This is a genomic window from Acinetobacter guillouiae, from assembly GCF_002370525.2.
Classification (GTDB): Bacteria; Pseudomonadota; Gammaproteobacteria; order Pseudomonadales; family Moraxellaceae; genus Acinetobacter; species Acinetobacter guillouiae.
In genome coordinates this window covers 2133845-2595217 of record NZ_AP014630.1, presented here as the reverse complement: position 1 = coordinate 2595217, position 461373 = coordinate 2133845, and the positions used below count along the sequence as shown (strand labels likewise).

Annotated in this window: 434 protein-coding genes, 8 pseudogenes and 1 riboswitch (1 of these 443 running past the window's edge); of the genes and pseudogenes, 239 read left to right on the top strand and 203 right to left on the bottom strand. The window is 36.9% G+C overall.

The annotated features are described in order from the left end of the window. The 3 genes from AS4_RS11990 to AS4_RS11980 all read left to right on the top strand — a co-directional run. A protein-coding gene (locus AS4_RS11990; RefSeq protein ID WP_096734303.1) for a 3'(2'),5'-bisphosphate nucleotidase CysQ family protein crosses the window boundary here: on the top strand, positions 1-489 show its 3' portion. Its footprint begins 363 nt before the window's first position; 489 of the gene's 852 nt are visible here — the last part of the coding sequence; its start codon lies beyond the left edge, outside the window; it ends in the stop codon at positions 487-489. Between the two features lie 420 nt (positions 490-909). After that, positions 910-1638, top strand: a complete 729-nt coding sequence (locus AS4_RS11985; protein WP_004719762.1) for a histidine phosphatase family protein — start codon at positions 910-912, stop codon at positions 1636-1638. A gap of 466 nt (positions 1639-2104) precedes the next feature. Beyond that, on the top strand, positions 2105-4981 hold the full coding sequence (locus tag AS4_RS11980) for a M66 family metalloprotease (protein WP_096734302.1): 2877 nt from the start codon (positions 2105-2107) through the stop codon (positions 4979-4981). 128 nt (positions 4982-5109) lie between these two features. On the opposite strand, the gene AS4_RS11975 is transcribed toward AS4_RS11980, so the two are convergent. The 4 genes from AS4_RS11975 to AS4_RS11960 form a co-directional block, all read right to left on the bottom strand. Beyond that, a complete protein-coding gene (locus AS4_RS11975) occupies positions 5110-5634 on the bottom strand; it encodes a protein tyrosine phosphatase family protein (RefSeq protein ID WP_096735523.1) in 525 nt (174 codons plus the stop codon). 74 nt (positions 5635-5708) lie between these two features. Further along, complete coding sequence (locus AS4_RS11970; RefSeq protein ID WP_004719768.1) at positions 5709-6800, bottom strand: 3-deoxy-7-phosphoheptulonate synthase; 1092 nt, start codon at positions 6798-6800, stop codon at positions 5709-5711. Positions 6801-6943: 143 nt separating this feature from the next. Further along, positions 6944-7822, bottom strand: a complete 879-nt coding sequence (locus AS4_RS11965) for a sulfite exporter TauE/SafE family protein (RefSeq protein WP_096734301.1) — start codon at positions 7820-7822, stop codon at positions 6944-6946. 696 nt (positions 7823-8518) lie between these two features. After that, complete coding sequence (locus tag AS4_RS11960; protein ID WP_096734300.1) at positions 8519-9415, bottom strand: DUF4198 domain-containing protein; 897 nt, start codon at positions 9413-9415, stop codon at positions 8519-8521. 101 nt (positions 9416-9516) lie between these two features. Between AS4_RS11960 and AS4_RS11955 the strand changes: the two genes are divergently transcribed. From AS4_RS11955 to AS4_RS11945, 3 genes are read left to right on the top strand one after another with little or no spacing between them, the layout of a single operon-like run. Then, entirely contained in the window at positions 9517-11073 is a 1557-nt protein-coding gene (locus AS4_RS11955; RefSeq protein ID WP_096734299.1) for a DUF2271 domain-containing protein, read from the top strand. A gap of 60 nt (positions 11074-11133) precedes the next feature. Further along, positions 11134-11724: a PepSY-associated TM helix domain-containing protein gene (locus tag AS4_RS11950; protein WP_004719778.1), complete on the top strand. Its 591-nt coding sequence runs from the start codon at positions 11134-11136 to the stop codon at positions 11722-11724. A 12-nt stretch (positions 11725-11736) separates the two neighbouring features. After that, positions 11737-13227, top strand: a complete 1491-nt coding sequence (locus tag AS4_RS11945; RefSeq protein ID WP_096734298.1) for a sulfite reductase subunit alpha — start codon at positions 11737-11739, stop codon at positions 13225-13227. 219 nt (positions 13228-13446) lie between these two features. On the opposite strand, the gene AS4_RS11940 is transcribed toward AS4_RS11945, so the two are convergent. Together AS4_RS11940 and AS4_RS11935 are read right to left on the bottom strand one after the other, a co-directional pair. After that, positions 13447-14937 (bottom strand): amidase, encoded by a 1491-nt coding sequence (locus AS4_RS11940; protein WP_096734297.1) that lies wholly within the window; start codon positions 14935-14937, stop codon positions 13447-13449. Positions 14938-14959: 22 nt separating this feature from the next. Continuing rightward, a complete protein-coding gene (locus AS4_RS11935; protein ID WP_096734296.1) occupies positions 14960-16435 on the bottom strand; it encodes a GGDEF domain-containing protein in 1476 nt (491 codons plus the stop codon). 253 nt (positions 16436-16688) lie between these two features. Here AS4_RS11935 and AS4_RS11930 point away from each other — a divergent pair, with 253 nt between their 5' ends. Continuing rightward, positions 16689-17177, top strand: coding sequence for a hypothetical protein (locus AS4_RS11930; protein WP_096734295.1), 489 nt, complete (start codon positions 16689-16691; stop codon positions 17175-17177). Positions 17178-17292: 115 nt separating this feature from the next. Here the strand turns inward: AS4_RS11930 and accC are convergent, their stop codons facing one another. The 4 genes from accC to AS4_RS11910 form a co-directional block, all read right to left on the bottom strand. Next, positions 17293-18657, bottom strand: a complete 1365-nt coding sequence (accC, locus tag AS4_RS11925) for an acetyl-CoA carboxylase biotin carboxylase subunit (RefSeq protein WP_004719789.1) — start codon at positions 18655-18657, stop codon at positions 17293-17295. Positions 18658-18673: 16 nt separating this feature from the next. Beyond that, positions 18674-19093, bottom strand: a complete 420-nt coding sequence (locus tag AS4_RS11920) for an acetyl-CoA carboxylase biotin carboxyl carrier protein (protein WP_004719790.1) — start codon at positions 19091-19093, stop codon at positions 18674-18676. A gap of 17 nt (positions 19094-19110) precedes the next feature. After that, entirely contained in the window at positions 19111-19566 is a 456-nt protein-coding gene (aroQ, locus tag AS4_RS11915) for a type II 3-dehydroquinate dehydratase (protein ID WP_004719793.1), read from the bottom strand. A 235-nt stretch (positions 19567-19801) separates the two neighbouring features. After that, complete coding sequence (locus tag AS4_RS11910; protein ID WP_004821973.1) at positions 19802-21118, bottom strand: Y-family DNA polymerase; 1317 nt, start codon at positions 21116-21118, stop codon at positions 19802-19804. Positions 21119-21469: 351 nt separating this feature from the next. On the opposite strand from AS4_RS11910, the gene AS4_RS11905 reads away from it, so the two are divergent. After that, complete coding sequence (locus tag AS4_RS11905) at positions 21470-21700, top strand: hypothetical protein (protein WP_197724416.1); 231 nt, start codon at positions 21470-21472, stop codon at positions 21698-21700. Between the two features lie 132 nt (positions 21701-21832). Here AS4_RS11905 and AS4_RS11900 read toward each other — a convergent pair whose 3' ends face one another. Together AS4_RS11900 and AS4_RS11895 are read right to left on the bottom strand one after the other, a co-directional pair. Further along, a complete protein-coding gene (locus tag AS4_RS11900) occupies positions 21833-23035 on the bottom strand; it encodes a winged helix-turn-helix domain-containing protein (RefSeq protein ID WP_096734293.1) in 1203 nt (400 codons plus the stop codon). 107 nt (positions 23036-23142) lie between these two features. Continuing rightward, complete coding sequence (locus AS4_RS11895; protein ID WP_096734292.1) at positions 23143-23682, bottom strand: LexA family protein; 540 nt, start codon at positions 23680-23682, stop codon at positions 23143-23145. Positions 23683-23819: 137 nt separating this feature from the next. Here AS4_RS11895 and AS4_RS11890 point away from each other — a divergent pair, with 137 nt between their 5' ends. The 3 genes from AS4_RS11890 (at position 23820) to hpaR (ending at position 25680) form a co-directional block, all read left to right on the top strand. Beyond that, entirely contained in the window at positions 23820-24158 is a 339-nt protein-coding gene (locus tag AS4_RS11890; RefSeq protein ID WP_096735522.1) for an immunity protein Imm33 domain-containing protein, read from the top strand. Positions 24159-24177: 19 nt separating this feature from the next. Continuing rightward, positions 24178-24558, top strand: a complete 381-nt coding sequence (locus tag AS4_RS11885; protein ID WP_096734291.1) for a hypothetical protein — start codon at positions 24178-24180, stop codon at positions 24556-24558. A 690-nt stretch (positions 24559-25248) separates the two neighbouring features. Then, positions 25249-25680 carry a homoprotocatechuate degradation operon regulator HpaR gene (gene hpaR / locus AS4_RS11880; RefSeq protein WP_096734289.1) on the top strand — a complete coding sequence of 144 codons (432 nt, stop codon included), beginning with the start codon at positions 25249-25251 and terminating at the stop codon, positions 25678-25680. A 191-nt stretch (positions 25681-25871) separates the two neighbouring features. Here hpaR and dsbG read toward each other — a convergent pair whose 3' ends face one another. The 5 genes from dsbG to AS4_RS11855 form a co-directional block, all read right to left on the bottom strand. After that, positions 25872-26621 (bottom strand): thiol:disulfide interchange protein DsbG, encoded by a 750-nt coding sequence (gene dsbG, locus AS4_RS11875; protein ID WP_096734288.1) that lies wholly within the window; start codon positions 26619-26621, stop codon positions 25872-25874. Between the two features lie 57 nt (positions 26622-26678). Continuing rightward, the gene (locus tag AS4_RS11870; RefSeq protein WP_096734287.1) at positions 26679-27509 is read right to left on the bottom strand and encodes a TlpA disulfide reductase family protein; all 831 of its coding nucleotides are present in this window, start codon (positions 27507-27509) and stop codon (positions 26679-26681) included. A gap of 11 nt (positions 27510-27520) precedes the next feature. After that, positions 27521-29551, bottom strand: a complete 2031-nt coding sequence (dsbD, locus tag AS4_RS11865) for a protein-disulfide reductase DsbD (protein ID WP_096734286.1) — start codon at positions 29549-29551, stop codon at positions 27521-27523. Positions 29552-29619: 68 nt separating this feature from the next. Further along, positions 29620-30075 (bottom strand): hypothetical protein, encoded by a 456-nt coding sequence (locus AS4_RS11860; protein ID WP_096734285.1) that lies wholly within the window; start codon positions 30073-30075, stop codon positions 29620-29622. A 27-nt stretch (positions 30076-30102) separates the two neighbouring features. Beyond that, positions 30103-30345, bottom strand: a complete 243-nt coding sequence (locus tag AS4_RS11855) for a DUF7660 family protein (RefSeq protein WP_227548069.1) — start codon at positions 30343-30345, stop codon at positions 30103-30105. A gap of 205 nt (positions 30346-30550) precedes the next feature. Here AS4_RS11855 and pepN point away from each other — a divergent pair, with 205 nt between their 5' ends. Next, complete coding sequence (gene pepN, locus AS4_RS11850; RefSeq protein ID WP_096734284.1) at positions 30551-33160, top strand: aminopeptidase N; 2610 nt, start codon at positions 30551-30553, stop codon at positions 33158-33160. Between the two features lie 115 nt (positions 33161-33275). Here pepN and xseB read toward each other — a convergent pair whose 3' ends face one another. The 3 genes from xseB to AS4_RS11835 all read right to left on the bottom strand — a co-directional run bounded on the left by xseB (position 33276) and on the right by AS4_RS11835 (position 35371). Continuing rightward, positions 33276-33470, bottom strand: a complete 195-nt coding sequence (gene xseB / locus AS4_RS11845) for an exodeoxyribonuclease VII small subunit (protein WP_034615548.1) — start codon at positions 33468-33470, stop codon at positions 33276-33278. After that, positions 33463-34725: an exodeoxyribonuclease VII large subunit gene (gene xseA, locus AS4_RS11840; RefSeq protein ID WP_096734283.1), complete on the bottom strand. Its 1263-nt coding sequence runs from the start codon at positions 34723-34725 to the stop codon at positions 33463-33465. Before xseA ends, xseB begins: the two co-directional genes overlap by 8 nt. Before the next feature lie 181 nt (positions 34726-34906). Then, complete coding sequence (locus AS4_RS11835; RefSeq protein WP_096734282.1) at positions 34907-35371, bottom strand: DoxX family protein; 465 nt, start codon at positions 35369-35371, stop codon at positions 34907-34909. A 210-nt stretch (positions 35372-35581) separates the two neighbouring features. Between AS4_RS11835 and AS4_RS22120 the strand changes: the two genes are divergently transcribed. The 3 genes from AS4_RS22120 to AS4_RS11825 all read left to right on the top strand — a co-directional run bounded on the left by AS4_RS22120 (position 35582) and on the right by AS4_RS11825 (position 38289). Beyond that, positions 35582-35707, top strand: a complete 126-nt coding sequence (locus AS4_RS22120; protein WP_004821939.1) for a hypothetical protein — start codon at positions 35582-35584, stop codon at positions 35705-35707. A 559-nt stretch (positions 35708-36266) separates the two neighbouring features. Beyond that, positions 36267-36647, top strand: a complete 381-nt coding sequence (locus AS4_RS11830) for an MliC family protein (protein WP_004719841.1) — start codon at positions 36267-36269, stop codon at positions 36645-36647. A gap of 415 nt (positions 36648-37062) precedes the next feature. Then, positions 37063-38289, top strand: a complete 1227-nt coding sequence (locus AS4_RS11825; RefSeq protein ID WP_096734281.1) for an acetamidase/formamidase family protein — start codon at positions 37063-37065, stop codon at positions 38287-38289. A gap of 273 nt (positions 38290-38562) precedes the next feature. On the opposite strand, the gene AS4_RS11820 is transcribed toward AS4_RS11825, so the two are convergent. Further along, positions 38563-38844: a hypothetical protein gene (locus AS4_RS11820; protein ID WP_004719854.1), complete on the bottom strand. Its 282-nt coding sequence runs from the start codon at positions 38842-38844 to the stop codon at positions 38563-38565. Positions 38845-39182: 338 nt separating this feature from the next. Between AS4_RS11820 and AS4_RS11815 the strand changes: the two genes are divergently transcribed. The 5 genes from AS4_RS11815 (at position 39183) to AS4_RS11795 (ending at position 42683) form a co-directional block, all read left to right on the top strand. Further along, a complete protein-coding gene (locus AS4_RS11815; RefSeq protein ID WP_096734280.1) occupies positions 39183-39392 on the top strand; it encodes a hypothetical protein in 210 nt (69 codons plus the stop codon). A gap of 135 nt (positions 39393-39527) precedes the next feature. Then, positions 39528-40523: an alpha/beta hydrolase gene (locus AS4_RS11810; RefSeq protein ID WP_096735521.1), complete on the top strand. Its 996-nt coding sequence runs from the start codon at positions 39528-39530 to the stop codon at positions 40521-40523. Between the two features lie 77 nt (positions 40524-40600). Continuing rightward, positions 40601-40825 (top strand): hypothetical protein, encoded by a 225-nt coding sequence (locus tag AS4_RS11805; RefSeq protein ID WP_096734279.1) that lies wholly within the window; start codon positions 40601-40603, stop codon positions 40823-40825. A 917-nt stretch (positions 40826-41742) separates the two neighbouring features. Beyond that, positions 41743-42087: a DMT family transporter gene (locus AS4_RS11800; RefSeq protein ID WP_004821920.1), complete on the top strand. Its 345-nt coding sequence runs from the start codon at positions 41743-41745 to the stop codon at positions 42085-42087. A gap of 29 nt (positions 42088-42116) precedes the next feature. Further along, a complete protein-coding gene (locus AS4_RS11795) occupies positions 42117-42683 on the top strand; it encodes a TetR/AcrR family transcriptional regulator (protein ID WP_096734278.1) in 567 nt (188 codons plus the stop codon). Between the two features lie 140 nt (positions 42684-42823). Here AS4_RS11795 and putA read toward each other — a convergent pair whose 3' ends face one another. After that, positions 42824-46579 carry a trifunctional transcriptional regulator/proline dehydrogenase/L-glutamate gamma-semialdehyde dehydrogenase gene (gene putA / locus AS4_RS11790; protein ID WP_096734277.1) on the bottom strand — a complete coding sequence of 1252 codons (3756 nt, stop codon included), beginning with the start codon at positions 46577-46579 and terminating at the stop codon, positions 42824-42826. 120 nt (positions 46580-46699) lie between these two features. Here putA and AS4_RS11785 point away from each other — a divergent pair, with 120 nt between their 5' ends. After that, the gene (locus AS4_RS11785; protein ID WP_004821915.1) at positions 46700-47197 is read left to right on the top strand and encodes an Lrp/AsnC ligand binding domain-containing protein; all 498 of its coding nucleotides are present in this window, start codon (positions 46700-46702) and stop codon (positions 47195-47197) included. A 51-nt stretch (positions 47198-47248) separates the two neighbouring features. Here AS4_RS11785 and putP read toward each other — a convergent pair whose 3' ends face one another. Then, positions 47249-48754, bottom strand: coding sequence for a sodium/proline symporter PutP (gene putP / locus AS4_RS11780; RefSeq protein WP_096734276.1), 1506 nt, complete (start codon positions 48752-48754; stop codon positions 47249-47251). Positions 48755-49128: 374 nt separating this feature from the next. Here putP and aspA point away from each other — a divergent pair, with 374 nt between their 5' ends. Both aspA and AS4_RS11770 read left to right on the top strand, forming a co-directional pair. After that, positions 49129-50580 (top strand): aspartate ammonia-lyase, encoded by a 1452-nt coding sequence (gene aspA, locus AS4_RS11775; protein WP_096734275.1) that lies wholly within the window; start codon positions 49129-49131, stop codon positions 50578-50580. Positions 50581-50725: 145 nt separating this feature from the next. Then, complete coding sequence (locus AS4_RS11770; RefSeq protein WP_096734274.1) at positions 50726-51727, top strand: DUF4349 domain-containing protein; 1002 nt, start codon at positions 50726-50728, stop codon at positions 51725-51727. Between the two features lie 54 nt (positions 51728-51781). Here the strand turns inward: AS4_RS11770 and AS4_RS11765 are convergent. Further along, positions 51782-52479: pseudogene (locus AS4_RS11765) on the bottom strand (SIR2 family NAD-dependent protein deacylase). Positions 52480-52566: 87 nt separating this feature from the next. On the opposite strand from AS4_RS11765, the gene AS4_RS11760 reads away from it, so the two are divergent. Continuing rightward, positions 52567-52728 carry a hypothetical protein gene (locus tag AS4_RS11760; protein WP_227548068.1) on the top strand — a complete coding sequence of 54 codons (162 nt, stop codon included), beginning with the start codon at positions 52567-52569 and terminating at the stop codon, positions 52726-52728. A 137-nt stretch (positions 52729-52865) separates the two neighbouring features. Here AS4_RS11760 and AS4_RS11755 read toward each other — a convergent pair whose 3' ends face one another. Next, complete coding sequence (locus tag AS4_RS11755) at positions 52866-53201, bottom strand: hypothetical protein (protein WP_004821903.1); 336 nt, start codon at positions 53199-53201, stop codon at positions 52866-52868. Between the two features lie 109 nt (positions 53202-53310). After that, the gene (locus AS4_RS11750) at positions 53311-54609 is read right to left on the bottom strand and encodes an MFS transporter (RefSeq protein WP_096734273.1); all 1299 of its coding nucleotides are present in this window, start codon (positions 54607-54609) and stop codon (positions 53311-53313) included. A gap of 591 nt (positions 54610-55200) precedes the next feature. Here AS4_RS11750 and AS4_RS11745 point away from each other — a divergent pair. The 4 genes from AS4_RS11745 (at position 55201) to AS4_RS11730 (ending at position 62247) form a co-directional block, all read left to right on the top strand. Further along, positions 55201-58041, top strand: a complete 2841-nt coding sequence (locus AS4_RS11745; RefSeq protein ID WP_096734272.1) for a type VI secretion system Vgr family protein — start codon at positions 55201-55203, stop codon at positions 58039-58041. Between the two features lie 8 nt (positions 58042-58049). Next, positions 58050-59543: a hypothetical protein gene (locus AS4_RS11740; protein ID WP_096734271.1), complete on the top strand. Its 1494-nt coding sequence runs from the start codon at positions 58050-58052 to the stop codon at positions 59541-59543. 17 nt (positions 59544-59560) lie between these two features. After that, positions 59561-60709, top strand: coding sequence for a hypothetical protein (locus AS4_RS11735; RefSeq protein ID WP_096734270.1), 1149 nt, complete (start codon positions 59561-59563; stop codon positions 60707-60709). 173 nt (positions 60710-60882) lie between these two features. Then, a complete protein-coding gene (locus tag AS4_RS11730) occupies positions 60883-62247 on the top strand; it encodes a hypothetical protein (protein ID WP_227548067.1) in 1365 nt (454 codons plus the stop codon). A gap of 136 nt (positions 62248-62383) precedes the next feature. On the opposite strand, the gene benE is transcribed toward AS4_RS11730, so the two are convergent. From benE to catA, 6 genes are all read right to left on the bottom strand, one after another. Continuing rightward, a complete protein-coding gene (gene benE / locus AS4_RS11725) occupies positions 62384-63610 on the bottom strand; it encodes a benzoate/H(+) symporter BenE (RefSeq protein WP_096734269.1) in 1227 nt (408 codons plus the stop codon). 60 nt (positions 63611-63670) lie between these two features. Continuing rightward, the gene (gene benD / locus AS4_RS11720; RefSeq protein WP_096734268.1) at positions 63671-64456 is read right to left on the bottom strand and encodes a benzoate diol dehydrogenase BenD; all 786 of its coding nucleotides are present in this window, start codon (positions 64454-64456) and stop codon (positions 63671-63673) included. 27 nt (positions 64457-64483) lie between these two features. Next, on the bottom strand, positions 64484-65500 hold the full coding sequence (gene benC, locus AS4_RS11715; RefSeq protein WP_004719894.1) for a benzoate 1,2-dioxygenase electron transfer component BenC: 1017 nt from the start codon (positions 65498-65500) through the stop codon (positions 64484-64486). A gap of 106 nt (positions 65501-65606) precedes the next feature. Continuing rightward, positions 65607-66116 carry a benzoate 1,2-dioxygenase small subunit gene (gene benB / locus AS4_RS11710; protein ID WP_004821879.1) on the bottom strand — a complete coding sequence of 170 codons (510 nt, stop codon included), beginning with the start codon at positions 66114-66116 and terminating at the stop codon, positions 65607-65609. Then, positions 66113-67513 (bottom strand): benzoate 1,2-dioxygenase large subunit, encoded by a 1401-nt coding sequence (gene benA / locus AS4_RS11705; RefSeq protein ID WP_096734267.1) that lies wholly within the window; start codon positions 67511-67513, stop codon positions 66113-66115. The genes benB and benA overlap by 4 nt, the downstream gene beginning before the upstream one ends. Before the next feature lie 82 nt (positions 67514-67595). Continuing rightward, the gene (catA, locus tag AS4_RS11700) at positions 67596-68516 is read right to left on the bottom strand and encodes a catechol 1,2-dioxygenase (RefSeq protein ID WP_004719897.1); all 921 of its coding nucleotides are present in this window, start codon (positions 68514-68516) and stop codon (positions 67596-67598) included. A gap of 282 nt (positions 68517-68798) precedes the next feature. Between catA and AS4_RS11695 the strand changes: the two genes are divergently transcribed. The 3 genes from AS4_RS11695 to AS4_RS11685 all read left to right on the top strand — a co-directional run bounded on the left by AS4_RS11695 (position 68799) and on the right by AS4_RS11685 (position 72935). Next, on the top strand, positions 68799-69725 hold the full coding sequence (locus tag AS4_RS11695; RefSeq protein WP_004821871.1) for a LysR family transcriptional regulator: 927 nt from the start codon (positions 68799-68801) through the stop codon (positions 69723-69725). Positions 69726-70187: 462 nt separating this feature from the next. Continuing rightward, positions 70188-71561 carry an MFS transporter gene (locus AS4_RS11690; RefSeq protein WP_096734266.1) on the top strand — a complete coding sequence of 458 codons (1374 nt, stop codon included), beginning with the start codon at positions 70188-70190 and terminating at the stop codon, positions 71559-71561. Between the two features lie 108 nt (positions 71562-71669). Next, on the top strand, positions 71670-72935 hold the full coding sequence (locus AS4_RS11685) for a DcaP family trimeric outer membrane transporter (protein ID WP_167468945.1): 1266 nt from the start codon (positions 71670-71672) through the stop codon (positions 72933-72935). Between the two features lie 460 nt (positions 72936-73395). Here AS4_RS11685 and AS4_RS11680 read toward each other — a convergent pair whose 3' ends face one another. Further along, complete coding sequence (locus AS4_RS11680; protein WP_034615279.1) at positions 73396-74307, bottom strand: alpha/beta fold hydrolase; 912 nt, start codon at positions 74305-74307, stop codon at positions 73396-73398. An 8-nt stretch (positions 74308-74315) separates the two neighbouring features. Next, the gene (locus AS4_RS11675) at positions 74316-74867 is read right to left on the bottom strand and encodes a PadR family transcriptional regulator (RefSeq protein ID WP_096734264.1); all 552 of its coding nucleotides are present in this window, start codon (positions 74865-74867) and stop codon (positions 74316-74318) included. A gap of 168 nt (positions 74868-75035) precedes the next feature. Between AS4_RS11675 and AS4_RS11670 the strand changes: the two genes are divergently transcribed. The 3 genes from AS4_RS11670 to AS4_RS11660 all read left to right on the top strand — a co-directional run bounded on the left by AS4_RS11670 (position 75036) and on the right by AS4_RS11660 (position 78788). Beyond that, a complete protein-coding gene (locus AS4_RS11670) occupies positions 75036-77060 on the top strand; it encodes an NADPH-dependent 2,4-dienoyl-CoA reductase (protein WP_096734263.1) in 2025 nt (674 codons plus the stop codon). A gap of 144 nt (positions 77061-77204) precedes the next feature. After that, on the top strand, positions 77205-77615 hold the full coding sequence (locus AS4_RS11665) for a nuclear transport factor 2 family protein (protein WP_096734262.1): 411 nt from the start codon (positions 77205-77207) through the stop codon (positions 77613-77615). Positions 77616-77705: 90 nt separating this feature from the next. Beyond that, positions 77706-78788 carry a YheT family hydrolase gene (locus tag AS4_RS11660; RefSeq protein ID WP_096734261.1) on the top strand — a complete coding sequence of 361 codons (1083 nt, stop codon included), beginning with the start codon at positions 77706-77708 and terminating at the stop codon, positions 78786-78788. A 160-nt stretch (positions 78789-78948) separates the two neighbouring features. Here AS4_RS11660 and AS4_RS11655 read toward each other — a convergent pair whose 3' ends face one another. Continuing rightward, the gene (locus AS4_RS11655; RefSeq protein ID WP_096734260.1) at positions 78949-79824 is read right to left on the bottom strand and encodes a LysR substrate-binding domain-containing protein; all 876 of its coding nucleotides are present in this window, start codon (positions 79822-79824) and stop codon (positions 78949-78951) included. 145 nt (positions 79825-79969) lie between these two features. Here AS4_RS11655 and AS4_RS11650 point away from each other — a divergent pair, with 145 nt between their 5' ends. Further along, positions 79970-81388 carry an aspartate ammonia-lyase gene (locus AS4_RS11650; protein WP_096734259.1) on the top strand — a complete coding sequence of 473 codons (1419 nt, stop codon included), beginning with the start codon at positions 79970-79972 and terminating at the stop codon, positions 81386-81388. A gap of 144 nt (positions 81389-81532) precedes the next feature. On the opposite strand, the gene AS4_RS11645 is transcribed toward AS4_RS11650, so the two are convergent. Next, positions 81533-81997 carry an internalin gene (locus AS4_RS11645; protein ID WP_096734258.1) on the bottom strand — a complete coding sequence of 155 codons (465 nt, stop codon included), beginning with the start codon at positions 81995-81997 and terminating at the stop codon, positions 81533-81535. A gap of 229 nt (positions 81998-82226) precedes the next feature. Between AS4_RS11645 and AS4_RS11640 the strand changes: the two genes are divergently transcribed. From AS4_RS11640 to AS4_RS11595, 10 genes are all read left to right on the top strand, one after another. Further along, positions 82227-83867: a CTP synthase gene (locus AS4_RS11640; RefSeq protein WP_004719920.1), complete on the top strand. Its 1641-nt coding sequence runs from the start codon at positions 82227-82229 to the stop codon at positions 83865-83867. A gap of 30 nt (positions 83868-83897) precedes the next feature. Further along, on the top strand, positions 83898-84755 hold the full coding sequence (gene kdsA, locus AS4_RS11635; RefSeq protein WP_004719923.1) for a 3-deoxy-8-phosphooctulonate synthase: 858 nt from the start codon (positions 83898-83900) through the stop codon (positions 84753-84755). A 45-nt stretch (positions 84756-84800) separates the two neighbouring features. Beyond that, entirely contained in the window at positions 84801-86090 is a 1290-nt protein-coding gene (gene eno, locus AS4_RS11630) for a phosphopyruvate hydratase (RefSeq protein ID WP_096734257.1), read from the top strand. Positions 86091-86493: 403 nt separating this feature from the next. Beyond that, complete coding sequence (gene ftsB / locus AS4_RS11625) at positions 86494-86880, top strand: cell division protein FtsB (protein WP_004719933.1); 387 nt, start codon at positions 86494-86496, stop codon at positions 86878-86880. Further along, positions 86843-87562 carry a 2-C-methyl-D-erythritol 4-phosphate cytidylyltransferase gene (gene ispD, locus AS4_RS11620; RefSeq protein WP_096734256.1) on the top strand — a complete coding sequence of 240 codons (720 nt, stop codon included), beginning with the start codon at positions 86843-86845 and terminating at the stop codon, positions 87560-87562. Before ftsB ends, ispD begins: the two co-directional genes overlap by 38 nt. A 100-nt stretch (positions 87563-87662) precedes the next feature. After that, positions 87663-88799 (top strand): rod shape-determining protein RodA, encoded by a 1137-nt coding sequence (rodA, locus tag AS4_RS11615; protein ID WP_096734255.1) that lies wholly within the window; start codon positions 87663-87665, stop codon positions 88797-88799. Between the two features lie 312 nt (positions 88800-89111). Next, positions 89112-90380 (top strand): D-amino acid dehydrogenase, encoded by a 1269-nt coding sequence (locus AS4_RS11610; RefSeq protein WP_096734254.1) that lies wholly within the window; start codon positions 89112-89114, stop codon positions 90378-90380. An 18-nt stretch (positions 90381-90398) separates the two neighbouring features. Beyond that, positions 90399-91058: an Imm19 family immunity protein gene (locus tag AS4_RS11605; RefSeq protein WP_096734253.1), complete on the top strand. Its 660-nt coding sequence runs from the start codon at positions 90399-90401 to the stop codon at positions 91056-91058. Positions 91059-91350: 292 nt separating this feature from the next. Beyond that, positions 91351-91439: riboswitch (glycine riboswitch) on the top strand. Positions 91440-91611: 172 nt separating this feature from the next. Continuing rightward, entirely contained in the window at positions 91612-92856 is a 1245-nt protein-coding gene (locus AS4_RS11600; protein WP_034615308.1) for a D-amino acid dehydrogenase, read from the top strand. A gap of 82 nt (positions 92857-92938) precedes the next feature. Further along, positions 92939-93547, top strand: a complete 609-nt coding sequence (locus tag AS4_RS11595) for a DUF4303 domain-containing protein (protein ID WP_096734251.1) — start codon at positions 92939-92941, stop codon at positions 93545-93547. Between the two features lie 80 nt (positions 93548-93627). Here AS4_RS11595 and nfsB read toward each other — a convergent pair whose 3' ends face one another. From nfsB to AS4_RS11580, 3 genes are all read right to left on the bottom strand, one after another. Continuing rightward, positions 93628-94281, bottom strand: a complete 654-nt coding sequence (nfsB, locus tag AS4_RS11590; protein ID WP_004821838.1) for an oxygen-insensitive NAD(P)H nitroreductase — start codon at positions 94279-94281, stop codon at positions 93628-93630. Positions 94282-94379: 98 nt separating this feature from the next. Continuing rightward, positions 94380-95126 (bottom strand): UDP-2,3-diacylglucosamine diphosphatase, encoded by a 747-nt coding sequence (locus AS4_RS11585; RefSeq protein ID WP_096734250.1) that lies wholly within the window; start codon positions 95124-95126, stop codon positions 94380-94382. Positions 95127-95219: 93 nt separating this feature from the next. After that, on the bottom strand, positions 95220-95729 hold the full coding sequence (locus AS4_RS11580) for a peptidylprolyl isomerase (RefSeq protein ID WP_004821835.1): 510 nt from the start codon (positions 95727-95729) through the stop codon (positions 95220-95222). A 168-nt stretch (positions 95730-95897) separates the two neighbouring features. On the opposite strand from AS4_RS11580, the gene AS4_RS11575 reads away from it, so the two are divergent. Both AS4_RS11575 and AS4_RS11570 read left to right on the top strand, forming a co-directional pair. After that, on the top strand, positions 95898-97619 hold the full coding sequence (locus AS4_RS11575) for a glutamine--tRNA ligase/YqeY domain fusion protein (RefSeq protein WP_096734249.1): 1722 nt from the start codon (positions 95898-95900) through the stop codon (positions 97617-97619). Positions 97620-97756: 137 nt separating this feature from the next. Continuing rightward, positions 97757-98077, top strand: coding sequence for a pyrimidine/purine nucleoside phosphorylase (locus AS4_RS11570; RefSeq protein WP_096734248.1), 321 nt, complete (start codon positions 97757-97759; stop codon positions 98075-98077). Positions 98078-98096: 19 nt separating this feature from the next. Here AS4_RS11570 and AS4_RS11565 read toward each other — a convergent pair whose 3' ends face one another. Continuing rightward, positions 98097-98993, bottom strand: coding sequence for a LysR family transcriptional regulator (locus tag AS4_RS11565; RefSeq protein ID WP_096734247.1), 897 nt, complete (start codon positions 98991-98993; stop codon positions 98097-98099). 104 nt (positions 98994-99097) lie between these two features. Here AS4_RS11565 and AS4_RS11560 point away from each other — a divergent pair, with 104 nt between their 5' ends. Together AS4_RS11560 and AS4_RS11555 are read left to right on the top strand one after the other, a co-directional pair. Then, positions 99098-100150, top strand: coding sequence for an aldo/keto reductase (locus tag AS4_RS11560; protein WP_096734246.1), 1053 nt, complete (start codon positions 99098-99100; stop codon positions 100148-100150). A gap of 117 nt (positions 100151-100267) precedes the next feature. Next, positions 100268-100711: an SRPBCC family protein gene (locus AS4_RS11555; protein ID WP_096734245.1), complete on the top strand. Its 444-nt coding sequence runs from the start codon at positions 100268-100270 to the stop codon at positions 100709-100711. Positions 100712-100768: 57 nt separating this feature from the next. Here the strand turns inward: AS4_RS11555 and AS4_RS11550 are convergent, their stop codons facing one another. Continuing rightward, entirely contained in the window at positions 100769-101305 is a 537-nt protein-coding gene (locus AS4_RS11550) for a lecithin retinol acyltransferase family protein (RefSeq protein ID WP_004821822.1), read from the bottom strand. Between the two features lie 188 nt (positions 101306-101493). Here AS4_RS11550 and AS4_RS11545 point away from each other — a divergent pair, with 188 nt between their 5' ends. Continuing rightward, positions 101494-102252, top strand: coding sequence for a phosphodiester glycosidase family protein (locus tag AS4_RS11545; protein WP_096734244.1), 759 nt, complete (start codon positions 101494-101496; stop codon positions 102250-102252). A gap of 90 nt (positions 102253-102342) precedes the next feature. Here AS4_RS11545 and AS4_RS11540 read toward each other — a convergent pair whose 3' ends face one another. Together AS4_RS11540 and AS4_RS11535 are read right to left on the bottom strand one after the other, a co-directional pair. Continuing rightward, a complete protein-coding gene (locus AS4_RS11540; RefSeq protein ID WP_096734243.1) occupies positions 102343-102588 on the bottom strand; it encodes a hypothetical protein in 246 nt (81 codons plus the stop codon). A 193-nt stretch (positions 102589-102781) separates the two neighbouring features. After that, positions 102782-104023: an OmpP1/FadL family transporter gene (locus AS4_RS11535; protein ID WP_096734242.1), complete on the bottom strand. Its 1242-nt coding sequence runs from the start codon at positions 104021-104023 to the stop codon at positions 102782-102784. A 516-nt stretch (positions 104024-104539) separates the two neighbouring features. Here AS4_RS11535 and AS4_RS11530 point away from each other — a divergent pair. Both AS4_RS11530 and AS4_RS11525 read left to right on the top strand, forming a co-directional pair. Further along, entirely contained in the window at positions 104540-105169 is a 630-nt protein-coding gene (locus AS4_RS11530; RefSeq protein WP_167468944.1) for a TetR/AcrR family transcriptional regulator, read from the top strand. 29 nt (positions 105170-105198) lie between these two features. Next, positions 105199-105879 (top strand): class I SAM-dependent methyltransferase, encoded by a 681-nt coding sequence (locus AS4_RS11525; protein WP_096734240.1) that lies wholly within the window; start codon positions 105199-105201, stop codon positions 105877-105879. Between the two features lie 180 nt (positions 105880-106059). On the opposite strand, the gene plsB is transcribed toward AS4_RS11525, so the two are convergent. Then, the gene (gene plsB / locus AS4_RS11520) at positions 106060-108261 is read right to left on the bottom strand and encodes a glycerol-3-phosphate 1-O-acyltransferase PlsB (RefSeq protein ID WP_096734239.1); all 2202 of its coding nucleotides are present in this window, start codon (positions 108259-108261) and stop codon (positions 106060-106062) included. 232 nt (positions 108262-108493) lie between these two features. Here plsB and cysK point away from each other — a divergent pair, with 232 nt between their 5' ends. Beyond that, a complete protein-coding gene (gene cysK, locus AS4_RS11515; protein WP_096734238.1) occupies positions 108494-109492 on the top strand; it encodes a cysteine synthase A in 999 nt (332 codons plus the stop codon). Positions 109493-109634: 142 nt separating this feature from the next. Here the strand turns inward: cysK and AS4_RS11510 are convergent, their stop codons facing one another. From AS4_RS11510 to AS4_RS11475, 8 genes are all read right to left on the bottom strand, one after another. Continuing rightward, a complete protein-coding gene (locus AS4_RS11510; RefSeq protein WP_096734237.1) occupies positions 109635-110171 on the bottom strand; it encodes a lytic transglycosylase domain-containing protein in 537 nt (178 codons plus the stop codon). Between the two features lie 131 nt (positions 110172-110302). Next, the gene (locus AS4_RS11505) at positions 110303-110884 is read right to left on the bottom strand and encodes a hypothetical protein (protein ID WP_096734236.1); all 582 of its coding nucleotides are present in this window, start codon (positions 110882-110884) and stop codon (positions 110303-110305) included. Between the two features lie 28 nt (positions 110885-110912). Next, positions 110913-111857, bottom strand: a complete 945-nt coding sequence (locus tag AS4_RS11500; RefSeq protein WP_096734235.1) for a phosphatidate cytidylyltransferase — start codon at positions 111855-111857, stop codon at positions 110913-110915. Continuing rightward, positions 111854-112594: a lysophospholipid acyltransferase family protein gene (locus AS4_RS11495; protein ID WP_096734234.1), complete on the bottom strand. Its 741-nt coding sequence runs from the start codon at positions 112592-112594 to the stop codon at positions 111854-111856. The genes AS4_RS11500 and AS4_RS11495 overlap by 4 nt, the downstream gene beginning before the upstream one ends. Positions 112595-112911: 317 nt before the next feature. Continuing rightward, on the bottom strand, positions 112912-113340 hold the full coding sequence (locus AS4_RS11490; protein WP_096734233.1) for a hypothetical protein: 429 nt from the start codon (positions 113338-113340) through the stop codon (positions 112912-112914). Further along, positions 113337-114695 carry a phosphatase PAP2/dual specificity phosphatase family protein gene (locus AS4_RS11485; protein WP_167468981.1) on the bottom strand — a complete coding sequence of 453 codons (1359 nt, stop codon included), beginning with the start codon at positions 114693-114695 and terminating at the stop codon, positions 113337-113339. Before AS4_RS11485 ends, AS4_RS11490 begins: the two co-directional genes overlap by 4 nt. Positions 114696-115237: 542 nt before the next feature. Next, a complete protein-coding gene (locus tag AS4_RS11480) occupies positions 115238-116986 on the bottom strand; it encodes a bifunctional alpha/beta hydrolase/class I SAM-dependent methyltransferase (protein WP_096734231.1) in 1749 nt (582 codons plus the stop codon). A gap of 28 nt (positions 116987-117014) precedes the next feature. Then, positions 117015-117650 carry a CDP-alcohol phosphatidyltransferase family protein gene (locus AS4_RS11475; RefSeq protein WP_004719997.1) on the bottom strand — a complete coding sequence of 212 codons (636 nt, stop codon included), beginning with the start codon at positions 117648-117650 and terminating at the stop codon, positions 117015-117017. Positions 117651-117808: 158 nt separating this feature from the next. Here AS4_RS11475 and ybaK point away from each other — a divergent pair, with 158 nt between their 5' ends. Next, on the top strand, positions 117809-118276 hold the full coding sequence (gene ybaK / locus AS4_RS11470; RefSeq protein ID WP_096734230.1) for a Cys-tRNA(Pro) deacylase: 468 nt from the start codon (positions 117809-117811) through the stop codon (positions 118274-118276). A gap of 295 nt (positions 118277-118571) precedes the next feature. Here the strand turns inward: ybaK and AS4_RS11465 are convergent, their stop codons facing one another. Then, the gene (locus AS4_RS11465; RefSeq protein ID WP_096734229.1) at positions 118572-118982 is read right to left on the bottom strand and encodes a winged helix-turn-helix transcriptional regulator; all 411 of its coding nucleotides are present in this window, start codon (positions 118980-118982) and stop codon (positions 118572-118574) included. A gap of 99 nt (positions 118983-119081) precedes the next feature. Here AS4_RS11465 and AS4_RS11460 point away from each other — a divergent pair, with 99 nt between their 5' ends. The 4 genes from AS4_RS11460 (at position 119082) to aqpZ (ending at position 123032) form a co-directional block, all read left to right on the top strand. Continuing rightward, the gene (locus AS4_RS11460; protein ID WP_096735519.1) at positions 119082-119918 is read left to right on the top strand and encodes an enoyl-CoA hydratase/isomerase family protein; all 837 of its coding nucleotides are present in this window, start codon (positions 119082-119084) and stop codon (positions 119916-119918) included. 243 nt (positions 119919-120161) lie between these two features. Then, on the top strand, positions 120162-120941 hold the full coding sequence (locus AS4_RS11455; RefSeq protein ID WP_058199817.1) for an APH(3')-VI family aminoglycoside O-phosphotransferase: 780 nt from the start codon (positions 120162-120164) through the stop codon (positions 120939-120941). Between the two features lie 725 nt (positions 120942-121666). Next, positions 121667-121996, top strand: coding sequence for a YcgJ family protein (locus AS4_RS11450; protein ID WP_406565197.1), 330 nt, complete (start codon positions 121667-121669; stop codon positions 121994-121996). Between the two features lie 343 nt (positions 121997-122339). Beyond that, on the top strand, positions 122340-123032 hold the full coding sequence (gene aqpZ, locus AS4_RS11445; protein WP_096735517.1) for an aquaporin Z: 693 nt from the start codon (positions 122340-122342) through the stop codon (positions 123030-123032). A gap of 110 nt (positions 123033-123142) precedes the next feature. Here aqpZ and AS4_RS11440 read toward each other — a convergent pair whose 3' ends face one another. Continuing rightward, positions 123143-124462 carry an NAD(P)/FAD-dependent oxidoreductase gene (locus tag AS4_RS11440; protein ID WP_096734228.1) on the bottom strand — a complete coding sequence of 440 codons (1320 nt, stop codon included), beginning with the start codon at positions 124460-124462 and terminating at the stop codon, positions 123143-123145. Between the two features lie 795 nt (positions 124463-125257). Between AS4_RS11440 and AS4_RS11435 the strand changes: the two genes are divergently transcribed. From AS4_RS11435 to AS4_RS11365, 15 genes are all read left to right on the top strand, one after another. Further along, positions 125258-127042 (top strand): IucA/IucC family protein, encoded by a 1785-nt coding sequence (locus tag AS4_RS11435; RefSeq protein ID WP_096734227.1) that lies wholly within the window; start codon positions 125258-125260, stop codon positions 127040-127042. Further along, the gene (locus AS4_RS11430; RefSeq protein ID WP_096734226.1) at positions 127035-128507 is read left to right on the top strand and encodes a lysine N(6)-hydroxylase/L-ornithine N(5)-oxygenase family protein; all 1473 of its coding nucleotides are present in this window, start codon (positions 127035-127037) and stop codon (positions 128505-128507) included. The genes AS4_RS11435 and AS4_RS11430 overlap by 8 nt, the downstream gene beginning before the upstream one ends. Further along, the gene (locus tag AS4_RS11425) at positions 128504-130312 is read left to right on the top strand and encodes an IucA/IucC family protein (protein WP_096734225.1); all 1809 of its coding nucleotides are present in this window, start codon (positions 128504-128506) and stop codon (positions 130310-130312) included. Before AS4_RS11430 ends, AS4_RS11425 begins: the two co-directional genes overlap by 4 nt. A gap of 105 nt (positions 130313-130417) precedes the next feature. Continuing rightward, positions 130418-131056 (top strand): GNAT family N-acetyltransferase, encoded by a 639-nt coding sequence (locus AS4_RS11420; protein ID WP_096734224.1) that lies wholly within the window; start codon positions 130418-130420, stop codon positions 131054-131056. A gap of 9 nt (positions 131057-131065) precedes the next feature. Beyond that, a complete protein-coding gene (locus AS4_RS11415; RefSeq protein WP_096734223.1) occupies positions 131066-131446 on the top strand; it encodes a hypothetical protein in 381 nt (126 codons plus the stop codon). Continuing rightward, positions 131434-132687: an MFS transporter gene (locus AS4_RS11410; protein ID WP_096734222.1), complete on the top strand. Its 1254-nt coding sequence runs from the start codon at positions 131434-131436 to the stop codon at positions 132685-132687. Before AS4_RS11415 ends, AS4_RS11410 begins: the two co-directional genes overlap by 13 nt. 10 nt (positions 132688-132697) lie before the next feature. Next, a complete protein-coding gene (locus tag AS4_RS11405; protein ID WP_096734221.1) occupies positions 132698-134974 on the top strand; it encodes a TonB-dependent receptor in 2277 nt (758 codons plus the stop codon). Positions 134975-135114: 140 nt separating this feature from the next. After that, on the top strand, positions 135115-136410 hold the full coding sequence (locus tag AS4_RS11400; protein WP_096734220.1) for an MFS transporter: 1296 nt from the start codon (positions 135115-135117) through the stop codon (positions 136408-136410). A gap of 70 nt (positions 136411-136480) precedes the next feature. After that, on the top strand, positions 136481-138079 hold the full coding sequence (locus AS4_RS11395) for a histidine-type phosphatase (RefSeq protein WP_171478439.1): 1599 nt from the start codon (positions 136481-136483) through the stop codon (positions 138077-138079). A gap of 58 nt (positions 138080-138137) precedes the next feature. Beyond that, entirely contained in the window at positions 138138-138812 is a 675-nt protein-coding gene (locus tag AS4_RS11390; protein WP_096734218.1) for an HAD family hydrolase, read from the top strand. Positions 138813-138912: 100 nt separating this feature from the next. Next, the gene (locus tag AS4_RS11385) at positions 138913-139581 is read left to right on the top strand and encodes a 2'-5' RNA ligase family protein (protein ID WP_096734217.1); all 669 of its coding nucleotides are present in this window, start codon (positions 138913-138915) and stop codon (positions 139579-139581) included. Next, the gene (gene cobU, locus AS4_RS11380; RefSeq protein ID WP_096734216.1) at positions 139569-140081 is read left to right on the top strand and encodes a bifunctional adenosylcobinamide kinase/adenosylcobinamide-phosphate guanylyltransferase; all 513 of its coding nucleotides are present in this window, start codon (positions 139569-139571) and stop codon (positions 140079-140081) included. The genes AS4_RS11385 and cobU overlap by 13 nt, the downstream gene beginning before the upstream one ends. 80 nt (positions 140082-140161) lie before the next feature. Next, on the top strand, positions 140162-141214 hold the full coding sequence (gene cobT, locus AS4_RS11375) for a nicotinate-nucleotide--dimethylbenzimidazole phosphoribosyltransferase (RefSeq protein ID WP_096734215.1): 1053 nt from the start codon (positions 140162-140164) through the stop codon (positions 141212-141214). A gap of 30 nt (positions 141215-141244) precedes the next feature. After that, on the top strand, positions 141245-141856 hold the full coding sequence (locus AS4_RS11370) for a histidine phosphatase family protein (protein ID WP_004821760.1): 612 nt from the start codon (positions 141245-141247) through the stop codon (positions 141854-141856). Further along, positions 141853-142593 carry an adenosylcobinamide-GDP ribazoletransferase gene (locus AS4_RS11365; protein ID WP_034616781.1) on the top strand — a complete coding sequence of 247 codons (741 nt, stop codon included), beginning with the start codon at positions 141853-141855 and terminating at the stop codon, positions 142591-142593. The genes AS4_RS11370 and AS4_RS11365 overlap by 4 nt, the downstream gene beginning before the upstream one ends. Positions 142594-142722: 129 nt before the next feature. Here the strand turns inward: AS4_RS11365 and AS4_RS11360 are convergent, their stop codons facing one another. From AS4_RS11360 to AS4_RS11335, 6 genes are all read right to left on the bottom strand, one after another. Next, entirely contained in the window at positions 142723-144810 is a 2088-nt protein-coding gene (locus tag AS4_RS11360) for a TonB-dependent receptor plug domain-containing protein (protein ID WP_096734214.1), read from the bottom strand. A gap of 191 nt (positions 144811-145001) precedes the next feature. Then, the gene (locus tag AS4_RS11355; RefSeq protein WP_004821753.1) at positions 145002-145538 is read right to left on the bottom strand and encodes a DUF2058 domain-containing protein; all 537 of its coding nucleotides are present in this window, start codon (positions 145536-145538) and stop codon (positions 145002-145004) included. Positions 145539-145553: 15 nt separating this feature from the next. Beyond that, positions 145554-146228 carry a YoaK family protein gene (locus AS4_RS11350; RefSeq protein WP_096734213.1) on the bottom strand — a complete coding sequence of 225 codons (675 nt, stop codon included), beginning with the start codon at positions 146226-146228 and terminating at the stop codon, positions 145554-145556. 32 nt (positions 146229-146260) lie between these two features. After that, complete coding sequence (gene sstT, locus AS4_RS11345) at positions 146261-147457, bottom strand: serine/threonine transporter SstT (protein WP_096734212.1); 1197 nt, start codon at positions 147455-147457, stop codon at positions 146261-146263. A gap of 169 nt (positions 147458-147626) precedes the next feature. Then, complete coding sequence (locus AS4_RS11340; RefSeq protein ID WP_096734211.1) at positions 147627-149354, bottom strand: SulP family inorganic anion transporter; 1728 nt, start codon at positions 149352-149354, stop codon at positions 147627-147629. 126 nt (positions 149355-149480) lie between these two features. Next, positions 149481-149792: an ArsR/SmtB family transcription factor gene (locus AS4_RS11335; protein ID WP_004720219.1), complete on the bottom strand. Its 312-nt coding sequence runs from the start codon at positions 149790-149792 to the stop codon at positions 149481-149483. Positions 149793-150025: 233 nt separating this feature from the next. On the opposite strand from AS4_RS11335, the gene AS4_RS11330 reads away from it, so the two are divergent. The 7 genes from AS4_RS11330 (at position 150026) to AS4_RS11300 (ending at position 157337) form a co-directional block, all read left to right on the top strand. Further along, a complete protein-coding gene (locus tag AS4_RS11330; protein ID WP_096734210.1) occupies positions 150026-150283 on the top strand; it encodes a hypothetical protein in 258 nt (85 codons plus the stop codon). 6 nt (positions 150284-150289) lie between these two features. Next, a complete protein-coding gene (locus AS4_RS11325) occupies positions 150290-151033 on the top strand; it encodes a zeta toxin (protein ID WP_096734209.1) in 744 nt (247 codons plus the stop codon). Positions 151034-151440: 407 nt separating this feature from the next. Next, on the top strand, positions 151441-151857 hold the full coding sequence (locus AS4_RS11320) for a YeeE/YedE family protein (RefSeq protein ID WP_096734208.1): 417 nt from the start codon (positions 151441-151443) through the stop codon (positions 151855-151857). A 2-nt stretch (positions 151858-151859) separates the two neighbouring features. Beyond that, the gene (locus tag AS4_RS11315) at positions 151860-152270 is read left to right on the top strand and encodes a DUF6691 family protein (RefSeq protein WP_096734207.1); all 411 of its coding nucleotides are present in this window, start codon (positions 151860-151862) and stop codon (positions 152268-152270) included. A 6-nt stretch (positions 152271-152276) separates the two neighbouring features. Then, entirely contained in the window at positions 152277-153143 is an 867-nt protein-coding gene (locus AS4_RS11310; protein WP_096734206.1) for an MBL fold metallo-hydrolase, read from the top strand. 535 nt (positions 153144-153678) lie between these two features. Further along, positions 153679-155787 carry a sensor domain-containing protein gene (locus AS4_RS11305; protein WP_096734205.1) on the top strand — a complete coding sequence of 703 codons (2109 nt, stop codon included), beginning with the start codon at positions 153679-153681 and terminating at the stop codon, positions 155785-155787. 494 nt (positions 155788-156281) lie between these two features. Further along, on the top strand, positions 156282-157337 hold the full coding sequence (locus tag AS4_RS11300; RefSeq protein ID WP_096734204.1) for a 3-deoxy-7-phosphoheptulonate synthase: 1056 nt from the start codon (positions 156282-156284) through the stop codon (positions 157335-157337). An 88-nt stretch (positions 157338-157425) separates the two neighbouring features. On the opposite strand, the gene AS4_RS11295 is transcribed toward AS4_RS11300, so the two are convergent. From AS4_RS11295 to AS4_RS11275, 5 genes are read right to left on the bottom strand one after another with little or no spacing between them, the layout of a single operon-like run. After that, positions 157426-157734, bottom strand: coding sequence for an ABC transporter ATP-binding protein (locus AS4_RS11295; RefSeq protein WP_096734203.1), 309 nt, complete (start codon positions 157732-157734; stop codon positions 157426-157428). 58 nt (positions 157735-157792) lie between these two features. Then, positions 157793-158131 (bottom strand): hypothetical protein, encoded by a 339-nt coding sequence (locus AS4_RS11290; RefSeq protein WP_096734202.1) that lies wholly within the window; start codon positions 158129-158131, stop codon positions 157793-157795. A gap of 20 nt (positions 158132-158151) precedes the next feature. Next, positions 158152-158490: a hypothetical protein gene (locus tag AS4_RS11285; RefSeq protein WP_096734201.1), complete on the bottom strand. Its 339-nt coding sequence runs from the start codon at positions 158488-158490 to the stop codon at positions 158152-158154. A 48-nt stretch (positions 158491-158538) separates the two neighbouring features. Then, a complete protein-coding gene (locus AS4_RS11280) occupies positions 158539-158808 on the bottom strand; it encodes a hypothetical protein (protein WP_227548066.1) in 270 nt (89 codons plus the stop codon). Between the two features lie 16 nt (positions 158809-158824). Then, a complete protein-coding gene (locus AS4_RS11275; protein WP_096734200.1) occupies positions 158825-159160 on the bottom strand; it encodes a hypothetical protein in 336 nt (111 codons plus the stop codon). Between the two features lie 112 nt (positions 159161-159272). On the opposite strand from AS4_RS11275, the gene AS4_RS11270 reads away from it, so the two are divergent. The 4 genes and pseudogenes from AS4_RS11270 (at position 159273) to AS4_RS11255 (ending at position 165904) form a co-directional block, all read left to right on the top strand. Further along, positions 159273-159620, top strand: a complete 348-nt coding sequence (locus AS4_RS11270; protein WP_096734199.1) for a hypothetical protein — start codon at positions 159273-159275, stop codon at positions 159618-159620. A 35-nt stretch (positions 159621-159655) separates the two neighbouring features. Beyond that, positions 159656-164449, top strand: a pseudogene (locus tag AS4_RS11265) (RHS repeat protein). An 11-nt stretch (positions 164450-164460) separates the two neighbouring features. Continuing rightward, a complete protein-coding gene (locus tag AS4_RS22015) occupies positions 164461-165498 on the top strand; it encodes an RHS repeat-associated core domain-containing protein (protein ID WP_227548065.1) in 1038 nt (345 codons plus the stop codon). Positions 165499-165511: 13 nt separating this feature from the next. Continuing rightward, positions 165512-165904, top strand: coding sequence for a hypothetical protein (locus AS4_RS11255; RefSeq protein ID WP_096734198.1), 393 nt, complete (start codon positions 165512-165514; stop codon positions 165902-165904). 493 nt (positions 165905-166397) lie between these two features. Here the strand turns inward: AS4_RS11255 and AS4_RS11250 are convergent, their stop codons facing one another. Together AS4_RS11250 and AS4_RS11245 are read right to left on the bottom strand one after the other, a co-directional pair. After that, complete coding sequence (locus tag AS4_RS11250; protein WP_096732533.1) at positions 166398-166868, bottom strand: transposase family protein; 471 nt, start codon at positions 166866-166868, stop codon at positions 166398-166400. Further along, on the bottom strand, positions 166816-167211 hold the full coding sequence (locus AS4_RS11245; protein WP_096734197.1) for a transposase family protein: 396 nt from the start codon (positions 167209-167211) through the stop codon (positions 166816-166818). The genes AS4_RS11250 and AS4_RS11245 overlap by 53 nt, the downstream gene beginning before the upstream one ends. Positions 167212-167247: 36 nt before the next feature. Here AS4_RS11245 and AS4_RS11240 point away from each other — a divergent pair, with 36 nt between their 5' ends. The 6 genes from AS4_RS11240 to AS4_RS11215 all read left to right on the top strand — a co-directional run bounded on the left by AS4_RS11240 (position 167248) and on the right by AS4_RS11215 (position 170264). Beyond that, positions 167248-167517 carry a hypothetical protein gene (locus tag AS4_RS11240; RefSeq protein WP_126606918.1) on the top strand — a complete coding sequence of 90 codons (270 nt, stop codon included), beginning with the start codon at positions 167248-167250 and terminating at the stop codon, positions 167515-167517. A gap of 149 nt (positions 167518-167666) precedes the next feature. Continuing rightward, on the top strand, positions 167667-167912 hold the full coding sequence (locus AS4_RS11235) for a hypothetical protein (RefSeq protein WP_096734195.1): 246 nt from the start codon (positions 167667-167669) through the stop codon (positions 167910-167912). A 53-nt stretch (positions 167913-167965) separates the two neighbouring features. Beyond that, a complete protein-coding gene (locus AS4_RS11230) occupies positions 167966-168364 on the top strand; it encodes a hypothetical protein (RefSeq protein ID WP_034616555.1) in 399 nt (132 codons plus the stop codon). Positions 168365-168566: 202 nt separating this feature from the next. Next, positions 168567-169574 carry an RHS repeat domain-containing protein gene (locus AS4_RS22010; protein WP_227548064.1) on the top strand — a complete coding sequence of 336 codons (1008 nt, stop codon included), beginning with the start codon at positions 168567-168569 and terminating at the stop codon, positions 169572-169574. Then, positions 169571-169807, top strand: coding sequence for a hypothetical protein (locus AS4_RS11220; protein WP_096734194.1), 237 nt, complete (start codon positions 169571-169573; stop codon positions 169805-169807). The genes AS4_RS22010 and AS4_RS11220 overlap by 4 nt, the downstream gene beginning before the upstream one ends. A 121-nt stretch (positions 169808-169928) precedes the next feature. Beyond that, complete coding sequence (locus AS4_RS11215; protein WP_096734193.1) at positions 169929-170264, top strand: hypothetical protein; 336 nt, start codon at positions 169929-169931, stop codon at positions 170262-170264. Positions 170265-170354: 90 nt separating this feature from the next. On the opposite strand, the gene gcvH is transcribed toward AS4_RS11215, so the two are convergent. From gcvH to AS4_RS11175, 8 genes are all read right to left on the bottom strand, one after another. Next, complete coding sequence (gene gcvH, locus AS4_RS11210) at positions 170355-170729, bottom strand: glycine cleavage system protein GcvH (RefSeq protein ID WP_096734192.1); 375 nt, start codon at positions 170727-170729, stop codon at positions 170355-170357. Positions 170730-170846: 117 nt separating this feature from the next. Next, the gene (locus tag AS4_RS11205) at positions 170847-171878 is read right to left on the bottom strand and encodes an AraC family transcriptional regulator (RefSeq protein ID WP_004720255.1); all 1032 of its coding nucleotides are present in this window, start codon (positions 171876-171878) and stop codon (positions 170847-170849) included. A gap of 93 nt (positions 171879-171971) precedes the next feature. Beyond that, positions 171972-172421: a MaoC family dehydratase gene (locus AS4_RS11200; protein ID WP_004720258.1), complete on the bottom strand. Its 450-nt coding sequence runs from the start codon at positions 172419-172421 to the stop codon at positions 171972-171974. Positions 172422-172677: 256 nt separating this feature from the next. Next, positions 172678-173166 (bottom strand): GNAT family N-acetyltransferase, encoded by a 489-nt coding sequence (locus tag AS4_RS11195; protein ID WP_096734191.1) that lies wholly within the window; start codon positions 173164-173166, stop codon positions 172678-172680. Positions 173167-173346: 180 nt separating this feature from the next. Beyond that, complete coding sequence (locus tag AS4_RS11190; RefSeq protein ID WP_096734190.1) at positions 173347-174546, bottom strand: acyl-CoA dehydrogenase family protein; 1200 nt, start codon at positions 174544-174546, stop codon at positions 173347-173349. 24 nt (positions 174547-174570) lie between these two features. Then, positions 174571-175857, bottom strand: coding sequence for an acyl-CoA dehydrogenase family protein (locus AS4_RS11185; RefSeq protein WP_171478438.1), 1287 nt, complete (start codon positions 175855-175857; stop codon positions 174571-174573). 258 nt (positions 175858-176115) lie between these two features. Further along, a complete protein-coding gene (locus AS4_RS11180) occupies positions 176116-177489 on the bottom strand; it encodes an ABC1 kinase family protein (protein ID WP_004720267.1) in 1374 nt (457 codons plus the stop codon). A gap of 151 nt (positions 177490-177640) precedes the next feature. Beyond that, positions 177641-177946 carry a hypothetical protein gene (locus AS4_RS11175; RefSeq protein ID WP_004821703.1) on the bottom strand — a complete coding sequence of 102 codons (306 nt, stop codon included), beginning with the start codon at positions 177944-177946 and terminating at the stop codon, positions 177641-177643. A 369-nt stretch (positions 177947-178315) separates the two neighbouring features. On the opposite strand from AS4_RS11175, the gene AS4_RS11170 reads away from it, so the two are divergent. The 3 genes from AS4_RS11170 (at position 178316) to aroC (ending at position 180931) form a co-directional block, all read left to right on the top strand. Continuing rightward, entirely contained in the window at positions 178316-178699 is a 384-nt protein-coding gene (locus tag AS4_RS11170) for a lysozyme inhibitor LprI family protein (RefSeq protein WP_096734188.1), read from the top strand. A 114-nt stretch (positions 178700-178813) separates the two neighbouring features. Further along, the gene (gene prmB / locus AS4_RS11165) at positions 178814-179824 is read left to right on the top strand and encodes a 50S ribosomal protein L3 N(5)-glutamine methyltransferase (RefSeq protein WP_096734187.1); all 1011 of its coding nucleotides are present in this window, start codon (positions 178814-178816) and stop codon (positions 179822-179824) included. Positions 179825-179836: 12 nt separating this feature from the next. Next, positions 179837-180931: a chorismate synthase gene (aroC, locus tag AS4_RS11160; protein ID WP_004720277.1), complete on the top strand. Its 1095-nt coding sequence runs from the start codon at positions 179837-179839 to the stop codon at positions 180929-180931. A gap of 174 nt (positions 180932-181105) precedes the next feature. Here the strand turns inward: aroC and AS4_RS11155 are convergent, their stop codons facing one another. Then, positions 181106-181579 carry a hypothetical protein gene (locus AS4_RS11155; protein ID WP_096734186.1) on the bottom strand — a complete coding sequence of 158 codons (474 nt, stop codon included), beginning with the start codon at positions 181577-181579 and terminating at the stop codon, positions 181106-181108. 129 nt (positions 181580-181708) lie between these two features. Then, positions 181709-182188 carry a CinA family protein gene (locus AS4_RS11150; RefSeq protein ID WP_096734185.1) on the bottom strand — a complete coding sequence of 160 codons (480 nt, stop codon included), beginning with the start codon at positions 182186-182188 and terminating at the stop codon, positions 181709-181711. 463 nt (positions 182189-182651) lie between these two features. Between AS4_RS11150 and AS4_RS11145 the strand changes: the two genes are divergently transcribed. Continuing rightward, complete coding sequence (locus AS4_RS11145; protein WP_035372252.1) at positions 182652-182882, top strand: hypothetical protein; 231 nt, start codon at positions 182652-182654, stop codon at positions 182880-182882. A gap of 144 nt (positions 182883-183026) precedes the next feature. On the opposite strand, the gene AS4_RS11140 is transcribed toward AS4_RS11145, so the two are convergent. Both AS4_RS11140 and AS4_RS11135 read right to left on the bottom strand, forming a co-directional pair. Further along, complete coding sequence (locus tag AS4_RS11140; RefSeq protein ID WP_096734184.1) at positions 183027-183470, bottom strand: universal stress protein; 444 nt, start codon at positions 183468-183470, stop codon at positions 183027-183029. Between the two features lie 35 nt (positions 183471-183505). Next, on the bottom strand, positions 183506-183967 hold the full coding sequence (locus AS4_RS11135) for a universal stress protein (protein WP_004720286.1): 462 nt from the start codon (positions 183965-183967) through the stop codon (positions 183506-183508). 371 nt (positions 183968-184338) lie between these two features. Here AS4_RS11135 and ureE point away from each other — a divergent pair, with 371 nt between their 5' ends. From ureE to AS4_RS11060, 15 genes are all read left to right on the top strand, one after another. After that, positions 184339-184821, top strand: a complete 483-nt coding sequence (gene ureE, locus AS4_RS11130; RefSeq protein WP_096735516.1) for an urease accessory protein UreE — start codon at positions 184339-184341, stop codon at positions 184819-184821. Continuing rightward, positions 184808-185473, top strand: coding sequence for an urease accessory protein UreF (locus AS4_RS11125; protein ID WP_096734183.1), 666 nt, complete (start codon positions 184808-184810; stop codon positions 185471-185473). The genes ureE and AS4_RS11125 overlap by 14 nt, the downstream gene beginning before the upstream one ends. A gap of 58 nt (positions 185474-185531) precedes the next feature. Beyond that, positions 185532-186146 carry an urease accessory protein UreG gene (gene ureG / locus AS4_RS11120; RefSeq protein ID WP_004720292.1) on the top strand — a complete coding sequence of 205 codons (615 nt, stop codon included), beginning with the start codon at positions 185532-185534 and terminating at the stop codon, positions 186144-186146. Positions 186147-186225: 79 nt separating this feature from the next. After that, positions 186226-186792 (top strand): HupE/UreJ family protein, encoded by a 567-nt coding sequence (locus AS4_RS11115; protein ID WP_096734182.1) that lies wholly within the window; start codon positions 186226-186228, stop codon positions 186790-186792. 43 nt (positions 186793-186835) lie between these two features. Then, a complete protein-coding gene (locus AS4_RS11110; RefSeq protein ID WP_096734181.1) occupies positions 186836-187705 on the top strand; it encodes an urease accessory protein UreD in 870 nt (289 codons plus the stop codon). Between the two features lie 100 nt (positions 187706-187805). Next, positions 187806-188108 (top strand): urease subunit gamma, encoded by a 303-nt coding sequence (gene ureA, locus AS4_RS11105; RefSeq protein ID WP_004720298.1) that lies wholly within the window; start codon positions 187806-187808, stop codon positions 188106-188108. Positions 188109-188136: 28 nt separating this feature from the next. Then, positions 188137-188445, top strand: coding sequence for an urease subunit beta (locus tag AS4_RS11100; protein WP_004720299.1), 309 nt, complete (start codon positions 188137-188139; stop codon positions 188443-188445). Between the two features lie 14 nt (positions 188446-188459). Beyond that, a complete protein-coding gene (gene ureC / locus AS4_RS11095; RefSeq protein ID WP_096734180.1) occupies positions 188460-190160 on the top strand; it encodes an urease subunit alpha in 1701 nt (566 codons plus the stop codon). A gap of 191 nt (positions 190161-190351) precedes the next feature. Continuing rightward, positions 190352-190969, top strand: a complete 618-nt coding sequence (locus AS4_RS11090; RefSeq protein WP_096734179.1) for a lysozyme — start codon at positions 190352-190354, stop codon at positions 190967-190969. A gap of 115 nt (positions 190970-191084) precedes the next feature. Further along, positions 191085-191666, top strand: a complete 582-nt coding sequence (locus AS4_RS11085) for a histidine phosphatase family protein (RefSeq protein WP_096734178.1) — start codon at positions 191085-191087, stop codon at positions 191664-191666. A gap of 15 nt (positions 191667-191681) precedes the next feature. Further along, entirely contained in the window at positions 191682-192740 is a 1059-nt protein-coding gene (locus AS4_RS11080) for a hypothetical protein (protein WP_096734177.1), read from the top strand. 80 nt (positions 192741-192820) lie between these two features. Then, positions 192821-193786 carry an allantoinase PuuE gene (gene puuE / locus AS4_RS11075; RefSeq protein ID WP_096734176.1) on the top strand — a complete coding sequence of 322 codons (966 nt, stop codon included), beginning with the start codon at positions 192821-192823 and terminating at the stop codon, positions 193784-193786. 126 nt (positions 193787-193912) lie between these two features. Further along, positions 193913-194434: a 2-oxo-4-hydroxy-4-carboxy-5-ureidoimidazoline decarboxylase gene (gene uraD, locus AS4_RS11070; RefSeq protein ID WP_096734175.1), complete on the top strand. Its 522-nt coding sequence runs from the start codon at positions 193913-193915 to the stop codon at positions 194432-194434. 33 nt (positions 194435-194467) lie between these two features. Next, on the top strand, positions 194468-194788 hold the full coding sequence (uraH, locus tag AS4_RS11065; protein ID WP_096734174.1) for a hydroxyisourate hydrolase: 321 nt from the start codon (positions 194468-194470) through the stop codon (positions 194786-194788). Positions 194789-194934: 146 nt separating this feature from the next. Then, on the top strand, positions 194935-195657 hold the full coding sequence (locus AS4_RS11060) for an outer membrane protein OmpK (RefSeq protein WP_004821662.1): 723 nt from the start codon (positions 194935-194937) through the stop codon (positions 195655-195657). Between the two features lie 209 nt (positions 195658-195866). Here the strand turns inward: AS4_RS11060 and AS4_RS11055 are convergent, their stop codons facing one another. Together AS4_RS11055 and alc are read right to left on the bottom strand one after the other, a co-directional pair. Beyond that, a complete protein-coding gene (locus AS4_RS11055) occupies positions 195867-196361 on the bottom strand; it encodes an ureidoglycolate lyase (protein WP_034617344.1) in 495 nt (164 codons plus the stop codon). 4 nt (positions 196362-196365) lie between these two features. Beyond that, the gene (gene alc / locus AS4_RS11050) at positions 196366-197373 is read right to left on the bottom strand and encodes an allantoicase (protein WP_096734173.1); all 1008 of its coding nucleotides are present in this window, start codon (positions 197371-197373) and stop codon (positions 196366-196368) included. 213 nt (positions 197374-197586) lie between these two features. Here alc and hpxO point away from each other — a divergent pair, with 213 nt between their 5' ends. Further along, positions 197587-198744, top strand: coding sequence for an FAD-dependent urate hydroxylase HpxO (gene hpxO / locus AS4_RS11045; RefSeq protein ID WP_096734172.1), 1158 nt, complete (start codon positions 197587-197589; stop codon positions 198742-198744). A 175-nt stretch (positions 198745-198919) separates the two neighbouring features. On the opposite strand, the gene AS4_RS11040 is transcribed toward hpxO, so the two are convergent. Next, positions 198920-199852, bottom strand: coding sequence for a LysR family transcriptional regulator (locus AS4_RS11040; protein ID WP_096734171.1), 933 nt, complete (start codon positions 199850-199852; stop codon positions 198920-198922). A gap of 295 nt (positions 199853-200147) precedes the next feature. On the opposite strand from AS4_RS11040, the gene AS4_RS11035 reads away from it, so the two are divergent. Further along, a complete protein-coding gene (locus tag AS4_RS11035; protein WP_096734170.1) occupies positions 200148-201203 on the top strand; it encodes an aromatic ring-hydroxylating oxygenase subunit alpha in 1056 nt (351 codons plus the stop codon). A gap of 64 nt (positions 201204-201267) precedes the next feature. On the opposite strand, the gene AS4_RS11030 is transcribed toward AS4_RS11035, so the two are convergent. The 5 genes from AS4_RS11030 to AS4_RS11010 all read right to left on the bottom strand — a co-directional run bounded on the left by AS4_RS11030 (position 201268) and on the right by AS4_RS11010 (position 206175). Next, positions 201268-202749 carry an aldehyde dehydrogenase gene (locus AS4_RS11030; RefSeq protein WP_096734169.1) on the bottom strand — a complete coding sequence of 494 codons (1482 nt, stop codon included), beginning with the start codon at positions 202747-202749 and terminating at the stop codon, positions 201268-201270. 158 nt (positions 202750-202907) lie between these two features. Then, on the bottom strand, positions 202908-204050 hold the full coding sequence (gene argE, locus AS4_RS11025) for an acetylornithine deacetylase (protein WP_096734168.1): 1143 nt from the start codon (positions 204048-204050) through the stop codon (positions 202908-202910). Beyond that, the gene (locus tag AS4_RS11020; protein WP_096734167.1) at positions 204043-205029 is read right to left on the bottom strand and encodes a LysR family transcriptional regulator; all 987 of its coding nucleotides are present in this window, start codon (positions 205027-205029) and stop codon (positions 204043-204045) included. Before AS4_RS11020 ends, argE begins: the two co-directional genes overlap by 8 nt. 35 nt (positions 205030-205064) lie before the next feature. After that, a complete protein-coding gene (locus AS4_RS11015) occupies positions 205065-205736 on the bottom strand; it encodes a DUF1028 domain-containing protein (protein WP_096734166.1) in 672 nt (223 codons plus the stop codon). A gap of 25 nt (positions 205737-205761) precedes the next feature. Next, entirely contained in the window at positions 205762-206175 is a 414-nt protein-coding gene (locus AS4_RS11010) for a RidA family protein (RefSeq protein ID WP_096734165.1), read from the bottom strand. 405 nt (positions 206176-206580) lie between these two features. On the opposite strand from AS4_RS11010, the gene AS4_RS11005 reads away from it, so the two are divergent. From AS4_RS11005 to AS4_RS10995, 3 genes are read left to right on the top strand one after another with little or no spacing between them, the layout of a single operon-like run. After that, positions 206581-207870 carry a flavin-containing monooxygenase gene (locus tag AS4_RS11005; RefSeq protein ID WP_096734164.1) on the top strand — a complete coding sequence of 430 codons (1290 nt, stop codon included), beginning with the start codon at positions 206581-206583 and terminating at the stop codon, positions 207868-207870. A 51-nt stretch (positions 207871-207921) separates the two neighbouring features. Beyond that, positions 207922-209325, top strand: a complete 1404-nt coding sequence (locus AS4_RS11000) for an APC family permease (RefSeq protein WP_096734163.1) — start codon at positions 207922-207924, stop codon at positions 209323-209325. A 28-nt stretch (positions 209326-209353) separates the two neighbouring features. Further along, positions 209354-210754 carry an aminotransferase gene (locus AS4_RS10995; RefSeq protein ID WP_096734162.1) on the top strand — a complete coding sequence of 467 codons (1401 nt, stop codon included), beginning with the start codon at positions 209354-209356 and terminating at the stop codon, positions 210752-210754. A 180-nt stretch (positions 210755-210934) separates the two neighbouring features. Here the strand turns inward: AS4_RS10995 and yddG are convergent, their stop codons facing one another. Next, entirely contained in the window at positions 210935-211855 is a 921-nt protein-coding gene (gene yddG, locus AS4_RS10990) for an aromatic amino acid DMT transporter YddG (RefSeq protein ID WP_096734161.1), read from the bottom strand. Positions 211856-212130: 275 nt separating this feature from the next. Here yddG and AS4_RS10985 point away from each other — a divergent pair, with 275 nt between their 5' ends. From AS4_RS10985 to AS4_RS10960, 6 genes are all read left to right on the top strand, one after another. Beyond that, positions 212131-212769 carry a vWA domain-containing protein gene (locus AS4_RS10985; protein ID WP_034613146.1) on the top strand — a complete coding sequence of 213 codons (639 nt, stop codon included), beginning with the start codon at positions 212131-212133 and terminating at the stop codon, positions 212767-212769. Between the two features lie 17 nt (positions 212770-212786). Then, entirely contained in the window at positions 212787-213431 is a 645-nt protein-coding gene (locus AS4_RS10980) for a TerD family protein (RefSeq protein WP_096734160.1), read from the top strand. A 14-nt stretch (positions 213432-213445) separates the two neighbouring features. Continuing rightward, positions 213446-214081 (top strand): vWA domain-containing protein, encoded by a 636-nt coding sequence (locus AS4_RS10975; RefSeq protein WP_096734159.1) that lies wholly within the window; start codon positions 213446-213448, stop codon positions 214079-214081. Positions 214082-214184: 103 nt separating this feature from the next. Further along, the gene (locus tag AS4_RS10970; RefSeq protein WP_034613144.1) at positions 214185-215237 is read left to right on the top strand and encodes a TerY-C metal binding domain-containing protein; all 1053 of its coding nucleotides are present in this window, start codon (positions 214185-214187) and stop codon (positions 215235-215237) included. Between the two features lie 139 nt (positions 215238-215376). After that, complete coding sequence (locus tag AS4_RS10965) at positions 215377-217257, top strand: PP2C family serine/threonine-protein phosphatase (protein ID WP_096734158.1); 1881 nt, start codon at positions 215377-215379, stop codon at positions 217255-217257. Positions 217258-217300: 43 nt separating this feature from the next. Further along, positions 217301-218830, top strand: coding sequence for a helix-hairpin-helix domain-containing protein (locus tag AS4_RS10960; protein WP_004720359.1), 1530 nt, complete (start codon positions 217301-217303; stop codon positions 218828-218830). Positions 218831-218856: 26 nt separating this feature from the next. Here AS4_RS10960 and AS4_RS10955 read toward each other — a convergent pair whose 3' ends face one another. From AS4_RS10955 to AS4_RS10935, 5 genes are read right to left on the bottom strand one after another with little or no spacing between them, the layout of a single operon-like run. Then, the gene (locus tag AS4_RS10955) at positions 218857-219783 is read right to left on the bottom strand and encodes an HpcH/HpaI aldolase/citrate lyase family protein (protein ID WP_096734157.1); all 927 of its coding nucleotides are present in this window, start codon (positions 219781-219783) and stop codon (positions 218857-218859) included. Continuing rightward, positions 219780-220946: a cysteine protease StiP family protein gene (locus tag AS4_RS10950; protein WP_096734156.1), complete on the bottom strand. Its 1167-nt coding sequence runs from the start codon at positions 220944-220946 to the stop codon at positions 219780-219782. The genes AS4_RS10955 and AS4_RS10950 overlap by 4 nt, the downstream gene beginning before the upstream one ends. Then, on the bottom strand, positions 220939-221718 hold the full coding sequence (locus AS4_RS10945; protein WP_096734155.1) for an HAD family hydrolase: 780 nt from the start codon (positions 221716-221718) through the stop codon (positions 220939-220941). Before AS4_RS10945 ends, AS4_RS10950 begins: the two co-directional genes overlap by 8 nt. Further along, positions 221708-222829, bottom strand: coding sequence for a phosphoribosyltransferase domain-containing protein (locus AS4_RS10940; RefSeq protein WP_096734154.1), 1122 nt, complete (start codon positions 222827-222829; stop codon positions 221708-221710). The genes AS4_RS10945 and AS4_RS10940 overlap by 11 nt, the downstream gene beginning before the upstream one ends. 5 nt (positions 222830-222834) lie before the next feature. Next, positions 222835-223791, bottom strand: coding sequence for an ATP-grasp domain-containing protein (locus AS4_RS10935; protein ID WP_227548063.1), 957 nt, complete (start codon positions 223789-223791; stop codon positions 222835-222837). A gap of 362 nt (positions 223792-224153) precedes the next feature. On the opposite strand from AS4_RS10935, the gene AS4_RS10930 reads away from it, so the two are divergent. From AS4_RS10930 to AS4_RS10880, 11 genes are all read left to right on the top strand, one after another. Next, positions 224154-225344, top strand: a complete 1191-nt coding sequence (locus AS4_RS10930; RefSeq protein ID WP_096734152.1) for a TerD family protein — start codon at positions 224154-224156, stop codon at positions 225342-225344. Positions 225345-225401: 57 nt separating this feature from the next. Then, positions 225402-225977 carry a TerD family protein gene (locus AS4_RS10925; RefSeq protein WP_056511216.1) on the top strand — a complete coding sequence of 192 codons (576 nt, stop codon included), beginning with the start codon at positions 225402-225404 and terminating at the stop codon, positions 225975-225977. A gap of 16 nt (positions 225978-225993) precedes the next feature. After that, the gene (locus AS4_RS10920; protein WP_096734151.1) at positions 225994-227103 is read left to right on the top strand and encodes a DUF475 domain-containing protein; all 1110 of its coding nucleotides are present in this window, start codon (positions 225994-225996) and stop codon (positions 227101-227103) included. Between the two features lie 2 nt (positions 227104-227105). Then, positions 227106-227684, top strand: coding sequence for a TerD family protein (locus AS4_RS10915; protein ID WP_004821595.1), 579 nt, complete (start codon positions 227106-227108; stop codon positions 227682-227684). A 116-nt stretch (positions 227685-227800) separates the two neighbouring features. Beyond that, the gene (locus AS4_RS10910; protein WP_096734150.1) at positions 227801-229108 is read left to right on the top strand and encodes a vWA domain-containing protein; all 1308 of its coding nucleotides are present in this window, start codon (positions 227801-227803) and stop codon (positions 229106-229108) included. Between the two features lie 14 nt (positions 229109-229122). Continuing rightward, positions 229123-229839: a TIGR00266 family protein gene (locus AS4_RS10905; RefSeq protein ID WP_004720370.1), complete on the top strand. Its 717-nt coding sequence runs from the start codon at positions 229123-229125 to the stop codon at positions 229837-229839. A gap of 17 nt (positions 229840-229856) precedes the next feature. Then, positions 229857-230447, top strand: a complete 591-nt coding sequence (locus AS4_RS10900) for a TerD family protein (protein WP_004720371.1) — start codon at positions 229857-229859, stop codon at positions 230445-230447. 246 nt (positions 230448-230693) lie between these two features. After that, complete coding sequence (locus AS4_RS10895; protein WP_096734149.1) at positions 230694-232898, top strand: OsmC domain/YcaO domain-containing protein; 2205 nt, start codon at positions 230694-230696, stop codon at positions 232896-232898. A 340-nt stretch (positions 232899-233238) separates the two neighbouring features. Then, complete coding sequence (locus AS4_RS10890; RefSeq protein ID WP_096734148.1) at positions 233239-235980, top strand: type VI secretion system Vgr family protein; 2742 nt, start codon at positions 233239-233241, stop codon at positions 235978-235980. After that, positions 235973-236974, top strand: a complete 1002-nt coding sequence (locus tag AS4_RS10885; protein ID WP_096734147.1) for a T6SS immunity protein Tli4 family protein — start codon at positions 235973-235975, stop codon at positions 236972-236974. The genes AS4_RS10890 and AS4_RS10885 overlap by 8 nt, the downstream gene beginning before the upstream one ends. Positions 236975-236982: 8 nt before the next feature. After that, positions 236983-238890, top strand: a complete 1908-nt coding sequence (locus tag AS4_RS10880) for an esterase/lipase family protein (protein WP_096734146.1) — start codon at positions 236983-236985, stop codon at positions 238888-238890. A 174-nt stretch (positions 238891-239064) separates the two neighbouring features. On the opposite strand, the gene AS4_RS10875 is transcribed toward AS4_RS10880, so the two are convergent. Beyond that, complete coding sequence (locus AS4_RS10875) at positions 239065-239946, bottom strand: LysR family transcriptional regulator (protein ID WP_004821587.1); 882 nt, start codon at positions 239944-239946, stop codon at positions 239065-239067. A gap of 165 nt (positions 239947-240111) precedes the next feature. Here AS4_RS10875 and AS4_RS10870 point away from each other — a divergent pair, with 165 nt between their 5' ends. The 6 genes from AS4_RS10870 (at position 240112) to AS4_RS10845 (ending at position 247362) form a co-directional block, all read left to right on the top strand. Then, positions 240112-241629 (top strand): CoA-acylating methylmalonate-semialdehyde dehydrogenase, encoded by a 1518-nt coding sequence (locus tag AS4_RS10870; protein ID WP_096734145.1) that lies wholly within the window; start codon positions 240112-240114, stop codon positions 241627-241629. Between the two features lie 15 nt (positions 241630-241644). Further along, positions 241645-242535, top strand: a complete 891-nt coding sequence (gene mmsB / locus AS4_RS10865) for a 3-hydroxyisobutyrate dehydrogenase (protein WP_096734144.1) — start codon at positions 241645-241647, stop codon at positions 242533-242535. Positions 242536-242638: 103 nt separating this feature from the next. Continuing rightward, a complete protein-coding gene (locus tag AS4_RS10860) occupies positions 242639-244291 on the top strand; it encodes an AMP-binding protein (protein ID WP_096734143.1) in 1653 nt (550 codons plus the stop codon). Positions 244292-244364: 73 nt separating this feature from the next. Next, a complete protein-coding gene (locus tag AS4_RS10855; protein WP_096735515.1) occupies positions 244365-245492 on the top strand; it encodes an acyl-CoA dehydrogenase family protein in 1128 nt (375 codons plus the stop codon). 55 nt (positions 245493-245547) lie between these two features. After that, a complete protein-coding gene (locus tag AS4_RS10850; RefSeq protein ID WP_096734142.1) occupies positions 245548-246321 on the top strand; it encodes an enoyl-CoA hydratase in 774 nt (257 codons plus the stop codon). A 15-nt stretch (positions 246322-246336) separates the two neighbouring features. Then, the gene (locus AS4_RS10845) at positions 246337-247362 is read left to right on the top strand and encodes an enoyl-CoA hydratase/isomerase family protein (RefSeq protein ID WP_096734141.1); all 1026 of its coding nucleotides are present in this window, start codon (positions 246337-246339) and stop codon (positions 247360-247362) included. 107 nt (positions 247363-247469) lie between these two features. Here the strand turns inward: AS4_RS10845 and AS4_RS10840 are convergent, their stop codons facing one another. The 3 genes from AS4_RS10840 to AS4_RS10830 are packed head-to-tail and all read right to left on the bottom strand — an operon-like array spanning position 247470 to position 250337. Next, positions 247470-248381 carry an alpha/beta hydrolase gene (locus tag AS4_RS10840; protein ID WP_096734140.1) on the bottom strand — a complete coding sequence of 304 codons (912 nt, stop codon included), beginning with the start codon at positions 248379-248381 and terminating at the stop codon, positions 247470-247472. Between the two features lies 1 nt (position 248382). Beyond that, a complete protein-coding gene (locus AS4_RS10835) occupies positions 248383-249264 on the bottom strand; it encodes an alpha/beta fold hydrolase (protein ID WP_096734139.1) in 882 nt (293 codons plus the stop codon). Between the two features lie 20 nt (positions 249265-249284). Next, on the bottom strand, positions 249285-250337 hold the full coding sequence (locus AS4_RS10830) for a sugar phosphate isomerase/epimerase family protein (RefSeq protein WP_096734138.1): 1053 nt from the start codon (positions 250335-250337) through the stop codon (positions 249285-249287). A 179-nt stretch (positions 250338-250516) separates the two neighbouring features. Here AS4_RS10830 and AS4_RS10825 point away from each other — a divergent pair, with 179 nt between their 5' ends. The 4 genes from AS4_RS10825 to AS4_RS10810 all read left to right on the top strand — a co-directional run bounded on the left by AS4_RS10825 (position 250517) and on the right by AS4_RS10810 (position 254815). Continuing rightward, entirely contained in the window at positions 250517-251125 is a 609-nt protein-coding gene (locus tag AS4_RS10825; protein WP_096734137.1) for a TetR/AcrR family transcriptional regulator, read from the top strand. Positions 251126-251550: 425 nt separating this feature from the next. Then, entirely contained in the window at positions 251551-252042 is a 492-nt protein-coding gene (locus AS4_RS10820) for a MarR family winged helix-turn-helix transcriptional regulator (protein ID WP_096734136.1), read from the top strand. Between the two features lie 67 nt (positions 252043-252109). Next, on the top strand, positions 252110-252448 hold the full coding sequence (locus AS4_RS10815) for a DUF6616 family protein (protein ID WP_096734135.1): 339 nt from the start codon (positions 252110-252112) through the stop codon (positions 252446-252448). Positions 252449-252607: 159 nt separating this feature from the next. Further along, positions 252608-254815 carry a TonB-dependent siderophore receptor gene (locus AS4_RS10810; protein ID WP_096734134.1) on the top strand — a complete coding sequence of 736 codons (2208 nt, stop codon included), beginning with the start codon at positions 252608-252610 and terminating at the stop codon, positions 254813-254815. A 168-nt stretch (positions 254816-254983) separates the two neighbouring features. Here the strand turns inward: AS4_RS10810 and AS4_RS10805 are convergent, their stop codons facing one another. The 3 genes from AS4_RS10805 to AS4_RS10795 form a co-directional block, all read right to left on the bottom strand. Then, positions 254984-256171: an outer membrane protein transport protein gene (locus tag AS4_RS10805; protein ID WP_096734133.1), complete on the bottom strand. Its 1188-nt coding sequence runs from the start codon at positions 256169-256171 to the stop codon at positions 254984-254986. A gap of 116 nt (positions 256172-256287) precedes the next feature. Continuing rightward, entirely contained in the window at positions 256288-257199 is a 912-nt protein-coding gene (locus AS4_RS10800; protein WP_096735514.1) for a formylglycine-generating enzyme family protein, read from the bottom strand. A 47-nt stretch (positions 257200-257246) separates the two neighbouring features. Continuing rightward, entirely contained in the window at positions 257247-258866 is a 1620-nt protein-coding gene (locus AS4_RS10795) for an arylsulfatase (RefSeq protein WP_096734132.1), read from the bottom strand. 572 nt (positions 258867-259438) lie between these two features. Between AS4_RS10795 and AS4_RS10790 the strand changes: the two genes are divergently transcribed. The 5 genes from AS4_RS10790 to AS4_RS10770 all read left to right on the top strand — a co-directional run bounded on the left by AS4_RS10790 (position 259439) and on the right by AS4_RS10770 (position 265037). Continuing rightward, on the top strand, positions 259439-260485 hold the full coding sequence (locus AS4_RS10790) for an AraC family transcriptional regulator (RefSeq protein WP_126606916.1): 1047 nt from the start codon (positions 259439-259441) through the stop codon (positions 260483-260485). Positions 260486-260739: 254 nt separating this feature from the next. Then, complete coding sequence (gene salA / locus AS4_RS10785) at positions 260740-262026, top strand: salicylate 1-monooxygenase (RefSeq protein ID WP_096734130.1); 1287 nt, start codon at positions 260740-260742, stop codon at positions 262024-262026. 44 nt (positions 262027-262070) lie between these two features. After that, positions 262071-263423 (top strand): MFS transporter, encoded by a 1353-nt coding sequence (locus tag AS4_RS10780; protein WP_096734129.1) that lies wholly within the window; start codon positions 262071-262073, stop codon positions 263421-263423. 48 nt (positions 263424-263471) lie between these two features. Beyond that, complete coding sequence (locus AS4_RS10775; RefSeq protein WP_004720408.1) at positions 263472-264365, top strand: LysR family transcriptional regulator; 894 nt, start codon at positions 263472-263474, stop codon at positions 264363-264365. 201 nt (positions 264366-264566) lie between these two features. Beyond that, a complete protein-coding gene (locus AS4_RS10770) occupies positions 264567-265037 on the top strand; it encodes an Lrp/AsnC family transcriptional regulator (protein ID WP_004720411.1) in 471 nt (156 codons plus the stop codon). Between the two features lie 197 nt (positions 265038-265234). Here the strand turns inward: AS4_RS10770 and AS4_RS22005 are convergent, their stop codons facing one another. From AS4_RS22005 to AS4_RS10750, 3 genes are all read right to left on the bottom strand, one after another. After that, positions 265235-267895, bottom strand: a complete 2661-nt coding sequence (locus tag AS4_RS22005; RefSeq protein WP_227548062.1) for a LuxR C-terminal-related transcriptional regulator — start codon at positions 267893-267895, stop codon at positions 265235-265237. An 88-nt stretch (positions 267896-267983) separates the two neighbouring features. Continuing rightward, complete coding sequence (locus AS4_RS10755; protein ID WP_096734127.1) at positions 267984-268145, bottom strand: rubredoxin; 162 nt, start codon at positions 268143-268145, stop codon at positions 267984-267986. Position 268146: 1 nt separating this feature from the next. Further along, on the bottom strand, positions 268147-269052 hold the full coding sequence (locus AS4_RS10750) for a fatty acid desaturase (RefSeq protein WP_096734126.1): 906 nt from the start codon (positions 269050-269052) through the stop codon (positions 268147-268149). A gap of 321 nt (positions 269053-269373) precedes the next feature. Between AS4_RS10750 and AS4_RS10745 the strand changes: the two genes are divergently transcribed. Then, positions 269374-269811 carry a DUF2147 domain-containing protein gene (locus AS4_RS10745; protein ID WP_096734125.1) on the top strand — a complete coding sequence of 146 codons (438 nt, stop codon included), beginning with the start codon at positions 269374-269376 and terminating at the stop codon, positions 269809-269811. 56 nt (positions 269812-269867) lie between these two features. Here AS4_RS10745 and AS4_RS22115 read toward each other — a convergent pair whose 3' ends face one another. Continuing rightward, a complete protein-coding gene (locus tag AS4_RS22115) occupies positions 269868-270101 on the bottom strand; it encodes a hypothetical protein (protein WP_264757319.1) in 234 nt (77 codons plus the stop codon). After that, entirely contained in the window at positions 270049-271044 is a 996-nt protein-coding gene (locus tag AS4_RS10740) for a thiolase family protein (protein WP_264757330.1), read from the bottom strand. The genes AS4_RS22115 and AS4_RS10740 overlap by 53 nt, the downstream gene beginning before the upstream one ends. A gap of 281 nt (positions 271045-271325) precedes the next feature. On the opposite strand from AS4_RS10740, the gene AS4_RS10735 reads away from it, so the two are divergent. The 9 genes from AS4_RS10735 (at position 271326) to metC (ending at position 284667) form a co-directional block, all read left to right on the top strand. Continuing rightward, a complete protein-coding gene (locus tag AS4_RS10735; RefSeq protein ID WP_096734124.1) occupies positions 271326-272768 on the top strand; it encodes an aldehyde dehydrogenase family protein in 1443 nt (480 codons plus the stop codon). 28 nt (positions 272769-272796) lie between these two features. Then, a complete protein-coding gene (locus tag AS4_RS10730; protein WP_096734123.1) occupies positions 272797-273903 on the top strand; it encodes an NAD(P)-dependent alcohol dehydrogenase in 1107 nt (368 codons plus the stop codon). A gap of 27 nt (positions 273904-273930) precedes the next feature. Beyond that, the gene (locus AS4_RS10725) at positions 273931-275481 is read left to right on the top strand and encodes an AMP-binding protein (protein WP_096734122.1); all 1551 of its coding nucleotides are present in this window, start codon (positions 273931-273933) and stop codon (positions 275479-275481) included. A gap of 26 nt (positions 275482-275507) precedes the next feature. Continuing rightward, positions 275508-276722 carry an NAD(P)/FAD-dependent oxidoreductase gene (locus AS4_RS10720; RefSeq protein ID WP_096734121.1) on the top strand — a complete coding sequence of 405 codons (1215 nt, stop codon included), beginning with the start codon at positions 275508-275510 and terminating at the stop codon, positions 276720-276722. 122 nt (positions 276723-276844) lie between these two features. Next, positions 276845-279439, top strand: coding sequence for a helix-turn-helix transcriptional regulator (locus AS4_RS10715; protein ID WP_167468943.1), 2595 nt, complete (start codon positions 276845-276847; stop codon positions 279437-279439). Between the two features lie 154 nt (positions 279440-279593). Continuing rightward, on the top strand, positions 279594-280685 hold the full coding sequence (locus AS4_RS10705; protein ID WP_096734120.1) for an OmpW/AlkL family protein: 1092 nt from the start codon (positions 279594-279596) through the stop codon (positions 280683-280685). Positions 280686-280854: 169 nt separating this feature from the next. Further along, complete coding sequence (locus AS4_RS10700; RefSeq protein ID WP_096734119.1) at positions 280855-282075, top strand: acyl-CoA dehydrogenase family protein; 1221 nt, start codon at positions 280855-280857, stop codon at positions 282073-282075. A gap of 238 nt (positions 282076-282313) precedes the next feature. Then, a complete protein-coding gene (locus tag AS4_RS10695; protein ID WP_096734118.1) occupies positions 282314-283099 on the top strand; it encodes an enoyl-CoA hydratase/isomerase family protein in 786 nt (261 codons plus the stop codon). Between the two features lie 398 nt (positions 283100-283497). Further along, complete coding sequence (gene metC / locus AS4_RS10690) at positions 283498-284667, top strand: cystathionine beta-lyase (protein ID WP_096735512.1); 1170 nt, start codon at positions 283498-283500, stop codon at positions 284665-284667. Between the two features lie 100 nt (positions 284668-284767). Here the strand turns inward: metC and AS4_RS10685 are convergent, their stop codons facing one another. Both AS4_RS10685 and AS4_RS10680 read right to left on the bottom strand, forming a co-directional pair. Continuing rightward, a complete protein-coding gene (locus AS4_RS10685; RefSeq protein WP_096734117.1) occupies positions 284768-286969 on the bottom strand; it encodes a TonB-dependent siderophore receptor in 2202 nt (733 codons plus the stop codon). Between the two features lie 358 nt (positions 286970-287327). Further along, a complete protein-coding gene (locus tag AS4_RS10680; protein WP_096734116.1) occupies positions 287328-288242 on the bottom strand; it encodes a LysR substrate-binding domain-containing protein in 915 nt (304 codons plus the stop codon). A gap of 120 nt (positions 288243-288362) precedes the next feature. Here AS4_RS10680 and AS4_RS10675 point away from each other — a divergent pair, with 120 nt between their 5' ends. After that, positions 288363-289067, top strand: a complete 705-nt coding sequence (locus AS4_RS10675) for an SDR family oxidoreductase (protein WP_004720455.1) — start codon at positions 288363-288365, stop codon at positions 289065-289067. Between the two features lie 329 nt (positions 289068-289396). On the opposite strand, the gene AS4_RS10670 is transcribed toward AS4_RS10675, so the two are convergent. After that, positions 289397-290035 carry a TetR/AcrR family transcriptional regulator gene (locus AS4_RS10670; RefSeq protein WP_004720457.1) on the bottom strand — a complete coding sequence of 213 codons (639 nt, stop codon included), beginning with the start codon at positions 290033-290035 and terminating at the stop codon, positions 289397-289399. A 91-nt stretch (positions 290036-290126) separates the two neighbouring features. Here AS4_RS10670 and AS4_RS22200 point away from each other — a divergent pair. The 4 genes and pseudogenes from AS4_RS22200 to AS4_RS10650 all read left to right on the top strand — a co-directional run. Then, positions 290127-290308: pseudogene (locus AS4_RS22200) on the top strand (IS982 family transposase); the annotation flags it as partial. A gap of 97 nt (positions 290309-290405) precedes the next feature. Then, a complete protein-coding gene (locus tag AS4_RS10660; RefSeq protein ID WP_096734115.1) occupies positions 290406-291530 on the top strand; it encodes an efflux RND transporter periplasmic adaptor subunit in 1125 nt (374 codons plus the stop codon). Positions 291531-291541: 11 nt separating this feature from the next. Continuing rightward, the gene (adeE, locus tag AS4_RS10655; RefSeq protein WP_096734114.1) at positions 291542-294655 is read left to right on the top strand and encodes a multidrug efflux RND transporter permease subunit AdeE; all 3114 of its coding nucleotides are present in this window, start codon (positions 291542-291544) and stop codon (positions 294653-294655) included. Between the two features lie 265 nt (positions 294656-294920). Then, a pseudogene (locus AS4_RS10650) lies at positions 294921-294995 on the top strand (type 1 glutamine amidotransferase domain-containing protein); the annotation flags it as partial. Between the two features lie 92 nt (positions 294996-295087). On the opposite strand, the gene AS4_RS10645 reads toward AS4_RS10650, so the two are convergent. The 4 genes from AS4_RS10645 to AS4_RS10630 form a co-directional block, all read right to left on the bottom strand. Further along, the gene (locus tag AS4_RS10645) at positions 295088-296293 is read right to left on the bottom strand and encodes an NAD(P)/FAD-dependent oxidoreductase (RefSeq protein WP_096735511.1); all 1206 of its coding nucleotides are present in this window, start codon (positions 296291-296293) and stop codon (positions 295088-295090) included. 158 nt (positions 296294-296451) lie between these two features. After that, on the bottom strand, positions 296452-297000 hold the full coding sequence (locus AS4_RS10640) for an RrF2 family transcriptional regulator (RefSeq protein ID WP_096734113.1): 549 nt from the start codon (positions 296998-297000) through the stop codon (positions 296452-296454). 197 nt (positions 297001-297197) lie between these two features. Then, complete coding sequence (locus AS4_RS10635) at positions 297198-298217, bottom strand: MBL fold metallo-hydrolase (protein ID WP_096734112.1); 1020 nt, start codon at positions 298215-298217, stop codon at positions 297198-297200. 146 nt (positions 298218-298363) lie between these two features. Next, positions 298364-298933: a TetR/AcrR family transcriptional regulator gene (locus tag AS4_RS10630; protein WP_096734111.1), complete on the bottom strand. Its 570-nt coding sequence runs from the start codon at positions 298931-298933 to the stop codon at positions 298364-298366. A gap of 412 nt (positions 298934-299345) precedes the next feature. Here AS4_RS10630 and AS4_RS10625 point away from each other — a divergent pair, with 412 nt between their 5' ends. Beyond that, entirely contained in the window at positions 299346-299684 is a 339-nt protein-coding gene (locus tag AS4_RS10625; RefSeq protein ID WP_096734110.1) for a hypothetical protein, read from the top strand. Positions 299685-299915: 231 nt separating this feature from the next. On the opposite strand, the gene AS4_RS10620 is transcribed toward AS4_RS10625, so the two are convergent. Together AS4_RS10620 and AS4_RS10615 are read right to left on the bottom strand one after the other, a co-directional pair. Continuing rightward, entirely contained in the window at positions 299916-300152 is a 237-nt protein-coding gene (locus AS4_RS10620; protein WP_004720475.1) for a VF530 family protein, read from the bottom strand. Positions 300153-300483: 331 nt separating this feature from the next. Continuing rightward, a complete protein-coding gene (locus AS4_RS10615; RefSeq protein WP_096734109.1) occupies positions 300484-301383 on the bottom strand; it encodes a LysR family transcriptional regulator in 900 nt (299 codons plus the stop codon). 99 nt (positions 301384-301482) lie between these two features. Here AS4_RS10615 and AS4_RS10610 point away from each other — a divergent pair, with 99 nt between their 5' ends. Beyond that, entirely contained in the window at positions 301483-301923 is a 441-nt protein-coding gene (locus AS4_RS10610) for a CidA/LrgA family protein (RefSeq protein WP_004821498.1), read from the top strand. Next, positions 301923-302618, top strand: coding sequence for an LrgB family protein (locus AS4_RS10605; protein WP_096734108.1), 696 nt, complete (start codon positions 301923-301925; stop codon positions 302616-302618). The genes AS4_RS10610 and AS4_RS10605 overlap by 1 nt, the downstream gene beginning before the upstream one ends. Before the next feature lie 54 nt (positions 302619-302672). Here AS4_RS10605 and AS4_RS10600 read toward each other — a convergent pair whose 3' ends face one another. After that, on the bottom strand, positions 302673-303836 hold the full coding sequence (locus tag AS4_RS10600) for an MFS transporter (protein WP_096734107.1): 1164 nt from the start codon (positions 303834-303836) through the stop codon (positions 302673-302675). 384 nt (positions 303837-304220) lie between these two features. Here AS4_RS10600 and AS4_RS10595 point away from each other — a divergent pair, with 384 nt between their 5' ends. From AS4_RS10595 to AS4_RS10585, 3 genes and pseudogenes are all read left to right on the top strand, one after another. Next, positions 304221-305837, top strand: coding sequence for a hypothetical protein (locus AS4_RS10595; protein ID WP_096734106.1), 1617 nt, complete (start codon positions 304221-304223; stop codon positions 305835-305837). A gap of 557 nt (positions 305838-306394) precedes the next feature. Beyond that, positions 306395-306609: pseudogene (locus AS4_RS10590) on the top strand (DUF2171 domain-containing protein). A 314-nt stretch (positions 306610-306923) separates the two neighbouring features. Further along, positions 306924-307298 carry an Imm41 family immunity protein gene (locus AS4_RS10585; protein WP_096734105.1) on the top strand — a complete coding sequence of 125 codons (375 nt, stop codon included), beginning with the start codon at positions 306924-306926 and terminating at the stop codon, positions 307296-307298. A gap of 185 nt (positions 307299-307483) precedes the next feature. Here the strand turns inward: AS4_RS10585 and AS4_RS10580 are convergent, their stop codons facing one another. After that, positions 307484-307966 (bottom strand): hemerythrin domain-containing protein, encoded by a 483-nt coding sequence (locus AS4_RS10580; RefSeq protein ID WP_096734104.1) that lies wholly within the window; start codon positions 307964-307966, stop codon positions 307484-307486. 484 nt (positions 307967-308450) lie between these two features. Here AS4_RS10580 and AS4_RS10575 point away from each other — a divergent pair, with 484 nt between their 5' ends. Continuing rightward, the gene (locus tag AS4_RS10575; RefSeq protein ID WP_096734103.1) at positions 308451-309638 is read left to right on the top strand and encodes a benzoate/H(+) symporter BenE family transporter; all 1188 of its coding nucleotides are present in this window, start codon (positions 308451-308453) and stop codon (positions 309636-309638) included. Positions 309639-309739: 101 nt separating this feature from the next. Here the strand turns inward: AS4_RS10575 and AS4_RS10570 are convergent, their stop codons facing one another. Next, the gene (locus AS4_RS10570) at positions 309740-310510 is read right to left on the bottom strand and encodes an alpha/beta fold hydrolase (RefSeq protein ID WP_096734102.1); all 771 of its coding nucleotides are present in this window, start codon (positions 310508-310510) and stop codon (positions 309740-309742) included. 671 nt (positions 310511-311181) lie between these two features. Between AS4_RS10570 and AS4_RS10565 the strand changes: the two genes are divergently transcribed. Then, positions 311182-312387, top strand: coding sequence for an amino acid aminotransferase (locus AS4_RS10565; protein WP_096734101.1), 1206 nt, complete (start codon positions 311182-311184; stop codon positions 312385-312387). 360 nt (positions 312388-312747) lie between these two features. Further along, the gene (locus AS4_RS10560; protein WP_096734099.1) at positions 312748-314316 is read left to right on the top strand and encodes an ATP-binding cassette domain-containing protein; all 1569 of its coding nucleotides are present in this window, start codon (positions 312748-312750) and stop codon (positions 314314-314316) included. 150 nt (positions 314317-314466) lie between these two features. Here AS4_RS10560 and AS4_RS10555 read toward each other — a convergent pair whose 3' ends face one another. From AS4_RS10555 to AS4_RS10545, 3 genes are all read right to left on the bottom strand, one after another. Further along, positions 314467-315876, bottom strand: coding sequence for a serine hydrolase (locus AS4_RS10555; protein WP_096734098.1), 1410 nt, complete (start codon positions 315874-315876; stop codon positions 314467-314469). A 255-nt stretch (positions 315877-316131) separates the two neighbouring features. Beyond that, positions 316132-316440, bottom strand: coding sequence for an I78 family peptidase inhibitor (locus AS4_RS10550; protein ID WP_096735510.1), 309 nt, complete (start codon positions 316438-316440; stop codon positions 316132-316134). 157 nt (positions 316441-316597) lie between these two features. Then, complete coding sequence (locus AS4_RS10545; RefSeq protein ID WP_004821485.1) at positions 316598-317707, bottom strand: S-(hydroxymethyl)glutathione dehydrogenase/class III alcohol dehydrogenase; 1110 nt, start codon at positions 317705-317707, stop codon at positions 316598-316600. Between the two features lie 191 nt (positions 317708-317898). Here AS4_RS10545 and AS4_RS10540 point away from each other — a divergent pair, with 191 nt between their 5' ends. Continuing rightward, a complete protein-coding gene (locus AS4_RS10540; RefSeq protein ID WP_096734097.1) occupies positions 317899-319377 on the top strand; it encodes a phospholipase D family protein in 1479 nt (492 codons plus the stop codon). 48 nt (positions 319378-319425) lie between these two features. On the opposite strand, the gene AS4_RS10535 is transcribed toward AS4_RS10540, so the two are convergent. Both AS4_RS10535 and AS4_RS10530 read right to left on the bottom strand, forming a co-directional pair. Then, the gene (locus AS4_RS10535) at positions 319426-320076 is read right to left on the bottom strand and encodes a class I SAM-dependent methyltransferase (RefSeq protein ID WP_096734096.1); all 651 of its coding nucleotides are present in this window, start codon (positions 320074-320076) and stop codon (positions 319426-319428) included. Positions 320077-320155: 79 nt separating this feature from the next. Further along, positions 320156-321553, bottom strand: a complete 1398-nt coding sequence (locus AS4_RS10530; RefSeq protein WP_096734095.1) for an aminotransferase-like domain-containing protein — start codon at positions 321551-321553, stop codon at positions 320156-320158. A gap of 168 nt (positions 321554-321721) precedes the next feature. Here AS4_RS10530 and AS4_RS10525 point away from each other — a divergent pair, with 168 nt between their 5' ends. Both AS4_RS10525 and AS4_RS10520 read left to right on the top strand, forming a co-directional pair. After that, the gene (locus tag AS4_RS10525) at positions 321722-322585 is read left to right on the top strand and encodes a DMT family transporter (RefSeq protein ID WP_167468942.1); all 864 of its coding nucleotides are present in this window, start codon (positions 321722-321724) and stop codon (positions 322583-322585) included. Between the two features lie 158 nt (positions 322586-322743). Beyond that, positions 322744-323234 (top strand): annotated as a pseudogene (locus AS4_RS10520) (pyridoxamine 5'-phosphate oxidase family protein). Between the two features lie 6 nt (positions 323235-323240). On the opposite strand, the gene AS4_RS10515 reads toward AS4_RS10520, so the two are convergent. Continuing rightward, positions 323241-323831: a uracil-DNA glycosylase family protein gene (locus AS4_RS10515; protein ID WP_096734093.1), complete on the bottom strand. Its 591-nt coding sequence runs from the start codon at positions 323829-323831 to the stop codon at positions 323241-323243. Positions 323832-324175: 344 nt separating this feature from the next. Next, positions 324176-324925, bottom strand: a complete 750-nt coding sequence (locus tag AS4_RS10510) for a 3-oxoacyl-ACP reductase family protein (RefSeq protein WP_004821478.1) — start codon at positions 324923-324925, stop codon at positions 324176-324178. 106 nt (positions 324926-325031) lie between these two features. On the opposite strand from AS4_RS10510, the gene AS4_RS10505 reads away from it, so the two are divergent. The 3 genes from AS4_RS10505 (at position 325032) to AS4_RS10495 (ending at position 327923) form a co-directional block, all read left to right on the top strand. After that, a complete protein-coding gene (locus AS4_RS10505; protein WP_096734092.1) occupies positions 325032-325991 on the top strand; it encodes a LysR family transcriptional regulator in 960 nt (319 codons plus the stop codon). Between the two features lie 139 nt (positions 325992-326130). Further along, positions 326131-326505 carry a Cif family virulence factor gene (locus tag AS4_RS10500; protein ID WP_096734091.1) on the top strand — a complete coding sequence of 125 codons (375 nt, stop codon included), beginning with the start codon at positions 326131-326133 and terminating at the stop codon, positions 326503-326505. A 176-nt stretch (positions 326506-326681) separates the two neighbouring features. Beyond that, entirely contained in the window at positions 326682-327923 is a 1242-nt protein-coding gene (locus AS4_RS10495; protein ID WP_126606914.1) for a Bcr/CflA family multidrug efflux MFS transporter, read from the top strand. A gap of 6 nt (positions 327924-327929) precedes the next feature. Here the strand turns inward: AS4_RS10495 and AS4_RS10490 are convergent, their stop codons facing one another. Then, positions 327930-328964: an AraC family transcriptional regulator gene (locus AS4_RS10490; protein WP_096734089.1), complete on the bottom strand. Its 1035-nt coding sequence runs from the start codon at positions 328962-328964 to the stop codon at positions 327930-327932. Positions 328965-329028: 64 nt separating this feature from the next. Between AS4_RS10490 and AS4_RS10485 the strand changes: the two genes are divergently transcribed. Then, positions 329029-329973, top strand: coding sequence for an alpha/beta fold hydrolase (locus AS4_RS10485; protein WP_096734088.1), 945 nt, complete (start codon positions 329029-329031; stop codon positions 329971-329973). A gap of 79 nt (positions 329974-330052) precedes the next feature. On the opposite strand, the gene AS4_RS10480 is transcribed toward AS4_RS10485, so the two are convergent. Continuing rightward, positions 330053-330754 carry a hypothetical protein gene (locus AS4_RS10480; RefSeq protein ID WP_096734087.1) on the bottom strand — a complete coding sequence of 234 codons (702 nt, stop codon included), beginning with the start codon at positions 330752-330754 and terminating at the stop codon, positions 330053-330055. Between the two features lie 525 nt (positions 330755-331279). Between AS4_RS10480 and AS4_RS10475 the strand changes: the two genes are divergently transcribed. Continuing rightward, positions 331280-331639: a hypothetical protein gene (locus AS4_RS10475; protein ID WP_096734086.1), complete on the top strand. Its 360-nt coding sequence runs from the start codon at positions 331280-331282 to the stop codon at positions 331637-331639. A 128-nt stretch (positions 331640-331767) separates the two neighbouring features. On the opposite strand, the gene AS4_RS10470 is transcribed toward AS4_RS10475, so the two are convergent. The 7 genes from AS4_RS10470 to AS4_RS10440 all read right to left on the bottom strand — a co-directional run bounded on the left by AS4_RS10470 (position 331768) and on the right by AS4_RS10440 (position 337351). Continuing rightward, positions 331768-332082 carry a hypothetical protein gene (locus tag AS4_RS10470; RefSeq protein ID WP_096734085.1) on the bottom strand — a complete coding sequence of 105 codons (315 nt, stop codon included), beginning with the start codon at positions 332080-332082 and terminating at the stop codon, positions 331768-331770. A gap of 88 nt (positions 332083-332170) precedes the next feature. Next, positions 332171-332884: an SGNH/GDSL hydrolase family protein gene (locus tag AS4_RS10465; protein ID WP_096734084.1), complete on the bottom strand. Its 714-nt coding sequence runs from the start codon at positions 332882-332884 to the stop codon at positions 332171-332173. A gap of 117 nt (positions 332885-333001) precedes the next feature. Then, positions 333002-333274 carry a hypothetical protein gene (locus AS4_RS10460; protein WP_096734083.1) on the bottom strand — a complete coding sequence of 91 codons (273 nt, stop codon included), beginning with the start codon at positions 333272-333274 and terminating at the stop codon, positions 333002-333004. Between the two features lie 101 nt (positions 333275-333375). Continuing rightward, positions 333376-334119, bottom strand: a complete 744-nt coding sequence (locus AS4_RS10455; RefSeq protein ID WP_004720558.1) for an SDR family oxidoreductase — start codon at positions 334117-334119, stop codon at positions 333376-333378. A gap of 43 nt (positions 334120-334162) precedes the next feature. Next, positions 334163-334861, bottom strand: a complete 699-nt coding sequence (locus AS4_RS10450) for a histidine phosphatase family protein (RefSeq protein WP_004720559.1) — start codon at positions 334859-334861, stop codon at positions 334163-334165. After that, positions 334858-335979, bottom strand: a complete 1122-nt coding sequence (locus AS4_RS10445; protein WP_096735509.1) for a phosphotransferase family protein — start codon at positions 335977-335979, stop codon at positions 334858-334860. The genes AS4_RS10450 and AS4_RS10445 overlap by 4 nt, the downstream gene beginning before the upstream one ends. Positions 335980-336112: 133 nt before the next feature. Beyond that, positions 336113-337351, bottom strand: coding sequence for an acyl-CoA dehydrogenase family protein (locus AS4_RS10440; protein ID WP_096734082.1), 1239 nt, complete (start codon positions 337349-337351; stop codon positions 336113-336115). A 106-nt stretch (positions 337352-337457) separates the two neighbouring features. On the opposite strand from AS4_RS10440, the gene AS4_RS10435 reads away from it, so the two are divergent. The 3 genes from AS4_RS10435 (at position 337458) to AS4_RS10425 (ending at position 340186) form a co-directional block, all read left to right on the top strand. Then, the gene (locus AS4_RS10435) at positions 337458-338375 is read left to right on the top strand and encodes a LysR family transcriptional regulator (protein ID WP_096734081.1); all 918 of its coding nucleotides are present in this window, start codon (positions 337458-337460) and stop codon (positions 338373-338375) included. A gap of 217 nt (positions 338376-338592) precedes the next feature. Beyond that, positions 338593-338934 carry a helix-turn-helix transcriptional regulator gene (locus AS4_RS10430; protein ID WP_051065603.1) on the top strand — a complete coding sequence of 114 codons (342 nt, stop codon included), beginning with the start codon at positions 338593-338595 and terminating at the stop codon, positions 338932-338934. A 13-nt stretch (positions 338935-338947) separates the two neighbouring features. Next, the gene (locus AS4_RS10425) at positions 338948-340186 is read left to right on the top strand and encodes a type II toxin-antitoxin system HipA family toxin (protein ID WP_096734080.1); all 1239 of its coding nucleotides are present in this window, start codon (positions 338948-338950) and stop codon (positions 340184-340186) included. Positions 340187-340527: 341 nt separating this feature from the next. Here AS4_RS10425 and AS4_RS10420 read toward each other — a convergent pair whose 3' ends face one another. The 4 genes and pseudogenes from AS4_RS10420 to AS4_RS10405 all read right to left on the bottom strand — a co-directional run bounded on the left by AS4_RS10420 (position 340528) and on the right by AS4_RS10405 (position 344778). Next, the gene (locus tag AS4_RS10420; RefSeq protein WP_096734079.1) at positions 340528-341421 is read right to left on the bottom strand and encodes a hypothetical protein; all 894 of its coding nucleotides are present in this window, start codon (positions 341419-341421) and stop codon (positions 340528-340530) included. Next, on the bottom strand, positions 341418-342488 hold the full coding sequence (locus AS4_RS10415) for a GNAT family N-acetyltransferase (protein WP_171478437.1): 1071 nt from the start codon (positions 342486-342488) through the stop codon (positions 341418-341420). Before AS4_RS10415 ends, AS4_RS10420 begins: the two co-directional genes overlap by 4 nt. A gap of 23 nt (positions 342489-342511) precedes the next feature. Continuing rightward, positions 342512-343946 (bottom strand): annotated as a pseudogene (locus tag AS4_RS10410) (aspartate aminotransferase family protein). 76 nt (positions 343947-344022) lie between these two features. After that, entirely contained in the window at positions 344023-344778 is a 756-nt protein-coding gene (locus AS4_RS10405) for a MipA/OmpV family protein (protein ID WP_096734077.1), read from the bottom strand. 367 nt (positions 344779-345145) lie between these two features. Between AS4_RS10405 and AS4_RS10400 the strand changes: the two genes are divergently transcribed. Genes AS4_RS10400 through AS4_RS10380 form a run of 5 tightly spaced genes read left to right on the top strand, consistent with a single transcriptional unit; the run spans position 345146 to position 348759 of the window. Continuing rightward, positions 345146-345865, top strand: coding sequence for an MtnX-like HAD-IB family phosphatase (locus AS4_RS10400; protein WP_096734076.1), 720 nt, complete (start codon positions 345146-345148; stop codon positions 345863-345865). After that, positions 345862-346752 (top strand): alpha/beta hydrolase, encoded by an 891-nt coding sequence (locus AS4_RS10395; RefSeq protein ID WP_096734075.1) that lies wholly within the window; start codon positions 345862-345864, stop codon positions 346750-346752. Before AS4_RS10400 ends, AS4_RS10395 begins: the two co-directional genes overlap by 4 nt. Continuing rightward, the gene (locus AS4_RS10390; RefSeq protein ID WP_004821440.1) at positions 346749-347108 is read left to right on the top strand and encodes an EamA family transporter; all 360 of its coding nucleotides are present in this window, start codon (positions 346749-346751) and stop codon (positions 347106-347108) included. Before AS4_RS10395 ends, AS4_RS10390 begins: the two co-directional genes overlap by 4 nt. Continuing rightward, entirely contained in the window at positions 347105-347503 is a 399-nt protein-coding gene (locus AS4_RS10385; RefSeq protein ID WP_004821438.1) for a DMT family transporter, read from the top strand. Before AS4_RS10390 ends, AS4_RS10385 begins: the two co-directional genes overlap by 4 nt. 53 nt (positions 347504-347556) lie before the next feature. Continuing rightward, on the top strand, positions 347557-348759 hold the full coding sequence (locus tag AS4_RS10380; RefSeq protein ID WP_096734074.1) for a DegT/DnrJ/EryC1/StrS family aminotransferase: 1203 nt from the start codon (positions 347557-347559) through the stop codon (positions 348757-348759). A gap of 260 nt (positions 348760-349019) precedes the next feature. On the opposite strand, the gene AS4_RS10375 is transcribed toward AS4_RS10380, so the two are convergent. The 9 genes and pseudogenes from AS4_RS10375 to AS4_RS10335 form a co-directional block, all read right to left on the bottom strand. After that, complete coding sequence (locus AS4_RS10375) at positions 349020-349127, bottom strand: DUF2474 family protein (protein ID WP_004821434.1); 108 nt, start codon at positions 349125-349127, stop codon at positions 349020-349022. 107 nt (positions 349128-349234) lie between these two features. After that, positions 349235-350239, bottom strand: coding sequence for a cytochrome d ubiquinol oxidase subunit II (cydB, locus tag AS4_RS10370; protein WP_004821432.1), 1005 nt, complete (start codon positions 350237-350239; stop codon positions 349235-349237). Then, a complete protein-coding gene (locus AS4_RS10365) occupies positions 350239-351675 on the bottom strand; it encodes a cytochrome ubiquinol oxidase subunit I (protein WP_004720575.1) in 1437 nt (478 codons plus the stop codon). The genes cydB and AS4_RS10365 overlap by 1 nt, the downstream gene beginning before the upstream one ends. Next, on the bottom strand, positions 351666-351830 hold the full coding sequence (locus tag AS4_RS10360) for a hypothetical protein (RefSeq protein WP_227548153.1): 165 nt from the start codon (positions 351828-351830) through the stop codon (positions 351666-351668). Before AS4_RS10360 ends, AS4_RS10365 begins: the two co-directional genes overlap by 10 nt. Positions 351831-351965: 135 nt before the next feature. Continuing rightward, a complete protein-coding gene (locus AS4_RS10355; protein ID WP_004720578.1) occupies positions 351966-352403 on the bottom strand; it encodes a DUF2946 domain-containing protein in 438 nt (145 codons plus the stop codon). Between the two features lie 252 nt (positions 352404-352655). Then, positions 352656-352841: pseudogene (locus AS4_RS10350) on the bottom strand (AraC family transcriptional regulator); the annotation flags it as partial. A gap of 65 nt (positions 352842-352906) precedes the next feature. Then, positions 352907-353509, bottom strand: a complete 603-nt coding sequence (locus AS4_RS10345; protein ID WP_034610445.1) for a nitroreductase family protein — start codon at positions 353507-353509, stop codon at positions 352907-352909. 922 nt (positions 353510-354431) lie between these two features. Further along, entirely contained in the window at positions 354432-354923 is a 492-nt protein-coding gene (locus AS4_RS10340; protein ID WP_004720580.1) for a hypothetical protein, read from the bottom strand. Positions 354924-355123: 200 nt separating this feature from the next. Continuing rightward, positions 355124-356020 carry a LysR substrate-binding domain-containing protein gene (locus AS4_RS10335; protein WP_096734073.1) on the bottom strand — a complete coding sequence of 299 codons (897 nt, stop codon included), beginning with the start codon at positions 356018-356020 and terminating at the stop codon, positions 355124-355126. Between the two features lie 129 nt (positions 356021-356149). Here AS4_RS10335 and AS4_RS10330 point away from each other — a divergent pair, with 129 nt between their 5' ends. Continuing rightward, positions 356150-356830, top strand: coding sequence for a hydrolase (locus AS4_RS10330; protein WP_096734072.1), 681 nt, complete (start codon positions 356150-356152; stop codon positions 356828-356830). 128 nt (positions 356831-356958) lie between these two features. Here the strand turns inward: AS4_RS10330 and cpaB are convergent, their stop codons facing one another. Beyond that, the gene (gene cpaB, locus AS4_RS10325; RefSeq protein ID WP_096734071.1) at positions 356959-357666 is read right to left on the bottom strand and encodes a metalloprotease secretion chaperone CpaB; all 708 of its coding nucleotides are present in this window, start codon (positions 357664-357666) and stop codon (positions 356959-356961) included. Continuing rightward, positions 357666-359462, bottom strand: coding sequence for a metalloendopeptidase CpaA (gene cpaA / locus AS4_RS10320; protein ID WP_096734070.1), 1797 nt, complete (start codon positions 359460-359462; stop codon positions 357666-357668). The genes cpaB and cpaA overlap by 1 nt, the downstream gene beginning before the upstream one ends. 564 nt (positions 359463-360026) lie before the next feature. Here cpaA and AS4_RS10315 point away from each other — a divergent pair. Continuing rightward, entirely contained in the window at positions 360027-360950 is a 924-nt protein-coding gene (locus AS4_RS10315; protein WP_096735507.1) for a metal-dependent hydrolase, read from the top strand. A gap of 61 nt (positions 360951-361011) precedes the next feature. Here AS4_RS10315 and lptA read toward each other — a convergent pair whose 3' ends face one another. Continuing rightward, positions 361012-361527, bottom strand: a complete 516-nt coding sequence (lptA, locus tag AS4_RS10310; protein ID WP_096734069.1) for a lipopolysaccharide transport periplasmic protein LptA — start codon at positions 361525-361527, stop codon at positions 361012-361014. 340 nt (positions 361528-361867) lie between these two features. On the opposite strand from lptA, the gene AS4_RS10305 reads away from it, so the two are divergent. Next, entirely contained in the window at positions 361868-362110 is a 243-nt protein-coding gene (locus AS4_RS10305) for a hypothetical protein (RefSeq protein ID WP_096734068.1), read from the top strand. A gap of 112 nt (positions 362111-362222) precedes the next feature. Here AS4_RS10305 and fumC read toward each other — a convergent pair whose 3' ends face one another. Next, positions 362223-363617, bottom strand: coding sequence for a class II fumarate hydratase (fumC, locus tag AS4_RS10300; RefSeq protein WP_004821410.1), 1395 nt, complete (start codon positions 363615-363617; stop codon positions 362223-362225). 156 nt (positions 363618-363773) lie between these two features. Next, positions 363774-364778 carry an SDR family NAD(P)-dependent oxidoreductase gene (locus AS4_RS10295; protein WP_004821408.1) on the bottom strand — a complete coding sequence of 335 codons (1005 nt, stop codon included), beginning with the start codon at positions 364776-364778 and terminating at the stop codon, positions 363774-363776. Positions 364779-364847: 69 nt separating this feature from the next. Here AS4_RS10295 and tusD point away from each other — a divergent pair, with 69 nt between their 5' ends. From tusD to AS4_RS10275, 4 genes are all read left to right on the top strand, one after another. Next, the gene (gene tusD, locus AS4_RS10290) at positions 364848-365216 is read left to right on the top strand and encodes a sulfurtransferase complex subunit TusD (RefSeq protein WP_004720599.1); all 369 of its coding nucleotides are present in this window, start codon (positions 364848-364850) and stop codon (positions 365214-365216) included. A gap of 43 nt (positions 365217-365259) precedes the next feature. Next, positions 365260-365610: a hypothetical protein gene (locus AS4_RS10285; RefSeq protein WP_096734067.1), complete on the top strand. Its 351-nt coding sequence runs from the start codon at positions 365260-365262 to the stop codon at positions 365608-365610. 20 nt (positions 365611-365630) lie between these two features. Continuing rightward, positions 365631-365915 carry a DsrH/TusB family sulfur metabolism protein gene (locus AS4_RS10280; RefSeq protein ID WP_096734066.1) on the top strand — a complete coding sequence of 95 codons (285 nt, stop codon included), beginning with the start codon at positions 365631-365633 and terminating at the stop codon, positions 365913-365915. 101 nt (positions 365916-366016) lie between these two features. Then, entirely contained in the window at positions 366017-366328 is a 312-nt protein-coding gene (locus AS4_RS10275) for a TusE/DsrC/DsvC family sulfur relay protein (RefSeq protein WP_004821403.1), read from the top strand. 89 nt (positions 366329-366417) lie between these two features. Here AS4_RS10275 and AS4_RS10270 read toward each other — a convergent pair whose 3' ends face one another. The 3 genes from AS4_RS10270 to AS4_RS10260 all read right to left on the bottom strand — a co-directional run bounded on the left by AS4_RS10270 (position 366418) and on the right by AS4_RS10260 (position 370081). Next, positions 366418-367716: a reprolysin-like metallopeptidase gene (locus tag AS4_RS10270; protein ID WP_096734065.1), complete on the bottom strand. Its 1299-nt coding sequence runs from the start codon at positions 367714-367716 to the stop codon at positions 366418-366420. A 419-nt stretch (positions 367717-368135) separates the two neighbouring features. Next, positions 368136-368615 carry a winged helix-turn-helix transcriptional regulator gene (locus tag AS4_RS10265; RefSeq protein ID WP_004720612.1) on the bottom strand — a complete coding sequence of 160 codons (480 nt, stop codon included), beginning with the start codon at positions 368613-368615 and terminating at the stop codon, positions 368136-368138. Between the two features lie 248 nt (positions 368616-368863). Beyond that, positions 368864-370081 carry an alkane 1-monooxygenase gene (locus tag AS4_RS10260; RefSeq protein ID WP_096734064.1) on the bottom strand — a complete coding sequence of 406 codons (1218 nt, stop codon included), beginning with the start codon at positions 370079-370081 and terminating at the stop codon, positions 368864-368866. Positions 370082-370272: 191 nt separating this feature from the next. On the opposite strand from AS4_RS10260, the gene AS4_RS10255 reads away from it, so the two are divergent. Next, a complete protein-coding gene (locus AS4_RS10255) occupies positions 370273-371193 on the top strand; it encodes an AraC family transcriptional regulator (protein ID WP_096734063.1) in 921 nt (306 codons plus the stop codon). A 116-nt stretch (positions 371194-371309) separates the two neighbouring features. On the opposite strand, the gene AS4_RS10250 is transcribed toward AS4_RS10255, so the two are convergent. The 3 genes from AS4_RS10250 to AS4_RS10240 all read right to left on the bottom strand — a co-directional run bounded on the left by AS4_RS10250 (position 371310) and on the right by AS4_RS10240 (position 374232). Beyond that, on the bottom strand, positions 371310-373184 hold the full coding sequence (locus tag AS4_RS10250) for a SurA N-terminal domain-containing protein (protein WP_096734062.1): 1875 nt from the start codon (positions 373182-373184) through the stop codon (positions 371310-371312). Between the two features lie 129 nt (positions 373185-373313). Beyond that, positions 373314-373586 (bottom strand): HU family DNA-binding protein, encoded by a 273-nt coding sequence (locus AS4_RS10245; protein ID WP_004720620.1) that lies wholly within the window; start codon positions 373584-373586, stop codon positions 373314-373316. A 160-nt stretch (positions 373587-373746) separates the two neighbouring features. After that, positions 373747-374232 carry a phasin family protein gene (locus tag AS4_RS10240; protein ID WP_004821389.1) on the bottom strand — a complete coding sequence of 162 codons (486 nt, stop codon included), beginning with the start codon at positions 374230-374232 and terminating at the stop codon, positions 373747-373749. Positions 374233-374500: 268 nt separating this feature from the next. On the opposite strand from AS4_RS10240, the gene AS4_RS10235 reads away from it, so the two are divergent. From AS4_RS10235 to fdx, 8 genes are all read left to right on the top strand, one after another. Further along, on the top strand, positions 374501-375154 hold the full coding sequence (locus AS4_RS10235) for a hypothetical protein (RefSeq protein ID WP_096734061.1): 654 nt from the start codon (positions 374501-374503) through the stop codon (positions 375152-375154). A 150-nt stretch (positions 375155-375304) separates the two neighbouring features. Then, a complete protein-coding gene (locus AS4_RS10230; protein ID WP_004720625.1) occupies positions 375305-375778 on the top strand; it encodes an Rrf2 family transcriptional regulator in 474 nt (157 codons plus the stop codon). Position 375779: 1 nt separating this feature from the next. Then, positions 375780-376997, top strand: coding sequence for an IscS subfamily cysteine desulfurase (locus AS4_RS10225; RefSeq protein WP_004720627.1), 1218 nt, complete (start codon positions 375780-375782; stop codon positions 376995-376997). A gap of 110 nt (positions 376998-377107) precedes the next feature. After that, positions 377108-377494: a Fe-S cluster assembly scaffold IscU gene (gene iscU / locus AS4_RS10220; RefSeq protein WP_004720629.1), complete on the top strand. Its 387-nt coding sequence runs from the start codon at positions 377108-377110 to the stop codon at positions 377492-377494. Between the two features lie 45 nt (positions 377495-377539). Then, positions 377540-377860: an iron-sulfur cluster assembly protein IscA gene (gene iscA / locus AS4_RS10215; protein ID WP_034610390.1), complete on the top strand. Its 321-nt coding sequence runs from the start codon at positions 377540-377542 to the stop codon at positions 377858-377860. A 100-nt stretch (positions 377861-377960) separates the two neighbouring features. Continuing rightward, positions 377961-378476 (top strand): Fe-S protein assembly co-chaperone HscB, encoded by a 516-nt coding sequence (gene hscB / locus AS4_RS10210; protein WP_004720634.1) that lies wholly within the window; start codon positions 377961-377963, stop codon positions 378474-378476. Between the two features lie 64 nt (positions 378477-378540). Continuing rightward, positions 378541-380400: a Fe-S protein assembly chaperone HscA gene (hscA, locus tag AS4_RS10205; RefSeq protein WP_004720636.1), complete on the top strand. Its 1860-nt coding sequence runs from the start codon at positions 378541-378543 to the stop codon at positions 380398-380400. 15 nt (positions 380401-380415) lie between these two features. Further along, on the top strand, positions 380416-380754 hold the full coding sequence (fdx, locus tag AS4_RS10200; RefSeq protein WP_004720638.1) for an ISC system 2Fe-2S type ferredoxin: 339 nt from the start codon (positions 380416-380418) through the stop codon (positions 380752-380754). Between the two features lie 84 nt (positions 380755-380838). On the opposite strand, the gene AS4_RS10195 is transcribed toward fdx, so the two are convergent. From AS4_RS10195 to AS4_RS10145, 11 genes are all read right to left on the bottom strand, one after another. Then, positions 380839-382287, bottom strand: coding sequence for an adenylate/guanylate cyclase domain-containing protein (locus AS4_RS10195; protein WP_096734060.1), 1449 nt, complete (start codon positions 382285-382287; stop codon positions 380839-380841). A 54-nt stretch (positions 382288-382341) separates the two neighbouring features. Further along, positions 382342-382776: an HIT domain-containing protein gene (locus AS4_RS10190; protein WP_004720642.1), complete on the bottom strand. Its 435-nt coding sequence runs from the start codon at positions 382774-382776 to the stop codon at positions 382342-382344. A 229-nt stretch (positions 382777-383005) separates the two neighbouring features. After that, entirely contained in the window at positions 383006-386467 is a 3462-nt protein-coding gene (gene mfd, locus AS4_RS10185; RefSeq protein ID WP_096734059.1) for a transcription-repair coupling factor, read from the bottom strand. 75 nt (positions 386468-386542) lie between these two features. Next, positions 386543-387061 carry a hypothetical protein gene (locus AS4_RS10180; protein ID WP_096734058.1) on the bottom strand — a complete coding sequence of 173 codons (519 nt, stop codon included), beginning with the start codon at positions 387059-387061 and terminating at the stop codon, positions 386543-386545. A 23-nt stretch (positions 387062-387084) separates the two neighbouring features. After that, positions 387085-387993, bottom strand: a complete 909-nt coding sequence (locus tag AS4_RS10175; RefSeq protein WP_096734057.1) for a hypothetical protein — start codon at positions 387991-387993, stop codon at positions 387085-387087. A 319-nt stretch (positions 387994-388312) separates the two neighbouring features. After that, a complete protein-coding gene (locus AS4_RS10170) occupies positions 388313-388669 on the bottom strand; it encodes a hypothetical protein (protein ID WP_096734056.1) in 357 nt (118 codons plus the stop codon). A 106-nt stretch (positions 388670-388775) separates the two neighbouring features. Further along, on the bottom strand, positions 388776-389717 hold the full coding sequence (locus AS4_RS10165) for a Dyp-type peroxidase (protein WP_004720648.1): 942 nt from the start codon (positions 389715-389717) through the stop codon (positions 388776-388778). 182 nt (positions 389718-389899) lie between these two features. Beyond that, a complete protein-coding gene (locus tag AS4_RS10160) occupies positions 389900-390283 on the bottom strand; it encodes a DUF6678 family protein (protein ID WP_319922702.1) in 384 nt (127 codons plus the stop codon). Between the two features lie 150 nt (positions 390284-390433). Next, a complete protein-coding gene (locus AS4_RS10155; protein ID WP_096734054.1) occupies positions 390434-391219 on the bottom strand; it encodes a glutathione S-transferase N-terminal domain-containing protein in 786 nt (261 codons plus the stop codon). A gap of 42 nt (positions 391220-391261) precedes the next feature. After that, positions 391262-391774: a ribonuclease E activity regulator RraA gene (rraA, locus tag AS4_RS10150; protein ID WP_004720654.1), complete on the bottom strand. Its 513-nt coding sequence runs from the start codon at positions 391772-391774 to the stop codon at positions 391262-391264. A 12-nt stretch (positions 391775-391786) separates the two neighbouring features. Then, positions 391787-392452, bottom strand: a complete 666-nt coding sequence (locus AS4_RS10145) for a Rossmann-fold NAD(P)-binding domain-containing protein (protein WP_004720655.1) — start codon at positions 392450-392452, stop codon at positions 391787-391789. A gap of 213 nt (positions 392453-392665) precedes the next feature. On the opposite strand from AS4_RS10145, the gene rpsT reads away from it, so the two are divergent. Continuing rightward, positions 392666-392932: a 30S ribosomal protein S20 gene (gene rpsT / locus AS4_RS10140; protein ID WP_004720657.1), complete on the top strand. Its 267-nt coding sequence runs from the start codon at positions 392666-392668 to the stop codon at positions 392930-392932. Between the two features lie 153 nt (positions 392933-393085). Here rpsT and ispF read toward each other — a convergent pair whose 3' ends face one another. After that, positions 393086-393577 carry a 2-C-methyl-D-erythritol 2,4-cyclodiphosphate synthase gene (gene ispF, locus AS4_RS10135; RefSeq protein WP_096734053.1) on the bottom strand — a complete coding sequence of 164 codons (492 nt, stop codon included), beginning with the start codon at positions 393575-393577 and terminating at the stop codon, positions 393086-393088. Positions 393578-393677: 100 nt separating this feature from the next. Here ispF and AS4_RS10130 point away from each other — a divergent pair, with 100 nt between their 5' ends. The 6 genes from AS4_RS10130 to AS4_RS10105 all read left to right on the top strand — a co-directional run bounded on the left by AS4_RS10130 (position 393678) and on the right by AS4_RS10105 (position 398170). Beyond that, a complete protein-coding gene (locus tag AS4_RS10130) occupies positions 393678-394328 on the top strand; it encodes an A1S_1983 family putative colistin resistance protein (RefSeq protein ID WP_004720662.1) in 651 nt (216 codons plus the stop codon). Positions 394329-394354: 26 nt separating this feature from the next. Then, positions 394355-395038, top strand: a complete 684-nt coding sequence (locus AS4_RS10125; RefSeq protein ID WP_167468941.1) for a hypothetical protein — start codon at positions 394355-394357, stop codon at positions 395036-395038. 47 nt (positions 395039-395085) lie between these two features. After that, positions 395086-395685, top strand: coding sequence for a hypothetical protein (locus tag AS4_RS10120; RefSeq protein WP_096734052.1), 600 nt, complete (start codon positions 395086-395088; stop codon positions 395683-395685). Between the two features lie 21 nt (positions 395686-395706). Further along, complete coding sequence (locus AS4_RS10115; protein ID WP_096734051.1) at positions 395707-396348, top strand: DUF4304 domain-containing protein; 642 nt, start codon at positions 395707-395709, stop codon at positions 396346-396348. 198 nt (positions 396349-396546) lie between these two features. Further along, positions 396547-397587 carry an AlbA family DNA-binding domain-containing protein gene (locus AS4_RS10110; RefSeq protein ID WP_096734050.1) on the top strand — a complete coding sequence of 347 codons (1041 nt, stop codon included), beginning with the start codon at positions 396547-396549 and terminating at the stop codon, positions 397585-397587. A 40-nt stretch (positions 397588-397627) separates the two neighbouring features. Continuing rightward, positions 397628-398170 carry a CbrC family protein gene (locus tag AS4_RS10105; protein WP_096734049.1) on the top strand — a complete coding sequence of 181 codons (543 nt, stop codon included), beginning with the start codon at positions 397628-397630 and terminating at the stop codon, positions 398168-398170. Positions 398171-398206: 36 nt separating this feature from the next. On the opposite strand, the gene AS4_RS10100 is transcribed toward AS4_RS10105, so the two are convergent. The 6 genes from AS4_RS10100 to AS4_RS10075 all read right to left on the bottom strand — a co-directional run bounded on the left by AS4_RS10100 (position 398207) and on the right by AS4_RS10075 (position 403427). Next, positions 398207-398818: a GNAT family N-acetyltransferase gene (locus AS4_RS10100; RefSeq protein WP_096734048.1), complete on the bottom strand. Its 612-nt coding sequence runs from the start codon at positions 398816-398818 to the stop codon at positions 398207-398209. 150 nt (positions 398819-398968) lie between these two features. Continuing rightward, positions 398969-399577: a GNAT family N-acetyltransferase gene (locus tag AS4_RS10095; RefSeq protein WP_004821359.1), complete on the bottom strand. Its 609-nt coding sequence runs from the start codon at positions 399575-399577 to the stop codon at positions 398969-398971. A gap of 101 nt (positions 399578-399678) precedes the next feature. Further along, positions 399679-400530 carry a DMT family transporter gene (locus AS4_RS10090; RefSeq protein WP_096734047.1) on the bottom strand — a complete coding sequence of 284 codons (852 nt, stop codon included), beginning with the start codon at positions 400528-400530 and terminating at the stop codon, positions 399679-399681. A gap of 116 nt (positions 400531-400646) precedes the next feature. After that, positions 400647-401684, bottom strand: a complete 1038-nt coding sequence (gene fba, locus AS4_RS10085) for a class II fructose-bisphosphate aldolase (RefSeq protein ID WP_004720677.1) — start codon at positions 401682-401684, stop codon at positions 400647-400649. 128 nt (positions 401685-401812) lie between these two features. After that, entirely contained in the window at positions 401813-402091 is a 279-nt protein-coding gene (locus AS4_RS10080) for a hypothetical protein (protein ID WP_004821354.1), read from the bottom strand. A gap of 148 nt (positions 402092-402239) precedes the next feature. Further along, positions 402240-403427, bottom strand: a complete 1188-nt coding sequence (locus tag AS4_RS10075) for a phosphoglycerate kinase (protein ID WP_004720679.1) — start codon at positions 403425-403427, stop codon at positions 402240-402242. 139 nt (positions 403428-403566) lie between these two features. Here AS4_RS10075 and AS4_RS10070 point away from each other — a divergent pair, with 139 nt between their 5' ends. Both AS4_RS10070 and AS4_RS10065 read left to right on the top strand, forming a co-directional pair. Continuing rightward, entirely contained in the window at positions 403567-403950 is a 384-nt protein-coding gene (locus AS4_RS10070; protein ID WP_004720680.1) for a DUF2237 family protein, read from the top strand. Positions 403951-403971: 21 nt separating this feature from the next. Further along, entirely contained in the window at positions 403972-404565 is a 594-nt protein-coding gene (locus AS4_RS10065; RefSeq protein ID WP_096734046.1) for a Maf family protein, read from the top strand. A gap of 60 nt (positions 404566-404625) precedes the next feature. Here the strand turns inward: AS4_RS10065 and AS4_RS10060 are convergent, their stop codons facing one another. Together AS4_RS10060 and AS4_RS10055 are read right to left on the bottom strand one after the other, a co-directional pair. Then, on the bottom strand, positions 404626-404889 hold the full coding sequence (locus AS4_RS10060; RefSeq protein ID WP_096734045.1) for a PDZ domain-containing protein: 264 nt from the start codon (positions 404887-404889) through the stop codon (positions 404626-404628). 18 nt (positions 404890-404907) lie between these two features. After that, positions 404908-405396: a hypothetical protein gene (locus AS4_RS10055; RefSeq protein WP_096734044.1), complete on the bottom strand. Its 489-nt coding sequence runs from the start codon at positions 405394-405396 to the stop codon at positions 404908-404910. Between the two features lie 143 nt (positions 405397-405539). On the opposite strand from AS4_RS10055, the gene AS4_RS10050 reads away from it, so the two are divergent. Next, the gene (locus AS4_RS10050) at positions 405540-406703 is read left to right on the top strand and encodes a ribosomal protein uL16 3-hydroxylase (protein WP_096734043.1); all 1164 of its coding nucleotides are present in this window, start codon (positions 405540-405542) and stop codon (positions 406701-406703) included. A gap of 231 nt (positions 406704-406934) precedes the next feature. Here the strand turns inward: AS4_RS10050 and AS4_RS10045 are convergent, their stop codons facing one another. Together AS4_RS10045 and AS4_RS10040 are read right to left on the bottom strand one after the other, a co-directional pair. Beyond that, a complete protein-coding gene (locus AS4_RS10045) occupies positions 406935-407390 on the bottom strand; it encodes a DUF6896 domain-containing protein (protein WP_004821343.1) in 456 nt (151 codons plus the stop codon). Positions 407391-407488: 98 nt separating this feature from the next. Then, positions 407489-407704, bottom strand: a complete 216-nt coding sequence (locus AS4_RS10040) for a hypothetical protein (protein ID WP_096734042.1) — start codon at positions 407702-407704, stop codon at positions 407489-407491. A gap of 186 nt (positions 407705-407890) precedes the next feature. Between AS4_RS10040 and AS4_RS10035 the strand changes: the two genes are divergently transcribed. The 3 genes from AS4_RS10035 (at position 407891) to AS4_RS10025 (ending at position 410993) form a co-directional block, all read left to right on the top strand. After that, positions 407891-409561 (top strand): FMN-binding glutamate synthase family protein, encoded by a 1671-nt coding sequence (locus AS4_RS10035; protein WP_096734041.1) that lies wholly within the window; start codon positions 407891-407893, stop codon positions 409559-409561. Positions 409562-409769: 208 nt separating this feature from the next. Further along, complete coding sequence (locus AS4_RS10030; RefSeq protein ID WP_096734040.1) at positions 409770-410393, top strand: hypothetical protein; 624 nt, start codon at positions 409770-409772, stop codon at positions 410391-410393. Positions 410394-410405: 12 nt separating this feature from the next. Next, positions 410406-410993 carry a hypothetical protein gene (locus AS4_RS10025; RefSeq protein ID WP_096734039.1) on the top strand — a complete coding sequence of 196 codons (588 nt, stop codon included), beginning with the start codon at positions 410406-410408 and terminating at the stop codon, positions 410991-410993. Between the two features lie 56 nt (positions 410994-411049). On the opposite strand, the gene prpC is transcribed toward AS4_RS10025, so the two are convergent. Together prpC and prpB are read right to left on the bottom strand one after the other, a co-directional pair. Further along, positions 411050-412186, bottom strand: coding sequence for a bifunctional 2-methylcitrate synthase/citrate synthase (prpC, locus tag AS4_RS10020; protein WP_004821331.1), 1137 nt, complete (start codon positions 412184-412186; stop codon positions 411050-411052). A 4-nt stretch (positions 412187-412190) separates the two neighbouring features. Then, on the bottom strand, positions 412191-413075 hold the full coding sequence (gene prpB, locus AS4_RS10015; protein ID WP_004720700.1) for a methylisocitrate lyase: 885 nt from the start codon (positions 413073-413075) through the stop codon (positions 412191-412193). Positions 413076-413311: 236 nt separating this feature from the next. Here prpB and AS4_RS10010 point away from each other — a divergent pair, with 236 nt between their 5' ends. The 4 genes from AS4_RS10010 to ppk1 all read left to right on the top strand — a co-directional run bounded on the left by AS4_RS10010 (position 413312) and on the right by ppk1 (position 417861). Next, positions 413312-413965 carry a TetR/AcrR family transcriptional regulator gene (locus tag AS4_RS10010; protein ID WP_004720703.1) on the top strand — a complete coding sequence of 218 codons (654 nt, stop codon included), beginning with the start codon at positions 413312-413314 and terminating at the stop codon, positions 413963-413965. Positions 413966-414093: 128 nt separating this feature from the next. Next, positions 414094-415014 carry an ornithine carbamoyltransferase gene (gene argF / locus AS4_RS10005; protein WP_004720705.1) on the top strand — a complete coding sequence of 307 codons (921 nt, stop codon included), beginning with the start codon at positions 414094-414096 and terminating at the stop codon, positions 415012-415014. Between the two features lie 95 nt (positions 415015-415109). Beyond that, positions 415110-415580: a hypothetical protein gene (locus AS4_RS10000; RefSeq protein WP_096734038.1), complete on the top strand. Its 471-nt coding sequence runs from the start codon at positions 415110-415112 to the stop codon at positions 415578-415580. Between the two features lie 175 nt (positions 415581-415755). Continuing rightward, entirely contained in the window at positions 415756-417861 is a 2106-nt protein-coding gene (gene ppk1, locus AS4_RS09995; RefSeq protein ID WP_004821325.1) for a polyphosphate kinase 1, read from the top strand. Positions 417862-418010: 149 nt separating this feature from the next. On the opposite strand, the gene AS4_RS09990 is transcribed toward ppk1, so the two are convergent. The 3 genes from AS4_RS09990 to AS4_RS09980 all read right to left on the bottom strand — a co-directional run bounded on the left by AS4_RS09990 (position 418011) and on the right by AS4_RS09980 (position 422105). Beyond that, positions 418011-419240 (bottom strand): CaiB/BaiF CoA transferase family protein, encoded by a 1230-nt coding sequence (locus tag AS4_RS09990; RefSeq protein WP_096734037.1) that lies wholly within the window; start codon positions 419238-419240, stop codon positions 418011-418013. Between the two features lie 77 nt (positions 419241-419317). Then, positions 419318-420634, bottom strand: a complete 1317-nt coding sequence (locus AS4_RS09985) for an MFS transporter (RefSeq protein ID WP_034610301.1) — start codon at positions 420632-420634, stop codon at positions 419318-419320. Positions 420635-420881: 247 nt separating this feature from the next. After that, positions 420882-422105, bottom strand: coding sequence for an acyl-CoA dehydrogenase (locus AS4_RS09980; RefSeq protein ID WP_096734036.1), 1224 nt, complete (start codon positions 422103-422105; stop codon positions 420882-420884). A gap of 345 nt (positions 422106-422450) precedes the next feature. Between AS4_RS09980 and AS4_RS09975 the strand changes: the two genes are divergently transcribed. Beyond that, positions 422451-423404 (top strand): LysR substrate-binding domain-containing protein, encoded by a 954-nt coding sequence (locus tag AS4_RS09975; protein ID WP_096734035.1) that lies wholly within the window; start codon positions 422451-422453, stop codon positions 423402-423404. A gap of 209 nt (positions 423405-423613) precedes the next feature. Here AS4_RS09975 and AS4_RS09970 read toward each other — a convergent pair whose 3' ends face one another. Next, positions 423614-423949 (bottom strand): hypothetical protein, encoded by a 336-nt coding sequence (locus AS4_RS09970; protein WP_096734034.1) that lies wholly within the window; start codon positions 423947-423949, stop codon positions 423614-423616. A 121-nt stretch (positions 423950-424070) separates the two neighbouring features. On the opposite strand from AS4_RS09970, the gene AS4_RS09965 reads away from it, so the two are divergent. The 5 genes from AS4_RS09965 to AS4_RS09945 all read left to right on the top strand — a co-directional run bounded on the left by AS4_RS09965 (position 424071) and on the right by AS4_RS09945 (position 428407). Next, entirely contained in the window at positions 424071-424499 is a 429-nt protein-coding gene (locus tag AS4_RS09965; protein WP_004720720.1) for an HD domain-containing protein, read from the top strand. An 88-nt stretch (positions 424500-424587) separates the two neighbouring features. After that, complete coding sequence (locus AS4_RS09960; protein ID WP_004821316.1) at positions 424588-425487, top strand: LysR family transcriptional regulator; 900 nt, start codon at positions 424588-424590, stop codon at positions 425485-425487. Between the two features lie 162 nt (positions 425488-425649). Further along, positions 425650-426732: a tRNA (uridine(54)-C5)-methyltransferase TrmA gene (trmA, locus tag AS4_RS09955; RefSeq protein WP_096734033.1), complete on the top strand. Its 1083-nt coding sequence runs from the start codon at positions 425650-425652 to the stop codon at positions 426730-426732. 242 nt (positions 426733-426974) lie between these two features. Further along, entirely contained in the window at positions 426975-427205 is a 231-nt protein-coding gene (locus AS4_RS09950; protein WP_004720727.1) for a hypothetical protein, read from the top strand. 134 nt (positions 427206-427339) lie between these two features. Continuing rightward, on the top strand, positions 427340-428407 hold the full coding sequence (locus tag AS4_RS09945; RefSeq protein ID WP_096734032.1) for a hypothetical protein: 1068 nt from the start codon (positions 427340-427342) through the stop codon (positions 428405-428407). A gap of 13 nt (positions 428408-428420) precedes the next feature. Here AS4_RS09945 and AS4_RS09940 read toward each other — a convergent pair whose 3' ends face one another. Next, positions 428421-428774 carry a YnfA family protein gene (locus AS4_RS09940; RefSeq protein WP_004720731.1) on the bottom strand — a complete coding sequence of 118 codons (354 nt, stop codon included), beginning with the start codon at positions 428772-428774 and terminating at the stop codon, positions 428421-428423. A gap of 220 nt (positions 428775-428994) precedes the next feature. On the opposite strand from AS4_RS09940, the gene AS4_RS09935 reads away from it, so the two are divergent. After that, on the top strand, positions 428995-429903 hold the full coding sequence (locus tag AS4_RS09935; RefSeq protein ID WP_096734031.1) for an alpha/beta hydrolase: 909 nt from the start codon (positions 428995-428997) through the stop codon (positions 429901-429903). Positions 429904-429962: 59 nt separating this feature from the next. Here the strand turns inward: AS4_RS09935 and clpA are convergent, their stop codons facing one another. From clpA to AS4_RS09910, 5 genes are all read right to left on the bottom strand, one after another. After that, positions 429963-432239 (bottom strand): ATP-dependent Clp protease ATP-binding subunit ClpA, encoded by a 2277-nt coding sequence (gene clpA / locus AS4_RS09930; protein WP_004720735.1) that lies wholly within the window; start codon positions 432237-432239, stop codon positions 429963-429965. A gap of 9 nt (positions 432240-432248) precedes the next feature. After that, a complete protein-coding gene (gene clpS, locus AS4_RS09925; protein ID WP_004720737.1) occupies positions 432249-432674 on the bottom strand; it encodes an ATP-dependent Clp protease adapter ClpS in 426 nt (141 codons plus the stop codon). A 21-nt stretch (positions 432675-432695) separates the two neighbouring features. Continuing rightward, positions 432696-433439 (bottom strand): DUF6776 family protein, encoded by a 744-nt coding sequence (locus AS4_RS09920; protein ID WP_004720739.1) that lies wholly within the window; start codon positions 433437-433439, stop codon positions 432696-432698. A gap of 82 nt (positions 433440-433521) precedes the next feature. Continuing rightward, a complete protein-coding gene (argC, locus tag AS4_RS09915; protein ID WP_034610273.1) occupies positions 433522-434571 on the bottom strand; it encodes an N-acetyl-gamma-glutamyl-phosphate reductase in 1050 nt (349 codons plus the stop codon). Positions 434572-434691: 120 nt separating this feature from the next. Then, positions 434692-435792 carry a GGDEF domain-containing protein gene (locus AS4_RS09910; protein ID WP_096734030.1) on the bottom strand — a complete coding sequence of 367 codons (1101 nt, stop codon included), beginning with the start codon at positions 435790-435792 and terminating at the stop codon, positions 434692-434694. A 446-nt stretch (positions 435793-436238) separates the two neighbouring features. Here AS4_RS09910 and AS4_RS09905 point away from each other — a divergent pair, with 446 nt between their 5' ends. Both AS4_RS09905 and AS4_RS09900 read left to right on the top strand, forming a co-directional pair. Continuing rightward, a complete protein-coding gene (locus AS4_RS09905) occupies positions 436239-436991 on the top strand; it encodes an HD domain-containing protein (protein ID WP_096734029.1) in 753 nt (250 codons plus the stop codon). Positions 436992-436994: 3 nt separating this feature from the next. Next, a complete protein-coding gene (locus AS4_RS09900) occupies positions 436995-437816 on the top strand; it encodes an alpha/beta fold hydrolase (protein WP_096734028.1) in 822 nt (273 codons plus the stop codon). Between the two features lie 70 nt (positions 437817-437886). Here AS4_RS09900 and AS4_RS09895 read toward each other — a convergent pair whose 3' ends face one another. From AS4_RS09895 to rpiA, 3 genes are all read right to left on the bottom strand, one after another. Continuing rightward, positions 437887-438240, bottom strand: a complete 354-nt coding sequence (locus AS4_RS09895) for a VOC family protein (RefSeq protein ID WP_096734027.1) — start codon at positions 438238-438240, stop codon at positions 437887-437889. A gap of 52 nt (positions 438241-438292) precedes the next feature. Beyond that, entirely contained in the window at positions 438293-438964 is a 672-nt protein-coding gene (locus AS4_RS09890) for a M48 family metallopeptidase (RefSeq protein WP_096734026.1), read from the bottom strand. A gap of 101 nt (positions 438965-439065) precedes the next feature. Further along, positions 439066-439737, bottom strand: coding sequence for a ribose-5-phosphate isomerase RpiA (gene rpiA / locus AS4_RS09885; RefSeq protein WP_034610544.1), 672 nt, complete (start codon positions 439735-439737; stop codon positions 439066-439068). 115 nt (positions 439738-439852) lie between these two features. On the opposite strand from rpiA, the gene ilvA reads away from it, so the two are divergent. Then, positions 439853-441391 carry a threonine ammonia-lyase, biosynthetic gene (ilvA, locus tag AS4_RS09880; RefSeq protein WP_096734025.1) on the top strand — a complete coding sequence of 513 codons (1539 nt, stop codon included), beginning with the start codon at positions 439853-439855 and terminating at the stop codon, positions 441389-441391. A gap of 82 nt (positions 441392-441473) precedes the next feature. Here the strand turns inward: ilvA and AS4_RS09875 are convergent, their stop codons facing one another. Together AS4_RS09875 and AS4_RS09870 are read right to left on the bottom strand one after the other, a co-directional pair. Further along, positions 441474-441971 (bottom strand): hypothetical protein, encoded by a 498-nt coding sequence (locus tag AS4_RS09875; RefSeq protein WP_096734024.1) that lies wholly within the window; start codon positions 441969-441971, stop codon positions 441474-441476. 48 nt (positions 441972-442019) lie between these two features. Then, positions 442020-442565, bottom strand: coding sequence for a hypothetical protein (locus tag AS4_RS09870; RefSeq protein WP_004720765.1), 546 nt, complete (start codon positions 442563-442565; stop codon positions 442020-442022). 245 nt (positions 442566-442810) lie between these two features. On the opposite strand from AS4_RS09870, the gene AS4_RS09865 reads away from it, so the two are divergent. Together AS4_RS09865 and AS4_RS09860 are read left to right on the top strand one after the other, a co-directional pair. Further along, entirely contained in the window at positions 442811-443461 is a 651-nt protein-coding gene (locus AS4_RS09865; RefSeq protein WP_004821282.1) for a potassium channel family protein, read from the top strand. A gap of 8 nt (positions 443462-443469) precedes the next feature. Beyond that, the gene (locus tag AS4_RS09860; RefSeq protein ID WP_004720769.1) at positions 443470-444822 is read left to right on the top strand and encodes a TrkH family potassium uptake protein; all 1353 of its coding nucleotides are present in this window, start codon (positions 443470-443472) and stop codon (positions 444820-444822) included. Between the two features lie 207 nt (positions 444823-445029). On the opposite strand, the gene zapE is transcribed toward AS4_RS09860, so the two are convergent. Together zapE and AS4_RS09850 are read right to left on the bottom strand one after the other, a co-directional pair. After that, entirely contained in the window at positions 445030-446178 is a 1149-nt protein-coding gene (zapE, locus tag AS4_RS09855) for a cell division protein ZapE (protein ID WP_096734023.1), read from the bottom strand. A gap of 108 nt (positions 446179-446286) precedes the next feature. Next, entirely contained in the window at positions 446287-447297 is a 1011-nt protein-coding gene (locus tag AS4_RS09850) for an AraC family transcriptional regulator (RefSeq protein ID WP_096734022.1), read from the bottom strand. Positions 447298-447451: 154 nt separating this feature from the next. Here AS4_RS09850 and AS4_RS09845 point away from each other — a divergent pair, with 154 nt between their 5' ends. Beyond that, the gene (locus tag AS4_RS09845) at positions 447452-448975 is read left to right on the top strand and encodes a flavin-containing monooxygenase (protein WP_096734021.1); all 1524 of its coding nucleotides are present in this window, start codon (positions 447452-447454) and stop codon (positions 448973-448975) included. Between the two features lie 88 nt (positions 448976-449063). Continuing rightward, complete coding sequence (locus AS4_RS09840) at positions 449064-449972, top strand: lysine exporter LysO family protein (RefSeq protein WP_034610237.1); 909 nt, start codon at positions 449064-449066, stop codon at positions 449970-449972. A gap of 197 nt (positions 449973-450169) precedes the next feature. On the opposite strand, the gene pyrF is transcribed toward AS4_RS09840, so the two are convergent. Both pyrF and AS4_RS09830 read right to left on the bottom strand, forming a co-directional pair. Continuing rightward, a complete protein-coding gene (pyrF, locus tag AS4_RS09835; RefSeq protein ID WP_004821273.1) occupies positions 450170-450865 on the bottom strand; it encodes an orotidine-5'-phosphate decarboxylase in 696 nt (231 codons plus the stop codon). 103 nt (positions 450866-450968) lie between these two features. Beyond that, the gene (locus tag AS4_RS09830) at positions 450969-451517 is read right to left on the bottom strand and encodes a helix-turn-helix domain-containing protein (RefSeq protein WP_004821271.1); all 549 of its coding nucleotides are present in this window, start codon (positions 451515-451517) and stop codon (positions 450969-450971) included. A 116-nt stretch (positions 451518-451633) separates the two neighbouring features. Here AS4_RS09830 and AS4_RS09825 point away from each other — a divergent pair, with 116 nt between their 5' ends. The 6 genes from AS4_RS09825 (at position 451634) to AS4_RS09800 (ending at position 458655) form a co-directional block, all read left to right on the top strand. Beyond that, a complete protein-coding gene (locus AS4_RS09825; RefSeq protein ID WP_096734020.1) occupies positions 451634-452296 on the top strand; it encodes an AzlC family ABC transporter permease in 663 nt (220 codons plus the stop codon). Between the two features lies 1 nt (position 452297). Beyond that, entirely contained in the window at positions 452298-452633 is a 336-nt protein-coding gene (locus AS4_RS09820; RefSeq protein WP_034610229.1) for an AzlD domain-containing protein, read from the top strand. 1082 nt (positions 452634-453715) lie between these two features. Continuing rightward, entirely contained in the window at positions 453716-454252 is a 537-nt protein-coding gene (locus AS4_RS09815) for a fimbrial protein (RefSeq protein ID WP_096734019.1), read from the top strand. 86 nt (positions 454253-454338) lie between these two features. Continuing rightward, positions 454339-455043 (top strand): fimbrial biogenesis chaperone, encoded by a 705-nt coding sequence (locus AS4_RS09810; RefSeq protein WP_096734018.1) that lies wholly within the window; start codon positions 454339-454341, stop codon positions 455041-455043. Between the two features lie 24 nt (positions 455044-455067). Next, complete coding sequence (locus tag AS4_RS09805) at positions 455068-457572, top strand: fimbria/pilus outer membrane usher protein (protein WP_096734017.1); 2505 nt, start codon at positions 455068-455070, stop codon at positions 457570-457572. Positions 457573-457587: 15 nt separating this feature from the next. Then, positions 457588-458655 carry a fimbrial protein gene (locus AS4_RS09800; RefSeq protein WP_096734016.1) on the top strand — a complete coding sequence of 356 codons (1068 nt, stop codon included), beginning with the start codon at positions 457588-457590 and terminating at the stop codon, positions 458653-458655. Positions 458656-458793: 138 nt separating this feature from the next. Here AS4_RS09800 and AS4_RS09795 read toward each other — a convergent pair whose 3' ends face one another. The 3 genes from AS4_RS09795 to rpsA form a co-directional block, all read right to left on the bottom strand. Continuing rightward, the gene (locus AS4_RS09795) at positions 458794-459159 is read right to left on the bottom strand and encodes a lipopolysaccharide assembly protein LapA domain-containing protein (protein WP_004821255.1); all 366 of its coding nucleotides are present in this window, start codon (positions 459157-459159) and stop codon (positions 458794-458796) included. Between the two features lie 21 nt (positions 459160-459180). After that, on the bottom strand, positions 459181-459483 hold the full coding sequence (locus AS4_RS09790; RefSeq protein ID WP_004720793.1) for an integration host factor subunit beta: 303 nt from the start codon (positions 459481-459483) through the stop codon (positions 459181-459183). Positions 459484-459642: 159 nt separating this feature from the next. Next, positions 459643-461325, bottom strand: a complete 1683-nt coding sequence (gene rpsA, locus AS4_RS09785; RefSeq protein ID WP_004821252.1) for a 30S ribosomal protein S1 — start codon at positions 461323-461325, stop codon at positions 459643-459645. Positions 461326-461373 lie beyond the last annotated feature (48 nt).

Below are 461373 nucleotides of genomic sequence, written 5' to 3'. Positions count from 1 at the left end.
ACCATATTTTCAATCATTGCTGTACCGACAGAGCAAGTGATGTATTTGGGATATTTAACAGAATTGCCTTATAAATATTGCTTTATTCATCGTACTTGGGAACGTTATTGCAAGTTTAAAGCTGTAGAGGAAGATGCAATTCAAATTGGGCTAAGCCATAGCAGTAAAAACCCAAAGTATCAGCAATATATTGATTATATTGAACAAGAGTCGCCTGTCATTAGACGCGAGGCGGGCAGTGCCTATAAGTTTTGTATGATGCTTGAAGGCGAAATTGATATTTATCCAAGATTCCATCCTACCTCTGAGTGGGATACCAGTGCAGGACAAGGATTATTGGAAAGTATTGGTGGCGGATTACTGAGTTTAGCTGCGGTACCATTTACCTATAATCAACGTGATACCGTGTTAAATGATGGTTTTATCGCATTTCGGAATGTCGAAAATAAAGAAGTTGCTTTAGAAGCATTAAGCAATGTGAGCTTTTAATCTGATATAGATATGCATTTTATAGATAATTTAACACTTTTATATTAGGGTCTGTTGACAATTCGTCTATGTTTGCGACTACGTGTGTTTTTTAGGCGATACTAGGCGTGAAATACGAAATTTAGTCATTCTAAATGAGTAGTTCGTAACGACGTAGCGGCAAAAAACACGCTAGTCCCCCGCTGCGCCTTGCGCTGCAAACAAAGCAGTGCTTTGTTCTTGCTCAGGGTTGTGGCTAAAATTATCTCAGCCTTCGTTATGAAACTCGAAAATAGTCTCGCTATTCTCTTCGTTTCATGCCTTGCCTGCTCAATTTTAACCTACAACGCAAGCCATTTATGAAATGTTAACAGACCCTAGATTGAGCGCTTGGCTGCATATGTTATAGTAAGCTTGTATAAAAATGAGTTTTAAGTTGATATGGCCTTAGATTTATTGCCGAACAGTATGCTAAAAGCAATAGATTTATTGCCCGATGCGAAAACACCTGTAACCTTGTTCACGCGCCATTCAATTCGTGAGGTTGTAAATGGGCAGGGGCTGGCAGGTTATGATCTGCAATTGACTTCCCAAGGTCGTGATTTAGCCCAAGCTTGGGGCTGTTATTTGATTGAAAATACGGATCGTGTGATCCAACACTGTATTTCAAGCCCCATTCAGCGTTGTGTCGATACCGCGGCTTTGATGATTCAAGGCGCTGACGGAATTTCTCCTTATCCCAATACCCATCATATTGAAATTGTAGAAAAGGGCTTATTGGTTGAGCCGGGAAGCTTTGTGCTGGATATTAAACAGGCTGCTCCTTATTTTAGAGCACAAGGTGCTTTAGGTTTTATCAATAGTTTTGTAAATAATGCCTTACCTGGTATGAAACATCCGATTACGGGTGTGGTGGATGTGCTTGAATTAATCTATGAAACACATCCTACGCTAAACAACGGTATTAGTTTGGCTGTGAGCCACGATACGATTCTTGCTGCGATTATTGCGGTGATTTCAAAACGTACTGAAATCAGTCAAAGTGACTGGCCAGAGATGATGGAAGGCCTATTTGTTTGGTTTGAAGGCGAGCGTTTTGCAGATAGTCATTTAAAATGGATTTGGCGAGGCGAACGTGGTGAATTGTCGATACGTGAGTTTCAGCAATAGTTCCTTTTTAAATTAAAAATAATTATGTTGAGCGAATCATATTGATATTGAAAGCTCCTTCTCCCTTTGTGTAGGCGATGCCTGATCTTGTGCTACTAAATCTGTATCCCCGCATACCCACACACAATGGGCGACATTCATGTCGCCACGCGATAGCAACACGCTGTATGGTTAAACTCAATTTATTTGAGTAATTAAAAACTCCCTCCTTAGAAAAAGGTGAGAAGTATTAACTTCACAAGGGAGAGGATTTAAAACCCTAGTATCGATAAATAACAACCTAAAACTCAATAAATCCATAAAAGTAAAATTTAGGGCAATACGCCATTTTTATATTTTTAAAATAAAAATCACATGATTATAATCAATGTGATATATTTAAATAATTGAAATATATAATTATTTTAATTTAATCTCAGAAACTAAGGATAGAGATAAGTCGTTATAAATATGGGGAAGATATGTGATGCAATTACGGTTTAAATATTTAACAATTTGTACGCTTTCAGCAATGCTTATCGCATGTGGGGGTGGTAGTGATAGCCATTCTACAAATGATCAGCCATCGAATATACCGCAAAACCCTGGCGATGGTACAAATGAGTTACCTGGAGATGGTACACCAGAAACCCCAGACAACGGTTCAGGGGGGTCAAATGGCGGTACGACTTTACCTCCAGAGAATGGTTCGGGCGGTTCAAACGGTGGTACGACTTTACCTCCAGAGAATGGTTCGGGCGGTTCAAATGGTGGTACAGGCACAACACCACCTGTAGTAGAAAAATATCCAGAACCAGTTAAAAATAAAATCTCAAGCAGTGTATTAGGCTTTTATGATTTTAATGCACAGGGTGGAAATCGCTTATTGCGCAATGATTTAAATGGTGACTTTGCTGCAATGCTACAGTTTGCCCAAAGCCATGTGGTAAATCCGAAGAATAATGAACAGGATAAAATGCCACGCTTAACCACGCAAAAGGATGCATTGTTATTGGTTACACCTTTGCTTGCGATGGGAGATATTGATAAATTACAAGCGGAAATCTATCAAGGTAACCAACTGATACGTACTGTAAACCTAAAAGAGCCTTCACGTCTTGCTGCTTCCGATCAATCTAATCAGGATGATCGAGCGCGGGTGATGTATTCTAAACAGGCGTGGTCAGTAGCGTTAAAGTGGGATGAGGTACGTTCAGGATTATCCATCCGTATTATCGATCCTGTAAACAATCGCAGTGGTTCTTTAGCTGCGACAGATATTGATTTTGCCGCACCAGGCGAGTTGGTGGTGCAAAGTATTCGTTTAGGTTTATTGACTGATGCACCTAAATCCAATGGTCACTATATGCTGTTGGAACCTGAAAAAGCAGGAACCGATTATTTCCAAACCATCCCTGCTGCAAAAATGATTGTCAGCAAATATGATGACATGAAGCTTAATCGGGTCATGGTTGCAAGTGGTGTCATTTACGATTCTGTCAGTGCAACCAATGGTGGTGTCTATGATGGAGATATGCGTGAAAACACCGCTAAATCGACATTTAGTGTTGGAATTAACTTAGCGAACTGGGGTGTCACCAGTTCATCGATGCAAAGCCAAGAGCAACCACAAGTGACTCAAAGTGTGGTGATTCATCATGCCAGAGGTAAATATGCCAATGGTGAGTCCAATCACGGCTTAAGTGGTGGAAATGGTATTTTGACATTGATCGATTCGGTGGGGAATGAATTTAGCCATGAAATCGGGCATCACTATGGTTTAGGGCATTATCCAGGTTCAGTGGAAACAAGTGGAAGTCCCACAAATTATTTCTGGTCTGCACACCATGCGGACAGCGGTTGGGGATACATTGCATTTCGAAATAAAATGCGTGGCAATTTAAATTGGGGCAATACCAATTTAGGGGATGGCAGTAGTGGTGTACCAAACTTCCAAAATCTCTATGCCTACGGTTGGGATGCCATGAGTGGCGGATCCAGCGCCAGCTCGATTTCCAAATATACCCACTATACCGGTTATAGTATGTGGTTAAAAATTCAACCTGCTTTTGATAAATACGTGTGGGATCCAAACTCTACGACAGGTTATAAAAAATGGAATACCGCAACACGCGAAATGGTAGATGCACAACCCAAAACGCCAAACTCAGGCAATGTTTGGTATAACAGTGCCGATGGTAACTTTTTAAAACCACGTTTGTTTAGTGTGCCTGTTTATACGATTTTAGGTGGCTATGATCCAGTTAATCAGGTGGGGATTATTTATCCTGCGGCACGAGGCAATTGGGGCAATGTCTTTAATCTACCTCAAGCCAACACGGCTGGCACAGCTGCAAGTTGTTGGTTAAATGTGCAGTATGCCAACAAAGTAGAAAATATTGCACTTGCTCCACAACGAGTAAACGCAGGGAGCAATGCCAATAAGTTCCATATCAACCTTGCGCAAAGTGATACGCCTCAAAATGTTGATCTTTACTGCCAAAAAGCAGGCCAGCAAGCAGTGAAATTGTCGAATATCAATATTCCAGTCACGACACAAGCAATGGCACCTTTTGTTTCTATTGGTAAAGAAGCAGAGTATTCGGCCTTAAGAACACTTGAAATGCCACAACTCGAACAAGCTTTGCTGAATAATAAAGGTAAAGAAGTGGTCAGCCTAGATGCGGATTCACGCTTATTATTTGACTCTTATCGTCAATTTAAAACTGAATTGTCAGCGGACGCGCAAACAGAAATGGTCCGTTATACCCAACAGCAAATTAAACTTTACCGTTTAAATCGTTGGATCAATGCATATCGAACTGATCTTGAAAGTGGCAATGTTGAAGCAATTGAGGCATTTAATCAGTTTGTGGCAAAGTTGGAATTAAGCAATGATTTCAATTTAAACCATGTTTCCAGCATTAAAAACGGGACAAATTGTCTAAAAGTTGAAACACTGACTAATGGCAAATTGAATGCCTATATCAGTGGTAAGAGTGGCTGTACGGGTGATGACACTGAACAGTGGATCTATGATGCAATGGGTAAAATCCACAGCAAAAAATATATGGATCAGTGTTTAGCCAATCAGGGTGGGGTGATTAATCTAAGCTCATGTAACCATGATGCAGCAAGCCAAGTGTGGGCGATGAATGCCACACTGCAACGTATTGAGCAAGGTTCAAAATGTTTTGATTTGGAATATGGCTATTTAAGCAATAACCGAGCCCGTTTGATTAGTTATAATTGCGGTACTGGTGGGAATCAAAAATGGACAAATCTTACTGCCAATAACAGTTTGATTTTGGCTGCAAGCCGTGCTGAAAATTTAGCTTTGATCAAGCAGCTTCTTATCAAGTAACCATTGATCAAGTAAGCAAATAAAACATTAAGTTATCACCATAAAATAAGCGCCATAAGGCGCTTATTTTTGTTCATGTTGATGATTTTACTTAAATACATCAATGACTGAACTGTTGTTATACTGGTTTAAGAAAACTGATCCGCATTCATCAAGGAGTGTTGTAAATCTTCAGTGGATTTACGCCCTTGCAGTTGTAAGGCAACAGCATGTATTAAACCGGTCCAAGTTTCATTGGGTTCCCAAATTTGATGCATCAACTCTTGTGCGGTTGGCATATCGATATCCATATAATATTGGCGATATAAATACATCAAACAACTCACCCGCATATTTTTTGCACAATGTACCCAAACGATTTTTTCCTGTACCAAATGCGCGATCAAATCTAACACAAATAAGCATTGATCATCTGCTGGTGTATCCCAATGGATTGGAATTTGAATGTAGTTGAGTCCAAACTCAGCACAGATTTTATCTTCATGTTCAAGGTGTAAGCTGGCATCTGTAAATGCCAGATTGATGATTGTATCTACGCCATATTCTTTAATCTGTTTCAGTTGTTCAGCACTCGGCTGACCTGAAGTCAGTAAATGTTCGTGGACAAACTGGAAGTTTGCGATTTGACAGAGTTCTTGTTCAAGTTCGTTCATAGCATTCTTACAGAAAATGTTTAATAACATCATAAACAAAAACGCCATCTATGTAGATGGCGTTTTTATATTAATTAACGATTTGGTAAAATTTCTTTTAAAGCTGCATCCATTTCCAGAAGCGCTTTTTCAGTGGTTTCCCAATCAATACAACCATCAGTCACCGATTTACCATATTCTAAATCAGCCAGATTTTCAGGAATATCTTGGCGTCCACCTTTGATATGGCTTTCAACCATAATGCCGACAATAGATTTATTGCCATCTAAGATCTGTTCAGTGATATTTTTCAACACAAGTGGTTGTAAATACGGATCTTTATTTGAGTTGGCATGACTGGTATCAATCATGATTTTATTGCTGACTTTGGCTTTTGCTAACGCATTTTCCGCTTCAGCAACAGAACCAGCATCATAGTTTGGCTTACCATTACCACCACGTAATACAACGTGTGCATAAGGGTTACCACTGGTACGAATCACTGAAACTTGGCCTTCGTTATTTAAACCCAAGAAACTATGACCATGTTTAACAGACTGCATCGCATTGGTTGCAACGGTTAAACCACCATCTGTACCATTTTTAAAGCCTACAGGTGACGAAAGACCAGAAGACATTTCACGATGCGTTTGGCTTTCTGTTGTACGAGCACCAATCGCAGACCATGAAATAAGATCTTGGTAATATTGTGGTGAGTTCGGATCAAGTGCTTCAGTTGCACAAGGTAAACCTTTGTCGTTTAACTCAAGCAATAGTTTGCGACCTAAACGTAGACCTTTTTCAATATTAAAAGAATCATTCATATCTGGATCGTTGATCAAACCTTTCCAACCAACGGTTGTACGAGGTTTTTCAAAATAAACACGCATGATGATATATAAAGTATCTTTTACTTTTTCACTTAATACTTTTAAACGATTTGCATAATCATGTGCTGCAACAGGGTCATGAATAGAACAAGGGCCAATCACAACAAATAGACGTTTATCTTTACCATCTAAAATATTACGAACAGTTTCCCGACCATGAAGTACAGTTTGGTAGGCATTTTCATTTAATGGTAATTCAGCTTTAAGTTCCGCTGGGGTTACCAGCGTTTGAATGCTTTGGACATTCACGTCATCAATATCTGATTGAGTAATTGGATTTGAATTTAATGTATTCATTGCCGTCACTGGGTATTAGAAACATACAGAAAGTATTTTTAGTGGTCAGAATATAACACGAATTGGCCGAAGTTTTGTCATAAATAAATCATTAAAACTTTACGGTCAATTCATAATTATTAGTTATCAATAAAAGCTTAATTTTAAACCTGTGGTTGTTGGACGGATGGTGCTACCATTGCAGCCTGTGGTTTTTCTACAGGTTTGGATTTCACTGGGTTTAAGATAAAGTTAATACCCAAGGCAAATAGGGTGATCCCCAAAACCTTGCGAATCATTTTTTCTGGCATTTTAGAACTGATTAAAGTTCCCACCACAATTGCAGGAATTGAGCCCACCAGCAACCATCCAAGCAGATGAAAATCTACATTGCCAGATGTCATATGCGCAAAACCAGCAACAGAGGTTAACAAAACAGCATGTACCACATCTGAACCAATGATACGAATCATCGGTAAATTGGGAAACATGAGGATCAGCGCCATGATACCAAATGCGCCAGCACCTACAGAAGAAAGGGTCACGAATACACCCAGTACAATCCCCATAATCACAACATAAGTGCGTTTGCCTTCAATGTTGAAATTATTGGCCTCATGAAAATCTTGCTTTTCTGCACGAAATTTAGCAAAGAATTTTTCAATTCTAGAACGGAACACGATCGACAAGCCTGTTATGGTCAGCATAAAGCCTAACACCATGGTTAAAATGGCTTTGTAGTGGGTTGAACTGCTGAGGTAATTGTCTAAAACCCAATGGGTGATAAATGAAGCAGGGACACTGCCCAAGGCTAACCAGAGAACAATCGGCCAAACGATATTCAGTTTTTTAGCATGAACCATTGAGCCACAAAACTTAGAAATAGCCGCATAGAGTAGGTCTGTTCCAATTGCGATGTGTGGTTCTATTCGAAATAAACTAATCAGGATGGGTGTCATAAGAGAACCACCGCCTACACCAGTAATACCTACACAGAAGCCGACTAAAACGCCAGCTAGAATAAACTCAACAGGACCAAACATGACTTATATTGCCAGATATCAAAAAACAGGCATATCTTATGACTTTTTTGTATAAGTGGTTGTCTTGATTGTTGATTTGCTTATGCAAAAAAATGCTAAAGTCTTTTAACTTTAGCGTAGTCTAGGTTTGTATATCTATCTAATTGATTATTATTCTAAATTTTGATTCGGTCATCTTTGATGGATTGAAAAAAGATCATTTGAATTGAATCATATTCGTATTGAAAGTTGCTTCTCCCACTGGGAGAAGGCTAGGATGAGGGGGGTATGTCGATTTATGCTTTTAAAAAGACTTGTGAAAGAAAGCTAATAAATATGCTAATTATTTGGCTTTTCTTACGAAAGTAAACTTTATAACTTGGAACTTATACTTTTCCATAGAAATGAATATGTATGATTGAAAAGCTTACAATGCCACACTTTACAATTGAAGTTTAAATAGGTTTGCGTAGGCGATGCCTCACTTTTCAGAGATGAAAAGATGACAAAAATCTTTAGTTTGGCGAGGGGTACGTCCTGTACCCCCGCCCAACGGCGACATCCATGTCGCCACGCGATAGAACAACCATGTATAATTCGTCAATATAAAAACAACTCATTGCATATCCAGTCCAAAATATGGATGGGTGTTTAATGCTCATTTTTTTACTAACTTTCGCAAGATCTATTAAATAAAAATTAATATGCTCATAGAATTTATTCAGCAACCTCAACGGTTAGACCATAAGTAAAAATTTCACTTTCTGGCTTTTTGCTATTGTCAGGATTAGCCTCTGGATAAGAAGTCGTAATCAAATAAATTCCAGGTTTTTCAAATTTAACTTCCACTTCACCTTTTGCATTGGTTTTTACATGTGGTTGTTCACGTTGTGCACTGGTTTCATAACTACTGGCGCCTTTAAACACATCAATCTCAAGGTTTGGTACAGCTTTGCCATTGAGTAAAATCTGCGCTTTTAATGATTCACCAGCAAATAATTCATTTGGATGGGTTAAAAACTTAACTTCAAATCCTTTGTTGCTGACTGCTGGGATTGGACTTGGTTTGCCTTTAGTAACAAAGCTTTCAGCAATAATATTGTTTTTAACTTCTAAGATTTGTGCATTTGCAGGGACTTGATCTGCTGAAACTGAACGTGGCGGTTGTGGTGGTGTTACTGGTTTTTTTTCAGCATCGGCTTTTGGTTGTTCTGGTTTAGGCGCTTGCATATTTGCATTTTGCTGACGTACAGGGCGGATACGTAACCATCGACCATCTATAAGGGCATATTTACTACTATTCCCTAAAGCATTATCTGTACGGATACGGTAAGTCCCTTCGCTTGGAAGATCAAACTCAGCAACATTAAAGCGTTTTAATTCAGCGGCAGGGTTTATTTTTATTTGCTGACCTTTAGGATCTGTAAGGAGATAGCTGGTTTTAAAGTTAATGCTGGGAACAAAAAATTTTTCAAGGGTCAGTGAACTCTGGAAGCTTACATTTTGGGATGCGCTAGTATCAAAAACTTCAGGGAGAATAAAAGGGCTGATGGTATGTGCAGAACCAACTACGGGTAATGCAGATAGCAAGGCAATTTTGAGCCATTGATTCATTTTAAGCGTCCTGTAAACTTAAGTTAAAATATTTTACATAATGTACTTGATAACAAGTATCATTATCAATATTATTTTAACAAAATTCAGAGACTATCCGTATGTCCTCATCAAGCAGACGTTCACCCTCAACTCGTGCCGTATTTCGTCTTTCGCCTCTGGTCATGGCATTAGCACTGATATCTCCACTGCATAGTTATGCAGAAACAGTGCAGGTTTCTGCTACAAGCAATAACCATGTTGAATTGGAAAGTCATCATTTCCATCGTGATCATGTTTTGGGTACATCTTTAGATGTGGTGATTACTGGAACTTCGCAACAAGAAGCTGCACGTGCAACAGCTGCAATCGAAAAAGAAATTTCTGATTTGAATCAAGTGTTATCAACTTGGCAAAATGACAGTGAAATTTCGCAACTCAACCAACAAAAGCATCTCACAGCATCTTCGGATTTGTATCAAGTCATCGCTGCATGTGAAGCTTGGCGTGGTAAAACCTGTGGCGCATTTGATGCGCGTTTAGGCAATTTGATTGCAATGTGGCAACAGGCCAATGGCGTGCTTGAAATTGATCAAAGTACACGTGATCAATTACTTTCGCAGTTGCAAGACAACAGTGTTCGCTTGGATGAAAAAACAAAAAGTGTGCAAATGGATAGCTCAGTTACTTTTGCACCAGATGGCTATGCAAAAGGCTATATTATTGATCGAGCTTTAATTGCAGCACGTCAAGCGGTCCCTAATTTAAAAGGTATTTTACTGGATATCGGTGGTGACATGCGCGTTTGGGGAACCTCACCCAATCAAGCGGGTTGGAATGTTGGTGTACAAGATGCCTTTAATCACTATGACAATCTAGCACCAAGCCAAGTTTTAAACTTAAAAGACCAAGCGGTCGCATTCAGTGGTCAGGGTTATCGTAGTCTGGCGGGGCAATCTCATCTTTTAGATCCACAAACCGGTTTGCCAATCCAACATGTTGAGCAATGTGTAGTTGTTGGAAAATGTGCTGCGGATGCAGATGCTTTAGCAACAGCCTTAACTGTGATGAAGCCAGCAGAAGGCATGCAACTGATAGAATCTTTGCTCGGTTATGAAGCTCAACTGACACTATCAACGGGTGAAACGCATCAAAGCACAGGTTGGAATGCGTTGGTTCAACTGCCACAGCAAGCAGATTTTCATAATGTTGCAGCAAATGCTTCAGCAAAATGGCCCGCAGGTTATCAAGCGGTGATCGATTTGGTTATTCCCAAATTGGTTGTGGAAAATTATCGCGCACCTTATATCTCGATCTGGGTGACCGACAGTGATAAAAAATTAGTGCGGACACTTGCAGCTTGGGGCAAAGACCCGAAATGGATTAATTCAAACTATGTATGGTGGCGCCGTTATGGTCGTCAAATAACGAACTTGGATGCAGTTGCTAAACCGTCACGCCAACCGGGTAATTATAAACTGGCTTGGGATGGTAAAGATGACAATGGTAAAACTGTAGATGCAGGACAGTATCAAATACATGTTGAAGCTTCACGTGAGCATGGTGATCATTCTTATCAAACCTTTAACTTGGACGTAAAAGCAAAAGCTTCCTCTCAAAATTTACCTGCACAAAAGGAAATCGGTGTCGTCAAACTGAATTTCCAGAAAGTGAATTAATTTACTGACTATGCCTGTTCGGATAAGCGTTTTGATAAAAGTTTTGATGAGAATTTAATTGTGTATCAACGTCGAGATTTTTACCGCCATGCACGTTATGTGCATGGTTGGTTATCAGCTTTTGCTTTTATTGTCTTAATCTTTTTTGCTGTTACGGGATTAATTTTAAACCACCCTGAATGGTTTACCCCTGCAACAGATGAAAATACTGAAACGATTACTTTACCTGAAAATGTCCTGACTCAAATTAAAGGCCAAGAGAATCCAAGCACTCAAATCGTAGATTATCTACGACAACATCATGCAGTCATTGGTCGTTATAAGAGTGGTGAAGTCATGGACAATGAAGTCATGATTCATTTGGCAAGCCCAGCAGGTTCAACAGATATTTGGGTCACTTTAGACAATGGTCAAGCTGAAATTACGCTTAAACCAGCCTCTACCGTTTCATTGATCAGTGATTTGCACCGTGGAAAAAATGCGGGTAAAGCATGGACTTGGCTGATTGATATCAGTGCAATCATCATTACGATCTTATCATTGGCAGGCTATATCCTATTTTTAAGTATTAAGACTCGCTTAAAAACACATCTTTTCTTGACGGTATTCAGCTTAGCGCTATTGATGCTTCTGGTTTGGACAGTGGTATAAAAGGTTAGAACAATGACACATGCTGTACTGACTGTACTTATATTTTTAGCAATCTTGTTTATATTTCATGGCATTTTTCTGTTGTTTTTATTGAGACCTCAATCAAAACGCAATTTAGCTCAAAATGCAGATGAATATTTAATTGTATATGCAAGTCAGTCAGGGCAGACAGAAAGTTTTGCTTTGCAAACAGCCCAGCAATTATCTGCTTCAGGTTATGTGGTTCAGTGTTTAAGTATTGAACAGGTGAATGCCGCTTTATTTAAACGTAGCTTAAAGATTCTATGGATCGTTAGTACTTATGGCGAGGGGGATGCACCAGATTCAGCACGCTCGTTTGTGAAAAATGTAATGACAAAGTCATTGGGTTTAAATGACGTTGAATATGCAGTGTTGGCTTTTGGTGATTCGCATTATGCAAATTTCTGTAAATTTGGTAAGCAATTGGATATATGGTTAACTGAAAACCATGCACAGGCTTTATTTCCGATGATTTGTGTTGATCAACTTAAACCTACAGGTCTGACGGAATGGCAAACTCAACTTGACCTAGTTTTGCCGCAATTTTCCTTTCAACCTGTTCAATTGACACAACATCCATTTCATTCCGTGGTTTTATCTGAACGCCATTTGTTAAATCAAGGCAGTTTAGGGCATCCAATGTATCACCTTGTGTTTACCCAAGTTGAAGCATTATGCTGGAAATCTGGTGATATTCTTGAAATTCAATGTGCCAACACAGATTCACAAATCAAGGCATTTTTAGCTCATTTTAATCTTCAAAACTCCAGTGTGTTTCAGGCTAATCATCCAATAGAATTATTGCGGTTTAAGAATTTACGTTCATTTGATGCCATGCAACATTCAACGGCATTTGAGCAATGGCTGGCACAGGCAGAAGACTTACCGATTCGTGAATATTCGATTGCCAGTATTGCATCGCAAAATCAGATTGAGTTGGTGGTCAGACGAGAAGTTCATCAAACAGGTTTAGGGCTGGGTTCGGGCTATCTTACCCATGCGCTGGCTTTAGGTGAGCAAATTTCTTGTCGAGTTCGTTCAAATCCTGCATTTTATCTGGTTCAAAATGATCAACCTATTATTCTGATTGGAAATGGTTCTGGGATAGCAGGCTTGATGTCACATATTCGGCAACGCGCAGAATGGTCTTTTCAGCAAAACTGGTTAATTTATGGCGAACGTCAGTACCAAGTTGACCTTGGCTTTGCAGATCAATTGAATCTATGGCAACAACAGTCTGTACTGCCGCAAATTGATTATGCGTTTTCACGTGATACAGATAATCAGAAATATGTACAAGATTGTGTATTGGAGAAATCAGCACAACTTAAACAATGGATTGAGCAAGGTGCATCAATTTACATTTGTGGTAGTTTAAAAGGCATGGCACAAGGGGTTGAAACAGTATTGATCGATATTTTAGGTGAAAATCAGTTTGAGCAGTTGATTGAACAAAAACGTTATTTACGTGATGTATATTGATTGCGTGATGTTTCTCATTTCTATATAGATGATTAAAGTAGCGAATTAAGAATAGCCTTACGAAAGCAAACTTTATAACTTATGAAAATTATACTCTTCTATAGAAATAAATATGTATGATTGAAAAGTTTGCAATGCCACACTATTCTCAAAACTATTCTCAAATAAATATTCACACCAGTATCAGATGTCTAATGTGAATATTCATGCAGATAAAATTTATATCGTAATGCCTTTATATTTAGCTGCCCAAGGTTGCGCTTGTTCCAATTGTGCTGCCAGTTGTAATAACACATCCTCACGTCCAAAAGGTGCAATAAATTGTGAACCTAAGGGCAGATTATCTTTATTCCAATATAAAGGTACTGACATGGCAGGTAAGCCCGTGATATTGGCCAATTGGGTAAATGGAACCCATTGCAAATTATTTTTAATCATTTGCTCAACCAGCTTACCTTTTGCCAGTAAGTGGGCTTGATCGACTTTGAGCAAGGCTTTTAAAATCGGAACCTGCCAAGATGGTGTTTTTACCTCACCATTTTTAGGTGCAACTGAGGCTGTAGACGGAATCAGAAATAAGTCATAACGCTCAAAGAAATGGTTCATTTTTGCAACATAAACACCCCAGTTATTGAGGTTGTTAATATAGTCCACAGCAGAAGCTTTGGCACCAAATGCTGCAATTGCCAAAGTATCTAATTCAAAATCCTGATCTGTTGCACCAAATCGCTGTTTGACTTGATTGACTGTATAAGCGCATTGACTAAACCATGTGGTAATAAAGTCTTTGGCAAGCGCCATACCGTCAATCTGAGGGGTTGCTTCTTCAACAATATGTCCTAAAGATTCTAAAAGTTTGGCGGTTTTTTGAATGGCTTGTACTGCATCTTTTGAAACTTTGGTTCCAATCGGGGAAACAGTCGAAAAACCAATTCGCAAACGTTTTGGGGCTTTTTCAATGATGTCCAAATAGCGTTCAGTCGGGCTTTGGATATTGAAAAGCGCAGTGCGATCTGAACCTTGAGTGGCATCTAACATGGCTGCACTGTCACGGACTGATTTGCATAATACATGTTGCATCGCAGCCCCATGCATTGCTTCACTGATTTCAGGTCCCCAAGGTGTACGTCCACGACTTGGCTTTAAACCAAATAGGCCACAATACGAGGCTGGAATCCGAATAGAACCGCCTCCATCACTTGCACCTGCAATTGGTACGATACCCGCTGCCACGCCAGAAGCAGAACCTCCAGAAGAACCACCACTATTGTGTTTTAAATTCCACGGATTTTTGCAACTGCCCCAAGCCTCAGGTTCAGTGATACCTTTAATGCCAAACTCTGGCGAATTGGTTAAACCAAAAGTAACCACGCCCGATTTTACCCAGCGATTGACGATTTCTGAGTTTTCTTTAGCAATATATTTAGCATTTTTAAATGCTTTAGAACCAAATGAAGTTGCGACACCTGCATATTCTTGGTGTAGATCTTTGAGCAAAAACGGTACACCTGAAAAGGGACCAGTTGCATAGTTTTGGGTATTTTTTAATGCCTGTTCATAAATCGGAATAACGATCGCATTAATTTTAGGATTTACCTGTTCAGCACGTTGAATTGCGATTTCTAATAATTCATGTGCTTGTACTTCTTTGTTTTGAACAAGCTGTGCTAAACCGATACCATCATATTGAATATATTCTGAAAATTTCATAGCTTTCCCTTGCTGTTTTGAGTTATTGGGCAAATATCTTTTGGTTTTGTTCGATCGTGGTTTCTAAACAAAGTTGATTTCTACCTTTTTCCTTGGCTAAATACAAAGCATCATCAGCCCGTTTGATCAGCTGCTGAAAAGGTATGCAATAGGGTAAAGTCTGATAACTTAAGCCAATACTGACGCTGATATTTAAGCTCCGCTGATCATCTAAATGAATCGGGGTATTGAAAACGCTATTACAAATTCTTTGTGCAATGGCAACACTTTGTTCTAAAGATAGATCTTTTAATAATATAGCAAACTCTTCGCCACCTAAGCGACCAAATAGATCATTCGTGCGAATTTGTGCTTTGACTTGATGGGTAAACTCTTGCAAAACATAATCGCCAATCACATGGCCATATTGATCATTAATTTTTTTAAAATGATCTAAATCTAAAACCAAAATCGTGACACTGTGTGCTTGTTGCTTTTCAACATCCTCAGCAATGGTACGTTCACTTTCTTCATAGAAATAACGACGATTGAGTGTGGTGGTGAGACCATCATGATTGGCTAAATATAAGATTTGGTGATAAAGCTTTTGGCGATTTAAACTGATAATAGCAAGGGTTAAAGGCCCTAAAGCCAACATCATTAAACCGATGCGTACAGACAGTGTGGTGCCCAAATAGGCATCTGGAGACTGAGCAATATAATATGCAGTCAATGCATTATAGAGCAGCATACATACTATACAGTTAATGATAGAGACAAAGAATAGGTTATAGCTTAGTGCAGCCCAGACCAATGCTGCAATGGGGAACATGATTGCACCTGGACCCAGAAAAAAATGAGTCAGAATGACGGATAAAATCACGCCCAATAGTGGAAGAAATTTTTCGTATTGAAAAGGCTGTTGTTTAAATTGTTGGATATGGCTTTGAATGGTTTTTTTATCTGGGATTGCCAATATAATCGGTAAAAAGGCAATGACATTGAGGATTTCACCTGTCCACCACATACCAAAATCAATCCAGATTCTATCCATAACCATAAAGGTATTTGGTAAATAAGGGACTGTTAAACTTGCGACGATTGGCGAAGCTAAACAACCGCCAAAGGCACTGATTGCAAATAAGTATAAAAATGTTAGGCCTCTATTATATTGTTTATAATCCAGTTTAAAAAAACGAATCAGTGCTAATGTGACCAAGACATGAGATAGATTGGCCAAAGTCAGAAAGAAGGTGATTAAAAAAGAGTTGCCTGTAAGCAGATCTGCAAGCATAAAGGCGATAAATGCGCCAACCCATCCCCCTATATTTTTTAAGCGATGAAACCTTAAAAAAAGTCCAAGTAAAACAGCATTTGCGGGCCAAAAAATGGCAAGAAAGGATAAGGGTCTACCAAATATTCCAGCCAAAGCGCAGACAAAAATAATCATTGCAATAATAAAAAATGCAGAGATGTTGTCTTTAAGCGTTTGACTTAAATATGCGATAGCTCGAGGCAATTTTCTAACCTATTCTAAAGAGGGATTAATCTCTAAGCCAATATTCTATCTGGCTCTGCTCAGGTATTAATAAGTAATCATATCTATTTATATCGATAAATCAATAGTTTTAGTTACCTTAATTCGGGCTCGTCACAAAAATTTTTTTGCCTAGACTAAACAAGAAAGATTGTTCATATATCGTTAATTTTACATGTTTTATTCTAAATCTATGCTAATTTATGTCTGATGAAATATTACATACAGACTTGGTATGAAAAAAACAGCACTTATAATTTCTTTATTGCTTAGCCTTTCACCTTTTGCGAGAGCTGAAACAGTTCAACCTCAAACAACCAATCCTACGACTGTGGCTGCAACCAATACTACAAGCACAATTCGTATAAATACTCGCCCTGAAATTTTAGGCTTATGGGGCATGGAAATTCCAGAAAATAAGAAATGTACAGAATATTATAATTTCCGCGGCTCCAATGAAGTGGTGGTGAATAGTGCCAAAGAGTGGTCAATCGGTCTGTTTGATTATCAGCCTTCACCCGATAATACGCTGGAAAAGCCACCCGCATTAATCATGCAAATTCGCTATGAAAATAATGAAACAGATTGTTCGGGGCGTAAAGAAGATCAGTCGGGTGAAGTGACCCAATATTTTGTGAAGTGGATTAATAAGAACACCTTGAATTTTTGTATTTCTGACAAAGGCGATCAATGCTTTGCGACTTTACGCAGAGTCTTGCCTTAAGTTGATTTAAAGCATCAATGCTTGGCTAAATAATCAAGCATTTGCTTTAAAATAAAAAACCTCTGATTTTTCAGAGGTTTTTTATTGGACTTTTTACTGGATTAGAGGATGCAGATTAAGCATCTTTTTCATGTCCTTGAACTTGTTTTAACAAGTGTTTTTCAAGGTAGTGAATATCCATTGCTTGTGAACAGAAGTTTTTGTCTTCAAGGATCAGATCTTTATGTAATGGAATATTGGTTTTAATTCCAGTCAAGATCATCTCATCCAAGGCTTGTTTCATACGGGCAATCGCAGTTTCACGATCTTTACCATAAGAAATCAACTTTGCGATCATTGAGTCATAATACGGAGGAATGCTATATCCTTGATAGATATGAGAATCTAAACGGATACCTGCACCGCCTGGCGCATAGAATGATTCAATTTTACCTGGTGATGGTAAGAAGGTCGACGGATCTTCTGCATTGATACGGCATTCAATCGCATGACCTTCGATTTTAATATCTTCTTGTTGAAGATTTAAACCTAGACCCGCAGCGATACGTAATTGCTGTTCAATAATATCTACACCAGTCACTTGTTCAGTCACTGGATGCTCAACTTGAACACGGGTATTCATCTCGATAAAGAAGAATTCACCATCTTCAAATAAGAACTCAAAAGTACCAGCACCACGATATTGCATCAACTTACATGCATTGACACAGGCTTCAAGAATATGCGCACGCGCTTCTTCTGGTAAACCTGGTGCAGGTGCTTCTTCAAGCACTTTTTGATGGCGACGTTGTAAAGAGCAGTCACGGTCATATAAATGAATCGCTTGACCATTACCATCTGCTAAAACTTGTACTTCAACATGACGTGGTTTTTGCAGGAAACGTTCCATATAAACCGTATCATCACCGAACCACATTTCAGCATCACGTTGTGCAGCTTGAACCGATTCAAGTAATGTATCGACACGTTCAACAATACGCATTCCGCGACCACCACCGCCTGAAGCAGCTTTTACAATCAGCGGGAAACCAATTTCTTTGGCTTCAGCCAACGCATTGTTGGGTGTCACTGCATGTGCTGAACCAGGAACTGTTGGTACACCTGCTTTACGCATCGCCGTAATTGCAGAAACTTTATTTCCCATTAGACGAATATGTTCAGGACGCGGTCCAATGAAAATAAAGCCTGAGTTTTCTACAATTTCTGCAAATTCAGCATTTTCAGATAAGAAACCATAACCGGGATGGATGGCATCTGCGCCTGTAATTTCTGCTGCGGTAATAATGGCAGGAATGTTTAAATAGCTTTCGCTACTCGCACCTGGACCTATACATACTGCTTCATCACAAAAACGTAAATGCATCAAATCTTTATCAGCATCTGAATAGATACCGACAGTTTTGATTCCTAAAGTTTTGCAAGCTCGAGTGATGCGTAACGCAATCTCACCTCGGTTTGCAATTAAAACTTTTTGCAACATATCAACCCCCGAGGTATTACGCGCGGTAGCGGAATAAAGGTTGACCGAACTGGATTACATCACCATTTTTTACTAAAATTTCTTCAACTACACCACTTTGAGTTGCTTCAATCGGGTTCATAATTTTCATTGCTTCGATGATCCCGAGGGTTTCACCTGCAGAAACAGTTTGACCTACATTTACAAAGGGTGCTTCACCAGGACTTGGTGCTGAATAGAACACACCAACCATTGGAGACGTTTCTACTGCACCACGAGAGGCAGCTTTAACTACAGGCGCTTCAGCGGTTGGGAGGGCAATAGGTGCTACACCAGCAGCAACCACAGGATTACGGCGAGTTAAAGCAATCGATTGATCGCCTTCTTTCACTTCAATTGCTTGAAGATCAGATTCGATCATCAAATCGATGAGCTTTTTAATTTTGCGAATATCCATGGGTTCGTATTCCTAAATTATGATTGGGTTGAAGATTTAAGTTTTTCGATGGCGAAATCAAGTGCAAAAGAATAGCCTTTGGCACCTAAACCACAAATGACGCCAACGGCTTTATCTGATAAATAAGAATGATGTCTAAATGCTTCACGTGCATGAACATTAGAAAGATGTACTTCAATAAATGGAATCGCAACGCCAAGTAGGGCATCACGTATAGCGACTGAGGTATGGGTCAGCGCGGCAGGATTAATAATGATAAATTTTATGCCATCTTGTTGTGCTTGGTGAATACGATCGACCACAGCACCTTCCCAGTTGCTTTGAAAAGTATCTAAACTTATATTGGCTTGACGTGCTTGGAGACTCAATTGTTGGTTAATGTCATCCAATGTGAGGTGACCATAGACCTCAGGTTCGCGCTTTCCTAGCAAGTTTAAGTTTGGTCCGTGAATGACCAAAATGGTCGAACTCATTGAGAGTGCTCCAATTCAAAAGTCGCAAAAAAAATTGCAAGATGTCTGCAAAGTTTGCATATTATGGCATATTTTTCCACAAATACTTTATATTTTCTTTGAATCGTCGCGGAAACGCAGTGCCTTGTATGGGCTATATAATGTTAATTTTGTCTGTAAATGGCAATGTTAAAATATGACATTTTTAGCAGATGTTTTACAGAGACTTTATTTTAAACTGAGTGACCAAAACTATTCATTTGATTTGTGTAACAGCCATATGGCTATCGTCAATAGATAAGATCTCACTACAACGTGTTGTATAGCTTGGAGACCGATTTTGCTGGCGCATTTTCCATGTTTCTTGATTGGAATGATAACCCACTTGTATACAGTCTGAACCAAAGCGTTGTTTCATGCTTGAGAGCGTATCCATAAGTTGATCACGTTGCTGAATAAAGTCTACAGGATGCCATAAGTCATTGATGTGCTGGCTTTTGCTATGCAGTGCTGAGAACATCACAGCAACTTTTACATACTTTAAATTTTCTTTAAATAAAACATCAATTTGCTGTAATGCTGACTTGGTTAAAATCATCAAATCGTCTGTTGCATACATTAAGCCAATGACACTGCTTTGTGCCTTTTTATAGGGCGCCTGTGCAACTTTTTCATATAAGGAAACATGCACAACTGCACACAGTTGTCGTTGCTTGCTCAGTCGTTGATGTGCACGATTGACATGGAAAATAATGGCTTGTTTGATAATCTCAACATTGTTTAGAGCAGATGCAAAACTGCGTGAGGAAAGGATGCGTTTGGAGGGAATGTCTGCATCGTCCAAAGCAATGCAGGATTGACCTTTTAGCTCACGAATGGTGCGTCCAATGACCACTGAAAACTCGCGTGCAAGGTAATGTTCATTGGCAAAAGTTAAGTCATAGCAATTATAAATATTATAAGCTTGTAAGCGTTTGCTGGTTTTACGTCCAACACACCAGACTTCTGCAACACTGGTTTCAAGCAGTAGGCCTTCAAAACTGCATAAATCTAAACCAGTCAGGTCACAGACGCTATCAAAGCCTCTACGTTTCTTGGCAAAATTGTTGGCAAGCTTGGCTTGGGTTTTACTATAGCCGATACCAATGCAACAGGGCAGACCAAGCCATTTTTGGATGGTTTTGATGAGTTTTCTACAGTAATCCTGTAGATCGAATAAGTCTTGGTAAGAGCTGAGATTGATAAAACATTCATCAATAGAGTAGGCTTCCAAATCCTCATCTTTAAAAAAAATCTTTAAAATTTTAAAAAAACGATCTGAGAAATCACCATATAAAGCATAGTTACTTGAAAAGGCGAGTACCCCAGCTTTTTTAGCTTGTTGTTCAACTTCATGCCAAGGGATTGCCATATCTATGTTTAACGCCTTGGCTTCATTGCTTCGTGAAACGACACAACCATCATTATTGCTTAAGACGACAACTGGCTTGTTATTTAAACTGGGGTTAAATACGCGCTCGCAACTGACATAACAATTGTTAATGTCGATCAAAGCAAAAATTTGTTCGCTCATGGGCTGTCTTGAAAAAGTTACAAATTCAAGTGAAATATTAAAAGATGTTTAAAATAAATTCAAATCAAATCTAGTGTGGATTTGTTCATCCTTTGGGCTGGATGATTAAATCGTCGGTGTGGTGAGATGCAAAACTGACTAAGCACTGTTGAGCTTCGTAGTGGTTTAAGTAATTTAAGTAAAAATGCTGAATAGAGAAGTGGTTCTTTTAAAAGGTATATCTTAAATTGCAGCTTACAATGTCGAAAAATGAAACATCTCAATCCTTGTATAGAAAACTGAGAGGGCTAAATTAACAGTTGTCGTCGATTTGTACGGCATATCCCAATATTGAAAAGGATGGATATGAAAATGGCTAATCAACAACATAACTCTGAACAGAATCAGCAACACAATCAGCAACAGAATCAGCAACAAAACCAGCAGAATGACCAACAAGGTCAACCCAACCAATCTAATCAGCAGCAGAAGCAACACAGTCAGCAAGATCAACAATCAAATCAACAAAACCAGCAAAAGCAACAATCCAACCAACAGGCTCAACAAAATCAGCAAAGCCAACACAAGCCTCAGCAAAAATAGGGCTTTGAACTCATCTTAATCGTAGCTTCTAAATGACAAAACGCCTCAACTGAGGCGTTTTGTCATTCTAGCTATTTTGAATTTTAAGCTTCTTCATTTTTAAGTGTCTTGATTTTAAGCTTACGTTGTCGATCACTTAAATCGTTTCTTGCTTTGATCAAGGATTTTATGAAGACCTTCATTTATATTTATACATTGATTAAATTGGGCAAAATGGTGTATTTCAGTGTTTAGTGCGTTAAAGAAATGTGCTGGGTCTGTAATAGTATGATTGAGATGCTGTGGTTCAAGATGTAGGCTGATGACTTCAAATTGATTTTTTGCCCGATGTGCTTTGCAATCTATACGTCCGACAATTTGATCCCCATATAAAATAGGTAAACAAAAATAACCAAATACACGTTTAGGTGGAGTCACATAACATTCCAAACGATAATCAAATTTAAACAAGGTATTTAAACGTTCACGATGTATCACCAGATTGTCAAAAGGAGAGAGAATTTTGACTTTTAACTCAATATTCGGGATCTGTTCTAAGGCATCGGTTTGGATATAAAGATTTTGACTCTCTTTGTCACTACTGCCTAATTGAGCTAAAGTGGTGATCACACCCGCATCTAATTGTTCATTGACAATGTCACGCATTGCCTCACGAATCTTTTGCCCAACTTTTAAATGCAACAATTGCTTCCATGCAAACACGCCATGTGCACGTAGCGTAGTATTGAACAAATAGCGGGCATATTCCTCTAGTGTAGGAACACTCAGATCAAGATGGCTTGGAATACAATATTCGGTCAGTTGATAGACTTTTTCCATACCATTACGTTCAGAAATCATCAAATCGCCTTGCATAAACAATTGCTCAATAGAACGACGCGCTAAACTTGAGTTCCACCAGCCCCCCGAATTTTGCTTATTGCCTTGTTCAATGTTGCGTAATCGAATACTGCCTTCAGCTTTCGCTCGAGCTAGAATCTCATTCATAAAAGCTTGATCACCGCGATTAAAATAACGATGCTCACCATTTCTAATCGATGTCATATGAGGAAGTGCATAGCGATAATCTTGCATTGGTAAATAAGATGCTGCATGAAACCAATATTCAAAAATATGCTGCTGTTTGACCAGTTGATTTAAGTGGCTTTGCTGATAATCTGGAACACGGCTCCATAAGATATGGTGGTGGGCACGTTCTACTACAGAAATTGTATCAATCTGAACATAGCCAAGATGTTCAATCGCATGGCGTGTTCCAGATAATCCTGTACCAAAGGAAGCAGGTGAAATTAGGCCTTGATGAGAGAGTGCCAGACGTCTTAATGATTCAATCATAACAATTATTTTTTTAACCTATTTTTAGTGAGTCTTGGTTGCCACGTGGGTATCGCAAATGAAGCTTGAAGATGAGTAGCACAAACAAAGGCTATGACGTTCAATGATCATTTTAATTTTTTAAGAATACAAGTAACGACACCCCAAATCATAATTTGTTCTTCACTGTGTGGGTGAATATCTGGAAAATCAGGATTTTCTGCTTTAAGCCAAATATCATAAATTCCTGTAGATACTTTAACTTGCATAAAGCGTTTGACTGTAAATTCATTGTTGATTAATGCCAAAACAACATCGCCGTGTTCAGCCTCTAGGCTACGGTCAATTAAAATTTCATCTCCAATTTCAATACCTGCATTTTTCATTGATAAGGAGTTAACTTTTAACATAAAGGTTGCAATAGGGTTATGAATTAAGTGTTCATTTAAATCAATTTTCTTTTCAGTATAGTCTTGAGCGGGTGATGGAAAACCTGCTGCAACGGTTTCCAAAGGATAGGGAATACGGATGTTGCTACGAAATTCAATTGTACGTAAATCTTGCTTTGAAATAGGCTCGATAATAGAAAGAAGAGAATTGATCGTCTTAAAATTTTCCCTTATAGAGCGATCATTTAACTTCGATGGCGGAGTCAAATTTGGCGGCATCACGATTCACCTTGAAAATGTAACATAATCAAGTTTAACAAAATAAACGCGTGATGCAAGATTCTTTTGGTGAATTGATTGTGATTGTCAAACTGTCAGCTTACAATTTGACAAAATCCAATCGTTCGGAAATGTACATGTTGCAAGATTTTGTAGAAGAACAGAAATTAGTGTGTGAAGAATTTGACTCTCGATATATCAAAGTCAATGAAACGGATCTCGTGGCTATCGCGAAGCAAACCTTAAGTAAAGAACCGATCGTGGGTTTACGTAAACAGCAAGATGCTGAAAACGTGTCATGGTTTATTTATGGGGGTGAGTTGCAAGAGGGTGAAGATTTTTTTGATGTGATCAGTGTAAAAGAGCTTGAAGAGGTTTTTCCTGATGCGATCCCTTATCTGGCTTTGGAACAAGGCTTTAGATTTATGATAGATGCTGATGAATACGAAGATGTATGGAAAGCAGATATTTTATAAATAAAAGGTTTGCTCAAGCATGATCTATAGATTTATTTTGACCCTCTGCAGTATTGTTCTGAGTAGTGGATTGAGCACGCAAAGTTTTGCTGAATCATCCACGCAAAAACTCACCCAAGAACAGTATGACCAACGTATTCAAACCTATACCGATCAAGTCAATGCAACTAAACATATCTTGGATGAAGCACATAGCATGATCACTGCGATTGAACAGCATCAAGCATTTTGTTCACGTTTAGGTGCTTATCAAGCGATTGCTAGGATTTCGAAAGAAAATTCAGAGCTTGATACGGCCAATATGATGTTGGTGATTGCCAATAATTTTTTAGATCGGCAAAAGCAAAGTATTGAGCAGTCAGGAATGACGCTTGAGCGATTTTGTTCGATTAAGAAATAAACAAAATGTCATTTAAGCCTTATTTTAGTCAGAAAATGATATTTAATTGGCTGAAAATGATAAGTTGTTTTTAAAAAAATGATCAATAATAGACGCATTAAAGCAGTACAAGATTTGATTTTCCCTGGTCTGTATTTTGTATGGCTTTAAGCGTCAATCGTATGATTGACGCACCCTAAACTCGCTTAATTGCGAGTTTTTTAATGCATTTTTTTATGGATTTTATTTACCTTAATACCGTAAAAAAGATAGTAATCCGATTAAAAAGAAAAATAACTACTCAAAAAGAAACAGACAAATCAACAAAAGTTCGCTTTTGCGCAGAATTTGAAAAAAGTATAAAAGGGCAATTCAAGATCACACATAAGACCAAACAGGTTGAAGCACTTGAACAAAATCCAAAAATTTTGCTATATACTACAATCATATAAATAAAGTGAGTCATTCATTTTATTGATGATTTTTTATGATATGCAACAAGCATTGCCACAATATTTTTATTTTGGGCAGATGTTGTTACTGTAAGATTTTTATCATGAGCAGTATAAATTTTTTATTATTATTTTGTAGTTAAGAGAATATGGATTTACATGTATTCATTCATCAGTTAAAGCGTGAGGTTGTTGCTGTATATGTATTGAATAAATTCTTTAATTAATCTCTCTATAAATTTTTATTTAAAGGATTTTTATGAAACCGATTCGTCTATCGCCATCTCTGACTTTAGCTTTGTTACAAGCGCGAGAAGCTACAATGATGCATTTTAGACCGATTTTAAATGAAATGGGTTTGACTGAGCAGCAATGGCGTGTGATTTCTGTACTTTATCAATATGATGAACTTGAAAATAACCACTTGGCTGATTTGGCATGCATTTTAAGACCCAGTCTAACGGGGATTTTAAATCGTATGCTTGATCAAAATCTGATTAAGAAACGAAAAGATCTACATGATCAACGGGTGAGTTTGATTCAGCTGAGCGATGAAGGCAAAAGATACTTTGAGACGCAAGCGGTGAAAATGGAAGAAAGCTATACAGATATTCAAACACAATATGGTGCAGAGAAAATCCAGCAGCTTATGGAATTGTTAAACGATCTCTCAAAAATAAAACCACGATAAACTTTAAATCATTAAATATTAAGGGGCAACATCCATGTCGCCATGCGATAGCTATAGCTTGTATGATTAAATAAGTGGTTTGATATAGTTTAGGGATTAAAGTAAAACTGTATGTCACTCAATTCATTTTAAATATGCAAAGCATCCTAATCAAAAATGAGTGGGTTTTAATCACTCATTTTTATCATTGCTTAATCAAATAACTTTTTAATGTCTTTCGGTGCGCCTTGCTGGCTTTGAATTTCACCTTTTGCATCTTTCCATACCATTGCAGGAGTAGCATAAAAACCGTATTTATCCATCAGTTTGGTATTTTCATCTAACTTTTCAGATAATGGCTTAGGAATGCTCTTCATTTCCACCAATTTATTCTTACCGTTGCTTAAATTATATTGTTTGAAAATTTCTGCAGGATTGGCATTGTTTAAAATCGTTGCGGCTTGTCCTTTGCTGCTTGGACGAATGACCCCAACCATAATATGACGTAATTGAACTTTTCCTGAATCTACAAAGGGACGTGCTTGTTGCCAGAAGGTATGGCAGTAGGGGCAGTTTGGGTCATTAAACACATAAACGACTTTTGGAGCATTGCGATCGCCGTCTTGAATCCAAGTTGATTTTTCTAGGCTTTTCCAAATTTCATCTAATACGGCACCTTTAACATGGGTGTTAATTGTTTCTTCGGTTAAATTTTTTCCTGAAGCATTAAATAGGTCACCAACGATATAGTGCTTTTGATCTTTTGAAATAAAGATTGTCGATGGATATTCATCTTTATAGCCCGTCCAACCTTCTAAACCCTCGGGTGCATCTATTTGCTTAACAAAGTTATAACCTTCTTTTTCCAATTTATTTTTAAGGAAATTTGCATCAGCAGCAAACAAAGAGCCACTTAACACCAAACCAAGCGAATAAATACCGAGTGTTTTTAAATCAATCATCAAGATGACTCCTTAGGTTAAAAGCAATAATTCTTTAATCAATGCCAATGAAATAGATTATTCCGAAACTATTCTTTGAACTTTTTGGTGAAGTGCAGCATGGGTAAGTTCCCCCATATGTGTATCGATTAATTTGCCTTGTGCATTAAAAAATAAGGTGCTGGGTAAGCCAAACATTCCCATTTTTTGTGCCGTTACGCCGTCAAAGTCCAGTAGAACCCAATGCAAATCAAGTTTGTGTTGTTGCAAATACGTTTGCACAGTTTTGGCATCTTCATTCTGATTAATAAAGACAAATTGCACATTGGGATAGCGTTGTTGAGCATCATTTAACACTGGCATTTCACGTCTGCATGGCGGACACCAACTGGCCCAAAGATTAATTACTGTGGGTTTGCCGAGGAACTGAGTCAGCTCAACATGCTCTTGTTGAAGATTCACTAAATTGACTTGAGGAAATTGTTGGTATTGCAATTGTACCTGTTGATAGAAATATTGACCTGAAATGAAAAACAGGGCAAAAGCTGCAAAGAATAGTGCAATAAAGCTTTTCTTTAGAGATCGATTTTTCCAAACCATCCATAGCCCAGCGCAAGCAATTCCCACATAAAGATGAAAACCTTTATCTTGAATCTTCAAAATTTCAATTGGATGGTCTAAATAAACATCTAAATTGAGTAAGACAAAGCCGGCTCGTGCAGATAACAAGCCAACCAAGAATGCAGACCAAATCGAGTCTTTAAACGCAGCCCATTGTAAATTTGAAATGCTAAAATATTGAAAGCTAAACTTTCCAATTACCACACTCATCAGTATCGCAAGCATGAGGATAGTTAATCCCCATGGCAACATAATCGGTCCTAAATGAATTGCTTGTGCAGTGATCATGGAAAGTTTGCTTAACGTCCTGTGTGTATTTTTTCAGTTTGTTGAATCAGTTGTGGTGCTGAGAAGGTACCTGTAAAGCGCAATTCACGGATTTCTTCTGCATTGCTATTTAAAAACAGCATGGTTGGCGGACCTAAAATTTCACGTTGTTTTAAAATGATGTCTTGTGAGGCGTTGTATTCGGTTAAGTCTAATTGGATAAGCGTGAAGTTTTTCAATGCCTCTTGTACATCGGTACGTGGGAATACCTCTTTTTCAATCGGTTGACACGCCACACACCAGTCTGCATAGACATCAATAATGATGGGTTTGCCTTGCTGTTTGGCATTGACCAAAGCCTGTTCTAATTGTTCAGCGGTGGTCACTTTGTTCCAAACTAAATGTTCTGTTTGGCTATGTTGAATTTGATAAGCAGAATAACTTTGTTGAATATTCCAAAAACCAGCCACTAAACTGGCAATCGCGATAATGGCAAGAATAACTTTATTAACCGTTTTTTCACTGTCACGTAGAGCAATAAAGAGATAGATTGCCAATGCGATACACAGCAAGGCAAAAATAGCAGCATACACAGTCGAAGGCAGCATAGGGCGAATAAAGTACAATGCAACCATCAGCATAATAAAGCCAAAACTGACTTTAATCCGATCCATCCATTTACCTGGTTTTGGTAATAATTTAGAACCAAATACACTGGCGATAAATAAAGGTAAACCGATACCTAGACCGAGAATAAATAAGTACAAACCACCTAATACAGCACTTTGAGTTTGTGAAACAAATAATAATGCGCCAGCAAGTGGGGCACTCATACAAGGGCCAACAATCAGTGCTGATAATGCACCCATAACTACAGCACCGAGCACTGTCCCAGCTTTTTGATTATTTTGCAGATGACTTAATTTATTGGTGATGAATTGCGGTAAGTTTAATTGATATAAACCAAATAAATTTAAAGCTAACACAACAAATAAAACTGCAAATAATGAAACGATCCAAGGGCTTTGGAACCAACGTTGAAAGCTATAACCAATTTCAGCAACCACAATCCCCATAATGGCGTAAACCACTGCCATACTTACTACAAAGCACAAGGCAATCACAACAGCTTTATAACCTTTCGCGCGCTGAATGATGATGCCAGAGAGAATTGGAATAAGTGGCAGCGAGCAGGGTAAAAACGCCAGTAAAATACCTAAACCGAAGAACACCAATAAATTTAGAAACAGAGAGTCTTTAGACAATAGTTTGAAGAATGATTGATCATCATTCCATTGTAATGACGATGTATTGTTTTTAGTGCCCGTATTGCTGTTTAAATCAGCAGAATTTTCCCTGTCTGTAATTGCATTGCTACTTGCAACAGAAGCATTGGGGTCGATTAGATTTGCAGTGTTATCTGCTTTATTGACAGTTTTTTGTCCAAGCTGAGTGGTTTGATCATCCAATACTTTGTTTGTAACTGGTTTTTCAGCAGTTGAATTGACTTGAGTTTCAGCGTTTTCTTTGAGCTTTTTATCTTGAGCTGGGACAGTATCAGGCTGATTGAGTAATGTGCTATTTGAATTATTATTGAATAGGTGCTTAGACGATGTATTGCTTTGTGGTAATAAGCCATCTGCATCAGTTGCAATGGTTTTTCTTTGTAATGGATAACATAAACCATCCGCAGAACAACCCTGATACATCACTAAATATTGTGAATTTGGTTTGACCTGAATCTGTGTAGTCACATTTTCATAATGAACTTCTGTTTTCCCAAAGGTTGGATCATCTTTGATATGACCTTTTGGGAGGCTTAAAGGTACAGCTTTATTGTTGACTGTTACTTTAAACTGATCATGATAAAGGTAATAGTGAGGTGCAACTGTCCATTTCAATTGTGCTTTATTTTCTGAAATTGATTCAGCAGAGAATTGAAAAGCTTGATCTGGGGGGAGAAACTCAGGATTTGCATGGCTGATGGTACTTAGACTCAACAAAGTAAAACCACATACACTGAGCAAGGTTCGCAACTTCATAATTCCATATCTTTGTTTCATTTACAGCCATTATCCATAATTTCAGATAAAGAAGGCATTATTCTAAGTTTTTCTTTGTAAAAATACCCTTAAAAGCATTTAACCCCATTTTGCTTAAGTTTTTGAAAAATTTGTCCATCATCAGGATAGAGCCTGTCGAATTGGGTCATTTTCTTGGTTTTTTTGCTGGTGTAATTGACATTGTAAAGCACAGCACCTTGATAAACGATTTCATAAGTTCCAGTTTCTTTCTGGTTGATTATTTCTTTATAGAAATCGTGAAATTCACTTGGTCTACCTTGTGCTGTATCAACAGCATCATAGTGAGTAAATTTTAGCGAGATTTTTTTCATATAAGGATAATATTGAACTGTTTTGACTTTTGGAAATTCTTCCTCAGAAATAAGCAGAAGGTGTGGGTCTGTTGACAATTCGTCTATATTGTTTTGACTTTCCTTAAAGCAAAAATATGGGACAGTTTGCTTTGCATAAACAGACAAAGGGAGAAGACTCATTATAGTTATAAATAGCCTAAGCGATTTCATATATTTTCCTCAAAGTTTTTCTTGTTATTATTCATAGATTTTTCCAGCCATTAAAATATCTGCAAAAATTTTCCATGGGATGTGCTCTGGTTGTGGCTGTTGGGTATTTGCATAAAAACCCTCCATATCTTCCACCCAATTGTGCATTGCTGCTAAAAAACTTTGCAGATCTTTATTTTCCCATTGTTGAATATTTTCAAGATGATCTTGTTTGAGATTATCTAAAAATGTTAAAAAATCTTGTTTGCTTTTTATTGCATTAATTTTCATAAGCATCATTTCTAATTTACAGGATAAATTGTTGTATAAATATAGGCCATCTCGCACGTTTTTTGCATTCTAACAATTGAAATTAATTTCAACGAGACCCATATAGAAATTAATCAACAGTACAGAACAGACACTTTGTGAAATTTGATTGATGATCAAGCTCACGATAACAAGTCGAAGCTCAACAATAGGATTAGGACATCATATGAATATCGCGGCAAACCCAGTAGTTGAAGCAGATCAAACTATATATCTAAAAGATTATCAAAAACCTTCATATGTTGTAGATTCAATCAATCTCGATATCCAAGTTTATGATGACCATACCAACGTAAACAGCAAATTAGTCATGAAACGCCAAGCAGCCGGAGATATGGTATTGCTTGGACGTGATCTTGAGCTTAAATCAATTTCTATTAATGGTAAGAAACTTACTGAAAGTGAGTATAAGCTTGATTCTGAGCAATTGGTGATTGCCAATGCACCAGATGAAGCCATCGTTGAAACATCTGTGGTCATTCATCCTGAAACCAATACACAACTCGAAGGTTTGTATCTTGCGGGGAGTGATTTATTTGTCACTCAAAATGAACCAGAAGGTTTCCGTAAAATTACTTTCTATCCTGACCGTCCAGATGTCTTATCTGTGTTTACCACTCGTGTAGAAGCCGATAACAAATATCCTGTGCTTTTGGCAAATGGTAACTTGATTGAAGCGGGTAAAACTGGTGATGAGCGCCATTATACCATTTGGGAAGATCCAACCAAAAAACCAGCTTATTTATTTGCCTGTGTGATTGGTGATTTAGCGGTTTTAAAAGATCGTTACACCACTTCTGAAGGTCGTGATGTGGCTTTAGAAATCTATGCAGAAGAAAAAGATATCCCAAAATGTCATATTGCGATGGAAGCGTTAAAGCATTCTATGCGTTGGGATGAAGAACATTATGGACGTGCATACGATCTAGACAATTATATGATTGTGGCAACCAGTCAGTTCAATATGGGCGCAATGGAAAATAAAGGCTTAAATATTTTCAATACATCATGTGTGCTTGCTGATGAAGAATATACCACTGATGCCGCAATCATGCGTGTACAGTCTGTGATTGCACATGAATATTTCCATAACTGGACAGGTAACCGTATTACTTGCCGTGATTGGTTCCAATTGTGTTTAAAAGAAGGCTTAACGGTTTTCCGTGATCAGTCTTTTTCAGAAGATTTACAATCGGCTGCAGTACAACGTATCGACGATGTTGCGGTGCTTAAAGCGCATCAATTCCCAGAAGATGCAGGTCCATTATCGCATCCTCCACGTCCAGATCATTTTGTAGAAATCAACAATTTCTATACCGCGACAGTGTATGAGAAAGGTGCGGAAATTAACCGCATGATGTCAACTTTATTGGGCAAGGAAAAATTCCGTAAGGGTACCGATGAATATTTTCAACGTCATGATGGTCAAGCGGTTACTGTTGAAGATTGGGTTGCTGCCTTAACTGCGGGTTCAGGTGTCGATTTATCTACATTTTTAATTTGGTATAACCAACCAGGAACGCCAAAGCTTGAAGCGAAAGGTGAATATGATGCGAGTACTCAAACTTATCGTTTAAGCTTTAAACAAAGTTTAAAACCCCATCCTAAATATCCAAATTTAAAAGCTGTACCTATTCCTGTGGCTTTAGCATTGTTTAATGCAGAAACAGGTGAGCAGTACACCTTGCATTCTGAGGCTTTATTTGAGAATGGGGTAAAAGATGGGGTGTATTTGTTTGATCAAACAGAAGCAAGCATTGAATTTACAGGCGTGACCGAAAAGCCTGTAGCATCTTTATTACGTAATTTCTCAGCACCGGTAAATCTTGAATTTAACTATTCAGATGAAGAACTTGCCTTCTTATTGCAATATGAAACCAATGGTTTTAACCAGTGGCAAGCCACACAGACTTTGCTTGAGCGTATTTTGCTTAATGGTCATGATGCTCAAATTTATGTAGATGCAATTAAACAGACCTTACCAAATGTAATTGAAAAAGATCCGCTATTGGCGTCACGCTTATTTGATGTACCAAGTGAAGGTTATTTGGGTAGTCGCATTGATCAAGATTATAATCCTTTGATTGTAAATGAAGCACGTGAAGCCTTGTTGAATCAATTGGCTAAAGTCTTGGGTGACTTTGTTAAAGAAACGTATTTATCACTTGATCCTGATTCACAAAATGAATTTTCACAAGCAATGGGTGTCCGTGCTCTAAAAAATATCATGTTGAGTTTTATGGCGCGTCAGGGGGATACCGCAGTATTTGATTTGGCTTATGCACAGTATGAAAATTCTGTGAATATGTCTGAGCGACTTGGGGCACTTAAAGTATTGGTATGGAATGATGCTCCACAAGCAAAAGCAGCCTTAGCGGACTTCTATAAGCGCTTTAAGGATGAAGCATTGTCATTAGATCAATGGTTTATGATTCAAGCAGCGCATCCGAAAGCAACGGCTGAAACGATTCAGTATTTAACGTCACATACTGATTATGATTTAGGTACACCTAACCGTATTCGTTCAGTGAGTGGTGGTTTAAATGCCAATCCTGTCAATGCATGGAGTTTTGGTGTTCAACATTTTGTCGATTTGGCGAAGTATTTGGATGAGAAGAATCCAATTGTTGGCTCTCGTTTACTCCAAGTCCTTACACGCTGGTATACATTAGCTGAACCACAACGCAGTGAAGTAAAAGCCGCACTTGAAGGATTAAAATCTCAAGTGAAATCAAAAAATGTCAGTGAAACCTTAAATAGTATGTTAAGTGTTTAGTTGCTTATAATTTTTTGATTTAATTATATTTGTAATGCTATTTCTCTTATTTCTATAGGAGAAATAGCGTGTTTAGAAGCTATAAAGTTATTGAACATTTTGATTGATTATCTATCTATTCTTTAAAAGTCTCATTTAGAGCCTGTTGCACCGCATCTACACGTGACTTACAGGCTTTATATGCAGACATGGATTCTTCAACAATCTTCATCAAATTATCAATATCAGGTTCTTCTTGAGATTCTAATAGTTCAGCATTTTTCTTTAGAACGTCATAACCTTCTTTAAATGTTAAATCTTGTTTAGCCATTGCTTAATACCTGTGTCACATTTGCGTTAATCGTACCATCCAATAACTCTACTTGGATGTGATCAGTTGAAATTTGTTGAATAGAACGAATGGCTTTACCATCACTACGCACAATAGCATAACCTTTGGCCATCACATGACGTGGATTTTGCAAAAGCGTTTCGCGCATGAGTGATTCAACTTGATTGGATGCCAATTTAATCAGTTGCTGTGCCAAATACTGAACAGTACCTTTCATCAAATCTAAGCTTTTATTTGCTTCATTGATCTGCCCTTGAGAAAGCGTTTTAATGACTTTGATGTACTGATCATTCTGGCTTTGATAAGCAGTAATTTGATGCTGAGATAACAGTTTAATCTTATGTAGAGAATCTAGCACATCTTGAGTGCGCTCTACGATTAGATTTCGAATACCTCCAATCACTTTACTCGGTGTATCAAAAGAACGGTTTGCCACTTCATCTAAAATGGTTCTATCTTTTTCATGACCTATACCTACCCAGATCGGAACAGAGCGTTTGCAAAGTAGCGCAGCGAGATTGTAGTCATTGAGATAGGCCAGATCATTGACTGCACCTCCACCACGAATAATCACAATAAGATCTGGTGGTGTATTGAGGTCTTTCGCCCATTGTCGTAATGCATTTGCTAAAGCTTCAGAAATACTTGTTGCCGCAGTGTTCCCCTGAAACGTTGCTGAATGATAGACAAAATGACAAACCCCAGCTTGATCGAGAGCATCTGCATCTTTCTTAAAGTCACCCAAGCCAGCAGCATTTTCAGGAGCAATGACGAGCACATTTTGAATATCAAATGGGGTAGGCAGTAATTTATTTTTATTGAGCAGACCTTCGCTGGTCAGTCTTTCTAAAATTTGTTGATAACGCCGTGCAATATCACCTAGGGTATAACTTGAATCTATTGCTTCAATATTGACTGAAAAACCGTATTGGGGACTAAATACAGCTTTCACTTTAATCAGTACATTGAGATCACGAGAGAGTTCAACACCACTTTCACGTTCAAACTTTAATACCGTTTTGGCAGCAGAGAATTTCCAGATTGTTGCCTTACAACTGGCAATGACTTTATCTGAATCTTCTTCCTTTTCTGCAAGCTCTAAGTAGTAGTGGCCGCCCTTGATACTTAGATTTCTAATCTCAGCTTTTACCCATATTGCTTCATCAAAAGTTACACGTATAACTTCTTGAACAGTTGCAAGGTATTCACTTAAGGAAAGCTGTAAGTCAGACATACAAAGGCAATTACGGTAAATTTATCTAAAATAGTATATAACATGGTGGCTCAAGGCGGTGAAGATATATTGATCTTATGTAAAGTGAAATAGCATCTTTTTTGTTACGATGAAGCAAATGATTTTGCTTCATACAGTTTGACAATGTGTATCCCGACTTTCCAAAAAAAGTGGCTATTTTCTAAAAGTATTTTTTGAAAAAAAGTTTATCTAGCGTGAAAGAATCTGGCTTGTTTGTAAAAATAAAAAGTAAAATGAAAATATAAAGCAAATCATGGATATAGAAAAACCAGCTTGTCCAAGTGATCAAATTAAGACCCGGTGGGATTGTATAAATGCCAACGGTTACCAGTGCTACAAAGCAAATAAAGATCAATATAAGGCTGGTTAACTGAGTAAATAATCCTATGGTTAGCAATAGCCCGAATACAAATTCAAATAAAGAAACAATGATAGCTGTCACTTCTGGAAAAGGTATACCTGCCGAAACAATCGTTTCCAACATGATTTGTTGATTTTTCTCTACAAATAATTTGTTATAACCCGTTGTTAAGAAAAATAAACCGATCGAAATTCTGGCTGTTATTAAGGCGAAATGACTGAATTTTGGCGAATTAAATGGATTTTTAAAGAGAAAACCAAGCATGTGTCTATGATTCTAAAAATTAAAAAATATCTTAATAATCTGAGTAGACTTTTTAAATGTAAGCATTGTTGGTGAGTGTATATAATTTGTCATTTATAAAGATTTAAAATTTTGCTAGGGCTGTTCGAAATGTTACCTAAGTTTCACAAAATACACATCAAGAAGTCCATACTTTGATATGGTGTATTTTTAAGCAAAACTGAGCGAAGTATGAAAATCTTTTCAATTTTAAGTTTAGCTATGTTGATCGGCTTAACAGCGTGTCAAAAAAGAGATACAGATACACAAAAGCAAGATCAAACAACAACGCCACATTCAGTTGATAAGGACAGTTAATCCAACGCCCACTGATACAGTGGGCTGATTGATATAATGGATTGGCGAAATCATGTTTATGCTAAGACGCTTAAAGCGTCTTTTTTATTGTAAAGATAAAGTCTTGTTTGAGATTAGACAAATATTTTACAGATAAGTTTTTAACTATCTAAACTCTATTTCACAATTAAAATATATCGAAAAGTGGGGGAATTATTAATTTTAAAGCAAAGTTTTATTTGGATTTTTATATCTAATTCAAGTAATTTTTAGGCTTTCTCTATAAAAAATCATACTGTAGGCATAAGCTAAGATAGGCGAGTAATTTTCTTTAATGAAATAAAGTCATCTCGTTCTAATCTGCAATGACTGTACTCATCTAGGCTTAATACATCCTATTCATTGATCAAAGAATAACACTAAATATTTAAATTAAAACAAAATTCAAGCTTAAAATGTATAAGGTTCTAAGTGATTGTTATAATTTGTGTAGGCAACAAGTAGTTATTCGCAATAAGTGGTTGGATTGCTCTAAAGCGCTATGTTAGAACTTAACTTCCATATTTATTCGAGATTAAACATGAAAAAATTATTATTAATTTCATCTTTTTTAGCTGTTGTTTTTGTTGCTGGGTGTAGTGCAAAAGACAAAGATAAAGCGACATCTCCTGATAATGAGGTAAGTAGTAGTGCCGTTGCTGTTGATACAAATGAGTCAGCTGAAAAAACGGTAAAATATGAAACCGCTGATAAGAAACAATTTACACTTAAGACCAGTGATAATTTTGTTACAGCGACATTAACGGATAGCGATGGAAATAACTATTCATTGAAAGAAGTACCTGCTGGAAGCGGTATGCGTTTAGAAGGTGACAATGGTGTTTCAATTCATTCTAAAGGCGATGAAGGAACCATTGAACTTGCTAAAGATAAATCTTTTACAGTGAAAGAAGTTAAATAGAATTGTGACGTAAATAGCCCCACCATTTGGTGGGGTTTTTTATTCGTAGTTCATCAATCAAAAAATGATCATATTGAGTGAATTATATTGATGTTAAAAGTTTTTATTTCCTTTGAGCGAAGGCGAGGATGAGGGGGTATTTATGTTGGCATATCATTCTAAAAAGGACTTATGAAAGAAGCCGAATAGGTTGAGAGAAAACTGTACAGATTAAAATTAAACACTTTAAAACCCACTCAAAAATAAGATATTTATGGGCATTTCATTATTTATGCACTTGAATAGACCGACTAATTGTAAACAATTGGCGCAATAGCTATTGAAATGAACAGATTAAAGTAATTTTACCGTGGCATGAAATTTGCTGAAAACACCTTTGCAATATTTTTATTTTTCAATTATTAAAGGTATTTTTATGTTTAAGCACACGGTTCTTTCACTGTTTATTTTCAGTGCTATCAGTACTTCAGTCGTTCATGCTGAAAGTTTTAATGTCCTTAAGCAATTATCCAATAAGCCAGTTCAATTAAAAGACGGTGAATACAAAGGCAATTATTATGTACCTTCGACTTTAAACACGATTACTTGGGGTTACTTACCGAATAAAGATGCCAAGCCTGTGATTTCTGTTCCGTCGGGGAGTGTGGTGACTTTTGATACAGTTTCACATGAAGGTTTACTTGAAGATCAAGGGCGGGATGCGGAAAAATTCTTTAAATCAAAAGGGGTGAAAGATGAATACATTTTAGATGAAGCAAAAAATATTACAAAATCTTCTCTAAAACATGATTTTCATAAAGATGGACCTCATATTGTGACTGGCCCAATTGAGATTCAAGGTGCACAAGCTGGTGATATTTTAAAAGTAGAAGTCATTAAAGTAGAGCCTCGTGTGCCCTATGGCGTCATTTCAAATCGTCATGGTAAAGGTGCTTTAGTGGGCGAATTTCCTAAAAGACCTCAACAAGAAAATGCTTCGGCTGAACATCCTGAGCGATATGGAAACGTTTCAGTGTTTACCCCAATAGAAAAAAATGCCAAGGGTGAATATGAGGGGGTACTAAAAACACAATCAGGTAAATCGATTCGTTTCCCACTAAGTCCGTTTATGGGCATTATGGGGGTCGCACCGAATACATCACAGCCAGTTCATTCAGTACCACCAGCGATGTATGGCGGTAATATTGATATAAATGAGTTAGGTGCTGGATCAACTGCATATTACCCAGTACAAGTGCCGGGTGCATTGTTCTATACAGGTGATAGTCATTTTGCCCAAGGTGATGGCGAAGTTGCACTAACTGCATTAGAAGCTTCAGCAAGAGCAACACTCAAGTTCACTTTATTAAAAACAGGCAAAGATAAAATCCCGGGTAAAGAAATCGTACAGCCATTAGCAGAAAATGCTGAATTTTGGATCACACCAGGATTAGATGAAGATTTAGACGAAGCAATGAAAAAATCTACACGTGAAGCAATTCGGTTTTTAAATCAAGAATATGGTATTGATGAAGCGATTGCTTATGCATATCTGAGTGCTGCTACTGATTTTGAAGTATCGCAAGTGGTCGATAAGACCAAGGGGATCCATGCCAAAATACGTAAAGCTGACTTTAAAGAGTTTGTTGAAGACGCCAAGTAAAACTAAAGCTGCTTAATTAAATATCCTTGAAAGTGAGGTCGTGTATTCAGCTTTCAAGGATTCATCATTATCTTTGAAATGATATAAAGCTATAATCTTTTCGTCTTTATTCGTGTTGATTGTTTTCCTGCAATTTATTCATTTATGTTTTCAAACGATATTTAGTCGTTTGTTATCGTGGCTTTCGATATGTGACATCAATGCTAAAGCGCTTAAAACATGAAAAATCATGTTTATTTAAGCCTTAGTTATAGCAATTTAGCGGAATGAGCTTTAAACACGAATCATACTTTTACTATTTATATCCTCCATCCAGTCATTTAAATCCAAATCGTTGGTAAAAGAATGTTCACCATCAATCTTAAAGACTAACAGAGAGTCATGAATGCTAATAATACTGGCTAAATGTTGGCGAATGATGTTGGCTTCATAGCTTGTGTTGATCAGCCAAGTGGAAGGGTTCACCCGAATTGAAGCATCATAGTCACAGATGAGCTTATGGACTTCATCTAAATGATGTACTTGTGAGGAATTTAGAATAATCAAATAATTCATATTAACAACCTCCATAAAAGAGATTTCGATAAAATAACTTTTATTATGAAATGTGATAAGTATCACGATTTATTCAATCTAACATCAAAGTATTTTGATCAATTGAAAAAATGTCGGACAATCTAAAGCTGAATTTTGATGATGTGTTAGATTTTTTTATTGTATTGTTCAAGAAAATTCCTAGTGGATATTCCTTTTGTTACATAATAAACAACCAAAAATTTTAAATATTGGCTAAATTGAAGTATGATTAAGTTTAAAATATTTAAACAATAAGTTCATCAAAAGATTGGATTTTTTATCTTATTCTTTCTGTGTTATAAAGTTTGAGGCTTAAAATGCTGGTTAAAATAGAAGATGGTTTTTATCTAAATTCACTGCATATTATTGCGATACATGTTTCTAAAAATATGATTACAAAAGATTTTTATATAAATATAGAATATACACCGCATAATCAAAAAGCCAATGGCCTATATCATAAAAAGTGCCAAACCAAAGCTGAAGCGGATCTATTTTTGCAAAGTCTACATCAACAAATTGTGTAAATATAAATTAAAGTTTTTTAGTTATTTTTGCATTAAAATTAAAAGAAAAGGACTTCATTTTTAGGCTATATTAGGCTCATATTAGAATGTGTCGATAATGTGAAAATCACAATGATTGAACATTTTGAGGGCAAAATGCATAAACTGAAAATTCTTATTTGTACACTTTCACTATTCTCATTATCTGCTTGTCAAAATGTGCAAAAAAATAGCAAAGTCATTGCCAAGGCATTTGATACTTCAACACATTTTCAACGCTATCTGATGGATAAACATGCACCAGACAATGTCATTGTTAGCAATAATATTATTTACCAAGAACAACCAAAACTCAGTTTAGATCTCTATCAGCCAAAAGATATTCAACAGTTTGAAAAACGCCCCACAGTGATTTGGATTCATGGTGGTGGTTGGATTTCAGGTGCTAAAGATAATGCTAGAGGATATTTTAAACTGCTTGCAGCACAAGGTTATAATGTTGTTTCGGTGCAATACCAATTTGCACCGCAAGCAACTTATCCAACGCAGTTGTATCAAATCAATAACGCACTGCAATTTATCCAGCAAAATGCAAAACAATACCATATAGATGCTGGTCAATTATTTTTAGCAGGGGATTCGGCTGGCGCCAATTTAGCCAGTCATTATGCTGCACTGCTCACTAACCCAAATTTCGCAATGCAATCTGGATTTACAACTTCGATTCAAGCTTCACAACTTAAAGGTTTAATCTTACATTGTGGAATCTATGATATGAATGCCTTTATCAATACAGCACCAGATGAAATCAAACTCATTGAATGGGGCGTAAATAATCTTGTTCAAGCTTATACAGGTAATCAAAAAGACAATCCTGAATATTTAAAACGTTTATCACCTATACAACATCTTACCGAGGACTATCCGCCTGTTTTTATCAGTGGGGGAAATAAAGATTTTCTCACAGATACGCAGTCCATTCCTTTTGTAAAAGCTTTGCAAGAAAAGCAAATCCCTGTTCAAGCTGTTTTCTACCCCGAATCAAAAGAATGGTTGGTCCATGAATATCAATTTTTCTTGGGCAAAAAGGCGAGTCAGCAAACGTTTGATCAAACTATTTTGTTTTTGAAGAAAAATGCTGATTCAAAATAAACTCAAAAAATCATGATTTAAACTGAATTGTCATAAAAGCGTGTTATAAAAAATAAAATTGTAGCGAGAAATGTAAGATGGAAATCAGTGTAAAGCAAATCAACAAGCGTATAGATGAATTTCAAGAATCAAGTAAGAAAGCATCAACTTTAGAAATTGGCTATAAAACCTATGCTAAGTTAATGAATGAAGATAAATTTGCAGATGCACTCAAAAAAGATCCAAACAATTCAATGGTTCGTTACTATAAAGACATAAAAATTAAATTGGTCACAGAAAAACATTATTTTGAAGTGAAGTAAGCATTTTTATAAATAGAATAATAATATTGTTGATATTTTAAGATTTACAACTCAAGGAATGAGTGTAAATTTTATTATTATATTTCTAGAGAAAAAGTAATATATCTTTAAAACACTTTTTTGATCCTTTAGTGATCTTTTTTGCCTTTTAAAATCAAAATTTAGCACATATAGAATATTGATATGTGCGTCCATTGTTAAACACAACTTGTAACACTTTTTCCCGGGTTCTTCATTTTTTATCCATTTTTTTTTGATGGTGTATCTAAATGTTTCATTTTTTTGAATTTTTTTACCATGTGTTTAAAACATTAAAAACATAATTTATTAAGATAATCTAATGAGTGTGGGGTTTTTTTAATCAATAGGGTGCTGACCTGATTATTGTGATATAGGTATCAAAATATAAGGAATAATTGAATAAAAACAATCAGATGATAATGTTTTTCATTTAGGGGTATATCTTTTAAATAGTTATTCATGCTGTAAAAGTAGTCGTTTAGACTCATTTTTTAAGTATTTTTTAATTTAATTAGGCTTAATGATCTTACAAATTGTGACAAGATATATTAAAATAAATGCTGGTTTATTTTGTGACGAAAAATAATGGAAATTTTAAACTTCATAAAGAGTTTCAACACTGTAAACACGTATTTAATTTTGGCGGTCATTGCCTTGTTGTTTATAATTTCATTTTTCTACTTTATTCATCCTACCTGATTGGGTGGAAAATTGAAGAAAAAAGGTGAGTATCATATTGATAACTCGCCTTTTTTTATTATAAGAATAATTTTTATTCAACTGCTGTTGCTTTTTTAGTGTTCAAATTTAATGCGTGAGATTTTGTATAGTCAAAGATTGTATTGTAAATTGAATTTATATAACATACCAACCAACTGGTATCTTTTGTTGGATTTATGAATTCTATCCTTTTTGCCTATAGTTTATTGGCGGTCGCTATCATTGCTGAAGTCACTGGTTCAACATTCCTCGTGAAATCGCAAGGCTTCACCAAGTTAGTCCCGAGTTTACTGGTGGTATTTTTTTATGTGATTTCGTTTTATTTACTTTCTCAAGTAATTAAAACAATTCCATTAGGTATTGCTTATGCAATTTGGGCAGGTGTCGGTATTATCCTCACTGCTTTGGTGGGGTACTTCATTTTCAAACAAAGCTTAGACTTTGCTGCAATTGCAGGCATTGGATTAATTATTTCAGGTGTATTGGTGATTAACTTATTTTCAACATCAGCAGGACATTGATAAAAGCACTCAGCAGGTAAGATTTGAGTATGGATAAAATTGTAGAAAATGCTTATCAACGTAAAAAAGATCCTGAAGGTGTTAAAAAATTAATTTTAGCTAACACGATGAGTTTAGTTGCTGAACATGGTGTAAATGGCGTATCTATTCAAAGTATTGCAACGTGTTCAGGCGTAACGAAAGGTGGTGTATTTCATCATTTTGCCAATAAACAGGTTTTGATTGAGGCCATGTTGGAAGAATTAATCCAGCAATTAGACCAGCAAGTTAGTCTGGCAATTGAAAAAGATCCAGTTACTTATGGCTGTTTTACTCGTGCATATATTGATGTCACCTTAAGTTCTTCATTTGGGGTTAACACGGTATGGAGTGCTTTAAGCATGACGTTGATGACAGATAAATCTTATAGTGAGAAGTGGGATCAATGGCTGACACGGCGGTTATCTCAACATGCTGAAACGGATTATTCTGTCACATTAAAAATATTACGTTATGCAGCCGATGGGGCATGGTTTGTTGAAAGCCTCTCCTCAAAAATGCAGGATGATTATGAGAAAATTAAACAGCAATTGTTGTTGAGGACTTATCCTGAATAGTGATTCATTTGTTTAGATTTTTAAGCGAACTCAATAGCTGTAAACTAATATAAAGATCCTAAATAAAAAAACCAAGCCAAATGATATTGGCTTGGAATGGAAAACTTTCTTTAAACTTGTTTAAATCATTGGCTTATGATTTATTCACTGCCTAAAGTCATCAAACTTGCATTTCCGCCTGCAGCCGCAGTATTGATACTGATTGCACGTTCAATAAGTAATGGTGCAAGTGGAATAATTGTATTGGCATCCGCTAAATGAGTTATGCCAACAATTGCACCTTCACGTTGCGCAATCACAGTCTGTAATTCTTTTAGACCAGCACCTTGATGTAAAACGGCATCAAATTCTCCAACAGCCACATCATTGATCATCGAAAATTTTTGTTGCAACGCTTTTGGCATACTTTGAATCATTTTTAAAGCAATCGCATCGTCACTTAAAATACACACTTGCGCATTAAGAGACAAAATTGCATTAAATTGATTCAGTAAAGCCTGTTCTTGCGCTGCGATTGCCAATATCCGATGACGTGATACAACATGGTATTGATTCAATTCACCTGTAGGACCCGGAAGTTCATATAAGGCAATCGGTGATTGATACTGATGCATAGCCCATTGCGAATAATGCTGTTTTGCCCAAGTCTGAAATTCTGTTTGAATTTCAGATGGCTTTAAATTGAGCTGTTCAGAGATATTTTTTACAGTACCAAAAGGGCGATTGGGTAGCACTGTATGCTGCATCAATTTATATAAATAAATCGGACCGCCAGCTTTAGGGCCTGTTCCTGATAAACCTTCACCACCAAAAGGTTGCACGCCGACAACAGCACCTACAATATTACGATTAATATATAAGTTGCCCACTTCTGCATGTTCAATGGTGGTTTGAATGGTTTCATCGATACGCGTATGTAAACCCATGGTTAGGCCATATCCTTTTGCATTGATATGTTCTAACAATTGCTTTAATTCACCATATTTATAGGTAATGACATGCAATACAGGTCCAAAAACTTCACGTTTTAAATCATTCAGATTTGGAAGTTCAATCACCGTCGGGACAATAAATGTACCTGCATTTAGATCAGATGTTGGCGTTTCATAAGCAAATTGATGTATTGCATAGCCTTTGCTACGCATCATTTCGATATGTTTTTCAATATTCTGTTGTGCTTCAGAATCAATCACTGGACCTATATCTGTTTTAAGCAAAATAGGTTGTCCAATATTGAGCTGTTGCATGGCACCTTTAAGCATCTTAATCAAGGTTGCTGCATTGTCTTCTTGAACGCACAATACTCGGAGGGCAGAACAACGTTGACCAGCACTATCAAATGCTGAGTTTACTGCATCAATCACAACTTGTTCTGTCAGTGCAGAAGAATCTACGATCATCGCATTTTGACCACCTGTTTCAGCAATCAGCGGAATCGGTTGACCTGTTGGACTCAGACGTTGTGCCACGGTTTTTTGTAAAATCTTAGCAACTTCAGTGGAACCTGTGAACATAATGCCTTGAATACGCTCATCTTGGCTGAGTTTTGCCCCAACTGTTTCACCACGACCAGGAAGTAATTGTACAACTGATTTTGGAATGCCGGCTTCCCATAAGATTTGAATTGCTTGTGCTGCAATTAATGGGGTTTGTTCAGCAGGTTTAGCAATTACGGTATTTCCTGCAACAAGTGCTGCCGAAATTTGTCCAGTAAAAATTGCAAGCGGAAAGTTCCAAGGGCTGATACATAAAATTGTACCCAGTGGGCTGAGTGCACCATTTTCCTCAATGCTTTGCATTTGTGTTGCATAGTATCTAAGGAAATCAACGGCTTCACGTACTTCAGCAATACCATTACTATAAGTTTTACCACTTTCACGGCACAGTAAAACCATCAGTTCCTGAATACGCGATTCCATAATCGCAGCAGCTTTGAGCAATAACTCTGCACGAAAATCTTGAGATGCATTTTTCCAATTTTCAAAAGCTTGATGAGCGTTATCTAAGGCCAAATCGACTTGTGCTGTTTCTGCTTCGATCACATAACCAACTAGATCTGCATGATCAGCTGGATTACGGATTTCTTGCGAATTTATTTCAGCTAAGTCTTGTAAATCAAGCTGATCGACAAGGCTATAACTGTTCCACTGGTGTTTTAAATAGTGCTGAACAGTTTGATTTAAATCTTTTAATTTACTGTCATCGGCTAAGTCTAAACCTTGAGAGTTTTGGCGTATGCCTTGATATAAATCATGAGGAAGCGGAATAGCAGGGTGTTTTAGCCCGACTGCATGCTCTTTTTCTGCAGTATGTAAAATCTCTTGAACAGGATTTTCAATCAACTCTTCAATTTTAATATTTTTATCAGCAATACGGTTAACAAATGAAGTATTTGCACCATTTTCCAATAAACGTCGGACCAAATAAGCCAATAAGGTTTCGTGATTACCGACAGGCGCATAAATACGACATGGAATCCCTAATTTCTGATCTGAAACTTTGCCTACTACTTGTTCATAAAGTGGTTCACCCATGCCATGTAAGCATTGGAACTCGTATTGACCAAGATAATATTTTTGTGGGTCTGCCAATTCATAAATTGTGGCAAGGGTTTGCGCATTATGTGTTGCAAATTGCGGATACACTTGATCAGGCGCAGCCAATAGTTTTTTTGCACAAGCAATATATGACAAATCTGTATGTACTTTACGGGTAAAGACTGGATAGTCCGACATACCGTCAATTTGTGCTTTTTTGATTTCACTGTCCCAGTAAGCACCTTTGACCAGACGAATCATTAAACGTTTTTGACTACGTTTTGCCAGATCAATAATATAATCCACCACATAGAAACAACGCTTTTGATAGGCTTGAATGACAAAGCCAATACCTTTCCAGTTTGCCAGTTGTGGCTCAAAGCATAAACGCTCAAGTAATTCTAAAGACAGCTCTAAACGATCTGCTTCTTCAGCATCAATATTAAGACCAATGTCATAGGTCTTTGCTAAAAGTGCTAAATTTAAAATACGAGGATAAAGTTCATGATGCACACGTTCGGTTTGAGAACGTTGATAACGTGGATGTAAAGCCGAAAGTTTAATAGAAATTCCTGGGCCGGTATAAACATCTTTACCATCAGACGCTTTACCTATGGCATGAATCGCTTGTGTATAGTCTTCGAAATAGCGATCTGCATCGTGTTCAGTCAGTGCTGCTTCACCAAGCATGTCATAAGAATAACGGAAACCTTTGTCTTCAAGGGTTTTGGCATTATCCAACGCTTCTTCAATGGTTTCGCCAGTAACAAATTGCTCACCCATCATACGCATTGCTGCATCAACTGCTTTACGGATGATGCCTTTACCGGTACGTGCTAAAAGCGAAGTGAGAATCCCAGAAAGGCTGGTTTGTTTAGGTGTTTCCATCAGTTTGCCAGTCAGCATCAGACCCCATGCAGCAGCATTGACAAACATGAGATTACTTTGGCCTAAATGATCTTTCCAGTTTCCTTGATTGATTTTATCGCGAATCAATAAGTCTCGAGTCGCACTATCAGGGATACGTAATAATGCTTCAGCCAAGCACATCAATGCGATGCCTTCTTGTGAAGACAATGAAAACTCTTGTAGTAGCCCTTGTACGATACCTGCTTTGCCTGACGAACTTTTACGGTCACGTAAGCTATGCGCTAAGTTAAATGCAATGTCATAGATTTTCTGATTCATTTCTTCAGAAATTTGACTGTGGTCAAGTAAGTTTTCAACACATTCCGATTCAGCACGACGCCACGCGTTATTGATTTCTTCTTCAAAATCAGTTTTGTCTTTAAATTCGGTAATGTAATCCAAACTTGGAGGTAGGTTTGCATTTAAAACTTGAGGTGAATCCATATTCATTGTCAACGTCCTGTGACTAGCAAATATTTTTGTTGAGCAGATGGGTTTATATAATTTATGATTACAGAATATTTGGTGAATAACTCACTATAATTTGAATAATATTTAGAGAATTATTCTATGGAAAGTGCTTATTTAAGCTTAGATCGTATAGATATTCGGATTTTGGACATTTTGCAAAAAGATGGAAAAATTTCCAATATTAAGCTGGCTGAAAAAGTTAATTTATCGCCCACAGCCGCACTTGCTCGGGTGCAGAAATTAACAGGTGAAGGATTTATTTTGGGCTATGAAGCAAAACTAAATCCGAAAATGTTAGGCGCTAATTTTGTGGTATTTGTTGAGATTCTTTTAGACAAAACCACACCCAATGCTTTAGATGCTTTTTCAGATGCCATCGTACAATATCCAGAAATCATGGCATGTCATATGATCAGTGGCGGTTTTGATTTTTTAGTGAAAATTCGATGTGCTGATATGGAGGAGTTTCGTCGTATTTCAGGGCAGGTACTGTGGCAATTGCCTGGGGTAAAGGAAACGCGTAGTTATCCAGTGATGGAAGTGATTAAAGACAGCTCACAATTACATTTAAATTTTAAAGCGAAAGTAAAGAAATAGAAAAGGGGCATGAATGCCCCCAACGCTAATGGTTTATTCAAACATGTGAATTTACATATTTTTCATTTCACGGTTATAAATTTGCTCAGCATTTTCAAAACGATCAATTACTTCTTTTTCAGGCGCTTTGTCCATTAAACTGACCACAATGATGCTGATGAAAGAAAGCACAAAGCCTGGCACGATTTCATATAAACCCGTATGTGCCATAGTATTTTTCCAAACAATTACCGTTACAGCACCGACAATAATACCGATCAATGCGCCATTTAAAGTCATACGTTTCCAGAACACAGACAATATAATAAGCGGACCAAATGCTGCACCAAAACCAGCCCATGCATAAGCCACTAGGCCAAGTACCTTGCTTTCTGGGTTAAATGCCAAAATGATCGCAAGTACCGAAATGGCTAAAACCATTAAACGACCCACCCAAACCAATTCATTTTGTGAGGCTTTTTTACGAAGAAAAGATTTATATAAATCTTCAGTTAAGGTACTTGAGCATACCAAAAGCTGACAACTTAAGGTACTCATGACAGCGGCTAAAATAGCGGCTAGGACAACACCAGCAACCCATGGGTTAAATAAGATTTTGGTTAACTCCATAAACACTGTTTCTGGATTTTTTGCCACAATTGCAGCTGATGGAATGTCAGGATTGGCTTGGAAATAAGCAATACCCACATAACCGACAGCAACAGCGCCCGCTAAACATAGAATCATCCACGCCATACCAATACGACGAGCATTAGGAATGGTTTTCACTGAATCTGCTGCCATAAAACGGACTAGAATATGCGGTTGTCCAAAATAGCCTAAGCCCCATGCCATTGATGAAATAATGGCGATAAAACTAACCCCTTGGAACATATTTGCTGCATGTGGACGTGCGGCTTCAATCAATTGATTGACATGTTGCAAATCACCGACTGCCAAGAAAGTCATAATTGGCGCCAACAGCAATGCAAAAATCATTAAGCCCGCTTGAAATGTATCTGTCCAACTGATCGCAAGGAAGCCACCGATACATACATAACTGATGGTTGCAATTGCGCTGACCCAAAGTGCAGTGGTGTAGTTCATTGAAAAAATACTTTCAAATAAACGCGCGCCTGCCACCATGCCTGAAGCACAGTAAATACCAAAGAAGATTAAAATGACCAGTGCAGAAATGATACGGATCACTTTCTTTTTATCACCAAAACGGCTAGTGAAATAATCTGGTAATGTTAATGCATTATTTTGTATTTCAGTATGGACACGTAAACGGCCTGCAACTAAATACCAGTTGAGCCAAGCACCAATAATGAGCCCGATTGCGATCCATGATTCAGATAATCCAGTCAGGTAAATTGCGCCGGGGAGACCCATGAGTAGCCAGCCACTCATATCCGATGCACCTGCTGAAAGTGCAGTGACAAAACTCCCTAAGCTTCGACCTCCCAAAATATAATCTGAGAAATCGGTGGTTTTTCTATAGGCATATAAGCCTATACAAACCATTGCAATGATATAAAAGATAAACGTGACAACTGTGGGGTTGAGTGAGTCCATATTTAATTCAGTCCTTGTGGAGTAAATCTCCAAGTTTTATTTTTTATCGCATAAGTTTCACGAGCGAATTCTTTCACACAACTAAAAAATATCGCTGTGATTTTTATAAGGTGATTGTGCAAGATTTATGTATCCGATTGTAACTTTAGATACAAATGCAAAAAATCAGCAATTTATATCCAAAAAAATTCTACTGGGAGTGTTTAGTGACTGCGGGATTATACTTTACGCAAAGTTACATTGTTAACGTTTAATTGATAATTCCATAAAATTGTTTATTGAAATGACATATTTTGCTAGTACAAAAGCAGATGAGAAGGAATATTATTATAACTGCACAACTATAGTGCATAAATATATAATGAGCAGATCACATGGAAACGGTTCAACCTGAAGTTACAAGAATAGAAAAAGATTTATTGGGAAGTAAAGAAGTTCCTATAAACAGTTATTATGGCATTCATACAATCCGAGCTTTAGAAAATTTTAATATTTCTAAACATAGCGTCGGTGAGCAAAGCTTTTTTATCCGCGCTTTGGCTCAGGTCAAAAAGGCCTCGGCACAAACCAATTTGCAATTTAATAAGATATCTGAAGAAATCAGTGTAGCGATTCAAAAAGCAAGTGATGAACTGATTGAAAATCCGCAAAATTGGAAAGATGCATTTCCATCAGATGTATACCAAGGCGGTGCGGGTACGTCGATTAATATGAATACCAATGAAGTCATTGCCAATATCGCATTAGAGTCTTTAGGTTATGCGAAAGGACGTTATGACATCATCCATCCAAATGACCATGTCAATAAATCTCAATCGACCAATGATGTCTATCCCACGGCATTACGTTTAGCAACTTACTATTCATTGGATTTGTTATTTGAAAAAATCAATAATTTGATTAGTTCACTGACATTAAAATCTGCTGAGTTTCAGTATGTGCTAAAAATGGGACGGACCCAGTTACAAGATGCTGTCCCAATGACATTAGGACAAGAGTTTCATGCCTTTGCGACATTACTCAAAGAAGATGTTCGTCTAATTAAAAAGACCCGTGAACTTTTATTAGAAATTAACTTAGGCGCTACTGCGATTGGTACTGGGGTAAATACGCCACATGGTTATGCTGCGCAGGTCAATGAAAATTTAAAAGCCTTAACAGGTTTAAATTTAATTGGTGCAGAAGATTATGTTGAAGCGACCAGTGACTGTGGTGTATTTATTATTCTTTCAAGCACCTTAAAACGTTTGGCTGTAAAACTCTCTAAAATCTGTAATGACTTACGTCTATTAAGTTCTGGCCCAAGAACAGGTTTATGGGAAATTCGCTTACCTGAATTACAAGCTGGTTCATCAATCATGCCAGCAAAAGTCAATCCTGTGATTCCCGAAGTCGTCAATCAAGTGGCTTTTAAAGTGATTGGCAATGATTTAACCATTACTTTTGCAGCAGAAGCAGGCCAATTACAGTTAAATGTGATGGAGCCTGTGATTGCGCTTACCATGAATGAGTCAATTGAATTACTGATCAATGCGATTCAAACCTTGGATGAGAAGTGTATTCAAGGTGTGGTTGCCAATGAAAAAACCTGTTTTGATGCAGTGATGCGTAGTGTGGGAATTATTACTTTACTTGATCCAATTTTAGGTCATGCGAAGTGTGATGAAATTGGGAAGCAATGTATTACTGAAAATAAAACCATTCAGGAAGTTGTACTTGAACAAGGTTTATTGAGCCAAGAACGTCTAGATGAAATTTTCTCTTTTGAAAATATGATTTCAGAAATTGCAGTACAACCCTATGAAGAAATTGGTAAAGCGGGCTAATTGTTTACATCATACCTATTAATTCATGCATAAAAAAATTTGATAAATACAGCATTTCGATGCTGTATTTTTATGCATGGTAAAAAAAGTAAAGTTTCTTTATAATTCAACAAAATTTAAAATCACCAACAAAAGTTAATAATCTATGAATAATAAACATTTAATTCTCGCCTTAAGTTTGGTCCTTCTTTCTGGATGTGCGAAAAAGTCAGAAGAGGCTGCTGAAAGTTCTGCGTCTGCTCAAGATGCACAAGTCGTTGCTCAGGATGCTGTACAAGCGGCTGATGCAGCAGAAAAAAGTGCTGAGCAAGCTGCTGAAAATTCTGTTGATACCACACCTGTGACTGAACAAAAGCCTGAAACTATTTTAAGTACCGATGTCAGTCAAGCAGAAAAAGCACGTCGTATGGTGCGTGAAGCTCAGGTTAATTTCACAGCCAAAGATGTGGTGAAGACTGCTTTAGAAATTGATAAGCTTACTTTTCAAGCGGGTGGCTTTATCGAACAGAAAAATATCAGTTTTGATGTACTCGATGTAAAAACACAAAAAATTGCGGATGGTAAAATCCGAGTTTTTGAAAAAGTTGATCCGCATGCAGAGATCATTGTCAGAGTACCAAGTGATAAAGCTGCGGTATATGTCAATCAGTTATTGCCATTGATGTATTTTTTAAATCAACAACAATATTCTGCAAAGCGTTTTGAGTTAAAGCTTTTAGAAGAAAAAATTGGACAAACTCAAACTGTACCAAGTGATACCAAACAATCACAGCTGAATGAAATTTCCCGTTTAACTCAACTTGAAGTTCAAGATCGGGTACGTTTTAGCACGATTAGTCTTACCATTAAGCAACCTGCGATGGTGAGAGAAAGTCTGGATGTTGATGTTGCTGCTGTGGCACGCTTAAACGGTGATAGTTTTTGGAAGCGTGCTTGGGAAGGTATTCAATATGGCTGGCAATTTATTTTGGATTTATTGGTTATTTTAGTCACCATTTGGCCACTTTATTTACTGGTATTTCTTGGCTTGATTATCTATCGAGTGGTTAAGCCTGTAATGAACAAATTATTTAATGATTCATTATCGACTAAAGCACCTAAAGATGTAAAAAAAGATCAGATTGATTCAACAGATGACAATGCATGATTTTGCTTAGTGCTATGCTGTAATTTTTAAAACCAGTGCAATTGCACTGGTTTTTTAATGTGTTGTCAGTTTTTCTAAAAGCTGTTGCATCCCTTCAGTCGCATTCATTTTTAAACATTGGTATTGCTGGGGAACACGCTCATAACTGGCTTGCGGGTCAATATAATAGGCATCACAGTGTTCTGGAATCTCGTGAATCAAACCTGCCACAGGGTAGACGGTCAATGTGGAGCCAATAACAATAAAAATATCAGCATCGCGGATCGTCTGTACGGCTTCTAAGCAGGAACAGCTTCACCAAACCAAACCACATGAGGTCGAAGTGGATACCCTTCAGGACATTTATGTTGTTCTAGGTCCAATTGCCAACCATCTATAGAATAAAACTCAGTCGTGTACTGCGCATTGGGTTTAGAACTTTTAGCAAGTCGGATATTGCCATGTAAATGAATAACCTGTTGGCTTCCTGCACGTTCATGTAGATCATCAATATTTTGAGTAATTACAATGACATCAAAATGTTGTTCGAGTTGAGCAATGATATCGTGTGCTTGATTGGGGCGGGCTTTGAGAATATGTTGACGTCGTTCATTATAAAAACGTTGCACCAAGGCAGGGTTACGCTGCCAAGCTTCAGGTGTAGCTACCTCTTGAATATCATAATTCTCCCATAAGCCATTACTATCTCGGAAAGTGCTGATTCCACTTTCCGCACTCATTCCCGCACCTGAGAAAACTACAATTTTTTTCATAGCATAAACAATTAAAATTTTTAAAATCCTAACACAAATTGAGTGAAACGTGTTTTCTCATTATTATGACTATCCTGAAGCAGTTAAATGGTGTCGGCAGCTTATCTACAAGATCCAGAGCATGACCTTGTCAAAGAGGTTTTATATGAGATCATGGGAAATACCAAGCGCAGTATCAAAAAGTATAACCAAACAATTGCCAATATTGCTACTTCAGACATACCTGGACGTCAAGATGTTTTAATTTAGTCAGTTTTACTGATTTATCATTAATACATAAAGTCTAAGAATCTGAAATATGAAAATTTATAGTTTCAAAATAAAGGCATAAAGCGCATGACATTTAGTAGGGGAAGTGGATTCTAATGTCATGATTTATTTTTAAATTATTCAATAAATTTGATTTGTTTAATGAAGTAAAAAGACTCATCTGCACTAGGACCAGCAACTCGATCTGCATTTTTTTCAAATTGAATATCTGCTTGGACCTTTTTTTCAATATATTGCTTTTTTAAAATTTGCCCGCCTGTTTCTTCATCATGGTCAAACCATGGCCCGCACTTTTGATTGCAGTATGCATAAATGGTTTTGCCTTGGGTATTTTTTAACAGCAAGCCGTTGTCATCAACACCACCACCATTGGCCAATATATAGTTTTGTGTTTTGGCATTGGCAAAATGACTGATTGAAATACAGGTAAGAATAAGCAATATTTTTTTCATCTTTTCCTCAAGATTTAATAAGACTTTATTGTATATACGCGGTTATTTTACAACAAATGGCATGTATTAAAAGAAAAGGTCTGTAAAAACAGACCTTAAAATACTGAGCTTAATGATCATGGTGTAAATATTTCGGCTGTTTAGGGAGTTGCATGCTACAGAAAAGACAAATAATCAGCATGACAATCACGTAAACAAAGAAGCTGTTCTCATGACCAAGATCTTTTAACTTTAATGCTACAGCCGGAGCAGAACCACCAAAGATTGCATTACCGACAGCATAGGCAAAACCAACCCCCAAGGCTCGAATATGTGGTGGGAACATTTCTGCTTTAACTAAACCACTAATTGAGGTATAGAAACTGAGTAACATCATTAAGAAGATCAGTAATAAGGTCACGATAAAAGCTGAACCACTAAAGTACGGCATAGCAATGACCATGACAGGATAGATAAAAATGGCACAGCTGCTACTAAAGAGCATCATTGAAGCACGACGACCAATTCGATCTGCCAGCATCCCGAACAAAGGTTGCGCACACATAAATACAAATAGGGCAATGGTCATCATATAGCCGACCGTTTTGTCGGCAAAACCAAGGCTGGTGATATAGGTTTTTGAATATACTGTGATGATATAAAAACACAATGAACCCGCAGAGGTATAACCAACAACCAGTAGGAAAGTATTCCAGTTCTTGCTGAGTAATTCTTTTAAACTGCCTGAACCCTCTTTTGCACTATCATCTTCAGATAAGGTTTCTTTTAAATGTCGACGTGCAAAGAATGAAAGAATGGCAACGGCACCACCAATGACAAATGGAATACGCCAGCCACCATCCATTAATTGTTCTTTAGACATAAGGGCTAACATAATCACGCCTAAAAGGCTTGCTAAAAGTTGTCCACCAGACAGCGTGACGTACTGAAAAGAGGAATAGAATCCTCGTTGACCTTTTAAAGCAACCTCGCTCATATAGGTCGCAACAGTACCATACTCACCACCTACTGAAAGTCCTTGTAACAGACGTACAGCCAATAATAGAAATGGTGCTGCCATACCGACTTGATCATAAGTCGGGAGTGCTGCAAATAAAAATGAACTGATCGCCATTAAGGTAATAGAAATGATCATGGATTTTTTACGTCCATAGGTATCGCCAATCCAGCCAAAGAGCCAACTGCCTATGGGCCGCATGAAAAAACTAGCAGCAAAGACGCCCCACACATAAATTGCTTTTGTGGAGTCATCCATATCTGGAGCGGTTAATGCATGGGTGAAATAGGTTGCAAATGCTGCATAAATATAGAAATCAAACCATTCCACCAAGTTACCAGAAGCAGCCCCAACGATTGCCATGACACGATTACGTTTTTCATGTGGCTGATATATATGTGTTTCAGTCATAAAATATCCTTATTATGCTGCTACGGTTTTTATGTCTTGAAAATGTGAAAAATCAAATTTTTTGCATTTCAAACTGTTTGGATTTTGCATTTTGATTTTAAGATTAAACGATTATACAAATACGGTATTGGTACAAAAAATACACAGCTTAATACAGCTATATCTAAAAATTAATGCACGAATGTTCTTGTTTTAATTTGCGTAATATGAGAATTTATTGGTTAATTGCATATTGTAAAAATGAAAAAAATAAATAATTATCAAACTGGGTTTTAGATAGATTTACTTATGATTTAAGTTAAATGAAAAGAACCATCGAAAAGTATTCGGTATTGTAGTTGAGAAAAAATATCTAATTACGATTGGGTGAAATCACATCAATTCGAATGAGAAAAATTAGAGAGAAAGAAAATATAAGAATATTTTCAAATGACCAAAGGGCAGATTGATTATCGGCATAATTGACTTAACACGTTGAAACAAAATGAGACACAATTTGTCGTTTTAAAAGCGGCTGTAGACAAGCCTGTCTAGACATTTTATTAAGATTTTTAGTATAATTCATCACATTCTAAAATTAAATAATAAACTATGTCTAACAATATTTACACTACTTTAGAGCAACTGGGACTTGGCGCGCAAAAACGTGCGATCCATGTTCTATTTTCAAATTCATCTTTAAATGATCAAGTGTTCCTGCAACGTATTGATGGGACACATACACTTAACTTAGGCCTTAGCCTACAATTAACTTGTCTATCTACATCAGCAAGCATTGCTCTAAAAAGCTTTATTGGTAGTCAAGTGGCCGTGGATATTGTTAATGACAAATCTGAGCTGAATCGAATTTCAGGGATCGTAACCAAAGCCGATGTAGGTGCCAGTGATGGTTCTCTTACAATTTATCGCCTTACAGTTGAAGACCCCACAGCACTTTGGAAATATCGTAGAAACTCCAGAGTGTTTATGAATAAATCTGTTGTTCAAGTTGTGGAGGTTCTATTTCAAGAATGGCGAGAGCGAAGTCCATTGTTTGCTTCAAGCCTGACTTTGGATAAAACTGCCTTAACCAAAGACTATGATGTTCGACCATTCATCATGCAGAGCAATGAGCTCGATTTTGACTTTATGCAACGGTTATTGGCTTCTGAAGGGATAAGTTTCTTAGTCGATGAAGCACAGCATAAAGTTTCTAGTTCTTCAGAGCAGATTCAACCACAGAAACTACGCCTAATCGATCATAATGCGCAATACAAAGCACTAGATCGCCGAAGTATCCGTTTTCACCGTAGCAGTGCTGTAGAAAGACAAGATAGCATAACGGCATTTACTGGTTTACGTTCCATTCAGCCTACGGCTGTACATGTACAAAGATGGCAAGCGGATGCTTTAGAACAAGAAGAAGGTGCAGGTTCAGTTCTTACCAAGCATAAGCATTCAGACAATCAGAATGTGGCAAGTTTAGCTTTAGAACAGGCATTTCATGTCAGTCCTGCATGGATACAGGACTTAAAAGGTGAAGATGGTGTAACCAAATCTGGTCATGTCCAAATTGAAAAGCTCAATGAAAACTTGAGTAAATATTTCGATCTACAAGCCAAAAAATTTACTGCTATTTCTACAGTAAGAGATGCATATGTGGGGTATTGGTTTGAATTTAATGAACATCCTGAAATAGATCAGCATTCAGGTGCAGACAAAGAATTTTTGATCACTTCAAAGACATTCTATAATCAGAACAACTTGCCTAAAGACCTGAATGATCAAGTGACAGCATTACTTAAACAAAGTCATTGGCAATTGAACAATATCATCACCAATAACAAAGATGAACGTCAAGCCAATCAGCTTGTATTGCAACGTCGAAGCATCGACGTCGTTCCTGAATATAACCCACTGCAACAACGACCTACCACACATCCACAACGAGCAAAAGTTGTCGGGATGGATGGCGAGGAAATTCATGTCGATGAATGGGGACGTATCAAAGTACGCTTCTTGTTCACTCGAAATGAAGACCATACCCATGATGGCGGTGCAGGTTCAAATGACAATGATACAGATTCGGCTTGGGTCGATGTACTGACGCCTTGGGCAGGAGAAGGCTATGGTGCACGATTCTTGCCTCGTATTGGAGAAATTGTGGTCATTAATTTCTTTGATGGCAATATCGATCGACCGTATGTCGTGGGGCGAATTCATGAAGCACAACGTCATCCCACCAAATTTGATCATAAAGGCAAATTGCCAGATACTAAAAAATTATCAGGGATAAAAAGTAAGGAATATAAAGGGAGTGGCTACAACCAACTGAGATTTGATGATAGTACAGGACAAATCAGCGTCCAACTGCAAAGTAGTCATTCAGCAAGCCAGCTGAATTTAGGTAATCTCAGTCATCCTAAAGAAACTGACACCAGCGAGGGACGTGGTGAAGGCTTTGAATTGCGTACTGATCAGTGGGGAGCGCTTAGAGCTAAACAAGGCTTATTACTTTCTACCTATTCGCAAGATTCAGCAAGTGGTCATCATCTTGATGCACAAGAAACCAAATCACAACTTGAATCTGGTTTGAATAATTCAAAAGCGTTAAGTGAAGTCGCTAAAAATCAACAAACCGACCCTTTAGAAATTCTAGATGATCTTAAGCAGTTTATTGAACAAATCGAACAGCAAAGCGAAACTAAGGCAAAAGCATTTAAACAAGCTTTAATGATTTTGACTTCACCCAATTCAATCGCCCTTGCAAGCAATGAAGATGTACATCTTTCAGCAGATGGTCAAATTAGTCACAGTGCAGGCGATAGTATTAACCTAAGTACTCAAAAGAACTTGTTAGCTCATGCACAAAGTAAAATCAGTTTGTTTGCAGCACAGGAAGGTGCCAGATTCTACGCAGGTAAAGGCAAGGTCGAAATACAAGCTCAAGGAGATGGGGCTGATTTGATTGCACGTAAAGGGATTCAAATCATTTCAACTGAAGATGCAATCTATATTACCAGTCCTAAAGAGATTAGATTAGTTGCAGATACCTCAGAATTAAGAATCAATGGCTCAGGTGTGTTTGCCACTACTGGTGGTTTGTTTGAGAGTAAGGCGGGGCAGCATAAGTTTGTGAGTGGGGCTAAAGCAAATTTTATTTTACCTCATCTACCAATAACGGATTTAAAACTTGATGATTTAGTATTGGAATATCTACACAGTGATGGAACACCAGTCCAAGGTGCTGATTTTGAAATTCTACTGTCAGATGGCAGCAGAAGAAAAGGAAAATTGGATGAAAAAGGTAAAGCTGTTGTAAAAGCAGTTCCTGCAGGTAAAGCAAAAATCCAATACGGTGAAGATCAAAGTGAAACAGAATATCCACCTCATGAAGTCGATGATTGGTTTCTTCAGAATGAATTGACTTCTTTAGATGAAAAAGAAAAATAGAGAATAATATGATAGTGCAAAATCCTGAAAACCAAGCCTTTTGGAAAAAAATTGCTAGTCGATCTACTGATATTCAACAACAATTTTGGTATGGTGCTGAAAAATTAGCAAAGTATATTCATGATAATCCCGCAAATTACCTTTCGTATCGAGAATATGATACAAGCAAACCTGATCCCAATCTGCCATGGTGGCGTAAAATGGCCTTTTATCAAGGTCAAGCAGCAATTAATGAAGGTGTAACCAGTCACAATACAGCAGTGGCATTAGTTGAAAGTAGTAGTTGGATTTGGGGAATGCTTAAAGGCGACTTTAATAAAAGCCCTACTATGTCACAAGTAATTGTAAGTGGCTTAGTAAGTATGATCCCTTTGGTAGACCAAGTATGTGATATCCGAGATTTAATAGCGAATCTTATAGATCTGTCTGAGGAAAATGGGAAGACAAAAGAAAATTATATGGCTTTAGCCTTAACAGCTTTTGGTGTTATTCCTGAAATTGGTTCTGCAATTAAAACTATTGTAAAAGCAGTAAAAGTAAAGGGAGTAACTAAAATAAGCATAATTAAAACAATGGAAGGTTTTGAAAGTATTTTTACAAAATTAAAAATAAAAAGCCCGTGGGGGAAAAGCCCAGAGACTTGGTTAAGGTCTAAACCATGGAAAACAATGGGAACAAGAGCATTTGATGCCTTAAGGAATTGTATTGATCGATTACTTGAAGCCATAAATGGACTTCTAAAAACAGTAAGTGGCTCACTTAAAAGTTTATTGGAAAAATTTAAAACAGGAATTACTAACGCAAAAAACTCTATAAAAAAATATATAGACGAATTTTGTGAAAATATACAGAACTTGTTTCATAATATATTGCCTCAAAAGCAATTAGGTATGGCAGGAGGGCATGGTCATAATATTCCCACTAATAGATATGAAACAAATGTTCAATCGGGGAAAACAACAAGTTCCACACATCAGCAATCGGAACATACACCTGAAACAAATAAGCCCCCAAAAGATAAAGACCTTAATGATCCATGTATATTAAGACCATACAAACCTGATACGTGTAAACCACTTGGTAAAACGGGGCATCATGTTGTTCCAGATAGATGTTTTAGATTAGGATCAAGAGCTGGGAGTAATAGGAATTCTTTACCAAATGCAATTTCTGAAGCTGATGGACTAGTTATTTGTGTTAATGGCGCAACACCTTCTAGAACGAATGAACATGGAAAGATACATGAGCAATATAGTATTTTTGAGAAAGCACTAAAAGGTGTACATATGCCTGAAGCAACCGCACCTTTAGTTGAAGTTGAAATCGCTGGTTCTAAAGCTGTAGCAACAGTACTAAAAAGATGTAGTTCTGCTAGTTTAGCGGTACAACTTAGAACATATCATGAATTAAAAGGATTAAGTGCAACTTACCGCGTGCGTGTAGATGTAAGTGGAAAAACGGCTAGAAGTTTACCTTCAGGATCTTTTGGATCGATAGAATAATTAAGGAATATTTTTAAATGAGTAGAACACCAATATCTTTTACTTCTGGTTGTGCAATTAGCGCAGATAACTATTATTTGTCTGCAAATATTGATGATTATGATGCTTGGGATCAGTTTACTAAGACATTAATTTATAAACATAAACAATTGGAAAAGTGGCAGGAGCTAGATTTAGATGGTTGGAAAGTACTATCCGTTACTTATCAAAAACGTAACAATCATGCAACTGTAATTTGCCTTGATAAAGAAGGTGATGTTGGTATATTTCAAGAAAATAATAATGAACATCAAAGCATTAGGGAAAAACAAGAAAGCAAAATTTATGGACAGTTCAATCAAATTCGAGTTATCAATAATAATTTATATGTATGTGGTAGTGGAGGACAAGTTTATAAAAATAATAAAAAAAAATGGGGACCAGTAGGACATGGTTTTGAAGAGCAACCACTTGAGGTTTCGCCAAATGATTTTTCATTTTTAGAATATGATGCAGATTTTGGTTTTCAAAAAAATTTATATGATATTAATGGTTTTGATGAAAGTAGTATTTATGTATGTGGCACGAAAGGTGGGAATGGTTTTATTGCATTTTTTGATGGGAATTCATGGGTTGAGATAGATCGTATAACACCTTCAGCTTTGTCTAGCATTACTTTATGCCCTGATAATAAAAACATATTAATTGCTGGAGATTACGGCACATTATTAAAAGGAAATGTAAAGGATGGATTTGAAAATTTAAAAGATATGAGTATCAATTTTGCATTCTATGACGCTATTTATTATAAAGATAATATATATATAGCATCTGAAAATGGATTGTATATTTATAAGAATAGAAAATTTTATTTGGTTCCAGAGTTATCTAATTTAAAAGGCGTTATTTCTGTTGAGGAGAAAGAAGATATTTTATGGGTTCTATCCTATAAAAAATTAATAAGGTATAACGGGTTTTTTTGGGAAGTAATTGATTATCTTGATAATGATAAAATAGAAACTGAATCAATAATTAGTATAAAATCAGGAGATAAGTGCCCTAAATCGGGTTACTGGTTTACAGTCGCCAAAGAAAATTCACGACAATATTTTGAAAAAGGTAATGTATTCCCTAATATTAAGAGCGATTGGGGTGATGTGTATTGGCAGTTTGATGGTGAAGACTAAACTTTTAAATTGGCAAAAACCATCCATAAAAGGATGGTTTTCTTTTTAGTTAGAATAAAATAGTAAAGAATTACATATGATAATTATGCTTAATTTTGAAGTAACTAATTGGAAGTGGTGATGTATTATAATATTCAGCGTATTCATACTCTAAAATCTGAAGGATAAAACTCATGATTAGTTTTATCTGTTTCTTAATGGGATTACTTAGTTTTTCTCACTTTAGTGCACTCACAATATTAGTTTTTAGCTTAATCACTCTCTACTTCTATCGAGTATGTTATTACTTTAACTTTCAAAAACTTCAAATTTACTCATCATATCTTTATGGTGGATTGAGCACAGGGTTAATTTTAAGATTAGGTATTTATTTTTGGTTAAGTAAAAACTATGTATTACTGATGATTATCCTACCAATAATCGGGGTTCTCCTGATTGTGGTTTATGAAGAATTATTTAAAAAACATTATTCTCTTAGTCTTATTGTTTTTGGGGAAAGTGAAGAGCTTTGTACTAAAAAACCAGAGATTAAAAATGATTGTGCGAAAGTATATTGGCAATTGAGGGACAAAAAACCAAATCCAAGCAGTTTTTATACCTTTAGTCCGAAAGAAGCCTATTTGCTTGAACAATTTAGCGCTTTGCATTTTTTTGAAATTTTACGTAATAATCATCGTCAATTTTTAGATGGTTTAGAGGAGTTATTTGAAATATATATGCATAATCTTCCTTATAACTTAAGAGATTTTCCTTTACCTGAACGTGCAGATATTAATTGGGGTGGTACAGTTTTACCAAACTTTAGGTCCACGATGGATCGGATAGAATATGCCTATATAAAAATAAAATCAGGTGATTTTACTTATCTAAATTGTGTGGGGGAAATTCGTTCGAATGACAAAGGTCTAAGTGAATTTTCTCCACATTGGATGGATGATCTACCTAACGATAAAGTACGACAATGTTGGGATTATTATTCAATCACAAATCGATATGCCTCAATTATTAGAAATTCTTACCCAAAAAATTGGGATATGGGTTTTCTTGAAGCCGAATTTCCAGAAGCAGCTATATTTCAAGGAATTGATGTTGATTTACCAAACTCTTATCCAATATATCGGATAAATTTTGAAATAACCGTTAAATCTAATGAGAAAGTAAAAAAGACTGGGATTTATATTTGTGAAGAAGATAAGAAGCGGATTGAGTTTATGGCTTCAAGCAAAGAAGAGGATAGAGGGTGGGGAAGTGTAGTACCAATTGGGGTGGATCCAGACACATATGAAACATTGTATGCTGAAGTGAATTGGATATTAGTTGAAAGAATTGCTGATGAAGGTGGTTCAGATAATTCTTTGGATGTTGAAAATATAAAGGCCTTATCAAGCCAAAGTTGCCCAAGATCAGGATATTGGTGGAGTCCAGCAAACAAATCTCAATCTCGTTATTTTGAACAAGGAGAAATTTTTCCAAAAATTGAAAATAGTGATTGGGGTGAAACGATTTGGTATTTAGAAATCACCAATAAACTACAGTAAAATACTTTAAGATTTAACTGCAAGAAATGGCGCTTTCATAAAGTGAAACTTGGTTATATCCCACAATATGTCATGATAGAAAAATCCCATCGGGCTGCATGGGATTTTATGCTGGTCGTGAAGTGAATATGTTGGTTTATTGACTTTGCGGTGAGTCTTGTACTGGAGTTGGAATGGTAGCCTTTGATTGTTGTTGAGTTAAAATCAAGTGTGCGATCATGCCAATACAAATTCCCCAGAAAACCGAACTAAATCCTAAAAAATGCATACCTGATACAGTGGCAAGAAAAGTAATGATGGCAGCATCTCGTTGTGTTTCATCTTTCATTGCAATACCAAGATTGGTGGTAATCGCTCCGAGTAAGGCCAATCCAGCAAGTGCCGCAATCAACTCTTTGGGAAGTATGCTAAATAGCATCACCAAACTGCCTGCAAATAATCCTCCTAAAATATAGAAGATGCCATTGGCAATACCTGCGATATAGCGTTTTTCTTTCAATTCATGCGAATCTTTACCCGTGCAAAGTGCAGCAGTAATCGCTGCTAACACAATGGTGATTCCACCAGTAAACGCTACAGCAATAGAGGTGATACTGGCTATGCTTAAAATCGGTTTAGCAGGTGTGTTGTAATGATTCAGTTTGAGAATTGCCATACCCGGCAAGAACTGACCCGTTAAACTGACAATTGTAAGTGGAATTGCAAGGTTCAATGTAGAAGACCAGGTCCATTCTGGACTGATCAGAACAGGAACTGCCAATGAAAAATCCATTGGTACTGGATTGATTTTTCCAAAGATAAAACTGAGCGCAATCCCTGAAAATAATACCCAAATTATGGCATAGCGAGGTGAAAAGCGTTTTGCCAGTAAAAAACAGATCAGCATACCAAAAACCACATAGGGCATTGTGTCGGTAGCTTTAAACAGACCTAAACCAAACTGGAACAGAATTCCGGCCATCATTCCTGCTGCCAGCCCTTGTGGTATCCATTTTAAAAGTTTGTCAAAAGAACCAGTAATCCCAATGATAAAAATAATGATTGCAGAAGTAATATAGGCTGCAACGACTTCATTGAGAGAAATATGCGGAAATAAAGCCACCAAGAGCGCCGTTCCCGGTGCTGACCATGCGGTAATAATCGGTGTTTTAAACTTAATGGATAAAATGATTCCAGTGATTGCTGCACCAATAGAGCTCCCCCAGATCCATGATGCCATCATGGTTGAGGAAACATTGGCTTGTTGAGCGGCCTGAAAAAAAATGATCATTGGTCCTGCATAAGAAATCAGTACAGCTAAAAATCCTGCAACTGTCGCTGACAAAGACCAATCTTGTTTTAATGTTTTGAACAGGGATGCCATTGGGCAAAGCCTCCATGCATTGAATTTCAATGATCCTGCTACATAAAAAGGAGACCAGTTTTAACCCTGATCACCACCACCTACAGGAACAATAGTACCTGTCATATAAGAGGATTCATCAGACGCAAGAAATAATATTGCATTGACTTGTTCCTGAATCGAACCATAACGGCCCATAAAAGTACGATCAATGGTTTGATCTACCACATCTTGCATCCATTGTTTTTCATTTTCGGTCAATGCCGTAGTATTGCGCGGGACTTTACGTGGCGGTGCTTCTGTACCGCCAGTTGCAACAGCATTAACCCGGATACCATCTTTGGCATGTTCAAATGCAAGTGCTGTAGTTAGACCATTTACACCACCTTTTGAGGCTGAATAGGGCACTCGATGAATACCGCATGTTGCAATAGAGGATACATTAACAATGGTACCTTTTTGATTTTTGATCATTTCGGGCAGGACTGCTCGACAACACCATAAGGTTGGAAATAGTGAGCGATGCACTTCTTTGATAATTTCTTCTTCAGAAAACGCTTGAAACGGTTTCATCCAAATTGCACCACCGACATTGTTAATCAAAATATCAACACGGTTATAGTGTTCAATGGCTTTAGCAACGACAGCTTGAGCACCCGCTAAAGTTTCCAGATCTGCATTGACGGTTATTGCATCACCGCCAGTTTTGTTAATTTCAACAAGCACGTCTTCGACATATTCTGAACGATCGGCCATAACCATATGCGCACCTTCCGCTGCCACTTGTAGGGCGATACCACGACCAATACCTTGTGCGGCACCGGTAACAATGACAACTTTATTTTTAAATCTTTGGCGATCTGACATTCTTCTCAGCTCCTGAACAGTACGATTTTAGTTTGCAGAGAATTTCTCAAATAAGAAGTTTGCCGGTTTAATCCCTTCAGTATCCAACCAGCCTCGAACAGCTTCAACCATAGGAACAGGGCCACATAAATAAACATCGACGTCACCGCCATTTAACCAGTCATTGTCAATATGACCTGTCACATAACCTTTGCGTTCATGTGTTGATTCAGCATGTGCAACGACTGTGCGGTATTCAAACCATGGCAGTTTATTTTGCAGTTCATTGAGCTTTTCAAGTGCCACAAGGTCAAAGTCATTGGTCACACCAAATACTAAACGTACAGGGTGTTGTGAGCCTTTGTCTTCAAGCACTTGTAACATCGACATAAATGGTGCAATACCTGTACCGCCTGCCAACATAACGACAGGGCGAACTACATTACGAAGGTAAAAACTTCCAAATGGACCAGTAAAGGTCATTTTGTCGCCCGCTTTGGCATTTGCACTTAAAAAGTCACTCATCTTTCCATTTGGAACATTACGTACCACAAAGCCTGTTAAGCGATTTCCGGGTTTTGAACTGAATGAATAAGAGCGCGTTTCAGTGGTCTGTGGAATTGCCACATTGACATACTGACCTGCAAGAAAATGAATATCGGGCTGACCTTCATCTAATTGAATATCGAAAGTGATGGTGGAATCAGAGAGCTTTTCTACACGAGATAATGTGCCTTGAAATGCATGAATTTCGGTTTTGCATACTTCAGATGAAGCTTGAATCTGGAATACTGCGTCAGAAGAAGGTCTACATTGGCAGGCCAAGATATAGCCTTGTTCAGCCTCTTCTGGTGTTAAAGCATCTTCAATATAACTTTCTTCAGGCATGTCAAACGAACCAGATTCACAAAAAGCACGACATGTACCGCAAGCACCATCACGGCAATCTAAAGGAATATTGATTTTCTGGCGATATGCTGCATCAGATAAAGTTTCACCTTGTGTAACTGAGATAAAACGCGTTACGCCATCTTCAAATTGAAGAGCAACATTGTGGTTTGACATGGCTGAAAATCCTATAAAAATCTTTAAAACTTTTGAGTGCTTTAGCCAACTTTCCATTTGGCTAAAGCAAACACCTCTAATTTTTTACACAACACGAGATAAAAAATTAGAGGTGGTAAATATCGATGACTTGGTTGATGTAGTCATTTTTTAACACCACATATTTATTGAGAATCTGTGGTTGAGTAGCAGAAAAGTCGATGACATAACGAGACATACCAAAGTAGCTATAACTGTTTTTGTAACGAAAACTCAGCGTATTCCAGTTAAAGCGGACTGTGACTTTGTCACCATCTCTTTCGATAATTTCAATATTGCTAATATTGTGGCAAGTGCGTGTATCAGGCATGGTTGCTGAAGAACGTTCAGTTTTAATCCGGAAAACACGGTCTTCCAAACCTTGACGGTCAGGGTAATAAATCAAGGAAATTTCAGACTGAGGATCTTCGGTTAAACGATCATCATCATCCCAAGCAGGCATCCAAAAACATGCCGAGGGTGAGTAGCAGGCCAGCCATTGATCCCATTGTTCATCATCTAAAAAGCGTGCTTCGCGGTAGAGAAATTGCGCAATATTTTCTAAAGAAACTTGATCGATGTTTGCTGTTGCATTCATGCTGTTGCTCCTTGCTGAGATGTTTCTTGTTGAGCAAGATTTTTTTCAGATTGAATGGCATGTTTCATCATTTCTAACCAGTATTGATGTTGGGCGAGGTATAAGCCTTCATCTTCTGTTTTAATACCACTCAGCTTAGGTTTTAAACCAATTTCATTGGCCGCATCATCAGGTCCTTGAATCCAGTGTTTTGAACCACGGCACATGTCATTCCATTCAAGCTCAATACCAGCATAACCGGCTTGACAGGCGCGGAATTCTTCAAGGTCATCAGGAGTTGCCATGCCGGAAGCATTAAAGAAATCTTCGTATTGGCGAATACGTCGTGCACGTGCTTCAGGGCTTTCACCTACAGGTGCAATACAGTAAATCGTCACTTCAGTTTTATTAACTGAAATTGGACGTAATACACGAATCTGCGAACCAAATTGATCCATGAAATAGACATTTGGGTAAAGGCATAAGTTACGTGAACGTTCGATCATCCATTTCGACATTGGCGCACCGAATTTTTCAGTATACTCATCAGCTTTTGGATAATTAGGACGATCTTCAGGGTTTGCCCATTGAGTCCATAACAGCATATGTCCATGCTCAAAACCGTATGAACCGCCGCCTTGTTTGCCCCAAGCACCTGCACTCATTGCACGGACATTGTCATTTTCTTGCTGTTTTTCTTTACGTTGCTGTGTGGTCGCAGCATAGTTCCAATGTACAGCCGAAACGTGATAACCATCTGCACCATTTTCAGCAGTCAGCTTCCAGTTGCCTTCATAGGTATAGGTTGAAGCACCACGTAAAACTTCTAAGCCTTGCTCAGATTGATCAACAATCATGTCAATGATCTTGGTTGTTTCACCTAAAAACTCTTCTAAACTTGGTACATCTGGATTTAAACTGCCAAATAAGAAACCTTTATAGCTTTCAAAACGTGCTACTTTTTTCAGGTCATGTGAACCTTCTTTATTGAAGCAGTCTGAATAACCAGCATCGCTTGGATCTTTAACTTTGAGTAGTTTCCCAGAGTTATTAAATGTCCATCCATGGAATGGGCATGTATAAGTCGCTTTATTACCACGCTTATGCCGACAAAGCTGTGCACCACGATGTGAACACGCGTTGATCATGGCATTTAATTCACCATTGCGATTACGCGCAATCATAATGGGCTGACGCCCCATAGTGGTGGTGTAATAATCGTTGTTATTTGGAATTTGGCTTTCATGTGCCAAGTAAACCCAGTTGCCTTCAAAGATGTATTTCATTTCTAGGTCAAAAAGGGCTTGATCTGTGAAAACAGAACGATGAAGTTTAAATTCACCCGTTTCAAAATTATCGACTAAGAGTTCGTCAATTCGATCAAGATGGCTGGTATTTATAACAGGAATACGTGGCATATGGGTTCTCCGACTTTCCAAATGAGAGGAAGTCCCCGAAGTGCTGCAATAGTGCAAACATTTCGGTTCCGTGCGTGTGGGTTTAAGCGCTTGCGCGACGACGATCTACTTCTGTAGATGGTGCTTTAGATTGTTCTTTTACCAGTGCTACATTGAATGAAATGCGTTTAAATGGTTTGTTGAGACCACGACGAGCAATTTCAGCTTCATCACTGATATCAATAGCTGTTGCCACTAAGCCATCACGTGTTGCAAAAGCAAAATCATCCCAAAGGTATTGATCACCTTCGATGTTGAATTGTGTGGTTAATTTGCGATAGCCGGGTGCAGATACGAAATAATGCACATGAGATGGGCGGTTACCATGGCGGCCTAATTTGTTCAGTACAAACTGAGTCGTCCCTTGTGGTGGACAGCCATAGCCAACGGGCATAGTTGTTTGTGCAACATACTGACCATTGCTATCAGTCAATATGCTACGGCGTAGATTAAAATCTGACTGTGATTTATCAAAGAAAGAGTAATTACCTAAACTGTTGGCATGCCAAATTTCAACTTTAGCATTTGGGATAAGATTGCCATCTGTGTCTGTTACTGTACCTTCAATAAATAGGGTGTCGATTTTATCGCTCTCTGAACCATCGTCCATGCGAGAAAAGCCGACGGACTCAGGCGCACCAGCGACATATAATGGACCTTCAATGGTACGTGGTGTGCCACCTGTGATACCTGCTTTAGCATCTGCTTCATCAGCACGTAAATCCAAATAATGTTCCAAACCTAAACCCGCTGCTAAAAGACCAAGTTCATTGGCTTGACCTGCATCGGTAAAATATTCTAGGCCTTTCCATAATTCACTTTGTGAAATGTCTAAATCTTCAATGGCTTGAAACAAGTCAGCTAATAAACGGACCACTACTTGTTGTACACGTGTATCGACTGCACCTGTTGCAGTGTCCACATTCATTTGTTTGACCAAAGTATCGATTTCTTGACGGTTCATACTAGATCTCCTGCAGTATGCGTGGTTTGGCATTGCATACGAAAAAAATCGTTTGAAACTTTGCTGCCCACTTTCCATGTTTTTCATATGCGAGATTTAAAGATTGGACTGATCAAAGTGATTCATTGGGCTAACAGAATGAGATTCTTTGGCTGGCTGTGAATATCAAAAGTTTTACAGTCTTGCTTTACATCTTGCTTTTGATATACCTTAAAAGAATGAATGATCGCTGTCTAAGATCAAATTTGCATTTTTTTATATCTTAAAGGTATGGAGTTTGAGATGGAACTCAGGCATTTGCGCTATTTTGTTGCTGTTGTAGAAGAACAAAGTTTTACCAAAGCAGCAGAAAAGCTTTATATTGCTCAGCCTCCACTGAGCAGACAGATTCAAAACCTTGAAGGTGAATTGGGTATCGCGCTTTTTGAACGTGGAAGCCGTCCGTTAAAAACCACAGAAGCGGGACAATTTTTTTATCAACACGCTGTTAAACTTTTGTCTAATGCCGAAGAAGTAAAGTCTATGACCAAGCGAATTGGCTTGATCGAAAAAACCGTAACCATGGGTTTTGTGGGTTCTTTATTGTATGGTTTATTACCCAAAATCGTTTATATGTTCCGTCAACAGCAGCCACATTTAAAAATTGAGCTGATTGAAATGAGTACCAAAGATCAAATTCAGGCGCTTAAAGAAGGGCGTATCGATGTTGGATTTGGGCGTTTAAGAATTTCTGATCCTGCCATTAGGCGAGTTTTGTTACGAGAGGAGCCGTTAATGTTGGCTGTCCATATCAGTCATCATCTCGCTACAGATTCTAAAGGCACTTATTTTGCCGATATTGAAGATGAGAACTTATTCCTTTACCCAAGTCACCCTAAGCCTAATTTTTCCACTCAAGTACGTCATCTGTTTTCCGAGCATGGCCTAGATCCTAAAAATCTAAAAGAAGTCCGAGAAATTCAACTGGCTTTGGGATTAGTTGCTGCTGGTGAAGGCGTTTGTATTGTGCCTGAGAGTGCAAAAACCATTCAATTGCCGAATTTAATCTATATCCCATTGTTAGATAGCTCTGCAAAAAGTCCAATTTTTATGGCAATACGTTGTATGGATGAAAGTGAAAATATTCGGTCTTTATTTGATTGTATTTATCAGGTTTATGATTTAGAAGGCTTTCAATATGATCGTGCGAGCTTTACGACGATATATTAGGCTTGTTTCCTAAGTTCTTTTTAAAATCATAAATCAACATAAAATCCCCCTCATCCTAGCCTTCTCCCCCCAAGGGAGAAGGGACTTTGAATACTAATTTTATTCACTTCATATGATCATTTTTTCGATTTATGAAAAATCCATTAAGTTCAATCATTAAATAAAAAGTTATTTATAGATGTTATTTTATGTGAAAAGTAACATATTGAAAAATCAGAAAAAGTCGATTGATTTGTTCTGATACTCTAAAAATATCGAGATAATTATTAAAATAAAAAATAAATCATTGAAAATATAAAGCCCGATTTCTTTATTAATTATTTTTAATCCCTTGTTTATTCAATAAAAAATATTAAACCGACTTTTAAGGTATGGATATATATTCAATCGGTTTTGGACAAAAAATAACAGCTGCCTCATTGTTTGAAAAAATTTCGTAGCGTTTCACCGCAGGAGGCAAAAGTGCAAACGAGCAAACTAAATATTAATCGCATCGTGGATGAAGCAAAATTCACCCCTTTTCATTGGGGCGTTCTATTGTGGTGTTTATTAATTATTATTTTTGATGGATATGATCTGGTTATTTATGGCGTAGCTTTACCTTTATTGATGCAAGAGTGGGGATTAACTGCTGTACAAGCAGGCTTGCTAGCCAGTACAGCACTTTTTGGCATGATGTTTGGTGCAATGAGTTTTGGAACACTGTCTGATAAGTTGGGCCGTAAAAAAACCATCATGATTTGTGTGGCTATTTTTAGTGGATTTACTTTTCTCGGTGCATTTGCATCAACACCCGTTGAATTTGGAATTCTCAGATTTTTAGCAGGACTTGGTATTGGTGGTGTGATGCCGAACGTGGTGGCTTTAATGACTGAGTATGCGCCTAAACGTATACGTAGCACACTGGTCGCTGTTATGTTTAGTGGCTATGCCATTGGTGGTATGAGCTCTGCCTTACTGGGTGCTTGGTTGGTGGTCGATTATGGTTGGAAAATCATGTTTTATATCGCCATTATCCCATTCTTGGCTTTACCCCTTATTTGGAAGTTTTTACCTGAATCATTGATGTTTCTAACTCACCAAGGCAAGACCGATCAAGTACGAGAAGTGGTACAGAAAATTGCACCACAGCAACAGATTCATGCATCGACTCAATTTGAATTAAATGAAGTCACTGCTGGTGATGAAGCACCGTTACGTGCATTGTTTCAGCAAGGTCGCCGATCAAGCACAGTAATGTTCTGGATTGCTTTCTTTATGTGTTTATTGATGGTTTATGCACTCGGAAGTTGGTTGCCTAAACTAATGATCCAAGCAGGCTATTCACTGGGTGCAAGTATGATCTTCTTATTTGCATTAAATATTGGTGGCATGGTTGGTGCAATTGGTGGTGGTGCTTTGGCGGATAAATTTCATATTAAACCCGTATTGACCATAATGTTTACGGTTGGTGCGATTGCGCTCATTTTCCTTGGTTTTAAAAGCCCACAATTCATTCTCTATACCTTGATTGCAATTGCTGGTGCAGCAACCATTGGTTCACAAATTTTACTCTATACCTTTGTTGCACAATTTTATCCAGCAACAGTACGTTCTACAGGTATGGGGTGGGCATCAGGCATTGGACGAATTGGTGCCATTGTTGGACCAGTCTTAACAGGTGCATTGTTGACCCTAGAGTTACCTCACCAAATGAATTTTCTTGTGATTGCTGTCCCAGGATTTATTGCAGCACTAGCGATATTCTTTGTGAATTTAAATGCTTCAGTGGAAAAAACTCAAACGGCCGAAGCGCCAACAGCTCAGAAAAATATTGTTGGAAATACAATTAACTAAGTTCGTAAACCAAACTCACGCACAAACTGACTTGGTATTTCAGCCTGAATCATGAGGATTAAGGCTGGTTCAAAATAATCAATCGTAGAGAATAGGATGCTTTCTACAATGAAAAAATTTAACTACAACATCATTTTGGTGTCAATGGGATTACTTAGCCTAAATATGGCGCATGCAGATTCGATGACAGAAGTTGAACAGTTACGTAATGAAGTTAAACAATTACGTGAAATGATTGAACAACAGCAACACGTGCAAAATAAGCAAATTGTGGCATTGGAAAATAATGTTAAAGCGGCACAGGTTGTATCGCAGGCAAAAGATCAAACCTTTGCACGAACAAAAGCTGGTGCAGAAGTAACACTATATGGGAATATCCGTGCGGATCTATTGTATCAGTCTGAAGGTGGAAGTGCCGATCGACTTTATAATCAGATCAATAGCGTACCGCTTAAAGGCCATAATGAAAGTAGTGATCAATTAAAATCAACACTTGCCGCGACTCGTTTAGGTTTAGATTTTAAAACTGCTGACAAAGATATTTCAGGAAAAATAGAAGTTGATTTCTTGGGTGCGAATGATGGACTTAGAATTCGCCATGCCTATTTTAATTATGGTCAATGGTTGATTGGTCAAACATGGTCTAACTTTGCAGTGCCTGATTATATGCCAGAAACAATTGATGCTTTGGGTTATGTGGGGGGCGCTGTTAAACGAGATGCACAAATTCGTTATACCCATAAATTTAATGCAGAAACACAGCTGGTAACGGCTTTGGAAGATTCCAAAGATGCCTTATCGAATATGCGGATCCCGGTTTTATCAACTCGACTAAATCAATCATTTGCTGATCGGGCGGGTGTATTGAGTTTGCGAGGCATGGTTAGTGAAAAGAGAACAGTTGCTGATAATGAACTCGCTTGGGGTGTTGGACTTGGAGCAAAATACGACATTTCTGCAAAAACCACCCTTAAAGCAGATTATTATCATGTTAAAGGTGATTCCAGTTTAGTGTCATGGACGAACCAAGGCTTTGCTATAGATGCCAATAAAAATATCATGGCGCTGAATCAATTTGACTCAATCACTGTGGGGGTGACGCAACAGTTTAACTCACAATGGCGAGGAACATTGGGATATGGCTATATGAAAGCGGATGAAAATCAGGATTATATTCGATATTTGAGTGATCCGACCAAAGCCAATAAAACACTTTGGCAAGCTTGGGCCAATGTATTTTATAGCCCGAAAAAGCCGTTAAGTTTTGGTCTGGAATATGTTTATGGTGAGCGTAAAGCCTTTGTTGCAGCGCCTAATGGACAGGATACAGGTGAGGACAATCGTTTTAATGCAGTTGCGATCTATAATTTTTGATAAATACTTCTATTTAGTCTTCTTGCGAAAGTAGAGTTTTAGAGGATATTAAAATGAGGTGAAGTCTTTAAAAAAATATGAAATTTACACTATTCTATAAACGTTAATTCATATGGTGATAAAGTTTGTACAGCCATACCTTGCATTTAAAGTTTAATTATATTTGCGTAGGCGATGCCTCCCTTTTCAGGGATGAAAAGGGACAAAAATCCTCTGTTGGGTGAGAGGTACGTCCTGTACCCCCACCCAACGGCGACATCCATGTCGCCTCACGATAGAATGACCATGTATGGTTCAATAATGTATAAAGCTGTTTAATTTATATGATGATCAATATATGGATTGGTATTAAATAACGACTTTAAAAGCGTTTTTTAAAGATAACATGAGTAATTTGATAAAAAACCTCTTTTAATTTGATTTAAACGAGGTTTTTTATATTGTTCGTTATTCGTTTAAATTAAGCGGATTCTTTTAAAAATAAACGGATTGCTTGGCTAAATTTCACGGGTTCTGTAATAAGCGGCGTATGCCCTGAACGTTTAAAAATAATATTTTTCGCATTGGCTAAACTGTCAGAAATTTGCATTTGACCTTCAGCAGGATAGAGTGATGACTTTTCCCCAATAAAGAATGTAGTCGGACATTCCAATTGTGAAATTGCCTGACGATAATCTTCATCATGGTTGAGATAATTATCGATATACCAAGTTAAATAATCCATTCGACGGATAGGTAATAAATGTTTTTGTAATTGAGGATGTTTAAGCGCCAAATTAAACATAAATGGGCTTAATTTATTACTGCCTTGAATTTTAATAAAATTTAACCAAATTTGAATCAGTTCAGTTCGTGGTTCAATCGGTAATTCATCAACAAAACGATAGTTTGAATATTGATGTAAAAAATCAGAGAAGTCTTTTAGCAATCTTTTAATTTTAAAATACTTTTTCCCAAATAAACCAAATTCCCATGTTTCATCCGTTGGAATTTTAGGGGTTTGATCAATGTGTAGATAAGCTTTGAGTTTTTCAGCCAAATTGCCATATTGCATCCCATGCATGGCAGTGGTTGCTCCCATGGAATAACCCATAAGAATAAAATGATCTAAATTTAACTGGTCAATTAAGCTTTCAAGATCACGCCAATGGTTGCTAATCGCATCGATTTCTTGAGGGATCTTACAGGTTCTAGAGCCACCAAAGCCACGCCAATCTGGGATATAAAATTTATAATGTTTAATATTAGGCAGTAAAAAGGGAAGCCATTGCCAACTATGCATACCTAAACCAGACAGAACCAGTACAGGTTCACCCTGACCAATTTCACGAACAAATAATTTTTCGCCATCTGGCATTGTATAGTGTGGCATGCAGTTTCCTATGAATTCTCTTTATTCTCAAACGCTTTAAGCTGTGGGATGACTTGGTCGAGCCAATTGATCCAGCCCATTTCTAAGTCTATACCCAATTGTAAAATCATTTTGTGAATATATAAAGTTCGATCCAGTTGCTCGATTTGTTCAAAATCTTTGGAAAAAATCTGGCGGTATAGTTTTAAATTTTCACGATGTAATTCTAAATGACGCTCAAGTTCAGGTAAAACAGAATTTCCACCAAATTGTGCTTCTGCTCGTAAGCGAACCATAATTTCTTCACGAAGCTGGGCAGGTTGCCCTTGTTTGACCATCCAGTCAGCCAGTTCGACCCGTCCAAGTTGCTCAACTTGATAGGTTTTTTTTCGGCCATGATCAGACTGATCTTCAAGGGTGGAAATCCAGCCTTTCTTTTGCATGCCGTTAAGTTCACGGTAGATTTGTTGATGCGTTGCATTCCAGAAGAATCCCATAGATCGGTCAAAGCGTCGCGCCAATTCAAAACCTGTACTTGGCTTCTCTATTAGACTGGTCAATAAAACATGGGCTAATGACATTGTGTAATATCACATCAACAAAATGAATATAAAGTCATTATGCAACATGTTGCATAAAAATCAAAACTCGATTATAAATACCCACACTATGCAACTTGTTGCATTAAACAGATATGAAGTGTCATTTAACAGATTGATAGCTAGCGAAAGCACGCCAAGGGAGTTCACATGTCTAATTATCCGCATTTACTTGCGCCTTTAGATTTAGGCTTTACCACATTAAAAAACCGTGTATTGATGGGTTCAATGCATGTTGGACTAGAAGAAGTTCAAGGTGGATATGAACGTATGGCTGCATTTTATGCAGAACGTGCAGCAGGTGGTGTTGGTTTAATTGTGACGGGTGGTATCTCACCCAATGATCATGGGGTAACATTCTTTGGTGGTTCAAAACTGGATCATTTAGAAGAAGCAGAAAAACATAAAGTCATTACCAAAGCTGTGCATGATGCTGGCGGTAAAATTGCACTGCAAATTTTACATACAGGTCGTTACTCGTATCAGCCTGAAAATGTTGCACCATCTGCGATACAAGCGCCAATCAATCCAACTAAACCGCATGCTTTAACTTCAGCAGAAGTTCATCAAACCATTGCAGACTTTGCCAATTGTGCAAAATTGTCACAAATCGCAGGCTATGATGGTGTGGAAATCATGGGATCAGAAGGTTATCTGATCAATGAGTTTATTGCTGCACGTACCAATCACCGTGATGATGAATGGGGCGGAAGTTATGAAAATCGTATCCGGTTCCCGATTGAAATTGTCAGAAGAACACGTCAGGAAGTCGGCGAAAACTTCATCATTATCTACCGTTTATCCATGCTGGATTTGGTTGAGGGCGGTTCTACACTTGAAGAAGTGATTCAACTTGCCAAAGAAATTGAAAAAGCTGGTGCAACCATTATTAATACTGGAATTGGCTGGCACGAAGCACGGATTCCAACCATTGCCACCAAAGTACCGCGTGCCGCATTTACTTGGGTGACTAAAAAATTAAAAGGCACTGTTAAAGTTCCTTTAATCACCTCGAATCGTATCAATACGCCTGAAATGGCTGAGCATGTCTTGGCTCAAGGCGATGCCGATATTATTTCGATGGCGCGCCCAATGCTTGCAGATTCGCATTTTGTATTGAAAGCTGAACAAGGTCGTGCTGATGAGATCAATACCTGTATCGGTTGTAACCAAGCTTGCTTAGATCATATTTTTTCAATGAAAATTGCAACGTGTTTGGTCAATCCTCGTGCATGTTATGAAACCGAACTTATTTTTAAAGAATCGCCAGTTGCTAAAAATATTGCTGTGATTGGGGCAGGTCCAGCGGGACTTAGTTTTGCAACATATGCAGCTGATCGTGGACACAAAGTTACAATCTTTGAAGCATCTAATCAGATTGGTGGTCAGTTTAATATTGCAAAAACCATTCCTGGCAAAGAAGAGTTCTATGAAACTTTACGTTATTTTAAACGTAAAATTGAATTACAACCAAATATCAAACTGGTACTTAACCACACTGCAAGCTATGAAGAATTAGCGACAGGTGATTTTGATGATGTTGTGGTGGCTACAGGTGTAACGCCTCGCCATTTAAATATTGAAGGAATCGATCATCCAAAAGTTTTGTCATATATCGAGGTTTTACGTGAGCGTAAACCTGTCGGTAAGAAAGTAGCAATTATTGGTGCAGGCGGTATTGGTTTTGATACTGCTGAATATCTTTCCCATGAAGGCGAGAGTGGCAGCTTAAATCCACAAAAATTCTATGATGAATGGGGAATTGATACATCCTATGAACATGTGGGTGGCTTGAAACAACCTGAGATCGAACAATCTCCTCGTGAAATCTACTTACTGCAACGTAAAGCCAAATCTGTTGGTGCTGGTTTAGGCAAAACAACAGGTTGGATTCATCGTACAGGTTTAAAACATCGTCATGTCAATATGATTCCTGGCGCAAGTTACGACAAGATTGATGATCAGGGCTTACATATTACGGTTGGCGACAAAACTATGATTTTAGATGTCGACAATGTGGTGATTTGTGCAGGCCAAGAACCCTATACAGCAATGTTTGATCAACTCCAAGCTGATGGGAAATCTGTACATTTGATTGGTGGTGCGAAAGAAGCGGGTGAGTTAGATGCAAAGCGTGCAATTCGCCAAGGCGCTGAATTGGCAGCTGTGATTTAAAAAGGATAAACGCTGTTTGAACTCCTTCTCTTTAAGCTATATGTAGTGTGAAGCATGCTGCGAGAGAAGGGACTTCATGACTGAATTTTGAAGAAAATTACTGGAAACGAATTCAAATTATTTCAAATTAAAGGGATATAAAAAATGAGTTATACAAATACCAAGCCTGCAATCCAAAAATGGCACAACATGTTGGAAAGTCGAGACATGAGTCTTTTAAATGAATTACTGGCAGACAATGTGGTTTTTCGTTCACCTGTGGCTTATAACCCCTATGAAGGTAAGCAAGTGGTCTTTTTCATTTTAAGCAATGTGATTCAAATTTTTGAAAACTTTACTTACCATCGAGAATTTTTTACAGAAGATGAGCAAAGTGTTGTTTTAGAATTTTCTGCCAATGTGGGTGAAAAGAAATTAAAAGGGATTGATATGATTCGTTTTAATGAACAGGGTCAAATTGTTGATTTTGAAGTGATGATTCGACCAAAAAGTGGTTTAGAAGCATTGGCTGCTCAAATGGGACAACGTATGGCCAGCTTTATACCTAAAGCCTAATTGGGTATATACTGTAATAAATAAAATTAAGCGTGAAAAATTTCTTAATTTTTAAAATGATGATGAGTGATAAAAGAGTTGAGGTGGAAAATGTCTGTATTACATAAGTTTACTGAGATTAGCCAAGATTTATTGGATCAAGTGACAGGTGCTGAATTACCAAAGCTGTATTTTAATCAGCAAGGAAAAATGTCTGAGATTATCAAGAAATTGCCTCAACTACAGGATAAATATCGTCCTACGCCATGGCTCAGCAATAGCCATGCTCACCTGTTATATTTTGATTTAATTAAGAAAAAATCCGTTAAGCTGGACTATGATCGAATTGATCAGCTGACCATGCAAGATGGCGGTGTTACGGCAATTGCTTGGTATGGCTACGATTTACCACAACAAACCCCAACCATCGTGATTATGCATACGATTACAGGCACACCTGACAGTATGCGTGAATTGGTCAAAGATCTACATGAATATACGGGATGGCGTATTGCATTATGTTTGCGCCGTGGGCATGCGGGTTTACCTATGCCTGTTCCTCTAATGTCGATTTTTGGTTCAACTTCTGATTTAAAGGAGCAATTGGCTTCGATTCAAAACACATTTCCACAATCTGATCTTTATGCAGTTGGTTCTTCCGCTGGTACAGGCCTACTTGTGCGTTATCTTGGTGAACAAGGCTTAGATACACCTTTTAAAGCTGCTTTTGCCATGTGCCCTGGTTATGATACTGAGCTAGGATTTCAAAATGTGCATCCTTTTTACACCAAAGTCATGACCAAAAAATTGTTTAAGGCATTTATTAAGCCTTATGAGCAAACCTGGACACCATTACATTCTGTACAAAATGTTTTACAAACGAAAACCTTACAAGAGTTTCAAACGGAATATTTTGAAATGGCTGGTTTTTCAGATTATGAAAGCTACTCAAAAGGCACCAATCCAATTTATGTATTTGAAAATGTTAAAATTCCATTAATGATTCTAAACTCAGAAGATGATCCTGTATGTTCAATCAAGAATTTAGAACCGTTTAAAGAAACCATTCAAAATATGGATAATGTTGTGGTGGTGACAACCAAAAAGGGCAGTCATTGTGGTTTTTATGAAGGTCTTAATACCAAATCTTGGGCTTCTCGTTTAATGGCTGACTTTTTAAGACAGTATTCATGATGATACGCAGTATCAATAAATATCTCTTTAAGTTAAAAAACTGACAGATCAAACTATTATCATTAGATCTGTCAGTTTTAATTGCTCAACTGGGGCGTTTTATTGATCCTAAGTTGGTAGGTCAAGGTAAATATTAAAAATAAACTTTTAAAATAAAGGTCTATTTAAGCGCTAAATAATTCCAAACAAAATTTATCTTTTGCGAGTAAATGATATTGCTACGAACGATATAAATATCTTGAAAGAAACTATAACCATCAAGTATTTTTAACTTATTTTCATTTATTTCTTCTTCAATCAATAAGCGAGGCAGCCAGGCTACACCTAAGCCTTGTAAAGCCAAGGCTTTTAAGTCACTGGCATTATCTGTTTCATATAACGTTCGGTAATTGAGTTTGCTTTCTATAATTTTATCTACACATTTTCTCAGATAGGCTTGTTTACTATAGGCTAAAAGAGGGAATGTTTGATTGAGTTGGTAATTAGGCAATCCATTTTTACTGGCTGTAACAGGTACAATTTGCATATTTACAATTTTATGATAGGTAAAAAGTGTGAGATCCAATTGTTGTAAAGTGAGTTGATCACAATAACAAATGAGAAAATCACAAGAACCTTCTTTTAATAAATGTATGCCTTGTTGTAGATTTGCAGCAATAATTTCCAACTTTAGATCATTATAGTCTGAGTATAATTTTTGAATAAATTTGGGAAAAAACTGCGTGATGAGAGAATGGGATACTGCAAATTTAATTGAGAGTTCATTATCCTTAATATTTTTTTCTAAATATTTTATTGTTGTATCCATTTGGTTCTTAATATTCTTTGCTGTTGAGAGCAAGACTTGACCAGCATCTGTAAAATCAATATTTTTACTATAACGCTTTAAAATTTGAAACCCTAACGACTCTTCAATATTTTGTATTCTACGTGTAAAAGCCGATTGAGTGACATGACGTATCGCTGCAGCTTTAGAAATGGATTTTTCTTGATCCAATGCAAGAAGATCCTCTATCCACCGAATTTCAAGCGTCATGTTCAATCACCAATCAATATTTAACTCAAGCAAAGTATAACAAGTGATATGCAAAAAATGCATACAGATATATTTTTTTACATTGGTCAAGTTTAGATTGTTTCACCTAAGATGAATTGATTATCTTCGTAGAGTTACATTGCAAATGAACATTGAAATTAAAACGAGAACTGAGAAAGATTTATTGGGAATGAAAGAAGTCCCATTTCATTGCTATTACGGTGTACAAACATTAAGAGCGGTTGAGAACTTTAACCTAAGCGCCCATAAATTAAGTCATTTTCCTATTTTTATTCAAGCGCTTGCTATGGTGAAGTCAGCTTGTGTAGAGGCTAATTTTAAATTAAATAAAATTGAAGAAAATAAATATAAAGCGATTCAACATTCATGTCAGCAATTAATAAATGGTTCATACCATAATCAATTCCCTATTGATATGATTCAGGGTGGGGCAGGAACTTCTACAAATATGAATGCAAATGAAGTTATTGCAAACATTGGATTAGAGTTTCTTGGTCATGCAAAAGGCGAATATCAATATCTACATCCCAATAACGATGTAAATATGTCTCAATCGACCAATGATGTATATCCAAGTGCAATAAAAATAGGTCTATTATTTGCATTGGATCATCTCAATGTTCCGTTTAAAAAACTAATTGAAAGCCTAGGTCGCAAAGCTGAAGAGTTCTCTGATATCTTGAAAATGGGACGTACTCAGTTACAAGATGCGGTACCGATGACATTAGGGCAAGAATTTAGTGCTTTTGCGCATACCTTACAAAATGATTTGCAAAAGTTAAATCATATTATGCCAGATTCACTCAGTGTGATTAATTTAGGTGGAACAGCAATCGGTACGGGAATTAATACCGAGGTTGAGTATCGCTTAAATGCCATTCAAGCTTTATCAGAAATCACTGGTAAAAACATTTCAAGCTCGCCTGATTTGATTGAAGCGACTACAGATATGGGTGACTTTGTACTTTTATCAAGTTTACTCAAACGTACTGCAACCAAGTTGTCTAAAATCTCTAATGATTTACGTTTGTTATCGAGTGGACCGCGTACTGGTATAGGCGAGATACAATTGGAACCACGTCAGCCTGGTAGTTCAATCATGCCAGGAAAAGTAAATCCAGTGATTCCAGAAGCGATGAATTTGGCGTGCTATCAAATTATTGCAAATGATTTAGCAATTACTTTGGCAGCAGAAGGTGGTCAACTACAATTAAATGCGTTTGAGCCATTAATTGCGCTTAAACTATTTGAATCTATTGAGTTATTAGGCAAAGCGATGCAAATGCTGAATGAAAAATGCATTCAAAATATTCGTGCCAATGCGGCGCATTGTCAGCATCTAGTGGATAACTCAATTGGTATCATTACCGTGTTAAACCCATATTTAGGGTATGAAACCACTACCCGAATTGCAAAAATGGCAAATGAATCTGGAGAGAGTGTTTTGGCATTGATCAAAGCTGAGGGATTACTTTCAGATGAAATTTTGGCAGATGTACTTGCTGTTCATAATATGGTTCAGCCAAAGCAACATGCGGCTTAGTTTTTAAAAGCTACAGGTACAATTAAACTCATTCATGACTTATCGTAAGAAATTAAGTTTCATATGGCATATGCAACTGAATACTTATACGGAGTTATAAAAAAAGGGAAATCATCATTTCCCTTTTTTTAGCAATGCAAAATCTTAGTTTTTCAAAGCTGGTGTAGCAGCAGCGATGGCAGCGGCAACAGCATCATCTTCAGATTGTGCTGAACCAGAGCTTGCTTTTGGTGCTGGTGTTTTGGTTTGTGCAGTTTCAGTTTTTACTGACTCTGCTTTTGCAGGCTTCGCCTCAGTCGCAGCAGGTTTATTTTCCGCTTGTGCACTTGGCATAGTTGCATGGGCTTCATGCGTTGCTTCACGGCGAATTTCAGTGCTTGTATTTGCTGTTTCTGTGCGTTCAACTTCTACATGTGCCGGAATTTCGACTTGTTGTGCATTATTCTGCTCAACGCTTGGTAAGCTTTCAAACTGTGTCGGTTCAGAAGTCGCAGGTTGAGCAGTTTCAACTTTCTCTGGCTCAGCTTCTTTAGGCTCTTCTTTTTTTACACAAGCAGATACCAAAAGCGCTGTCGCAATTGCACCACAAATTAAAAATTTCTTATTCATAATGACTCAAAACAAAACGTATTAAAGAGATGTTACTTAGTATAACAGCAAAATGATATTTAAAAATCACCTTATCAAGTGCTAATTTTTTATTGGAAATGCTGATAGAATAGCCAATTGTTTATTGTTCTATGAATTGATGTGAATTGACTTTGCTTTCTTGGTACAAGGTAAAGTAAAATCGCACAACATTGTAGGCCAATTTAGGCTCCATTGTACGAGAAACTTAATGACCCATTTTATATTCGTAACTGGTGGTGTTGTATCATCACTAGGTAAAGGTATTTCAGCTGCTTCAGTTGCTGCACTTTTAGAAGCCCGTGGTTTAAAAGTAACCATGGTCAAAATGGATCCATACATTAATGTCGATCCTGGGACTATGAGCCCATTCCAGCACGGTGAAGTATTTGTCACAGAAGATGGTGCTGAAACTGACTTAGATTTGGGTTATTACGAGCGTTTCTTACGTCGTGCCAAAATGACCAAATTAAATAACTTTACTTCAGGTCGTGTTTATCAAGACGTTTTAAATAAAGAACGTCGTGGTGATTATCTCGGCGGTACAGTACAAGTTATTCCACATATTACGGATAATATTAAAGAACGTGTTCTTCGCGCAGGCGAAGGTTATGACGTTGCCATTGTGGAAATCGGTGGCACAGTAGGTGACATTGAATCTCTCCCATTCATGGAATCTGTACGTCAGTTGATGGTTGAGCTTGGTCATAAACGTACCATGTTGATGCATTTGACTTTATTACCTTATATCAAGTCTGCTGCTGAACTTAAAACCAAACCAACTCAACATTCTGTTAAAGAATTATTGTCGATTGGTATTCAACCAGACATTCTGATTTGTCGTACTGAACATGATGTTGACGCAGATACCACCCGTAAAATTGCACTCTTTACAAACGTTGAAGCGCGTGCCGTTGTGGTGTGTAAAGATGCACGTTCAATTTATCAAATCCCACGTACATTCTATGAACAAAACGTTGATGATTTAATCTGTGAACGTTTTGGTTATGACAGCTTGCCTGAAGCCGATCTTTCGGATTGGGATCATGTGGTTGAAGCATTATTGAATCCAGAGTACACAGTTCGTGTAGCGATGGTGGGTAAATATGTTGAATTGCCAGATGCATATAAGTCTGTCAATGAAGCACTTTTACATGCGGGTATTCAAAATCGTGTCAAAGTTCAAATTGATTATATCAATGCTGAAGAGCTTGAAAGCCAAAATCCTGCTGAAGTATTAAAAGGTATCGATGCAATCTTAGTTCCTGGCGGTTTTGGTGAACGTGGTACTGAAGGCAAAATGCAGGCGATTCAATATGCCCGTGAAAACAAAGTACCTTTCTTGGGGATTTGTTTAGGTATGCAATTGGCTGTGATTGAATTTGCTCGTCATGTTGCTGCTATGCCAGAAGCGACTTCTACAGAGTTTAATCGTTCAACAAAATTCCCATTGATTGGTTTAATTACTGAATGGTTAGATGAGCGTGGTGAAATCCAGCATCGTAGTACTGAGTCAAACCTTGGTGGCACAATGCGTTTAGGTGCACAAAAATCAGAATTGGTTGAAGGCACTAAAACACGTGAAGTTTATGGTAAAGCGGAAATTACTGAACGTCATCGTCACCGTTATGAAATGAATGATCGTTTCATTCCTGCAATTGAACAGGCAGGTATGAAAATTTCAGGTTATTCGACAGCGCAGCATCTTGTTGAAACTGTAGAAATTCCTGAACATCCTTGGTTTATTGCTGTACAATTCCACCCGGAATTTACAAGTTCACCACGTGATGGACATCCATTATTTGCTAGTTTTATCGATGCCGCTAAAAAGCAGCACCAAAATAGCAAGTAAGTATGTAAGAACTTAAACTAGGAAGTTTAAATGTCACAATTAAAACCACAAGAAATTGTACGTTTAGGCGATATACAAATGGCAAATCACTTGCCATTTGTATTATTCGGCGGCATGAACGTACTTGAGTCGAAAGACTTGGCTTTTGAAATTGCAGAAACTTATGTCGATATCTGTACTCGTTTAGAGATACCGTATGTATTTAAAGCCAGTTTCGATAAAGCCAATCGTTCAAGCTTACATTCGTTCCGTGGCCCTGGTTTGGAAAAAGGCATCGAATGGTTAGGCGACATTAAAAAGCATTTTAATGTTCCGATTATTACCGATGTTCATGAACCTCACCAAGCTGCAGCTGTCGCTGAAGTTGCTGACATTATCCAGCTTCCTGCATTTCTCAGTCGTCAGACTGATTTGGTTGAAGCAATGGCGAAAACTCAAGCCATTATCAACATCAAAAAAGCACAATTCCTTTCTCCTCGTGAAATGAGCCATATTCTAAACAAATGTTTAGAAGCGGGTAATAACAAGCTCATTCTGTGTGAACGTGGTACGTCATTTGGCTATAACAACTTAGTTGTTGATATGCTGGGTTTCGACATCATGAAAGAAATGAATGTGCCAGTATTTTTTGATGTCACGCATGCATTGCAAACACCGGGCGGTCGTGCTGATTCAGCAGGCGGACGTCGTGCTCAAATCACGACTTTAGCACGTGCGGGTATGGCAACAGGGCTTGCAGGTTTATTTTTAGAAAGTCATCCAGACCCTGAAAATGCAAAATGTGATGGTCCTTGTGCATTACGTATGTCGCAGCTTGAGCCATTTTTAGCACAGTTAAAAGAATTGGATACCTTAGTTAAAGGTTTCAAAAAGTTAGATACACATTGATGCGCTTAGAAAGCATCTTATTTTTAATCAACTGAGGAATTATTCATGAGCCAAATCGTTGACATTCGTGCACGTGAAATTTTGGACTCTCGTGGTAACCCAACCATCGAAGCAGACGTAATCCTAGACTCTGGCGTTGTTGGCCGTGCATGTGCACCATCTGGTGCTTCAACTGGTTCTCGTGAAGCTTTAGAACTTCGTGACGGTGATCAATCACGTTACTTAGGTAAAGGTGTTCGCACTGCAGTTCAAAACGTAAATGGTCAAATCAAAGACTTATTAAAAGGTCAAAACGTATTTGAACAAAAAGCGCTTGATGACAAAATGATTGCGCTTGATGGCACTGAAAACAAAGAAAAATTAGGTGCAAACGCAACATTGGCTGTATCTTTGGCGGCTGCACGTGCGGCTGCTGTTGAGAAGAAAACTGAATTGTTCCAATACATTGCAGATCTTCGTGGTCAAACAACTTTGTCTATGCCTGTTCCAATGATGAACATCTTGAACGGTGGCGCACATGCGGACAACACTGTTGATATTCAAGAATTCATGATTGAGCCTGTAGGTTTCACATCTTTTGCTGAATCTTTACGTGCCGGTGCTGAAATTTTCCATGCTTTGAAATCTGTATTGAAAAAGCAAGGTTTAAATACAGCAGTTGGTGATGAAGGTGGTTTTGCACCTAACTTACGTTCAAATGAAGAAGCAATCACTGTTATTCTTTCTGCAATTGAAACAACTGGTTATAAAGCAGGTTCTGATATTATGCTTGCACTTGATTGTGCATCTTCAGAATTCTACAAAAATGGTCAATATATTCTTGCGGGTGAAGGCAACAAAGCATTCACAAGCAACCAATTTGCTGACTATCTTGCTAGTCTTGCTAAACAATATCCAATTATCTCAATTGAAGATGGTTTAGATGAGTCTGACTGGGAAGGTTGGAGCTATTTGACTTCTATCCTTGGTGATAAAATCCAATTGGTCGGTGACGATTTGTTCGTTACAAATCCTAAGATTTTACAACGTGGTATTGATGAGAAAGTAGGTAACTCTATCTTAATCAAATACAACCAAATTGGTACTTTGTCTGAAACTTTAGATGCAATCTATCTTGCTAAAGCGAATGGTTATAGCACTGTGATTTCACACCGTTCTGGTGAAACTGAAGATTCTACAATTGCAGATCTTGCAGTGGGTACAGCAGCAGGCCAAATCAAGACTGGTTCACTTTGCCGTTCTGACCGTGTTGCAAAATATAACCAATTGCTTCGTATTGAAGAATTGACTCATGCTGCTTATCGCGGTAAAGCTGAGTTTAAAGGTTTAAATTAATATCTTTTATTGATTTAAATTAAAAAAAGCCATTCTTTTATTTGATATAGGGAATGGCTTTTTTATACACTAAAAAATAATCCTGAATAGTCTGTTTTAAGAGAAATTTAATATCATGTAATTGATTGATATTAAAATTTAAGGTAAGAATTTAATTAACTTAGTTTATTGAAAAAGAAAATTTATAATAAATAATACCGCGATATGTGAGTTTTTAGCATAAAGATAATTTTTAGAGTTTTACTTACAAAGTAGATTATTGATCATCCACTTATTTTTTATAAGGAAAGAAAAGTTATTTTGTTCTAGTTTTGCAGTTTTCGCATAGTTTAGTGTTCTTCATACAAAATATTTGATGTATATTAGCATCTTAATTTAATGCTGTTACTCAAGACGCAAATCCATGTTAGAAGTCTTTAAAACAACTTCAAGTAAAGTGATTGCAGTACTCGCGATTTTAATCGTTGTGGTATTACAATATCGCTTTTGGTTCGGTGAGGGTGGTCATTTCCCGCATCAAGCTTTACTACAGCAAATTGAACAGCAAGCTGAAGTCAATGCTGAGTTAAAAGAACGCAACCGAATTCTTGCCGCTGAAGTGTATGATTTAAAAAATGGTGCTGAAGCCATAGAAGAACATGCACGTTTAGACCTCGGTCTAGTCAAGCCACATGAAACTTTTGTACAGATGAGTACCATTAGTACCCATTACAAACCTATTTATACCGATCCAAGTGTAGATTTAAGAACCAATGAAGATGACAACGAACCTGCGCCAGAACAACCGTAAAATTTGGGCAATTGTTCCTGCGGCTGGCTCAGGGCGTCGTTTTTCAAAAACCGAACTTAAACAGTACCAAGTCATCCAAAATCAAACAGTGTTAGCGCATACCATAGCGCGTCTAAACGATTTACCACTTGCGGGTTATGTACTTGCTGTTGGTGAGCAAGACCAGTATGCGCAAACATTGCCATTAAAAAATAAACATTTGAGCCATTTTTGTTTGGGGGGTGCAGAACGTGTTGATTCGGTTTTAAATGCATTGCGTTATTTAGAACAATTTGCACAAGCCGATGATCTAGTTTTTGTACATGATGCTGCTCGTCCTTGTGTGACACAACAATGTCTTGAAAACTTAGTCGATACCGCAATAAACCTGAACAGCAGTGCGATTCTTGCAATTCCTGTAAGAGATACTTTGAAGTTTGTTGAAAATCAGCAAGATATCAATAAAACAGTCAGTCGTGATCAATTGTGGCAAGCACAGACACCACAAATTTCTACCTTTTCAAAGCTTAAAACGGCAATCGAAATAGCTTTAGAGAATAATATTGTGATTACGGATGAGGCGAGTGCATTGGAATATATCAATGAACCTGTCAAAGTGGTGATGGGGCGTTCTGATAATATTAAAATCACCTATCCTGACGATTTGGAGTTGGCCAAGTTAATTTTGCAATCACAGCAGTAAAAACAACGAAAATAAAAATAATTATGCATTGATTGATTTTCTCAACCGCTATTTATCTCTATAATTTGACCAGATTAAACTAGGTTTAAGATTTGTATTCATGACACCATCGCCACAGTATAAGTTTCTACGTCAATCAGTCAGAGATGGTTTAAGTATTAATCAAAAAGTTTCAAGGTGGGACAAACTACACCTTGATCCTTGGTTATTGGGCTTTTTAATTATCAATGCGATTTTGGGTTTATTGATGGTCTATAGCGCATCTTCTGAAGATATGTCTATGGTCATTCGGCAAGCCGTGAGTTTCGGTGTTGGTTTTGTTTTGCTTTTTATTTGTGCACAAATTCCACCAAAAGTATATCAAGCGATTAGTCCTTGGTTTTATTTATTCGCAATTTTGTTGTTGATTCTGGTTTTATTGGTCGGTGATGTTCGATTAGGCGCAAAGCGCTGGCTGACCATTCCAGGGATTGGCAGTATGCAACCCAGCGAATTTATGAAGTTCGCCATGCCATTGATGATGGCATGGTATTTTGCACGTAACCCGTTGCCGCCTAAATTTAAGCACATTGTAATTGCATTGATCATTATGATGGTGCCTTTCATATTGGCATTATTACAGCCAGACTTGGCGATTGGTATCGTGATCGGTGGTGTGTTTGCCTTGTTTTTAAGTGGTATGTCGTGGACTTTAATTCTTGGGACTTTAGCGGCATTGGCATTGGCTTTCCCTTTAATTTGGACTTTTGTATTACAAGCTTATCAAAAGAAAAGGATTATGACTTTATTTGATCCTGAGTCAGATGCACTTGGGGCAGGATGGAACATTATCCAATCTAAAATTGCGATTGGTTCAGGCGGAATGACAGGGCGTGGATTCTTAGAAGGAACACAGTCTCAGTTGGGATATTTACCTGAACATCATACTGATTTTATTATGTCGACCTATGCAGAAGAATTTGGTTTTATTGGGGTGTTCTTCTTATTTGCACTTTATACCGCAATGATTTTTAGATGTATGATGATTAGCTTAAGCAGCTTCCATAACTATGGTCGTTTATTGGCAGGTACGATTGGTTTGTCTTTGTTTTTCTATGTATTTGTAAACTCTGGCATGGTCAGTGGGATTTTACCTGTGACTGGCGATCCATTACCGTTGATGAGTTATGGTGGATCAGCCGTGATTGCGTTGTTAGCAAGTTTTGGTATTGTTATGTCTATCCATACGCACAAATAAAATCTTCGCAATTTAAAATTTTTTAAACTAAAGCTATTCCTTCTCTTTTATAAGAGAAGGATAGTATCAAACATAAACACAAACTATTTTTCTTAAAATTAAATCGCTTATATAGCTTCCTGATAGTTTAAAAATCATGTGATATTATGATTGATTTATCTATTTAAAGTTGAATTAAAGCTGACATTTCAACATCAAATCGGTATTGCTAAATCTGTTCTAAGTGCTAAATTAAAATAGTCATATAAATTATTTCTCTAACTACATCATTTTTATTATAAGACGATTAATTCGTATAAGGTTCGGTTCAGTATGCATATCATCATCATGGGGGCAGGTGTTATTGGTACAACATCCGCCTACTATCTAAAACAAGCAGGTCATGAAGTCACTGTGATTGATCGACAACCCAATGTGGCTTTAGAAACCAGTTTTGCCAACGCTGGGCAGATTTCTCCGGGTTATGCATCACCTTGGGCTGCACCAGGTATTCCACTAAAAGCGTTTAAATGGATGTTTCAACCACATTCACCACTGGCGATTAAGCTAACAGGCGATATGCATCAGTATCAGTGGATGGTCCGCATGTTGGCTGAATGTAATATCAATCGTTACCAGATCAATAAAGAGCGAATGGTGCGAATTTCAGAATATAGCCGTGACTGTTTGGATGAGTTACGAGCGGAGACCAAGATTCATTTTGATGAACGTCAATTAGGTACATTACAACTTTTTCGTAAACAACATCAATTGGATGTGGCAGGCAAGGATACCGAAGTTTTAAAACATGAAGGTGTACCATTTGAGTTGTTGGATAAAGCTGGGGTCATCAAAGCTGAACCTGCTTTAGCCCACGCAACAGTCGATTTTGTTGGTGGTTTGCGTTTACCCAATGACCAGACAGGCGATTGCCAAAAATTCACAACAGAGTTGGCAGAACTTGCAGCCAAACAAGGGGTCAATTTTTTATTTAATACGGTAATCGAATCAATCGAAAAAGATGCCGAACGGATTACCGCGATTCACTTGAAAGATGGTCGTAAAATCAAGGGAGATGCTTATGTCATGGCATTGGGCAGTTATAGTCATGAAATGCTCAAACAATTGGAGATAGATGCACCTGTATATCCTTTAAAAGGCTATTCGATCACCACCAAAATTGTTGATCCGGCACTTTCACCGGTTTCTACAATCTTAGATGAGTCTTATAAAATTGCCTTAACCCGTTTTGATGATCGAATTCGTGTAGGCGGGATGGCTGAAATTAATGGTTTTGATCGCGCTTTAAAATCTAGCCGTGAAGACACTTTGCTTATGGTTTTACAACAATTATTTCCAAATGCAAGTGACATATCAGATGCACATTTCTGGACGGGTTTAAGACCAGCCACACCAGATGGAACCCCGATTGTTGGTAAAACAAGGTATCAAAATCTCTATACCAATACGGGGCATGGAACTTTAGGTTGGACCATGTCATGTGGTTCAGCAAAATTATTATCCGATATTATTTCTGGAACCACACCACAAATTGAATATGATGATTTGAATGTGTTCCGATATGACTCAGTGAATCACTAAGATGATTGTTAAAACGATATGAATCAAAATCATCAAGTTGCAGAACAGGAAATTTCATTTTCCAATGTACATTTTTGGCATTGGTTTATGCTTTTATTTCGTGGTTTTGATGAAGAAAAGGAGTTGAATTTAGATGAGGCGATTGAGGAAGCGGTTGGTTTAGATCCGTATAGCAATGAATTGGCAGCGTGGTATCAATCATTTCTACCCAGTGAAAATAATACCATTCGAAATTACCAATTTTCTATTAGTGCGGATATTCGGGTAGATATCCAGTTTACTCAAGAGCAGATCAATTATTATCTTAATGATCTATACATAGGCAATCTGGGTGGGCACTTTGAAGCATGGTTTTTTACCCTAAAAGAACTTTTGAGTTTTCAATTGAATGATCAGCATTTCTTATTATTGTTAACGATGCTGGGTGTTGAACCTCAACAGACTTTAGAGGCTAAAATTCAAATATCAAAAAGATTAAATAACATTCCGTCATTTCAAGGGCAACAAGATTACATCGCAAATTGTATCGTGAATGGTTTAAAGATGAATCAAGAATTTTATCAGGATGAACAAATCGGGATATTAAATCGACAAAATCATAGTATGCGTAATGTTGAGTTATATCCTGATGATTTGGAACATATAAAAACCATTAATCTTATTTTAAAGCATGAATAAATATGAAAATAATAATAAAAGCGTTGTTTACCGCGATTAGAAATGGAGAAATGAAAAACATTCGCTGTAACGTTGCAAGATGTTCGACAACTTTTCAAGAATTGACAAAGCTTGATGCTGACTTCAATCAAGCTACAACAGAGCCAGAGTCGCTGAACAAGTTAATCGCTAAGCTATTTAATTCTTAAGCAATTTAAAGATCTTAATTTTTAATTTAAAAATTAGAGAATAATTGAACATATTTTACTTGTATTCGAACAAATTCATGGCATATTAATTGCTAATACAAGGAAAGATGATTGCAGGAGAGAAGTCTCTTGCGGACTCGCCGAAGGAGCAACGACCCCGGAAACTCTCAGGCAAAAGGACTGTAATCATTGTAAAACCTCTGGAGAGAAGTCATTCTATTGAAAACAAAAAAGAAATGACTCACCGAAGGGGATGGTAAAGCCTAAATAGTTTAGGTTTTTATCGAAGCTCTCAGGTACACATGACAGATGGGGCATACATTGACAATGTAATAAAAAATATTGCATTTCAACGGAGTGTGCGTATGTGTCATGTCGTCATTATTGGTTCTGGTATTACAGGGGTTACCTCTGCCTATGAACTTGCTCAATTAGGTTATCAAGTTACTGTTATTGATAAACATTTATTTCCCGCAATGGAAACATCTTTTGCCAATGGTGGGCAGCTGTCTGCGTGTAATGCTGAAGTGTGGAATCAAAAATCCACTGTGTTAAAAGGCATTAAATGGATGGCGAAGAAAGATGCACCATTATTGCTCAATCCATCTTTTGATTTGCACAAATATGCATGGCTGGTCGAATTCCTTGGCAATATCAAACACTATGAAGCAAATACTCAAAATACAGTGAAAATGGCACTTTTAGCGCGTCAAAGGCTATTTAATATTGCTGAACAAGAAGGCATTGATTTTGATTTAGAAAAACGTGGCATCTTACATTTCTACCATTCTGAATATGATTATAAAGTGGCAACCAACGTCAATGCGCTGTTATGTAAAGGTGGTTTAGAACGCCATGCCGTGACCAATGAAGAAATTAAATCCATCGAACCGAGTTTGACGGGTGAATACTATGGTGGTTTTTATTGCCCAGGTGATGCAACTGGTGATATCCATAAATTTACCACTGGACTTGCCAAAGCCACTGAAAAATATGGGGTAAAATATTTATTTGGTATGGAAGTCGTTAATGTAGAACACACTGCCAATGGGGTAAATATTCAATATCATTCGAGTGTTGAAAACATGGAAGGTGGTTCAGTAGCAGTTGAACAACTCAGTGCAGATGCCGTGGTGATTTGTGGTGGTGTTGGCAGTTACCAATTGGCCAATCAATTGGGCGACCGTGTGAATGTTTATCCTGTAAAAGGCTATTCCATCACCGTACAATTGGATGATGAGAAAAGTATCAATGGCGCACCTTGGGTCAGCTTGCTCGATGAAAGTGCGAAAATCGTCACGTCACGATTAGGTGCTAATCGTTTACGTATTGCTGGAACTGCTGAATTTAATGGCTATAATCGAGATATCCGCTCAGATCGTATCCAACCTTTAACAGATTGGGTCAATAAGAACTTCGATATTTCAACCGAGCATTGTATCCCGTGGGCAGGTTTGCGTCCGATGATGCCGAACATGATGCCAGTGGTAAAACGTGGAAAACGTGAACGGGTATTTTACAATACAGGGCATGGGCATTTAGGCTGGACGTTGTCTGCTGCAACAGCTGTGATGATTAGTCAGGAAATTGCAAGCTCGCATCCGATTTAATCATATAGGCAATATTTTTGTATTTGCACTCTGGTGAATGTCCATATTCACCAGAGTGCTAGTAAAAATAATTAGGTGTGTTATGAATATAGAATCAACAACGCAAAAGCACTGGCATGAAACGAGTTATGCAAAGTTAGTTGAATCGATTCAATATATTGCACAAAATTATCACGATGTGTACGCCTTGGCCTTGTACTACTATTGTGACGATGATGAACCTTGTTTTCCCAAAGTTGAACTTAACTTTAATACCAATCAACAGTTTCAAGCGCAAATTTCTGAAGCGTCGAGTCAAGCTGAAGCGAAATGGAATTATGCCTATTGGTTACAAGAACCGTCTTGGGATATTGGTGGAGAGAATGATCAGCTTTTGGCACAATGGTTTGAGCAAACGCCATTTTATTATTCTCAAAAACAGATGGAATATGCTGAACAAGAAGATGATGCACTATTTAATGAACTTTTAGAAAAAGGCGAGCAGTTTGCTCAATTGTTTATTACACAAATAATCAAAATGGTTCAGCAATTATTTTCTGAAAATATTCTTCAAGATATATTTGGGAAAAATCTCCCAGTCATTATTCATGAACTTGAATATTATGAAGAACCCATTTCATGGACCAAAAGAGCCAATCCAAGCGCATTAATCAATGAATTTATGGATGCCTGTGAAAGTGATTTCTCTTAACAAAATATTCTTATGATTCAATGCTGAGGGACGTGATGTGTCCCACAGCACTTATTGAATGGAAGCAAGCAGTTTAAACGTTATAGACGAGTAAAGACTTCTTCTTGGGTCAAACGAGACTTGGGCAATTTTGCATTAAAGTCACTATCACTACGATAACCGAGTGTCATAATCACAGACGGGACCAAATTCTTTTCAATTAAGCCTAATTCTTCAGTCAGAATATCTTCGTCAAAACCACCGATTGGCGTTGCATCGATACCTTCAATACCTGCAGCTAACAGCATTTGACCCAGTGCGATAAAGGTTTGATTTTCCGCCCAGCGCTGAATATCACCTTTTTCATTGCGATAATAAGAGACATAGCCTGTACGACTGTCTTTTTGACCTTGCTTAGCCTTGTCATCTTTAAAGCGGCCACTGAGATCATCCTGCTGAAGTAAATTACTCAGGTGCTGTTCTGTAATATCTGCTTTGGTACAGAATAAAATTGTATGTGATGAATCTAAAACCTTTGGTGCGTTGTAGCTATATTTTCCGACTAAGGCTTTAGCAATACGTTGTTTAGCTGCATCATTCTCAGCAATAAAAAAATGCCAAGGCTGGATATTGATTGACGATGGGGTTAAACGCAGGATTTCAAGTAAACGTGCAAATTGTGCTTGAGGAATCTTTTTAGAAGAATCATAAGCTTTTGTGGTGTAACGTGTTTTTGCTACATTTAATACATCCATAAGGCGATCTCATATATCGTAAATTTTCGATATATTGTATGCTAAAATCGCGAAATGTGAATCTTCAAAACGTAAATAAAGGTGAAAAATCATGATTTTTAATCATGGGTAAAGTGATTTGTGTCTGAAATTGTCCATTTAATAAATTTCCAATCCGCATTTTCATCCACTTCTAAAATCATTGCTTCAGATGTTTTTTCGCGCCAATCCCCTAAAACAATTCTAGTTTTACCATTTACATCATGAATTTCAGGGCGATGGGTATGACCATGAACCAACAGATCGACATTATTAACTGCTTTTTCAACAGCTTGTTGGTTAACATCCATAATTTCATAGGACTTATTTTGTTGAGACTCACGGCTTTTTTTACGAAAGCCATTGGCAAGTTTTTGTCTAAAACCAAGTGGGGTGCTTTTTAAAAGTCCCAATACAATCGGATTGCGAATAATTTTTTTAAATCGTTGATAAGAGATATCATCAGTACATAAAGCATCGCCATGTTCAAGACGGAATTTTTTTTCACCAATGCTAAATGTATAAAATTCAGGTAGTAATTTTCCATTAAACTGATTTAAAAACGTTTGCCCTAAGGCAAAATCACGATTACCTACTTGAAAATATATTTGATTACCAGTTTGTAAAGAAAATTGTTTTAGATGCTCAATAATTTCATCTAACCATGGGGCAGTATAATCATCGCCAATCCAAGCATTAAACCAGTCACCGAGAATAAACAGTTGCGTATTTTGATATTTATAGTGTTCTAATAAATCAAAAAACCCTCGAACCAGTCGAGGGTGTTCTGGTGACAAATGTAAATCCGCGATAAACAGATAGGTCACTTATTTTTCCTATTTAATAACTCCTCCCAAGCTTGCTTTGTAAAGGGAACAGTATCCCTTAATTTAAAAGTAGGATTTGGGAGGATTTATAAATTATTCAGAGATAATTTTTGCAGATTCAATCACAATGTTTTCTAAAGGAACATCAGCATGATAACCACGGTTACCCGTGCGAACACCTTTGATTGCTTCAACGATGTCTAAACCTTCAGTTACTTTACCAAATACTGCATAACCCCAACCTTGAGCAGTTTTACCTGTATGGTTAAGGAAAGAGTTGTTTTTTACATTGATAAAAAATTGTGCAGAAGCAGAGTGAGGCGCTTGAGTACGTGCCATTGCAATCGTACCTTCGTCATTGCTTAAACCATTGTCCGCTTCATTTTCAATTGAATCACGTGTGGTTTTTTCTTTGAAGTTTTCATCCATGCCACCGCCTTGGATCATGAAACCATCAATAACACGATGGAAGATTACGCCATCATAAAAACCATCACGAACATATTCTAAAAAGTTAGCAACAGTTTTTGGTGCTTTTTCAGAGTTAAGTTCAAGAACAATGCGTCCTTTGTTGGTGTTTAATTCGACTTGAGGAAAACTCATTCTATAATCTCCTAATCATGACTAAAAATGTCATGGGTTTTTGGTTGAGAGAAGCATAAGCAAACTGTAAACTACATAGCAAGTAAAAATGTGAAATTCTTTTGTTAAAAAAGGATAAAATCACATTTTCTATATTCAATTTTAACTTTTAGAAGTGATTTATCAACTATGAAGCCAAATGATGTTGTTTCAGAACTGCCGAAAACCCCGACAAATAGTCCAAGCCCTGTCGATAATGCGCAGCAAGAACAACAAGCGGGCTTAGATTTTGTACGCCAAGTCATTACAGAAGATTTGGCAGCGGGCCGTACACAAAAAGTTGTTACACGTTTTCCACCTGAGCCAAATGGTTATCTACATATTGGCCATGTAAAGGCTATTTGCTTAAATTTTGGCATCGCTCAAGAATACGATGGTTTGTGTAACTTGCGTTTTGATGACACCAACCCAGATGCTGAAGAACAAGAATATGTTGATGGTATTGCCAATGACGTAAAATGGTTAGGTTTTGAATGGAATGGCGAACCTCGCTATGCATCAAGCTATTTTGACCAATTACATGCTTGGGCAGTTCAGTTGATCAAACAGGGCGATGCTTATGTAGATCTACAAAGCCCAGAAGAAATTAGAATTAACCGTGGTAATTTTGTCGAGCCAGGTAAAAACTCACCTTATCGTGATGCATCTATTGAAGAAAATCTTGCTCGTTTTGAAAAAATGAACAATGGTGAGTTGGCAGAGGGTGAAGCAGTATTACGTGCCAAAATTGATATGACCTCACCAAATGTACATATGCGTGATCCAATTCTATATCGTGTACTTCATTCAGAACACCATCAAACGGGTGACAAATGGAAAATGTACCCAATGTATGACTATGCTCATCCATTGTCAGATGCGATTGAAGGGATTACCCATTCATTATGTACCTTAGAGTTTCAAGACCATCGTCCATTTTATGATTGGGTGGTTGAAAAAGTGCATTCACAATCAGTTCCACGTCAGTATGAATCTAGCCGTTTAAATATAGACTATACGATTACCTCTAAACGTAAATTACGTAAATTGGTAGAAGGTAACTATGTTCATGGCTGGGATGATCCGCGTATGCCAACTGTGGTGGGCATGCGTCGTCGTGGTTTTACCCCTGAAGGGTTACGTGAGTTCTGTAAGCGTGTAGGCGTGTCTAAAACAGATGGTATCGTTGATGTGGCTATGCTTGAGTTCTGTATTCGTCAATCTCTTGAAAACACAGCAGCACGTGGTATGGCTGTTTTAAATCCATTGAAAGTAACTTTGACTAACTTGCCAGCAGATTTAGATTTAAGCCATGCACGTCATCCAAATGTAGATATGGGCGATCGTATTATTCCTTTAACCTCTGAAATCTTTATTGATCGTAAAGACTTTGAAGAAGTTCCACCAAAAGGTTTTAAACGTTTAGTTCCTGAGGGTGAAGTACGTTTACGTCATGCTTATGTGATCAAGTGTGATGAAGTGATTAAAGATGCCAATGGTGAAGTGATCGAGTTGAAATGTTCAATTGATCCTGAAACTTTAGGTAAAAACCCAGAAGGTCGTAAAGTGAAAGGCGTTGTACATTGGGTTTCTGCGTCGAAAGGGATTCCTGCTGAGGTTCGTGTTTACGATCGTTTATTCACCGAAGCTGCACCAGATGCAGATGATGATTTCTTGGCAAATTTAAATCCAGAGTCTTTAACGGTACTTCAAGCGGTGATCGAGCCTGCTTTGGCTCAAGCGCAACCAGAAGATCGTTTCCAGTTTGAGCGTGAGGGTTATTTTGTTGCGGATCAATATGATCATACAGCAGATAAACCTGTGTTTAACCGTATCTTAGATTTGAAAGATAGCTTTAAACCGGGTAAATAATTTTTATTCAATTCTGAATAAAATCATGATTTAAGACCTAGCTTCGGCTAGGTTTTTTTTATGCTGTTTAAAATTGATTGAGGAATACTATGGAAAAGCGATATAGTAAATGCACAAATAATAAACAGGACAAATATATGTCTTCCCAATTTGATTTTGTTACGGTCCATATTAAACCTAATGTTCATTATAAAGGACGATCAATTAGTTATCTTATCGAATGCAAAGATGGTTCGAAGAAAACATTGGGGGTAATTTTACCCACAGACAAACCTTTAACTTTTGAAACGCATGTGACTGAGCGTATTGAGATTGTCTCTGGAAAATGCTTGGTTCGGATCGCAGATCAAGAGGAAATGGAAGTCTACAGTTCTGGTGAATCTTTTACTGTACCTGCAAATAGTCGTTTTAGTCTACAATCCAGTGAAATTGTAGATTATGTTTGTCATTTGGAATAACAGACCCTAAAAATCATCATTAGAAGTCTTTAAAGTAATCCTGTAAATACTCAATAAAAACTTTTACTTTATCAGAGATTAATTTTTTATCTGGAATAACAGCATAAATAGCAGTGGGTTCTACCATAAAATTAGGAAGCACATGAACCAGTTTTCCTGAATCTAAATCGTTTTTGACATGCCAAAGTGAGTGATTAGATATGCCGAGCCCTGCCAAAGATGCCTGACGAATCCCTTCGCCTGAGTTGGTAATAAAATAGCCATTTACGTGGATATCTAATCTTCTATTTGGGTTAGCATGATCCACAAAGTTCCATGTATTGCTGATGCCTTGTTGATGACGCTGTACGATACAACGATGTTGCTGTAAATCTTCTAAACGTTCGGGGATACCAAATTTACCGAGATATTCAGGCGCAGCACAAAGCAAGCGTTTATTGATAGACAAAGGTTTTGCGATAAAAGAAGAATCTTGTAGTTTGCCAATACGAATCGCGAGATCCATGCCTTGAGCGATAAGATCTACATTTTGGTCATTTAAATCTAAATTGATTAATAATTCAGGGTGTTGTTTTAAAAACTCAGCAATAACCTGAACCAGTATCTGTGTTCCAAAGGTTGCGGAAGCCGTGATATTGATGCCGCCTGAAAGTTTTTGATCTTGAAGCTTTAAATTTTCGGTTAATGTCTGGAAATTATCGAGAAGTGGACGTCCTTGCTCAATCAATATTTTGGCTTGTTCGGTCAGACTTAGTTTCCGTGTCGTTCGATAAAAGAGTTTAAGACGGAGCTGATTTTCAAGCCGTTGAATCCTTTGACTTGCTACTGAAACTGCAATATTGGCTTCTTTTGCCGCTTGGCTGATTGAACCTAAGTCTGCGACACGTAAGAAGAATTGAAAGTCTTGTGTATTCATTTTCCATAAAATCGAAAAAGTAATTCCTTATTATCCTGATTTTTAAAATAATACCAAGTTGTTATTTTGTGATGAGACACATTATTCAATCAAGGTGAATGATCATGAAATATAATTTTTTAGGCAATTCTGGTTTAAAAGTATCTGAGTTGGGATTTGGTGCTGGAACCTTTGGTGGGAAAGGTCCGCTATTTTCTGCATGGGGACAAGCAGGGCAGAAAGAAGCCAATCAAATGATTACTACATGTATAGATGCAGGAATTAATTTCTTTGATACGGCCGATGTGTATTCAGACGGTGAATCTGAAAAAATGCTTGGAATTGCATTAGCGCCGTATCGGCACAGTGCAATTATTTCAACTAAAGTTGCGCTTCGTAGCAATGAACAAGTGAATCAGGTCGGATTGAGTCGTCATTATTTAATTCATGCCGTAGAGCAATCGTTAAAACGCTTAAATACAGACTATATCGATGTTTTACAGTTACATCAGTTTGATAGCTTTACTTCGTTAGATCAGCTTATGAAAACTTTAGATGAATTGGTCCGAAGCGGAAAAGTTCGTTATATCGGGGCATCTAATTTTTCAGGCTGGCAATTGATGAAAGCGCAGTCGATTGCAGATCGTTATGGTTATGAAAAAATGGTGGCACATCAGGTGTATTATTCACTGATTGGTCGGGATTATGAATGGGAGTTGATGCCTTTAAATCATGATCAGCATATTGGTGCTGTTGTGTGGAGTCCTTTGGGATGGGGGCGTTTGACAGGTAAGTTTGATCGTGAGCATCCTTTACCTGAAAATAGTCGCTTACATGAAACAGCACAATTTGCGCCACCTGTAAACGAAGAATATCTTTATCAAGTGATCGATGCCTTAAAACAGATTGCATTAGAAACGGGATATTCAGTTCCACAAATTGCTTTAAAATGGCTGTTAACACGTCCTACAGTTTCTACTGTACTGATTGGTGCTCGAAATCAACAACAACTGCAAGATAATCTCATTGCAAAAGATCTAGTGCTTACGGATTCACAATTACAGCGTTTAAATCAAGTCAGTGCGGTTCATCCAGCATATCCATATTACCCGTATTGGAATGGTCAATTTTCAGAGCGCTATCAGAGCATTGTTGAATCATCACTTATTCAAAACTAATCCGTTAAATTTGTTAACAAAAACATGATACTGATTACATAGCACTTATGTTATCAGTATCACTTTGTTATCCATATAGTTCTATATAAGCTTAGAAGAGTAATAAGAGTAATAAGAATGAATCCAACCATTGAAACTCAAATGTTAATTCGTAAACCCGTGTCTACGGTTTTTAAGGCATTTATTGATCCTGAAATCACTTCAAAATTCTGGTTTAGTCGTTCTACAGGACCACTAAAAGAAGGCAAAATTGTGCAATGGAGTTGGGATAAGTATCAAGTTAGCTCAAAGGTTATGGTATTTAACATTATTGAAAATAAATTGATTCAAATTACTTGGGGTGAACCCAAAACATCGGTAGATTTTATATTTGAAGAAATTAGCCCCGAGCAAACCTATTTAAAAATTAGAAATTATGATATTTCACTACAAGGCTCTGAACTGATTCAATTTATTATAGATGCGACTGGGGGATTCACCACAGTGCTGGATGGTTTAAAAGCTTATTTGGAACATGGAATAGAACTCAAACTGGTTGAAGACAAATTTCCACCATTTTAGTGGTGATTTAAAATCAGGGCTTTGCCTAAGGTCATATGATGAACCTAGCTGAGTATTTTACTTTTTAGGCTGTTGTTCTTTAAGTGATAAATAGGTTGGAAGTTTTAATTTTGACTGAGCCCTGAGTTTCATTTTTATATATAAAACCAAAGCAAAACATGTAGTTGCAACTGTTAAAAATAAGCCATTCATATAGGTCATGATTGAACTGATATAGCCAATCGTGGTTAAACGGTTCATCATTTTTACCACTTGAGGACTACTTTCAACCCCTGTAATTGCCCAACTACACAGATGTTCACAATTATTGATAATCAAATGATAGCTGTTTTCGTTCATACGTGTACGCATACGTCGCACCACATGACGACCAGAAAACTTAGGTTGATCATAGTAACGGACACGGATCACTTTACCATGTGAAAATTTTTCAAGTGAAGTGATTTCGATTGGGCGTTTTTTTACAAAATGTGCCAGCCCTGAATAATGTATAACACGACCTTTTCCAGCATAGATTCCATGATGGCTATAGCCAAAATGTTTGACGATTAAATGCGCACCTAAAGGGTATTTAGCTATTTGTTTTGTCTGCATATTCCACTCAGTTCAAATAAAGTGTACACATGTATTTAATTGAAAGGATAGTTTGATTATAACCATGCAAAATGAATTTGATAGCCCTTAAAGTGATAATTAAGTAAAAAAATGCATTAAAAGTGCTAATTAGCCTTCATTATTCAATAGATCACACGATAAAATATAACGCTTTGAATGGGGATGTTATGAACTTTAAAACAGGGGTATATGCTCTGATAAGCATGATGGGATTGAGTGCACTTTCCTTTCAAGTCAATGCCAATACTGACTATATCAAAATAATCAAAGACAAGAAGGTGATCGCAGATGCTGTTCGTATCGATGATCTAGATCAGCTACAACTATTTTTAAAAAACCAACAAGGGCAAATCTATAAAAAGTTCGCAGCTGTGCAAAAAGAGCTAAAAAAATGCCAGATCAGTTTTGCCATGAATGCAGGAATGTATCACCCTAATTTTGCACCAGTAGGCTTGTACATTGAACAAGGTAAACAACAAATAGAATTAAACCAACAAAAAAACAAATTTGGTAATTTTTTTATGCAACCCAATGGTGTGGTTGCTTGGAACAATAAGCAAGCTGTGATTAAAACCACTGAGCAATATCTTAAATCTAATTTTAAAGCTCACTATGCTACACAATCTGGTCCAATGTTATTGATCAATGGTGAGATCAATCCAATTTTCGTTAAAAACTCAGACTCGTTAAAAGTTCGCAATGGGGTGGGAATTAAAAATAATCAACTGTATTTTGTGATAAGTCGTGGAAAAATCAATTTTTATAATTTTGCTGATATTTTTAAGTCGCAGCTTAAAACAGATCAAGCTTTATATTTAGATGGCTCAATTTCAAGTGCATTTATTCCACAAGTGAAAAGAAATGATCAGACTTATGATTTAGGCCCGATGTTTATTTATAGTGAAGCAAAAAATTGTGACGATTAAAATGTGAAAATTAAAGTTTTAGTTTTTATTTACAGGCAAAAAAATGGATGCCTGCAAACAGAAGCATCCATTTTGTAGATCAAGGATAAATTACTTAACCATACCAATGATTGAAGACTGTGCTTTACAGGCTTGAATAGCATCTTCTTTAGATAACTTTTTAATTTCTTCTTCAAAGGCTTTTTTCTGTTCTTTTAGTGCATCTTCAGGAATGCCACTTTGTTTTGCCAAGTCTTCCATATGCTTCCAAGATTCTTCACATTCCTTTGGCATACCACCACATGCGGTTAAGATAGTGCCTAAAGCGAGAATTGGAATTAAACGTAATAATTTCATATTCTGATCCTTTAATTTAAGTTGGTTTTTTACTGAGGTTTATTCATATTGATCATTAAAATTTATAGCGTATACAAATGACGGAAAAATGAATTTGTCTTTGAATAAAAAGAAAAAGACTTCATTCTCAAGTATATACACTAGAATGAAGTCTACGCTAAAAAATAATTTTAACAAGATCATGCATTGAGCATTAGAAACGGTAACCTATTTTTAAACCATAGCCTATGGCATTGTTGTCACGATAATCACCTTGTTGGGCAATTTCTGAAGCACCGGGTACCGGAATGTAATAGGTACCATCTTGTGCCGTGGCATCCCCGATCCAAATATATTTGATGCCTCCTGCGATAAAGTAATTGTCAGCAGGATTGTATTGAACACCCAACCCTAAGCCCCAACCGCCTTTGGTAGGATTTAATACAGAAGCAGGATTTCCAGTACCAGAATCCCATGAAACATCAGCCGACGCAGCCCATTTTTGTGTGAATTGATGTCCTAAGCCAACAGTGATGCTGTATTGGTCTTTTTGATAGTCATCCAGATTAAATCCACCAGCATATAGGCCTTGGCTTAACTCAGCCGTTGCCAGTTCGGTGAGTGCACCAAACTGTGTTGGACGGATTCTAAAATCTTTCCAATTTACCCAACGCGCATTTAAATATGCCAGCGTATCTTTATATACACCTGTTTGAAAATCTAAATTTACCGATTGTGGCGTGTTGATTTCTGTATTTTTATCAGTGGTGAATGCTAAAGGTTGTCCAAAAATGGTTTCTTGAGCATCTATTTTGTGCTTGATTTTAGAACGATAAGTCACGGCTGCCTTTAAAGCAATTTCAGGAATCTGAAAAGCAGCACCAGCAAGCCATCCAACAGCACTATCTTGCTTAAAATTAGCATCATAGCCATTAAACACACTCATCGAATTACCACGCAAAGACACTTTACCTTTGACTGTTTGGTATACGCCACCGCCGTAGAGGTTAAAATGAGCATCTGGCTGAAAACCAAATAGCATCGCAATATTTTGAGTATCAACATCCGCAAGGGTACCTTTCATACTGATTTCAGTATCAGAGAAGGTATTATTGCTACGTAAAGGATATTCGATTGCAGCACCATAAGGTTGATCATAGATGAGCCCAAAGGAAACTTTTGGCGCGATTTGCAGTTTTAATGCTGCATTATAGTATTGATATGATTGTGCCATATCACCTGTACTCAAATCATTGCTGCCTGCATTGACTAAATCAGGTCGATTTCGAACTTTGCCTGATACTTTCGGGTCAACTGCGGCAATACTGGCTTCGAAATAATTCTTGTCTTCAAGAAACGCCAGTATCGATTGTCCAGATTGATCCATCGCGGCTGCATGAGTATAAGCAGTGGGTAAAATGCTGAGGATACTGAAAATGAGTGATTGAGTTTTCATGCTTTTCTTTCCTTGAATGTTTTTTTTATTTCGCATATAAAATTCAGATAAAACTATAGTGAATAATAGGTCTTAAGCTATTAGTTTATTTAAGTTTTATCTGAAAGCTTTATGATTTTAGTGAATCATTTTTACTGGATTTAATAAAGGGGTGTAATGACCAATTTAAGGGGGGATTATCGGACAATTCATTTGTGCATTGTCTTAATATGTTGCATTAGTTCATTTGAAAAAACTTAAGAATCTAGCACTGACTTAAAAAGGATCATTTTCCAAAAAGGAGTAATTTAAAATGACTGCTTTGACCGATAAAGATTTGATAGATCAGCAATGGTACAAAATAACCTCAACAAGATCTGTAAGCTGATAAATGATTTATTAAATATTGAATCAAGCGATCTGGGTGGATAGCTTATTGCTGCAAAATTTATTAGTATTTAATTTGAATTACCTTGTCGTACCAACAGGGTAAACTATTCGCTGCCAGTTTATTTGGAATGGAATATACGTATCGCTATGAACTATAAAAGATCCTCTGTCATGGAAGAGAAAATGCAACAGAACCGCGAGATGATTTTATTGTCTGCACGAGAACTGGTTGCACAAGGAGGATTTAAAGATGCACAAATTCAAGCGATTGCAGATCGGGCAGGCGTTTCAAGTGGACTGGTCTATCGTTATTTTGAAAATAAAAATCAGGTACTGATTGAAGTTTTAAATGCGGCGATTCATATCGAAGTCAATATTCTCAATGATATTGCACATACCGAACTCAGCGCTGTAGAAAAACTAGATCGTGCCGTTACAACTTTTGTAAAAAGGGCAATGAACAGCCCTCGACTGTCTTATTCTTTATTGTTTGAACCTGTCGATCCTCAATTTGAGTTAGAACGTTTTCAAAGTAAACAATTGATTAAAGAAAGTATTATAAAAATTTTGACTGAAGGACGTCATTCAGGTGAGTTTATTTTTGAGGATTTAAACACCACCGCATTGTGCATCGTGGGTGCAATGACTTTTGTTGTGATTGAACCTTTAAGTATCGCCAAGACCAAGCGTTTTGATAAAAGCTATAAAGAGTATTTTGTAAAACAAATCGCTGATTTTTGTTTACAGGCAGTGAAAGTCAAACATCCTCAGAAATAATATTAATCATCATTGCAAGGCTTAAAGAAATGGCAAAGGACTTTAATAATCCAGTTGTAGTTGAAGGATATGATGCACATATTCGTAAATTAATTCCCGGTTATGAACTGATACATTTACAAGTCCATGCTGTATTAAAGAGCTATGTATCGACTCAAGCGAAGATTTTAGTCGTGGGATGTGGTACAGGTTATGAACTGCAATATTTGGCTGAGCAATTTCCTCATTGGAATTTTACAGCAATCGATCCTGCAGCGAATATGATTGATAAAGCCAAACAACATATAGCAGATTTAGAGCTTTGTTCTCGAATTCAGTTTGTGCAAGGTGATACATCTGTTCTTAAACGAGTCGATGAGAGTTTTGATGTGGCTTTGGCTATCTTGGTTTCACATTTTGTTCCAGTTGATGCGAAAGCACAATTCTTAAAAGATATTGCAAATCGCCTAAGCAATACTGGTCTATGTTTAAGTTATGAATTGATGGAAATTTCGAATGCCAAACAATTACAAGCTTTAAAAAATCTGAGTTTAGCAACAGGATTAACAGAAAAACAGGCGCAACTTATGACAGATCGTATTGAACAAGATTTTGCTTTAATTTCTGTTGATGAAATGAGTGCTTTGTATTTACAAGCAGGCTTTAATCGTGTTGAAAGCTTTGCTCAAGTATTGAATTATCATGGCTTTATTGCATTTAAAACGGACTAAGAAAGACTAAGAAAAACGTCTAAGTAATAACTAAAAATCATTTTTGCTTTAAGGTAAATCAATCAGCCATATTTTCTAAAATCTATGTCTTATGTGAGCTATATGCGCTTATAAAAAAGTTCCTTATCCAAGTGGATGAAGGAACTTTTTAATTGCGGATCAAAGCCAAAACATAAAGGATTATTTCTCTTTGATTTCTTTTTCAGGTTCTTTTACAACATTGACATCATACAAATGAGCAAGGGCTGAAAGTAAACGAATTTTAGGATCTGCATTTGAAATTTTAATGCTTTGATCCGCTTCAAGTGTAATTAATTTCTCAGCAACAAAATAATCGACAATTTGTGTGATTTCACCCTCAATCTCAGACTCATCCCATTTTAAAAAGAAGGCTTTTTGAATAAGTGGGTATTGTTCGATGACTTGGGTATATAAATCAGATTTTGAAATCTCAAATTGCTGCTGCTCTGTTTCAACGCGCAATACTTTGGCAATCAGTGCTGGCAGTATAAACGTGTGCAGAATGTTATTACTGAAATACTTAAGCAAGCCCACCTGTATATCACTGACTTTCACCCAACGTTCATTATCATGCTCAATCAATTCAACTTGTTTAAGCTTCATGGCATATTGAATGATTTCTGTGTTGGAAAGCTCAGTGATTTGCATACGATCATCATAACGATGCTGTTTGAGTAGATTGCGGAATTGTTCTAAACGTACCAATACTTCACGCTCTGCCAAAGCATGCGTTGGTGCATTTAACAAGACCAGAGAAATCAAACTGATAGGATTAATCACCACGGCTTTATTGATATTTTCCAAAATATCAAATGCAACATCATTGACCGTGGCTTTAACAGACTCAGGCATCTCTTCATGTAAAGCAACACGTTGTGGAGCATTGTTGTTTTTTAAGATCTCTTCAAGGAAAACTGGTTCACCTAAATTGACATGGACAACACCAAAGACTTTTTCAATCTTTTGAATAGATTTAAGTAGTCCAAATAGTGATTCAGCTTGTTTTTTCTGCCCACCCAGTTCTTTTATATATGAACTGCCTTCGATCAGTTTTTCATATCCAAAGTAAGTTGGAATAAAGGCAATCGGTTTGCTATTTCCACGCAAATAACTTTGGATGGTCATTGCGAGCATCCCTTTTTTAGGCGGCAATAAAAGTCCAGTACGAGAACGACCACCTTCGATAAAATATTCCATTGGTGTATTTCGATTGAGCATACTGTAGATATATTCTTTAAAGACAGCGGTATAAAGCGCATTACCATTAAAGCTACGTCGAATAAAGTATGCACCTGCACCACGCATCAGTTGCCCAACCACAGGCATATTTAAATTAATACCTGCTGCAATATGGGGAACCATCAAGCCACGGTTATAAATCACATAAGATAATAACAAATAGTCAATGTGGCTGCGATGACAAGGGGTATAGACAATTTCATAATCTTTGGCAAGTTCACGAACCGTATCGAAATTATGTACTTCGATACCGTCATAGAGCTGGGTCCATAATTTAGTTAAAGCAATTTCAGCAAAGCGTAAGGTCGAATAAGAAAAATCAGAAACGATTTCATCGAGGTATTTATGCGCAAGTGCTTCGGCTTCATTGATGCTGATTTTTTTATGAATGCTTTCATTGAGAATGGCTTCTTTGACCGCATCACTCACCATGAGTTTGTTAATCACATTGCGACGATCTGAAATATCAGGACCAAGAATTGCTTCTTTATAGCCATTAAATTGTTTATTGAGCTCAGTCACCACATAATGCGCTGGTGAAAAATTGGGTGTGAGTTCAATGGCTGAGTCAATTAACTGGCGTAAAGAAACTGCTTGATGGAATTCAATATAATTATTACGGCCATAGAGGGTAATATTCAGTGCTTGTTTAATGCCCGTTGGTTTAGCCCAAGCATCGGTCATCAATGCTTTATACCAGCTATCTTCATTCTCTGGCGCACGACCCCATAAAATCGTTGTTGGCACTAACAGCACATCTTGCTCAGGATGTTTTAGTAAATATTCGACTAAGCGAATAATTTTGTCTGGGTAGTATGCAGAGGCGTTGCTTTTGGTTGGTTCTAAAGTGATAAAACGATCATCTTCCTGATAATCTGCCCCTAGATTAAGTGGCGCAAAAGCAGGGCTGAGTTTTCTTTTTTCTGTTTCATTGTCAATCAAGACTTTATTCGAAGTTGAGTCATCTTGGATGACATAGCAAATCGGAAAATTAGCTGTGTTTGGATCATTAACTGTATTTTCAAGTGTTTTTGTATCGCCTAAAACTTGTGGGCTGACGATTTTATCTAAGATTTTTTTTGTAAATTGACGATAAAATTTTTGATAAGCATTGCTTGCCATAATATTCTCTAAATATGAGTCATATGGTTATTATGCTTGAAATAATATACAAATATATAGTTTGATTTGATGACAAATCGGTCAAACACTTTGTCTAAAAACTAAACTTATGATTTTTATCAATAAACTATTTCAATATCGGTATAATTAAATTCAGTTACTCAATATCAAAGTTTCATAGAAAAGCATTATGATAGATTGATATAAATTCATTTAAATTCAAGGAAAGGTCATGTCTACAGATCCAAATTTTCCAGCAACTGAAAACTTAGGTATTGCTGTTTATTCTAATAATGCTGAGGCAATTGGGAATACACCACTTATTCGTATTAACCGTCTTATTACAGGTGGAGCAACGGTTTTAGCAAAAATTGAAAGTCGTAATCCTGCTTTTTCTGTTAAAGATCGAATTGGCGCTGCACTTATTGCAGATGCAGAAGCGAAGGGGCTTTTGAAAAAAGGCATGCATATTGTAGAACCAACCAGCGGAAATACTGGTATTGCATTGGCATTTGTAGCAGCGGCAAAAGGTTATGCGATCACTTTAACCATGCCAGCAAGTATGAGTATAGAGCGCCGTAAAGTATTAAAAGCGTTGGGTGCAGATTTAATTTTAACTGAACCCGCAAAAGGTATGAAAGGCGCAGTTGACGAGGCAGTACGTTTAGCAACAGAACAACCTGAAACATATTATTTACCGCAACAATTTGAAAACCCAGCCAATCCTAAAATACATGAGACAACAACTGGTCCTGAAATTTGGGCAGCAACAGGCGGTAAAGTCGATATCCTTGTTGCTGGAGTTGGAACTGGTGGTACCATTTCAGGTATTTCAAGTTATTTTGAAAAGGTCAAGCAGCAAGCGATTTACTCCGTTGCTGTAGAGCCTGCAGATTCCCCAATTATTGGACAAACCAAACGTGGTGAAACTTTAACGCCTGGGCCACATAAGATCCAAGGGATTGGTGCAAACTTTATTCCTAAAAACTTGGATTTAGATTTAGTTGATGAAGTTATTGCTATCGACAACCAAGAAGCGATTGATTTTGCCCGTCAAAGTGCCACTCAAGAAGGTATTTTTGTCGGTATTTCTAGTGGTGCGGCTTTAGCTGCTGCTGCAAAATTAGCTGCTCGTCCTGAAAATACAGGCAAAACCATTGTGGTGATTCTTCCTGATGCGGGTGAACGCTATTTGTCTTCCGTTTTGTTTGAAGATATTTCAGCAGATTAAGCTCGAATTAAATCGTTTATGTCTATGCTGCGTATTGTTGTTATGGACTAATATTGTTGTCATAGATTAAAAAAATAAACCCACTCAAGTGTCTGCAAGAGTGGGTTTATTTTATTGAGATTTAAATCTTATTCTTAAATTTCTATAACGAAGACTTTAACTGTTTTTCATGTTGTTTCACTTGTTTCGCGTATCGTTTACCTTGACATTTCATTTTACGGTTTGTTTGGTAATTTGTGGGTCCAACATTGTAGTAGGCTAAGGCCTTTTTCCAGCTTCCTGCACTTTGATTATATTTAGCCAAGATCATGGTGCCACAACGTACATTGGTATATTCATCAAACAAATCACCAGGACAGGCTTGCTGCCAATAACGTGGCATGATTTGGGTAAGCCCGACAGCACCAGATGGAGAGGTGACATAACTACGGTAGCTCGATTCTTGACGGATGGTCGCTGCAATCAGTAATGGATCTACATCATATTGATCTGCGCTTTGTACAATCATTGGGGATACACGATTGGCAACATCGGGAGAGACAGAATAGGCTTTTTGGATTCCAGTCGAAAGTTTAGCAGCACGTTTTTGCACAGAGCCGCCACCCAAAGACGAACATGCTGTAATCGCAAGTGTTAAGCCTACTGCAGAAATTATTTTTAACTGATACTGAAAATTCAAAATAAAACCAATGCTATGTATCCAAGATTGCCCTGATGTTAAGTAGCTGATTTAAACCTGTCAATCTATGAAAATTGGTAGATTTATTCGTGATTTGTATCTTAAGCTGTTGGTTGCTTGCTATTTAGGCGTTATTTCGTCATTTTTGCTTGTTTTTTCTGTAACATTATTGCCAACATTAAATGCAATGGATTCTGAGCAGTATATTGGACTTCAAATTGTTGATTTCCATTGTGCTGGTACAGAGCATAAATTACTGGAATATTTAATTTATTTCCTTCAATCACATTTGAGTCTTTATCTAAAAGTTCTTTGGTCATATCTGCAAGTACATTGGTGCTAATCTCTTGTTGAATTACACCTTGGCAAATATATTGTGCACCTTCAAAGCGATCACTAATCAAATCGATTAGATTTTGTGAATCCTGATTGTCTTTATCAGCCTGTAATTTTTCCAGATTTAATTGCTTTATTTTATTTAAAGTGATCCCTTCTATAGAAGGGATGATTTTTGTTGTTGTGTTTGCATTTGGATTAAATTGTTGAGTAAGTTGATTTAATTTTGATCCAAAACTGATATTTACCTGACTTGAGTAGAGTTTTTTTACATGATCAGTCACTTGTTGATTATTACATTCAGACTGATTAAATAAACTACAGGCTTGTAGACTAAAACCTACACAGAGCATTGTAAATATTATTTTGTAATTCATCTCTATTTCTCACAATCATGTTTATTCACTAACTCCACCAATATCTTAAAATATGAAAGAAAATGGGTGCAGAAAAGCAGATAGAATCAATCCGATCTAACATCCCACCATGACCATGAATCAACTGTCCCCAATCTTTGACACCGCGGTCACGTTTGATGGCGGACATCACCAAGCCACCGAAAAAGCCAAAGATACAAACAACCAGTCCTATAAATGCAGCTTGTAGATAGCTAAATGGAGTAAGCCATGCCATAGCAACACCTAAAGCTGTGGCTAAAACAATACCACCCACTAAGCCTTCAACTGTTTTTGATGGTGATAAGACAGGTGCAACCTTATGCTTTCCAAAAAGCTTACCACAGACATATTGCAAAACATCGGATGCTTGAACAACCATAATTAGCCAGATTGCTAACCAAATCGGTTCACCTTTAAAACCATTTAGTTTTAAATTGAGTAATGCAGGAACATGGGAAATACAGAAAACACAAACCATGAGTCCCCATTGAATTTTAGAACTACGTTCAAGGAAGTGTTTGGTATCTTCTTGTTTTAAACTGGCAATCGGAATCAGTAAAAATACATAAAGTGGAATAAAAATTGAATATAAGCCGTACCAGTCGATATAGATCAAATAATATTGATAGGGAATAACAAAATAAAAGGCGATCAGTAAAGGGAAATAATCACCACGCCGTGTTGGCAATAGACTGGTAAATTCGCGTAGAGCAAACAGGGAAATAATCCCAAATAAGACAATAAATGCAGCTTGACCCAATAGGATTGCTGCGCCAATGACGATCAACATCACCCACCAAGCATTGATTCGTGCATTTAAATTATCAATTACTGATGAAGGCTTTTGCCCAGCTTTTTGTTTGAGAATAAATCCCACACTAGAGGCAAAAACTAAAATTCCCGCAAAAATACCAAATAAAAGATAGGTTTTATTCAGATTATCTAAAATCATTGATTCTCAACCTCTTTTAATTGTAATAGCTGCTTCTGTGCATAATCTATAAATGTGGCTTTATCCATTTCTAAATGTTGTTCTAAAGGAAAGCCAAAGCATACGGTAGACAGTAAAGGCAAAGGAACAAAAGAACCTTTTGGCATGACACGTCTTAGATTTGAAATCCAAACAGGGACAATCTCAATCTCAGGAAATTGTTTATGTAAGTTATAAAGGCCACTTTTAAAAGGTAACAGCTCAAGATCATCATCAAGATTTCGAGTACCTTCAGGAAAGAAAATAATCGAATAACCCTGAGCAAGAGCGTCTTTTACAGGTTGTAAAGGGTCTGCATTATCTTCACGATTACGTTGAATCGTGACACCATTAAAGGTGTCTTTAATTAAAAATTGTCTAAAACCATCTTTCAGCCAATAATCTGAAGCAGCAACAGGTTTAGTTTTACGACGTATCAGTTTAGGAAGTGATGACCACAATAAGATAAAGTCGATATGACTGTTGTGATTGGCATAGTAAATACGTTGTTTCATCTCAGGCTGACAACCGACCCATAAACTACGAGCACCAGTGAGGAGTCGCGCACCACGGCGTGTCAAAAATGCGATAAAGCGAGCAATAGAGTGAGATGCTAAATTTCCATTAGATGAATCTAAGTGTTGAGTCTTTTGCTCTAAAGACGGTTTATTGTATGACTCTTTATCTTGTTCGGAACGTTGTTCAGGTAGTTGATTCATTCTCTAAGCCGATTGATATTGAAGCATTTTATTGTGGGGCAAGCTGTATAATAGGATGATTGAAGTACAAATTTCTACTTTTAAGTGACTAAAATAAAAATATAAGCAAACTTAGTTTTGAATAAAAAGTAAAATGCTTGGTCTCCTTTTACAAATTTATCATTTCTGTTTTTTGAATCATAGAAGAATTTTATAGCATTTCAAGATCTTCACTGGTGAGAAGCTGAGAATTTTCTTGATTTAAGACGATTAAAACCATCATACGATAACAATTGAATATATCAGCTAAAACTGTACCAGTTGAGGTTAAAATCGCTTTAAATAATTCTAGAAATCAAAATTATTAACACCAAATATTGTAGCAATAATAAAGCAATTTGAAGTTTTAAAAGTTTAAAGCATCCTGCAAAACGCTGTGACCAATCACGACCTGCTTTGGATGCGGGCATCAATTTCATACTCATTAGGGTTTGATCAAATTGTAGGGTTAAGTTTTCAATAGATTCAGTTTGGGATTCTCGTGCAATCATTTTAATGAGTTGAGCATCAAACTTAACTTTAAATGAGAGGTAGTGATGAAGCCCAGATAATAACAATGTAATGACAATGAACGTCCAAAACTCAAAGGATTGCCAGCCTTTGAACAGGATGGCAAAAATAGATAAGGAAAAAGCCAAATAACCTGAAAGTAATATAGCTGTGGTTGCAGACAACAGTTGCGCAACCACATAAAAATTCATTTTCATGGCGCTAAACCTTTCAGTTTTAGATGGTAAATTTCTAATTCTTCCAATTGGGCTTGTTTTAATACCACCCAAGGGCGAGCTTTACGAATAATGTTTACCATTTCATCAATATTGGCATCTTGGTTTTGTTGAATCAGCCAAGCGGTGAGTACAGCGCTACTTCTTGAATAACCTAAGGCACAAAAAATCAGAATATTTTGGGTAGAGCTTGGTTCAAGCTTTGACATCAAATCATTTAATCGTGCTACGGCTAACTCAAGCTGATTGGCTTGTAATGGAATCAGGTCTAGACTGAGATATTGCTGATATGCCGTTGCTTGGTTTAACGGTAACTCAGCAACACAATCAAATATTGCATTGTATTGGTGGTGATCTTGTTGTGTTGGAATTCTTCCAATATAGATTTTTTTAAGTTCATGTTGAATGATAAAAGAATCTTCGGGATGCTTTTTGGTCCAAACACGACTATTAAGCCAAGCAAAGATTAAATAAGGCGCAAGCAGTATTTGCGCAGCAACCGTTATTTTGCCATTTTCTTGTTTTTGAAAAAAATGTGGACGTACAAAACTATAGCTATGTGCAACGATAAACAGGCTCACAGCAGGATAAATTAACCACAGTCCCCATGATCTAAACTCATAAGCTAAGATAAAGAAAATCACTGAACCACATAGGTAATAACTGCCAAGCTTTAAATGTTTTGCTGTTAACAGTTGCAGTCCATCTTTTCTAAATGGGGATTTTACTGAAATTGGAAATAACCATAAGCATAAAGCGCCAACCAGTATTCCTGTTGGAAGGTCAATAAAATGATGCTGCCATGTCGTGAGTACAGAAATTCCAATCAGCACACACCAAAAATCGACCAAATATTTCCATGTCCCAGATACATGGCGGCGATAGAAATCCCAAAGGATAATCAGTAGAACAATATGTAATGAGGGCGCTTGGTTAAAGGGCTTATCGAAGCCCATCAGGACATCAAACCATAGACCGAAAAAACCATCTAAAGGTGGGCGCTCAAAACTAAACTTTAAAGGAAACAGTAAGAAGCAACTAATCGAAATCACTTGCGCTAAAAATAGCCTAAGCGCTTGTTGTTTAAGCTCAAACTTGTTCCAACAAAGCAATAAGGAGAGGCCATAAAACAGGTCAATTGACCAATATGGCACAATCGTCCAAGCCCAAAGTGGAATATGCTTTTCCCAAGCAAAGACAATACTTGGAACATCACTCAGACCTGATGCATATTGATTTGCAAAGCCATAAGTGAGGAAAAAGAAAGGCGCAAGAAAAACTAAGCAAAGTACGCCCCATTTCCATGTCCCAGTTTCTTTGATTAGATTATTGCTCATAAAATTTTTATTAAGTTGATAAAATTGGAGATTTTTAGAATAATCAGAAAAAATCTCTGTATCCGTAATGTGTGATTCAGAATCAGATAGAGTATTCATTTCAGTTATTGAATGATTTGGTTTTAAAAGTCTTTCTTTAGGTAGGTGAACCTCTTGAGAAAGGATATTTTTAATTTCCAAAGCAAATTCTACGCTATCTGCTTGAATCCAAATTGTAGAAAATGCAAAATCATTTCCTATTGTTATTTTTTCATCGCCAATTAAATATGTAAGTTCAATAAAATCTTCATATGGTTCGAAAGGCGGTTCTGAAATGACTTTAATAGGATAAATTTTTTCTAATACATTTAAAATATGTGTTACACACTCACGCCATTCATAATTATCACCATCAAAATCTACATCATAATTCAGACGGAATTGGTTTTTAGGCCAAAGTGGAAATCTACGCATATCTTCAAGTGTGTACATATTCTTTAATCCATTTTAAGTTAAGTGCGCATCCTTACGCATTTGATTGATCCTAACTTGATTACATGGTGTCAAAGTTTCTGTGCGACTGAGACGGTAAATATTCCAAATTCATCAATACATTGGTCAACCTTTTTAAAGCCAGCAGCTTCAACAAGTGCATCCATTTCCGCTTGTGAGCGTAAACGCATTACCCATGCATCACCTTCACGATGTGAAGTTAACGCACGCGCAATAAATTCTTGCTGTGGGTGCCAAATTTGACCAGTGTAAATCAAATAACCATTTTTAAGGATTGCTTTACTTAAGCCTTCAAGTGATTGACGTAGCAAATCATTGTCTGCAAATAACTCATATAAACCCGAAACCACGGCAAGTGATGGTTTCGGTTTAACAGCGGCCAAAGACTGTGTATCAAATGCATCTGCTTGAACAAATTCAGCAATGTCATTGAGTCCACGTGATGCAATCATTTGTTGACCAGCTTGTACATTGATATCGCTATAATCACGTAATAAAATCGAATCTGGTCGTTTTGGTAGTTGAACCACAGCATCTAAAATATAACGTCCATGACCAGATGCAATATCCATAATTCTCAATGGTTTGCGTTTTTTAATTAGAATATCCGCATATTTCTGTACCAAATGTTCAATGTTCTGTTTACGAACACGGATCCCACGCCAACCAATCGCATTTAAATATTGGCGGTCAATGATTTTGCCTATAGGATTGCTACTTTCAGATTGGTTACGATAGACAAAATCTAAAGTACTTCCAGAGTCATAGCCGGTATCTTCACCAATTTTTAAGCCTTTAGATAAATGGCTACCAATTTTTAGATTCTTTTTGGTGATTTCCCAAAATGCATTCTTCATTGATTTAGCGGGTAATGGTGAACTAAGATCTTCTGCTATAGCACAGCTTGGACCAATTTTGTCCGCATTTAAAACGTCTGGAGCTTGATATTCAACCGCAAAACATTGCTGGATAAATCGGCGTATTTTTTCTGTTGCAATATGGCGATCTTTTTCACCTAAAGTATCGTGAAAGAAGCCATCTAAAATATGTAATTCTTTTTTAGGATGCGGAAGCTTTTGGTAAAACTCACGTTGCGGTTTTTGAAAAACTACAAAATCTGAACCTGAACATAACACTTGAGTTGGTACAAAGATGTTTTGTGAATCTGCAACGATACGCTTTGAGGCATCATAGAGTCCAAGCAACATTCTCACCGAAATTGCTTTAGCAATTTTAGGATCAGTATCATAGCTTTGGGCACGTTCTTCATCATGGGTCAGCATTTTGGCTTTAACATAACTTTGGATGAAAAAATTACCGCGAATTTTTTCCATAACTCTTAAACTTGGTTCGGCAAATGGCACATAAAGCTTAATGTCAAAAGCCGGGGACGCGAGACACAAGGCGCGAATTTTAGGCGCATAATCATGTACCCATGTTGCGGCCAATACCGCACCTACACTTTGTGCAACTACAGCAATATTCTTGGCATCGATACCATAGTTTTCTTCAATATGTTGGACAAAATATTGAATATCTTTTACACATGCTGAGAAGCTAGGTGCATCACCGCGTTCACCAGGGGAATCGCCGTGACCGCGGGCATCCCATGCAAAGAAATCAAAATCACTTAAATTGAGTTCCTTGACCAAATGTGCCATACGTCCTGAATGTTCATGTCCACGATGAAACAGAAGAATGGCTTTTTTTGTTTCGCTCGGTGAGTTGGTTGCCCAATGTTGATAAAACAATTCTGTTCCATCATGACTCTTAAAGGTGTGATGACTGTTGTTATACATATGAATTTACCCTGAATATGAAACTGTTTTATAAAGCTGTTTTTAAGCTATTTTTAATTCGGTTATAGATGGTTAAACTAAGCAGCAGACCAATTAAAATGAGTATGCCATTACAGATTAAGCCGAGAAGTTGTAAATTTGTAGTGAATAATGGCAAGGCGACAATCACGACTGTGATTAAACTAAACCAAAATGCACGGTCACTTTTTCCCATTGGACCGTCATAACGACGTTCTTGCCCAATCAGTGGCGCCATTACACCAGTGTATTCACTTAGAATTGCAAGGAAAGCAATCAATAACAGTAATTTTGCATTAATAAAGCCAAAAGCAATCAAGCATAGATAGAGTGCTGTGTCCGAAATAACATCACACAACTCATTGTAAAACGCACCTAAGTTGGATTGTTGTTTAAATTCACGGGCAAGCATTCCATCGATGGCGTTGAAAGCCATTCGTAGCAGCATCCACAAGGGAAAGAGCAATAACCACCCATTTACAGCATGATTCAGATAATACTGGTATAGAAAAAAGCTTAAACCGAGCGATATAAACATCGCTAATAAGGTGACTTGATTTGCCGTGATTCCGATATTAAAAAGCTTTTGAACAAAAGGGCGCAGTAAGTTTTGAAATGCTGGTTTTAATTGATAGATTGATGGCATTGTTCTAGTAATATAAGGTATATGACAGGATTTTAATCAAGTTATCCATGATTTTACAAGTATTAATTTTCATCATTTAAATTTGTATTGTTATTTTAAAATTTATATAAATAGTCCTATAATTCAAATGTCTTCTTAATTTTGATCTTGTTTATTCTATGACACCTGCTTGTAAAGTTTTAAAATCAAATAAAATTGAATTTTCAATTCATGAATATGAACATGATGTAAATGCAAAAAGTTTTGGCTTAGAGGCTGCTGAAAAATTAGGTTTAAATGTTGAAGAAGTGTTTAAAACATTGATGGTGACAGATGATAAAAACTATTTTATTGCCATCCTTCCAGTGAACCATCAATTAAATTTAAAGAAAGTGGCGAGTACTTTTGCTTGTAAAAAACTACATATGGCTGATCCTAAAGATGCAGAGCGTTTAACTGGATATTTAGTCGGTGGAATTAGTCCTGTAGGTCAAAAAAAGCGTTTAAAAACGGTGATTGATGCTAGCGCAACAGCATTAGCAATGATGTATGTCAGTGGTGGTAAACGTGGTTTAGACATCGGAGTGAAACCTCAAGACTTAGCCAAGGTGTTAGGTGCAAATTTTGTTGATATTGTTGATGAATAATCTATCCTTTTATTGATGAATTTTAATTAAAAAAAATAATGTGACTCATTATGTCACGCACAAAAATATTGACTCCACTGAGACAATAGGACTGAAAATTACAGACAAAGATTACTGTCATTCATTCAAGATATGAACTACCTTTGCGGTGGTTTTTATTGAATAGATGAATGAGGAACAAAATTAAGTAAGCAAAACAGGTGGTAGTTTTAAAACCTAAATAATCTTTTCTATATTCATCAGATTTTGGACGAACAAGCCAAACTCTTATATTTCAAGCTAGCGACTACACACGTTATTTCAGTGTTATGCCTGATTGCTGGGTGGTCGCTGTGCGAATAACATCATCAGATTGGTCATAGCGAAATTGGCACACCTGAATGGTGTCCATATTCTCGACGGTCCAGTCGTAGAGCGCGTTAAAAGGTAATTTGAGTGATTGACCAAGTGGCGTCAAGGCATATTCCACGCCCAGCGTTTTCCCATCTATAACGGTGCGTGTCACCATACCATTGCGTTCTAACTTGCGAAGTGTCTGTGTCAATACACGTTGGGTAATACCATCAAGGCGCCGTTTGATGGCGTTGAAGCGACGTGGTTCATGTAACACCATCAAAACCAGCATTGACCATTTGTCTGCGATTTGATCGAGAATGGCACGGCTTGGGCAGTCGGCACGGTAGATTGGATCGTGATCAGGGTTCATAGGTATGCTCCAAGATACTTAGGATGCTTAAGGTGCGTAATTGACACTAAGTATACATAGGATACCATGATTGCACACAGCTAAAATCAAGGGTATATGATGACCATTCCAACTTATTCCACACTTCACATTGAGTATGATCGAGGCGTGGCGACTGTCAGTATTAACAATCCACCAGTTAATGTATTGGATGTTGCCTTGATGAGTGATATTCGAGCTTTTCTCACTCAGGTACGTGATGACCCACAAACACGTGTAATCGTGTTCCAAAGCGCTGATCCTGAGTTTTTCATCGCTCATGTAGATATGACCTTGATTGATGAGCCACACGCTTTTGACCAGTTCGCGAAAGATGTGCCCAATGGATTGAATCCATTTCAGGCTGTGGGAGAGATGATTCAGGCACAGCCGCAAGTAACGATTGTTAAGCTCGAAGGCTTGGCGCGTGGTGGCGGTGCCGAATTTGTGGCAGCAGTGGACATGGCATTTGCTGCTATTGGGCGTGCTGGCCTCGCCCAATGTGAGGCATTGATGGGTATTATTCCTGGCGGTGGTGGTACTCAATATCTTTCACAGCGTATGACACGGGGGCGTGCATTAGAGGTAATTCTTGGTGTTGACCTTATTGACGCTTTGCTAGCTGAACGATATGGTTGGGTAAATCGTGCGCTTCCGGCAAATGAATTAGACGCTTTTGTTCATCGCATTGCCACAAATATTGCAGCTTTACCTGACGGGGTCATCGCCGCTGCAAAGAAAGCAATCCCACCTGCGGATTTAAGCGAAGACCTCCTTCGAGAGCACAAGGAATGGGCTGGTCTGTTTGCGCGTCCTGCTGCTGAAAAACTCATTCGTGGCGGCTTGCAGGCAGGTGCTCAAACAAAAGTAGGGGAACAGGATTTGGAGCAGCTACTCCGCGATTTATCTGCATCTTGAGGTCTTGCTGCTGTCTAATATTCTGCTCTAGCTTATTCTTGAGATTTGAGACAGAGAAATACTGCACCCCACTTTTTAAGTCTAGCGTAGTTTATATAATTGAAAGGTGATGACAATAGTTTGAAGTATTGACCATCTATAGGGAATAAGCCATATTTTTGCTACAGTGAACCAAATTAAGATCATCTATTTACTAGGCCTCGCATTTGCGGGGTTTTTAATACTGAATAAAAGGAAAGCTTGATGGAATTGCCCAATATTATTCAACAATTTATTGGAAACAGCGTTTTAGAGCCAAATAAAATTGGTCAGTCGCCATCGGATGTTTATTCTTTTAATCGAAATAATGAAACTTTTTTTCTTAAGCGATCTAGCACTTTATATACAGCGACCACATACAGTGTTTCTCGTGAAGCGAAAATGTTGAGTTGGCTCTCTGAGAAGTTAAAGGTGCCTGAACTCATCATGACTTTTCAGGATGAGCAGTTTGAATTCATGATCACTAAAGCGATCAATGCAAAACCAATTTCAGCGCTTTTTTTAACAGACCAAGAATTGCTTGCTATCTATAAGGAGGTACTCAATCTGTTAAATTCAATTGCTATTATTGATTGTCCATTTATTTCAAACATTGATCATCGGTTAAAAGAGTCAAAATTTTTTATTGATAACCAACTCCTTGATGATATAGATCAAGATGATTTTGACGCTGAATTATGGGGAGACCATAAAACTTACCTAAGTCTATGGAATGAGTTAAATGAGACTCGTGTTGAAGAAAGATTGGTTTTTTCTCATGGCGATATCACGGATAGTAATATTTTTATAGATAAATTCAATGAAATTTATTTTTTAGATCTTGGCCGTGCTGGGTTAGCAGATGAGTTTGTAGATATATCCTTTGTTGAACGTTGCCTAAGAGAGGATGCATCGGAGGAAACTGCTAAAATATTTTTAAAGCATTTAAAAAATGATAGACCTGACAAAAGGAATTATTTTTTAAAACTTGATGAATTGAATTGATTCCAAGCATTTTCTAAAAATACTTAATTGTCATTTTACGTCGCTAAATTTTAAATAAATAAGTGAAGAGCGTTAGTGGAGCCACTGATTTAAAGTTTTATATCACCAATAAATCTAAATTTTGGTTTTTAAAATGAACTTATTTAAAATAGCTAAAACTGTTTATTAGCTTAACTTGTGATTTAAGTTTTTTTGAATATAAAAGTGTTAATTTATTCGCTTTACAAGTTTATTTAAATTTCATCGTGCAACATTTTTAACCAATTTTATTATCGATGGTATTTTTTTGTCTGCTTTTCTTTTACTAGTCTTTTATCTATCTGTCAGCCATATAGTATTTTATTAAATTCTTATGGGAAATGACGAATGTTAAATTATCTTAAGAGCTTTAATAATATCAATACTTATTTGATTTTATCGATAATCCTGCTGTTAATCATAATATCTCTAGATTATTTCTAAACTGAATGAATGTTTATAATGAGTGATTCATATTGCTATTGAAATCGCCTTCTCACTTTGAAAGAAGGCGAGGATGTGGGGCTTTTATGTTGATTTATCTTTTTAAAAAATATCTTATAAAAGAAGCCTAATGTGTTTTCTTATATAGGTTTAAACATAATTGTTGTATATCTTAAATCCAATTGATCTTATAATTTTACTTTATTTTTTTGTATTGTTTTGCAGGTTTAAAAGTGAAAATTTCTAAAGGATTATTGAGTCTCATCAGCTATGCTTGTTTAATCATCAGTTTTCCAGCGATTGCTAAAACCAGCACAAGTTTAGTTTCACCTAAAAAAGGTGTGATTTGTGATCAATATATTTGTGTAGATAAGAAAGGTGTATCGAAGTCTCTTACAGCTCAATATTTAGGAACTAAAAAGGCGAATAAAGTTTTCTCACAAGGTAATTTTGATCGCTCTGCATTTACTTTCTCAAATGGAGTATTCTGCGATACAAATACAAAACGATGCCATGTAGACCGATATTTTGACAATGGAAATCGAAGCAAAGTGGATAAAAAGATAACAGATCAGCTTTTTAATAATAAGTAGTTCTTTGCCATAAATAGGCTCAATGACTTACCCTAAGGTGGGCTTTTTTATTTATATTCAAATTTTTAGAATGCTGTGTTCTATAAAATAAGATTGTATAAATTTACCCACCTGTTAATAATTACCAATAGATGAGTTAAGTCATTTCTTATTTCCCCTCTGAATTGGAATTTTAATTTGTCTAGCAAACCCTTCACTCGAGGGGTTTGTGCTATAAAAATTATAAATTTATTCATTCCATCAATTACTTGTATTTTTTGTAAAATAATTCATGTTTTTGTTTAAAAATGTGATTTATTTTGCTAAATTTCGCATGGATTTATTGAACAGAAAAGTAATGAACATGAATAAATATTTTGCAGAATTTATTGGAACATTTTGGCTGGTCTTTGGAGGGTGTGGTAGTGCAGTACTTGCTGCAGCTTTTCCAGAATTGGGTATCGGTTTTGTCGGTGTTGCACTCGCGTTTGGTCTAACTGTACTGACAGGTGCTTATGCATTAGGTCATATTTCAGGTGGACATTTTAATCCTGCAGTAAGTGTCGGTTTGTGGGTTGGCGGTCGTTTTAATGCAAAAGACTTAGCGCCATACATCATCGCGCAGGTCCTTGGTGGTATCTTCGCGGCATTTATATTGTATTTGATTGTACAAGGTCAAGCAGGATTCACAGGTACGGGTGGATTTGCAACAAATGGTTTTGGTGATTTATCGCCAGGAAAATATTCTTTGCTTTCTGCATTATTAATTGAAATCGTCTTAACTGCGATTTTCTTAATTGTAATTCTTGGTGCTACAGATAAACGTGCGCCAGCTGGTTTTGCACCTATTGCTATTGGCTTGGCATTAACATTGATCCATTTAATCAGTATTCCTGTTACCAATACTTCAGTCAATCCTGCACGAAGTACAGCAGTGGCTCTATTTGCTGAAACAGCTGCGCTGAGTCAATTATGGTTTTTCTGGGTTGCACCGATTATTGGTGCTGTAATTGGCGCTTTAATTTATAAGTGTTTTGAGCAAAAAAATAGCCAATAACGTTATCAATGCGCCTAATTCTAGACGGTATATGAAAACCTCCCTCGGGAGGTTTTTTTAATGGTTGAGATAGAGAAATTAATCGATGAGAGTTACTTCTTATAATGGTCTTAGATCGGTTGAACTATTCCTAATATTTTTTGAGCTGTTGCATCGCCATTTAAATATGCGCCATGAACAGTACCTGCATATTTCAAACTACAATGTTCGCCGGCGAAGAAGATTTTTTCTCGAATTGGTTGATGCAATACTTTAACAATGTCTTCTGTGTGCTTTAGTGAGGGAAAACTAAAAGAACCATAACTATAAGGGTCAGAACCCCAACGCGTAATGATGAGTTTTTTGGGTGTGTGGGGAATATTGTTGAATTGTTTTTGTAAGCTACTAAAAATAAAGTTTGATATTTCATGATCTGCAGAATTATCGATAAATTCTGATTGCTTTCCTCCGAACAACATTAAATAAATTGGTTTTTTATAAATTCCAGATAAGTCTAGAATATTAAAACAGCCAATCTCATTCCAATAGAAATCACTTATCTTGTCTATCGGTATTTTTGATCTAAAAGAAAGTGGTTGTTCTAATTCAAAAAACACTTTATTGAAAGACCCAAACCCAATATCTTGAATAGATTGAGCATAGTGATTTGGTAAGGGTGGATAAAATTCTATATGATTATTTTTTAAAATTCCGAGAGGGGCAGTAACCACTAAGCGGGAAGCGAGGTAAAAATTATCATTGGAATCAATAATTTTCACATAAGCATTTTCACAAATGACTTTTTTTACATCTACATTGAATTGAATGTCTATTTTTTGTGAAAGTGCATCTATAACTTGAGCATAACCATGTGGAAATATAACTTCGTCGCCTTCAAAATAACCTTCAAAATTTTTATAATTCGATGAAAGTAGCTCAAGATTTGTCGCAAATGGGTCATTTGCTATTCGGTTGAAAAAGTTAAATAATAATTGTTTAAGATAATCTTCTGAAAATGTATTACCTGAATAATGTAAAGAAGAAATTATTTCTTCAGTCGCCTTGAGGGCCGATAGCGTTTGTGTTTGAGAAAGTCGCTTTTCTATTTCCTCTACATAAGATTCAAACTCTTGCACTTCTTGATCAGAAAATAACAACCCATTTTCATGAAAATATTGCGATTTATCATAGTTAAATACAGTTGTTTCTATATGATTTTCTTGGGCGATGTCCCATATAGGATTATCTTCAACACCATGAATCCATGATGCACCTAAATCAAAAACATCGGCATCAGATTGCAATGAATCTATACGTCCACCGATGCGAGATCTCGCTTCGAGTATGGTAACTTTTTCACCATTTTCTTGTAATTTTCTAGCGCATGCAATTCCTGCTATCCCAGCGCCAATAATAATAATCGGTAAATTAATATCACTCTGTTCTAACATAAAAATTTATAGCTCTGTTCTATATCCTAAAATTAAGATAATACACCTTATACATCTAAGATAGAATTATTTGATTATTATCTTATAAAATCAATATCTTATATTATTTTTTCTAGATTTTAGTACTGTTTTTCATGATAATTGTTGCAGTATAAAAAGGGTATTCATACAACTTTTGATCAAGTTCTAATCGATCAATTTCGACAGCAAGTAAGCACAGCTCTTTAAAAGATTAAGAATAATGAGGTTCTTAAGTGATCGTTTCTACGAGCTTAACCAATCAAAACTACATCCCGTATAAACGTTGCTACAGTGAAGAAATACTAAAAACAGCAAAATTGGCAAAGACGAGATATGATTTTAAAGAAGCGAGATAATTCCCGTATGCTGTTAAATCTTCTTTTTATTTTTTCATTAAAAATATCACAATAAATCAATAGATAAGCAATATATTAAAATATGCTAGTGAAGTTATAGATCGATAAAACTTGCTAAATAATCTCTTAAAATGAAAATTTCGATGAAATTTCTCAATTCTAAATGAGAATATTATCATTTATTACAATTGAAAATTTTAAAATATAAACCATAAGAAAAAGACCAATTCATCATAAATATTCATAGAATCATAGTGTTAAACCTGTATAGACAAGCAAGGTATAGCATTGCATTATTAAATGAGAATGATTATCATTATTTTGTGTTAAGCAGAGCTACACGATCCAAGAAAAACATAAATCAAATTTCTAGATCTTTTTAGTGCAGTAAAAAGTCTTGTACAGAGGATATGGTCAGATGAAAGAGCTTGCCAGCCGATTGGCGATGCAGCACCTAATCAATGCATACTCACAAGAAACAGGAAGTAGAATTTTACTGGAGAAATATCAGCAAAACTCTACACAACTTGCGTTTAGCCAAGGCTTGACCTTGTTAATGATTCCATTGGAATCCATCCAATCCCAATTATATGTACCACTTTCATATAGAAGTCTTGTAGGGCGACATCGAATAGATAAACTGCCGCAGATTTTTAATAAAGGACAAGCGCAAAAGTTTAGTCCAATTGCGATGGTGTGCTTACTTCTAGAAGAGCTGCTACGAAATTCTGTTGAATCCTTAGATTCAGCATCATTGGTTGAAAAATGGATACAAAGTCGAGATGCTTTAGCTGAGTTTTTAAAGCAGCGTCAATATGATTTTGACCAATTGATTCAAGCAAAGCAAGATTTCATTCAGACAGAACAAGCATTGATTCTCGGGCACAGTATGCATCCAGCGCCTAAGAGTCGCACAGGTTTTGTTCATGAAGATTGGTTAAAGTTCTCACCAGAACATAAGGGGCAAACACAACTGTATTACTGGTTAGTTGCACCAGAATATCTGGCAGAAAGTGCGACATCAGATCAGCCAATCACGAGCCAACTCATAAAGCATATGCAATGGTATTTGAGCGAAGCAGAATTAGATTTAATTCATACACATTCAAGCTATAAATTATTGACATTGCATCCATGGCAAGCACGTTATTTACAGACTAAAGACTGGTATAAAGAATTAAAAGCCAAGAAAAAGCTGATTGATTTTGGTGAAAAGGCTTGGCATTTTTCCGCCACAACATCCGTGAGAACATTGGTCAGCTATTCAGCACCGTGGATGGTGAAACTTTCACTATCCGTGATGATTACCAACTCTATCCGAGTCAATTTGGCCAAAGAATGTCATCGTGGAGAAATCACGCGTCAACTTTGGCAGGGGCCAATAGGTCAATCGATTTTAAAATCTTGTCCTACATTGAAAGCAATTCATGACCCCGCATGGACTGCGTTAATCATCGACGGAACAATTGTCAATGAAACGATTTGTATTTTTAGAGATCAACCCTTTGATCGACAGCAGCAAGTGACATGTATTGCCTCCTTATGCCAAGATCATCCAGCAAAAAAATTAAATCGCTTTGATCATTTATTTGAACAAATTGCACAGGCAGAACCGCAGCTAAGTATAGAAAAAATTGCTTTAAATTGGTTTGAGCGATTTTTAGCGATCAGTTTAGTTCCCATGATGTATCTATACCATCACTATGGCATGGCATTTGAGTCACATCAGCAGAATGTATTGGTCGAATTGGAAAATGCGTATCCTCAAAATTTATGGTTAAGGGACAATCAGGGTTTTTATTACATCAAAGAATACGCCACTGAAATATTAAAAGAATACCCGGAACTTGATGAAAAAGCGCAGGCTGTTGGGCCAAAAACTTTGGTTGATGAAAGGTTTAGCTATTATTTTTTTGCTAATACTTTATTTGGCATGATCAACGCAATTGGAGCAACAGGGAGTGTTTCAGAACAGCAACTTATTGATCTATTGCAAGATAAATTGATGGAATTATATCAACAGTATCCTGACAGTAGTTTATTACAAGGCTTATTATATCAACCAACCTTGCCATATAAAGGGAATTTACTCACGCGTTTATATGAGCTGGATGAACTGATTGCGCCTGTAGAACAGCAATCAATTTATATTCAGTTGCCAAATCCTTTATGTCTAAAACAAAAGGATGCAATTTATGCTTGATTTTATTGCTGTGGGTTTAGGACCGTTTAATTTGAGTTTAGCCAGCTTGTTACAACAAAAATCAAAGCTAAAATATCTGTTTTTTGAAAAACAAGCTCAGTTTGATTGGCATGCAGGAATGCAGCTTCCAAACACAATGTTGCAAGTGCCTTTTATGGCTGATTTAGTCTCTATGGTAGATCCGACCAGCCCATTTAGTTTTCTCAATTATTTAAAAGCGCAACAGCGACTCTATAAGTTCTATTTTTTGGAACAACCACATATCCCTCGTAAAGAATATAATCATTATTGCCAATGGGTTGCAGATCAAATTGAACATATTCAATATTTATCTGTAGTCACAGAAATTGTACCCAAATCCTATGGCTTTGAAGTTCTCGTTTTTCAAGCGGGGATTTATCAGCGCTATCGTTGTCGAAACATTGTATTAGGGGCGGGAAATGTACCTTATATCCCACCATGTATGCAGACTTTGATCCAAACTTATCCAGAGCGATGTAAACATTCAGCACATTATCTAGAGCATCAGCCAAAAAATTTACAAGGTAATGTGGTGGTACTGGGATCAGGGCAATCTGCGGCAGAAATCTTTGTAGATTTATTCGATCGTCAATTTCAATTCGATCAGGTGTCTAAACCGAAATTCAATCTCAATTGGCTGACACGAGCCAATGGTTTTTTCCCTATGGAATATACGCCATTAGCTTTAGAACATTTTAGTCCAGATTATAGTCAACATTTTCATTGCTTTGATGACCTCAATAAAGATTTACAGTTGAATAAACAGTCACTTTTATATAAAGGAATCAGTGCGCAAACCATTCGTGAAATATATAAGAAACTTTACCATCGACATCTTGCTGGAAATGATTTAGCGACGCATTTGCACAGTCAGTCCAACCTAATTGATGCTGTTTTAACGGAACAGGGTAAAATTAGACTGATTTTTCAAGATCGAGTGACTTTAAATCAGTTCAGTCTAGACAGTGACTATGTGATCTGTGCTACAGGCTATCGCCGTCCTGAATTTCAATTTCTCAAGCAACTGAAGCCCTTGATTAAAACCAATCCACAAGGACAATGGAATATTTCAGCAAATTATGCTGCTGAATATGCTGGTATTGGCAAAATTTTTGTTCAGAACATGGATATGCATAGTCATGGTGTTGGCACACCTGATTTGGGTTTAGGCGCTTATCGTGCGGCGACAATTGCCAATCAGCTAGTGGGATATGTGCTATATGACTTAGCAACAGCCCCCCAATGTTTCCAACATTTTGATCCTTTGCAGAATCCGCAAGTCCAAGTGATCTCGAAAAATATCACAACACAGCATCATGTGCATGCTCAGCATGTTGAAGATTTGGTTAAAAATGTCAATTTTCAATCTCAAAGCCCAAGTACACAACATTCTCAGCATCAACAAAACCATCAACGATATTCGAATATTGAGAACAGCATATGAGTTTTGCACAGTTACAAATTAATCAGCAACAATGGCGAAGTGCAGGCCAGCGCTTAATTGAAATGGCAATCGCTGAGTTTTTATATGAAGAAATTATTCAGGCGGAAAGTCTGGGTGATGATGTATTTCAATTGAGATTGGATGACCGAATTTATCAGTTTAATGCACAACAGTACTTATTGGGACATTGGCGGATTCAAGAGGGTTCAGTACGTGATTTAACTTTGGATACGAAAAGGCCTGCTTGGAATTTGCATCAATTTATTGCCGCTTTTTCCAATCAGGTTGAAGTTAAACCCTTTACCAAAGCTTATTTAATTAAAGAGATGAACAATACATGGTTAGCTGAAGCGCATGTACTGGATGAAAATCGTTTAACCAGTTCGGCAGTGCTGACTGCACCGCATTATCAAATCGAAGCGATGTTGCGCGGTCATCCTTGGTTAATTATGAGTAAGGGCCGAATGGGTTTTGGTTATGATGATTATTTGAACTCAGCGCCTGAGATTTTACCTAGAGTCAAAGTACTATGGCTGGCTGTGCATCGAGATTTGGCAGAATTTCGTTCTACCACTGAATGGTATGCAGGACAGTTATATTGCCATGAGTTTGACGAGCAGGAATTGCTAGAATTTCGCGAAAAAATGCAAAACCTTGTTTTAAATTCAGAGGATTATTATTTAGTTCCTGTACATGCTTGGCAATGGCACCAATGGATTGTACCAACTTATGCCAATGAAATTGTAGATCAAAAAATTGTAGAACTTAAAATTGGACAGGATAATTATGTGCCAATGCAATCAATTCGCACTTTATGTAACACATCAGATGCACAACGTCATTACATTAAACTACCATTGAGTATTTTAAATACCGCTGTTTATCGCGGATTGCCTGCTCAAAGAAATTTAGCAGCACCAGCGGTTACAGCGTGGTTGAAAAATATTTTAAAACAAGATGTAGATTTACAAAAAACGGGTGTAGTTTTTTTAGGCGAGATTGCAACTTTGACCATTCAGCAACCTTGTTATGATCACATTGCAGGTGCGCCTTATCAATTCAAAGAGTTATTTGGCTGTTTATGGCGTGAGAGTGTAGATCCATTTGTTGAATATCATCAGCAGGTTTTATCACAAGCTGCCTTATTACACCGTGATATTCAGGGGCTTTCCATTTTAACTGTACTTATTCAAGCTTCAGAATTAGTACCATTAGATTGGCTCAAGCAATTCATTACTGTCAGTATTCAGCCACTCCTGATTTGCCTTTATAAATACGGTTTAGCATTTTCATCACATGGTGAAAATACCATGTTAATTCATGAAAATGGGGTACCTAAAGCCACGGTACTCAAAGACTTTATTGACGATATGAATCTTGTCGATGAGGATTTTCCTGAGGTGGCCGATCTTCCAGATGAAGCTAAAATTTTATTGAGGCATTCAGCACAAGACCTCAGTCACTTTATTTTTACTGGCTTATTTATGGTGCATTACCGCTATATCTGTAATGTATTTCTACAGGATTTTCCACAATATCATGAGATTGAATTCTGGCAAACCGTATCGAATGTGATTGCTGAGTTTCATCAACAGCATCCAGAGTTTGCAGCAAGAATTGAAAAGTTTGCGCTGTTTAGACATCAATATAATAAGGTTTGCTTAAATCGTGTTCGTCTATTTACCACCAGTTATAACGATGAAGCAGAACGCCCGGTACCGGTCATTCTGGATTTGATTGCAAACCCTGTAAGCCCAGAGACTTTAAAAAATTGGACAGCACAATTTTCATCTGCTCCAGCATGATAAACCGTGCCTGCGCAGAGTGAGTGTGTATTTATCTGTGTCATACCTAGATTTAACACGAGTCAAAAGCTCAATAATCTAACAAATACAATAAAGGTGACAGTGATGAAAACCTTATCACAGCAATTACCAGATTTTTATGAATATTATGAGAGCGGCAATCAGTTTTATTTACGTCAAGTGAAATACCCTGATGATATGGCTTTATTACATCAATGGATGCATGAACCGCATGTGATTCCACAATGGCAACTGAATAAATCAGAAACAGATCTGAAGGTCTATTTTGAAAAACAATTGGCTGATGATCATCACCGCTTACTTATCGTTGGTGTCGAAGGACAAGATGTGGGTTATACCGAAATCTATGAAGCAAAACGTGATCGATTAGGTCGTTATTATTCTGCGCATGAACTAGATTTAGGCTGGCATTTGCTGTTTGGTGAAATATCGGCATTTGGTAAAGGCTATCTTCGAACAGTTGCCCGTTTATTAAATTTTTACATTTTTGAATATACAGACTCGTTGAAAATCGTAGGTGAACCCGATTCAACAGTTAAACCCTACGCAGCAGTTGTCAAAGAAATGTGTTATGAGGCTCAGGGTATTGTTGCAATGCCAGAGAAAGATGCGATGTTATATTATTGTTTTAGAGAAACTTTTTACCAAAAATTTGGTGAATATTTAATCCAATCTCAGCAATATTTAGCACAAAAACAACAAATACAAAATCCAGTAAGTTGAATTTGTCCTATGAGTTATCAATCTATACATATTCAGATCAAAGAGATGATTTTCGCCAAAGATGTCTCGATCGTTGAATTTCAGTTTTGGTTGGCTGAAGTTGAAACATTTCTACGCCAGCAGCAAAATTTTGTTTTGGTGATGAGAAGTGCTAAAGGGACTACATTTCCAGAGGAATACCGTCAGATTCAAGCGAGGTGGTATAAAAAAAATAAAGCCAATTTTTTTAAATACTGCGTGGGTTTAGTGCGGATAGCGTTAGATCAAGCCGATCTAGAACGACTCAATACACCAGCATTACATGTTGCATGGCAGGTTCCTTATTATGTGACATTAGATCGCTCGGATGCATTGCAATGGTCTGTACAGAGGTGGCTATGCAACGCATAAATAATTTATCAAACCAATCTGTTACTCAACAAGTTTCCGTACTTAGTCTAGGCGTTGTGGTTGTTTTATATTTAGCCCATGCCTTGCCTTTGTATTTTTACAATGTGGCATTGCCTGCGATTTTAAGGCATCAAGGGGTAGACCTACGCTGGATTGGACTATTGTCATTACTTTATATTCCATGGGCATTCAAATTCTTTTGGGCACCACTTATTGACCGCTTTTATGTCAAAAAATTAGGCAAACGTAAAACGTGGCTGCTGTTTACTCAAATTGCTTTGGTTTTAGGTATTGTTGCACTTGCATTGACTCAGTTTTCTTATGGGCTGCTGGTCTTTGTCATCATTGGTTTATGGATCTCCACTTTTGCAGCGACACAAGATATTGCCATTGATGGATATACCGTCGAAGCATTTTCACCACAAGATTACCGTTTTGGCAGTATGGCGCAAAGCATTGGTGTTGCTCTTGGAAGTATGCTCGGTGGTGCTGCAACACTTTGGCTGTATCAATATTATGGGTGGCAAACAGCACTGATTTGTTTAGCGACCTTGACGACTTTGACGATGTTTGCGGTTTTTCAAATACAAGAAAAAAACTCAGAACACGTAATTAAAAACCCGCCGAGCTTAATTCGAGCATTTAAACGCCCTGAAATTCGTTGGGCATTACTTTTAATTGTTTGTTATCGCTTTGTAGAAGCCCCCGCAATGGCAATGCTCAATCCAATGCTGATTGATCAAAAATGGTCACTTTCACAAATTGGTGTGTTGATGTCGGTGGTGGGTGCAGGAGTTGGATTGCTTGCAGCCGTTTCTGCTGCATTGCTACTCAAAAAGCGAAATGCAACACAATTACTAGTTTGGGCTGGATGGGTGAGAACGCTGTTATACGGACTTTTGGGAGTCGCTATTCTATTCGGCTGGTTAAATCAGTGGCATCTTTTGCTGGGTGTTTTCGTGATTGCATTTCTTGCGATTCGTTATATCGCAATGACCTCTTTATATGCATATTTCATGCAGAGTAGCTCAAAAGCGCAAGCAGGGACCGACTTTACAATTTTGGTGTGTTTTGAATTGCTGGTCTATTTTATTGGCGGGGCTGGCTCAGGTTTTCTGGCCAAATCATTAGGTTATGGCAATTTTTATATTGTTCTAGCTATTGCATCTGTAGTGAGTTTGATTCTCTCACAACTCATTATTTCCAAATCACAAAAAACTCTAAGATCAGAGATGTTGTAAGGGATAAATCATGAAAAGAACATCAATTCAAATACAACTGACGTGTTTAAGTTTGGCTATTGCGACACAGATCTATGCGCAAGAGCCTACAACTCAAAAAGTTGAAAATACTGGGTCAGACGTAAAAAGTCTAGCCCCCATCGTGGTCACGGCAACACGTTCTGCAAAAAGTATTTCAGACATTGCAGGGACGGTGTATCGCATTGAGCGTAGCGAAATTGAAAAGCAAGCCAATGCGGGTAAAAGCACGGCAGAAATTTTAGGGCTATTGGTTCCTTCACTCACGCCAAATACTGGTACAACCTCTAACTATGGCATGACCATGCGCGGCCGTGTGGTGCAATATATGATTGATGGGATACCACAAACAGGTTCACGGGATGGATCGCGTCAGCTCAATAGCATTCTTCCTTCAATGATTGACAGAATAGAAGTTGTGTCTGGGGCAACGAGTATTTATGGCTCAGGTGCAACAGGCGGTATTATCAATATCATTACCAAAAAAGGCGGTGACGAAGCTTTAAGTTTTGAAACCAAATTGGGGCTAACCTCAGGGAATAATTTTAAAGGCGATGCCTTGGCTTATGAAGCTTCACAAAATGTTTCGTTTAACCAAGAACGCATCAAAGGTAATTTGGGGGTTGGCTATGTTAAACGGGGTGAAATTCAAGACAGTCGTGGCGATCGTATTGGGCCTGAGGTTGCGCAAACAGATCGTCAAGATACCCAAACCCTTGATGTCAATGGACAACTCACTTGGAACATTTCAGATCAACAGCACTTAACCGTTGGCGCACAATATTATAATGATGAACAAGACAGTGATTATGGACCTGATTATGGTCAGGGTTTATCTGTCATATTTAGAGGAGCTACACCCAGTTTAAAAGCATTAAAAGGCTTACAACTCGAAGACCAACCTAGAACAAAACGCTGGTCAACGCACGCCCAATATAATCATAATGATGTATTGGGGCAAAGCTTAACCTTGGAAGCTTACTACCGTAAAGAGCAGGCAAGATGGTTTCCAACCGCAGTAAGTTTACCGCATCCGCAATTACCTCCTCCTAATAGAAGTATTCCTGTTGTGATGCAGTCCAATACCGATATTAATATTTGGGGATCACGTTTAGCCTTACAGAAAGATTTTAAAGTTGCAGATCGGGCTTTAGGGTTAAGTTACGGTTTAGATTTTGAAAATGAGAAAAATGGTCAAGAAGGGCAAAGGTATGATACTAATACTTTTATTGCGAGTAATGGCTTAAATCATAAAGCGACAAAAAACTATGCGATGGGACCAGATGTTCAAGTGGCAAAACTGGGTGCATTTGTTCAAGCGAATTATGCAGTTACGGATCGTATAAATATACAGGCAGGCGTGCGTAACGAACGAATTAATAGTGATGTCAGTGATTCTACCCCGTACCCTGAAAGTATTGTCGCTGACTTCGATCCTAGCTATACGGCGAAAAGTTTAAAAGGTGGTGAAGTAAAACATAATGCGACTTTATTTAATTTGGGCGGGGTTTATCACTTAAATGATACGCAACAAATTTTTGCTAATTTTTCTCAAGGCTTTAGTATTCCAGACGTACAACGGATGCTGCGAGATGTTCCAGCAAGTTTTGTTGTGACCAGTAATAATATTGATCCGATTAAAGTGAATAATTATGAACTCGGCTGGCGCCTACAAGAGCAAAATGGACTCAATCTAGGGCTGGCTGCTTTTTATAATGATTCTGATAAATCTGTGAGGTTTAATGCTGCCCCAAATTTTAATATTGAAGTGATTGATACCGATGAACGCATTTATGGTTTGGAAGCCAATGTAAAATATGCAATTTCAGATATGTGGAATATGGGAGGAACCATTGCTTATACACGAGGTCAATTTAAAAATATACTCGGTGATTGGCAAGAGCTTGATGCTGTACGGGTTGCACCACTGAAAGGCACGCTATTTTCAGAATGGCAATTTGCAGATGATATCAATTTACGCGTACAGACTTTAGCAATTGGGGGTACAGATCAGGCTGCTAAAGACTATGTCAATCCATTAAATGACCGCAGTATTCGAAAACCCGCTGAGATTAAGGGGTTTGCGATTATGGATGTGATCACCAGTGCAAAAGTAGGCCCAGGCAGATTAGGTTTTGGCGTTTATAATGTATGGAATACAGATTATAAAACGGTGTTTAGTCAAGCGGTTGCGCCAACCTATGGGGCCATTTCAAGTTTGGCTGCACAAGGTCGTAGCTACGGTTTAACTTATACGCTGAAGTATTAACCCAGATAAAGCCTCTTTAAAATTTGAAAGAGGTTTTTTATTGAGCAATATCTCGATGAAAAATACTGAATCGTGGGTAATTATATAAATCCAATAAAAATTTTCCTAATCAGTCAAGTCTGATATTTTAGAAGATTCAAATGAATAAAAATAATGATATTTGGATGATGGCAACCTTACTCAACGGGATCAGCTTATCCATGATTTTACCTTTACTCGCACCTCTTATTCGTCTATTAAAAATCTCAGAGCTTCAGGCAGGTCTGATGGTGTCTGCCAGTGCATTGCTGATGAGTTTGACTGCAATGTGGATTTCTAAAAAACCAAATCTTCAAAATCATTATTATTTATTGAGTATCGGTTTTATTGGAATGAGCATAACTTGGGGGCTATTTGCAGGGGTATTAAGTTATGGACTAATGTATAGCTTGCCAATTGGACTACTTTTCACTTTATTATTGCTTACACGAAGCAGTATTGGCTTTTTTATGGCAATGCCGCAAATCGCATTACAAAGTTATGTGATGACGCGATATTTAGATGAAACGACACGCAGTCAAAAGATGGCAAGCTTTGGTGCCTTAAACAGTGCAGGGCTAATTTTAGGGCCATTTTTAACCACATTACTCATTATTTGGGGAATATTGATTCCTTTGTGGCTCGCCGTATTACTTTTGACTGTCATGAGTATGCTGATTGTATGTTTATATCAACACAACGGGGAAAATGCTCAACAGTCACATTCAAAAAGTCATGCTCCAAACCATTCGGCTTTAACCTATCATTTTGATGAAGATCAGCATATCCAAGACCCACTTTTACAAAAAGAGATTTCTCAGCAAGATTCTAATCATTCGCAATTGGTTCGTCTGAGTGATGATGATCTAAGAAAATCAATGATTTGGTTGATCCTCGGATTTAGTTTATATATCGCGATTATTACTTTGAATTTAACTGCAGGTTTTTATATTCAAGATAAATTTCAATTTAACATTCAGCAAAGCGCCCTCTATTTTTCTCAATGTTTGTTGATTGTGGGGATTGTATCGGTTTTGATGCAAATTGCGATTTCTAAATGGCTAAACTGGTCGTTAACACAGCTTTTAATGGTTGGATTAAGCTCAATGCTGATTGGGTTGATCTTGTCAATTTATACCCAGCAGATCGTGATTTTTCAGTTGGCTTATGTGTTTTATGGTATCGCTGTGGCATGTCTAATGCCTGCATTTACCACAGGTGCATCACAATCAGTTTCGATAAATTTGCAAACTAAAATTGCTGCTTTATGCACCATGGCGCAAGCGCTCAGTTTAGTTGTTGCACCATTAATGAGCACAGGGCTGTACCAACTTAACATTATTTTCCCATATTATTTACTGCTTAGTATTTTCTTATTGCTGTCTTTTTATTTTGTTGTTTTTAAATGGAATAAATAGAGGATGGTCATACCAGTGTCATGTTCTTTGATTAGTTTGCCTGCATTAAATCAAATATGACATTTCAATGATGAAACCATTTAAAATTAAACATTCGCTAATCATTTGTTTTGCTTCAGGACTATTTTTAACAGCCTGCAATAATGATCATGATGAAAATTCAACTGTTGTTACGCCACCTAAGGCAGATACATCACTTTATTTACAGACTAAACAACCCTATCAACCACAGCAGAAATTAAGCAGCTATGAAGCAATGCCCGCAGGTTATCGTGCAGTTTTTACAGAATTAGTTGCTCGACATGGTTCACGAGGTCTATCGAGTATTAAATATGATTTAGCTTTATACAACATGTGGTTAAAAGCAAAACAGGAAAATGCCTTAACGCCATTGGGTGAACAATTGGGTGCTGATTTAGAAGCCATGATGAAAGCCAATATTCTATTGGGTTATGGAGTGGAAGGTATACGCCAGTATGGCTATGGCAACGAAACTTCTGTAGGTATTAAAGAACATCAGGGTATTGCAGATCGCTTATTACAACGCTTACCACAATTGTTTAATCAAGCCAGTCAACAAGGTAAATCTGTACAGATCGTTAGCTCGGGTGTGGATCGTGCGGTGGACAGTGCTAAATTTTTTACCAATGAATTGTTGAAACAGCAGCCAAGTTTAAAGACTGCAATTACACCAGCAAGCTATCAAAGCCTCAACAGTACCTCTATACCAAGTATTGTCGATGGCGGGGTAAATCGCTTTCATCTGTATTTTCATAGTTTAAATGCACAAGACGATTTGGCCAATGTCAAAACGGATTTAGACAAAACAGTCTATGCGGCTAGTTTAAAATATCAAGATTTTGAAGAGAATGACGTTAACTTAAAACAAAAAATAAAAGAGTTAAGTGCAGATCCTAATGCGCAGAAAATCGCAACAGAAGTATTAAACCCAATTTTTAAAACAGCGTTTATTCAAAAAATTGGTCAAACTGGCTATAGCTTTAGTAATTCAGGATCATTCACTGTAACAAGCCCTAAAGGTGAACAGATTACTGAAAAAGGAAAGGGGAAAAATACCATTGCCAGTGCAGTAGATGCTGCTGCTTATGTGTACGAGTTGTATTCAATCACTGGCGGAATGCAAGACGAGCTTGGGGCGACAAATTTTAAAAAATATATGCCAATTGAAGCGGCTAAGTTTTATGCGCAATATAACGATGCCAATGATTTTTATAGTAAGGGCCCAAGCTTTGATACAGGCAAAGCTGTAACAACAGATATTGCCAAATCACTCAAACAGGATTTATTTAAACAAGTTGATGATGTTATGAGCAATACACAAAAGAATGTTGCTGTATTAAGATTTGCTCATGCTGAAATCATAATCCCTTTAGCCACCAGCTTAGAGTTAAAGGGGATGATGCAATCTGTGCCCTTGACGCAGACGTTTAATTATTCAAATAGTGCGTGGCGTGGTGAAGATATCTCACCGATGGCAGCAAACTTACAGTGGGATATTTATCAGAATTCGCAAGGGCAGACTTTGTTAAAAATGCTCTATAACGAAAAAGAGATTGCTTTTAAAAAAGATTGTGATTATGCCCGCTATAAAGTAAACAGCTATTATTATGATTATTTAAAGTTGAAACAATGTTATAGTATTCAATAGATTGCTATAAAATTTGAGGGAGAACGGGTTTCTCCCTTTTGTTTATAAAAGGAACACTGTGAAATTCCAGCAACATACGATTCAAGCTGCTATTTTTGATATGGACGGTACGATGCTGGACACTGAACGGCTTAGGTTTGATGTGTTAAAACAAGCGTCTTTGGAAATCATCGGTGTAGAATTTAGCTTAGATTATTTGATGCAATGTTTAGGGCTTAATGCGTTAAGCTCAGAACAGTTAGCACAAAAGTTTTATGGCCAAGATATCCCTTACCAGCACATTCGGCAACGTGCTGAACAAATTGAACTTGAGATGATTTTGTCGCAAGGCGTACCAGTGAAAGCTGGACTTTTAGAAATATTAGCTTATTTGCAATCTCAAAATATCCGATTGGCTGTCGCTACATCGAGTACCCGAAAAATTGCTGAAAAATATTTAAAACTTGCAAAAATTGATCATTATTTTACCTTGTTGGTCTGTGGCGATGACGTGATACAAGGTAAACCACATCCAGAAATTTTTAACAAAGCCTGCACCTTATTAAATCTAAATCCGCAACATAGCTTGATGATTGAAGATTCTGAAAATGGGATTACTTCAGCACATTTGGCTGGGGGAGTAACAATTTTGATTGAGGATATTAAAGCGCCAAATCAGACCATGCTGGCAAGAGCAGATTACTACTTTGAATCTATGTTGGATTTTTATCAATCAATCATAAAGTCTGACTGAATAAAATTCATTTTCAATTGAACAACACTCAGTCAATTCAAGATTTAAACATGATAATTACGTGCTTTAATAGAAGCATTAAAATTAATGTGAATTTGATGTGTTTTTAGGTTCTCAAAGTTTAACAACTCCAACTGAGACACATGATTATCCCGAGTGGCATAAAGGGAGAAAACACTACGCCTTATGGTATATCGAAATTCATCATCCTGAATTATTGGCTTATTTAAGCGATTTAACAGAAAAATTCTCAAACTATTTATTGCACCCCAATACACGCCAATTTCATATCACATTGTATATTTGTGGTTTTCTAACGGAAGATAAAAAGCAATTTGATGATGATTTTATCCAAAGCAAATTTCAACAACAGCTTAAAATTTTGAGCCAAAACCAGTTAAATAGTTTTAAATTAACAACAGGAAAAATAAATAGTTTTAGCAGTGCTTTATTTATAGAAATTCAAGATCATGAAAATAGCCTAAGCAATATTCGACAATTATTATCCTATCCAAGCCATGAAATTGCTGCTTTAGATTATTGCCCGCATATCACCTTAGGTTTGTATTCAGCTGAATTTAAAGCGCAACAAATATTTAAGGCTATCGAAACGATTGATCAAAAAAGTTTTGAAATTGGCATTGATCAGCTTAATTTTGGTATATATCAAGCGCAAGTCTTACAGGGGCCTTTAGCTACGTTACATCAGCTTATACTCAATCCGAAAAAAACAGATGGATCTTGGAAGTCAAATTTATGTTGCAATTAATCCTAGGTGGTGCGCGTTCAGGCAAAAGTAAATTAGCTGAACAGATCGCAAAAGACTCAAATCTACAAGTTGTTTATATTGCTACTGCCCAAGCTTGGGATGATGAAATGCGACAACGTATTTCACACCATCAGACACAACGACCTGATGCATGGCGACTGATTGAAGAACCACTTTATCTAGCCGATTGTTTAAAACACATAGATCAACAAGAACAAGTGATTTTGGTGGATTGCTTAACCTTATGGATGAGTAATTTATTGATGCATGATGACTCAAATCTTCAGCGCATCGAATGTGAAAAATTGCTGAAAATTCTACCTACATTAAAGTCTAAAATTGTTTTAGTTAGCAATGAAACAGGACTAGGTGTTATACCAATGGGTGAAATAACTCGAAAATTTGTTGATGAATCAGGACGTTTACATCAACTATTAGGTCAAATAGCTGATAAAGTAGTGTTTTGCATCGCAGGTTTCCCGATGTTATTAAAAGGATAAATATTGTGATTTTTATCATATAAACTTGAGCATTTTAACGATTAACAATGAACTTTTAAAATATGAGATGGAGAGCAACAATGAATTGGTGGTTAGAAGCATGTAAAGTGCCAAACGCAGAAACAAAACAGCAGGCTGAAGAACGTCAATTGCAATTGACCAAGCCAACAGGCTCACTGTCTGTTTTGGAAAATGTCGCCGTGCAGTTGGCTGCTTTGCAAAGTAACTCAAAACCCAATGTAGATAAACCTTGGATTGCGATTTTCGCAGGTGATCATGGGGTAATGGCTGAAAATATTTCTGCATATCCACAAGCGGTAACTCGCCAAATGCTGCAAAACTTTGCAACAGGTGGCGCGTGTATCAGTGTAATTGCTAAAGAATATGCTGCGATCTTACAAGTCATTGACTGTGGCACGGTAGGTGAAGCTTACCAATATCAAGGCGTTGAGCGTCATAGTATTGCTCAAGGGACTGCCAATTTTGCTCAACAAGTGGCAATGACTGAGCAACAATGTCAGCAAGCCATGGTGCTGGGTCGTGAGAGTGTAGAAAAAGCCATTGCACAGGGTGCTTCAATTTATATTGCTGGAGAAATGGGGATTGGAAATACCTGTTCAGCTTCAGCGATTGCATGTTTCTTATTAAATGAACCTGCTGAGCAACTGACAGGTGTAGGCACGGGGATTCGCGCTGATCAGTTGATTCATAAAAAAAATATCATTCAGCATTCACTTGAATTACATAAAAATTATGTTGAAAATGATGCATTTAAAGCTTTGTGTGCTGTAGGTGGCTTAGAAATTGCTGCAATGACAGGAGCTTATATTCGCTGTGCTCAACTCGGGATGCCTGTAATTGTTGATGGTTTTATTAGTTCTGTGGCGGCATTAGTCGCGGTACGACTCAATCCTGAAGTTCGACAATGGATGTTGTTCGGTCATCAGTCTGCTGAATATGGGCACCAACGCCTATTACAAGAATTGAATGCTGATCCATTATTAAAGCTTAATTTACGTTTAGGGGAAGGCAGTGGTGCGGGTGCTGCTTTAGGTGTAATTAAGCTGGCATGTAGTTTACATAACAACATGGCCACCTTTGCAGAAGCTGCGGTGGTTGGCGAGAAAGTTTAAATTTATTCATAATTCAAAAAGAGCATATGCATGAAACTGAGGATTGATCTATTACGTCACGGGGAAACTACGCTGAATCATACTTTGCGTGGTTCGACTGATGATGAATTGACAGAATTGGGCTGGCAACAAATGCATCAGACCATTTCCTATGATCAATCCTCTGTGCAAACACAATGGGATTTTATGTTTAGCTCGCCTTTAAAGCGCTGTTTCTCATTTGCACAGAGACTTTCTGAACAAGTTCAAATACCACTGATGCAAGATCATCGATTACAAGAAATTCATTTTGGTGATTGGGAAGGTATTTCAACACAGCAGATTTATGCAAAAACGCCTGAGTTATTGGAAAATTTTTGGCAATCTCCGACACGTTATACTCCACCAAATGCTGAAAGATATTTAGATTTTCAGTATCGAATTAAGCAAGCATTACAAGCGATCAAAGAGCAAATGCTGATTACACAAAGCCAAACAGCTTTGATTGTGACGCATGGTGGTGTGATTAAGCTTTTAAAATGTATGGCGCTACAACAATCTCTTGATGATATTTTAAAAATGTCTGCTGAGCTTGGGCAATTAAATCGCTTTATGTTGGACAGCGAAACCATGCAGTTAGAGTTATTGGAGAGCAATAAATGACCCCATTTTTTATTGCATTGCAATTTTTAACGATTTTCCCTGTTTATTTAAAAAATATGCCTTCGCCAAAACAAAATGGTCAGTCACTGCTATTTTATCCAGTGATTGGGCTTTTGATTGGTTTGGTTCTGTTTGCCGTTGCCAGTTTTCTACATGTTTTGCCTGTAGTTTTACTCAGTACCATTATTCTGGTCATCTGGATTTTGCTCACAGGTGGCTTACATTTAGATGGTTTAGCGGATACTGCGGATGCTTGGGTCGGTGGCTTTGGTGATAAAGAAAATACCTTAAGAATTATGAAAGACCCAGCATGTGGACCGTTTGGTGTGCTGAGTTTAATTGTTATCTGTTTGATTAAATGGTCTGCACTGTATGTGTTATTACAGGAACAACACTATACTGCTTTGATTCTATTTCCTATTTTAGGGCGTTTAACACCATTATTTTTATTTCTGACCACTGAATATGTCCGTGAAAAGGGCTTAGGCTGGTCCATTGCTCAATATATTCCTAAAACTTGGGCAATGATTATTTTTGGTATCAGTTTATTGGGTGCGGGTTATTTTGTTTGGGTTGGTTTAGTGACGGCGACAATTTTTATCCTCACCTTAATTTATCTACGCTATAAGTTTATTCAACGAATCGATGGGATTACGGGTGACACCATTGGTGCCAGTATAGAAATCGCAGAAACCGTCTGTTTACTCTGTTTTATCATTTGTGGTTTTTATATTTAATCAGATTAAAAAAACCGAAGTTTTTAAAACTTCGGTTTTTAAATTGATCACTTATTTATGTTTATCTACTCATTATTTATCAATAAATAATTGATAAAATTTTGATTTATCTACCTGTACTAATCAAAATTAGAATTTTTTCTCTACACTGAACAAGAAGCTTGGAATAGCATCATTGACCCGAGCTTCATATAAAGCACCATCACTTTGATTATTTAAGCGTTCTTTGTAATCTGTACTCAAAATATTACGAGCACTCAGTGTGGTTGCCCAGCCTTTAGGGAAGCGTTTTGTCGCACTAATATCCACATTTACACGTTGATTGGTTGTACGATCATAGGGAAGATTGTCTAAAGCGCGGGTAAATTCAGGCGTGTAGCTTAGATTAATACTGCTTGCCAATTGCCAAGGCTGGTAATTGTATGAAACGCCTGTACTTGCTGTATAAGGGGCAACATCACTGGCTAAACGGGTATTATGGTCGGTATCTTCGATTTTGGCGCGTACCGTCGATAATTGTCCATTCAACATAAATGAATGACCATTTTCGGTTTGTTTTAAAGCATAGCGACCTGAAATTTCTACGCCATAGGTTGTTGCTTGGTCTTGGTTATACGGACGTTCAACAAAGCGTGTGCCTTCTTGACGAATCACTTTTTCGATATAATCATCAATATCTCGATGAAAAGCCGTAATATTTACGCCACCTGCAGTAGTGTTGTAACCCAAGGTTGTTTCCAGTGCGGTAATTTTTTCAGGTCGAAGATTGGGATTACCACCACGGTCTGGGTTATTGATAGAGCCTGCATCAGCATCTGTTGAAATGGAAACAGTCGGCATGAGATTGTTACTATTTGGACTTTTAAAGGCGCGACTAACATTGGTTTGCAAAGACCATTGATCGTTAAAGTCTAAACGGTGTGCAAGCACAGGGCTGAGGTTTTGATCACTGTATTCAACCAAGCCTGAACGTTCTAACCATTCCTGACGTGCACCCACGGTAAGCGTTTGACGTTTTGAAAACTTCCAACTGCCTTCCAAATAAAGTGCGTAACGTTGCTCATCTAATGTATCAGCAATATTGCTTGCTAGCGCATTGGCACGCGCATCAAGTCCAAATTTTACTTGTTTGCTTTCGTCAAACTTGCGTACCCCATCATACGCTAAGCCATATTCATTCACAGTTTCATCAATATAAGAACTGTATTGATTGGAACGAGTGGATTCAGTTTCATTTTGCTTTTCAATAGACAAGCGGACTTTGTCTGAGTCACCTTTATCTTTACGCTCATAACGGGTATTTAAACGAATACTGTCATTTTTATCATTTTGAACTTGATTACTACTAGAGCCATCACTTTCATTCTTACGATAAAAAATTTCTGAAACCAGTTTTTGTTGATCATCAATTTGATATTCAACACGTGGTGCAAACATGGTATTTGTACGATTGGTAGTGTGTATTTGTTGGCGTGTACCATTTATATTTTCAATTTCTGTGCTTGATTTGCTGTCATTCCACATTTGATTGGCTGAAACACTGTAAATCCATGCACCATCACGCCCATCTGCTTGTACACTGATATTTTTACGCTGTTCTTCTTTTTGATCCGATTGGGTGATGCCATATCCTAATTTCACATTGCCACTAATTCGAGCATCGTCTAAGGGTTCTTTTAAAATGATATTGATCACTGCGGATGAGGCAACTGAGGCTTGAGCTACACTAGGTTGTTTGGTGATTTCAATTCGTTCAATCATTTCAGGCGTAATTGAGTCAACAATAGACATACCACCACGTGGTCCACCTTGTACGGCTTCACCATTAATCAAAAATACTGGTGCGCCACCACCACGAAAACGCATGCTGCCTGAACCGCTTGATCCACGTGGTCCTTGTCCAGGTGTTGGCATTTGAAAACCTGCTGCACGTCTTAAAGCATCATTGACCGATTGATCGCCGAATTGCAGCATTTCTTCGCGTGTCACAATGGTTTTAGCGACAGCACTGATATCAGGATCTTTAGTAGGTGCTTGCTCTGCTGCAAAAACCAAGGTTTTTAATTGTTTTGGTGATTCATTTTCTTTAAGTTGAGTCGCTTCAGTGGTTTTATTTGCAGATATTGTTTCATCATTTGCAAGGCTTGCAGAGGTGATGGCGAATATTGCAAGGCTTAAAGTACTCAATGTACCCCAGTAAAGTTTTGTACGGTGCATGTTGCATCGTTCCGTTTATGTAATTTCGCGTAAGATTAGCGCACAATTATGTAGAAATTTTGAGGAAAAGCGCATGGATGAAAAATAAATTTAATGCTGAATTTTTTTATTTAAATCAAAAAAAAGCCTAATGATTGAAGCATTAGGCTGATGAAATTTCTAAAATATAAACTGAAAAATAGAACAGGGGATTACCACATCAAGTCATCTGGAATAACATAAGCAGCATAAGGATCTTCCTCATCTGTCACTTGTTCATTCTTCTCAGAATTATTGACAATAATAAATCCAGTCATTTTTTCATTGATACGTTCACCCAAAGCTTTGGGTAAAATTGCGTAGGCATCATTATTGTCATGTGCAATCACCAAACTGCCTGAAACCAAGGCATTATAAACTTGCTGATTGATATAGATTTTCTTAACCGAACCATCGATAAACTGATAGACCGCATCGCCATCTGTATCTGTGATTTTATGTTGACCAATCATTTGGATAATTGAAGCTTTTAAGGCTTTTTCATCTAAAATGCGTTGTTTCTCTTGATTCAGCGCTTGGTCTTTACTGATTTTCTCTTGTTTGTCTTGTTCAATTTTAGCTTTAAGCTCAGCTTCATTACTCTGACCTGTACGTTGCTCGTGCTGTGCCTGCTTTGACAATTTCTTTGCTTTTTTATTATCCACTAAGCCAGCTTTGAGTAACTGTGCTTGCAATGCGTTTTTGACCATAACAATAACCAACCATTAAATGTGTTTCGAACCATGCCGAAAATAAATAAACCAATACGTTAAGCTGAGTATTAAACTTAATCCAGCAGGGATAAGGAATGAATTTAATTGTAAATAAGGATACACGATACTGGCAATCAGCCCACCCAGAATAAATCCGCAAAGAATCAATAAATGTAATGTGACACGGCGCTTTTCAATACCGAGGCCTCGAAAAAGATAGCCTAAAGCCAAACCAAGATCGGTTAAAACCCCTGAGAGATGAGTGGTGCGGATAATCGTACCTTTATAGTGACTGACCATGGCATTTTGCATTCCCATTGCGGTACTTGCCCAGAGTAAAGCATATTTGGGATAATAAGGAATAAACAACCAGCAAAGTAAAATAAATACACTGACAAGACTCAGTGGAACACCATATCTGCGTCCGAGTTTAAAATTGCTATTGCCTAAAATAAAGCCACTATAACTTGAACCAATCACATAACTGAGCATCACCAGCAAAAGATAAAGTACATGATCATATTGTTGATGAATAAGCGCTTGCGCAAATAAACTGGCATTGCCCGTCATATGAGAGATGGATTGATGAAGGACGGTAATTAAACCAAGTACATTAATTATGCCTGCATTGACTGCAAGCATAAACGCACCTAGTTGAATCCAAACGGGCAAATACTGTAGAGGCATAATTCCTTCTTTTTGTTCATATACGCTGTATATTACTTTTTAGAAAGATCAACTGCTGCTGTAAATAAGACATCAGTCGAGGAATTCAATGCTGTTTCTGTTGAGTCTTGAAGCACACTAATCACCATACCAATTGCAATCACTTGCATTGAGATTTCTGAAGGAATACCAAATAAACCACAAGCGATAGGAATTAACAACAACGAACCACTTGCAACACCAGAAGCACCACATGCTGACGCAACAGATACGATAGATAATATCACCATAGTGACAATATCAACCTGAATACCAAGTGTATGTACAGCCGCTAGGGTCAGTACTGTAATTGTCACAGCTGCACCCGCCATGTTAATTGTTGCACCTAAAGGGATTGCAACGTTTGCAGTGGTATCATTTACCCCTAAACGTTTTGCCAAGTCAAGGTTTACTGGAATATTGGCGGCAGAACTACGGGTAAAGAATGCAGTGATTCCACTTTCTCTTAAACACTTTAGCACCAACGGATACGGGTTTTTTCGCATCACGACAGCAACAATCAGTGGATTGATAACAAGTGCAACAAAAAGCATAGTGCCTACAAGTACTGCAATCAAGTGTGCATAATTCTTTAAGGTTTCTAAACCCGCTTGTGCAAAAGTTGCAACAACCAGACCAAAAATACCTACTGGTGCAAAAGCAATCACGACTCGAATGATCGCGCTAATTGCATCTGCAACATCTGTAATGACTTGTTTGGTAGTTTCTGAACCATGACGAAGTGCTGCACCTAAACCTACAGCCCATGCTAAAATTCCAATGAAATTCGCTTCATGTAGTGCTGTTATTGGATTGGTAATAAAACTAAGGAGTAAATTTTTTAATACTTCCGCTACGCTACCTGGTGGCTGTAAAGCTGCATCACTTGCATGGGTAAAAATTAAAGTGCTTGGAAACATCATGCTTATGGTAATTGCACTAATGGCAGCCAATAGCATACCTATAGCATATAAGCCAAGAATTGGTTTTAAATTACTTGCACCTTCACCAACTTTAAAGTTAGCGATTGAAGCAAGAACCAATACAAATACAAGAATTGGCGCAATGGATTTTAATGCTTTAATAAAAAGCTCGCCTAAAATAATAAAATATTGGGCTGAATTGGGGAATAGATACGCAACTATAAAACCAAGAATAATGGCAATAAGAATACGAGTAACTAAACTTAAACGTGCTAGGACAGCAAACATGTTGAACCTTTATGCCTAAACTGGTCTAAAATCGATGAACAAGCCGCGTATTCTATACCTAAAAGCGAAAACTTAAATAATACAATTTCGCCATAAAAATTAAGATATTAAAAAATATGTAGCTTTTTTAGCAATGATAATAAAATTTGTTGATAAATTAAACGATTTTTTAACTAAATGTTTGAGCATCCAGTTGATGCATGGCTTGATAATGCGTTAAATAAATATGTCCACTAAGTTGTCGAATTAAATTGGACTGTTTTAAACGATCCATGACTGGGCCTTTGACTTCAGTGAGATGCATTTGGATTTTTAGTTTATTTAAATCACTGTTAATTTCTTCCAAAGTTTCTAAAGCGCTTGCATCAATATTACTAATACTTGAGCAATTGATCACCACGTGATGTAGCGCTGGATGTTTGCTGACTTCTAAAATGATAAACTCTTTTAAGGTATTGGCATTTAAAAAACTTAGATTTTCATCAATACGAATAGACACAATATTGGTACTCGTCAAAACGTCGTGTCTTGAAATATTACGGAAATGTTGCGTGCCTTCAACTAAGCCAATGACGGCAATATGGGGGCGGCTAATACGCCATAACAACAATAGGAATGTAGAAACAATACCAATAATCAAACCTGTTGAAATATCGATACACAACACCCCAAAGAATGTGACCCACATGGCAATCCCATCAGCTTTGGAATAACGCCATGTTTCGATGAAGGGTTTAAAATCAACCAATTTCCAAATGGATACCATAATGGTGACAGCGAGAATCGCTAAAGGAAGTTGTTTAAATAAACCGGTAAAATATAAACTCACAATCACGATAAAAATTGAAGATAACACACCAGCCATAGGCGTTTTTGCGCCTGCATCTGCATTAACCACTGTACGTGATAAACTGCCAGTCACAGGAAATGCTGATGTGACACCTGCACTAAAGTTGGCTAAACCCAGTGCAATCAGCTCTTGATTACTATTGAGCTCACTACGTTGTTGAAATGCTGTGGTCTGTGCAATAGAAATAGATTCGACAAAACTCACCATGGTAATCATGGCTGCACCGGGTAAAAGTTGGATCACCAAATCCCAACGCCAGTAAGGCATGGCAAATGGTGGAAATCCCGAAGGAATCTCCCCCACAGTTTTGATACCAAATTGGTCTATATGCAGGAAATGTATCAACGCAATCGAAATAAACACCAGAACCAAGGGCAGTGCTTTCACCCAGAATTGTAGAGAATGTGCAAAAGATTGGCATAACTTAGATTTAAAAAAAACTGGGATGTAAATCAAAAACACAATCGCAAAGACACCAAAAATCAAAGTTTCAATACTAGTGAAACTAATGTATTGCCATAGGCTTTGAATAAACTCGATAACATTGCCAGATTTTAAGGGTACATCGAGCATAAATTTAACTTGGCTGAGTGCAATCAATACTGCGGATGCGATGATAAAACTCTTAATCACAGGATGGCTGATTAAACGGATTAAAAAGCCGAATCTAAAAATTCCCAGTAAGCTTGAAAGTATGCCGACAAGAAGTGCCAATAAACATGCTGCTTGAATATATACAGGTGAACCCACCTCATAGAGCGGTTCAAGCGTAGCAAAGGTCATCATGGAAATCAGCGCAACAGGACCAATAGAAAGCGTTGGACTGCCACCAACAATGGCATAGATGATCATGGGTAAAATACTGGCATATAAGCCAGTCACAGGAGGCAACCCAGCAACCATGGCATAAGCCATACCTTGTGGTACAAGCATTGCAATGACGATTAAAGCAGCAAGTAGATCAGCCCTAAATTTAGGGACATTATAGTCTTGTAGCCATTGCCATGCAGGGAGTATCTTACTGAGTTGAACTTTAGGAGCAGCCATTGGAACTTCATTAGCATATTTTCATATATATTATGCAGAAAAAATGCTAAGAAAAATAGCGACAACTAACTTATATAATGATTTGTTTATTTTTATTTTAAACTTGCATAGACGCCAAGATGTGTATTAAACCTGTGGGCAATACAAATCATATAAGGTTGTTAATACTACTGTCAGTTTTTGATCTTTAATAGAATAATAAATTTGCTTCCCATCACGACGTGTTGAAACAACATCACTTTTACGTAACATCATCAATTGTTGAGAGAGCGTCGGTTGATTAATCTGAGTTTTTTCTTCTATTTGCGAAACATTTAACTCTTCTTGAGCAAGATGGCATAAAATGAGTAAGCGATCTGTATTGGCTAAAGATTTTAAAATAGTCACGACTGATGCAGCTGATTCACGCATTACATCAATTTCAAGATCACTAGACATCGGTAGGTTCCATCCATTATTTAATACAGTATAACTGTGTCAGTGCATATCGTATGGCTTTTAGCTTATGTTTTTTGATGAATTTCTAAATCAATTTTGTGAATATATCTTCACATTCTGTTTTAACTTTCTACAGAACTAGATTTTCTCTGTTTACAGTTGAATAAATAGACAAAAATAAGTGATATGTTAAGATGTAACTACAGCTAAAAATCAAGCTGAGGATATTTGACATGACGACATTTACAGCAATGAAGACGACATTACGTGAGGAAGCAACGATTCCAGTGCTTGCTATCGATGCGTTTAGCGCGGCATTTAATCATGCAAGTCAGTCAAACGCTACAATAACTTATGTAAAAGATCAACAGCTGGTCCAACAAAGCAATGGTGAAATCAAAGTTGTTGAAGATTTATCTTCTGCCTATGTGGTTCCCAAGCTTAAACACAGTGTGTTAAAACGTAGAAAGAAACAAGAGGTGATGGCATAACTTTATATGCGACAGCCGAGAATAAGAATGTTTGCTGGTCCAAACGGATCAGGTAAAAGCACAATTAAAGACTATTTAGCGCCCCATCAGATTGGGGCATATTTAAATGCAGATGAGCTTGAAAAACAATTATCTGCGACTCAAAGTTTGTGTTTAGACGATTATCATCATGATTTATCTAGCGCAGCGTTACTGAAATTTTTAAAACAAAAAAAACGTAAAAAGAATGACCAAGTCGTGCCGCTATTATCCTCAAAACCACAAATTGTGGATGGACTCATTATATTTAATCGAGATGAAATCGACTCCTATCTTTGCGCACGTATTATCGATTTTATTCGGATGGAATTTTTAAGGTTAAAAATAAGTTTCACTTTTGAAACTGTGATGTCGCATATCAGCAAAATTGAGTTTCTACGTGAAGCTCAGAAACAAGGCTTTAAAACGTATCTGTACTATGTGGCAACCGTTGACCCAAAAATTAATATTGGACGTGTGCAATATCGGGTCGCTACAGGTGGCCATGCTGTACCTGTGCAGAAAATCTGTGAGCGCTATTATCGCAGTTTAGATTTATTGATGCTGGCAATTGAAGCTTCAGATCGTGCATATATTTTTGATAATTCAACTCACGGTGAAAAAGCAGCTTTTATTGCAGAGATCGAAAAGGCTGAAGTGCTAAAACTAAATCCTGTTGTAGAGTATTTCCCTAAATGGTTTGTAGACAAAGTATTGAATGAATTTAATTAATCTGATGATTAGATCTGTTTGATAAAGCAAAAAAAGATCATGTTGAGTGAAACATATTGGTATTGAAAGTTTCTTCTTCGTTTGGGATAAGGCTAGCATGAAGGGGATTTTATGTTGATTTATCGTTTTAAAAAGGACTGATGAAAGAAGCCTATTGGCAAAATATTCAAAAAATCAAAATAAATTATAAGTTGATAGTTATTATTAACAAATATGATTAAAGCCATTCAGTGATTTAAATCAAAACTAAAAAATAAGCTGTGCAATTCTCTAGCAAAGCATATAGCGATTATATTTGCAGTTATGCCTTTGATTTGCATATTTCTATATATCATTATCTGAAGATGAGGTTGATTAATTTAAATAAATATATATTATAAAAACATATATTGTATGGATTTAAAGCAATGCATGGTTTTATATTGGCCTTTTTGGGTGGAGTTCTACTTGGTCTGGCTGTAGTTGGCTACTTATTTGTAAATGGTCGTGTTGCTGGGGTAAGTGGTCTAATTGCACAAGTCCTCAATCCACACAGAATTTTTAAAACACCTGCTTTGTGGTTTTTATTGGGCTTATTCAGCACACCATTTATCTATGGAGTGATTTTTAATCCTGAAATCGTGATGCTAACGACAAGCCCAATTTTACTTGTCATCGCAGGTCTATTGGTTGGCTTTGGCACACGATTAGGATCAGGCTGCACCAGTGGTCATGGAATTTGTGGGATAAGTCGTTTGTCTAAACGCTCAATTGTCGCAACCTGTACCTTTATGCTGGCTGGATTTATCACTGTGTATGTGATGCGCCATGTGATTGGAGCTTAATCATGAAAAATATCTTTGCATTTATCTTTGGCGGGCTATTTTCTGTAGGTTTAATGCTTTCAGGTATGTCGAATCCAGCAAAAGTCATCGGTTTCTTAGATATATTCGGCCAGTGGGATCCAAGTCTAGCTTTTGTGATGATTGGTGCAATTGTAGTTGCATTTATTCCTTTTCAAAAAGCGATACGTCATCCTGTGACTGTGTTTAATGAAGTGATCGAATTACCAAAAAATACCCAACTCGATACAAAGTTAATTGCAGGCGCTTTCATTTTTGGTGTAGGTTGGGGAATTGCTGGAATTTGTCCAGCACCCGCATTTACATTGATTGGTTTAGGTCATTATCAAGCCCTATATTTTATTGTTGCCATGCTGTTTGGCGTATTGATTCATCGCAAAGTGACAGGAGCATAATTTTTTATGAATCCATTTGTACAAGATTTTTTTGATGAAGCCAGTAATACCTTTAGTTATGTGGTGGTCGATCCTGCAACTCAATACTGTGCCATTATTGATAGTGTATTGGATTATGAAGCGGCATCTGCAACAACATCGACAATACATGCAGACCATATTATTGAGTATATTCAAAAACATCAGCTTACAGTGCAGTGGATTCTTGAAACACATGTACATGCAGATCATTTAACAGCTTCGCAATACTTAAAAGCACAATTAGGTGGTCAAATCGCCATGAGTGAAAAAATTGTGACTGTTCAAGATATTTTTAGTCAAATTTATAATATTGATTATGAGGCTTTAAAAGCACAGCATTCCTTTGATTATTTATTTAAAGATCATGAGATTTTTAAGATTGGCGAGTTAGAGGCATATAATCTCCCTACGCCTGGTCATACCCCAGCTTGTTTGACCTATGTGATTGGTGATGCCGCCTTTGTTGGTGATACTTTGTTTATGCCTGATTACGGTACAGCGCGTTGTGATTTTCCAAAGGGCAGTGCGGCACAACTTTATGACTCTGTGATGAAAATTTTTAACTTAGCAGAGCATACTCGGTTATATTTATGCCATGATTACCTGTCTGAATCACGCCTAGATTATCATTGCCAAACAGACATCAAGACCCAACGTGAAGAAAACATCCATATCCATACAGGGGTGACTAAACAAGCCTTTATTGCGATGCGGGAACAGCGTGATGCTACATTAGCTATGCCGAAATTGATCCTTCCAGCCATTCAAGTCAATATGAATGCAGGTCAATTTCCAGAACCTGAAATAAATGGTATTCGTTATTTAAAATTACCTTTAAATTATTTTAGGTAAATTGCTTAAATTAAAATGTATTTATTAAATGATAATGATTTGAATTTTTGTTCAATAATTATTCGATTTAATCACGATGATTATTTATTTAGTTTTTTAAAATAATTTTCTTTAATATGCTTGAAAATTACGCAATGATTGATTTTTTTATGAATATTGTTAAGATTATTGTAAATAAGTGCAGAACTCAATCATGGAATTGAGTCTCTTTAGAATAAATCATAACAGGGGGGATTTTTTCTGATATTACAAAATATAAAATTTATTTATCAAGTTGATATTTAAAGATAATTTAAATAAACATAGGTTTGTCATAAATTTGAAACATACCTAAAAACTTAAAAGAATAGATTTTATAAACGTTATTGTATACAATTTAAACTTATTGGCTAAAGTGTGACTTATATCACATGGTTTTTTTAAAAAAATAACGACTCGACACTTGGGTTATACAAGAATCTGTGGTTATTTAAAATACATATAAGTTTGAACAATGGTTTATCTTAATTTTTGCGTTGATAGATAGGATTAATTTATGGCAGGCATTTATTTACCTTTGCATTCGAGTTTGAATCAGGTGGGTTCATTTCCAAAGTCTATAACTCCTCGATCTGCACAAATTTTGAATGAAGTCAAAGAAGCTTTAGATCTGATACCGCACCTTATTTGGGTGACAAAATTGGGGATTGGCTATTGTAATACCCCATTAAAAGAATTTATTGGTGTAGATACGCATAATATATGCGATTCCGATTGGATTAAATGCTTACATCCTGATGATGCAGAACATATCTATAATATTTGGATAACAGCGCAGAAAACCGGTCAACGTTTTGAAAAAGAATGTCGTATCCGTCATGTGAATGGCGACTATCAATGGTTTTTGCTGATTGCTCAAAGTACGGTTTATAAACAACAGTTTTTTGATTGGACTATAACCTGCACCAATATTCATGAACGTGCAACGTTATTACGTGAAACCAGTGAGTCACTAAAAGCCAATACAGATATGCTTGATGTAAGTGTCGACTGTATCAAAATTATTACACCAGATGGTTATGTGTCACATATGAATAAATCTGGTTGTATTGCATTACTAGGACAAGAAAAAGTAAAAACTTTTGGTATGGAATGGCTTGGACTATTACCACCAGAAGTTCGTGAGCAGGGTAAAAAAGCCATTAAAGAAGCGGCAAAAGGGAAAAATGCTAGATTTGCAGGTAAAAGTGTCTTTGGTAATTTAACCATGTATTGGGACAATATTTTAACCCCTGTTGTCAATGAAAATGGTCAAACCACCAGTATTTTATGTGTTTCACGAGATATAACCAAACAACGTATTGCCGAAGAAAAACTCAGAGTGATCTGTGAATTTGATGAAATGACGAGTTTGATGAATCGTCGTGCATTTAAAAGAAGGCTAAAGGCATCAATCTCTAAAGCCAGAGAAAACCGAAGCAAAATTGGATTATTACTGATTGATTTAGATCATTTTAAACATATTAATGACACATTAGGTCATTCTGCTGGTGATCATTTACTTAAGGTTTTATCTAAACGCCTTGCGCATTGTTTAGATGAGAATGCCTATATCTCAAGACTCGGGGGTGATGAGTTTGCGGTGGTGATTGACCATGTGGAAAGTCATGCACAGATTGAGGCTGTTTCCAAAAAATTATTACAACAACTCGATGCGCCTATTACTTATAGCGGTAAATTACTGAATGGTGGTATGAGTATCGGCGGTTCAATTTATCCGCACGATGCCAAAGATGGTTCAGGATTGTTGAAATGTGCAGATGCTGCTTTAAATGACCTTAAAGAACGTGGTCGTGGCGGTATTCGTATGTTTGGTGTAGACATGTTTGAAATTGCCCAAAGTAAAGCGAAGCAATTAAATACAGCACGTCAAATTATCCGTAACAATCAAGTTGAACCATTTTACCAACCTAAAGTGAAACTGGATGATTGCTCAATTATTGGTTTTGAAGCATTACTCAGATGGCGAGATGAAGAGGGCAATGTTTATTTACCTGCGACTGTTGCTGAAGCATTTAATGATTTTGAATTAGCGACTAAAATCAGCGAAACCATGCACGATAAAATATTTACAGATATTTCTCATTGGATCAAGCAAGGCTTTAAAGTTGTACCGATTTCAATCAATGCCTCACCTGTAGAGTTTATGCGGGATAATTATGCGGAAATTTTATTAAAGCGCTTGACCCAATATGCCATTCCACATCATCTTGTTGAAGTCGAGATTACTGAACATGTCTTGGCTGATCGTGGCTATGAATATGTCATTCGCGCGTTAAAAAAACTTAAACAAGAAGGCGTGCGGATTGCCTTAGATGACTTTGGAACAGGGCATTCATCGATGACGCATATTCGTGATTACCCTGTAGATAGTTTAAAAATTGACTATAACTTTGTAAATCGTATGCATGAAGAAAAGTCAATTAAAGCGATCGTGGAAGGGATTGCAAAATTAGGTCCAATCCTTTCTTTAGATATTATTGCAGAAGGGATTGAAACGATTCAGCAGCTTGAAAATTTAAGAGCTGTGGGCTGTAAATTTGGCCAAGGTTTCCTATTTAGCCAAGCGATTTGTGCTGAACAAGTGCAAGAAATGTTGCAGTAAGGGGCTTTGGATTAACACTATTGATTGAGTTAAATTGTGCCTTAACTCAATCATTTGTACTCCATACATAAAATATAGAAAAACTTTAAAAAAGGGCTTGAAAAGTCTACAGACTACAGGTATTGTAAATTCAATATAGATTTTTATGAACGACATAAAGATGAAAAAGCAACCTGTAATCGCTACTTCTTATTATTTCTGGCAATTCTTTAGATAATTGCCTGAAGTCGTTCGGGCAATGAATTGGTTGCCCATCAAAGTTAATACCTGATCGGCAACACCGATCAGGTTTTTTTATATCTGAATGTTAAAAATATTTTGAATCAATTAAGTGTAAAGATTTTGGAGAATGTCATGATGAAATTTAACTACGTATACTTTAGCAACTTTTATTGGACTTACTTTGGTCAAGTGAAAAACCTGATCGCCCATTTGAATAGATCCCATACGCTCAAATAAAAGTTCGGACTTTAGAGAGTCCAAAGGAATACATCATGAATGCACTAAATATTGCTTTACAACAAAATCAAACCATAGAAACTCAACTCAGTTTGCCTTATGAGTTAAAAGAAAAATTTGCATTAAAACATAAGCTTGCTTTACAGATCGCCGAGCAACGTCAAACAATTGAAAATATTCTCGATGGTACAGATGATCGTCTGCTGGTGATTACTGGCCCATGTTCTATTCATGATGAAAAATCCGCATTGGAATACGCAGATCGCTTAATACAATTACAAGAAAAAGTGTCAGATCAGATCTTTCTAGTGATGCGTGCATATATTGAAAAACCACGTACAACTGTGGGCTGGAAAGGGTTTTTATACGATCCAAATTTAGATGGATCTGCCAATATGCAATTGGGCTTAGAAAAATCACGCCAATTGTATTTACAAATTATTGAAAAAGGCTTGCCGATCGCCAGTGAAATTCTAAGCCCTATGGCAACTGCATATTTTGATGATTTATTGGCTTGGGGTGCAATTGGTGCACGTACCAGTGAATCACAAATTCATCGTGAAATTTCAAGTCATATGCCTTTTAGTATTGGCTTTAAAAATGGTACAGATGGCTCGATTCAAATCGCTTTAGATGCAATTCAATCTGCAAGTCATCCTCATCAATTTCTTGCCATGGGTCAAAAGGGGCTACCTTGTATTGTACATAGTCATGGTAATCCTTTAGCACACATCATTTTACGTGGTTCAAATAAAGGCACAAACTATGATGCAGAATCGATCCAGCAGATCCGTCAGCAGCATCAAGGAAAATTACCTGCATTGGTGATTGATTGTAGTCATGGTAACAGCAGTAAAGATCCTTTAAAGCAACCGTTGGTTTTACAGCAAATCATTGAAGAAAGACATGTAACCCAAGTACGTGGTGTAATGCTAGAAAGTCATTTGGTGGATGGTAATCAAAAAATCTCTTGTGATATGACTTATGGTCAATCTGTTACAGACGGTTGTTTGGGTTGGAATAAGACGGAGCAATTGTTGTTGGATGTTGCAGAGCAGCTTTCGAAACAGGATTTGTTGCAGACAGCATAAAACGCAGCATCAGATTGTGTTTATATCATTTTAAAATAGCCCTTTATCCCATCATATTTTTATATGATGGGATAAAGGTTAAAGTTTTTTATTTTGGTTGTACTTGAATCACTTTACAGTAGCCACTGCCAGAATATGGTTCGACATACACTTCTACAGCTCTCTTTTTTTGATACCACTGTGCCAAAGTTACAGTAAGAATAACTTTACTTGTTTGGGGAATAAGCATCCACCCATAAGGAGTGCCATTACAAACAGTTGGAAGGTTTCCTGGTTCAAGCCGAATGAGTAATCCTTCCGAAATACTCGTGATAGATGTCATATTTCCTGATACATATGTCTCAGCTGCAAAAATTTGTTGAGTTAATAACACAGAGAGCAATAGAATTTTTTTCATGTTTTAGTACCTTATTTTAAAAATTAACTTTTGAATTTAGCAATCTATCGATAGTCAATTAATCATTTAAAATATAATGATAAAACCCTTGAGCTAAAGTCCATGGTTGGAAATCTGAACAACTTTGTGCACCAGAAAAATATAAAGTTACAGATTTTTTTGTAATTTGAGCAGTAAGTAATACAGCAAATAATTTACTGCAATTCGCTGGAGAGATTTCATTCCAAGTTGCTGATGTACTACATAATAAGGGACTGCTTAAACCACCAACACTGTTAGCAAATAACCCACCTGAACGTGGATTTATTGACACACCACTTACTTTTCCTGTACACATAATACCAGCAGCAAAAACTGATTGGCTCAATAGTATTGATAATAATAAAAACTTTCTCATCACCTAGCCCTCATTAAAATTTATTTTACATGGTAGTAGGTAATTGTTGGACTACCAGTTTCATAGCAACCATCTATATAAACTTCTACAGTTTTTTTTGCTAAGAATGCACCATAAAAGCTAGCATAAGCTCTACGTCCGTGAATTGTAGTGCTATTAAATCTGAATATATTTGTTATTTTGCTTGGGCAATTTTCATATGCACCGAATGGTTCACCAGATAATGTTACATAACATGTACCATCAGTTAAATGACATCCTATATCTGTTATTTTTCTGTTGGAGACAGTCTCGCCAGCAAATGAAGTTGAAGTCATTGGTAAAATCAAAATAGATACGAATATAACTTTTTTAATCATGTTGAGTGTTCCTTTTAAACTAAAACATCCTAACCATCCATGGTAAAGTTACATAATCAGTTTCTTCACAATTATAATTGTCCTGTATATAACCTTTTTCATTGCATAAGCTTGCATTAAGATACTTAAGTATGGCTTCGTGGATGGTTTTGACCATGAACCAATTTGTTTCCAAGATTCTCGGCCACTTGGAAATTTAAGCAGTGCTAATAAATCAGTTTCTTGAGTTTGAATTACTTTATAAGGACCACAATCCACCTGAGCAAAAGAAATATTGCAGAAAAATAAACTAACTATTAAAACAATAATTTTTTTCATTATCAGCCTCTATTTTTCAACGGATATGAAAATATGCAAGAGTTGGCCATCCACCTGGACCACAACCACTTATATAAATATCAACAGTTTTTTTTGCAAGAAAAGCAGAAAGTAAAGATGCATACGTTCTTTTTCCATTTGTAGTTGAGCTTGAAAATCGAAATTCATTAATAGGTTTATAAGTACAATTTTCATTAGCTCCAAATGGAGCACCTGATAAGGATACAAAACAAGTGTCATCCCATGTGTGGCAGCCAATATCAATAATTTTTCTGTTAGATACATTCTCATCCGCAAATAAAGAAGTATTTGCTGTCATTAAAATAAGAACAATTGTGATTTTTCTTAACATTTTTCTCCACTCTCATGATGAATTGTGAATATTTTGTGTTGAAATTGTATTTTTTCTTAAAAATATGTATTTTTTATATACAACTTATTAGAAAAAGTAAATAGGGTTAAAAATGAAAAAAGTAGTGCTCTTTGTTTTGTTGGTGTCTCAACTAGTGTTTGCTGGAAATGTTTTAGCCAGTGACTACACAGGAAAAGTTGAATCAATTGTAGTGCGTGACTCAGATGGACTCATTTATATTTATTTTAGCGGTAGTCGATCAAGTAATATCCCGGATTGTGCTAAAAATACAAGTTATATGATGATAAAAAATGAAAATAGTGCAACGGGAAAGCGGCAATTAGCAATGTTAATGTTGGCACAAGCATCAAATAGAAATGTAGGTGTAGAAGGAGCGAATGTATGTACAAGGTGGCCTGACGGTGAAGATATTCAATCAGTTATTTTGCAACGCAAATAGGTAATTAAATAGATAAATAAAAAGGGATATCGCTCATGAGAATAATAATGAGTTTTGTTTTAAGCCTATTGAGTTCAATACCTTATGCTGGAGCAATAGACTGGTCTGTTGCAATGACATCTTTTCCATCAGATCAAAGTGTCGGTGATACAGGACAAGAAAAAACACCCAATGGTTATGTCGATTTAATGAGTGGTAACCTTGTTTATGATGTACCTGAAGTCACATTAAAAGGTGAGCGAGGTCTGAATTTTACCTTGTCTCGTTCTTATGGAAAGGTAAACAATGGCTTTCGCTCTATGGGGAACTGGGAGTTAGAGTCACCAAGATTGGTGATGATGACGGGACCTTCAACTAAACTCCAAGGTGATAGTGGCGCTGGCATATGTGAAGCAAATGGTGATGCAACTAATAATAGTTCAGGAAGGCCTGCTTTTACAGCTTCGCTTACCAATTCAAGTTTCAGAAGTAAAATTGAGCAAACATATGTAAATCAAGCGAATGCAACATTAGCTAACCAAACATTAAATACAATTATAAATTTAGTACAATATTTTGGAAGCTTAACGGGTGATGCAAATGCGCAATACAATAAACAACAAGCACAAAACGCTACATCTAATTTACAATTCCAGTTATTTAGTGCTTTTAAAAATAACGTGAATGCTATATCCGTTACTTCCAGCCAAGCAACCACTGAAAAAGCGAAATACAGACAAAGTATAACAAATGTATTGCAGACAGGACAGGTAACAATTTCTGTTAATGGCACTAGGCTAACTAATGGAAACTTAACCATAGTTTTAGATAGTTTGGCAGTAAATTCCTCATTTACTGTTCAAACAAATAATGTACTAATGGATGCTGCTATTAGACAAGTAGTCATAGGCTATCTTTACTATCATAATATTGAAAAGATTAAATCTCCAATGTTGCTAAATGGAATAACTCAAACTTCAACACTTAATACCTCATCCAATGTTGATCCAAGACAAAGACCAATAAGCTTATATCTTCCTAGTCAAAAAAACATAACTTTTTATCCTATTAAAACAGGTGTTGCGGGATACCCTCAATCTGCAAAATATATTTCTCAAGACAACTGGTATATTAGCTGTACAAATTCAGGAAAAGATTTTGTAGTAAGATCAAATAATGGTGTTACTTATTATTTTCCTGGTGAAAATCGAGAAAACTAGACAGGTTTTACTTCATTCTTTGGAAGTGAATATATTCCTGGGCGTGTATCAATTTATGCTTCAAAAATAGAAAATCAATTTAATGAAGCTTATCAGCTTAATTATTTTAATAAAAAAACCAATACCCTGATTTATAATGGGTTTAATTATACAAATAAATTTTTTCTAAAGTCAGTACAACATCTGCTGGATGGAAAAATTGTTAATGAAAATACGCCTGAACTTGTACTCAATTATGTAAAGAGCCAAAGTGGAATTGAGAATACCGATGAAAGCCAATTTGATAATATTTCGGGGGATATAACCCTTAAGAAAATTATTAGATATATCAATGGCTCATATAAAGAATGGACTTCTTATAATTACACGAGCCAAAAAAATCTTTCAAATTATAAATTGACAGACACAATACCAACAGGTGGGACGATAGGAGCTTTTCAAGACAACAATTCTGCGTTTATTTATTTACAAGCAGCAGGTTATATTACAGGTGATGCAATAAATTATGGTTATGGTGGTCCTTATCGAATTGTTGGTAATGCCACACCAGCATCGACGAGTATGACTGCGCAAGACTTTCTCTGGTTCTACAGTGATTTAACAAATATTCATTACTATAAGAGTTCTTCAAATGGCTTAGTCAATACTAAATCTGTTTATTGGACATATTCACTCATCAATGAATCCCGCCCAGGGTTTGCTGAAACTAAATCCTATAAAGTGACCAGTTCCTATTATACTGGTGCTGATGTCAATCCATTGCAAATTACCTATGCATATAGCCGTAATAAAGAAGCTAAAGAACAAACTACAACAGTAACAACCAAGGATGTGACTACAGGTCTGACAAAGGCATATGCTTATGTGATGAATGCTTACGAAGGTGGGATTGCAGAAAGCTTCTTACATGGATTACTTAAAAAGGTAACGATTGATGCACGTACAGAAGTTTATGAATGGGTGACATTAAATCTTATTGGTCAAAAACCAAAAACAACCAATGATAATTATACTGATAATGAAGATGTTTTACTGGTTCGAATGTCTAAAAAAACAGTTAATCATCATGGTGCTTATGGCACAACTTATCGAGATTTTGACCAATATGGTAATGCTCAAACGATTGAATCTACAGGGCTAAGAGGTACAAGTTCAACTTCATTACCAAATGTTAGTATTGCTTATTTTAATGCTGAACCTGCAAATGCTTCTGTGAATGATGGTAGCTTGCCTTGGATTACAGGTTTACCTCGTCAAAAGACATCAACTGGGTATACAACACAGTCTATTGAATATGATGTTCAAGGTGCGATCAAAACAGAAAGTAAAGAAGGACGTATTACCAAGTTTAAATATGAAACTGTTTCGTTTAGTTCATGCTTAGGTAACCTTGCTGATTTTGCTTGGTCAAAATTTGCTAGTTGTTTCTCCGATTATGTTGCTGGAGATAAACATACTGGATTACCAATGGAAGTTGATGTGGGCAATGGTCAACAAATTACTCAATACTCTGCCTATAAAAAAGGTGTACCAGCCAATATTCGTTTAGCCAATGGTGGCTTAGAAACCAATGTTATCGATGACTTTGGTAATATTATTTTCCATACAGATGCAGATGGTGTTCGTTCACAAAACCAATATGACGATGCAGGTCGTTTAAAAGTTGAAACACCAGTTATTGGTTTAAGCTATACAACTATTGATTACAATGGTTTAAACATTGTAAGAACAATGCAAAATGGCGCAAGTTATAACAAAACTGAAAAATATAATGGTGATGGTTTACTGATCTATTCTGCTGCAAATACATCAAATAAGACTGTGGTAAATTCAAGTAAATATGATGCTTTTGGAAATGTAACTTTTAGTTCAAATCCATCTGCTGGTGGGACAAGTGAGGGGATTTCTACAAGTTATGATGTCTTTGACCGACCAAAAACTGTAATTGATAATGGCGTAACCGTAAACTACTGCTATCAATCATGTGGTGGGCGTAACGGTGCTATTGCATTAACAACAGATGCTTATGGTGTCACTGAAACTGATTATTTGGCTGCTGGCGATTTTAGTGCAAATCTAAAAACACTGGTCAGTCGTAAAGGTGGTGATGGTTCTGTATTCACAACCTCAACTGAATATAACTTAGGTTTATTAAAACCAACAATTGCAACTTCAGGTACTTCAACACAAAGCTATAGTTATAACAGTAATGGCTCATTGGCGACTGAAAAAGACAATAGTATCAATGGTCAAAAGAGTTATGGTTATGATGCGACTGGGCGAATTAAAACCATTAGCCATCAAGATGGTTCAGTCGAAACAATTGAATATTATCCAATTAATGATTTGATTCGTTCTCGGGCTTGGCGTGGTATAACCACCAATTATAGTTATAGCTTAGCAGGACGTTTAAATTCAACCAATAATGCCAATACTTCACAAGGCTATGGTCGTGATGGTTTTGGTCGTGTTGTAACACTGACACAAAATATAAATTCCAATAATGCTAATTATGGTTATACCACCACATTTGGTTATAACAACTTGAACCAAGTGGTTTCAATTATTTATCCAAATGGCAAATCTGTTAATTTGTCAGATCAAAATGCTTTGGGTGAAGTCTATTCAATACCTAGTGTGATTCAAGGGCTTAACTACAATATATTGAGTCAACTTACATCTGTACAAGCAAATGCTGACGTGGCTTGGACATATTCGTACTCAAACAATGGTTTACCTACAGGTGTAAGTTCTACCAGTTTAAATAAATGTGTACTCAATATTGGTTATGGCTATGATGCATTAAATCGTATCAATAGAATGAGTGATCATTGCGGTGCGACCTATAACGCCACAATTGACCGTTTTGGTACAGGCTTGATGAAACAGGTTGAGCTTGATCAGGCACGTTATCAGTATTTATATAACAATGATGATATTAGTTCAGTCAATATTACCTCTAAGAGTCAAATCGTTGCACCTGCTTCCTACACTTATAACTATGTGAATGGCACATCACGCTTAGCGAATGTTAGTGGTTCAGCATATAACTTTAGCTATGATGCGATGGGGAATGTCACCAATGATGGCATTCGTGCCCTAGATTATGATGCTTACTATCGTATCAGTAAAAATGGTAATGAAAGCTATATCTATAATACAGATGGTTTGCGTGTTCGCGCAGTTCGTGATGATGGTATTACTGACTATATTTATGATTCAGCAGGTAATCTGGTCTATGACATTAACCATCAATCAGGTTATAGCAAAGCCTATGTTTATGTTGCTGGGAAATTAGTTGCAACTCTAGAGCGTTATCCAGATACCAACAGTAAAGGCTTTGATTTGATGAATGATTTCGAAGGGGCCGAGTTTGGTATTAATAGCTTGTTAGAGAGTTATGTAGATAGTGATGATGATGGTTTACCTGATTATATTGAACGCTTTATCGGTTCTGATCCAAATAATCCTGACTCAGATGGTGATGGTCATAAAGATGGTTATGAATATAAATTATTGGGTGCGAAAGGTGTTTTAGACCCGCTGATTCAACCAAGTGAACCTGATCCTGATGAAGATATGGCAGCATGGTTGCCTGCAATCTTAGATATGATCTTAGAAGATGATTAAGGGGATAAATCATGAAAACAAAAATGAAAAATAACAATATGCAGCCAAATAAGATCTGGTTAATAACAGTTCAATTGATTGTATTAAGTCTCTTCCTCGTTCTTAGTCAGCTCACGCTGGCTAAGGATCGGATTCAATATCATGTCCAGAACTTTGATGGTTCAACCTTAAAAGTGATCAATGAACAGGGCGTGGTCAGTCAGTCTTATCAATACGCGCCTTTTGGTCAACAATTACAATATAAGAAACCAAGCAATTTAAAGAATCCCAATGCTTTTGTTGGTGGGGTTCAAGATGCTGATGATTTGGTTTATTTAAAGCAACGTCACTATAACCCAGTATTAGGAAGATTTTATCAGCCTGATCCAGTGACTTTCTTAGAGAAGGGGCATGGTCAAACCAATCGTTATCAATATGGGTGGAATGATAGTTATAGTTTTAAAGATCCTAATGGAACAGAAGCTATGACTTTTAAAGGAGAAACTAAATTTCAAACAGAATTCACTGATCTTTTGAGTTTTAATGTCCCATCAACTTTAGCTGGTTTTAGCTATTTTAAAGATAATCCAAATTATCATATTTATAACAGAAGTGTATATGTCGAAGGATTAAATAGTATTGAAATTAATAAACTGCGTTTATATATTATTATGCATCCTACACCAAGTCCAAAAGCACAATCAGCCACATATTCTGGAGTTTTTAATTTAGCGAATCCTGCTACTACTTGGAGATCTTATCTGGCGGAAACAAAAACTTTTATTCATCAAATGCCGGATAATGTGTATTCTGTTTTAAGATCTGGAGACAGCGGTTTTCCATGGGTGGTTAATATTACTAGACCAGGACACTCACTTTATCCTGGAATTGTTATTCGAGGAGTACAAGATTTAGGTGGCGGAAAAGTCATTATACATAATTATGGTGAGGGAGTAGGTAATTTACAGTCTTTTGGACCACTTTCTAATGGTTTAGTAAATAATATTTGGTTCGGTGAAACAGAAAAAGCTCTACATTATGCAACAGGTCGTAGTTATAAAGTAAACTAATAAAGGTTTTTATATGAAAGCTAAAATTAATTTTTTAATATCTTTAATGTCATTAGTTTTTGGGCTGTTTTTGATGTTGATATTTGGTTTTTTAACATCACTATTCATGCCATATTTAAATATTGTAGTTTCATTGGTTTTTTTGGCATTGATTATTATATTTAGTATAAAAGATATGAAAGTCAGTTTTTTAGTGGTCATGTTTTTTACTGTTTTAATACAATGGTTTCCAGTATATTTTGAAGAAGATAAATTAAAATTTGGTTATATGTATTCAAATACAAAAGGGATGGAAGGATTATGGTTTTATATATTGTTTTTTAATATCATAACGATATTGGGTGTGTTATTTGTTTCTATTGGCATTGATGGATTTAAAAAACACTTTAAAATGATTGTTAAATAAAATTGAATGCTAATGCATATTTATTACTATTCTAAATTAGATAGTATGCTGTATGAATTATAGATAAGCTTAGTATTTTGTAATAATTATTAAGTAAAGTATTGCTAATTAAAATTAATAATGCTATTAAAATTTATCTTAGATGAATTGGATCAAAGCAGAAGTCAATAGTATACGGGTTACAGGTATGACTAAAGTATTAAACTAAGAAAAACAGTATTAAACTAATAAAATCAATAAATTAGATTAATGTGTGACCACAATATAAGTATGTGATTGTGACATCAAAGTTGTATAATGGTTAAAAATAACTATGATTAATAAGTTTTTTGATTTTATCGCTGTATGCTTTGGAATAGTTTTAATTTTATTTCATGGTATAATCATGGGATTATATATGCCATATCTGAATTTTTTTATTAATATAATTTTAATTGCTGTATTTTTATATGCAAGTGCAAAAGAGCATACAATATTAGACTTCTTTCATAAATCACTTTTTACTCAGTTCTAAATTATAAATACCTGCAATCAAATTGAATCTTAAGCCAAGTCTTTTCCCTCTATTTCGATAACGCTCTGCAAGGATTTTGAAAGTTTTTAATGTACCAAATACATGTTCAATGACTATTCTTCTTTTATTAATTTCTCGATTATATGTTTTTAGCAAAGGATCTAATTCACAACGTTTTTTAGCCTTGCACGGTAACAAGCTATTGGGATATATAGCATAAATCCCTTGATAACCTTTATCTGCAAGAATAAATGAATTTGTTGGGACTAAATGCAGATTGCGTTTGAACAGTTCAAAGTCATGTACAGCGCCTTTGCTCATGCATAAACTTTGTATTTGCTGAGTTTTACAATGAATGATCGCTTGCACCTTAAATGTGTGAGCCTTTTTCTTACCACTATAACTTTTCTTCTGTTTTTTTAGGTCTTTGAATTGGAATTTCAGTGGCATCTACGATCACTACATTCCAGTCTATACCTTCCCCTTCGGGGATATCTTTGGGTAAATTAAACAAACCTGACTGAATTAAATTATCTTCAACTTGACGAACAATTCTGGAAGCTGTTGGCTCTGATACACCATAACTTGCAGCAACATGAAATAAGGTTCGATATTCTCTCCAATAGCTTAAACAGAGTAATACCTGATCTTCAAGACATAGTTTTGGTGGCCTGCCTTTAGAAGGAATTTGCATCTGCATTTGTTCAACCATTAGAGAAAATGTTGAACGAGATATGCCTGTATAACGCTTAAACTGAGAATCAGAAAGCTTTTTTGAGTCGAGATATTTCATATACAGATTATGCTTGAAAATCTTAAATTTTGCAGGATGAATATTGAACAAAAAGATGTACGTTTTTTGATTTATGAAAGAGATTTATTATTGTATCTTATATCCTTTATATTGATTTTTTTGATTTGGGTTCCTATTTACTACTCTGGAGGCGATTTTGGTTTCGGTTATATGTACTCGAAAAGCTTTTTTTTAGAAATGCAAGAAGCATGGGTTTACCTTTTGCCGACAAGTTTTATTACGCTTGTTGGAATTTTCTTGATTAAATTTAATTTTGAAAATTTTTTTGTAAAAGATAGGTATTGAATTTTTTATATGAAAATTTTGTTTGAGTTGGTTTAATTGATAGTATATTTGAATTTTATATTAAAAATTAGGATTTTATCAAAAACTTAATACTGAAAGGCTATATGTGAAAAGAAGCATTACTTATGCAAAATATTGGATAAATGATAATGAAAAGAATCAATATTGAATTTATGAATGAATCTATAGTTGAAATTACTGTAATTGTTGAACCGCTTGCTGATGAATTTATATTAAAACCTAAAGATATAATTAAAGTCGTAGGCGAGTCTTTGGAGGAAATTACTACAGTTCATTCTGCTTTAATGGATAAGAAAGCTGTTGTTATTTGGTTACCTAGAGGTAATATAAAGTGGATATATTATATTAATGATAGCTTGGTTGAACCACTATAAAGAATAATTTATCTAAAGTTATAGATTAAAGTAATGGCCGGGTATAAAAAAGCATGTTTAAATTTCAATTACTATCTGATACTGACTCTGAATCAGGAATTTTAATAGCAAAGCAACAAATTACTTCAAATGGATTTAATAAATATATTACATCTGAGAATTATGGTAGTGATTTAAATGGAATAGTAATTATATTAATGTGTCGTAAACCTGAAATTGTTTTTAAAAAACGATTACGATTATCAAAAAAAGAAAAAGTCTTGTATATGGATATTATGTTGGATTATGATCTATTTAATAATATGACATTCGAACAAAGAATCACTCAAATTTGTAAAACGCTTTTAGTGGAGTTATCACAGGTACTAAAAAAATATAAATTTCAAGATTTTAAATCGGATGAACTAATAAAAAAATTAGAAAATTGGTTTGTGAATTATGGTTTTATTTAAGTAGTTAATTTTATTTTGACCCAAATAATTCAGATTCAGATGGTGATGGTCACAAAGATGGTTATGAGTATAAATTACTGGGTGCAAAAGGTGTTTTAGACCCGCTGATTCAACCAAGTGAGCCTGATCCTGATGAAGATATGGCAGCATGGTTGCCTGCAATCTTAGATATGATCTTGGAAGATGACTAGGGGGATAAATCATGAAAACAAAAATGAAAGACCTAATGAAAAATAAAAATATGCAACCAAATAAGATCTGGTTAATAACAGTTCAATTGATTGTATTAAGTCTCTTCCTCGTTCTTAGTCAGCTCACGCTGGCTAAGGATCGGGTTCAATATCATGTCCAGAACTTTGATGGTTCAACCTTAAAGGTGATCAATGAACAGGGTGTGGTTAGTCAGTCTTATCAATACGCGCCTTTTGGTCAACAATTGCAATATAAGAAACCAAGCAATTTAAAGAATCCCAATGCTTTTGTTGGTGGGGTTCAAGATGCTGATGATTTGGTTTATTTAAAGCAACGTCACTATAACCCAGTATTAGGAAGATTTTATCAGCCTGATCCAGTGACTTTTATTATGAAAGGTCATGGACAGACCAACCGTTATCAATATGGATGGAATGATACTTATACGTTTAGTGATCCGACAGGACAAGCTGCTGTAGTTAAAAATGGTGTTTGGGTTGAAGATGGGATGAGTTTTTATTCTACATCAGGAGGTTCTGTTACTGATTATTTAGGTCAGAATTTTCTTAATGATTTTGCTACTTTAGCACCAACTCCAAAATTTAAATGGCTAACAGGGATAAGTGATTTAATATTTAAACCACAATATGATAATATTATGGATCTTAGAGGTATGGCATTCAATACTTACACGCCATTGTCTAAGCCTTGGCTTAATAAGAATATCGCGAAATTACCAACTCCTTCATTTCCACCTGGGATTGAAACTCAAAATAAATTTGGTAGCGATTTTATAAAGTGGGGGAAAGGTCCTGAAGGAGCACTTATAAGATCTCAAAATATTACGAAATTTGAAGTTGCTGTTATGCAAAGTCAGGGGCTTACACTACAAATGGCTAGTCAATGGCGTACTTTTTATGCTAATGAATTTTTTAGGAATGTTCATAATACTACTGCTCAAAACAGAGTTCTGCTAATGAATCGTATTATCGAACATATGGAAAATATAAGAAAATGAAATCTAAACAGAAAATTATATATCAAAATTCTTCTGATGAAGCAATTAAATTAATTATAGAACCGTGGGGGCAAGAACTTTATATTGATTCGAAAGTTAAAGTAGAAATTCAAATTGAAGGAGGCTCTGAGCACGGTTGCTTGATGATAGAATCAATTCAAAAGACGCTAGTTTTATATGGATGGGAAGGCAGTATAATTGATGTATATCAAGATGGTGAAAAAATTTTTTAAATTTTATTTTACAACATTGCATCTCACCAACAAACAATAATTAGTGGTTGGGTAAACGGATGTAATGGTTCATATCCAGTCTTAACAAGAATAGATTTAAGAAAATAAGATGAGATCACTTATGAAAAAAATACTTTTTGCATTTGGTTTGAGTGTGCTGTTTAGTAGTTCTGTATTTGCAAATAGTCCATTCTCACCCACAAAAATAAGTGGATTAGTCGTACATGATAACGGAACAGATATAATTATTGAATTGAAAGCTAATGTAGCGACTGGTGAGGGATGTCAAATAGCAAATCAAGTAGTATTAAGAAAAACTCATCCATTATTCAAAGAAGTGTATGCTGCCCTTTTATCTGCTTTTCATAGCCAAACTGTAATTCAAGGTTGGATTAATGGTTGCCATACTATAGGAGAAAGTAGACCTATTCTTACTCGACTTGATTTAAGGAAATAGTATTAATCTAATTTAAGAGAAACAAAAAGATCAGACTCATCTGATCTTTTTGTGTTTAAACATTATTTTTAAGCATTAGGATTTTAAAAATTAAAGCCCAGCTTCATATTCACTATTGCTGAGTAACTTTTCAACATCTGCAATATTGTCTGGTTTAATCTTATAAATCCAGCCTTTGCCATAGGGGTCGTCATTCACAAAATCAGGATCATCTTCAAGGGCAGTATTCACTTCTACAACTTCACCCGAAACAGGCGCATGAATATCAGATGCTGTTTTAACGGATTCAACTACACCAGCTTGAGCACCAGCAACCACATGGTTACCCACTTCAGGCGCTTCAACGTAGACTAAGTCGCCTAAAGCATCTTGAGCATGGTCAGAAATACCAGTAATCACAAGATCACCTTCAATTTTTACCCATTCATGTGTAGCTGCATATTTCAAATCTGAAGGATGATTCATAATGACTCCATTAATCAATTTATTTTTGGCACGAGTTATACAGGTTTTTTAATCAAAACAGAAAGCAGAGATACTGATAAACTTATTCATCGAAACAAATAATCGTGATAAATCACATTATAAGTATGGGTCTTTGCGCCAACTACTTGGGCTACGGCCACTCCAGCGTTTAAATGCACGACTAAAGTTTGCAACATCACTATATCCGAGTTCATCTGCAATTTGTTCCAGTGTATAGTCAGTACGTGACAGTAACGATGTGGCATGGCGATAACGTACTTCGTCTACCAGTGTAGAGAAAGAAGTACCTTCGGCAGCCAACTGACGCTTTAATGTACGGTCTGACATATGCAGACGATCTGCGACATTTTCAATACTTAAATAATGCTGTTCCGAATGAGTCAAGATATCACGTACACGCATCGCCAAGCGGCGTCTTTCACCCAAAGCTGAAAGTTCTGCTTCACATTGATTAATTGCAATTTGACTGGCAATTGGGTCAGCATTGACCATTTTTAAGCCCAAGTAGGATTTGTCAAAACTTGCAATGAGATGTGGCTGTTCAAAACGCATATTGTATTGCTTTGCCAGTTTCTCGATGTATTTGTCAAAACCATCAGGCTTGGGAAAATCAAAGTCGATATCGCCATGCAAATAATCAATGCCGGTTAAGGCTTTTGCCATGGTCATAATACCAAAGGTTAGCCCCATCACAATTTCTGTGCGTAAAGGTTCGATTTCGATATCACATTGCAATTGAAGTGTGGCTTTTTCACCAAAAGTAGAAAAATACAATTGTAGAAAGGGCATACGTAACTGGATAAAACGGTTGGCTAAGACAAGCGCATCGGTAATATCATGTGCTGTCATGATGGCATAACCAATAAAGCCATGAATGGAAATACGCATTTGTGTACCGAGATGAAAGCCTAAGGTGCTTTCACCTGTAAGTTTTAATGCGTGTTTAATCAATTCATTGGCAAGTGGTGTCGGAATCCGACACTCAGGATCTGCTAACTGTTCGCTGGTAAAATTAAAGGGTGCGAACAGTGTTTCTGCGCTATATCCCCAACGAGAAACAATATCTAATAATAATAGTCCATAAACACCAGGAATTCCCTGATCTTGGCGAGCTGAGACTGTTTTCATGTGCTTTCCATTGCTCTGAACATTGTTTTTACTTGTTTCATCATATTGTCATGATATGGAAAAACCCTTAAATATTGTAAGACAAATTTAGGATTAATGTGCATCAAAATTGCGCTTAAATACCACAATTTTAGTGGTTGAAATTAGCAATACATCATCATCTTGATTTTTTGCTTGTGTTACATAGGTCACAATTGCGCGATCATTTTTGGTTTTAGAGGGCTGGATAGATACAATTTCGACATCAACATGTATTTTATCGCCCACACGCGTGGGTTTTGGCCATCTTAAACTTGATTCTGAACCAATTAAGCCATAAGCAACAGGGAAGCATTCTGTCCAAAGACGCATGGTGACGGCAGATGTATGCCATCCACTTGCAGCAAGTCCTTTAAAAATCGGGTGATCTTTGGCTTTTTCAGCATCAGTATGGAAAACTTGCGGATCATACTTATGTGCAAACTCTAAAACCTCATCCAAAGTCATTTCGTATTCACGACTTTTAAAATGATCACCAATATTTAAATCTTCCAAATACAACATTGTTTATACATTCCCTTAATTTCACACAATACTCATAAATGATGATGTTCTACGCATAAAAATTAAATTATCTAAACTTTTTCATTGTAAATCACCATTAAGCAATTTCAATGACTGTTTTGCCAATCATCCATTTTTTTAAGTCGTATTGAAATATCACTCAAAATATCGAGTGATTTAGACCATAATAACATTGTGTAATGTCCTGAAAGTAATGAAAATACGACCAAAGTGAATTGAGCAAGCTTATGACGCATTAAAGCAATGTTTTAAGCATCCAAACTTCACAAACATGACTATGACCAGTATTACCTTTAGGTTGTGATAAATGCTCAAAACCTAACTTTTCATAGAGTTTAATGGCTTGCCAGAGATCTTGAGTGGTTTCTAAATAACAAGACTGAAAGCCTTGTTGTTGTGCAAATTCAAAACACTTTTCTAAAATTTTCTTAGCAAACCCTAAACCACGAAGTTCAGGCAAAAAATACATCTTTTGAATCTCTAAAACAGTTGCATCACCTTGTAATGGTGAAAGACCTCCGCCACCAACAACGCGACCATTTGCATCCTCAATAATCCAATATTGGGCATTGGGTTGAGCATATACCTGATATAAATCATCCAAGATCGGGTCGGCTACAGCAAAGCCTGATTCAGGTGCTAAGCCAAATTCTTTAGATACTTCACGAATAACTTGTGCGATCGACGGATTGTCTTGTATTTGTATCGTTCTAATTTGGTACATAAGTTAATGAAAATAAAAAAGGTAGAATTTTTATAACAAAAATTCTACCTTTTGTGATCAGTTAAAAATTCAACTGATCAAAACTTTACCACTTGAATAACAGTATAGGGGCTGTTGACAATTCGTCTAGTTATGAAATGCCAACAAACCCTAAGTAAATTTACAGGTTTTGCTGCAATACTATTTTAATTCACTCGAAGATTTACCCAATTCTCGACGGGCAATGATCAGCTGTTGAATCTGTTGTGTTCCCTCAAAAATATCTAGAATTTTTGAATCACGCGCCCATTTTTCTAACAATTCATCTTCGTTATAACCCACACTGGCAGCCAGCTCTACACATTTTAAAGTGATTTCATTACAAATACGTCCAGCTTTAGCTTTGGCGATAGAGGCCTCACGAGAGTTAGGCTTTTTGTTATCTGCCATCCATGTGGCTTTTATGGTGAGTAAGCGTGCAGCTTCCCATTCTGCCTCCATCCGATAGATTTGTGCAGCCAAATTGGATGTTTGCAAATATGGAGTAGCATAATCGGGATCGAGTTCATCTTTAAAGATTTCTTTGATACGTTCTAAAGACGCTTTGGCACAGCCCACTGCCATGGCTGCAACAAGTGGACGGGTATTATCAAAGGTTTCCATCACCCCTGCAAAACCTTTGGCTACATCAATTTCTGCATTACCGAGTAAGTTTGCCCCAGGTACACGACAGTCAATAAAACTAATTGCCGCTGTATCGGATGCCTTAATACCAAGTTTATGTTCAAGGCGTTCAACTTTCATGCCGGGTGTACCTTTAGGTACAACAAAAGATTTAATTGCAGCACGGCCCAATTTCTTATCTAAAGTTGCCCAAACCACAACCGAGTCAGCACGATCCCCAGAGGTGACAAATATTTTTTCACCGTTCAGAATGTAATCATCACCATCTTTGGTTGCGGTTGTACGAATCGCAGCAGAGTCAGAACCACAACCAGGTTCAGTAATGGCCATCGCAGCCCACGTCCCTTTAAAACGTTCCAGCTGTTCATCATTGGCGACTGCCGCAATCGCTGAGTTGCCCAGCCCTTGACGAGGCATGGTCAGTAATAAGCCTGTATCACCATAACACATTTCGATCACACCCAAGGCAGTCGACATATTGGTGCCATTTTTATTATTGCTGTCGATATCGCCACGTTTATTGATTGCAGCGCCAGCATTGAGTCCATCACCACCGTCGTTCATACCATCCAGTAAAGAAGCCAGCATATCAAGTTCTTTAGGATAGGCATGTTCTGCTTTGTCGTATTTACGAGAAATTGGGCGTAAAACATTTAATGCAGTCTCATGTGCTTGGTCTAAAAGCATCTGGAATTTTTTTGGATTTTGTAAATTCATGATTTTTATCCTTTATCTTCTAAGTTAAGCGTGTAAGCCAGAATGTAGAATGGCTGTTGCACGTAAGTCGCGGTACCAACGCTCAGCTGGATGTTCCTTGGTAAAACCATGTCCACCTAAAATTTGCACACCATCTGTAGCAATTTTCATAGATTTTTCTGCACAAAGTAGACGGGCTAAATACGCTTCTCTATGGAAGGGTTGTCCTGCTTCTGCAAGACTGGCAGCATTTAAAATCAGCATACGCATTGCATCAATTTCAATCGCCATATCTGCGATCATAAATGCCACGCTTTGACGGTGTGAGATAGGCTCACCAAATGCAGTACGTTCATTGGCATATTTGATGCTGTATTCTTTAACCGCTTCACAGCTACCAACAGCCATTGCACACCACATTAGATTGCCTAAATCTAAAAATGCAGGGTAATTAAAATCTTCGTCACCTAGACGTTCGGCAGGGGTATTGTCAAACTTCAAAGTTACCGTTTCAGTTGCTTTTAAACCCATTGCCGGTGATTTTTTCACTGTAATACTTGGGTCTCGCTTTACAACGAAAACGTCCGCTTGACCCTTAAAGTCTGCACTAACAAGGAATAAATCTGCTGTTGCACCTAATAGCACTAAAGTTTTTTCTCCAGTAATGCTGAATTGTCCATTATTGGCAGTCGCTTTGGTTTTTAAGCGTAAGGGATTAAATGCTGGGGTTGCTTCTTGTACCGCAAAAGTGGCTTGAATATCGGTATCGTTGGCAAAATTTGCTAAATAAACAGATTGAACTTTTTCAGAACCCCATTGTGTGATTGCATTGATGACACTAAAAGTAGAGAGCAGACCTGCAGCAAGTGAAAAATCACCTTTAGCCAAGCGTTCGGCAATTAAAATATTACTCACAATATTTTTTTCAGATGCAACACCGCCTAAAGCTTCAGGCAGTGCATAATAATTTAGACCTAAATCGGTACTGTGTTGCCAAAGCTCAACTGGAAACTTTTCGTCGTGATCCGCTTGATGGGCCAGTTGATAAAGTACTTCGGACGCAAATTGATCCATGGCATCCACCGTCATTTGCTGTTCTTCAGTCAAACTCAGATCAAATAGGGACTTTTGCTGATTGGGCAGACGTTGTTTGGTTACATTTGAATCTGATTTAAATGCTTTTTGTGTTGCACTTAAGGTTTTAAAACCAGCTTTAGAACCTTGATAAAGTGATCTTTCGATAAATTTGCGCAATTTAAACTGATCAAGTAAATCACTACCTGCAATTTTTGTAATTAGATTTAAACCCAAACCTTGAGCTTTATTTACCATATTGGTCATGCCGAAGTCCCTGTATTTTAGTGTCGGTATACAACAATCCTGACATGCATAAAAATAAAAAACTATGTCAAAGCTGACAAAGTGATTGACCTTAGATGAATGGTAGAGTAGATGATATATTTGTTATTAATATTCTGATTTTTATTGTTTATTTTTAAATAAAAAAACCCAACATTTGTTGGGTATTGGTAAAAGTGACATTTTTAAAACGTTTACAATCTCGTTTAACCTGTATGAAAACTAAAAAGATTAAACAAAAGGTACAATCATTTTACGAACATTGGTCTTTGCTTCAATTACCGTCATAAATGTATAAGCACCAATAAATTTACGACTGATAAACATAAATTCTTTTGGTGGAATACTGAAGTAACGTGAAGCCATTGATTTTGAAGCACGTTGCATCACACGGCTATGTAGCTGGCTTTTTTTCCAGTCATAACGGTTATGTTGATCCATCACACCAGCAGGTAAATCTGGGTTATTTAAAGGTGTACTAAATGCTTCTGTTGCCAATAAAAATACTTTTGCCATATCGGGTTTAATGCTTAAAGGCATTGCATCAAAGAACTCATAGCCCGACATCGCATTGACCATTGCTTCTGCATCGTGGTTATAACCCGCTTTGATTAAATTACAAGCCACACGAAGTAATTGGTCATCGAATTGACGTATAGCGCCAAAATCTAACAAAATAATTTTATCTTTTATCTCTTCACCATTGCCCAAACGAACAAGGTAATTACCAAAGTTAGGGTCGGTTTGCATTTCGCCCCACTCAAACAATTCACGAACCGCAATTTCAAGTGATGCTTCACCTAAAAGATTACGTCGTTCTTGCGGTAAAGACAGCATGACAGGGCTGTTGATGGGTACACCACGTTCAAAGGTCATGCACAGGACTTGATTAGTACAATAGTCATCAATAATTTGTGGCACGCCATAACGTGGATCTTCTTTAAGTCGCTGGCCAAAACGACGGGTTGTTGCCGCTTCAACTTTATAATCAACTTCACGATGCATCATTTCACGCACTTCATCAAACCACTGATCAAACTCACGGGTTTGTGGCACCATACGTGTCAATTTAAGCATATTTCGAAATAGGCTCATATCTGAGTCTATGGCATCGGCTACACCTGGATATTGGATTTTAAGAACCAGCTCTAATCCATCTGACTTACGTGTTGCGCGGTGAACCTGAGCCAGCGAAGCCGTACCAATCGGCTCATGATCAATGGTAAGATCGTTAAGTTTAGAACCCAATTGACTGACCAGTTGCTCTTTAATTGCAGGCCATGCAAGGGCAACTGTTTGATTATTGAGGGTGTTTAATGCTTGAGTAATTTCTTCAGGTAAAAAATGCTCGCCATAAAGCGCCATCATTTGACCGATTTTAACAATTGAGCCTTTTAGCTTACCAATTTCTTGAACAAGGTAATTGGCTTGTTCTTTCATCGCTTGTTTACGTTTTTTTTCTTTTTCTTCTTCACTTGAAAAGATTGAACTCGCACTTGAAGCTGCCCAGCGTGTACCTGCCAATAATGATGCTTTTGCAATTGATAAGCGACGATCCATTGATGAGGTTTTTAACTGTTTGAGCTTTTCGTTCTGATCTGACATGAAGATAAAATCCTTTATAAGAGATTCGAAAAGATAAAAAGATGACTAATTGTAAGGAATATTACATGGAATGACTGTATTTAAACAGTTCAATTCGCTGAATGGGGGAATTAAATTAATTCCATCAAAATAGCCTAAGCAATATTAAAATTTACATTCTAAATTGGATTTTAAGCGCTTTGCGAAGTATTAAACCTTGCTTATTTGAAGCAATGTAATGAATGATCAAATCTTTAACACTTTGATTGGTAAAGCCAAGCGCATAGCCCTTAACAATGATAATGCTGGGCAAGCTAAAGAAAAAATATTTTACATCGTCTAGAGAAGGCGCTTCGTAAACACCTTGTTCAGTGAGTGTTTGTTGAAAAAATTGCTTTTCAATTTTAACATTTGGAGTGGATTCATCATCCCACCATGACTGACGCATTGCCATGAGGTTATTATGTTTGTAGCTCATAAATTGACTAAATTCATAAATATTTAAAAACTTGTTGTATATATAAAGGTGAAATGAGCCAATTTCAAGTTAAGCGCTCAATCTCAGCAATTTTGCCACAAATAAGTTTCTATTTTATAACCAAGCAGATTGATTTGTTTTAAAAACATACAACAATAGGCTTAAAAATAAATCTAAAAAACGAGTGATATGGCGAAACAAAGCTGATTGTTTTAAATCAAGTTTTAACAATAATTTATCTGCAATGATTGTATTTAGTTTCAAATCTTTTACACTCTTTTGCAGAGGGGATTGTTGCTAATCAGTGCCTGAGTTCTTTGGATTAAAAGTTTTTGAATTAAAATAATGATTTTGGGATAGGGGAATTGGATGTATTTAAAGTATTGGGGTATCAGTTTAGTTGTATTATTGCCGATGCACACGCAGGCGATCGGTTATAGCTCAGACTATTTAAGCTGTATGAATTCGGCAGGTTCAAGCTCGGCAACACTTGCCAGCTGTATGAAAGCTGAGTTGAGTAAGCAAGATGATCGTTTGAAATCATTATTTAAACAGACGCTGGATCTGTATACAGACAAGCAACAGAAATCTCAAAAGAAATATCAGAAACAATGGTTTAAACTTCGAGATCAGCAGTGTGATGAGTCGAATAAATCAGTTTCTGATGATTATAAAATGAAGTATTACAATTGTGCCCTCAAACAAACAGTCAATAGAGCCAATATGTTAGAGAAACAAAGCTATCGTTTATAGTGCTTTATTGCGCTATAAAATAATTGCTAAGTAAATTGTCGTAAAGCATTATAAATGTCATGCAAAACAAGGTATCATAAGGCGTTTAAAAATATGACCTTGGAGAAACCTTAAGTGGATCGACCGACTATTAGCCCTGAACATTTACAGGAAGCTGCTGAAAACCTATCAACAATTCGTGATTTTATTCGTTTTGGGGTTACAGCTTTACGTCAATACGATGCACATTTGGGTCAAGGTACAGAAGATTATTTCGCAGAAAGTTCTGCCTTGGTTTTACAAACGCTTTCTTTGGAATGGAAGGCGGATGCTGAAATTTTAGATTCAAAATTATTGCCAAGTGAAAAAGCTGAGTTTTTAAATCTACTCGAACGTCGTGTAAATGAAAGAATTCCAACCTCTTATTTACTTAACCTCTCTTATTTCTTTGGTAAGCCATTCTATGTTGATGAGCGTGTGTTAATTCCTCGTTCACCAATTGCTGAATTGATCGAAAACCGTTTTGCACCTTATTGTTTAGATGAAAATGGACAAACGCGTGCAGGCGTGAATAATTTACCTGAAAACCCAAATCCAAAAACACCGCAACGTATCTTAGATATGTGTACGGGTTCAGGTTGTATTGCGATCGCGCTGGCATATGCATTCCCTGATTCAGAAGTAGATGCAACTGATATTTCTAAAGAAGCATTAGAAGTGGCTTCTATTAATGCGGAGCACCACAATAAGCAATATCAGGTGGCTTTGCTTGAGTCAGATTTGTTTGCCAAAATTCCAGCTGAAAATCAATATGATTTGATCGTTTCAAATCCACCGTATGTGGATGCCGAAGATATGGCTGATCTTCCAGATGAATTCCATCATGAACCTGAACTTGCGTTAGCTGCGGGTCAAGATGGTTTGGATTTAGTTCGAAAAATGTTGGCTCAAGCTGCTGATTATTTAACTGAAGACGGTTTAATCGTGATTGAAGTAGGTAACTCAGAATGGGCAATGAAACAGAATTTTAATACGATTGATTTTTACTGGTTACAGTTCCAAAAAGGCGGTACAGGTATTTTTGCTTTGACTGCTAAACAATGTCGTACATTCCGTGATTTATTTATTCAATCTATTCAAGCTTAAGGAGTCGTAAGCATGGCAGGTAACAGTATTGGACAACTCTTCCGTGTAACGACTTGTGGTGAATCTCACGGCGTAGGCTTGATGGCAATTGTTGATGGTGTGCCACCAGGTCTTGAATTATCTGCTGAAGATTTACAAATTGATTTAGATCGTCGTAAACCAGGAACGTCTAAGTTTGCCACTCAGCGTAAAGAGCCAGATGAGGTTGAGATCATTTCTGGAGTTTTTGAAGGTAAAACGACAGGAACTTCGATTGGTTTATTGATCCGTAATACAGATCAAAAATCTAAAGATTATGGCAATATTGCGCAAACTTTCCGTCCAGGCCATGCAGATTACACCTATACGCAAAAGTATGGTTTCCGTGATTATCGTGGTGGTGGTCGTTCAAGTGCACGTGAAACGGCGATGCGTGTGGCAGCGGGTGCGATTGCAAAGAAATTTCTTTTTGAGAAATTTGCGATCGTGATTCGTGGGCATGTGACGCAAATTGGTACTGAAAAAGCACAAGCTTTAGATTGGAATGAAGTTCCGAATAATCCGTTCTTCTGTGGTGATGTCAATGCTGTTCCTCGTTTTGAAGCGCTGGTGACATCATTACGTGAACAGGGGACTAGTTGTGGTGCAAAGCTTGAGATCCTTGCAGAAAAAGTACCTGTAGGTTGGGGTGAACCCGTATTTGATCGTTTAGATGCTGATATTGCCCATGCCATGATGTCAATCAATGCGGTGAAAGGTGTTGAAATTGGTGATGGTTTTGCAGTTGCAGAACAATTTGGTCATGAAACCCGTGATGAACTTAGCACAGATGGGTTTTTAGCCAATCATGCTGGTGGTATTCTCGGTGGTATTTCTTCAGGCCAAACCATCCGTGTAGCGATTGCGTTAAAACCAACCGCAAGTATTACTACACCAGGGAAAACCATTAATCTAGATCGTGAAGATACAGATGTACTCACCAAAGGTCGTCATGATCCTTGTGTGGGCGTGCGTGCGACACCTATTGCTGAAGCCATGCTTGCCATCGTATTGATGGATCATTTTATGCGTCACCGCGCACAAAATGCGGATGTGGTTGCGCCATTTGCCCCAATTGAGCCTAAATAGCAAATATGTTTGAGATAGAGAGGGTATTTTAGTTTTGAAATACCTTTAATTATTAGCGTAAATTTCAAATGATTTGTTTTGCTTGATAGTTTTTTCTTAACAATCTTGGATAAAAGATTTTGAGTTAAAAAACCAGACAAAATGTCTGGTTTTTTATATCTATGCTTCTTCGTCTTATTGAGTAATAACTTGACCTGTATAACCTTTTAAGAAAGTTAGATATGCAGAAGACTGTTGACCATCTGCCTTTAAGATTGAACGTTCAACATCACCCTGATTGGTTACCAATTTAAGTGAAATTTCTTTACCATTACGGAATGAGTTAAGAAAACTAACTGGAACATTAATCGAGTTCGATGAAACTGTACCCGCATATTGTGTCGTGTTAATGGTTGAATATGTATATGGCTGACCATCTACTAAGAAGACAAATTGGGTAATATCATATTTCGTTGGATTGTTAATTTCTGCTGTGATTTTAAAACCATCACGAACTTCATCTTTCCAACGCATAGAAAGTTCAGGGCAAACTTCATTTGCTTCACAGATTAAAGGGCCTTTTGTAACAACTCTTTCTGGATAAGAGCCAGCACAACCTGCCAAAGTTAAACATGCTAAAGAAGAAATTACCGCAAATTGAAGTTTCATACCGCTTCCTAATAAGTTCATTTGTGTTATTGATATGTTGATAATCTATGTAAAATTTACCGCTTTTTAGTTAAAAAGTGAATTAAATATTTCAGTAATTTGTATTTCAGTTAAGGTATAGCATAAATCTTAAACAAAATTTAAGATTTTTAAGATTTCCTTTGCAACATTTTCAGTTAATTGATTTAAACGGGTCAACGGCTCACCTTCAATAAAATATTTAAAATTCGACAATGTGTTTTGAAAATGGATTGAGATAAAGAAAGTACCTTCTGGTTTTTCAAGACTCGCACTGCCACCAGGTTTAAGTAAGCCTGTACAACTGACAATGATATCTGCAGTGGTAAAGAGTTTCTTCCCTTGAACAGCCATTGCTTTAGTGACTTCAGCAGATTCAGCACTATATTTTTCGATGAGGGATGGATCAACTTGTAAAATTGAAATTTTAATAGAGGGGTCGTAACTGACTAAACCGCCTAATAAAATATCTGCACCACTGTTTTTATAGATTGAAAATTGGCTGGATAAATAACCAGAACTTGCACTTTCAATAAATGCGACTGTTAAATTCTTTCTTTCAAGCAGATCACAGCATTGTTTTAAAAGCATTGGTATGGCTCTAAATTAATTATTTATATTCAATAATTTAACTATAAGTGAATTGAGGGAATTTGCAAGAAAACCAAATAAAAAAATAACCATATTGAGCCATGAATTTAATTTTTTTTGGATATTTATATATAAATCAGAATATTGGCTTATATATTTTATCAAAGACAAAATAAATCAAAAGAACGCTGAGTTGAAATAAGCTTGTCATATTTATTTGCCATAATGACGGCACAAAACAACAAAAGCGAAGAATAAGCATCAAATAACAATCACAGAAAGTTAAAAGAATAATCAGCGTGAAGTCTGTAAATATGCAGTCAACCCACTTCTCAACAGGTGGGTTTTCCTTTTTTGGGCCAATTGTAGAATTACTATGCAATATGATGAATTTTTATATTTCAAACGCGTCAAAAAGTGATATAAATAAAAATAAAGTGCATATGAAAATGGAGTGCGAATGATGAAAACGACTGTTAAGTATGTTGTCTTAAAAAGTAGAGAATATCAGCTTGGCACAGCCTTATTTGAAGAAAGTATTGAAGCCGAAGGAAATTATTTTGATCAAATACCTGAGATCATTCACTATCAAAATCATAATTTTAAAGTAAAGTCCAAAGAACTTAGCCGTAAGCAAATTTTTGATGATTTTGAAGAATCTCAAACCATTTTAGTCAAAGTTATCGCGGTTTAATAATTTTCCCAAGTTTTGTCTTTGATCTGGACATTGCATAAATAAAACCCAGCTAAACTGGGTTTTATTTATTTAGTTTTAGGGGCGTTTGACAATTCGTCTACAACGCAAATCATTTATGAACTGTCTATAGACCCTAATCAATCACTGTTTGACAATCAATACAGGAAGTTTGGTTTGACCCAGTACATCTTGCGCAAAGCTACCTAAGAAAAACTTTTGGAAGCCTTTGCGACCATGCGATCCCATGATAATTAAATCTGTATGTAATGATTCAGCAGTTTTAATGATGGTTTCAGCTGCAACCGAGTCTCTCACGACTTGTGTATCAATTTGAACACCTTGCTGTTCAGCCAATTGTTTGGCTTTGCCCAAACCTTCTTCCGCATTTTTAATTGCTTCTTGAATGTAATCTTTTAACATATCTGGCGAATAGTAAAAATCAGCAGCAGCAAAAGGGTCTTCAGCAACCACACTGATCGCAGTGACTTTGCTTCCAAAGGCTTTGGCAATCGCAGCAGCATGTTTTAATGCAGAAAAAGAAATGTCAGAACCGTCAACTGGGACAAGAATATTTTGATAACTCATAATCACACCTTTTTAATTAACATTTCAAATAAGAATTAAGCTTCTTCTTGGGTAGATTTAATAATCAACACAGGCAGTGGAGAAATCGACAACACTTCTTGTGCAACACTCCCTAAGAAGAATTTTTTCAGACCAGTACGTCCATGAGAACCCATTACAATAAGGTCCACATTCAGTTCATCTGCAACATCTAAAATTCCAGTAGCAGGAGGCACTTCACGTACCACTTTGGTATCTACTGTTGTTACACCATGATGAACTAAAGTTTCTTGAATATCTTTTAAACGTGCTAAAGCATTTTTTTCAGCTTCAAATAAATATTGAGTTACAGCAGGCGCTATTTTATAAAAATCGACGCCTTTAAAAGGATCAACTGCGATTACACTCATCACAGTAATTTTACAGTTAAACGCAAGTGCAAGTTTCTCTGCATGTTCAAGTGCAGCATAAGAAATAGGAGAGTCATCTACAGCAAGAAGGATGTGTTGATAAGCCATTATAAGTTTCTCCCTTTTTTGTCTGATTATTTATTCATTGATACCATATTGCGCTGTTAGTCGCAAATTGTCGATGAGAATTTTAGTTGACCAAAAGTGTGTTATTTCAAGCTTTTGTGAAATACACATAATTTTATTATGGTTTTATTTTGTAACCTTTAATTGTCCTGATTTTTTATTGAAATATCTCTCGTGTAAATCTGAACTCAGGTTTTAGGGAAGCGTTCTAAATAAGATGCATTTTGAATTCTTAGGATTCTAAAAACTGGCATGATAAATGCTTTAATTTAATGCAAACCGATATTTATGAATAAAATTTTGGCATCAATTTGGAACATTTTAAATAGCGTGCCATGAAAAAGTGGATCAATATGAAAATTTATACGCAACGTTTAGACCATATAGAGCCAAACATTGAGGCTGAAAGTATTGAATTGACTTTTGATACTCGGCAAAAGAGCCGTTTTCGTGCAACTTTAAATAATGGGCACGATATTGGTGCGGATTTACCGCGTACAGGCATTTTGCGTAGTGGTTCTTATATCGCAACTGAACAAGGTGAAGTGTTACGTGTAGATGCCAAAGCTGAAAAATTAATGCAAGTTTCGGCACTGCATAGTTTTGACTTACTTAAAGCTGCATATCATCTGGGAAATCGCCATGTTCCGTTAATGCTTACCCCAACTGCACTTTATTTTGAACCTGATCATGTCCTTGCAGAAATGATCCAAGGTTTAGGCCTAACTGTAGATGAAGTTGAACATCCATTTGAACCTGAAAGTGGTGCATATGCACAACATCAGCATGATCATCGTTTAAGCCCGATTAAGGCTTTACATCATGTCCATCACTAACGCATCGCAACTATTAAGTCTATTGACCCTGTCATCGACAGCCTTACCCATTGGTGCATATTGCTATTCGCAAGGGGTAGAAAGTGCGATTGATCAAGGCTTGATTCATGATGAAGCAAGCAGTATTGCTTATTTTGAAGAAGTACTGGAAATGTTGCTGGTTAGGTTTGAACTCCCTGTTTTAAAACGTCTAATACAACATTATTTAGATGAAGCAGAATTTTTAAATTGGGCTAACTTTTATAAAGCGAGCCGTGAGTCGAAAGAATTGAGGGCTGAATCTCAGCAGTTGGCATTTTCTTTGAATGCTTGGATTCGTGATGTTTTAAAACAGCCGCCTGAGATTAAAAAGCAGTTTGGTTTTGTACCAGTTTATGCACATTTATGCGGGACATTAAAACTTAATCTGGTGGATGTCCTGACAGCATATAGCTTTACTGTTTTAGAAAACCAAGTGCTAGGTGCGGTTAAAACTGTCCCTTTAGGGCAAATGAGTGGTCAAAGAATTTTGTGGCATTTACATGGCTTAATTCCTAAAGCGGTAGTGCGTGCCTTAGCCTTAGAAGATGATGAGTTAAGTAGTGCCTTGCCCAATTATGCGATGTTAAGTATGTCGCATGAAACTCTATATTCACGATTATTCAGATCATAAATGACACGCTTCATTCGCTATTTTTAATAGAGAATGAAGCATAGAAAAGGAAAAAAAGATGACAGAACGTAGCCCTTTACGTGTTGGAATAGGTGGTCCTGTTGGTTCAGGTAAAACAGCATTAACCCTGAATTTATGCCTTGCTTTACGCAACAAATATAATATGGCGGTTGTGACCAACGATATCTATACCAAAGAAGATTCTAATTTTTTAACTCGTCATGAAGCGATGTCACCAGAACGTATTGTTGGTGTTGAGACAGGGGGTTGTCCACATACTGCAATTCGTGAAGATGCTTCAATTAACTTGGCTGCAATTGATGATCTTTGTGAAAAATTTGATGGTTTAGAGCTGATTATTATCGAAAGTGGTGGAGATAATCTAGCGGCTACGTTTAGTCCTGAATTATCTGATTTAACTCTTTATGTGATTGATGTTGCAGGTGGTGAAAAGATCCCACGTAAAGGTGGTCCCGGCATTACCAAGTCGGATTTATTGATTATTAACAAAACAGATTTAGCCCCAATGGTCGGTGCAAATCTCGATGTGATGGATCAAGATGCAAAACGCATGCGTGGTGACAAACCTTTTCTATTTTCAAATATGAAAACTCAAGATGGTTTAAAGCAAATCATTGAATTTATTGAAAAACAAGGTTTATTTAAAGCTTAGCGTAGAGATTGAAGCTTAGTCGCGATATTAAAAATAGTGGTAACTATTTGAATTGAAAAATAATCAAAGGAGAATTCGAATGCGTTTTTTGAGACACAGTCTGATGGCATGTGCTGCATATCTACCTGTATTGGCTTTGGCTCATCCTGAACATGATCACCATACTGGTTTTTGGGCAGGTTTTATTCACCCATTTACAGGTTTAGATCATTTGATGATGGCAATCGCATTTGGTGTATTGATGTGGACGGCAAATCAACGCTGGAAGCTTTTCGGCTTGATTGGCTTAGCTGTAGCGATGGTGATTGGCTTTATGATCGGTAGCCAAGGATTTATTCCAGCAGCAGTTGCTGAGTACGGCATCATTGCGTCATTGATTTTATTGGCTGTTGCGCTTTGGACAAAAACAAATCAAGTTTTACCTATTGCAGCAGTTTTATTGGCAAGTTTTCACGGCGTTGCGCATGGTGCTGAATTAGGCCAATCAGGTCATGCCAGCTTACTGATTTTAGGCATGGTGACAGCAATGGCATTGATCTATGCGGGTGGATTGGGCATTGGTGCTTTTATCAAAAAGTACGTTCCATATGGCAAGAAAATTATTGGTACTTTGGCTGCAATCGTTGCGGTTATTGGTTTGGCTTAATGTGTAAGCGCTTAATTGCTGATATCAATTTATAAAGGCGGTCATGATAAGTTTAGTGGAACATCTTCCTGATCAGCGCCTGTGGTATGCCAAACTCGAATTGGGTTTTCAGGCTCAGACTGAGCGAACGGTATTGGCGCATCGTAGACATTTTGGACCTGTACGTGTGCAGAAGATGCTATGGCCAGAAAAAACTGGAATTTGTCATGCCATTATTGTCCATCCGCCTGCGGGTATTGCTGGTGGTGATCATTTAACATTTGAGATCAGTGTAGATACTGCTGCCCATGCCTTAGTTACAACCCCAGGTGCTGGTAAATGGTACCGAACCAATGGCAAACAAGCTTATCAACATATCCATATCTCAGTTAAACACAATGCTGTGTTTGAATGGCTTCCACAAGAAACCATGTTATTTGATGGTGCCAATGCTCACTCAGAAACCTTGATTCAGCTTGATCAGACAGCAAGCTTTATTGGGTGGGATATGTTGGTAATTGGTCGACAAGCTCGAGATGAAAAATTTCAATCTGGTGCTTATCACAGCCATTTTAAATTATGGCGAAATCAGCAATTACTGGTGGCAGACACACTGAGTTTTAAAGGCAATGATCGTTGGCTAAGCTCTTGTCTAGGAATGAATAATCATGCCGTTATGGGCAGTTTATGGGCAGTTCCTCCTGAAAAATTTCGAGCAAACATTTATTTAGAGGCACATATCGATTTAATTCGTGAGTTGATGATGCGAATGGATATGCCTGTAAGGTTAACCTTATTGGGTGATGTTATCAGTGCACGTTTTTTAGGCGATGATGTTCGACATTGTCATGACGCCTTTGCTGCAATTCGTGCCAGATTAAGGCGATATTGGTTTGATTTGGATGAAGCATTTCCACGCATTTGGCGAACTTGATTCATTTAAAGATCACCTTTTAGAAATAAAATCTGCGTGTTTAATTTAAAACTGAGCACATATTTTGCATAAAAAAATGTGAGAACTTTAGGAAATACATATGGAACTCAATCCCACTGAAAAAGACAAACTGCTGATTTTTACAGCGGGTTTGGTTGCAGAACGTCGTAAAGCACGTGGATTAAAACTCAATTATCCTGAATCTATTGCATTTATTTCCGCAGCACTGCTTGAAGGCGCGCGAGATGGAATGACTGTCAGTGAGTTGATGCATTTTGGCACCACCTTACTCAGTCGTGATGATGTGATGGAGGGTGTGCCTGAGATGATTGCCGAAGTGCAAGTAGAGGCCACTTTTCCAGATGGCTCGAAGCTCGTCACAGTCCATCAACCGATTGTATAGAAAACTTCTTCAAAATTAGGATAAGCATATGATCCCTGGTGAAATTATTACACCTGATTGTGATATTGAAATGAATGTCGGTCGTGACGTACTGAAAATTTCAGTGTCAAATATAGGTGATCGACCGATTCAGGTCGGTTCACATTTTCATTTTTATGAAGCCAACGATGCTTTGCAATTTGATCGTGAACGTGCCAAAGGTTTTCGTTTAAATATTGCGGCTGGTACAGCGGTTCGGTTTGAACCGGGGCAACGACGTGATGTAGAAATCGTTGCACTGGTCGGAAAACGTGAAGTCTATGGTTTCGCAGGGCGTGTGATGGGTAAGTTGGACTAAAAGGATAATCAATAATGAAAATGTCACGTCGAGCTTATGCTGAAATGTTTGGTCCTACTGTTGGGGATCGAGTACGTTTAGCAGATACCGAACTTTTTATAGAAGTTGAACAAGACCTCACCACCTATGGTGAAGAAGTTAAATTTGGTGGTGGTAAAGTTATCCGCGATGGGATGGGACAATCGCAATTACTTGCAGCGGACGTTGCAGATACGGTGATTACCAATGCATTGATTGTCGATTGGTGGGGAATTATTAAAGCCGATGTGGGATTGAAAAATGGGCGAATATGGAAAATAGGTAAAGCTGGCAATCCGGATATTCAACCTGATATTACCATTCCATTAGGTGCAGCAACTGAGGTGATTGCCGGTGAAGGGCAAATACTTACAGCAGGTGGAATTGATACCCATATTCACTGGATTTGCCCCCAACAAGTTGAAACAGCGTTAATGTCAGGAACAACGACCATGATTGGTGGTGGTACTGGTCCTGCCGCAGGAACATCGGCAACGACGGTGACACCGGGGCCATGGCATATTTCAACCATGCTGCAAGCCATTGATGATTTACCTATGAATATTGGCTTATTGGGTAAAGGTAATTTGAGTCAACCTGAACCGATTGCGGAGCAGATTAAAGCGGGTGTGGTGGGTTTGAAATTGCATGAAGATTGGGGTTCTACCCCTGCTGCAATTGATAATTGTCTAACTGTGGCAGATGAATATGATGTACAAGTGGCGATTCACACTGATACTTTAAATGAAAGTGGTTTTCTTGAAGAAACATTGGGGGCATTTAAAAATCGTACTATTCACACTTATCATACTGAGGGTGCGGGTGGTGGTCATGCACCTGATATTTTAAAAGCCATTGGTCAGACAAATGTTTTGCCATCTTCAACCAATCCAACCCGTCCATATACCATCAATACCATTGATGAACACTTAGACATGCTCATGGTCTGCCACCATTTAGATCCAGCGATAGCTGAAGATGTCGCATTTGCTGAGAGCCGTATTCGTCGTGAAACGATTGCCGCAGAAGATATTTTGCAAGATCTCGGCGCAATTTCAATGATGTCTTCTGACTCTCAAGCCATGGGGCGTGTGGGTGAGGTGATTTTACGTACTTGGCAAACGGCGCATAAAATGAAAGTGCAACGTGGACCATTAGAAGGCGATAATCGGTATCATGATAACAATCGAGTGAAGCGTTATATTGCAAAATATACAATAAATCCCGCCATTACTCATGGTTTAAGCCATGAAATTGGTTCTATAGAAGAAGGGAAACTTGCGGATTTGGTGTTGTGGAAACCTGCGTTTTTTGGGGTAAAGCCGTCAATGATCATTAAAGGTGGAATGATTGCGGCAGCGCCAATGGGAGATATTAATGCCTCAATTCCAACACCACAGCCGGTACATTACCGTCCAATGTTTGGGGCATATCCAAGAGGTGTGCATAATACCTGTATTACTTTCTTGTCACAGGCTGCCATTGAACTTGGTGTTGCTGAAAAATTACAATTAAAGAAGTTAATTTCACCTTGTAAAAATACCAGAAACATCACTAAACAAGACATGAAGCATAATAGCTACTGTCCAGTGATGGATGTGCATCCTGAAACTTATGAAGTTCGTGCAGATGGTGTACATTTAACTTGCGAAGCTGCTGAAGTATTACCAATGGCACAGCGTTATTTCTTGTTTTAATTCTACGGATATCAACAGCAACAAGAAGATAAAACTCCTTTCTTATGATAAGAGCGGAGTTTTTCTATTTAAAATCAATAGATCTATACCCAATGCAACCAAAGACAACTTTATTAATTCAAAAAGCTATGTTTAATATTGGGTGCTATAGGTACAACGATACAACCCTTTTCTTTTTTTGAGTTTTATTGATGACGCAATTTTGGTCTAAATTTTTTTCCAAGTTATTTTCTACGTTGTTTTCAAAGCTATTGAATCAACAGCAGCGCGAATCGAATAAACATCATCAAGCTTATTCTGGTTTAGACGTTGCCGTTGCTGTGGATACAGATGCTACGGAGATTGGCTTTGCACAAGATCAAATTACTCAGGTCAGTCCTCAAGGTGTGGATTTGATCTGTGGTTTTGAGGGATTAGAGCTTAAAGCCTATGATGATGGTGTCGGTGTGTGTACCATCGGTTACGGAACAACCATTTACCCGCATGGAAAAGCTGTTCAGTATGGTGATACTTGTACCATTGAACAAGCAAAAACCTATATGCAATATGACATTAGACGTTTTGAACAAGCAGTAAGTGCTGCTGTAAATGTGCCGTTAAATCAAAATCAGTTTGATGCATTGGTTTCATTGAGCTATAACATTGGTATTGGTGCTTTTAAAAATTCAACTTTATTAAAATTATTGAACGCCTCTGATTATTACGCTGCCAGTCATCAATTTGATGTTTGGATCAAAGCGGGTGGCAAAACAGTACAAGGTTTAGTAAACCGAAGAGCAGTAGAGAAAACTTTGTTTCTAAAGCGCTAATATATGAGTGTCTTGCTCAACTGGTGTTCTTTAAACGTTTGTTAAATTCCAGATGATTCATTTTGAATTATCATTTTTAAAATGTTGTCTAAAAATTAAAATAGTTAAGGTTTATATGAGTATTTATTTAATTCGTCATGCGCAAAGTTTAGGTAATGTAAACGGTAAAACTGAGTCACATGCAAGTATTCCTTTAACTGAATATGGACATGAACAGGCGCAAAAACTTGTTGATGTTCTACCTCCAGCAAAGCAGATTTTTATCTCTCCATTCCTCCGTACACGTCTAACAGCTGAACCAATTTTATTACGAGATCAGATTACCCCTCAAGTTTTGGATATTCAGGAGTTTTCTTACTTATCCGATACACGATGTAAAAATACCACTCTAGAGGAACGAAAACCTTGGGTAGATGATTATTGGAACCAAGCAGATGTGAATCTAGTGACAAGTAAAGGCGCTGAGTCTTTTGCAAATTTTTATCAACGCGTTACGGACTTTATTGTGCACTTGGATTCGCTAAAAGCGCATTATCAACATGATCATTTACTGGTATTTAGTCATGGTCAGTTTTTACAGTTATTGAAAATGCTGGTTGAGCAAAAGCGAGAATTATCATCACAATTAATGCGTGATTTTCGTTATGCATTGTTAAATCATCAATTAGACAATACAGAGTTTTTTATTTTTAAATAAAATGAGAATAACAGCATGAATTTTATAATAAGAAAAATTGCTCTATTGACGGTTTTTACGTTTATACCTGTATCTACATATGCAGATATTGTGGCTTTAAAGTCAGATTTAACTCAATTTGCGCAACCTCTTGAAACACAATGTAAGGGGCTTGAAAGCTATATGCCTCTTAACATGTTGCATAAATTTTTAAATCGCTCAAATTCTGAAAAAATAGATGTGTATTCGATGGATGTTATTTTTGTTTCAGATTTTTTGGGTTATTTAGAAGATAAAAATTGTGCTTTAGCGGCTTCTGATTTCACCATCTCAGGTGTTAAAATTTTGAATCAATATCGTGACTTATGGGAGAAAGATCTACCAAAAGAGAGAAAAATCCTGAGATATGAAACCTACCTTGCAGCAGGTGATGCAAGTTTGGTGAAATATAAATGGACGCATAAGATTCAATATCTAGATGATGCGCATCAATTTTATACACAGTACTTAGTGACCAATGCAATCAGTCAACAACAAAAAGATCAATGTGGGAAAAAATGTGCTGAATACTTAGCTGATGTAAGTAAGATGAAATACTTTGATTTGTATGATTACGCGTCGATATCCAATGAATATCGAAAACTTTTTGGTGATATCTATGAACAATATTCACAGCAAGATGCAAATTTTTCAGACAATCTCGAAAGTCTGAATCTGGTTTTTGAACGCACTGATCAATTTGAAGTGAGCGCAATTAAAACCACAGGATTAAGCTCAGTAAATAAAGAGGTGGCTTCTTTAAATAATTTTGATCGCATTTTTAGTTCTGGTGATAAAAAACTCATAGAACTTTATACAAAACGTTTAGATCAATATCTACAAAATAGAATCCAGCATAAATTATTAGATGCAGAGATGACGGATAAAATTTATCAATTTTTATTAAAAGAATCGAATGAAAATAATGCGATGATTGTACGTACTCAGCAGGAAAGTAGTCTTCAACCTAATCAAAGTTTTCAAATTGGAAAACACCACTATATTTTCAAGGGAACAAGTCAGCACATGCAGTTAACTTTCCAACCCATTGAGTAAAGCATAAGTTAGATTGGCACAAAAACTGCTTGATCATTCACACTAAAAAATGGTGATTGAAAAGTTTAAAGGCGGTTTGAGTGAGTAAAACTTATTTACGTGGGCAAGACTTAATAGACCAAATCCAAAATACTCCCTATTCACGAGATCTCATTGGCTATCACGGTCAAGTACCTAAAGTAGCATGGCCCAATCAAGCCAAAATAGCAGTACAGTTTGTTCTTAACTATGAAGAAGGTGCTGAAAATCATATCGAACATGGTGATGCCGGTTCTGAGCAGTTTTTATCTGATATTGTGGGAGCAGCAAGTTTTCCCGACAAGCATATGTCGATGGATTCGATGTATGAATATGGCGCTCGTGCAGGATTCTGGCGTATTCATCATGAGTTTAAAAAGCGTAACTTACCCATGACCATATTTGGAGTGGGTATGGCGCTGGCACGTAATCCATATATTGTGGAAGCCATTCAACAAGCCCATTACGATGTGGTTTCACACGGACAGCGTTGGTTAAATTACCAAAATATAGATATTGAAACGGAACGTCAGCATATTGATCAAGCAATCAGTATTCTAGAAACCTTATTTGGCAGTACACCAATAGGTTGGTATACAGGGCGAGATAGCCCAAATACGCGTAAATTATTGGCTGAATTTCCACAGATTAAATATGACTGCGATTACTATGGTGATGATTTGCCATTTTGGACAAACTTAACCAATTTACAAGGTCAAAGCCGCCCGCACCTGATCATTCCATATACATTAGAAAGTAATGATATGAAATTCTGTGCGCCTGCTGGTTTTAACAGTGGCGAGCAATTTTACCAATATTTAAAAGATGCCTTTGATGTGCTTTATGCAGAAGGTGAAACTGAGCCGAAAATGCTATCGATTGGAATGCATTGTCGTATTCTGGGACGTCCTGGTCGTTTTAAAGCATTACAGCGTTTTTTAGATTATATCCAGGCACATGAAAAAGTTTGGATCTGTCGTCGTGGCGATATCGCTGAACATTGGTTTAAACACCATCCAGCCGCATAATTGTCGCTATGAGGATGTGGCTTTTAAGGTAAGCGCTTTATTTTTAATTGAATGAAGTAAAGCGCACAGCAAAGTTTATATAAAAGTGTTTGAAAATTTTAGCGAACTCAAGCATAGGTATTATTCGTGAACATAGAAGAATTTAATCAAGCATCATCAGAAGACCTTACAACCATGCTTAAGCATTGTGTGCACATTCAACGTTGGTCAGATGAAATTTTGTCACAACGTCCATTTGGCAACACTCAAGCGTTAATGGATTTTGCAAAAGCACAAGCCTCAACTTGGACATGGTTAGAGATCGCAAATGCATTAGCGACACACCCACGAATCGGTGAAAAAAAGGCTCAGGCTGTGCTGAGTGAAAAAGAGCAAGCATTTTCTCATCAAGAGCAATCAGCAATAAAACAGAGCACTGAAACACAACTTGCTTTATTGCAAGGCAATATTGCTTATGAAAAGAAATTTGGTCATATTTTTTTAATTCGTGCCATGGGCTTAGATCAGGTTGAAATTCTACAAGCACTGAAATATCGTTTATTAAATGATCCTGAAACAGAACAGCGTATTGTTAAACAACAACTTGGTGAAATTGCAATGTTAAGACTCAATCAAGAACTAAGTGAAGATGAAAACTTAAATGATTGATTGCATTAAAATAATGTTTAGAAAGGAAATAACATGATCAGTACCCATATATTAGACACGCATCTCGGCAAGCCTGCCGTAAATGTCCTTATAAAATTATTGGATAGCCAAGACAATATTGTTGCAGAATCGAGGACCAATGAAGATGGACGGATAGCAGATTTTAATTTAAGTGAAATTAAAACAGGGGATTATAGTTTGGTTTTTTATACTGCTGAATATTTTAACCGTTTAGCCTTAGCAACGTTTTTCCCAAAAGTTGTGATTCATTTTTCAGTTCTTGATATTGCACAACATTATCATATTCCTTTATTAATCAGCCCTTTTGCTTATTCCACATATCGTGGAAGCTAGCTTTTATAGAATTAGATTATTTTAAGATTTTAAAGCCCATTGATTTGGGCTTTTTTTATGAAATTTTGACCAAGTGTAAAAAATTGGCTTTGTTTTTGCTTATTCACGTAGGTGTTTACCGCTATTTCTGATGGGGAATTTTTACAATGAAATTAACACAATTTGCTGCGCTTTCAACTTTCGTTTGCACCGCTTTTAGCACCCATGCTGCGCCTATTTGGCAAGACTTTAGCATTACTGGATTATATGGAAAAAATTATGAATTAATTGCTCGGGAAGATGATCAATCGACCATTACTTTTGAATATGCAGCCAAATTAAAATATGGGGACTTCTTTGCATTTGCGGATCGTACCAATAATGATGTTTCAGGCAATGAGACCTATTTTGAAGTTTCACCACGATTGAGCTTAGGCGCCATTTCGGGGCATAAGTTGGAAGCAGGGCCAATTAAAGACGTTCTCATTGCCACAACATGGGAAGGCGGTGAAGGGTTTAACAATTATTTGTATGGGATCGGGGTAGATTTGGCGATTCCATATTTCCAATATGCACAATTAAACTTTTATAAAGCAGACAATTATAAGAACACAGATGATGATTATCAGCTGACTTTTGTTTTTGGTGTGCCTTTCAAAATTGCATCAGAAGATTTTCTTGTTGATGGTTTTCTGGATTGGTCAACTGCTGAAGATGATCATGCCAGTGAGTTAAACTGGACCACCCAATGGAAATGGAATGCGGGTAAACATATTTCACCAGATACGAAATTGTATTTAGGCGTTGAATATTCTGTTTGGAATAATAAATACGGCATCTCAGGTAAAGATGAAAATAATGTCAGTGCTTTAATTAAATATCATTTTTAAATGATCTTTATCTGATCATGTTTTTAAATGCATGAATAGGATTGAGATAAGCTTAAGATAAATTTTTCAAACCAGCGCAACACTGAATGATGTTGCGCTGGTTTTTTAACAACATAGGGTGAAGTAAAGTCTTATCGCAACACTCCTCAGCACTTTTAGTGTGAATGTTTTGATCCATGCATTTTTTATTTGCTGTTATGAAATGAAAATTATAAGGTTAGGACAATATTTTCATTAAATTGAAAAACATCACAATTGTGACCCTCACCAATCCGATCGATTACAGTAAAGTCGCTCGGTGCTTCAAGCGTCAATAACGGATGATGCCAAGTGCCTGCACGATAGTTTACAGCCTGTTGGCCATTGCTTATAAAGGCATAAATATGATCAAGATCAGGTTGATCTTGATCTAAAGCCGCTGCAACAACAACCAAGAAGGATTGACCTTGCATCGGAATAAATGCCTGTGAACCGATTGGATGGCGTTCAAGCATTTGAATTTCGCAAGGCACTTGGGTTTTTTGAATATTACGGAAAATACTTAATCCGACTTCAGCATTGGCCGCTTGGGCCAAGGATAAAGCATGATAGCGTTCCGTATGCGCGCCATTGATATGGAAAAAGTCATTGCCAGCACAGGCAATGACCTCACCGAATGCTGCAAAAGCTTCAGCAGTTAATGGCTGAATTTGAATATATTTCATAAAATCACTCTGCAATTTTACCCCATAATCGGATACGGCTAATGCCACCGTCTGGAATCATATTGACACGAATATGTGAAATTTTTTCATGTTTTAAAATGTCGGCTACATAATCATGAATATGATCCATTTGCATATCCTGAGCATTGAGTAGAAATGGCCAAAACATACTTTGCGGAATCAATTGTGGATCAGTCGCATTTTCAATATAAATTGCCTGAATCGATACTTGAGCGGGGAAATTGCCTTTGAAATGTGCGGTATCAATTTCAATTTTTTCAATTACACCACTTTGACCGAGTGCCAAAATACACCAGTCAAATCCAGGTGCACGGCGGCGTTTGGTTTCCCAACCATCACCCATATTGATCCCACGATTCGGATTGATCAAATTACGAGGATGACCAAAGTGGGCATCGCTATAGGCAATCACGCGTCCACCATTTTCTAGTGCCAGTAAATCTAATGTACGTTGGCGATCTTGAATCTGTATTTGCACCTCACCATAGACGCGAAACCGTGCAATACCACCATCAGGAAAAATATTTAAGCGGACATGGGTAAAGACTGCTGAATTTTTAATGTCAAAAATATGATGTTGGCTTGGTCCAAGAACAGAATTGTCTAGAATGGGCTGCCATAGTGCATTGCTTAAGTCCCCATTTGGTGCATAACAGGCTTCAATTGAAGCAGAAGCAGGGTAATTCCCCGTAAAAAAAGTGGTATCAATATCAAATGCTGTAATTTTTCCAGCAACGCCTAATTTAATAATTGCCCAGTCATAGCCTGCATGTCGTTTACGGCGGGTTTCCCATCCATCCATCCATTTGCCGTGATCATCAAATTTATCTTCTACAAAAATGGGTGGATTAAATTGCAACATTCGTTGTGCTTCTGCAAAAAAATCATCTGAACATTCAAGTACTTTTGTACCAATTCGGGGATCTGCCAAATTGCTGTATTGTTGCAAATGTGCAGGAAGCTCAAAACTTGGTGCAAGTAAAGTTGCCATATTTATTTACCATTCATGTTACGATTTATATCATTTTATTGATTGATATCAGCACTTAAAGCTCAATAAGCACTCATAAAAACAATATCTTAGCGTCCTCATCATGCATAGCTTATGCCAACTTTGCTTAACGAATGTTTTGATTTTTAAATAAATGGCACGTTTTTAGCATTTTAGTCATAAGTGTTAAAGAAACAGACAGAGGAGAAATAGATGGAGATTACTATTATCGGTGCAGGTATGGGGGGATTAACCGCAGGTATTGCACTAAAAAAATTCGGACATACGGTCACCATCTATGAACAAACTGAACAAATTCTAGCTGTAGGTGCTGCTATTTCTTTATGGTCAAACGGTGTTAAGTGTCTAAACTATTTAGGCTTAACGGATCAAGTTGCCAAACTTGGTGGTCAAATGGATCATTTAGCCTATATCGATGGCTTAACTGGTGAGCACATGACCCAGTTTAGTTTAATGCCTTTGATTGAAGAGGTCGGGCAACGGCCTTATCCAGTTTCCCGCGCAGATTTACAAAACATGTTGATGGATGAATTTGGCCGTGAGGATATTCATCTTGGGAAAAAAATGGTTGCACTAGAACAAGTAGATCAACACATAAAAGTTCAGTTTGCAGATGGCAGTGAAGTCACCACAGCATTGTTAATTGGTGCTGATGGAACACATTCGCTGACCCGCCAATATGTACTGGGTGAACAGGTTGAACGTCGTTATGCAGGTTATGTTAATTGGAATGGCTTAGTCGAAATTTCCGATAAATTTGCCCAAGCAGATCAATGGACAACCTTTGTTGGAGAAGGAAAACGTGTTTCGCTTATGCCAGTGGCAGAGCAACGTTTTTACTTCTTCTTTGATGTGCCATTACCTGTAGGTTTAGAAAACAGTAAGGCCCAATATAAAACACTCTTTAAACAATATTTTAAGGACTGGTGCCAACCCGTTCAAAACTTAATTGAAGCGATTGATGAGCAAAAAACCAATCGAGTAGAAATCCATGATATTGAACCTTTTACCCAGTTTTATAAAGGCCGAGTGGTGATTATGGGAGATGCGGCTCACAGTACCACACCTGATATTGGTCAAGGCGGTTGCCAAGCTATGGAAGATGCAATTTACTTAGCAAGGGCTTTGCAAATCAATACATTAGGTTTAGAGGATGCCTTAAAGCGTTATCAAAATAAACGTAATGAGCGCGCCAATGAGTTAGTATTACGTGCCCGCAAACGCTGTGATGTGACCCATATGAAAGATGAAGCTGTGACCGAAGCGTGGTATCAAGACTTACGTCAAGAACAAGGCCCACATATTATGCGTGGCATTATCAGTAATATTATCGGAAATCCATTAGATTAAATGTTGCTAGGTCGATGCTGAATTTAAATTACTGAATCTAAATTCAGCATTGGAAATCTAATGCTTTTGATTCATATATGTTTAGGGAGTTATTGCTAGTCATCACTCAGCTACACGTGATTACTTTGTTGCTTAAGGGGCTGTTGTTCATGTACTACAACATAGCTAAAGCTGATTATTGATAAGGGATCAGCTTGAGCTTAAATGCTTCGATTTGTTCAATAAGATGCTTAATCATAATTTGAGACACGCGTGAAAGTTGTCGTTTTGGCGCAACACATAAAGCCAGTGTTAATGGATATAAACCCTTTTCTCGAATCGGCTTAAAAACCAGCTCGTCACGCTCTAAATATGGATATGCATCAATAAATGACAATAAACCAATGCCTAAATTCTTTTGAATTAATGACATAATCATTCGAATGTCATTACAATCTAAATGCTGCTGTGGGCTAAATTTATGGTGCTTATACAAGGTCTGCACATAATCATGAATAATTAAAGGAGCGCAAGGAATTAAGTGTTTATCGTTGATACTATCTGACAAATAAACTTTCTCATTTTTTGTCAAAGGGTGATCTTTAGGTAAAACAAAACCGATTGGGATTTCGACAAAAGATAAAACCTCTAATTGATGATGGCCTTTCGGATTTAATAAAATTCCAAAGTCAATTTCAGCGTCCATAATCATATTTGACACAGTTTCACTATCTTGGATATGAAAATTAAAATTGATCCAAGGGTAGTTGTCATACATATATTGAATTGAATCTAAAACGAAGCCATCACTAAGTGCAGAAATCAATCCGCAATCAATTGTTCCCCGAGAAAGCCCTTGGATTTCATCAAAACGATTACGGGTTAATTGAAATTCTTTTTGCCACTTAATCAAATCCGCATAGAGTAACTCTCCAGCAAGCGTCAGTTTTAATCCACTGGGTAAACGTTCAAACAGATCAATGCCAAACTCTTCCTCAGCAAGTGCGATTTGACGATGTACCGCTGATACTGAAATATAGAGTTGATCTGCTGCTTTTCTTAAGCTGCCTGTCTTGGCAACTGCAATAAAATAATCAGAAAATCGCGAAAAAGTTGTATTCACAGGCATATGGGTTGTCCATTATTTATATTTCACGGACTTATTCCTAAGCAATGAAAATCAAGGAAATTTAAAACTCGCTAAAATCACAGATCACTAAGCGATTTTTATGCCAATGATGAGTTTTTCTAAAAATAATTTTCAGATAGGTGTTCTATTTTTTAGAACAAGACAAGTAAAACATTCTAATAGACAGAATTAGACAAAATTCGTAATTTAAAACTCAGCCATGATTTTAGCTCAGCAACATGCTGAAATCACAGCATAAGATCATGACATTAAATATATATTCTGTGAGTTTTGTATGAATGCAATTCCAGTTCTGAACTTGTTTAGTCAGCCACAATGTAGTGGTTTTGAGCCTAAAGACTGGGAAATACTTGCTCAGCATTGGTATCCTGTCGCACGTGAGCAAGATGTGACAACAGCCCCACAACAAGTACAACTCCTCGATGTGAAAATGGCACTTTATCAAACTACAAGTGGTGCGATTCAGTTGGTGCGTGATATTTGTCCGCACCGTGGTGTACCACTCAGCAAAGGTTGGGTGCAAGGTGAAGAGATTGTCTGTCCCTACCATGGCTTGCACTATAACACAGCAGGTCAATGTACAAAAATTCCAGCTCAGCCAGACCTGACAAATATCTCAGAGCGCTTTAGTCTCACCAAATTTCCTGTAGTGTTAAAATATGGTTTGGTTTGGACAAGTTTATTTAGCCGTGATGCAAGCCATGCAAACTTTCCAATATTAGACACTTGGGATGATCCTGAGCATCAGCCTGTACTGCCACCATTTGTTGACATTGCAGGCTCAAGCGGGCGGCAATTGGAAGGCTTTATTGATGTCGCACATTTTGCTTGGGTACATCAGCAGTCTTTTGCCGATGCTGAAAATCCTGTTGTACCCAAATACACCACTGAGCGTACAGACTATGGTTTACATACAGAATATGTCAGTAATGTGAGCAACTACCCGCATGGCTTACAACATCTGGCACCAGAGGGGTTTTTATGGAAACGAATTTTTGATGTTTACCCACCATTTTCAGCGGTGTTAAAGGTTGAATTTCCACGCGAGGGTATATTGAAAATTTTAAATGCCTGTTGTCCTGTATCACATAACAAAACTCGATTATTTGTACCACTCACCCGTAATTTTGATACCACAGGCGATTTGCAGGCAGTTTACGATTTTAATGCACAAATTTTTGCAGAGGATCAGGACATGGTAGAGAGTCAAAAACCAGAAGAGCTTCCATTAGATATTACAATGGAAGCACATTTTGAAGCAGATCGTTCATCTACAACTTATCGTCGAATATTGGCAGAATGGGGGCTAAGCAAACGCTATATTGTATAAATTTTCCTTATAGTATCAGGAGCACTCGATCTTTCTTTTTGACGGATTGAATGCGCTTTTGGATTTACAATTGAATCCATGTGGTTTTTAACTGTGTAAATTTATCAATCGCATGTAAAGATAAATCACGGCCATAACCTGACTGTTTATATCCTCCAAATGGAGTACTCACATCTAAAGCATCTACTGTATTAATAGAGACTGTTCCTACTAAAAGCTGTTTAGACAGAAGAATTGCTTTCTGAATATCTTTGGTCCAAATTGAGGCAGCTAACCCATAAATGGAGTGATTGGCAAGTTCAATCGCTTCTTCTTGGGTTTCAAAAGTTGTGATTGAAACCACAGGACCAAAAACTTCGTCATGGAAGATTTTAAACTCAGGATTGACACCCGTTAGAATGGTTGGTGCTACATAGGTGGCTGGATCTAAAGCTGCATCTAAATTTAACGGAATAATATGAGATTGCGCACCTTGAGCCTTGGCTTGATCAATAGCAGCTCTGACATTATCCGCATGTTGACGATCAATTAAACAGCCCATCGTGGTATTGGGATCTAGAGGATCTCCAATCTTAACTGTTTTAGCTTTGGCTATAAATTTTTCTACAAATTGTTGTGAAATGCTTTTTTCTAATAAAATCCGTGAATTTGCCGAACACACTTCACCTTGATTATAAAATGCGCCAAAAATCGCCTTATCGACCGCTTTATCTAAATCAGCGTCAGCAAAAATAATGTTGGCACTTTTTCCACCAGTTTCAGGCCAAACAGGTTTCATATTTGATTCAGCAGAATAAGCCAAAAACTTTTTTGCCGTTTCAGTCGATCCAGTAAAGACTAAACAATCAACATCTGGATGGCGTCCAAGAGCTTGACCTGTGATATGCCCTAAGCCAGTAACCACTTGTAATACACCATCGGGAATCCCAGCTTGTTTTGCGAGTTCAGCGAGTTTTAATGCAGTAAAGGGTGATTGTTCTGCGGGTTTTAATACCACACAATTTCCTGTTGCTAAGGCAGGTGCAAGCTTCCAACTTGCCAAATCAAGCGGAAAGTTCCATGGGACCACAGCAGCAACAACGCCTATGGGTTCACGACTGACCATCGCCAGTTGATCTGCACTTGTGGGGGCAATTTCATCATAAATTTTATCAATACTTTCTGCATACCATTCAAAGCAAGATGCTGCACCTGGAATATCAACATGCAGTGAATCCTGAATCGGTTTACCCACATTGAGGGTTTCAAGTAAGGCAAGCTCTTCAGCATTTTCACGAATAAGTTCAGCGAGCTTTTTAAGTATTTGCTTACGTTCACGCGGCGCTAACCGAGACCAGACACCGCTGCTAAAGGTCTTTCTCGCATGTTGAACTGCTTGTTCAACGTCATTGGCATCACATGCTGACATATCGACTAAAAATTCAGCTGTGGCTGGATTTGATACTTTATAGGTCTGCGTGGTGTTGACAAATTGTCCGGCGATAAAGGCACAACTTGGCAGTGTTATCTGCGCGCGTTGTTCTAGCCAATCCTGTTTTAGTTTCATTCATCTTCCTTAAAATTTTAGCGATAGAGTAGGTTTAACCGTATTATTTTTCGCCAATTTTGTGAATTTGTTTTATACAAGCCTTGGGTTTAAAAAAAACAAATTAAATGCTTTGCTTATTTGTTGTAAAAATAACTTTTTAAAGCAATAGCAACATCTTAACGCTTAATATGGCTGAGTAAACGTTCAAAAAATGCATCACATTCCTGCATCTGTGAGATTTCAATATACTCATCGGGTTTATGCGCGACTTGAATAGAACCAGGGCCACAAACCAATACCGCAGAATTTAACTGTTGATGAAATAATCCACCTTCTGTACCAAATGAAATCTTCTGTAATTCTGTTGCTGGATCTAGCAGTGTTTGTAAAAATTTGACCGCTTGAATGGTGGTTGAGGTATTTAGTCCAGGGTATTGGTTGATTTCCTGAAAACTGACAAATTTTGCATAAGGGCTTTGCTCGACATATTCAAAAATTTTCTCTTGAACTGACTCTGTATTTTGTTCTGCAACATTACGAATTTCGTAGTCTAAAACACATTCATTGGGAACGATATTTAAAGCTTTACCGCCTTGTATTTTCCCGACATGTACAGTGGTATAAGGCACATCGTAGTCCATATCGACAATCGGACCTTCCGCAATTTGTTTTTGTGTCGTGGTAATTGCTTCAACAACACTTTGAGCGCAATAAATTGCATTGACGTATAAAGGTGCTAAAGCAGAGTGACCTTCTTGTCCACGACAAATTGCTTTGAATACTGCCTTACCTTTATGGCCTGTGGCAATATTCATACTGGTGGGTTCACCAATCACGCAAAGCTCTGGTTGAATAATTAATTCAGAGAGTAGGCCAAGAATTCCCCGTACACCAATACAGCCAATTTCTTCATCATAGGAAAGGCATAGGTGCAGTGGTTTAGTCAATTCTGGCATCTGTGCTGCTTTTAACATGGCATGCATCGCGCAGGCGATAAAGCCTTTCATATCCGCAGTACCACGACCATAAATTTTATCGTCTTTGATTAGCGCTTGAAAAGGTTCGCTGCTCCACGCTTGTCCTTCAACTGGAACTACGTCGGTATGCCCAGAGAGCAATACACCAGCTTGATCTTTAGGACCAATACTTGCCAATAAGTTGGCTTTGGTCTGTTCTGGATTAAAATTTAAAGTGATACTGATTCCCGCAGGTTCAAGTAAATTCTTAACGAACATGATCAGTTCTAAATTACTTTTGTAGGACGTCGTATCAAATGCAACAAGTTTTTTAAGTAGTTGAATACTCGACAGATTAGACATCTGAGGAATCCTTTTGTGTTTGGGTTTTCATATATGGATCGTAAAAATGTGGCGAACTCATACCTGAAATAAAGTGATCCGAGATAAAGCTTTTGCAACGACTAATAAAAGCTTCAACCACAATATTTTTGGGTACATTTTTCGGTGTTGCAATGCCGATATACATCGGGCGATGTTCATGCGCAATACGAATACGCACCAGACGTTTACCATCAAGGCTATAGGTGTTTTTCGGGCGAACATTCAAAATTGTGTAGCCAATATTATTGGCAACCATGGAACGAACGACATCAATATTTTTTGAAGAACGAACAACATTGGGGGTAAGATTTTGAGCTCTAAATAATGATAAGAAATATTCATTACTATAAGGCATGTCTAAAAGAATCATCGGGTACTGTGAAAGTTCTTCTAAGCTCACAACAGGCAGTATAGCTAAAGGATGCTCCTCACTGACCAGTACATGGGGTGGTAATTTCGTTAAAGCTTTAAAATGAATAATATTTTCATCAATATTGAGATCGTAAGTTAAAGCAAGATCAATATCATTACGTATAAGCGCATTTAGAAGTGCTTGTTGATCATCTTCGTAAAGGTCTAAAGAAACTTGTTTATATAAATTGGAAAATCCATTGATGATATCGGCATAGATCATCGGGGTAAAAGCCGGGAAGCAACCCACTTTTAATGGTCCACGTATGGAACCAGAAAATTCTGCAGCAAGCGAATATAAACTTGAAGCTTGGTTTAAGATCTTCTTACATTCCAACATCACACTTTTACCGACAGTGTTTAAAATCAAGCCTTTCGCATGTTGGCGAATAAATAATTGGGTTTGTAATTCTGATTCAATATGTGCGATTGCGGCAGAAATAGACGGAGAGGATACATGGATCTTCTCCGAAGCAATAATGATGCTGCCACATTCAGCTGTTGCAACAAAGTATTCCATTTGTCTTAAAGAAATTCGATTTAACACTTTGGATACACCTCCATTGTATACCCTCGAAAAGTTTATTCATTTCCTGGAACACCATAGCTACGAGCATTGATCGGGTTTAAAGCTCTTAAAACATAATCATCAATTTGCGGTTCATATATCTGCCATAGTGCAATGAGGTCGGAAATGGGTTGATCTGACCAGTCCACACGTAAGTCAACAATTGGCCATTCCAACTTGTCAACTACTAAAAGACCAGCAGAGTGTACCTCTCCAGCTTCTCCACCAGCCTGTTTTCCAGCATCTAATGCATAAAGTAAACGTTCAGCTAAAGCGCCTTTACTTTGTTCGAAGTGTTTGAGCATAACATGAGTAACATTCTCATTTGCAAGTAAATTACCCGCACAAACGGCATGTTTCCCTATATGTTGCGTATAGATCCCTAAGGTATTTTCTCCACTAAAGGCAAAAGGCTCGTTCACCGCATCAAGTAAAGTTAATTGGCGGTATTCAATAAAATCGGTATTTTTGGTTAATTCTGTAATCGCATTTTTAGGCGATATATTGTATTTGGTCATTTCAAGTAAAATGCTGGCCAATTGAGGATCAGTTATATTTTGACTTGCTGCAACACCAATCCCAGCTTTGGCACGTATACATCTTGATGCAACGGCTGGAGAGGAGGAACTAATTGCTGCACCGAACTGTCCTGTTTCACTACATCTCGAAATAATTGAAAATGTCATATTTCCCTCATATTTTCGTTGTTTTTTAATCTGAAATAACAGCGATTGCATCAACTTCGACAAGCCACTCTGGACGTGCCAAAGCGGAAACAACAATACCCGTTGAGACAGGGTAAACGCCTTTGAGCCATTTGCCGACAACACCATAGACATCTTCACGGAAGCGTGGATCAACGATATATATGGTAATTTTACAAATATCTGCCAATTCTCCCCCAGCTTCTTTGAGTAGCATGTCAATGTTGTACATCGCCTGTTCGGTCTGACCCTTGACATCGCCTATCGCAACACTTTCCGATGTATCCAGATTTTGTCCAATTTGACCGCGAAGAAAAACAGTTCGCCCACGTGCAACTACAGCTTGGCATAGGTCATTGTCTAAATTCTGCTCTGGATAAGTTTTCTTGGTATTAAATGTTCGAATACGGGTATGTTTCACTGCTCAATCCTCAGTTAATTATGATGTTTCTCTAGTATGCTTACTTCGTGAGCACTCACAATTTGTGTTTTCCTTTCTAGTAATTTACTTTTTCCGTAGTAATAAAAATAATTTAAAAAGAATTATAGTCTGGCATATATTTTCTATTTATTTCATGTGCTTAGTGTGTGGCTTCAGATTTTTTGATGCATTTGTTTTGGATATTCTATTTTCGCTTTGCTGCTCGGCTCCCTATATTTTTCTTAAATCATGTTTTGCGCAGCTTTGATATTTCATTTTTTGAACAAGAAATCTGCAGCAAACACATACAGCCAAACACATGTGATTGGCAGTAGTTGGTAAATGTCTATTCAGCAAAAGAGTTGTTGTTGCAAGGACGTTCCTCGATCTGACAAGGGAAAAAAGATGAGTTTAGATAAATTAGAAATAGATACTGTTGTGGTTGGTGCTGGCCAAGCTGGAGTCGCGATGAGTGAGCACCTGACAGAGCTTAAAATTCCACATGTGGTATTAGAAAAAAACCGTATTGCAGAAGCTTGGCGTACACGCCGTTGGGATTCTCTGGTAGCGAATGGACCTTGTTGGCACGATCGCTTTCCCAATATGGAATTTGATCTTGATCCAGATAGTTTTGTACATCATGACCAAGTTGCTGAATACTTTGAAAAATATGCCAAGCGCTTCAATGCACCAATTTATAGTAATGTTGACGTCAAAAAGGTTCAAGCAAATGCGCAAGGTGCGGGTTTTGTTGTTGAAACCTCTAACGGCACTTTAACAGCACAACGTGTCGTTGTGGCAACAGGGCCTTTCCAAAAAGCCATTATTCCTTCGATTGCACCTCAGCAAACAGATTTATACCAAATCCATTCAGATCAATATAAAAATCCACAACAAATCCCCGAGGGTGCTGTTTTAGTGGTGGGTTCAGGTTCTTCAGGTATTCAAATCGCAGATGAATTAAATCGTGCAGGTAAAAAAGTTTATTTGTCTGTTGGGGCACATGAACGTCCACCACGTGTTTATCGTCAACGCGATAATGTTTGGTGGCTCGGGGTGTTGGGCGGATGGGATAGCGTTAAAACCGATACAGGACCGCTGAAAGGTTTGGCTGTAAGTGGTGCACATGGTGGGCATTCCATTGATTTTAGACGTTTAGCACAACAAGGCATCACCTTATTGGGGATGACGATGCAATTTGAAGGAGCGCAGGTACGTTTTCAAAATGATTTGCAACAGTCATTGGCCGACGGTGATAAAGCTTATTTTGAGTTTTTAGATGCTGCAGATGCTTATGTTCAACGTACAGGTATAGATTTACCTGAGGAACCAGAAGCTCGGATTATTTTAGATGATGCTGAGTGTATTCAACAGCCTATTTTAGAGCTTGATTTAGCCCAAGCAGGGATCACCTCAATCATTTGGGCATCTGGCTTTGGCTTTGATCATAGTTGGTTAGAAGTCAATGCTTTTGATGCGGATGGTCGGCCTAACCATAAGCTTGGTGTCTCAACAGAACCGGGTATTTATTTTATTGGTCTTCCTTATTTATCTGGGCGTGGTTCAAGCTTTATTTGGGGCGTTTGGCATGATGCAAAACGCGTGGCAGGCCACATTGATATTCAACGTCAGTATTTAGAGTATCAAGATAAAAACCAAAGAAAGCGAATCAATAAAGAAGAAAAAACAGCATGAAATAAGTTTTAAATTTCAAGGTTTAATGCCCACTCTAGGAGGGAGGAGCACATGACAGGAAAAAACAATAAGCAAGGAAGTCGTTTAATCGATCAAGCAAAACAGGTGAATGCAAAAAAGTTAACTTTGTTTAATTTAATCGCCATTGCAGTAGGTTTAGTGCTATCGCAAGGTGTGATGGTGATTATTTTGCAAGGATTTGGCTTAAGCGGAATAAGTTTCTTTATTCCGCTGATTATCGGATTCTTTTTAGCACTGAGCTATGCGACATCTTTTGCAGAGTTGGCATTATTAATTCCTAAAAGTGGCAGTATCAGTGATTATAGTCTAGTCGCAACAGGGCATTTACCCGCAATGCTTTCTGTGTTTTGCGGGTATATTTTGGTGGCGATGTTTGCTGTTTCAGCGGAGCTGATTTTAATCGATGATGTGATCAAAAAAATATTTAAACTGGATGTTCCCTATTTTGGCATTGGCTTTTTGATTTTATTTATTTCAGTGGGTTTAAATCTGCTGAAAATTGATATCTTCTCCAAAGTTCAAAATACCGTAGCTTTTGTCATGGTGGTTTTATTACTTTTGCTCGGTATATTTGCGATCAGCGGCTGGGTTTATCCGCATACACAAGTGGTTGATTATACAATTACTTTTGATACAAATACTGTGGCACTGGTTGCATTGGCTTTCTGGGGATTTGTCGGGGTCGAGTTTGTTGTCCCGATGATCGAAGAATCCAAAAATCCCAGTAAAAATATTCCAAGATCGATGTATATCGGTTTAACCACGATTTTTATCACCATTTCTTTATATGGCGTGGGTGCACTTTATTTCTTACCCCAAGAGCATCTGGTCAATTCTTTGACCCCACATATTGAATATGCAACGGCGGTATTTGGTCCGACAGGCTTAATCTTTATTGCGATTGGCGCTTTATTTGCCACCTTAAGTACCTTAAATGCGACTTTAGCTGCCTTACCGCGTATGTTGCAGGGCATGGCAAGCAATAAACAAGTGTTATCAATTTTTGCCCGAGTCAATCAGAAGAATAATGTGCCTTGGGTGGGCGTTGTATTTGTTGCGGTCATCATCATGATACCAATGCTGTTCTCACAGAATGAAACCGAAGTGATAAAGGTGCTGTTAACTGCAGCATGTATCTCTTGGTTGATCGCTTATGTGATTGCGCATATCAACGTGATTGTGTTGCGTAAACGCTACCCACAGATGGCAAGACCTTATAAAGCACCATTTTATCCATTCCTGCAAATCATTGGCATTATCGGGATGGTACTTACGATTTTCTATGCTGTGCCTACCCCAGATTTGAGAGTCAAAATATTTACTTGGGTCGGAATCGTGATTGGTTTTACCACAATCATCAGTATTCTTTGGATCAAATTGGTGATGAAAAGACAGCTATTTCAACCAGAATCCATCGAAAGTTTGACCAAATAAAAGCAGAATTTTAACAAGGAGTTATCTTATGAAACAGTTATCAACAACAGAAATTACAGAAGTTTGGAAAAAAGATAAAGATCACCATATTCATCCATGGACTGACTTTGCAACCTTTAAAGATGAAGGTGCCATGATTCTTGCACACGGTGAAGGGTGTTATGTTTTTGATGCTGAAGGCAATAAATATCTGGATGATATTGGTGGTTTATGGTGCGTCAATGTGGGTTATGGGCGTCAAGAAATTGCCGATGCTATTTCAGAACAGATTATGCAAATTCCTTATTATTCTGCATTTGGTCACCATACTTCGATCCCCGCTGCAAAATTATCTGCAAAACTGGCTGAACTGGCGCCTGGAAATTTGAATCATGTGCTGTTTGGCTGTGGTGGCTCAGTTGCCAATGATACTGCGGTACGACTTATTCACTTTTATTTCAATCAACTCGGTCAACCAAGCAAGAAAAAATTAATCTCGCGTAAAGATGGCTACCATGGCAGTACCTATATCAGTATGTCATTAACTGGTGTTGAGTTTGACCATATCGGTTTTGATATTGACCGTGAATTGGTCCACCAGATTTCATGCCCCAATCCATACCGTAGAGCGGAAGGTCAAAGCTTAGAAGATTTTTGCAATGAAAAGGTACAAGAGTTAGAAAATAAAATTTTGGAATTGGGTCCAGAAAATGTCGCTGCGTTTTTTGCAGAACCAATTATGGGTGCTGGCGGTGTTATTGTACCTCCGCCGGGCTACCATAAAAAAGCCCTCGAAGTATGCCATAAATATGGGGTTTTATATGTGTCCGATGAGGTTGTGACGGCATTTGGTCGTTTAGGACACTTTTTTGCTTCAGAATCAGAGTTTGATATCGTTCCAGATATTATTACTTGTGCCAAAGGGTTATCTTCAGGTTACTTACCTTTAGGTGCAACGATTATATCTGATGATATTGCTAAAGTGATTGGCAAACCTCAGGCGGATGGTGCGTTATTTACCCATGGATTTACCTATTCGGGTCATCCTGTTTCTTGTGCAGCAGCATTAAAAAATATTGAAATTATCGAGCGTGAAAACTTATTGCAACACGTCAATGATGTAGGTCAATATTTTGAAGATCAATTGCACACACTGATTGACTTAGAGATTGTCGGAGAGGTTCGTGGCAAGAAGTTTATGATGTGTATTGAAAACTTAGCCAATAAGAACACCAAGGAACTTTTCCCAAGTTCAGTCAATGTAGGTTCTCGAATTGCAGATTATTGCCAGAAAGATGGATTAATTATTCGTCCAGTGGGTCATATGAATATTATGTCGCCACCGTTAATTTTAAATAAGGATCATGTAGACTTTATCGTCACAACATTACGCAAAGCGATTCTGAGTACCACTGCTGATCTTAAACGTGAAGGTTATTTGTCTAGTTAAACTTACAGATAAATCTAAGCAAACAATTTAAACAATTCATGGCCCCTAAACTGAATCAAAAGTAGCGGGGCCATTCACTGAGTTGATCATTCAATATGGATTAAATGCAGCTTAAGCTGTTGAATCATTGTTTGAATTGTATTTATTTAAAAATGCTTGCTAATCGGCAAGCATTTAATTTTACACACTGAATAGTTTGTCTTTTAATTGGTGCCAATTTGTCGAAATCCAACACACTAAAGAGCCTGAAGTCACCAAGATCACGCCATACCAAAACTCTGTTGGTAGATTGGTTTGTAAGATAAACATTGAAATCAAAGTTGAGATGACTGGACTAAAATAAGATAAAGTCACCAAAATCGTAATATTGCCTTTGATAATACCAATATTCCAAGCGGCATAGCCCAAGGCCATCACCACTGAAACAATGCCTAATAATCCTATTGTTGTAAGTTCAACTTGTGGAATTGCATTTAAACTCAATCCATGTGACCACAAGTATTTAGTCCACAGTACAATACTGATCGCTACAAAGAAAAATGAAATTGGATTATGCCCATCACTATATTTTTTGGTAATCACACAATATAACGACCACAGTGTTGCTCCAACAAATGCCAAAATATAACTGATTGGATTTTCCAGAATATTGGATAAAATATTAGACCAGGTTAAAGCACCTTGCCCAGTTTGAATCAAAATAATTCCACTTAAGCTGATGGCTAAACCGACAATAACAAAGACATTAAATTTAATTTCTTTAAATAGGATCAGCATGGCAACTGTTAAGCCCGGCCAGAGGTAATTGACTAGACTAACCTCTATGGCTTGTTGTGCAGTTTGTGCCAGTGCGATGGCATAAGAAAAACATAATTCATAAATAACAAACAATAAGGTAGAAAAAATCAGATATTTTTTTGAAATTAATTTTAAATCTGGGATTTTAAAAAATATTAATAAAATACAAGTGCTCAGTGTATACATCAGCAGCACAGCCAACTCAGCGCCCAAACTAAAACTGATTTTTTTCAATAAACCGACGATGGAAGACCATTGTAAAATGGCACTTAAACCAATCAAAGTTGCGAGATTTTTTGACATATTGGGCTTTAAAATCTGAGGATTCAGATTAAGGTAAGTAATGAAATAATTATAGCTTACAATTCTATGATTATTTTTAAAATATCACCCAGCATAAAATAAATAATATGCCATGATGAGCTTAGTTAAAAATAGGGGATTTAAGCAAAATTCGATATTTGGGTAAAAAATTAAGTATTAAAAATGATAAAAAAGCTTTGTTTTTAGTTCGATTTTTTATATAAACATATGCATAAAGATTAAAAATTAACGAGACATTAAACAGAGATAAACAAATGAGAAGATTACCCGTATATTTATTATTAGATACCTCAGGTTCGATGCATGGTGAACCGATTGAAGCTGTTAAAAATGGTGTTGAAATACTGGTTTCTTCACTCAGACAAGATCCTTATGCACTTGAAACAGCCTATTTGTCTATTATTACCTTCGATACTCAAGCCAAACAGCTGATTCCTTTAACTGAAATTGCAATGTTTCAACCCCCTCAATTACAGGCAACGGGTACTACACAGTTGGGCGAAGCACTGGGATTACTGGCAGATAAAATTGATCAGGAAGTGCAAAAAACCACACCTGATACCCGTGGTGACTGGAAACCCTTAGTTTTTATTATGACAGATGGTGCACCAACGGATGACTGGACCAAAGGTTTTGCAAAACTAAAACAAGCCAAGACGGGGATGATCATTGCTTGTGCAGCCGGACATAATGCAGATAGCAGTATTCTCAAACAAATTACAGAAGTTGTAGTAGAACTTGCAACCGCAGATTCAAATACCATTAAAGCCTTCTTTAAATGGGTTTCTGCAAGTATTTCTACGGGTAGCCAAAAAGTAGATGCAGGTCAAAAAGAAGTCACAGGCTTAAATGATCTTCCACCACCACCACCTGAAGTAAATGTGGTTTTATAAAAATAAAGGAAACTAGCATGGCAATTACATTAGCGAAAGGTCAAGGACTCAGCCTTGAAAAATCTAAACATGATTTAGAGTTAGTGACGATTGGACTCGGTTGGGATATCACTGAGCAAAAGAAAGGCTTTTTAGGCGGATTATTTTCAGGCGCAAAGAGCGAAGAACACGATCTAGATGTGGTGGCATTCTTATGTGATGCCAGCGGAAAAGTAAAAGATCTCGGCTGGAATGCCGCAGGTCAAGCCACACTCGAAAATAGTGATGTCATCTTTTTTAATAATTTAAAACATCGTTCAGGGCAAATCTGGCTGACTGGAGATAACCGTACTGGTGCTGGTGACGGCGATGATGAGCAAATTATTGTCAAATTAAATAGCTTGGCAGCTGAATATCACAAGATTGTCTTTATTGTGCAAATTTACAATGGTGCAAAAAATAATCAGCATTTTGGTCAGGTGAAAAATGCCTTTATCCGTGCTGTCGATGGTACTGGCAAAGAAATGGTGCGTTTTGATTTATCTGGTATCGGTCAATATGATCAACAACGTTCATTATTATTTGCTGAACTGGTCAGAGAAAATAGTGGCTGGAAATTTAACGCGGTCGGTAATGCTTCTCCCGCGGATAATTTCGTGGAATGGTTAAAAAAATATAGTTAAAAAATGAGAATATAATGCGCCGTTTACCTGTATATATTTTATTAGATACATCTGGCTCTATGCGTGGTGAGCCAATTCACTCGGTGAATGTGGGCTTGCAGTCAATGCTCAGTGCATTAAGGCAAGATCCTTATGCGCTTGAAAGCGTGTATTTAAGTGTGATCACCTTTGATATTGAAGCAAAAGTTTATCTACCGCTCACCCCTTTGGATCAGGTGCAAATTCCAGATCTCGATGTGCCCAATGTGGGAGCAACATTTATGGGTGCGGCATTGGAATTACTGGCACAAGAAGTACAACAGAATGTGCAGAAAAGTAGCAATGAGGTTAAAGGGGATTGGCGCCCTTTATTGTTTTTGATGACAGATGGTTCACCCTCAGATGTTTATGCTTATCAGCAAATCGTTCCCACAATTAAACAGCTTAATTTTGCCACGATTGTCGCTTGTGCTGCGGGGCCAAAAGCAAAAACTGAATCCTTGTTGCAACTGACGGACCAAGTGGTTGTGTTAGACACCATGGACTCAAATAGTTTCGCCAGCTTCTTTAAGTGGGTTTCTGCAAGTGTGGTCGCTGGCAGCAGTAGTGCAGGGGTATCCGACTCAATTTCTTTACCACCACCACCTGCCGAAATTCAGCTGGTTTTATAACTGGATATTACCTGACGATAAAAATGCTAAATCAAACAGATCAGCGCTTATCTGTTTGATTTAGATATTTGAATGATGTGATAAAAATAATTTAGGTGAAGTTATGCGCCGTTTACCCGTATTTTTTGTTCTTGATTGTTCTGAATCAATGGTCGGGCAACCGCTTGAATCAGTTCAAGAAGGTGTAGAGTTTATTTTAAGCAGTTTAAGAAAAGATCCTTATGCACTTGAAACTGTATATGTTTCAGTGATTGCATATGCAGGGATTGTCAGAACATTGGTCCCTTTAACTGAGTTATTTGCCTTTAATCATTTTAATTTACCGTTGGGTGGTGGGACACATTTGGGCAAAGCTTTAGATCATTTGGGGCAGGAAATTGATCGTTATGTGATGAAAACCACCAGCGAAGTCAAAGGCGACTGGAAGCCAATGGTCTATATATTTACCGATGGACGCCCAACCGATGAATATGATCAGGCAATTCAACGCTGGAATGCCAAATATGCGCATAAAGCGACTGTTGTCGCCATTGGTCTCGGTGCAGATGTTGATTTTTCTGTGCTGAGTAAGATCACTGAAAATACCATTTCAATTGATCAGATCAATCAAGAATATGTCAAAGGTTTGTGTAAGTGGATCACAGCCTCTGTGGTATCACAAAGTATCAGTATTGGTAGTCATCAACAAAAAGATGATCTGTTGCCGATTGATGAGCGTTATATGCGCTTGGCAAAAGATGCATTGTCCCTGCAAAAAAATAAAGCTGATGATCATTGTGCGATATTTGTGGGTCGCTGCCAAAAGATGAATAAACCTTATATCATCAAATATATACGTAACTTACAGTATAAAGGTCCAGCTGATTTAAATATCAATATCTATAATTTTAAGTTAGATACCTGTAGTGCGATATCTGAGGAGTATTTTACTTGGTCAGATCATAATGCATCAAATAAGCAGATCAATACGGCTGAACTCGATGGTTTCCCTGAATGTCCACATTGTTTTTCTGAAACCGCCTTTGCAGTATGTGGTTGCGGTAATTTGATGTGCTATGACGGTTATCGGGAATCTGTGGTTTGCCCGTGGTGTCGTCGACAAATCAGTTTCTCGTCTGGTGACGGAGATTTTGATTTAACCCGTGGTCAAGGTTAGGCTTTATCGGTTGATGAATAGATTATTGAAGCATTGCTATATTGAACAATATTAAAAACTTATATCGCTAAACGCTTAAGTGCATCGTGATTGGTGAGTGACCAAGCGAATAGAATAGAAAAAATGGCTAGAGGGTAAAATGGACAGTGATGTATGCAAATTAAAGCAGATTTTGGAACAAAATCCCGCAGATTTTAGTGAGACATTTTCACAATTTTTATTAAGTGATCCACAAAATCTCAAACAACTTTCAAAGCTCATTAATGAATTGGAAAAAGTGAAGATAGCTTCACCGCGTTTGAACAATATCGATGAAGCTGATTTATTGGATAATGCATCTGTAATTCAGTCTCAGCATGAAAATATAAGCTCGGATACAACTCAAGCCACTGTACAAAAGAATGTTCAACAGCAAGCCTGTCTTAATCAGCAAACTGGAACCAATCAACACATTAGCGTGAATGAACAAGTCAAGCTTGATGAAAATATTCAACAAAATTGTGTTGGGCCTTTAGTGGATGCAAATCAAATCCATACATCATCTGAAAATACCAACTTAGTTGGAGTAATTTCCGATGCGCAAAGTATCACTTTAGATCTTCACACAACATTGCAACTGGCACCGATCCTACAAGTTGAACAGCAAGTTGTTGCTGATCAACAAGTCGAGGAAGCATCAGCCCCTACAACTGAACCCAATTTAGAAAACAAGCCGACGATTGATTCTGAAAATATAAGCTTAACCCCTGAAATAATATCTTCTGAAACTGAGAAGAATAGATTAGAGATCGAATCTGTGTTTAGACGAAGTAAATATGAAGACATTAAATTTCAGGTTGAAAATGCCCGAGTTGGACAACACTATCAATCTCAAATTTCAGTGATTTCTCAACATGATGTCAGTCAATTAACATTCAAATCTGAAAGCTTTAAATTTCCAGATAGCAGCTTTTATTTCGATGAAGCAACACAACGTATTCATGGTCAGCCACAACAAGCAGATTCAATCGAATTTTCTTTTCAGTTTATTGCTGATGGAGAAACACGCTCCGCCCAGTGTCGGTTGAATATCATTGCAGACCCACGCAGTTTATGGAAAGTCATTGAGCCTGAGTCTGGTCATAAATTTAGCAAGCCGCATTTAGATCAAGCCTTGATTGATGCGGTGGACTATAAAATTATTGCTGCAAGTCGTCGTGGCCGTTCACATGAACACGCAGGCTTATTTAGAGATGACGATTTTTCCATTACTTTAATTGACAATACACCTTGGTCGGTCTTGACTGTGGCTGATGGTGCAGGCAGTGCACAATACTCCAGAGAAGGTTCTCGAATTGCGGTAGAGATTGTTGAAAATGAGTTTAAAAACTATTTAAACCCACACACGGTTGAAAGCTTGATTGCTGATTTAGAAAAGTGGCAAGTGGCTAGTCAGGATGCTGAAACTGTTGCTGTTGCCAAGAAGTTAAATGAGCAGTTTCATCATGTATATTATGAAATTTATAAATCAATTATTAACCAAATCAAATTACAAGCAGAACAGATTGGGGCTAATACTAAAGATTTTTCAACCACATTGCTGGTTGCGGTCGTATGTAAATTAGCTGACAAAACCTTTATCAGTGCATTCTCGGTGGGAGACGGTGCAATCGCAGTATATAGCGAGGACAATGTGCGCCTGATGAATGTTCCAGATGGTGGTGAATATGCAGGACAGACCAAGTTTCTAGATCTGAGTATTGCAACAGAATTTCCAAACCGTTTAAAAATAGGCTGCTTTAAAGATACCCATGCGATTATGTTGATGACAGATGGTATTTCAGATCCAAAATTTGAAACAGATTCTGGCTTATCCAATTTTGACAAATGGCAAAGTTTATACCGTGAACTGGATCCGTTGCTACAGAATGAAGCAGCTGATACTGCATTGTTGGAATGGATGCATTTCTTTACAGCTGGGCATCATGATGATCGTACCATGGCCGTATTATGGAATAAGCATTCAACAATATCTGTATAAATAATATCTAAGTATTTGAAGAATATAGTGTAAGGTGGCAAGTATGTCAGCAAAAATTATTAAATGTACCACCGTTGATGGACGTGAAATAGAATTTGTAGATGAAATTATCGGTTCAGGTGCAATGAAAGATGTATATTTTTCACCTGATCGTAGTTATGTGGTGTGTTTTTTTAGTAAAGAAAAGAATAAATTTTATGAATCTAAAGCCACCTTTGAGCAGCAAAAAGATCGCTTAAAAGAAATTGTAGGCAATAAGTGGCAAAGTATTTTTAATGGGATTGGTGGGGATTATTGGAAGAATATTTTCTGCTGGCCTGATGGTTTAGTTGAATATAATAATTTGCTTGGGATTACCGCCCCGACCTATAGAAAACAATTTTTCTTTGAATATGGTTCAAAAAATAATGATTTTCTGCAAATCAAAGGCAAAGAAAAAGAAGGGAAATGGTTTGCAAGTGCAAATAACCAAAACAGATTTCTCGACGATAAAGAAAAAGGTACTTGGCTAAATTACCTTAAAATAGGAATTCTAATTTCCCGCGCAGTACGCCGTATGCATGCTGCGGGTTTGGCCCATTCAGATTTATCTTATAAAAATATTTTGGTCGATCCTGTTTCTGGGAGTGCCAGTGTTATCGACGTTGATGGTTTGGTGGTGCCTGGAAAATACCCACCTGACGTTGTCGGTACTCCCGATTTTATTGCGCCAGAAGTGGTACGCACCAGTCATTTATCCAAAGACAATCCTGATCGTTATTTGCCCAGTATTGCAACAGATAAACATGCTTTGGCAGTATTGATTTATATGTATTTGCTCTATCGACATCCGTTACGAGGTGGAAAAATTCATGATATGAATGATCCACAAAAGGATGAAACGCTGGGAATGGGTGAAAAAGCACTGTTTATTGAACACCCAACAGATCATAGTAATCAAGTGAAACCGACTCAACTTAAAGTTAGTCAGCAGCCGTGGGGTGATCCTGCAAAAGTACCTTTTACAGTGACTGGACCGTATTTATCTGAGCTCTTTATGAAAAGCTTTGTCGAGGGTTTACATGATCCTGCCAAGCGTCCCTCAGCCAATGACTGGGAAACAGCCTTGGTTAAAACAGTGGATTTGATTCAGCCGTGTCATAATCACCGTTGTGGTCAAAAGTGGTATGTTTTTGACAATTCGACTAAACCTGAGTGTCCATTTTGTCATACGCCGTTTAAAGGTAAATTACCTATTCTCAATCTATACTCAGCACGGCAACAAGGTAATTTTAGACCCGATAATCATCGTTTAATGGTATGGACAGGCCAATCTATTTACGCATGGCATACCAATAATATGATTGCACCGAATGAACGATTGACCGCAGAACAGACCAAGCGAAAAGGCTATTTCGTTTTACATAATGATGTGTGGTGGTTGGTCAATGAAGATATGCCTGATCTTACCGATGTTGCCAATAAAACGCAGATCCCGATTGGTGGTAAAATTGAGCTAAAAGATGGTGTTCAAATTTTATTTTCTAAACAAGATGGCGGTCGTTTAGCTGTGGTACAAATGGTTGAAGCATAATGCGTTGCTTCAACCCCAAATAAGGCTTATACCACCAAGATTTTATCGTGTGTTGAACACGATGATTTGACCAAACCAAAAGTTTTATATCTAAGTAAAATCATTTCCGCCCAATTTTTATGGGTGGCAGGTTCGATCATTGAACCATGACTTTTAAATACACTTTTAGCATCATGGGCTAAGATTAACTGAGCTTCATGGAAATCTTCAGGTTGAACTTGCAAGGCATGATGAATATGCCCAATTTGAGCAGGGTGAATTGCTGTTTTGGTATAAATTCCGTTATTCATATCTTGTGCAAGTTCTTGCATCAATAACTGTGTATTTTCAAAATGTTCGCAGACAGGTGAACTCAACTGAAAACCATTGGGAATAAATAATCCAGCCAGTTGAGAAATCAAAATGCCCACAGGCGTTTGATAAATCGTGGTGTTTTTGGGTCTACGCAGATTTAAACAGGACAAGAGATCATTGCCACCAATTCTTAAACATAATGTTTTATGAAAGTCATATTTAAGGGCTTGGTAAAGTTCGATATTGTGTGCCACATCAAAGATTTCTTTGGTTTCAAGTGTCGGCATATATTGCAAATTGGCTGGTAATACATTCATCCAGTTTTTTAGGTTAAATACATTAAACTTGGGCAAAATCATGCCATTAAATGTTTGATTTAAATCCCAGTCGACAATGTGCTTCGCCATTTCCATATTTCTTGGACGGATAAAAATCGCAGGGGCTTTTAAATTAGGTTCATCCAGTCGTCTTTGCAATAAATGTTTTAAATTCACCATCGCCGTTTGAACATCTGATTCGAGTACAGCATCTTCAAGGCATACCGCAATTGATTTAATCTGAGGAAATTTAATTCCTTGGGTAACTTCCCACAATTGTTCATGTGTTGCGGGAATATACATGGTCGCGCCAAGCTCAATGGCGTGTAAAAGTGGCTTCATTTTTTCTTCTCTACTTTTTTTATCAATGTCGCTGCGTGATAAGGACCTAATTTTGTTCCCAGAATATCGACCGGAATATTTCGCTCACGTGCAAAGTGCAATAATAATTGTACATGAGGATTAGACTCATCTTTCAATAAGATTCGTTCAGGTACGCGTCTTAAAACTGCACGTGTTGCTTCAGCAATACTGGGTTTTATATGGTTAATATTTTGAATTGCATATTGTGTTGCAATCCAGTCAATCGTTTCTGCACATTGTTGCTGTTGCGCTAAACGAATTTGATTGTTCCAATTCACCTGTTTATCAGTTGGGTTTTTTTCAATCAATAGTCGTATTTTCTCAATAAAATTGACAGAAAGATCATAAGGTTTTAGCTGATCATAGATTAAACAACTGTGCCATTTTTGTGTCTGATAGCAATTGTTTCGAGCATCTTGCTGTTCTATGGTTTCTTTTAAAATCGTCCGAGAAGTCAGTCCAGAGATCACAGAACCTAATATCCCAAATGGAATCAACCAATCATCTGTACTGGCACTTAACCAAGAATAACCACCCAAATCAGACAAGGTAACTAAACGCGGGATCTGCCAATTTTCATCAAAGAGCTCCGGAATGTCTTGTAGATTTTTTGTGAGTTCTTTGCATATCGCGCCTTTACCTGTCCAGCCATCAACAAAAACGATATTCTGAGCACCATGTTGTTCAATAATCGCTTGCAGTGCTGCAAAGTCGACACCGCGATCACGAATGATACTAATACCATAGTGATAGCAAGACTGATGCTTTTCAAGGTAATGCTTGAGTAATACACCTAAAGGAACACCAGCGCGAACCAAGCTCACCAAAACAATCTCTTGCTTGGGAAAACGTTGCAGCAAACTGTTGCCAATTTTTTGAACTTCTTCGGCAAGGCGCTGTGCACCTTGTTCAAAGGCATGCTGATAATGTTGCATCTGTTCATCCGTTGGCGGATGTTCAGCACTGATCATTTGTGAATAGTGCATTTTTCCTGACTGGATCAGATATTCTTTTTCTTCAACTGCAGTGGGTTGAATATCATCAATTTGCATCAAAAAAGTGACATCTTCAGGACGATATGAACCGTGAAAGCCAAGTTCGCTCAATGTTGGATTGAGTGGTGTGATCAATGAATTAGACATGACCTAAATATCCTTTAGTGTCAAAATCATGGCTTAAATGGGTATTGAGAAACTTATCCAACTGACTGCTTTTCGGCATTCCAAACCAATCACAACAGCTGAGGAATCCAGCATCTGATAGACTATCGCCCCAACCTAAAATAATACGTTCCCGCTGTGGATCATGTTTTTGAATATAAAACTCAACCGCACTTTGTTTGCTGACATGATGTGGAATAATCGCCAGATTATTGCCATTGATATGGATATAGCATTGTTCCAGTAGCGTTTTAGGTAATTTTTCAACAAGCTGATCTAAAAATAACGCACCCGCTTGTTTTTGCTTTGCAACAGAATAAATACTCAGTTCATTTTCGACCAAGGTCCACGTTCTGACTTCACCCAAATCTTTGGCATAGTCATGCAAAGCATCTGGCAAGTCAGTCAGTATGCCATTGAGTTGAATTTCATGTTGTTTTTGAAGATCAAACCAATCTGTATCCACGGCTAAATTCTGATCTAGAATCGTGCCACCATGTGAACAAATCGCACCATATTGAAAGGGGATTTGTACACGTTTAAAGCCTTCAACTGAGCGAGCAGTGACTGGCACAACTTCAGCAGATTCAAGCAACCAGTTCAAAAAAGACTGCTGTTTTGGGCTCATATATGAAAGCGGTTGTCCTGAAACATCCGTAGTCACCATCTGATGTTGTGGTGTAGGTTGCTGTTTTCGATAAGTTTGAAATAAAGTGTCATCCAAGTCGACAAAGACCAAAGGTTTAGGGTTCATAACTGATCACTTCCAAATTTTTAATTTGTTCAAACAAGCTTGGGTCTACACTATCTTGATGTGTTTCAATCACCAAAAGCACCCGATCAAATTCTTGATGTTTAACGTTATAAGCAAAGTTTTGAATATTGAGCCCATAGTTATCATGAAACTGGCAAATACTTTTTATTGCATGTCCTTGCATGATTGGTGAACGGGTTGTTGAACTAAAATAAGTTTCAGCACCTTGTTGTTCCAACTGTTCTGCAATCAGAAAAGGGATCCAACTAAACTCACCTGAACCGAGTACAAGTATTTTTTCGCCTGGATGATTGATGTGAATATGTTCCCATGGCTTACATTCTAAATAACCTGGCTCACGCCCCCAATTATTTGGTGCAATAATTTTCTGTGCCTGTTGCTCAGTGGAGCTGACATTGGGCATATTAATCTGAACATTGTGTTGATTCGCTTGCCACTGCCAATTTCCTTGCAATAATGAAACCACTTCCACAGGGATATCAAGCTCATCCGTTGCAAGACTGTGCTCAGCCCAGTTCACCAACGTGACCAATATTACGCGTTCAACTTGCTGCAAACCGGAATTGGTTAAACTATTGATCAGATTTTTAAAGGTTTTTCCTGTTGAAATTTCATCATCAACTAAAATCAAGGTCTTTGAATCAACCACTTGCTGATGTTTAACTGGATCGTGGCTGCTCAGAATAAACTGATCTTGAGCATGGCTATGTTCTTCTAGAAAAAGCCCCAATGTCGGTAAGGTTGATACTGGGTGTCGTGTTGTGGTTAAGAAAATCGCATTTTTGCCATGTTGTTTTTTTAATTCACGATAAACCCCAGCACCCAAACCGACTGCTGTTTCAGCCATACCAATTACACAGATTGGCCCAGCCAAATCTTTAGGCACTAAACTGGCTAAATCGCTATAGCTACGCTGCATGACAGAGGGTGCGACAGGGATATGTTTCCCCAATACTTTGGAAACAAATAAAAATGCTCTTTTAGGATTAATTCTTTCTGCAAAATCTAATAAATCATCTAAAGCCCAGTGGCTATGTTGTTGGTTAACTTGAACAGTGATTCGCCCACGACTTAAATCTATATGCTTCATCTATATTACAAATCCAATTTTATACTATGGGCAATCGGTAAAGCTTTAACAGGCGATTGTTGCGGTGCTCGAACTAAGTTCAAATTTAATTTTTCAGCAATCAGTTCGGCAATCAAATTGACTCCCGTATGTTGTGTATAAGCAAAACCACCAGCAGGGCGTGGATTGATCTCAAGAATATGCCATTGCAAGCTTTCATCTTGTTTAAATTGGATGTTAATTAGTCCATCACATTGAAAATAATCGACTAAATCTATACAAATTTGATGACAAGGATGTTGCAAAAAACACTCTTGAAAATAAACATGTTTGATTCTGGTTACTTGAGCAATGATCTTTCCTTGACTACAAGCAATATCAACTGAACATTCTTGCCCAGCCAAATAAGGCATAATCAGATATTCAACAGGTTCCTCCTGTTGAATATATGCCTCTATAAATTGCTGAGTATTACATTTGGTCGGTGAGCTAAAATTTTTAAAGTACGATACATGATTCTGTAAACGGACAAAGCCTGCACCATAAACTCCATAAACAGGCTTAGCGCAGATCTCACTATGTTGTAGCTGTAATGTTTCAATGGATGTCTTCAGCGTTTCTGTGGAATTGGCTAATAACGCTGGAATGACAGATAAATTTTGCGCTTCACAATGTAAGGTAAATTGGTATTTATTGTTCATCAACTCATGCTGTTCTGAGCTGAGTGTACCAGTAATCAACTGAATAGCATGTTGTTCAAATTGGGTTCTAAACGGCTCAATATGCTGACTGTGTTTACCACAAAAGAGCAGTTGAATATTATGTTCAATACATTGTTCCAATAACCATTCAGCGCTCTTTGAAATAGCAGGTTGCTGAAGATAAACATCAGCACTTAAGGCAAGTTCGGGACGGTTACGGCTGTGAGAACAAAATATAGTCAGTTGTTTTGATATACTAGAACTTTTCAGTAATTGAATCATATCATTTTGACAGGAATAACACTCGGCGATCCAAATTTTATATTGCTGTAGCACGGGTAATTTAATCTCAAATTTTTATAAAGAATAACGAAGTTTTTAAAGCGACTATCTGATGCGCTGGAAAATATAACAATTCCCCATAGTGATACAATATTTAATTTTAATATTTTGTAAAAGTAATCAAATACCAAGAAAAAAACACTGAAACACTTGAGATTAGGAATTTTTATGGTAAAACATAGCATATCTATTTTTATTTGTTTTTTATAAAGAAAGTTAATTTAAAAACTTCATTTGAACAACGCATGATTTTAAATTCATTTTATCAAAAAGCGATAATATACCTATAAAGTGGAGGATTTATGCAGCTGGTTGCTGGTGGAAATATTCAAATACCTGCTCAGGATATTGAAATTTGTATAAAAACAGGTTTTTCATCTGACATAGAATTAGATGTTACAGCATATTTACTGGCCCAAGGCACGCTTAAAGTGCGTGGTGATCAGGACATGATTTTTTATGGACAACGTCAAACCTCCAATCAAAGTGTGGTTTTGCTAGAATCATCATCTAAGAACCCAAATCTCACTAAATTAAAAATCAATACTGCACTTTTAGATGCACAAATTCAAAAAATCGCTATTTGTGTCACGATCAATGAACCAAACACCATTGGAAATATTGTTCCGATTGATATTGAGCTTTATGCAGCGCAACAGCGTATTGCGACTGCACATTTGGATACTCGGAATAGACCTGAAAAAGCCTTAATCCTTGCAGAGATTTATTTACATAACAGCCAATGGAAATTTCGTTTTGTTGGTCAAGGATTTAATGGTGGATTAAAGCCATTGGCAGAAAACTTTGGTGTTGTGATTGCCGATGAAGTGAAAAATACTACACCTACACCTACACCTACACCTACACCTACAAATTCAAATATTAATCTTTCTAAAATTCGATTGGATAAAAACAATTCAAGCATCAATTTAAGCAAGAAAGGCAATGGTTTTGGAAAAATTTCAGTCAATTTAAACTGGAATAAAAGCCAGCCCAAATCCCAATCATTTTTTCAGAAACTATCGGGTTCAAGTGCAATAGATCTAGACCTTGGCGCGATGGTGCAACTTAAAAATGGTGAAATTGATTTAGTACAACCGCTGGGTAATCGTTTTGGCCGTTTTGAGATCAAACCATTTATTCAGCTTGATGGCGATGATCGTACAGGTTCATCTGTACAGGGTGAAAATCTGCACATTAATGGTAATCAGTGGGATCAAATTGAACGTATTGTGATTTATGCTTATATTTATCAAGGTGCTGCGCAATGGGCAGCAACGGATGGCGTGGTCACCATTAAGATCCCAGATCAACCTGAAATTGAAGTTCATTTGACGGATGGTAATCAATTGACAACATGTTCTATTGTAGAATTAAAGAATAACAATGGCACTATACAAGCCAACCGAGAAGTTCGTTATTTTAAAGATCAAAAATATTTAGATGAACATTATGGTTTTGGGTTCCGATGGACACATGGTTCTAAAAATTAATCGACTGCATATATTTAAACAATCAATGCACACTGCAATAAAGTAGAGGAAATATAAATGGCAATTTCATTAAACAAAGGTGGCAACTTATCTTTAAGCAAAACTGACCCAAGTTTAAACCAAGTTTTGGTTGGCTTAGGTTGGGATGCGCGTGCAACCGACGGTACAGATTTTGACTTAGATGCTTCAGCATTTTTATTGAGCGAAAGCGGTAAAGTCCGTGGTGAACACGATTTCATTTTCTATAACCAAACCCGTTCACCTGAAGGTTCTGTTGAACATACAGGTGATAACCGTACAGGTGCGGGTGATGGTGATGATGAAGCAGTTCGCATTAATCTGGCACAAGTACCTGCAGATGTTCAAAAAATTGCAATTACAGTCACCATTCATGAAGGCGAAAGTCGCGGTCAAAATTTTGGTCAAGTTCAAAATGCGTTTATTCGTGTGGTAAATGATCAAAGCAATACTGAAATTGTGCGTTTCGATTTGAATGAAGATTATTCAACAGAAACTGCCATGATTTTTGGTGAATTATATCGCCACAATGGTGAGTGGAAGTTTAGAGCTGTAGGACAAGGTTATGCTGGCGGTTTAAGCGCAATGTGCCAACAGTTCGGTATAAGCATCTAATATAAGAGTTCAATGGATGAAACATTTTCGCTTTTCGATTCTTTTTACCATCATTTGTTTAGCAATTTCAGCGTATTGGGGTTTCACACATGGACCCCAAGCCGGCTTAATGACCATGTTCAAGGCATTGGCAATTACTGCAATTCTTGCAGTAATGGAAGTTTCTTTATCATTTGATAATGCTGTGGTAAATGCTTCAGTACTTAAGCACTGGAATCATTTCTGGCGAACCTTATTTTTAACAGTCGGTATTGTAATCGCTGTATTTGGTATGCGTTTAATCTTTCCATTACTCATTGTTGGCGTCACTGCAGACATGAGCATGATAGAGGTCGCAAAACTCGCGCTGAACGATCCGAAAACCTACTCTGAAAAGCTTATGGCACACCATGCTGAAATTGCAGCATTCGGTGGTATGTTCTTACTTTTAGTCTTCCTTAACTTTTTATTTGACGATGAAAAAGATGAGCATTGGTTCCATTGGTTGGAGTCAAAACTTGCTGATCTAGGCAATATTCAAGCGATTTCAGTGTTTATTTCATTATGTGCATTATTGGTTATGGCTAATTTTGTACCTGAAACGTCTCGTCTTGTTGTAACAATGGCAGGGATCTGGGGAATTGTGGTTTATGTCGGTGTTCAGGTGATCGGACACTTGCTTGAAGGCGGTTCACATGATGATGAGCAAGAAGCATCTGAACAAACAACTTCAAATAATGGTGCACCAGTCACAGGTACAATTATCAAAGGCGGTATCGGTGGCTTCTTGTATCTTGAAGTTCTTGATGCGTCTTTTAGTTTCGATGGTGTAATCGGTGCTTTTGCAATTACCAGTGATGTGGTAATTATTATGCTGGGCTTGGCAATTGGTGCAATCTTCGTGCGTTCTATGACCGTTTACCTTGTAGAAAAAGGTACGCTCGATGCTTATGTTTACTTAGAACATGGTGCACATTATGCGATTGGTGCACTTGCATTCATCATGCTTGCAAGTGGTACAGGCTTACATATACCTGAGGTCGTAACAGGTTTGATTGGTGTCGCGTTTATTGTTTGGGCAGTAATCTCATCAATTTCTTATAGTAAAAAACAATCTCTTGAAACAACAACTGAAAAAGGAAACTAAAAATGGCTATTAATTTATCAAAAGGCGGTAACATCAACCTGTCTAAAACAGCGCCTACCATGAATAAAGTAGACTTAGGTTTAGGCTGGAATCCTCGTGTTACAGATGGTAAAGCATTTGACTTGGATGCTGTTGCTTTTCTGACTGGTGAAAATGGCAAAGTTCGTTTAGATGGCGACTTCATCTTCTTTAACCAAAAAACTTCTCCTTGTGGTTCTGTGAACCATAACGGTGATAACCGTACAGGTGACGGTGATGGCGATGACGAAACCATTTCAGTTGATTTATCTAAAGTTCCTGCTGATGTGGCAAAAATTGTATTTGCTGTAACCATTCATGAAGGCCAACAAAATGGTCAAAACTTCGGTATGGTGGATAAAGCTTATATCCGTGTAATCAATAAAGATAGCAATGCAGAAGAACTTGCACGTTTTGACTTATCTGAAGACGGTAGCACAGAAGTTGCGATGATTTTTGGTGAGTTATACCGTCATAGCGGCGAGTGGAAATTCAAAGCAGTCGGCCAAGGCTTTAACGGTGGCTTAGGTGCTTTGGCTGCAAGTTATGGTGTTGCAGTTTAATTTTTAAAATCAGTACTAAAAGATTTATCTTTTAGTACTTGAAAGTGATTCGGTTTAAATCGGTTCATTTATGAACACAGTAAAAATTATTTTCAAGTACTAAATAGAGAACAACAATGCAATTCATCACTGGCCAAAAACTGGCACTTCACCAATTGTTGCAGACAGAGACACAGTTTAAAGTACGTGTTCAAGTTCAAGCACCTTTTGAAATTGATATTTCTAGTTTTGGTATTGCGCCAAACGATAAACTTTTCCATGATGATTATATGACTTTCTATAATCAGCCACAGGCTCCGAAAGGCGAAGTTCAATATCAGCTTCAAGGCAACATACATAGTTTTACCTTTGATTTAAACAAGATAGACGCAACACGAACATCACGTTTTGTTATTTGTGCAACCTTAGCCAATGAACAGTCTCAAATCCAAAATATACAATCGATTCAGGTCGAGTTATCTAATCAACAGGGTCAGGTTGTTGCCAGTTATGCTTTAAATGGTTCTAATTTTAGCCAAGAAAAAGCTGTGATGCTGACTGAGATTTACTTTAAAAGTGATGCTTGGCGTATCGCTGCAATTGGTCAAGGTTTTAATGGTGGCTTAAAGGCTTTAGTTGAGCACTTTGGGGGAGAGGTTGAAGAAAGTGCCGCAGCTACTCCATCAACAGCAAACCCATCGACAAGCAATAGCGCATCTACGATTGATCTGAAAAAGAAAGTGGTATTGGATAAAATCCAAAATGCAGCCCCACATTTGGTAGATATTACTAAAAAGTCTTTGATCAGTTTAGAAAAAAATAATTTACTCGATGTAAAAGCTCGCGTAGCTTTAGTCCTCGATTATTCAGGTTCAATGCACCAACAGTATATAAAAGGTGATGTGCAAAAAGTACTCGACCGAATTATGCCATTGGCAGTCAATTTTGATGATGATGGTAGTTTTGAGTGCTGGGCATTTGCAGAAAAATCCTTGCGTTTAAGCGATGTAACCCTGAATAACCTAGAAAATTTTGTCAATACAGATCAAGGCGGACACCCAAAGTGGAAAGCGGGTGCACGTTATAATAATGAACCTGCTGTACTTGAAGCCGTGATTCAATATTTTACCCAAGAAAATCCATCTCACTTACCCGTTTATGTGGTATTTGTTTCAGATGGCGGGGTCAGTGAAAGTAAAAAGATTAAAAATATTCTTAAAAATGCATCCAGTTTTCCTATTTTTTGGCAGTTCGTGGGTATCGGTGGCCGTAACTACGGTGTGCTCGAACAACTCGATACGATGGATGGGCGAGTGGTAGATAATTGCAATTTTTTTGAAATGAGCAATATTCAAAGTATGCCTGAAGCGCAACTGTATGATGCGCTGCTTCAGGAATTTCCACTGTGGTTAAAAGAAGCGAAAAATAAAAACATTATTCGATAAAGTGAGGACAATCGATGGCTAAATTTGAACTTGTAGGCAGTCCAGAACCATTTCTATTGGTCGATTTGGTACAGGGAGAAAAAATATTTTGTGAATCTGATGCTATGGTCATGATTGAGCAAAATTTAGAATTGGCAGGAAATTTACGTGGCGGATTATTTCAATCATTTATGCGTAGATTTACCACAGGGGAGTCGCTGTTTCAGCAAGAAATTAAAGCATCATTTGGTCATGGGCAGTGTTTACTTTCTCCAAACATAGATGGTGATATGCAGATTCTTAACATTGGCCCTCAGCAATACACTTTATCTGATGGGGCTTTTGTTGCAGCAACAGAACATGTCAATGTCAAAGCCAAAATTCAAGCAAATTTAGGCGGTGGATTCTTTGGTGATACAGGTGGTTTTGTGGTGATGGAATCATCAGGACAAGGACAACTGTGTATTTCTGGTTGTGGTACCTTGATGGAAGTCGATGTAAGCACTCAGAACGGAGAAACCACCATTGATAATGGTCATGTTGTGGCATGGGATTCGTCTTTAAGTTACAACATTGGGATGCCAAGTTCACAAAATCGCGGAATTGTTGGAAATCTTTTAAACAGTTTTACCAGTGGTGAAGGTATGGTGCTTAAGTTTAGGGGCAATGGCAAAGTCATTATTTGTTCCCGAAATCGCAAGAGCTACCTCACCTGGTTATCTTCGGCTTTAAATTTAAATAGAAACAATTAAATCTATGAGGGAAACACATGAGTATTAGTTTAGTAAAAGGTCAAAAAATCTCTTTAGAAAAAGGTGATGGTTCATCTTTGACCAAAATTTATCTTGGTGCAGGCTGGGATGTGGCTAAGAGTGGCGGATTTTTAGGTGGCCTTTTTGGTGGCGGTGGTGGTGATTCAATCGACCTTGATGCGTCTGTCATTATTTTTGATGAAAACAACCAACCGCTTGATGCAGTATGGTTCGGTCAATTAAAAAGTAAGGATGGCAGTATTTGGCATTCAGGGGATAATCGTACAGGTGCTGGTGATGGCGATGATGAAGTGATCCATGTTGATCTAACCAAAATTCCACCGCAAGTCAAAGCACTGGTTTTTACAATTAGTAGTTTCCGTGGTCAAACTTTTGAAAAAGTTGAAAATGCATTTTGTCGTTTAGTCGACTCAAATACCAATACTGAAATCGCAAAATATAACCTTTCCGCCAAAGGCAATTATACTGCTTTGATTATCGCTAAAGTTTATCGCCACAATGGTGCATGGAAAATGTCTGCGATTGGCGATACCTGCAATGGTAAGACCATTCATGACATGCTTCCTTCGATCATTCCAGTGCTATAAGCGCGGCTGTAAAAATTTTTAACCAACAAAGTCATTTCTAGGAATGGCTTTTGTTTAAAGTATTTTCAAACTTTCCATTCTAAAGTTATCAATTGTGTAAAATAATTCTATAATAGCGTCCATTATTACTGACCTCAGTTGAGGTTGGTTCGTTTTAAGTCAATTTCTTCTCCGTGATTCGGCTTATTTTTCAATATTTAAATTTTATGTGTCCATGCTAACACATAAGAATATTTAGGTGCCCACATGGAAATCAAAGTCAATTACCTCGACAATCTTCGACAAGAAGCCAAGTTCGATGACTTTACAGTAATTGCTGATCAACCCATTCGCTATAAAGGTGATGGCTCTGCGCCGGGTCCTTTCGATTATTTTCTTGCATCATCTGCTTTGTGTGCTGCTTACTTTGTGAAAGTGTATTGTGCAGCTCGTGATATCCCAACAGATAATATTCGTTTATCGCAAAACAATATTGTCGATCCTGAAAACCGCTATAAACAAATTTTTAAAATTCAGGTTGAGCTGCCTGCGGATATTTCGGATAAAGATCGTCAAGGTATTTTGCGTTCGATCGACCGTTGTACCGTTAAAAAAGTCATCCAAACAGGTCCTGAATTTGTTATTGAAGAAGTTGAAAGTATTGATGCCGATGCACAAGCATTGCTCATGCCAAACTTAGCACAAGAAAGCTCAACTTATATTGAAGGTAAAGATCTGCCTTTAGAGCAAACTATTGCCAATATGTCAGAGATTCTGGCAGGTTTGGGAATGAAAATTGAAATTGCCTCATGGCGAAATATTGTTCCAAATGTATGGTCATTACATATTCGTGATGCGCAATCTCCAATGTGTTTTACCAATGGTAAAGGTTCAACCAAAGAAAGTGCTTTGGCTTCGGCATTAGGCGAGTTCATTGAACGTTTAAATTGTAACTTCTTCTACAACGACCAGTTTTGGGGTCAAGACATTGCCAATGCTGAGTTTGTACATTATCCAGATGAAAAATGGTTTAAACCAGGACCAAATGGAGCGCTACCTAAAGAAATATTGGATGAATATACATTAGAGGTATATAACCCAGACAATGAATTATTAGGTACACATTTGTATGACACCAACTCAGGTAATACTGAGCGTGGGATTTGTTCATTACCGTTTGTACGCCAATCAGATCAAGAAGTTGTATATTTCCCATCAAATTTGATTGAAAACTTATATCTAAGCAATGGTATGAGTGCAGGAAATACCTTAGCGGAAGCTCAAGTGCAGTGTTTATCTGAAATTTTTGAACGTGCGGTTAAACGTGAAATTTTAGAGGGAGAAATTGCACTTCCAGATGTACCAAAAGATGTTTTAGCAAAATACCCGCGTATTGTTGAGGGCATTAAAGGCCTAGAAGAACAGGGCTTTCCAGTCTTGGTTAAAGATGCATCGTTGGGTGGTGAATTTCCAGTGATGTGTGTCACGTTGATGAACCCACGTACAGGTGGCGTATTTGCATCGTTTGGTGCGCATCCTAAGCTTGAAGTTGCTTTAGAGCGTAGCTTAACTGAATTGTTACAAGGTCGTAGTTTTGAAGGTTTAAATGATTTACCTAAACCAACCTTTAGCAGTAATGCAGTGACTGAACCGAATAATTTTGTTGAACATTTTATCGATTCAAGTGGTGTAGTGTCTTGGCGTTTCTTTAGTGCAAAATCAGACCATGACTTTGTTGAGTGGGATTTTAGCAGTGCGGGTGAAAATGCCAATGCTGAAGAAGTAAAGACCATGCTAAAGATTCTTGAAGAAATGGGCAAAGAAGTCTATATGGCCGTCTATGAGCACTTAGGCGCGACAGCTTGCCGTATTATTGTGCCTGATTATTCTGAAATTTATTTGGTTGAAGACTTAATTTGGGACAATACCAACAAAGCATTGTTATTCCGTGAAGATATTTTAAATCTTCATCGTTTGGATGATGAGCAACTGGAAGCTTTAGTTGAACGTCTTGAAGAGGTTGAAGTGGATGATTACACCGATATCGTGACTTTAATTGGTATTGAATTTGATGATAATACTGTGTGGGGACAACTGACCATCCTTGAGTTAAAGCTGTTGATTTATCTTGCTTTACAACAGTTTGAAGAAGCCAAAGATTTAGTTGAACAATTCCTGCAATATAATACTAATACTGTAGAACGCGGCTTGTTCTACCAGTGTATGAATGTAATGCTTGAAGTTGAACTAGATGACGACATGGATTTAGATGATTACGAAGCGAATTTCCGTCGTATGTTTGGTGATGAACGAATGGATGCAGTTATTGGTTCTCTAGACGGCAGTATGCGTTTTTATGGTTTGACTGAAACCAGTATGCAGCTTGAAGGGCTTGATCGTCATTTAAGACTTATAGACAGCTATAAGAAGTTACATAAGGCACGTGCTAAAGCTGTTGGCTTAGCAAGTTAAACGCATTTTACTTTAGAACATAACTGAAATACCCAAGATTCGTCTTGGGTTTTTATTTTTCAAAATAATATCAATAATAGATCTCTTTCATAAATCAAAAAATGATCCTGTTGAGCAATCATATGGGTATTGAAAGTTCCTTCTCCCTTTGGGGAGGCTAGGATGAGGGGGATTTTATGTTGATTTATAGTTTTAAAAAGGACTTATGAAAGAAGCCTAATTTAAATTTATATCTCTAGATGAATATTGAATTTGGAACACAACAATAATCCAGTAAATTTGAGCTATACTAAATTTTATGTTAAGTTTTACTTATTAGTTGTAAGGCTATAATAATAAAATGTTGAATAATATTTCTATCTTCTTGGATAAGTTTGGCTTCGGAACTCAAAAACGTGCGATGAGTGTCCAATTTTCAAATTTGGAACTCAATTCCCAAATCATGTTGCAACGTATTGATGGCTATCATGCTGTCAACGAGGGCTTATCTGCAGAACTGATCTGTTTATCCTTAAATCCATTTATAGAATTAAAACAATTTATTGGTTGTCAGGTGAGTGTGGACCAAGTTACAGATTCAGGCAGGTTGTTTAGAACGACAGGGATTATTACAGGTGCAAGTCAGGGACAATCCGATGGTGCGTTTAGCCTTTATCGCTTGACCATGCAAGATCCAACCAGTTTATGGCATAAAAGACGTAATAGCCGCGTGTTCATGGATAAGCGTGTTGTGGAAATTTGCGAAATTATCGTAAAAGAATGGCAATCCAAAAGTGCCTTGTTTGCAGCAAGTTTAATACTGGATAGCAGTGGCTTAACCAAAGACTATGATGTCCGTCCATTCTCCATGCAATCAAACGAATCTGATTATGAATACCTTACTCGGATTTTACGTGAAGAATCAATTAACTGGCTGATTGATGAGTCGAATTACTTGGTTTCTAGTAATAGACATAGTATTGAACCACAGAAACTAAGATTAATTGATGACAATGCCCAATTTAAGGCCCTTGAGCGTAGAACCATTCGTTATCATCGATCGAATGCAACGGAACAGTATGACAGTATCACCAGTTTTATCGCAAAGAGACAATTACAATCTACAGCAATCCACGTCCAGCGTTGGCAAGCAGACAGTTTAACTCAAGAAGACGCCAGTGGTTCCGTCCTCAGTTCACACAAACACAGCGCACAACGCGACAATGAGAGCCTAAGTCTAGAACAGGCTTGGAATATTTCTCCTGCATGGATCCGTGACCTTAAAGGTGAAGACCAAGCCACGGTATCAGGAAATAGCCAACTCGATAAACTGAATAAACAACTGAATCAGTATCAAGCTTTGCAAGCCAAATACTTTACCGCGCATAGTAGTGTCCGTGATACACAGGTTGGCTATTGGTTTCAATTGACTGATCATCCAGAGTTGGACAGAAATCATCGTGGAAGTGATAAGGAGCTGCTTATACTGAAGAAGCACTTTTACCATCAGAACAACTTTCCCAAAGATATTCAAGATCAAGTTGAAAAACTCTTAACTTTAAGTCATTGGCAAAGCAATAAAGACAGTAAACAAGAACGTCAAGCCAATGAGTTAATGCTGGTGCGTAAAAATATTGATATTGTTCCAGAATATGACCCTTTAAAACATCGACCAACGGCTCACGTACAACGTGCCAAAGTGGTCAGTGATGGTGAAGAAATCTATGTGGATGAATGGGGTCGGATAAAAGTACGTTTCCTATTTACTCGAATTGAAGATCATGCTCATGATGGTGGTGCTGGTTCAAACGATACTGATACCGATTCTGCATGGGTCGATGTACTGACGCCATGGGCGGGTGAAGGTTATGGTGCAAGATTTCTACCTCGTGCTGGTGAGACGGTAGTGATTGATTTTTTTGATGGTAATATTGACAGACCCTTTGTTACAGGACGAATCCATGAAGGACATCGAAGTCCAACCCAATTTGATATCAAAGGCAAATTGCCAGAAACCAAAAAGCTGAGTGGTATTCGATCAAAAGAGATTTCGGGGGAAGGCTTTGGGCAACTCAGATTTGACGATAGCACTGGGCAACTAAGTACACAGCTACAATCTAGCCACGGTGCAACACAGCTAAATTTAGGTAATCTAAGTCATCCCAAAGAAACCGCAGAAAGTGATGGTCGTGGTGAAGGGTTTGAGTTAAGGACCGATGATTGGGGCGGAATACGTGCGCCTAAAGGAATATTAATTACAACAGAAATAGCAAGTAATGCTGCTGGAAACCAACTTGATCGCGACAATCTTCAAAATAATATCGAAAAATTCTTAGCAACTAATCAAGCCATTCAGGAAGCAGCGAAACAACACCAAACTTCTGCGCCAGCATTGGAGTTACAAGAAGCCATAAAAATAGCGCTTCCGAACTGGAATGAATCAGATTCAACTCCTTATATTGCAATCGATGCAAAGGATTCACTTATTTTCGATGCAGATAAAGGCATAATTGCCCAAGCCAAAGAAAACATTGATATAAGTTCAGAAAGTAATGTTCAAATTTTTTCAGGTCGAGCTTTTCTGGCAAATGTTTTAGATAAAATTTCACTCTTTGCTCAAGCAGCGGGTATCAAAATCAAAGCTGGACAAGGTGCAGTCGAAATTGAATCACAAGCAAGCAGCATGAAAATCGCCTCACAAGAACTGATGCATATTTATGCGATTAATGACTTTGTCAAAGTCGAAAGTGGTAAAGGAATATTGATCTCATCTGGTGGTGGTTTCATTAAAATTGAAGATGGCAATATAGATATTGTTTGCCCAGGCACCCTATCCTTAAAAGCAGGGCAAATTAAAACCATGCCAGGCAGTACTTTAACTACTGATTTAGCAGCCATGCCAAAACTTCAAATGGATTATGGTGAATGCTTTGTGTTACGTAATAAAGCAGGCAAAGCCATGCCAAATATGAAATATAAAATAAAAACAGAAGATGGAAAAACCATCGAAGGTATTACGGATGCCGAAGGTAAAACAGAGAAAGTAACGTCACTGGCTATGACCAAAGTAGTCATTACATTATTAGGATATGTCGATGAATAAATTACGCTCTTGTTTATTATTCACTATTTGTATCATCAACACAGGATGTGCATTTGCAAAATCAGAAATAAAAAATACTGGAAATAACATGATCAATTTAGAAAAAACCAAAACTTATTGCATTGGGCGCTATGTGGTTGATATCCCCGCTGAAGCAAATCCATTAGAACGTTATGATAAATATGATTCTTTTACCATTAAGGCTCAAACTAAAGCAACACGTCAAGATTTTGATACTGCTATTCAAAAAGTGAGAAAAGAATATTCTGATGATGGTTGGTTTATCACCGATAACCCTCAAGAACAAAAAATTGATGGACGTATTTCTAAAATTATAAAAGGAAAAAAATCGAAAGATAAGGGGCATCCTTTTACGGTCTTTGGATTTGTACTCGATAAAAATACGTTATTTTTAATTGAAGGAGGACATAGTGACTCCCCAGAAAGAACCAAGAAAAGTAATGAAGCAATTCATAATTTAGTGAAAAACTTACACTATCGTAATGAATACGAGATTCCCAAAGAAATAGGACAATGTATTTATCAAGGTTTTATTAAAGATGAAACCAAACAATACCGTTATAGTATCCAAAAACTTGGTTTTAGATTTAAGGACTATCCAACAGTAGTGTTACGTTTTGAAGCAGAAACAAATGATGAATATGTCTTAGCAATGATTCCCCGGATAGAAAAAAAGTTTAAAGAGGTTGGGCAAAGCCAACGTCAAATTGATAAAGGCAATATCCGTAAAGGTGAAAAAGATACGGCTTATTTAACAGGGCAAGAATGGATTTCCGTTGAAAAAATGAAAGGCAAAAATGGCATTAGCGCCCTATGGGAACATACGGGCAGTGCCAATAATAATCAGGATCCATTGATTAGTTTTGAGGTAGATACAGCACGTTCATCTCCGCTTACACAGAGTAGTAGTTTACAACAATATGACGCCTTAAAACTTTATGAGTCGATTTTAAAAACCATACGTAAATTCTGAGAATAACAATGTCAAATCATATACATCGTCATGAGGCCTATGAAAGGCTTTATAAATCTGGAAGTGTTTCCTATGTTTCACACACCACACCGGATAGTGTCAATACCGAGTGTGAAATCCCTGCACCTGTAACACATGTTGTGCCGGTTATTTTTATTCCAGGCATTATGGGCTCAAATATTAAAGATACCGCAGATGATAAAGAGGTTTGGTATCCTCGAATATCACTTTCCACGATTATTGAATACAGTAAACGAGATGCACGAGAACGACAAATTGCCTTGAATCCAGCAACAACTCAGGTGGGTTATGATGGCGATGTAAAAATAAGTAAAAAGCGAATTCCACATATCACCAAAGACGTGGCTTTGGCACGCGGTTGGGGCTCAGTGATTACCATTGGTTATGCAGATTTATTGATTTTTATGGAAAGTCAGCTTAATCAACCCTTTAAAAAGTTAAGTGAGCACAAAAAAGCCCAGTTTAATGGTACAACTGAATGGGAAAAAATTGTCCATCCGGGCAATAAAGCAACTGAAAAAATACTTAAAAATTGGTCTGCTGAAAAAACAGTTGAATTATTAGGTTTAGAAAAGCATGAGCAATTGGCTGATTATGCTTTTCCAGTGTTTGCTTGTGGCTATAACTGGTTACAGACCAACATGAAGTCAGCGGATCAAGTTGCGGACCGACTCAATAATGAAGTTATGGCACAAGTTAAAAAAGAATTTCCTAGCGCAAAATTTAAGAAATTTATTATTGTCAGTCACTCTATGGGAGGATTAGTGACTCGTGCCTTGATTCAAAATGAAAAAGTCAAAGATAAGATTGCCGGTGTGGTACATGGTGCGATGCCTGCCAGTGGTGCGCCAGCGGTATATCAGCGTCTCACTGTAGGCTGGGATGGTTGGAAAGCGTCAACAGGACTCTTTAAAAGTGCTGCTGCGTGGGCAACTAAATTTATGTTTGGAAATACTTCTGAACGTCTCACCGCAACATTGGCAAATGCGCCTGGGGGATTAGAACTATTACCTTTCTCAAATTATTCCAATGCTGTGGATTTTCCCAAAAATCCTAAAGCATGGTTAGTCATTAAAGCCAAAACACCTAGCGGTGAAATTACCGCCACATTACCAAAAAGTAATGACCCATATAATGATATTTATAAAAGAAAAGATTGTTGGTGGGCGATGATCAATCCTGATTTTATTGATCCTGCTGGATTGGTTGCAAAAACTGTAGATAAAGACGGATATGATAGTATTTTTGATGTTTATAGAGATACTTTAGTTATTGTCAAAAAATTACATGATCATATTAAAGATGCTTATCATCCCACTACGTATGCCAACTATGCTGCTGACAATAGTTTTAAAGCATTTGGTCAGGTGGTGTGGCGCTGTAAAGAAGAGTTAAATATTAGCAGTGAAAATGAATTGATTGAATTAATGAGCTTATATGGCAAGAAAAAATTAATCCAGTTCCCGGATATCAAAGATCGAAGTGATATTAAAGAAGATGATCCCAATAATCCTCCAGAAAATGATGCAGATTTAAGCATTAAAGGCTCGAAAACTCATAATTTACAAGACAACGCCTATAAAGAAGATGGTGTAAGAGAAATTTTGCTTGATGAAAAATCTAAAATTTCTAAAACCAATAAAGCCACATTTTATTTAGATCTTAAACCCACTTCAAAAGGAGATGGAACGGTATGTTATCAGTCTGGGCAAGATGTTCGTGCAGAGGGGCGTAGTCCAATTGAAACCTTTATTATCAATGGCTATGTACATGCAAAGAGCTATGACAATAAACATGTCCAATTGAATACAATATATTGCATTGCAAACATCGTCGATATTATTAAACAAACTTCAACATCAGAAAAATGTGAGAGTGAAACCAAGCGTTTATAATTTTATATGAGTTTAAGTAAATAATTTTAAGGACTTCTAAGGTTAACGATAGAAGTCTAATTTTATCTGGTCTTAATTGTTCTCAATATTTCTGACTTTATATTAAGGGAAAAATTTGAAGACGATTTAGGCAATATTTTATAAAATCAAGAATTTAAATTCTACCGAAAATTTTCAATCCATCAATAAATTTTGATATTTATCAGCTTGTGTTCTTAAAAAATCCCAAACCAATTTTATACGCGGTTCATGCTGTAAATCGACTAAAGTTAGCATCCAAAAGGTATGAATAAAACGAACTTCGTCTTGTAACACCTGTTTAAGTTCTGGTTTATTTTCTGCCAAAAACTTTGGCAAAATTGCCAATCCAGCACCTGCACTCACAGCAACTTGTTGGGCCAAAATACTGCTACTTCTAAAATTTGCATTGAGCTGTAAGGGCAGACGTTCTAAACAATACAGTTCAGGGCTGTAAATTAAATCGTCAATATAGTTTACAAACTGGTGGTTTTTTAAATCTTCAAGTTTTTTAATCGCTTGAGTGCTTTCTAGATAGCCTTTACTGCCATAAATTTTAAGACAATAATCGGTTAAACGGGTAATGATATAAGGTCCTGACTTAGGACGATCAATGGAAATCACAATATCAGCTTCACGATGCGACAGCTTAATCATTTTTGGAACCGGGATAAGATCAATCGTGAGTAAAGGGTATTGTTTAGACAGTTCTGCCAATAGCTGGGCTAAAAATGCTGTTCCAAAACCCTCAGGTGTGCCAATTCGCACATGTCCTTGTAAAGGTAAGTTGGGTTTTTCAATTTGCAAGAATGCTTGTTCCATTTGCTCAACACGGGGCACCAACGCCAAGCCTTCCATAGTCAGTTCATAGCCTGTGGCTTCGCGTCTAAACAACGGCGTTCCTAAAGCTAATTCTAGCGCCTGTATCCGTCTAGACACGGTACTGTGTTCGACCCCAATAATACGAGCTGCATTGGTTAACGTCTTGGCACGCGCTAAAACTAAAAAAAACTGTAGGTGATCCCAATCGACTTTCATTGTGTATGACATCCTTGTGCATATTTGCACATTCATTGTGCGTTAATTTCTATTGGTCATCTATATTTTCTTTGTTAGTTTGATTTGAAACAGCACTGATGAAAATATTGCTTTTGGCTATTTTCTAAAAATGTAACAACAAAAAATATTGCCTATGGAGAGGTTATGAACACAATGTCAAATATTCATTCGACGACGGCTAAATTATTAATTAATGGAAAATTTACCGAATCAAATACTACTGAGTGGCAAGACATTTTAAATCCAGCGACCCAAGAGGTACTTGGTCGTGTCCCAATGGCAACTTTAGACGAAGTTGATGCTGCAATTGCTGCTGCACAAGAAGCATTTAAAACTTGGCGTTTTACACCGATTCAAGCCCGTATGCGTATCATGCTGAAACTGCAAGATTTGATTCGTGACAATATGAAAGATATTGCCCGTGTTTTGACCGCAGAACAAGGTAAAACCTTGGCTGATGCAGAAGGTGATATCCAACGTGGCTTAGAAGTGGTTGAACATGCTTGCTCAATTGGCACCTTACAAATGGGTGAATATACTGAAGGTGTAGCTCGTGGTGTAGATACGTATACCTTGCAGCAACCATTGGGTGTATGTGCTGGAATTACCCCGTTTAATTTTCCTGCCATGATTCCACTATGGATGTTTCCAATGGCGATTGTTTGCGGCAATACCTTTGTACTTAAACCGTCTGAGCAAGATCCATTATCGACCATGATGCTGGTTGAATTGGCATTACAAGCAGGTGTACCTGCTGGTGTACTCAATGTGGTACATGGTGGCAAACAAGTGGTGGATCGTCTATGTACGCATCCGGACATTAAAGCCATTTCATTTGTAGGTTCGACAGCGGTAGGCACGCATGTCTATAACTTAGCAGGTCAGCATGGTAAACGTGTGCAATCGATGATGGGTGCAAAAAACCATGTCGTGGTCATGCCAGATGCCAACAAAGAACAAACCTTAAATGCTTTAGTTGGTGCTGCATTTGGTGCGGCTGGACAACGTTGTATGGCATTGTCTGTTGCTGTAATGGTCGGTGAAACTAAAAACTGGGTGGATGAATTGGTTGAAAAAGCCAAAACACTCAAAGTCAATGCTGGGCATGAACCGCAAACAGATATTGGTCCTGTGATCTCACCACGTGCCAAAGCTCGCGTTATAGATTTGATTAATAGCGGTATTGCACAAGGTGCGCAACTCTTACTCGATGGTCGAGGCGTACAAGTCCAAGGCTATGAAAATGGCAATTTTGTTGGTGCAACCATATTCAATCAAGTAACTACCGATATGCGTATCTATACTGAAGAAATTTTTGGCCCGGTTTTAGCCATTATTCATGTTGATACGCTTGAACAAGCCATTGAATTGGTCAATGCCAATCCATTCGGCAATGGTGTGGGTTTATTTACTCAAAGTGGTGCCACAGCACGTACTTTCCAAAGCACCATTGATATCGGTCAAGTTGGTATCAATATTCCAATTCCTGTGCCAGTTCCATTCTTTAGCTTTACCGGGTCAAGAGGTTCAAAATTAGGGGACTTAGGGCCTTATGGTAAACAAGCAGTACAGTTCTATACTCAAACCAAAACCATAACCAGTCGTTGGTTCGAAGACACACAAGAAAAAGGTGAAGTGAATACCACCATCAGCTTGCGTTAATACAGGAGTTCAAGGATGGATATTGCATTTATTGGTTTAGGCAATATGGGCGGTAAAATGGCCCATAATTTACTCAAAGCAGGCTTAACGGTTTATGGCTTTGATTTAAGTGATATTGCAATCGCACATTTCACCGAAGCAGGCGGAATTGCCTGTAATAGTCCGCAGGCAGCAGCAGAAAATGCTAATGTGGTAATTACCATGCTGCCAGCCGCAAAGCATGTTAAAGAGGTCTATTTGGGTGAAAATGGGGTACTTGCTGTGCTTAAACAAGGCAGCTTATGTATCGACAGCAGTACCATTGATCCACAAACCATTAAAGACATTGCTGCAATTGGTGCAGAGCAAGGAATTCAAATTTGTGATGCACCTGTTTCAGGTGGCACGATCGGGGCCCAAGCAGGTACGCTAACCTTTATGGTAGGAACTGATGATAAAGCCTTTGAACAAGTTAAATCTGTGCTTGCACCAATGGGTAAGAACATAGTGCACTGTGGTGAAGTGGGTGCAGGACAAATTGCTAAAATTTGCAATAATCTCATTTTAGGCATTTCAATGGCCGCAGTGGCTGAAGGCATGGCGCTAGGGGCAAAACTCGGTATCGATGCACAAGCGTTGGCAGGCGTAATCAATAGTTCAAGTGGTCGTTGCTGGAGCTCTGAAGTGTGTAACCCATGGCCGGGTATTTCTGCAAATGCACCTGCTGGACGTGGTTATAGTGATGGCTTTGCCTCTCAACTGATGCTTAAAGATTTGGGTTTGGCTGTTGAAGCCGCAGGCCAAGTCAAACAACCTTTGCTTTTAGGTGGTTTGGTACAGCAGCTTTATCAGCAACTGTGTATGCAAGGTAATGCTCAACTCGATTTTTCCAGCATCATTCAGCAATATTTGCCTAAAGAAACTTAATCATCAATCGAAGCATAGTCAATTTCACCACCAATGGGTGGTGAAAAACCAATAGATTCACTCGTGTCATGAATAACAATAAATCCAGGCCGGAGTATATAATATGTTGAATTATCAGGATGTTGCTAAAACATTTAATTTAGATGGTGCGGTTCAAGAGATGCTCTCAGGCTCGGTTGATCAACTGAATGCCTGTTATGAATGCTGTGACCGACATGCAGAAGCAGATCGCGAAAAAGTTGCCCTATATTGGCAAGGTAAAGATGGCCGTAAAGAACAATACACCTTTGCTCAACTGAAAAAATGGTCGAGTCAGTTTGCCAATTTTTTAAAGTCACAGGGTATTCAAGCCGGTGATCGTATTTCGGGTTTATTACCAAGAACTCCCGAATTATTGGTGGTGATTCTCGCTGCTTGGCGAATTGGTGCAGTTTATCAACCGCTATTTACTGCATTTGGCCCAAAGGCGATTGAACATCGAGTTCAGCTGGCAAAAAGCAAATTGGTTGTGACCGATATCGGCAATCGTAGCAAACTGGATGAAGTTGCACAGTGTCCACAAATTATGACCGTCTCTGATCAACAGGGTCATGCTGTACAACAAGACGATTTAGATTTTTGGAAAGAACTCAATCAACATGCTGAGCAATGTGATCTGGTCATGCAAAGCATTCAAGATCCATTTTTACTGATGTTTACCTCGGGCACCACGGGGCCTGCAAAACCTTTAGAAGTTCCACTCAAAGCCTTAATTGCTTTTGGCAACTATATGAAAGATGCGATCGGCTTACGCGCAGATGATGCATTTTGGAATATTGCTGACCCAGGTTGGGCGTATGGCTTATATTACGGTATCACAGGACCATTATTGTTAGGCCATGCCACTTTGTTTTATGAAGGTGGTTTTAGCATAGACAGTTTATGTCAAATTATTGATGATTATAAAATTACCAATTTGGCAGGTGCACCTACAGCATATCGGATGATGATGGCCGCGGATCCCACTCAAATGGCACAACTAAAAGGTAAATTCCGGGTTGTGAGTAGTGCTGGTGAACCTTTAAATCCTGAAGTTTTTCGTTGGTTTAAACAAGTGCTTGATGCGCCTATTTTTGATCATTATGGACAGACAGAGGTGGGCATGGTGGTGTGCAATCATCATGGTTTAAGCCACGACGTCCGTGCAGGCGCTGCTGGTTTTGCCAGCCCAGGTTATCGTGTTGCTGTGGTAGATGATCAAGGCAATGAGTTGCCTGCCGATACCGCTGGAATTTTAGCGGTAGATATCAGTCAATCACCGATGATGTGGTTTGCTGGCTATAAAGAAAGTCGTAAATCACCATTTATCAAAAATTATTATTTGACCGGTGATACTGCTGAATTACATGCAGATGGAAGTATGAGCTTTGTTGGACGTAGTGATGATGTGATTACCACCTCTGGATATCGTATTGGACCTTTTGATGTAGAAAGTGCATTACTTGAACATGAGGCAGTGATTGAAGCTGCTGTTGTTGGAGTACCTGATCCAGAGCGAACAGAAATCGTTAAAGCTTTTGTGATTTTGGCAGAAAATAAAACACCATCTGAGGAATTGGCTGAACAACTTGGGCAATTTGTCAAAAAACGTCTGTCTGCCCATGCTTATCCAAGACAAGTTGAATTTGTTACTGAACTACCCAAGACTCCAAGTGGCAAGATTCAACGCTTTTTACTACGGAATCAAGAAATTGCTAAACAACAATTAAGTGTATAAAGCCAGTAAGGATCATCCTACACAAGCTAAACTTGCCGAATGTAGGATGTTAAATGATGCTAAGGAATATGAAATGCAATTTACTGAAGAACAATTATTGATTCAGGACATGGCGAAAAGTTTCGCCCAAGAACAAATTAAACCAAATGCAGCGGAATGGGATAAACACAGCATTTTCCCCAAAGAGACCTTGTCACAAATGGGGCAATTGGGATTTATGGGGATGCTGATTTCAGAGCAATGGGGTGGTTCAGATACTGGAAACTTAGCCTATGTCCTTGCACTTGAAGAAATTGCGGCGGCCGATGGCGCAACCTCTACCATTATGAGTGTGCATAATTCAGTCGGTTGTGTTCCGATTGCTAAATTTGGTAATGAAGAACAAAAACAAAAATATTTAATGCCTTTGGCACAAGGTGAAATGATAGGTGCTTTCGCATTGACCGAACCGCATACTGGTTCTGATGCAGCAGCACTGAAAACCCGAGCTGTCAAAGATGGTGAGGATTGGATTATTAACGGTGCAAAACAATTTATTACTTCAGGAAATAATGCTGGTGTAATTATTGTATTTGCAGTGACCGATCCAAGTGCTGGTAAAAAAGGTATCAGTGCCTTTATTGTGCCACGGGAAACTGCGGGCTATGAAGTGATTCGGACTGAAGAAAAACTGGGATTGCATGCTTCAGATACCTGTCAAATTGCATTGACTGATGTGCGTGTACACAAAAGCTTAATGTTAGGTCAAGAAGGTGAAGGGCTTAAAATAGCACTGTCTAATCTGGAAGGCGGTCGTATAGGTATTGCTGCGCAAGCGGTGGGTTTGGCACGTGCTGCCTTAGAAGAAGCCAGCAAATATGCCAAAGAACGGATTACTTTTGGAAAACCGATTTTTGAACATCAGGCAATCGCTTTTCGTTTGGCCAGTATGGCAACAGAAATCGAAGCAGCTCGTCAATTGGTCCATCATGCCGCACGATTGAAAGAAGCAGGCAAGCCCTGTCTCAATGAAGCCTCAATGGCAAAATTATTTTCCTCTGAAATGGCAGAGCGTGTCTGTTCTGCTGCACTACAAATCTTTGGTGGTTATGGTTATTTAAAAGATTTTCCAATTGAACGAATTTATCGTGATGCACGTATTTGCCAAATCTATGAAGGCACCAGTGACATCCAGCGTTTGGTGATTGCGCGAAGTTTATAAATAGAGTTAATCGGTGTGTATCAGATGATAAGATAAAACAGATAAGGAAATGAATATGCAATTTGAAACGATTTTACTGGAAAAACACAAAGGCGTAGGCTTAATTACACTCAATCGCCCAAAGGCTTTAAACGCATTAAATTCAAAATTAATCCAAGAAGTAAATTTAGCTTTAGATGATTTAGAAAAAGATCAGGATATTGGTTGTATGGTGCTGACTGGTTCAGAAAAAGCCTTTGCAGCAGGTGCTGATATTAAAGAAATGGCGGGATTGAACTTTCCCAATATTTATTTTGATGATTTTTTTAATCTTGCCGATCGAATTGCGCAACGCCGTAAACCCTTAATCGCAGCTGTCAGTGGTTATGCCTTGGGTGGTGGTTGTGAGTTGGCACTGATGTGTGATTTTATTTACTGTGCAGATAATACCAAATTTGGCTTACCTGAAGTCACTTTAGGCGTGATTCCAGGCATTGGGGGTACGCAGCGTTTAACCCTTGCCATAGGTAAAGCCAAAGCGATGGAAATGTGTTTAACCGCTCGACAAATGGGGGCAATTGAGGCAGAACTGAGTGGTTTAGTTGCCCGTGTGTTTAGCCCCGAAGAGCTTTTAACCCAGACTTTAAGTGCTGCTGAAAAAATTGCTGAAAAATCATTGGTGGCGACAATGATGATTAAAGAATCAATTAATCGTGCCTTTGAAGTGAGTTTGGTGGAAGGTTTGCGATTTGAACGACGAACCTTTCATTCAATTTTTGCTACTTTGGATCAAAAAGAAGGCATGCAAGCCTTTGTTGATAAACGCCAAGCCAACTTTAAAAATCAATAATAGGATGAAGATGGGATGAATACTGAAAATCATTTAATCATCGAACAGAACGCAGCTCTGGGTGTGATTACCTTAGATCGGGTGTCCAGCCTGAATGCACTAACTTTGGATATGATCAATGGTATCCGTACACAAATTGAAACTTGGCAAAATGATGCTGGCATTCAAGCGATACTGATCAAATCCAATAGCCCAAAAGCATTTTGTGCAGGCGGTGATATTCGTTATCTTTATGATTGTTATCAAAATGGTACAGACGGCCATAAAGGCTATTTTATCGCTGAATATGACATGTTGAATAGCATTCGCGCGTCTAAAAAACCAGTTGTGGTATTGTTAGATGGTTATGTCTTAGGTGGCGGTTTTGGTCTGGCACAAGCCTGTCATATTATTGTCAGCAGTGAAAAATCACGTTTTGCCATGCCTGAAACAGCGATTGGTTTCTTTCCTGATGTTGCCGCAACGCATTTCTTGTCGCGTTTAGATGATATTGGGGTCTATCTGGCAACCACTGGCGACCAAATCAGTAGCAGTGATGCCTTATATTTAGATTTGATTGATTATCATGTTCCTAGCCAACAGTTTAATGCCTTACTTGATGCATTAAGCCAATCAAGCAATTTAAGCAAAGACAATATTGAACAGATAATTTCTAAATTTATTACCCGTCCTGTAGAAAGTGAACTCAGTGCATCGGTTGAGAACATTCGTAAGCATTTTGGCTTTCAAAATTTGCAAGATATTGAAAAAAGTCTTGAAAATGAAAAAGACCAACAGCATCAAGCATGGGCAAGCAAAGTCTTAAGCACTTTGCAACAACGTTCTTGGGTGGCGAAAAAGACCAGTTTACGACTGCAATACTTGGGACGGGGATTGTCATTACAACAATGTATGCAGCTGGAACGAAATTTACAGGATATCTGGTTTGAACATGGTGATATTCTTGAAGGTGTTCGCGCTTTAATTGTCGACAAAGATAAACAGCCAAAATGGCAGCAACAGAATGCTACACTAGATAAAATATTGGCTGAATTAGGTTAGTCTTTTTAATGCGTATATCAGTTCTGTTTTTATAAACATTCAGATACTTTTGAAATAGCAAAAAAGGAAATCATGCGATTTCCTTTTTTCACGATGATCAAAATCACCTATAAATCAATCTTATCGTATATAGCGTTGGCTTTCTCTGTGATTGCAGTCATATGAATTGCACCATGAATCATTCCTGCTAGAAAATGAAATTTCACCGAGACACCAGCATCTCTCAATCTTTCAGCATATTGTTCACCATCATGACGCAGTGGATCATATTCACAGACAAAAATTGTTGTCTCAGGTAAGCCTTGTAATGAATGTGCCAGTAGAGGACTCACCAGTTCATTGGTTTTGTCGGAATCACTATTTAAATATTGATCCCAACAATACGCCATTGTTGCAGTGGTTAAGCCATAACCATCCGCATAAGTTTCATAGGATTTACCCTGCATCGTGGCATCTAAGGCTGGATAAAACAGCAGTTGTTGACTAATCTGGATTTCTGGATGCGCTTTAGCGAGTAAGCATGCAGCCGCTGCAAGGTTAGCTCCCGCACTATCACCACCCACAGCAATACGATTTTGATCAAGCCCTAAACTTAAAGCATGTTCTTGAATATAACGAAGTGCTGTAAAAAAATCTGTCAGCGGTACTGGAAATTTAAATTCAGGCGCTAGGCGATAATCCACTGAAAAGATAACATGCTGTGTTGACTCTGCCAGTAAACGACATGAACGATCCCATGCATCTAAACTCCCCAAACACCATCCACCGCCGTGGGCAAATACTAAAGCTGGGTTGCTTTGTAGCTGCACCAAAGCATAGGGCGTATATACCCGAACTTGGATTTGAGCTTGATCAGAAGTTGTGACCCAAAAACTGGATTGATAGCTGGGATCTTGCTCAATACCTTGCTGTTGTATGATGTCCTGATTTACCTGCGCTCTTAATTCACAAAGTGTGTTTGCAGTTGTTGCAGCAGGTCTAGTGTTAAGCCAGTCTGCAATTTGATGATCTAAAGGCATCTTATTGCTCCTGTTGTAGAAATTCTAAAATCAGGGAACAAAACGCTTCGGGTTGTTCCTCCATAATAAAATGACCACAATCTTTGACAATTGCACTGGTTAAATGTGGTGCAACTTTTTTCATAGTTTCATAAGGTGCATCATTGGTTGCTTGTTCTGCGCCAATCGCCAATACAGGCATTTCTAGATTTTTAGTTGCGCGGATTTTATTTTGACGAATGGTTTCGGGGATTGAACGATAGTAATTAAAACCTGCCGTTAAACGTCCCGATACTTTATAAGCCTCAATATAAGTTGCAGCGGCGACTTTATCTCTGTGCCACGACCATTTATCAAAAATATAATTAAGATAAGTTTCTTCACGTCCACTGACCAAAGCTTCAGGTAAGTCCATCACTTGATTAAACATGAAATGCCATAGAAAAATATTTTCATCAGCTGAAACAAAAATAGGCGGTGGCGTTGCCAATCCGGGAATAACGGCTTCAGTCACAGCCAGAGAAGTAACAGATTGGGGAAAATCAGCTGCAAGTGCATAAGCAACCCACATCCCGATATCATGACCAATCACTGAATAAGTATCATGTCCAAGTTTTGACATTAAGCTGGATAAAATTGTCGCAATTCGCCCCGTATCATAACTTCCATTCAGCGGCACAGAATATCCCGTTCCCGGTGGATCCACAGCAATTACCTGATAACCGTTGGCTGCCAAGACGCTCATTACATTTCGCCATGCGTACCATGTTTGTGGCCAACCGGGGATAAGTAATACAACAGGACCACGGCCTGTAGAGACATAATGAAGTTTTTTACTGTCTATATGGATGTAATGATGCTGAAATTGATCAACTAAATTTTCATGTGTTGTAATGGTTGTCATAGTAAATTCCAATCGTTGCCTTAGATACCCAAAAGTTGATTTATTTGCAATTGATTGACAGGCGCTGCGGCAAAATCATCAAAGGTTTTATTGGTAACATGGATAATATGTTGTTGAATAAACTCAGCACCTTCACTTGCGCCATCCTCTTTATTTTTTAAACAACATTCCCATTCCAAAGTTGCCCAGCCCTGATAGTCGTTATGTGCCAATTTTGAGAAAATTGCTTTAAAATCAACCTGACCATCTCCAGTAGAACGGAATCGACCTGCACGATCTCCCCAATTTTGATAGCCCCCATACATCCCTTGGCGACCTGTCGGGTTAAACTCCGCATCTTTAACATGGAACATCCGAATAAAATCTTTATAGATATCGATGTATTCCAAATAGTTCAGTTGTTGCAGGATAAAATGACTCGGGTCAAAAAGAATCTGACAACGTGGGTGGTGTTGTGTCCGTTCTAAGAACATTTCAAAGGAAATGCCATCATGTAAGTCTTCGCCAGGATGAATCTCGTAGCACAGATTGACATTATGTTCATCACAAGCATTGAGGATCGGCATCCAACGACGTGCAAGTTCATCAAAAGCGGTTTCAATAAGTCCAGCGGGGCGTTGAGGAAAAGGAAAGATATAAGGCCATGCCAGTGAACCTGAAAAAGTTCCCATATCTTGTAAACCTAAACGGGCAGATGCTTGAACAGAAGCCAACATTTGGTGTTCAGCCCATTGAGTTCTAGCTAGTGAATTTCCATGTAAATGTGAAGGTGCAAAAGCATCACATAAAGCATCATAAGCAGGATGTACAGCCATAAGTTGACCAAAAATATGCGTTGTCAACTCACTAATTTCTAAACCATTATTTTGTAAAATTCCTTGTATTTCATCGCAATAATCTTGGCTTGTGGCTGCTAAATTAACATCAAATAAACGCTTGTCCCATGCTGGCAGTTGTACAGCCTTAAAGCCTTTATCAGAAACCCATGCAGCAATGCTCTCTAAATTATTAAATGGGAAAATATCATCACTGAATTGTGCGAGATGAATACTTGGACCTTTGATGGTTTGCATAGCTAAACTCAATTAGTTGTCGATCGACAAACAATAGGCTTTCTTTTGAATAAAAACAACAAGTTTTTAAAAAAGAATCTAAAAAAGGGCAGCCTCTCCAACAAATCCTATTGATTTATTTGCGAAATTTATTTTTTCGAATGATAATAAAAAACACTAAATCGGATTGAAGCGTCGTTATGGCTGGTAGACCAAGAGAATTTGATAGGGAAAAAGCACTGATTCAAGCGCGTGATTTTTTCTGGCAACATGGCTATGAAGGGACTTCGATGTCAGATTTAGTCGAGGTCTTAGGTATTGCTTCAGCGCGTATTTATAAAGCCTTTGGCTCTAAAGAAGCGTTGTTTCGAGAAGCTGTTATACACTACGAAGAAAATGAAGGCGGCTTTGCGATCCACGCTTTACGACAAGCAGATATCAAGGATGCGATCAGTCAATTATTTCAAGATGCAATCAAACTCTATACCCAGAATAACCATTCATATGGCTGTATGGTTGTGTCATCTGCAAGCGTATTAAGTCAGGAAAATCAAAGCCTTTTAGACTGGATGAAGCAACAACGTATTGAACGTGGTCAAAGTCTAGTTAAGCGCTTTAAACAGGCGAAAGCGGATGGGCAATTATTAGAACATGCAGACCCTGAAATATTAGGGCAGTATTACGGACTAGTACTACATGGATTATCCGTTCAAGCCAGAGATGGTTATTCAGAGCAAATGCTTTTGCAAATCATCGATTTTTCCCTTAAAAATTTAGATCAATATCTGGTTTCATCTTCAAAAGCTTAGGCCTAGATCAGCAGTAACAATGTATAAGTGATGAATATTGACTTGGAAGATACATCGTATGATTGCGACTTATTTTGTTGAGTTTTAAGCCTTGCTTTACGGCGAATAAATGGGCGTCTCATCACTTTGAAATGGCAATATTGAATGGGTTTTAATTGATGAACAAATTAGACTTTAACAATATATTTCAATAAATTATAAAACATCATAAGCTAGGTTTTATTCTATTCAAAATAACACTAATAAATAATTTATCGATTTAACACGAGATAAAGTAAACATAAAAATTAATCTGAAAAAATCTGTTTTAGTCCATTTAAAATCGATCAATTTAAACAGTGTTTTTTTTTGGTAAAGAATCAATCTTGACACAGCTAAAATATTCAATATATAGTTAGCCACCATACTATATGGTTAAATACTAAATGAATATAGAACAGAAATACACCGCGCTTTTGCATGAAGCGCAACGCCGTAAAATGGTAGATACTGAAAATTTGCGCCTCTGTTTTCAAACGCTTTCACTCGCTTCAAGTATCGATCGAGACTGTGCCGCACAGCTTGCGCCTTATGGCTTATCTGAAGGGAGATTTGTACTTTTATTTCTCCTTGATGCAGCTAATGATGCTGTAGCGCCTAAAACTTTAGCTGAACAAGCGGGAATTACCCGTGCCACAGTCACTGGACTACTGGATGGTTTAGAACGTGAAAAATTGGTAGAACGTCACGCAGATCCAGAAGATCGTCGCGCGTTATGTATTCGACTGACGGCAAAGGGCAAACAAGTCGCAAAAACTGTGTTTGATCAGCATAGTCGCTGGATTGCCAGCCTATTTGCTGGTTTAACCCAAGCTGAGCGTGAGCAATTAACAGGTTTACTTGAGAAAGTAGCGAAAAATCTTGTTGATAAGCGCTGATAAAATATCTACATAAAATCTTTTTAAATTATCCATATAAAACGTTGAATTAAATCAAGGAAAAATCATGAATCACTATCTAATTGAACTCTATACACCCAATGCAGTTTGGCAAGCTTTATCTGTACAAGAACGTCAACAATATTTGGGTGATGTTGGCGCGGCTATGGGAGGCTTGTCTAATCTGGGTGTTGAGCTTTTAACACTCACTGAGATTGATACTGCCGTTGATCAAAGTAGTCATCATCGCTTTATGGGGATTTGGCGCTTTCCAAATCAACAGGCACGGGATGCATTATTAACAGGTATTCAAGCAAGTGGTTGGTATGACTACTTCGATCATGTAAATGCTGCAGGGGCGGAAGGTGATTTCCAGCAACATCTTGATGCTTTGGCGAAGTTTTAATTTCTCTTCAAAAATGCTTATTTATTTTCAAGGTCATATCAAAGTGTTCTTTAAAGCTTAAATATCTTATAGAAATGCTTGTTCAATGAGAAAAAATTGTGAATACTCATGCACATAAATTGAGGCTGTAAGATTATCTTTTGGGGTTAGGCAATTACTGTGAAAACGTATCCATTTTCTCGTTTACAAAAAGCACTACTGGCGGTTGGTTCATTTTCATGTCTAGGGCTAAGTTCAGCATTGGCACATGCTGATACTGAAAAAGATACACAGCAACTTAAAACGATTAAAGTAAGCGTTCAAACAGAAGAAACAACACCAACTGCTTATTATCAACCCAAGGTAAATTTATCAGGATTTACTCAGCAAAATCTTGCTGAGATCCCTGCATCTATCAGTACAGTCACCGCGGAACGTATCGCTGACCAACATGCAAAAACCCTGACGGATGTTGTTAAAAATGATGCAGCAATCGGTGATGGTTATGCGCCCATTGGTTATTATCCAAACTTTATTATGCGTGGCTTTAACCTAAACTTAGGGTCAAGTTATTTACTCAATGGTCATTTGTTGCGTGGCGAGCAAAATGTAGCGCTTGAGAACAAAGCACAAGTTGAAATTCTAAAGGGTATGAGTGCGATTCAAAGTGGGATGTCAACACCGGGTGGTGTCATCAATTATGTCACTAAACGTCCAGAAGACATTCGTGCTATTACCGTTGAAGTAGATAGTCATGGCGGCAATCGTGTTGCAACTGACTTGGGTGGCTGGTTGGGAGAAGAGCAGCAGTTTGGTTATCGACTGAATCTGGCCAAAGAAGAAATTCATCCTTATGTTGAGCATGCAGATGGGCAGCGTTTGTTTGGCGCTTTGGCGTTAGACTGGAAGATTTCAGATCGCTCAAAATTAGAATTTGACATTGAATCACAGCGTCAACGTCAGCGCTCAGTCGCAGGTTATCAGTTACTGGATGGTACGACTGTACCGACTGGGGGCAAATGGGATCGTTTACTTGGTTATCAAAGCTGGAGTAAACCAGTGACCAATGAAAGTCTAAATGCCAGCTTAAAATATATTTACCAAGTGAATGACAACTGGACCACAAATTTGTCTGCTGCACAAAGCCGTGTCGTGATTGATGATTATTCAGCATTTCCGTGGGGTTGTTATAGCAGTACTTGCCAAACGACAGGTTTAGGTAATACCTTTGACCAAAATGGTAACTATGATATTTATGATTTCCGTAATCCAGACGACAGCTTCTTAACCAATCAATTTAAAGCAGGATTAAACGGCAAGTTGAGCACAGGGGCTTGGCAGCATAAGCTCAGTTTAGAACTCTCGCATACAGGCAAACGGCATACACAATATAACGCGATCAATGAATGGGTCGGTACAGGAAATATTTATAATGATCCTATAACGTATGCGCCTACTGATAAAACTTTAGGTACACATTATAAATCATTAGACAGTCAACAAACTGCACTGAACTTACTGGACCAGATTGACTTCAACACTGAATGGTCAGTTTTGTTGGGCGGTAAACTGATGCATTTAAATGAAAATGCCTATGATGTGGATGCAAACAACATCCGAGAGACCAATTTTAATCGTTTCTTGCCGCAGTTTGCGTTGATGTATCAACCTTGGGAACATACCCACCTCTATGCTTCTTATGCCAAAGGCTTAAGTGATGGCGGACAAGCCCCTTGGTTTGCTACTGGTATTCCAGATCAAGGTATTGAAGGTAATGCTTTTAAAACGTTAGCACCGATAAATTCAACTCAGTATGAATTGGGTATTAAGCAGCAGTGGCAAACATTACTGTTTACAGCGGCATTGTTCGATTTAACCCAAGACAATCAATACACCAACGCAGACAAATACTTTGTCACGGATGGTAAGCAACATAACCTTGGTTTGGAATTGGGTTTACAGGGACGCTTTGGGCAAAATCTAGATATGACTTCTTCTTTAGCTTTAACTCGTTCACGTTTAAAAGAAATACAAGTGGCTGATTATCAAGCTCATCAAACTCAAAATGTACCTAGTGTCCGTTTTGCCAGTCATCTGTCGTATCGAGTACCACAAGTAGATGGCTTACGTTTATTGGCTGGCATGCAGTACAGCAGCAGTAAGTATGCCAATAAAACGGGTACAGTAAAAGTATCAGGCTATAGCGTGTTTGATGTAGGTACAGCTTATAACTTCCGTGCTTACGGTTATGACAATACGCTTCGATTTAATGTTGATAACGTGTTTAATAAAAAATACTGGCGCGATGCGGGGAGTTTCTTAGGCGATGACTATTTATTTCTTGGCGCACCACGTACTGCACAACTCTCGTGGACTGTGGGTTTTTAAAAAACTTGAGCTTATTGGCCATTCAAAATGATAAGCTATTGAAGTCTATATTAAGATGCTTTTTTAAAACGCTTAAATAATTAAATACTGTCCAATCAAAAGTTTAATGATGCTTTAAACAAGAGCCATGCAATATGACTCTTGTTCTTAGAATCGTTGTTTATATCACTATCTTTTTTGATAAGTTAATTTAAATCCTAAAGAGTAACTATGATTGTCAGCAAAGATACCGACAATATCACCATTTTGACGTGCAGCTTGAGCATCTCCAAACCATAAATATCTCCCACTAATAGATATTGCCCAATTGGGTAAAAATTTATATTGAGCTCCTAAGCCTGTTCCCCAATAACCATCAATTGGACCAAGTGCATTAGCAGGGTTTCCTAACCCTGAATCCCAAAGGATTGATGCTGAAAGAGAAATTTTGTCTGTAATTTTTTGACCTAAGCCAATTTGAGCAGACCATTGATCTTTTTTATAATTGATTAAAGGATAGCCTGATCGATCTAGTGTTGCAGGTGCTGTACGTTCTGCTAACTTAGGTGGTTTAAATTCAAAATTACTCCAAGGAACCCAACGAAGATTCGTTGTTAATTGTGTTGTTTTGCTTAAACCTGTTTGAAAATCAAAATTCACAGACTTGGGGGAAATAAATTTCACATTCGATAAATAAACATTCTGACTGATTGCTGTAAATTGCTCTGCTCCTTTTGCATCATGTTCTATCTCTGAGCGATATGTTAAAGAACTTTTTAAACCAACTTCAGGCTTTTTAATATTAAATCCTGCAACCCAACCCGTTGAATAATCTGAAAGTAGTTCAGCATCATAATTTGCAATGTTTTTGTAAATTTGTCCTCTTAATTTTACTTGACCTGCAATTTCTTGTATCGCAGGACCCGCGAAAATACCAAAATTCTTATTGATATTTAGACCAACTAATCCAGTTAAATTATTGCTATCCAGATTAGCTTGAGTTCCTTGTACACCATGTTCAGTTTGAGAAACAAAGTCATTTTGACCATGATGTTTTAGACTAATACTAAAGGGTTGATCGTAGATTAGTCCAAGGCTAATTTTTTCATTTAGATCAAATTTCAAACCAGAACGAAATGATGAACTTTTTCTGCTTAGATTCGGTATTTCATTAAATTTCCCCTGTGAACTTAGGCCCGTATCATCTCCATCGATATGTGGTATAGAGTAATTATATGAAATTGAAGCATAGATCCCTTCTTGGAAAAAATCTGTGATTGATTGGCCAGAGCGATCAAGACCGGCCGCAACGCAATCATTGAAGAATGTTAGTGTTACTAATATCAAAAAAGTAGGTTGTTTAATATGTGAATGCATTTAGAGCCTCCAAATTCCTTTTGGGGCATACCTGTTTCAATTAGCCATAAGTAAAAAAATCAGGTATGGATAAAATGTTTTTATAAATTATTAACGCAATATTTTTTACCTATGTGTCATTTACGCACGACACACCTGAAACCAATATGGCTAGTTGAAGTATCAATTGCTTCTGCATGCCGAGCTGCTGGTCTATATCTTTGGCAATAATTTGGAGCACATAGATGAGAGCCCCCCTTTAAAACTCGCCGCGGAATCAAAATTTCAGGCATCGAAGGATCGTAACTATCCGTTTCTTTACCACCACGTGGATTATGAGGAATACAACAAGATTTAGTAGGGTTTTGCTGATGCACAACTGTCCAAAAATCACTGGTCCATTCCCATACATTACCAATCATGTCATATAGCCCATAATCATTAGGTGGAAATGCTTTTATTGGTGATGTACGAGCGAAACCATCTTGCAATGAATTTTTATAAGGGAAAATTCCTTGCCAAGTATTCGCCATATACTGACCATTTGGTATAAGTTCATCTCCCCAAGCAAACTCACATCCTTTACGAGCCCCTCTAGCAGCAAACTCCCATTCTGCTTCAGTTGGTAATGATTTTCCCAACCATGTTGCATAAGCATGAGCATCGTTATAAGCAATATGTACAACCGGATGGTCCTCTAAACCGTCTATCGTAGAATCTGGACCCAGAGGATGACACCATGTTGCTCCAAATTTAAACTCCCACCATTGAGACCAATCATTTAAGTTAACGAGATGTTCTGGAGGAGAAAATAAAAGTGAACCAGGTTGTAGCATATGAAGAGGAGCTCCAGGATAATCACTTGGATTAGGCGCTAATTCTGCAAATGTCACGTGACCTGTAGCTTTTACAAACTCACTGAATTGCTGATTTGTAACTGGGGCTTCATCTATCCAAAAAGGGGAAACACTAACATAGTGTTCAGGGGCTTCTTCTGGATAATGTTTATTTGACCCCATCATATAAGTACCACCCGTGAGATATATCATACCATTCGTATTTTTTTCACTTAGGTTCGTTTGTTGATTTAAAATACTCATCTAAATGGCACCGGGGTTTTATATTTCTTCATGGTTTCAAGATGTCGCATTACAGCTTCTTTTAAAACGGGAATTTGGGGTTGTTTTAATGGAGCCATCGCATTTTCTTCTTTAGCATCAATTAACAAATTAAAAATTTTACCACCATAAAGAAGAGGTTGTGCTGTACCTTGGAATGGACTCATTTGTGGCCAAGTATCTGATAGATTAAAACTTTGCTCCTTTACTAGTAGCTTATATTCCGCGATACGAATCCCCATAAAGTTGTCATTCGCCCAGTAATATTGAACTCGACGACGAGATTTTCCATTGTCCGCTAACAGAAAAGAGGATTGGTCAATTGTGTCCATATAGCGATCATTCGGCATCTGCTCAGAGGCCCCAGCTAGCCCTAAAGAAGTTGCATAAATGTCTGTTAAATCAAATAGACCTTCTGAAACACGGCCTGGCTTAATCATCCCGGGCCAGAATGCTATACCAGGTACACGAACGCCACCTTCATAACTTGTTGCCTTGGCCCCTCTGAAAGGAGTGAAACCTGTGTCAGGAAAAGCTTCAGTGAATGGACCATTATCACTCGTTAAAATAATGAGTGTATTTTCTAACTGACCTGATTTTTCAAGTGCTGTACGAATTTGCCCAACTCTGTAATCAATCTCTACTAAAGCATCTTTATAGGGATATTTAGCGAGAGATTTACCAGCAAAATCAGGGTGAGGGTAATTATCGTTATGACAACAACGAGCCCCCATATATAAAAAAAACGGCTTTTTGCTACCCTTCATTTCAGATATGAAATTAATAGCTTTATCAGTAAGTTTTTCATCTACCAAACGAATAGAATCATTATTAATCGGGAATACTTGTTTTGCTTCCTGACCTTTAGAGGCTTGGACAATAGCCATAGTTTCTGCTTCAGCGGCCCAGGCTTTACGAACCGGATCTAGCATCAATTCTGGATTACGCCAAGACTCACGCCATGCGGTATAGTCATCAGAAGAGGTCAATATCCCATAATAGTCATCAAAGCCTACATTTTGTGGTTGCGCCTCTTTCGCAGTACCTAAATGCCATTTGCCTATAGCTTGGGTTATATAGCCGGCATTTTTAAGCTTTTGAGGTAGGGTCGTGCTAGGGTCTATACCACGTTCATGACTACCTTCGCCGGGTAACATTGGACGTAACAAACCAGTTCTAATTGGTAGCTGACCAGTTAATATAGTGGCACGAGTAGGAGTACATGAGGGCTGCGAATAGGCATTCATTAACTGTAATCCTTCTTTAGCCATACGATCCATGTTGGGAGTCGCAGCACCGGTTGCAACTCCACCTCCATACACGCCCAAATCTCCCCAACCCACATCATCTAATAAAATGACAATAATATTAGGTGCATGACCAAAACGTTTTTTTAGTTCATTTAAACGTTGTTGAGTATTTTTTTCTTGTATTGGCCTAAAAATTGATGGTTCCTGATTAGGACGTTCATTCTGAGTTTTTACGAGAAAAGTATCATCTAACATAGCAGTAGGGACAACACTCTGTTGTGCCATTGCAGATAAAGCAAATGTCGAGAGTATTGCTGTACTCAAGTATAATTTAGTTGTAGAAAGCATACGTATCCCTAGTAATGCAAGCTAAAATAGATTCATTGCAAGTAACATATTAATGGTGTCTTGCATAAAAAATGAAATGTACAAAATAAATTCAGAAATTAAATAAAATACTTTATATTTAAAACATGAATAAATCCCTTATATAAAATTCATATTTAAAAATTAAAATTAATAAAAATCTTAAATTTGACTTTAATTTACCATAAAATATTTTTTTTGGAACAATGAAGAACACAAAAAAGTATATACATCTAAATATAAGTTATTGTTATTGAAGTAAAAATATTGATTTAACCGCCTAAATAAGTAATGGTTTGGCAGAAATCAAAAATAATAAAATGCTAATTACTTCAATATACTAAATCTACCAAGATGAAATATTGAAACTTACAAAATATCAATTAAAATAGACCTAACAATGCCTTGTCATGATTCAGATTAAATAATTATTACTTAAAACCATGTGATTATTAACATGGTTGAATGCGTTTAATATATTCCTTATAATTATCATCACATATGAATTGCTATATGAATGATTGAATTTATGTAATCATAAATGTGGAGGAATATTGAGTACGCATACTATGTCAACTGGTAAAATTCGAGTTGGTTTAATTCTTCACGTTCTAGATAATTGCGACTTCTTCAATGTGGGAAGAAAAGCGTTACTTGATCAATGCAATTTAAATGAAGTTTCTCTTATTGACCCAAATTCATTTATCTCATTCATATATTTTGAAAAAATTATTTTATATCTATATAAGAATTCAAAAGACTCTTTAGTTGTACTAAAATTCTTTGAAAAAAATAACTCTTTAGCAAATGGTGTACTTGGCTATCTAATCGAAATTAGTTCATCACTACAGAATGCGATTGAAACTTTCGAAAAATACTTTGAGTTAAATGGAAGTATTGGAAAAATTGAGTTAAGTAAAAGAACTGAAGACATCATGTTAGAGTGGAAGTGCTTTTTTGGAGGGGCCGATTTCGTCAGATATGCAACTGAATATAAATTAGCGTGGTGGGCTAAAATTCTTTATCTAATCAAAAGTGATAGCATGGACATTTTAAAAGCTGTCCACTTTAAGCATGATATTTCAAAACGTTCAGACAATAAATTCTATAATGATTTTTTTAAATGTCCAGTATACTTTGGACAATCAGAATCCGCTATTATTTTATCTAAAAATGCTTTAGAACTTCCTTTAGTCACTGCCAATCGTGCTTTATATGAAAATATAGAAAATTTTGCAAAATCAATTATTAAAGAATCAGGCGAGGAAAGTTTTTTTTCCAACAATGTTCGATCACTTTTATATTCTCAACTTTATAGCAATGGGAATTTTTCACGTGAATTTATTGCTGAAAAACTTGAAATAGGTGTTCGTACACTAAGTCGAAGATTGCATGAGGAAAATACTAAATATAGCTTAATTTTGGATGAGGTCAGATTTGAATTAGCTAAAAAATATCTAGAAAATTATGACCATAAAATTTCACACATTTCCAAATCTTTAGGATTCTATACAAGTAATGCGTTTATCACTTGGTTTAAGTTTTCCACAAATAAATCCCCTCAAAAATATAGAGAAGATTTTATTAACTCTCAAAATTAATCTATTTAAGTCTACTTAAGTTAAATCATCGTTTCGTCGCTGGTAGTGAGCTTTATTTCAAAAACGTCACCAATATCGTCTTATCGTGAACATAGGTTTGTATATTGAAAGTAAGAGAGAACAGATTGAGTGGCAATAGCATTTTTAGCTAAATATCAAAAATTTAGATAGTATAAACCTAAAAATATAAATTGGATTTATTCTAAAAAATAACCAATCATAGAATTCTAAGCAATTTAGTAAGGAATGCTAAAATGGACAAAAAAATTAGAGTTGCTGTGATTGGTGGCGGTATTGCGGGCTTAGCACTCACCACTCAATTGGTCAAAAATAAACATTTAGATGTACATCTCTTTGAATCCGCATCGCAGTTTTCCGAGATTGGCGCAGGGATTTCGTTTGGTGCCAATGCAGTTAAAGCCATTCAATTATTAGGTCTAAGTCAAGAATATGAATCTATTGCAGATCAGGTAAAAGCACCTTATACCGATATTTGGTTTCAATGGCGTAATGGTTATACCGATGAGTATCTATCCGCATCGATTGCGCCACAAGTTGGACAATCTTCGGTACATCGTGCAGATTTTCTTGATAGCTTAATTCCCTTAGTACCTTTAACAAATGTACATTTTAATAAACGTGTACAAGAAATTGAGGCAGATGAAGAACAAGCGACAATTCACTTTATGGATGGTCAACATATTACATTTGATTATGTGATTGGTTGTGATGGGATCCGTTCAGTCGTCCGAAACCATGTGCTTGACTCTAATCAATTAGCGCGTGTTGAACCTCAGTTTTCAGGGACGTGGGCATATCGTGGAATTATTAAATTTCAAGATTTTAAGCAAGCCATTGCAAAACTGGGAAATGATGCCGAAATTGCCGATGTACCGCAAATGCTTTTAGGGAAAGATAAACATATCTTAACTTTCCCAATCCGTCAGGGTGAAGAAATTAATATTGTCGCATTTAAGTCAGATCGCACGCAAACCGTATTAGTAGAAAATACACCATGGACATCGCCTGTTTCAAAACAAGCCATGCTGGCTGATTTTGCAGACTGGAGCGAGAGTTGTAAGGCATTATTAGATCTGATCGACTCACCAACAATTTGGGCACTACATGAAATTCAACCTTTAGAAACCTATAAAAACAAAAGCAATAATGTGATTTTGATTGGCGATGCTGCTCATGCCATGTTACCGCATCAAGGTGCTGGTGCTGGACAAGGTTTAGAGGATGCTTTGATTTTAGCTAAATTATTAGAAAACCCTGAGTTGACATCTGAATCTATCAAAGCTGTATCTGAAATCTATGAGCAAGTTCGATTAGCGCGCGCCGTGAAAGTTCAAAATACCTCGCGTGAATCAGGCGAAATCTATGAGCTATATTCATCGAAATATCCTGATTTTGAATCAATAGGCCAACATCTGGCACAGCGTTTTGACTGGTTGTGGCAGCATTCGCTTGAAGATGATATTCAGACAGCCAAAGCAGCATTAGCAAAACAACTACAGCACACTGAAATGACGACTTAAACAACAAAGATTACAACAGGACAATATGACCAGGGAGGTCTATTATGCAAATCATAAATGCAAATGAAATTATTGATCATGCCAAATTAAAAGCCATTCATTGGCGGGTGATTTTACTCAGCGCATTGATCATTATCTTTGATGGTTATGATCTAGTGATTTACGGTGTTGCTTTACCCAAGTTGATGGCAGAATGGAAAATTGACAGTATTACGGCTGGATTTTTGGGCAGTGTCGCCTTATTTGGGATGATGTTTGGTGCCATTATTTTCGGTAGCCTGAGTGATAAATTAGAAAGCTATGGATTCAGCCGCAAAAAATTAATTATTTTATGTATCTGTTTATTCAGTGGTTTTACTTTACTTTGTGGTTATGCCAATAATCCACAAAGTTTTGGAATCTTTCGGTTTTTGGCTGGTTTGGGTTTAGGCGGAGTCATGCCAAATGTAATCGCCTTGATGACTGAATATGCACCTAAAAAACTACGTTCAACCTTGGTTTCCTTAATGTTTAGTGGTTATGCAGTTGGTGGGATGTGTTCAGCTTTATTAGGAATGTGGTTAGTCCCGCAATTTGGTTGGAAAATCATGTTTATTCTAGGAGGCACACCACTTTTACTCATTCCCATAATCTGGAAGCTGTTACCCGAATCGATTGATTATTTGGTGCGCCGTGATAAAACTGACCAAGCGATTGAGATTCTTAAACAAATTGATGGCAATATTACCTATACGCCTCAGACTCAAATTGGTCTTCATCAAGACAATCAATCTACCTCTAAAACTCCGATCAAGGATTTATTTGCAGAAAATCGTGGGATGGTAACACTCTTATTCTGGGGCAGCGTATTTATGGCGCTTGTACTGGTCTATGCTTTAGGCAATTGGTTACCTAAATTAATGGTAGAAGCAGGCTATGATTTATCGACCAGTCTGGTTTTTCTATTGGCTTTAAATATTGGGGGAATGCTTGGCGCAATTTGTGGTGGCTACTTAGCGGATCGTTTTAATCTGGCAAAGGTATTATGCTCACTGTTTTTAAGTGGTGCGATCGCATTAATTTTACTGAGTTATAATTTACCAATGGTCATTCTTTATTTTTGTATTGCGGTTGCAGGTGCTGCATCAATTGGTGGGCAAATCTTATTATTGGCGTATATGTCTCAATTTTATTCATCCAATATTCGTGCGACAGGCTTAGGAATGGCTTTAGGTGTGGGACGCTTAGGTGCAATCTTAGGGCCAATTTTATGTGGTTGGTTACTAAGCTTAAGTCTGCCCATTAATTATAATTTTATCGCATTATCAATCCCCTGTATTTTTGCAGTAATGAGTGTTTCAATGATTCACTTACGCTTGAAAAAAACAAAATTGGCGGTGAAAGCGCTACAAATCTAAAAGTAGAGCAGGGAGGTCTACCTCCCTCATTCAATAGAGATATGACAATTGATTGATCTAAGTCTTATTAAAGTTTTTATTATCGTTTTTGAAACTAAAAATATTAGTCATGCAGCTGAGCGCCTCAATTTAAGCCAACCATCTGTCACCTATAATCTAAATCGCCTACGTAAATTTTTAAATGATCCTTTATTTGAACGAGACAAATTTGGGGTCAAACCGACCAAGTTGGCGCAAAGTTTATACCCGAGCTTTAGACAAGCAATTACCGATATTGAAATGGCAATTACAGCGTCTAAATACTTTGACCCAAAAACCTCAACTCGGATATTTCGTTTAGGCTTATCTGATTTGGGTGAAATATGTTTACTACCTTCTTTAATTCAATACCTTTCTAAAGAAGCACCATTTATTAAGGTGGAAATTGAAGAAATTCAATCGCATAAAGTAGAAGACTGGCTGACTGAAGGTTTTTTAGATGTTGCTGTATTCAATAGTAGTTATACCGTTATGCCTAAAATTGAATCACGTAATTTATTTGAAGAACGCTATATGTGCATTGCACATAAGTACCATCCACGTATCAGGGATACACTGAGTTTAGAACAGTATTTTCAAGAAAATCATGCGGCTATTAAATCTTCAACGGGTCATATTGAAATTGATCAAAGACTGAAAGAACTGGGCTTAAAAAGAAAAATCATGCTTGAGCTTCCTCATTTTAGTGTTTTACAAGATGTTGTGACCAGCTCTGAATTATTGGTGACTTTGCCTTCACGGGCAGCAAAAGTTTATGCGCGTAATGGTGATGTCAATATTTTTGAATTACCATTTTCAGTTAAACCGTTTAATGTGAGTGCCAATTGGTATAACCATCGAGATGACATAGAAGCCAGAACATGGTTTATCCAAACACTGCAAGAACTTTTCCAATCGCTATAACGCCGTATTCTTATTTGCAATGCATTAAAAAACAATGAATAGAGCCATAACTTATCTGAACTGCTCTTGATTTGAATGAGAGTTTTGAGTAATCAGCATTAAGAATTAAAAATCTATTTATCTTGCCAAAAATAGAATATCATTCCAATCATAGATAAATCAGTGACTCATTTTTTTAATTTCTTATATAAAGTGAACTGCATGAAATTACAGCTAGATAAATACGATCGTGGCATTTTGGAACTATTACAAAAAGATTGTACCTGGGCGATTGGCGATATCGCAGATCGTATTGGATTAAGTAATACCGCATGTTGGCGACGCATTCATAAAATGGAAGAAGAAGGCATCATTCGCGCCAAAGTTGCTTTACTCGATCGTAAAAAACTAAATATCAATGTGATTGTTATGGTTTTTATTAAAACAGCACAACATAATGCAGAATGGATTGAAAAATTTCACAATCATATCCATACAATCGATGAAGTTATAGAAGTGTATCGAATGGCTGGAGAGACTGATTATTTGTTAAAAGTCGCTGTACCCGATGTGCTTGAGTATGACAAAGTGTATAAAAAAATAATTCAAATTTCTGGCCTTACTGACGTGAGCTCCAGTTTTGCGATGGAGCAAATTAAATATACGACTGAATTACCTTTAAATTTTCTGTGATCATTGATGCTTTTTCATAGAAATAGAAACAAATCTCTTGATTCAGGCGATTAGAAAATATATGGGTGGGCATTCTAAGCTTCTATCCAAGCTATAACTTAAATGTAAGGAACGGCAAAAAATTAAACTTTCAAATATTCAACAGCAAAATCATACGCCGTTAATGGTTTAACAAGCGAAAAAATACCAATTGATCACTATAACCAGCCATTTTTCCTCGCTATGGCAACAGCTTCTGTACGAGAGTGTGCATCCAGTTTAGAGTGTATACGTCTAAGATGGGCCTTAACCGTTGTTACTGCTAAAAAAATTTTATCTGCAATTTCTTGATTGCGTAGTCCTTCAGCGGCATGACTTAAAATTTCTAATTCTCGTTTGCTTAAAGCTTCATAAAATACATTTTTTCTATTTGGAGGTATTTCTTTGATTGTAGAATAATCGACTAGTGAAATTAAAATTTCCAAAATTTTACGAGTATTTGAATCTAGATGAAATGATTCACTATAATTTTCATAAAAAGCATAAATTAATTTATGCATAATAGGACCTTCATCTAAAAAGCTTCTAAGGTACTTTTCATTACCAATATCTAACAATATACTTTTAAAACAATCAAATGCTTGTTTATGATTATTTTCGCTAAAATAAAGAGTAGAAAGTATCATTTTTAATTTAATTGCACGTCTTTCATGAAGTAAATTTTTTGTATGTTTAATGAAGTCTTGAATTTTTCCCTCATGCTTTTTCCCATCACTGTGACTTATATCAATTCGCCATATAAGCATTTGAGGGGTATCAAGATACTGAGCTGGCATATAAAAATGATCTAGCGTATGCCAAATATCCCAAGCAATGATTTCATTCAAAATGTTCCTCGCAAGATAATAATCTTTATTCAGCCAATGTATTCGCGCTTGTTCAAGGAGAGCACTGGCCTTAACACGCATAAAGTTAAAATCTGCTCCAATATATTCTAGTTCTTTAAGACAACATAGTGCTGCTGTTTTGTCATGATGTAATGAATATTCAATTTTAGCGAATAGCGTATAGGCAGATATTAATGAATCTATATGACCATTTTGACGTACGTACGGAAGGCAATTTTTGACTAAACTGAATGATTCTTCTAATTGGTTTCTTTCATATAAAATTTCAGCTAAAGGAACTCCAATCATTGCTTGACCACCAGATACATTATTTTGATGATCTCGCCAGCTACAATTATAATTTGTATACAATCGAATATAAGCCTGATTTAAATGCCCGTGTTGTAACTCTATACATGCTTCATTGTATTCATAAATAGTTTGTACAAAAGCATTTCTATTATATCGAGAATTGTTGATAACTTTATGAATTATTTTTCGAGCATAATCAATTTTGTTATTTGCGATTAAATAATGGGAATAATTTAAAATAAAAAAATTATTCAACAAGCTATCATATGTATTTTGATCATTATAAATTATTTTACAGAGAGCAAAACTTTCCTCGATATGATCAGTCATTGTGAGCAATAAGCAATCTAATATTTTAGTTTCAGTATACGAGAGCAATTTTTGCTTTTTCATTTTACCGATGACATATTTAGCTTCATCATAACGACGATTTAAAATTAAAGCTAATGTATATGCTGTTTGTAAGTGTTGCAAATTCTCAAAAATATGTGCTGGTATTTGATCCAAACAGCGTAATAAAAACCGTATTCTACCTTTTTCTAGCAATGTTTGGCTATGTAGAGTCAAAATTTCGATGCACTTGCCAAACGCTTTTGCAAGTAAATAGTGCTCAATTGCTTCAATAGGTTGGTTTAAATAAAGTAGACGTTCTGCAGCACGTAAATGTAGTGACTTAAATTTTATAGGGTATAAACGTTGAAATTGATTATGTAAATAACTTAAAAATAAACCATGGAAACGATACTTTTCATGTTGTTGATCCATAGGGATAAGAAAAAGGTTTTTTTGCTCTAATTGTTTAAGTAAATAAGCGCTATTATTTATTTTAAGCAACCAATCACAATCAGCCACAGAAAATTGCGAGTAGACACTACAATTCAATAAAAAATCCTGAAGATTATTGGGTAATTGATTTAAAATTTCTTCGCTTAAAAAATGATTCAATTCACTATGATGAATTGAAAACTTCTGAATCTGCGTACGTAGAGAATGTCTCGAAGTTAAAGTTAAACCGAATTGGTGAATAGCAATAATCCAACCTTCTGTTTTTTTGAGTAATAAGTTAATTTCACTTGGATGAAGCTGAAATCCATAATTGTTTAGGACGAGCTTATTTATCTCATCAGCACTAAAACTGAGTGCTTCTTGAGTAATTTCTAGTATTTGACAATGAATACGTAATGAGGCAATTTTTAAAGGCAATAACTGGCGGGAGCTGATGATAATTTGGCTATGTAAGGGTAAATAATCGATGATCTGCTGTAAAAAGTTGAGCGTTGATTCATCATAAATATGTTCTGCTTCATCCAAAAAAATTGAAAAAGGTTCTGAATACTGAGTAATATTTTCAAGAAAATTACTATTAAAAGCTTGATTAGTCGTTTTAAACCAAATATATGATAAATGTTGAATAAAATGATTGAAGTCATTGTCTGCATTATCAAGCGTCATCCAAATGACTTTACGATATTTCTTTTGATGAATATAAATTTGGCTTAAAAATGCAGTTTTACCAAATCCAGCAGGTGCCATCACAGAAATCAATTTAACCTTGGTATTTTTGTTTAAATGATTAAATAAGTGAGTTCGTTTAATCTGCGGTTTTATTGATATTGGTGGAATGAGCTTTGTCATCAAAATATTGTTATTTAAGCTTGTATTTGAAAAAAGATTGTCCATTTTCTCACTCCTTGAAAAAATAAATCTTTAGAACACTTACAGTGAGGCAAAGATTAGTCGTTACAGATTGATTGCCTCGAAATGAGTTTTAAAATATTTCCTCAAAATCTTCTTTAGTAGCACCACAATCTGGACACATCCAATCATCTGAAAATTGATCCAGAGATGTTCCTGGTGCTATCCCATCTTCAGGAATTCCAACTTTTTCGTCATAAATAAATGAACAATATCGACATTGCCATTTTTTCATCTTATGTACTCGCATCATTTGTCGTTTTTGACTGATCATTTTTTATTGGTGCAAGACCAAAAGTTTTTATGATCAACGGGTCATTTGCTACATGTTGGTCATGTTTTAATTCCCACAGTTTCAACATGCGGTAGAAGGGTGCGGTAGGATAAAGATGATGCATTAAGTGATAATTTTGGTACGCAAGTAGTGGTGTAAGTAACCATTCAGCACCTGGGCGCACATTAGTTGCCCGATACTCATTTTCTTTGGCTGTACTTTGAAATGGTTCATGTGGCAAGAATACAAATGCAGAAACAAATAGGAATGAACTAATTCTTGTTGGTAAAATCCATAGCATAAGCGCTTCAAGACCATATCCAAAATAAATTAGGGCTGCTAATACAGCAATGATTGCAGAGAAATGAATGACTAAGTGGGGTAGTAAACGTTTACGCATTGCCTGACTAGCACGTAAAAAGAAATATTTTGAATAATAATAGTCAAAATTGCTCCAACGTAATGGAAAAAAAATATCCATCTTATGTCCAAAATAATCTGGGTCATTTTCTTTTTCATTGGTACAGCGATGATGCTGCATATGGATGAAACGTGCTAAATTGAATGGCGCGATCGGACCAAAGAAAATCATACCAATATGACCAGGAATTTCATTGATCCATTTTATTTGCGAAAATGCACCATGAGATGCATCATGTATTGGGCTAAATAAAAAATAGATTGTAAATCCATTAATGATCATACCTACCCATAGTGGAATCGTCCCAAGGATTACACAGTAATCAACAATTGCCAGAATGGCTAGACAGATAATAAACAAGAATAAAGTTGGTAAAGCTATTAAAGGGGCTTTAGTTAACTCGCGTAATGCGTGATCGAATGGCTTAGACTTACTCATCGTTCTCATTGTCATTTCCTTGGTTTTCACCCTGATGTAATTTGGTATCTTCATCAAGATGACAAAAAAATGGAGAAAATAAACCTGAGAAAAAGGTTGGTTTTTGTCATTACGTTTTTTTATTCGTTATTTCTATTTGGCTAATGGCTAAATCTTAAGGCAGGTAAAACTATAAATTAGTTCTTTGTGATGAATAAATCAGAGCCACCTTTTGTTAGCTTGCCTTTTGTTTGTTTTTAATCCAGTTATTAAAAAACAATAAATTTTCTGAAACTCATATGAGTTTAGCTTCTGGCTTGCAAATAAGGCCATAAATAAAAGGATACGTTTATGAATAAAATTTTAATTTTAGCAGCAAGTGCTTTTCTAGCTTCTGCTTCTTGGGCAAATGATTCGATTCAGGGCACAAAGTGGAAGACCATTGATGATAAAACTGGCAAACCCAAATTTCTGATAGAAATTAAAAAAGTAAAAGACAATGTCTATAATGGCAGTATTGTAGATGTCTTTGATGTAGAGAACAAATTAACTTGTAAAAGTTGTAACGGTAGGTTAATGGGAAAACGCCTACAGGGTACAACCGTCATTAATAGTTTAAAATTAGTAGAAAGTGGAAAATTTAAAGATGGAAAAATTTTAGATCCTGATTCTGGTCGTATTTATAGCTTGGAAGGAGAATTAGTTGAAAATGGGAAAAAACTAAAGCTTCGAGGCTATTTAGGAATTTCAGCACTGGGTAGAAGTCAAACTTGGCTAAGGGTTAATTAAATAAAAACTCTCCCATCCCGATTCTGGGTGTTGCAAATTTAGTTCAATACCTAGAATTAAACTTTCTCAATAATCGTAATTTGAATGCAATCTTTTTTGTCATATTGAATTTGCATCCCATATCTCGCCTGAGTCGTTATTAATGCATGGCATAGCGTCGTCATCATACGTGTACTTATAGATCCACATGATTCACCAAGGGCTAGTGTCCCACCATGAATATTTAATCTGTCTGGGTCAGCCCCAAGAACACTCAACCAAGCGAGTGGAAGGGGGGGTAAAAACCTCATTCATTTCATAGAGATCAATTTGATTAATGGTCAATCCTGTTTTTTCTAATGCATTTTGTGTGGCAAAGAATATATTTGCATCAATTTCATTGTGGTTAGACTGCAAGCTATTCATATACAAAATTCGTGCAATTGGCGGTGTTTTCAATAATTTTAGACCTCGATCATTAACAATGATTAATCCTGATGCACCATATGCATTAGAACTGATATGTTTAGATGTCATCGGGATATCAGGTAAAATAGTCGGAGATTTAGTAAAAAAAGACCAAGACATATATTCAATTATAGATTCATCTTGAATACGCATATGGGGTGCATAGGAATTTTTAAAGTTGTGTAGCATTGGAATGATTTCAGCTTCGAATTTATTTTCTTGCCAAGCATTGAGTGCCTTAAAGTGACTATTAAAGCTATAATAATCAAGCAAATCTCGATTTAAGCGATATTTTTTTAATAACTCCATAGCATAGCTTAGTTGCTTTACTGAAAGCATATGCGCATTTTGATCTAAAGCGGTATCCTTTAAATAAAATGTAGATTTATTTGCATGGTTGGGTATCCACATTTGCTGATCACAACTGAGATGATTTTCGACTCCCGATGCAATAACAATATCGTGTGTTTCAGACATTACAATCTGTGCTGCATAGTGTAACGTTTGCTGTGCAGTATTATGTTGATATTCAAGCCTATTTACCAGTTGCTGCGGGGAGAGTATCGAGTGTGCTAAGGCGTCATTTATAATTTTTTTGATATTTGAATTTGGATGATTTACGAAACCGATTAAAACACGCTCAATAAATTTAGGATCACATTTAGTTTTTATAATTAATGAATTAAAAACAAAAGATAATAATTCACTTGGTATAAATGACGAAATTATTCCATTACTTAAGCCGTTAACTGTACGCGTTGCAGCAATAATATAGGCTTGTCCCATCTTAATTCCTTGATTGCCTAAGTGGTCAAATATAAAAATTGTAGAAACATTTTTTTGAAATACATCGATCATATGGACTAATTATAATAATTAAGATGGCTTCAATTTTAATTAAAATTTTAAAAACAGATACTTACAAGATATTCAAAGCTCTTCATTTTAGATTAGTCCTTTTTGACGATGTGCATTTTTTTTTAATCATTCATAGTAAAAAATAAGGAAAATTAGCACTTTCATTGAAGTTTTAATGTGAGGCGAATTTATTTAAAAGGAATACGAGAATGAATGCTGAAACTTTGCACTTTTCAGAGTCTGATAAAAATGCTTCAAATGATGAATTAATCCGTGTCTTTAGATTACAACAACCTGCTGCTTTAAGATTACGTAATTCAACTGTTGGTCAAAGAATTGCAAAATTAAAAAAATTGCGTAAAAGCATAGAAAATAATAAAGCCGAAATTATTGTTGCTGGTGCTGCTGATTTTAATAAACCAGCCATGGAGCTAGAGATTACTGAAATTTTATCGGTAATCATGGAACTTAAGCATACTTGTAAGCATTTAAAAGCATGGCTCAAACCCAAAAAAATTAAAACAACAATGATGATGTTCGGTACATCATCACAAGTACGTTACGAGCCTAGAGGCCGCTGTCTAATTATATCTCCTTGGAACTATCCACTGACACTGACTTTAGGACCTCTTATTCCAGCAATTGCTTCTGGAAATACGGTCATGATTAAGACTTCTGAATTAACACCAAGTTTATCTAAAATCATGGTGAAAATAATTCGTGAAGCATTTGATGAAAGCGAAGTTGCTATTTTTGAAGGAGATGCTTCTGTTGCTACAAATTTATTAAATTTACCTTTTGATCATATTTTCTTTACTGGATCACCTGCTATTGGAAAAGTGGTGATGACTGCAGCGGCTAAAAATTTAACCAGTGTAACTTTAGAGCTCGGGGGTAAGTCGCCCACCATTATTGATGAAACTGCTGATTTGGATATGGCAGTGAAAACGCTTGCTTGGGGGAAATTTTTGAATTGCGGTCAAACCTGTGTAGCACCAGACCATTTATATATTGCTGAAAGTATTAAAGATAAATTTATTTCCAAGTTCAATCAACATATTTCAAATATATATGGTGAAGGTGAAAATGTAAAAAATGCTCAGCTGGCACGTATTGTAAATGAGCGCCACACAGCACGTATTGCACATTTACTCGAGGATGCAAAAGAAAAAGGCGCACAACTGCTCTATGGTGGGATTGTTATACAAAAAGAATGTTTTATTTCCCCTACATTACTTACAGATATTCCAGCTGATGCTGCAATCATGCAAGAAGAAATTTTTGGACCAATATTACCCATTATTTCATTTAAAAATATTCAAGAAGTCTTAGATAGAATTAATGCTGCACCAAAGCCATTAGCACTGTACATCTGGAGTAAAGATAAAGTACGTATTGAGCATGTGATCCAGAACACGAGTGCTGGAGGAACTTGCATTAATCATACGATGGTGCATTTTCTTCAAAATAATTTGCCTTTTGGTGGCGTAAATAACTCTGGAATTGGCAATTACCATGCTGAGTGGGGGATTAAAGCTTTTTCACATGAACGTGCAATTTTAACAACGAACATGCTTTTGACTCACATATTCTACCCGCCATATACCAAAACAACACGATGGATTTTAGATTTCCTATTTAAGGTTATATGAAAAAAATCATAGAAAAAGGGATTGAATAATGAAAATTATTGCTGCTGTTTCATACGGTTTAAGTCAGCCATTTAGTATTCAACAACTGGATCTCACTGGGCCAAGTGATGAAGAAGTATTGGTTAAAATTGTTGCTGCTGGAATTTGTCATACAGATCTTGTTGCGCATGCAGGAGTTTTTCCTATTATTTCACCAGCAGTACTAGGCCATGAAGGGGCAGGTGTAGTCGAGAAAATTGGTAAAAAAGTATCAAAAGTTAAAGTTGGTGATCATGTCGCAGTGAGTTTTTCCTCATGTGGTGAATGTAACAGTTGCAAGAAAAATCAGCCAGCATATTGCTATTCCTTTGCGTCTTTAAACTTTGCCGGAACACGAAAAGATGGCCCAATCTTACATGATTCCAAACACAATCCTATTGCTGGCAGCTTTTTTGGACAATCATCTTTTGCAAGTCATGCCATAGCTCACCAACGTAATGTCGTTTCAGTACCTAAAAATATCCCATTAGCGTTAATTGGACCATTAGGATGCGGTATACAAACTGGTTTTGGTGCAATTACCCGCTCTTTAGCATGTGAACCTGACTCTTCAATATTAATTATTGGTGGGGGTACCGTTGGTTTGACCGCAGTAATGGCTGCTGTAATTCAGAAATGTAAACATATTATTTTGATTGAACCTTATGAAGCTAGACGTCGCTTAGCGCTTGAGCTAGGTGCAACAGCTGTGATTAATCCTCACCAACAAGACATTGAAAATGAAGTCCATAAGATATTACCAGCTGGTGTTAATTATGCTTTAGATACTTCAGGCGTAAACATCGTTATGGAGCATGTTTTTAATGTTTTGGCTCCCAAAGCCGTCTATGGATTTGTAGGTGTACCGCAAAAGATTGAACAAAAACTACCTGGAACTGTTATGCAAATGGTACCAGCTGGGATTTGCTTTAAAGGAATTATTGAAGGCGACAGTGATCCAGATCAGTCTATTCCTGAATTAATTCACTATTACGAAAAAGGACAATTACCCATTGATAAATTGATCAGAACTTATCCATTCGAGCAAATCAACGAAGCCATTACAGCCAATCAGCTTGGGGATTGTATCAAGCCTGTTTTATTAATCAGTCAATAACTTAAATATTAATAAAAGGATAAAAAGATGAATGTTGCGAATACAATCCGCTATGCAGGAATATATGCGACAAAAACTCCCGATAAAGCAGCGATTATTATCGCTGAAACTCAACAAGCTTTAAGTTATAAGGATTTACATGAATATGCATTAAAATTTGTGAATATTTATGATTCATTTGGCTTGCTATACGGTGATCATGTTGCCTTTTTGACAGAAAATCGAATTGAGTGCCCAGCTTTGCAATGCGGTGCTCACTATGCAGGTTTGTATTACACCTTTATTAATACTCGTTTAAAACTTCCCGAAGTTCTTTATATCGTCGAAGACTGTGATGCAAAAATCATTATTTTGAGTGCTCAATATTGTACTCAAGAATTGGTAGATGCGATTCAACAATTAGAAAAAAAACCAATCATATTCGTTTTAGATGATACAAATGTTTCTGGCATTATCATACTCGAGCCTCTTCTAGAAATGACATCTATACAAGTGAACCGAACACTACTTGAAGGGAATGAAATGTTATATTCGGCGGGCACGACTGGTCAACCGAAGGGTATTAAACCTGAATTAACTAGGTTGCCTGTAGGTACAACAGAAATTATTGCAAACCAAATTGAAAAAGCTTTTGCCGTAACAGATCAGACGATCTATTTGTCACCAGCGCCATATTATCATGCGGCACCAGTTAAATGGTGCAGAGCGATATTAACGCTGGGGGGTACAGTAGTCATAATGGAAAAATTTGAAGCTGAAAAAGCATTAGAAACTATCGAAAAATATAAAATTACCCATAGTCAGTGGGTACCAACCATGTTTCATCGCATTTTGGATTTGCCACCTAGTATTCTTAATCAGTATGACTATTCAAGTTTGAAAGTTGCAATCCACGCAGCCGCTCCATGCTCCATTCCAACCAAGCAGAAAATGATTGAATGGTGGGGACCTATTATCTATGAGTATTACGGTAGTACTGAGCAAATTGGCATGACGATGTCAAATACTCAGGACTGGATTGATCATCCTGGTACTGTGGGCCGAGCAATTTATGGCGTTATCCATATTCTTGATGATGAAGGTGAAGAACTACCAGCAGGAAAAATTGGAAATGTATATTTTTCTAACTCTGCAAAATTTTCATATCATAAAGATCCTACAAAAACTCTAGATGCTTATAACATTAAAGGTTGGGCATGTGTGGGAGATATCGGTTATCTAGATGAAGATAAATTCTTATATTTAACTGATCGTAAAAGTAATATGATTATCTCTGCTGGAGTTAACATCTACCCTCAAGAGACTGAAAATGTCTTGATTCAACACAGAGAAGTTATGGATATTGCAGTGATTGGCATACCACATTCATATTTTGGTGAATCTGTGCATGCGGTGGTGCAATTGTATAATCATCATCATGCAAGTGATGAATTAATAAAAGAACTGGATCGCTTTTGCCGAAGCCATATTTCTACCATCAAATGTCCACGCAGTTATGAATTTCGTCAGGACTTACCTCGAGAGCCCAACGGGAAATTGCTGAAGCGTTTATTACGTGATGAATATTATTTAAAATAAGTCAATGATCTAAGGGTGGTACTTAGATGAGTCAGAAATGTATCATTGTTGGGATGAGTCATGCAGGCATCCATCTTGCTACATCATTAAGACAGTATGGGTGGCAAGGTGAAATATTAATGATTGGCAATGAAGATATATTACCCTATCATCGTCCACCACTTTCAAAGACATTCCTAAAAAAACAATCAGATACAACTTTGATTTATCCAGAATCAAATTTTGAAAAATATCAGATTCAATTTCGATTATCTACATCAGTAGACTTTATTCAAATTCATAATAAAAGCATTGAATTGGATTCTGGTGAAGTAATAAATTATGACAAATTAGCGCTATGTACAGGTGGGAGAGCTCGAAAACTCAATATTCGCGGCTCTAAGTTAGAAGGTGTACATTATCTGAGAGATATTCGTGATGCTCAAAAACTACGAGAGCATCTTAAATATGTTAAAAAAGTCGTCATTATTGGTGCTGGATTTATCGGTTTAGAAATTGCAGCAGTACTCGTAGAACAAGGCATTGAAGTAACAGTTGTTGAAGCAAATTCAAGAATTTTGTCAAGAAATCTTGACGAAGCTATGTCGAATTACTTTATGCAACTCCATGCTGAACATGGCGTTGAAATAAAAACGAATATTGGGATTAGGGAAATCCAAGGGCAGCACCATGTAGAAAGTGTGTTATGCGATGATGGCTCTAAATTCGATGCAGATGCTGTAATCATCGGCATCGGTGTGATACCGAATGTAGAATTAGCATTAACTGCAGAACTAGAAATTGAAAATGGAATTGTCGTAGATAAATTTGCATGTACGTCCAACATAGATATCGTTGCAGCTGGTGATTGTACTTTCTTTCCTAGCAACCATTTACAACGATCAGTTCGATTGGAATGCTTAGCAAATGCAGTTGATCAAGCCAAGACGGCAGCAGCTACACTCAGTGGAAACTCAATTCCGCATAGTGCATTACCATGGTTTTGGTCTGAACAATATGACAAACGTTTACAAGTAGCTGGTGTAATAGATCACTATGAACAAGTCATTATTCGGCAGAGTTTCGCAAATGGTGGATTTTCAAGATTATACTTTCAAGGTAATGTGCTAAAAATGGCAGTCTGCGTAAATTCAGCAAAAGATTTTATTGCAGCAAAACAACTGATTGTACAAAAAACTGCGCTTGATTTAAACGTAGTTCAAACGCAGTCTGATTTAAAAAAATGTGTGCTTAAAAAATAAGCACAAATTCATTGTCATTCAAAAAATATACCCTACAATAAAGATATCGGAAGAAATTATCATTATTAGAATAGCTATAGAGAATTTTTAAATAATGATAAATTATTTATGGAAGAAAGATAATGCTTTCAGCAAGCCAAGGAAGGCACAATAAGAATGAAAATATTTATATTCATTCCTGTTTTTATAAAGTTCGGCAGTCTATAGAGAATATCCAGCTTAATTTCTTATTTGCACCAGGCGGTTATGGTAAAACATCAGTTTTGACATATTGTTTCGAATATTTCGAGAAACTAAGTAATGGTATTTGCTGCATTTGGCTAGATGAGACAAATTTTGACCCAAAGCAAAGCGGTTCCTTGTTGGTTGCTTTAAGTCTTATTTTTAGTCATCAAGTGGATGAAGATTCAACGATTGAAAAAATTTTACAAAGATATACTTCAGGTCAATGTTATATTTTTATTGATGATTACGAAAAAATAGAATGCGCTCGCTTTAATAATGAAATTGATACTTTATTAGATATAAAAAAAGTTAATTATCATGTGATCATTGCATCACGTATATTTCCAAAATTTAGAATATCCTATTTAGAGCTCAATCAGAAAATTAAAATATTCAATTCATCAAGTTTAAGTTTTAATAGCTTCGAAGTTTTCGAATATTTAGATACCAACATTTCAAATAGTCAACTCGAATTTGTTTTTAATAAAACACAAGGATGGCCATATGCCATATCTATTTGCAAGAATTTATTAAATAATAAACAAAATGCAAGAAAGCTATTTGAGCTTTCAGGTGAGGATTATGTATTTTCACAGTTCTTTACAGAACAGATTTTAGATAATTTGGATTCTGATATGCAAGAATTTCTGATTGGTTTGTCTACACTTGAAACGGCTAATACTGAACTTTGCAACTATGCATTAAAGTATACTGATAGTAAATCTAGATTAAAACAGTTGTATCATAGTGGAGCATTTGTCGAAAATATCGATCGAAATAATAGAGAATTTAAAGTCCATCCACTCTTACGTGAATTTCTACTAAGTCAGCAAGTTGTTAATAAATCAAAGAAAATACTTATCCGAGCATCAATATGGTCAATTAGAAATCAATATTATAAAAAATCTGCTTATTATGCAAAATTAAGTCAAGACCATCATATTCAAAACCTAGTGATTGATAAAACCAGTGAAATTTTAGTTAAGAACTTAGGTGAATTACCTACAGTGATTAACTGGGTCAAGGAGTTAAAAGATGAGAAATATTTTAATTGGAATAAAATAATTTACTGGTTGGCATGGTCGCTCGCATTTTCATATCAATGGGAGGAGTCAAAACAAAGAGTAAATGATCTCAGACGAGCTTTACAAAATGATCAGTATCTAAATGAAATGAATTTTCAGTTTTATTCTGCTAAATTAGATTCGATTGAAATTGTCTTATTAACATTTCAGGATAAACGCCAAATAAGTTTAGAAAAATCAAAAATTTGGTTAAAAAAAAATAAAAACACCGATAATTTTGATAAGGCAGTTGTATCTTGTGCAAGTTACTTAAGTTACAGATTGAATGTTGAGTATGAATTAGCTCAAAAATCAATCAACTATGCACTACAAGTGATTAGAGATACAGGCAGTATATATGGTGAAATTTGGGTTAATCTACTTTACGGCTTATTTCTTCTTGATTGTGGTCTATATAATCGTGCACAAAAAGTTTTAGAAAGGCAATTTTATAAAACAATTGAAGAAATAGGTGAAGATGCTTCTATTTTACCTACAATTTCACAATTATTATCAGCAATTTATTATGAAGTCAATCAAATTTCAAAAGCCCAAGAATATGTTGAAATTGGATATAGAAATATTAAAAATCATGGTTTAGTTGAAACAGCATTCGCTGGAATATCGACTTCTTATAAACTTCAAAAAAGTTGGGCTGACACACAAAATTTAAGAGAGAACCTTCAAGGTATTATCTCAATTTATCCGAAACGGTTGCATATATTACTCCAGTACCAGCAAGTTGAATTGTATTTGCTTTCTAATAAAATTGAAAAAGACTTTAGTTGTTTAAATAGCATAGATATTAGGGTGGAGGATAGTACTGATCAGTGCGCAGAAGTTAAAATTTATCATAAATATATCAATATATTAATGCAACTGAATGAAAATAACTTTAACTTAGTGTCTAAACTTATCGATGAGTTTCTTTATGATAATCAATTGCAAAAAAATCAATTTTTGTTCAGTAAAATTTTAATTTTAAAATCATTTATTGCCTTAAAATATGAAAAAAATAACAAAGAAGCATTGGATCGGATTAAACATGCTTTATTTTTGGCTACTGAAAATGGATATTTTAGAGTATTTATTGATTTTGAAAAATTTTCTATAGCTTCACTTCAATTAATTAAGAGTTCAATATCTACTTTAGATGAAAATTATAAAAATTTGCTCAATGAATTAAGCAAGCACCTTTGCTTAGATGATGAAAGTGATCAGATTAAATTTAATAGAGCAGCTTTCTCAAAAAGAGAATTAGAATTACTGAGCATGTTAGAGTCCGGTTTAAAATATCAACAAATAGCAGATGAGCTTTTCATCTCACTTTCAACTGTAAAATGGCATGTTAATAATATTTATATAAAATTAGGTGTAAAAAATAGAACCGGGGCCTTGGTTGTAGCTAGAAAATATGCATTAATTTAAAGAAGAGTATCTCTTTTTTTGAGCAACAACAAAAATATTGGCTTTATATCATCATTAAAAATTTCTAATAAATTAGTTCTTTTTGACGATACAAATTAATTCAATTTTGTCGTCAAATATTCATTCAAAGTACTAAAATCTATTGGATGGATCCATGAAATTAAAAAATTATATATATAGTTTAGCTATATGTGCTGTATCTGTACAAACTGTTTATGCCAGTTCCTATTTTAAACCAAGTGATAAAACAGATTTTAAACGCTATTCGATTTCTATTGGCTGGTTGTATGCAAAACCCTTAGGTGATGCAAACAATATAAATAATACGACCGCGATCCCAGCAGGCAGTACTTATAGCGTAGGTGAAGTCTCAACCCAGAATATTCTGGGCGCAATTGATCAGTCAACAACTCAAGGGCAACAAGCACATACGGTAATTACCACTATACAAGGCCTAGGCATATCAAGCCTTTCAGCCGATTTAAGTGGTACTGCTACTCTAAATCAACCTTCTACTTGGACTAGCCCTAATACAGGCCTAGAAGTTGAAAACATTAATACCATGGGTATCATGTTTAATTATTATTTAAATGATAATATTTCGTTAGAGCTTAAAGCGGGTATACCACCTAAGGTTAAGGCAAAAGGAATTGGTCAGGTATATGCTCCTGTTATTGGTCAAGTTGATCTGCCTCCAACATCAGCAGCGCTTATTGGTACAAATAGCATCCCCATTTCACAACAACTCTATATAACGGATCTTACCCAGTCCAAATATGCAATCGATACTAGAGTTTGGATGCCCGCAATTGAAGCCCATTATCAGTTTGGTGTAAGCGGTATTAACAAATTTCGTCCGTATGTTGGTGTTGGCATACTATATGCCTATTTAGAAAATGTAAAAATCAATTCAGGTATTGAAAATGACCTCATTCTTGCTGGTCATCGGGTGCAGAATATTCTCACAGGTAATGCGGGAAATAGCCTTGCTGGCATAAGTTCAGATGCCAAACCTATTATTAAAGTCAGCACCAGAAATACTTTTGCGCCAATATTTAGTGTCGGATTTAATTATGACTTTAACTCGAATTGGTTTGTTGTAGCTTCATTATCTTATTCGAAAATGGATATTGACGCGAAAATTGATGTAAATAACCAAAATAACAATCAAAACCTGATTTCAGGAAAAGTTAAAATTGATGTTGATCCATTGATTAGTTACATGGGTATTGGCTATCGCTTTTAACAACAGAACATTTATAGGTATTAAAGGAAAACTGTTCAATTATTACCTTTATCGGGTGCATGTAATCTATGAAAAAAAGTGTCAAAAGTAATCATTGTGGAGGTTTACCCATATGGCACTTTTTGTTTTATTTATATAATTTTTCTTAATGATAGTATGGAATATTCATATGGATATGCTAATCAGAAATTCTGAAAAAATGTTTAGTGATATTTTTTTACCTGAAGAAATCAAAGAAATTCGGAATGAAGCGCGAAATTTTGCTGAGAAGTATATTAAACCAAAAGCACATTTATTAAATAATACTGTAGAAAGTAAATCCAGTTTTCCAAGAGAAGTTTTTGATCTCATGGCCGAGCATGGTTTATACCAAATTCCTTTTGCACAAGATGTAGGTGGGCGTGGTTTAAAATATCCAACTTTAGCAACTTTAACTGTTATGGAAGAACTAGCTTATTATTCAGCTGGCGCTACTTCTGCATTATTTGATGGTCAAGCGCTATTGGTCGGCAATACGTTGGATAAAGCAAGTTCATATTTACGAGAACAGTATTTAAGTAAATTGGTAAAAGGTACCTTTGTTGGAGCATTCGCAACAAGTGAGCCATTAACAAGTACAGATTTAAGTGTTCGATCTATGCAGAGCTATGCGCAAAAAGTAGAAGGAGGCTGGATTGTTAATGCACATAAGCGCTGGATTACCAACTCAGTAGTTGCAGAATATATTTTGGTGTTATGCGCTACAGATCACGGTTTGACCATGTTTTTCATTGATATGGATAATAAAAATATTCATGTTGGTGATCCAGATATAAAAATGGGCAATAAGGCACAGCTTACAGCAGACGTACACATCAACGATGTTTTTATTTTAGATAGCTATGTCGTTGGTGAAGTTGGAAAAGGACTCAATGTTGCCTTAGGTGCTTTGACTCTAGGAAGAATGGGTATTGGTGCGATAGGCGTAGGTATGGCTCAATCAGCGCTTGATTATGCTATTCATTACAGCAAAAACAGAAAGGTTTTTGGTCAAGCGTTAGCTCGTTTTCAACATTGGCAATATACTTTTTCTGATCATGCACTCAATATTGAAAATGCCAGAAATTTATATATTAAAGCTGCTTATCGTTATGATATTGAAGGTAACGCAGAAATTGAAGCAGCAATGTCTAAAATTGCTGGCAGTCAATTAGCAGTAGAGGTCTCCCGAGATGCTATTCAAGTTTGTGGTGCGTACGGTTTTGTCCAACAGCTTAAAGAGACAGGGGAATATTATCCACTGGAATCTATCTATAGAGATGCCAAAATTGGAGAAATCTATGAAGGCGCCAATGAAATTCAACGTTGGGTGATTGCACGGAATTTGTTTGGTAGAGCATTTTCTGGTTAATATTATTTAATTTTCTCAAATATAAAACCAAGATTTTTGTCAATTTATGAATAATTTATACATTATTTATCTAACAGTTTTAGGGTAATAATTTCTTTCATCATTTTATTGGTCTCTATGTAGACACACTGTATATCAGCGTTAGATAGATAGATTTTTTGATTATCAAAAAAAGAATTGCTCAATGAGCTAATTTTTAGTTGTTGGTCATTATCTAAATCAATATAAGGATTTAAGTATGTACAAGTACGTTTTAGTCACAGTAGAAAAAGATATAGCGTATATCAAATTAAATCGGCCTAAAAACGGTAATGCCATCACGCTGAATCTTGCTAAAGAATTATTAAAAGCAGCTATTTATTGTGATCAAAATAAATTCATACGTTGTGTAGTCCTAAGTGCAGAAGGTCGCTTTTTTTGCACAGGAGGTGATTTAGATGAATTTCAAGCTGTTGGTGAAAATATCTCAGAATTTTTAAGTGAACTCGCTGGAATTCTTCATCTCGCGATTTCTCGTTTGATTAGAATGAATAAACCACTTCTAGTTGCTGTAAATGGTACTGCTGCTGGTGCTGGTATGAGTTTATCGCTCATTGGTGACATCGTTATAGCAAAAGATTCCGCTCAATTTTGTCCAGCATATACTGGTATAGGACTCAGTCCTGATGCAGGGCTCACTTGGTATTTACCCAAAATTGTGGGTTTGCGACGAGCTCAGGAAATTTTAATGACAAATAAAAAAATGAGTGCAAATACGGCACTTGAATATGGATTATTAACAATGATTTTTTCAGATGCAGACTTTGAGCAACGAGTAAAAGAAAATGTAACTCTGTTAGCAAATCAACCTTTGCCTGCACTCAATAGTATTCGCCAATTACTACTTTCTAGCCATCAAAATAGTTTGGAAACTCATTTAGAGCTTGAAGCACAAGCTATTTCAGCAGTTAGTGTTGATGCCACCGTTAAGGAGGGTGTTACTGCATTTTTAGAAAAACGACGTCCAGATTTTAAAAAAGTTTAAAACGCTACAGATCTCTATATAAATGAATTTACGCCTTAATATGTTTGGTAAAGTTGTGATTTTAAGTATTGTCCAAACTCCATGGATGGTCTGACGAATAGCGAGCAATAAATAGTAGAAAAAGTAAATTGCCAATAAAAATCAGATCTACGAATCATATTTTTAAGCAAATGCCACTTAAAAAATTATTCGATAAAACAATAAAGATATCAACCAGCCATATCATGAGTATTTACCTTATTATCTCAATATGGAAATAAAATTCCTTTTGTTTACTCAAATGTAGATTGAAATTCTAATTTTTTAGAAAAATAGTGATTTATTTAAAACAAAAATTCTATGCATTTTATCTATCATTGGTTATAGAAATATTTGTTAGAAATCATGCTGGTGCTGCTATGAATCACTTTTGTACACAAGTCATAAATTTGGGAAGAACCCCTCAGCGTTTTGATGGTTTAGTGAATACACCTGTTTACCGAGGCTCAACCATCGTTGTCGATAGTTTTAAAGAATGGGAAGATCATAAGCAAAATGGCGGTGTTTATAAACATTATGGCCGTTTTGGTGCTGCTACAGCAAAGTCTTTTGAAAGTGCAATTAATGCATTAGAAGGTGGGGCAGGATGCATGGTTTTCCCATCCGGACTATCAGCTTGTACGCATGCATTAATGGCATTTGTTGCTGCAGGTGATCATGTTCTGATTGCTGATAATATTTACGGGCCAACACGAAGTTTTGCAGACAGTATGTTGCCCAAACTGGGAATCCATGTTGAATACTTTAACTCATGTGATTTAGATGAGTTAAACAACAAAATTAATCAAAAAACCAGTGTGGTCTTTGTAGAGTCACCAGGTTCAATTACTTTTGAAATTAGCGATATTGCCGCAATCTCAGAAATAAGCCATCGAATGAATGCCAAGGTTTTGGTAGATAACTCTTGGGCAACCCCACTGTTTTTTCAACCTTTAAAACATGGCGCAGATGTCTCAATTCAGGCTGTCACAAAATATATTGGTGGGCATTCTGACATTCTCATGGGGACTGCAACTGCAAATGCGGCATCCATAGAACAATTGAATAAAGTAGTACATTTTTTTGGTGAAACGACAAGTCCAGATGATATTTATCTAGCATCACGTGGGTTGCGTAGTTTAGCCGTTCGTTTAAAACAACATGAAGAGAATGGCGTGATACTCGCTCATTATCTAAATGAACATCCAGCAATCGATCTGGTAAACCATCCAGCTTTAGCAATGAATCCATATCACAAACTATGGCAACAGAGTTTTTCTGGTTCTACAGGCTTATTTTCTTTTTATTTAAAACAAAACAATCCGTGTTTTGTTGAGGCTTTCTTTGATTCTTTAAAGCTTTTCCACATTGGCTTGTCATGGGGTGGATTTGAAAGTTTGATTTTGCCAGTTGGAACGCCTTATCGAACTCAAAGTCATTTGCCTAGTCGTGGATATTTGGTACGTCTACATGCGGGACTTGAACATGTAGACGATTTAAAAGCGGATTTGGATGAGGCTTTGGCTATTGCTCAGCGTGCGATAGCTTAATTTCATTATACTTTATCGTAAAATGAGACCTTAAATATCCAATATAGCAAGACTATAGAAGAAACCCTTTAATAAAATAGAGGGTTTAATTTAAAATGGATTAAAAATTATAGCGGACACTTAATGTGGCATTTCTTGGTGTACCCCAATTCATAGAGTTTGCACCAATACCTTCGTAGTATTTCTTGTCAAAAATATTGTCAACATTCAGCTGAAGCTTAATATTTTTATCAACTTGATAACCTAACATCGCACTAGCAAGTACAAAAGCATCTTGATCTATACGTGTATTTCCAGTACCCGTATAGTATTTACTTTTGTAATTTAAACCTAGTCCAGCACTCCATAGATCTACTTTATATTTCACAAATAGATTAGATGTTGTGCGTGAATTCGTTGTATTTACCTTTACACCTTTTGCATCTTTTGCTTCAAAATTAGCAATACCAAAATTAACGCCCCAGTGATCATTAATTTCACCATCTGCTTCGAACTCAAAACCTTTACTTTCAACTCCATCTACACCACGATAAGCTTGCTCAGTGGTTAGTACACCATTACGAACAATAAATCCTCCTGGTATCGCTTCAGCAAAATTAGATTGTTCAATGCGGAATAGTGATAAAGCTGTATTTAAACGTCCACCAAACCATTCACTTTTTAAACCTGCTTCATAGTTTTTACCATTCGCAGGATCTAGATATTGATCATTTACATCTTTACGGCTTTGCGGTTTAAATATGTCTGTATAGCTGACATAGACTGAGTGATCTTTTGCAAAATCGTAAATAGCGCCAATATAAGGCGTGACTTCGTTGTTAAATTCACGATTGCCTACACCATTTTCAGACTCATATTTCCAATTAGATAAACGTGTACCTGCAATCACTTTTAATGGATCGAGAATTTGAAATTTACCAGAAATATAAGCTGAAGTTTGAGTCGTTTGATTCAGAGCATTTACACCATTCAAAATGACAGATTGAAGTAGTGGTTGTGCCATATTGTTATAGTCGAGCGGACCGCCTAAATACTTCTCGACTTCATTTTTAGTATTGGATCCCCCAAAAATATCCTTGGTCTTCTCATTTCTATTCCATGAACCACCAATAATTATTTCTTGTGGGCGGTTAAATAGTGTAAAAGGCGCGTTGATGAAAAGATCAATGTTATTTTCTTCATTCCTTGCTTCAGAGCCATATACTGAAACATTATCTGTGATTTTACCTGTCTTAGGATCAGGTTTATTTTTCAGTGGGCTGGTATTGGTTGCTTTGTTTACTTGCCCTCCAGTGTAAAGCAGAAGGGTATTTACATCTTCTTTACGAAAGGTATATGCAACATTTAAATTAACATCATTGAATAAATTCTGTTTTAAATTGGCGAATACTGCTGTGGTATTTACATCCCAAAAAGTCCAAGGTGCAGTTACCGTTAAGCTTCGATCAAAGTTAGTACGACTTCCATCATCATAAAATGCTGGAGTGCCTCCCCAACGAATACCATCACGTTGTAACTCTTGATAAGTTGCGCCTAGTGACATACTAGTTTTATCACTCAAATCGTAATCAATCGCACCATAAAATACATTGCGTTCTTTTTCATAAAAATCCATAAAGGATTTTTCATCAGCATGTTTGACGAACATACGTCCACGAAGTGAACCATCTTCGTTCAGTGGAGTAGAAATATCCGCAGAGCTACTCCATGCATTCCAAGAACCGAATGAAGTGCTCAGATTACCCGTCAATTCTTTTGCATTGGCATGTTTACGAACCATATTCAGCCCCATTGCAGGGTTACCAGCACCTGTGGTAAGTCCATTTGCACCTTTAACAACTTCTACACGATCATAAATATCTAAATCAAGGTCACCTGCACCTAAGTTTGTGGTACTCGGCATTCCATCTATTAAATAGTAATCGACCTGAAAGCCTCGAGCGTAAACAGACTGACGTTCATCGGTACGCGAGGTTGAAACACCTGTAATGGTATTCATTAAATCTTGAAAAGAATCAATGTTTCGGTCATCTAAATATTCACGTGTTAAAACTTTGACAGATTGAGGTGTTTCACGAAGGGACAAGTTTAATTTTGTTGAAGTATTTGTACTTTTGGCTGTATAGCTTTGAGTCCCTTCTGTAATCGCTGAATTTTCACTTTCTGCTTGTATTTTGATTGTTGGTAAAGCCACTGTTTCTGTTTTTTCTTCCGCATAAACAACAGATGGAATAGTTAAAGCCATAGAAAGTACTAGAGGATGCATTTTAAATGCATGTCTCAAAGGGAAGAAGTTGTACATAAGATTAATTCCATAATAAAAAATGCGCGCTATCGGTTTTCTGCCTTTCTATTGCTTTGAACCTGTTACGGACGGAAAAGCGTTACAAAAAGTAACATATGGATAATTAATTATCAATAATGATTCTCATTAAATTATATAAATCATTATTCTTATTATTTATATATAAAATATATAATTAATTTTGTTAACAAGTCATGTTTTTATAAAAGATTTTGAATTTTGTTATGCTGTATAGAATAGGGTGAAAATTGCGAATTTATTTTTTATAAAGAAAAACAGAATATCTTTTTAAATTAACTATGAACTTAAAAAATATTTTAATATCAACATACTAAGCCTCATCTTCAACACGAGTTTAATCAGATGCTTTTGGCTGATCAAATTGAGTAAATAGCCAATGATGAACTTTCGATAAGGCTTCAGCACCAACGGTATGACGTGGATAAACGACATAAAATCCTGTTTCCATGGCTAACTCCTGTGGAAAAACTTTAACCAGTATTCCAGACGCTAACTCTGAGTGTACAAATATTGGATGGGTTAAAGTGATTCCTTGAGCAGCAATAGCAGCATCAATCGCAAGTGCAGTCTGATTAAAGCGGATATTTTTAAATAGATTTTGCGTATTCTTGAATTTTAATTTCTCAATAAAATGCGGCCAAAGATTATGTGCATCATGTAATAAGGTGAACTGGTCTAAGGTGCTGATCTCTAAAGATTCCTGATTTGATAGCTTAAGTGACTTGATTAACTCAGGACTTGCCACCGCAATAAAGGTGTCTTGCAACAGTAATTCAGTATTTAAACCTGTACCAAATGGTGGTTTACCATAACGAATTGCCAAATCAACAGCATCATTTTGAAAGTGGGAAACTCGTTCTGTAGCCAAAATCTGCAAGTCAATATCAGGATGAGATTGTCTAAATTGATTTAATCGAGGAATTAACCATTTCGCTGCAAAAGTTGGTGTAACACTCAATGTAATCTGCTGATTTGAATGGTGAAACGATTGAGTTGCCTCAAAAATTAAACTAAAAGCCTGAGTAATGCTCGCGGCATATTTTCGACCATTAGCTGTTAAGTTTACGCCTTTCGAATGTCTCTCAAATAACTTTATTCCCAATTCTTCTTCTAAATGACGGACATGCTGCGCAATTGCACTTTGAGTGACATGTAACTCTTCAGCAGCGAATTTAAAATTTAAATGCCGACTAGCGGCCTCAAAGGCCTTTAATGCGTTCAAAGGTGGTAAGCGATTGAGTAGCGTCATACTATAGTTTTTCTACATTCAATTAAGAGAAAAGGTCAAACCAGATCAACGGAGCTTAATGCTATTCTAGTTACAGTATTCATATATATTCGATCATAAAACATTTAGAGGATAGCACAAATGACTGTAGAAAAAGTAGCATTAATCATGGCTGGTGGAAGTGGTATGGGGGCAGCCGCCGCACGAAAATTACATCAAGATGGCTACCATGTGGGTATTCTTTCTTCTTCAGGTAGAGGAGAAGAGCTTGCTAAACAACTCGACGGCATTGGCGTAACAGGTACCAATCAATCTACAGCTGATATCAACAAGCTGATTGAGCAAACATATCAAAAATGGGGGAGGATTGATGTTTTAGTCAATAGTTCAGGACACGGTCCACGTGCACCTATTTTGGAAATCACTGATGAACAATGGCATTTAGGTTTAGATACTTATTTAATGAATATTATTCGCGCCACTCGCTTAGTCATTCCGATCATGGAAAAGCAGAATGCAGGGGTCATTATCAATATTTCGAGTGCGTGGACATTTGAACCCAGTGACCTGTTTCCGACCTCAGCTATTTTTCGTGCAGGACTGGCTTCGTTTACTAAAATTTTAGCGGATCAATATGCGGCAAAAAATATTCGTGTGAATAATATCTTACCAGGATGGATTGATAGTTTGCCTGAAACCGAACAACGTCGCCAATCTGTGCCGTTGCAACGCTATGGTACCAGTGAAGAAATTGCTGCAACTATCAGTTTTCTTGCTTCACAAGGCGCAGGTTATATCACAGGGCAAAATATTCGTGTAGATGGCGGTATCACTCGTTCAGTTTAATTCATGATGATGACCTTAGTTCAGCCTTATCAATGAGTTTATAAGGCTGAATAGAATAATCTAATGATTAGATACACGATTAATTTTATTGAATTTATGTTTGCTTATTATATTAAATGTTTAACGGGCGTAATCAACTGTTTTAATGGCTGTTGAACATATCAACATATCAACATATCAACATATCAACATATCAAGATTTTGGTCATTACCTGAAATGACTGATATTTTACGAGCAGTCACTTGTCTAATTAATTTTAGAGAATAGACAAAAAATTTTTAAATCCACTTAAATTTAAAATATGCAAGAGCTACTGCGCAAAATCTAATTATTTCGAGCTATCCATTTCAATTTTAAATTGCCACGCGCTTAGAAAAGTACGGCAGGCTTCTTCATTCAACTGTTGTAACTCTTCAGAAGTGGGAACTGCACCACCTAATAACGTTGCAGGATACGCATAGCCCATAACAGCGCCAAGGAACGCTTTAGCTGCTGCTTCAGAATTTGAAATTTTGATAATTCCCGCATTGTTAGCTGTTTCGAGAATATTGATCATCGATTTTTTGATACTTCCATACGTACGTTGTTGAACCTGCTCAAGTATTTCTGGCATTTCTACTAATGCTATAATGATTAACCTTTGAAGACGAATTACGTTGGTATTGTAGAAATGATTTTGAACAGTTTGGCCAATTTGTATTAATAGCTGCTCTAACATCATTATTTCATTTAAATTATTCTTCTCATCAAATGGTGTTTCCATTTCTGCTTTGAAGTTCTCGAAAATTTCAATGAGTAGAGCTGTTTTTGTTGGGAAGTGATTATAAAGTGTCTGTCTCGTAGTTCCTGCTTTTATCGCAATTTTATCTAAACTTACATCTAAACCATGTTCAAGAAATTGCTCACGTGCTGCCAAAATAATATTTGGACGAGCTTTAGAAGGACGTCCTCGACTTTTCTTTAACATAATTAACCTGAATCGCGGATAAGAAATTGACTAAAAAAAGAGGATAGAGCCATCAGTTGAGTTACCACACAAAACTCACAACCCAGTCCTTATGTTAGATAGTACCCAATTATTCTGTCTAATTGATGATTTCTTTCTAGAATTTGAAGCAATTTATTGAAATTCTTAAAGCAAAACCATAGATGCTTAAGGATTCCTAACTCAATGCTCAGTATTAACTCGTCCCATTTGTTTAGAAGCCTACCTTGTTATCAACATATGATTCATCTGATCAAAAGCAAGATTCTGGTTAATTACAATTTTCAACCTATCAATATTATTTACTTTACAGTAAAGTAAATAAATTATCTATAAGTCTATGGTTCTAGATATGCCTGATTTGAGATTTACTTGTTATAAAATATTTTTTTCCGTTGTTTTACTCCCTTTTATAAATGGGTGTGATTCAGACCAACCTGTAAAAAAAGCAACACAGCAGGTGAGTGTGATAACCATAACTCCTGAAACTATAGAAACTGACCAGGTATTAGCTGGCCGGACAGTTGCATCTGAAGTCTCACAAGTTAGACCTCAAGTAAATGGTGTAGTTGTTGCACAGCTTTTCCAAGAGGGTTCATATATTAAAAAGGGGCAGCCGCTTTATAAAATTGATTCAACGCTTTATCGAGATAGTCTTGCAGAGGCATTCGGTAATTTTGAATTGGCTCAGGCAACTGTAAATTCAACTCGCCTTCAAGCTGAACGTTATGAGCAATTAATTAGTGTCAATGGTGTTAGTCGTCAGGAGCTTGATGATGCGAGAGCAGCTTATGCGCAAGCAAAGGCTGCAGTGAACGTTAATAAAGCATTGTTAAAAACTGCACAAACCAATCTTAACTATACTCAAATCACAGCTCCAATTTCGGGGAGAATCGGTCGATCTGCGATTACACGTGGAGCCCTTGTAACATCTAGTCAAGTAGATGCTCTAGTAACTATTCAGAATTTAGATCCAATGTATGTAGATTTAACTCAAACCAGTGATGAATATATAGCGCTTCGGAAACAACTTACAGAAGATGGAATAGAGCCTGAGGAGTTAACTGTAAGTTTGGAGTTGAATAATGGAACGAACTATCAAGAAAAGGGAGTTTTTAAGTTTAGCGATATCACAGTAGATGAAGCAACTGGGAGTGTCACATTAAGAGCTTCATTTGCAAATCCGAATCAATCTTTATTGCCAGGAATGTATGTGCGGGCACAACTCGGTACAGGACCACGTCCAAAAAGTTTATTAATTCCCCAAGGGATTGAAATTAGAAATGCTGATAGTGAGGCATTTGTATGGGTTATTGGGCAAGGGAATAAAATTGAACAAAGAACGATTACTTTAGGCGAAGCCATAGACAATCGATGGTTAGTATTATCTGGTTTGCGTTCTGGAGATAAAGTTGTTGTCGAAGGTCTGCAAGGATTAAGTGCAGGTATGGCCGTTGAACCTACACCCATTCGCTGAGGAATTTTCGTATGCTGTCTAGTTTCTTTATCGCTCGTCCGATATTCGCTTGGGTACTGTCCATATGCATTATGGCGATGGGTGCAATTTCCATTTTCACTTTATCTGTTGAGCAATATCCTGATATTGCACCTCCCGGTGTAAATGTAACAGCAAACTATCCTGGTGCATCAGCCAGTACAGTAGAAGATAGTGTTACTCAAATATTAGAGCAACAAATTAAGGGAATTGATGGTTTACTTTATTTTTCATCTACAAGTAGTTCAGCTGGTCAGGCTCGTATTAGTTTGAGTTTTGATCAAAATACGAATCCAGATACAGCTCAAGTTCAGGTACAGAACGCAGTAAATCAGGCATTGAGTCGTTTACCACAAGAAGTTCAACAACAGGGCATAACCGTTACAAAGTCTCAAGGAGATAGTCTGTTAGTTTTTGCTCTTTATGATGAAAGTGGTGCAAGATCAGATGTTGATATATCTGATTACATGGTAAGTACACTTCAAGACCCCCTAAGTCGGGTAGATGGGGTTGGTGAGATCACAGTATTTGGTGCGCAATATGCGATGCGAATATGGCTTGATCCGCATAAGCTAAATAGTTATAGCTTGATGCCATCCGATGTTAGAGCTGCTATTGAAGCTCAAAATACTCAAATCACAGCAGGTGAGCTTGGAGCTTTACCGACTAAAGAAAACCAAGCTTTAAATGCAACTGTTACTGCATTGTCTCGTTTACAAACGGTAAGTCAATTTGAAAATATTATTTTGCGGACTGAGCCAAATGGCAGTGTAGTATTGCTAAAAGATGTTGCTCGTGTCGAACGAGGCGCAGAAAGTTATCAGACTACCACGAGATTGAATGGTAAATATGCTTCAGGTATGTCAATTCAGTTAGCGTCAGGTGCAAATGCCCTTGAAACAGCTGAACGTGTTAAAGCAGAGGTTTCAAGATTAACAGCATCCATGCCAGCAGGTTTAAAGGTGGCTTATCCACGTGATAGTACTCCATTTGTAGAAGCATCTGTTCAAGGCGTGATTAAGACCCTAGCTGAGGCAATCCTCCTTGTCATTATTGTGATGTTCGTGTTTTTGCAAAGTTGGCGCGCCACATTAATTCCTGCAATTGCTGTTCCAGTGGTTTTGTTAGGTACCTTTGGAATTCTGAGTGTATTGGGTTATACCATTAACACATTGACATTGTTCGCGATGGTATTGGCGATTGGACTCTTGGTTGATGATGCCATTGTCGTTGTAGAAAATGTTGAGCGTGTAATGCATGAGCAAGGTCTTGATCCAAGAGAAGCTACGCTTATTTCTATGAAAGAAATTTCAGGTGCGTTAGTTGGTATCGCGATGGTCTTGTCTGCTGTATTTCTACCGATGGCTTTTTTTGGTGGCTCAGTAGGGATGATTTATCGGCAGTTTTCTGTGACATTAGTCTCAGCAATGGTACTTTCTGCTGTGGTTGCCCTAACTTTATCTCCAGCCTTATGTGCTACTTTACTTAGACCTAACAATCATCAGCATAAAAAGAGACGTTTCTTTACTTGGTTCAATCAAAAAGTAGAGCTAAGTCAGTCCAAATACCGTAATTTACTCGTTAAGATCATCAGTAAACCTAAAATATTTATGGTTTTATTTGTTGTGATCACTGCTTTATTAGGGTGGCAATACACACGAATGAATACGGGCTTCCTCCCACAAGAAGATCAGGGTTCTGTCATGGTCCAATTTAGTACGCCTGTGGGCTCGACCTTAGCTGAAACCCAAGAAATAGGTAACCAAATTTCAGAGTATTTCATGACGAATGAGAAAGATAACTTGAACGTTATTTTTATGGTTATGGGACGAAATAATGCTGGTAGTGGTCAGAATGTAGGTATGGCATTTGCCAGTCTAAAACATTGGGATGATCGTAAGGGAGAGAATAATACTGCCGAGGCAATTATTTCTCGTGCAAATGCACATTTTCGCTCAATGAAACAAGCGCGGGTTCAAGTACTTTCTCCATCAGCGGTACGTGGATTAGGTCAATCCAGTGGTTTTGAATTATGGATGCAAGATGCTGAGGGTAAAGGGCGAGATGCTTTGTTAGCTGCGCAAAGTACGGTTCTAAAAGAGGCAAGTGCAGATTCTGGACTTGCCGCGGTTCGATTAAATGGACTCGAAGATAAATCTCAATTACAAGTCAATATTGATCAACGTAAGGCAAGTGCATTCGGTTTAGCACAGACTGATATTAGTAGTACTTTATCAACTGCATGGGGTGGTTCATATATTAATGACTTCATTGATAGAGGTCGTGTCAAACGCGTTTATTTACAAGGTGATGCGGCATATAGGTCATTACCACAAGACATTGGTCAGTGGTATGTAAGAGGAACGACAGGAGAGATGACACCATTTGCTAGTTTCTCATCTGTTAATTGGCAAATGGGACCGCAGATGTTGCAACGTTTTAATGGTCTTTCATCTGTTCAGCTTCAAGGTTCTGCCGCAACTGGTGAAAGTTCAGGGGCTGCAATGAATAAAATGCAACAGTTAATTGATCAACAACAAGGCTTTAGTCTTCAATGGAGTGGCTTGTCTTATCAAGAAAAGTTAGCGAGTGGTCAGACGATTTGGTTATATTTGGCATCTATCATATTTATTTTTTTATGCTTAGCTGCATTATATGAGAGTTGGTCAATTCCATTCTCCGTTTTGCTTGTTATCCCTCTTGGATTAATTGGTGCTGTTATTGCAGCCAATATTGCAGGATATGTTAATGACATTTATTTTCAGGTCGCGATGCTGACAACCATTGGTCTTTCAGCTAAAAATGCGATTCTTATTGTAGAGTTCGCAGCAGCGAAACTAGCAGAGGGTCAGTCATTAATAGAGGCTGTTATTGAGGGTGCAGGCCAAAGATTAAGACCCATTATCATGACCTCATTGGCATTTGTTGCTGGTGTTTTACCACTGGCAGTTTCAACAGGAGCTGGTGCAGCGAGTAGAAGAGAAATTGGTATAGCTGTGACAGGAGGGATGATATCCGGCACATTGCTTTCAATTTTCTTTGTTCCATTATTTTTCTTTTTGGTACGTAAGGTATCTATAAGATTGAAAGTTTCTCCTAATAAATGATGTAAGGTCCTTACTTATATTATGTGCATTAGGATACTCAGTAACGTGATGTATAATCTTGGATCATCACGTTACTGAGCTGTGGCAACAATAGTGTTATCTAGCCACAGTCTTGGATATCTTAGTTAACTTATGTTTATATAAAATCTAGTTCATAATTATAAGGAAAGGAGAAACATACTTATTAAATTTAATAATTTAAACTGATAATTTTCTAAAATAGTAAATTAAGTTCATGAACTAATGACAATGATCTCAACATACATTAATTACAGGACAAAACACATTTTCTGCTAAAAAAACGGCTTTAGTGATAATAGAAGAGTTAGAAAAGTCATAACTTAATGACTCAAAAAAACCTAAAAGCAAAATCAGTGATGGCTTTACTTTTAGGAGAGTTAAATAAAATGATCTGCATTAGCAAAACTAATTTTAAGGAACAATTACAAAATCAGGATTTGCTATTGCAAAAACAGCTTCACGGTCTGCAACTGGCGGATAAATCCATACCGTATTAATTTCTTGCTTAATTTTTTTCGCCTCGTGACGCACAAATTGAACTTTTCGATCCCATCCTTCAGTGTAAAGTGCTCCCCATGGGCCTAAGTCGACACAAGTCACATACTTTGGTTGGCTATACGCATGTAATGGCAAATCTACCAATTCTGCCGCGGCATTGTAACCCGCTACGCGGCCTAGGCTCATGGCATGCTGACATGACATCACGTTAAAATTACCTAAATTGTCGGTTGGAACTTTTACAGTATCACCCGTCACAAAAATATTTTTGGCCTCTGGTGCATGTAAATAAGCATCACCTAAAATACGACCTAAATTATCTTTTTCACCTACAATTTGAGAGGTCAACGAGTTCGCTCGCATGCCCGCAGTCCAAATGACAGTTTCTGTTTCAATTCTTTCGCCGTTAGAAAGTGTTACTCCAGAAGCATCAAGTGCAGTAACGCGTAGCCCAGCTTTACCTTCAACGCCGAGTTCGCTAAGAGCTTCTCGAATTACCACTGCAGCTTCGCCACCCAATGCTGCACCAATTTCTGCTGATGAATCGACTAAAACCACACGAATATCAGTTTCAGCTAAAATGCTACACAGGCGTTCAGGCATTTCGGCAACTGTTTCAAGCCCTGTAAGTCCACCACCAGCAACGACTACGGTATTACGTGCTGCATTTGTAGGTTTATTGGCTAAGTTTTTAAGATGCTGGTCTAGTTTTTCAGCATCTGCTAATGTGCTGACACTAAATCCATAGTCTTTAAGACCAGATATAGGCGGCATATAGCCAGTACTTCCAGTTGCCAGAATAAAACGGTCATAACTTAAAGTCTGTTTATCGCCGTGGATCGTTGTAATCACAAGATTTTGGGCAGTAGTATCAATTTCATTTACCCAGCCAGCCACATATTTAACATCAACGACATTTAATATGTCTAAAATATCAGGATACATATTTTCAAGTACGGCTTCATAAAGACGAGGACGAATATCAACATTCGGACTCGGGGAAACCATCAGCACTTCAATATTTTGTTCTTGCGCAGCCAAATGAATTGCTCGTTGTGCGGCAAGTGCAGCCCATAAGCCAGCAAAGCCAGAACCTGCAATAATAATACGCTTACTCATTTGATTATCCTTTTGATAGGTTTTTCGGACATGTAAATTCCAGCTCATCCCAAAATTTTGGGTGAGCGAATCCTTTCTCTGACTGTCCGAAAAATCTGAGAAGGCGTTTAAAAAGGTTAGGGGAGTGGTTACTTTAAGACGCTAAGTCCTATAACTGCTTAGTCGGGAATATCGCGTGATATTTTACTTTTCCGCATTTTTGCTGTTCTTCCTTCAATGCGTTCATTGATCCAACCATTTACATCACTAAAAAAAACGTCGGGTGCATAACAGCCAAAACGGTCTGCAATATCACCAAGTGTATGAGCACCTAAAGCATCTCGCATGGCTTTTTCCGCCTGTAGCATAACTGCATGCACTGCACACACACCACTGGTTGCCCAATCGGGTGGGGCATTGTTAAAGACCGCACATTTTCCACGTACTTCTTGGCATTCAAAAAGCGGTTTTTCACCTTCAATTGCATTCACAATATCAAGAAAACTGATTTCGTGAGCAGATCGGGCCAGTAAATACCCGCCACGAACACCTTCTTGCGCCAAAACAAGTTTTGCCTTTTCAAGTTTAGGAAATATCTTGGCCATAAAGCTAGGAGAGACACCTTGCAATTCAGCTAAATCCTTACTACTCAATGGTTTATCTTCATTATTTACAAGAAAAAGAAGACAGTGAATCGCATACTCGACGCTACTAGTGATATAAGCCATTTCATTTCATAATTGATCAATTACAAACACAGACTAATGTAGTCTGTGTTTTAAGTCAATCATTAAACTAGGACAAAGTTAGTCCTAGTTTAATTAAAAGAAAATCTAGATGAAAACAATAGGGTTATATCACTGAATTTAAATACCTTTAACCTAAGAATTGAGTGAGATGAATAATTAAAAAAGGATTAAAAAAATTACGGACGCCACCAATAGTTTTCGACATTTGGCTGGTTTAAGTTCAATACTTCACCCATTTGAGGCGTACTAATCGCTAAGTCGTTTTGATGAGCCAAAGCCACGATACGTTCAAATGGATCGTCCCAAGCATGAAGCGCCAAGTCAAAAGTCCCATTATGGACAGGTAACAAATGACGTCCTTTTAAATCGATATGCGCTTGTAAAGTTTGCTCAGGTTGCATGTGAACATCTGGCCATTCTGGATCATACGCCCCAGTTTCTAGCATGGTAAGATCGAAAGGACCATAACGATGTCCAATCTCTTTAAACCCATCGAAATAACCAGTATCGCCACTAAAAAACACCCGTAGATCATTATCAATAATCACCCACGATGCCCAAAGCGTTGCGTTGCTATCACTCATACCACGGCCTGAAAAATGATGGGCAGGGGTAGCAATCAGTTCAAGACCAGCCACATGGGCTGTTTCCCACCAGTCAAGTTGTTGAACCTTTTCAGCTGGCACGCCCCATTTAATCAGTGTGTCACCAACACCAAGTGGTGTTAAGAAGTGTTCAACTTTGTCTCTGAGCTGGATTACTGCATGGTGGTCAAGATGGTCATAGTGGTTATGCGACAAAATCACGCCTTTAATGGGTGGTAAGTCTGCAATGCTAATCGGTGGTTGGTGAAAACGCTTTGGGCCAATCCACTGAAAAGGCGAGGCACGCTCAGAAAAAACAGGATCGGTTAACCAAAATTCATTACGCAATTTTAATAAAATGGTCGAATGCCCAAGACGAAATAGAGAACGGTCTGGGGCACTCATGAGTTGTTCTTTTGATAAACTTAACACAGGAATTTCTCGGTTTGGCACCGTATTTTTGGGTTTGTTAAATAAAAATTTCCACATTAAGCCTAGCGTTTTTCCGAAAGAATGTGTGTGCAGATTCGGCCGTGTATTGCTATATTTCCCATTGTGCTGCTGTGATGACATGAAGGGAGAAGGCAAGTCTGTTGCATTTGAAATTGTCATTTTATTTTCCTTGAGTGGAACAACCTATATCTGTAAATAAGAACTTGAGATAAGTGCTTATTTTGATTTATTTAAATGAGTATTTAATCACTCATTAATTAATTTAAAAAAATAAGAATGCTGCACATCCTTACTTTAGTCTTTATCTACATTGAAACTGCATGCCAAAATGCTTCAAAACCTGACTTCCGGTAAAGATCAGCTTGAGAAGGGTCTTGAGCAATAAAGTTGAGTGTGACTTCGGCAAGTGCTCCCAAAATCGAACCGATAAACAAGGGTGGATAATCTCTTAATTTGCCGTCATCAATATGTTCTTGAATAGTCTTAGTAAAATCACAAAAAGTTTGCATACCAATGTGTTTACTCTGCTCTGTAATTTGTTCTGAAGTCGACAACTGTGCCATCACTTTACGTTTGAGTGGGGCATCTAAACTCCAGTCCAAATAGCTTTGCCAGATATAAAACATTTGGCTTTGTAGGTCTGAGTTGTTCGGATAATTTAGCATTATAACCTGACGCAGTTCGGCCTTTAGCGAAAGGTATAATTGGTTGAGTAATTCCTCTTTATTACTGAAATAAGTAAATAAAGTACCTTCTGCTACACCAGCGACTTTAGCTATTTTTGAAGTAGATGCACGCTCTCCAAGTTCTGCCAATGTTTCAATAGCAGCATTTAAAATTGCATTACGTTTATCTTCACTACGAGGACGGGCCATAGATAAATATATTAATTGAGTGATTACTCAATCATACATAAAAATAGACAAAGTGCAAGATATATTTAAAAAGGGATGGGCTTTTCAAGATCACATGCTATAGCATCACATAGACAGGGCCACACAGCAAAGTTAGCGCTTTAATTAATAGTCATAATTATAATTTCGGCAACCAATAAGACGCTAGAAATTATTGATCACTGTATGGAATCACGTGAGTCAGGTAATGCTTCTATAGAATAGAACTATTTTTAAATCTTTGATCTATATTTTAAAATCTAAATCACGGACAACTTTTCAGAGATATGTGTAATCCTGAATATCTGCTGTTACAACATGTGTAAAGTGCTAGATTCTCTCATCAGATTGTTTCAGTATAGATCCAGACACTCGAATTTACAGGATAATCATCATGATATTGAGATATCGTATATTTTTAAAATATCTTTCTATTTTCGGTTTTGTGGCAAGTTCTGCTGTGACTAGCGTAGCTTTTGGAAGTTCCGAGCAGGCATGGAACAAGCATGATCAGGAAATAAAAGCGGCTTGTATAAAAGCAAGTCAACTTAAAAATGCCAAGACAGTAAGCAATGTCATGCTATTTGATGATCGTGTTGGATATTCGGCACTCTTGATTCAAGGAAAATATCCGCAAGCACATATGAAAAACAAAACAGGGCAAGAACTGTGTTTATGGAATAAGACATCGAAGAAAGCTTATTTAACTGAAGCAAACATGAAAGTACATTGAAGTCATAACCATACAAAGTCGAGTAGCAATCTGATTTCTGCATAACTTATATTATTCAGCAACTTGAATATAATTTTACTGATTCAAGTTGCTGAGCTATAGACTAAATTTGTCTAGGAGAGTGGTGGTAGTCCACCACTAACTAAAAGGTGTCTACAAAATCGATGACTATTCAATAAGTGTAGTTTTAGTATTTGGTATAAAATATTATGCTGAGTCAGGGTTTGATAGCTACGATTTCTGTTTGGCTTTTTGGCGTAAGACATACAAATATAAGCTTTCTACTTTTTCACGTGCCCATGGTGTGGTACGTAAGAATCGCAATGATGACTTAACACTTGGATCTATGCAAAAACATCTAATTTCAATTTTACGACTTAAGCCTTCAAAACCATCGTAGTAATCCAATAATTCATCCAAAATGTCAGCAAGTTTTTTGCCGTGTAGAGGGTCATTGGAGGCGTTCATAATAGATCAACCATATTTTGGGAGACCACCATTATAACCTGAGCTAGTTGAAAAATGAGAGGGTTGGAATTTAAGCGTAATTAACATAGAAAATAAGCGTAATTTTCTAGTTAACTTTTTTCTAAATATAAATTAGTCAAATTCTAATAATTAGGTAGCCATTGCAAACAACATATGAGTAGGCAACTTACATAATGCATTATTTAACATAATATACATTATGCGAAATAATATAAATTAAGTAATTGATATAAATAGTTTTAATATTTATAAAATTTAACCTGAGCCACGCCAATCTCAATTTATTAAGACTTAAAAGCTATCAATCAATCTAGAAATGAATTTTATCTCGATGCATCTCTACAATCGTTAACCAAGCTTTTGTTGCTGGACTCATTGCTACAGTCGTATTCCAAGCCATACTCAATGTCCAATGTAATTTAGGCTCATTAAGGATTGCTGAGCAAAACTTCCCTTGATCTAACTGATCACAATAAATTTTGGGCAATATGGCGATCCCCATATTAAACTCCACCATTTTGGTGATAAAGTCCCACTGGCTACTTTTACACACCACTTTTGGTTCAAAACCTACAGAATTTGCAGCCTGTATAATCATCTTATTTAAGGTAAAAGAATCAGCGTAAAGTAAAAAAGTTTCTTCTTTAAGTTCATGCAAATTTACTGAATCTCGTTGATTCCAATGTGAATTTTTCCTTGCTAACAAACACATTGGTGAATCTATCACAGGAATTGCCGCAAAACTTGGCCTTAAATTACCGAGTAAAATCCCAACATCAATACTTTTATCAGCAATTGCTTCCTCAATACCATTGGCACCAACTTCTAAGAATTTCAATTGAATATCAGGATAATTTTGGTGAAATAAAGCAATTAAAGGACTAAGTAATACCGAACCTAATGGTGGTAAGCCTATGGTTAATTTACCTTTTTTTAACTGCTGTACTTGATCAATATTTTCAAATATTTGCTTTTGTTCATTTAAGATATTTAAAGCGTGTTGATAAATTAATTCACCAATATAGGTAAGTACAACTTCCCTTTTTCTTCCAGCTTCACCTTTTTTAAACAAAGCTGTGCCAAGTTCTTCTTCTAAATGTTTAATTGATTTACTGATTGTAGGCTGTGTCATAAACAAACGATCGGCAGCCAAAGTAAAACTTTCGCAATTGACGATTTCTACAAAAATTTTAAGATTTTTAATGTCCATCAATTATTCCAAAAAAGCATAATTATGGTTTAATTATTCATAATATGCTGTGATATTTGCAACTAAAATAACTCATCTTTTTAAAATATCTGCAATAAAATGTCTACGCGTACTCAAAGCCACCAAATTTCATCAATTTATAAAGTCACACTGCAAATTGGGCTTTTAATTTTGATTTGGTGGATTGGTTCAATCATTCAAAAACAATTTAATTTACCTATTTCGGCAGCTGTGATTGGCTTATTTATGGTTTTGATTGGACTCATGACAGGTATTTTTAAGTTAAATTGGATTAAATCAGGCTCAGATTTCATTCTAGGTGAATTGGTACTATTTTTTATTCCTTGTTTTATCGGGTTAATGAAATATAAAAACCTATTTATCACTGAAGGTTGGCAACTGATTGTTGTGGTTGTACTGGGTACAATTTGTGTGATGGTATTTACTGCTTATAGTGTGCATATAGGTTTTAAACTAGAGCGGAAGTTGAAACAACGTCATGTTCATAAAACCGTACATGTATTACAGGGAGATAAATAATGTCTGCCATTTCAATATCTTGCCTAGTGATCACATTAGTCGCTTATGTGTTGGTCAAAAAGCTTTATCGTAAATTTCCATACTTAATTTTATCTCCAGCAATTTTGGTTCCGATTGTTTTAATCACCATTTTACTGTCAGCACATGTTTCTTATGATGCTTATATGCTTGATAGTCAGTGGATTATATGGATGTTAGGGCCTGCAACTGTTGCCTTTGCAATCCCAATTTTTGAATATCGCCATATCATTAAAGAACATCTCATTTCAATTTCTATGGGTGTGGTCATTGGTATGCTTGCTGGGATGATCAGTGCATTCTACCTTGCTAAATTATTTCATTTTGATCAAACAACAACCTATAGTCTAATGGCACGTTCAATCTCTACACCATTTGCAATGGAGTTAACAACCCATATCGGCGGTTCAGTTGAACTGGTGATTTTATTCACTATGATTACTGGGGTAACTGGTATGTTAATTGGTGATTTGGTATTAGGCGGTTTAAGACTGAAATCAAGTTTTGCACAAGGTGCGTCTTTGGGTAATGCAGCACATGGTTTTGGTACAAGTAAAGCTTATATGCGTGATAAAGATGAAGGTGTTATTGCCAGTTTAACCATGGTTTTAGCTGGTATTTTTATGGTATTGGTTGGACCTTTTATTGTACACCTGATTGTCTATTTACTAAATTAACCCGTACAGTATCGTTTTGAATGTTTTGAATCTCTTTTCTGCAAAGAGATTCATTTATCTTTGAATCGTTTGTAATGTTTTAGGTAAAAAATTAATCAATAGCAAACCAAGCAATGCTGAAAGTCCAGCAAGGATAAAAATATATTCTCCTGATAATTTTTCCCAATATTGCCCAGCTAAGATGCTGCCAGATGCAACGCCAAGTCCCCACATGGTACTGTATAGTGCTTGCCCTCTGCCCTGTTGTTTGGTTGCAAAGTTCTGCAAAATGACCCGCATTGCAATAATATGAAATAAACCAAAACTAAATGCATGAAAAGTTTGAGAAATAAATTGAATAATGAAACTTTCTGAAAATAAACCTGCCAAAATAAATCGAATACTGGTCATGATTAAACAAAGTGCGACTAAGCTTCGCCATGAAAAACGATTTAGGAAGAAATTTGCATAGTTAAACATGATAATTTCAGCAATCACACCAACTGACCATAAAAAGCCAATCTGAGTTGTACTGTAACCAGCAAGTTTTAAATAATTACTATAAAAACTATAAAATGGTGCTTGTGCAAAAAGCATAATAAATTCAATGATAAAAAATGAAAAAACCACTGGTCTTTTTAGAATGGGAAGCAATGGCTCTAATATTTTTTGTGCACTCGGTGCTGCGCTAGGTTCCTTAATCGAAAAGGACCAAATAAAAGCTGTAAATGCAATACATAACAACATCATTGGTAAATATTGAATTGCAATAACTTCTAAAATCGCACCGATACTAAATACGCCAATAATAAATCCAATAGAACCCCATTTTCTAATTTTTCCATACAATGCTGTATGTTGATTACCCAGCCAAAACAGCGTTACACCTTCAAATTGCGCAAGTATGGCATTTTGAAAGAAGCTAAAAATCAACATCAGAAATGCAATTGATTGCATATTGTTGGGAATAATAAAAATCAAAAACCAGATTGTAGCTTCCACCCAGGTTGCCACACGTACCCACAACATTCGTTTGCCCGTTTTATCTGCGATAAATCCCCAAATAAAAGGTGCAAATATACGAGTTAAAATGGCTATAGAGGACAGTAATCCGATTTCTTTATAATTAAATCCTTGATCTTGAAGATATAAGCTCCAATACGGCAAAAAAGTTCCAACTATTGAATAATACCAAAAGTAGAATCCACTCAGTCTGTATTGGATAGGAAAAGCACGCATAAGCTTAGATTGCTACGTATTTTTAATATCTTAGCACATAAGGATTTAACAAATTTGAATTTATTCTACTGTTTTATATATCGTTATTATTGAGCCTATCATCTAAACATAGATGTTCAATTAACATTCTTCTCACTCTTTAACAAATTGGCTAAACACCAATTGATAGATAATTATTTGAGTAGTAAAATAAATTCCAAGAAAATAATTTATTTAATTTAAGTTATTAAGAATAAATATCAAATACTTAAGTAGTATTTTCCTAAATTTAAACAAAATGACAAATAATTTTTACACTTTAATTAGTTAAAATTTTTTAGATTACTGTTTTGTTTGATATCAATATAGATGAAAGATCTTGATTAATTGGAGTAATAATAAAAAATGATGAGCATTGAATCTAGCCCAGAGAAAGGTAGTGTATGCCAGACATGCTTAAGAAATTTCTTTGTACACTTTAGACGTCCTTATAAAATTGGGGAGCCTGTTGCAGCAGATTATAATGGTGAATTTGGTTTTGACTGGATTCGTGATGAGTATATATATCCACTAACAATTATCGATACTGATGAAAATAAAAAAGATACCGTAATTAAAGATTATGATCACAGTGTGCGACAAATGCTTAACAAACAATTCGATGGTACTAGAGGTGTATTTATTAATAAAGGTCTTTATTTACCCGCTTGGCTATCCATTTTTGCAACAAATTGTTCTGGAACATTAGGCAGCGATCAAATCAATAGTCAAGGCGCTGATCTTGATTTAGAGATTCATCAAAGTCCAGATGATGATAAAAGCCCTTTAACTGATGATGGCAGTATTCTAATTTTTAAGTCTTCAAATCCCTGTCTAAAAATTTCAACATTTGAAAAAAACCAACAGTCTCAGATGGTTGAAGAACCGCTGGCAAATTTTATCAACTCTGGTCGAATTTCAGAACAATTAGCAACACAAAAACGTTTTTCTTATAAAAAGAAAAAAGCTATTAATATTATTTGTTCAGGAGACGCATTGAGCCAAAATGAATATATTTTGGTACAAGCAAAAAAGTCAGGAAAAATACAAAATGTGGGTATGCTTTTAGTCGCTAAGAATAAAGAAATTTTTGTGATTAAATTAATTATGGTTGATGTTAAAGTAAATGGAAAAATTTTAAAAAAACCGAAAAATTATGAATGGGAATTAAAAAATAGAATATTTAACCAATGTTTAATGATTGCAGATGTAGTTAAAAAAGAAGTATTTGATTTAGATCGCCTTGCTAAAACTGATTCCGAAGTCCAAAAATTTGTAAAAAAATGGTGGTCAGAAAAAATCAAGATTGAAGATGAAACTAAAATTGGAGATCCAGACCAGCTATATGTTCCAGTGAATGATTTTCATAAAAAAGATACCGCAGATGGAGAAGTCACTTATTTAGTTGAGGATAATAGTGAAAAATTTAAAGCAGAATTATTGAAATTATATGAAACAAAGAACTTTAAATTATTACCCATAAATTCATCTTATGAGTCTCACAGATATGTCTTTTTTGCACCAATCGCAATGAGATATGAGCCTATTTATGAGAAGATTTATGATCCTGTCCTGAAGAAAGAAGTTATGACAATGGTTGAGCCTGGCTCAGTCATTGAAGGATCTGCGAGTTTTGAGGCTGATACTCGACTTTTTAAACGAGAACCAGACATAGATCCTCTATATAAAACTAAGGATATAGAATGGGGAAAATCAGTCGTTATATATGCTGATGCTCCACCCTACATGGATGTGATTGCGCATGAATTAAGTCATACATTAGGCTTATTACATACATTTCAAAATGATAAAATGAGACTTCATCAAGGTTTTACGGATAATATTATGGATTATTCTTATACTGAAGATAAACGGATTTCAAAATTTAATACCTACCAAACTATTTTTAGAAAAGTTCAAGCAGATCAAATTACAACTCATCTTTTTACACCGTCCCAACTATTTAAAAAATCGCATTACTAAAGTTAAAAAGCTATAAGTTCAATACAAGTTATTGAATATTCATTAGAAATATTATTTTTTTATTATGTTATTGGTAGTTTGATCAATATTTTATTGGACACCTACCAGTATCTTCCACATTTTCAACTCCTTAAGTGAAATATACAGGTTCATGTAATGACATTTGAACTCATGTTGAACCGATTCAATGAGATATATTCTAGAAGCTTAAGTCTCCACTTAGTCTGTCATTTATTATCATTCTTGATGATAAATAACCGCTTTATTTTCTCTGTTTCAAAGCAAAAGTGCATTTTAATGATTCAATTAAAATGCACTTTTAGTTTTGTCAAAACTTTAATAGAAGTGTTAAAATTCACAAAAATAATCAATAAAAACAATTTACTATAAAAAACTATACTGCGATTTTTTTATTTCAAGACATTACTATGTAGCAACGTGACAACTTTAGGTAATTGTTTGGAGGGTCTTGTGGTGTTTCCTTTTCATTTCAAGACTCTCTGAAATCTTTAGGCTATGGTGGATATTCAAATCACATTTCAATAGGAAAGAATCACATGACTTCTATCAATGTTGAGAGTATTAAAAATCACGCTGATGTTATTGCTTCATGTGGTACACAGATCGGCAAGGTTGATCATCTTGAGGGACAAGATTCAATTAAATTGACTCGAAGTGATGATGAACATCATCTGATTCCATTAGTTGGGTGAGTGAAATTAAAGATGGAAACGTAATTTTGAATAAAAATTCAGAAGAAGCAAGAAATTAGTGGCAAACATTATAGCTTTTACCTAAAGTAATTTGCTATTTCAGGAATGCCAATCAATTTGATTGGCATTTTTATCTTCAGTGTTTAGCAGATTTTAAAATACAATATTATCAAATTTAATATAATGGGTCCTAGATGAATTAGCCCTCACTCAGATGAATATACATCTACTTCACTCAATCTTTATACATCAATTACATGTTCATCAGTTGCTTTCACATTCCTGTAAATTATGAGATATTATTAAAGTAATTCAAGAATTTCGTAAAATTTTTATTAAATTAATTTTAGATAGTGTTTAAAGAACATAAATTATGAATGCAAAAAAAATTATACAGCGCAATTTTCCTCACAATGACTTATATGAAAACTTATCATTTATAGGAAAGTTGCACGAAGAAAAAATATGGGATATGGAGGAATATTGGCTTTTAGAATGGGGAATTTATAATGTTGAAAGGAATTCATCTGCTATATTAGATTGGGAGCTATTTAGGATTTTTAGCTTAATTATGCTTTCCATAAGCTCTCATTTAGATATGAATGACTCCTTTAAAATAGAGAATTTGGAACTACCATTGATATATGAATTTAGGGAACGAACTCAACTAGTATTTGAGGGTTATTTCTCCGAATTAATGCCTAAACAAATTTTTTTTGAAAAAAAGAATCCTTTACTATCTTCTTAGTTCATCATAATTAGAGTTATATGAAACTGCCCTCAGAGTGAGCGCCATGCTTCACTCAATCTTTAAAGATCAGCTTCCTATAAAGATTGAGTGAACCGAAACAGCTGAGAAAAGAGACAAAACAATTAATATGATTTGATCATTTTCAAATCTGCCTTATCTAACTAAATTTTAAAAAGTTTAAATCATTGATGAACTAAACTCGTTTTGTCTTTATCAATATATTTATCATATTCATGTTGATACTTTTTAGCTAAGCTTAGTTTTTCATCATCTTTTAAAATTTTGCCAGATTGTTGGAAAAATTTATGCTCTTCTTCATCTAAATGATGATGTACAAGCTTACGTAGCTGATTTGCTATACGTAACCAACTCGGATTATTGAGTTCTTTTTCAGTAAGTTGCTCAAGTAGCTCATCTATTTCGTGATGCTCAGACAGAGCATGCCTTGTAATATTCAAACCTGCATCTGTCATCATAAGAGGTATATAAAAATACCTGTCTTCAGCTACAGCATGTGCAAATAATTCATTTTTCAACAATGAGAAATAATGCTTTCTTTCTTCTGAATTGCCAGTAGTTTCAATTAACTTATCAGATAATTCTCTTTGCTTTTCATGACTAAATTTTAAGACATCAAATATGGTGAGTTGCTTACTATGGCTCATACTTTTATCCTATCGAAAAATTTATTTAATATTCAATCTTAGAGGATAAACTCATATTTATTATTGAATTATTGTTTCAATAGTATTTTAATTGTAATAACTGTTTATATTGTACGATCTATGAAATTCAAGTTGCATTCACTTGGATTTTCAATATGTTATCATGATTTTAAGTGATTTATCTTTGTTATGATTGGCTTACTTTTGTAGAGCACTTGTTTATAAACAAGTTGTTAAAATTATTTTTTAGTAAAAATAACAATTTTGTTCCAGCAAAAATTACTTCTTAAAATCAAATCATAGTAGATAAAACATAATAAAAACCATTCTTAACGCCTTCACCTTTACCAGAGTTAAAAAAAGCAGTCGATAAAATCATATCACCAAACTGGTACCTTAAAAAATATTAAAAGTGTATCTTATGGCAATACCACATTAAAAATACACTCTACTACTTCTTTTTTAAATCTTAGGGGTAGAGTTTATGTCTTTTCAACATCATTCTAATGATTTTCTTCCCCCCATTATGGCTGGTTTAATTTCGGTCATTGTTAATTATGGTGGTACCTTTATTTTAATCTTCCAAGCTGCACAGATGGCTGGTCTTAGCCATGAACTCACTGCCTCATGGGTATGGTCTATTTCTATTGGGGTTGGTATCACAGGAATATTATTAAGTTGGTATACCCGCGAACCCATTATCACTGCGTGGTCTACGCCTGCCGCTGCATTTTTAATTATGACGCTTGTAACTGTGCCATATTCCGAAGCAATTGGCGCATATTTACTTTCTGCACTGGCATTTGTGATCTTGGGAATTACGGGCTATTTTGAAAAATTGATTGGTCTAATTCCAACGGGTATTGCCTCTGGTCTCTTGGCAGGTATTTTATTGCAATTTGGGATTGCTGCCTTTACCAATATGACAATTGATCCTTTTTTGGCAATTTCATTATTTTTTATTTACCTAATTACCAAGCGTTTTTCTGCAAGATTTGCCATTATTAGTGTCTTGATTTTTGGCTTTATTTTCTTACTTTTACAATCACGGATTGATTTCTCTGGATTTGAACTAAAATTAGCCTCGCCTATTTTTACCACACCAACTTTTTCTATAAACTCGATACTGAGTGTTGCCCTACCTTTATTTTTAATTACCTTAACAGGACAATATATGCCAGGTTTACTGGTTCTTAAAAATGATGGTTTTCACACCAATGCTAAACCGATTCTTATCGTGACAGGCTTAGGCTCGTTCCTCATGGCTCCGTTTGGTTCACATGCATTTAATCTTGCTGCGATCACTGCTGCAATTTGCACTGGAAAGGAATCCCACGAAGATCCATCAAAACGCTGGATTTCAGGGATTGCCGCAGGTGTGTTTTATATTCTTGTTGGAATTTTTGGTGTAACGTTAGCAGCTGTCTTTGCAGCGTTTCCAGTCGCTTTTATAAGCACTCTAGCAGGACTTGCATTATTAGGTACAATTGCTGGAAGTCTTGCAAATGCGATGAGTGATATTGATTGCCGAGAAGCCTCACTCATTACCTTTCTCGCAACGACGGCCAATATCAGTTTATTTGGTGTTGGGGGTGCATTTTGGGGTTTGGTTTTAGGTCTAATTTCATATCTAGTACTCAATGGAAAATTCAAAACCAAGACACTTTCTTGACCCTACTGGACTAAAGAACTGGTAGTGCTTATAAAACAATCATTTATAAACAGCATATTACCTTTAAATATGCTGTTTTAATTTATTCAGAGTCTAAAACCTCATTCTATAAACCCAGAAATCATTTGATTGACTACAGCCGGTTTTTCAGCATGTAACCAATGCCCGACTTGTTCAATGACTTTAACTTGACTATGACTAAACTGGGTTTCGATTGCAGAAAAATGTTCAGCTTTTGAAATATAAGGTGAGTTTCCACCTTTAATAAACAATGCTGGAATAGGATTCACCTGCTGATTTTCCCAGCTTAAAATATCAGCATAATGATTAAATAAGGCTTGGACATTAAACAGCCATTTTCCCTTACTGAATGATTTTAATAAAAATTGAATCACCATTTCTTCTTTTAAGTATTGACGCATAATCTCTGTTGCTTCTTTACGAGATTCAATTTGTGCATTTTCAACCGCAAATAAGGCTTTAAAAATTTGATCATGGTGATTTTCTTGATATGCAAAAGGTGTCATATCCAAGACAATCATTTTTTGCATACGATCTTGCGCTAAATCTGCAAGTTTCATTGCAATTTTTCCACCCATAGAATGTCCAATCGTAATAAACTTTTCAATATTTAAATGATCAAGTGTTTGCAAAACATCCTGAGCCATCAATTGATAATTCATTTCATCTGAATGTGCAGAATGGCCATGATTTCGAACATCAATTTGCAATAAGTTGAATTTGCTTTGAAATTCACGTGCAATAATGCCCAAATTACTTAAACTTCCAAATAATCCATGAATCAATACCAGTGTGGTTTTTTGAGTTCCATGGCTATCTTGAGCTTGATCGTATTGATAATTCAGTAACATTAAAAACCATCCAGAATTTAAATATTGCGCTTGCACTATGATGACAAGAAGAGAAATGCAGAACAATAGTTTTATCATTCATTAACAATACTGCGACCTAAAAACAATCAATATCTTAACTATCTCTCTTTCAATACCGCACTTGATACACTGTTTAAGTTTTATCTTATTTATCCTCTATTTTGTAGAGAATACACATTTGGCTATAAATATAGACAAATGAGCGATGAGCTTAGGGTCTGTTGACATTTCATAAATGGCTTGCGTTGTAAACTAAAATTGAGCAGGCAAGGCAGGAAACGAAGAGAATAGCGAGACTATTTTCGAGTTTCATAACGAAGGCTGAGATAATTTTAGCCACAACCCTGAGCAAGAACAAAGCACTGCTTTGTTTGCAGCGCAAGGCGCAGCGGGGACTTGTGTGTTTTTTGCCGCTACGAGTTACCTTGCGAAACGTTGTTTCTCATCATTTAGAATGACTAAATTTCATATTTCGCGCCTAGTATCGCCTAAAAAACACACGTAGTCGCAAACGTAGACGAATTGTCTACAGACCCTAATCTAAAGTTGAATAAATAATAAAAAATAAACCTCAATCTACTGTTGAGTCGGGGTTTGAATTACCTATATTATCAGACTTGATTTTTTCGATTGATTTAGGACTTTAGACCATGTTTCAACATGTAGATCCTTATGCAGGTGATCCAATTCTTTCTCTAATGGAAGCCTTTGGTAAGGATGAACGGACACACAAAGTAAATTTAAGTATTGGTCTTTATTATAATGAGGACACAATTGTTCCTCAGTTAGACGCTGTAAAAGCGGCTTTGAAAAATATTGAACCAAGCAATGACAAGGTAAAGCTTTATTTACCGATGGATGGTTCAAAGTCTTATAACGAAGCAACCCAGAAACTGGTTTTAGGTGCAGATAGCCAAGCACGTAAAGATGGTCGTGCAGTGACCATTCAAACGCTAGGTGGTTCTGGTGCACTTAAAGTAGGCGCAGATTTTCTAAAAAAATACTTTCCTGAATCTGATGTTTGGGTGAGCCAACCGACCTGGGAAAACCATATTGCAATTTTTAATGGTGCAGGAATCAATTCACATTTCTACCGTTATTTTGATGCAGCAACCAATGGTGTCAATATTGAAGGCATGTTAGAGGATTTACAGCAAATCCCTGCAAAAGGCATTGTTCTTCTTCACCCTTGTTGCCATAACCCAACAGGCGCAGATTTAACACCAGCTGAATGGGATCGTGTAATTGAAGTATTGAAAGCACGTGATTTAATTCCATTCCTAGATATTGCTTACCAAGGTTTTGGTCAAGGCTTAGAAGAAGATGCTTATGCAATTCGTGCTTTAGACAAGTCAGGATTGAATTTCATTGTAAGCAATTCATTCTCTAAAATTTTCTCACTATATGGTGAGCGTGTTGGTGGCTTAAGCTTTATTTGTGATGACCAAGCAACTGCACAAAAAGTTTTAGGTCAGCTTAAAGCAACTGTACGCCGTATCTACTCAAGCCCTCCAACGACAGGTGCCTTAGTGGTTGATAATGTATTGAATGATGCAACATTAACTGAAAAATGGCATGCAGAGCTTAAAGAAATGCGTGAGCGTATCATCCAAATGCGCGAACTATTAAAGGCAAAATTAACCGCTGCTTTACCTGGTCGTAATTTTGATTACCTTACAGAACAACAAGGCATGTTTAGCTATACAGGTTTAACGGCTGAACAAGTGGATATATTGAAAGATCAATATGCCATTTATTTGCTACGTAGTGGCCGTATGTGTGCAGCGGGCTTAAATTTAAAAAATATTGATTATGTAGCAACATCTGTTGCAGAAGTCATTAAAGCAACTGCTTAAATAAATTGATAAGCGTTGATTGATTCAATCCACTGCCACTTAACTCCCTTTTCATAAGGGAGTTAAGTTTTTGAGATGATTCTTTTTTAAATGAGCATTTTAAAAGCTTAACATTGACATACAGATTTATTTTAATACAATAAGCATTCTTATCCCCCCTTCTTAAAAGAGTAACGCCAATGAAGTAAGTCATTTTCTCATCATTATTTATTTAATTTTTGATGCGCAAAATAGATTCTACTCAAGGCTACACTTATCTTTTGGTTCTGATACCGTCTTTACGATAAATTAAATAATCTACTGTTATTTAAAGCTTTTATTACATACTATTTTGTGCATCCTCTATATGAGGATCATTGAATGCAACAAGCATGTATTATTTCAAATTTGAGTTTGGCATTCCCCACTCAAACAATGTTTACGCAACTAAATTTTGTGCTTTTTTCAGGGCAAACTTCTGCTGTGATTGGCCGTAATGGTTTGGGAAAATCATTACTTTTTAAACTATTACAACTACAACAGCATTCAGATTTAGCCTATTCAGGTCAAATTGCATGGCATATCCAACATGATTATTTAGCACAATTACAACGATTAAATGCCAAAACAATAGCTGAAGCTTTAGATATTGCTCATCTACACAATGCTTTTGAGCGTATTGAAAACAGTAGTGCCAGTTTTGAAGATTATGATCTGGTGGAAAACTGTTGGGATTTACCACAAAAATGGCAACAAATTTTAAGCAATGCACAACTGCCGCTTGATTTAAATTTTCCCATACTACACTTAAGTGAAGGTCAAAAAACCAAGCTGGCTTTGTGTCGCTTATTTCTAAAACAAGATCATTATCTACTTTTAGATGAGCCAAGTAATCATTTAGATACCATGGCAAGAAAATGGTTAATTGAATCGATTCAGGCACATAAGGCGGGAGTTTGTATTATTAGTCATGATCTTCAATTGCTGAATCAAGTGCAGCATATTTATGCTTTAACCGCGCAAGGTTTACAACATGTTAAGGGCAATTATGCAGATTATGTTCAACAGCACCTACAACAAATCCATGCCTTAACTCAGTCTATTCAACAAGAAAAACGTGAATTTAAACAGTTAAAGCAACAACAGCATGATAGTTTAATGAAAGCACAAAAACGTCAACGTAAAGGTGCTCAATTGCGTGACTCGAACTCTCAAGCCAAGATTCTACTGGATTTTAAAAAAGAGCAAGCTGGGCAAAGTTTTGGGAAATTACGTGCACAGCAAATTCGCCAAGCTGATGAAACACAGAGCAGTTTACAGGAGAAACAAACAGCTTTAGAAAAAATTAAACCACAACGATTTGACTTTCAATTTCAATCATCTAAACAAGGTGAAATATTAAGAATTAACGATTTACAATTGCCTTATGCCACCACACTGAACATAAAGTTGTCACTCCAAGCCGGTGAAAAAATCCAGCTTAAAGGTGCAAATTGCGTGGGTAAATCCACCCTATTAAAAATGATTGATCAATCACAAAGTACTGAAATTTTCTTTACCGGGCAAAGTTTATATTTGGATCAAAATTTTAGTTTACTCAATGATGATCTTTCTGTGATCGAGAATTTAGCGAAATTTAATCCAGATATGCTGGAGGTTGAATGGCGAAATTTATTAGGTCAACTACGCATCCGCCGCGAAAAAGCACTCTTAAAATTGGGGCAACTCAGTGGCGGTGAAAAACTTAAAGTTGCATTACTTGGAATAAGTCAGCATCATCAAAATATTGATTTATTGTTATTGGATGAACCTGAAAATCACTTAGACATCGAGTCACGAGAATTACTTGCGCAAGCCATTGAGCAATTTAAAGGTGCTGTCATTCTGGTCTCTCATGATGATTGTTTTGTTGAGCAATCTGGAGTAAATGAAGCATTTTTACTGAGTTAAAAGTATTACTTCATTCTGATCATTTTGAAAAACTTTCCGCCAATGGTTTATTGCCCATATGGCGGATTGCACTGTTCAAACTAAAAGTAAACCTCCAATCTACTCAAAATATTTGCAGTGTTAAGTTTCCCCATATGTAAAATCCAAATATTATTTTTGCTTCTCATCTATGAGCTGAAAACATAATTTATCAATGTTTTTCGTTTTTGGATGAAAAGCTGAGAGGTTAGATAACACAATAACAGCCGTCTTATCCTCAACATTTATTGCCATTGAAGATGAATAGCCACCAGTTCCGCCATTGTGCCAAACCAAATCTTTTCCATTTTGTGATTTTAACAAATGCCAAGCTAAACCGATTTTCATATCTTTGTTCATTTCAAAGGTCGGTGTACGCGTTAAAGTCAATTCGGTATTTTTAGGATCGAATTGTGCGATTACAAATTTTGCTAAATCCTCTGTGGTTGATAATAGCCCGCCAGCACCAAACAAAACGTCAAAATCCCAATTTGATACGATTTGTCCATCAGGATTTTGCCCTTTTACTAACTTAGTATCTAGATTTTGCGAGTTTACAAATGAGTTTTTCATTGTGTATTTATCAAAAATTCTCTTTTGTAATAATGTTTGAAAGCTTTTTCCTTGTGATACGCCAAGCGTATAGCCTAATAACCCCGCCCCTAAATTAGAATAAACATATTTTTTTTCAGGCTCATTTTCAATTTTCAAATCATCTTTAAGGTATTGTTCAATCTGACTTTTACCATAATCTTTGTAGGGATTGCTTTGATTCGATAAATCTAGATTCTCAGGTAAGCGTGGTAAACCGGAGGTATGATTAGCCAAGTCTTTAAAATTCAGTTGAGTGTTATTTTTAAATTTTAAAGATGGATAAAATGGATTGATTTCATCCGTTAATTTAATTTTTCCTTCATCAACAAGCGAAGCTAAAACGGTCGATGTAAAAACTTTCGTAATAGAACCAATTTCAAAAACCTTATTCTGGTTTTCGATCGGTTTGATCATACCTTCAGTTTTGATAACCCCATAATATTTCACTTTTTGATTTTGAACGACTGCAATAGAAAGTTGCGTATTATTTGGAAAATTTTGGCTATTTGAAAAAATGATGTCTGAGATTTCTTTTGGATAAGCATTAAGCGCATTCACAGTATTACTACTATTTATCTCTTTTTGAACTTCGTTAGGCTTCATAATAAGTCCCTTGATATGATTTTCTTGATCAAGCGAAATATTGACCGTTAAAACCATTTTCTCAAACTTGGTTTTATAACTGACATAACTTCCTTGTTGATCGCTGAGAAATTCTTTGCTTTCAATTTTTCCTGCCTGAGATTTCAATCCTGAGAAAAATTGCTTTGTCTTTTCAAGCGGCAATGTCTTTTTCATTTCAGCAGAAAATACATCATAAATTTTTTCATACTGATCAGCATTATAGTTGTTTATAAAATTATCCATGGCAATTTTATAGTTTTCACTCTGAGCAAATATTGAGTTTGATATCAAAATCACAAATAGGATTAAAAATAGTCTTTTCATAGGGTTTTAATAATAGCTAATGAATTGAAGTCTTGTGCTCTAACGCTACACATCTAAAAGTACAGCTTAAAACATAACAAAAAAACTGCTTTAAGCAAGTATTATCAGTCACTCAGTAGAAAAAATTGTTATTTTAGTCTTTTATAATGATTGTTCTGTGTCGAATAGATGAAGCAAATTTGTTAAATTAAACTTTAAAATCATGATTGAATAAATCAGTATTTATTCAATCATATAAGGCTTAAATTTGTGTTATTAACCACAAGTCGCTTGGGTAATTTTTTTGGTCGCAGGATCTACAGTTACAGTCACACGTTCAATACGATAATCCATAGTTACCCCTTGATTTGGCGCAACTTTACGTACGATTGATGCCTGTGTAAGCTGCTTAATTTTCGCTTCAGACATATCATTTTGACCAATCAATTGAGTTGCGCGTTCAGCAACACATGTGGTTTGAGTGTTTTGTGCTGTTTGATCTGGCGTTGCATTGCTTTGAAGCGAAGAACATGCTGATACGGTTAAAGCCATAATACCAAGAGCTAAAATTGCAACATTTTTCATAAGACGACCTATTTTGATTTTTTGCTTTAAAGCCATAACATAACAAAAAAAGATAAGCTTAGAGAATTAATATATAAAACTCATACATTTATCATGCAAATAAAAACCAGTGATACATGATGTATCACTGGTTCTTGGTCGTGCTCAGTATTTAAGCTTAAAAGTTAATCACTGTACGGATTGATTTACCTTCATGCATTAAATCAAATGCTTCGTTAATTTTATCTAAGCCCATTGTATGGGTAACAAAAGGTGCAAGTTGGATATCACCTTTCATCGCATCTTCAACCATACCTGGCAATTGTGTACGGCCTTTTACCCCACCAAATGCGGTTCCTTTCCATGTACGACCAGTCACAAGCTGGAACGGACGGGTAGAAATTTCTTGACCTGCACCGGCTACACCAATGATGACTGATTGTCCCCACCCACGATGAGCACATTCAAGCGCTGAACGCATTACATTGACATTGCCGATACATTCAAATGAATGGTCTACCCCCCAACCTGTCATTTCAACAATCACTTCTTGAACAGGTTTATCATAGTCTTTTGGATTAACGAAATCAGTCGCACCAAACTCTTCTGCCAACTTAAATTTTTCAGGATTGGTATCCACAACAATGATACGGCCAGCTTTAGCTTGGCGCGCACCTTGTACAACCGCCAAACCAATACCACCTAAACCAAATACAGCAACTGAATCGCCTTCTTGTACTTTTGCTGTGTTATGGACTGCACCAATCCCTGTCGTTACACCGCAACCCAGCAAACAAACATGTTCAGGATTTGCTTCTGGGTTAATTTTAGCCAATGACACTTCAGCAACGACAGTATATTCACTAAAAGTTGAACAACCCATATAGTGATAAATAGGTTCGCCATTATAAGAAAAACGTGTCGTTCCATCAGGCATAACCCCTTTACCTTGTGTCGCACGAACGGCTGTACACAGATTGGTTTTGCCTGATTTACAGAATAAGCATTCGCCACATTCTGCCGTATATAAAGGAATCACATGATCCCCAGGTTTTACCGAAGTTACCCCTTCACCAACTTCAACAACAATACCAGCACCTTCATGGCCTAAAATTGCTGGAAATACGCCTTCTGGATCATCACCTGATAAAGTAAATGCATCTGTATGACAAACCCCTGTATGGGTAATTTTAACAAGGACTTCGCCTTTTTGTGGAGGTGCAACATCAATTTCCACAATTTCTAAAGGTTTTCCTGGACCAAATGCAACAGCAGCACGTGATTTCATAGCTAAATATCCTAATAGGTTTGTGTTTTAACAGTTGGACTACAGTAACCTTTTTCTCTTTACAGATTCAACCATTAACTTGATGATATGATTTAGTAAAATTTAAAGTACTCATTGAAAGAATGAATCATTCAAAGACTTCACTTGCCTTCGTTATTTTGGCTTTTTCAATCACTGGATGCAGTTTACCTATGAATCAACCAGAACAAGAACAACAAGTTAAAGTATATGCAGAGCATTGGATCAATGAGCCTCAAGCAAAACAGATGCTTACTCAAGGTCTCACTGCATATTTAGCCATGAATGATGCTTTCCAAAGTATCGCGTCACGTATCCACCTGATTCGGAAAGCCAAATATACACTTGATTTACAATACTATATTTGGGCGGATGATTTTATTGGCAATTTAATGCTACACGAATTGCTTAAAGCTGCTGACCGCGGTGTAAAAGTACGCTTATTAATCGATGATCAAAATGGAACAAAAATAGATCGGCAATTAAGTGCATTGCTGACACATCCAAACATTTCGATCAAATTATACAATCCTTATAAATTCCGACACTTTCGTGTAATGGATTATATTTTTAGAATAAACAGAATCAACCATCGAATGCACAATAAATTAATTATTGCTGATGGTGCAATTGCTGTGACAGGCGGGCGAAATATCAGCAGTGAATATTTTGATGCCAGTGAATCTTTCCAATTTACCGATATGGATATTTTATTTTTTGGTAAAGCAGTCAATCGTGCAAATGAAGTTTTTACCGATTTTTGGAATTTTCAATTAAGCTATCCGATTGATCAATTTATTGATAAAGGTTCTGATCAAGATTTATTAACTTTGCGAAAAAGCTTTGAACGACTTGAACAAGCTGAACATACGACAGATGAAAAGGTAAATCTTGAGCAGAAAGAACTCGCCAATGAGCTTAATCAAAATAAAATCAATTGGGCTTATGCCGATTTTCTGGCAGATTCTCCAAAGAAAAGTTTAGGACAAGCACACGGTAATGAATTAATTTCACACCAAATTCACCAACATTTGGGTGATCCCAAACAAGAAATGGATTTGATTGCCGCTTATTTTGTTCCTACAAAAAATGGGACGGATTTCATCAACCAATTCCCTAAACAAAATGTCAAAGTCAGAATTTTAACCAACTCCTTTATGGCAAATGATGTTGCGCTTGTCCATGCGTTTTATCAAAAGTATCGAGTTGACCTGCTTAAAGGAGGCGCAAAACTTTATGAATTTAAACCTTATATAGAACGCAATCGCCGTACTTGGTATGAGGTCCTTACAGGAAACATCATTCCGAAAAAAGGCAAAAATAAATCCAGTTTGCATGCAAAATTTATCAATATTGATGACAAAGTCTTTATTGGTTCATTTAACCTTGATCCAAGATCATTCAATATCAATACCGAAGTTGGACTGGTTGTTCAATCAGATCCTTTACAAGAGCAAATTTCAAATCTATTGGATCAAACCCTATTTAGGGTTGCTTATGAGTTAAAACTTAATCCACAAGGTGAGCTGATCTGGCTAGATCATCGTGCGGATGGCAAAGTCATTGAATATAAAGTTGACCCTGAAACAACACGATTCCAACGATTTGTCATGTACAGCGTCTCATATTTACCACTTGAATGGATGATGTAAGTTTAGTGTAATGACAACGCATATACCAAACGTATTAAATATTTACTGCTACAAATAACACTCAAACAGACAGAGCCCTTTGATCTCTTTAACCAGTTCTATGTCAGTAAAGCCTGCATATTTTAAGCTTTGAAAATGTTCATGTTTCGACATATACAAGTCATTATTGCTCATCGCATCTGATGCAAAAATATGGTCACAGACCAAATACAGAGCATCACGTTTTAATAATGTCTTTACTTGTTGATGAAATTGATTTGCATAGTTTTTATGGCGTAACTCATGTAAAGCTTGATGAATAATGATGGCATCATATTGTCCAAGCTGATCGCGCCAATCTTCATTTTTAAAATCAGCAATCAGATATTGCACTCTGTCTAACTCAGAAGAAAGTAGCTTACTTTTAGAAAGCTCATGCATTGCATCAGAGAAATCTAGCGCTGTATATTCAATATCAGCACACTGGGTAAGTAAATGTTTGGCAAGAAAACCAGGACCTGAACCTATTTCTAAAATATTGAACTGCGTGTTTTGATCAGTTTGATAGTGTTTCTCTTTGGCTGCTTTTTGAATTAAATTCACATAATAGTCAAAAAACTCATAACGCCAAGGGCGTTTTTCATTGGCTTCATTTGCCCATTGCAAAGCATCTTGCGGATTTTTTAAATCAATTGGACTTGGTACATCCTGAACACTCATTATAATTATTCCACTGAAATCAATATAAATTTGCTTACTATTTACCCATATTTTAAAGCAATAAGGAAACGGATTTTCGCTAACTTTGTAAGTTATTTATTTTTAACTGCTGAATTGACATCGCCAAAATATCAAAGACTTTTTTATCTACACATTGTGCAACATTAAAGCGCATGAACTGTCCTGCATTTTCAGCTTGGCTAAAAGAATTACCCGGCGCTAGAATTACGCCCTGTTTAAGACATAACTTTGATAATTCAGCAGCCTGTATACCATCTGGCAATTTGCACCATAAAAAAATCCCTGCTGTTGGCACAATCCACGGTTTTATACCGAGTTGCCCCAACTTTTGCATCATTTCATTGCTGACTTTAAGCAAATGTTTCTTTAACCAATCTAAATGTTTAGGATAACTGCTGTCCATTAGAGCCTGATAAATAATTTCTGCATTTAAATGACTATTGCTAAAGTTGGTCGCAATTCTTAAATCTATCAATTGATCAATCAGTTCTGACTCTGCAATGATATAACCGCAACGAATTGCAGCTGATAGAGTTTTGGTAAAACTGCCAATCTGAATGACATGCTTAAAACCTGCTAATGAAGCATAACGTGGTGCTGGTGTATATTCAAAATCAGCAAAAATTTCATCTTCAATAATCAATAAATCAGTTTTCTCAACCAGCTTAGAAATTTGATAAACTGTTTGTAGCGAAATCGTGGCCCCTGTTGGATTATGGATCCCTGAATTGGTTAAATAGATTTTAGGCTTTAAATTCAATGCTTGTTCAAATTTCTCTACATCTGGTCCAGTTTCTGTAAATGGAATTGGAACGGCTTTTAAATGATGTGCCTTAATCAAAGCGCGGAAATTAAAATAGCAAGGATCATCAATCAAGATCACATCACCTGCGCTAAGTAGGTGTCTGAAAATTAAATCAATGGACTGGGTTGCTGAGTCAGTAATAAGAATTTGATTCAGTTTGAATTTTAAATCATACAGTTCTTTTTTTCTGGCAATAAATTTACGTAACTCCAAATGTCCATGCGGTGTTGCATAATCGGTGAGCATGATGATTTCAGACTTAGCAGCTTGTTTTAATGCTTTACGGATCGATTGTTCAGGCATCCAAGTGGTGGGTAACCAGCCACAACCCGGTTTTAGCACATCGGTCTTCGCCTCTAATGACTGCCTTGAAATCCATAAGGGATCTATTTCACGTTGATACTGTATTTCAGTATCAATCATTTGCATCGGTTCGGCTTTACCTAATACATAGTAACCAGAACCAAGACGAGATTCTAAAACACCTTCCGCAACTAATCTGGCATAGGCTTCAACGATCGTTGAAACAGAACAATTTGTTTGTGTAGCAAACTGACGGACTGAAGGTAAGCGTGAACCTGCAATCAAACTTTTATTCGAAATTTGATTTTTAATCATCAGCACTGTTTGTTCAATTTTTGTTTTCGCCATTTAAAAACCACGTATTTTAAAAATAAGAAATCTGAGAAAACGCGTTAGATTGAATAGAATTGTACTGGTAAAAATAGCATAACAGTTATTTAAAATTGTACTGTAGTGTACATATATATTTCCAGTCAATAGCGATTAAATCATCATAAATTGACTGAGTAATTGATGATGGATAAAACAAATATTGGCTGGCTGAATGGTTTTATTGGTGTCGCGATTTTTGCTGGCTCTTTGCCTGCAACCCGTATTGCCGTCATGGGGTTTAGTCCAGAATTTTTAACCACAGCTCGAGCAGCCATTGCAGGAAGTATTGCTTTAATCTGCCTGTTTATTTTACAGCAATCAAAACCTACTTTTGCCCAATTTAAATCATTGGTTATTGTGGCTTTAGGTGTGGTGATTGGTTTTCCATTATTTACGGCCTTAGCTTTACAAACAGTATCCTCGGCACATGCTATTGTCTTTGTTGGTCTCTTGCCTTTATCGACTGCAATTTTTGCAGTTTTACGTGGGGGTGAAAAACCTGCTACACAATTTTGGTTATTTGCCTTAATTGGCAGCGCCATTGTGGTTGGATTTATGTTTTATGAAAACCGTAATTTAAGTTTTAGTGTGGGTGATCTCTATATGCTTGCATCAATTGTTGTCTGTGGATTGGGTTATGCTGAAGGTGGAAAGCTTTCAAGAGAACTGGGTGGATGGCAAGTGATTTGTTGGGCTTTAGTGGTTGCATTACCCTTGATGCTTATCTCAAGTCTATATTACCTACCATCAAGCTTTGCAAATATTCATTGGCCAGAAACAATTGGTTTAATCTATGTGTCACTGTTTAGTATGTTGATCGGTTTTATTTTTTGGTACAAAGGTCTAGCGTTGGGCGGAATTGCCAAAGTTGGACAAATTCAATTGGTACAACCGTTTATTGGTTTAATGCTTTCAGCGGTTCTATTGGGTGAGCATGTAAGTTTTGCAATGATTGTTGTTTGTTTTGCAGTTGTGATCTGTGTTGCTCTGGCAAAACGATTTGCATAGGAAATGGAAAAGCTTAAGCATTTATTGACTATATCTGTATATCGATTTAATCAAGTACAATGGGATAAATGCCTAAGCTAAAACAAAAACTGTCAATTACAGATATGGTTTATTTTGCTAATTTTATTCAACATGTTGACGCTTTAAGGAGAAAAAACATGAGTGATTCTCAAAATTGGCAACAAATAATAAAAACCATTTCAACTGTTCAACGTGCCTCTATGCATTGTTCGATTGCAACTGTCGATCAATTGGGGCAACCCAATATAACGCTTATAGGAACAGTATTCTTAAAAATGATCAAACTGGATTTTTCTTTGATACTTATAGTGAATCATTTAAAGAAAACATTCCTAACAATAGCAAAGCATGTTTACAAGCAGTGAATAGCAAACGTTTTTTCTGGTTGAAATCGATGATTCTTGGTAAATTTTCAGATTTTCCCGGTGTTCGTTTAAATATCGAAATTGGTGAACTACGTATTGCCACTGCTGAAGAATTAATAATGATTGAACAGCGTATCAAACCACTCTCATGGACTAAAGGGAGCCAATTGATTTGGTCTAGTTTTACCCATGTTCGAGATTTTAACGTGACTGGTTTTAAATGGGTTCAATACCCAACCATGATGCCAAATTATGAGTTTTAAACTTACTTAAAGTAAGCCTATTTCATTAAATAAGTTCTTATATGCCTCTGCCTTCTTATCCAGTGCTAATGGATACGCTCTTGATGAAGAAGGCATCCGATATAAACCTATCTCTCGTCCAGCAAATATAGCTTGTGAGGATTGCCCTATCTGTGGCTTTTCAGTTTCTTCAGGCATAGATAACATCAAGGTATCTGTTGCCTTATCTCCAGTGGTCATGATGCTGTTACATTCAGGAATTTGCGTTAAAAGCTGTGCTAGGTCTGTGGGGGTTTTAATCTGTAGGAATTTATCTGAGGCATTTCCTTTTAAGCGAATAACTTGATACGCCGTATCAAAAATTGCGATACCTTTTTCGATTAAGAACTCACGAATGCGTTGTTCTTTAAAATTTTTATTGGGTAAATCTAAAAAGTGGTCTTTATTTTCAAAGAAAATAAGCCCAAAAATCCGCCACATATCATTTTGATAATTCGGATAGTAAAAATCCATCTTCCATCTGCTTTGAGGCGGTGGAAAGCTACCAAGCATCAATAGCTTGGCATTTGCAGGAAGAAATGGTTTGAGTGGGTGGGTTTCTATTTCGATATCAGTCATTTATTAAAAGAACCAAAGTTTATAATTTAGTGAAAAATTTTAATGATTTTATCTGGATTTTAATTTTTTACCTATGCCTTTTGGTATCTCTAATTTGTACTTTCAATTTATTACAGAAAATTCGGAATACTCCTTTTTATACAGCACATTCAACCTGTTTATCTGATAAATGCAACTCCATTTTAAAGCTTGCTTCTTATCCGAAATAATCTATTGAAACAGTATGATTTGTGAATTGTTTTTAACCCTCTATAAATAGAGGGCTTTTCCATAGATATGGGATAGAAAATTTCAATTCATTTTCTAACTACTGAACATATAAATTTTATTTTGATTCAAAGGAATTAAGCAATAAAACCACCATCGACACTTAATTCAGCACCGCTAATATAGCTCGCCTGTTCACTCGCTAAAAATAAAACAGAATTCGCAATATCAATGCCCTCGCCATATCGACCTACTGGGATATTAGGCAATAATAGGCTTGCTATTGGTCCATCTATAGGGTTCATATCAGTATTGGTTGGACCAGGATGAATGGTATTAATTGTAATACCTTTAACGCCAAGCTCCCTAACTAATCCTCGTGAAAATCCTGTGATTGCGCCTTTTGTAAGAATATAAATTGATGCTCCACTAAAACCAGAATAATTGACCATCGTACTGCCTATATTTATTATTCTTCCGCCTTTCCCCATATGTTTTAAACTTTCACGAGTGGCCAAAAATACCCCCATAATATTGACAGCCACCAATCGCTCGAAAGCACTGATTGATACCGACTCTAGACTGCCTAAATGACTTATTCCAGCATTGTTGATTAATATATCGATTTTATGGAATTTTTTAGCAACATCTTCTATCGCTTTGATTAGCATTTCAGGATTCCCTGAATCTGCCTTTATCGCTATGGCTTGCCCACCATGAAACTCGATTTCTTTAATCAATTCTTCAGCTTTGATTTGCGAAGAATGATACGTAAAAGCAACTATAGCGCCATGGGCGGCTAACGTCTTGACAATTTCAGCACCAATACTTCGCGATCCACCGGTAACTAACGCAACTTTTCCAACCAGCGATAATTTATTTAACATTTCACATTACTCTTTTATTAAAGTCTCCCGACTATAAAATCAGTACTCATTGTGAAGTAGAGTGCTTTTGCTATAATCTTTTTCAAGTAAAAATTGAAAATAGAATATGGAAACGCTGTCTAATCTCGAATCATTTATAAAAAGTGCAGAATATGGAAGTTTTTCTGCCGCAGCACGACATTTAAGCCTAACACCTGCCGCAGTGTCTCGAAATGTAGCGCAGTTAGAGCAAAATTTAGGTGTTCGGCTTTTTCATCGAAGTACCAGAAATCTTAAATTGACGGAAGATGGTGAACACTTTTTTATCAGTATTCGAGACAGTTTAAATAGTATTCAGACAACTATTTCAGAATTTAATGTTGATTCGAGTAAGCCAAAAGGCATTTTAAAAGTCAGTTTAAGTGCTGGATTTGGGGTGGAATATATCCTGCCATTGATGCCTGAATTTATCAGCAACTATCCAGATATCAAACTTGAGTGGCACTTATCTAATAGACAGGTCAACTTAATAACAGATAATTTTGATGTGGCAATTGGAAGTGGGATTAAATTAGGTCAAGGCATTATTATCAGACCACTATCCCCGCTGCACATGATTATTGTTGCCTCACCTGATTATTTAAAACATAAAACACGGCCCAATCATCCAGCGCAAATCTCCGATTGGGATGGGATTGTCATGAAATCCCCTCAAACCGGTAAGTTACATGAATATCAATTTACAGGTCCAAATGAACAAGAGTTTTACTTAAATTTAAATGAAAAACTTATCGCAGATGATCCAAGTGCATTACATCAAGGTGCCGCTTTAGGATTAGGTGTTGCTGCGATATCCACTGCTCATGCAAGAAAATATATAGAAGATGGAACTTTAATTAGAATCCTACCTGACTGGTATGCAGATTTAGGGAATACCAATCTTTATTTTTCTAGCAAAAAACACATGCCAGCAAAAACTAGATGTTTTATCGATTTTATCGCGCTTAAATTTGAACAGCTAAAATTGAATCAACAACTATCTGCTTTGAATATGGGAAAAAACACCACACTTTCAATTAAAAATTAGTTTTATTGACAGATTTTCAACAAATCGGAATAACTGTTTCAACTGTTCTGTAGCTACAAGGGACGCTTCAATACAACAATAATGTATTGATCAGTCGTTAGATACGGCCCCTATCTAGAGCAATGTTGGAGATCCATTTATGAATACTACGAATATACAAAATACTGAAAATCGTGAAATAACAGAAACTTTAGCTGTTTTAGAAAGGCATTTAAATGCTTTCCGCTTAGGTGATGTGGACTTAACAGTGCAAGACTATGCATCTGATGCCATCATTATCAATGGAACCGATACGGTAATACGTGGTACCGATCAGATTCGAGAAACATTTATAAGTGTATATCGGGATTTTTTCCCTGAAGGTACACGTGAAATTAGTATAGAAGAAAAAACAGTCTATGGTGAAGTCGCCTATATTCGCTGGTCAGCGCCTAATGCAAAAATGGCCACGGATACGCTGATTGTGAAAAACAATAAAATCGTGGTGCAAACCTTTGCTTGTCATTTCGGTTAACGAATCTCAGAAATAAATACATGTCAGCTGAATTTAAATTAGCCAATACATTCTATCTAGACATTCCCAAAATGGATGAAATGCTTCTTATTTTAAGCAATGAGCACAATGCATAAATCTGAGTGACGCTGTTTTTTTTCATCCATTCTGCGGAAGATCATCATTTAGGTAAGATTATGCCTCGATCACCCCATATACAGAAATCCAATGATACCCCCTCTGAAACAAAACCTTATACCCTGGCATGGATCAGTATTTTAAGCTTTTTAACCTTACTCGGCCCTATGTCAATAGATATGTATTTACCTGCATTTCCTGAAATTGCAGTAGAATTTGGTGTGACAACCAGTGTTGTATCATCATCATTGCCCGCATATTTTTTAGGTTTAGTCATTGGTCAACTTATTTATGGCCCGATTAGTGATCGATTTGGACGTAAACCACCGCTATATTTTGGATTAACTTTATTTGTGATCGCATCTGTTTTGTGTATTTTCACCACACAAATAGATCAATTGTTAATGACAAGAGTATTGCAAGCTTTAGGTGGTTGCGTTGGAATGGCGATGGTACGTGCGACGATTCGTGATCGATTAACACCTAAACAGTCTGCAAGAGCTTTATCCAGCATGATGCTCATGATGGGACTCGCACCAATTCTTGCACCGATATTGGGTGGATGGTTTTTAGTCAATTGGGGATGGCAAAGTATTTTCATTTTCCTTGCCTGTTTCGGTGTCATCAATATTGTTCTTGTGCATTTTTATTTTGAAGAAACACTGAATCACCATAAAAGAAAATCTCTTCATGTCGGCGATATTTTTATCAATTATTTCCATGTTTGTCGGGACAAAAGTTTTTTAACCCCTACACTTATAGGTAGTTTGTCTTATGCAGCATTCTTTTCTTATATTGCCGCTGCACCAGCGATTTTCATTGATCAATTCCAGATAAAACCTGAAAATTTTGGTTATTATTTCAGTATAAATGCCGCTGGCTTGATTATTTTCTCGCAAATCAATCTTCGTCTGATTGGTCGATTTAGCCTTATAAGAATCTTATTACTCGGTATTCTGATTCAAGTGATGAGTGCGATTTGGCTATTTATCTCGCCTCGATATGATTTGGTCAATCTATCCTCAACCATGCTCGGATTGTTTGGTCTTGTCGCAGGTCTTGGATTGGTAAGTGCAAACAGTAATGCATTGGCATTATCTCAACAAGGTCAACGTGCAGGTACTGCAAGCGCACTTCAAGGTGCTATTCAATTCTTAATTTGCTTAATTGTGGTGCCGATCAGCCATACCTTTCATTTTAATCCACTTATGAATCTATCAATGATTATTATGATTTGTACAATGCTGGCATTAATCCTCACAATGATATATCAGAAAAGCCAACTAAATTTCACTAGATGATTGATATTACATTTGTTTTCTAACAATATTTGGTGTTTTTCCTGTCCATTGCTTAAATGCGTGAATAAACGTGCTCTGTTCTGAATACCCGATTAAAGTTGCAATAGTTGTTAAATTTAAACTTTTATCCTTTAAGTACTCTAAAGCTAATTTTTTTCTTGTATCCTGTAATAATTCACGAAAAGTTATACCTTTATTGAGTAGCTGCCTATTTAAAGTACGCGGTGAAACAGCAAGGCTAGATGCAATTAAGGCCAATTTAGGTTCGCCTAAAGCGATATGATGAATAATCTGTAACTGAACTTTTTTTATGAGTTCGTCTTTATATTCTAAGTCTTTTAATAAATCATATGTCTGCTTTGTTAGTATAGATTTTAAAATCGTATCAGGCATTAGATTTTTAATATCAAAAACTGATTTATCAAACTTAATCCACATATCATTTTGTTCAAAATTGATTGGACAAGAGAAGAAATCTATCAGTTCTTGAGTGTTATCTTTAGCAGCGTTTCTTATTCCTAAAGCGATCGGCTTAACTTCAAGACCCGTAAGTATTTTTATAAATTGAACTGGAGCAGCTAAAGAAAATAACTCTTCTTGATAACCTGGTAAACAGAGTTCGATTTTTCCGACAATAACAAAGTCTTTCTCACTTTCTCTTATCTCCAATTCGTGGACATCAAAAAAGATCTTTTGAAATAATTTCATTAAATTTAAAGATTCGGCTAAATTTTCACTGCTATAAAGTAAATATCCAGCTATTCCAAAGCTATTAAATCTTATCGTTTTTGCAAAATTCAAACTAAAATTTGGATCTCCTGTTATTTCCTCTGCAGTTTTCAAGTATCTACGCCATTCTTTCATAGGTAAAAAATCAGTATTAAAATCAAAATCTAAAACCTTTCTCATCATTTCATGATCAATCTTTAGTTCACTTAAATATTGATGCAACCATTGAAAGTAATATGTAGATATTCTTGCTATTGCCATAAAAATTTCTATTTTGGCGTGAATTTCTAATTTATAGAGTGATACTACCAATTTTTCTCCTAGAAGAAATACGAAAATATCTATTGAAAGCCTAAAAAAGTTCTAAGGGATTTATATGGAAATTAAACTTATTCATAAACTGAATAAAATCAAACAGAATTTTTCATTCATCAGTGAGGTGCTTAATAAAGAATTAGGATTGAAAGAAATTCCATTATCTGAGCTGCGTAGTCGATATGAATCGGTACATTTTAGATATGCCATGATCCAAGGAATGAATGTACATTTCACAGATCAGGGACATGGACAAGTCATTGTCCTACTGCATGGCATATTGTCTTCTTTGCATACATGGGAAGCTTGGGCTGAGTATCTAAAAAAAGACTATCGAGTTATAAGTATTGATTTACCTGGATTTGGCTTAACAGGCCCACATCCTCAAAAAAAATATCATCCTGATGATTATGTTGAATTTCTTTCTGAATTTATTCAACATTTAGATATACACGATTTTCATCTAGCAGGTAATTCAATGGGTGGATTAATTGCATGGTTATTTACTAGAAAATTTCCCAACAAAATAGGTAAATTAATCTTATTAAATCCAGGCGCATATCATTTCAAACCTAGCAAGATATTAAAACATATCTTAGATTCAAAATTATTAATACTCGCCAAGCTAACAGCGCCTAGAATATTATTTAATTTAGGATTAAAAGATGTATACAGCAATAAACAACGAATAACCCCTGAAATTTCTCGACGATATCATGAGCTTTTTTTACGCGAAGGTAATAGAGAGGCTATGCTTGAATTAGCTAAAATATTAACAGAAATAAATCTGAAAGATGAGCTAAAAAAACAAATAAAATATATTAAAAATCCAATTTTACTTCAATGGGGTACTGACGATAAATGGTTGCCATCAACGCAGATTAATAAATGGGAAAATGATGCAAAAAATATAACTGTTATAAAATATGCAGGAGTTGGTCACATACCAATGGAGGAAACTCCTAAAATGACTGTAATTGATGCTAAGTCCTTTATAGATCAGTAATATAGTTATGGCTAGATGTTCAAAATCAATGTATTTAAACCACCCGCAGGTGGTTTAAATGCGACAAACACAATAAAACTCAGTAGCCATTCGCGCTTAACTTAACTCTAAAAGGCTCTGTTTGATTTTTCATCATTTCCTTCATCTCTGCTGTGATCTCAACACCCATCTCTTCAAGCATTAACAAACCAAATTCTGAAGTGCTCTCTGCAAAATTTTTGTTATCTATTAACATTTGAGCAAGCTTTACATTTTTAGGAAAATCAGGGAAAAACTCATTAAAGTCTTTTTTATCTTCAATTCCAAAATAGATAAATCTTCGCCATTCATTAGTTTGAATATCGCGTATAAAAATTATGTCAGCTTCAGTCTGCATAGGCTTTTTGAATATTTCATCTTGTGATTGCATAGGCACAACACAAACTTCACCTACACTAGAAATATAGTTTAATTTTGGTTTTAAAAATGTAGAATCTATATTTTTATAAGATCCATCTTTGGCTAAATCTTGCTGTAATTTAATGTCTTTTCTGTACTCAGCATCGCTGATCCATTCACCTGAAGAAAAAGTCTGTCCTTGATGCTTAGGTTTAAGTTTACGATCATATTCAATCTGATCATAAAATTTTAGAACATCATCAAGTGAACCATTTTTTAGTATTTCGACTTCCTTGTCCCCTTGCTTATTAAAAATTTCATAGCTTTTTTCACACTGTAAGTTCTCTGCAAAGGTGAAACTTGATGCTAAGGTTGTTAAAGCAATAATGAATAATTTTTTCATGAAATACCCTCTTAATATTTTGGGGATAAGATACTCAGGTTGAGATCAGAAATAAACCTTACAAAAAATTTATTTAACACAACACATTAGCTGATTTTTTCAACTTGACCACTAAGCTATTATTTTTAAATAAATTTTAGCAACATTCCGACAAAACTATTTTGCATCAAATCTCTTTATGAAGGGTCAATTCTTTATTGCTGCTGTGATTACTGGCTTTAAAAAATTGCTAGAAATTTCATATAGAACAAAGCTTTAATCAATATTCTTAGTTCTAATAAAAGTCGTTGCTTCAATTTGCCCCATATAAAAAATACAAAACTTGGCGATGTGCTGTTTTTAATCGGAAAGTTCAAATAAAATCATCAAATATCTTGAATTTGTAACAATTTCAAGATATGGTAATAAAAATCATTGCATATCTCGGTAATATATTTGATAGTTAAGGTTCTTTAAGATTTATCTAAATATTAACTGACTTTATACAACCGAAAACTTTTTCTTAACATTAAAAATCAATTCGTTATGAACATTAAACTTTTTACAGCATTATTCTTGATCATTGGCCTGTCTGCTTGCAATAAAGAGCCTGAGCAGCATGCAACTGCGCAAACAGATCGACCAACCCTCACTGCACAATTTGAACAATCAGATGAAATGATTAGTAAATATCTTGATCAACTTGATGATCCAAATACAACATTGGATGATAAGACCAGAATCGTATGTCAAGATTATCCTAAAGAATACAAATCGAATTACATGCCAAATTTACTTAAATTAAATCCAGAGAACTATACTGAAGCTAAATTACTTTCAGACTTAGATATTGCTTTAAACTATTACAAAGAAAAAGAAAATATTCAGTGTAAAGATACAAAATAGTGATGGTCATTTATCAAGTTTTAGCGCTTACAATTTTTAAAAAAAATTTAGATTAAATGTTTGTTTTATATAAATAGTTTAAGTGTTTGGTATCTAATAAAAATAGGGAGCTTAAAAGCTCCCTATTTTTAGTTCTTTTCACGGTAGTATTGATGTTTTCTTTTTGAATGGTGTTTCCAGTTTTTTCCACCATAGCAAAAAAAAGGTGTTGGCTCTGTAACCCATGAATCCATCAATGGTCGACCACGTCTGCATCTTAGTTTAAGAAAATAAGATCTATACTCAATCTCGTGTAAGAAAAAACTACTTTTTTCTTGCTTAACGCTGTAGTGGCGATAATAAGTATCTTGGCGATGTGGAAAAATTTCATCATCATAATCGCCAGTTAAACCTTTTTTAACAACGCTTACATATTGTTGTTTAAGGTGTTTCAGTTTATCCATATTTCTCTCATTAGGTAGTTAAAACCTAATAGAGAGTTTTCGCGTAATAATTCATATTTTATGTTCTTTTTGAATTTGCTTAATTTTATCACATGAATTTGCTAAAAATACACTGTGAAATTTGTTTTGCCCAAATTTGATAAATTTCCTGACTCGGGTGAAAACCATCACGTGCCATTTGTAAATTTAAAGTTTTAAAATGGGCTAAATCAAAACGAATCAATTGATAATTGATTTTATTTTCGATGAATTGGGCTAACTTCTGATTCATTGCACTCGAATACTGTCCAAACAGCCATCCCAATGGATTTGGTAATGCTGGAAACAGATTCATTGGGGGAACACCCGTGACTAAAATCATCTTTGGCAAAAACTTAGCTTCAATTTCTGTATAAAGCCCCCTTTGTTGCTGAATCCATTTTTGTGGTGAAATGAGTTTTGTGACATCGTTTACTCCCACCGATGTAATCACAACATCAAACTGTTGATTGTCTAATTGCTTGGTTCTTTGCAAAATTTCTAAGGTGCTATCTCCTGTTTTCGCTTCTAATTGATAAGTGACTTCAAAATTAGAGGTTAATTCATCGAGTAAACACCCCAATAAGGCTTCACGTTGATCTTCAACCCCCACACCTGCGGCAGCAGAGTCACCCAAAATTAAAATAGATAGTGCTTTTCCTTGTCCTATAACACCTTTTCGCAATCCTTGAGGTTCAGCTAATCGAGGTGTATTTTTCTTGACGCGATAACCTTGAAGAATTAACGCTGGAACAAGAACAATAGTAGAAATTTTTAAAAGCATATTTGAGTACCAATCCAACAAAGCTATCTCAAAATCAGTCAGAGTCAGATATAGTTTGTCGCAATATTAAAATCATAAAGTTCAATGTCGATTTGACTTAATTGTATAGCCAAGTTGCTATTGGGCTAAATCAACAAAATTTAAGGCAAAAGCAAATATAAATGTACCAATAAACTCAAAAACTAAAACCGCATACTTCCTGTTTTTGCTCATCAAATAGGCATTATAGGTCCCGATTAAAATGATACCAAGATACATTAACTTTTGAATATCATCGATTTGCATCAGGCATTGTTGAATTTCACAGTGCTTTTCAAAAGAGAAGAGATACAAGATACGCGCAAGAAAAACTAAAAAGCTGGTCAGGAAAAAACCCAATACGATAAACATATTAAAATTCTCATTATTTTTTATCCAGTTAGATTTTAAAGCTTTATCTATGCAATGCAATAAAAAAGACCCTTGATGGGTCTTTTAAAGCTAAATAAAGCTCAACCGAGTTTATTCACAATTTTTAATGGCAATATTTTCATGGCTAGTCCTATCGGCAACCAAGGCCATTGTGGTACATAAGCTTTAACAGGTTGTTTTTCAATTGCTTTAACCAATAAATGAGAACCTGTTTCAACATCGACCTCAAACGGTAGTTTTTTTGCCCCTTCATTAATTTCAGTACGAATATAACCAGGGAAAATCGTAGAAACTTTAATTTTCGTGTCAATTAACTCAGCACGTATCCCTTCCGCTAAAGCAGCTACACCAGCTTTACTTGCTCCATATGCGGTCAAGTGTTTAGGCATACCACGAAGTGCACTCATAGAAGAAATCACAACCAGATGACCAAACTTTTGCTCACGGAATATTTCAACAGCGGCTTCACACTGTGCCAATGCAGAAATGAAATTGGTTTCTACAGTTGCACGGTTAATTTCAAATTTACCATTGCCAATTCGACGACCATCACCAACACCTGCATTGACAATGATACGATCGAGCTTACCAAAGTCCTGCTTAAAAGCTCGAAAGACTTGAAAAACTTGCTCATAGTTGGTCACATCTAAAGTTTTGGCAATCACTTTGATACCATATTTAGACTCCAACTCTTGTTTTAAGCTTTCTAAACGCTCTAAACGACGCGCACAGACGGCTAAGTTATAACCTTTTTGCGCAAATTCTCGTGCCATTCCTGCACCGATTCCAGAACTTGCGCCTGTGATTAAAATGGTTTTTGCCATGACAAATTCCTTAAACTGTTTTTATATTTCTAAAAGTGCGACTTTAAATCCACGTCAATAATTGCGGATCTTCAGCCTTAATAAAATGATGTTCATTCAGACTTAGTAATTGCGGTTCATTTCCCACCAGTCTTAATGTGGTTAAACTGGTATTGGCAATTGCCCAATTCAATGCAAAGGTTTTATTGGCACTTAACTCCAAGAGTTTTCCTGCAACAACTGAAATAACTCCGCCAGAAGTAAATACGATTGCATAGCGAGGTTTGGTTTTCACTAACTCATCACATAAATTCTGTAAAGCCGTTTCTACACGGTTTTTAAAATCTGGCCAAGATTCGTCATACTCATGGTGATATTCACCACCAGTCCAACGGTCAATTGCCCCTTCAAAAATTTTTGCCAAATAGGCACGTGGACTTTTTTCTTTGGCAACATCTTGTTGAAGTAGATGCGGTTGATTAAAACGCGGATCATATTGAGCAAAAACTTGTTGGTGGTTAAATTCATTCCAATGATGGTCAGTCACAATTTGAGCATCGGAAAAACTTTCAGCCAAAGCAAAACTTGCTGTTTGCTGATGGCGTAACATTGAACCTGCAACCACATAAGGCTCTTCTTTCAAAATTTTATCGAGATATTGCCCCAATAGTTTGGCTTGTAACTCGCCATTGGGTGAAAGTTTGTCATAACTCTCTGCACCAAATGACGCTTGTCCATGACGAACGAGGTAGATTGTGGTCATTTTCCTAAAATTTCCTTAAATTTTTCAAGATATTTCTGTGCAACTTCATTGGCTTCAATTTTTTGTAAACCGATAAGTTTTAATGCACGAATATGTAAGGCATGAATCACAATCCAAAAATCTTTAAAAGCAGGATTATCTGTTTGTTTATGATAGTAACGATAATAAATTTGCTGTGCGATTACAGCTAAACGGAAAATACCAAATACTTCGTAGAATGCCCAATTATCGGGTTTTAATCCGGTTTTTTCTAAATAATATTCAACCACTTCTTTACGGGTAAGCATGCCTTTTAAATGTGTAGGCTGGCGACGGGTTGATTTAAAAATTTGGTTGTCTGTATGCTCCACCCAATAGGCCAAAGCAGAACCTAAATCCATGAGAGGATCACCAATGGTTGCCATTTCCCAATCCAATACACCAATCACTTGGGTTGGGTTTTTAGGGTCAAGAATGACATTATCAAAACGCCAATCATTGTGAATCAAACACGTGTTTGAGTCAGCAGGAATATTTTCATTAAGCCATTTACGTACAAATTTAAAACTCGGCACATTGATGGTGTGCGCCTTTTCATAACGTGCATCCCAACCTTCAACCTGACGACGACAATACCCATCACCTTTTCCAAGTTTTTCGAGTTCGGTGCCTTGATATGGAACTTGATGTAATTCAATCAGCTTGTCCAAGACATTAATACACAATTCATGCACTTGCTGTTGAGTAAAATTCAGTTCAGGGGGCAGTTTGGCACGTGGAATAATCCCTTCAATGCGTTTCATCACATAGAAGTCACAACCGATTACGGATTCATCCTGACACAGCGCGACCATTTCAGGAAGAACTGGGTAGTATGGTGCAAGCCATTTTTGTACATGATATTCACGCGCCATATCATGTGCAGATTTCGCCTTTGTCCCTTTGGGTGGGCGACGTAAAATTAAATCAGCATTGTCATATTTTAAACGATAGGTCCAGTTTGAAGCTCCGCCAGAATATTGAGTCACTTCTACTTTGCCTGAAATTTCAGATCCATTTTCAATGAGCCAATTTCCGACAGCACGAATGTCCAACTCCTCGCCTTCACGTATATTTCCACCAATATCAATGACTGACATATTATTTCCCTGAATCTTATGTTTTAAACCATACATCTATAAAGAATGATACTTTTAACTAAAAACTTCGCTTGCTCACTACTTTATATATAACACCTCTAACATAAAGCAGTTATTTTTTATCAGCAAATTGTTATTTTTTACGCGAGCCATAACCTCGTTTTTTTAATTCTAATTTTGCAATCATCCCTTTATGCACTTCATCTGGGCCATCCGCTAAACGTAAACTGCGGGCTTGAGCAAAGAATCCTGTTAAAGGTGTATCTCGTGATACGCCCATGCCACCATGAATTTGAATGGCCATATCAACTACCTTTTCAAGAACTGAAGGTGCAACAACTTTAATGGCTGAAATCTCGGTAAGCGCAGCCATAGTCCCTTGAGTATCCATTTTATACGCCGCATACAGGGTTAACAGTCGTGCTTGATCAATCGCAACACGAGCATCTGCCACACGTTCTAAATTTCCACCTAATTTAAGCACTTCTTTACCAAAAGCAGTTCGATTCATTCCTCGATCAATCATTAATTCTAATGCTTTTTCAGCAGCACCAATGCATCGCATACAATGATGAATACGACCCGGACCTAGACGCCCTTGTGCAATTTCAAACCCTTGTCCAGCACCACCAATAAAATTACTCACAGGTACACGAACTTGATTAAAACTAATTTCGCCGTGACCATGTGGCGCATCATAATCACCAAAGACAGGTAACATACGTTCAATGGTTACGCCTTGAGTCTCCACAGGCACTAAAACCATGGAATGCTGATGATGACGATCTTTGCTTTCATCAGGCGTATGCGCCATAAAGATAATAATTTTCGCATTTGGATCTCCCAAACCTGAAGACCACCATTTACGACCATTCAATACAATTTCATCACCATCTACCACTGCAGTTGCCTGCATGTTGGTTGCGTCCGATGAAGCAACTGCTGGTTCAGTCATACAGAATACTGAACGGATTTTTCCTTCTAATAACGGCTTAAGCCATTGTTGTTTTTGTTGATCTGAACCATAACGCCATAGCACTTCCATATTGCCACTATCTGGAGCATTACAATTAAATACTGTGGGTGCGATTAAACTACGGCCTGAGAGTTCTGCAATATGGGCATATTCCTGTACAGATAAACCTGCACCCAATACTGGGTCTGGTAGAAACATGTTCCAAAGTCCAGCAGCTTTTGCTTTATTTTTCAGGACTTCAAGTTGTGCTGGCCATTGCCATTTTGTCCAATCACCGCCTTGATTCAGATCATGGACTTCATTCCAAAAATCAGCTTCTACAGGTTCAATTTCATTTTTAATAAAGGCTTTGGTACGTTCTACAAATTCTTGCGCACGTGCTGAAAGTTCAAACATGCTTATCTTCCTGTAAATATATGGATAAATATTTGAATCGTGACTCTTTACTTTACCTTAGCTGAAAACCTATTATGAACCAAATGATTTAATTCAATACCTCACTATGAATATGATTCATAATAAAACCAATCTTGATATGTCGATTTTCAATCATATTGATATTAATTTATACCCGCTTTTTATCACCATTTATGAACAAAGAAATATTTCAAAAGCGGCAAAGATTTTATGTATTACTCAGTCTGCTGCAAGTCATGCTTTACAAAGACTTAGGCAGCATTTGCAAGATGATTTATTTGTTCGCGCTGGGAGTAAAATGCTGCCTACACCTTTTGCTGAACAGATTTATCCATCTGTACAAAATGCTTTATTTGCTTTTCAAAATATCTCCAAACAAAAACAACAGTTTGATCCCAGTTCAGTACAAACCTTACGCATTGCAATACATGATGAAATTGAACCGATTATTTTTCCTAAATTGATTCATCATTTTCAAAAAATGAATTTAACCATTCAGTTTCTAAGTACCAAGCTTGACCGCAAAAATGTAATTGCTGATTTGGCTGCTCAACAAGTCGATTTTGTCATTGATCTAGAACAAAATTATGGTGATAAAATTAATTATCAAAATTTGGTTCAAGATCATTTTGTGATTTGTTCTCAGCATACAAATATCAATTCTGAACTGTATTTTGCATCACCTCATATCGGTGTTTCTTCACGCCGTACTGGTTTGCTTTTAGAGGACATATATTTAAATCAAGCGCAATTCCGCCGTCAGATTTTTATGCGTTGTCAGCATTATTCAACTGCTCTGCAAGTTTTAGCACAATATCCTGATGCGATGTTAACCATTCCAAAGCAGATACTGGCACATTTACAAGTTGATCAAAGTATCAATATTTTTGAGCATCCTATTGATCTACCTGTATTAAATATGGGAATTTATTGGCACGGTGCGCTAAATGAAAATTCTAGGCATATTTATTTAAGAGAAGAAATTTCTAAAATTTTTGCTTAGGCTATTTTATAAACAATTGATTTAACATGCGTTTAACCGCTTATGTACTATCATCTCTATTCTTACGAGATTTTTTTCAATCAAGTTGGTGAAATTAAGCCACTTATCTATTCCATTCGACATTTCATACATTGAACTCAAATTATAAAAATAAGACATAAAATCCACGTTAACCATGATAATATACATTTTATGTCATGTTTTGGATGATGTTGCGATGAGAACTTCGGCGCATAATTTTATGCTTGATGGTGTGGAAGACATGTTGACTCAAATTGGGACGAATATCAAAAAAGCCCGACTTCGACGTAATATGACCATTCATGATTTGGCCAATCGCATTCATGTAGATAACCGAACGATCTCACGTATGGAAAAAGGTGATCCAAGTACCAGCCTAAAAAATGTGATTTCAGTTTTAGTGATCTTTGGCCTTGAACATACCCTAGGCTCACTCGCGAATCCTGAGTTGGATGAAGTTGGCTTAGCACTCGAAAATCGTAATAGTTCAGTACGTGCAAGATTAAAAAAACAGTCTGTGATTAGTGATGATTTCTGATAGGTAAATAAACATGGATGAAGTTAAAGGATGTTATGTTTTCATAGATACAGGCTCCCAGCCAACAATTGCTGCACACTATTCTTATGAAAAGCCAATTTATCGCTTTCTTTATGGTCAATCATACTTACAACGTGCAGATGCCTTCCCTTTAGATCCACTTAATCTAAGCTTTCAGTCTTATAACAAACCATATGAAACTATTTCTAAAGATGGTTTTGGTGTACTTGCAGATGCAACACCAGACAATTGGGGGAAACGCTTAACCAATGCCTTACACCGTAGAACACCATTAAATCAATTGGAATGGTTACTCGCTTCACAAGGAAATTCAGTCGGCTGTATTGTTGGAAGCTTGTCTAAATCGCATATAAAAAACAATTCAAATATCATTCAATATGCAGAATTAGAAACTTTCATACAAATTACTGAACTCATCGAAAAAAAACGAGATCCGTTTGAGATGAAACTTGAACAACTCGAATTAAATAAGCTGTTATATAACGGGGCTTCAATGGGCGGAGCCAGACCCAAAACCCTTGTGATGTATAAAAATAAAGAATGGATTGCCAAATTTAATAAAAGTGATGATTTGTTTGATACCTGTAAAGTCGAATATGCTTCGCTAAATATGGCACGAGATATGGGGCTCAATACATGTAATGCCGAACTAACAGAATGTGCCGGTCGCCCTATTCTCTTAGTTGAACGCTTTGATCGAAACTGCCCTGAACGTAAAAAGCACTATATAAGTGCCAATAGTTTGCTCAATATTCAGAAAATTCGTATAGGAGATCCTAAAATGTCCTATATGAGTATTGCCAAAGTCTGTAGTCAGATTTGTTTTGATGCTATCAGTAATCAAAAAGAACTCTATAAGCGGATGGTGCTGAATGTCATGATTAGCAATACTGACGATCATTTAAAAAATCATGGTTTTTTGATGTATGACATGAAAAAACAACATTATGCTTTAAGCCCGCTTTTTGATGTTTTACCTCATGGTATGCCAAGCTCATTTCCAAATGAACATGCTCTGGTTTTAGGCAATGATGGACGGTTTGGAAGCTATGACAACCTTATCAGTCGTAGCAATGCCTTTGGACTCAACCTAGATCAAGCTAGAGATTGTATTAAGGATGTCCGTGATGTTCTCGAAAATAGAGAAAAATACCTGTTAGATGCAGGTCTTAAACCCACAGAAATTCGTCAATTAGAACCCTATTTCTATTTAGATACCCTCAAAAACTAAAGTTCAACAATGCCAGCCATTTATATACTATGGATAATGAAAACATTGATCAGAATGAATCGGTATTTAACCATTCATCTTGGCAAGAAAATGATCCAAACATGACATAAAATCCATTTTAAATTAGATAAAGTACTTTTTATGTCATTATAAAAGAGAAAATCCAATTGCATTTATTTAATTTTGCTTAGGCTATTTTGTTGTTTTACAATGATCCTTAATCCTACTTTTTTACGATAATAAGCTAAAACATCAGAAAAAACTCTTGCTGCGGTATACATGATCAAGATCGTAAATCAAAAATAATTGCTGTTATAACATGGGACCGAATACGATCTGTTTTATTCATCTATTTTCCAGGCGTGATGAATACTGTTAAGCAATCTTTGATTTAATGCTTGCTGATGTATTTGCCATTGAGCAATTTCAATTTGGGTCGGCTCTTGTTGCCCATCGGATTCACTTAAAAACCTTTTCAATCGACTTTGATAATGAAAAGCTGAGACATCCCCAGTAATATCGGCTCCGATTAGACGCGCTGAACAAGTTTGAATTAGATCCTGCAAATGTTTTTCTAAAAAATGCCCTTGATCCCAATTGGTCATCACCACATCTTTAGACAACACATCCTTATCTATAGATAAATATATAGGTAGATCAATTTTTTGTATTTCATTAAAAAAATCTGACATTAATTGGTCTGGCTCATCATAACCATGCCATGCATGTTGTGCGCCAATCCATTGGGTCCAATTCGCCTTTTGTTGAATACTCCAATAATGCAATTTACCCTTATATAAAGGAGACCAATGGTTTTCCCATGCATGTTTTAAGCTAATATCACTTGAGCTGATGCCGATCACATCGATCCGGGCGACCTGCGGCAATCGACTGGCCCAATACACCCATGAACCGCAGTGTATTCCAAACGGATAACGCATATTGTCAGGGTGATTGTCACAAACAATTAAATGAACAGGTTCATTGTTTGTTATCCGTTTTAAAAGCAGTTGGGTTATATGATGATAATCACCACTTCCCATAAATACACAACCCAATTGATCTGATGGAGGTAATTGCTCAGCTAGATAATCTTCAAGTTGCTGAAATTTTTTCCAATGACATCCAAAACGGATTTGTTCTTGCCAACTGGCAAGATCGATGTTTTGCGCAGCATTCGAAATCTCGACTGAACCATCAAAATTGAGAACAACATGTTGCCTAATGTTATTCATGATTTTGACTCCTGCATACTTTCATGCCAATGTGCATCTGCTTCAAACAAATGGCGTAGTCGTCTGAGTACAAATCTTAATATAGGTTGTTTAATCCATACTAAATGCCGTGTAAACGTAAACTTAGCACCCAACTGAGCCTTTACTTCAGGGTCTGTCCAGCCAGCTATGTAAAATTTTAAATGATGTTGTTTGGCATAATCCAGATTGATGAACCAACTGATAAAATAAAGATTATATTCAATGGCTAAGGGATAATTTAAACCAATATATTTATCAACAAGATTCCCTTGGTACTCAAAACAAATGTTATATCCCACTAAAATTTGCGCTTTCCAATACAAAAAGACTTTGCCACCATTCTCAGCATCTTGCAAAATTTCATCAAAAAACTCAGCAGTGAGTAAGTCAAAGTGAACCTCACTTTGATTGTAAACATTTAAAAATAACTGATATAACTGCGCTCGAAATGCGTGCTGTGCAAATTGTTGTGCACCTGTATCGAGTATCTCAACCCGTAAATCGTCTAAGCTTTTCAACTTGCGTTTCAAATTTTTACGGCGGCTTTTTGAAAATTTTGCTAAATAATCTTCTCGATTTTCAAAATCAATTGGCACATAAGCCAAAGCTTGCCCTTCTATCGCCAGAAAACCGGCACGCTCTGCAACTTCAATGAATTGCTGACTATAGAGATTCTCTCGCGCAGTTAATAAGGGCGAATTTATCGGTAAATCTTTAATAATCGTTAAACTTTGCTGGCCTATACGTTGCTTGAGTTGTTGCAGCAAATCACTGACCAGTAAACTACTGATAAGCGGGCTATATTCGGTTACGGTCGTTCCAATAAAACATGTTTTTAAATGCAAAAACCGACCCCAATATGAATAACCTAATGTAGATTCAATGCGTTTTTTTACAGGAAGATCTAAAGTCGTGAGTAGATTAAAATCTGTTGTAAAAAAAGTTAAAAAATCGCTTGAATCATTTACATCAAACATCTTAGGTGGATGCTGAATAAAAGCATCTACCAGTGAATGTGGTTCCAATTGATTGAGATCAGTTTGCATTGTCATAAATTCAACCTACTGAATCACAGCTCTTTTTTAGCACGTAGTAATAACTGCTCTAATAAAACCATTGCTTGATCAATTTCAGCACGTGAGATTTCCAAGTTTGGTGCAAATGTAATCACATTTTTGTAATAGCCGCCCACATCTAAGACTAGACCACATTTTTCACCTTGATACTCCAAAGTACCTGAAAGACCAATATCTACCATTTTGTCCAATAATGCTTTATTTGGAGTAAAGCCATCCACTTGACATATTTCTGCACGTAAAGCTAAGCCTAACCCATCAACATCACCAATTTCAGGATGGCGTTTCTGTAGATCTTTTAAGCCTTCAAGGAAATATGCACCACTTTCCATAATTTGTTTTTCATAATCTTTCTCGGCCAGCATTTTCATGACTTCAAGCCCCACTGCCGTACCCAATGGATTTGATGCAAAAGTCGAGTGCGTTGATCCAACAGGGAAAACTTCAGGATTAATGATTTCTTCTTTTGCCCAAACGCCTGCAAGCGGATTTAAACCATTGGTCAGAGCTTTACCAAATACCAATACATCTGGGGTAATACCGAAATGTTCAAATGACCACAATTTACCAGTACGATAAAAGCCCATTTGGATTTCATCAACAACCAATAAAATTCCATGCTCATCTAAAACTTTTTTTTAACTCTGGATAAAAATTCATAGGTGGAATGACATAACCACCTGTTCCTTGAATCGTTTCAATATAGAAAGCGGCAAATTCACTTTCGCGAACTTTAGGATCCCAAACACCATGATATTCATTTTCAAATAAGCGTTTAAACTCAGCCACAAGTTTTACTGCATACTCTTCAGCTGTCATCCCTTTAGGACGTCTAAAAGGATATGGGAAAGGAATAAATTGAGCACGTTCACCAAAATGACCATAACGACGGCGATAGCGATAGCTTGAGGTAATTGAAGAAGCCCCTAAAGTTCGACCATGATAGCCGCCTTCAAAAGCAAACATACGGCTTTTACCATGACAGAAATTTCGCACCAATTTCAAGGAATCTTCGATCGCTTGTGATCCACCAACATTATAGTGAATACGTCCCTTTACGCCGGTCTTTTTCAACATATCTTCGGCAATGACTTTGCTCAATTCAATTTTAGTTGGGTGTAAATATTGGCTGGCAATTTGAGGTAAGGTATGAATTTGATTAATTAATGCTTGGTCTAGGCGTGGGTTTTTATAACCAAAATTAACTGCTGAATACCACATTTGAAGATCAAGAAATGGCGTGCCTTGGTCATTGTAAACATAGCTACCTCGACAATCTGTAAAAATATTAGGCGGATTGACATAATGCACGGTATCGCCATATGAACAATATTTGGCTTCATCCGCCAAGAGTTGTGCTTCATCTAATGGTTCACGTTTTGTCATGGCCTGACCTTCTGAAAAAAGATGGTTTTCTTTGATATTCATGTTGTTACCTTTTTCGAGCTTTTAATTGATTCAGTTTTGTTTTGAAACAAAATCTGAGTGGAGAAATGAGTTACATTCAAAATTTATATTTGATGCCGATGGATGGATAAATATCTGTACGTCGGTCAATCATTGGACTATTTGTTTGTTCCTTTGAAAGAAAATCGACGTTTAAAGTGCCAAAAGCACTCCAATCTTTTGAAATCTGGTAATCAGCTGCCATCCCTAAAAAAGGATGAAAGCTTGAGCTGGGTTGATAACAACTGATACCTGTGCGTTGGGCTTCTAATGAACTTACGCCATAGTAATATTGGTTATATTTAGCATTGTTCCATTGCACGCCGATTTCAGGATAAAAAGACCATTTACCACGACTGATTTCGGCCAGATAAGATACTGTGGCAATCGTGCCCTTACTTCGAGAAAGTACGTCTGTTCCAATCTGGGCCTTAAAACCCCCAAATGGTGTTATTCGCATATAACTACCACCCGCCATGACTGACCATTTACGGCGTTGTAGTCCAGTCAGCTCCCCACTCGGGTCATAACTGCTGCCATCGTATGCAGCATTTAACCGCAGTTCATTGTGATCATCATTTAAAAGATAAACACCGGCTTCATCGCCTTCTAAATAAACGCGACCGTTATCATAGAAAGCTGTAGGTAATAAGCTCTGATAGGTACGTTTTCCTTTATATGGCTGAAAATCGACAGTGTAATTTGCACCAATACTTAAAGCTGCAGGCTGATCATCATTTGCATATACATAGGATGAACTAAGTAGTATTCCGATAATCGGCGCAAGTTTTATGGGTTTTAAATGATTATTCATATTTCGGTCCATTCAACGCATTTTTATAATGACTTCAAATCTGAAATCAGCATATTTGCGATGTGGGCTAAATATGAATTTGCTTTCTTATGCGAATCTTAAAAAAAAGTAAAATTCCATTAACATTGTTTTGTTTTGTGACCCGAAACTTAATTCATTTAAAAATATGAATTTTAAATTCATTTAATTTAAGATTATAAAAAAATAAGCTATTCATTTTTAATAAATTAAATAATTTTAATAAATTACACTTTTTTACAATACAGCAACGTCATCTTTTTGCCACTAATTTCCCATAAGATTTAATTAAGAATCGAAAATTAATTTATGTGACAAGTTTATTAAAATAACAGTGGTAAAACTTATTATGTTCCTGATAAGCCCGCAACAGAATACGACCTCACAAAACCTTTGGCATATATTATGTGATTTTGATGGGACTATTAGTTTAAATGATACAACTGATCATTTATTGGAAACTTTTGCCCTAGATGGATGGCAAGCCATTGAGCAGCAATGGGAACAAGGATTGATTGGCTCAAAGCAATGTATGCAACAACAAATCGCTTTATTGCATATGAATCAACAAGCGTTTTATCAATGTTTAGATCAAATAGAAATTGATGCTGGTTTTTTAAATCTAGTGCAATTAAGCGCCTTACATAACATACCGCTGACCATTGTTAGCGATGGTTTAGATCTGGTGATTCAATATATTTTATCTAAGTATAATCTTGGGCATCTTCCAGTTATCGCGAATCATTTGGTTCAAGTAAATGAATACCAATGGCGATTAGAATTTCCAAATACCAATTTAGCCTGTAAAAGTGCAAGTGGCACCTGTAAATGCAAAATTGCTGAGATGAATCATCAGGCAAATATTATTTTAATTGGCGATGGTCGTTCAGATTTTTGTCTTGCCGAAAGTGCAAATTATGTCTTTGCAAAAAAATCCCTGATTGAACATTGCCGCGAAAAACAAATTTTATATACCCCTTTTAAAAATATTACAGAAATTCATCAACCTTTAGAAAAGTTACTGATGAGTGATTTTGAACTTGATCCAACGATTATGGTGCTTGCATGATTAAAGATAACTCATTCTTCATGAATGGAAGTCGTACTGGTGTACTACTGATCCATGGTTTAACAGGCACACCTAATGAAATGCGTAGTGTGGCAAAGCCCTGTCAGCAAATGGGCTATAGTGTCTTAGCCGTACAGCTCGCAGGACATTGCGGAACAATGCAAGACTTGGTCCAAACCAAATGGGAAGATTGGTATACAAGTATTTGCCAAGCTGCTGAAGAATTAAAAAAGCATACTGATGAAATATTTGTCATTGGATTATCTATGGGCTCGTTATTGGCACTTAAATATGCTTCAGAACATCCAGTTGCTGGAGTGATTTGTTATAGCCCAACATTTAAATTTGATGGTTGGAGTATTCCACGATGGTCAAAAATACTCGCCCCTATCGTTTTACCCATCGTTTCGCATTTAAATATTTTTAAAAATAGTGCCTTTGATGAAACTGAGCCTTACGGCATTAAAAACCAACAATTGCGTATGCGTATTCTAGAAGCCATGAAAAGTGATGATAGTAGTAAAGCTGGATTGCCAGGTAATCCTTGGCATTCACTTTATCAGATGCAACGCTTATCCAAAAATGTGGGTAAAAATTTATATAAAGTTACCGCTCCGACGCTTTGTTTACATGCATTTCATGATGATATTGCGGATAAAAAAAATAGTCAGTTGATCTATGACAAAGTATCGGGCCAAAAACAATTAATTTGGCTTTACGAAAGCTACCATATGATCACGATTGATAACGATCGTAAACAAGTCATTGAAGCATCATTAAATTTCATCAAGCAACATCAACAATTGGCTGTTATTTCCAACCCTGTAGAAAAGTCAGCTGAAATAAGCACTGTTGAAGCGAATTTAAAACATGGTGAACCTGCGTGAATTTAGCTATTGCTGCTGTCTGGTTTCTAACTATTGTCATTGATACTGTCGGTCAACTGGCTTTTAAGGCAGCAGCGTCAGAAAATACTCAACATGATGGCATTGCACATTGGAAAGCAATGGCAATACGCCCCTGGATTTGGATTGGTATCACCAGTTATATCATTGAGTTTTTCACTTGGCTTATTTTCCTTTCCTTAGTCCCGTTGTCTGATGGTGTGATGTTAGGCAGTATCAATATCGTTGTCATTCTTATCGCTGGACGTTTATTTTTTAATGAAAAGCTCACACGTAATCGACTGATCGGTGTCATCTTAATTAGTTTAGGTGTCACTGTTGTGGGATTAGGCACATGAAGCTATTTTATATCATCGGTTTTATCATATTAATGTCTTTTGACACCTTGGCCCAAATCAGTTTTAAATTTGCGTCCATCCATGCAATGCCACTGACTTATGATATGGCTTGGTTAATCCGTATCTTGAGTCATTATTGGATTTATGGGGCAATTATTGGCTATATCGGGGCCTTTTTTACATGGATGACTTTACTCAAACATGCACCTGTTGGACCTGCCTTTGCTGCATCACATTTGGAGTTGATTAGCGTCACGCTTCTGTCTATATGGTTGTTTAATGAACCACTCACCTTTGCAAAAGTACTAGGCGCAACACTGATTTTAATTGGTGTACTTTTCTTAGCAAAAGATGAGTCAAAACAACATCTTTCAACCAATGAAGTACTGAAGTAAAACCACACTCTATTTGAACCAATACATGGGAATATGACTTACGACATCTAAATATGAAAAAAGAAATCCCACCGACCAATGGCCTCACGATTAATTTTAGAGATCTGTTTCCTTCTGCTCGTCAAACAGATCTATCCACATATCTAAGCCATTTACTCAACATTCCTCAACCGAGTTTAACTTGCTCAGGTACAGTTGCTCTAATTCTTGCCTTGCAAACGCTAGAAAAAAGACAGCCAAAACGTAAACAAGTCATTATTCCAGCATGGACATGTCCGTTGGTGGCACTGGCGATTGAGAAAATAGGATTAACGCCCGTTCTATGTGACATAGAAACCAATAGCTTAAATTTTGAGATTCAACAACTACAACAATTAACCAATGCAAATACCTTGGCAATTGTGGTGACGCATTTTGCTGGTCTGGTTTATGATTTTAGCTTAGTCCAAGAAATTGCCCGACATTATCAGACCTTTATCATTGAAGATGCTGCTCAATCTATGGGTGCTAAAACCCATTATCAAAGCGTAGGGCTAATTGGAGATATTGCATTTTTTAGTCTGGCTTTTGGCAAAGGACTAACCAGTGCTGAAGGAGGTGTATTGTTTAGTCGGGATCTAGAAATCAACCAGCAACTTTATGAGAGCTCCTTAACATTACCTCTGCTCAAGCAATGGGAGCTGAAACGTTGTTTGGAGTTGATGGCGTATAGTTTGCTTTATCGTCCTGAAACTTTAACATGGCTCTATGGCAAACCTTTGCGTAAGGCGCTAGAAAACCATGATGAAATCACAGCTGTAGGTGATAACTTTGATCTAGACAGTATCCCTATTCATCAACTTGGAAAATGGCGCAGTCAAGTCGCAGCACATGCCAGTACACGCCTTCCACTACATTGGCAACAAGCAAGACAGCGAGCTAAAAAGCGTATCTTACAATTAAGATTATTGCCAAACTTACATATATTTGATGAACAGATAAATACTCAGGCAACTTTTCCCTTTTTGATTTGTTTTGTAGAAAACGAAAGATTATGTCAAAAAATATTAGATGAACTTTGGTGCTCAGGTTTAGGCATAACCAAACTTTTTGTACGTTCAATTTCCCACTATCCAGCGTTATCGCATATACATGCCGATACGCCAAATGCAACGCGCTTCGCAGCACAAAGTTTTACCATTAGTAATTCAGCTTGGTTAGAGGAGGATGATTTTCAAATTATTTTTAAAGTACTAGAAAAAATTCTAACCACATAGAATTAAGCCCAATCTGAGTAACATCTATTTAAAAAAACAATTTACCTTTGTCACGTCATATAACCCATTCAATAAAAACCAAACCGTTTTCACCCTTGGCCTGATTTAATCAAAGATGATCATTTTTTGATTGATGAAAAAAATTTATTAATTTGTTAGAAGCCGCTTATATACAGATTATTTTTATTGTCCATTCGCTAAAACAAAAAATTAAATTAAAAATGAGGAACATAGTTCCTCATTTTTAATTCAGTAAAACCTTAGTAGGCCAATTGAATCAACATTCTAAAAAAACCAGCAATAATCGCCAATGTTAGAAATCCACCTAGCCATAACACGACAAACCATTGTGTTTGAGATAGTTTCATACTTGCTTACCTCATTTAAAGCTTTAAATTTTTACCCTGCTGCATGTTTAATCTTGCTTAGGCTATTTTTTACTCAAGCCAAAAGACTAAACATGCGACTTTTAAGTTTAGTGATAACCTTCATCACCAATTCGAACTTTGTCTCGGAACACCCAATACGAAAGCCCGGTATAGATCAAAATAATTGGAATTAAAATCAATGCACCAATTAAAGCAAATAATTGACTGCTCTGTGGCGCAGCAGCTTCCCAGATAGTCACTGATGGCGGAATAACATAAGGCCACAAACTGATGATAAACCCAGTATAAGCAAGGAAAACCAAAGCCAAGGTATAAAGGAATGGACTCAGTTCATAACGCTTTTTACATGCGCGAAGCACAAGAAAAGTAAACAGCACTACCAATATTGGTACAGGACTAAAATACATCAATTGTGGTTGGCTAAACCAACGTGCTGCAATTTCAGGATGCGCCATTGGGGTATAAATACTGACTGCGCCAAAGATGACAAACAAAGCAACGATTAATTTAGGCATCAACTGATACATACGATCTTGTAAATCAAGTTCAGTTTTAAAAATTAACCATCCACAACCCAGTGCTGCGTAAAGTACAACAACACCAATACCTGTAAACACAGTAAACGGCGATAACCAGTCTAAACCACCACCTGCATACATATGGTTTTCAACTTTAATCCCTTGGATATACGCACCAAGAATCATCCCTTGGAAAAAGCTGGCAAGAATTGATCCACCAATAAATGCTTTGTCCCATAAATGTTTGGTTCGATTGGCTTTAAAACGAAACTCAAAAGCCACACCACGAAAAATTAAAGCAATCACCATAAGGATAACTGGCATATATAATGCGGATAATACAGTGGCATAGACCATTGGAAACGCCGCATATAATGCTGCACCGCCCAGTACCATCCAGGTTTCATTACCATCCCAAACAGGTGCAACGGTGTTCATCATCACATCACGTTCGTGTTGATCCTTAACAAAGGGAAATAAAATCCCAATCCCTAAATCAAAACCATCTAATACTACATAGATGAATACACCAATGGCGATAATGACAATCCAAATCAGAGATAAATCAATCATTATTTACGCTCCTGTTCATTGGAATCAACGCTATCTTCAACACTCGTCAATGGACGTTTAGAGGCCAAAATAACCGCTTCTTCACTATGCGCTACACTTTCTGGTGTGGCGTAGATAAATTGTGGACCTTTGTGCATCAATTTCAACATATAGTAAATGCCGATGCCAAATACGATGCAATACACCACAACGAAAATAATTAAAGTGAGGCCAACTTGTTCCGCAGAAACTGGAGATAAAGCATCTTTGGTCCGCATCACTCCATATACCACCCAAGGCTGACGACCAACTTCTGTGGTAAACCAACCTGCAAGCAAGGCAATAAATCCTGAAGGTCCCATAGCAAAAGCAAAACGGTGTAACCATTTGTTTTCATAAAGCTTGCCGCCTTTGCGTAGAAACAATGCCATCACAGCGAGTAAAATCATCAGCATGCCCATTCCAACCATGATTCTAAAGCTCCAGAACACCACAGTAGAATTAGGACGATCTTCAGGTGCAAACTCTTTTAAGCCTTTTACCTCACCATCCAGCGTATGGGTCATAATTAAGCTACCAAGATTTGGAATACCGATAGCATATTTAGTTTCTTCTGCTTGCATATCTGGAATACCAAACAGATATAGCGGCATGCCCTCACCTTTGTTGGTTTCCCAATGCCCTTCAATCGCTGCAAGTTTAGCAGGCTGGTGTTTTAAGGTATTTAGACCGTGATTATCACCGATGAGAACCTGTAATGGTGCAAGGACCAGAATCATCCACAATGCCATAGAGAACGATTTTTTGATTAATGCGTCACGGCGTCCTTTTAATAAATGCCAAGCAGCAGTTGCAGCCACCAGTAAGGCTGAAACAAGGAATGCTGCTGCTGCCATATGGGCTAAACGGTAAGGAAATGAGGGGTTAAACACAATTGCAAACCAATCTTGCGGCACGATAATCCCATTTTCGATGCTAAAGCCTTGTGGTGTTTGCATCCAACTGTTTGAAGATAAAATCCAAAACATTGAAATACAGGTACCAATCGCCACCATAGCCGTTGCAAAGAAATGCGCCCGAGGACCTACGCGTCCCCAACCAAAGAGCATAATGCCAAGGAAACCGGCTTCTAAGAAAAATGCGCTCAGCACTTCATAAGCCAGTAATGGACCAGTTACCGAGCCTGCAACACGTGAAAATTCACTCCAGTTTGTTCCAAACTGATAACTCATCACCACGCCAGAAACCACGCCCATCCCAAAAGCGACAGCAAAAATTTTCACCCAGAATTTAAATAAATCTTGGTAAACAGGATTTTGAGTTTTTAGCCAGCGCCATTCAAGCACAGCTAAAAAGCTTGCAAGCCCGATAGAAATTGAAGGAAAAATAATATGGAAAGAAACAGTAAAAGCAAACTGAATACGCGCCAATTCTAAAGCAGTTAATCCTAGATCCATGACATCACCTTATTCATTGGTAAAGTTGGTAAAGATTGAATTTTGAATACATTGATAAACATTTTTTGTTGTACAAACTCAGCATACGCCTGAACATTCAGTACAATCTGTTGTTTTCTTTTTGCTGTATTTTTAAACAATACTAAAAATAGCATGCAAAGGCTGCTTTCCTGCAAATCGAGGAAATTTTGAAAAATCATGATCATTCTCTACACAATAAATTCGAAATACGATCGCATGGCTTTAAAGCCTTTATTTAAAAATGCTAAACCTATGGATCGGTGAATGTGTTATGCAAAGACTACAGGTGGGGCTCGCCCTTGAGGAATCAGAAACAGGCGTTGTAATTGAAAATAGACATGCTGAAAGTTTTCAACATAAGCCATTAAACGTACTTGAATACGCACTAGGATTTCTTTTACGCCAATTTCTGGTGGCATCACTAAATTGCCATATACCACACAATACTGGCACTGGTGGTTAATGTCATGATGATCATGACTTGAGCTGCTTGCTTGCTGGGCTTGATCTAAATGCAAATAGTGATGAATAAAACTAGATTCTTGCTCATGATGAAGATGTGCATGTGTTGGTCGCAATAAAGCTTGAGTGATGTCTTCACAGACCGGAGCAATTTGATACTGCTCAGGTAATAACGGCTGTAAAAAAACCGCAAGCTGTAAAAATACTGTCGCAAATGCCAGCAACAGACCACTGCTTCTTAACACAATTGATTGCTCATATTGAGAGAGATAGAAAAAAGTATAAGTTTGCTTTTAACTGTAGATCTTTAATTTGAAATAAAGAACCAACTGCATAAAAACCAAGCATATCACTCAACTTTTCTAGTTTTACTATAGTACATTTAAATTTTAAATCAAAGCCTCTTTAGCACTTTTTTGGAAATCGTTTTCTTTTTTAATGATTTGTTTATTATATAGCAATGATCAATAAAACTTAAAAAAGCATCCATCGTCGCCTCAGCTTTTAGTGAGTAAATAGCACCAGCTCAACTTTCGAGCTAAATTCAATTGAAAAGCTGATACTCGACGACTGAATCTACAACGATATTCTAAGGGTGTTAAGCCGGTTTTCTTTCTAAACAATCTGCGAAAAGAACTTGGGTCTAGATAACCGACACTTTGCATAATCAGATCAATGGATTGATTAGCATTTTCAATAGCAAAACTTCTTGGCTGAGCAAGCCAAGAAGCTAGAGAAAATAAAACTATTATTTAAACACTTTAAAACGCACAGCATCATCGATATAGGCTTTTTCAGCAGCCTCCGCTTCAATTGAACCAAACACCAACTGTGCACGAAGTTTCCAAGTTTTGGGTATATCCCATTCCGCATGGACTTGTTCATCGACAATTGGATTGTAGTGCTGTAAGGATGCACCAATACCCTCGCTATTTAAGGTTGTCCACGTTGAAAATTGTGCGATTGCTGTAGAGTGTTCAGCCCAAATCGGAAAGTTTTCTGCATAAGCTGGAAATTTTTCTTGTAAGTTTTGGATCACATCTAAATCTTCAAAGAAAAGAACGGTACCAAAGCCTGCGATAAAACTGTCTATTTTAGTCTCTGTTTTTAAGGCACTTGCTTCATCTTTGGCATAGGCTTTGAGTTGAACTTTTACAAAGTTCCAGAACTTCTCATGTTCAGCATTAAACAAGATCACTGCACGAGATGATTGCGAGTTAAAAGAAGATGGGCTTTGTTTGATCGCTTGCTGAATCAAATCAGTAAGATGCTCAGGAGATTGATTAACATGACGTCCAATCGCATAAATTGTACGGCGTTTATGAATTAAATCTAAAAAATTATTCGACATTGCTGAATATCCTTGGATATATCCCCGGGGAAATCCGATACTTTAAAAAAGATTATCAAGATATTTTAAAAAATCATAACAAGTATGAATTGATTAAAACCAAAAGTATTACAGCATAAAAAAACTTGCTAGAAATATCTACTTTTGTCATATGTTTCTAAGCAAAACTGAATTAGCAGAAATATAAGGGTCTGTTGACATTTCATAAATGGCTTGCGTTGTAGGTTAAAATTGAGCAGACAAGGCAGGAAACGAAGAGAATAGCGAGACTATTTTCGAGTTTCATAACGTAGGCTGAGATAATTTTAGCCACAACCCTGAGCAAGAACAAAGCACTGCTTTGTTTGCAGCGCAAGGCGCAGCGGGGGACTTGTGTGTTTTTTGCCGCTACGTCGTTACGAACTACTCATTTAGAATGACTAAATTTCGTATTTCGAGCCTAGTATCGCCTAAAAAACACACGTAGTCGCAAACGTAGACGAATTATCAACAGACCCTAAGCAACTCCTAGATATAGAAATCACGACATATACCATCCATCAATCAACAATCAGAAGTTTTATCCTACAAACGCGTAATAAAGAAGATTGAATAAGAAGTACCAGCATTTAAAATTAAATCATAAAGACTTGCTAAATGAATGATCTCATTTAAATCATTGTCATCATGCTTAAACAACTGCCGAATAAAATCTAAGCATTAAAAATGTTTCCACTCAAAATTTAGATATCGCAATTGGTTAAAAAATGAAAGTTTTAAATATATTAAGTATCATCAGTTCAATATTTATTCTATTTTTTATGTTTTATACGCTTGGGCCTACAATTTAAAAAACTTAAACAGGTGAATAAAAAATAAAAGGCGGTTTAAAACTGCCTTTTATACTTGAATTTGAGCATTTCAATTTATTGCTAATTTTTGACTAGAAATTAGCATTCAGCACTTTGGCAGGTACAGAATTTTTCCAAATATCTCGTAAAGTAGGTAAATAGAATTTTTCACCTAACTCAACCAATTCAGCGTCAATCAATGCATGTGTTTCATGCATAAATAAGTAGTCCAGTTCAACCGTAGACAATTGTTGCTGCTTTTTTGCAAATTCTTTACGTTTGGCTTGAGCTTGTTTAAGCAGTTGGTCTGCGAAATTTTTATTCTTATATTGGCTAATCGCTTGTAAACGTAACTCAATCACACCCCAACCTGTAAGGAGTTTCTTAAAAATCTCAAAATCTTCAGTTGTAGATTCCCAAGTCATTTTATCCAAGTCTTCATCATCAGGAAGTACTGGGAGTAAAATTTCCATTACACTTGGAAAAATCTTTTTGAAATTTAAAATAAATTTAACAGGGTGCTCACCAGGGTAATCTTTAAACTGCACATTTTCCTGAACATCTGTTAAATAAATTGATAACATTAAAAAATCCTTAATTAAAATACTGTTTACTATAACGTTATTGGTCATCTTGCAGCCTAAATACAAAATAAAAATAACATGAAAACAGCGAAAGAAATGCATTCTAACAATTATGACAGTTTATTCAATGCCAATTGCAGTATTCACCTGTTGTCGATCAAAGATATTGGTGGGTGAATAAAGCTGATTCTTGTAAAGAACTAAACTTGATCAAACTCAGTGACCAAAAACTCGATTAAAGCTTTTACCGATGGTAATAGGCCTCTTCTAGAAGTATAGGCCAAATGAATAAGCTCTGGCATCGGTTCCCACTCAGGAATCACTTTAACCAGTCTGCCCGCTTTTAAGTCTTCAGCAATAATTAATTCAGGTAGTTTTGCAATTCCCAAGCCATCTAAAGTCGCTAAATGCAATGCACTTAAATCTGTAGTCGTTAGCCTCGGCTCATCCTTAACCACATATAGTTCATTATTAGAATTATAAAGATTCCAATGATAATCAAAGGACAAAGACTCCATCATTAAAATAGGCAATCTTGTTAATTCTTCTGGTGTTTTAATCAAGAAATGTTGATTCAACAAATCAGGGCTTGCGACAATAAATTGTTTTGAAATGGATAGGCTACGTACAATTAAATCACTATCTTTTAAAGGTAAGGGTCTGATTCGAATTGCAACGTCATAACGTTCATTAAACAAGTCTACCTTTCTATTTGTTGCTTCCACATGCAATTTAACTTTCGGATAAAGCGCTAAAAACTTATTCAACATTTTACTGACATTAATATGCAATAAATTTGTAGGGCAAGAAATTTTTACAATTCCAGTCGGCTCTGCGCTTAACAGTGCGATTGCCTCATCAGCTGATTCAGCTTCCACAAGCATTGCTTTACAGTGTTGTAAATATATGTTCCCGACATCTGTAATCGAAATTCTTTTGGTCGTTCGATTGAGAAGTTTTACTCCTAAACGGTTTTCTAATTCCGCAACTCTTCGACTTAACAATGATTTAGTCACACCCAACGCATTACTTGCAGCTGAAAAGCCGCCATATTCAATCACTTTGGTAAAATAATACAGGTCATTTAAGTCTTTCATCATATCCCCCTTAAATATCGCAACTGTTCTCTATATAAGACAATATGTCATATAAATAGCATAATTCAATATTTGTCCTACTGTTAGTATTAAAAACAGCAAATGATTGCTTAACTAAGGATATATAAAATGTCTACTCCAGCTAATTTTAATGGCCAAGCCCCAGTGATTGATGTAAATGATTCCGTTATGCTGTTAATTGATCATCAAAGTGGTTTATTTCAAACCGTTGCTGATATGCCAATGAAAGAACTACGCCAACGCGCAGCAGCCTTAGCTAAAATAGCATCATTATCAAACATGCCTGTCATTACCACGGCCTCAGTTCCTCAAGGCCCCAATGGCCCACTGATTCCTGAAATACACGCAAATGCGCCCCATGCAAAATATGTCGCACGTAAAGGCGAAATTAATGCTTGGCATAATCAAGAATTCGTTGAAGCGGTTAAAGCAACAGGTAAAAAGACCCTGATTATTGCGGGTACGATTACCAGCGTGTGTATGGCTTTTCCAGCGATTAGTGCAATTGCTGATGGCTATAAAGTTTTTGTTGTGGTTGATGCATCAGGTACATATAGCAAAATGGCACAAGAAATTACCTTAGCACGTGTGGTTCAAGCAGGTGCGGTACCGATGGATACAGCGGCGGTTGCTTCAGAAATTCAACAAACTTGGAACCGTGAAGATGCTGCTGAATGGGCTCAAGTGTACACTCAAATCTTCCCTGCTTATCAATTACTGATTGAAAGTTATTCAAAAGCACAAGAAGTTGTGACAAACAAAGAAGTACTTGATTCAGTGCGTAAATAATTTTAAATCAATGATGATTTTAGACACCTTTCGAGGTGTCTAAATCTTTGTTATGACGCAGTAATGACTATTTTCATTTTATTGCTACTTCAAGTTTAGAGAATAAATCATGTCTTTAGATTAAAAAATTAATGTACATGATCCGTCTCCTTTTCCGCTGCCTCAAGTGCGGCAGATTCATTGGCAATGTCATTGACCCATCCATAGCCATTTTTCATCAAAATGGCATAGGTTTTACCATCTGCTGTAATCGTACCCATGGTAAAATTGTCTTTAATGGTTTGAGTAATATGAAACTTCTCATTATTTTGATCTCCTCCTTCTAGAGAGCCTGACCAACTGACAATATCTTCATCTGGATCTACCTCTATACGTTCTATAACGGCCTGTCTGTTTAAACCATAGCCTGGCACATTAAATACGATTTGATCGCCAGTATTCTTCGCCTCTAAGGTATATAGATCATTCCTCAGAAATATTCGCCCATCTTTTTTTTGTGCATCTGTCAAAGGAACAGGATTATGCATAGACACGGTATCAACAGTACTCAAATTGAACATCTGTTGATTGAAAATTCCTGCACGTAATTTGTCCTCATCCAGCGTTACAAGTTTACGGCGAGCATGGCTGTCTTTTATACGTTGCAATACTTGTGTTTCGGTTAGATTTGCATTTAGCTTCGGTGAATTCACTTGATCGATTTGTTCATTTTGTTTAGACGCAATCGCTTTAGCTGTATCAGCTGTCTCCTGTTGACCTGAGATGAACCAAGCCAACAAAGAAACCACCAAAACAGTTAAAACAACGGAAATAATGAGATATATCCGTTTATTCATTATGGATTAACCGCCACTAAAAATTTTGAAATGGCTTCAACATTCTCATTAATTTTTCTTAAGCCATCAAATTTGTCAGTTTCACCTAAACGCACACCATATTCAGGACTATAGATATTTGGGCTTGAATATAAGCCAATTTGATTTCCACCCATAATGGTACTGCCTAAAGGATGACCGAATCCCCAGTTATAACCTGTAGTTCGATCAAAACTATGTCCTAGCCCCATGTTATGCCCTAACTCATGTCGCATTGCAGTGATACCACAACCATAGTTATGTGATCCGATCATGTTGTACTTGCTCGGTGTGCTATTTACATAGGCGAGACCGCAACCCGAATGATCTGTAATGGTATATATCGCATCGGCCCCTGTTCTGGTTCTTTCCGCTTGTACAGTGGCATCTGAACGTCCTAAATTAATCGCATCACCGAGTGTCGTTCCAGGGATTCGATAATCCAAGTATCCGACTTCTTTGTAGTAGGCTTTTGCTTGCGAGTTTTCAAGCGCTTCATTGGTTAATCTGAGTGCTTCACGGGCTTGAATTTTTGCAGCAGTTGAACCGAGTTTGTCATTGACTACCGGGCTATTCACAAGCAATAGATCAATCTGATAGCTATCGGTGTTCCAAACACCGTTGTTAAATACCAAACGGATTTTATCGCCTTTTTTCAAACTTGCACTAATGTTACTACCTGAAACTGTAAACGCTGTATCCGCAGAATTAGATACGATGACTTTGTCACCCGACTGAGCCGCTGGCAAGTTTACAACAGGTGCCCATTGTGCATTATCAGCGGTTATTTCAACAACAGGGGTTTTAAATGTAAAACCTTGTGCAGCGGTGTTTGCAGTAAATACGGTTTTAGGAGACGAAGCCAAAACCCAATACGATTTATCTGCAATATAAATGAACTCGTAACGATTGCCCTTGTTGAGTTTTAGGGTTGCGGTGGTATTGGTATTTTCATTTTCAATCACTGATTGCCAGCTTGCTGTTGAGCTAACAATGATACGATCTCGGTCGTTTGCTGTTTGCGGTAATTTTAATGAAGACACCCACGCCCCATCAGCAAAACGAATTTCTGTTTTAGGTGCAGTTAAATTTTGCAAAGCGGTATTTAATGCCGCAGTATTACCATTGATCACGTTGATAATACGTGTCGGAACAGACAGTGGAACCCATTTACTCAGTTCTTGATTATATTGAAAGATATATGCATCATTTTTATTAACAACCAATGTACTTGGAAATAAAGCATTTTGTGAATTAATTTTTGAGGATTTAAGCGCATTAGACTTAATTACAAGGATCTGGCCATTCTGACCTGTTTGCGGTAAATGAATTGTCTCAGTCCAAGCAGCATCACTTAAAACATATTGGGCCTGTGATTGTTGAAATACTGGAATGGTATTGCCATTTTTTTCAGGCGTAAAATTGGCAGTTTCAGGCGCATAAAACTCCCATTTTCCATTACTAAATTTAAAACGATAACTGTTTCCAGACTTTAGTGTGAGAACGCCTTTTTTTTCAATATTTACATTACTTAAATCAATATCACTGTCATAACCCGCAGTTGATTGAATTGTAATTAGGGCACCTTCTTTTGCTACATTCGGTAAGGAAATATTCTTCACCCAATTGCCATTGGATACACTAAATATCAGATCATCATAGCCTGTTGGGATGATTCCACTCTGGTTATTCTGGTTTGGCGATAGTGTGGTTGCGGCTATGGCAAAAGTGACCATGCCACTTGTAATGAAGACTGTAATAACTTTTCTTTTATTCATGTTATACCTGAGTCAATATTATAAAGTTGAGCTGACACTATAAATTAATTTTTATTGAAAAATAAAATTAAAAATTGTTAATAAAATCGATAAAACTAACAGCAACCCTAGGTTTTATTAACTTATAAATATATGATATATAAATAAAAATAAATATTACAACCCCAAAATAATGCAGAGCTTATAAAATAAAACTTAGTAAAATCATTAATATAAATCAATCAAGAATTCGTGAATAATCCTTCTTTTTGTTGAATAATCGCTGAGCTTAAATCTTAATATTCCATTATAGAAATTTGATATTTCTATACCTGATTCAACCCATTAAAATTATTTCTATATCATTTCATCCACATTGATTTTCACATCTTTATTTTCTGGATTTGTAAATTAAAAAATAACAATATCAATAATTTAAATAAATAATGTTAAGTTTATAAAGCAATATTTTCTATTCAAAAGAGTAAAAATCACAAAAAAAGTGTCCTCAAAGGATATGGTCGCTAATTATTCTAAATGGTAAAAACTTTTAATCGCTTAACAGTTTCATGTTGGATAACCACAATGATCACGGAAAGTCATCAAATTAAAGCAAGAAAAGTACATTTCGATTTTTCTGAGTCTTCTGTATGTTGGATGCCAGATGATCCACTATGTTCACATATTGCCAATGGTATCAATATGCTTTTGCCTGCGGGTGAGTTTTGGTTTTGTCGGGTATTTAATAAAACCCTCCCACATATTACAGATGAAAAATTAAAACAAGAAGTTATTGGCTTTGTCCGTCAAGAAGCTGCACATGCACGCGCACATGAAAAAGTACAAGACTTTTTAAGAGAAAATGGCTATGACATACAAGAACCATTAAATCGTGCCCATCTTGTTTTCAACATTTTATTAGGTGACAAACCATTAGGAATTCCTTTTTTAAAAGGGAAAAAATTTGAAGAATATTGGTTAATCTTTCGTGTAGGTGTCATTGCAGCAATTGAGCACTTTACAGGTACAATTGGGCAATGGACGCTTGATAGCAAATCTTGGGATAAAGCAGATCCAGCCATGGCTGATTTATTCCGCTGGCATCTTGCGGAAGAAGTTGAACATCGTTGTGTCGCTTATGATTTGTTTGAGCATTTATTACAACAAAAGCTAGGTTTTTATGTTTCCAGACAAATCATTATGATGGGAATTTTTCCGCTTTTTATTTACTTCCTTGTTGATTTTGCTCGTAGTCTTGGTCAACAAGATACTGAGCATCAACAAATCCAGAAATTAATGCGCCGTGGGTTCTTTGCTTTTATTCGAGAGTTTGAAAAAACTGCAACCAAAACAGATCACCTACCGACCATTAAATACCTATGGAAAGCCACTCTACGTTGGACATCTCCAAAGTTTAACCCAATTCATGAGGGTGATACAGAACAGGCTTTAGCTTATATGTCACGTTCACCTGCTGTTCAGTATTTTGAGAAAACGGCGCTCAATTAGAGTCAGGACATAATATAAATTGTGTTTATAAAAAGCCTTCTATAAAAGAAGGCTCATGTAATCACTTTATGAGTGGCATACTTTCTTTTGTACTATTCGGTGGAATGATGATTTGAACTCTGCGTTGGCCATTTCCAACGGCCTTAATTTCTCCACTGGTCAGTCCATATGTAATCTTAGCACTCTTAAAACTCTTTCCAGAATCACTTGAAATCTCGGCATTACCTTCTAATGTAACCAAAAGCCTATTTGCATCATATGTAATCTTTTCAGCGCTACCATTGATCAATTCACCTGTTTGATAATTTTTCTTTTTAAATTCTACTGGATGACCTAAAGCAATAATACGATCAAGCTGTTTGTTCTTCTTTTGTTTTAGCTCGATTTCATTTCCCTCAATACTCATCGACCCTTGTTTAGCGATGAAGTTTCCTTGATATACGCCTTCTCTAGCGTTTAAATTGAAACTTAAAAAATCACCAGACAACTCTAAAGGTTTACTAAAGTCAGGATCAAATTGAGCTCTAGAGGCAATAGGAATCAAAGACAAGAGGATTATAAATAAAGTTTTTTTCATATCGAAAGACTATTAATAATAATGAGTATCATTTTCAAATAATACCATAATGGCAATGTTTTCGACACCATTCAGAGCCATGACACCCTATTCCCCCTAAACAACGTTCAAACTATTAAAGGATTGTTTTAACCTTAGCACTCTATCAAGATATTTATTTACCAAACTCGCACATCCTAAATCTAGAGAATGTCGAGCCTTATCTCTTAAAATATAGCTATTATGAATCTAATTAATGTTGGCTTATTTGTTTTAATGACATTAATTGTGCTGATGATTAAAAGAATAAACGTCTTCACAATCAGGTTAAACAACTAATGGCGGAAAGGTTATACTAGCTATGACACTGACAGGATACAACAATCTTGATCTCGTCCCATTACAAACGACTTTAGATTTCATCAAACGAAAGCATCCTTTACTCGAACAATGGTGGCAACATGAATTCGGATTCCCGCTCGAATATCTCACACAAAGCGAACTCGGACATTTCAAAAAACCCAACAGCCTTGACGAAATCAGAAATCGACTCATTGAGGCTGGATTTCAAAGCTGCCATGAAACTCGCGAGAAACATGGTTAATGCGAGTCCTATAACTCCTCCAAATTCAAAATAAAAAAGCACCTTAAGGTGCTTTTTTAAACGACTGATGCTTTCTCAATAAATCATCAATAGTACAGTCGCTTACAACTCATTATTTCGCGTTTGGACGTACCATTTTTTCAGGTTGTACCACTTCATCAAACTGTTCAGCCGTGACAAAGCCAAGTTCTATCGCGACTTCTTTTAAAGTCTTATCTTCTTTATAAGCCGTTTTGGCAACTTTAGCGGCATTTTCATAACCAATCACAGGATTCAGTGCTGTTACCAACATCAATGAATTGTGTAAGAAGTAATCAATTTTTTCACGATTTGGTTCAATCCCTACAGCACAGTGTTCATCGAAGCTGTTACATGCATCGCCAAGCAATTGAATCGACTGAACAAGATTATATGCAATCACAGGCATATAAACATTCAGTTCAAAATTCCCCGCTGCACCTGCAAAATTAATCGTGGTGTCATTCCCCATCACTTGCGCAACCACCATGGTCATTGCTTCACATTGGGTTGGGTTGACTTTACCTGGCATGATGCTTGAACCTGGTTCATTCTCTGGAATACGCAACTCACCCAAACCACAACGTGGTCCACTTGCTAACCAACGTATATCATTGGCAATTTTATTTAAACTTGCAGCTAAGGTTTTCAATGAACCAGAAGCAAATACAGCAGCATCACGACCAGCAAGTGCTTCAAACTTATTTGGATTACTGATAAATGGCAAACCCGTCAGTTTGGCTAATTCTTCCGCTGCTTTGTCTGCATATTCAGGATGTGCATTTAAACCTGTACCAACAGCTGTACCACCAAGTGGTAACTCATAGAGCCACACCAAAGCCTGTTGTAAACGTTTTAGTCCATGATCCAGCTGTGAAACATAGCCACTGAATTCCTGTCCTAATGTAAGTGGTGTTGCATCCTGTAAATGAGTACGGCCAATCTTAACAATATCGTCAAACGCTTCAGATTTGCGATGCAAAGTGTCTCGTAAGCGTTTTACTGCTGGAATAAGCAATTCATTGATTTGTACCGCAGCAGCCACATGAATCGCTGTTGGAAATGAATCATTGGTAGATTGCGCACGATTGACATGATCATTCGGATGCACTGGCTTTTGCGAACCTAATGGATTACCTAATTTTTGATTGGCAATATTGGCAATGACTTCATTACAGTTCATATTACTTTGCGTACCTGAACCTGTTTGCCAAACCACCAAAGGAAATTGTGAATCCCATTTGCCTGAAATTACTTCATCGGCAGCATCGACAATGTACTGTGACAGATCATGCGGAATTTGGTTTAAGCTGGCATTGGTTATTGCCGCTGCCTTTTTGACCAACCCCATCGCTCGAATCATCGGGCGCGGCATATGTTCTGTACCAATTTTAAAGTTTTCTACGCTTCGCTGAGTTTGTGCGCCCCACATTGCTTCGCTTGGGACTTCAACATCGCCCATTGTGTCATGTTCAATACGTGTTTGCATTTTCAACCTCTTCTTTATCCATATCTTATTTTCAAGTTAAAGCTTGTTTTGACAACATCTGCGTAAAAACACCAGCTTCAGCGAAGCGATTATGCTAAACAAATCAACCAAACATGTAAATGATAATTATTTACAATAATCATCTATTCTGGATTTTTATCGATTGTTTAAGGTATTTTGATAAAAACGCCATTCATCTTCAATCATTTGTTTAAGAGAGCGCTGTGCTTTCCATTTTAAAACCTCAAAAGCTTTTTGGCTGGTAGATGCAACCTGATCCAGTTCATCTAATTTATACACCGCATCAATTTGATGGATTTGACTCGCTGTAACCTCTTCGATCAAGTTGATCAGGTTTTGTATCGAACTGACAGGACCTGCAATATCAAAACTTTGATAAACATTGCCCTGCTCATGTAGCCAAAGAATAGTTGATTTAATTGCTTCACACACGTCAAGAACATGGACAAAGCTACGCTCAGTCGTTTTATCCGCAGTCTCTGAATTACGTTGTACTTCAATTAGATCACGTTGTTGAGCTGCAACTTGTAAAGCCAAAGGGACAACATTTTTAGGTAGTGGTGCAACAAACTCACCCAAGACGCCATGCTCAAATGCACCGACGACATTTGAAACTCTTAAAATGGCAATTTTCCATTCTTCATCAGTTTTGAATGTGTCTTTAATGATTTCTTCAATCATTTGCTGAGATTTTATGTAAGGATTAGGGTAACTATAATTAAATGCGGTTTGTTCATTCAGCTCTAAACTTGATTGCGCATAAACCATAAGGCTAGAAAGATGTACCAAATTTCTGACACCGGTACGCTGCATCGCACGCAATAAACTCATAATACAACTGAGATTGTCATTATAATATTCAAGTGGTTTTAGGTTTGACTCTTCAATAGACTTAAAACCCGCACAATGCACAACGGTATCTATTGAATATTGTTCAAATACTTTATTTAAAGCAGGAGTATTACGAATATCAATTTTGACAAAGGGAATATACATTCCTGTAATAAATTCTAAGCGCTCTAAGCATTGCAGATTGGCATTGGCTAGATTATCCACAATGACGACCGCTTGCCCTTGAGCTAGCAAACTTAAAACCACATGCGAGCCTATAAAGCCTAAACCACCAGTCACTAAAATCATTGTATACTACCTATCATTATCAAGTTTGAATGTTGCAAACTGTCCATTCTCCAAGTGAATCGCCATCAAATGAGTACTTTATTACTAATCACCGCAGCACCGACTTCAATCCACGCATGGCATGCATTGGGTTTAGCTCAAGCACTGCAAGCTGAAGATCAAGAATTTCGTGTTTTCTTTTATCAAGATGGTGTACAAGTTGCGAACAACTTGCAATGGGTTCCTGACGATCAACGTAATTTATCTGTAGAATGGCAAAAACTCTCAATTCGACTTCCTGTCTGTGTGAGTGCTGCATTAGCGCGGGGGATAACAGATCAAGAGAATGCCAAACGTCACCAAATTCCAGCCGATAATCTTGCAAAAGGCTTTGAACTTGTGGGTTTAGGCGAACTTGCAGATGCTGTTCAATCTACAGATCGTATCATTCAATTCTAAGTTGATCATCCCATTAGCGTGTTGCATTTAAAAGGTAATTTGTGTGAATACTGTGCTCGTTGTGATAACCCAAGCAAATTTAAATACATTGCAGGTACATGAAAGTTTGTCAGCAACCATGGTGCTTGCAACTTTTGGCAGTAAAGTCAAAGTGTTACTTAAAGACGCTGGATTAAGCCTACTTAAATCAGAAATGGCGTTTAGCCAATTAAATCACGTATTTAAGCTTGCTTCAAATCTGGTCGATAGCTTTGAATTCTATGATTTAACACCAGTTTTAGTAGAAAATATGAATAAATCCTCGACTTTTGTTACTCAATCACAACAAGAGTTGGAATTTGTAGAATTGAATGCTGAATTTATTCAGTCTTTTGATCATGTGTTGTATTGGTAAGCTGTAGATGGAAAGTCCAAATGTCAGATAAAACACTTTATTTAATTCAATCTTCTTTTATATATACTGATCATATATTGAATCAGTTGGATCAACTGTATGGTTCTCATGATCACGTTGTTTTAATGGGTGATGCGGTACTGTTTGCAGCAGATCAGCGCTTAACAAACAAACAGAATCTTTATCTTCTTGAAAATGATGCTGAGATTTTATCTGAATCCATTCCTGAAAATTTTAAATCAATTTCTTACCCACAATTTGCTCAGTTGGTTTTAGACTTTAACCGTTGTATCAGTTTAAAATAGTGGGCTAGGTTGTCAATTATCTTCGATTTTTTAAAAATAAATCTTTGATGTTTTGTTGATCAAAAGTTACATTGTTTCTGTTGTTTTGTTTAGGCGGTTTTATGAGCTTTGAGTTAGACCAAGATGGTCATTTAGTAGATTACACCATTTGGAATGAACAGGTTGCCCAAGAGTTGGCACAAAGTTTAGATCTACAACTGACCCCATGGCATTTTGAAGTGTTGCATGCAGTACGTCAATTTTATACCCAGTTTGGCCACTCTCCTGCAACTCGTCCACTGATTAAATTTTTAATGAAAACGATCAATCCAGCAATTGATAATGCTGTTCTACAAGATAAGTTTAATACAGGACTGGTTGCCCGCCATTTAAGCCGTTTGGCGGGTATCCCTAAACCTGCAAATTGTTTGTGATCACTCTATAAAAATTGATTCGTTTAATTCAATATGAGATCAAACCCATCAATATAGCAAGTAAATATCTAAACTGGCGATAGCATAAATTATTTCACTTTCTTCCTGAGAAAATCCCATTGGTATTTAAAAAAATATTTTAGTGTTTGATTTGGATTGACTGCAGTTTTATTTTTTAAATTAACGCCATCCGAATGATCATAATCTAAAAAATTAGCTGTAGTACCCTGTATAAATTGAAAGCTCGATCCTTTGGCTGTAATTTTCTGTGATTCAAACAAATGATCTAATCCAAAACGATGCCCTAATTCATGTACCACGACTTGATTAAATATATTTTGAGGACAGTTAAATAAGGTAACGCTGTCACCACCAGCACCAACTGCATTCTTTATCTCTACAGTTGTTACGAAAACATAATTTTTAGTCGCTAAGTTTTTATCTTGATATTTTTTATAAAACTTAGTTAAGTCACTTAAAAAATAACCCGTGTCATTTATATTTAATTTATTCAAAGATATATTAACATCATCGTCTTTGCTACGATATTTGTTTAAATCAAATGTTGGGGCATTTTTTATTTCTACATTAATTAAAGCTTGGTTAAATGAGTTATGCTTTAAAAAATTTTCATAATCATGTGAACGGCTTGGTTTTTTTCCATCAGTTATAACGTCTACAAAGATAACCGATATAGTAGGAATCACAGCATTATGATAAAGCATTAGCTTCCCAACTTTCTCTTGGGTCTCTCCTTTTATTGCTGTTACAATGATTTCTTCATGTTTTTGCAAAGCACCTGTGCACTTAATATTCACTATTTCTGAAGCTAGATAATAAATCTCTTCTTCTCTTTTAGTATCTTCACCTAAATCTCGCGTCATTTTTTTGGCGTAAATAAAATCTTCGACATTTATTTCTGCTGGTTCAATAATAATATTCGGATTTGAAACTTCAAACTTAATCTTTGTTCCATCATTTTTTAATGAAAAGTTATTTTCTGAATCTAATAGTCTCAACTCTAAATTAAGCCTAACCCCTTGATTGACAGGATTAGAGTTATTCATGTCCTCCTGTGAGCTTGGGTAAATTGCTAACCATGCAGGGATATATTCTGTACCAAATGGGCTAATTTTAGTAATTTGGTCTTGAGTATATGTCGCTTTTAATGATTGTATCGAACCACTAACTAAAGCAACTTTGTTTCCAAATTTTGTTGCTGCATTCGGTCTATAGTTGGTTAATTTTTTAAAGTATTCAGGTCTGTACCAATCAAAACCATAACTTCCATCATATATGTTATCTTCACATCTTCGAAAATGAATCGTAAACTTCTGTAGGCACGTATCACAGGTACTTCCGACTGTTGGGCTTGAACCAATTCCCATTCGATTACTCCATATTAAATATTTTATAAATTATTAAAATTTTGCATCAGTTAAATAAGTATATAAAAGTGAATGACTTGATCAAAATTATCTGCTGAAAAAATCGCTCTATTCTTTATCAAGCAATAAACCTTATTTTCTAAACTAAGATTACAATTACTGTTTTTCATACTTTTACTTATTAATTTAAATTATATCTTTTTAAAATTGAACAATCATATATTTTATATCTTGTTAACAAAAATCAAAAACAATATAAGTAATTAAAATTTCAAATTACTTGCTACGCTTGTTCTAAATATTTTCACAAACACTAAAGATAATGAGTGCGCATGTCTTTATATTTTTATGATATTTACCAACAACTTAATTTAAAAGTAATCCATGATAAATATTGAAAAACATCTAGGAAATAGCAATCAAGCTAATTTTTTCTGCGCTAAGTATTGGAAAAATGCTGAGGTGACGATTGGTTTCACCTGTCTCGCATTCACTGCCTGCTGACATTCTGAACATACCAATATCGGAGTAAACTCATGACCACAGACGGTATGTTGATACACCATAGGTGCACCAAGACCCTCATCCATCCATTTATCCGCCCAAGCCACCATGGTTAATAAAATTGGATATAGATCTAAGCCTTTTTCAGTTAAGCGATATTCATAACGCTCTTGTCGATCGACATAAGCCACTTTAACCAGTATTTCATGTTCAACCAAACGTTTTAGCCGTTCAGACAATACATGTCTTGTCACACCTAAATTTTCTTGAAAATCATCAAAACGACGTAACCCCATAAAAGCATTACGTAAAATAAGCATGGTCCATCGATCACCCAATACAGATAATGTACGCGCAATTGAACACGGTTGATTGCCTATTTCTTCCCATTTCATACCAACTTCCAAATTACATTTGTAAATTTAAAATACCATTGCTGAATACTATGAAATAAACAGAAAAAGAAAGATAGTATTTCAAGGATTTTTTTTCATTGATTAAGATTGGGCGACAAGTGCTTATGCGTTAACAAGTATGACTTGAAACCAAAAGTAACCTTGGTCAACATTAAAAAATGCTGGAATATTTTTAATGCTCAAAACAGTAAAAGCCCAATTTTGGGCTTTTAGTTTAAAATTAAACTTTACTTATTCAACAACTTGTCCACGACACCAAATTTTTTGAAAATGCTTGCTCGGCGTTTTGGATAAATACTGGCCTTATTTAAATCACCTTTGTAATGATCAAATACACGCTTATCCATAATTTTAAACCACCACGACGGGATCATCGCTGGCAACAGCATACTTGCATAACCACTTGGTAATTCAGGTGCTTCATCAAAGTGACGTAACGCTTGGAATGGGCGTGTTGGAAAGGCATGATGGTCTGAATGACGTTGTAACTGATATAAGAATAAATTAGTTACGATGTTGTTATTGTTCCAACTATGCTCAGGCATTGTGCGTTCATATTTGCCATTTTCATCTTTTTGGCGCAACAAACCATAATGCTCAATATAATTAATGATCTCAAACAACGTAATACTATAAGCTGACTGGGTTGCCAAATAAGGCAAAATACCTTTACCAAATAACCCGACCATAGATGAATGGAATGCTGCGGTCATTGTCCAGCCTTGCAATAACTCATTATCTTTAGACCAGAATCCAAGACCCTTACGTTTAAGACGGTTGGTTTCAATTTCAATCGCTGATTTAAATGAACCAATGACAGTACGTGGTAAAAACTCATAGAGCGTTTCACCCATTTGCGATGAAGCGGGATCTTCAGGCGTCGCAGCACGTTTATGGTGTCCATAAGGATGTTCAATACGGAAATGGTTATAACCTGATGGAACCAATGCCAAATGCGATAAAATATGGTCCATACGGTCATGCTTATGGCTTAACTCATGTGCTGTGTTAATGGCGATACCATTAATTGCACCCATTGAAACGCCAAGCAAAATCTTATCTAAAAGTGATGTTTGTTTACGTCCCACCAAATAACAAGCATAAACATTGGCGACATATTGAATCGGAATAAATGATTTAACCAAACGTGAATAATACGGATCTTGCTCAAGTAATTTTACATCTTCACTGGTCGGATTGTTTTTATCCTTACCAATCAATGAATCAATGGCTGGAATAATCACATGCAATACCAGTGGCCCACCCAATGCAAAAACTTTTTTCAGTGGCTTTGGTGCAACATGATATCCCGCTAAAATTCCTAACCCAATCACTGGAAGTGATGGGCTAATCATCCAAAGATAACGCTTTTTATCAAGTGCCAAACCTGACTTTGGTTTTAATTGTTGCAATTGCTGCTCTGTCAGTTGAACTGGTGCATTCATGGCTATATCTTCCCTATCTTTCTACTTAGTTATATATTTATGTAAAATTCAACTTAAAGACAGTTGTAAGCGTCCATAAAACCTATGAAAAAGTCTTTGGCATCTTCAACATAGAGTTTGTCCTTTGCGCACATGTTTTAATAGCATGAAACATTTTTATTATTTGAGAACAGGAAATTTGAACTGAATCTATGGATGCTTTAAGTAAAATTTTTGATGATATTCATCTCAACCATTCAGAATATATTTACCTTCAAGCTCAAGGTGATTGGTCGTTTCAGAGTCCAAAACAAGAAGCAGTGATCGCGCATATCGTTTTGTATGGAAATGCTTATTTAGAATTTTCACCCAAAATGACTGTTGCACTACAAACCGGTGATATGTTTTTAATCCCAGCAGGATTAGCACATACTGTAAAAAATCATTTAGACACGCAGTTAGTTGAAAGCCTCAATATAGAATCACTATTTGATGGATTAAGACAAGACGCAATTGAATTTGGTCAAGGAAGCTCAGAAAAGACCCTTATCCTTTCTGTACGATGCCATATGAATGCAATCATGGCTCGTCCATTGATCAATGCACTGCCACCATATTTGCATATACAAAATGCCTTGAGTGATGAGGCACCTGAATGGCTTAAAATTGGATTATATTTTGTTTCTGCTGAAACCCGTAGAACCATGGCGGGTAAAAATAAAATTATGGATCACGTTGTCAGTATTTTGATGATCGAGTGCGTGCGTGACTATATTGAGCAAATGCAAGATCACAATAATTGGTTAAATGCCCTCGTGCACCCCGAACTTTCAAATGCCCTTGCTGCTATCCACAGCTGTCCAGAACAGAGCTGGACCGTAGAAAGCTTAGCTGAAACCTGTTGTATGTCGCGTTCTAAATTTGCCAGCTTATTTAATCAAATTATTGGGGAAACACCTTTAGCCTACTTGCAACAACATCGCTTACGTCTTGCCAGCCAGCTAATCAAACAAGGACAACTGCCTATTCAGCAGATTGCACACCAAGTGGGATATTCATCTGAAACTGCATTTAGTCAGGCATTTAAGAAACAATTTGAACTTAGCCCAAGCCAATATCGCAATCAGATCTAAAAAAGATTACAGTCATCCGCTAATCATATCTTAGTGATATAGCTTCTGTACTCACGATATATTCCATTTCACATAAAAAAAGCGCCGAGGCGCTTTTTTTAATCTGAGAAGATCAATTATTTAATTTTTGCTTGAGCTTTTAAATAACGCGAATAATCATCTAATAATTGTTCACCACGGAACTTCTGATACATTTGGGTAAGTTGCTGAACTTCAGCTGGATCCATCTGAGCAGTATCTACTTTTTTCACATTCGCCACAGCCACAACAACCAACTCATTTGGCAGTTTTGCAGTACTAACTGACCACATGCCTGCTTTAGGTACTGGCTGGCTAAAAGCAACACGCTCAATCTCACGCTTAAGGCCTTTTGAACGAGTGAATGTTCCCGCATGGACAAAATTAGACTGATATTTCGCAGTAACCTCTTGCGCTGGCAATTTTTTGAAATCCGCAATCATGGCATTTAATTTTGCATGCGCAGCATCAAACGCTTTCTGTTCAATCAATTGTGCTTTTACACGCGCAGTTGCTTGCGCTAAAGGCTGTACACCGGCTGGATGATACTTACGAACTTTAACCCAGACAACATCACCATTGGCAGTTTGGATATTACTTGACGCCGTCGTATTTCCGCTTTTCACATCGTCATTAAACAGTTTAGATTTAACAGCAGGATCAGCAAGAACTGGATTGGTTGTCGTTAAATTCACATTATTTGCAGATTGAACTTGAACAGTCTTCACTGCTTGTGAAACTACATCCAATGCATCACTGTTGACCACTTGCTCATTTAAACTATTTACAGTGTCAGAGAAGTAGTTGGCAGATTTATTCTTTAAAACTTCAGCAGTCAATTCAGCTTTTTTCGACTCAAACGATGGCACTGAATCTACTGGTGTATTCACTTCAATCAAATGATAACCGAATTGAGTTTTAACAGGCTTAGACACTTGACCATTGCTGGTTGAGTTGACAGCTTTATCAAAATCATCACCAAAAGCACCTGGTGCATAGGCAGCAAGTGCCCCACCTTTCGCTTTAGAATCAGGGTCTTCTGAATATTGTGCAGCAGCTTGAGCAAATGACGTACCTGCCTGAATTTTTGCATATACTTCATTTGCAAGTGTAGCAGCTTGCTCAGGCGTACGAGAATCAGTCGTGATCAGAATATGTTTAACATCACGCTTCAAACTTTGCTTATATTTTTCTACAAACTGAGTATAAGCTTGTTGTAATTCAGCATCAGTAACTGCCGCATTTGGCTGTGTCAATGTCGCTGGGCTGAGCACCACATAGTCCACATCCACTGAAGCAACTTGTTTAAACTTATTTTGATGCTTGTTGTAATAATCCGAAATTTCCTGATTGGTCACTTTAACATTGGTTTTATAGTCATCAAGTTTAACGCTTGATAAGAATAATTCACGTTGTTCAGATTGCAAGTTGGCAATTTGCTGGATATCCAATTTACTGATCAGTGCATTATCCGAAATTGTAGAGCTCAAAATGCTTAAGGCAAAATCTTGGCGAATATTTTGGATAAATGCTTGGCTAGTTAAACCCTGTGAGCGTAAATAATTTGCATATAGAGTATTTGAAAATTTACCATTTTCCTGAAAAGCAGGAATTTGTGCAATTTTCTGTTCAATTTGAGCATCGCTCAAAGTCACACCTAACTTATCAGCTTGTTGTCTTAAAAGACTTTGGCTAATTAGGTAATCAAGTGCTTTATTTGCAATAAATTCTTTGTTCAATAAAGACTCATCCCCATGTATAGCAGGATTTGCCAATAATTGATCTGTATAGCCTTTTGTAACCGTTTCTAACTCTTTTTTAGAAATATCTTGACCATTAACAGTTTTAGCTACGTCTGCTTTTTGCCCACCGCTGAAATAGCCTTCAATACCAACCACAGCAAATGGCGCTAAAAATAACACAAGGAGAACTTTACCAAACCAGCCCCTTATGAGAGTGCGAAACGATTCCATGAGTATTCCAATATTATATTTCGTAAGGATTCTAACTGAAATTGTGAAATGAATGAACGAGCAATCACTGATAATTTAATATATTTCATAAAAAACGCGCCACAAAGGCGCGCTTTTAACAAGCTCAGATTAAGCTACTGAGTCTTTTAAGCCTTTACCAGCTTTAAAGCTAGGTACTTTGCTTGCTTTAATCTGAAGCTCTTCACCAGTTTTAGGGTTACGACCAGTACGAGCAGCACGGTCTTTAACACTAAATGTGCCAAAGCCGACTAAAGTCACTGTGTCGCCTTTTTTAAGCGCTTCACCAATTGAAGCAATAGTCGCATCTAATGCTTTACCAGCATCGGACTTTGACAATCCCCCTTTTTCTGCAATCGCATCGATTAATTCTGATTTATTCATGAAGATTACGTCCTCTTATATCGTTTGTTTAAGTTCCAAGGCTGTAGATCAAAGGCCATGACGACTTTATAGCAATGCTTTGGGGGGAAACGCAAGACTCCAAACACGCTTTTCACAAAAATTACGACTAAAATTTACGATTTTTTTGGATTAAAGGTCATTATTTCATTTTTTTTAGCAATTGGTCGCGTAAGTTTTGGTTCTCTTCAGCCAATGCATCGACCTTATTGTGGAGTTGCAGGATCAAGTTTTCCAAATGCTGAAGATCTTTAGCAGTCACTAAACCAATTCTGTTTAATGAATGATTTACACGCTGATCTAAGAGTTTTTCAACCTTGTCTTTGGTTTCTGCAACTGACTCTTTGGTTTTTTCAGTGACTTTATTGACTGTCTGATCTGTGACTTCAACTGTCTTGGATTCAAGCTCCTCACCCACCTTGACTAGAGAATCAAAGAGTTTATTGCCTTCTTCTTCGGCTCTGGAGAACGCTCCCAACCCTGCCAACCAGATTTGTTTTGTATATTTTCTGAAATCTAATGCTGACTTTTTATGATTTCTAGGCTTTATTTGAGATTCATCAAATTCATTTTGATCTTCATAAAGATCCGTTTGTTCTTTGTTGCTCTTTTTCATATCTTGCTCCATTTACCCCAAACTCCAGCGTGTAATGACCTATATGACCAAATTATGTAGAAAATATTGCTATATTATCAAATAAAACTATTGAACCTTTTGCTAAACTGTTCTACAAAGCAAAGTAATTGTTTTAATGTTAAGGAACACTTGGCAATTCGACAATGGTTATTAAGATAATTTTTATATCATTGTGGAAATATTGTGTTTCAAGTCATGGATGAGATTGTTTCAAATTTATTTAGAGATCGGACTCTCTGTTTTGCTATAGGAATTTTTTATGAATGAATCGCAACAAAAGCAAGGTCATTCTCGTTTGTTGCTAAACATTGTCATGATTATATTGGAAACCATTTATTCTTTCGTATTAAAACATGATCGTGTTGTTCGCTTACAGGCAAAAAAATTCGTCGGACAGCAGATTACAATTAAAATGAATAGTTATATTCCTTATTTTGACTTTTATGTTCAATTTACAGATCGTGGTATTCTTTTTGATTTACAGCCTCCAGAAAAAGCCATTGACCTTTCTGTGAGTAGCACACTCATCGATCTCATCCAAATTTTTGTCTTTGCTAATCGTCGTAGCATGAAAAAAATGCGTCTGGAGGGCGATAACCTGCTCAAGGAACAGTTTCGTGATCTGGTTGTACACTTAACTGCACCTAAATTGCTTTCAGACTGGAAGCAATGGTTAACAAATCCAGATGATGACAGCCAGACTAAAGCATCAAAAAAACGCATTGCCCCTTTGCTTGAAAAGATTGATCAGCAACGCTCTAAGATCAACACACTCCAAGTTGAAGTGAAACAATATCAAAATCGTGTTAAACGCTTGCAGCTCAATCAACAACGTTTATATACGGCTTTAGGCGTATTGGGCTTTCTATTTATGGCATTAGTCGTGTATAATCTTTGGCAAATATTTTCATAAAACTTGAACAAAAATTGAAATTTTCCAGTAATTTTTGTTCAAGTAATAAATTCTGACTAAATTAGTCAGAATTAAACTTAAAAATACTTGACTATTTTAGTCAGGATTCATAAAATTCATACATCTAGTCTAAAACATGTGTATCGAATCATGCGCCTAACTACTCGCGGTCGCTATGCAGTGACTGCACTACTTGACTTAGCATTGCAGCCACCTGAACAAACGATTACGCTTGCAGAAATTGCAACCCGCCAAACGATATCTGTCGCTTATCTTGAACAATTGTTCGCTAAACTTAAACGTCATGGCTTAGTTTCAAGTGTTCGTGGAGCAAATGGCGGTTATCACTTAGCGCGCCATGCTGAAGAAATTACTGTCTTAGAAATTATTGAAGCTGTAAATGAAACTGTTGATGCGACTCGTTGTGACCACAAAGGCAACTGCCAAAATGGTGCAATGTGTTTAACTCACGATTTATGGCAAGAACTCTCTCTCCATATTGCCGATTATTTAGCTAAAATCACCCTTGCGGATTTAGTAGCTCGTGACAACGTACAAACCGTTGCGGTTCGCCAAAATTCAGCACCTCTTGATTCAGCCCTTTTATCGGTTACAGGTATTTGACATGAAACGTCCGATTTATCTTGACTATGCAGCAACTACGCCTGTTGATCCTCAAGTAGCAGAACGCATGATGGAGTGTTTAACCTTTGATGGTACATTCGGTAATGCTGCTTCTCGCTCACATGCTTATGGATGGCAAGCTGAAGAAAAAGTTGAATATGCACGTGAACAAGTCGCAAATTTAGTAAAAGCTGATCCACGCGAAATTGTCTGGACTTCTGGTGCTACTGAATCTGATAACCTTGCCCTTAAAGGTGTTGCTCAGTTTTACGGTTCTAAACGCAAACACATCATCACAAGTAAAATTGAACATAAAGCAATTTTAGATACTTGTCGTGAATTAGAAGAAGAAGGTTTTGAGATTACCTATCTTGAACCTGAACCTAAAACTGGTTTAATTACCCCAGAAATGGTTCAAGCTGAACTTCGTCCAGATACGTTACTTGTTTCATTGATGATGGTGAACAATGAAATTGGTACTGTGACAGATGTTGCTGCAATTGGTGAGTTAACACGTGCCAATAAAACCTATTTCCATGTAGATGCTGCACAAGCTGCAGGTAAAGTTGAAATCGATCTTTCTACCATGAAAGTTGATTTGATGAGCTTCTCAGGTCATAAGGTTTATGGACCTAAAGGCATTGGTGCTTTATTTGTACGCCGTAGCCCACGTGTTCGTATCAAAGCACAAATTCATGGCGGTGGTCATGAACGTGGTATGCGCTCAGGTACACTTGCAACCCATCAAATTGTCGGTATGGGTGAAGCATTTGAGCTTGCTGGCAAATCTTTACAAGCTGAACAAACACGTTTACGTGTACTCCGTGACAAACTTTGGAACGGTTTACAAGATTTAGAACAAGTCTTCTTAAATGGCCACCCTGTATACAATGTTGCAAACTACTTAAATGTTAGCTTCAACTTTGTTGAAGGTGAATCATTGATGATGGCGTTAAAAGATGCTGCTGTATCTTCTGGTTCAGCATGTACATCTGCAACACTTGAACCTTCTTACGTACTTCGTGCCCTCGGTCTTTCTGACGAGTTAGCACATAGTTCAATTCGTTTTAGCTTTGGTCACTATACGACTGAAGAAGACATTGATCATGTAATTAAGATTACTAAAGCTGCTGTTGAGAAATTGCGTGAGCTTTCTCCGCTTTGGGATATGTACAAAGAAGGGATCGACTTAAATTCAGTTGAATGGGCTGAACACTAAGTTCCTTGAAATCAAAACGCGGCATTTTATTGAAAATCAGTAAAATGCCACCAAATTAGATTGTAGAAATACATATTATCAACGCTGACCCCGAGGTTTGGAGAAGCAACATGGCTTATAGCGAAAAAGTAATAGATCATTACGAAAATCCTCGTAATGTTGGTGTTTTGGATAAAAATGCAGAAAATGTTGGTACAGGTATGGTGGGTGCACCTGCATGTGGCGATGTAATGCGTTTACAAATCCAAGTGAATGACAGTGGTGTAATTGAAGAAGCCCGCTTTAAGACTTATGGCTGTGGCTCTGCAATTGCGTCTAGTTCACTCGTAACCGAATGGTTAAAAGGTAAAACGCTTGACGAAGCACAGGCGATTAAGAATATCGACATCGCAACTGAACTTGCACTTCCTCCTGTAAAAGTACACTGTTCTGTACTTGCAGAAGATGCAATTAAAGCTGCTGTTGAAGATTACCGTAGCAAGAAAACTAAAGCCTAATATCTGTTCGTCAAATTTAGCAGATGATTTTTTAACGGAGTTTTCATGATCAATCTAACTGAAAATGCTGCAACTCATATCAGCAATTACTTAAAGAATCGCGGTAAGGGTGAAGGTATTCGTCTTGGTGTGAAAACTTCAGGCTGTTCTGGCTTAGCTTATGTACTTGAGTTTGTTGATGATATCGACACTCATGATCAAATGTTCGAGCAGTTTGGTGTAAAAGTTTTTGTAGATCCAAAAAGTTTGGTTTATCTCGATGGTATGGAAATGGACTATGTTAAAAATGGTCTCAATGAAGGCTTCGAGTTTAATAACCCAAATAAAAAAGGTGAATGTGGCTGCGGTGAATCTTTCACTGTATAATGTGCCCTGCTTTTTCTCATGTTAAAACAGTGTCTTGCACTGTTTTAATCACATTTAATTACACCGTTTTCCTGTAAAACATCGTGGATGAGTATCTCCCATGAGTCATTTTGAGTTGTTCGATCTCCCGGAAGCACTCGATATTGATTTAGCGACATTAAAAGCTAATTTCCTAAAACTACAACAGCAATATCATCCTGATAAAGCTGAAGATAAAGACAAAGCTTTGATTAAATCAAGTGAAATTAATCAGGCATATAAAGCTTTATCCAATGTAGACAGTCGTGCTGCTTATCTACTGTCACTCAAAAAGCAAGATCATCACTTAGATCAATCAATTAGTGATTTTGAGTTCTTACAATCTGCTTTAGAAATTCGTGAGCAGCTTGATGAAGCAACCAATACTGAACAATTGCATTCTTTAAAAAAAGAAGTCCAACAATGGATTGATGGCTTAGTTCGTGAATTCAAAATTGATTTTGAGGATGAAGATTGGGCTGAAGCACGCGACACGGTGCGCAAGTTACGATTCTTTCAAAAAGTCATGAATGATATTGATAAAGCCGAAGATCAGCTTTTAGATGATGAAGATTTTAGTTTAGATGATGATTTCTAAATTTTAACTTTCATTATATGTTTTACCGAATTTGTTTTTAGTTTTTATTTTAAGGATGTGACAAATGGCACTCTTGCAAATTGCTGAACCAGGACAATCAAGTGCGCCACACGAACACCGTATTGCGATTGGTATCGACTTAGGGACAACCCATTCTCTTGTTGCTACGGTATTATCAGGCAAAGCCAAAGTACTGAACGATGAGCAAGGTCGCGTGTTACTTCCTTCTATTGTACATTATTCTAAAAATTCGACCGAATATGGCGATGCAGCAAAACCGTTTATTACTGCTGACCCTAAAAATACCATTGTTTCTGTTAAACGCTTTATGGGCCGCTCTAAAGCAGATGTTAAATTTCAACACCCTTACACGCTTGCAGGTGCTGATAATGAAATGCCAGCATTTGAAACAGCGCAAGGTCGTAAAACACCTGTAGAAATCTCTGCAGAAATTTTAAAACAACTGAAAGATCGCGCTGAACAAAGCTTAAGCAATCCGGTGAATGGCGCTGTGATTACGGTTCCAGCCTACTTTGATGAAGCGCAACGCCAAGCTACACGCGATGCAGCTGAACTCGCAGGTTTAAATATATTACGCTTACTCAATGAACCTACCGCTGCGGCTGTTGCATATGGCTTAGATCAAGAGAGCAATCTAACAACAGATCGCAACTATGTCATTTATGATTTAGGTGGCGGTACATTTGATGTGTCTATTTTACGCTTTTCTCAAGGTGTGTTTGAAGTTTTAGCTACAGGCGGTCATACCGCACTGGGTGGCGATGACTTAGATCGCCTTATTGTTAAATGGGCAAAAAAACAACTGAATATTGAAACTTTAGATGATGCAGAATATGCGCACTTTATCGTTTCTGCGCGTAAAGCCAAAGAAGCACTCAGTGATGCTACCTCTGTTGATATTAAAGTTCTGACACATCACCTCACGCTAGATCGCACGACATTTGAAGAAATCATTCAAGTGGCATTAGATAAGACGATCAATGTATGTAAACGTGTCATGCGTGATGCAAAACTTGAACTCGATGATATTCAAAATGTAGTTCTTGTTGGTGGCTCAACCCGCTCTTATGCTGTACAGAAAGTGGTGCGTGAAGTATTTAAGCAAGAGCCGCTTTGTACCATCAATCCTGATGAAGTTGTGGCGATTGGCGCTGCGATCACTGCGAATCAACTCATTGGAAATTCTAAAGATGGTTCATTACTGTTAGATGTTACCCCGCTATCACTTGGTCTAGAAACCATGGGCGGTTTGGTTGAACGTTTAATTTCACGTAATACAGCCATTCCTGTTGCACGCCGTCAAGAGTTCACCACCTATCAAGATGGTCAAACGGCCATGTTGATCCATGTCTTGCAAGGCGAACGCGACTTAGTTGAGCATTGCCGCAGCTTAGGTCGTTTTGTATTACATGGTATCCCACCAATGACCGCGGGTCAGGCACGTATTGAAGTCACTTTTCAGGTCGATGCAGATGGCCTGCTTACTGTTTCAGCCAAAGAAACCACATCAGGGGTCAATGCGCAAATCGACATTAAACCTTCTTATGGATTGTCTGAGACCGATACTGAACGCTTGCTTTTAGAAGGTTATAAATTCGCTGAAGAAGATAAAAATCTTCGCCATCTCAATGAAACTAAAGTTGAAGCACAGCGTGAACTTGAAGCCTTAACACAGGCGTTAAAGGTCGACTCCAACCTGCTCAGTACTGAACAACTGACTGCGCTCAACCAAGCCGCTGAAGCTTTAAAAGCCCAGCTTGAAACAAACGATATCAAATCGATTGAGCATGCTGTTGAACAGTTAAAAACTTATAGCGATGCCTTTGCAGCAGAACGCATGAATCAACATATTGATCATGCACTGAAAGGCACCAAACTTGATGATTGGTCTAACTCAAACTAATTTAAGGTAACGACTATGCCACGTATTAAAGTACTACCTCATGCAACAATTTGTCCAAATGGTGCTGAGTTTGAAGTTGAACCAAACGCCAATCTGTGCCAAAGCTTGCTCGATAATGGTATTAAAATCGAACATGCCTGTGACATGTCTAAAGCATGCACCACTTGCCATGTGATTGTACGCAAAGGCTTTGATGAGCTCGAAGAGATGGATGATATTGAAGCCGATTTACTCGATCGCGCTTGGGGCTTAGAACCCGATTCGCGTCTATCTTGCCAAGTTAAAATCACTGATGAAGATATGGAAGTTGAAATTCCAAAGTATACGATTAACCATGCTTCTGAAAACCACTAAGTTGCTTTTCATATAGGCAAAAAAAACCACTCTTTATGAGTGGTTTTTTAATGGCTTAGGTATTTGATTTAATATTTAAGGATTTTACAAATAATTTGAGTTGACTTCGTCTTCAATATTAAGCTTTGCAACACCTTGAGAGTTGGTAAGTTTTTGCTGAACCTTAATCCGTTCCACCATTTTTTCTAATACTTCCACCAACTCTGGATATTCAAAGTTTTGCACTTCTTCTAAATTCAGCACCAAGTGGAAGCCTTTATACTCATAATCAAACCATTGTTGATTTTCATTCTTGGTTGCAGAGTATTTTTCCATCACTTGCCAAGTGCGCACCTTACCTTGAATCCCTTTCAGTTCAATCGGGGTTTTGGGTGCACAAAGATAATCGTTTTTAATCAGCTTATAGGTCTCATCTGAAACCAAAATTTCATCGATATCTGCAGCATATTGCAAACGCGCTGCTAAATTGGCATCACGACCCACAATGGTATACGCCATACGATGTACAGCACCATAGTTTCCAACGTGGCAATAACCTGTACTTACCCCCATACGAATATGTAAAGGTGCATAGCCCATTTTCACCCAACGTTCACGGAGAAATTTCATCTGCTGGCGCATTGCAATCGACATATCAATACAGTTTTTCGCATCCTGTTCCACACCCTGTGAGTCTGGATCACCAAAGAAAATCAGGATTGCATCACCCATAAATTTATCAATGGTTGCACCATATTGTTTGGCAATTTCAGTCATATGACTTAAATAGTCATTTAATACAAAGGCCAAATCATCTGGAATCAAAGTTTCTGATAATTCTGTAAATCCTTGAATATCAGAAAAGAAAACTGTCATCTTTTTACGTTTATATTCAATCTTGGCTTCCGTATCACCACGCATGATCGCTTGCCAAAGCTGTAATGGCGCATAACGACTAAGTTGATTTGACAACTCAATATAGCGATTCATTTCATTGAAATAGGTGTTTTTCTTGATTTCTACAGTTTTGATACGGCGATTTTGATAATAATTTCCGATATTTACAAACAAGATGATGCTAATAAAAGACAGGACTGATAGCTCAGGGCTGGTTTGCTGAAAATAATCATAAAAACCAAAAATAAAAATAATATTGGTATAAAACACAACAAAGGCAACTAAAATTGCCAAAGAGCCCATCATAAAAGAAATTTTATTGTTAATCGCCGTATAGATCAGTGCAAATAACAAGACAAAAGTTACTACGAGGCTTAAATGTACGGCAGCCAATGCGGTAGAAACAACGATAACATCAATTAAAAAATAGATGTTTTTCCGAATCTTAGAGCCATATGAATATTCTAGCCAGCGCGATAACTTCGGGCTAACAATAAAAATAAAGCCTATAAAAAAAGGAACATAAAATTGATAATTTGCAATTGGGGAGGTGAAATAATAAACCATGACCACCAAAGCAATAATCAAATACCCCATAAAGCGCTGGAATATTTCAAATTGCTTTGGTTCTTTATCTAACATACGTTCAAATGGCAAAATATTTTACCTCGAATGTCATTTTATTAAACACTTCCCTTGTGCTGTTTACACTTAATCCATACGCCAATCGAATGGCATCTCACCTTGACCACGTAACGCCAACATCAGTGTTTGACGCATATGTGCTAATACTTCATTGCTATAAGGAACTGCTTGCAGGCCAAATACAGGTTTAGGCCAAGCTACATCATTCTGATAACGAACTACATGATGAAAATGTAATTGCGGAACCATATTTCCAAGTGCAGCGACATTCATTTTATCTGCACGAAAAACACGAGAAAGCTGACTAGATAACCAGCTTGATTCACGTAAAAACTGCTCTTGGTCAGCTTGACTTAGTTCATATAACTCAGTGATACCAGGAACACGTGGAATAAGAATCAACCACGGAAATTGCATATCATTCATTAAACGACATGTTGAAAGCGGAAAATCGCCTACAAAAAAAGTATCTTGAGCAAGTTGTGGATGCAAACTAAACATATCTTTATAAATGACGCAAAATTAAAAGGATGGCTAATACTAACACATCGGTTTTCGTGTGAATATTGGTTATCTTGTGTTTTGGTACAAATAAACACAGTTTGTTTTGAACCTGATCACAATTACACTTTAAAGAATCACAGAATTTTTTCAAGTGATTTACCTGAAAAAATTCATAAGCACTTTTAATCTCAAATTGAGCATTTTTTAAGCTCAAAATCCTGATAAATTAACGCTTTAATTCTGTCAGTAAATTGTTTAACAAATCCTGAATAAACTGAATTCGCTTGTCATTTTCTTCAAGCATCACCATCACTTTTAAACGTTGTCCACCTTCCATACGGAACCAAGTTGGATGCTTCTGCATGAGCTGAATAATACTGATCGCTTGCACAGGTGTATCAGGTGAAAATTCGATCACCCCACCATTAGCCCCAATATCAATTTTGGTAATTTCTAAGGCTTCGGCCTTAACCCGAATTTGATGAACACTAAACAGTTGTTTTACTGGTAATGGCGGCACACCAAAGCGATCAATCAGCTCCATACGGATATTATCAAGTTTATCCTGAGTATCAGTATTACTAATACGTTTATAGAACATAAGACGCTGATGTACATCTCCCAAATATTCATCTGGGATCAAAGCAGGCATATGCAGGGTAATTTCAGAAGTAAGTGAAAGTGGTGTATCAAAATTAGGCGTCTTGCCCTGTTGAATTGCTTTGGTCGCTTTGGCTAACATTTCCATATATAAGCTATAGCCAATTGCATTCATTGAACCACTTTGTTGTTCACCCAGTAGTTCACCCGCACCACGAATCTCTAAGTCTTCCGTAGCCAGCATAAAGCCAGCGCCAAGATTTGAAGCTCTTTGAATGGCATCTAAACGTTTTTCGGCATCACCTTTAAGGCCTTTAATCGATGGCACCATCAAATATGCATAGGCTTGATGATGGGAACGTCCAACACGACCACGTAATTGATGTAATTGTGCTAGGCCGAGTTTGTCTGCACGTTCAATAATAATCGTATTGGCATTAGGAACATCAATCCCCGTTTCAATAATTGTTGAACAGACCAGTACGTTAAATTCTTTGTGATAGAACTGTTGCATGATTTGCTCAAGTTCACGTTCACGCATTTGACCATGCGCAACCGCGACACGTGCCTCTGGTACAAGTTGACGAATATTTTCTGCAGCGCGTTCTATGGTATCTACTTCATTGTGCAAGATATAAACCTGACCACCACGTAACAATTCTCGCAGAATTGCCTCTTTCATGGTTTCATTGGTTTGTTCATTGACAAAAGTTTTGACAGCTAAACGACGTGCTGGCGGTGTAGCAATAATTGAAAGATCACGCATTCCGCCAAAAGCCATATTCAAGGTACGAGGAATTGGTGTTGCAGTTAAGGTTAACATATCAACATCTGCACGCATGGCTTTGATACGCTCTTTATCACGTACCCCAAAACGATGTTCTTCATCAACAATCATTAGACCTAAGTTTTTAAACTGCACATTTTCCTGAAGAATTTTATGTGTGCCGATGACAATATCAACTTTACCATCGATTAAATCATCAATGGTTTTGGTATGACTTTTATTGGTTCCAAAACGCGAAAGTACCTCTATACGAATTGGCCAATCGGCAAAGCGATCTTTAAATGATTCAAAATGTTGTTGCGCCAATAAGGTGGTAGGGACTAAAACAGCCACTTGCCTATTATTTTGAACAGCAACAAATGCCGCGCGCATCGCCACTTCCGTTTTACCAAAGCCAACATCACCACAAACCAATCGATCCATTGGTTTGGCTTGTTGCATATCATATAAGGTCGCTTCGATGGCATTGGCCTGATCCAATGTTTCCTCATAAGCAAAACCACTGGAAAATTGCATATATGCACTTTGATCCAGCTCAAAGCTAATCCCGGGTTTCGACTGACGACGTGCTTGGATATGTAGTAATTCAGCTGCCACATCATGAATCTGTTCAAGCGCTTTACGTTTTGCTTTATTCCATGCATCTGTACCCAATTTATGTAATGGCGCTAAATCAGGATCACCTCCACTAAAACGGCTAATCAGGTGTAGATTGGTCACAGGAACATACACTTTTGCATCATCTGCATAGTTTAATTGCAGAAACTCATAGTCTTGTTCATCAATATTTAAGGTGACTAAACCTGCATAACGCCCAACGCCATGATCAATATGCACCACTGGCGCACCAATATTGAGTTCCGTCAGACTTCGGATCAGAAACTCTTCTGAAACCTCTTGTTGACGTTTTCTGCGGCGCTGTACTACACGGTGTTCATACAATTGGTTTTCAGAAATAACCGATAGATCATTGCTGATGACCAATCCACGATCCAAAGGCGCATTGGTAATCGCGACAGAGAAATTAGATTGCTGAAATACAGCAAAACCTTCAACAACTGGAATTTCACCTAAACTTGCACGTAAAGCATCTTTTAAAGTTTCACGGCGTCCAGCACTTTCAGCCACCAGTAATACAGGATGATTAGCCTCATCCACATACTGCTTCACTGCTTTAAATGGTTGGTCTTGTTTAGGGTCTACAGGCAATCGTGGCGGCAATTCAACCGACAAATTGATACAGCCTGCTTTTAATTCAATGGCTTCTGTTGAGGCAATAATTCTTGAAAATTGATTTAAATACTCAAACAGTTGATTCGGTTGTATAAAAATTTCTTCAGGTGGTAATAGCGGTTGATCAGCATTATGGCGTCGGTCTTCGTAACGACGCATCACATCTGTCCAAAAACTCAACAATCCTTCGTCAATGTGCTTATCTGTAATGACAATCGCATTGCTTGGTAAGTACGATACCAAACAACTTTGTGTTTGCATGGCTTGCTGTGAAAAGAATAATGGGAAGTAGAAATCTAATCCTGGAGAAGCAATGCCTTCTAACACATCTTGATAAATTGGGTTTTTCTTGGGATTTGCAGTTGGAAAACTTTCTGCATAACGATCACGAAATGTTGAACGTGCTTCTTTTAACGGAAATTCTTTTGCAGGAAGTACGGTAAAACGCTCTAACTTTGTTGTTGTTCTTTGGGTTTCAGGGTCAAAGAATTTTAAACTGTCTATTTCATCATCAAATAAATCAATACGGATAGGCGCATTTTGCCCAGAGGCATAAATATCCATGATGCTACCACGTACTGCAAACTCACCATGGTCATAAACGGTATCAACCAGATGATAACCCGCCTGAACCAGTTTTAATTTTTGTTGTTCTAATGCGAATTTCTGACCAACGCGGATATCAAAATGCTCACCCAACACCCATGATGTAGGGGCAACACGTTGTGCCAAGGTAGTTGCAGAGACCAATAAAATACCTTTTTGTGGCATATTGGAAAGTATCGACAGTCTTTCAGAGACAATATCTTGGTGCGGAGATAAACGATCATATGGCAATATCTCCCAGTCTGGAAATATTGTTGGTTTTACCCCATAAAATTCTAATTCACTTTCCAACTGTCCCAAGTGCTGATTATTTTTTGCAACCAATACAAAGAGCTGATCCGATTTCTCTGCGATCTCCTTAAACAATAAGGCTGCAGATGAACCTAGCATTGTGCCAATCCAACGTTTTTCGCCAGCTTTCAGTTGTTTTAAATTGAGGTCAGAGATTTCTTGTTTAAACATAATCGCATAAGGTCTAAAAGACATGAGCCATAGTTTAACATGATGACTTTGTTGAGTTCAGTGATTTTGTTTGTTCTATTTATTTGGCTGTTGACTAAATACGACCATTTTTCCATCAGGATAAAATCCATTCCAGCCACAAGGTAACCCACCAGCATAGTAAACTTGCAAAATCTCTTGCCAAATCGATGGGAAATAACCATTTGCATAACAATTAAAAATATAACCTATATCATGCATGATTAATTCGTGCGCTATTCCTATTCCATCAAATGTTGTCAACTTTTCAAGTAATCCATTTAAATTTTTTGTGAATAAATCATAATAATTATTGACCTCTAATTTAGAGTCAATTCTTGAATTTAATTCCCAATCAAAATCTTCTGGAAACTGTGAATCAACTACGGTTTCCCAGTCTGTAAATTTCTCCCAACTATTATCTGTTGCAAAGCTCATTGCCAAGCTAATGTCCGTGATGACAAAATAATCTTTATCCGATGTATAAGGCTGACTAAAAAAATTATCACCTTGTAAAAATTGAATAAACTCTTTGGCTTGTTCGGCAATTTCAGCCCAATTTTTTACAATTAACATTTTCCCATCCGTTTCCTACTCTTTTAACAATCAAAAAATAAACCTTCATGGTCAAAGCAATTTTTCCCTCTCCGCGAATGGTAGTGTCTGGATAAATAAATGATGATAGAATCTACATAGTGTGCATAAACGATTGGTTTAACAATAACCGTTCCATTTTGAATAAATGATAAAGAATAATTCATTGTATAGCCTCCATTTTCACCAGCTAGACCTATTGAATGAAATGGCGCTTGAATATTAAAAATATCATGTTTCCGCCAGAGATGTTCATGCATAATTACACCAACTTCATCATTCTGATATTCAATAAAATCTTTAATTTTAATTTCATGAGAATGTATGTAAATTTCCAAATATTGTTCAAGTTCAGCATAATCCGTATACACAGAGTTTTTGTTTGGAATTATTTCACTGAGTATTCTCTTCTGACCATTCCAGAACCAAACTGAAATTTTTAAATTAAGTTTTTCATTGCAGTAATATAGAAAATTCAATAAATCAGTTTTGTTCCAATACAAACTTAAACATTCAGTTTTGGTTTTTAACTTCGGATTTGCACAATACTTAATTGGTTGTGAAATTAGATGCTGTGTTGGTGAATATTGAATCTCAATAATAAGGGGCTCAGTATGTTTCAAACAATACGTACATTCCACATTCAATTTTACGAATTGGATATCATTGTGAAATTCACGATAAATATATCTAAAATTAACTCTAAACCATTCGTTTTTACACTCACATTTATATTTTGCAGGGTATTTATCAAGTATGAAATCAAACCAATAATCTTCACTATCCAAAATCAGAAAATTTTGTCCTGTTCTTGTTGTCAGCAAACCTAAACCTTCAGATTTGTTTAATCTAAGTTGAAATTGATCTTCGCTTTGCTCTGTTATTATTTTCAATACTTTATCTATAAAAATCATAGTATCTCATTGTTTTTAAAATTAGTTTTATCTAGTGAGAATATCAATATCATCTGAATTTGATAATTTCAATTAAAATATTGTTATGGAAATAAAATTCAGCTAAATTTTTATTTCAAATTTTATAATTCATTGATTTCAAAATCAAAAGTTGCATCAATTCTGCACTTAACATCTGCTAAACATTCATAACTAACGTATTTTGATGTGTCTCTAGTTAAAGTCAACACTCAAGTAAAGTAGCAGCATTAAAGGTAAACACAACAAATCAGCCTCCTATACCTCTTGCTATTTTCACGACTTTTTAGAGCTGTTTAATTTATCTTTCTCTTTTAAATTCTTTGTAGTAGGCATTCAGTTTTCGAATAATTTCTTTAAATTGTTTTAAATTTTCTTCTGTATTGCCAAGCCTTTGCACATAGTTGTTTGTCGCGATTTCTAAATCAATCTTTTCATTGATCAAAATTGTTTTATAGAACAAAGCCTTTAAATCATCAAAATTATCGAGTTTTCGGTTAGAAAAGTATTCCAGCCGTTCAGATAACTCACGATTTAAAACAATACCATCTACGATAAAACCATGCTCAGCATCAATTTGAATATTATTTTCTTGTAGAAAAACTTGTTCAGGACCATTTTTATTGCCCTTAAATAATGCTGTAATTTTATCAAACATCATTAAAACTCAATTAAATCAGAGATTCATCATAACAAAGATGACAAAATTTCGCAGTAAAAGGCCGTTTTAAAACGACCATTTACCTGAACATAAACCATTAGCGTTATTCGTCACCTAAATCATCTAAGAAATCGACAGTAGGCACAAAGAATAAGGTTCCTGTCACTGCTGTACTAAAATCTAATAACCGATCTAAATTACCCTCTTCATCACCTTGAAACATATGCTCTAACATTTGTCGGGTCACACTAAATTTGCGTGCATAACCAATAAAGAAGGTGCCATATTCATTTTTAGATGGATTTGAAAACGGCATATTTGCACGCATGATTTTAATTTCATTGCCATCCGCATCATGCGCCTTACTCACTACATTGTGTGCTGTTTTAGGCTTTACGTCATCACTCAACTCAACATCATTAAACTTTTTACGTCCGATGACTTTTTCTTGTTCTTCATCACTGAGCGCACGCCACTTGTCCATATCATGCATATATTTTTGAATAAATGCATAACTGCCACCTTTAAAGTCTGGATCTTCATCACCCACCAGTGCATATTCAGCTGCAATTTCAGGCTCTGGGTTTTCTGTCCCATCAACAAAGCCAATAATCGCTCTACCGTCAAAATATCGAAAACCATTCACTTCATCCACTGGATAACTTACGGCTTTTAATTGCGTATTGATCATATCGGCCATTTCAAAACACAACGCTTGACGATCAGCACGAATATGGAAAAACAAATCGCCTTCTGTTGAAACAGCCGTATATTTTGGCCCTTTAATTTCTTTAAACTGTTCTAATTCTTGTGGTTTAGCCTGATCAGGAAATAAACGCTCCCACGCATTTGCCCCAAATCCCATAACCGCACTAAATTGTGCATCTGGATAACGGTTGGTTAAACTACGTGTTAATGCTGAAAAATTTGCTGCAAAATCGATTACTGTATCTATTACTTCAGCCCCAAGCCTTAATCCTAAAACAATAAATAAGGCATTTTCCCCTGGACGATTCATAACAGGTTGAATTCGAGTTGAAGTCATAATTTATCTCAAAATATTCTATTGGTTACAATCTAACATAGGCTGTTTTAAAGCTTAAGTTTTTATCGTTAACAATCCACTAATTCACAATATTTATATGCATAGAAATGTTGCGAAAAATGATTAAGGCAATCAGTTTTGACTAATTTGTTCAGACACCTCTATTGTCATTATTTTTAAAATTACTTTGAGTAATAAGCATAAATTTTAAAACAACTGTTTTTTTCATCAAACATAATATTCAAATGCTGCAACAAAGTACGAAATTGATCTGTTTGATCTAAAATCAAATCACTGATCAGTCTTCCTCTCGGTTTGCTCAGCATAGGCTTTACCATTAAATATTCAATTGCAATAAATACAGGCATAGCATCGTGATAGAAAGGATGCCAATCACCCAAATACCACGGAATTTTCTTCACAAATTGATCTTCAGCTTGTAGATCTTTATTTTCTGTCACCAATTTGACAATAAATGCAGGTGGAAAATCTAAGTCTGTCATTACATGCAGAAGTTTGAGCCATTTTGAATCACTCATACAAGATACCAACTGCCGTTGATGCACAACCTGCTGAATTTTCAAAATATACTTTATATAGCCTTGGTCAGCCTTTAAAGTATTTATATGATTTCGATATTCAAGATAATTTTCTTGTAAACCCACATTTATCCTTCAATTAAAAGCACCTATGTTAGGTGCTTTTAACACATAGAGTTAACCATATTGTTTCTGTAAATAAGATACGATTGCTGCTGACTCAAAGAGTTTTTCACCTGTATTTGGATCTTCTAAATAAGGCACTTGAATGTCTTGCTTTGCGCGGCCCATAACTGGAATAATTTTTTCACGTTTGCCACCGACCAAAGGAACATATTTACCGGGTTTTAAACGTAAAACTGCTGGGCCTAGATCTTGCCAACACTCTTTCGCCACATTATGAAAAATAAATGGAATTTCTAATTCAGTTAACACAGCACGTACAACACGTGTATAAGGACTTGCTTCAAACCCCCATAATTCCAATAATTGCGCTGGACTTGCACGATCAACACTTTTTTTATTAACCCAAACCCCGCGTGCACCATTAATAATGGTTCCCACCATAGCAACCGTTGGGTATTTAGGATAATGAGAATATTTCTTTGGTGTTTTGCCTGTTTTACCATAATGCTTAAATAAGTAATCAACAATCTTTTGCGATTCGTACATTGCTGTTCCCGTATTTTCATCAATGAAATACGGAAAACGTAATTTCCCCCCTTTTTCTTTTACAACCTGACGATATTTAGTCCCACCTTTAGGGCATGGATAGACTTCATAATCCAAATTGAGCAAGGTCATTACTTCTCGTACACGGCGGCAAAATGGTGAACCTTCAAACTCATATAACTTTAAAGCCTTTTCTGGCTGGTTTGGAAACGGAGTTCCTGTTACACCACGGCCTCCCTCAGTCAGTGATGAAGCCAAAGCTTGTACAACTTTAATTTGATGATGCACCATTTCATACCCCCTAGATGATTGTTTTCGCTTAAATAAAGCTTTTTATAAATCCACTAATTTTTCTTTTGAAACCACAATGCCATTGTTATCTGCATAGATATATTCACCAGAATTGAAAGTGACACTACCAAAATACACAGGAATATCGACCTCACCTATGCCTTTACGATTGCTTTTTTGTGGAATTGAAGCCAATGCATGGACACCTAGATCAAGTTCAACTAGTGCATCTACATCACGTACACAGCCGTAAATCACTACACCATTCCAGTGATGCTTAACCGCTGACTCTGCAATCATGTCACCCATCAAGGCACAACGCATGGATGCTCCACCATCGACAACCAAAACCTTGCCTGTTCCATCTGTAGCAAGTAACTCTTTCACTCGTGAGTTATCTTCAAAACACTTGACTGTCACGATTTGACCACCAAAGGTTTTACGCGCCCCATAACTTCTAAAAAACTTGCCATCTAGAGATGGAATCAAGGTTTGGATGTCTTGGTCTGGATGATCATCTAATAAATCACAAGTTACAAAAGGTACTGTAGTCACGTTATCACTCCATTATTTGCTATTTTGTATACGCAAATTATCATAAATTTCAATTTTTTGAGTTTGTGTTTGAGCAGCCTCGACCATAGTATGAGCCACTTGTTGTGCTGTCACTGGCTTATATTTAAAAGAATTGGGTACCAAATGCGAAAATTTACCATACAGCTTTTGCGTTACGTCTTCCAAGAATCGCTTTTCATTTCGTTCACCAAGGAGTAACGATGGGCGAATAATAGAAAAACGATATAAGTTCAACTTTTGTATATAGTCCTCAAGTTCACCTTTCACTTGATTATAAAAAATTGGCGAGCTGGCTTTTGCCCCCATCGCACTGACTAAAAGTAAATGAGTTTCAGTCATTTCAAATAAATCTGCAAAATGCGCATTGATCTCAAAATCAATATTATAGAAAGCTTCTTTAGAACCTGCCTTTTTAATGGTCGTTCCCAAACAACTGAATGCATGAGTGTAACCGCTGACATCTTGATCATTGAGTAGAAGGAAATCATCCAATACAAATTGTTCAACTTTTTTAAATTTTGAAAAGTCGGGATTTTCTCGTCGCACAACAACTGTAATTTTTTCACAATCAGTCAATAAATCGAGCTGTTCAATGAGACGCTGCCCCACTAAACCTGTTGCTCCAATCACAATCGCATTTTTTATCGAATTAGTCATTTTTTAAACAATCTCCTAGATTTATTACTAATCTAACGTTTTATTTCAAATTTTTCTTCAACAAAAATGTTGTCAAAGCATGTCAACACTTGACTTTACTGGCCTCTTTAATCACAATATGGCACTTGTTTACGGGCTGGTGATAATCCTCTGATGTGGTTTTCAGATGTGGTTTCAGCCCGCCCAGACCCATCTAATTCAAGGAGTGCACGAGTGGCAAACTCTGCTCAAGCAAAAAAACGTGCTCGTCAAAACGTTAAAGCACGTAAACACAACGCAAGCTTGCGTTCAATGGTACGTACTTATATCAAACGCACAATCGCTGCTATCGCTACTGGTGAATATGCTGCCGCAACTGAAGCTTATAAAGCTGCAGTTCCAGTTATTGACCGTATGGCGGATAAAGGTATCATCCATAAAAACAAAGCTGCTCGTCACAAGAGCCGCTTGAATGCACAAGTTAAAGCGTTAGCTAACTAATTTTTGCATGTGAAAAGAGCCCTTTAAAGGGCTTTTTTTGTAGCTAAAATTTGACTATAGCGCTTTAAAATCAGAAAACATCAAAACTTATCTACCACCGCATCAATATTTCTCAGTAGATAGATAAGTAAGATTTCTAAACTATAAAAATAATTATTTTGCTAAATGTGAAATTAACACTGTAACAGTGGATAAAATACCTTCCTGACGACCAGTAAAGCCCAATTTCTCTGTGGTTGTTGCTTTAACGCTAATTTGAGTCACATCAACATCTAACACATCTGCAATACTTTGACGCATTTCCAAATTGTGTTTGGCTAATTTAGGCCGTTCACATGCCACAGTAATATCAGCATTATTTAATTTATAACCACGGTCTAAAATTAATTGATAAACATGTTTTAAAAGTTTACGGCTATCCGCACCTTTAAATTCAGCATCTGTATCTGGGAAATGTTGTCCAATATCCCCTAAAGCCAATGCACCCAATAAAGCATCACATAATGCGTGTAACACGACATCACCATCAGAATGTGCTTTTAAACCATGCGTATGTGGAATTTGAATGCCTGCCAAAGTTACAAAATCACCTTCTTCAAAAGCATGTACATCCATTCCCTGCCCAATACGAATCGGTATGATCATTCTTAGCTCCTTTTGCAGTTTTTAAAATTTAAAAATCTTGTATTCGTACTTTCTCTTTCGCTATAGTACGTATGCAAACATTGTGAAAGTATAAGCGATCATGCTGTTGAATACAGAATTTAATCAAATTAAAACACTCTTGTCTGGTCTCATTTTGAGCTGTATCAGTACATCAGCTGTTTACGCCCTGCCTCTTGACTGTAAGCATCAAGATTCATCACTTTTAAAAAAGTTATGTGGTTCGCAGTATAGTGAACTACGCGCTCAATTAAATGAGAGCTATCTCACTGCATATCTGGTCACAGATGCACCAATACGCTTAATCAATGATACACATCGTTTGTGGCTCAACCGTTTAAGTCAATGTAAAAGCAACGATTGTTTTAAACAACAGTTCGATATTCGCCTAGAAGACTTAAATTTTTACACCTCAATGAATCAAAGCTTAACCCAACATTTCATCAAATATGAACATGGTAAAATTTCGAAGCAACCCGCCCATTTACAAATCCATCAACTGACTAAAGATCGGATTAAAGTTGAAGGCATCGCCTACCGAAATCCCAATAACCGTAAAGATAGTCAAATTGTCTCATTGTTGGCTTACACCACGCCTGAAAAAAAGAATCAAATTTTAGACAATGAACATGACTGTAAATATGTGCTTAATTTCCAAAAAGCAATTTTGTCTGTGACGACAACACAAAAAGGCTGTGAGCGCTTTACTGGAATTTACCGTTTATATGATTAAGATTTATAATTAAATTTGGCAAAATCATGAATATAAAACTAGCGTTAAGTGAAGAAAGATTAAAAATATTATCTGAATGTATACAGAATTATGATGTGGGTGCTGATACAGATGAATGGCCTAACAATATCATTTCGCGCTTTACCAGCGTTTATAATGATGGGTCTATTTCAAAGCACAATATCCCATTGCAGCATGAAATTGATTCCGATGAATTAAAACTTTGTCAAAAATTGAGCGCTGAAATCACCAATATCATGGCAAATGTTGAAGTTGGCATGGGTTCAAACTCGGGGGATTATTTTCAAGATTTTTATATCATGCATTCACAAAACTCAGCTAGCCAAAAAATTACGCCTCAACTGATTCAACAATACTTTGCCAATACTATTTTTCCTTTGGCGTACATTACGACTGAACCGCTTACAACCAATACACAGTGGTGGAAAGAAGTAGAACAAGATGGTGGAGAATCTCCAGCAGAATATTTTCAGCCTTGGCACAAGATGATGGATTGGTTTGCAGCACAACACGATTTTATCGACTGTGCATTTGTTCGGATTGGTGACTCAGCACTTTTAGAACAAATCAATTCTGATGATTACCCGAAAGGAACAATCATTACAGGTTGTGTCTTACCTCGACTTGCATTGGGCTTAACCCAGAAGAGCAGCTTGGTTGGAATCTTTGGATATGTTGTACACAGTTAAGATCTAACGCCCCCAGAGCTAAAATAGAAATAAAATAAGGTATAAACATGACTCAACTGTTAATTTTAGACCAAGTCTCACAACACCTTGATCAAACCTCTTTTGGCGGTCTTCCTGTTAAAACGATTGGCTTACAGGTTGAATGGCCTCACTGCACAAATTGTAATGGTGCAATGCAATACCTTGGCAAAGTAAAAACTGATCTCGGTTTAGAACTGATCTTTATGTGTAGCCAAGATCCAGGTATGTGTGATGACTGGGATGCAGACGTTGGTGGCAATAAAGTGATTGTCATTACAGAGGTTCAAGCTCTCGAAAAATTCCAACCGTTAGAATCTGAAAATACCTTACGTGAAGCGGAATATGGCGCCAAGATTTTCCAAGATTCGCAGGTAGACTATTCACAATCACGTGAACTTTGGCAAGGGCCCAAGAGAGAAATTTTAGGTCAGCTTTCTGGCCAAGCTGAGTGGCTGCAAAATGATGAAACACCAGAATGTGATTGCTGCCAAAAGCCTATGCGCTTTGTTGCTCAACTAGAGACTGGTCCTGATCATAGAACTGAGATGAATTTTGGTGGAGGAGGTTCCGCCTACCTATTCGATTGCCCTCAGGGGAAAACTGCTAAATTTCTATGGCAATGCTAGCCTCTACCATGGATATATCTAATGGATAAAAAAGTCATTTCCAAACTATTACAATGTCAGTTTTATCCCATTTTAAAAGCACAAGGCTTTATAAAAAAAGGCGATGTATTTAGGCAGGTTGAGGGAGAAGTTATTCGAATCATCGATATACAACACTCCATTAAAAGACATTGTTTCCAAGTTAATCTCGGTATTCACCTTATCCCATTAGGTGAATATGTTATGCGATGTACAGGTAAAGCTTTAGATATTGAAAAAATGCGTGATTTCGATTGTGCATGGCGTATTTCGATCCTACCTTATTTAATCAATGATCATGACAACGATTGGTCATATACCTCAAATGAACAAGATGCTAACGAAATGGTGCAATTTCTAGTCTCTGAGTGGAGTCGTCAAAGCCAAAATTTCTTTAGTGATTTGGCACATTGGCCTGAAGATTTTCTCAAGAAAGCGCATCAGGCCTGTATAAATCCCTTACATCCCGCACACATGTGTACCCTATGCTATGTAGCTGGTGCTGCTGGTGATTTACAATTGGTCAAGAGGCTCGCTGAGATTGCAATTGATGCTGTTCCAGAACGAGCCACCTCATTAAAAGAACGATTAGCATCATTTATCCAAGATCCAAGTTCGGCGATTCCACAAATTATCGATGAATGACGAAATGAAGCTGGCAAATGCGCTATTCACCAAATTGAAATATTTGTTATATTTTCTAACAACTTTCACGATCCGATTTAAAGTTTTACGCTTTATTTCCTGACTTAATTAACTTATAAATAACTATATATAAATAGTCTGATGACATATTTGTTGTAAATACCGAACACCAAACAATAGAGGATCAAAGGTGTTGCTATGGATTTGAACATGTATCTCACCAATAAATTTAAGAATTTTAATGAGTTTCTAGAAACGCATTGGCATGACTACCCCAATAAATACAAAGAAATCCAAACACTGCTGTTTTTTCAAGCCTATACCACTAAGCCACTTTCTGAGAAATTTGAAATCAATATTGATCAGGCCTTAAAGTATCCAACCTTAAGATATTACTTTCAACAGATTGAAAAATATATCCATATACCGCCCAAGCAACTGTTTCCTAACTCATTTCATCGCCCTTATGAACATATTTTAAATGAGTTTAAATATTTAAGTTTTTATCAAGAAGCTTTTGAATTTCACAAAAATTTAGAAAAAATTAGAAATACCTTTAATAAAATTTCCATTCCAATTGCCAGTCATGCTATTTACACAGAAATTTTACAATATCTCAATTTGAGCTTTGAATACCTTGCTGATCCCAACTTAGCCAATGAATTAAAGATTAAATTAATTTACCAATGGCAAGATATTCATAATTTAGAAACCGTGGCCGCATATAAATCATTAGAAAAAATTAAGACCACACTCAATCATTATAGGCAAAACTCCTGTTCAGAGTACTATTTTAATTTAATTCAACTGGGTGAAAATCAACGGATTGAATTTAAAGAACGTACCACAGACCTATTAACCAACCGCAAATCAGATAAATGGGTCAAAGCGTGCTTTGCATTTATGAATACCCGCAATGGCTATGTCTTTATAGGCGTTGCTGATGATTTAACCATTGTCGGGATTGAAAATGAACTTGCGGAACACTTTAATAATTCACTCGACTTAATGAAGCGGAGTTTGATTGATAAACTGGCACATGAAAGTAACAAAATTTCAAATATTTATACCACACTAGAAGAAATACAGATTCAAGGAAAAACCATATTGGTCTTTAAATGTAATAAATCGGACCGTCCGTTATATTACAAAGGCGAATTGTTTATGCGCACCAATGGACAAACAACACGTGTTCCACCTGAACTGATTGAAAGTTTTCGTGTAGAATTTTATTGTTAGCATTCAATAGTTAAAATCTCTACCTAGAAGAATCAAAAATATGGATTACCCTCAGTTTAAATATCATCCCAATGCATACAAACTTGATCTGTTTGAAAAAGAAGATGGTATTTGTTCGATTTGCAATCAACAACGTGATTTAAAGTATGTATGCTCTTTCTATAGCGTAGATGAACCCGATTATATCTGTCCGTGGTGTATTGCTAATGGTGCAGCAGCGCAAAAATACGATGGAGAATACAATGACTACTGTGGCATTGAAGGTGTTTCTTCAAACCCAAATGATCCATCCGAAAAAATCAACCCTGAATTTTTAGATGAAATCTGCTTAAAAACGCCAAGTTATTATAGTTGGCAACAAGAAGTTTGGCTCGTGCATTGCAATGAACCATGTCAATTTATCGCTTATGCGGATAGTGAAATGCTTAAACCAATTTGGGATGAAGTCAAAGCCGATATCGAAGAAAATGGTTATCCAGTAGAACTTATCCAAGATCACCTCAGTATCGACGGTGATTTAACAGGCTATCTATTTCAATGCATTCATTGCCAACAACATCGTTTGCATATAGATTGTAGTTAAATACATAATCAAAACTTATAGGTCAAACCTTATAAGTTAAACCTTATAGCTTTGGCTAAGTAACTGGCTTAGATGCTGTTTAATGCCCTGCCATTCATCTTTGATTATGCTGTATATAACAGTATCGCGGACAGTTCCATCTTTTCGTAGCGCATCTTGACGTAGCACACCATCATAATGCGCACCTAGACGCTCAATGGCACTTTGACTTTTAATATTGCGAATATCCGTCCTTAATACAACCGAGTTAGCTTGTAGTTTTTCAAATGCGTACTCAAGCAACAACAACTTACAACTGGTATTGATATGACTGCGTTGTGCTGATTGTGCATACCATGTATAGCCAATCTCAACACGGCGCACCTCCCAAATAAAATCACGAAAACTGGTGGTTCCTACAATACGACCATTTCGCTGATTTAAAACAACAAAAGGTACGCGTATTCCCAAAGATTTTTGTTCAAGTGCCTTGGCAATATAAGCCTTGATCTGAGAATAATGTGGAACCGATGTATATTCCAATTCCCACAATCGACCATCTTTACATACCTCAACTAAAGCATTTTCATGTTCTATTTGTAGTGGTAAAAGCTGCACTTGATGGGTTTGTAATGATGTATAAAGCGTTGAAAAGATATCTTGATTCATAGCAATTACACCAATGTAAAGAATGCTCCTCCATTGTCCGCTATGCTTTTGAAAGTTTTATGATCAAAATATGAAATCACCATGACGATCTTTCAAATGATTTCAAAGGCATTTGCATGCCCTTGAATCGAATATAATTCAACAAAATAGTTATTTTTTATAATGTGCCAACATGTCTTGTAAATGTGCTTTTACATTGTTCCACTCACCTTGCGCAATACTGTACAACACCGTATCTCGAATCGTACCATCTTTACGCATTTGATCACCACGAATAATGCCATCTTTTTTAGCACCTAAACGTTCAATGGCTTTTTGGCTTTTAAAATTAAATTGGTCAGTCCGCAACGCCACGGTATTGGCTTGAAGTTGTTCAAAAGCGAACCCTAATAGCAATAGTTTACAGCTTGTATTGACATGGGTCCGTTGTGCCGATTGTGCATACCATGTATAGCCAATTTCAAAACGTTTTACGTTTAATAAAATATCGTGATAACTAGTCGTTCCCAAGACTTTCCCTGAACTTTGCTCTATGACAACAAAGGGATAACGGCTGCCCTGTGCTTTTTGGATTAATGCTTTTTCAATATAATTTTTAACTTCTGTGTAATGTGGTGTAGAGGTAATTCGTAAATTCCACAATTCACCATCACGACACGCTTCAGCGAGTCCTTGCTCGTGTTCAAAAGACAGTGGTACTAAGCGAATATTATTTAGTTGTAAATCTAAATGAATAAATAATTGTTCAAATGCATCCATCTCATATCCACCAAGTTGATCTATAAAGTTACCGTTTGATGTCATTGTAAAGTGATCAGCATCAATCGTATTAACAACGAAGCTTTCTTACTGTTAAGTCATTATATTGCCAAGGCTAAACATACCACTCCAGCCAAACCTAAAACCAGTCCTAGAGCGGTAATCACTTTAAGCTTTTCTTTAAAAATTAACAGCCCTGCAATGACCCCAAATAACACCACAAGGATATTCATCCCTGCAAAAACAATGGCTGGAGAATCTTTTAATAAAATATGCGCTTTGACATATAAAGCAATATTGGCAAAATTTATGATCCCCAAGACCAAACCAGCAATACAGTTCTGAAGCTTCCACTGAGTTTTTCGAATCAGTAAGTAACCGACAGATAATAGGAATGAACATATAAACATCAAGGTTAATGTAACTGGAAACTGTAAGCCCAGACTGGTTGTATATTTCAATAAAACATCAACCAAAGCATAACCTACCCAAACACTGAGTAAATAAAGGATCCCTTTCTGATTGAGGGATGAATTTGATGGACTCGACTGGGAAAGTACAATACATAAAACTGCCACGATACCCAAACCGATACCAAGCATTTTTAATTGGTTAAATTGTTCTTGGAATAAAAAATATGCAGCCAATAATGATAAAACCACAGACAATCGCTGTGCAATTTCAGTTTTTAAAATTCCTGCACTATGTAATGATTTTGCTAGACATAAAAAAATACTGGGTAATACAACGCCTAAACCAAGAATCAACCACCATGGTGTATTTGAGATTGAAATATGGGCCAAATCAGGCTTAAACCAAATATAGCTCAATACACTGGCGATTGCATAATTCCAAGCAATCATTTGCAATGCATCAAAACCTTTTTGTTTGGTCCATTTTAAAAGCATTGAAACCAGCACACTACAAAGTGCTGCTGAAAATATGAGTTCCATAATTTACTTCTTATCTTACCAATCACTGCAAAATTTATGCGGAACCGAGTTCCTATGATTCAATAAAAAGCCCACTAGTATGAGTGGGCTTTTAGGTGATCAACAACCATCAAAGATTATTTATAACGATCAACCATTTTTTCTAAAGAAATTGGGCGAATCTTGTCTGCATTGCCCGCAGTACCAAATGCTGTATAACGATCTACACAGATTTGTTTCATTGCTTCAACAGTTTCACCGAAGAATTTACGTGGGTCAAATTCACTTGGTTTTTCAGCCATCATACGGCGCATTGCACCTGTAGATGCTAAACGTAAATCTGTATCGATGTTGATTTTACGTACACCATGCTTGATTGCTTCAACCAATTGCTCAACTGGAACACCATAAGTTTCTTTGATGTCACCACCATATTGGTTAATGATTGCTAACCATTCTTGTGGTACTGAGCTTGAACCATGCATAACAAGATGAGTATTTGGAAGTGCCGCATGAATTTCTTTAATACGGTCAATTGCCAAGATATCGCCTGTAGGTGGACGAGTAAACTTGTACGCACCATGAGAAGTACCGACTGCAATTGCTAAAGCATCAACATTGGTATCTGCAACGAATTGACGAGCTTCTTCAACAGAAGTGAGAAGCTGAGAATGATCAAGTACACCTTCTGCACCAACACCATCTTCTTCACCAGCCAAACCTGTTTCAAGGCTACCCAAACAGCCAATTTCGCCTTCTACAGAAACACCACATGCATGTGCCATTTCAACAGTACGACGTGTTACATCAACGTTATATTCATAAGACGTTGGTGTTTTACCATCTGCACCTAAAGAACCATCCATCATTACAGATGAAAATCCAAGCTGGATCGAACGTTGACAAACATCTGGGCTTGTACCGTGATCTTGATGCATTACCACTGGAATATGTGGCCATTCTTCAATTGCAGCTAAAATTAAATGACGTAAAAATGGAGCACCTGCATATTTTCGTGCACCAGCAGAAGCTTGCACAATTACAGGTGAATTTGTTGCGTCAGCGGCTAACATAATTGCGCGCATTTGTTCTAAGTTGTTCACATTAAACGCTGGAACGCCGTAACTATGTTCACCGGCATGATCCAAGAGTTGGCGCAATGAGATAAGAGCCATAATATCCTCCCAAGTAATGCCCCATATTCTACATGTTGCTTTATTTCAATTCAGCAACAATATTGACTATTTCATAAAAAATCCCCGCGTTTGCAGGGACTTTTAACAAATAACAACATTTAGAAAGATTATTGAGCTTTAGGTGCTTCTTCTTCAGTGGCTGGCGTAGCCGCATCTGCTGGAGCATTTGCTTTTTCAGCAGCTACATCTGTATTTTTTTCATCCAAAACAGGCTGATCAAGCGCATCAATCACAGCTTGTTGTTCTGCAGATGTGTTTGCTGATTCTGCTGAAGCAGCTTCAGAAGAAGATGTTTGTTCTGAGGCTGGTGCTTTTTCTTGTTTAGAACATGCAGTAAATGCCAAAGGAGCAATAAGAAGTGCTGCAAGTGTAAATTTAAATTTCATCACATTTCCCAGTGTTGGTGATTGGATTTGATCTATTTTATTGCAGTTATATTTCATTTTTATTACTTTACAATGAATCTCTCAGATAAAAAAGGCTGACACGAGGTCAGCCTTTCATATAAACGTCACAATTAAAATAATTTTTCAATTAAGCACGTTCAAGCAATACCGCTACAGCTGGAAGTGTTTTGCCTTCAACAAATTCAAGGAATGCACCACCACCAGTTGAAATATAACCAATTTTGTCTGCAACTTGGTATTTATCAATTGCTGCCAAAGTATCACCACCACCTGCAATAGAGAATCCTTCAGATTCCGCAATCGCTAAAGAAAGTGTTTTTGTACCTTCACCAAATTGATCCACTTCAAACACGCCAACTGGACCATTCCAAAGGATCGTTTTAGAAGTTTTTAAAATTTCTGCAAAAGCTTTTGCAGTTTCAGGACCGACATCTAAGATCATGTCATTGTCTGCAACATCTTCAACTTTTTTTACTGTTGCTTTAGCATTTGCCAATGAACCTAAGAAATCGGCAAAGTCGATTGCAGAGGCATCTGCCACAACAACATCTGTTGGAAGTGGAACTGATACTTTTGCCGCAATCGCTTTCGCTGTGTCAATCAAATCATGTTCACACAATGATTTACCGACATTGAAGCCAGCTGCGGCTAAGAATGTATTGGCAATACCACCACCAACAATCAATTGATCACAAATATCAGAAAGCGAAGTTAAAACATCAAGTTTAGTAGAAACTTTAGAACCAGCAACAATTGCAACCATTGGTTTTTCAGGTGTTTGCAACGCACGGCCTAAAGCATCTAATTCAGCTGCAAGCAAAGGGCCCGCTGCTGCAACTTTTGCTAAGCGTGCTACGCCTTCAGTTGATGCTTCTGCACGATGCGCTGTACCAAATGCGTCCATCACAAATACATCACAAAGCGCTGCATATTTTGCTGAAAGTTCAGCATTATTTTTCTTTTCACCTACATTGAAACGACAGTTTTCAAGTAATACCACTTGCCCTGCTGCAACTTCAACACCATCTAAATAATCTGTAAATAATTTAACGTCTTGACCAAGTGCCTCAGTTAAATAAGCTGCTACAGGAGCTAATGATTGTTCCGCTTTTGGCTCACCTTCAACGGGACGACCAAGATGAGAATACACCATGACCGCAGCACCTTTCTCAAGTGCCAATTTAATTGTCGGTAATGCAGCACGTAAACGTGCATCACTTGTAATCACACCATTTTTAACAGGTACGTTTAAGTCTTCACGAATAAGTACACGCTTGCCTGCTAAATCGAGGTCAGTCATACGCTGAAAATTCATGTATAGCTCTCTTATAGATATTAAAAATCGCGTAGATTCTAAATGATTACACAAAAAAAGGTTAGATACTTTTGTAGAAAAGCTGTAGAAAAGTTGAGATTTGATTATTATAGGGCGAACTTTTAAATTCTATACGCTTATGTCTTTTCATCCCGATCCTAAAATCAATGGTTTAAATGTCTTAGGTGAACCTTTAGCAAGTTGTTGTTTTTCTCCAATCACAGGTTATTTTCGTAATGGTTTCTGCCATACAGCAACAACCGACCTCGGCCAGCACACTGTATGCGCTGAAATGACTTCAGAATTTTTAAATTTTTCACAAAAAGTGGGAAATGACCTAATTACACCACTGCCAGAACACGGTTTTCCGGGACTACAACCTGGTGATTTTTGGTGTTTATGTGTGACACGTTGGGTTGAGGCCTATCAAAACGACATGGCACCTCGTGTAAAACTACAAGCCTGTCATCAAGCTGTTTTGGCGTATGTTCCCTTAGATCTCTTGATGGAATATGCAGTATAACTAGGCATGAATTATTCAAAGATGAATCACCCTGAAATTATTTTGGCTTCATCCAGCCAAACCCGTAAAGATTTAATGAATCGTTTGCGCTTAGACTATCATTGTATCTCTCCTGAAATCGATGAATCACCACAGGGTGAGTCTCATGCCGATGATTTGGCTAAACGTCTGGCTTTTGAAAAAGCCCAAGTCATTGCACAAGATCATCCAAATGCAATTGTGATTGGGTCAGATCAGGTGGCTTGGCGTGAACATGCACCACAAGATTTTATTGGAAAACCTTTATCTGTAGAAAAAGCCATTCAACAGCTACAAGCCAATTCAGGCAAAAATGTCTTTTTTAGTACTGCCTTAAGTGTGCAACATTTGGCTTCTGGTTTTGAACAAACCTTGGTCGAGCATTATCATGTGAAATTTCGTGACTTAACTTTGACTGAAATTGAGCGTTATATCGAAATTGATCAACCTCTGCATTGTGCTGGTAGCTTTAAGTGTGAAAGTCTTGGTATTGGTTTATTTGAACAAATGATTGGGCAAGACCAAACCACTTTGATGGGTATGCCAATGATTCAGTTATGTGGAATTTTAAGGAAGTTAGGAATTCAACTGCCTTAGTTTGCTATGGATTTGAAGGTGAAAGTATTTTTGATATTTACCTTCATGTTCAATCTAATGTTAATTTATAGCAATTATTTTATTCATTTTTTGCCCTTTACGTAGAATCTGTAGGGTAATAAAACCGCTTTTCAAGCTATTTGAGGACTCAACAAAACTATTCACATTCATAATATCGTCATTACCTATTTTAATAATTATATCATTTTCTTGAATTTGGCCATCAGCTGGAGTATTTTTCTTTATAAACATTGCTTTTACCCCAGTTTGCAATCCATTATTTGACTTGTCAATATCTGACAAATTGACTGGATATATTCCCATTCTAGAATTAAAAAAAATTTAATAATTAACGTTATATTTGGTGGTACTAGAAGTTCTAGTAAAAGCTCCCATATAGGTCCCATCCATATTATCTTGATTTAAACTATTGTTAAAAACATTATTACTTTTATTGGAACCAGCCATACGAGGAATTGCGTGAACAGTTTTACTTTGAAATATACTTGAACCCTGATTTTCACTACTAAATAAAATTAGCTCTGCTCTTATCTTTTTAGCATTATCGTTCATTCGCTCTACAACTTTTTTATAATCATAGTCACCTGTATTTTCTTTAAAAACTTCAGACTTAATAGATATGTAGCCCTCTTCTAATAATTCTTTAAAACTTTTATCAAAATCATCTGATTTTATTATTCTAATTTTTTTGCTATAAGTATATTTATCCTGCATTTTAAAGGCATTACTTACGTTTTGTTCTGCGTAACTAATGCTAAATACATTTACAATCAAACATAAAACCAGGCATAATCCTTTAATTTTTAACATTTTTTAAATTTATATAAAGTAATTTAAGATTGATTCATTATAATCTAAATTTAAAAATTATGGTTTAGAAATCAACTTGCACCCTTTTACTTAACATAAGACAATAGCCACATTATAGATTCAAATTTGCTTAGGCTATTTTCATGTCCCTACCTTTAGATGTTCTTGGCGGAATTACTGCTGAACAATTCCTCTCAGAATACTGGCAAAAAAAACCTTTATTGGTTCGTAATGCTTTACCTGAAATTGCCAATATCCTTGTTCCAGATGACGTCATGGAGCTTGCTCTGGATGAAAACATCACAGCACGCCTAATTAAACAAAAAGACAAAGATCCAAATCAATGGTCAGTAAAATCATCACCACTCATCAAAGGTGATTTTCAAAAAATGCCAAAACTTTGGACCTTATTGATTCAAGCTGTAGATCACTATTCATTTGATTTAGCAGAGCTTTGGAAGAAATTTCCTTTTATTCCACAGTGGCGTCGTGATGACATTATGGTCTCTTATGCTGCTAAAGGTGGTTCTGTAGGTCAGCATTTTGACTTTTATGATGTATTTCTTGTACAAGGTTATGGACACCGTCGTTGGCAACTTGGACAAATGTGTGATGCTGAATCTGAATTTGTTGAAGGGCAGCCGTTAAAGCTACTTCCAGAAATGGAGATCAATTTTGATGAAGTTTTAGCGCCAGGCGATTTACTTTATGTCCCACCAGGATTGTCACATTATGGTGTAGCGGAAGACGATTGTCTAACCTACTCTTTTGGTTTCCGTATGCCGAATATTGCCGACATGATGGATCGTGTCAGCGATAAATTTGTCGAAGATCAACAACTACGTAATCCGCTTCTCGACATCTTACGGAATAAACAAAACCCGATTGGGCAAGTGACACAAGCTGAACTCGATTATTTAAAGACTGAATTGTTGGCGAAATTAAACAATTCTAAAGTGTTAGAAGATGCCATTATGAGTCTAATGGCTGAAGCAAAGTACCCTGAAAATATTCCTGATGCTGAAGCGATTGGCACTGGAGATTTAGAAGAAGTTCTTGACCAAGGCTATTTACTACAAATTGAGCCAGCCTCTCGATTAATTTATCTTCAACAGAATCATGAATTATTATTCTGGGCAAATGGTGAATCGATCTGTATTTCTGAACAATTTGCACCCCATTTAAAGCAGATTGCAGATGGACAAAGTGTCAAACTCAATCATGAATTGTCTGATGATGAAATATTAGAAGACATTGCTGGATTGTTGAATGAATCTATCTTGATGCTTGTTCCAACTGACGAATAAAATTCGCAATCTAACTCTAACAATGTAACGCTTAAATAAAGCCTGAAAATTCAGGCTTTATTTCTATCAATTTACTTTCAGCATAACTTTAAGAAATAACTCGCTCATCCTTGCTTAAGCTGATATTTGAGTGAGCTTGAGGAATTAACCAAAGTAAAATTAAACACTTCATCCCACTAGAGATAAAGACTTTGCTGTGACTTTATTGTCCTTTTATCAGACTATTTTTTCTCATAGTTTTCGATAAACTCCGAAATCTATTGTCAATATTTTTTGTCGTTCAAGTTTTTCAAAAAAGTCTAAAGTACTACTAAAGGGATTAACGAAGTATTTTGTTAAGTGATTGAATTCAACTGTTGTCTTGAGAAAATTATAAAAGAAATATGGGTCAAGATTGCCAATACTTTCTTTGTTTCCAAGCGAAACTTCAAGAATTTGTCCTGTTATTAAATTCTCAAACATACAGTGTTCTCCATGCACAAAAAAAGACCAATCTTCCGATAGCGTTTTTTGTCCATTTAAAAAATCAGCATCTTGTATTTCGTAATAGTGTCCTGCGTTAATTTTTTCTTTTTCAGGTTGGTCTGTTTCTGTAATTAATTTATCAATAAGCACTTCAGCAATGGCTTTATAGTTGTCCATTGCTGTTAATAATTCCTGTTCTACATCAGAAGTAAGGTCGATCATATAATTACTGTCAAAATTTCAAAGCTAAATAATTAAAACTTATCAAATAAAGCCTGAAAATTCAGGCTTTATTTCTATCAACTCACTTTCACCATTTTTTAAGAAGTAATTCCCTCATCCTTGCTTAAGCTGATATTTGAGTGAGCTTGAGAATTTAACTGATGCTTTAATGTCTCGTTTTCCTGCTTTAGATTTTTTATTTTAAAAAACTGGAAGAACAGCCCGATATAAGCAATAACAACGATCACAGAAACATAAATGGCTAAAAAACTGATACTGGGGTTTAACAATTTTGTCAGAAACTCTTCAAACATTTTCGATTCCTTTTTGTTTTCATCACATACTAAATAAATATTTCAGTTAAATTAACTCAAATTGTTTAGAAAATAAATCATTCAATTATTAATCTAGAACCATTCTCAAGTCTAACAAATCATTACTTGAGCTTTTTCATCAATTTGGGCAATTTAGCGCTATATAAAGAATGAGATATTTACTTCATGGCAAGTCCTGCTCAAGCAATTCGACATCAACTTCTCAATACTTTTTTCTCCCGTTATTCAGTTTGGTTCCTTTGTATATTTGTATCTTTATATTTGACTTGGATTATTTTCTTTAACGAAGGTCATTATATTTATTACTTTTTTTCAGATACTGTACTGAATTTAGCTTGGATTGTTTCATCCATATTGGCCGCAATTGGCTTTGCCGATATCATCCAAACACAGCATTCTATTTTAAGAAATTACCCTTTAATGGGACATTTCCGATTTTTCTTTGAAGATATACGTCCTGAAATTCGTCAATATTTCATTGAATCTGATGATGATGCCTTACCTTTTTCACGTGCACAAAGAAGCTTAGTTTACCAACGTGCTAAAAATGAAAATGCAGATAAGCCTTTTGGTTCAATTATTGATGTCTATCAAGATGACTATCGTTTTTTAACCCATTCGATGACACCCAAAACACCTGCTGATTTTAATACATTTAGAATTAGTATTGGTAATGATCAGTGCTCTCAACCTTATAGTGCTTCGATCATGAATATCTCAGCAATGAGTTTTGGTAGTTTGAGTGCAAATGCCATTCTTGCTTTAAATACTGGTGCAAAAAAAGGCAACTTTTATCATGACACGGGTGAAGGCAGCTTAAGTCCTTATCACCTTAAACCCGGTGGTGATATTGTTTGGGAAATTGCCAGTGGCTATTTTGGTTGCCGTACTTTAGATGGTAAGTTTGATCCTGAAAAATTTAAGCAACAGGCAGCTTTGCCTCAGATCAAAATGATCGAAATTAAACTGTCACAAGGGGCAAAACCTGGACACGGCGGTATACTTCCTAAAGATAAAATCACCAAAGAAATTGCAGAAATACGCGGTGTTTCTATGGACGTGGATTGTATTTCTCCAGCGACACATTCTGCTTTTAGCAATCCGATTGAAATGATGCATTTTATTCAGCAATTACGTGAACTATCCAACGGCAAACCGGTTGGTTTTAAATTGTGTATCGGACAACCTTGGCAATTTATGAGCATCGTAAAAGCCATGCTGCTAACCAAAATCACTCCAGATTTTATTGTGGTTGATGGTTCAGAGGGCGGTACAGGTGCTGCCCCTATTGAACTGATTGATCATATGGGTACGCCTTTACGTGAAGGCCTGCTATTTGTAAACAATACCTTAATTGGCGCAGGTTTACGTTCGCAAATTAAGATTGGTGCAAGTGGTAAAATTATCAGTGCCTTTGATATTGCCAGTACGATGGCTATGGGTGCCGACTGGGTCAATTCTGCACGTGGTTTTATGTTTGCGGTGGGTTGTATCCAAGCACAAAGTTGTCATACCAACCAATGTCCTGTTGGCGTTGCAACCCAGAACAAAGAACGTCAAAAAGCGCTTGATGTGCCATCTAAAGCAGACCGTGTGTTTAGTTTCCAAAAAAACACCTTAAAAGCCCTTGCGGAAATGATTGCTGCAGCTGGCTTACAACATCCTGCTGAGATTAAAGCACATCATTTGGCACAACGAATCAATGACCGTGAAATCAAAAACTATGCTCAATTGCACTTTTGGATGAAAGACGGCGAATTGCTCAGTTGTGAAAATAAAGATGAAGAAAACTTCTATTTTAGAATGTGGAACTTAGCAACTGCTGAACATTTCTAATTATTTGCAAGCGAAATTTCATTAAGGAGATCATCATGATCTCCTTTTTTATATCTAGCATTTATATAGTTAAAAGAAGCCTAATCTTCTGTTTTTGATTCTTCCGCATTTTTTAAGTTTATATTGGCTTTTATTTTTACTCAAACACCATTTTAATCTAAACAATATTTAAGCAAGATATCATAAAACACATCAAGAATATTTGCGGATGAAATTTCTGAAACACATAACCGCCACCACTATCCTTACAACGTCATTACATTGTTATGCAACTGTCGGTGGTGGACAAACAATAGAAGTATTGGGTTATGAAGCAAAACAACAAAAAATTTATCTGTTAAGACACTATGAAGATGAGCGTGGGCGCTTGCCACAGTTATACTATTATCAGCTCAACAGTAAAACACCTGACAAGTTGATTGAAGTACAATCGTTATATATCAATCCCAAAACGCATCAAATTGACTATGATCAAGATGCTATCCAATTTGAAAAAGACCTAAATAAAATTAAAAAGCGTTTAACACCGTTACTTATAGGAAATGCCAATACTGCAAAAGTTCAGATCATCAAAAATCAAACCAATAAAATCAGTGCATGGTACGATGATTCGCAGAAGATTACAGAATATAAAACCACATACAACCTTAAATCAGCATCTCTGCAAAGTCATAACCAAGTCGCTTTAAACTATGGCAATGCAGTGAAGATTTCTCAAACTTATAGTGTACCAAAACAAAATAAGCTACTGATTGTGGTTAAATATTTCGGCATTCCAGAAGAAACAGGCTATGATGTTGAAGATGCTGTTTTGCTCTTACCAATACAATAATGAGGATAAATCGTGTTAAAAATAATCACATCAACGCTCTTATTCAGTTTTAGCGCTCTCGCTTTTGCAAAAAGTGATAGCAATATTTCACTTGAAGTCCTCGGCTATGATTCAGATAAAAAAGCGGTTTTAATTCTTGAAAACTCAGCAAGCTATGACATTCCAAAAGTCTATCGCTATTCACTGAGTGAAAAACGCTATGATCTGCTCAAATATGATGAAAATTTTACAGGTATTACAGATCAAAAAAGCTTTCAGCAAAAACTTTCAAGCATAAAGACTCAGCTCAAACCGCTTAAAAAGATCGCGCTTCAAGACTTTAACATTAATCTACTCGAACAAAGACCTTCTGATACTGAAAGCTCTGACTCATTTAAAACAATTTATGCCTCGATATTTACAATATCCAGTCCGCAATATCAAAGTCTTCAACAGAATTTAACCCGTTACAGTCCAGAAATTAAACTTAAACAGGCTTTTGAACTGCCAAAACATAAAGGCGCACTGATTACTTTTGAATCACTCAGCTTACCTTTTGATGAAGGATATAGCCGTGAAGAAGCTGTTGTTTTATTTCCTACCGGTCAACTTCCCCAATAAATAAAGCCTCTTAGGAGGCTTTATTTTTACTGCTTTTATCAATCTTGATTAATGGACTATGCTGCTGAACGTTCAGTGATCGGTACAACTTTACGGAGCTCTGGACCAGTATAATCTGCGCTTGGACGAATAATACGATTGTCAGCACGTTGTTCCATTACATGCGCTGCCCAACCAGTAACACGAGACATCACAAAAATTGGTGTGAATAGTTTTGTTGCAATATCCATGAAATGATATGCAGATGCATGGAAGAAATCGGCATTACAGAACAATTTCTTCTCACGCCACATCACTTCTTCACAACGTACTGATACTGGGTAAAGCACTGTATCACCAACATCTTTTGCTAAACGCTCAGCCCAAATTTTGATGATGCCATTACGCGGGTCATTGTCTTTATAGATCGCATGACCAAAGCCCATGATCTTTTCTTTACGTTCAAGCTTACCCAGCATTTCACGTTCAGCTTGTTCTGGAGATGTCCAGTTTTCAATCATTTCCATCGCAGCTTCATTTGCACCACCATGCAAAGGTCCACGCAGTGAACCAATTGCGCCAGTAATACACGAGTGCATATCAGACAATGTTGAAGCACATACGCGTGCAGTAAATGTTGACGCGTTAAACTCATGCTCAGCATAAAGAATTAATGAAACATTCATTACTTGTTCATGTAATTCATTTGGCTTTTCGCCACGCAGTAAATGCAAGAATTGTGCACCGATTGAATCGTCATCGGTATTTTCTTCAATACGTACACCATCATGACTAAAACGGTACCAATAACAAATGATCGCTGGCAAAGTTGCAAGAATACGATCTGCCACATCTTGCTGTTGATCAAATGATTTTTCAGTTTCCAGATTACCTAACATTGAAACCCCTGTACGCATCACATCCATTGGATGTGAATCAGCAGGAATACGTTCTAACACTTCTTTTAAAGCTTGCGGTAACTGGCGAAGTGATTTTAATTTGGCTTTATATGTCGCCAATTGTTCTGCTGTAGGCAATTCACCAAAGAAAATAAGATAAGCGACTTCTTCAAATTGGCAATTTTCTGCAAGGTCTTGCACATCATAACCACGATAAGTTAAGCCTGCGCCACTCTTGCCTACTGTTGAAAGTGCTGTTTTACCTGCAACTTGACCGCGCAATCCAGCGCCTGTAAGTACTTTTCCTTCAGCCATTTTATTATTTCTCCTGCGTGAACAGTTTGTCTAGGGTGTTTTCGAAAGTGTGATAATCAAGGAATTCGTAAAGTTCTTTTCGTTGTTGCATGCTATCCAGTACATTAACTTGTGTACCATTTTCACGAATTGAACGAAAAACTTCGAGGGCTGCTTTTTGCATTGCACGTGTTGCAGACAATGGATATAGCACCATGCTGATGCCCTGTTCAGCTAACTCTTGGGTGGTGTAATAAGGTGTATCACCAAACTCTGTAATATTTGCAAGAACAGGAACACCTACTGCATCACAGACTGTTTTATACATGGTAATGTCGGTCATTGCTTCAGCAAAGATCGCATCTGCACCCGCCTCGACACATGCACAAGCACGATCAATCACGGCTTGCAAACCTTCTTTTTGCAATGCATCTGTACGTGCCATCACAACAAAGTTTGAATCTGTTTTTGCATCAACTGCTGCTTTAATGCGATCAACCATTTCTTGTTGAGAAACAATTTCTTTATTTGGACGATGACCACAACGCTTTTGTGCAACTTGGTCCTCAATATGGACAGCTGCCGCACCAGCACTAATCATTTGTTTAATTGTCCGTGCAATATTAAATGCACCACCCCAACCTGTATCGATATCAACAAGTAATGGTGTATCTACACGTTCTGTAATACGACGAACATCTTCCAATACGTTGTCTAAGCTGGTCATCCCTAAATCAGGTAAACCATAAGAATAGTTTGCCACACCAGCACCTGAAAGATAGATGGCTTTATAACCCACCTGTTTCGCCATCATCGCTGCATAAGCGTTGACTGTACCAATGATTTGTAATGGTTTTTCCACTTCTAGAGCTTGTCTAAATCTTAAGCCTGCAGACGTCTGTTGTGTCATATTCCCTTCCACAGTGGTCACTTGTTTATTGAGTTTTGAGTATAGCCATAATTTATATTTCGCATATGACCATTTAGGTATATTACTCTAAAACTTTAGTCAAAGAAAAATGAATTTTGATTCATTTTTTCATTTTTATGCACTTTTTTTAATCATTTTTTCCAATAGCACGTTTGCTAAGAAATTTATTGACATCTTTGATATAATAGTGACAACCCATTTTTCCTCAGTAATTTATGAACGAAGATTTAGCACAAGTTGAAGCTACAGGATGTGATTTTCCACAAACTAAACGTGGGCATGAACGTCGCTTAGCATTACTGATTAGTGCAAACGATCTTTTTTTAGAGCACGGTTATGATGCGGTATCTTTAGATGACATCGTGAATCATGCAGGCGGGTCAAAAGCCTCGATTTACAAATATTTTGGTAGTAAAGAAGGTCTATTTACAGCGATCTGTGACTATCGTCGTGATTTATTCTTTAAAGATATCTGCATTCCATTTAACCCCGCGTTGAATGAGCTCAGAGCATATTTGATCAATACCTTGATTAACTTTTATAAGCATATGATCATTCCGGAAAATATTGCTTTTATACGCTTGGTCTTAGAACGTTCACAAAAAGACCCTCAATTGGCCGTCTATATTCATGAGAAAGGACCTAAGCAAGTACAACACTCTATTGCATGCGCTTTGGAACGTTGTGTAGAAAATCAAATATTAACCTGTGCAAATCCTTTATTTTCAGCACAATTTTATTTTGGAATTCTTAGAAATTTGGAATGGCGAATTTTAATGGGGATTGAAATCAAAGAATCTGATCAAGAAATATTCAATTGCGTAAGTTATTGTGTAGATCGCTTCTTAGAGGGCCATCAAAAGGTCTAATTTTTTTGCGTTTTCATATTCATATAGTATATTAGCTGATTCTCCTTTTTATTTTCATCAACCACCAACAATGAATTGTTGGTCAATTTCCCTATTGGTTTTGACTAAACAATTATTGTGGAGTAACCATGGCTCTACGACATTTTCTTACTTTACGTGATTTATCCACTGCTGAACTTAACCGTATCATTGAACGTGCTCAAGAGTTAAAGCGAAAACAACACAACAACGAAGTATTTCAACCCTTTGTTGGAAAAGTCATGGGGATGATTTTTGAAAAGTCGAGTACCCGTACTCGTGTATCTTTCGAAGCTGGTATGAGCCAATTTGGAGGCAGTGCAATTTTCCTTTCGTCACGCGACACTCAATTGGGTCGTGGTGAGCCAATTGAAGATTCTGCACGTGTGATCTCGAGCATGCTTGATATCGTGATGATTCGTACATTTGGTCATGATATTGTTGAACGTTTTGCTGAATATTCAACAGTCCCGGTTATCAATGCATTAACTGATGACCACCACCCTTGCCAGTTACTTGCGGATGTACAAACATTTGTTGAACATCGTGGTTCGATCAATGGCAAAACTGTGGCTTGGATTGGCGATGGCAACAATATGTGTAATTCATATATTGAAGCTGCGCATATGTGGGGCTTTAAGTTAAAAATCGCGTCACCGAAAGGTTATGAACCAAAACCTGAATTTCTTTCAGAATTTGCACATTGCGTAGAACTTTTTGAATCAGCAGAAGACGCAGCGGTCAATGCAGATCTGATCGTGACGGATGTTTGGGCAAGTATGGGCCAAGAAGAAGAACAAAAAATTCGTGAAAAAGCGTTTGCTGCGTATCAAGTGAATGAAAAATTAATGGATTTAGCACATCCAGATTGTCTATTTATGCATTGCCTACCTGCACATCGCGGTGAAGAAGTTTCTGAAAATATGCTGGATCACAAAAACGCTGTGGTTTGGGATGAAGCAGAAAATCGCCTACACGCACAAAAAGCCTTGGTTGAATTTTTAATCAATGAAAATTTAAACAAAGACTAATTTGTTTTGTTTTAAGATAAATAAGCACCAACTATGGTGCTTATTTTTTGTTTCAGTATAATAAAATCCATATTTTTAATATGTGTATAATTCAAATGAAATTTAAAATAATTCCTTTATTCGCAATGTCAGTGTACATGCTCATTTCTCAAAGTAGTTATGCAACTGAATTAGATGATTATTTGATTCAAAAGAATTTGATTGGACAGGATTATAAAATTATAGATCAACAAAATTTAGATGATGTTTTAACTGCATTAAGTGAAGAAGACTCTCGCGTGCTGCCTGTACAAGTCGACCAAAACACAGTGATTGAGAAAATTCATATGTATCATGATCATGTTGATTTGCAAGGTTTAATTACATCTAAAGATTTTAATCAGTTTTCAAATAGCATGGGTAAGGAAAAAACTCAGCAACTTTTGATGGAAGGAATGCTTGAAAATTGTCATTTACTTTTTGAAAATGAATTCCAACGTCAAAATCCTTATTATGTAAAAATAAAACTGATGTCTGAACAGAAAGCATATGAGCTAAAACTCAAAAATGAGCAATGCAAATTTTAATTTGTAATCATATTGTCTTGGTGCATTGTATCAGTTCACATTTTGTCTAAGCAGATTCGTTTTTTTTTCAAGTTGATCTAACGATTAAGACAATTTTCAAAATTTTAACTATCTGTAACAATTTTGTCATGTAGAATACTTACTATGCCCTTCAAGGTCGTTAAGACAGTTTCAAATGACGCAGATCATGCCCGCTTCAAAAAGTTTAACCACGCCTGAATTTCAACATAGCTCTAGCAGCTATATTAATCGTGAAATTTCCTTACTGGAATTTCATAAACGTGTGTTAGCCCAAGCAAAAGATGAAACTCATCCTCTGCTTGAACGATTGAATTTTCTCATTATTTTTTCACGTAATTTAGATGAGTTTTTTGAAATTCGTGTCGCTGGATTAATGAAACAACTGGACTTCAAAACCATTACCACAGCGCCAGATGGTATTCCAAACGAAGTCATTCTTGAGCAAATTTCACATAACGCACATCTTGCGATTCAAGAGCAATACGACACCTTAAACCATGTGTTATTGCCTGAGTTAGAAAACTATGGCGTCAAATTCATCCAATATAATGATATTTTAGAAAAACACGCGGAATGGATTAAAAATTACTTTTTTAAACAAGTACAACCTGTTGTAACACCAATTAGCTTAGATCCTGCTCATCCTTTCCCGCGTTTGGTCAATAAAAGCTTAAACTTTATTGTCACCTTAGAAGGAAAAGATGCTTTTGGTCGTCAGATTGAACTGGCCATTGTACCCGCACCTCGTTCCTTACCGCGTGTTGTACGCTTACCAAACGAGCTCACAGACGGCGCAGAACATTACATTTTATTGTCAGCCATTATCCAACAGCATATCAGTGATTTGTTCCCCGGCATGACTGCAACAGGATGCTATCAATTCCGTGTCACCCGTAATGCTGACTTAACTTTGGCAGAAGATGTCGATGATTTAGCAGTAGCATTGAAAGATGAATTATCTTCACGTCGTTTTGGTCGTGCAGTTCGTTTAGAAATCGCAGATAATTGCCCAAATTCAATTAATAATTATTTATTAGAACAATTTGATTTAGATCCACAACATCTTTATCAAGTGAATGGCCCTGTCAATTTAACACGTCTAATTACTGATTTTGATATTCCAGAATTAAGGTTTAAGCCTTATCAAGCCGTTATTCCCAAAGCCTTAAGAAATTCAAATAAAATATTTGAAATATTAAGCAAGCAAGATTTGCTATTACATCATCCATTTGATTCTTTCCAGCCCGTTATCAATCTACTCAAAGAAGCGGCAAAAGACCCCAATGTTTTAGCAATTAAACAAACTTTATATCGTAGTGGTCCAGACTCAGAAATTGTACAAGTGCTGGCAGAAGCTGCTCGCAATGGGAAAGAAGTTACAGCGATTATCGAGTTACGTGCGCGTTTTGATGAAGAATCCAATATTATCGTCGCAAATCTTCTACAAGAAGCTGGCGCAGTTGTGGTGTATGGTATTGTCGGTTATAAAACCCATGCCAAAATGATTTTAATTGTGCGACGTGAAATCGACAAACTTAAACGTTATGTACACCTTGGCACAGGCAACTACCATGCTGGAAATGCACGGATGTATACCGACTATGGTTTACTGACTACAAATGATGAAATTTGTGAAGATGTACATAAGATCTTCCAAGAGCTGACAGGTATGGGTAAATTGTTAAAGTTAAAAAAACTCTTTCATGCTCCCTTCACCTTACACTCTCAGCTGTTACATTTGATTGAGCAAGAAACAGCACATGCAAAAGCGGGTAAAAAAGCCCGTATCATCATTAAAGTCAATGCATTGACTGAACCTAAGCTGATTACAGCTTTGTATAAAGCATCTCAAGCTGGGGTTAAAATAGAGCTGATTATTCGTTCGATTTGTTGTTTAAGACCACAAATTGAAGGACTTTCCGAAAATATTAAAGTTCGTTCTATTGTCGGGCGCTTCCTAGAACATACTCGTGTTTATTATTTTTATAATGATGCCAATGAGGACTTATACTGCGCAAGTGCTGACTGGATGGGTCGAAACTTATTTTCTCGGGTCGAAACTTGCTTTCCAATTGAAGATAAAAAGCTTAAAAAACAGATTATTGAATATGGGCTACTCAGTTATTTAAAGGACAATATTCGTGCTTGGGAACTCGATGCCAATGATCAATGGCATGCAGTTCAACCCAAAGATGATGAAAAACCTTATATTGCCCAACAGGTGTTGATGCAACAACGGATTATTCCCACTACAGCGTAATTCTTTCATATTGTTATTATCAATAATTCATAACAACCCTCCTTAAAAAGGAGGGTTTGAATGATTAATGCGGCATTGCAGCACCCTAATCAAGCTATCACTTTGATTGATCCTATACGTTGATTTCAATATTCTTTAAAATCAACCGACTATAAGCCAATACCCTCAATAACCCCTTGTTGCTTTAACTGTAACAATTCATCATCTGAACAAAATTCTTCTAAAATCGCTTTGGTATGTTCTCCTAAGCGTGGTGGTGCATTACGATATTCAACAGGTGTTCCTGTCATTTTAATCGGCGAACCAATCACATTAAAATTAGGATTATCTGTATGTGGAATATTGACCACCATTTTACGATATTGAATTTGGGGTTCATCTAAAGCATCTGCAACTGAATTAATCACCCCAACAGGTACTTTCACTGCATGAATTGCATCGACCCAATGCTTCGCGGTATTTGATAAAAAATATTCAGACAACAAAGTAACCAATTCTTGACGATATTTCACCCGGTCTTGATTACGGAGATAGTTTGGTTGATCTAACAATTCAGGTTTTCCAATCGCAATACATAAATCTTTAAATTGTTTATCATTGCCACAGGCCAGAATAAATTCCTTATCTTGCGCTTTAAAAGTCTGATAAGGCACAATATTGGGATGATGATTACCCATTCGTTGAGGTGCGATACCTGAACTTAAATAGTTCATACCTTGGTTGGCGAGTCCAGCAACCTGTACATCCAACAACGACATATCAATATATTGTCCAACACCTGTTTGCTGACGAGAAATCAGTGCCGCCTGAATCGCAATTGTTGCATATAGCCCAGTCTGAATATCAACCACCGCCACACCAACTTTTTGTGAACTTGCCCCTAACTCACCTTCTTTCTCACCAGTAATACTCATCAAGCCAGACATACCTTGAATAATAAAGTCATAACCCGGTTCTTCTGCACGCGGTCCATCTTGACCAAAGCCAGTGATAGAGCAATAAATCAATTTTGGATTAATATGCTTGAGCGTTTCATAATCCAAACCATATTTTTTTAATGAACCTGCTTTAAAGTTTTCAATCACAATATCTGCGGTTTTCACCATGTGTTGTAATAATCGCTGCCCATCCTGCGTTGCCATATCAATTGCCACTGAGGATTTATTGCGATTCGCAGATTGATAATATCCAGATTCTCGTGTCGCTCTACCCTGTTGATCAAGCATCCACGGCGGGCCCCACATACGGGTGTCATCACCAACTTTAGGGCGTTCAATCTTAATCACTTCGGCGCCTAGATCTGCAAGAACTTGTCCACACCACGGACCTGCCAGTACTCGACTCAGATCTAAAACTCGAATTCCTTGTAATGCACCCATATGTTTACCTCTATGTCAGGAGTAAGCGAATACTCCTTAATTTTACGATTTACTGAATCTGTTTAAACAAGCGTTGACTATTGTTGTTGTGGGTCATATTGACGATCTTTGATAAATAAGCCAGGCAGTACCCCTGCAACAAAGTAAGCTGCGCCCATCACGATAAATGCCGTCATAAATGTTCCGCCCGAAGCAAGGAAACCAATGGTTGCTGGGGCAATAGCTGCACCCACTCGCCCAATGTTATATGCACCACCAATTGCTGTACCTCGAACATCGGTAGAAAATGATTCCGCCATATAGGTCGCATTTACGCCATAAGGAATGCCATATAAGAAACCAAAAGTGATCAATAAGTACAAAATATTATCTGGCGTATTAAAAATAATAATCACAGGTAAGAATACAGCGCTGGCTATGGTACCGAACACAAATACTGCACGACGATTAAATTTATCTGCCAAATATCCCGCTAAGATCTTGCCTAGAATCATTGCTGTATATGAACCCACCATATAGCTGGTCATGTTTTTAAAGTTCATATGCACTTCTGTTTCTAGATAACTTGGCATCCAATTGTTGATTCCGTAGTAACCAAATTGTAAGAAGAAGGCTGTAGTCATCCACAATAAAAACATTTTACGGTGCTTAAAGTTGGCAAAAATTTGTTTATAAATACTGCCACTTTTCGGTTTCTCGGGAACTGTAGCTTCAACTGGTTTTTTGCCTTGAAGCTGATTGATTTTGTTGAGCTGCCAAGACTTTGGTTCAGGTACAAAGCGTTGCAAGAAAATATTGATAAATGCTGGAATAACCGTGATAAAAAACAAGACTCTCCAACCATGATCAGGAATAATCGCACCAGCTAATAATGTAGCAACAATATATCCAACGGTTTGCCCTGTTTGTAATGTACCCAATACCGTAGTTCTATACGTTGTAGGAACATATTCAGCCATAAGGGTATTGCATGCCATATAAAGGGCTCCAATCCCTAGTGCACCAATAAATCGTAATGCCATAAATTGTTCAAAACTTTGGGTAAAGCCTAACAAACATGTTGCAACTGAGAAAAACGATACAGAATTGGCAATGGTACGTACGCGGCCAAACTTATCACATGCCCATCCCCCTAAAATTCCACCAATCCCCATACCTGCCAGAGAGGCACTGCCTAAGGCACCAGCCTGAAAAGTAGATAATGCAAACTCACCTTTTAAACTGGTTAAGCTATAGGACAATAACATGATATCCACGCCATCGACGACCATAGCGAAATAGGCGAATAAAAGTGCCCATTTCCAAGTATTTGGGCCTATTTTTTCAAAGGTTCCAATATTGGATGGCATGGATAATTTTGTTGAAGTTGTAACTGATCGAACATCATTGTTCATTTTTCCTCTACCTCATTTTCCCAAATGAGTCATCGGTCACTTTTTATCTTTCTCTCTACTTATTTCTTTGTTATTTTTATTGCATCAATTTAGAGTTAAGTATGAGAGTTAAAAGAATAATCAGATATTTTTCACGATGAATCCTTTTATCATTAATTTATTTTTACCTTAGTTTTGATGAAATTTAAGGCAAAAAATCCTACAAGGGATGCTAGATTTAAGCATCCCTGTTTTAAAACAGTTGATTTTAGTTACTAAAGGCAGCAATACCAGTTTGTGCACGCCCGAGAATTAAGGCATGTACATCATGGGTACCTTCATAGGTGTTGACCACTTCCAGATTGACCAGATGGCGAGCGACACCGAATTCATCACTGATGCCATTGCCACCCATCATGTCTCGAGCAACACGCGCAATATCTAAAGCTTTACCACAATTGTTGCGTTTAATCAGTGAAGTGCCTTCAACAGAAGCAATACCTTCATCTTTCATACGACCAAAACGTAATGCGATCTGCAGCCCTAAAGCAATTTCAGTTTGCATATCTGCAAGTTTCTTTTGCACCAATTGATTCGCAGCCAATGGGCGTCCAAATTGTTTACGATCCATCGTATATTGATGTGCAGTGTGCCAGCAAAACTCTGCCGCCCCCATCGCCCCCCATGCAATACCGTAACGTGCACTATTTAAACAAGTAAATGGTCCACGCAAACCACGAATTTCGGGAAATGCATTTTCTTCAGGAACAAAAACATTGTCCATCACAATTTCACCAGTAATCGATGCACGCAAACCGACTTTGCCATGAATCGCAGGCGCAGAAAGTCCTTCCCAACCTTTTTCTAGGATAAAGCCACGAATTTCACCGACATTACCTTCAGCAGAAACTTCTTTGGCCCAGACCACAAAGACATCAGCGATTGGACTATTGGTAATCCACATTTTTGCGCCAGTCAGACGATAACCACCTTCGACCTTTTTGGCACGGGTGATCATACTGCCTGGATCTGAACCATGATCAGGTTCTGTTAAACCGAAACATCCAATAAACTCGCCAGTAGCTAATTTAGGTAAGTACTTTTGTTTTTGCTCTTCAGAACCAAATTCATTGATAGGCACCATCACCAATGAGCTTTGTACACTTGCCATTGAACGATAACCAGAATCTACGCGTTCAATTTCACGGGCAATAAGACCGTAACTGACATAGTTTAGACCTGCACCACCGTATTCTTCAGGGATTGTCGGCCCCAGCAAACCTAACTCACCCATTTCACGAAAAATAGAAGCATCTGTTTTTTCATGGCGGAATTGTTCCAAAACTCTTGGCATCAGTTTGTCTTGTGAATAGGCATAAGCAGCATCACGAATCATGCGTTCTTCAGAAGTAAGTTGCTGTTCCAATAAAAATGGATCTTGCCAGTTAAATTGAACACGTGCCGTTTTTGTAGAATTAACCATTTGATTCATAGCATCCTTTGCTGAACATATCTTGTTGTCTTAGTAGTGATGTTAGGTGTGAAAATTCATACTTTCAAACGATTAATTCTCACTCAGATATTCCATTTACGCATATCTTGTGTTTTTATAATATGGCTCGCTCAATGACTACGGTTCAAGTATGCGGGTATTAAACGAGGCTTTTTAACAGATTTTTATCATCTTTACATCCTCTTATAAATTTTCATTCGAGGTAAAACCAAATGGTTTGATGGAAGATTCATTACATACATCTGCTTTGCTTTGAGTTCTTTTTGCTAGATATGAATAGATTAAATTTAGTCTTAACTAAACTTTGATATTCAAGGAATGAATATGCGTAGAATGATTCCCTCATTACAATCATTGATATGTTTTGAAGCGGCTGCCAAGCATCTAAGCTATACCTTTGCAGCTCAAGAGCTACATCTTACTCAAAGTGCGATATCTCGCCAAGTACAACAACTCGAAGATTTTTTAGGACTCAATCTATTTAACAGAACACGGCATGGCGTTGAATTAACACAAGCCGGTGAACATTATTATAAAAACATCAAAGCTCATTTATTGGGTATTGAGCAAAGCACACTCGATTTAATGAGCCATAAAGGTTTAGGCGGTACGCTAAAATTGGGGGTTGTACCGACATTTGCAACACGCTGGCTGTTACCCCGACTGTATAAGTTCAATGAAATATACCCTGAAATTACCATTCATTTAGAGACCAGTACCAAACCCTTTTTATTCAGTGAGCATATTTTTGATGCAGCAATATATACAGGTACACCTGCACAAATTGAAAATTGGCCAGGTGCAAAAGTCCACTATTTAATGAATGAAGATGTTGTTCCGGTGTGTTCTGCTGAGTTAATTTTTAAGCATTTTCCAGAGCTAAGAGGGCCTTCAGGAGATTTACGTCGAAGCTTAACGGCGGAAGAGATTGCCACGCTGCCCCTACTCCAACAAACCACACGCCCCTATATTTGGAAAGAGTGGTTTCAAGTTTCTGGTTATGAGCATCCTTTTGCATTAGAAGGACAACGGCATGAATTATTTTCGATGCTTGCGGTGGCAGCCATACATCATATGGGGGTTGCGCTTATTCCACAAAAACTACTGGAAAAAGAACTGCGCTCAGGTGATTTAATTATCGCCTCAGAAATTAAGCTAAAAGGTTCACGTGCCTATTATTTTGTCTATGCAGAACAACAGCAAACACCCCTCATTGCTAAATTTGTTGAATGGTTATTGACAGAAGTTGAACAATCACAAAGTACTTTTTTAAAATAACGCGATTTCAAGTTAAACAATAGTTTGTTCAAGATTTATAGAATGCAGTTTAGCTTCTATATTGTGATGAAAAAACTCAGCTTGTAGGAGATGAAAAGAACAGCACCTACAACAGAAAATACAAGCCTACTCCGCCATTTTTAATACCTATACAGTATCTTTAATAAGAGTAGGCTAAAAAACAAATGAATGACTACCGATCTTAAAATTTAAGCGCTAAATCCAATATAACGATAAAAATCTTGATCCCCTACAACACCTAAGCTTGTTTTATAAATCAGGTAATCAGAATAATTACTCTCAGATAATTCATTGAAAATATTCAATCCCTGATCATCATGAGCATGGATTTCATCGACGCTACGGGGCATGGTCGCTTCAAATTCATCGGAAATATATTCAAAGCCCAAATCCATCGCAATGAACAAGGTATGAATACACGGTTGTAGATATTGTTCTTCATTCCAATCAATGACCGCATGTTGGCAATGTGGGCATGTAACATTTTCTTGAGAATTTTCTAAAGTGATCAGTTGAAATGGCATACGCTTTGGAACAGAATAAAATTGTATTTTAAACGAGTTAGGGAAATTAAACACTCGTTTTAGATAAATCTAAAACTGCTTTTCATATTTTATAAATACACGAAACAAAGCTAAGGATATTATGTCAACGATTGAAAAAGCGATTGCTTTAGCAGCTCGTAAACACGCAGGCCAAAAAGATAAAGCGCAACAGCCTTATATTTTTCACCCTCTGAGGTTGATGTTCAAAGTTAAAACACCCAATCAACAGATTGTTGCTGTATTACACGACATCTTAGAAGATACCGACACCACTGTGGTCGATTTAATCTCACTTGGCTTTAGTCAAGAAATTGTCGATGCCGTTGTTGCCTTGACCAAAAAAGAAGGTGAATCTAGAATCGAAGCCGCCTACCGTGCAGTAAAAAATCCAATTGCACGTGTGGTAAAACTGGCAGATGTTGCTGATAACATGGATATCACCCGTATTCCACATCCGACCACTAAAGACCTTTTAAGATTAGAAGAATATAAGCAAGTTCAAAATATTCTCATGACAGGCAATGCCTAATCTTAGAAAATTTTCACAATTAACAAGTTGACTTGATGCAACAATTAAGTTTAATAGTGCGTCATTGTTGCAATTATGGAATGTATTTATGCTCACTGATTTGGATGACTTTTACTGCTTTGGTTTGGTTGTAGAGCATGGGGGATTTAGTGCGGCTGAACGTGCAACGGATATTCCTAAATCCAAGCTCAGTCGCCGTGTATATAATTTAGAAGAAAAATTAGGGGTTCGTTTAATTCAACGAAGTTCACGTCATTTCGCAGTTACAGACATTGGCATGAATATTTACCGCCATGCCCAAGTGATGATGAATGCAGCACAATCAGCGCATGATCTGGTTGATCATCTCAGTGAACAACCACGTGGTGTGATTAAAGTCAGTGTACCTGTGACCGTTGCGCAAAGTGAATTGTCCAAAATCCTTCCTGACTTTTTAAAAACTTATCCTGAAATCAGAGTACAACTTTTAGTCAGTAATCGTCGAGTAGATATCATCAATGAAGGTTTTGATGTCGCCTTGCGTGTGCGCGCAAATCTGGACGATGACCCGAGCTTAGTGCTGAGAAAGTTTGGACATATTGAACAGCACCTTCTTGCAAGCCAAGCCTATTTAAATGAATTTGGTATGCTCAAAAAACCAGAAGATTTATCTGAACACCGAATTTTAAGTATGGTTGATGAGCACTTAGATCAACAAATGGTGTTACATGATAGTGAAAATCAACAGAAAAAAATTAAAGTTAACCCGATACTCATGGGGTCGGATTTAATGATGCTGGCAAAATTAGCCAGCCAAAATTGTGGTATTGCCTTACTTCCAGATACGATTGCTAATGATTTTGTCGCCACAGGCGAATTGGTTCGTGTCTTACCTGAATGGAAAGCACCGCACGGGATCTTTCACGCTGTTTACCCTTCTCGCCGAGGCTTACTTCCTGCGGTAAGAGTCTTTATTGACTATTTGGTTAAGCACTTAAGTAAGTGTTGAGTAACTTATCTTCATCGTCACTTTGATTAAAGAATCCTAGGATTATTTCAATAGACAAGCCGATCTAAATAAATTGACAAAGATGGACTGCAATCTGGTGTCCATCTGGTGCTATTTTTGATACCATCGCTACTGCTTAATTCCAATGTTTTTCTGATTTATATGACTTCATCTTATCAACAACAGCTTGATGCCAAAATTGAACGAATCCAAACTCAATTCGCAGAATTTAATCCACCTTCGTTAGAAGTATTTGCTTCACCTGAACAAAACTTCCGTATGCGTGCAGAATTCCGAATTTGGCATACTGAAGATGATATGTTCTATGCCATGTTTGAACGAGATGAAAATCAACAAAAAACTGTTGCTCGTATCGATGAATTTCCGATCGCAGATCAAAGTATAAATCAGCTTATGCCAGTTTTATTGGCTGAGCTAAAAGCCAATTCAGTCTTATCAAAACGGCTTTTTGAAGTGCATTTTCTAGCAACGCTCAAGGGCGAAATGCTGGTTTCATTGATTTACCGTGTGCCACTGAGTGAAGAATGGGAAGTTTTAGCAAAACAATTGGCTGAAAAGCTGAATGTTAAAATCATTGGTCGCAGTCGCGGACAAAAAGTTGTCTTAACTGATGAATTTGTTGTGGAAGAATTACAAGTTTTTGAGCGTAAATTTCAATATAAACAAATTGAAAGTAGCTTTACTCAGCCCAATGCGCAAGTTTGCCAAAAAATGTTGCAATGGGCGTGTCAGTCCGTTGCAGGTAAAAATAAAGACTTACTCGAATTGTACTGTGGTAATGGTAACTTTACCCTTCCCTTATCCTTGAGTTTTAACCGTGTTTTGGCAACTGAATTAGCGAAATCTTCGGTCTATGCGGCACAGTGGAATATTCAACAGAATCAGATCAACAATATTCAAGTTGCACGCCTTTCAGCAGAAGAGTTTACTCAGGCCTATAACGGAGAACGTGAATTCCGTCGTTTACAAGAAGCAGAAATAGACATTCAGGGCTATGAGTTTGATACAGTTTTTGTTGATCCACCACGTGCAGGGATTGATGACGATACCTTAATGCTATTGCAAGGTTTTCAACGTATTCTTTATATTTCATGCAATCCAGATACATTACACGACAATTTAAAAACCTTGCTTAAAACCCATAAAATTGTGAAATTTGCGATGTTTGATCAATTCCCCTACACCCATCATGTAGAATCTGGGGTTCTTCTCGAAAAAATTTAAACAATTTATTACAAGATTAGACTGTCATGTAAATTAGCATGACAGCTACTTCTTTAAATTATTTATTGATATATCATTAAGTTATAAATCATTTAAAACATGGCCTTTTAACAAACCGTTTAAAACATATCAAATCATCGAAAAAATCAGCCTATAACTCGACCATCTATTTCGCTCAGATCTTGTATTTTATTAAAAAACGGCTATATTTCGAACTATGTTAGGTTGTGTATGAAGGCTCTATGAGTTTTTGGCAAAAGCTGTTTACGGCTGAAGATACATTGCAAAATGAACATAAAAATCAAATTGCATGTGTTGAAAATGATTGCTCTTGTAAATCCAATGATCAACTTTTATCAGCGTTGATGAAAGCGACAGATCAGGATGTAATTACTGGGATTAAAAAGGTACTTATCTCTAGAGGTTTCAGTAAAAAAGAGTTAAACCAATTACAGCATCCACCTATTCAATAGTCATGGATGACCGCTAAGAAAGAAAAAGCATTCAGTTTACTGGATGCTTTTTTAATTCCAATAGAACAACTTTTGATGTTTCTCCTTGGCTTGTATACAATTATTTCAAAGAATAGATAAACGCAGAATCAACAATGAAAATTAAAATTGTTATTTTTTTATTATCACTCAACGCTTCAATTAGCTATGCAGATATCAACGATGATGAGATTCAAGCCATAGAAGATTTAACTGATCAAGTATTAGTAACCAAAAATCTAGCCAAACTTGAACCACAGATTAAGGCTCAAATCCAGAAAGCCCAACCCAATGTGCAAAAACTGTTAAAAGCCAAAGACATTGAATATAACGATTCTGTCTATTTACACAACTATGCGATTCTGACTTCTGGATATGCTGAATATTTGCTTGAACAACACTGCACCACGCTCTCTCAGCCTTTTCAAGAACTTACTGAGCAGGCGTATTTTGCGTTAAAAAAACGTGATCCTAACGATACAATCGCAATCAATAATTTAGGGTTATTCTACGCGCAAATGTCGGTGTATTATCGGAAAAACATAGACCCAACGTCACGTCTAAACTATTTGCTAAAGGCTGAACAACTATTTGAGACCTTAATGAAGTTACAACCAGACAATGAGGAGTATGAGAAAAATTATTATGCTGTACTCAGTGACAAACTAATGCTGTTACAGAAATATCATCGTGATGAGAATGAGCAAAAACGCCTCATCAATATACTTAAAAAGCCTTTATTTCACTATTTATCTGATCCAAATCAAGCTTTCGATGCAGGAAATTTTATTATTTTAGCGCAACAGTATTTTAAATATCTCAATCGTGAAGACCCGAAACTTGCTGAAAAATGGTTACGTGATAATCAGGCTAAAATTGAAGCTGTGGTGAATAAGAATCGTAAGCAAACTCAGCGAGAAAAGGAATTTCTCGCTGAGTTCTATGCGCTGCTTGGTCAAACGGATCGAGCATTGTCCTACTTAAAACAATTAGAATTTTCTGATGAGAACAATACAGAACCATCCTCATTTGAAAATGAACCCAATCTTGCCAATTTAAGGCTAAATCCTGAATATCAGAAATGGTTTAAACAATATAAACAGGATTATGCTGCATATCGTAAAGCAATTCCCAAAGTATGTAAGATCAATCAACTTGAAACAACACAAGATACTTTACAATAATGCTGTTGGAGACTTAACGAATCAAACCTTGTGGTTGCAGAATAATCACCAAAGCCCCAATGATTACAATACATCCACCAAACAAATCCCAGCGAGTTAAGCTGACTTGATCGACAAATTTCAGCCACATCAGTGCACTAAAGATATAGATACCACCATATGCGGCATAAATACGCCCTGAAGCAGCTGGGTGCAAGGTCAATAGCCAGACAAATACCGCCAAACTTAAAACGGTAGGTATCCATAACCAATGGCTTTTATTTTGATTCAGAATCAAATAAGGAAAATAACAACCTAAAATTTCTGCAACAGCTGTGACAAGAAATAATAAAATCGTAGTTAAAATTTTAGTAAATGCAATGTCCATTGATACTCAAAGAATAATCATGAAGTTAGAGTATATGTGATTTTCACGCGAGCTAAGCAATAAAATTTTGAGCAGACTAAAACAACTAAGCTTTTATCTATAAATTGTAGTTGTTGTTTGCCTCATCCACAAAAGCATACATTTTTAAAATATGTTGATGAATGTGCCTTGTTTAAAATAGGATAAAATATCAGCATATACATTTTTTGGTTTTTTATGGATGAAAATAAATCATTTCGTGTTTAATTTCTTCATTTTCCTCTGGCTTAGCCAAAATGTAGATGCAGCAACACTGAGTCTTCCACTGTGGCCCAATAGCGCGACACTGGCATCATCCAGTGAACAATATACGATAAATAAGCATGGTGCTATTGAGCATATCACCTCTCCTCAACTGCGCGTATATTCCCCCAAACAGAGCAATCATATCGCTATTTTAGTCATTAGTGGTGGGGGTTATGCCAGAGAGGAATTGGCCAAAGAAAGCACGCCAACTGCACAGTTTTTACAAGAACGGGGATTTACCGTATTTGAATTAATCTACCGCTTACCTAATCAGGATGGCAATAATCTGCTTGCGCCCTTTCAAGATGGCCAAAGAGCCCTGCGTATCATTCGTTATCATGCACATCAATTCAACATTGATCCAGACAAAATTGGTGTACTGGGTTTCTCCGCAGGTGGGCATTTAGCTGGAATCATTGCGACACAATGGCAACAACAATTTTCGAGTTTAAATGATCCGATTGATCAAATTTCCGCTCGGCCTAATTTTGTGGCGCTACTCTATCCAATCATTAGTATGCAAGCGCCGCTAGATCATACCCATGCTTATAAAAGCTTATTTGGATCAAAACATGATTTAGCCAAACAAATTTTGTTTTCAGTAGATTTACAAGTCAAACAGAATACACCTCCAACCTTTTTAGCCCACGCCATTGATGATCCGATTTCACCTGTTCAGAATAGTCTCAATATGCAAACCGCTTTGCAGCAACACAAGATCGCTTATGAATTACATCTTTTCAAAAATGGTGGACATGGTTGGGGCTTAGGCAAAGCCAATACTGAAACAACACAATGGCCGACATTATTCTTAACTTGGTTAAAGAAAATTGATATTTTATAAGCGTCTAATTCAAAAAATAACCCGCAATCAATGCGGGTTATTTTAAAGCTCATTCACAACTATGCTGGTTCAGCAGTCTGATCTTCAAAGACTTCTAATGTAAGCCCTACCGCCTTACCATTTTCTTTCTTCACAGAGACAGCAACGTTACCACCATGATCCGCAAGCTCACCAAATAGAATCATCTCAGCAAGTGGTTTCTTCAAATGTTCTTGAATCAAACGTTGCATTGGGCGAGCACCCATTAAACGGTCATAGCCATTCTCAGCCATCCAATCGCGAGCAGATTGATCAACTTCCAGTACCACTTTTTTATCATCTAACTGCGCTTGGAGTTCGGTTAAGAATTTATCAACAACAGACTCAATCACTGTGGTAGGCAATGCTTTAAACTGAATTACACCATCTAAACGATTGCGGAACTCTGGTGCAAATGCACGTTTCATCGCTTCTTGATTGTCATTACTATTGTCTTGCTCAGTAAAACCGATACTGTTACGAGAAATACTTTCAGCACCGATATTGGTAGTCAATACAATAATCACATTACGGAAATCAGACTTACGTCCATTGTTATCGGTTAAAGCACCATGATCCATAACTTGTAATAACAAGTTAAAGACATCTGGATGTGCTTTTTCAATTTCATCTAATAACAAGACACAGTGCGGATTCTTATGAATCGCGTCAGTCAGTAAACCACCTTGATCATAACCAACATAACCTGGAGGCGCACCAATCAAACGAGAAACAGCATGACGCTCCATATATTCAGACATATCGAAACGAACAAGCTCTACACCCAGCAATTTTGCCAATTGTTTGGTCACTTCAGTTTTACCAACACCTGTAGGACCTGCAAAAACAAAACTACCCACTGGTTTATCTGGCGCTTTCAAACCTGCACGTGACAGTTTAATCGCAGAAGCCAAAGCTGTAATCGCTTCATCTTGACCAAATACCACACGTTTAAGATCACGCTCTAGATATTCAAGTACCGATTTATCATCTTTAGATACTGTTTTTGGCGGGATACGTGCAATCTTCGAAATAATATCTTCGATATTTTCAACTGTAATCAAGGTATCATCTTGTTCAGCTTTTAAACGACGTTGTGCACCAGCTTCATCAATCACATCAATCGCCTTATCTGGCAAGAAACGATCATTAATAAACTTAGCAGACAACTCAACCGCTGAAACTAGCGCAGTATCTTCATATTTAACATGATGGAAATCTTCAAACTTGCTTTTCAAACCACGCAAAATATCAATTGTTTCTGAAATAGAAGGCTCATTCACATCAATTTTTTGGAAACGACGTGATAGTGCATGATCTTTTTCAAATACTTGGCGATATTCTTGGAAAGTGGTTGAACCAATACAACGTAAACTACCATTCGCCAATGCAGGTTTGATTAAATTCGATGCATCCATGGTACTGCCCATACTTGAGCCAGCACCAATGATCATATGAATTTCATCAATAAATAAAATTGCTTCTGGTTTCTTTTTCAAAGCATTGAGAAGCTGTTTCAAGCGTTTTTCAAAGTCACCACGGTATTTTGTACCTGCAACCAATGCACCGATGTCTAAACTAAACACTTCAGCAGTCGCAAGTGGTTTAGGTGCTTTACCATTCACAATCAACCATGCCAGACCTTCAGCAATCGATGTTTTACCCACACCAGGATCACCCACAAGCAATGGGTTGTTTTTACGGCGACGGCAAAGAATTTGAGCAGTTCGTTCAATTTCTTTTTCACGCCCGATTAAAGGATCAGTTTTGCCTTTTTGCGCTTCAATATTCAAATTCAAAGTATAAAGTTCAAGTGGTCCAGCATTTGCTGAAGCATTTGATTCACCTTCTAAATCATCAGATTCTTCTTCAACTTGAATTTCTTCTTTACGCGCACCGTGTGACAAATATTGGGTTAAAGTCAAACGATTGATTTGATGTCTTTTTAGCAAATAAACGGCAAAAGAATCTCGCTCAGAGTACATCGCAACCAGTACATCTGCACCCTCTACTGTGCGATCACCGCCACTTGACTGAACGTGGAAAATTGCACGTTGTAAGATACGGTCAAAACTTTCAGTTGGATGAGGGGCTTGGTCGTTGTTTTCTCCTAGTTTAGGGGTATGTTGTTCTACATACTCCTCTAACTCTTTGCGCAAACTGATAATTTCAGCGCCGCATGCTTTTAAGGCATTTACCGCTGAATCGTTATCAAGTAAAGCCAATAATAAATGTTCAACCGTAAGAAACTCATGTCTCTTTTGACGAGCCATGCTAACAGCCAAACGGAGTGAAACTTCTAATTGACGACTGAGCATGAAACCCCCTTATTCTTTTGGCTCAATCTGACAAAGCAATGGATGACCTTGAGATCGAGCGTAGTTATTAACTTGGTTGGCTTTAGTCTCCGCAATGTCTCTTGGATAAACACCAGCTTCACCTTTTCCTTCATAATGTACTGTTAACATTACTTGAGTGGCTTGGTCAAGATTCAAAGCAAAGTATTGTTGTAAAATTTCAATAACAAAGTCCATCGGAGTGTAATCATCGTTCAATAAAACGACAGAATACATCGGTGGTCGCTTCACTTCAGGTGGCGCAGTTTGTACTGCAACATCTGCTTGATCATGGTCTGGATGGTTTGGATCTTCTGAATTACTTATACGAATACTCAAGTGCCAATCTATAAATCCTGAATCACGGAATGATGATTTCACTTCATTTAAACTCATTTGACGTTTATTAGTTCGCATATTTTTCAAAATACTTATGATTTATTGAGAATTAGCCGCAGCTTGAGGAACCTCTGCAGCAAACGCAGCTGCACTGTCTACAGCTTGCCCACGTGACCAACTAAAGCGTTTAACCACTGGCGTGGCACCATTTAGGCGGATTTCGATAAATTGTGGATTAAAGCCCTTAGGCATGGTCCAACGTCCAGTTAAACGCTCATAATCAGTAAAATTATAATTCGCATCTGCCATTGGCACTGTTAACACCTCAGTACCACTAATCAAACGAATTTCAACAGAACCCGTCGCACGTCTTGGACTAACTTGAATAAGATCAAGCTGATATTCATAAGCGTTTTCTGGTAATGGCTTAACGGCCAAGTTTTGAATGGTTAAACTCAAACCGCCACGTTGTTTTAACACTTCACGATAAATCGCACTCATCACATCAACTTGTGATTTTTCAGCATTGGCTTTGTTCAATGACTCTAATAAATCGTTAGAGTTCGAAACAGCCACGTCTCGTTCCTGTACAGCAGCATTTAGGCTTTTATTTAAATTAGCCAGCGTTGTTTTTTGTTGCTTCACAACTTCTACCAACTGTTCTGCATCTGCATCAAAACCGACTACCGTTAGCCCTTGGCGATGTCCAACCGTATAACCTAAAAGTACACTGCCAGCACATAATACAACCCCACCGATCACCAAAGGCATATTCCCTTTTAAAAAAGGCTTTTTTGGTGCTTGAGCTGGTTGTGACGCGGTATTTGTTTCTGTGTTCTGCATCATCATCTCTAAGTATTATTGATAGAATCAAAACACACATTTAACCGCAAAGTTATATGTGTGTGAAGCCATAAAGCGTTTTTTATGGTAATAATCCGATACCTTGTAAACCAGCATCTTCAGCAAAACCAAACATTAAGTTCATATTTTGTACAGCCTGTCCTGCCGCACCTTTGACTAAATTGTCTTGAACAGACAAAACAATTAACTTGTTCGGATGCGGTTTATACAGTGCAATTCTGAGTTGGTTTGCACCACGTACAGAACGTGTTTCTGGTGAACTATTTGCAGGCATTACGTCTACAAATATTTCATTTGCATAAAATTTTTCATAAAGACTTTGTAAATCTGCTGCTGCACCTTGCTCTGTCAAATCAACATAGATTGTACTGAACATACCACGAATCATCGGAACCAAATGCGGTACAAAAAGAATCTGATCAAATACATTTTTTTGACCCGAAATATTTTCTAATGCTTCTACAATTTCAGGATGATGACGATGTCCAGCAACGCCATAGGCTTTAAAATTATCTGCATTTTCAGAATAAATCATGCCAAGACTAGCTTTACGCCCTGCACCTGATACACCAGATTTCGCATCAATGATAATACTTTCCGGTTTAACCAATGTTTCAGCTTGCTTAAAAAGTGGCGCTAATCCCAACTGAACAGTGGTTGGGTAACAACCCGGGTTACCGACAACATTGGCATTTTTAATTTGTTCACGATTAAGTTCTGATAAACCATAAACAGAGTCTTTCAATATCTCTGGGCAGGCATGCTGCATCCCATACCATTTTTCAAACTGTGCTAAATTCTGCAAGCGAAAATCAGCGGCTAAATCGATAACTTTGCTATTTGCTGCCAAAAGTTGTTGTGCATGCTGCATTGCCACACCATGCGGGGTCGCAAAAAACACAACATCACATTTTTTTAATTCATCAATGTTTAAGTCTGAATACTTAAGCTCGGTGTGCCCACGTAAGCTTGGAAACATATCATCTACACGGCGACCATCTTCGGTACGTGATGTCAGTACATTCACTTGAACATTTGGATGTCGTAGTAAAAGACGCAACAATTCAACGCCTGTATAACCTGTTCCACCGACAATACCCACTGAAATCACGTTTTTTACCTCGATTTAAAAGTATCCATTTTGTAGTGCTGTAGTATGACAGGAAGTTGATGCTTTCTAAACTATTTTACTGGGTTTTTATGATATTTTAGCATTATGATAAAGTAAAATTCACATAAGTTCGATTGATGAATCTTGCGCAATACAGTTGCGTCCTCTACGTTTGGCAACATACAAAAGTTTGTCAGCAGCTTCTATACCACTCGCTAAATTACGATGTCGTACTTGTGTTAAGCCAAAGCTGGCTGTCAATAAGATCTGTTGAGTTAAAAATTGCTCAGTTTCAATAGCAGTCCGCATACGCTCAGCAATTTTATAGGCATAACTTAGATCTTCAACTTGTAATAAAACAATAAACTCTTCACCACCAAAACGCCCCACTAAGTCCTTTTCACCGACATGCTGACTAACAAGACGACCTACGCTTTGCAAAATCTGATCACCGACCAGATGCCCATGGGTATCATTAATTTTCTTAAAATGATCGACATCACACATCAACAAAAAATATTGTTTTTCTGGCAAATCGATTAAATTGATTTTAGCAGCATCATAAAATCCACGGCGATTGAGTAAATGTGTTAATGGATCTCTAGAACGTTCATCATTTAATTTCAAAATAATATCTCGTACTAATGTTCCCAAAAGTACGATCGCAAACCACATGCTCAGGATAATGCTGGCAGCAAGCATCATTAACCACCATGCTGAATTTACCAGCATACTGGCTTCAATATTTTTCAAAAATAAGAAAATAATAATGACGCGGACAAAAGTATATAAAACAATAAAAAGGTAAGAATAATCGACCAGCTTATTTAACCAATCACTTTGCTTATCATCTTTAAAAATAGATACTAAAACTAAGGATTCAACTGTGGCAATGCTCAGGTTTAAAATTAGCATTCGCATCCATAGCTGTTCATCAACAAAAGAATAATAGACCAGCAGACATATTGTGATAAGGATCAAAATGAAAGCCACTAAAGTGTGCGCACTGGCTTTCTTTCTCAATGCCATAGTATAGGCGCTGGCCCATGCACCAAATAGGTATAAACCACCAACAACAGGGGCTGAGAATGTTAATTGTTGGTTAGACATAAAACTTTGTGCAGCTAAAGCAAAAGACGGCACGATATATCCAAGACCCAACCAAAATAAATAAGTAGGTGCTTTAAAAAAATAATGGCAGATCAAAAGTAAACTGCCCATTAATATCAGGCAGATCGGTACAATCAAAATAAAGTAATGAGTATCTGCAAAATTCACGTCTGATATCTTTATGATAAGAAATAGGAAATATTGGCAAGTCGCCAAGTTTAGTGTATTTTTTAATTCACTCCCAACTTATGCTTAAAATAATCAGACTATTTTGTAATTTAACTGTTTTTATTAAGAAATACTTTTAAGGCATTATACCCTTACTTAAAATTTATGATGATAAATACACAAATAAACATGTAATTTAATGATATCGCCTATAAAATCATCAAATTAAACCTCTAAAAAATGATAAACAAACCTTTTCATTTTAATTCTCGTTTTTGGCATAAAAGACTATTCAAACAAATTCAAAGAAACGGTCTTGTCTTGCTAAATGATTTATGCATAATAATTTAGAGTAATTACTCTAAAATCAACAAAAGGACGCATTGGTCATGATTGGATCACGAGCGTGGATGAATACAAGTAATGGAAAACTTAGCTTTACAGAGAAAACTCAGCTTATCAAACAAGTTCTCATTCCTGCCACACTGAACTATGGCAAAACTTTTCTAAAAGCGAATCATGATTCGACATCATTTACACTGGATAATTTTCAGATTCCTGACACAGCAATTGTCAAAGAAGCGATGAACGAATTAGAGCAAACAGCCTCTCAAGCGATCATCAATCATTCTTGGCGGAGCTATTTTTGGGCTGTTGCTATCGCCCACACCAAACAATGGCAATTTGATCAAGAAAGTCTTGTTATTTCATGTTTGATGCATGATTTAGGACTGGTTAATCATTTAGATCAATATGCATGTCAATGTTTTAGCTTTGAAAGTGCCTTAAGAGCTGAAACACTCTGTAGCAAACACCATTATCCCGAAGACAAAATGGTTAATATTTCAAATGCGATTTGTTTACATATGAATGGCAGTTTAGATGAAAGTGATCACAGTCTTTCTAAAGAAGTGCTATTACTACAAAAAGCCACTTCCTGTGATGTAATTGGGACTGATCTCTACTTATTTTCAAACAGTTTTAAAAACCAAATTTTAAACCAATATCCACGGGTACATTTTAATTCAGAAATGCGTAAACTTATCTCAATTGAAGCAAAAAGAAACCCTCAATCACGGACTGCTTTAATGCACAAACTCGGACTTTCAAACATGATTCAAATGAATATTTTTAAGGACTAAATCATGAAAAATACCTCTTTTACCCAAAAGAATATTAATTTTGGGCAATATCCAATTCTAGTCGATATTTATTCAAACCCTGAAAACAGCCATAGTGTTATCTTGCTGGCTGCGCTAGGCATAGCAATCAGTAAATACGAGGTGCTTATTACCGCTTTAAGCCAAAGTGGCTTGAATGTTATTGTGGCTGATTATCCCCATTGTGGGCGTAATACTCCGCCTGTTTCAGCAAAGATTGATTATGGTTATGCTGATTTACTCAATGACTTTATTCCTCAACTGGAAAAGCTGGCCTTAGAACTAAACCAACAAGTTCCAATCTTATTTGGACATAGTTTAGGTGGACATTTAGCAACACTTTATGCACAAAATCATGCAAACAAAGTCATTGGTGTTGCCACAGGCAATATCGGTTTAAAAAATTGGGACTTAAAAGGTAAAATCAATATTTTAAAAGCAGTCACAGTGATCAACGTCATGATTTTAAAAGATGGTTATTTTGCAGGCTATAAAATTGCTTTTGGGAATAAAGAGACAAAATCCTTAATGCGTGATTGGTCCAAAGTTGTCTTTACAGGAAATTATGCACATATCATTGGGCAAGAAAACGTAGTGAATAATGCTGCCTTATTTGTCTATTTAAATGGCGATGATTTTGCACCAATGTCTTCAATGCTTGGCCTCAGTGGTTATTTTAAAAACCCACAAATAAACACACTGGATTTAACCCATAAAACCCAAGGCAATCAACATAGTGCATGGATTAAACAGCCTGATCAAGTCGTCGAAATAATTATAGAATGGATCAATAGTTTTACTGAATAAGTTTTGCTTTTGACTTCTCTGAAACCAATTTATTCCACTGCTTTTTAAAAACCCAACTTAAGTAATTAAATTATTCAATATGTTGCAAAATATTTACTATCTTTCCAAATGGATCTTTGACATAGAATCGCCTAACACCCCAGTCTTCATTGGTTAACGGATAGAGAATGTCTAAATCTAATTTTTTGGCTTTTTCATAAAGTTCATCCACATTGTCGACTTCGATTGAAAAATCGGGTACATCTGTATTATTTCCCCCTTTCGAAGCAATACTGATTTGTGGATGCATCATTTCCTGACTGGCAAATGTTTTGATCCAACCATGATCCATCACCAAGTCCATCGCTAAAAAATCACCATAAAAAGCTTGGGCACTGGCTAAATCTAAAGCTTTAATATTACTTATGATTCTTTTTACACTCATACGCTTTTCCTCATTTTTTGTTTTAATGCAATCTAGAAATTTACTTATTTTATTACGCCCACCACCAAGGCATTACGCTACTTTTTAAAACTTTACGATGCTGCTGATAGTGTTGATCATGCTTTTCAACTTCAGACCAAAAAGCAGCGCTATGATCAAAATGTTTGGTATGTGCCAATTCATGTACACAGACATAACGGGTAATTTGTTGATCACATAAAACCAATGCACTATTGAGCATAATATCATGACGGGCTGTACAACTTCCCCAACGCGTTTTCGGGTGTCGAACAGCACACTGTCCAAACTTTAAATGGGTTTCATCACTGACTTGCTTTAAATAAATCGGTAAATAATGCTTTGCATAAGCAATCACAAAAGCTTTTAAATAGCTTTCAGGCTGACGCTCGCTGATAAATAACTGATGCTTTTGCTCATCTAAAATATAGCTATTTTTTTGAGTTTTATAAATAATTTCTAAGGGCTGCTTTAAATTAAACAGTTGCAAGCTTGTCGGTAATATCTGATCAACTTGCTGTATTTTTTCCTGCTGTTTATGCCATGTCTCAATCATCCATTGTTCAGACTCGTGTAAAAAATGCTGAATCTGACGTTGGGTACAATATTTGGGCACAGTTAGGCGAATCTGCGTGGGTTCAACACGTAAACGTAAGCGTGTTGCACGTGCATGATGTGTGATTTTTATTTCAGGAAGATTTGCCATCTTAATACGCTTATTTTTAGAATCTCCCCCAACGCTTACTTAAAAAAAGGTAGGTAGTAAACCTCGTCTTTACTCAAGCAGAAGTTAGGGGAAATTTTTTCTTATCCTGCGGTACGCTCTTCAATACCATCATTGGTGGCAACTACAGCGACATCAGCTTTATTGATCGCAAAAATACCATTACACACTACACCAGGAATATCGTTAATGGTTTTTTCGACCTCTAATGCATTCAAAATATTTAAGTTATACACATCTAGAATGACATTACCATTATCCGTTACTACACCTTCACGATAAACTGGGTCACCGCCTAAAGATACGATTTTACGCGCAACTGCTGAACGTGCCATAGGAATCACTTCGATAGGCAATGGAAATTCACGGCCTAATTGATCGACCCATTTCGAGTCATCAACAATACATACAAACTTTTTCGCAATAGATGCCACGATTTTTTCACGCGTGAGTGCAGCACCACCGCCTTTAATCATATGTAAATGACGATCAATTTCATCAGCACCATCTACATAAGCATCTAAACCACCAACATGGTTCATATCAACCACTTCAATGCCTAATTTCTTAAGACGTTGAGCTGTTGCTTCTGAACTGGCTACGGCTGCTTCAAGTTGTAACTGAGGTAATAATTCAATTAAGAAGTTCACTGTACTACCAGTACCGACTCCCAAAATGCCCCCTCTTGGTAAGTGTTTTAAAGCGGCTTGGGCTGCAGCTTGTTTTTTCTCGTCCTGGGTTGCATAAAGGCTCATGACATCTCTCAATAAAATTTCAATTTCCTGCACATTTTGCATAATTTTAAAACGCAAAGGTACAACGGTTTGTTACAATGAGCGCTCATTTTAAACTGTTAGATGGAAAATTAACATGCTGTCTCGTTTGGTTCGACAAATATTACAGGCAACGGTGTATGACGTTGCAATCGAAACCCCACTCGAAGCAGCGCCACGAATTAGTGAAAAACTAAACAATAACATTCGCTTTAAACGCGAAGATTTACAACCTGTCTTTTCCTTCAAACTACGCGGTGCGTATAACCGTATTAGTCAATTACCGAAATCTCAGTTGGAACGTGGCGTTATTACTGCTTCAGCAGGTAACCATGCTCAGGGCGTGGCTTTATCTGGTCAAAAGTTAGGTATTCGCGCCATTATTGTGATGCCGAAAACCACCCCTGACATTAAAGTTCAAGCAGTAAAGCGTTTGGGTGGTGATGTTGTGCTTCACGGCGACTCATTTGATGTTGCTAACAAATATGCCATTCAACGTGCAAATGACGAAGGTTTAACCTTTATTCCGCCTTATGACGATGAACTGGTTATGGCCGGCCAAGGTACAATTGCCAATGAAATATTGCGTCAATGGCGTGATGTTGAATATGTATTTGTTGCTGTGGGCGGTGGTGGTTTAATTGCTGGTGTAGCAGCATATCTTGGTGATGTTGCCCCGCATGTCAAAGTTATTCCTGTCGAATATGATGAATCTGCATGTTTAAAAGCAGCATTTGAAGCCAATCAACGTGTGATACTCCCTTCTGTAGGCTTATTTGCAGATGGTACAGCCGTTGCTCAAATCGGTGAAAAGCCATTTGAAGTCATTCAACTACAAAAATCTGATAACTCAGGTCCAATTGTTGAACGTGATGTGGTACTGGTCAATACAGATGAAATTTGTACGGCAATTAAAGACACTTATGATGAATGTCGTAGTATTGTTGAACCATCAGGTGCTATGGCGCTCGCAGGTATTAAAAAATACGTCACGGCACACGGTCTTGAAGGCAAAAACATGGTGTCGATTGTTTGCGGTGCCAATATGAACTTTGACCGTTTACGTTATATTGCTGAACGTACCGAACTTGGTGAACGTAAAGAAGCCATTTTTGCAGTGACCATTCCAGAAGAAAAAGGTTCTTTCCTGAATTTCTGTCGTGCTTTGCAAGGGCGTAATATTACTGAGTTTAACTACCGTGCCAGTGATGCATCTGCCGCTCAAGTCTTTGTCGGTATTAGCTTAAAGGCTGGTGAAAAAGAACGCCATGATATCTATGAAGCAATGAAATTACATTATGATGTCGATGATTTATCGGATGATGAAGTTGCAAAATTGCATATCCGTTATTTGATTGGCGGTCATGCCGATATTGCCAATGAACGTTTGTTCCGTGTTGAGTTTCCAGAACGCCCAGGTGCTTTATTAACATTCTTAGAGCGTCTTGGTCCAACCCATAACATTAGCCTATTCCATTATCGTAATCACGGTGCAGCAGAAGGACGTGTTTTGGTTGGCTTGGATGCAGAAGATGCGGTACAGAACCCAGATGGACTGATTGAGACGTTGGAAAATATCAATTACCCATATCAAGAAATTACCAATAACTTAGGTTATCAACGTTTCTTAAAATAGAAAGAGCTTCAAAATAGAAATAGCCTATAAATTTTTTTATGGGCTATTTTTTATAAAATCAGAACAATTCGAAAAAGTTAACTTAATAGACCGCCATATTTAAATCACCATCATCATTAAATGCGTCATTAAAAGCATCCACAATCTGATTTAATTGTTGCTCATCTTGTGTGGGCACAAGCATCCAATACGGATTTTCACGATATATAACCAATAAAGAAAGCTGATACTGATTTGCAACCAGTTTAATTTGATCAAAAATGATTTCTTCTGTTTGTTGCATTGCGTCCATTTGATCAGCTAATGAAACATCATCATCTTCATCGTATTGATCAAATACTTCAGCTATTGCGATTTCGATTTCATTTTGCAATTGCTCAGCATCAATATTGTGCTGATTAAAGTAGAAATCGTTTTCAATTCCATTGTCATAATATTCTTTTAATTCAATATAATGCAGGAAATCATGTTGTTGATTTATCCATTCACTAAAACTATAAAATTCAGCATCTTGAGGAATTTGTTGTGCATTTAGCTCGGGAATTAAATATTGAAGTAATGAATATATTTTCTGTGACATGGATATCTCTCTATTTTATTATCAATATGTTGAATTAACTGCAAAAAACTAAGTCGATCTTGAACAGTCAAATAATGCGTAATGTTCTATACTGACATCTTCATCGTGAAATTGTTTGTTAAAACACTTGCAGAACTTTTCAATTTTATATTCATGATTTGGTACGATCAACCAATAATAATCTTCAGCATAAATCAGCAACAGTTCATGATCATGTTGTCTGGCCTGTTTTAATATTTCCTCGAATACAACATCATAAACCTGATCTTGAACATTGTAATAGCGTCCAATAACATCTTTGTGTACTTCATAATGGTCAAATAAAGGCTTCGCTCTTTCACGAATTTGAGTTTGAATTCCCAAGCTATCGACTGCATATTCATGAAAAACCGCACAACGCTCAATCTCATTTTCATGAAATTGCATACGATCAATTTTCATTAAATATCCACGAAATCGCCCACCAAACTTTTCAGCTTCAATCCAATTGAGAAACTCGACAAAACGTTTACGATGTTTCTTTTTGGGAATATCTCTTTGCTCCAACGCTGGGAACCAATGTTGGAGAATTTTAAAAATTTTCTTATCATCCATTTTTTTATCATCCATTTTTTATTCTTGGATCGAAAGCTCAATCTTGGCTTTGCATTTTTAAATTTCAAAGCAATGATATCGGATCAATTTTAAGTTTTTATGACATAAATCTGGTTTTATTTACATTTATCGCTTTTTATTCTCAGTTTGTAGATTGGCGTTGCAATACTTTAAAGATAAAATATATAAAAATTGAATATGATCATACCAACACAAAATCAGTGTCGGGATAAGGACTTTGTAGAATGGCGCAATTTGCTGTCATCGGTTTAGGCAGTTTTGGTGAAGCAGTTGCACTAGAACTCACCAACTTAAATCACGATGTAATAGGTATTGATACATTAAAGAAAAATGTAGAAAACATTGCCGATAAAATCAGTCACGCAGTTATTGCAGATGCTACCGATGAACATGTGTTAGATGAACTGAATATCAAAAATTGTGATGCCGTGGTGGTTGCCATTGGTGAAGATATTGAAGCCAGTATTCTATGCGTACTGCATTTAAAAAATTTGGGTATCGAAAAAATCTTTGTAAAGGCCAAATCTAAATCACATCATATGATTTTGTCTCATTTAGGCATTACAAAAATCATTCACCCTGAAGAAGACATGGGGATTCGTGTTGCGCAATCACTCAGTTATCCAATGGTGAGACGTTATATGGCGTTAAATAATGATCGCTATATCGTCAAAATTGAAATAGGTGCAAATTTACAAGGCGCGCAATTTCAAACGGTCATGGAAAATACCCCCGAAATTACAACCTTGTTATTACAACGCGGTTCACATGTACTGTATGATATTGCACCGGGGACGATTTTACAGGAAAAGGATATTTTAATTCTTGAAGGTCCTGTAGAAATGTTAAGACAATTTTCGATTCGTTTCTTATAGTTATAACTATGCGTTTATCTAAAAAAGAACTAATCAACAAAAAACACAACAGTATTAATCTCAGTCCACCGAGCTTACTTGCTTTAGGTTTTTTAAGCTTTATTATCATCGGAACATTGTTACTTAAACTTCCTTTTGCTAATCAAGGCAATTTGACATGGCTAGAGGCCCTGTTTACGGCCACGTCTGCTGTAACCATTACTGGGCTGTCTGTCGTCAATATTGGCGACTCCTTAACCACTTTTGGTCAAGTTGTGGTGATGATCCTGATCCAATGCGGCGGCTTAGGTTTTATGACGTTTGCAATCTTAGCTGCTTTGAGTCTTTCCTCAAAAGTTGGTATTCGGCAACAAGTTATGGCACAGGAAACCATTGGTCAAACCAGTTTAGCCAAAGCAACCTTTACAGTAAAAGGGGTTTTTCTTTACTCATTGTTCTTTGAAGCGATTGGTACAGGGATTCTAACCATGGCTTGGTCACATCACTACGACCTTGAACATGCATTTTTCTACGCACTGTTTTATAGTATTTCTGCGTTTAACAATGGTGGATTTTCATTATTTCCCAATAGCTTAATGAGTTTCTCTGACCAGTATATGGTGACATTTACCATCAGTATGCTGTATATCATCGGTGGGATTGGTTTTGTTGTGTTGATGGATATTAAAAGAGCCAAGCGTTGGAAGAAACTCTCTACCAATAGTAAGTTAATTCTGTCTACGATTGCGGGCTTAAACCTTTTTGCCTTTATTGTTATTTGGGCAATAGAAGCATCCAATCCTTTAACACTGGCTCCAATGTCTGTTGGTGATCAAGCTTTAAACGCGTGGTTCCACGCTACCGTACCTCGTTCATCAGGTTTTAACAGCTTGGAAGTCAGCAGCATGACCAATGCATCAACCTTAATTACCATGGTATTGATGTTTATTGGTGGTGGTTCTTTAAGTACCGCTGGTGGAATTAAAGTCGGCACATTTATTATTATGATTTTAAGTGTCATTACCTTTTTAAAACGTTCAGATGAAATTACCATTTTTGGGCATTCTGTTTCTCATCAGGCGACCTTTAAGGCAATGGCGGTCATTTCAATTACTTCACTGCTGATCCTGATTGGCTTTTTTACTCTACTGATCCTTGAGCCTGATAAAAAGTTTTTAGACTTATTATTTGAAGCCGTTTCTGCGGCTTGTACTGTCGGCTTATCACGCGGAATCACTGAAAATTTACATGCTGGCAGCCAAATCGCTTTAATTTGTTTAATGTTTGCTGGACGCTTAGGACCACTAACACTGGCTTATTTGATTGCGACACCAAATAAAAGTCGTGTTCGTCATCCAAATACTGAAATTCAGGTGGGTTAATTGTTTTAACCATCAAGCGAATACAACTGAAACAGCTTTGGTTTTATGAGATTGTCTAATCTTATCACGTGTATCTAAAATAGGCTGAGACTCCTTAAATAGATTGCTCAGACAATCCTTGCAAAATGCAACTGATGACAATATCCCCCATAAAAAAAGCGATCTTATCAATGATAAGATCGCTTTTTCACATCTTTCTAAGAATAATTATTCTACTTCTAACTCACTATTGCCTTTAATCAAACGATGCTCTGACTGCAAATATTCATCCGACTGCATTTCGAGTAAACGAGAACGTGTACGTTCAATTTCGAAAGCCAGCTTCTCTCCGTCATAAATCTCAATAATCGAGTCTTGAGATGTCAGTAGCAGTTTTACGCCACGGTCATAAAACTCATCTACCAGATAAATAAAACGACGTGTACCTTCTGACAACAAATCAGTTAAGTGCGGAACATTACTCACCAAAACAGTATTGTAAATATTGGCAATTTCAATAAAGTCCGATGGGCTACGTGGTTTCATACAGAGTTCTCTAAACTCACACCACAATACATCTTCTGTATGGCCTGAAGTTTCAACAACACGATTATTAATCGTAATTGGTTCTTCTGACACTGTCTGCGATGTGGTTAATGCATTAAAACGCTTTGCCATCCAGACTTTATTGTCATCTGTCAGTGGCGATTTAAACAATTGCGCTTGTTTTAATACCCGTAAACGATAGTCAACACCCGCATCAACATTCAATACCACACAATGTTTTTTTACCATTTCAATCGTTGGAATAAAACGATCACGATGGATTCCATTTTTATATAAACCATCTGGGGCAATATTTGATGTGGCAATCAAGGTAATGCCACGGGTAAATAATTTTTGGAATAAATCACTGAGAATCATTGCATCAGTTACATTCGATACAAAGAACTCATCAAAACAAATCACCACAGCTTCTTTATAAATTTGATCTGCAACGATATCTAAAGGATTACGCTGTCCAGAAAGCTTGTTTAACTCCTTATGCACAAATTGCATAAAGTGATGGAAATGCATACGGGTTTTACGGCGAAAAGGAATCGAATCGTAAAATTGATCCATGAGCCATGTCTTTCCACGCCCTACACCGCCCCACATATATACACCTCTCGGTGCAGTTTGACGGCGGAAACGACGAAAAGCTTTTTTCGATGCTTTATAACGATTGATCAATTCTTGCCATACCCGCTCCAACTCATGTACTGCTTGAGCCTGAGCATCATCTGGTAAAAACTGTCCAGATGACAATGCTTTTGCATAACGCTCAGCGGGTGATACGGGAGTAAATGCTGTTGAAGTTGTATTCTGATCTAACATATCATTTTGTTACTTTTAAAGGCTAAAGGAAGTATATCGAATATTCATTTTTGATAAATAAAACTTTGGGATAATTCTAACTCTATATCTCATATCAGCACTACCTGTTTATTTACCATATTGACGCGGGCTTTGCCCAAACCAACGTTTAAAAGCATGATTAAATGCAGCGGGTTCTGAGTAGCCGAGTAATTCCGCAATCACCTCAATTGAATATTCCTTATATTCAATCAATCGCAAAGCTTTGTGCTTAATCAGCTGTTCCCGAATTTGTTTATAGCTGGTATTTAATTGCTGCAACTGATGGCGTAAGGTTCTTTCAGGCACATTCAACGCCTGAGCCACTTCGGCCATCGAGGGAATAATCCCTTGCTGCAATTCCAAATAATCATTTACCCGTTGAATCAACGGTGCAATTTTCTGTTCTTCAGCATTTAATCGCTCGATTTCAGCAATACACTTGGCTTCGTAAACCCGATGTGTAATCGGATCTGCAGATGGAATCGGCAGTTGCATCACATCTTCATTGATCCAAAAAGCGGCTTTTTCACAATTAAAATGTAAATCTGAACCATAATAATCATGATATTGCTTTAATACAGTTAAATCCTGAGGCTGCTGAAAGGGTAACTCAATTCTTACGTTGGGCGCTGTAAGTCCCATCATTTTATAAATATCATCCAGAAATTTATAAGTTCCAGAGATTTCACATTGCGCTCTCAACAAACCCATTTCTGTTTCTAAATCTACAGGCTTGTAGGTTAATGCGACTTGATGATCGCCTTTCTCAAGCCCTAAGACACCGTATAAATAGGTTAAACCCTGATAATGCACACCATTTTGAATCGCATCACCAACATTACTACATGTCACCAAGAGCATAAGCAACGGGCCATAGCCCGCTAAAGAATAATGCTGGCCGATAAACAAACCTGTTTCTGGCTGTACACCCTGCCCAATCACTTTTTGTATATCCCACTCTAAGCTGGGATGAATGATAGAGCTGGGATCAAGTGCATCTGCTTTGATCCCTATACTTGCAAGTCGTGAATCTACATCGATTCCAGCATTACGCATACCATGAATTAAATACATTAAACCGAGAATCGAGCGTTTCATTGGATCATCATTTGATTTCTACCCAAACTTTGTACTACAAAGTCGGTTTTTTGCAAATTGCCGAATATATCAATTTTTGTGTCAGTGCAATCATATTTCAAGCGCTGCATTTCCGATATTCTATGCAAAACTGGAAAAGTCAGAGCGAACAAAAATGAGTACAGCCCCTACGACTGAAGTAAAAACTCAATCAACGCAAGTTGCAATTATTGGATCTGGATTTGGTGGTTTAGCCATGGCGATCCGCCTATTGCAAGCCAATATTCATGATTTTATCATTTTAGAAAAAGCAGATGATGTTGGTGGTACATGGCGTGAGAACCAGTACCCAGGTGCGGCTTGTGATGTTCAATCACATATGTACTCGCTTTCTTTTGCACCTAAAACGGATTGGTCAAAACGCTATGCCGAAGCGCCTGAAATTTTTGACTATATTCAAGATTTAATTCAGCAATTCAATTTAAAGAAATACATCCAATTTAATCAAGAAGTGGTGTCTACACGTTATGATGAGCACAATTTCAATTGGCATTTAACACTAAAAAGTGGACAAAAAATTGAGGCTCAATTTGTTATTTTTGCATCAGGGCCATTGCATGTACCACAGATTCCTAAAATTAAAGGGATTGAAAAATTCAAAGGTGAGGTTTTTCATTCTTCTCACTGGAAACATGATTATAATTTAAATCAAAAAAATGTAGCATCCATTGGTACTGGTGGTAGTGCAATTCAATATATTCCTGAAATTGCTGCAAAAGTTCACAATCTTTATGTATTTCAAAGAACCCCTGCTTGGGTGATTCCTCGTGATGAACGCGCCTATAATGCGCTTGATAAAAAACTATTTAGTCGCTTTGAATGGTTTAGAAAATTACACCGCGCTCGCTTGTACTGGTCAAATGAATCACGTGTCGTCCCCATTGTAAAACCACAAATCATGAAATATGGTCAAAAACTTGCTGAAGCTTATATAAAATTCCAAGTTAAAGACAAAGAAGTCGCCAGAAAACTGACCCCTGACTATATTATGGGCTGTAAGCGTATTCTGATTTCCAACAAATACTTTCCAACATTTAATCGTAAAAATGTCGAATTAATCACCGATGGCATTCAGGAAATTACAGAAAATAGCATCATCACTAAAGATGGCAAAGAACGTCAAATTGATTGTTTAATTTATGGTACTGGTTTTATTACAGACCCACGCATCTATTTAAAATCATTCGATTGTTATGGCGAACACGGTGTTGAATTAAAAACGGCATGGAAAGACGGTGCAGAAAGTTTTTATGGGATCAGCACCAAAGGCTTTCCTAATCTATTTCAATTGCTTGGTCCAAATACCGTACTGGGGCATAACTCTGTAATTTTCATGATTGAGTCTCAGGTAAATTATATTTTGCAATTGATTCAAATGGTTGCAAAAACACAGACGCAAGCGGTAGCGGTAAAAGCTGAAGTACAAGATCAATTTAATGAAAATGTACAGCAACAGCTTGCAGGCACGGTATGGCAATCAGGCTGTGTCAGTTGGTACCAACAAGATGGTGGTAAAAACTTTGCATTATGGCCAACCTATACCTGGAAATTTTGGCTTAACACCCGCAAAGTAAACCCAGCAGATTTTCGCTTATTAGGCCGTGAGCAAAGTGCCAAGCAAAAATCAAAAGCTGCATAAACTTGCTTGATATTCTTCTATAAATTTTCAACCGCTTTTCTGCGCTTCGACTATAATAGATAGGTATCCATTGCCTATCTATTTTTTCATGCAATCACTTTGGCTTATTTTCCAACTTTTATTTTGTTTATGTTTAGGGTTTATTTTAGCCCGCAGAATTCCACAATCCATTGAAAAAATAGCTTTTAAAATACTGCCTTATTTTACCTATATTCTTTTAATTGCGATTGCAATGGAGTTTTCTCAAACAATTCATAATATTGCCAGCCCTGCACAGATTCTCACCAGTTCAATCACAATTGCATTCACCACATCAATGGGTGCATTTTTTTGTTGTTATCTAGTATTTACAGCGATTGGCTACAAACCATCACAAGGTAAAGTTTCTGCTGAATTATTGATGGGTTCATTACTCAACATCAGCTATGCATTTATTGCACTGGCTGTAGGTTATGGCTTAGCAGAGTTGGCCCACCTTTTCCATGTTCCACTGCATGTCAGCACATGGAATTTACTTTTAGTTTACATGTTACTGATCGGCTTGGATCTGGCTTACTCGCCACTGGATCGTTCTTGGTTAAACTGGAAAATTATGCTGGTACCGATTGCCTGCGTGATTGGCTCACTATTGGGTGCTGTTGCGGCATTTTTCTTGATTCAAGACATCAGTATGAAAGATTTAATCATGCTATCGCAAGGTTACGGCTTCTATTCGATGACAGGGATTGTGGTGACTGAATTAAAGAATGCTCATCTAGGAAGTATTGCGTTAATGAACGATTTATTTAGGGAGATTTTTGCCATTTTATTTATGTATATGATTGGATGGCGTTATCCACGTTCAGCAATTTCTTCTGCTGGTGCAACCGCAATGGATGTCACCTTACCTATGGTGAAACAAGCTTGCGGCAATGATTATATTCCACATGCAATGGTCAGTGGCTTTGTTCTGTCGGTATTGGCGCCAATTGCGGTAAGTGTTCTGGCTGCACTTTAAAATTAAGTTCTGAATATCGTGCTTTATCTGACGAGATAGTAATACTGTTCAATAGAATCATTGGAATATAAAAGATTATTTAAACTATTGAAGAAAAGATCTAGTAGCGCAGGTACACTACAGTGTATACACAGCAATTTTTATTATATAAATCAAAGAAATCACCCTCTTGATCAACTGAAAAAGAGGGTTTGTTTTTATAGAGTCGCTAAAATATCTTGCAGGGTTTTACTTGGATGTTCAGATTGAGTAATTGGACGACCAATTACTAAATGAGTAGAACCGTCAAGCATGGCTTGCTTAGGCGTTACAATACGCTTTTGATCATCTGCATTTGCACCAGCTGGACGAATCCCTGGTGTTACCAAAGCAAATTCAGCACCCAAATCCTGACGTAACATTTTGGCTTCCTGAGCCGAGCATACCACGCCATCCAAACCACTCTGTTGTGTCAATTTAGCCAGACGTTTCACTTGTTCAAATGGCTCTATGTCTAAACCAATATCACGCAAATCTTCACGTTCCATTGAAGTAAGTACAGTAACCGCAATCAATTGAGTTTTATAGTTACCTGCTTTTAAGCGTTCTACGCAAGTTTCCATCATTCTACGCCCACCTGAGGCATGGACATTGACCATCCATACACCCAAATCAGCCGCAGCACAAACTGCCTGCGCAGTTGTGTTCGGAATATCATGAAATTTTAAATCGAGGAATACTTCAAAGCCCTTATCATGTAGTGCTTTCACAACCAGAGGGCCTTCATGGGTAAATAATTCTTTACCGACTTTTAAACGACATAGTGATGGGTCAAGCTGATCAGCAATTGCTAGGGCGTCATATTGGCTTTTTGCATCTAAGGCAACAATAATACTCACGAATCTCAGTTCCATCACATAAATTTGCGCTCATTATAAAGTGATTCACGCCATGTACAAAGCTAGAAAATCGACTTCAGCACAAAACAATCAACTATTCTTAGATCTTGCTCATGATTTATCTCTGCTCTGAGATCAAAATTGCACGTGTGTCTTGCTCCAGTGCTTCAAAAATATGCGCTTGATCTGCTGGATAGGAAATATAGTCCCCTGCTTGAAGTAACTCAGCACTGTCTAATAAACCGACTTTGGCAGAGCCCTGCATAATAATAATATGCTCCACACTGCCAATAGGATGCGGTTTACTGCAACGCGGCTCACCCGGTTGGGTTGTCAGCATATACACGTCTCGTCGTGCATTGGGTGGGCATGTCGCCAACAAAACAGCCTGATAATTTGATATTTCAGAAACAACTGAAGCGCCCTCGCCATAACGAATCACTTGTGTAGCTTGGGTTTGTGCTTCCATAAGTTTGGCAAATGGAATATTTAAAGCCACGCAAAGTGCCCATAAAGTTTCTAGACTCGGATTGCCCTGCCCAGATTCAAGTTGCGAAAGTGTGGATTTCGCAATGCCTGCACGTCGAGCAACTTCTCCCAAAGATAATGCAGCACTTTTTCTTTCTTTTTGCAGATTATTTGCAATGATTTCAATTGGTATAGACATTATCCTTCCAAAAAATACGATCGTTCTATTTGACGAACAAAAATAATCAAACTATTATAACAAATGATCGTTCATTTTATCGAACGATCTTATTACCCTAAGCAAGGCTCATCTCAATGAAGTATAAAGAAATAAAAAATTTACCCAAGCCCCTGATAAAATCAATCGTGATTCTCTGCATCGCAACCGCACTGATCGGGATTTCATTAGGTACGCTTGCGGTCAATTATCAACTGCCGATCTGGATACCTTTACTGCTTTCAATCTGTGTCTTGGCTGGTGCTGCCGAGTTTACTTTCATTGGCATGATTGCTGCTGGAAGCAGTCCGATTACAGCTGCGATTGTCGGATTGCTGATAAATTTACGACATCTGCCTTTTGGTTTAGCGATTACCCATTTTATAGAAAAAAATAAATTAAAATATTTTGCTACACATATTATGAATGATGAAAGTGTCTTATTTGGTTTAAGCCAATCTTCAAATGAGCTAAAACTGAGTGCTTATTGGCTGTGCGGTGTCGGAATTTTATTTGCTTGGCCCATAGGCGTTTTAAGCGGTTATCTATTGGGAAGTCATTTAGCTTATGCAAAATTACTAGGTATCGATACGATTTTTCCTGTCGTACTGTTTGCACTTACCTTTAAAGCATTAAAAAGAAAATCTGCTCGAAAATCGGCAATGACTGGTGCAGTCATCAGCCTCGCTACTTTTCCATTTCTACCCTTAGGGATTCCGATACTTATGTCATTATTTGGCTTGCTTGTAGGAAGAAAATAACATGCATCAGCAATTTATCATTTTGATCGGGATCATGCTGCTGGCGATGGGTACTTATCTGATCCGATATGCGGGACTTTCACTCGGCCAATATTTTACGATCACTCAACAACGTGAGCAACTTTTTAATGATGCCGCAACAACTTTACTGTTTTCTATTGCGATTCTCAGCACTTTTTTTGAAGGTGCGGATTGGGCAGACTTAGGCAAAATCATGGGGGTATTGGTAGGCTTATTTCTGATTTGGAAAAACCACTCACTTATCACGACGATCGTAATAGCAATGCTGGTCACCACAATATTCCGCTTTGCTGAATTTTTCTGGTTAGCCCAATAGAATTGTTAAAGCTTACAAAAAGCGTTTTACAACAATCAAAGCGCTTTTTTTAACAGCATAATGCAAGTGACTATGCATGCTTAATTATTGATTAAAGATAATGTTTTAATCTCTATGCATATTTTTTATGGATATTTAATCAATCAATCTTAAAGCGCTTAAAATTCATTTTATATTTGATCATTGTGAAACACGTCACTTACTCCAACAAATAAAAAAATCAAAACACAGTCTTCTATTTATCGTTCTTTATGCTTACAACAGATAAATTCTTTTTCATATATTTAAAAACCTATAAAACTTAAAATAATATTAAATTAAAATTATATTTTTCTCATTCATTGCATCCATGTTTGCTCTAGAATTTATATTTTTAATAAATCTATCTGCGCTATTTCTAAATATATTCTTTATAACTAAACAAACATTACACCATAACTAAACAATCAATCTCTTTGATAAATCAAAAAAGTAATCATATTAAGTGAAGCAAAGTCGCATTAAAAACACCTTCTGTTTTTAAAAGCAATCTAGGATGAACGCGATTTTATATTGATTTAAGCATTTAAAAATAATTTACAAATAAGCTAAATGAATATTAAAGAAAATCCTTTAAATTCAATCTTATAAAATTTTTTTATGAAAATGATCAATTACAGTGCAGCGTATTAAAATAAACCCAATATTTAATTAACCATGATAATAAATTATTTTAGAAAATCTTAAAAACATACTCACGCTTAATATAAGCAGATCAAAATAATTTGCTATAATATGACGTTATTCACAAAAAGTGACATTTTTTGTCACTTTTTGGTAAACAGAACTAAATTTTCCTTTAATTAAATAAACATGTTAATTATAAATATACTCTTGTATTTAAATAATAAAAAATAAATCCAAAACAAATAACGTTATATTGGATTTATAAGATAAAAATAATGTGATATTTGTCTCTTTTTTTCGTTGTTTTTATTTAGGAAAAATTTATAGTAGCCCTTATTGTTTAGCTCCTAAACACTTACCCTTTATTAGGAAGGTACCAGTAAAGGGCAAATCAACGCAGTATTGAGAGAAATTCTATGAAAAAAATTCAATTGGGTTTAGCGATCATTGGCTTAGGTTTAGCATCTTCAACAGTTTTTGCGGCTGCTGATGGTACAGTAACAGTTACAGGTAAAATCGTTGATCAAACTTGTACAGTTGGTGGTACTGCTGGTAACTATACTGTTGTTTTACCGACTGTGGGTAAATCAACTTTAGCGACAGCGGCGACAACAAATGGTGACACTAAATTTACCATTAATTTAACAGCATGCCCTGTAGGTAATGTGGGTGTTTATTATGACAACACCAATGCAAATATTAATACTGCAGGTCGTTTAAACAATACCGTAACCACTGGCGGTGCAACAAACGTAAATATTCAATTATTGAACTCTGCAAAAGCAGTGATTGACCTGACTAAAGATCGTACAGGCCAAAACATTGTGACTTCAAATGTTGCAACTGCAAACGGTTCTGCAAATCTTGATTTTTATGCACGTTACTATGCAACAGGTGCAACGACTGCTGGTGATGTAAGCACAACTGCAACTTACTATGTTGTTTATCCATAATTAAACATTTGGATCTGTAAGTTTTTAAACAGGTCTGGTTAATTTCTACATCTTAACCAGACTTGCCTCTCCCCAAGGGTCTTTCAATGAAAAAACCATTTTTTATTTCTAGCTTGTTAATGCTCAGTACTTTGATCACATCCGCTCATGCCGGTATTGTGGTTACAGGTACCCGTGTAATTTACCCAAGTGATAAAGAATTTGTATCAGTGCAATTAACCAATGTAGGTGACCAAATTGCATTAGTACAATCATGGGTGGACAGTAAAGACATTATTGCAGACCCAACCACAACCCAAGCCCCATTTATTGTTACCCCTCCAATAACCACGATTGAAGCAGCGAAAGGTCAATCTTTACGTGTGATTTTCAATCAAAAACAAAAGCTTGCTACTGATCGAGAAACATTGTTTTGGCTTAACGTACTTGATATCCCAGCCAAGCCAACAGCTGAAGCAAATTATTTACAATTTGCGATTCGTAATCGCTTAAAACTGTTTTACCGACCAACTGGCATCAAAATGGAACAGCAACAAGCGTTTCAAAAAGTTGAAGTACAACGTGTAAATAACCAACTACAAATCAATAATCCGACACCTTATTACTTAAATTTTGGTAAATCGAATCTGCTTTTAAAAAATGGTACGCCAAGCGATATTAAAAATCTAAGCTTTATAGAACCGTTTTCAAAACAACAAATTGAGGTCGAAAATTTATCAGACGCTAAGTCCGTCCAGCTTTATTTAATCAATGACTACGGCAGTTTATCGACAATAGAGAAACAGTTTTAATCTAAATTATTGGGAGAATTGTGCTTGAAACATTTCACACTTAGGTATAGTGTTTTGGCGCTAAGTCTATATCTATGCAATCAAAATGTTATAGCGCAAGCACCACAATTCGATAACAGCTTTTTATACGGCCAAAAATCTAAAACAATTGATCTTGAAAAATTTGTTTCAAGCGATAAAGTCGCGCCAAATGATTATATTCTCGATATTTACTTGAATGATCGTTATATCACCCGCTCTATTGTGCATATTTCAGATGACCCTGAATCACCTGAAAAGCAACGCTATTGTATTCCACGCAATACTGTTAAGCAGCTTGATTTCAATCATAAACTTATTGATTTAGATAAAGTCACTGGTGACTGTATCGATACACGCTTAATGAATCATGTCGTATTCTGGAAACTGAATATAGCGGAACAACGTGTGGATGTTTCAAGCCCTCAATCAATGTTAAATGAGCGACCATTTGGCTATATAGATCCATCACTTTGGGAAAATGGTGGAAATAGTGCTTTTCTCAAATATTACTACAATTACTATAATTCAGATTATGGTCAGGACAACAAACAAGATTCCAGTTTTCTGAATATTAATTCTGGTCTCAATATTGATGATTGGCAATTCCGTCATTCTGGTAGCACCAGTATGGGAGACAGCAATCATTCAGGCCAATATACCAGCTATGAAAACAAACTCATGCGAGTACTGCCTAGTTTAAAAACGCAGCTTACCCTTGGTGATTTCTATACCAATACCAAAACCATCAATAGTAATTCGAGTATTGCCATTCGCGGGGTACAACTTGCTAGCGATGACAGAATGCTTCCGATTTCATTGCAAAGTTACGCACCCACAATTTCAGGTTATGCAAAAAGCAATGCTTTAATACGTGTTCGCCAAAATCAACAAATTATTATGGAACGTACTGTTCCTGCAGGCGCATTTAATATTACAGATCTCCAAACACCTGGGAGTGGTGGTACATTAAATGTAGATATTATTGAAGCAAATGGTGAAATCCGCAGTTTTGATTTGCCTTATAATAATTTTATTCAATCTATCCGCGCAAAGCAGTATCGTTATCAAATTGCAGCAGGTACTTTTCGTCAAAATAGCAAATCCTATGATGAGAAGTTAATCAATGCATCTCTTGATTATGGATTAAATGATTTTATCTCAGTGAGCAGTTCAGCACTGGTCAGTGATCATTATCAATCCTATATTCTAGGAACCGCGTTAAATACCAAACTCGGTGGTATCGCTTTAGAAAGTAATTATGTTAAAGCCAATATTAACCAATCCAACCAAAATTTAGACAGTTCTTTGCTTACGCTGCGCTATAATCTGGCACTAAACGGTGCAAAAACAAATTTCAGTTTAAACAGTACTGTTTATGGCAATGATCAATATTATTCCTTTGATGAAGCCATGCAGAATCGTTATATCCAAAACAACAGCTCTGCATTGGTGCTTAATGGTCGTCCCAAGTCATCAAACTATATTCAACTGAGCCAAAATCTAGGTCATCAGTTTGGTGCTGTTTCAGCCAGTTTTTCACAGTATAAATTCTGGCATCAAGTCAATACACAAAAATTCTATCAAATTAGCTATAGCAATAGTTATAAAGGCATCAGTTACTATGTGGGTATGCAACATACTCAAAATGATCAATATAAATTAGATAAAGATACCCAATACTTTGTAAATGTGAATATTCCCCTGTCGTTTAAAAAGAAAAATAGTAATTTACGCCTAAGTAGTGAAGTCTATCCAGATAATAATGCGCTCAATACCAATCAAGTCGGCATATTTGGAAATTTAGGTGAAAATCAACAGTTCGGCTATAACTTCAATTATTCAAATAGTAAAGATAAAGATCTCTTCAGCAGTTCTTTGAGTTATCGAACTAATCCTGTTTATTTAGCATCGACTTATACAACCGACTTTGACCAACAACGTCAATACTCTTTACAAGCACAAGGTGCTATCGTTGCACATCAACACGGCATCACTTTAGCCAATGATTTAAATGATACTTTTGCAATTATCCACGCTAAAGGTTTAGAGGGAACCAGCCTCTCAAATGGAAATAATATTAAAATTGATCGTTGGGGTAATGCGATTATTCCCTATCTAAATCCTTACCAATACAATAGTATCAATTTAAACCCAAATACAATTCCATTAAATACTGATGTTGATGCAACCCAATTACAAGTTGTACCTAAATCAAACGCGAGTATTCTGGTGGATTTTAAAGCATTAAAAACCACAAAAGCCTTAATTGAACTAAAACACGCAGATGAAGTGCTCATTCCAATGGGTGCTCAAGTGAAAGATGCTTTGGGTAATGCAGTCACCACAGTAGGACAAGGTCAGCAAATTTTTATGCAAAATATAAATCCTGGACGCTATAGCGTCTACTGGACTAATACTGATTCTTGTCAATTCGATATTACAAAAGAAATATTGGAACAAAGTAAAAATCAAATCCCTTTTGCAAGCTTTAGCTTAAACTGCAAATAAGCACGGAGTAATTTTATGCTGAAATATAAATTGTTATTTATGTTATCTACACTCCCTGCAAGTTTCGCAGTATTTGCAGATTGCAGTGTAGGCAGCAATTTCACCAGTGGCTATAGCATGCCGACGATGAATGCCAACACCATGAATATCAATAAGTATGAAGGGACGTCGGTACAATCCAATGTATATTCACGCGAAGTTGCTTCAGCCAATTTTGATATTTTCCGAGTCTATAGTGGATGTACTGTTGGCACAAATAGAACCATTTTTGGTAATGTTTTTGCTACAAATGTGACAACTTATGATGCCAATATTTCTCGCTTAAATGCTTACCCAGCTTTAGGGATTAAAGTTGAAATGGGCGATGCACCTGCAACTGGTACTTTAAAAACACTAAATACCACTGAATTAGCAATTTATAGTTATAGTGGCGATACCCATGGTGTAAAAATGAGAGTGACATTATATGTTTTGCCTAGAACATCAACAATGACCTCCTACCCCGCAACGATCAATGTTTCCAATTTACGGATAGCAACCATTAGTTTAAGGCGTGTCAGTGATAATGGTCTTATTCCAGCAAATACACAAATTCCGGTATATTTAAATGCAGCAGTGAATATCTCTGAATCCACATGTTCATTGAGTCAAAGTAGCTACACCATTGCACTGCCTGATGTCAGTGTACGAAACTTGGGTTTAGTTGGAAATGAAACCGCATTAAGTTCAAGTAATACAGCAACCCTCAGTATTAATTGTGCAAATTTAAACGATGGCGCAGGTCGTGAAATAAAGGCTTATACCACGGATGCCTTAAATCAATCCAATGCAACAAATATATTAGAGAATCAAGTCGGTGCTGGATATGCGACAGGCGTAGGTATTCGTTTACGTGATAAAAATAACGCGATAATTAGCCTAGATCCAAACCAATCAAAGACGACTAACAAATGGACCTTTGGCAATTTAAGCACTTCGCAGCTGATTCAACATGTGATTAAAGCCAATTATGTAAGAACAGCAAATACGGTGACACCTGGTCTGGTCAGATCTCAAGCTTATTTGAATATCGTATATGATTAAAAAATAGCGAACTTATATTCTTTTATTTGTTTGATGATATTTAGTAAACTTTTTGGTGTTGAATAATTGTACAATCAAAAATCAGTACCAACAAAAAAGCGCTTTACGGTTATAGTAAAGCGCTTTTTATCATAATGATTAAAGCGTATTGATATTCTTATTTTCTGGTTGAATATCTAATACTGTCTTTTCATGACGAGCACTTGCGGCAGCTTCAGCAGCGGCCAATTGTGCTGTCTGTATTTGTTCTTTTCGGAGATGATCAATATCTTTACGAAGACGCTTAACTTCCCATGCGTTTTGGAATACACGGAAAACCTGTACACCAAGCAACAATCCAAGAACAATCCCGAGTACCAAAGTTAATAATAGCAATAAGCCTAAACGCATTGCTGGTACTTGAGTAAACAATAAATCTACAGGTAGTTCAGCTGGATTCTGCAAGACTAATGCTAAAGCATAACCAAAGACTACCAGTAGTAATGCAACTAAGAAATAGCGCATACTCACCTCATTCGAATTTTATTAATTAGCAGATTCGTTTACTGCATCACGGAGTGCTTTACCAGGTTTAAAGTGAGGTACAGCTTTTGCTGCAACTTCTACTGATTTACCTGTTTTAGGGTTACGACCCACACGTGGCTCACGGTGATGTAAAGCGAAACTACCAAACCCACGAATTTCAATACGGTCATCTGAAGATAACGATGCAATCATTTGATCGATCATAATCTTAACTGCTTCTTCGACTAATGGCTCTGCTAAATGCGGATTTTTAAGAGCAATTCTTTCTATTAAGTCAGACTTATTAAGTGCTTCAGTTGTCATTTAAGACCTCATTAATTTTAATGCTAATTGATATACACCAGATAATATCCTTTTTAAATACAAAAAGGTAGCGCAGTAATCATATACTACGCTACCTTTTACACTAATTGAATAAAAAATATTAATTAATTACATTAAATAATACTTCTTAACAATCACTTAGTGGTTCATCTGTGCTTTGATCAAATCACCAATCGTCTTAGGACCATTGTCTTGACCAGTAGGCGCAGTTGTAGTTTTCAAGTTTGCTACAGCTTCTTTCTCTTCAGCTTCGTCTTTCGCTTTAATCGACAAGTTGATAGAACGTGATTTACGATCTACATTGATGATTTTAGCTTCAACTTCTTGACCAACTTCTAAGAATTTAGTTGCATCTTCAACGCGATCGCGGTTGATTTCAGATGCTTTCAAAGAAGCTTCAACTTCGTCAGCTAACTTAATTGTTGCGCCTTTAGCGTCAACAGCAGTTACTGTACCTTTAACCAACGCACCGCGTTCGTTAGCAGCTAAGAAGTCATTGAACGGATCGCTGTTCATTTGCTTGATACCAAGACTGATACGGTTGCCTTCAGCATCTACAGATAAGATAACTGCTTCAACTGTATCACCTTTCTTGTAACGACGAATAGCGTCTTCGCCTTGTTCGTTCCAAGAAATATCAGACAAGTGAACTAGACCATCGATACCGCCAGGTAAACCGATGAAGATACCGAAGTCAGTGATAGACTTGATCGTACCAGAAACTTTTTCACCTTTGTCGTGTGACTTAGAGAACTCTTCCCATGGGTTCGCACGAGTTTGTTTGATACCCAATGAAATACGACGACGCTCTTCATCAACTTCAAGAACCATAACATCAACTTCATCACCAATCTGAACAACTTTAGATGGGTGGATATTTTTGTTTGTGTGATCCATTTCTGAAACGTGTACTAAGCCTTCAACGCCTTCAGCGATTTCAGCAAAACAACCGTAGTCAGTTAAGTTTGTAACACGTGCTTTAACGATAGAACCTTTAGGATAACGGTTCATGATCGCTAACCATGGATCTTCGCCTAATTGCTTAAGACCTAAAGATACACGATTACGTTCTTTGTCAAACTTAAGTACTTTAACAGTAACTTCTTGACCCACTTCAACAACTTCTGAAGGGTGTTTGATGCGTTTCCAAGCCATATCTGTGATATGTAGAAGACCATCAATACCGCCAAGGTCAACGAATGCACCGTAATCAGTAAGATTTTTGATCGTACCAGTAACTGTTTGGCCTTCTTCCAATTGAGAAAGAAGCGCTTCACGGTCAGCTGAAGATTCAGCTTCCATTACAGCACGACGAGATACAACAACGTTGTTACGTTTAGCATCAAGTTTGATTACTTTGAATTCTAACTCTTTGCCTTCAAGGTGAGTTGTATCACGAATAGGGCGAGTATCTACCAATGAACCTGGTAAGAATGCACGAACTGGACCGATGTCAACAGTGAAACCGCCTTTAACCTTACCAGAAATAACACCAGTAACGATTTCGCCGTCTTCAAAGATTTTTTCAAGTTTAGTCCAAGTTTCAGCACGTTTCGCTTTTTCACGTGATAAAACTGTTTGACCCATACCGTTGTCAAGCGCTTCAACAACAACATCAACTTCATCGCCAACTTGAACTTCAAGTTCACGTTGTTCGTTTAAGAATTCTGAACGTGCAACAACACCTTCAGATTTAAGGCCAGTGTCAACAGTAACCCAGTCAGAGTCGATGCTAACAACGATACCTTTAATAACGGCACCTTTGTCGATATTGAGAGTTGATTCGCTTTCTTCAAAGAGGGCTGCAAAAGATTCGGTCATGATATACCTAGTAAAGTCAACGGTCTTGGATCAGACAAGGCCGGTTTA

What these genes read in the sequence shown, in the direction of transcription:
- AS4_RS11985 (WP_004719762.1), top strand. Translation starts at nt 910, where the DNA reads ATGGCCTTAGATTTATTGCCGAACAGTATGCTAAAAGCAATAGATTTA.
- AS4_RS11980 (WP_096734302.1), top strand. Translation starts at nt 2,105, where the DNA reads ATGCAATTACGGTTTAAATATTTAACAATTTGTACGCTTTCAGCAATG.
- AS4_RS11975 (WP_096735523.1), bottom strand. Translation starts at nt 5,634, where the DNA reads ATGAACGAACTTGAACAAGAACTCTGTCAAATCGCAAACTTCCAGTTT.
- AS4_RS11970 (WP_004719768.1), bottom strand. Translation starts at nt 6,800, where the DNA reads ATGAATACATTAAATTCAAATCCAATTACTCAATCAGATATTGATGAC.
- AS4_RS11965 (WP_096734301.1), bottom strand. Translation starts at nt 7,822, where the DNA reads ATGTTTGGTCCTGTTGAGTTTATTCTAGCTGGCGTTTTAGTCGGCTTC.
- AS4_RS11960 (WP_096734300.1), bottom strand. Translation starts at nt 9,415, where the DNA reads ATGAATCAATGGCTCAAAATTGCCTTGCTATCTGCATTACCCGTAGTT.
- AS4_RS11955 (WP_096734299.1), top strand. Translation starts at nt 9,517, where the DNA reads ATGTCCTCATCAAGCAGACGTTCACCCTCAACTCGTGCCGTATTTCGT.
- AS4_RS11945 (WP_096734298.1), top strand. Translation starts at nt 11,737, where the DNA reads ATGACACATGCTGTACTGACTGTACTTATATTTTTAGCAATCTTGTTT.
- AS4_RS11940 (WP_096734297.1), bottom strand. Translation starts at nt 14,937, where the DNA reads ATGAAATTTTCAGAATATATTCAATATGATGGTATCGGTTTAGCACAG.
- AS4_RS11930 (WP_096734295.1), top strand. Translation starts at nt 16,689, where the DNA reads ATGAAAAAAACAGCACTTATAATTTCTTTATTGCTTAGCCTTTCACCT.
- accC (WP_004719789.1), bottom strand. Translation starts at nt 18,657, where the DNA reads ATGTTGCAAAAAGTTTTAATTGCAAACCGAGGTGAGATTGCGTTACGC.
- AS4_RS11920 (WP_004719790.1), bottom strand. Translation starts at nt 19,093, where the DNA reads ATGGATATTCGCAAAATTAAAAAGCTCATCGATTTGATGATCGAATCT.
- aroQ (WP_004719793.1), bottom strand. Translation starts at nt 19,566, where the DNA reads ATGAGTTCGACCATTTTGGTCATTCACGGACCAAACTTAAACTTGCTA.
- AS4_RS11910 (WP_004821973.1), bottom strand. Translation starts at nt 21,118, where the DNA reads ATGAGCGAACAAATTTTTGCTTTGATCGACATTAACAATTGTTATGTC.
- AS4_RS11905 (WP_197724416.1), top strand. Translation starts at nt 21,470, where the DNA reads ATGGCTAATCAACAACATAACTCTGAACAGAATCAGCAACACAATCAG.
- AS4_RS11900 (WP_096734293.1), bottom strand. Translation starts at nt 23,035, where the DNA reads ATGATTGAATCATTAAGACGTCTGGCACTCTCTCATCAAGGCCTAATT.
- AS4_RS11895 (WP_096734292.1), bottom strand. Translation starts at nt 23,682, where the DNA reads ATGCCGCCAAATTTGACTCCGCCATCGAAGTTAAATGATCGCTCTATA.
- AS4_RS11890 (WP_096735522.1), top strand. Translation starts at nt 23,820, where the DNA reads ATGTTGCAAGATTTTGTAGAAGAACAGAAATTAGTGTGTGAAGAATTT.
- AS4_RS11885 (WP_096734291.1), top strand. Translation starts at nt 24,178, where the DNA reads ATGATCTATAGATTTATTTTGACCCTCTGCAGTATTGTTCTGAGTAGT.
- hpaR (WP_096734289.1), top strand. Translation starts at nt 25,249, where the DNA reads ATGAAACCGATTCGTCTATCGCCATCTCTGACTTTAGCTTTGTTACAA.
- dsbG (WP_096734288.1), bottom strand. Translation starts at nt 26,621, where the DNA reads ATGATTGATTTAAAAACACTCGGTATTTATTCGCTTGGTTTGGTGTTA.
- AS4_RS11870 (WP_096734287.1), bottom strand. Translation starts at nt 27,509, where the DNA reads ATGATCACTGCACAAGCAATTCATTTAGGACCGATTATGTTGCCATGG.
- dsbD (WP_096734286.1), bottom strand. Translation starts at nt 29,551, where the DNA reads ATGAAACAAAGATATGGAATTATGAAGTTGCGAACCTTGCTCAGTGTA.
- AS4_RS11860 (WP_096734285.1), bottom strand. Translation starts at nt 30,075, where the DNA reads ATGAAATCGCTTAGGCTATTTATAACTATAATGAGTCTTCTCCCTTTG.
- AS4_RS11855 (WP_227548069.1), bottom strand. Translation starts at nt 30,345, where the DNA reads ATGAAAATTAATGCAATAAAAAGCAAACAAGATTTTTTAACATTTTTA.
- pepN (WP_096734284.1), top strand. Translation starts at nt 30,551, where the DNA reads ATGAATATCGCGGCAAACCCAGTAGTTGAAGCAGATCAAACTATATAT.
- xseB (WP_034615548.1), bottom strand. Translation starts at nt 33,470, where the DNA reads ATGGCTAAACAAGATTTAACATTTAAAGAAGGTTATGACGTTCTAAAG.
- xseA (WP_096734283.1), bottom strand. Translation starts at nt 34,725, where the DNA reads ATGTCTGACTTACAGCTTTCCTTAAGTGAATACCTTGCAACTGTTCAA.
- AS4_RS11835 (WP_096734282.1), bottom strand. Translation starts at nt 35,371, where the DNA reads ATGCTTGGTTTTCTCTTTAAAAATCCATTTAATTCGCCAAAATTCAGT.
- AS4_RS22120 (WP_004821939.1), top strand. Translation starts at nt 35,582, where the DNA reads ATGAAAATCTTTTCAATTTTAAGTTTAGCTATGTTGATCGGCTTAACA.
- AS4_RS11830 (WP_004719841.1), top strand. Translation starts at nt 36,267, where the DNA reads ATGAAAAAATTATTATTAATTTCATCTTTTTTAGCTGTTGTTTTTGTT.
- AS4_RS11825 (WP_096734281.1), top strand. Translation starts at nt 37,063, where the DNA reads ATGTTTAAGCACACGGTTCTTTCACTGTTTATTTTCAGTGCTATCAGT.
- AS4_RS11820 (WP_004719854.1), bottom strand. Translation starts at nt 38,844, where the DNA reads ATGAATTATTTGATTATTCTAAATTCCTCACAAGTACATCATTTAGAT.
- AS4_RS11815 (WP_096734280.1), top strand. Translation starts at nt 39,183, where the DNA reads ATGCTGGTTAAAATAGAAGATGGTTTTTATCTAAATTCACTGCATATT.
- AS4_RS11810 (WP_096735521.1), top strand. Translation starts at nt 39,528, where the DNA reads ATGCATAAACTGAAAATTCTTATTTGTACACTTTCACTATTCTCATTA.
- AS4_RS11805 (WP_096734279.1), top strand. Translation starts at nt 40,601, where the DNA reads ATGGAAATCAGTGTAAAGCAAATCAACAAGCGTATAGATGAATTTCAA.
- AS4_RS11800 (WP_004821920.1), top strand. Translation starts at nt 41,743, where the DNA reads ATGAATTCTATCCTTTTTGCCTATAGTTTATTGGCGGTCGCTATCATT.
- AS4_RS11795 (WP_096734278.1), top strand. Translation starts at nt 42,117, where the DNA reads ATGGATAAAATTGTAGAAAATGCTTATCAACGTAAAAAAGATCCTGAA.
- putA (WP_096734277.1), bottom strand. Translation starts at nt 46,579, where the DNA reads ATGAATATGGATTCACCTCAAGTTTTAAATGCAAACCTACCTCCAAGT.
- AS4_RS11785 (WP_004821915.1), top strand. Translation starts at nt 46,700, where the DNA reads ATGGAAAGTGCTTATTTAAGCTTAGATCGTATAGATATTCGGATTTTG.
- putP (WP_096734276.1), bottom strand. Translation starts at nt 48,754, where the DNA reads ATGGACTCACTCAACCCCACAGTTGTCACGTTTATCTTTTATATCATT.
- aspA (WP_096734275.1), top strand. Translation starts at nt 49,129, where the DNA reads ATGGAAACGGTTCAACCTGAAGTTACAAGAATAGAAAAAGATTTATTG.
- AS4_RS11770 (WP_096734274.1), top strand. Translation starts at nt 50,726, where the DNA reads ATGAATAATAAACATTTAATTCTCGCCTTAAGTTTGGTCCTTCTTTCT.
- AS4_RS11760 (WP_227548068.1), top strand. Translation starts at nt 52,567, where the DNA reads ATGGTGTCGGCAGCTTATCTACAAGATCCAGAGCATGACCTTGTCAAA.
- AS4_RS11755 (WP_004821903.1), bottom strand. Translation starts at nt 53,201, where the DNA reads ATGAAAAAAATATTGCTTATTCTTACCTGTATTTCAATCAGTCATTTT.
- AS4_RS11750 (WP_096734273.1), bottom strand. Translation starts at nt 54,609, where the DNA reads ATGACTGAAACACATATATATCAGCCACATGAAAAACGTAATCGTGTC.
- AS4_RS11745 (WP_096734272.1), top strand. Translation starts at nt 55,201, where the DNA reads ATGTCTAACAATATTTACACTACTTTAGAGCAACTGGGACTTGGCGCG.
- AS4_RS11740 (WP_096734271.1), top strand. Translation starts at nt 58,050, where the DNA reads ATGATAGTGCAAAATCCTGAAAACCAAGCCTTTTGGAAAAAAATTGCT.
- AS4_RS11735 (WP_096734270.1), top strand. Translation starts at nt 59,561, where the DNA reads ATGAGTAGAACACCAATATCTTTTACTTCTGGTTGTGCAATTAGCGCA.
- AS4_RS11730 (WP_227548067.1), top strand. Translation starts at nt 60,883, where the DNA reads ATGATTAGTTTTATCTGTTTCTTAATGGGATTACTTAGTTTTTCTCAC.
- benE (WP_096734269.1), bottom strand. Translation starts at nt 63,610, where the DNA reads ATGGCATCCCTGTTCAAAACATTAAAACAAGATTGGTCTTTGTCAGCG.
- benD (WP_096734268.1), bottom strand. Translation starts at nt 64,456, where the DNA reads ATGTCAGATCGCCAAAGATTTAAAAATAAAGTTGTCATTGTTACCGGT.
- benC (WP_004719894.1), bottom strand. Translation starts at nt 65,500, where the DNA reads ATGTCAAACCACAATGTTGCTCTTCAATTTGAAGATGGCGTAACGCGT.
- benB (WP_004821879.1), bottom strand. Translation starts at nt 66,116, where the DNA reads ATGAATGCAACAGCAAACATCGATCAAGTTTCTTTAGAAAATATTGCG.
- benA (WP_096734267.1), bottom strand. Translation starts at nt 67,513, where the DNA reads ATGCCACGTATTCCTGTTATAAATACCAGCCATCTTGATCGAATTGAC.
- catA (WP_004719897.1), bottom strand. Translation starts at nt 68,516, where the DNA reads ATGAACCGTCAAGAAATCGATACTTTGGTCAAACAAATGAATGTGGAC.
- AS4_RS11695 (WP_004821871.1), top strand. Translation starts at nt 68,799, where the DNA reads ATGGAACTCAGGCATTTGCGCTATTTTGTTGCTGTTGTAGAAGAACAA.
- AS4_RS11685 (WP_167468945.1), top strand. Translation starts at nt 71,670, where the DNA reads ATGAAAAAATTTAACTACAACATCATTTTGGTGTCAATGGGATTACTT.
- AS4_RS11680 (WP_034615279.1), bottom strand. Translation starts at nt 74,307, where the DNA reads ATGCCACACTATACAATGCCAGATGGCGAAAAATTATTTGTTCGTGAA.
- AS4_RS11675 (WP_096734264.1), bottom strand. Translation starts at nt 74,867, where the DNA reads ATGTCATTAGCCCATGTTTTATTGACCAGTCTAATAGAGAAGCCAAGT.
- AS4_RS11670 (WP_096734263.1), top strand. Translation starts at nt 75,036, where the DNA reads ATGTCTAATTATCCGCATTTACTTGCGCCTTTAGATTTAGGCTTTACC.
- AS4_RS11665 (WP_096734262.1), top strand. Translation starts at nt 77,205, where the DNA reads ATGAGTTATACAAATACCAAGCCTGCAATCCAAAAATGGCACAACATG.
- AS4_RS11660 (WP_096734261.1), top strand. Translation starts at nt 77,706, where the DNA reads ATGTCTGTATTACATAAGTTTACTGAGATTAGCCAAGATTTATTGGAT.
- AS4_RS11655 (WP_096734260.1), bottom strand. Translation starts at nt 79,824, where the DNA reads ATGACGCTTGAAATTCGGTGGATAGAGGATCTTCTTGCATTGGATCAA.
- AS4_RS11650 (WP_096734259.1), top strand. Translation starts at nt 79,970, where the DNA reads ATGAACATTGAAATTAAAACGAGAACTGAGAAAGATTTATTGGGAATG.
- AS4_RS11645 (WP_096734258.1), bottom strand. Translation starts at nt 81,997, where the DNA reads ATGAATAAGAAATTTTTAATTTGTGGTGCAATTGCGACAGCGCTTTTG.
- AS4_RS11640 (WP_004719920.1), top strand. Translation starts at nt 82,227, where the DNA reads ATGACCCATTTTATATTCGTAACTGGTGGTGTTGTATCATCACTAGGT.
- kdsA (WP_004719923.1), top strand. Translation starts at nt 83,898, where the DNA reads ATGTCACAATTAAAACCACAAGAAATTGTACGTTTAGGCGATATACAA.
- eno (WP_096734257.1), top strand. Translation starts at nt 84,801, where the DNA reads ATGAGCCAAATCGTTGACATTCGTGCACGTGAAATTTTGGACTCTCGT.
- ftsB (WP_004719933.1), top strand. Translation starts at nt 86,494, where the DNA reads ATGTTAGAAGTCTTTAAAACAACTTCAAGTAAAGTGATTGCAGTACTC.
- ispD (WP_096734256.1), top strand. Translation starts at nt 86,843, where the DNA reads ATGAAGATGACAACGAACCTGCGCCAGAACAACCGTAAAATTTGGGCA.
- rodA (WP_096734255.1), top strand. Translation starts at nt 87,663, where the DNA reads ATGACACCATCGCCACAGTATAAGTTTCTACGTCAATCAGTCAGAGAT.
- AS4_RS11610 (WP_096734254.1), top strand. Translation starts at nt 89,112, where the DNA reads ATGCATATCATCATCATGGGGGCAGGTGTTATTGGTACAACATCCGCC.
- AS4_RS11605 (WP_096734253.1), top strand. Translation starts at nt 90,399, where the DNA reads ATGAATCAAAATCATCAAGTTGCAGAACAGGAAATTTCATTTTCCAAT.
- AS4_RS11600 (WP_034615308.1), top strand. Translation starts at nt 91,612, where the DNA reads ATGTGTCATGTCGTCATTATTGGTTCTGGTATTACAGGGGTTACCTCT.
- AS4_RS11595 (WP_096734251.1), top strand. Translation starts at nt 92,939, where the DNA reads ATGAATATAGAATCAACAACGCAAAAGCACTGGCATGAAACGAGTTAT.
- nfsB (WP_004821838.1), bottom strand. Translation starts at nt 94,281, where the DNA reads ATGGATGTATTAAATGTAGCAAAAACACGTTACACCACAAAAGCTTAT.
- AS4_RS11580 (WP_004821835.1), bottom strand. Translation starts at nt 95,729, where the DNA reads ATGAGTTTTCCTCAAGTCGAATTAAACACCAACAAAGGACGCATTGTT.
- AS4_RS11575 (WP_096734249.1), top strand. Translation starts at nt 95,898, where the DNA reads ATGAAGCCAAATGATGTTGTTTCAGAACTGCCGAAAACCCCGACAAAT.
- AS4_RS11570 (WP_096734248.1), top strand. Translation starts at nt 97,757, where the DNA reads ATGTCTTCCCAATTTGATTTTGTTACGGTCCATATTAAACCTAATGTT.
- AS4_RS11565 (WP_096734247.1), bottom strand. Translation starts at nt 98,993, where the DNA reads ATGAATACACAAGACTTTCAATTCTTCTTACGTGTCGCAGACTTAGGT.
- AS4_RS11560 (WP_096734246.1), top strand. Translation starts at nt 99,098, where the DNA reads ATGAAATATAATTTTTTAGGCAATTCTGGTTTAAAAGTATCTGAGTTG.
- AS4_RS11555 (WP_096734245.1), top strand. Translation starts at nt 100,268, where the DNA reads ATGAATCCAACCATTGAAACTCAAATGTTAATTCGTAAACCCGTGTCT.
- AS4_RS11550 (WP_004821822.1), bottom strand. Translation starts at nt 101,305, where the DNA reads ATGCAGACAAAACAAATAGCTAAATACCCTTTAGGTGCGCATTTAATC.
- AS4_RS11545 (WP_096734244.1), top strand. Translation starts at nt 101,494, where the DNA reads ATGAACTTTAAAACAGGGGTATATGCTCTGATAAGCATGATGGGATTG.
- AS4_RS11540 (WP_096734243.1), bottom strand. Translation starts at nt 102,588, where the DNA reads ATGAAATTATTACGTTTAATTCCAATTCTCGCTTTAGGCACTATCTTA.
- AS4_RS11535 (WP_096734242.1), bottom strand. Translation starts at nt 104,023, where the DNA reads ATGAAAACTCAATCACTCATTTTCAGTATCCTCAGCATTTTACCCACT.
- AS4_RS11530 (WP_167468944.1), top strand. Translation starts at nt 104,540, where the DNA reads ATGAACTATAAAAGATCCTCTGTCATGGAAGAGAAAATGCAACAGAAC.
- AS4_RS11525 (WP_096734240.1), top strand. Translation starts at nt 105,199, where the DNA reads ATGGCAAAGGACTTTAATAATCCAGTTGTAGTTGAAGGATATGATGCA.
- plsB (WP_096734239.1), bottom strand. Translation starts at nt 108,261, where the DNA reads ATGGCAAGCAATGCTTATCAAAAATTTTATCGTCAATTTACAAAAAAA.
- cysK (WP_096734238.1), top strand. Translation starts at nt 108,494, where the DNA reads ATGTCTACAGATCCAAATTTTCCAGCAACTGAAAACTTAGGTATTGCT.
- AS4_RS11505 (WP_096734236.1), bottom strand. Translation starts at nt 110,884, where the DNA reads ATGAATTACAAAATAATATTTACAATGCTCTGTGTAGGTTTTAGTCTA.
- AS4_RS11500 (WP_096734235.1), bottom strand. Translation starts at nt 111,857, where the DNA reads ATGATTTTAGATAATCTGAATAAAACCTATCTTTTATTTGGTATTTTT.
- AS4_RS11495 (WP_096734234.1), bottom strand. Translation starts at nt 112,594, where the DNA reads ATGAATCAACTACCTGAACAACGTTCCGAACAAGATAAAGAGTCATAC.
- AS4_RS11490 (WP_096734233.1), bottom strand. Translation starts at nt 113,340, where the DNA reads ATGAAAATGAATTTTTATGTGGTTGCGCAACTGTTGTCTGCAACCACA.
- AS4_RS11485 (WP_167468981.1), bottom strand. Translation starts at nt 114,695, where the DNA reads ATGAGCAATAATCTAATCAAAGAAACTGGGACATGGAAATGGGGCGTA.
- AS4_RS11480 (WP_096734231.1), bottom strand. Translation starts at nt 116,986, where the DNA reads ATGTATAACAACAGTCATCACACCTTTAAGAGTCATGATGGAACAGAA.
- AS4_RS11475 (WP_004719997.1), bottom strand. Translation starts at nt 117,650, where the DNA reads ATGCCATCAATCTATCAATTAAAACCAGCATTTCAAAACTTACTGCGC.
- ybaK (WP_096734230.1), top strand. Translation starts at nt 117,809, where the DNA reads ATGACACCTGCTTGTAAAGTTTTAAAATCAAATAAAATTGAATTTTCA.
- AS4_RS11465 (WP_096734229.1), bottom strand. Translation starts at nt 118,982, where the DNA reads ATGAACCCTGATCACGATCCAATCTACCGTGCCGACTGCCCAAGCCGT.
- AS4_RS11460 (WP_096735519.1), top strand. Translation starts at nt 119,082, where the DNA reads ATGACCATTCCAACTTATTCCACACTTCACATTGAGTATGATCGAGGC.
- AS4_RS11455 (WP_058199817.1), top strand. Translation starts at nt 120,162, where the DNA reads ATGGAATTGCCCAATATTATTCAACAATTTATTGGAAACAGCGTTTTA.
- aqpZ (WP_096735517.1), top strand. Translation starts at nt 122,340, where the DNA reads ATGAATAAATATTTTGCAGAATTTATTGGAACATTTTGGCTGGTCTTT.
- AS4_RS11440 (WP_096734228.1), bottom strand. Translation starts at nt 124,462, where the DNA reads ATGTTAGAACAGAGTGATATTAATTTACCGATTATTATTATTGGCGCT.
- AS4_RS11435 (WP_096734227.1), top strand. Translation starts at nt 125,258, where the DNA reads ATGAAAGAGCTTGCCAGCCGATTGGCGATGCAGCACCTAATCAATGCA.
- AS4_RS11430 (WP_096734226.1), top strand. Translation starts at nt 127,035, where the DNA reads ATGCTTGATTTTATTGCTGTGGGTTTAGGACCGTTTAATTTGAGTTTA.
- AS4_RS11425 (WP_096734225.1), top strand. Translation starts at nt 128,504, where the DNA reads ATGAGTTTTGCACAGTTACAAATTAATCAGCAACAATGGCGAAGTGCA.
- AS4_RS11420 (WP_096734224.1), top strand. Translation starts at nt 130,418, where the DNA reads ATGAAAACCTTATCACAGCAATTACCAGATTTTTATGAATATTATGAG.
- AS4_RS11415 (WP_096734223.1), top strand. Translation starts at nt 131,066, where the DNA reads ATGAGTTATCAATCTATACATATTCAGATCAAAGAGATGATTTTCGCC.
- AS4_RS11410 (WP_096734222.1), top strand. Translation starts at nt 131,434, where the DNA reads ATGCAACGCATAAATAATTTATCAAACCAATCTGTTACTCAACAAGTT.
- AS4_RS11405 (WP_096734221.1), top strand. Translation starts at nt 132,698, where the DNA reads ATGAAAAGAACATCAATTCAAATACAACTGACGTGTTTAAGTTTGGCT.
- AS4_RS11400 (WP_096734220.1), top strand. Translation starts at nt 135,115, where the DNA reads ATGAATAAAAATAATGATATTTGGATGATGGCAACCTTACTCAACGGG.
- AS4_RS11395 (WP_171478439.1), top strand. Translation starts at nt 136,481, where the DNA reads ATGAAACCATTTAAAATTAAACATTCGCTAATCATTTGTTTTGCTTCA.
- cobU (WP_096734216.1), top strand. Translation starts at nt 139,569, where the DNA reads ATGTTGCAATTAATCCTAGGTGGTGCGCGTTCAGGCAAAAGTAAATTA.
- cobT (WP_096734215.1), top strand. Translation starts at nt 140,162, where the DNA reads ATGAATTGGTGGTTAGAAGCATGTAAAGTGCCAAACGCAGAAACAAAA.
- AS4_RS11370 (WP_004821760.1), top strand. Translation starts at nt 141,245, where the DNA reads ATGAAACTGAGGATTGATCTATTACGTCACGGGGAAACTACGCTGAAT.
- AS4_RS11365 (WP_034616781.1), top strand. Translation starts at nt 141,853, where the DNA reads ATGACCCCATTTTTTATTGCATTGCAATTTTTAACGATTTTCCCTGTT.
- AS4_RS11360 (WP_096734214.1), bottom strand. Translation starts at nt 144,810, where the DNA reads ATGCACCGTACAAAACTTTACTGGGGTACATTGAGTACTTTAAGCCTT.
- AS4_RS11355 (WP_004821753.1), bottom strand. Translation starts at nt 145,538, where the DNA reads ATGGTCAAAAACGCATTGCAAGCACAGTTACTCAAAGCTGGCTTAGTG.
- AS4_RS11350 (WP_096734213.1), bottom strand. Translation starts at nt 146,228, where the DNA reads ATGCCTCTACAGTATTTGCCCGTTTGGATTCAACTAGGTGCGTTTATG.
- sstT (WP_096734212.1), bottom strand. Translation starts at nt 147,457, where the DNA reads ATGTTTGCTGTCCTAGCACGTTTAAGTTTAGTTACTCGTATTCTTATT.
- AS4_RS11340 (WP_096734211.1), bottom strand. Translation starts at nt 149,354, where the DNA reads ATGGCTGCTCCTAAAGTTCAACTCAGTAAGATACTCCCTGCATGGCAA.
- AS4_RS11335 (WP_004720219.1), bottom strand. Translation starts at nt 149,792, where the DNA reads ATGTCTAGTGATCTTGAAATTGATGTAATGCGTGAATCAGCTGCATCA.
- AS4_RS11330 (WP_096734210.1), top strand. Translation starts at nt 150,026, where the DNA reads ATGACGACATTTACAGCAATGAAGACGACATTACGTGAGGAAGCAACG.
- AS4_RS11325 (WP_096734209.1), top strand. Translation starts at nt 150,290, where the DNA reads ATGCGACAGCCGAGAATAAGAATGTTTGCTGGTCCAAACGGATCAGGT.
- AS4_RS11320 (WP_096734208.1), top strand. Translation starts at nt 151,441, where the DNA reads ATGCATGGTTTTATATTGGCCTTTTTGGGTGGAGTTCTACTTGGTCTG.
- AS4_RS11315 (WP_096734207.1), top strand. Translation starts at nt 151,860, where the DNA reads ATGAAAAATATCTTTGCATTTATCTTTGGCGGGCTATTTTCTGTAGGT.
- AS4_RS11310 (WP_096734206.1), top strand. Translation starts at nt 152,277, where the DNA reads ATGAATCCATTTGTACAAGATTTTTTTGATGAAGCCAGTAATACCTTT.
- AS4_RS11305 (WP_096734205.1), top strand. Translation starts at nt 153,679, where the DNA reads ATGGCAGGCATTTATTTACCTTTGCATTCGAGTTTGAATCAGGTGGGT.
- AS4_RS11300 (WP_096734204.1), top strand. Translation starts at nt 156,282, where the DNA reads ATGAATGCACTAAATATTGCTTTACAACAAAATCAAACCATAGAAACT.
- AS4_RS11295 (WP_096734203.1), bottom strand. Translation starts at nt 157,734, where the DNA reads ATGAAAAAAATTCTATTGCTCTCTGTGTTATTAACTCAACAAATTTTT.
- AS4_RS11290 (WP_096734202.1), bottom strand. Translation starts at nt 158,131, where the DNA reads ATGAGAAAGTTTTTATTATTATCAATACTATTGAGCCAATCAGTTTTT.
- AS4_RS11285 (WP_096734201.1), bottom strand. Translation starts at nt 158,490, where the DNA reads ATGATTAAAAAAGTTATATTCGTATCTATTTTGATTTTACCAATGACT.
- AS4_RS11280 (WP_227548066.1), bottom strand. Translation starts at nt 158,808, where the DNA reads ATGAAAAAAATTATTGTTTTAATAGTTAGTTTATTTTTCTGCAATATT.
- AS4_RS11275 (WP_096734200.1), bottom strand. Translation starts at nt 159,160, where the DNA reads ATGTTAAGAAAAATCACAATTGTTCTTATTTTAATGACAGCAAATACT.
- AS4_RS11270 (WP_096734199.1), top strand. Translation starts at nt 159,273, where the DNA reads ATGAAAAAAGTAGTGCTCTTTGTTTTGTTGGTGTCTCAACTAGTGTTT.
- AS4_RS22015 (WP_227548065.1), top strand. Translation starts at nt 164,461, where the DNA reads ATGAAAACAAAAATGAAAAATAACAATATGCAGCCAAATAAGATCTGG.
- AS4_RS11255 (WP_096734198.1), top strand. Translation starts at nt 165,512, where the DNA reads ATGAAAGCTAAAATTAATTTTTTAATATCTTTAATGTCATTAGTTTTT.
- AS4_RS11250 (WP_096732533.1), bottom strand. Translation starts at nt 166,868, where the DNA reads ATGCCACTGAAATTCCAATTCAAAGACCTAAAAAAACAGAAGAAAAGT.
- AS4_RS11245 (WP_096734197.1), bottom strand. Translation starts at nt 167,211, where the DNA reads ATGAAATATCTCGACTCAAAAAAGCTTTCTGATTCTCAGTTTAAGCGT.
- AS4_RS11240 (WP_126606918.1), top strand. Translation starts at nt 167,248, where the DNA reads ATGAATATTGAACAAAAAGATGTACGTTTTTTGATTTATGAAAGAGAT.
- AS4_RS11235 (WP_096734195.1), top strand. Translation starts at nt 167,667, where the DNA reads ATGAAAAGAATCAATATTGAATTTATGAATGAATCTATAGTTGAAATT.
- AS4_RS11230 (WP_034616555.1), top strand. Translation starts at nt 167,966, where the DNA reads ATGTTTAAATTTCAATTACTATCTGATACTGACTCTGAATCAGGAATT.
- AS4_RS22010 (WP_227548064.1), top strand. Translation starts at nt 168,567, where the DNA reads ATGAAAACAAAAATGAAAGACCTAATGAAAAATAAAAATATGCAACCA.
- AS4_RS11220 (WP_096734194.1), top strand. Translation starts at nt 169,571, where the DNA reads ATGAAATCTAAACAGAAAATTATATATCAAAATTCTTCTGATGAAGCA.
- AS4_RS11215 (WP_096734193.1), top strand. Translation starts at nt 169,929, where the DNA reads ATGAAAAAAATACTTTTTGCATTTGGTTTGAGTGTGCTGTTTAGTAGT.
- gcvH (WP_096734192.1), bottom strand. Translation starts at nt 170,729, where the DNA reads ATGAATCATCCTTCAGATTTGAAATATGCAGCTACACATGAATGGGTA.
- AS4_RS11205 (WP_004720255.1), bottom strand. Translation starts at nt 171,878, where the DNA reads ATGAAAACAGTCTCAGCTCGCCAAGATCAGGGAATTCCTGGTGTTTAT.
- AS4_RS11200 (WP_004720258.1), bottom strand. Translation starts at nt 172,421, where the DNA reads ATGTTGTATTTGGAAGATTTAAATATTGGTGATCATTTTAAAAGTCGT.
- AS4_RS11195 (WP_096734191.1), bottom strand. Translation starts at nt 173,166, where the DNA reads ATGTACCAAATTAGAACGATACAAATACAAGACAATCCGTCGATCGCA.
- AS4_RS11190 (WP_096734190.1), bottom strand. Translation starts at nt 174,546, where the DNA reads ATGAATTTACAAAATCCAAAAAAATTCCAGATGCTTTTAGACCAAGCA.
- AS4_RS11185 (WP_171478438.1), bottom strand. Translation starts at nt 175,857, where the DNA reads ATGGTAAATAAAGCTCAAGGTTTGGGTTTAAATCTAATTACAAAAATT.
- AS4_RS11180 (WP_004720267.1), bottom strand. Translation starts at nt 177,489, where the DNA reads ATGTCAGATCAGAACGAAAAGCTCAAACAGTTAAAAACCTCATCAATG.
- AS4_RS11175 (WP_004821703.1), bottom strand. Translation starts at nt 177,946, where the DNA reads ATGAGCTACAAACATAATAACCTCATGGCAATGCGTCAGTCATGGTGG.
- AS4_RS11170 (WP_096734188.1), top strand. Translation starts at nt 178,316, where the DNA reads ATGTATTTAAAGTATTGGGGTATCAGTTTAGTTGTATTATTGCCGATG.
- aroC (WP_004720277.1), top strand. Translation starts at nt 179,837, where the DNA reads ATGGCAGGTAACAGTATTGGACAACTCTTCCGTGTAACGACTTGTGGT.
- AS4_RS11155 (WP_096734186.1), bottom strand. Translation starts at nt 181,579, where the DNA reads ATGAAACTTCAATTTGCGGTAATTTCTTCTTTAGCATGTTTAACTTTG.
- AS4_RS11150 (WP_096734185.1), bottom strand. Translation starts at nt 182,188, where the DNA reads ATGCTTTTAAAACAATGCTGTGATCTGCTTGAAAGAAAGAATTTAACA.
- AS4_RS11145 (WP_035372252.1), top strand. Translation starts at nt 182,652, where the DNA reads ATGAAAACGACTGTTAAGTATGTTGTCTTAAAAAGTAGAGAATATCAG.
- AS4_RS11140 (WP_096734184.1), bottom strand. Translation starts at nt 183,470, where the DNA reads ATGAGTTATCAAAATATTCTTGTCCCAGTTGACGGTTCTGACATTTCT.
- AS4_RS11135 (WP_004720286.1), bottom strand. Translation starts at nt 183,967, where the DNA reads ATGGCTTATCAACACATCCTTCTTGCTGTAGATGACTCTCCTATTTCT.
- ureE (WP_096735516.1), top strand. Translation starts at nt 184,339, where the DNA reads ATGAAAATTTATACGCAACGTTTAGACCATATAGAGCCAAACATTGAG.
- AS4_RS11125 (WP_096734183.1), top strand. Translation starts at nt 184,808, where the DNA reads ATGTCCATCACTAACGCATCGCAACTATTAAGTCTATTGACCCTGTCA.
- ureG (WP_004720292.1), top strand. Translation starts at nt 185,532, where the DNA reads ATGACAGAACGTAGCCCTTTACGTGTTGGAATAGGTGGTCCTGTTGGT.
- AS4_RS11115 (WP_096734182.1), top strand. Translation starts at nt 186,226, where the DNA reads ATGCGTTTTTTGAGACACAGTCTGATGGCATGTGCTGCATATCTACCT.
- AS4_RS11110 (WP_096734181.1), top strand. Translation starts at nt 186,836, where the DNA reads ATGATAAGTTTAGTGGAACATCTTCCTGATCAGCGCCTGTGGTATGCC.
- ureA (WP_004720298.1), top strand. Translation starts at nt 187,806, where the DNA reads ATGGAACTCAATCCCACTGAAAAAGACAAACTGCTGATTTTTACAGCG.
- AS4_RS11100 (WP_004720299.1), top strand. Translation starts at nt 188,137, where the DNA reads ATGATCCCTGGTGAAATTATTACACCTGATTGTGATATTGAAATGAAT.
- ureC (WP_096734180.1), top strand. Translation starts at nt 188,460, where the DNA reads ATGAAAATGTCACGTCGAGCTTATGCTGAAATGTTTGGTCCTACTGTT.
- AS4_RS11090 (WP_096734179.1), top strand. Translation starts at nt 190,352, where the DNA reads ATGACGCAATTTTGGTCTAAATTTTTTTCCAAGTTATTTTCTACGTTG.
- AS4_RS11085 (WP_096734178.1), top strand. Translation starts at nt 191,085, where the DNA reads ATGAGTATTTATTTAATTCGTCATGCGCAAAGTTTAGGTAATGTAAAC.
- AS4_RS11080 (WP_096734177.1), top strand. Translation starts at nt 191,682, where the DNA reads ATGAATTTTATAATAAGAAAAATTGCTCTATTGACGGTTTTTACGTTT.
- uraH (WP_096734174.1), top strand. Translation starts at nt 194,468, where the DNA reads ATGATCAGTACCCATATATTAGACACGCATCTCGGCAAGCCTGCCGTA.
- AS4_RS11060 (WP_004821662.1), top strand. Translation starts at nt 194,935, where the DNA reads ATGAAATTAACACAATTTGCTGCGCTTTCAACTTTCGTTTGCACCGCT.
- AS4_RS11055 (WP_034617344.1), bottom strand. Translation starts at nt 196,361, where the DNA reads ATGAAATATATTCAAATTCAGCCATTAACTGCTGAAGCTTTTGCAGCA.
- alc (WP_096734173.1), bottom strand. Translation starts at nt 197,373, where the DNA reads ATGGCAACTTTACTTGCACCAAGTTTTGAGCTTCCTGCACATTTGCAA.
- hpxO (WP_096734172.1), top strand. Translation starts at nt 197,587, where the DNA reads ATGGAGATTACTATTATCGGTGCAGGTATGGGGGGATTAACCGCAGGT.
- AS4_RS11040 (WP_096734171.1), bottom strand. Translation starts at nt 199,852, where the DNA reads ATGCCTGTGAATACAACTTTTTCGCGATTTTCTGATTATTTTATTGCA.
- AS4_RS11035 (WP_096734170.1), top strand. Translation starts at nt 200,148, where the DNA reads ATGAATGCAATTCCAGTTCTGAACTTGTTTAGTCAGCCACAATGTAGT.
- AS4_RS11030 (WP_096734169.1), bottom strand. Translation starts at nt 202,749, where the DNA reads ATGAAACTAAAACAGGATTGGCTAGAACAACGCGCGCAGATAACACTG.
- argE (WP_096734168.1), bottom strand. Translation starts at nt 204,050, where the DNA reads ATGTCTAATCTGTCGAGTATTCAACTACTTAAAAAACTTGTTGCATTT.
- AS4_RS11015 (WP_096734166.1), bottom strand. Translation starts at nt 205,736, where the DNA reads ATGACATTTTCAATTATTTCGAGATGTAGTGAAACAGGACAGTTCGGT.
- AS4_RS11005 (WP_096734164.1), top strand. Translation starts at nt 206,581, where the DNA reads ATGAGTTTAGATAAATTAGAAATAGATACTGTTGTGGTTGGTGCTGGC.
- AS4_RS11000 (WP_096734163.1), top strand. Translation starts at nt 207,922, where the DNA reads ATGACAGGAAAAAACAATAAGCAAGGAAGTCGTTTAATCGATCAAGCA.
- AS4_RS10995 (WP_096734162.1), top strand. Translation starts at nt 209,354, where the DNA reads ATGAAACAGTTATCAACAACAGAAATTACAGAAGTTTGGAAAAAAGAT.
- yddG (WP_096734161.1), bottom strand. Translation starts at nt 211,855, where the DNA reads ATGTCAAAAAATCTCGCAACTTTGATTGGTTTAAGTGCCATTTTACAA.
- AS4_RS10985 (WP_034613146.1), top strand. Translation starts at nt 212,131, where the DNA reads ATGAGAAGATTACCCGTATATTTATTATTAGATACCTCAGGTTCGATG.
- AS4_RS10980 (WP_096734160.1), top strand. Translation starts at nt 212,787, where the DNA reads ATGGCAATTACATTAGCGAAAGGTCAAGGACTCAGCCTTGAAAAATCT.
- AS4_RS10975 (WP_096734159.1), top strand. Translation starts at nt 213,446, where the DNA reads ATGCGCCGTTTACCTGTATATATTTTATTAGATACATCTGGCTCTATG.
- AS4_RS10970 (WP_034613144.1), top strand. Translation starts at nt 214,185, where the DNA reads ATGCGCCGTTTACCCGTATTTTTTGTTCTTGATTGTTCTGAATCAATG.
- AS4_RS10965 (WP_096734158.1), top strand. Translation starts at nt 215,377, where the DNA reads ATGGACAGTGATGTATGCAAATTAAAGCAGATTTTGGAACAAAATCCC.
- AS4_RS10960 (WP_004720359.1), top strand. Translation starts at nt 217,301, where the DNA reads ATGTCAGCAAAAATTATTAAATGTACCACCGTTGATGGACGTGAAATA.
- AS4_RS10955 (WP_096734157.1), bottom strand. Translation starts at nt 219,783, where the DNA reads ATGAAGCCACTTTTACACGCCATTGAGCTTGGCGCGACCATGTATATT.
- AS4_RS10950 (WP_096734156.1), bottom strand. Translation starts at nt 220,946, where the DNA reads ATGTCTAATTCATTGATCACACCACTCAATCCAACATTGAGCGAACTT.
- AS4_RS10945 (WP_096734155.1), bottom strand. Translation starts at nt 221,718, where the DNA reads ATGAACCCTAAACCTTTGGTCTTTGTCGACTTGGATGACACTTTATTT.
- AS4_RS10940 (WP_096734154.1), bottom strand. Translation starts at nt 222,829, where the DNA reads ATGAAGCATATAGATTTAAGTCGTGGGCGAATCACTGTTCAAGTTAAC.
- AS4_RS10935 (WP_227548063.1), bottom strand. Translation starts at nt 223,791, where the DNA reads ATGATTCAATTACTGAAAAGTTCTAGTATATCAAAACAACTGACTATA.
- AS4_RS10930 (WP_096734152.1), top strand. Translation starts at nt 224,154, where the DNA reads ATGCAGCTGGTTGCTGGTGGAAATATTCAAATACCTGCTCAGGATATT.
- AS4_RS10925 (WP_056511216.1), top strand. Translation starts at nt 225,402, where the DNA reads ATGGCAATTTCATTAAACAAAGGTGGCAACTTATCTTTAAGCAAAACT.
- AS4_RS10920 (WP_096734151.1), top strand. Translation starts at nt 225,994, where the DNA reads ATGAAACATTTTCGCTTTTCGATTCTTTTTACCATCATTTGTTTAGCA.
- AS4_RS10915 (WP_004821595.1), top strand. Translation starts at nt 227,106, where the DNA reads ATGGCTATTAATTTATCAAAAGGCGGTAACATCAACCTGTCTAAAACA.
- AS4_RS10910 (WP_096734150.1), top strand. Translation starts at nt 227,801, where the DNA reads ATGCAATTCATCACTGGCCAAAAACTGGCACTTCACCAATTGTTGCAG.
- AS4_RS10905 (WP_004720370.1), top strand. Translation starts at nt 229,123, where the DNA reads ATGGCTAAATTTGAACTTGTAGGCAGTCCAGAACCATTTCTATTGGTC.
- AS4_RS10900 (WP_004720371.1), top strand. Translation starts at nt 229,857, where the DNA reads ATGAGTATTAGTTTAGTAAAAGGTCAAAAAATCTCTTTAGAAAAAGGT.
- AS4_RS10895 (WP_096734149.1), top strand. Translation starts at nt 230,694, where the DNA reads ATGGAAATCAAAGTCAATTACCTCGACAATCTTCGACAAGAAGCCAAG.
- AS4_RS10890 (WP_096734148.1), top strand. Translation starts at nt 233,239, where the DNA reads ATGTTGAATAATATTTCTATCTTCTTGGATAAGTTTGGCTTCGGAACT.
- AS4_RS10885 (WP_096734147.1), top strand. Translation starts at nt 235,973, where the DNA reads ATGAATAAATTACGCTCTTGTTTATTATTCACTATTTGTATCATCAAC.
- AS4_RS10880 (WP_096734146.1), top strand. Translation starts at nt 236,983, where the DNA reads ATGTCAAATCATATACATCGTCATGAGGCCTATGAAAGGCTTTATAAA.
- AS4_RS10875 (WP_004821587.1), bottom strand. Translation starts at nt 239,946, where the DNA reads ATGAAAGTCGATTGGGATCACCTACAGTTTTTTTTAGTTTTAGCGCGT.
- AS4_RS10870 (WP_096734145.1), top strand. Translation starts at nt 240,112, where the DNA reads ATGAACACAATGTCAAATATTCATTCGACGACGGCTAAATTATTAATT.
- mmsB (WP_096734144.1), top strand. Translation starts at nt 241,645, where the DNA reads ATGGATATTGCATTTATTGGTTTAGGCAATATGGGCGGTAAAATGGCC.
- AS4_RS10860 (WP_096734143.1), top strand. Translation starts at nt 242,639, where the DNA reads ATGTTGAATTATCAGGATGTTGCTAAAACATTTAATTTAGATGGTGCG.
- AS4_RS10855 (WP_096735515.1), top strand. Translation starts at nt 244,365, where the DNA reads ATGCAATTTACTGAAGAACAATTATTGATTCAGGACATGGCGAAAAGT.
- AS4_RS10850 (WP_096734142.1), top strand. Translation starts at nt 245,548, where the DNA reads ATGCAATTTGAAACGATTTTACTGGAAAAACACAAAGGCGTAGGCTTA.
- AS4_RS10845 (WP_096734141.1), top strand. Translation starts at nt 246,337, where the DNA reads ATGAATACTGAAAATCATTTAATCATCGAACAGAACGCAGCTCTGGGT.
- AS4_RS10840 (WP_096734140.1), bottom strand. Translation starts at nt 248,381, where the DNA reads ATGCCTTTAGATCATCAAATTGCAGACTGGCTTAACACTAGACCTGCT.
- AS4_RS10835 (WP_096734139.1), bottom strand. Translation starts at nt 249,264, where the DNA reads ATGACAACCATTACAACACATGAAAATTTAGTTGATCAATTTCAGCAT.
- AS4_RS10830 (WP_096734138.1), bottom strand. Translation starts at nt 250,337, where the DNA reads ATGCAAACCATCAAAGGTCCAAGTATTCATCTCGCACAATTCAGTGAT.
- AS4_RS10825 (WP_096734137.1), top strand. Translation starts at nt 250,517, where the DNA reads ATGGCTGGTAGACCAAGAGAATTTGATAGGGAAAAAGCACTGATTCAA.
- AS4_RS10820 (WP_096734136.1), top strand. Translation starts at nt 251,551, where the DNA reads ATGAATATAGAACAGAAATACACCGCGCTTTTGCATGAAGCGCAACGC.
- AS4_RS10815 (WP_096734135.1), top strand. Translation starts at nt 252,110, where the DNA reads ATGAATCACTATCTAATTGAACTCTATACACCCAATGCAGTTTGGCAA.
- AS4_RS10805 (WP_096734133.1), bottom strand. Translation starts at nt 256,171, where the DNA reads ATGCATTCACATATTAAACAACCTACTTTTTTGATATTAGTAACACTA.
- AS4_RS10800 (WP_096735514.1), bottom strand. Translation starts at nt 257,199, where the DNA reads ATGATATATCTCACGGGTGGTACTTATATGATGGGGTCAAATAAACAT.
- AS4_RS10795 (WP_096734132.1), bottom strand. Translation starts at nt 258,866, where the DNA reads ATGCTTTCTACAACTAAATTATACTTGAGTACAGCAATACTCTCGACA.
- salA (WP_096734130.1), top strand. Translation starts at nt 260,740, where the DNA reads ATGGACAAAAAAATTAGAGTTGCTGTGATTGGTGGCGGTATTGCGGGC.
- AS4_RS10780 (WP_096734129.1), top strand. Translation starts at nt 262,071, where the DNA reads ATGCAAATCATAAATGCAAATGAAATTATTGATCATGCCAAATTAAAA.
- AS4_RS10770 (WP_004720411.1), top strand. Translation starts at nt 264,567, where the DNA reads ATGAAATTACAGCTAGATAAATACGATCGTGGCATTTTGGAACTATTA.
- AS4_RS22005 (WP_227548062.1), bottom strand. Translation starts at nt 267,895, where the DNA reads ATGGACAATCTTTTTTCAAATACAAGCTTAAATAACAATATTTTGATG.
- AS4_RS10755 (WP_096734127.1), bottom strand. Translation starts at nt 268,145, where the DNA reads ATGAAAAAATGGCAATGTCGATATTGTTCATTTATTTATGACGAAAAA.
- AS4_RS10750 (WP_096734126.1), bottom strand. Translation starts at nt 269,052, where the DNA reads ATGAGAACGATGAGTAAGTCTAAGCCATTCGATCACGCATTACGCGAG.
- AS4_RS10745 (WP_096734125.1), top strand. Translation starts at nt 269,374, where the DNA reads ATGAATAAAATTTTAATTTTAGCAGCAAGTGCTTTTCTAGCTTCTGCT.
- AS4_RS22115 (WP_264757319.1), bottom strand. Translation starts at nt 270,101, where the DNA reads ATGAGGTTTTTACCCCCCCTTCCACTCGCTTGGTTGAGTGTTCTTGGG.
- AS4_RS10740 (WP_264757330.1), bottom strand. Translation starts at nt 271,044, where the DNA reads ATGGGACAAGCCTATATTATTGCTGCAACGCGTACAGTTAACGGCTTA.
- AS4_RS10735 (WP_096734124.1), top strand. Translation starts at nt 271,326, where the DNA reads ATGAATGCTGAAACTTTGCACTTTTCAGAGTCTGATAAAAATGCTTCA.
- AS4_RS10730 (WP_096734123.1), top strand. Translation starts at nt 272,797, where the DNA reads ATGAAAATTATTGCTGCTGTTTCATACGGTTTAAGTCAGCCATTTAGT.
- AS4_RS10725 (WP_096734122.1), top strand. Translation starts at nt 273,931, where the DNA reads ATGAATGTTGCGAATACAATCCGCTATGCAGGAATATATGCGACAAAA.
- AS4_RS10720 (WP_096734121.1), top strand. Translation starts at nt 275,508, where the DNA reads ATGAGTCAGAAATGTATCATTGTTGGGATGAGTCATGCAGGCATCCAT.
- AS4_RS10715 (WP_167468943.1), top strand. Translation starts at nt 276,845, where the DNA reads ATGCTTTCAGCAAGCCAAGGAAGGCACAATAAGAATGAAAATATTTAT.
- AS4_RS10705 (WP_096734120.1), top strand. Translation starts at nt 279,594, where the DNA reads ATGAAATTAAAAAATTATATATATAGTTTAGCTATATGTGCTGTATCT.
- AS4_RS10700 (WP_096734119.1), top strand. Translation starts at nt 280,855, where the DNA reads ATGGATATGCTAATCAGAAATTCTGAAAAAATGTTTAGTGATATTTTT.
- AS4_RS10695 (WP_096734118.1), top strand. Translation starts at nt 282,314, where the DNA reads ATGTACAAGTACGTTTTAGTCACAGTAGAAAAAGATATAGCGTATATC.
- metC (WP_096735512.1), top strand. Translation starts at nt 283,498, where the DNA reads ATGAATCACTTTTGTACACAAGTCATAAATTTGGGAAGAACCCCTCAG.
- AS4_RS10685 (WP_096734117.1), bottom strand. Translation starts at nt 286,969, where the DNA reads ATGTACAACTTCTTCCCTTTGAGACATGCATTTAAAATGCATCCTCTA.
- AS4_RS10680 (WP_096734116.1), bottom strand. Translation starts at nt 288,242, where the DNA reads ATGACGCTACTCAATCGCTTACCACCTTTGAACGCATTAAAGGCCTTT.
- AS4_RS10675 (WP_004720455.1), top strand. Translation starts at nt 288,363, where the DNA reads ATGACTGTAGAAAAAGTAGCATTAATCATGGCTGGTGGAAGTGGTATG.
- AS4_RS10670 (WP_004720457.1), bottom strand. Translation starts at nt 290,035, where the DNA reads ATGTTAAAGAAAAGTCGAGGACGTCCTTCTAAAGCTCGTCCAAATATT.
- AS4_RS10660 (WP_096734115.1), top strand. Translation starts at nt 290,406, where the DNA reads ATGCCTGATTTGAGATTTACTTGTTATAAAATATTTTTTTCCGTTGTT.
- adeE (WP_096734114.1), top strand. Translation starts at nt 291,542, where the DNA reads ATGCTGTCTAGTTTCTTTATCGCTCGTCCGATATTCGCTTGGGTACTG.
- AS4_RS10645 (WP_096735511.1), bottom strand. Translation starts at nt 296,293, where the DNA reads ATGAGTAAGCGTATTATTATTGCAGGTTCTGGCTTTGCTGGCTTATGG.
- AS4_RS10640 (WP_096734113.1), bottom strand. Translation starts at nt 297,000, where the DNA reads ATGGCTTATATCACTAGTAGCGTCGAGTATGCGATTCACTGTCTTCTT.
- AS4_RS10635 (WP_096734112.1), bottom strand. Translation starts at nt 298,217, where the DNA reads ATGACAATTTCAAATGCAACAGACTTGCCTTCTCCCTTCATGTCATCA.
- AS4_RS10630 (WP_096734111.1), bottom strand. Translation starts at nt 298,933, where the DNA reads ATGGCCCGTCCTCGTAGTGAAGATAAACGTAATGCAATTTTAAATGCT.
- AS4_RS10625 (WP_096734110.1), top strand. Translation starts at nt 299,346, where the DNA reads ATGATATTGAGATATCGTATATTTTTAAAATATCTTTCTATTTTCGGT.
- AS4_RS10620 (WP_004720475.1), bottom strand. Translation starts at nt 300,152, where the DNA reads ATGAACGCCTCCAATGACCCTCTACACGGCAAAAAACTTGCTGACATT.
- AS4_RS10615 (WP_096734109.1), bottom strand. Translation starts at nt 301,383, where the DNA reads ATGGACATTAAAAATCTTAAAATTTTTGTAGAAATCGTCAATTGCGAA.
- AS4_RS10610 (WP_004821498.1), top strand. Translation starts at nt 301,483, where the DNA reads ATGTCTACGCGTACTCAAAGCCACCAAATTTCATCAATTTATAAAGTC.
- AS4_RS10605 (WP_096734108.1), top strand. Translation starts at nt 301,923, where the DNA reads ATGTCTGCCATTTCAATATCTTGCCTAGTGATCACATTAGTCGCTTAT.
- AS4_RS10600 (WP_096734107.1), bottom strand. Translation starts at nt 303,836, where the DNA reads ATGCGTGCTTTTCCTATCCAATACAGACTGAGTGGATTCTACTTTTGG.
- AS4_RS10595 (WP_096734106.1), top strand. Translation starts at nt 304,221, where the DNA reads ATGATGAGCATTGAATCTAGCCCAGAGAAAGGTAGTGTATGCCAGACA.
- AS4_RS10585 (WP_096734105.1), top strand. Translation starts at nt 306,924, where the DNA reads ATGAATGCAAAAAAAATTATACAGCGCAATTTTCCTCACAATGACTTA.
- AS4_RS10580 (WP_096734104.1), bottom strand. Translation starts at nt 307,966, where the DNA reads ATGAGCCATAGTAAGCAACTCACCATATTTGATGTCTTAAAATTTAGT.
- AS4_RS10575 (WP_096734103.1), top strand. Translation starts at nt 308,451, where the DNA reads ATGTCTTTTCAACATCATTCTAATGATTTTCTTCCCCCCATTATGGCT.
- AS4_RS10570 (WP_096734102.1), bottom strand. Translation starts at nt 310,510, where the DNA reads ATGTTACTGAATTATCAATACGATCAAGCTCAAGATAGCCATGGAACT.
- AS4_RS10565 (WP_096734101.1), top strand. Translation starts at nt 311,182, where the DNA reads ATGTTTCAACATGTAGATCCTTATGCAGGTGATCCAATTCTTTCTCTA.
- AS4_RS10560 (WP_096734099.1), top strand. Translation starts at nt 312,748, where the DNA reads ATGCAACAAGCATGTATTATTTCAAATTTGAGTTTGGCATTCCCCACT.
- AS4_RS10555 (WP_096734098.1), bottom strand. Translation starts at nt 315,876, where the DNA reads ATGAAAAGACTATTTTTAATCCTATTTGTGATTTTGATATCAAACTCA.
- AS4_RS10550 (WP_096735510.1), bottom strand. Translation starts at nt 316,440, where the DNA reads ATGAAAAATGTTGCAATTTTAGCTCTTGGTATTATGGCTTTAACCGTA.
- AS4_RS10545 (WP_004821485.1), bottom strand. Translation starts at nt 317,707, where the DNA reads ATGAAATCACGTGCTGCTGTTGCATTTGGTCCAGGAAAACCTTTAGAA.
- AS4_RS10540 (WP_096734097.1), top strand. Translation starts at nt 317,899, where the DNA reads ATGAATCAACCAGAACAAGAACAACAAGTTAAAGTATATGCAGAGCAT.
- AS4_RS10535 (WP_096734096.1), bottom strand. Translation starts at nt 320,076, where the DNA reads ATGAGTGTTCAGGATGTACCAAGTCCAATTGATTTAAAAAATCCGCAA.
- AS4_RS10530 (WP_096734095.1), bottom strand. Translation starts at nt 321,553, where the DNA reads ATGGCGAAAACAAAAATTGAACAAACAGTGCTGATGATTAAAAATCAA.
- AS4_RS10525 (WP_167468942.1), top strand. Translation starts at nt 321,722, where the DNA reads ATGGATAAAACAAATATTGGCTGGCTGAATGGTTTTATTGGTGTCGCG.
- AS4_RS10515 (WP_096734093.1), bottom strand. Translation starts at nt 323,831, where the DNA reads ATGACTGATATCGAAATAGAAACCCACCCACTCAAACCATTTCTTCCT.
- AS4_RS10510 (WP_004821478.1), bottom strand. Translation starts at nt 324,925, where the DNA reads ATGTTAAATAAATTATCGCTGGTTGGAAAAGTTGCGTTAGTTACCGGT.
- AS4_RS10505 (WP_096734092.1), top strand. Translation starts at nt 325,032, where the DNA reads ATGGAAACGCTGTCTAATCTCGAATCATTTATAAAAAGTGCAGAATAT.
- AS4_RS10500 (WP_096734091.1), top strand. Translation starts at nt 326,131, where the DNA reads ATGAATACTACGAATATACAAAATACTGAAAATCGTGAAATAACAGAA.
- AS4_RS10495 (WP_126606914.1), top strand. Translation starts at nt 326,682, where the DNA reads ATGCCTCGATCACCCCATATACAGAAATCCAATGATACCCCCTCTGAA.
- AS4_RS10485 (WP_096734088.1), top strand. Translation starts at nt 329,029, where the DNA reads ATGGAAATTAAACTTATTCATAAACTGAATAAAATCAAACAGAATTTT.
- AS4_RS10480 (WP_096734087.1), bottom strand. Translation starts at nt 330,754, where the DNA reads ATGAAAAAATTATTCATTATTGCTTTAACAACCTTAGCATCAAGTTTC.
- AS4_RS10475 (WP_096734086.1), top strand. Translation starts at nt 331,280, where the DNA reads ATGAACATTAAACTTTTTACAGCATTATTCTTGATCATTGGCCTGTCT.
- AS4_RS10470 (WP_096734085.1), bottom strand. Translation starts at nt 332,082, where the DNA reads ATGGATAAACTGAAACACCTTAAACAACAATATGTAAGCGTTGTTAAA.
- AS4_RS10465 (WP_096734084.1), bottom strand. Translation starts at nt 332,884, where the DNA reads ATGCTTTTAAAAATTTCTACTATTGTTCTTGTTCCAGCGTTAATTCTT.
- AS4_RS10460 (WP_096734083.1), bottom strand. Translation starts at nt 333,274, where the DNA reads ATGTTTATCGTATTGGGTTTTTTCCTGACCAGCTTTTTAGTTTTTCTT.
- AS4_RS10455 (WP_004720558.1), bottom strand. Translation starts at nt 334,119, where the DNA reads ATGGCAAAAACCATTTTAATCACAGGCGCAAGTTCTGGAATCGGTGCA.
- AS4_RS10450 (WP_004720559.1), bottom strand. Translation starts at nt 334,861, where the DNA reads ATGACCACAATCTACCTCGTTCGTCATGGACAAGCGTCATTTGGTGCA.
- AS4_RS10445 (WP_096735509.1), bottom strand. Translation starts at nt 335,979, where the DNA reads ATGTCAGTCATTGATATTGGTGGAAATATACGTGAAGGCGAGGAGTTG.
- AS4_RS10440 (WP_096734082.1), bottom strand. Translation starts at nt 337,351, where the DNA reads ATGTTTGAACTTTCAGCACGTGCGCAAGAATTTGTAGAACGTACCAAA.
- AS4_RS10435 (WP_096734081.1), top strand. Translation starts at nt 337,458, where the DNA reads ATGAATATGATTCATAATAAAACCAATCTTGATATGTCGATTTTCAAT.
- AS4_RS10430 (WP_051065603.1), top strand. Translation starts at nt 338,593, where the DNA reads ATGAGAACTTCGGCGCATAATTTTATGCTTGATGGTGTGGAAGACATG.
- AS4_RS10425 (WP_096734080.1), top strand. Translation starts at nt 338,948, where the DNA reads ATGGATGAAGTTAAAGGATGTTATGTTTTCATAGATACAGGCTCCCAG.
- AS4_RS10420 (WP_096734079.1), bottom strand. Translation starts at nt 341,421, where the DNA reads ATGAATAACATTAGGCAACATGTTGTTCTCAATTTTGATGGTTCAGTC.
- AS4_RS10415 (WP_171478437.1), bottom strand. Translation starts at nt 342,488, where the DNA reads ATGCAAACTGATCTCAATCAATTGGAACCACATTCACTGGTAGATGCT.
- AS4_RS10405 (WP_096734077.1), bottom strand. Translation starts at nt 344,778, where the DNA reads ATGAATAATCATTTAAAACCCATAAAACTTGCGCCGATTATCGGAATA.
- AS4_RS10400 (WP_096734076.1), top strand. Translation starts at nt 345,146, where the DNA reads ATGTTCCTGATAAGCCCGCAACAGAATACGACCTCACAAAACCTTTGG.
- AS4_RS10395 (WP_096734075.1), top strand. Translation starts at nt 345,862, where the DNA reads ATGATTAAAGATAACTCATTCTTCATGAATGGAAGTCGTACTGGTGTA.
- AS4_RS10385 (WP_004821438.1), top strand. Translation starts at nt 347,105, where the DNA reads ATGAAGCTATTTTATATCATCGGTTTTATCATATTAATGTCTTTTGAC.
- AS4_RS10380 (WP_096734074.1), top strand. Translation starts at nt 347,557, where the DNA reads ATGAAAAAAGAAATCCCACCGACCAATGGCCTCACGATTAATTTTAGA.
- AS4_RS10375 (WP_004821434.1), bottom strand. Translation starts at nt 349,127, where the DNA reads ATGAAACTATCTCAAACACAATGGTTTGTCGTGTTATGGCTAGGTGGA.
- cydB (WP_004821432.1), bottom strand. Translation starts at nt 350,239, where the DNA reads ATGATTGATTTATCTCTGATTTGGATTGTCATTATCGCCATTGGTGTA.
- AS4_RS10365 (WP_004720575.1), bottom strand. Translation starts at nt 351,675, where the DNA reads ATGGATCTAGGATTAACTGCTTTAGAATTGGCGCGTATTCAGTTTGCT.
- AS4_RS10360 (WP_227548153.1), bottom strand. Translation starts at nt 351,830, where the DNA reads ATGCTATTTTTAGTATTGTTTAAAAATACAGCAAAAAGAAAACAACAG.
- AS4_RS10345 (WP_034610445.1), bottom strand. Translation starts at nt 353,509, where the DNA reads ATGTCGAATAATTTTTTAGATTTAATTCATAAACGCCGTACAATTTAT.
- AS4_RS10340 (WP_004720580.1), bottom strand. Translation starts at nt 354,923, where the DNA reads ATGTTATCAATTTATTTAACAGATGTTCAGGAAAATGTGCAGTTTAAA.
- AS4_RS10335 (WP_096734073.1), bottom strand. Translation starts at nt 356,020, where the DNA reads ATGAAAGACTTAAATGACCTGTATTATTTTACCAAAGTGATTGAATAT.
- AS4_RS10330 (WP_096734072.1), top strand. Translation starts at nt 356,150, where the DNA reads ATGTCTACTCCAGCTAATTTTAATGGCCAAGCCCCAGTGATTGATGTA.
- cpaB (WP_096734071.1), bottom strand. Translation starts at nt 357,666, where the DNA reads ATGAATAAACGGATATATCTCATTATTTCCGTTGTTTTAACTGTTTTG.
- cpaA (WP_096734070.1), bottom strand. Translation starts at nt 359,462, where the DNA reads ATGAATAAAAGAAAAGTTATTACAGTCTTCATTACAAGTGGCATGGTC.
- AS4_RS10315 (WP_096735507.1), top strand. Translation starts at nt 360,027, where the DNA reads ATGATCACGGAAAGTCATCAAATTAAAGCAAGAAAAGTACATTTCGAT.
- lptA (WP_096734069.1), bottom strand. Translation starts at nt 361,527, where the DNA reads ATGAAAAAAACTTTATTTATAATCCTCTTGTCTTTGATTCCTATTGCC.
- AS4_RS10305 (WP_096734068.1), top strand. Translation starts at nt 361,868, where the DNA reads ATGACACTGACAGGATACAACAATCTTGATCTCGTCCCATTACAAACG.
- fumC (WP_004821410.1), bottom strand. Translation starts at nt 363,617, where the DNA reads ATGCAAACACGTATTGAACATGACACAATGGGCGATGTTGAAGTCCCA.
- AS4_RS10295 (WP_004821408.1), bottom strand. Translation starts at nt 364,778, where the DNA reads ATGATTTTAGTGACTGGTGGTTTAGGCTTTATAGGCTCGCATGTGGTT.
- tusD (WP_004720599.1), top strand. Translation starts at nt 364,848, where the DNA reads ATGAGTACTTTATTACTAATCACCGCAGCACCGACTTCAATCCACGCA.
- AS4_RS10280 (WP_096734066.1), top strand. Translation starts at nt 365,631, where the DNA reads ATGTCAGATAAAACACTTTATTTAATTCAATCTTCTTTTATATATACT.
- AS4_RS10275 (WP_004821403.1), top strand. Translation starts at nt 366,017, where the DNA reads ATGAGCTTTGAGTTAGACCAAGATGGTCATTTAGTAGATTACACCATT.
- AS4_RS10270 (WP_096734065.1), bottom strand. Translation starts at nt 367,716, where the DNA reads ATGGGAATTGGTTCAAGCCCAACAGTCGGAAGTACCTGTGATACGTGC.
- AS4_RS10265 (WP_004720612.1), bottom strand. Translation starts at nt 368,615, where the DNA reads ATGAAATGGGAAGAAATAGGCAATCAACCGTGTTCAATTGCGCGTACA.
- AS4_RS10260 (WP_096734064.1), bottom strand. Translation starts at nt 370,081, where the DNA reads ATGAATGCACCAGTTCAACTGACAGAGCAGCAATTGCAACAATTAAAA.
- AS4_RS10255 (WP_096734063.1), top strand. Translation starts at nt 370,273, where the DNA reads ATGGATGCTTTAAGTAAAATTTTTGATGATATTCATCTCAACCATTCA.
- AS4_RS10250 (WP_096734062.1), bottom strand. Translation starts at nt 373,184, where the DNA reads ATGGAATCGTTTCGCACTCTCATAAGGGGCTGGTTTGGTAAAGTTCTC.
- AS4_RS10245 (WP_004720620.1), bottom strand. Translation starts at nt 373,586, where the DNA reads ATGAATAAATCAGAATTAATCGATGCGATTGCAGAAAAAGGGGGATTG.
- AS4_RS10240 (WP_004821389.1), bottom strand. Translation starts at nt 374,232, where the DNA reads ATGGAGCAAGATATGAAAAAGAGCAACAAAGAACAAACGGATCTTTAT.
- AS4_RS10235 (WP_096734061.1), top strand. Translation starts at nt 374,501, where the DNA reads ATGAATGAATCGCAACAAAAGCAAGGTCATTCTCGTTTGTTGCTAAAC.
- AS4_RS10230 (WP_004720625.1), top strand. Translation starts at nt 375,305, where the DNA reads ATGCGCCTAACTACTCGCGGTCGCTATGCAGTGACTGCACTACTTGAC.
- AS4_RS10225 (WP_004720627.1), top strand. Translation starts at nt 375,780, where the DNA reads ATGAAACGTCCGATTTATCTTGACTATGCAGCAACTACGCCTGTTGAT.
- iscU (WP_004720629.1), top strand. Translation starts at nt 377,108, where the DNA reads ATGGCTTATAGCGAAAAAGTAATAGATCATTACGAAAATCCTCGTAAT.
- iscA (WP_034610390.1), top strand. Translation starts at nt 377,540, where the DNA reads ATGATCAATCTAACTGAAAATGCTGCAACTCATATCAGCAATTACTTA.
- hscB (WP_004720634.1), top strand. Translation starts at nt 377,961, where the DNA reads ATGAGTCATTTTGAGTTGTTCGATCTCCCGGAAGCACTCGATATTGAT.
- hscA (WP_004720636.1), top strand. Translation starts at nt 378,541, where the DNA reads ATGGCACTCTTGCAAATTGCTGAACCAGGACAATCAAGTGCGCCACAC.
- fdx (WP_004720638.1), top strand. Translation starts at nt 380,416, where the DNA reads ATGCCACGTATTAAAGTACTACCTCATGCAACAATTTGTCCAAATGGT.
- AS4_RS10190 (WP_004720642.1), bottom strand. Translation starts at nt 382,776, where the DNA reads ATGTTTAGTTTGCATCCACAACTTGCTCAAGATACTTTTTTTGTAGGC.
- mfd (WP_096734059.1), bottom strand. Translation starts at nt 386,467, where the DNA reads ATGTTTAAACAAGAAATCTCTGACCTCAATTTAAAACAACTGAAAGCT.
- AS4_RS10180 (WP_096734058.1), bottom strand. Translation starts at nt 387,061, where the DNA reads ATGTTAATTGTAAAAAATTGGGCTGAAATTGCCGAACAAGCCAAAGAG.
- AS4_RS10175 (WP_096734057.1), bottom strand. Translation starts at nt 387,993, where the DNA reads ATGATTTTTATAGATAAAGTATTGAAAATAATAACAGAGCAAAGCGAA.
- AS4_RS10170 (WP_096734056.1), bottom strand. Translation starts at nt 388,669, where the DNA reads ATGTTTGATAAAATTACAGCATTATTTAAGGGCAATAAAAATGGTCCT.
- AS4_RS10165 (WP_004720648.1), bottom strand. Translation starts at nt 389,717, where the DNA reads ATGACTTCAACTCGAATTCAACCTGTTATGAATCGTCCAGGGGAAAAT.
- AS4_RS10155 (WP_096734054.1), bottom strand. Translation starts at nt 391,219, where the DNA reads ATGGTGCATCATCAAATTAAAGTTGTACAAGCTTTGGCTTCATCACTG.
- AS4_RS10145 (WP_004720655.1), bottom strand. Translation starts at nt 392,452, where the DNA reads ATGACTAATTCGATAAAAAATGCGATTGTGATTGGAGCAACAGGTTTA.
- ispF (WP_096734053.1), bottom strand. Translation starts at nt 393,577, where the DNA reads ATGATCATACCGATTCGTATTGGGCAGGGAATGGATGTACATGCTTTT.
- AS4_RS10130 (WP_004720662.1), top strand. Translation starts at nt 393,678, where the DNA reads ATGCTGTTGAATACAGAATTTAATCAAATTAAAACACTCTTGTCTGGT.
- AS4_RS10125 (WP_167468941.1), top strand. Translation starts at nt 394,355, where the DNA reads ATGAATATAAAACTAGCGTTAAGTGAAGAAAGATTAAAAATATTATCT.
- AS4_RS10120 (WP_096734052.1), top strand. Translation starts at nt 395,086, where the DNA reads ATGACTCAACTGTTAATTTTAGACCAAGTCTCACAACACCTTGATCAA.
- AS4_RS10115 (WP_096734051.1), top strand. Translation starts at nt 395,707, where the DNA reads ATGGATAAAAAAGTCATTTCCAAACTATTACAATGTCAGTTTTATCCC.
- AS4_RS10110 (WP_096734050.1), top strand. Translation starts at nt 396,547, where the DNA reads ATGGATTTGAACATGTATCTCACCAATAAATTTAAGAATTTTAATGAG.
- AS4_RS10105 (WP_096734049.1), top strand. Translation starts at nt 397,628, where the DNA reads ATGGATTACCCTCAGTTTAAATATCATCCCAATGCATACAAACTTGAT.
- AS4_RS10100 (WP_096734048.1), bottom strand. Translation starts at nt 398,818, where the DNA reads ATGAATCAAGATATCTTTTCAACGCTTTATACATCATTACAAACCCAT.
- AS4_RS10095 (WP_004821359.1), bottom strand. Translation starts at nt 399,577, where the DNA reads ATGGATGCATTTGAACAATTATTTATTCATTTAGATTTACAACTAAAT.
- AS4_RS10090 (WP_096734047.1), bottom strand. Translation starts at nt 400,530, where the DNA reads ATGGAACTCATATTTTCAGCAGCACTTTGTAGTGTGCTGGTTTCAATG.
- fba (WP_004720677.1), bottom strand. Translation starts at nt 401,684, where the DNA reads ATGGCTCTTATCTCATTGCGCCAACTCTTGGATCATGCCGGTGAACAT.
- AS4_RS10080 (WP_004821354.1), bottom strand. Translation starts at nt 402,091, where the DNA reads ATGAAATTTAAATTTACACTTGCAGCACTTCTTATTGCTCCTTTGGCA.
- AS4_RS10075 (WP_004720679.1), bottom strand. Translation starts at nt 403,427, where the DNA reads ATGAATTTTCAGCGTATGACTGACCTCGATTTAGCAGGCAAGCGTGTA.
- AS4_RS10070 (WP_004720680.1), top strand. Translation starts at nt 403,567, where the DNA reads ATGTCTTTTCATCCCGATCCTAAAATCAATGGTTTAAATGTCTTAGGT.
- AS4_RS10065 (WP_096734046.1), top strand. Translation starts at nt 403,972, where the DNA reads ATGAATCACCCTGAAATTATTTTGGCTTCATCCAGCCAAACCCGTAAA.
- AS4_RS10060 (WP_096734045.1), bottom strand. Translation starts at nt 404,889, where the DNA reads ATGGGAATATATCCAGTCAATTTGTCAGATATTGACAAGTCAAATAAT.
- AS4_RS10055 (WP_096734044.1), bottom strand. Translation starts at nt 405,396, where the DNA reads ATGTTAAAAATTAAAGGATTATGCCTGGTTTTATGTTTGATTGTAAAT.
- AS4_RS10050 (WP_096734043.1), top strand. Translation starts at nt 405,540, where the DNA reads ATGTCCCTACCTTTAGATGTTCTTGGCGGAATTACTGCTGAACAATTC.
- AS4_RS10045 (WP_004821343.1), bottom strand. Translation starts at nt 407,390, where the DNA reads ATGATCGACCTTACTTCTGATGTAGAACAGGAATTATTAACAGCAATG.
- AS4_RS10040 (WP_096734042.1), bottom strand. Translation starts at nt 407,704, where the DNA reads ATGTTTGAAGAGTTTCTGACAAAATTGTTAAACCCCAGTATCAGTTTT.
- AS4_RS10035 (WP_096734041.1), top strand. Translation starts at nt 407,891, where the DNA reads ATGGCAAGTCCTGCTCAAGCAATTCGACATCAACTTCTCAATACTTTT.
- AS4_RS10030 (WP_096734040.1), top strand. Translation starts at nt 409,770, where the DNA reads ATGAAATTTCTGAAACACATAACCGCCACCACTATCCTTACAACGTCA.
- prpC (WP_004821331.1), bottom strand. Translation starts at nt 412,186, where the DNA reads ATGGCTGAAGGAAAAGTACTTACAGGCGCTGGATTGCGCGGTCAAGTT.
- prpB (WP_004720700.1), bottom strand. Translation starts at nt 413,075, where the DNA reads ATGACACAACAGACGTCTGCAGGCTTAAGATTTAGACAAGCTCTAGAA.
- AS4_RS10010 (WP_004720703.1), top strand. Translation starts at nt 413,312, where the DNA reads ATGAACGAAGATTTAGCACAAGTTGAAGCTACAGGATGTGATTTTCCA.
- argF (WP_004720705.1), top strand. Translation starts at nt 414,094, where the DNA reads ATGGCTCTACGACATTTTCTTACTTTACGTGATTTATCCACTGCTGAA.
- AS4_RS10000 (WP_096734038.1), top strand. Translation starts at nt 415,110, where the DNA reads ATGAAATTTAAAATAATTCCTTTATTCGCAATGTCAGTGTACATGCTC.
- ppk1 (WP_004821325.1), top strand. Translation starts at nt 415,756, where the DNA reads ATGACGCAGATCATGCCCGCTTCAAAAAGTTTAACCACGCCTGAATTT.
- AS4_RS09990 (WP_096734037.1), bottom strand. Translation starts at nt 419,240, where the DNA reads ATGGGTGCATTACAAGGAATTCGAGTTTTAGATCTGAGTCGAGTACTG.
- AS4_RS09985 (WP_034610301.1), bottom strand. Translation starts at nt 420,634, where the DNA reads ATGAACAATGATGTTCGATCAGTTACAACTTCAACAAAATTATCCATG.
- AS4_RS09980 (WP_096734036.1), bottom strand. Translation starts at nt 422,105, where the DNA reads ATGAATCAAATGGTTAATTCTACAAAAACGGCACGTGTTCAATTTAAC.
- AS4_RS09975 (WP_096734035.1), top strand. Translation starts at nt 422,451, where the DNA reads ATGCGTAGAATGATTCCCTCATTACAATCATTGATATGTTTTGAAGCG.
- AS4_RS09970 (WP_096734034.1), bottom strand. Translation starts at nt 423,949, where the DNA reads ATGCCATTTCAACTGATCACTTTAGAAAATTCTCAAGAAAATGTTACA.
- AS4_RS09965 (WP_004720720.1), top strand. Translation starts at nt 424,071, where the DNA reads ATGTCAACGATTGAAAAAGCGATTGCTTTAGCAGCTCGTAAACACGCA.
- AS4_RS09960 (WP_004821316.1), top strand. Translation starts at nt 424,588, where the DNA reads ATGCTCACTGATTTGGATGACTTTTACTGCTTTGGTTTGGTTGTAGAG.
- trmA (WP_096734033.1), top strand. Translation starts at nt 425,650, where the DNA reads ATGACTTCATCTTATCAACAACAGCTTGATGCCAAAATTGAACGAATC.
- AS4_RS09950 (WP_004720727.1), top strand. Translation starts at nt 426,975, where the DNA reads ATGAGTTTTTGGCAAAAGCTGTTTACGGCTGAAGATACATTGCAAAAT.
- AS4_RS09945 (WP_096734032.1), top strand. Translation starts at nt 427,340, where the DNA reads ATGAAAATTAAAATTGTTATTTTTTTATTATCACTCAACGCTTCAATT.
- AS4_RS09940 (WP_004720731.1), bottom strand. Translation starts at nt 428,774, where the DNA reads ATGGACATTGCATTTACTAAAATTTTAACTACGATTTTATTATTTCTT.
- AS4_RS09935 (WP_096734031.1), top strand. Translation starts at nt 428,995, where the DNA reads ATGAAAATAAATCATTTCGTGTTTAATTTCTTCATTTTCCTCTGGCTT.
- clpA (WP_004720735.1), bottom strand. Translation starts at nt 432,239, where the DNA reads ATGCTCAGTCGTCAATTAGAAGTTTCACTCCGTTTGGCTGTTAGCATG.
- clpS (WP_004720737.1), bottom strand. Translation starts at nt 432,674, where the DNA reads ATGCGAACTAATAAACGTCAAATGAGTTTAAATGAAGTGAAATCATCA.
- AS4_RS09920 (WP_004720739.1), bottom strand. Translation starts at nt 433,439, where the DNA reads ATGCAGAACACAGAAACAAATACCGCGTCACAACCAGCTCAAGCACCA.
- AS4_RS09910 (WP_096734030.1), bottom strand. Translation starts at nt 435,792, where the DNA reads ATGGGCAGTTTACTTTTGATCTGCCATTATTTTTTTAAAGCACCTACT.
- AS4_RS09905 (WP_096734029.1), top strand. Translation starts at nt 436,239, where the DNA reads ATGATTGGATCACGAGCGTGGATGAATACAAGTAATGGAAAACTTAGC.
- AS4_RS09900 (WP_096734028.1), top strand. Translation starts at nt 436,995, where the DNA reads ATGAAAAATACCTCTTTTACCCAAAAGAATATTAATTTTGGGCAATAT.
- AS4_RS09895 (WP_096734027.1), bottom strand. Translation starts at nt 438,240, where the DNA reads ATGAGTGTAAAAAGAATCATAAGTAATATTAAAGCTTTAGATTTAGCC.
- AS4_RS09890 (WP_096734026.1), bottom strand. Translation starts at nt 438,964, where the DNA reads ATGGCAAATCTTCCTGAAATAAAAATCACACATCATGCACGTGCAACA.
- rpiA (WP_034610544.1), bottom strand. Translation starts at nt 439,737, where the DNA reads ATGAGCCTTTATGCAACCCAGGACGAGAAAAAACAAGCTGCAGCCCAA.
- ilvA (WP_096734025.1), top strand. Translation starts at nt 439,853, where the DNA reads ATGCTGTCTCGTTTGGTTCGACAAATATTACAGGCAACGGTGTATGAC.
- AS4_RS09875 (WP_096734024.1), bottom strand. Translation starts at nt 441,971, where the DNA reads ATGTCACAGAAAATATATTCATTACTTCAATATTTAATTCCCGAGCTA.
- AS4_RS09870 (WP_004720765.1), bottom strand. Translation starts at nt 442,565, where the DNA reads ATGGATGATAAGAAAATTTTTAAAATTCTCCAACATTGGTTCCCAGCG.
- AS4_RS09865 (WP_004821282.1), top strand. Translation starts at nt 442,811, where the DNA reads ATGGCGCAATTTGCTGTCATCGGTTTAGGCAGTTTTGGTGAAGCAGTT.
- AS4_RS09860 (WP_004720769.1), top strand. Translation starts at nt 443,470, where the DNA reads ATGCGTTTATCTAAAAAAGAACTAATCAACAAAAAACACAACAGTATT.
- zapE (WP_096734023.1), bottom strand. Translation starts at nt 446,178, where the DNA reads ATGTTAGATCAGAATACAACTTCAACAGCATTTACTCCCGTATCACCC.
- AS4_RS09850 (WP_096734022.1), bottom strand. Translation starts at nt 447,297, where the DNA reads ATGAAACGCTCGATTCTCGGTTTAATGTATTTAATTCATGGTATGCGT.
- AS4_RS09845 (WP_096734021.1), top strand. Translation starts at nt 447,452, where the DNA reads ATGAGTACAGCCCCTACGACTGAAGTAAAAACTCAATCAACGCAAGTT.
- AS4_RS09840 (WP_034610237.1), top strand. Translation starts at nt 449,064, where the DNA reads ATGCAATCACTTTGGCTTATTTTCCAACTTTTATTTTGTTTATGTTTA.
- pyrF (WP_004821273.1), bottom strand. Translation starts at nt 450,865, where the DNA reads ATGGAACTGAGATTCGTGAGTATTATTGTTGCCTTAGATGCAAAAAGC.
- AS4_RS09830 (WP_004821271.1), bottom strand. Translation starts at nt 451,517, where the DNA reads ATGTCTATACCAATTGAAATCATTGCAAATAATCTGCAAAAAGAAAGA.
- AS4_RS09825 (WP_096734020.1), top strand. Translation starts at nt 451,634, where the DNA reads ATGAAGTATAAAGAAATAAAAAATTTACCCAAGCCCCTGATAAAATCA.
- AS4_RS09820 (WP_034610229.1), top strand. Translation starts at nt 452,298, where the DNA reads ATGCATCAGCAATTTATCATTTTGATCGGGATCATGCTGCTGGCGATG.
- AS4_RS09815 (WP_096734019.1), top strand. Translation starts at nt 453,716, where the DNA reads ATGAAAAAAATTCAATTGGGTTTAGCGATCATTGGCTTAGGTTTAGCA.
- AS4_RS09810 (WP_096734018.1), top strand. Translation starts at nt 454,339, where the DNA reads ATGAAAAAACCATTTTTTATTTCTAGCTTGTTAATGCTCAGTACTTTG.
- AS4_RS09800 (WP_096734016.1), top strand. Translation starts at nt 457,588, where the DNA reads ATGCTGAAATATAAATTGTTATTTATGTTATCTACACTCCCTGCAAGT.
- AS4_RS09795 (WP_004821255.1), bottom strand. Translation starts at nt 459,159, where the DNA reads ATGCGCTATTTCTTAGTTGCATTACTACTGGTAGTCTTTGGTTATGCT.
- AS4_RS09790 (WP_004720793.1), bottom strand. Translation starts at nt 459,483, where the DNA reads ATGACAACTGAAGCACTTAATAAGTCTGACTTAATAGAAAGAATTGCT.
- rpsA (WP_004821252.1), bottom strand. Translation starts at nt 461,325, where the DNA reads ATGACCGAATCTTTTGCAGCCCTCTTTGAAGAAAGCGAATCAACTCTC.